The 461373-nt window shown below is 36.7% G+C and carries 399 protein-coding genes, 7 tRNA genes, 2 other RNA genes, 13 pseudogenes and 1 CRISPR repeat array (2 of these 422 cut by a window edge); of the genes and pseudogenes, 233 read left to right on the forward strand and 188 right to left on the reverse strand.

Annotation, left to right across the window (positions count from 1 at the left end; all coding sequences use genetic code 11):
- Nucleotides 1-831, reverse strand: partial view of an adenosylhomocysteinase gene (ahcY, locus tag QSG86_RS09015; RefSeq protein ID WP_317031184.1) — the 5' portion only. It extends 552 nt beyond the left edge of the window; only the first 831 of its 1383 coding nucleotides appear in the window; it begins with the start codon at nucleotides 829-831; the stop codon falls past the left edge of the window.
- A gap of 210 nt (nucleotides 832-1041) precedes the next feature.
- On the opposite strand from ahcY, the gene QSG86_RS09020 reads away from it, so the two are divergent.
- On the forward strand, nucleotides 1042-1581 hold the full coding sequence (locus QSG86_RS09020) for a cysteine peptidase family C39 domain-containing protein (protein WP_317031185.1): 540 nt from the start codon (nucleotides 1042-1044) through the stop codon (nucleotides 1579-1581).
- Nucleotides 1582-1711: 130 nt separating this feature from the next.
- On the opposite strand, the gene QSG86_RS09025 is transcribed toward QSG86_RS09020, so the two are convergent.
- The 8 genes from QSG86_RS09025 to lipA all read right to left on the reverse strand — a co-directional run bounded on the left by QSG86_RS09025 (nucleotide 1712) and on the right by lipA (nucleotide 9646).
- Complete coding sequence (locus QSG86_RS09025) at nucleotides 1712-2221, reverse strand: tetratricopeptide repeat protein (RefSeq protein ID WP_317031186.1); 510 nt, start codon at nucleotides 2219-2221, stop codon at nucleotides 1712-1714.
- Nucleotides 2222-2427: 206 nt separating this feature from the next.
- Nucleotides 2428-2766, reverse strand: coding sequence for a DUF3325 domain-containing protein (locus QSG86_RS09030; RefSeq protein WP_317031187.1), 339 nt, complete (start codon nucleotides 2764-2766; stop codon nucleotides 2428-2430).
- Nucleotides 2763-4487, reverse strand: coding sequence for a PepSY-associated TM helix domain-containing protein (locus tag QSG86_RS09035; RefSeq protein ID WP_317031188.1), 1725 nt, complete (start codon nucleotides 4485-4487; stop codon nucleotides 2763-2765). The genes QSG86_RS09030 and QSG86_RS09035 overlap by 4 nt, the downstream gene beginning before the upstream one ends.
- 1 nt (nucleotide 4488) lies before the next feature.
- Nucleotides 4489-4842, reverse strand: a complete 354-nt coding sequence (locus QSG86_RS09040) for a hypothetical protein (protein WP_410487522.1) — start codon at nucleotides 4840-4842, stop codon at nucleotides 4489-4491.
- A 356-nt stretch (nucleotides 4843-5198) separates the two neighbouring features.
- On the reverse strand, nucleotides 5199-6182 hold the full coding sequence (locus QSG86_RS09045) for an SDR family NAD(P)-dependent oxidoreductase (protein ID WP_317031190.1): 984 nt from the start codon (nucleotides 6180-6182) through the stop codon (nucleotides 5199-5201).
- Nucleotides 6183-6207: 25 nt separating this feature from the next.
- Entirely contained in the window at nucleotides 6208-6528 is a 321-nt protein-coding gene (locus tag QSG86_RS09050) for a hypothetical protein (protein WP_317031191.1), read from the reverse strand.
- An 18-nt stretch (nucleotides 6529-6546) separates the two neighbouring features.
- Nucleotides 6547-7959: an alginate export family protein gene (locus QSG86_RS09055; protein WP_317031192.1), complete on the reverse strand. Its 1413-nt coding sequence runs from the start codon at nucleotides 7957-7959 to the stop codon at nucleotides 6547-6549.
- Between the two features lie 673 nt (nucleotides 7960-8632).
- Nucleotides 8633-9646, reverse strand: a complete 1014-nt coding sequence (lipA, locus tag QSG86_RS09060) for a lipoyl synthase (RefSeq protein WP_317031193.1) — start codon at nucleotides 9644-9646, stop codon at nucleotides 8633-8635.
- 213 nt (nucleotides 9647-9859) lie between these two features.
- Here lipA and sthA point away from each other — a divergent pair, with 213 nt between their 5' ends.
- Nucleotides 9860-11275 carry a Si-specific NAD(P)(+) transhydrogenase gene (gene sthA / locus QSG86_RS09065; RefSeq protein WP_317031194.1) on the forward strand — a complete coding sequence of 472 codons (1416 nt, stop codon included), beginning with the start codon at nucleotides 9860-9862 and terminating at the stop codon, nucleotides 11273-11275.
- Between the two features lie 134 nt (nucleotides 11276-11409).
- Here sthA and QSG86_RS09070 read toward each other — a convergent pair whose 3' ends face one another.
- The 7 genes from QSG86_RS09070 to map (QSG86_RS09100) form a co-directional block, all read right to left on the reverse strand.
- Nucleotides 11410-12291 (reverse strand): hypothetical protein, encoded by an 882-nt coding sequence (locus QSG86_RS09070; RefSeq protein ID WP_317031195.1) that lies wholly within the window; start codon nucleotides 12289-12291, stop codon nucleotides 11410-11412.
- A gap of 10 nt (nucleotides 12292-12301) precedes the next feature.
- Nucleotides 12302-12841 (reverse strand): fimbrial protein, encoded by a 540-nt coding sequence (locus tag QSG86_RS09075; protein WP_317033344.1) that lies wholly within the window; start codon nucleotides 12839-12841, stop codon nucleotides 12302-12304.
- Nucleotides 12842-12854: 13 nt separating this feature from the next.
- Nucleotides 12855-13583, reverse strand: a complete 729-nt coding sequence (locus tag QSG86_RS09080) for a molecular chaperone (protein ID WP_317031197.1) — start codon at nucleotides 13581-13583, stop codon at nucleotides 12855-12857.
- A gap of 23 nt (nucleotides 13584-13606) precedes the next feature.
- Nucleotides 13607-16006: a fimbria/pilus outer membrane usher protein gene (locus QSG86_RS09085; RefSeq protein WP_317031198.1), complete on the reverse strand. Its 2400-nt coding sequence runs from the start codon at nucleotides 16004-16006 to the stop codon at nucleotides 13607-13609.
- 109 nt (nucleotides 16007-16115) lie between these two features.
- On the reverse strand, nucleotides 16116-16688 hold the full coding sequence (locus QSG86_RS09090; protein ID WP_317031199.1) for a fimbrial protein: 573 nt from the start codon (nucleotides 16686-16688) through the stop codon (nucleotides 16116-16118).
- A 368-nt stretch (nucleotides 16689-17056) separates the two neighbouring features.
- On the reverse strand, nucleotides 17057-18268 hold the full coding sequence (locus QSG86_RS09095; RefSeq protein ID WP_317031200.1) for an MFS transporter: 1212 nt from the start codon (nucleotides 18266-18268) through the stop codon (nucleotides 17057-17059).
- A gap of 410 nt (nucleotides 18269-18678) precedes the next feature.
- The gene (map, locus tag QSG86_RS09100) at nucleotides 18679-19509 is read right to left on the reverse strand and encodes a type I methionyl aminopeptidase (RefSeq protein ID WP_317031201.1); all 831 of its coding nucleotides are present in this window, start codon (nucleotides 19507-19509) and stop codon (nucleotides 18679-18681) included.
- Nucleotides 19510-19720: 211 nt separating this feature from the next.
- On the opposite strand from map (QSG86_RS09100), the gene rpsB reads away from it, so the two are divergent.
- From rpsB to QSG86_RS09125, 5 genes are all read left to right on the forward strand, one after another.
- Nucleotides 19721-20470 (forward strand): 30S ribosomal protein S2, encoded by a 750-nt coding sequence (gene rpsB, locus QSG86_RS09105; RefSeq protein ID WP_317031202.1) that lies wholly within the window; start codon nucleotides 19721-19723, stop codon nucleotides 20468-20470.
- 141 nt (nucleotides 20471-20611) lie between these two features.
- Nucleotides 20612-21487 carry a translation elongation factor Ts gene (gene tsf, locus QSG86_RS09110; protein ID WP_317031203.1) on the forward strand — a complete coding sequence of 292 codons (876 nt, stop codon included), beginning with the start codon at nucleotides 20612-20614 and terminating at the stop codon, nucleotides 21485-21487.
- Nucleotides 21488-21704: 217 nt separating this feature from the next.
- Nucleotides 21705-22565 (forward strand): AraC family transcriptional regulator, encoded by an 861-nt coding sequence (locus tag QSG86_RS09115; RefSeq protein ID WP_317031204.1) that lies wholly within the window; start codon nucleotides 21705-21707, stop codon nucleotides 22563-22565.
- Between the two features lie 297 nt (nucleotides 22566-22862).
- Nucleotides 22863-23498 carry an AzlC family ABC transporter permease gene (locus QSG86_RS09120; protein WP_410487457.1) on the forward strand — a complete coding sequence of 212 codons (636 nt, stop codon included), beginning with the start codon at nucleotides 22863-22865 and terminating at the stop codon, nucleotides 23496-23498.
- On the forward strand, nucleotides 23498-23812 hold the full coding sequence (locus QSG86_RS09125) for an AzlD domain-containing protein (RefSeq protein WP_317033345.1): 315 nt from the start codon (nucleotides 23498-23500) through the stop codon (nucleotides 23810-23812). The genes QSG86_RS09120 and QSG86_RS09125 overlap by 1 nt, the downstream gene beginning before the upstream one ends.
- 325 nt (nucleotides 23813-24137) lie before the next feature.
- On the opposite strand, the gene QSG86_RS09130 is transcribed toward QSG86_RS09125, so the two are convergent.
- The 7 genes from QSG86_RS09130 to QSG86_RS09160 all read right to left on the reverse strand — a co-directional run bounded on the left by QSG86_RS09130 (nucleotide 24138) and on the right by QSG86_RS09160 (nucleotide 30786).
- Nucleotides 24138-24752: a septal ring lytic transglycosylase RlpA family protein gene (locus QSG86_RS09130; RefSeq protein WP_317031206.1), complete on the reverse strand. Its 615-nt coding sequence runs from the start codon at nucleotides 24750-24752 to the stop codon at nucleotides 24138-24140.
- 301 nt (nucleotides 24753-25053) lie between these two features.
- Complete coding sequence (mltB, locus tag QSG86_RS09135) at nucleotides 25054-26055, reverse strand: lytic murein transglycosylase B (RefSeq protein WP_317031207.1); 1002 nt, start codon at nucleotides 26053-26055, stop codon at nucleotides 25054-25056.
- Nucleotides 26056-26078: 23 nt separating this feature from the next.
- A complete protein-coding gene (gene rodA / locus QSG86_RS09140; RefSeq protein WP_317031208.1) occupies nucleotides 26079-27221 on the reverse strand; it encodes a rod shape-determining protein RodA in 1143 nt (380 codons plus the stop codon).
- 351 nt (nucleotides 27222-27572) lie between these two features.
- Complete coding sequence (locus QSG86_RS09145) at nucleotides 27573-28238, reverse strand: hypothetical protein (protein ID WP_317031209.1); 666 nt, start codon at nucleotides 28236-28238, stop codon at nucleotides 27573-27575.
- Between the two features lie 25 nt (nucleotides 28239-28263).
- Entirely contained in the window at nucleotides 28264-29079 is an 816-nt protein-coding gene (gene queF / locus QSG86_RS09150) for an NADPH-dependent 7-cyano-7-deazaguanine reductase QueF (protein ID WP_317031210.1), read from the reverse strand.
- A 1-nt stretch (nucleotide 29080) separates the two neighbouring features.
- The gene (locus QSG86_RS09155) at nucleotides 29081-29854 is read right to left on the reverse strand and encodes an ABC transporter permease (RefSeq protein ID WP_317031211.1); all 774 of its coding nucleotides are present in this window, start codon (nucleotides 29852-29854) and stop codon (nucleotides 29081-29083) included.
- Complete coding sequence (locus tag QSG86_RS09160; RefSeq protein ID WP_317031212.1) at nucleotides 29854-30786, reverse strand: ABC transporter ATP-binding protein; 933 nt, start codon at nucleotides 30784-30786, stop codon at nucleotides 29854-29856. Before QSG86_RS09160 ends, QSG86_RS09155 begins: the two co-directional genes overlap by 1 nt.
- A gap of 179 nt (nucleotides 30787-30965) precedes the next feature.
- Here QSG86_RS09160 and QSG86_RS09165 point away from each other — a divergent pair.
- A tRNA-Arg gene (locus tag QSG86_RS09165) sits at nucleotides 30966-31042 on the forward strand.
- Between the two features lie 184 nt (nucleotides 31043-31226).
- On the opposite strand, the pseudogene QSG86_RS09170 reads toward QSG86_RS09165, so the two are convergent.
- A pseudogene (locus tag QSG86_RS09170) lies at nucleotides 31227-31448 on the reverse strand (RNA-guided endonuclease TnpB family protein); the annotation flags it as partial.
- A 216-nt stretch (nucleotides 31449-31664) separates the two neighbouring features.
- Between QSG86_RS09170 and QSG86_RS09175 the strand changes: the two are divergent.
- From QSG86_RS09175 to QSG86_RS09190, 4 genes are all read left to right on the forward strand, one after another.
- Nucleotides 31665-31820: a phage integrase central domain-containing protein gene (locus QSG86_RS09175; RefSeq protein ID WP_317031213.1), complete on the forward strand. Its 156-nt coding sequence runs from the start codon at nucleotides 31665-31667 to the stop codon at nucleotides 31818-31820.
- Nucleotides 31821-31944: 124 nt separating this feature from the next.
- Nucleotides 31945-32424: a DUF2726 domain-containing protein gene (locus QSG86_RS09180; RefSeq protein WP_317031214.1), complete on the forward strand. Its 480-nt coding sequence runs from the start codon at nucleotides 31945-31947 to the stop codon at nucleotides 32422-32424.
- A 376-nt stretch (nucleotides 32425-32800) separates the two neighbouring features.
- Nucleotides 32801-32877: transfer RNA gene (locus QSG86_RS09185), tRNA-Met, on the forward strand.
- Between the two features lie 650 nt (nucleotides 32878-33527).
- Nucleotides 33528-34279, forward strand: a protein-coding gene (locus QSG86_RS09190; RefSeq protein ID WP_410487449.1) for an IS5 family transposase whose coding sequence is annotated in 2 segments (ribosomal slippage) — nucleotides 33528-33750 and nucleotides 33750-34279 — 753 coding nt in all. Because the reading frame shifts where the segments join, the coding sequence is not laid out codon by codon here.
- Between the two features lie 330 nt (nucleotides 34280-34609).
- Here the strand turns inward: QSG86_RS09190 and QSG86_RS09195 are convergent.
- The 4 genes from QSG86_RS09195 to QSG86_RS09210 all read right to left on the reverse strand — a co-directional run bounded on the left by QSG86_RS09195 (nucleotide 34610) and on the right by QSG86_RS09210 (nucleotide 38010).
- Nucleotides 34610-35410, reverse strand: a complete 801-nt coding sequence (locus QSG86_RS09195; protein WP_317031215.1) for a hypothetical protein — start codon at nucleotides 35408-35410, stop codon at nucleotides 34610-34612.
- 576 nt (nucleotides 35411-35986) lie between these two features.
- Nucleotides 35987-36529, reverse strand: coding sequence for a serine acetyltransferase (locus QSG86_RS09200; protein WP_317031216.1), 543 nt, complete (start codon nucleotides 36527-36529; stop codon nucleotides 35987-35989).
- Nucleotides 36530-36704: 175 nt separating this feature from the next.
- Nucleotides 36705-37055 (reverse strand): hypothetical protein, encoded by a 351-nt coding sequence (locus QSG86_RS09205; RefSeq protein ID WP_317031217.1) that lies wholly within the window; start codon nucleotides 37053-37055, stop codon nucleotides 36705-36707.
- Between the two features lie 265 nt (nucleotides 37056-37320).
- Complete coding sequence (locus tag QSG86_RS09210) at nucleotides 37321-38010, reverse strand: 3'-5' exonuclease (RefSeq protein WP_317031218.1); 690 nt, start codon at nucleotides 38008-38010, stop codon at nucleotides 37321-37323.
- Between the two features lie 440 nt (nucleotides 38011-38450).
- Between QSG86_RS09210 and glyA the strand changes: the two genes are divergently transcribed.
- From glyA to gadC, 8 genes are all read left to right on the forward strand, one after another.
- Entirely contained in the window at nucleotides 38451-39704 is a 1254-nt protein-coding gene (glyA, locus tag QSG86_RS09215) for a serine hydroxymethyltransferase (protein WP_317031219.1), read from the forward strand.
- Nucleotides 39705-39851: 147 nt separating this feature from the next.
- Nucleotides 39852-40259, forward strand: a complete 408-nt coding sequence (rnk, locus tag QSG86_RS09220; RefSeq protein ID WP_317031220.1) for a nucleoside diphosphate kinase regulator — start codon at nucleotides 39852-39854, stop codon at nucleotides 40257-40259.
- Between the two features lie 233 nt (nucleotides 40260-40492).
- Nucleotides 40493-41284: a tellurium resistance protein gene (locus QSG86_RS09225; RefSeq protein WP_317031221.1), complete on the forward strand. Its 792-nt coding sequence runs from the start codon at nucleotides 40493-40495 to the stop codon at nucleotides 41282-41284.
- A gap of 12 nt (nucleotides 41285-41296) precedes the next feature.
- Complete coding sequence (locus QSG86_RS09230) at nucleotides 41297-42427, forward strand: toxic anion resistance protein (protein WP_317031222.1); 1131 nt, start codon at nucleotides 41297-41299, stop codon at nucleotides 42425-42427.
- 14 nt (nucleotides 42428-42441) lie between these two features.
- Nucleotides 42442-43368 (forward strand): hypothetical protein, encoded by a 927-nt coding sequence (locus QSG86_RS09235; RefSeq protein WP_410487458.1) that lies wholly within the window; start codon nucleotides 42442-42444, stop codon nucleotides 43366-43368.
- Nucleotides 43369-43542: 174 nt separating this feature from the next.
- Entirely contained in the window at nucleotides 43543-45108 is a 1566-nt protein-coding gene (gene ahpF / locus QSG86_RS09240; RefSeq protein WP_317031223.1) for an alkyl hydroperoxide reductase subunit F, read from the forward strand.
- Between the two features lie 375 nt (nucleotides 45109-45483).
- Nucleotides 45484-46881: a glutamate decarboxylase gene (locus QSG86_RS09245; protein ID WP_317031224.1), complete on the forward strand. Its 1398-nt coding sequence runs from the start codon at nucleotides 45484-45486 to the stop codon at nucleotides 46879-46881.
- A gap of 179 nt (nucleotides 46882-47060) precedes the next feature.
- Nucleotides 47061-48611, forward strand: a complete 1551-nt coding sequence (gadC, locus tag QSG86_RS09250) for a glutamate:gamma-aminobutyrate antiporter (protein ID WP_317031225.1) — start codon at nucleotides 47061-47063, stop codon at nucleotides 48609-48611.
- Nucleotides 48612-48877: 266 nt separating this feature from the next.
- Here gadC and QSG86_RS09255 read toward each other — a convergent pair whose 3' ends face one another.
- Nucleotides 48878-49138, reverse strand: a complete 261-nt coding sequence (locus QSG86_RS09255) for a YfhL family 4Fe-4S dicluster ferredoxin (protein WP_317031226.1) — start codon at nucleotides 49136-49138, stop codon at nucleotides 48878-48880.
- 14 nt (nucleotides 49139-49152) lie between these two features.
- Complete coding sequence (gene yegQ, locus QSG86_RS09260) at nucleotides 49153-50550, reverse strand: tRNA 5-hydroxyuridine modification protein YegQ (RefSeq protein WP_317031227.1); 1398 nt, start codon at nucleotides 50548-50550, stop codon at nucleotides 49153-49155.
- A 406-nt stretch (nucleotides 50551-50956) separates the two neighbouring features.
- Between yegQ and QSG86_RS09265 the strand changes: the two genes are divergently transcribed.
- Nucleotides 50957-52024, forward strand: coding sequence for a 4-phosphoerythronate dehydrogenase (locus QSG86_RS09265; protein ID WP_317032721.1), 1068 nt, complete (start codon nucleotides 50957-50959; stop codon nucleotides 52022-52024).
- Nucleotides 52021-52998 (forward strand): EF-P lysine aminoacylase EpmA, encoded by a 978-nt coding sequence (gene epmA / locus QSG86_RS09270; protein WP_317031228.1) that lies wholly within the window; start codon nucleotides 52021-52023, stop codon nucleotides 52996-52998. Before QSG86_RS09265 ends, epmA begins: the two co-directional genes overlap by 4 nt.
- A 162-nt stretch (nucleotides 52999-53160) precedes the next feature.
- Here epmA and QSG86_RS09275 read toward each other — a convergent pair whose 3' ends face one another.
- Nucleotides 53161-53949 carry an rRNA large subunit pseudouridine synthase E gene (locus QSG86_RS09275; RefSeq protein WP_317031229.1) on the reverse strand — a complete coding sequence of 263 codons (789 nt, stop codon included), beginning with the start codon at nucleotides 53947-53949 and terminating at the stop codon, nucleotides 53161-53163.
- A gap of 505 nt (nucleotides 53950-54454) precedes the next feature.
- Between QSG86_RS09275 and QSG86_RS09280 the strand changes: the two genes are divergently transcribed.
- From QSG86_RS09280 to QSG86_RS09290, 3 genes are all read left to right on the forward strand, one after another.
- On the forward strand, nucleotides 54455-55471 hold the full coding sequence (locus tag QSG86_RS09280; protein ID WP_317031230.1) for an aspartate carbamoyltransferase catalytic subunit: 1017 nt from the start codon (nucleotides 54455-54457) through the stop codon (nucleotides 55469-55471).
- A 10-nt stretch (nucleotides 55472-55481) separates the two neighbouring features.
- Nucleotides 55482-56717 (forward strand): dihydroorotase, encoded by a 1236-nt coding sequence (locus QSG86_RS09285; protein WP_317031231.1) that lies wholly within the window; start codon nucleotides 55482-55484, stop codon nucleotides 56715-56717.
- Between the two features lie 108 nt (nucleotides 56718-56825).
- A complete protein-coding gene (locus tag QSG86_RS09290) occupies nucleotides 56826-57653 on the forward strand; it encodes a Rossmann-like and DUF2520 domain-containing protein (RefSeq protein WP_317031232.1) in 828 nt (275 codons plus the stop codon).
- 68 nt (nucleotides 57654-57721) lie between these two features.
- Here the strand turns inward: QSG86_RS09290 and trmB are convergent, their stop codons facing one another.
- Together trmB and QSG86_RS09300 are read right to left on the reverse strand one after the other, a co-directional pair.
- A complete protein-coding gene (gene trmB / locus QSG86_RS09295; RefSeq protein WP_317031233.1) occupies nucleotides 57722-58438 on the reverse strand; it encodes a tRNA (guanosine(46)-N7)-methyltransferase TrmB in 717 nt (238 codons plus the stop codon).
- 101 nt (nucleotides 58439-58539) lie between these two features.
- The gene (locus QSG86_RS09300) at nucleotides 58540-60006 is read right to left on the reverse strand and encodes a SulP family inorganic anion transporter (RefSeq protein ID WP_317031234.1); all 1467 of its coding nucleotides are present in this window, start codon (nucleotides 60004-60006) and stop codon (nucleotides 58540-58542) included.
- Nucleotides 60007-60228: 222 nt separating this feature from the next.
- Here QSG86_RS09300 and QSG86_RS09305 point away from each other — a divergent pair, with 222 nt between their 5' ends.
- Nucleotides 60229-60840, forward strand: a complete 612-nt coding sequence (locus QSG86_RS09305) for a glutathione binding-like protein (protein ID WP_317031235.1) — start codon at nucleotides 60229-60231, stop codon at nucleotides 60838-60840.
- A 111-nt stretch (nucleotides 60841-60951) separates the two neighbouring features.
- On the opposite strand, the gene QSG86_RS09310 is transcribed toward QSG86_RS09305, so the two are convergent.
- The 5 genes from QSG86_RS09310 to QSG86_RS09330 all read right to left on the reverse strand — a co-directional run bounded on the left by QSG86_RS09310 (nucleotide 60952) and on the right by QSG86_RS09330 (nucleotide 63760).
- Nucleotides 60952-61737: a thiazole synthase gene (locus QSG86_RS09310; protein WP_317031236.1), complete on the reverse strand. Its 786-nt coding sequence runs from the start codon at nucleotides 61735-61737 to the stop codon at nucleotides 60952-60954.
- 12 nt (nucleotides 61738-61749) lie between these two features.
- A complete protein-coding gene (thiS, locus tag QSG86_RS09315) occupies nucleotides 61750-61947 on the reverse strand; it encodes a sulfur carrier protein ThiS (RefSeq protein ID WP_317031237.1) in 198 nt (65 codons plus the stop codon).
- 14 nt (nucleotides 61948-61961) lie between these two features.
- Nucleotides 61962-62327 (reverse strand): DUF423 domain-containing protein, encoded by a 366-nt coding sequence (locus QSG86_RS09320; protein WP_317031238.1) that lies wholly within the window; start codon nucleotides 62325-62327, stop codon nucleotides 61962-61964.
- Between the two features lie 187 nt (nucleotides 62328-62514).
- On the reverse strand, nucleotides 62515-63384 hold the full coding sequence (gene rpoH / locus QSG86_RS09325) for an RNA polymerase sigma factor RpoH (protein ID WP_317031239.1): 870 nt from the start codon (nucleotides 63382-63384) through the stop codon (nucleotides 62515-62517).
- Nucleotides 63385-63526: 142 nt separating this feature from the next.
- Nucleotides 63527-63760: a sulfurtransferase TusA family protein gene (locus QSG86_RS09330; protein ID WP_317031240.1), complete on the reverse strand. Its 234-nt coding sequence runs from the start codon at nucleotides 63758-63760 to the stop codon at nucleotides 63527-63529.
- Between the two features lie 374 nt (nucleotides 63761-64134).
- Here QSG86_RS09330 and QSG86_RS09335 point away from each other — a divergent pair, with 374 nt between their 5' ends.
- Complete coding sequence (locus QSG86_RS09335) at nucleotides 64135-64350, forward strand: cold-shock protein (RefSeq protein WP_004782461.1); 216 nt, start codon at nucleotides 64135-64137, stop codon at nucleotides 64348-64350.
- A gap of 100 nt (nucleotides 64351-64450) precedes the next feature.
- Nucleotides 64451-65602 (forward strand): ATP-dependent RNA helicase RhlB, encoded by a 1152-nt coding sequence (gene rhlB, locus QSG86_RS09340; RefSeq protein ID WP_317031241.1) that lies wholly within the window; start codon nucleotides 64451-64453, stop codon nucleotides 65600-65602.
- Nucleotides 65603-65669: 67 nt separating this feature from the next.
- Here rhlB and QSG86_RS09345 read toward each other — a convergent pair whose 3' ends face one another.
- Nucleotides 65670-66050: a hypothetical protein gene (locus QSG86_RS09345; protein ID WP_317031242.1), complete on the reverse strand. Its 381-nt coding sequence runs from the start codon at nucleotides 66048-66050 to the stop codon at nucleotides 65670-65672.
- Between the two features lie 195 nt (nucleotides 66051-66245).
- Here QSG86_RS09345 and QSG86_RS09350 point away from each other — a divergent pair, with 195 nt between their 5' ends.
- The 12 genes from QSG86_RS09350 (at nucleotide 66246) to QSG86_RS09405 (ending at nucleotide 78347) form a co-directional block, all read left to right on the forward strand.
- Nucleotides 66246-66821 (forward strand): nitroreductase family protein, encoded by a 576-nt coding sequence (locus QSG86_RS09350; RefSeq protein WP_317031243.1) that lies wholly within the window; start codon nucleotides 66246-66248, stop codon nucleotides 66819-66821.
- Nucleotides 66822-66839: 18 nt separating this feature from the next.
- Entirely contained in the window at nucleotides 66840-67910 is a 1071-nt protein-coding gene (locus QSG86_RS09355) for an NAD(P)H-dependent glycerol-3-phosphate dehydrogenase (RefSeq protein WP_317031244.1), read from the forward strand.
- A 91-nt stretch (nucleotides 67911-68001) separates the two neighbouring features.
- A complete protein-coding gene (locus QSG86_RS09360; protein ID WP_317031245.1) occupies nucleotides 68002-68457 on the forward strand; it encodes a phosphoglycerate mutase family protein in 456 nt (151 codons plus the stop codon).
- Nucleotides 68458-68486: 29 nt separating this feature from the next.
- Complete coding sequence (gene gspL, locus QSG86_RS09365; protein WP_317032722.1) at nucleotides 68487-69635, forward strand: type II secretion system protein GspL; 1149 nt, start codon at nucleotides 68487-68489, stop codon at nucleotides 69633-69635.
- Complete coding sequence (gspM, locus tag QSG86_RS09370) at nucleotides 69632-70114, forward strand: type II secretion system protein GspM (protein WP_317031246.1); 483 nt, start codon at nucleotides 69632-69634, stop codon at nucleotides 70112-70114. The genes gspL and gspM overlap by 4 nt, the downstream gene beginning before the upstream one ends.
- Nucleotides 70115-70201: 87 nt before the next feature.
- Nucleotides 70202-71203 (forward strand): quinone-dependent dihydroorotate dehydrogenase, encoded by a 1002-nt coding sequence (locus QSG86_RS09375; protein WP_317031247.1) that lies wholly within the window; start codon nucleotides 70202-70204, stop codon nucleotides 71201-71203.
- Between the two features lie 2 nt (nucleotides 71204-71205).
- Entirely contained in the window at nucleotides 71206-71784 is a 579-nt protein-coding gene (locus QSG86_RS09380) for a CvpA family protein (RefSeq protein WP_317031248.1), read from the forward strand.
- A 24-nt stretch (nucleotides 71785-71808) separates the two neighbouring features.
- Complete coding sequence (gene purF, locus QSG86_RS09385) at nucleotides 71809-73350, forward strand: amidophosphoribosyltransferase (protein WP_317031249.1); 1542 nt, start codon at nucleotides 71809-71811, stop codon at nucleotides 73348-73350.
- Nucleotides 73351-73444: 94 nt separating this feature from the next.
- Nucleotides 73445-75337: a M48 family metalloprotease gene (locus tag QSG86_RS09390; protein WP_317031250.1), complete on the forward strand. Its 1893-nt coding sequence runs from the start codon at nucleotides 73445-73447 to the stop codon at nucleotides 75335-75337.
- 77 nt (nucleotides 75338-75414) lie between these two features.
- Nucleotides 75415-76086, forward strand: coding sequence for a hypothetical protein (locus QSG86_RS09395; protein WP_317031251.1), 672 nt, complete (start codon nucleotides 75415-75417; stop codon nucleotides 76084-76086).
- Nucleotides 76087-76089: 3 nt separating this feature from the next.
- The gene (locus tag QSG86_RS09400; protein WP_317031252.1) at nucleotides 76090-77049 is read left to right on the forward strand and encodes a D-glycerate dehydrogenase; all 960 of its coding nucleotides are present in this window, start codon (nucleotides 76090-76092) and stop codon (nucleotides 77047-77049) included.
- Between the two features lie 116 nt (nucleotides 77050-77165).
- Entirely contained in the window at nucleotides 77166-78347 is a 1182-nt protein-coding gene (locus QSG86_RS09405; RefSeq protein ID WP_317031253.1) for a hypothetical protein, read from the forward strand.
- A 101-nt stretch (nucleotides 78348-78448) separates the two neighbouring features.
- Here the strand turns inward: QSG86_RS09405 and QSG86_RS09410 are convergent, their stop codons facing one another.
- Complete coding sequence (locus QSG86_RS09410) at nucleotides 78449-79432, reverse strand: LysR substrate-binding domain-containing protein (protein WP_317031254.1); 984 nt, start codon at nucleotides 79430-79432, stop codon at nucleotides 78449-78451.
- Between the two features lie 100 nt (nucleotides 79433-79532).
- Between QSG86_RS09410 and QSG86_RS09415 the strand changes: the two genes are divergently transcribed.
- From QSG86_RS09415 to cntB, 6 genes are all read left to right on the forward strand, one after another.
- Nucleotides 79533-80624 carry a tartrate dehydrogenase gene (locus QSG86_RS09415; RefSeq protein ID WP_317031255.1) on the forward strand — a complete coding sequence of 364 codons (1092 nt, stop codon included), beginning with the start codon at nucleotides 79533-79535 and terminating at the stop codon, nucleotides 80622-80624.
- 45 nt (nucleotides 80625-80669) lie between these two features.
- On the forward strand, nucleotides 80670-82301 hold the full coding sequence (locus QSG86_RS09420; RefSeq protein WP_410487461.1) for a BCCT family transporter: 1632 nt from the start codon (nucleotides 80670-80672) through the stop codon (nucleotides 82299-82301).
- On the forward strand, nucleotides 82298-83230 hold the full coding sequence (locus QSG86_RS09425) for an alpha/beta hydrolase (RefSeq protein ID WP_317031256.1): 933 nt from the start codon (nucleotides 82298-82300) through the stop codon (nucleotides 83228-83230). Before QSG86_RS09420 ends, QSG86_RS09425 begins: the two co-directional genes overlap by 4 nt.
- Before the next feature lie 46 nt (nucleotides 83231-83276).
- On the forward strand, nucleotides 83277-84392 hold the full coding sequence (cntA, locus tag QSG86_RS09430) for a carnitine monooxygenase subunit alpha (RefSeq protein ID WP_317032723.1): 1116 nt from the start codon (nucleotides 83277-83279) through the stop codon (nucleotides 84390-84392).
- Nucleotides 84393-84472: 80 nt separating this feature from the next.
- Entirely contained in the window at nucleotides 84473-85924 is a 1452-nt protein-coding gene (locus tag QSG86_RS09435) for an NAD-dependent succinate-semialdehyde dehydrogenase (protein WP_317031257.1), read from the forward strand.
- Nucleotides 85925-86089: 165 nt separating this feature from the next.
- On the forward strand, nucleotides 86090-87049 hold the full coding sequence (cntB, locus tag QSG86_RS09440; protein ID WP_317031258.1) for a carnitine monooxygenase, reductase subunit CntB: 960 nt from the start codon (nucleotides 86090-86092) through the stop codon (nucleotides 87047-87049).
- 230 nt (nucleotides 87050-87279) lie between these two features.
- Here cntB and QSG86_RS09445 read toward each other — a convergent pair whose 3' ends face one another.
- The 7 genes from QSG86_RS09445 to argG all read right to left on the reverse strand — a co-directional run bounded on the left by QSG86_RS09445 (nucleotide 87280) and on the right by argG (nucleotide 95332).
- Nucleotides 87280-88692: an amino acid permease gene (locus QSG86_RS09445; protein ID WP_317031259.1), complete on the reverse strand. Its 1413-nt coding sequence runs from the start codon at nucleotides 88690-88692 to the stop codon at nucleotides 87280-87282.
- Between the two features lie 112 nt (nucleotides 88693-88804).
- A tRNA-Glu gene (locus QSG86_RS09450) sits at nucleotides 88805-88880 on the reverse strand.
- A gap of 122 nt (nucleotides 88881-89002) precedes the next feature.
- Complete coding sequence (locus tag QSG86_RS09455) at nucleotides 89003-91522, reverse strand: TonB-dependent receptor plug domain-containing protein (RefSeq protein ID WP_317031260.1); 2520 nt, start codon at nucleotides 91520-91522, stop codon at nucleotides 89003-89005.
- A 251-nt stretch (nucleotides 91523-91773) separates the two neighbouring features.
- A tRNA-Glu gene (locus QSG86_RS09460) sits at nucleotides 91774-91849 on the reverse strand.
- A 20-nt stretch (nucleotides 91850-91869) separates the two neighbouring features.
- A complete protein-coding gene (gene rnt, locus QSG86_RS09465) occupies nucleotides 91870-92529 on the reverse strand; it encodes a ribonuclease T (RefSeq protein WP_317031261.1) in 660 nt (219 codons plus the stop codon).
- Nucleotides 92514-93548, reverse strand: coding sequence for a dihydroorotase (pyrC, locus tag QSG86_RS09470; protein ID WP_317031262.1), 1035 nt, complete (start codon nucleotides 93546-93548; stop codon nucleotides 92514-92516). Before pyrC ends, rnt begins: the two co-directional genes overlap by 16 nt.
- Nucleotides 93549-93988: 440 nt before the next feature.
- Nucleotides 93989-95332: an argininosuccinate synthase gene (gene argG, locus QSG86_RS09475; RefSeq protein WP_317031263.1), complete on the reverse strand. Its 1344-nt coding sequence runs from the start codon at nucleotides 95330-95332 to the stop codon at nucleotides 93989-93991.
- Nucleotides 95333-95912: 580 nt separating this feature from the next.
- On the opposite strand from argG, the gene lldP reads away from it, so the two are divergent.
- The 3 genes from lldP to lldD are packed head-to-tail and all read left to right on the forward strand — an operon-like array spanning nucleotide 95913 to nucleotide 99519.
- Complete coding sequence (gene lldP / locus QSG86_RS09480) at nucleotides 95913-97583, forward strand: L-lactate permease (RefSeq protein ID WP_317031264.1); 1671 nt, start codon at nucleotides 95913-95915, stop codon at nucleotides 97581-97583.
- Nucleotides 97584-97605: 22 nt separating this feature from the next.
- On the forward strand, nucleotides 97606-98349 hold the full coding sequence (lldR, locus tag QSG86_RS09485) for a transcriptional regulator LldR (protein WP_317031265.1): 744 nt from the start codon (nucleotides 97606-97608) through the stop codon (nucleotides 98347-98349).
- A 3-nt stretch (nucleotides 98350-98352) separates the two neighbouring features.
- Nucleotides 98353-99519: an FMN-dependent L-lactate dehydrogenase LldD gene (gene lldD / locus QSG86_RS09490; RefSeq protein WP_317031266.1), complete on the forward strand. Its 1167-nt coding sequence runs from the start codon at nucleotides 98353-98355 to the stop codon at nucleotides 99517-99519.
- 89 nt (nucleotides 99520-99608) lie between these two features.
- Here lldD and QSG86_RS09495 read toward each other — a convergent pair whose 3' ends face one another.
- Nucleotides 99609-100418 (reverse strand): amidohydrolase family protein, encoded by an 810-nt coding sequence (locus QSG86_RS09495; protein ID WP_317031267.1) that lies wholly within the window; start codon nucleotides 100416-100418, stop codon nucleotides 99609-99611.
- A gap of 7 nt (nucleotides 100419-100425) precedes the next feature.
- The gene (locus QSG86_RS09500) at nucleotides 100426-101715 is read right to left on the reverse strand and encodes an SLC13 family permease (protein WP_317031268.1); all 1290 of its coding nucleotides are present in this window, start codon (nucleotides 101713-101715) and stop codon (nucleotides 100426-100428) included.
- 166 nt (nucleotides 101716-101881) lie between these two features.
- Between QSG86_RS09500 and QSG86_RS09505 the strand changes: the two genes are divergently transcribed.
- The gene (locus tag QSG86_RS09505; protein WP_317031269.1) at nucleotides 101882-102613 is read left to right on the forward strand and encodes a GntR family transcriptional regulator; all 732 of its coding nucleotides are present in this window, start codon (nucleotides 101882-101884) and stop codon (nucleotides 102611-102613) included.
- A gap of 202 nt (nucleotides 102614-102815) precedes the next feature.
- On the opposite strand, the gene QSG86_RS09510 is transcribed toward QSG86_RS09505, so the two are convergent.
- From QSG86_RS09510 to QSG86_RS09530, 5 genes are all read right to left on the reverse strand, one after another.
- The gene (locus QSG86_RS09510) at nucleotides 102816-103520 is read right to left on the reverse strand and encodes a glutamine amidotransferase (RefSeq protein ID WP_317031270.1); all 705 of its coding nucleotides are present in this window, start codon (nucleotides 103518-103520) and stop codon (nucleotides 102816-102818) included.
- Nucleotides 103517-104704 (reverse strand): aspartate aminotransferase family protein, encoded by a 1188-nt coding sequence (locus QSG86_RS09515; protein ID WP_317031271.1) that lies wholly within the window; start codon nucleotides 104702-104704, stop codon nucleotides 103517-103519. Before QSG86_RS09515 ends, QSG86_RS09510 begins: the two co-directional genes overlap by 4 nt.
- Nucleotides 104701-104961 (reverse strand): hypothetical protein, encoded by a 261-nt coding sequence (locus QSG86_RS09520; protein WP_317031272.1) that lies wholly within the window; start codon nucleotides 104959-104961, stop codon nucleotides 104701-104703. Before QSG86_RS09520 ends, QSG86_RS09515 begins: the two co-directional genes overlap by 4 nt.
- A 2-nt stretch (nucleotides 104962-104963) precedes the next feature.
- Nucleotides 104964-105704: a YggS family pyridoxal phosphate-dependent enzyme gene (locus QSG86_RS09525; RefSeq protein WP_317031273.1), complete on the reverse strand. Its 741-nt coding sequence runs from the start codon at nucleotides 105702-105704 to the stop codon at nucleotides 104964-104966.
- Between the two features lie 95 nt (nucleotides 105705-105799).
- Complete coding sequence (locus QSG86_RS09530) at nucleotides 105800-106252, reverse strand: GNAT family N-acetyltransferase (RefSeq protein WP_317031274.1); 453 nt, start codon at nucleotides 106250-106252, stop codon at nucleotides 105800-105802.
- 221 nt (nucleotides 106253-106473) lie between these two features.
- Here QSG86_RS09530 and QSG86_RS09535 point away from each other — a divergent pair, with 221 nt between their 5' ends.
- Both QSG86_RS09535 and QSG86_RS09540 read left to right on the forward strand, forming a co-directional pair.
- Entirely contained in the window at nucleotides 106474-107955 is a 1482-nt protein-coding gene (locus QSG86_RS09535; RefSeq protein WP_317032724.1) for a PLP-dependent aminotransferase family protein, read from the forward strand.
- Nucleotides 107956-108181: 226 nt separating this feature from the next.
- Entirely contained in the window at nucleotides 108182-109153 is a 972-nt protein-coding gene (locus tag QSG86_RS09540; protein ID WP_317031275.1) for an AEC family transporter, read from the forward strand.
- Nucleotides 109154-109390: 237 nt separating this feature from the next.
- On the opposite strand, the gene QSG86_RS09545 is transcribed toward QSG86_RS09540, so the two are convergent.
- From QSG86_RS09545 to QSG86_RS09555, 3 genes are all read right to left on the reverse strand, one after another.
- Nucleotides 109391-110017 (reverse strand): 3-oxoacid CoA-transferase subunit B, encoded by a 627-nt coding sequence (locus tag QSG86_RS09545; RefSeq protein WP_317031276.1) that lies wholly within the window; start codon nucleotides 110015-110017, stop codon nucleotides 109391-109393.
- Between the two features lie 3 nt (nucleotides 110018-110020).
- On the reverse strand, nucleotides 110021-110722 hold the full coding sequence (locus QSG86_RS09550) for a CoA transferase subunit A (protein WP_317031277.1): 702 nt from the start codon (nucleotides 110720-110722) through the stop codon (nucleotides 110021-110023).
- A 280-nt stretch (nucleotides 110723-111002) separates the two neighbouring features.
- Nucleotides 111003-111905: a LysR family transcriptional regulator gene (locus QSG86_RS09555; RefSeq protein WP_317031278.1), complete on the reverse strand. Its 903-nt coding sequence runs from the start codon at nucleotides 111903-111905 to the stop codon at nucleotides 111003-111005.
- A gap of 542 nt (nucleotides 111906-112447) precedes the next feature.
- Between QSG86_RS09555 and QSG86_RS09560 the strand changes: the two are divergent.
- From QSG86_RS09560 to QSG86_RS09570, 3 genes and pseudogenes are all read left to right on the forward strand, one after another.
- Nucleotides 112448-112594: pseudogene (locus QSG86_RS09560) on the forward strand (GntP family permease); the annotation flags it as partial.
- Between the two features lie 63 nt (nucleotides 112595-112657).
- Nucleotides 112658-113443 carry a 3-hydroxybutyrate dehydrogenase gene (locus QSG86_RS09565; RefSeq protein ID WP_317031279.1) on the forward strand — a complete coding sequence of 262 codons (786 nt, stop codon included), beginning with the start codon at nucleotides 112658-112660 and terminating at the stop codon, nucleotides 113441-113443.
- Nucleotides 113444-113789: 346 nt separating this feature from the next.
- Nucleotides 113790-114869, forward strand: coding sequence for a transposase (locus QSG86_RS09570; RefSeq protein WP_317031280.1), 1080 nt, complete (start codon nucleotides 113790-113792; stop codon nucleotides 114867-114869).
- On the opposite strand, the gene QSG86_RS09575 is transcribed toward QSG86_RS09570, so the two are convergent.
- Nucleotides 114866-116257, reverse strand: a complete 1392-nt coding sequence (locus QSG86_RS09575; RefSeq protein WP_317031281.1) for an LLM class flavin-dependent oxidoreductase — start codon at nucleotides 116255-116257, stop codon at nucleotides 114866-114868. The two genes, QSG86_RS09570 and QSG86_RS09575, sit on opposite strands and share 4 nt — an antisense overlap.
- Before the next feature lie 427 nt (nucleotides 116258-116684).
- On the opposite strand from QSG86_RS09575, the pseudogene QSG86_RS09580 reads away from it, so the two are divergent.
- The 9 genes and pseudogenes from QSG86_RS09580 to QSG86_RS09615 all read left to right on the forward strand — a co-directional run.
- Nucleotides 116685-117857, forward strand: a pseudogene (locus tag QSG86_RS09580) (SfnB family sulfur acquisition oxidoreductase); the annotation flags it as partial.
- Between the two features lie 10 nt (nucleotides 117858-117867).
- Nucleotides 117868-119124 (forward strand): acyl-CoA dehydrogenase family protein, encoded by a 1257-nt coding sequence (locus QSG86_RS09585; RefSeq protein WP_317031283.1) that lies wholly within the window; start codon nucleotides 117868-117870, stop codon nucleotides 119122-119124.
- Between the two features lie 1863 nt (nucleotides 119125-120987).
- Nucleotides 120988-122673, forward strand: coding sequence for a D-lactate dehydrogenase (dld, locus tag QSG86_RS09590; protein ID WP_317032725.1), 1686 nt, complete (start codon nucleotides 120988-120990; stop codon nucleotides 122671-122673).
- 860 nt (nucleotides 122674-123533) lie between these two features.
- Entirely contained in the window at nucleotides 123534-125204 is a 1671-nt protein-coding gene (locus QSG86_RS09595; protein WP_410487463.1) for a BCCT family transporter, read from the forward strand.
- Nucleotides 125201-126163 (forward strand): annotated as a pseudogene (locus QSG86_RS09600) (alpha/beta hydrolase). The gene QSG86_RS09595 and the pseudogene QSG86_RS09600 overlap by 4 nt, the downstream one beginning before the upstream one ends.
- Nucleotides 126164-126200: 37 nt before the next feature.
- Nucleotides 126201-127343, forward strand: a complete 1143-nt coding sequence (cntA, locus tag QSG86_RS09605; protein WP_317031284.1) for a carnitine monooxygenase subunit alpha — start codon at nucleotides 126201-126203, stop codon at nucleotides 127341-127343.
- Nucleotides 127344-127714: 371 nt separating this feature from the next.
- A pseudogene (gene cas1f / locus QSG86_RS16670) lies at nucleotides 127715-128611 on the forward strand (type I-F CRISPR-associated endonuclease Cas1f); the annotation flags it as partial.
- 42 nt (nucleotides 128612-128653) lie between these two features.
- Nucleotides 128654-130665: a CRISPR direct-repeat array (repeat unit 28 nt; unit sequence GTTCACTGCCTCATAGGCAGCTTAGAAA).
- 249 nt (nucleotides 130666-130914) lie between these two features.
- Entirely contained in the window at nucleotides 130915-131826 is a 912-nt protein-coding gene (locus QSG86_RS09610) for a TauD/TfdA family dioxygenase (RefSeq protein ID WP_317031285.1), read from the forward strand.
- A 53-nt stretch (nucleotides 131827-131879) separates the two neighbouring features.
- Entirely contained in the window at nucleotides 131880-132803 is a 924-nt protein-coding gene (locus QSG86_RS09615) for an AEC family transporter (RefSeq protein ID WP_317031286.1), read from the forward strand.
- A 507-nt stretch (nucleotides 132804-133310) separates the two neighbouring features.
- On the opposite strand, the gene QSG86_RS09620 is transcribed toward QSG86_RS09615, so the two are convergent.
- The gene (locus QSG86_RS09620) at nucleotides 133311-133586 is read right to left on the reverse strand and encodes a hypothetical protein (protein WP_062034426.1); all 276 of its coding nucleotides are present in this window, start codon (nucleotides 133584-133586) and stop codon (nucleotides 133311-133313) included.
- 1033 nt (nucleotides 133587-134619) lie between these two features.
- On the opposite strand from QSG86_RS09620, the gene mobC reads away from it, so the two are divergent.
- From mobC to QSG86_RS09645, 5 genes and pseudogenes are all read left to right on the forward strand, one after another.
- Nucleotides 134620-135153 carry a plasmid mobilization relaxosome protein MobC gene (gene mobC / locus QSG86_RS09625; RefSeq protein ID WP_317033346.1) on the forward strand — a complete coding sequence of 178 codons (534 nt, stop codon included), beginning with the start codon at nucleotides 134620-134622 and terminating at the stop codon, nucleotides 135151-135153.
- Nucleotides 135150-137624: a relaxase/mobilization nuclease domain-containing protein gene (locus QSG86_RS09630; RefSeq protein ID WP_317031288.1), complete on the forward strand. Its 2475-nt coding sequence runs from the start codon at nucleotides 135150-135152 to the stop codon at nucleotides 137622-137624. Before mobC ends, QSG86_RS09630 begins: the two co-directional genes overlap by 4 nt.
- Nucleotides 137625-137783: 159 nt before the next feature.
- Nucleotides 137784-138931 (forward strand): IS3 family transposase gene (locus tag QSG86_RS09635; protein ID WP_317030298.1). Its coding sequence is split into 2 segments (ribosomal slippage): nucleotides 137784-138030 and nucleotides 138030-138931, totalling 1149 coding nucleotides; the frame shifts between segments, so codons are not numbered across the junction.
- A gap of 296 nt (nucleotides 138932-139227) precedes the next feature.
- Nucleotides 139228-140214, forward strand: a complete 987-nt coding sequence (locus tag QSG86_RS09640) for an IS110 family transposase (protein ID WP_317030947.1) — start codon at nucleotides 139228-139230, stop codon at nucleotides 140212-140214.
- Between the two features lie 36 nt (nucleotides 140215-140250).
- A pseudogene (locus QSG86_RS09645) lies at nucleotides 140251-140367 on the forward strand (IS5/IS1182 family transposase); the annotation flags it as partial.
- Here the strand turns inward: QSG86_RS09645 and QSG86_RS09650 are convergent.
- Nucleotides 140346-140696, reverse strand: coding sequence for a hypothetical protein (locus QSG86_RS09650; RefSeq protein WP_317031289.1), 351 nt, complete (start codon nucleotides 140694-140696; stop codon nucleotides 140346-140348). The pseudogene QSG86_RS09645 and the gene QSG86_RS09650 overlap by 22 nt on opposite strands.
- A gap of 95 nt (nucleotides 140697-140791) precedes the next feature.
- On the opposite strand from QSG86_RS09650, the gene QSG86_RS09655 reads away from it, so the two are divergent.
- The 5 genes and pseudogenes from QSG86_RS09655 to QSG86_RS09675 all read left to right on the forward strand — a co-directional run.
- Nucleotides 140792-140998, forward strand: a complete 207-nt coding sequence (locus tag QSG86_RS09655) for a helix-turn-helix transcriptional regulator (protein ID WP_317031290.1) — start codon at nucleotides 140792-140794, stop codon at nucleotides 140996-140998.
- A 100-nt stretch (nucleotides 140999-141098) separates the two neighbouring features.
- The gene (locus QSG86_RS09660; protein WP_317031291.1) at nucleotides 141099-147338 is read left to right on the forward strand and encodes a hypothetical protein; all 6240 of its coding nucleotides are present in this window, start codon (nucleotides 141099-141101) and stop codon (nucleotides 147336-147338) included.
- Entirely contained in the window at nucleotides 147328-147975 is a 648-nt protein-coding gene (locus tag QSG86_RS09665; RefSeq protein ID WP_317031292.1) for a hypothetical protein, read from the forward strand. Before QSG86_RS09660 ends, QSG86_RS09665 begins: the two co-directional genes overlap by 11 nt.
- Nucleotides 147976-148237: 262 nt before the next feature.
- A complete protein-coding gene (locus QSG86_RS09670; protein ID WP_317031293.1) occupies nucleotides 148238-149575 on the forward strand; it encodes a caspase family protein in 1338 nt (445 codons plus the stop codon).
- A gap of 132 nt (nucleotides 149576-149707) precedes the next feature.
- Nucleotides 149708-149887 (forward strand): annotated as a pseudogene (locus QSG86_RS09675) (IS256 family transposase); the annotation flags it as partial.
- Between the two features lie 457 nt (nucleotides 149888-150344).
- On the opposite strand, the gene QSG86_RS09680 reads toward QSG86_RS09675, so the two are convergent.
- The gene (locus QSG86_RS09680; protein ID WP_317031294.1) at nucleotides 150345-150920 is read right to left on the reverse strand and encodes a hypothetical protein; all 576 of its coding nucleotides are present in this window, start codon (nucleotides 150918-150920) and stop codon (nucleotides 150345-150347) included.
- 232 nt (nucleotides 150921-151152) lie between these two features.
- A pseudogene (locus QSG86_RS09685) lies at nucleotides 151153-151545 on the reverse strand (IS3 family transposase); the annotation flags it as partial.
- Nucleotides 151546-151552: 7 nt separating this feature from the next.
- Here QSG86_RS09685 and QSG86_RS09690 point away from each other — a divergent pair.
- Nucleotides 151553-151774: pseudogene (locus QSG86_RS09690) on the forward strand (IS66 family transposase); the annotation flags it as partial.
- A gap of 205 nt (nucleotides 151775-151979) precedes the next feature.
- On the opposite strand, the gene QSG86_RS09695 reads toward QSG86_RS09690, so the two are convergent.
- The 7 genes from QSG86_RS09695 to QSG86_RS09725 form a co-directional block, all read right to left on the reverse strand.
- The gene (locus QSG86_RS09695) at nucleotides 151980-152675 is read right to left on the reverse strand and encodes a hypothetical protein (RefSeq protein ID WP_317033347.1); all 696 of its coding nucleotides are present in this window, start codon (nucleotides 152673-152675) and stop codon (nucleotides 151980-151982) included.
- Nucleotides 152668-153774, reverse strand: coding sequence for a hypothetical protein (locus QSG86_RS09700; RefSeq protein WP_317031296.1), 1107 nt, complete (start codon nucleotides 153772-153774; stop codon nucleotides 152668-152670). The genes QSG86_RS09695 and QSG86_RS09700 overlap by 8 nt, the downstream gene beginning before the upstream one ends.
- Nucleotides 153774-154727, reverse strand: a complete 954-nt coding sequence (locus QSG86_RS09705) for a hypothetical protein (protein WP_317031297.1) — start codon at nucleotides 154725-154727, stop codon at nucleotides 153774-153776. The genes QSG86_RS09700 and QSG86_RS09705 overlap by 1 nt, the downstream gene beginning before the upstream one ends.
- Before the next feature lie 694 nt (nucleotides 154728-155421).
- Complete coding sequence (locus QSG86_RS09710; RefSeq protein ID WP_317031298.1) at nucleotides 155422-156792, reverse strand: tyrosine-type recombinase/integrase; 1371 nt, start codon at nucleotides 156790-156792, stop codon at nucleotides 155422-155424.
- A gap of 140 nt (nucleotides 156793-156932) precedes the next feature.
- A non-coding RNA gene (gene ssrS / locus QSG86_RS09715) (6S RNA) lies at nucleotides 156933-157118 on the reverse strand.
- A 102-nt stretch (nucleotides 157119-157220) separates the two neighbouring features.
- Nucleotides 157221-157505 (reverse strand): cell division protein ZapA, encoded by a 285-nt coding sequence (locus QSG86_RS09720; RefSeq protein ID WP_317031299.1) that lies wholly within the window; start codon nucleotides 157503-157505, stop codon nucleotides 157221-157223.
- Nucleotides 157506-158057, reverse strand: coding sequence for a hypothetical protein (locus QSG86_RS09725; RefSeq protein ID WP_317031300.1), 552 nt, complete (start codon nucleotides 158055-158057; stop codon nucleotides 157506-157508). It lies immediately after the preceding gene.
- A 64-nt stretch (nucleotides 158058-158121) separates the two neighbouring features.
- Here QSG86_RS09725 and QSG86_RS09730 point away from each other — a divergent pair, with 64 nt between their 5' ends.
- From QSG86_RS09730 to QSG86_RS09750, 5 genes are all read left to right on the forward strand, one after another.
- Nucleotides 158122-158739, forward strand: a complete 618-nt coding sequence (locus QSG86_RS09730; protein ID WP_317031301.1) for a UPF0149 family protein — start codon at nucleotides 158122-158124, stop codon at nucleotides 158737-158739.
- A 60-nt stretch (nucleotides 158740-158799) separates the two neighbouring features.
- Nucleotides 158800-160137 (forward strand): Xaa-Pro aminopeptidase, encoded by a 1338-nt coding sequence (pepP, locus tag QSG86_RS09735; protein ID WP_317031302.1) that lies wholly within the window; start codon nucleotides 158800-158802, stop codon nucleotides 160135-160137.
- A 341-nt stretch (nucleotides 160138-160478) separates the two neighbouring features.
- The gene (gene ubiH / locus QSG86_RS09740) at nucleotides 160479-161687 is read left to right on the forward strand and encodes a 2-octaprenyl-6-methoxyphenyl hydroxylase (RefSeq protein ID WP_317031303.1); all 1209 of its coding nucleotides are present in this window, start codon (nucleotides 160479-160481) and stop codon (nucleotides 161685-161687) included.
- The gene (locus tag QSG86_RS09745; protein ID WP_317031304.1) at nucleotides 161684-162928 is read left to right on the forward strand and encodes an FAD-dependent monooxygenase; all 1245 of its coding nucleotides are present in this window, start codon (nucleotides 161684-161686) and stop codon (nucleotides 162926-162928) included. The genes ubiH and QSG86_RS09745 overlap by 4 nt, the downstream gene beginning before the upstream one ends.
- 175 nt (nucleotides 162929-163103) lie before the next feature.
- Nucleotides 163104-163352: a hypothetical protein gene (locus QSG86_RS09750; protein WP_317031305.1), complete on the forward strand. Its 249-nt coding sequence runs from the start codon at nucleotides 163104-163106 to the stop codon at nucleotides 163350-163352.
- A 120-nt stretch (nucleotides 163353-163472) separates the two neighbouring features.
- On the opposite strand, the gene rsmI is transcribed toward QSG86_RS09750, so the two are convergent.
- Nucleotides 163473-164312: a 16S rRNA (cytidine(1402)-2'-O)-methyltransferase gene (rsmI, locus tag QSG86_RS09755; RefSeq protein WP_317031306.1), complete on the reverse strand. Its 840-nt coding sequence runs from the start codon at nucleotides 164310-164312 to the stop codon at nucleotides 163473-163475.
- Between the two features lie 137 nt (nucleotides 164313-164449).
- On the opposite strand from rsmI, the gene QSG86_RS09760 reads away from it, so the two are divergent.
- Genes QSG86_RS09760 through QSG86_RS09770 form a run of 3 tightly spaced genes read left to right on the forward strand, consistent with a single transcriptional unit; the run spans nucleotide 164450 to nucleotide 166462 of the window.
- Complete coding sequence (locus tag QSG86_RS09760) at nucleotides 164450-164869, forward strand: YraN family protein (protein ID WP_317031307.1); 420 nt, start codon at nucleotides 164450-164452, stop codon at nucleotides 164867-164869.
- Nucleotides 164870-164928: 59 nt separating this feature from the next.
- Complete coding sequence (locus tag QSG86_RS09765) at nucleotides 164929-165588, forward strand: BON domain-containing protein (RefSeq protein ID WP_317031308.1); 660 nt, start codon at nucleotides 164929-164931, stop codon at nucleotides 165586-165588.
- A complete protein-coding gene (locus QSG86_RS09770; protein ID WP_317031309.1) occupies nucleotides 165578-166462 on the forward strand; it encodes an alpha/beta hydrolase in 885 nt (294 codons plus the stop codon). Before QSG86_RS09765 ends, QSG86_RS09770 begins: the two co-directional genes overlap by 11 nt.
- Here QSG86_RS09770 and nudC read toward each other — a convergent pair.
- Nucleotides 166459-167232: an NAD(+) diphosphatase gene (gene nudC, locus QSG86_RS09775; RefSeq protein ID WP_317031310.1), complete on the reverse strand. Its 774-nt coding sequence runs from the start codon at nucleotides 167230-167232 to the stop codon at nucleotides 166459-166461. The two genes, QSG86_RS09770 and nudC, sit on opposite strands and share 4 nt — an antisense overlap.
- Nucleotides 167233-167351: 119 nt before the next feature.
- Entirely contained in the window at nucleotides 167352-168689 is a 1338-nt protein-coding gene (dnaQ, locus tag QSG86_RS09780; protein WP_317031311.1) for a DNA polymerase III subunit epsilon, read from the reverse strand.
- 202 nt (nucleotides 168690-168891) lie between these two features.
- On the opposite strand from dnaQ, the gene QSG86_RS09785 reads away from it, so the two are divergent.
- From QSG86_RS09785 to QSG86_RS09810, 6 genes are all read left to right on the forward strand, one after another.
- The gene (locus tag QSG86_RS09785) at nucleotides 168892-171927 is read left to right on the forward strand and encodes a LysM peptidoglycan-binding domain-containing protein (protein WP_317031312.1); all 3036 of its coding nucleotides are present in this window, start codon (nucleotides 168892-168894) and stop codon (nucleotides 171925-171927) included.
- Nucleotides 171928-171952: 25 nt separating this feature from the next.
- Entirely contained in the window at nucleotides 171953-173791 is a 1839-nt protein-coding gene (locus QSG86_RS09790; protein ID WP_410487464.1) for an extracellular solute-binding protein, read from the forward strand.
- Between the two features lie 97 nt (nucleotides 173792-173888).
- Entirely contained in the window at nucleotides 173889-174947 is a 1059-nt protein-coding gene (locus QSG86_RS09795; RefSeq protein WP_317031313.1) for a microcin C ABC transporter permease YejB, read from the forward strand.
- A 3-nt stretch (nucleotides 174948-174950) separates the two neighbouring features.
- Nucleotides 174951-175964 (forward strand): ABC transporter permease, encoded by a 1014-nt coding sequence (locus tag QSG86_RS09800; RefSeq protein WP_317031314.1) that lies wholly within the window; start codon nucleotides 174951-174953, stop codon nucleotides 175962-175964.
- The gene (locus QSG86_RS09805) at nucleotides 175939-177522 is read left to right on the forward strand and encodes a dipeptide ABC transporter ATP-binding protein (protein ID WP_317031315.1); all 1584 of its coding nucleotides are present in this window, start codon (nucleotides 175939-175941) and stop codon (nucleotides 177520-177522) included. The genes QSG86_RS09800 and QSG86_RS09805 overlap by 26 nt, the downstream gene beginning before the upstream one ends.
- A gap of 274 nt (nucleotides 177523-177796) precedes the next feature.
- On the forward strand, nucleotides 177797-178348 hold the full coding sequence (locus tag QSG86_RS09810; RefSeq protein WP_317031316.1) for a CC0125/CC1285 family lipoprotein: 552 nt from the start codon (nucleotides 177797-177799) through the stop codon (nucleotides 178346-178348).
- A 149-nt stretch (nucleotides 178349-178497) separates the two neighbouring features.
- On the opposite strand, the gene QSG86_RS09815 is transcribed toward QSG86_RS09810, so the two are convergent.
- The 4 genes from QSG86_RS09815 to QSG86_RS09830 form a co-directional block, all read right to left on the reverse strand.
- On the reverse strand, nucleotides 178498-179835 hold the full coding sequence (locus QSG86_RS09815; RefSeq protein ID WP_317031317.1) for a uracil/xanthine transporter: 1338 nt from the start codon (nucleotides 179833-179835) through the stop codon (nucleotides 178498-178500).
- A 311-nt stretch (nucleotides 179836-180146) separates the two neighbouring features.
- Nucleotides 180147-180222: transfer RNA gene (locus QSG86_RS09820), tRNA-Glu, on the reverse strand.
- A gap of 50 nt (nucleotides 180223-180272) precedes the next feature.
- Nucleotides 180273-180348, reverse strand: a tRNA-Glu gene (locus QSG86_RS09825).
- A gap of 24 nt (nucleotides 180349-180372) precedes the next feature.
- A tRNA-Glu gene (locus QSG86_RS09830) sits at nucleotides 180373-180448 on the reverse strand.
- A 462-nt stretch (nucleotides 180449-180910) separates the two neighbouring features.
- On the opposite strand from QSG86_RS09830, the gene QSG86_RS09835 reads away from it, so the two are divergent.
- Nucleotides 180911-182356 carry a M48 family metalloprotease gene (locus QSG86_RS09835; protein WP_410487465.1) on the forward strand — a complete coding sequence of 482 codons (1446 nt, stop codon included), beginning with the start codon at nucleotides 180911-180913 and terminating at the stop codon, nucleotides 182354-182356.
- A gap of 146 nt (nucleotides 182357-182502) precedes the next feature.
- On the opposite strand, the gene QSG86_RS09840 is transcribed toward QSG86_RS09835, so the two are convergent.
- Together QSG86_RS09840 and rpsU are read right to left on the reverse strand one after the other, a co-directional pair.
- Nucleotides 182503-182949, reverse strand: a complete 447-nt coding sequence (locus QSG86_RS09840) for a GatB/YqeY domain-containing protein (protein WP_317031318.1) — start codon at nucleotides 182947-182949, stop codon at nucleotides 182503-182505.
- 37 nt (nucleotides 182950-182986) lie between these two features.
- Complete coding sequence (gene rpsU / locus QSG86_RS09845; protein ID WP_317031319.1) at nucleotides 182987-183202, reverse strand: 30S ribosomal protein S21; 216 nt, start codon at nucleotides 183200-183202, stop codon at nucleotides 182987-182989.
- A 145-nt stretch (nucleotides 183203-183347) separates the two neighbouring features.
- Here rpsU and tsaD point away from each other — a divergent pair, with 145 nt between their 5' ends.
- Nucleotides 183348-184364, forward strand: coding sequence for a tRNA (adenosine(37)-N6)-threonylcarbamoyltransferase complex transferase subunit TsaD (gene tsaD / locus QSG86_RS09850; RefSeq protein WP_317031320.1), 1017 nt, complete (start codon nucleotides 183348-183350; stop codon nucleotides 184362-184364).
- 237 nt (nucleotides 184365-184601) lie between these two features.
- On the opposite strand, the gene QSG86_RS09855 is transcribed toward tsaD, so the two are convergent.
- The 3 genes from QSG86_RS09855 to QSG86_RS09865 all read right to left on the reverse strand — a co-directional run bounded on the left by QSG86_RS09855 (nucleotide 184602) and on the right by QSG86_RS09865 (nucleotide 190186).
- Nucleotides 184602-184961 (reverse strand): hypothetical protein, encoded by a 360-nt coding sequence (locus QSG86_RS09855; protein WP_317031321.1) that lies wholly within the window; start codon nucleotides 184959-184961, stop codon nucleotides 184602-184604.
- A gap of 266 nt (nucleotides 184962-185227) precedes the next feature.
- On the reverse strand, nucleotides 185228-187852 hold the full coding sequence (gene mutS, locus QSG86_RS09860; protein WP_317031322.1) for a DNA mismatch repair protein MutS: 2625 nt from the start codon (nucleotides 187850-187852) through the stop codon (nucleotides 185228-185230).
- Between the two features lie 312 nt (nucleotides 187853-188164).
- Complete coding sequence (locus QSG86_RS09865; RefSeq protein WP_317031323.1) at nucleotides 188165-190186, reverse strand: alpha/beta hydrolase; 2022 nt, start codon at nucleotides 190184-190186, stop codon at nucleotides 188165-188167.
- A 280-nt stretch (nucleotides 190187-190466) separates the two neighbouring features.
- Between QSG86_RS09865 and QSG86_RS09870 the strand changes: the two genes are divergently transcribed.
- Entirely contained in the window at nucleotides 190467-190700 is a 234-nt protein-coding gene (locus QSG86_RS09870) for a hypothetical protein (RefSeq protein ID WP_317031324.1), read from the forward strand.
- A gap of 127 nt (nucleotides 190701-190827) precedes the next feature.
- On the opposite strand, the gene QSG86_RS09875 is transcribed toward QSG86_RS09870, so the two are convergent.
- The gene (locus QSG86_RS09875; protein WP_317031325.1) at nucleotides 190828-192198 is read right to left on the reverse strand and encodes an amidohydrolase family protein; all 1371 of its coding nucleotides are present in this window, start codon (nucleotides 192196-192198) and stop codon (nucleotides 190828-190830) included.
- Between the two features lie 291 nt (nucleotides 192199-192489).
- Between QSG86_RS09875 and QSG86_RS09880 the strand changes: the two genes are divergently transcribed.
- Nucleotides 192490-193362 (forward strand): alpha/beta hydrolase, encoded by an 873-nt coding sequence (locus tag QSG86_RS09880; RefSeq protein ID WP_317031326.1) that lies wholly within the window; start codon nucleotides 192490-192492, stop codon nucleotides 193360-193362.
- A 274-nt stretch (nucleotides 193363-193636) separates the two neighbouring features.
- Here the strand turns inward: QSG86_RS09880 and QSG86_RS09885 are convergent, their stop codons facing one another.
- The 7 genes from QSG86_RS09885 to QSG86_RS09915 form a co-directional block, all read right to left on the reverse strand.
- Nucleotides 193637-194551: an ABUW_2363 family tetratricopeptide repeat lipoprotein gene (locus QSG86_RS09885; protein ID WP_317031327.1), complete on the reverse strand. Its 915-nt coding sequence runs from the start codon at nucleotides 194549-194551 to the stop codon at nucleotides 193637-193639.
- 111 nt (nucleotides 194552-194662) lie between these two features.
- Nucleotides 194663-195469, reverse strand: a complete 807-nt coding sequence (gene cysE, locus QSG86_RS09890) for a serine O-acetyltransferase (RefSeq protein WP_317031328.1) — start codon at nucleotides 195467-195469, stop codon at nucleotides 194663-194665.
- The gene (locus tag QSG86_RS09895; RefSeq protein ID WP_317031329.1) at nucleotides 195469-196314 is read right to left on the reverse strand and encodes an RNA methyltransferase; all 846 of its coding nucleotides are present in this window, start codon (nucleotides 196312-196314) and stop codon (nucleotides 195469-195471) included. Before QSG86_RS09895 ends, cysE begins: the two co-directional genes overlap by 1 nt.
- 23 nt (nucleotides 196315-196337) lie before the next feature.
- Nucleotides 196338-199907: a DNA polymerase III subunit alpha gene (gene dnaE / locus QSG86_RS09900; protein WP_317031330.1), complete on the reverse strand. Its 3570-nt coding sequence runs from the start codon at nucleotides 199905-199907 to the stop codon at nucleotides 196338-196340.
- A 137-nt stretch (nucleotides 199908-200044) separates the two neighbouring features.
- A complete protein-coding gene (locus tag QSG86_RS09905) occupies nucleotides 200045-200740 on the reverse strand; it encodes a methionine ABC transporter permease (protein WP_317031331.1) in 696 nt (231 codons plus the stop codon).
- Nucleotides 200737-201765, reverse strand: coding sequence for a methionine ABC transporter ATP-binding protein (locus tag QSG86_RS09910; RefSeq protein ID WP_317031332.1), 1029 nt, complete (start codon nucleotides 201763-201765; stop codon nucleotides 200737-200739). The genes QSG86_RS09905 and QSG86_RS09910 overlap by 4 nt, the downstream gene beginning before the upstream one ends.
- 233 nt (nucleotides 201766-201998) lie before the next feature.
- The gene (locus QSG86_RS09915) at nucleotides 201999-202874 is read right to left on the reverse strand and encodes a MetQ/NlpA family ABC transporter substrate-binding protein (protein ID WP_317031333.1); all 876 of its coding nucleotides are present in this window, start codon (nucleotides 202872-202874) and stop codon (nucleotides 201999-202001) included.
- A 607-nt stretch (nucleotides 202875-203481) separates the two neighbouring features.
- Between QSG86_RS09915 and QSG86_RS09920 the strand changes: the two genes are divergently transcribed.
- Entirely contained in the window at nucleotides 203482-205668 is a 2187-nt protein-coding gene (locus QSG86_RS09920; RefSeq protein WP_317031334.1) for a phosphocholine-specific phospholipase C, read from the forward strand.
- A gap of 102 nt (nucleotides 205669-205770) precedes the next feature.
- On the opposite strand, the gene purD is transcribed toward QSG86_RS09920, so the two are convergent.
- The 6 genes from purD to QSG86_RS09945 form a co-directional block, all read right to left on the reverse strand.
- The gene (gene purD, locus QSG86_RS09925; RefSeq protein WP_317031335.1) at nucleotides 205771-207054 is read right to left on the reverse strand and encodes a phosphoribosylamine--glycine ligase; all 1284 of its coding nucleotides are present in this window, start codon (nucleotides 207052-207054) and stop codon (nucleotides 205771-205773) included.
- Between the two features lie 151 nt (nucleotides 207055-207205).
- Nucleotides 207206-208780: a bifunctional phosphoribosylaminoimidazolecarboxamide formyltransferase/IMP cyclohydrolase gene (gene purH, locus QSG86_RS09930; protein ID WP_317031336.1), complete on the reverse strand. Its 1575-nt coding sequence runs from the start codon at nucleotides 208778-208780 to the stop codon at nucleotides 207206-207208.
- A 91-nt stretch (nucleotides 208781-208871) separates the two neighbouring features.
- On the reverse strand, nucleotides 208872-209141 hold the full coding sequence (gene fis / locus QSG86_RS09935) for a DNA-binding transcriptional regulator Fis (RefSeq protein WP_001086304.1): 270 nt from the start codon (nucleotides 209139-209141) through the stop codon (nucleotides 208872-208874).
- Nucleotides 209142-209725: 584 nt separating this feature from the next.
- Nucleotides 209726-210172 (reverse strand): MJ0042-type zinc finger domain-containing protein, encoded by a 447-nt coding sequence (locus QSG86_RS16675; RefSeq protein WP_410487466.1) that lies wholly within the window; start codon nucleotides 210170-210172, stop codon nucleotides 209726-209728.
- A 70-nt stretch (nucleotides 210173-210242) separates the two neighbouring features.
- The gene (gene prmA, locus QSG86_RS09940; protein ID WP_317031337.1) at nucleotides 210243-211145 is read right to left on the reverse strand and encodes a 50S ribosomal protein L11 methyltransferase; all 903 of its coding nucleotides are present in this window, start codon (nucleotides 211143-211145) and stop codon (nucleotides 210243-210245) included.
- 420 nt (nucleotides 211146-211565) lie between these two features.
- Nucleotides 211566-211916, reverse strand: coding sequence for a hypothetical protein (locus tag QSG86_RS09945; RefSeq protein WP_317031338.1), 351 nt, complete (start codon nucleotides 211914-211916; stop codon nucleotides 211566-211568).
- Nucleotides 211917-212162: 246 nt separating this feature from the next.
- On the opposite strand from QSG86_RS09945, the gene mnmG reads away from it, so the two are divergent.
- Complete coding sequence (gene mnmG / locus QSG86_RS09950) at nucleotides 212163-214043, forward strand: tRNA uridine-5-carboxymethylaminomethyl(34) synthesis enzyme MnmG (RefSeq protein WP_317031339.1); 1881 nt, start codon at nucleotides 212163-212165, stop codon at nucleotides 214041-214043.
- A gap of 353 nt (nucleotides 214044-214396) precedes the next feature.
- The gene (gene mhpT, locus QSG86_RS09955; protein ID WP_317031340.1) at nucleotides 214397-215605 is read left to right on the forward strand and encodes a 3-(3-hydroxy-phenyl)propionate transporter MhpT; all 1209 of its coding nucleotides are present in this window, start codon (nucleotides 214397-214399) and stop codon (nucleotides 215603-215605) included.
- Between the two features lie 761 nt (nucleotides 215606-216366).
- Here mhpT and QSG86_RS09960 read toward each other — a convergent pair.
- From QSG86_RS09960 to paaZ, 9 genes are all read right to left on the reverse strand, one after another.
- Complete coding sequence (locus QSG86_RS09960; protein WP_317031341.1) at nucleotides 216367-217377, reverse strand: WYL domain-containing protein; 1011 nt, start codon at nucleotides 217375-217377, stop codon at nucleotides 216367-216369.
- Nucleotides 217378-218329: 952 nt separating this feature from the next.
- Nucleotides 218330-218581: a DUF2164 domain-containing protein gene (locus tag QSG86_RS09965; RefSeq protein WP_317031342.1), complete on the reverse strand. Its 252-nt coding sequence runs from the start codon at nucleotides 218579-218581 to the stop codon at nucleotides 218330-218332.
- A 321-nt stretch (nucleotides 218582-218902) separates the two neighbouring features.
- Complete coding sequence (gene alr, locus QSG86_RS09970; RefSeq protein ID WP_317031343.1) at nucleotides 218903-219976, reverse strand: alanine racemase; 1074 nt, start codon at nucleotides 219974-219976, stop codon at nucleotides 218903-218905.
- Between the two features lie 47 nt (nucleotides 219977-220023).
- Entirely contained in the window at nucleotides 220024-221469 is a 1446-nt protein-coding gene (dnaB, locus tag QSG86_RS09975) for a replicative DNA helicase (RefSeq protein WP_317031344.1), read from the reverse strand.
- 200 nt (nucleotides 221470-221669) lie between these two features.
- Complete coding sequence (gene rplI, locus QSG86_RS09980) at nucleotides 221670-222116, reverse strand: 50S ribosomal protein L9 (protein ID WP_317031345.1); 447 nt, start codon at nucleotides 222114-222116, stop codon at nucleotides 221670-221672.
- A gap of 9 nt (nucleotides 222117-222125) precedes the next feature.
- Nucleotides 222126-222353 (reverse strand): 30S ribosomal protein S18, encoded by a 228-nt coding sequence (gene rpsR, locus QSG86_RS09985; RefSeq protein WP_004278792.1) that lies wholly within the window; start codon nucleotides 222351-222353, stop codon nucleotides 222126-222128.
- Between the two features lie 11 nt (nucleotides 222354-222364).
- Nucleotides 222365-222751, reverse strand: a complete 387-nt coding sequence (rpsF, locus tag QSG86_RS09990; RefSeq protein WP_317031346.1) for a 30S ribosomal protein S6 — start codon at nucleotides 222749-222751, stop codon at nucleotides 222365-222367.
- Nucleotides 222752-223230: 479 nt separating this feature from the next.
- Nucleotides 223231-224640 carry an MFS transporter gene (locus QSG86_RS09995; protein WP_317031347.1) on the reverse strand — a complete coding sequence of 470 codons (1410 nt, stop codon included), beginning with the start codon at nucleotides 224638-224640 and terminating at the stop codon, nucleotides 223231-223233.
- 191 nt (nucleotides 224641-224831) lie between these two features.
- Nucleotides 224832-226946: a phenylacetic acid degradation bifunctional protein PaaZ gene (gene paaZ, locus QSG86_RS10000; RefSeq protein ID WP_317031348.1), complete on the reverse strand. Its 2115-nt coding sequence runs from the start codon at nucleotides 226944-226946 to the stop codon at nucleotides 224832-224834.
- A gap of 261 nt (nucleotides 226947-227207) precedes the next feature.
- Here paaZ and paaA point away from each other — a divergent pair, with 261 nt between their 5' ends.
- The 13 genes from paaA to QSG86_RS10065 all read left to right on the forward strand — a co-directional run bounded on the left by paaA (nucleotide 227208) and on the right by QSG86_RS10065 (nucleotide 239549).
- Nucleotides 227208-228149 (forward strand): 1,2-phenylacetyl-CoA epoxidase subunit PaaA, encoded by a 942-nt coding sequence (gene paaA / locus QSG86_RS10005; RefSeq protein ID WP_317031349.1) that lies wholly within the window; start codon nucleotides 227208-227210, stop codon nucleotides 228147-228149.
- Between the two features lie 29 nt (nucleotides 228150-228178).
- Nucleotides 228179-228469, forward strand: coding sequence for a 1,2-phenylacetyl-CoA epoxidase subunit PaaB (paaB, locus tag QSG86_RS10010; RefSeq protein WP_317031350.1), 291 nt, complete (start codon nucleotides 228179-228181; stop codon nucleotides 228467-228469).
- A 12-nt stretch (nucleotides 228470-228481) separates the two neighbouring features.
- The gene (paaC, locus tag QSG86_RS10015; RefSeq protein WP_317031351.1) at nucleotides 228482-229237 is read left to right on the forward strand and encodes a 1,2-phenylacetyl-CoA epoxidase subunit PaaC; all 756 of its coding nucleotides are present in this window, start codon (nucleotides 228482-228484) and stop codon (nucleotides 229235-229237) included.
- Between the two features lie 27 nt (nucleotides 229238-229264).
- Nucleotides 229265-229765, forward strand: coding sequence for a 1,2-phenylacetyl-CoA epoxidase subunit PaaD (paaD, locus tag QSG86_RS10020; RefSeq protein ID WP_317031352.1), 501 nt, complete (start codon nucleotides 229265-229267; stop codon nucleotides 229763-229765).
- 63 nt (nucleotides 229766-229828) lie between these two features.
- Entirely contained in the window at nucleotides 229829-230887 is a 1059-nt protein-coding gene (gene paaE / locus QSG86_RS10025) for a 1,2-phenylacetyl-CoA epoxidase subunit PaaE (protein ID WP_317031353.1), read from the forward strand.
- A gap of 91 nt (nucleotides 230888-230978) precedes the next feature.
- Complete coding sequence (locus QSG86_RS10030; protein ID WP_317031354.1) at nucleotides 230979-231749, forward strand: enoyl-CoA hydratase-related protein; 771 nt, start codon at nucleotides 230979-230981, stop codon at nucleotides 231747-231749.
- Entirely contained in the window at nucleotides 231749-232540 is a 792-nt protein-coding gene (paaG, locus tag QSG86_RS10035; protein ID WP_317031355.1) for a 2-(1,2-epoxy-1,2-dihydrophenyl)acetyl-CoA isomerase PaaG, read from the forward strand. The genes QSG86_RS10030 and paaG overlap by 1 nt, the downstream gene beginning before the upstream one ends.
- Nucleotides 232541-232543: 3 nt before the next feature.
- Entirely contained in the window at nucleotides 232544-234100 is a 1557-nt protein-coding gene (locus tag QSG86_RS10040; RefSeq protein ID WP_317031356.1) for a 3-hydroxyacyl-CoA dehydrogenase, read from the forward strand.
- Nucleotides 234101-234110: 10 nt separating this feature from the next.
- Complete coding sequence (gene pcaF, locus QSG86_RS10045; protein WP_317031357.1) at nucleotides 234111-235322, forward strand: 3-oxoadipyl-CoA thiolase; 1212 nt, start codon at nucleotides 234111-234113, stop codon at nucleotides 235320-235322.
- A gap of 57 nt (nucleotides 235323-235379) precedes the next feature.
- Nucleotides 235380-236672 (forward strand): phenylacetate--CoA ligase PaaK, encoded by a 1293-nt coding sequence (gene paaK, locus QSG86_RS10050; RefSeq protein ID WP_317031358.1) that lies wholly within the window; start codon nucleotides 235380-235382, stop codon nucleotides 236670-236672.
- 59 nt (nucleotides 236673-236731) lie between these two features.
- Nucleotides 236732-237673: a phenylacetic acid degradation operon negative regulatory protein PaaX gene (gene paaX / locus QSG86_RS10055; protein WP_317031359.1), complete on the forward strand. Its 942-nt coding sequence runs from the start codon at nucleotides 236732-236734 to the stop codon at nucleotides 237671-237673.
- Nucleotides 237674-237720: 47 nt separating this feature from the next.
- A complete protein-coding gene (locus QSG86_RS10060) occupies nucleotides 237721-238323 on the forward strand; it encodes a gamma carbonic anhydrase family protein (protein WP_317031360.1) in 603 nt (200 codons plus the stop codon).
- A gap of 317 nt (nucleotides 238324-238640) precedes the next feature.
- Nucleotides 238641-239549, forward strand: a complete 909-nt coding sequence (locus tag QSG86_RS10065) for a polysaccharide deacetylase family protein (protein WP_317031361.1) — start codon at nucleotides 238641-238643, stop codon at nucleotides 239547-239549.
- A gap of 98 nt (nucleotides 239550-239647) precedes the next feature.
- On the opposite strand, the gene QSG86_RS10070 is transcribed toward QSG86_RS10065, so the two are convergent.
- From QSG86_RS10070 to QSG86_RS10080, 3 genes are all read right to left on the reverse strand, one after another.
- Nucleotides 239648-240841 carry an MFS transporter gene (locus QSG86_RS10070; protein WP_317031362.1) on the reverse strand — a complete coding sequence of 398 codons (1194 nt, stop codon included), beginning with the start codon at nucleotides 240839-240841 and terminating at the stop codon, nucleotides 239648-239650.
- 366 nt (nucleotides 240842-241207) lie between these two features.
- Complete coding sequence (locus tag QSG86_RS10075) at nucleotides 241208-241891, reverse strand: cupin domain-containing protein (RefSeq protein ID WP_317031363.1); 684 nt, start codon at nucleotides 241889-241891, stop codon at nucleotides 241208-241210.
- A gap of 66 nt (nucleotides 241892-241957) precedes the next feature.
- Entirely contained in the window at nucleotides 241958-242299 is a 342-nt protein-coding gene (locus tag QSG86_RS10080) for a carboxymuconolactone decarboxylase family protein (protein ID WP_317031364.1), read from the reverse strand.
- 366 nt (nucleotides 242300-242665) lie between these two features.
- Between QSG86_RS10080 and gcvA the strand changes: the two genes are divergently transcribed.
- On the forward strand, nucleotides 242666-243589 hold the full coding sequence (gene gcvA / locus QSG86_RS10085) for a transcriptional regulator GcvA (protein WP_317032550.1): 924 nt from the start codon (nucleotides 242666-242668) through the stop codon (nucleotides 243587-243589).
- 297 nt (nucleotides 243590-243886) lie between these two features.
- Nucleotides 243887-246082: an OsmC domain/YcaO domain-containing protein gene (locus QSG86_RS10090; protein WP_317031365.1), complete on the forward strand. Its 2196-nt coding sequence runs from the start codon at nucleotides 243887-243889 to the stop codon at nucleotides 246080-246082.
- A 59-nt stretch (nucleotides 246083-246141) separates the two neighbouring features.
- Here QSG86_RS10090 and benE read toward each other — a convergent pair whose 3' ends face one another.
- The 7 genes from benE to QSG86_RS10125 form a co-directional block, all read right to left on the reverse strand.
- Nucleotides 246142-247332 (reverse strand): benzoate/H(+) symporter BenE, encoded by a 1191-nt coding sequence (gene benE, locus QSG86_RS10095; protein WP_317031366.1) that lies wholly within the window; start codon nucleotides 247330-247332, stop codon nucleotides 246142-246144.
- Between the two features lie 59 nt (nucleotides 247333-247391).
- Nucleotides 247392-248177 carry a 1,6-dihydroxycyclohexa-2,4-diene-1-carboxylate dehydrogenase gene (locus tag QSG86_RS10100; RefSeq protein ID WP_317031367.1) on the reverse strand — a complete coding sequence of 262 codons (786 nt, stop codon included), beginning with the start codon at nucleotides 248175-248177 and terminating at the stop codon, nucleotides 247392-247394.
- 15 nt (nucleotides 248178-248192) lie between these two features.
- Nucleotides 248193-249209: a benzoate 1,2-dioxygenase electron transfer component BenC gene (benC, locus tag QSG86_RS10105; protein ID WP_317031368.1), complete on the reverse strand. Its 1017-nt coding sequence runs from the start codon at nucleotides 249207-249209 to the stop codon at nucleotides 248193-248195.
- Nucleotides 249210-249304: 95 nt separating this feature from the next.
- Entirely contained in the window at nucleotides 249305-249808 is a 504-nt protein-coding gene (benB, locus tag QSG86_RS10110; protein WP_317031369.1) for a benzoate 1,2-dioxygenase small subunit, read from the reverse strand.
- Nucleotides 249805-251187, reverse strand: a complete 1383-nt coding sequence (gene benA, locus QSG86_RS10115) for a benzoate 1,2-dioxygenase large subunit (RefSeq protein ID WP_317031370.1) — start codon at nucleotides 251185-251187, stop codon at nucleotides 249805-249807. The genes benB and benA overlap by 4 nt, the downstream gene beginning before the upstream one ends.
- Nucleotides 251188-251265: 78 nt before the next feature.
- Nucleotides 251266-252186: a catechol 1,2-dioxygenase gene (catA, locus tag QSG86_RS10120; RefSeq protein WP_317031371.1), complete on the reverse strand. Its 921-nt coding sequence runs from the start codon at nucleotides 252184-252186 to the stop codon at nucleotides 251266-251268.
- Between the two features lie 102 nt (nucleotides 252187-252288).
- The gene (locus tag QSG86_RS10125; protein ID WP_317031372.1) at nucleotides 252289-252582 is read right to left on the reverse strand and encodes a hypothetical protein; all 294 of its coding nucleotides are present in this window, start codon (nucleotides 252580-252582) and stop codon (nucleotides 252289-252291) included.
- Nucleotides 252583-252762: 180 nt separating this feature from the next.
- Between QSG86_RS10125 and QSG86_RS10130 the strand changes: the two genes are divergently transcribed.
- The 4 genes from QSG86_RS10130 (at nucleotide 252763) to QSG86_RS10145 (ending at nucleotide 258026) form a co-directional block, all read left to right on the forward strand.
- Complete coding sequence (locus tag QSG86_RS10130) at nucleotides 252763-253677, forward strand: LysR family transcriptional regulator (protein ID WP_317031373.1); 915 nt, start codon at nucleotides 252763-252765, stop codon at nucleotides 253675-253677.
- A 411-nt stretch (nucleotides 253678-254088) separates the two neighbouring features.
- The gene (locus QSG86_RS10135) at nucleotides 254089-255447 is read left to right on the forward strand and encodes an MFS transporter (protein ID WP_317031374.1); all 1359 of its coding nucleotides are present in this window, start codon (nucleotides 254089-254091) and stop codon (nucleotides 255445-255447) included.
- A 421-nt stretch (nucleotides 255448-255868) separates the two neighbouring features.
- Nucleotides 255869-257149 carry a DcaP family trimeric outer membrane transporter gene (locus QSG86_RS10140; RefSeq protein ID WP_317031375.1) on the forward strand — a complete coding sequence of 427 codons (1281 nt, stop codon included), beginning with the start codon at nucleotides 255869-255871 and terminating at the stop codon, nucleotides 257147-257149.
- A 148-nt stretch (nucleotides 257150-257297) separates the two neighbouring features.
- Nucleotides 257298-258026 carry a potassium channel family protein gene (locus QSG86_RS10145; protein ID WP_317031376.1) on the forward strand — a complete coding sequence of 243 codons (729 nt, stop codon included), beginning with the start codon at nucleotides 257298-257300 and terminating at the stop codon, nucleotides 258024-258026.
- Here the strand turns inward: QSG86_RS10145 and QSG86_RS10150 are convergent.
- Genes QSG86_RS10150 through QSG86_RS10170 form a run of 5 tightly spaced genes read right to left on the reverse strand, consistent with a single transcriptional unit; the run spans nucleotide 258023 to nucleotide 261517 of the window.
- On the reverse strand, nucleotides 258023-259225 hold the full coding sequence (locus QSG86_RS10150) for a DegT/DnrJ/EryC1/StrS family aminotransferase (protein ID WP_317031377.1): 1203 nt from the start codon (nucleotides 259223-259225) through the stop codon (nucleotides 258023-258025). The two genes, QSG86_RS10145 and QSG86_RS10150, sit on opposite strands and share 4 nt — an antisense overlap.
- A gap of 17 nt (nucleotides 259226-259242) precedes the next feature.
- Nucleotides 259243-259635, reverse strand: coding sequence for a DMT family transporter (locus QSG86_RS10155; RefSeq protein WP_317031378.1), 393 nt, complete (start codon nucleotides 259633-259635; stop codon nucleotides 259243-259245).
- The gene (locus tag QSG86_RS10160) at nucleotides 259632-259991 is read right to left on the reverse strand and encodes an EamA family transporter (protein WP_317031379.1); all 360 of its coding nucleotides are present in this window, start codon (nucleotides 259989-259991) and stop codon (nucleotides 259632-259634) included. Before QSG86_RS10160 ends, QSG86_RS10155 begins: the two co-directional genes overlap by 4 nt.
- Nucleotides 259992-260819 (reverse strand): alpha/beta hydrolase, encoded by an 828-nt coding sequence (locus QSG86_RS10165; protein ID WP_317031380.1) that lies wholly within the window; start codon nucleotides 260817-260819, stop codon nucleotides 259992-259994.
- Entirely contained in the window at nucleotides 260816-261517 is a 702-nt protein-coding gene (locus tag QSG86_RS10170; RefSeq protein ID WP_317031381.1) for an MtnX-like HAD-IB family phosphatase, read from the reverse strand. Before QSG86_RS10170 ends, QSG86_RS10165 begins: the two co-directional genes overlap by 4 nt.
- Nucleotides 261518-261909: 392 nt before the next feature.
- Here QSG86_RS10170 and QSG86_RS10175 point away from each other — a divergent pair, with 392 nt between their 5' ends.
- From QSG86_RS10175 to QSG86_RS10195, 5 genes are all read left to right on the forward strand, one after another.
- Nucleotides 261910-262698 carry a MipA/OmpV family protein gene (locus QSG86_RS10175; protein ID WP_317031382.1) on the forward strand — a complete coding sequence of 263 codons (789 nt, stop codon included), beginning with the start codon at nucleotides 261910-261912 and terminating at the stop codon, nucleotides 262696-262698.
- A gap of 220 nt (nucleotides 262699-262918) precedes the next feature.
- Nucleotides 262919-264295, forward strand: coding sequence for an aspartate aminotransferase family protein (locus QSG86_RS10180; protein WP_317031383.1), 1377 nt, complete (start codon nucleotides 262919-262921; stop codon nucleotides 264293-264295).
- 12 nt (nucleotides 264296-264307) lie between these two features.
- Nucleotides 264308-265363 (forward strand): GNAT family N-acetyltransferase, encoded by a 1056-nt coding sequence (locus QSG86_RS10185; RefSeq protein ID WP_317031384.1) that lies wholly within the window; start codon nucleotides 264308-264310, stop codon nucleotides 265361-265363.
- Between the two features lie 104 nt (nucleotides 265364-265467).
- Nucleotides 265468-266340 carry a hypothetical protein gene (locus tag QSG86_RS10190; RefSeq protein WP_317031385.1) on the forward strand — a complete coding sequence of 291 codons (873 nt, stop codon included), beginning with the start codon at nucleotides 265468-265470 and terminating at the stop codon, nucleotides 266338-266340.
- Nucleotides 266341-266655: 315 nt separating this feature from the next.
- On the forward strand, nucleotides 266656-268377 hold the full coding sequence (locus tag QSG86_RS10195; RefSeq protein ID WP_317031386.1) for a thiamine pyrophosphate-dependent enzyme: 1722 nt from the start codon (nucleotides 266656-266658) through the stop codon (nucleotides 268375-268377).
- Nucleotides 268378-268612: 235 nt separating this feature from the next.
- Here QSG86_RS10195 and QSG86_RS10200 read toward each other — a convergent pair whose 3' ends face one another.
- From QSG86_RS10200 to QSG86_RS10215, 4 genes are all read right to left on the reverse strand, one after another.
- The gene (locus tag QSG86_RS10200; RefSeq protein ID WP_317031387.1) at nucleotides 268613-268876 is read right to left on the reverse strand and encodes a SemiSWEET family transporter; all 264 of its coding nucleotides are present in this window, start codon (nucleotides 268874-268876) and stop codon (nucleotides 268613-268615) included.
- 417 nt (nucleotides 268877-269293) lie between these two features.
- On the reverse strand, nucleotides 269294-270526 hold the full coding sequence (locus QSG86_RS10205) for an SLC13 family permease (protein ID WP_317031388.1): 1233 nt from the start codon (nucleotides 270524-270526) through the stop codon (nucleotides 269294-269296).
- A gap of 141 nt (nucleotides 270527-270667) precedes the next feature.
- Nucleotides 270668-271507 carry a polyphosphate kinase 2 family protein gene (locus QSG86_RS10210; protein WP_317031389.1) on the reverse strand — a complete coding sequence of 280 codons (840 nt, stop codon included), beginning with the start codon at nucleotides 271505-271507 and terminating at the stop codon, nucleotides 270668-270670.
- A gap of 183 nt (nucleotides 271508-271690) precedes the next feature.
- Complete coding sequence (locus tag QSG86_RS10215) at nucleotides 271691-274282, reverse strand: plasma-membrane proton-efflux P-type ATPase (protein ID WP_317031390.1); 2592 nt, start codon at nucleotides 274280-274282, stop codon at nucleotides 271691-271693.
- 583 nt (nucleotides 274283-274865) lie between these two features.
- On the opposite strand from QSG86_RS10215, the gene QSG86_RS10220 reads away from it, so the two are divergent.
- Together QSG86_RS10220 and QSG86_RS10225 are read left to right on the forward strand one after the other, a co-directional pair.
- The gene (locus QSG86_RS10220) at nucleotides 274866-277004 is read left to right on the forward strand and encodes a TonB-dependent siderophore receptor (RefSeq protein WP_317031391.1); all 2139 of its coding nucleotides are present in this window, start codon (nucleotides 274866-274868) and stop codon (nucleotides 277002-277004) included.
- Nucleotides 277005-277266: 262 nt separating this feature from the next.
- Nucleotides 277267-277494, forward strand: a complete 228-nt coding sequence (locus QSG86_RS10225; RefSeq protein ID WP_317033348.1) for a glutathione S-transferase family protein — start codon at nucleotides 277267-277269, stop codon at nucleotides 277492-277494.
- Between the two features lie 112 nt (nucleotides 277495-277606).
- Here the strand turns inward: QSG86_RS10225 and QSG86_RS10230 are convergent, their stop codons facing one another.
- The 3 genes from QSG86_RS10230 to queG form a co-directional block, all read right to left on the reverse strand.
- Nucleotides 277607-278218, reverse strand: coding sequence for a MarC family protein (locus QSG86_RS10230; protein WP_317031393.1), 612 nt, complete (start codon nucleotides 278216-278218; stop codon nucleotides 277607-277609).
- A 789-nt stretch (nucleotides 278219-279007) separates the two neighbouring features.
- Nucleotides 279008-279997, reverse strand: a complete 990-nt coding sequence (gene bioB, locus QSG86_RS10235) for a biotin synthase BioB (RefSeq protein WP_317031394.1) — start codon at nucleotides 279995-279997, stop codon at nucleotides 279008-279010.
- A 277-nt stretch (nucleotides 279998-280274) separates the two neighbouring features.
- The gene (queG, locus tag QSG86_RS10240; RefSeq protein WP_317031395.1) at nucleotides 280275-281387 is read right to left on the reverse strand and encodes a tRNA epoxyqueuosine(34) reductase QueG; all 1113 of its coding nucleotides are present in this window, start codon (nucleotides 281385-281387) and stop codon (nucleotides 280275-280277) included.
- 23 nt (nucleotides 281388-281410) lie between these two features.
- Between queG and QSG86_RS10245 the strand changes: the two genes are divergently transcribed.
- Nucleotides 281411-282889 (forward strand): NAD(P)H-hydrate dehydratase, encoded by a 1479-nt coding sequence (locus tag QSG86_RS10245; RefSeq protein ID WP_317031396.1) that lies wholly within the window; start codon nucleotides 281411-281413, stop codon nucleotides 282887-282889.
- Between the two features lie 11 nt (nucleotides 282890-282900).
- Here QSG86_RS10245 and QSG86_RS10250 read toward each other — a convergent pair whose 3' ends face one another.
- A complete protein-coding gene (locus tag QSG86_RS10250) occupies nucleotides 282901-283809 on the reverse strand; it encodes a lysine exporter LysO family protein (protein WP_317031397.1) in 909 nt (302 codons plus the stop codon).
- A 665-nt stretch (nucleotides 283810-284474) separates the two neighbouring features.
- Between QSG86_RS10250 and QSG86_RS10255 the strand changes: the two genes are divergently transcribed.
- The 4 genes from QSG86_RS10255 to QSG86_RS10270 all read left to right on the forward strand — a co-directional run bounded on the left by QSG86_RS10255 (nucleotide 284475) and on the right by QSG86_RS10270 (nucleotide 291938).
- Nucleotides 284475-285509 (forward strand): helix-turn-helix domain-containing protein, encoded by a 1035-nt coding sequence (locus tag QSG86_RS10255; RefSeq protein ID WP_317031398.1) that lies wholly within the window; start codon nucleotides 284475-284477, stop codon nucleotides 285507-285509.
- A 59-nt stretch (nucleotides 285510-285568) separates the two neighbouring features.
- Nucleotides 285569-286720: a cell division protein ZapE gene (gene zapE, locus QSG86_RS10260; RefSeq protein WP_317031399.1), complete on the forward strand. Its 1152-nt coding sequence runs from the start codon at nucleotides 285569-285571 to the stop codon at nucleotides 286718-286720.
- Nucleotides 286721-287201: 481 nt separating this feature from the next.
- On the forward strand, nucleotides 287202-289052 hold the full coding sequence (locus tag QSG86_RS10265; protein WP_317031400.1) for an autotransporter outer membrane beta-barrel domain-containing protein: 1851 nt from the start codon (nucleotides 287202-287204) through the stop codon (nucleotides 289050-289052).
- A 723-nt stretch (nucleotides 289053-289775) separates the two neighbouring features.
- On the forward strand, nucleotides 289776-291938 hold the full coding sequence (locus tag QSG86_RS10270) for a malate synthase G (protein WP_317031401.1): 2163 nt from the start codon (nucleotides 289776-289778) through the stop codon (nucleotides 291936-291938).
- A 476-nt stretch (nucleotides 291939-292414) separates the two neighbouring features.
- Here the strand turns inward: QSG86_RS10270 and QSG86_RS10275 are convergent, their stop codons facing one another.
- Nucleotides 292415-292879, reverse strand: coding sequence for a MarR family winged helix-turn-helix transcriptional regulator (locus tag QSG86_RS10275; protein WP_317031402.1), 465 nt, complete (start codon nucleotides 292877-292879; stop codon nucleotides 292415-292417).
- 624 nt (nucleotides 292880-293503) lie between these two features.
- On the opposite strand from QSG86_RS10275, the gene QSG86_RS10280 reads away from it, so the two are divergent.
- Complete coding sequence (locus QSG86_RS10280; RefSeq protein WP_317031403.1) at nucleotides 293504-295024, forward strand: TerC family protein; 1521 nt, start codon at nucleotides 293504-293506, stop codon at nucleotides 295022-295024.
- 433 nt (nucleotides 295025-295457) lie between these two features.
- On the opposite strand, the gene QSG86_RS10285 is transcribed toward QSG86_RS10280, so the two are convergent.
- Both QSG86_RS10285 and brnQ read right to left on the reverse strand, forming a co-directional pair.
- Complete coding sequence (locus tag QSG86_RS10285) at nucleotides 295458-295697, reverse strand: hypothetical protein (protein ID WP_317031404.1); 240 nt, start codon at nucleotides 295695-295697, stop codon at nucleotides 295458-295460.
- A 407-nt stretch (nucleotides 295698-296104) separates the two neighbouring features.
- Complete coding sequence (gene brnQ / locus QSG86_RS10290; protein WP_317031405.1) at nucleotides 296105-297397, reverse strand: branched-chain amino acid transport system II carrier protein; 1293 nt, start codon at nucleotides 297395-297397, stop codon at nucleotides 296105-296107.
- A 315-nt stretch (nucleotides 297398-297712) separates the two neighbouring features.
- Here brnQ and map (QSG86_RS10295) point away from each other — a divergent pair, with 315 nt between their 5' ends.
- The gene (gene map, locus QSG86_RS10295) at nucleotides 297713-298507 is read left to right on the forward strand and encodes a type I methionyl aminopeptidase (protein WP_317031406.1); all 795 of its coding nucleotides are present in this window, start codon (nucleotides 297713-297715) and stop codon (nucleotides 298505-298507) included.
- A gap of 175 nt (nucleotides 298508-298682) precedes the next feature.
- Here map (QSG86_RS10295) and QSG86_RS10300 read toward each other — a convergent pair whose 3' ends face one another.
- Complete coding sequence (locus tag QSG86_RS10300) at nucleotides 298683-299582, reverse strand: LysR family transcriptional regulator (RefSeq protein ID WP_317031407.1); 900 nt, start codon at nucleotides 299580-299582, stop codon at nucleotides 298683-298685.
- Between the two features lie 138 nt (nucleotides 299583-299720).
- Between QSG86_RS10300 and QSG86_RS10305 the strand changes: the two genes are divergently transcribed.
- Complete coding sequence (locus tag QSG86_RS10305; protein WP_317031408.1) at nucleotides 299721-300053, forward strand: hypothetical protein; 333 nt, start codon at nucleotides 299721-299723, stop codon at nucleotides 300051-300053.
- Between the two features lie 66 nt (nucleotides 300054-300119).
- Here the strand turns inward: QSG86_RS10305 and glnG are convergent, their stop codons facing one another.
- Together glnG and glnL are read right to left on the reverse strand one after the other, a co-directional pair.
- Nucleotides 300120-301592, reverse strand: a complete 1473-nt coding sequence (gene glnG, locus QSG86_RS10310) for a nitrogen regulation protein NR(I) (RefSeq protein ID WP_317031409.1) — start codon at nucleotides 301590-301592, stop codon at nucleotides 300120-300122.
- Nucleotides 301579-302688, reverse strand: coding sequence for a nitrogen regulation protein NR(II) (gene glnL, locus QSG86_RS10315; RefSeq protein WP_317031410.1), 1110 nt, complete (start codon nucleotides 302686-302688; stop codon nucleotides 301579-301581). Before glnL ends, glnG begins: the two co-directional genes overlap by 14 nt.
- Nucleotides 302689-303036: 348 nt before the next feature.
- Here glnL and rimO point away from each other — a divergent pair, with 348 nt between their 5' ends.
- The 12 genes from rimO to lpxA all read left to right on the forward strand — a co-directional run bounded on the left by rimO (nucleotide 303037) and on the right by lpxA (nucleotide 315298).
- Entirely contained in the window at nucleotides 303037-304380 is a 1344-nt protein-coding gene (gene rimO, locus QSG86_RS10320) for a 30S ribosomal protein S12 methylthiotransferase RimO (protein WP_317031411.1), read from the forward strand.
- 47 nt (nucleotides 304381-304427) lie between these two features.
- Nucleotides 304428-305156 carry a UMP kinase gene (gene pyrH / locus QSG86_RS10325; protein WP_317031412.1) on the forward strand — a complete coding sequence of 243 codons (729 nt, stop codon included), beginning with the start codon at nucleotides 304428-304430 and terminating at the stop codon, nucleotides 305154-305156.
- Between the two features lie 80 nt (nucleotides 305157-305236).
- Nucleotides 305237-305791 (forward strand): ribosome recycling factor, encoded by a 555-nt coding sequence (gene frr / locus QSG86_RS10330; RefSeq protein ID WP_317031413.1) that lies wholly within the window; start codon nucleotides 305237-305239, stop codon nucleotides 305789-305791.
- A 4-nt stretch (nucleotides 305792-305795) separates the two neighbouring features.
- On the forward strand, nucleotides 305796-306548 hold the full coding sequence (gene uppS, locus QSG86_RS10335; RefSeq protein ID WP_317031414.1) for a polyprenyl diphosphate synthase: 753 nt from the start codon (nucleotides 305796-305798) through the stop codon (nucleotides 306546-306548).
- 3 nt (nucleotides 306549-306551) lie between these two features.
- Nucleotides 306552-307376, forward strand: a complete 825-nt coding sequence (locus QSG86_RS10340; protein ID WP_317031415.1) for a phosphatidate cytidylyltransferase — start codon at nucleotides 306552-306554, stop codon at nucleotides 307374-307376.
- Nucleotides 307377-308564, forward strand: coding sequence for a 1-deoxy-D-xylulose-5-phosphate reductoisomerase (gene ispC / locus QSG86_RS10345; RefSeq protein WP_317031416.1), 1188 nt, complete (start codon nucleotides 307377-307379; stop codon nucleotides 308562-308564).
- A gap of 10 nt (nucleotides 308565-308574) precedes the next feature.
- On the forward strand, nucleotides 308575-309930 hold the full coding sequence (gene rseP / locus QSG86_RS10350) for an RIP metalloprotease RseP (protein ID WP_317031417.1): 1356 nt from the start codon (nucleotides 308575-308577) through the stop codon (nucleotides 309928-309930).
- A gap of 80 nt (nucleotides 309931-310010) precedes the next feature.
- On the forward strand, nucleotides 310011-312419 hold the full coding sequence (bamA, locus tag QSG86_RS10355; protein ID WP_410487491.1) for an outer membrane protein assembly factor BamA: 2409 nt from the start codon (nucleotides 310011-310013) through the stop codon (nucleotides 312417-312419).
- 43 nt (nucleotides 312420-312462) lie between these two features.
- Complete coding sequence (locus QSG86_RS10360) at nucleotides 312463-312951, forward strand: OmpH family outer membrane protein (RefSeq protein ID WP_317031419.1); 489 nt, start codon at nucleotides 312463-312465, stop codon at nucleotides 312949-312951.
- 3 nt (nucleotides 312952-312954) lie between these two features.
- Complete coding sequence (gene lpxD / locus QSG86_RS10365) at nucleotides 312955-314031, forward strand: UDP-3-O-(3-hydroxymyristoyl)glucosamine N-acyltransferase (RefSeq protein ID WP_317031420.1); 1077 nt, start codon at nucleotides 312955-312957, stop codon at nucleotides 314029-314031.
- Entirely contained in the window at nucleotides 314028-314507 is a 480-nt protein-coding gene (gene fabZ, locus QSG86_RS10370; protein ID WP_317031421.1) for a 3-hydroxyacyl-ACP dehydratase FabZ, read from the forward strand. Before lpxD ends, fabZ begins: the two co-directional genes overlap by 4 nt.
- A gap of 2 nt (nucleotides 314508-314509) precedes the next feature.
- Complete coding sequence (gene lpxA, locus QSG86_RS10375; RefSeq protein ID WP_317031422.1) at nucleotides 314510-315298, forward strand: acyl-ACP--UDP-N-acetylglucosamine O-acyltransferase; 789 nt, start codon at nucleotides 314510-314512, stop codon at nucleotides 315296-315298.
- A gap of 86 nt (nucleotides 315299-315384) precedes the next feature.
- On the opposite strand, the gene QSG86_RS10380 is transcribed toward lpxA, so the two are convergent.
- Nucleotides 315385-316251: a YbgF trimerization domain-containing protein gene (locus QSG86_RS10380; RefSeq protein WP_317032551.1), complete on the reverse strand. Its 867-nt coding sequence runs from the start codon at nucleotides 316249-316251 to the stop codon at nucleotides 315385-315387.
- 283 nt (nucleotides 316252-316534) lie between these two features.
- On the opposite strand from QSG86_RS10380, the gene ffs reads away from it, so the two are divergent.
- Nucleotides 316535-316631: signal recognition particle sRNA small type (ffs, locus tag QSG86_RS10385), an RNA gene on the forward strand.
- A 17-nt stretch (nucleotides 316632-316648) separates the two neighbouring features.
- Here ffs and QSG86_RS10390 read toward each other — a convergent pair.
- The 6 genes from QSG86_RS10390 to QSG86_RS10415 all read right to left on the reverse strand — a co-directional run bounded on the left by QSG86_RS10390 (nucleotide 316649) and on the right by QSG86_RS10415 (nucleotide 321654).
- Nucleotides 316649-317278 carry a regulatory protein RecX gene (locus QSG86_RS10390; RefSeq protein ID WP_317031423.1) on the reverse strand — a complete coding sequence of 210 codons (630 nt, stop codon included), beginning with the start codon at nucleotides 317276-317278 and terminating at the stop codon, nucleotides 316649-316651.
- 70 nt (nucleotides 317279-317348) lie between these two features.
- Entirely contained in the window at nucleotides 317349-318392 is a 1044-nt protein-coding gene (gene recA / locus QSG86_RS10395) for a recombinase RecA (RefSeq protein WP_317031424.1), read from the reverse strand.
- Nucleotides 318393-318537: 145 nt separating this feature from the next.
- Nucleotides 318538-318978, reverse strand: a complete 441-nt coding sequence (locus QSG86_RS10400) for an RNA-binding S4 domain-containing protein (RefSeq protein ID WP_317031425.1) — start codon at nucleotides 318976-318978, stop codon at nucleotides 318538-318540.
- Nucleotides 318971-319645 carry an HAD-IA family hydrolase gene (locus QSG86_RS10405; protein ID WP_317031426.1) on the reverse strand — a complete coding sequence of 225 codons (675 nt, stop codon included), beginning with the start codon at nucleotides 319643-319645 and terminating at the stop codon, nucleotides 318971-318973. Before QSG86_RS10405 ends, QSG86_RS10400 begins: the two co-directional genes overlap by 8 nt.
- A 547-nt stretch (nucleotides 319646-320192) precedes the next feature.
- Nucleotides 320193-320873 carry a hypothetical protein gene (locus QSG86_RS10410; protein WP_317031427.1) on the reverse strand — a complete coding sequence of 227 codons (681 nt, stop codon included), beginning with the start codon at nucleotides 320871-320873 and terminating at the stop codon, nucleotides 320193-320195.
- Nucleotides 320874-321093: 220 nt separating this feature from the next.
- Nucleotides 321094-321654: a hypothetical protein gene (locus tag QSG86_RS10415; RefSeq protein WP_317031428.1), complete on the reverse strand. Its 561-nt coding sequence runs from the start codon at nucleotides 321652-321654 to the stop codon at nucleotides 321094-321096.
- Between the two features lie 1208 nt (nucleotides 321655-322862).
- Here QSG86_RS10415 and QSG86_RS10420 point away from each other — a divergent pair.
- From QSG86_RS10420 to QSG86_RS10430, 3 genes are all read left to right on the forward strand, one after another.
- Nucleotides 322863-323459 (forward strand): hypothetical protein, encoded by a 597-nt coding sequence (locus QSG86_RS10420; RefSeq protein WP_317031429.1) that lies wholly within the window; start codon nucleotides 322863-322865, stop codon nucleotides 323457-323459.
- A 713-nt stretch (nucleotides 323460-324172) separates the two neighbouring features.
- Nucleotides 324173-325030, forward strand: coding sequence for a 3'(2'),5'-bisphosphate nucleotidase CysQ (locus QSG86_RS10425; RefSeq protein WP_317031430.1), 858 nt, complete (start codon nucleotides 324173-324175; stop codon nucleotides 325028-325030).
- 62 nt (nucleotides 325031-325092) lie between these two features.
- Nucleotides 325093-325833, forward strand: a complete 741-nt coding sequence (locus tag QSG86_RS10430; protein ID WP_317031431.1) for a phosphoglycerate mutase family protein — start codon at nucleotides 325093-325095, stop codon at nucleotides 325831-325833.
- Nucleotides 325834-325992: 159 nt separating this feature from the next.
- Here the strand turns inward: QSG86_RS10430 and metK are convergent, their stop codons facing one another.
- Nucleotides 325993-327159, reverse strand: a complete 1167-nt coding sequence (gene metK, locus QSG86_RS10435) for a methionine adenosyltransferase (RefSeq protein WP_317031432.1) — start codon at nucleotides 327157-327159, stop codon at nucleotides 325993-325995.
- A gap of 837 nt (nucleotides 327160-327996) precedes the next feature.
- Here metK and tkt point away from each other — a divergent pair.
- A complete protein-coding gene (gene tkt, locus QSG86_RS10440) occupies nucleotides 327997-329988 on the forward strand; it encodes a transketolase (RefSeq protein WP_317031433.1) in 1992 nt (663 codons plus the stop codon).
- Between the two features lie 215 nt (nucleotides 329989-330203).
- On the forward strand, nucleotides 330204-330419 hold the full coding sequence (locus QSG86_RS10445; protein WP_317032552.1) for a hypothetical protein: 216 nt from the start codon (nucleotides 330204-330206) through the stop codon (nucleotides 330417-330419).
- A gap of 32 nt (nucleotides 330420-330451) precedes the next feature.
- On the opposite strand, the gene QSG86_RS10450 is transcribed toward QSG86_RS10445, so the two are convergent.
- Together QSG86_RS10450 and QSG86_RS10455 are read right to left on the reverse strand one after the other, a co-directional pair.
- A complete protein-coding gene (locus QSG86_RS10450; protein WP_317031434.1) occupies nucleotides 330452-330922 on the reverse strand; it encodes a BLUF domain-containing protein in 471 nt (156 codons plus the stop codon).
- Between the two features lie 137 nt (nucleotides 330923-331059).
- Nucleotides 331060-331332, reverse strand: a complete 273-nt coding sequence (locus QSG86_RS10455; RefSeq protein WP_317031435.1) for a hypothetical protein — start codon at nucleotides 331330-331332, stop codon at nucleotides 331060-331062.
- 356 nt (nucleotides 331333-331688) lie between these two features.
- Here QSG86_RS10455 and QSG86_RS10460 point away from each other — a divergent pair, with 356 nt between their 5' ends.
- From QSG86_RS10460 to QSG86_RS10475, 4 genes are all read left to right on the forward strand, one after another.
- Entirely contained in the window at nucleotides 331689-332042 is a 354-nt protein-coding gene (locus QSG86_RS10460; RefSeq protein ID WP_317031436.1) for a hypothetical protein, read from the forward strand.
- Between the two features lie 106 nt (nucleotides 332043-332148).
- Complete coding sequence (gene mfd / locus QSG86_RS10465; protein ID WP_317031437.1) at nucleotides 332149-335607, forward strand: transcription-repair coupling factor; 3459 nt, start codon at nucleotides 332149-332151, stop codon at nucleotides 335605-335607.
- A 257-nt stretch (nucleotides 335608-335864) separates the two neighbouring features.
- Nucleotides 335865-336299 (forward strand): HIT family protein, encoded by a 435-nt coding sequence (locus QSG86_RS10470; protein WP_317031438.1) that lies wholly within the window; start codon nucleotides 335865-335867, stop codon nucleotides 336297-336299.
- Nucleotides 336300-336354: 55 nt separating this feature from the next.
- The gene (locus QSG86_RS10475; RefSeq protein ID WP_317031439.1) at nucleotides 336355-337815 is read left to right on the forward strand and encodes an adenylate/guanylate cyclase domain-containing protein; all 1461 of its coding nucleotides are present in this window, start codon (nucleotides 336355-336357) and stop codon (nucleotides 337813-337815) included.
- 307 nt (nucleotides 337816-338122) lie between these two features.
- Here QSG86_RS10475 and fdx read toward each other — a convergent pair whose 3' ends face one another.
- From fdx to QSG86_RS10515, 8 genes are all read right to left on the reverse strand, one after another.
- A complete protein-coding gene (gene fdx / locus QSG86_RS10480; protein WP_317031440.1) occupies nucleotides 338123-338461 on the reverse strand; it encodes an ISC system 2Fe-2S type ferredoxin in 339 nt (112 codons plus the stop codon).
- 16 nt (nucleotides 338462-338477) lie between these two features.
- Entirely contained in the window at nucleotides 338478-340337 is a 1860-nt protein-coding gene (gene hscA / locus QSG86_RS10485) for a Fe-S protein assembly chaperone HscA (protein WP_317031441.1), read from the reverse strand.
- Nucleotides 340338-340378: 41 nt separating this feature from the next.
- Complete coding sequence (hscB, locus tag QSG86_RS10490) at nucleotides 340379-340894, reverse strand: Fe-S protein assembly co-chaperone HscB (RefSeq protein WP_317031442.1); 516 nt, start codon at nucleotides 340892-340894, stop codon at nucleotides 340379-340381.
- Between the two features lie 92 nt (nucleotides 340895-340986).
- Nucleotides 340987-341307, reverse strand: coding sequence for an iron-sulfur cluster assembly protein IscA (gene iscA, locus QSG86_RS10495; RefSeq protein ID WP_317031443.1), 321 nt, complete (start codon nucleotides 341305-341307; stop codon nucleotides 340987-340989).
- 33 nt (nucleotides 341308-341340) lie between these two features.
- A complete protein-coding gene (gene iscU, locus QSG86_RS10500; RefSeq protein WP_317031444.1) occupies nucleotides 341341-341727 on the reverse strand; it encodes a Fe-S cluster assembly scaffold IscU in 387 nt (128 codons plus the stop codon).
- A 107-nt stretch (nucleotides 341728-341834) separates the two neighbouring features.
- Nucleotides 341835-343052 (reverse strand): IscS subfamily cysteine desulfurase, encoded by a 1218-nt coding sequence (locus QSG86_RS10505; protein WP_317031445.1) that lies wholly within the window; start codon nucleotides 343050-343052, stop codon nucleotides 341835-341837.
- A gap of 1 nt (nucleotide 343053) precedes the next feature.
- Nucleotides 343054-343527 (reverse strand): Rrf2 family transcriptional regulator, encoded by a 474-nt coding sequence (locus QSG86_RS10510; RefSeq protein WP_317031446.1) that lies wholly within the window; start codon nucleotides 343525-343527, stop codon nucleotides 343054-343056.
- 112 nt (nucleotides 343528-343639) lie between these two features.
- Nucleotides 343640-344278, reverse strand: a complete 639-nt coding sequence (locus tag QSG86_RS10515; RefSeq protein ID WP_317031447.1) for a hypothetical protein — start codon at nucleotides 344276-344278, stop codon at nucleotides 343640-343642.
- A gap of 447 nt (nucleotides 344279-344725) precedes the next feature.
- On the opposite strand from QSG86_RS10515, the gene QSG86_RS10520 reads away from it, so the two are divergent.
- The 3 genes from QSG86_RS10520 to QSG86_RS10530 all read left to right on the forward strand — a co-directional run bounded on the left by QSG86_RS10520 (nucleotide 344726) and on the right by QSG86_RS10530 (nucleotide 347380).
- Entirely contained in the window at nucleotides 344726-344863 is a 138-nt protein-coding gene (locus QSG86_RS10520) for a hypothetical protein (RefSeq protein WP_317031448.1), read from the forward strand.
- Nucleotides 344864-345097: 234 nt separating this feature from the next.
- Entirely contained in the window at nucleotides 345098-345370 is a 273-nt protein-coding gene (locus QSG86_RS10525) for an HU family DNA-binding protein (RefSeq protein ID WP_317031449.1), read from the forward strand.
- 129 nt (nucleotides 345371-345499) lie between these two features.
- Nucleotides 345500-347380 carry a SurA N-terminal domain-containing protein gene (locus QSG86_RS10530; protein WP_317031450.1) on the forward strand — a complete coding sequence of 627 codons (1881 nt, stop codon included), beginning with the start codon at nucleotides 345500-345502 and terminating at the stop codon, nucleotides 347378-347380.
- A gap of 249 nt (nucleotides 347381-347629) precedes the next feature.
- Here the strand turns inward: QSG86_RS10530 and QSG86_RS10535 are convergent, their stop codons facing one another.
- The gene (locus QSG86_RS10535; protein ID WP_317031451.1) at nucleotides 347630-348502 is read right to left on the reverse strand and encodes a DUF2797 domain-containing protein; all 873 of its coding nucleotides are present in this window, start codon (nucleotides 348500-348502) and stop codon (nucleotides 347630-347632) included.
- Nucleotides 348503-348532: 30 nt separating this feature from the next.
- Between QSG86_RS10535 and QSG86_RS10540 the strand changes: the two genes are divergently transcribed.
- Complete coding sequence (locus QSG86_RS10540) at nucleotides 348533-349000, forward strand: DUF6231 family protein (RefSeq protein ID WP_317031452.1); 468 nt, start codon at nucleotides 348533-348535, stop codon at nucleotides 348998-349000.
- A gap of 145 nt (nucleotides 349001-349145) precedes the next feature.
- Here the strand turns inward: QSG86_RS10540 and QSG86_RS10545 are convergent, their stop codons facing one another.
- Nucleotides 349146-350249 carry a porin gene (locus tag QSG86_RS10545; protein WP_317031453.1) on the reverse strand — a complete coding sequence of 368 codons (1104 nt, stop codon included), beginning with the start codon at nucleotides 350247-350249 and terminating at the stop codon, nucleotides 349146-349148.
- Between the two features lie 482 nt (nucleotides 350250-350731).
- Here QSG86_RS10545 and QSG86_RS10550 point away from each other — a divergent pair, with 482 nt between their 5' ends.
- From QSG86_RS10550 to trpB, 9 genes are all read left to right on the forward strand, one after another.
- The gene (locus QSG86_RS10550) at nucleotides 350732-351919 is read left to right on the forward strand and encodes an O-succinylhomoserine sulfhydrylase (RefSeq protein ID WP_317031454.1); all 1188 of its coding nucleotides are present in this window, start codon (nucleotides 350732-350734) and stop codon (nucleotides 351917-351919) included.
- A gap of 19 nt (nucleotides 351920-351938) precedes the next feature.
- Nucleotides 351939-352268, forward strand: coding sequence for a YbaB/EbfC family nucleoid-associated protein (locus tag QSG86_RS10555; RefSeq protein ID WP_317031455.1), 330 nt, complete (start codon nucleotides 351939-351941; stop codon nucleotides 352266-352268).
- A gap of 12 nt (nucleotides 352269-352280) precedes the next feature.
- On the forward strand, nucleotides 352281-352877 hold the full coding sequence (recR, locus tag QSG86_RS10560) for a recombination mediator RecR (RefSeq protein ID WP_317031456.1): 597 nt from the start codon (nucleotides 352281-352283) through the stop codon (nucleotides 352875-352877).
- A gap of 223 nt (nucleotides 352878-353100) precedes the next feature.
- A complete protein-coding gene (locus QSG86_RS10565; RefSeq protein ID WP_317031457.1) occupies nucleotides 353101-354225 on the forward strand; it encodes a ribonuclease D in 1125 nt (374 codons plus the stop codon).
- Between the two features lie 142 nt (nucleotides 354226-354367).
- Nucleotides 354368-354676, forward strand: coding sequence for a YcgL domain-containing protein (locus QSG86_RS10570; RefSeq protein ID WP_317031458.1), 309 nt, complete (start codon nucleotides 354368-354370; stop codon nucleotides 354674-354676).
- Between the two features lie 24 nt (nucleotides 354677-354700).
- Nucleotides 354701-355084, forward strand: coding sequence for a hypothetical protein (locus tag QSG86_RS10575; RefSeq protein ID WP_317031459.1), 384 nt, complete (start codon nucleotides 354701-354703; stop codon nucleotides 355082-355084).
- A gap of 14 nt (nucleotides 355085-355098) precedes the next feature.
- Nucleotides 355099-355950, forward strand: coding sequence for a MoxR family ATPase (locus tag QSG86_RS10580; protein WP_317031460.1), 852 nt, complete (start codon nucleotides 355099-355101; stop codon nucleotides 355948-355950).
- Between the two features lie 14 nt (nucleotides 355951-355964).
- On the forward strand, nucleotides 355965-357152 hold the full coding sequence (locus tag QSG86_RS10585) for a vWA domain-containing protein (protein WP_317031461.1): 1188 nt from the start codon (nucleotides 355965-355967) through the stop codon (nucleotides 357150-357152).
- Nucleotides 357153-357198: 46 nt separating this feature from the next.
- Entirely contained in the window at nucleotides 357199-358407 is a 1209-nt protein-coding gene (gene trpB, locus QSG86_RS10590) for a tryptophan synthase subunit beta (RefSeq protein WP_317032553.1), read from the forward strand.
- An 82-nt stretch (nucleotides 358408-358489) separates the two neighbouring features.
- Here the strand turns inward: trpB and QSG86_RS10595 are convergent, their stop codons facing one another.
- From QSG86_RS10595 to QSG86_RS10605, 3 genes are all read right to left on the reverse strand, one after another.
- Nucleotides 358490-358921 (reverse strand): CBS domain-containing protein, encoded by a 432-nt coding sequence (locus QSG86_RS10595; protein ID WP_317031462.1) that lies wholly within the window; start codon nucleotides 358919-358921, stop codon nucleotides 358490-358492.
- Nucleotides 358922-359037: 116 nt separating this feature from the next.
- Nucleotides 359038-359412 (reverse strand): DUF2750 domain-containing protein, encoded by a 375-nt coding sequence (locus tag QSG86_RS10600; protein WP_317031463.1) that lies wholly within the window; start codon nucleotides 359410-359412, stop codon nucleotides 359038-359040.
- A gap of 138 nt (nucleotides 359413-359550) precedes the next feature.
- Nucleotides 359551-359784, reverse strand: coding sequence for a hypothetical protein (locus QSG86_RS10605; RefSeq protein WP_317031464.1), 234 nt, complete (start codon nucleotides 359782-359784; stop codon nucleotides 359551-359553).
- 225 nt (nucleotides 359785-360009) lie between these two features.
- On the opposite strand from QSG86_RS10605, the gene QSG86_RS10610 reads away from it, so the two are divergent.
- From QSG86_RS10610 to QSG86_RS10625, 4 genes are all read left to right on the forward strand, one after another.
- Nucleotides 360010-360369: a hypothetical protein gene (locus QSG86_RS10610; protein WP_317031465.1), complete on the forward strand. Its 360-nt coding sequence runs from the start codon at nucleotides 360010-360012 to the stop codon at nucleotides 360367-360369.
- Between the two features lie 114 nt (nucleotides 360370-360483).
- Nucleotides 360484-360804: a hypothetical protein gene (locus QSG86_RS10615; protein ID WP_317031466.1), complete on the forward strand. Its 321-nt coding sequence runs from the start codon at nucleotides 360484-360486 to the stop codon at nucleotides 360802-360804.
- Nucleotides 360805-361120: 316 nt separating this feature from the next.
- Nucleotides 361121-362221: a signal recognition particle-docking protein FtsY gene (gene ftsY / locus QSG86_RS10620; protein WP_317031467.1), complete on the forward strand. Its 1101-nt coding sequence runs from the start codon at nucleotides 361121-361123 to the stop codon at nucleotides 362219-362221.
- Nucleotides 362222-362752: 531 nt separating this feature from the next.
- Nucleotides 362753-363346: a nitroreductase family protein gene (locus QSG86_RS10625; protein WP_317031468.1), complete on the forward strand. Its 594-nt coding sequence runs from the start codon at nucleotides 362753-362755 to the stop codon at nucleotides 363344-363346.
- A gap of 343 nt (nucleotides 363347-363689) precedes the next feature.
- Here QSG86_RS10625 and QSG86_RS10630 read toward each other — a convergent pair whose 3' ends face one another.
- From QSG86_RS10630 to QSG86_RS10640, 3 genes are all read right to left on the reverse strand, one after another.
- The gene (locus QSG86_RS10630) at nucleotides 363690-364103 is read right to left on the reverse strand and encodes an HIT family protein (RefSeq protein WP_317031469.1); all 414 of its coding nucleotides are present in this window, start codon (nucleotides 364101-364103) and stop codon (nucleotides 363690-363692) included.
- A gap of 22 nt (nucleotides 364104-364125) precedes the next feature.
- Nucleotides 364126-364395 (reverse strand): YARHG domain-containing protein, encoded by a 270-nt coding sequence (locus QSG86_RS10635; RefSeq protein ID WP_317031470.1) that lies wholly within the window; start codon nucleotides 364393-364395, stop codon nucleotides 364126-364128.
- Nucleotides 364396-364459: 64 nt separating this feature from the next.
- The gene (locus QSG86_RS10640; RefSeq protein ID WP_317031471.1) at nucleotides 364460-365332 is read right to left on the reverse strand and encodes an NAD(P)-dependent oxidoreductase; all 873 of its coding nucleotides are present in this window, start codon (nucleotides 365330-365332) and stop codon (nucleotides 364460-364462) included.
- A 1037-nt stretch (nucleotides 365333-366369) separates the two neighbouring features.
- Between QSG86_RS10640 and QSG86_RS10645 the strand changes: the two genes are divergently transcribed.
- Nucleotides 366370-366954: a YceI family protein gene (locus tag QSG86_RS10645; RefSeq protein ID WP_317031472.1), complete on the forward strand. Its 585-nt coding sequence runs from the start codon at nucleotides 366370-366372 to the stop codon at nucleotides 366952-366954.
- 145 nt (nucleotides 366955-367099) lie between these two features.
- The gene (locus tag QSG86_RS10650) at nucleotides 367100-368119 is read left to right on the forward strand and encodes a site-specific integrase (protein WP_317031473.1); all 1020 of its coding nucleotides are present in this window, start codon (nucleotides 367100-367102) and stop codon (nucleotides 368117-368119) included.
- Here the strand turns inward: QSG86_RS10650 and QSG86_RS10655 are convergent.
- The 9 genes from QSG86_RS10655 to QSG86_RS10695 all read right to left on the reverse strand — a co-directional run bounded on the left by QSG86_RS10655 (nucleotide 368116) and on the right by QSG86_RS10695 (nucleotide 373900).
- Nucleotides 368116-368400: a DNA-binding protein gene (locus QSG86_RS10655; protein ID WP_317031474.1), complete on the reverse strand. Its 285-nt coding sequence runs from the start codon at nucleotides 368398-368400 to the stop codon at nucleotides 368116-368118. The two genes, QSG86_RS10650 and QSG86_RS10655, sit on opposite strands and share 4 nt — an antisense overlap.
- Complete coding sequence (locus QSG86_RS10660) at nucleotides 368400-368597, reverse strand: hypothetical protein (RefSeq protein WP_317031475.1); 198 nt, start codon at nucleotides 368595-368597, stop codon at nucleotides 368400-368402. Before QSG86_RS10660 ends, QSG86_RS10655 begins: the two co-directional genes overlap by 1 nt.
- On the reverse strand, nucleotides 368594-369184 hold the full coding sequence (locus QSG86_RS10665; protein ID WP_317031476.1) for an HNH endonuclease signature motif containing protein: 591 nt from the start codon (nucleotides 369182-369184) through the stop codon (nucleotides 368594-368596). The genes QSG86_RS10660 and QSG86_RS10665 overlap by 4 nt, the downstream gene beginning before the upstream one ends.
- A 3-nt stretch (nucleotides 369185-369187) precedes the next feature.
- A complete protein-coding gene (locus QSG86_RS10670; protein WP_317031477.1) occupies nucleotides 369188-369427 on the reverse strand; it encodes a hypothetical protein in 240 nt (79 codons plus the stop codon).
- 139 nt (nucleotides 369428-369566) lie between these two features.
- A complete protein-coding gene (locus QSG86_RS10675) occupies nucleotides 369567-370721 on the reverse strand; it encodes a hypothetical protein (RefSeq protein WP_317031478.1) in 1155 nt (384 codons plus the stop codon).
- 5 nt (nucleotides 370722-370726) lie between these two features.
- Complete coding sequence (locus tag QSG86_RS10680; RefSeq protein ID WP_317031479.1) at nucleotides 370727-371407, reverse strand: 3'-5' exonuclease; 681 nt, start codon at nucleotides 371405-371407, stop codon at nucleotides 370727-370729.
- Nucleotides 371404-372534, reverse strand: a complete 1131-nt coding sequence (locus QSG86_RS10685) for an ATP-binding protein (protein ID WP_317031480.1) — start codon at nucleotides 372532-372534, stop codon at nucleotides 371404-371406. Before QSG86_RS10685 ends, QSG86_RS10680 begins: the two co-directional genes overlap by 4 nt.
- On the reverse strand, nucleotides 372534-372959 hold the full coding sequence (locus tag QSG86_RS10690) for a hypothetical protein (protein WP_317031481.1): 426 nt from the start codon (nucleotides 372957-372959) through the stop codon (nucleotides 372534-372536). Before QSG86_RS10690 ends, QSG86_RS10685 begins: the two co-directional genes overlap by 1 nt.
- 245 nt (nucleotides 372960-373204) lie before the next feature.
- Complete coding sequence (locus tag QSG86_RS10695) at nucleotides 373205-373900, reverse strand: XRE family transcriptional regulator (protein ID WP_317031482.1); 696 nt, start codon at nucleotides 373898-373900, stop codon at nucleotides 373205-373207.
- Nucleotides 373901-374093: 193 nt separating this feature from the next.
- On the opposite strand from QSG86_RS10695, the gene QSG86_RS10700 reads away from it, so the two are divergent.
- The 10 genes from QSG86_RS10700 to QSG86_RS10745 all read left to right on the forward strand — a co-directional run bounded on the left by QSG86_RS10700 (nucleotide 374094) and on the right by QSG86_RS10745 (nucleotide 379172).
- On the forward strand, nucleotides 374094-374321 hold the full coding sequence (locus QSG86_RS10700) for a YdaS family helix-turn-helix protein (protein ID WP_317031483.1): 228 nt from the start codon (nucleotides 374094-374096) through the stop codon (nucleotides 374319-374321).
- 9 nt (nucleotides 374322-374330) lie between these two features.
- A complete protein-coding gene (locus tag QSG86_RS10705) occupies nucleotides 374331-374660 on the forward strand; it encodes a hypothetical protein (RefSeq protein ID WP_317031484.1) in 330 nt (109 codons plus the stop codon).
- Nucleotides 374661-374665: 5 nt separating this feature from the next.
- Nucleotides 374666-374827 (forward strand): hypothetical protein, encoded by a 162-nt coding sequence (locus tag QSG86_RS10710; RefSeq protein WP_317031485.1) that lies wholly within the window; start codon nucleotides 374666-374668, stop codon nucleotides 374825-374827.
- Nucleotides 374824-375786: a helix-turn-helix domain-containing protein gene (locus QSG86_RS10715; RefSeq protein WP_317031486.1), complete on the forward strand. Its 963-nt coding sequence runs from the start codon at nucleotides 374824-374826 to the stop codon at nucleotides 375784-375786. Before QSG86_RS10710 ends, QSG86_RS10715 begins: the two co-directional genes overlap by 4 nt.
- 187 nt (nucleotides 375787-375973) lie before the next feature.
- Nucleotides 375974-376258: a hypothetical protein gene (locus QSG86_RS10720; protein ID WP_317031487.1), complete on the forward strand. Its 285-nt coding sequence runs from the start codon at nucleotides 375974-375976 to the stop codon at nucleotides 376256-376258.
- Nucleotides 376259-376310: 52 nt separating this feature from the next.
- A complete protein-coding gene (locus QSG86_RS10725) occupies nucleotides 376311-376883 on the forward strand; it encodes a hypothetical protein (protein WP_317031488.1) in 573 nt (190 codons plus the stop codon).
- Nucleotides 376884-376886: 3 nt separating this feature from the next.
- On the forward strand, nucleotides 376887-377294 hold the full coding sequence (locus QSG86_RS10730; RefSeq protein ID WP_317031489.1) for a hypothetical protein: 408 nt from the start codon (nucleotides 376887-376889) through the stop codon (nucleotides 377292-377294).
- 164 nt (nucleotides 377295-377458) lie between these two features.
- Nucleotides 377459-377947: a hypothetical protein gene (locus QSG86_RS10735; RefSeq protein WP_317031490.1), complete on the forward strand. Its 489-nt coding sequence runs from the start codon at nucleotides 377459-377461 to the stop codon at nucleotides 377945-377947.
- A gap of 221 nt (nucleotides 377948-378168) precedes the next feature.
- On the forward strand, nucleotides 378169-378579 hold the full coding sequence (locus QSG86_RS10740) for a hypothetical protein (RefSeq protein ID WP_317031491.1): 411 nt from the start codon (nucleotides 378169-378171) through the stop codon (nucleotides 378577-378579).
- Nucleotides 378576-379172: a hypothetical protein gene (locus QSG86_RS10745; protein ID WP_317031492.1), complete on the forward strand. Its 597-nt coding sequence runs from the start codon at nucleotides 378576-378578 to the stop codon at nucleotides 379170-379172. Before QSG86_RS10740 ends, QSG86_RS10745 begins: the two co-directional genes overlap by 4 nt.
- 218 nt (nucleotides 379173-379390) lie before the next feature.
- Here the strand turns inward: QSG86_RS10745 and QSG86_RS10750 are convergent, their stop codons facing one another.
- Entirely contained in the window at nucleotides 379391-379612 is a 222-nt protein-coding gene (locus QSG86_RS10750; protein ID WP_317031493.1) for a hypothetical protein, read from the reverse strand.
- Nucleotides 379613-379757: 145 nt separating this feature from the next.
- Between QSG86_RS10750 and QSG86_RS10755 the strand changes: the two genes are divergently transcribed.
- The 23 genes from QSG86_RS10755 to QSG86_RS10865 all read left to right on the forward strand — a co-directional run bounded on the left by QSG86_RS10755 (nucleotide 379758) and on the right by QSG86_RS10865 (nucleotide 399561).
- Complete coding sequence (locus QSG86_RS10755) at nucleotides 379758-380195, forward strand: hypothetical protein (protein WP_317031494.1); 438 nt, start codon at nucleotides 379758-379760, stop codon at nucleotides 380193-380195.
- The gene (locus tag QSG86_RS10760) at nucleotides 380155-380796 is read left to right on the forward strand and encodes a putative metallopeptidase (RefSeq protein ID WP_317031495.1); all 642 of its coding nucleotides are present in this window, start codon (nucleotides 380155-380157) and stop codon (nucleotides 380794-380796) included. Before QSG86_RS10755 ends, QSG86_RS10760 begins: the two co-directional genes overlap by 41 nt.
- A gap of 57 nt (nucleotides 380797-380853) precedes the next feature.
- Complete coding sequence (locus tag QSG86_RS10765) at nucleotides 380854-381327, forward strand: DUF2280 domain-containing protein (protein WP_317031496.1); 474 nt, start codon at nucleotides 380854-380856, stop codon at nucleotides 381325-381327.
- Nucleotides 381305-382831 carry a phage terminase large subunit gene (gene terL / locus QSG86_RS10770; protein WP_317031497.1) on the forward strand — a complete coding sequence of 509 codons (1527 nt, stop codon included), beginning with the start codon at nucleotides 381305-381307 and terminating at the stop codon, nucleotides 382829-382831. Before QSG86_RS10765 ends, terL begins: the two co-directional genes overlap by 23 nt.
- An 80-nt stretch (nucleotides 382832-382911) precedes the next feature.
- The gene (locus tag QSG86_RS10775) at nucleotides 382912-384198 is read left to right on the forward strand and encodes a DUF1073 domain-containing protein (protein WP_317032554.1); all 1287 of its coding nucleotides are present in this window, start codon (nucleotides 382912-382914) and stop codon (nucleotides 384196-384198) included.
- Nucleotides 384173-384982, forward strand: a complete 810-nt coding sequence (locus tag QSG86_RS10780) for a phage minor head protein (RefSeq protein ID WP_317031498.1) — start codon at nucleotides 384173-384175, stop codon at nucleotides 384980-384982. The genes QSG86_RS10775 and QSG86_RS10780 overlap by 26 nt, the downstream gene beginning before the upstream one ends.
- A 177-nt stretch (nucleotides 384983-385159) precedes the next feature.
- Complete coding sequence (locus QSG86_RS10785) at nucleotides 385160-386344, forward strand: DUF2213 domain-containing protein (RefSeq protein ID WP_317031499.1); 1185 nt, start codon at nucleotides 385160-385162, stop codon at nucleotides 386342-386344.
- Between the two features lie 14 nt (nucleotides 386345-386358).
- A complete protein-coding gene (locus QSG86_RS10790; RefSeq protein ID WP_317031500.1) occupies nucleotides 386359-386829 on the forward strand; it encodes a hypothetical protein in 471 nt (156 codons plus the stop codon).
- Between the two features lie 6 nt (nucleotides 386830-386835).
- Nucleotides 386836-387831: a DUF2184 domain-containing protein gene (locus QSG86_RS10795; RefSeq protein WP_317031501.1), complete on the forward strand. Its 996-nt coding sequence runs from the start codon at nucleotides 386836-386838 to the stop codon at nucleotides 387829-387831.
- Between the two features lie 13 nt (nucleotides 387832-387844).
- A complete protein-coding gene (locus QSG86_RS10800; RefSeq protein ID WP_317031502.1) occupies nucleotides 387845-388231 on the forward strand; it encodes a hypothetical protein in 387 nt (128 codons plus the stop codon).
- An 8-nt stretch (nucleotides 388232-388239) separates the two neighbouring features.
- Entirely contained in the window at nucleotides 388240-388623 is a 384-nt protein-coding gene (locus QSG86_RS10805; protein ID WP_034703003.1) for a DUF4054 domain-containing protein, read from the forward strand.
- 9 nt (nucleotides 388624-388632) lie between these two features.
- Nucleotides 388633-388830 carry a hypothetical protein gene (locus QSG86_RS10810; protein WP_317031503.1) on the forward strand — a complete coding sequence of 66 codons (198 nt, stop codon included), beginning with the start codon at nucleotides 388633-388635 and terminating at the stop codon, nucleotides 388828-388830.
- Nucleotides 388831-388837: 7 nt separating this feature from the next.
- Nucleotides 388838-389317 carry a hypothetical protein gene (locus QSG86_RS10815; protein ID WP_317031504.1) on the forward strand — a complete coding sequence of 160 codons (480 nt, stop codon included), beginning with the start codon at nucleotides 388838-388840 and terminating at the stop codon, nucleotides 389315-389317.
- Nucleotides 389310-389750 (forward strand): hypothetical protein, encoded by a 441-nt coding sequence (locus tag QSG86_RS10820; RefSeq protein ID WP_317031505.1) that lies wholly within the window; start codon nucleotides 389310-389312, stop codon nucleotides 389748-389750. Before QSG86_RS10815 ends, QSG86_RS10820 begins: the two co-directional genes overlap by 8 nt.
- A 61-nt stretch (nucleotides 389751-389811) precedes the next feature.
- On the forward strand, nucleotides 389812-390579 hold the full coding sequence (locus QSG86_RS10825; RefSeq protein WP_317031506.1) for a hypothetical protein: 768 nt from the start codon (nucleotides 389812-389814) through the stop codon (nucleotides 390577-390579).
- A gap of 6 nt (nucleotides 390580-390585) precedes the next feature.
- Nucleotides 390586-390894 carry a hypothetical protein gene (locus tag QSG86_RS10830; protein WP_317031507.1) on the forward strand — a complete coding sequence of 103 codons (309 nt, stop codon included), beginning with the start codon at nucleotides 390586-390588 and terminating at the stop codon, nucleotides 390892-390894.
- A complete protein-coding gene (locus tag QSG86_RS10835) occupies nucleotides 390891-391157 on the forward strand; it encodes a hypothetical protein (protein ID WP_317031508.1) in 267 nt (88 codons plus the stop codon). Before QSG86_RS10830 ends, QSG86_RS10835 begins: the two co-directional genes overlap by 4 nt.
- Before the next feature lie 269 nt (nucleotides 391158-391426).
- Nucleotides 391427-391816 carry a DUF4236 domain-containing protein gene (locus QSG86_RS10840; protein WP_317031509.1) on the forward strand — a complete coding sequence of 130 codons (390 nt, stop codon included), beginning with the start codon at nucleotides 391427-391429 and terminating at the stop codon, nucleotides 391814-391816.
- Nucleotides 391817-391937: 121 nt separating this feature from the next.
- Entirely contained in the window at nucleotides 391938-392423 is a 486-nt protein-coding gene (locus tag QSG86_RS10845; RefSeq protein WP_317031510.1) for a zinc ribbon domain-containing protein, read from the forward strand.
- Between the two features lie 56 nt (nucleotides 392424-392479).
- Nucleotides 392480-395305: a phage tail protein gene (locus QSG86_RS10850; protein WP_317031511.1), complete on the forward strand. Its 2826-nt coding sequence runs from the start codon at nucleotides 392480-392482 to the stop codon at nucleotides 395303-395305.
- Nucleotides 395306-395315: 10 nt separating this feature from the next.
- Entirely contained in the window at nucleotides 395316-395957 is a 642-nt protein-coding gene (locus QSG86_RS10855) for a DUF2460 domain-containing protein (RefSeq protein WP_317031512.1), read from the forward strand.
- A complete protein-coding gene (locus tag QSG86_RS10860; protein ID WP_317031513.1) occupies nucleotides 395954-396811 on the forward strand; it encodes a DUF2163 domain-containing protein in 858 nt (285 codons plus the stop codon). Before QSG86_RS10855 ends, QSG86_RS10860 begins: the two co-directional genes overlap by 4 nt.
- Nucleotides 396812-396867: 56 nt before the next feature.
- Nucleotides 396868-399561 (forward strand): hypothetical protein, encoded by a 2694-nt coding sequence (locus QSG86_RS10865; protein WP_317031514.1) that lies wholly within the window; start codon nucleotides 396868-396870, stop codon nucleotides 399559-399561.
- Nucleotides 399562-399608: 47 nt separating this feature from the next.
- Here QSG86_RS10865 and QSG86_RS10870 read toward each other — a convergent pair whose 3' ends face one another.
- Nucleotides 399609-401546: an acyltransferase family protein gene (locus tag QSG86_RS10870; RefSeq protein ID WP_317031515.1), complete on the reverse strand. Its 1938-nt coding sequence runs from the start codon at nucleotides 401544-401546 to the stop codon at nucleotides 399609-399611.
- A gap of 135 nt (nucleotides 401547-401681) precedes the next feature.
- Here QSG86_RS10870 and QSG86_RS10875 point away from each other — a divergent pair, with 135 nt between their 5' ends.
- The 5 genes from QSG86_RS10875 (at nucleotide 401682) to QSG86_RS10895 (ending at nucleotide 406777) form a co-directional block, all read left to right on the forward strand.
- Nucleotides 401682-402101: an NlpC/P60 family protein gene (locus tag QSG86_RS10875; RefSeq protein ID WP_317032555.1), complete on the forward strand. Its 420-nt coding sequence runs from the start codon at nucleotides 401682-401684 to the stop codon at nucleotides 402099-402101.
- 1 nt (nucleotide 402102) lies between these two features.
- Nucleotides 402103-404595, forward strand: a complete 2493-nt coding sequence (locus QSG86_RS10880) for a phage tail protein (RefSeq protein ID WP_317031516.1) — start codon at nucleotides 402103-402105, stop codon at nucleotides 404593-404595.
- A gap of 62 nt (nucleotides 404596-404657) precedes the next feature.
- Nucleotides 404658-405035, forward strand: a complete 378-nt coding sequence (locus tag QSG86_RS10885) for a hypothetical protein (RefSeq protein WP_317031517.1) — start codon at nucleotides 404658-404660, stop codon at nucleotides 405033-405035.
- Between the two features lie 57 nt (nucleotides 405036-405092).
- Entirely contained in the window at nucleotides 405093-405707 is a 615-nt protein-coding gene (locus QSG86_RS10890; protein ID WP_317031518.1) for a lysozyme, read from the forward strand.
- 848 nt (nucleotides 405708-406555) lie between these two features.
- Complete coding sequence (locus tag QSG86_RS10895) at nucleotides 406556-406777, forward strand: hypothetical protein (protein WP_317031519.1); 222 nt, start codon at nucleotides 406556-406558, stop codon at nucleotides 406775-406777.
- Between the two features lie 268 nt (nucleotides 406778-407045).
- Here QSG86_RS10895 and QSG86_RS10900 read toward each other — a convergent pair whose 3' ends face one another.
- Both QSG86_RS10900 and QSG86_RS10905 read right to left on the reverse strand, forming a co-directional pair.
- A complete protein-coding gene (locus QSG86_RS10900; RefSeq protein WP_317031520.1) occupies nucleotides 407046-407249 on the reverse strand; it encodes a hypothetical protein in 204 nt (67 codons plus the stop codon).
- Nucleotides 407250-408606: 1357 nt separating this feature from the next.
- Nucleotides 408607-409077: an MEKHLA domain-containing protein gene (locus QSG86_RS10905; protein ID WP_317031521.1), complete on the reverse strand. Its 471-nt coding sequence runs from the start codon at nucleotides 409075-409077 to the stop codon at nucleotides 408607-408609.
- Nucleotides 409078-409351: 274 nt separating this feature from the next.
- Between QSG86_RS10905 and QSG86_RS10910 the strand changes: the two genes are divergently transcribed.
- The gene (locus tag QSG86_RS10910; protein ID WP_317031522.1) at nucleotides 409352-410257 is read left to right on the forward strand and encodes a 3-hydroxyacyl-CoA dehydrogenase; all 906 of its coding nucleotides are present in this window, start codon (nucleotides 409352-409354) and stop codon (nucleotides 410255-410257) included.
- A gap of 1004 nt (nucleotides 410258-411261) precedes the next feature.
- Here QSG86_RS10910 and QSG86_RS10915 read toward each other — a convergent pair.
- Both QSG86_RS10915 and QSG86_RS10920 read right to left on the reverse strand, forming a co-directional pair.
- A complete protein-coding gene (locus QSG86_RS10915; protein WP_317031523.1) occupies nucleotides 411262-412773 on the reverse strand; it encodes an aldehyde dehydrogenase family protein in 1512 nt (503 codons plus the stop codon).
- A gap of 287 nt (nucleotides 412774-413060) precedes the next feature.
- Entirely contained in the window at nucleotides 413061-413249 is a 189-nt protein-coding gene (locus QSG86_RS10920; RefSeq protein ID WP_317031524.1) for a hypothetical protein, read from the reverse strand.
- Between the two features lie 409 nt (nucleotides 413250-413658).
- Between QSG86_RS10920 and QSG86_RS10925 the strand changes: the two genes are divergently transcribed.
- The 5 genes from QSG86_RS10925 (at nucleotide 413659) to QSG86_RS10945 (ending at nucleotide 427006) form a co-directional block, all read left to right on the forward strand.
- A complete protein-coding gene (locus tag QSG86_RS10925) occupies nucleotides 413659-415362 on the forward strand; it encodes a ShlB/FhaC/HecB family hemolysin secretion/activation protein (protein ID WP_317031525.1) in 1704 nt (567 codons plus the stop codon).
- Nucleotides 415363-415680: 318 nt separating this feature from the next.
- On the forward strand, nucleotides 415681-424416 hold the full coding sequence (locus tag QSG86_RS10930) for a hemagglutinin repeat-containing protein (RefSeq protein ID WP_317031526.1): 8736 nt from the start codon (nucleotides 415681-415683) through the stop codon (nucleotides 424414-424416).
- The gene (locus QSG86_RS10935; RefSeq protein ID WP_317031527.1) at nucleotides 424413-424859 is read left to right on the forward strand and encodes a hypothetical protein; all 447 of its coding nucleotides are present in this window, start codon (nucleotides 424413-424415) and stop codon (nucleotides 424857-424859) included. Before QSG86_RS10930 ends, QSG86_RS10935 begins: the two co-directional genes overlap by 4 nt.
- Nucleotides 424860-425162: 303 nt before the next feature.
- Nucleotides 425163-426602 (forward strand): VENN motif pre-toxin domain-containing protein, encoded by a 1440-nt coding sequence (locus QSG86_RS10940; RefSeq protein WP_317031528.1) that lies wholly within the window; start codon nucleotides 425163-425165, stop codon nucleotides 426600-426602.
- Between the two features lie 2 nt (nucleotides 426603-426604).
- Nucleotides 426605-427006 (forward strand): hypothetical protein, encoded by a 402-nt coding sequence (locus tag QSG86_RS10945; protein WP_317031529.1) that lies wholly within the window; start codon nucleotides 426605-426607, stop codon nucleotides 427004-427006.
- 82 nt (nucleotides 427007-427088) lie between these two features.
- Here the strand turns inward: QSG86_RS10945 and QSG86_RS10950 are convergent, their stop codons facing one another.
- Nucleotides 427089-427631 carry an RNA 2'-phosphotransferase gene (locus QSG86_RS10950; protein WP_317032556.1) on the reverse strand — a complete coding sequence of 181 codons (543 nt, stop codon included), beginning with the start codon at nucleotides 427629-427631 and terminating at the stop codon, nucleotides 427089-427091.
- Nucleotides 427632-428066: 435 nt separating this feature from the next.
- On the opposite strand from QSG86_RS10950, the gene QSG86_RS10955 reads away from it, so the two are divergent.
- The 4 genes and pseudogenes from QSG86_RS10955 (at nucleotide 428067) to QSG86_RS10970 (ending at nucleotide 430016) form a co-directional block, all read left to right on the forward strand.
- Nucleotides 428067-428825, forward strand: a complete 759-nt coding sequence (locus QSG86_RS10955) for a hypothetical protein (RefSeq protein WP_317031530.1) — start codon at nucleotides 428067-428069, stop codon at nucleotides 428823-428825.
- A 1-nt stretch (nucleotide 428826) separates the two neighbouring features.
- The gene (locus tag QSG86_RS10960) at nucleotides 428827-429189 is read left to right on the forward strand and encodes a hypothetical protein (protein ID WP_317031531.1); all 363 of its coding nucleotides are present in this window, start codon (nucleotides 428827-428829) and stop codon (nucleotides 429187-429189) included.
- Nucleotides 429190-429402: 213 nt separating this feature from the next.
- Nucleotides 429403-429561: pseudogene (locus tag QSG86_RS16680) on the forward strand (VENN motif pre-toxin domain-containing protein); the annotation flags it as partial.
- A gap of 68 nt (nucleotides 429562-429629) precedes the next feature.
- Complete coding sequence (locus QSG86_RS10970; protein WP_317031532.1) at nucleotides 429630-430016, forward strand: hypothetical protein; 387 nt, start codon at nucleotides 429630-429632, stop codon at nucleotides 430014-430016.
- Between the two features lie 503 nt (nucleotides 430017-430519).
- Here the strand turns inward: QSG86_RS10970 and QSG86_RS10975 are convergent.
- From QSG86_RS10975 to QSG86_RS10990, 4 genes are all read right to left on the reverse strand, one after another.
- Nucleotides 430520-431080: a TetR/AcrR family transcriptional regulator gene (locus QSG86_RS10975; RefSeq protein WP_317031533.1), complete on the reverse strand. Its 561-nt coding sequence runs from the start codon at nucleotides 431078-431080 to the stop codon at nucleotides 430520-430522.
- Entirely contained in the window at nucleotides 431081-431425 is a 345-nt protein-coding gene (locus tag QSG86_RS10980; protein WP_317031534.1) for a DMT family transporter, read from the reverse strand.
- Nucleotides 431426-431577: 152 nt separating this feature from the next.
- On the reverse strand, nucleotides 431578-433038 hold the full coding sequence (locus QSG86_RS10985; protein WP_317031535.1) for an inorganic triphosphatase: 1461 nt from the start codon (nucleotides 433036-433038) through the stop codon (nucleotides 431578-431580).
- A gap of 528 nt (nucleotides 433039-433566) precedes the next feature.
- On the reverse strand, nucleotides 433567-435135 hold the full coding sequence (locus QSG86_RS10990; RefSeq protein WP_317031536.1) for an ATP-binding cassette domain-containing protein: 1569 nt from the start codon (nucleotides 435133-435135) through the stop codon (nucleotides 433567-433569).
- Between the two features lie 711 nt (nucleotides 435136-435846).
- On the opposite strand from QSG86_RS10990, the gene thiE reads away from it, so the two are divergent.
- The 6 genes from thiE (at nucleotide 435847) to rapA (ending at nucleotide 443193) form a co-directional block, all read left to right on the forward strand.
- A complete protein-coding gene (thiE, locus tag QSG86_RS10995; RefSeq protein WP_317031537.1) occupies nucleotides 435847-436458 on the forward strand; it encodes a thiamine phosphate synthase in 612 nt (203 codons plus the stop codon).
- A 57-nt stretch (nucleotides 436459-436515) separates the two neighbouring features.
- Nucleotides 436516-437820, forward strand: coding sequence for a glutamate-1-semialdehyde 2,1-aminomutase (hemL, locus tag QSG86_RS11000; protein ID WP_317031538.1), 1305 nt, complete (start codon nucleotides 436516-436518; stop codon nucleotides 437818-437820).
- A 183-nt stretch (nucleotides 437821-438003) separates the two neighbouring features.
- Complete coding sequence (locus QSG86_RS11005) at nucleotides 438004-438429, forward strand: heme-binding protein (protein WP_317031539.1); 426 nt, start codon at nucleotides 438004-438006, stop codon at nucleotides 438427-438429.
- A 155-nt stretch (nucleotides 438430-438584) separates the two neighbouring features.
- Nucleotides 438585-439286 (forward strand): phosphopantetheine-binding protein, encoded by a 702-nt coding sequence (locus tag QSG86_RS11010; RefSeq protein ID WP_317031540.1) that lies wholly within the window; start codon nucleotides 438585-438587, stop codon nucleotides 439284-439286.
- 279 nt (nucleotides 439287-439565) lie between these two features.
- Entirely contained in the window at nucleotides 439566-440213 is a 648-nt protein-coding gene (locus tag QSG86_RS11015) for an RluA family pseudouridine synthase (RefSeq protein ID WP_317031541.1), read from the forward strand.
- Nucleotides 440214-440364: 151 nt separating this feature from the next.
- Nucleotides 440365-443193, forward strand: coding sequence for an RNA polymerase-associated protein RapA (gene rapA, locus QSG86_RS11020; RefSeq protein ID WP_317031542.1), 2829 nt, complete (start codon nucleotides 440365-440367; stop codon nucleotides 443191-443193).
- A 334-nt stretch (nucleotides 443194-443527) separates the two neighbouring features.
- Here rapA and fabR read toward each other — a convergent pair whose 3' ends face one another.
- Nucleotides 443528-444208 carry an HTH-type transcriptional repressor FabR gene (fabR, locus tag QSG86_RS11025; RefSeq protein WP_317031543.1) on the reverse strand — a complete coding sequence of 227 codons (681 nt, stop codon included), beginning with the start codon at nucleotides 444206-444208 and terminating at the stop codon, nucleotides 443528-443530.
- A gap of 155 nt (nucleotides 444209-444363) precedes the next feature.
- Here fabR and QSG86_RS11030 point away from each other — a divergent pair, with 155 nt between their 5' ends.
- On the forward strand, nucleotides 444364-445428 hold the full coding sequence (locus QSG86_RS11030; RefSeq protein WP_317031544.1) for a ferredoxin reductase: 1065 nt from the start codon (nucleotides 444364-444366) through the stop codon (nucleotides 445426-445428).
- A 13-nt stretch (nucleotides 445429-445441) separates the two neighbouring features.
- Nucleotides 445442-446536 carry an acyl-CoA desaturase gene (locus QSG86_RS11035; protein WP_317031545.1) on the forward strand — a complete coding sequence of 365 codons (1095 nt, stop codon included), beginning with the start codon at nucleotides 445442-445444 and terminating at the stop codon, nucleotides 446534-446536.
- Between the two features lie 121 nt (nucleotides 446537-446657).
- On the opposite strand, the gene QSG86_RS11040 is transcribed toward QSG86_RS11035, so the two are convergent.
- Nucleotides 446658-447293: an HAD family hydrolase gene (locus tag QSG86_RS11040; RefSeq protein ID WP_317031546.1), complete on the reverse strand. Its 636-nt coding sequence runs from the start codon at nucleotides 447291-447293 to the stop codon at nucleotides 446658-446660.
- Nucleotides 447260-448465 carry a DUF1615 domain-containing protein gene (locus QSG86_RS11045; protein WP_317031547.1) on the reverse strand — a complete coding sequence of 402 codons (1206 nt, stop codon included), beginning with the start codon at nucleotides 448463-448465 and terminating at the stop codon, nucleotides 447260-447262. Before QSG86_RS11045 ends, QSG86_RS11040 begins: the two co-directional genes overlap by 34 nt.
- Nucleotides 448466-448826: 361 nt before the next feature.
- Between QSG86_RS11045 and QSG86_RS11050 the strand changes: the two genes are divergently transcribed.
- The gene (locus tag QSG86_RS11050; protein ID WP_317031548.1) at nucleotides 448827-449360 is read left to right on the forward strand and encodes a cytochrome b; all 534 of its coding nucleotides are present in this window, start codon (nucleotides 448827-448829) and stop codon (nucleotides 449358-449360) included.
- 14 nt (nucleotides 449361-449374) lie between these two features.
- Here QSG86_RS11050 and QSG86_RS11055 read toward each other — a convergent pair whose 3' ends face one another.
- Nucleotides 449375-450076 (reverse strand): VIT family protein, encoded by a 702-nt coding sequence (locus tag QSG86_RS11055; protein WP_317031549.1) that lies wholly within the window; start codon nucleotides 450074-450076, stop codon nucleotides 449375-449377.
- Between the two features lie 351 nt (nucleotides 450077-450427).
- Between QSG86_RS11055 and QSG86_RS11060 the strand changes: the two genes are divergently transcribed.
- The gene (locus QSG86_RS11060) at nucleotides 450428-451114 is read left to right on the forward strand and encodes a superoxide dismutase (protein WP_317031550.1); all 687 of its coding nucleotides are present in this window, start codon (nucleotides 450428-450430) and stop codon (nucleotides 451112-451114) included.
- A 334-nt stretch (nucleotides 451115-451448) separates the two neighbouring features.
- On the opposite strand, the pseudogene QSG86_RS16685 reads toward QSG86_RS11060, so the two are convergent.
- A pseudogene (locus QSG86_RS16685) lies at nucleotides 451449-451541 on the reverse strand (IS5/IS1182 family transposase); the annotation flags it as partial.
- Nucleotides 451542-452204: 663 nt separating this feature from the next.
- Here QSG86_RS16685 and QSG86_RS11070 point away from each other — a divergent pair.
- Entirely contained in the window at nucleotides 452205-452537 is a 333-nt protein-coding gene (locus tag QSG86_RS11070) for a hypothetical protein (protein WP_317031551.1), read from the forward strand.
- Nucleotides 452538-454391: 1854 nt separating this feature from the next.
- Here QSG86_RS11070 and QSG86_RS11075 read toward each other — a convergent pair.
- A pseudogene (locus QSG86_RS11075) lies at nucleotides 454392-454802 on the reverse strand (site-specific integrase); the annotation flags it as partial.
- A 171-nt stretch (nucleotides 454803-454973) separates the two neighbouring features.
- Here QSG86_RS11075 and dusB point away from each other — a divergent pair.
- Entirely contained in the window at nucleotides 454974-455936 is a 963-nt protein-coding gene (gene dusB, locus QSG86_RS11080; protein WP_317032558.1) for a tRNA dihydrouridine synthase DusB, read from the forward strand.
- Nucleotides 455937-456096: 160 nt separating this feature from the next.
- Here the strand turns inward: dusB and QSG86_RS11085 are convergent, their stop codons facing one another.
- Nucleotides 456097-457137, reverse strand: coding sequence for an NAD(P)H-dependent flavin oxidoreductase (locus tag QSG86_RS11085; protein WP_317031552.1), 1041 nt, complete (start codon nucleotides 457135-457137; stop codon nucleotides 456097-456099).
- 359 nt (nucleotides 457138-457496) lie between these two features.
- On the opposite strand from QSG86_RS11085, the gene QSG86_RS11090 reads away from it, so the two are divergent.
- Complete coding sequence (locus QSG86_RS11090) at nucleotides 457497-458024, forward strand: hypothetical protein (protein ID WP_317031553.1); 528 nt, start codon at nucleotides 457497-457499, stop codon at nucleotides 458022-458024.
- A 776-nt stretch (nucleotides 458025-458800) separates the two neighbouring features.
- Nucleotides 458801-460099: a dicarboxylate/amino acid:cation symporter gene (locus QSG86_RS11095; RefSeq protein ID WP_317031554.1), complete on the forward strand. Its 1299-nt coding sequence runs from the start codon at nucleotides 458801-458803 to the stop codon at nucleotides 460097-460099.
- Between the two features lie 335 nt (nucleotides 460100-460434).
- Here the strand turns inward: QSG86_RS11095 and QSG86_RS16690 are convergent.
- Together QSG86_RS16690 and ahpF (QSG86_RS11105) are read right to left on the reverse strand one after the other, a co-directional pair.
- Nucleotides 460435-460605, reverse strand: a pseudogene (locus QSG86_RS16690) (hypothetical protein); the annotation flags it as partial.
- A 234-nt stretch (nucleotides 460606-460839) separates the two neighbouring features.
- Nucleotides 460840-461373, reverse strand: the end of a protein-coding gene (gene ahpF, locus QSG86_RS11105; protein WP_317031223.1) for an alkyl hydroperoxide reductase subunit F. 1032 nt of this gene lie beyond the right edge of the window; 534 of the gene's 1566 nt are visible here — the last part of the coding sequence; the start codon falls outside the window, past its right edge — the gene reads right to left on this strand; it ends in the stop codon at nucleotides 460840-460842.

Consider the following 461373-nt stretch of genomic DNA (forward strand, 5'->3'; position numbering starts at 1 on the left):
TTTACCTGTTTGAATACCATTTTTATATGGTGAAACGACTTCATAGCCATCCATACAGGCTTGCATTGCGCAAATCGGATCAATTTCAGAAACACGAACAATCATGCCTTCTTGACGAAGTGATTGAGCCGAACCTTTACCTACATCACCGTAACCGATGACTAGAGCACGACGACCAGACATTAACATATCTGTACCACGTTTAATGGCATCGTTTAATGAGTGGCGGCAACCATATTTATTGTCATTTTTTGATTTGGTGACCGAATCATTTACATTAATGGCAGGGACTTTGAGTGATCCGTCTTTCCACATTTCTAAAAGACGTTGTACCCCAGTGGTTGTTTCTTCTGTAATTCCATGAATTTTAGCCAATACAGTAGGATATTTTTCATGTACTAGCGCAGTTAAATCACCACCATCATCCAAAATCATATTGGCATCCCAAGGTGTGCCATTTACATTGATTTGCTGCTCTAAACACCACATGTATTCTTCTTCAGTTTCGCCTTTCCAAGCAAAAACAGGTACGCCAGAAGCTGCAATTGCTGCCGCAGCATGATCTTGAGTTGAGAAAATATTACATGAAGTCCAACGTACTTCAGCACCTAATTCCACTAAAGTTTCAATCAAAACTGCGGTTTGAATGGTCATGTGGATACAGCCCAAAATTTTGGCACCCGCAAGTGGTTTTGCAGCAGAATAACGTTTACGTAGTCCCATCAGTGCAGGCATTTCTGCTTCAGCAAGTTTGATTTCTTTGCGACCATAGTCTGCTAAATTAATATCTGCAACTTTGTAATCTGTAAATGAAGCATGAACCGCGTTCATCACGATCTCCTTTAATAAAAATACTTGATCATTCAGTTCGCGGATGCCGTTGTTGATCAATATATTGACCGATGGTCGAGCCTAGCGATTTCACTTTACAGTAAAAACGTCGCAGCATCCCTCGACTAGCGAATTATTGTACTTGGAAATTGATTTAGTTCCAATCAAGTTTTGTTTATTATCAACACAATCATTTTTGGATTTTTGATTATGGCGGTAAATCTTCCTGAGCCCTTAGTAAATCTTGAGGCAAATTGTGGTCTTTATGCAATCTGGATGCTCTTACAGCATCATGGTATCGAAGTGGATATTCAACAGTTGATTGATCTGACACAATATGATGATCAAGAAGGTACATTTACTATTGCACTGGCTGTAGCATTAAAAAAGATGGGCTTTGAGGTTGCATTTTATACCGAGCAAGATCCTGATATTGGTAGCAAGGAGCGTGCTTTGTATCGAGAAGCACAGCAGTTAGATATTGCGATTCAACCTGCCTTAAGTTATGCACAAATTCAAACAGCGGTTGAGCAAGAAAAATTTGTGATTGTGTATTATGATACGTTGGATGAGGTTGGAAACCAGTCTCTGGTTTATGCCATTGATCATGAACAAATTTGCTTTTTTGATTCATTTGAACCCATGCCAGCATTACTTTTTGAAAATCAGCGTAAGGCAGCAGGCATTTGCCGACAAGTGATTGTGATTGATGATCAGCACTTTCACGTACGTTCTACTTTTAAAAGCTAGATTTGATCATCATTTTAAATGGCAACGATATTGTTGATGCGATAATCAAGCAGCAACAATACCTCGATTGTTGCGCTATACAGGGTTGCCGATCTGTTATACATCAATACTGAATACTGCCTATTGATACTCAGCCTTGATTTGCTTTTTCATTCCAAAAATCAGCTTGTTGTTCATCAATTTCAATACCTAGGCCGTTGGCGTAGATAAAGGCCAAATCACGCATGGCTTGAATATCTCCCCATTTTGCGGCTTGTTGAACCAGTTGAATGGATTTTTCTATATTTTTTTCAACAATATCGCCACGACGATAATATCCTGCAAGTTCTAAGGTAGCAGCAGGATGTTGTTGTTGATAAGCTTGATTTAACCAGTAATATCCAAGATCAAAATGACGATGAGATTCTTCAGGATCTTGTTGTTGTAATTCTTTTGCATAGACCGTATATCCTTCACCTAGCCAGTACATGGCCTCGACATGGCCTTGTTGGGCGGCTTTAAGTGCCCATTCTTCAGCCAGAATAATGTCATCATCATGCTCGCTTTGCATATAGCATTCTGCCAGTTCAAATTGTGCTTTGGCATGACCAGTAAGGGCCAAATTCATTAAAGCTGCTGGTGGTGAAATGGGAGTAGACATAGCACTCGATCCAAAAAAAATGATTTATAGATTAGAATAATGGTAGGAAAAAACAAAGCTAAAGCATAGATTATTATTCTATTTATTACACGCTCTTTTTAGGGAATCATGTCAGGCAGTTACTCAAATAATCCAGTACATCATGGCAATAATAATTAAAACTTTGCCCTATCGTGTCGATCGGGCAAAGTCATAATAGTGATGGTTTAGATCAAGGATCCGATGACACTGCAAAATGCGACAATCGTAACGATCAGTGCAATCATTTTAATATGATGCGCTTGATAGCTGAGTGATAGTCCAACAAATAAGCCTGCAAAAGTCACGCTACCTAACCAGTAGCTGATGGCATTACTGAGTGGATAGGGGAGAAGGCATAAGCTTGCTGCAATCAGTAGTAGAATCCAGCCGATCACAGTGGCAAATTTACACTGTTGCCGACTGAGTTCATGCGCAAAAATTTGTTTTTGATGTTTAGACATGCTGCAGGCTAAGCAAAAAAATCCTAGCGTGGTGATGGCCCAAATAAGCAAGAAGAACATCATAGATCAGACTCCTGTTGTTTAGGGGAGCCTTGACGAGTTTTTTGCTTGCCTTGTGGATGTCGTTTTACCTTGTAAAATGCATAAGCAAATACTGCAGATAATACCCACATCGCAAGATCAAAACTAGCAATGACCCATTGTCCTTGAACAAGTGTATGCCAAAGTCCTTGTCCGCCTGTTATTGCATTGATCAGTGGTAACAGCGCAAATAAGATACTGGCACAAGCAAGTAATTCTAACCATGCTTGACGTGATGTGCGACATATTGCATAAATAAGGGTGATCAGCCAAACGATAAAGAAAATACGAATTTCCCATTCAAGGCGCATATTCATGTCTGCTGGAATAAAGCGATTGGCATAAAAATAACCTGCACATGCAATCGGTAGGCCAATAATTGCAGCAATATTGGTCACTTCAACCAAGCGATAACCAAACGATTTATAGCCTTGCTTTTGTTGCTGAGGTGCACGTTTTACACACCATAAAATTAATCCTGTTGCCACCATCAGTGTTCCGACCACACCAGATAGAAATAATAGCCAACGCAGTGCTAATTGTACGCCGCGTGCTTCATGTAAGCTGGTGAATATATTGTAAATCCCCATGGCAACGGACGGATTTTTAAGTTGAGTATTTTCGTTACTGATGTTTTGACCTGTGACACCATCAAATTGTAAATTTGCATAAACATTACGAAATGCGACGCTTTCCCCATGTAACGCACGTAATTCAATTTGTGCTTGTGTGGTGTTTGGTGCCATAACCGTGATACTACCCACTGGATTATCATGCCATTGCTGTTGAGCCGTATTCACAATCGCGCTGATATTGGCTAACGGTGCAAATTGTTGTTCACTATTTTGCCGTTGTCGATCAGCTCGCATCGTAGATTGCTCACCACGTGGAGGACGATTCTCATTCATCTGGTGTCTGCGTGGTTCAGATGAATGCTTTGGTTTTGATTCTGCAGAATTATTGTCTAGCAAAGCTCGACTTTGCTCTTGTAAAAATTCCCCTCTATTTTCATAAATCCGTTCAATTCCCCAAGGCATCAGCGTAAATAATAATAGCAACAACCCACTAAAGGTGATCATAATGTGGAAGGGTAACGCCATGACAGCAGTCGCATTATGTGCATCTAACCAAGAGCGTTGACCTTTGCCGGATCTAAAGGTAAAAAAGTCTTTAAAGATTTTTTTATGTGTTATCACGCCACTGATAATGGCTACAAGCATCAGTAGTGTTGCAATTCCAACGATCCAACGTGCCCAGATACGCGGCAGGCCATAGAGTTCAAAATGGAAGCGATATAAAAAAGAGCCGCCACGTGTTTCACGTGCTTCCAGTACTTGTCCGGTGGTACTATCGAGTGTAATTCGTGTTCCACCACGTCGAGCACGAGGATCTTCACCTTGCTTGCGAACAATAATCTGCGTGGTATTTTGACGAGCATGCGGCAGTTGAATGGTCCAGCTTGCAGCATGTGGATAGTGTTGTTGTAAATAATTAAAGGCGACTTGAGTTTGTGCAATCTGCGATTGTTGCGGAACAGATTGATGTAATTCAGGTTTCATCCAGATGCTGATTTCATTTTGGAAAAAACTTAAGGTGCCTGTCACGAAAATAGCATAAAGTAACCATCCTAAAATCAAACTTGCCCATGTATGTAACCATGACATGGATTGGCGTGGACCTTCCTGTTTGGCATCTACACGCATATTATATCCCTACGAGCTGATACATAAGGTAAAGGACCGTGCTTGGGATAATAATACCTAAACTGGCTTTTAGGGTTTGATGAACCATGAAAACCCAAATAAATGCACCGGCCCAGAGTGTCAGTGCAATTAAGGTGGCACTCATGGCAGCACTACCGCGATAGTCGGCAAAATAATGTGCAATCAGAATGGCACTCAATGTGGCTAAAATATATCCACCAATCAATGCCAAAGCAAAACGATAAAAAATCATCATACGATAATGAATCAGTGATGCTTGAGGCTTATTTTTACGTCTATTGACCGCAGTAATAGGCGTATTTTGCGAATCGAGAATATTACTGGAATTGTTCATCATGATTTAAAACAGTGCAGTAGGCAATAATGCAAATGATAACAATTATTATTAGTATTTTAAATATTTACTTTCGATATATAACATGATAAGTAGAATGATTCTGATAAAATTTTTATCATCAATTTAATTGAACCGCTGTTTTTGGATCATATGATGAAATTGAATATTCAATTTTAAAAGATGCAGCCATAATCAATAAAAAGGCAGTTATCGATTGATCGGGTAGGGTGATGCTTAAGACAGGAGCAAGTATTAGAAGATGGTCATTGTGTCAGATGACCATCATTATTTTAACACTGTAAAACAGCGATCGATTTTAAATCAAGTTTTATCATCTCTATGGATTAATGACATTAAAATGCTGTCCATCCACCATCTGTTGCCCAAGTTGCACCAGTGATATTTGAGGCTTCAGGGGAAAGTAAAAATAAAATGACACTTGCTTGTTCTGCTGCTGTTGCCTGTCTATGTTGAGAGTCTGAAAATTGTAATAGGCTCATGGTTTTAACCATTGCAGTATTGGGTATTTTTGCTAATTCTGGATTGGATGCACGTTCTTTTTGTAGTGTTGCGACTTTTTTAAAAGCAGCATCTGTCATGGGGGTTTCGGTTGATGCCATATTGACAGAATTAATTCGAATACCATATGGTGCATAATCAATAGCGGCATTACGCGTTAGACCTGTAACAGCATGTTTACTGGCAACATAAGCAGGTGTACCCCCAAATCCGGTTAGCCCTGCGACAGAGCCAATATTGACGATCGCTCCTCCTTTGTTTTGCTTCACCATTTGACGTAATTCAGCTCTTAATGAACAAAACATTCCTGTTGCATTTACAGCCAAAGTACGATTCCAATATTCATCCGTAGCTTCATGAATTGGTGCAAAAAGTTGTTTTCTTTGTTGATTGACATTGACCTTTGCATCGGGTGCGATGGCATCCATGACACCTGCGGCATTTAATACTGCATCAATTTTTCCAAAATTATTGACTGCAACATTGACCATACGATCACAATCAGCCGTCTGACTGACATCCGTCGCAACAAAAACAGCTTTTTTACCGAGTTTTAAAATTTCAGCTGTCGTTTCTTCACCTTCTTTTTTTAAAATATCTGCAATAACAATATTGGCACCTTCTTTTGCTGCACGTATTGCTGAGGCTTTACCTATACCTCTTGCACCACCTGTCACTAAAATCGTTTTACCTTCAAAACGGCCCGGAATATAGTAATCTTCTGAGATTGCTTCAATATCTAATGCATGTGCCGTTGCAGATACGGCTGTCAAGATCAATGCGCTGATCGTAAAATGGGCGAATATTTTTTTCATCATTTTATTTTCCATGTTTGGGTGAGTGTTAAAAGGCATAACGGATAAAAAACATCGTACTCCACCAGTCTTTTTGCTGATGGTTAAGAGCTTGTTTAATGGCTTCTCCTGGGTGTGTATAGGCAATATGTCCATGGATATAGACTTGCTTTGAGTGAAAATATTTCACAGTCATATTTAATTCTTGGCCATAATCTTTTGACTGTAAGTTGGAAAGTGCTGGATTACCGCCTAAATTTAAAGTTGAGTCTGCTTTAAATAGCCAATATTGTGGAACGAGTTCTATTTTTTGATGTGGTCGTAGACGTAATTGAAAGCGATGTGCAATTAAGTTTGAATCTTGTACCACTTTAAAGTGGTTGATCCCTTACACCCATTGTTCACCATTACCTCCTGAAAATAGTGGGTCCCAACGTTCATAGCGTTTAGTATCTGGCTGATCTCCTGTAAATTTGGCATAGCGGTAACTAAAACTAGGTGACCATTTTGCCATTGGCCAACGGTATCCCAGTTCAGCATTATAGGCTTGAGCCTTCATGGCGAAATTTTCATGTGTTTGTTGGGCATATTCACCTGCTAAAAAAATACCACCCTGATGAGTCGGTGTTTTATTCCAGTGTGCACGAATATCCCAGACGTTTAGTCCTTGACGTGTATATTTTTCATGGGTAGGTAAATAATAGTAAGCATTTGATTTTGCTACTTTAAGATAGCTGAATCCTAAATCTGCTCTGGCGATATTGGTTTGTAGATTAATACCATTAATAACGGTTTTTGTATCCAATATGGACAGCTCGCTAGGATCGACTCGGAAAAATTCTAATCGATGTCTATTGTATTGAATTTGCGCTTTTGCAACAAAATCTGCAGACCATCTTGCATTGGATTGTAGTGCTGCTCGTTCCCCGCCATTGGCTGCAGTATTAATAATTAACATACCATCACCTAGGGTGAATCGTTCACGACCAGCAGAAAGATTTAAAACGGCTCTATTACCCTTTGTGGTTGTCGTTCCTGTAACGAAGCCAATATATGCATCTTCGAATGCTAGATAGCTTCTGGTCTTGTTTGTAAATAATTCTTGCCCGTTCGAAAAAGAACCTATTGCACTGATTCCGGCATATCCATAAGTATTTGTGCTCAGAGGATACATACCATATAAACCACCATGGATATAATTTTCCACCCAATCGTCATAACCTTGACCTGCTGATTTGCCATCAACTAACGGATTGCCAGCCAACATGGCTTGAGGATTACCGTACCATGCATTTTGATTGGCGTAATATAAGCCTAAAGCTTCAAATTTTGCTTTGAGAAACTTGCCATCTTGATGATAGAGTACGGGGAATTTTGTGGTATTGTCTGCTGTCAATGATGCTGTTTGTGCGGTTATATTGGATTTGATATGGAGGGACAATATGATGTTAACACCGCCATATACGCCCGTTTCTAAACTGTAGCTCAGATCACTTAAATCGGGATTATTCTTCAGTTGTATAAGCGCAAAATCTAATTTTTCTTGGCTAATATGATCACCTGGGAATAAAGCCAATTTGGTCCTGATCTGATCAATAAACTTACGATTATAAGCTGGATCTGATGTTGGATTGATGAGATTGATTTTTAATTCATCAATACGTCTGGTGGTAAATTCAATCGGTGTATCTGTTGCTTGAGCAAGATGAGGGACTAAAAAGCTCCAACATAAAATTAAAAGATATAATGGCTTTAAAGCAGTTGTTCTAGGCGTAATATGCGATGGAATCACTGCGCGCATGGGTGACTCCATATTATTTTATCGCTATAAATTGTTATCATTTGGTTTGTTCATAAAAAAAATTAATCAAACGATAAACTTATTGTTATTAAATTAAAACCCAGTAGCGAGATATACTATATTAATCAAATAATGGCTAATTTTTAGCATAATTATTTTTATAACTAATTATTAAATATCATTATTTTAATTGATTAATTTTTTTATTGCCAAATAATAATTTTCCAATTGGTAAAATATTATTAATAATTTATTGATTTTATTTAATTATAATTAATAAAAATAGTGGTGATTTTCTTGCTTATACGATACATTTGTTGATTTTTTAATCATATATTATGGGTTTAATATATTTTTAGAAGATTTTTTGATGGAAGAAGATATATAAACTGAACAGATTTAATGGCACGATTATGGTCATTTGGGGGAATTTATTTACAGCATCTTATTACGAGGTTTAGCGCTTTATAATGTTATGGTTGACGTGCAGTCAGTAAAGTAGGATGAGATAATGTGTTTAAGATCATACAAAATTGAGCATTGCTTGATGAGGATGCAATAGTAGAACAGTCAAAATAACTAAAATAGTAAACACTACATAACGATTTGCTCGTTAAATCATGGCCTCATGTCAATCAGAACCTGATTGACATGAGGCCATATGATCATTTAATCAAGCTTCAATCGTTTGTACGGCAATTTTTTTAGCAGGATCGGCTTTACGACGTACAGCAGGTACGGGTTCACCATAATATTGACGATCTGCAAAATAACTTGAACGCACCATAGGTGCAGACCAAATATTTCTAAAGCCAAGCTGACGACCATGTTCTGCATAACGTTCAAATTCTTCAGGCGTTACAAAACGGTCGATTGGTGCATGTTCTTTAGAGGGTTGCAGATATTGTCCAATCGTAACATAGTCAACATCATGGGCACGTAAGTCATCAAGTAATGCAATGACTTCTGCTTCAGTTTCTCCAATTCCTACCATTAAACCACATTTGGTTGGTACATCTGGACAATATTCTTTAAACATTTTTAATAAGTTTAATGAGTGTTGATAGTCTGAACCTGGACGCATGGCTTTATAGAGGCGAGGAACGGTCTCAATGTTGTGGTTAAATACATCGGGTGGGCACTCTGTCATAATTCGCAGCGCAATATCCATACGGCCACGAAAATCTGGCACTAAAATTTCCAATAAAGTTTTAGGGCTAAGTTGGCGTGCTTCTTTAATACAGTCAACAAAGTGTTGTGCGCCACCATCAGTAAGATCGTCACGATCGACCGAGGTAATGACAGCATATTTTAAACCTAAATTGGCAATGGTTTCGGCCATATGACGAGGTTCATCTGGATCCAGTGCATTTGGACGACCATGTGCAACGTCGCAGAATGGACAACGACGTGTACAGATGTCACCCATAATCATAAAGGTTGCTGTACCGCCACCAAAACATTCAGGTAGATTTGGGCAAGCGGCCTCTTCACAAACAGTATGCAATTTTTGCGCGCGTAAAGTGGTCTTAATTCGTTGCACTTCTTCGGGTGCAGACATTTTGACACGAATCCAATCTGGTTTACGTGGTGTTTCAACCGTAGGAATAACTTTTACAGGAATACGAGCGACTTTTTCTGCGCCACGAAGTTTAATACCCTGTTCAGGTTTACGGTTTGCTGACATATTTTATTTTCCACTGTTTTGACGGGGGATACTATTCCTACACTATACCTTGTATATTATAACTGAAGCCATAAAAAAATGGTGACAGAATAGTATTCATATAAAAAATGTAATCATCACTGAATATATACTAGGTAAATACAGCAAATTCATATGAATTACGTCATAATAGTGTGAAGATAAATGATCGATTTTTAAATAAAGGAGCGTTGAATGCCACGTAAAAAAGAGGTCCTTGGAGGAGCTTTCGTAAAGTATGATGCGGTCGTTCTCGGTTCAGGTCCTGCGGGTGAAGGCGCGGCAATGAAACTTGCTAAATCTGGTAAGCGTGTTGCAATTGTTGATATACGTGAACAGTTGGGTGGTAACTGTACCCATGTTGGTACGATTCCAAGTAAAGCATTGCGCCAAACAGTATCGAGTATCATTCGTTATCAGCGTGATCCAATGTTTCAAAAAGTAGGTGACTGGAAACACTTTACCATGAAACAAGTATTACGTAATGCGCATAAAGTCATTCAACAGCAAGTTGAAACGCATTCGCGTTTTTATGACCGCAATAAAATTGATATTTATCATGGTCGTGCTTATATTCAAGATCAAAATACGATTTTGGTCTTTAGTCCTGAAGGGATCAAAGAAACTTTAATTTTTAAGCAATTGGTTATTGCAACAGGTTCGCGTCCTTATCGTCCTGAAATTTTAGATTTTAATCATCCACGTGTATTTGATTCAGATAAAATTCTAGATCTAGATTTCCCGATCCAAAAAATTATTATTTATGGTGCTGGTGTTATTGGTTGTGAATATGCATCCATTTTTATTGGTTTGGACCATAAAGTTGATTTAATCAATACACAAATGAAATTATTAAGCTATTTGGATGATGAAATTTCTGATGCGCTTTCTTATCATTTACGTGAGCAAGGTGTACTGATTCGCCACAATGAGCAAATAGATCATTTGGAAACATTTGATGATCATGTGGTGCTGTATTTACAAAGTGGTAAGAAAATTAAAGCAGATGCTATTTTATGGTGTAATGGGCGTTCTGGAAATACAGATGGTTTAGGTTTGGAAAATGTAGGCCTAAAACCGAATAGTCGTGGTCAATTGGCAGTCAATGATCAATACCAAACAGAAGTACCGCATATTTATGCTGCTGGTGATGTGATTGGTTGGCCATCACTTGCCTCTGCTGCATATGACCAAGGTCGTTGTGCTGGTGCGAATATGAGTGGTGAAGAAGGTGTTGCACCAGTCACGGATATTCCAACTGGGATCTATACAATTCCTGAAATTTCCTCGATTGGTAAAACTGAGCAGCAATTGACTGAAGAAAAGATTCCTTACGAAGTCGGGCAGGCCTCTTTCCGTCATTTGGCACGTGCGCAAATTACCGGAGATACGGTGGGCGAGTTAAAAATTCTCTTCCATCGTGAAACATTGGAAATTCTAGGTGTACATTGCTTTGGTAATAATGCATCGGAAATTATTCATATTGGGCAAGCCGTCATGAATAGTCCAAATAATACCATTAAATATTTTGTTGAAACGACGTTTAACTATCCAACCATGGCAGAAGCCTATCGTGTGGCAACTTTAAATGGAATGAACCGTTTATTTTAAAGCGGATCTTTGGTGAATAAAAAACCCATAAAGTACACTTTATGGGTTTTTTTAAAGCTTAAAAGTATTCATTATTGCAAAAATCAAATCGTTATATTTGGTGAGCTGTTTGCATAAAATTCAATTGAGATCATTTAATCATAAGATAATGTGACATAAGCAAAAGAAGAAAATTCCCCTGGTGCAACATTATTATTTAACGCCACTAAGGTTGATTGTACGGTAAAAGTTGTGCCATTTTCAGAAATATTAAATCGGGTTGGATTGCTAATATTTTGTCCGTTAATGGTTAAATAACTCAATAAATTGCCACTATCTTCTAGGCGAATTTTGGTACCTGGAATATTGATACTACTTGGACTTAAGTCTTCATCTGGTGCAGTAATTGAAAGTAAGACATTAACATTTTTATTACATTTGATGCGAAAATATCCCAATTTAACATCATACTTATTGATTAAATTTGCGATAGTATGTGTGCCATGATCAATATCTACATCTTCTGTTTCTAAACTACATTCGGTATTTGGGGGGGCAATTTTAGCACATGTTCCACCACTCATGACAATATAGTTCGCACCGCCAGAGACTTTTGAGATCCCCATAGCACCGCACCATTCTACCCCTTCATTACGTCGATCTGATGCAGTTGAGTTTACAGTATAGATGTAGCTATTACCGATGGCTTTATAGTAGGCCGTGAGTGCCTGTCCAACAGTGGTTCCTGTAAAAGCAACTCTTGGAATACCTGGGTCAGGATTATATTTCTGATTGGGATTATTTGATGCTTGGGTATTAATTTGAATATAGCAGGTCGTTCTACAGTCCATATTTAAAGGTTCTGTAGATTTTAAGCTGTCTGCGGTTAAATAGAGAATAGCGGTATATTTAAAACGTGTTCCGAATGGTGCATTTGGATCATATCGCGATACCGGTATACTGACGGTCCATGCATCTGCTGCATATAATACGGATGGGCATATGAGCAGAAATAAAACAAATAAATATTTATGCATTATATCTACCTTATTGATATTCAACTAAAAAATTTGCTGTTGCATAAAATTCACCCAATCTAATTTTGCGAGAGTTAATCGCATCTTGGCTGGTTTGAACAAAAGCTTTTAAATGAATAGATCGATTATTTTCGATATTAAAAGTGGTACTTTCTTGATTCACTGGAAGTGGCGTGCCATCTAGATAAGTTAATCGAATGGCAAAACCAGCAGGTGCTGAAGCAACATCACCATCTATAGCCAACAAGCCTTGTAAATCAGAATAAAAACTTTCTTCTCCCATAAAGGTAATTGCTGCACTATTATCATCGATTTGGCAGTCAGAAAACTCAATTATGACATCTTGACTTGGAGAGCGTTGATTAAAAAGTAGATCCTTGTTGGTTAAGGTACCAAATTTAACGAGTAAATCTTTATTTTTAATGGTACAGGTTGGCCCTAAAATCGTACCATGTATATGTATTACAGTTTGTGTAATATCTGCTGCATAGGTCACAGAAGTGCCTATGAGTGACGACAGTATGGCAAATCGGTATAAACTCAGCAGCATCATCATCTCTCCATTATTTTTGAATTGAACAACTCTGGTTGCTGCAGTTAAAACGCATTTTTTGTTTACCACCATAATCGTCTAGATAAGTTAAAAATGGTGTTTTACCGATTTTTTGCTGATTGATGTTGAGTGATAAATCACTGAATGGAGCAACCATAAATGATTTAAATCCTTCAAATGCTTCAGTGTTTTTATCTTCTGAGATACCAATAATGGTAATGTAATACGGTGTTGGATTAGAGGCGATCAATCCTTGATTGGTTTGTTTTAAAATCAATTGCTGCTGCCATGGATGATTATTAATTGCTGTACCATCTACATATAATGCTTTTGGTCGATAAAAGACTTTAATTTTAGTTTGGATCGAAAGCTGCATAACATTGGGCTTATCACTTTTTGGTGGTATTGCCCTAAAGTTAAAATAATAAACGCTTTCACGATCTTGTGGCAGTTGTACATTTTTCAGCTTTTCTAATTTAATTTGGGATGGTTGCTTCGGTTCAATACGTTGAATAGGAGGCGTGACTGCAAAAGGTTGATCAATTTTTTGTCCTTGATCGTTTTCCAACCATGCTTGAGCAAGATAGGGAAGCTTTTCACTTGAATTAGAAATATTTAAAGAAATTGCTTTGTCTTGTTCATTATAAATAACCCGTGTTCGATCTAAAGATAGGGACGCATAACTCAGGCTAGGTACAATAAAACAAAATATTGTCAGTGATTTAGAAAATGGATGCATAGAAATTTACCTTAAAATTAAAGTTACTGACAGATGAGCTGGTTATGACTGGCATCTAACGTTATTTTTTCAGCAATATGAATCTTACATTGCGTACTATTTAGCATGGTCATTTCAGCATTTGGCAAAATACCAGAAAGATAAGTTTTACCTTGTTCACCGACAATTCCGGTGATAAAACCTTTTTGATTGCGTATTTCTGTGCCAAATTCAGGGTAGTTGCCATTTGCTAATTTAATGGTCACCATCATTTTTTCTCCAGCATTAACTAAAAATTTCTGATAACCAATTGCACCTTGTGTTAAAGAAATAGTTTTTACACTTTTAACCACATCTGCATTTTCAGGTAGTCGATTTAAGTCAATCGCAATATTATTACGATAATAGTCACGAACATCTGGTGTAACTGCAATACCAAACATATTGGAATATGCTGGTATACCATAGCCCTTGACTGGAATATCACTAATTTGATCTGTATCGACCAAAACGCGTGTACCACCTGGAAGATTAATACGATGCAGGTCAACACCCTCTGCTGTTGCTGTTAATCCACCTTTAATGTTAATACCGAGGCTTAAATATTCACCATCTTTATAACTTGCAGATAAATTGCTATCTAGACGGTTACCTTGATGATAGATAAATGAGCTAGCAGTCAAGACATTATCATCCTGACCAATTCCAGCACTAAAGTTTGTTGCTTCATTGACACGATTAAATACATTTAAGCTGGATGAAAAATTATTATTTTTTCGATAGTTTGCATTGTAGCTTACAGACGCATTTGTCTTAATAGGAATGGAAAAACGAAGATAGGCACCATAATCATTTTGACTGGTTGATTTATATATACTTAAATTTGCATTAATATTCTTATAACCCTCTAGATCAAAGTATTTATTGATATTGACTTCAAAACGCTCTTGATTTTCATTTAAATGAGTTTCATTATTATAGTATGATAATAAAATAGAGGCTCTATTATTTATGAAAGTCTTGTTAAAAGAGATATTTGTTGTTTGTTTAATATTTTGATCGTTATTTATATAATTGTAAAAATCAGAATAGTTTCTTTCATAAAATGTAGTAGAAAACTGGAGTCTGGAACTAATATTTTCTATATTTTTATAATAATTGAATTGATATCCAGTACCATTTTTATTTTCATTAGAGTTTAAAATAAATGAGTTTAAAAAACTAAAAGAAAATGCACCAAAATCAGATAAATCTTGTCCAAATCCTAAATTAATATTATGAAAATCTTGAGATGATAATAACCCTGAATAAATAGATGTTTTATTGTTTAAACCATAAGAAATTTCACCTGATGCAAAAGTCTGATTAATCAAATGATGTTCATCACGTGGTTGGCCAACAGTGGCCTTATAACGAATACGTCCAGGACGGGTGAGATAAGGAGATGCGATCGCATCTACCTGATAATTTTGTACACGACCATCTTGTTCTTCTACTTTAACATCGAGTAAGCCATTGGCGGAGTTAGGTAAATCTTGAATAGTAAAATTACCAGCAGGTACTTGTGTTTGATAGAGAATACGACCTTGTTGGGAAATTGTCACTAAGGCATTCGAATTTGCAATACCAGTTACTTGTGGTGAATAATATCTTAAACTTGGAGGAAGCATATCCTCATTTGATTCTAATGTAATTCCCGTATAATTAAATGAATTAAATAAATTTGAATTAAAATAGGTTTCACCAATGAGCAAATTTGCTTGAATATTTTTTAATGCGCGATAAACATAAATATTATTAAAGCGAGAATCATGGGTTGTATGACTATTATTTTTTTGATAGTTGGCTTGCCATTCTGCTCTAAGTCGCCATTGATTAAAATTAAATCCTGCAATTCCATTAATATATGAAGTATAGTTTTTAGTATCAGCAATTTGATTATTAAAGTTTAGGTTGGCATTATAATCTAAGATAAAACCATTAATTCCATCGCTCCACATTTTTGGTGGATCCCAGTTATCTTCCGTATATTGTAGTAAATATTTGGGTATAATAAGGTTTAAATTTTGTGTCGATAAGTCAATTTTATACTCTGATCCAGAGACAGATGAGAATTCAAAGCATCCTGCAGCATTAAAAGTAATATGTTCTTCAGTTTTTCTAATAAAAGGAATTACATCTATAATATTTTTGCCTAAACATGGTTTAGATTTACCATCTTCATCAATAATGTTGAAATTAATATCTTTATAAAACTGGTTGTTAATATAAAGAGACATATTATATTGACCAGGATAAATATAGTCCTGATGAGAAAAGTTTGCGATATTAATTTTCTGGTTTTCTGAAAAACCTAACATTTTTTCATTGAATGTATAATCAACTGCATAACTGTTAGTCCCCATGATATTAATAAATATTAAAAATAAATTCCGTTTCTTCATATAGTAAATTTCTCTTAACTTAAAGAAATAAAATATCTTTTTTTTATTAAGATAAAGTATAAATTAAAACAAATACCACATAATGATTATGTGGTATTTGCAACAAAACTTATTGATAACTTAAGGTAAAGTTGGCATTGGCGTAGAATTCACCAGTCATAATGCTTGAATCACCTAAGCCTTTTACATAAGAAGCAAACTCAAGTGTATTTGGACCACTTTGTAGTGTGCCTAATTTAAGTGGCGTGTTGTTTTGAACTTGTTGATTTCCTGAGGTAATGACAATTCCCACACCTGAGTTTGCAACACCATCTAAGCCAACATAATTCACTCCAGGTCCGGTATCTGCGGCACTGGTATAGCTAAATTTAATAGATAAGTTATTTCCTACATACTCTCCAGAACCTGGAGTCTTTTCATCGAATGAGCAGTCAGCCAGTTCAATTTGAAATGGTCTAATATGGCTTTCACCAGTATTGGTATTTTTTTGTAATACTTTATTAGAGATTTGTCCAAATTCAACTTGAATCGGGTCATCAGAAACGATTGAACAAGGTGAATTAATAATATAACCATGAAATTTTACTTGTCCAGAGCCTTGACCTTGATCACCAGCAGCATGGACAAATGTAGAACCTGATAAAATTAAAGACATTAGTACGGTTTTTGATAATTTATTCATTTTCATAACCTTATAATCATATTGAGACCAAAGTATCAAATTTACTTTGAAAAATAAATATGTATTTTATGTAAACTTTTATTGTATTTTTAATGTGAAAAATATTTTTTTGCATTTATGGCGTTACGTATTTTGGATTAGTTATGTAAATAGATGAAGGTGATTTACACCTTCATTAAACATCATAATCTTAATGGATATTGGATGTGAATAAGATTTATTCTATTGCAGAAAGATATAAAAACTAATGCGCACAAAACGCTTGATTAAAGTATGTAAATAAATCAGGTGTGTTAAACCATAGAATTAGTGATAAACCCAGTAAAGCAATAATCGCGATGTATAGGATGATTTTTCGTAGTCCAAGATTAGTCATCAACAACAGCCTCCTCATTGACAAAGAAATGTACCATGACACCAAGTAGGCTGAGTAAAATTGCAATCAACCAAACTGCATTATAATTTCCTGTCATATCATGATTAACACCACCAAGCCAGCCACCTAAAAATGATCCAACCTGATGGGTAAAGAATACAATACCACTCAACATGGTTAAATATTTTACACCAAACATATTGGCAACAATTCCATTGGTGAGTGGGACAGTGGATAACCAAAGTAAGCCCATAATAATGCCAAAGGTATAGATACTCCAGATACTTAATGGCAGCCATAAAAACCCAATAATGGCGATGCCGCGCAGGCCATATAGGCCCATTAAGAGGTGAGGTTTGGAGTATTTACCTCCCAGCCATCCTGCAGTATAGGTCCCGACAATATTAAAAAGTCCAACTAAAGCTAAAAATATCGTCCCTGTAGTTGCACTATAACCATGATCAATTAAATAACCAGGAAGGTGAATACCAATAAATACCACTTGAAAACCGCAAACAAAAAAACCTAAAGCGAGAAACCAGAAGGGCTTATGATTTTTTGCCAAAATCAGAATTTGTTTAAATGTTAGCGCAGCTTTATGAGGATGAGATACATTGGGGTCTACATACATCGGTGCTTTTAAAGTCCAAGCAAAAGGAATCACCAAAGCAATTAAAATGGCACTAACAATTAATGCACCTTTCCAGCCTAAACTTTGTAAGAGCAGTAAAGTGGTGGGCAGCATAATAAACTGTCCAAATGACCCAGCAGCACTTGCAATTCCCATGGCCATACTTCTTCTAGACGGATGTGCAGCACGTCCTACCGCAGATAATAACACTGGAAAAGAGGTAGCAGATAAAGCCAAGCCTAAAATAAGACCTGCGCTTAAGTTAAGAAATAATCCTGTTGAGCTGATTGCCATTAAAAGTAGGCCAATACAATACAGTAGCCCACCTACAGCAACGACAATTTTACTACCATATTTATCTGCAAATGCACCTGTTATAGGTTGTACTGCACCCCAGATCAAATTTTGCATGGCAATTGCCAAGCTAAATACATTATGGCCCCAGCCGAACGCATGACTCATTGGAATGAGATATAAACCAAAAGCATGTCGAATTCCTAAGGAAAGTGCTAAAACAAATGCACTACCAATCAGCATATAAATTAAAGTTTTAGAAAATTGAGTGTCTGACATTATTCGTCCATGAATGATGAATCTATTAATTCTAAGAGCCTACTATCATTGAACGGGCGTAGTGAGAATTAAATTTTTCAGGAATAAACTAATCGTAGAGGAGGATCATATTCAAGCTCAGATTTGGCTATGATGATCAGCACTCACTATGATTAGGTGTTAATGTCATGCCAAGATTGTTATACAATTCAATCAGGGCATGGTTCATGGGTGATTGAAGAGATAATCATTACAATGATTTTGAAGTAGATCATGTTCATAGTTGAGATGATTAAATATACACCAGCTTTAAAGTGATCACTAAAATTTAGGATAAATTAAGAGATGTATATACCATGATCTTGACTTCGTCAGGTGTTTAGGATATTGGCACTAAACTTCAATGTGCAATAGCATGACTAAAAGCTGAATTAAGCTGAATAGAAACGGGATAGATCCTCTTCAGGGCGTGCAGTTAAAATTTCCACACCAGTTTTAGTGACCAATAAGGTATGCTCATATTGTGCAGATAAGCTATGGTCTTTGGTCACTACAGTCCATTTATCACCGAGTAATTTGGTTTTCCAATCACCTGCATTCACCATGGGTTCAATGGTAAAGGTCATACCTTCTTCTAAAATCATGCCAGTATTGGGCTGGCCATAGTGCAACACTTGTGGTTCATCATGGAAGACAGTACCAATACCATGACCACAGTATTCGCGCACTACGCTAAAACGTTCAGACTCGACATATTGTTGAATCACATGACCGATATCACCTATCGTTGCGCCAGGTTTAACTGCCGCAATACCACGATACATTGCCTCTTGTGCAACTTTGCATAAACGGTTAGCAAGGATCGTGGTTTCATCACCGACGATATACATCATATTGGTATCACCGTGAAAGCCATCTTTAATCACCGTGACATCAATATTTAAAATATCACCCTTTTTTAAAATTTTTGCCGTAGATGGAATACCGTGACAGACCACATGGTTGACAGATGTACAGATAACATGCTGGAAAGCTGGACGTCCTGGCGCTTCACCATAACCTAAACATGCAGGAATAGCATGTTGTGTATTGACAATATAGTCATGACAGATGGTGTCTAATTCAAGGGTTGAAACTCCTGGTTTGATATGAGGTTTAATCATATCTAATACCTCAGCCGCCAGCTTGCCAGCGATACGCATTTTTTCAATATCTTCAGCAGATTTAATTAAACGACGGGGAGCTTCATAAGTAGTATTCATTATCTTCAAAAACTTTTGGAAATTTATATGTGACTATGGTATAAATAGCCGCCCATTTTATCAAATGCTTTTTTTGAATCAAAATCATCAATCGAATTGATAACTTGGCATGAACAAATCCGCACATATATCGACACATTGCTCTGGGTGCCCTTTAAGGGTGGAGAATGAGGGTATATGGAGGCCTAACCCAAACTTTAAGGTAAAGAAAATGGCAGATTATAACGTAAGTATGCGCGACCTTCTTCAAGCAGGCGCTCATTTTGGTCACCAAACACGTTTTTGGAATCCAAAAATGCGCGATTACATCTTTGGTGCGCGTAACAAAATTCATATCATCAACCTTGAACATACTGTTCCTGCGTTAAATGATGCTTTAAACTTTGCTAATAAATTAGCAAGCAAAAAGAATAAAGTTTTGTTCGTTGGTACTAAACGTGCAGCTTCAAATATCATCCGTGAACAAGCTCAACGTGCTGGTCAGCCTTATGTAGATCACCGTTGGTTAGGTGGTATGTTGACTAACTGGAAAACACTTCGCCAGTCAATCAACCGTTTAAAAGATCTTCAAACTCAATCTCAAGATGGTACTTTTGCTAAGCTGACTAAACGTGAAGCTTTAGAACGTACTCGTGAAATGGAAAAACTTGAGCGCTCTTTAGGCGGTGTTAAAAACATGGGCGGTTTGCCAGACGCTTTATTTGTTATTGACGTAGATCACGAAGCGATTGCAATTAAAGAAGCTAAAAACCTTGGTATTCCTGTAATCGGTATTGTTGATACAAACTCTAACCCAGATAACGTTGATTTTGTTATTCCTGGTAATGACGATGCGATCCGTGCAGTTACACTTTACGCTTCTGCTATGGCTGATGCGATTCTTGCTGGTAAAGAATATGCTCAATCACAAGCAAATGCACAAGCTAAAGCTGAAGAAGTTAAAGAAGCTCCTGAGGCTTAATGCGTTAGACGCTAGCTTGTCATTTTTACGACACGTGATAGTGGCAGACTAAGCGTTGTGTATGCAGGCGGCCCATGAGATTCCTCTGGGCCGTTTCTGTTCTAAAAAGAATTCATTTTCTACCGAATTTAGGAGATTAACATGACTGCTATTACTGCAAGCATGGTTAAAGAATTGCGTGATCGTACTGGTCTTGCGATGATGGAATGTAAAAAAGCTTTGACAGAAGCGGGTGGTGATATCGAATTAGCGATTGATAACCTTCGTAAATCTGGTCAAGCAAAAGCTGCTAAAAAAGCAGGTAACATCGCAGCTGATGGTGCAATTACTATTGCTCAAGAAGGTAATAAAGCAATTCTTGTAGAAGTTAACTGTCAAACTGACTTCGTTGCAAAAGACGAAAACTTTGCTGGTTTCTCTGCTAAAGTTGCTGCTGCTGCACTTGCTGCTGGCGAAACTGATGCTGCTAAAATTGCTGAACTTAAACTTGAAGATGGTTCAACTGTTGAAGAAGCGCGTATTGCACTTGTTCAAAAAATCGGTGAAAACATCCAAGTACGTCGTGCAGCGATTATTGAAGGTGAAAACCTTGCAGTTTACAAACACGGTTTAAAAATTGGTGTTGTTGTTGCTTATGCTGGTGATGCTGAAACTGGTAAAGGTTTGGCAATGCATATTGCTGCATTTAACCCAGTTGCTGTTTCTGCTGAACAGGTTCCTGCTGATCTTATCGCTAAAGAAAAAGAAATTGCTGAAGCGAAAGCACTTGAATCTGGTAAACCTGCAAACATCGTTGAAAAAATGGTGACTGGTTCAGTTGAAAAATACTTAAATGAAGTCGTTCTTGAGCGTCAACAATACGTTATTGATAACGAGAAAAAAGTTGCTGATGTATTAAAATCATCTGGTACAACTGTTGCTCAATTCGTACGTTTTGAAGTGGGTGAAGGCATTGAGAAGAAAGCTGAACTTTCTTTTGCTGAAGAAGTTGCTGCTGCTCAAGCTGCTGCTCAATAATTGAGTTATACATGAAAGCTAAATCGTGTTAATGCACGTTTAGCGCGTTATTCATGTCGATAAAAATGAGTGCTCTAATTGCACTCATTTTTATTTGTATAATAAAAAAATTATCATCATACTGTTTTTGAATAGGCATATTAAAAATAGCAATTTTGTTCTATTTAGATTTGAAAAATAAATTAAGCTAATACTTTGCAGTAATTTTTAGATGTTTATGGCTGAATTAAGTAAGGAGTTGGTACAGTATCATCATGTCGATGATCTTGATGGACTGGCATTTTTAACTGCACATTTCCAGCATACTCAATTTTCTAAACATACCCATGAAGGTTATTGTATTGGCGTAATTGAAGAGGGGGCACAATCTTTTTTACGTACTACAGGACAATATATTGCGCCAAAAGGGGATATTATTCTTGTCAATGCAGATGAAGTACATACCGGATCATCTGCAGTAGAAACAGGCTGGTGTTATCGTGCGATTTATCCAACCCCTGAAATGCTACAGCAGATTAGTTTGGATTTTTTTGATCAACATGGTGTAATTCCTTGGTTTCCTCAAGCTGTGATTCATGATCAGGGTTTATCGACACAGCTGCGTTTATTGTTTGATGTTATGACTCAACCTAATAACGTGTTATTTAAACAAAGTTTATATATATCAACAATGGCTTTGTTGTTACAACGACATGCTAATATTCGTCGTGAATTAAAACCACTTTCATCGATTGAAAATAAAATTATCCAAGTTAAAGAGCTATTATTGGTAGAACCTGAAAAAGAGCATAGTTTAGCCAGTTTAGCGCAGTACGTGAATTTAAGTCAGTGGCATTTATTACGTCAATTTAAACACTCTACTGGTTTGCCACCACACGCATGGTTAATCCAAATTAGATTGAGGAAAGCATTAAAATTACTGAAGCAAGGTCAAGATATTGCTTTAACCGCACAGCTTTGTGGTTTTTCAGATCAAAGTCATTTTAATCGTCATTTCAAAAGAGCGATTGGCTGTACACCAACACAATATTTAGCATATCAGTCCCAATCATTCTATCATCTCAATAAGTCATTTTAATCGCTAGATGATCATGATTGAGCAATGATGAGTGATCGTGAAAATAAATGAAAATTTTTAAATAAAATATATTTAATTGAGTTATTTTTTTGGTTAACTTTAAAAAATAGCATCAATATCAATCGTTTGAGTGCTGATTGACCTTGATAGAATTATTGCGCAATTTTGTTCAAGTATTTCAAGATTCAGAAGGCTAATGTGACTTTTTCTATTAAAGTCATATTGGGTATGAATTTCAAACATCGGCCATCACAACACAGTTCGGCAAGGTTAAATTTTTTATATGGTGTAAGAGATATGTTGCCATTATCTTTGGCCGTAATTCCTTGGGCTGTTTTAGCAGGTATGTTGGCAATTAATGCAGGCCTTACGATGACACAAGCAATTGCAATGTCTGTTTTTATTTTTGCAGGTACAGCGCAATTGGTGAGTTTGAGTTTATATATGGCAGGGGCATCAGCGATCACAATTTTATGCATGGTATTTTTTATAACCACACAACATTTTATTTATGCATTGAGTTTAAGATCAGATATTCAGCATTTGCCCATGATTAAGCGCTTATCACTAGGTTTTTTATTGACCGATGAGTTATATGCGATGAGTGAGCTGTATCCTGAGCGTCAGTATGTTTATTTATTGGGTGCTGGATTAAGCTTCTATTTATTTTGGGTTATTTTTAGTCTATTTGGGATTTTATTTACCGCGACATTAGGGCAATTTTTATCCATTTATCTAGATTATTCTATTGTTGCTATTTTTCTCGTCATGGCCATTTTATTGATTAAAAATAGATATACTTTAATTGCTGTGCTGATTTCAGCTACTTTCTCACTTATTTTTAAATCCTTGGATATTCAGTTTGGCATAGTATTGGCCAGTATTATGGGGATGTTGATTGCAGCAGTCATTGAGCAAAAAGGATCTAAATGATGTCTTGGATGATGATTTTAGGCCTTGCAGTGATTGTATTGATGAATCGTTATTTATTTCTAGATCGTCATTTCTACTTTAAGTTGCCAACCTTTATTGAAAATATGTTGAAATATGCAGCACCCTCACTGATGATTTCGATGAGTATTCCGATTATTTTTTATCAGCAACAGGATTTTCGTGGTGTTGTTGATAATTTATATGTTTATGCAGCGATTGTGACTGTGTTACTAGTGCTTTACACCAGAAAGATGTTACTCAGTATTTTGGGGAGTTTAATTTTCTTTTACAGTATCATTTATTTTATGACTTAAGCTTATTCTCTATTTTGCATCAGATTGATCAATATGCTGCTTTGAGGTCGAAGTGCTGGTTTGTATCATGTATTTGTGCTTAAAGCGTCAAAGAGATCAATTTAACAGCTATATGAGATGTGTTTGTATAGGATTGAATCGAATTCAATAAAATAGCGTATTTTTGAGTCAATCACGGTTATTTAGGCATGGAGGATTGCGGTGAAATCTATCGCACCATATGGGAAAAATTTTATTATCGTGATTGCTTAATTTAAAAAATAAAAAATACCAATTGATTTGAATTGGTATTTCTTTGATAGACGGTTAAATTGCATTAAAAGATTTAAGAATTGGGACCGATTACACGTTCAATACTTACTTTGGCTGTACCTTGATTGGTAATACCCAATTGTTTTGCGGCACCATAAGATAAGTCTACAACACGATTACCATGGAAGGGGCCACGATCGTTAACTTTAACGACTACGCTTTTTCCGTTGTTATTATTGGTTACGCGGATATAGCAGTTGAGTGGTAGTGTACGATGTGCGGCGGTTAAGGCATTCATATCATAAGTCTCACCACTTGCGGTTGGACGACCATGAAATTGGCGACCATACCAAGATGCAACACCAGTTTGACTAAATTTACGGACAGTATTTGAAGCAACGCTATTTAACTTTTCAATCACAGAAGGCTCTTCTTCTGGAATTTCAATTTTCGCAGCAATCGTTTGACGACGGATTTTATCGCCAGAACGTTCAGTGATTGAAAGGCTATTTAGATTAGATAAATGTGAGTTAAAGCTTTGAGCATCTTTATTGAGTACACGTGCAGCAAGACTTGAATTATCTGTATCATTACCAAATGATGAAGATTGCACCATCTCTGCTTGGGACTGACTTAAGGTAAATAAGACTGTCGAGGCTGCGAGAAAGGCTTTAATGGACGACTGCATCGTTGATTTAACTCCTAGGCTTACTTTGCTAAATATTAATTCATTGATCAATATTGCTAAATTTTCACCTATACATTTTGCTATTACAAATACATTTAATGATTTGAATCTGACAGGATAATATTCATCTAGACCTAAAGCTGTCTAGTAAAGATACTAAAATAAATTAAAAAGCTTTAAAAAAGAGATTTTTTTGATTAAAAAATAATCAAAAATGTAACAAATATTTTAATTTGCGCCATTTTTGATCTTTTTTAATGAAAAAAGTGTTGATTTTATTGTATTTTTGTAAAACGACATATTAGCGACGACTAATTTGAGTGCCGAGAAGCCATAGCGCTGTCGCATACATGCGGCTCTTATTATAGGTGGTGATGACCTGAAAGTTAGGATAAGTGATGTAGTAAATTGGACCATTACTGTCTTGCAGTTGAATCACATTGACCATATCTAAGTCATCAATTTTAACTAATGGGTTTAGAGGGATAACCCCTTGATTTTTTAATACACCATAAGGTGTGGGCTGTGTTAAATCTTGAGCGATAATGGCTTCGGGTGTATTACCCGTATATTGGGCAGCAAAGGCAATCGGTTGATCACGTTGCCAGCCATGTTGAGCCAGATAATTTGCAATAGATCCAATGGCATCTACGGCAGAGTTACGCAGATCGACATGCCCATTACCATCATAATCTACACCAAATTTAGGGATATTACTGGGCATAAATTGAGGATAGCCTACAGCACCGGCATAAGAGCCAACAATGGAATTGGCAGGTACACCATCTGTATATGACCAAGCAATCAGCGCAGCAAGCTCATCTTGAAAGTATGCTGCACGTCGTTCATAGCCAAAACCTAAGGTAGCGAGTGCATCTCGGGTGACAAATGAACCTTTATTACTACCAAACCCAGTTTCAACACCTAAAATACCCAGAATAATTGATTGGGGTACACCAAATTGTTGTTCTGCACGATTTAATGTATCCGCATATTGATTACGAAAACGAATACCACGCTGAATAGTACTTTCTGTCAGAAAATTTTTTTTATACTCATACCAAGGTTTGCTTTCACCTGGTCGATTCATAATATTAATAATATTAGGAAGATTTTTTGCACCTTCCATTGCCCAATCGACTTGTGATTCACTCAAACCATAAGTTTGCATTGTTTTTTGCTTAAATTGTTGATAGTTAGCATTGTTTTTAAAGTCATTTGCTTGGCAAAAACTGGTCAGTGATAGCGCACCTAAAATTAAGGAATAACGTTTAATATGGTGATACAAAGTTACAGCAAACATAAAAATAAAGTTCCAAATGTATTTTATTTGTGAGTATGAATAGACATGACGATACCAAATGATGCCATTAAAGTAATTACTGCCGTACCACCATAGCTCATAAAGGGTAAGGGAATACCTGTTACGGGAAGTATGCCACTGACCATACCAGCATTGACAAATACATACACGAAAAAAGCTAAACCTAAGCCACCTGCCAGTAGTTTTCCGTAATTATCAAAAGACTGCATACTAATTTGCATGGTTCTAATGATAATAGCAAAATACAGCAAGATTAATAGTATAATGCCCAGAAAACCAAACTCTTCTGAGTAAGCAGCAATAATAAAGTCGGTATGACCTTCGGGAAGAAAGTGTAAATGAGATTGTGTGCCAGATAAAAATCCTTTTCCAGATGTTCCGCCAGACCCAATCGCAATTTTAGACTGAATAATATTCCAACCCGAGCCTAATGCATCAGATTGAGGATCGAATAACGTCAAGACTCGTTTTTTTTGATAATCATGTAGAACAAACTGCCAAGAAATTGGAATAAACACACTTGCAAGCACCAGCGTACCGCTGATAAACCACCAGGATAAACCACTTAAAAACAATACAAAAATTCCACTGGCCAGAACGAGTGCTGAGGTACCTAAATCAGGTTGTTTCGCAATCATGAGAAAGGGCACAATCGTCAGTATCAGAATGATGACAATACGCAATAGTGTCGGTGGCATTGGATATTTAGATAAATACCAAGCTGCCATCATCGGCATGGCAAGTTTCATAAACTCACTGGGTTGTATACTTCCTATACCGGGTATTGCAATCCATCGCTGTGCGCCTAAACGTGTTTCACCAAATAAAAAAACGGCCACCAAGCTGATTAAACCAAAGATATAAAACGAAGGAGAAAGAGCCTGATAAAACTTAGGTGAAACTTGCGCTAACCCAACCATAATGATGAGGCCAATCGCAAAACTCATGACTTGTTTTGAAACGAGTAATGTATTTTCCCCAGATGCGCTATAAAGGGTAATACATCCTAGAATAGCAATCAGTGAAATATAAAATAATAGCCAAGGATCTAAATGTAAGCGTTGAAAGAAATTATTGTGGGGTGGATCGCCTAAACCATCTCTAGGAGCGTATCGCAAGAATTTATTTTGGATGCCTGAAGACATAATAACGAAGAAAAATCAATAAATGCTCTGCATGCTAGCATGTGAGCCAAGATAGAATAAGGCATAGACAAGAGATTAATACAAAAAAAATCTTAACTAAATAGATTGATGAATAAAACCATACTCAGTGACATTGTGATGATGTCATTGAATCAGACTCAACAACTTATTCGATAGCAACTTTAAATCATGCAATTTATTTATTGTATATTGGCTTTTATATGAACTCATATTGAGTAAGTTGTATTTTGATGTGGCCTAAGCGTTAAATGTTATGCATGTATGCTAAATTTACGATCTCTTTAAGCCACATCAAAATATCCAACTATGCTGAAATCCTTTACTCAGCGCTCACAGTGACGCTGATGCTTCATGAAACAATGTATCATGATATTCAGCCAAAGCGACGAGCTCTTTGGATGTGAGATGAGGGAATATTCGATCAATTGCAATATGTGATGCTTTAATCACGGCTTTGGTCGCTAAATCAGATGCTTTACTTTTAATCATGCCTAAATCTAATGTTCGATTAAACTCAGTCATAAAATGGTAAACCGTTGCATCACAAAATTGCTTATACAGTTCAATCAGAATAGCGGTATTGACCGTTTCACCTGCTTTAATTTGAGCAAAGTTAAGCTTGAGATTGGTAACCAGACGTTGATCTAAAGCTTGTCCTATACGTTTTTGTCCCGTAGCATCAATAAAGATACTTTTACGAGAAAATTCAATGGACTGTTTAACCACATCATTATTGGCTTTACTGAACAATTGTTTGAGTAGCACCGCCACAGTCGATTTAATATAGCCAGCAAGTTTCTCGGCAGTATCACGTTTTTCACTGGGTGGAAAATGGTGTAATAATGTCGTTAAAATAGCATCAATAATTTCATCATTGATCATTAATGCGATTTGATCACGATAGGGATAGAGAGGTTCTTTCGAATGCTCTTTTGCAACAGCGGTTTCAATAGTCTCCAGCAGTGTTGCTGACGGAATAAATCCAAAAAATGACATGATATACAAACCTTAAGATTTTAGATTATTGTCGTGCTAGGCGAATTGGATGAGGCATCCAGTCTAAATCAGAAACTCGACAAGGATTAATGTCTAAGCCACCACGACGTGTATATGTTGCATAAACCATTAATTTTTCTGGTTGGAGCTGTTGCCAAATATCAGCATAGATTTGTTCGACGCATTGCTCGTGAAAACCATTATGTTGACGATAAGAAATAATGTAGGCAAGAACACTATTAAAGCATGGCTTTTGACCTTTATAGCGAATAAAGATAGTCCCCCAATCCGGCTGCCCCGTAACAGGACAGTTACTGCGTAACAGATGTGAATAAAGTTGTACTTCCAGTGTTTCTATTTCATCCTGATCAACGCATAGTAGCGAAGCATCTGGATGATCAGCGAACCGCAGAGGTTGTAAATGATCGAGACATATACCTTCAGGTTGACTAATTGCTAAATCATCGACTTGAAATAAAATGAAATTCACCGCTGCCTTTGCTGCTGCTGAAAGATCATGTTCTACCGTTGCAATAAAATCTGCTGCTGAATCAAATTGAGTAAAATTAAGACTATTGAAATAGAGCTTAAGAGACTTTGATTCAATCAGATTTTCAGAATTTGCCGGTAGGGTCATACGCCCAATCGCAACTTGTGGAATACCTGTGGCATTTAACCAAGATACCTCAAAAATATGCCACCAATCTTTACCTAGACGAATTCCTTCAATATGCTGATAGTTTTCACGTGCGCTAGCACGCGCAATAGGAAATAACAGATCAGGCTGATATTGGGTTGGATAATCGGTATTTTTACCTAAAAGAGAATGTTCTACACTCATTTTATTCACGCATTCCTGAACCATGAGAAAGTAAATAGTATGCTATGGCATAAAATACAGCACAACATAAAGTAATGACACTCAGTGAAATGGCAACATTAACATCACTATGCCCCAGAATACCGTAACGAAATGCATTTACCATATAAACAATAGGGTTGATTAACGACAGATTTTGCCAAAAAGGACTCAGTGCTGAGATCGCATAAAAAACGCCACCTAAATAAGTAAGGGGTGTTAGTACAAAGGTTGGAATAATTGAAATATCATCAAATGACTTGGCATAAACAGCATTGATAAAACCACCTAATGAAAATAAAAAAGAGGTAATCAGCACGGTATATATGGTGACAAACCAATTGGTAATATATAGGTCAGTAAAGAATAAACTCATCGTGGTGACAATAATCCCCACTAAAACCCCTCGACATACACCACCCAGCACATAGCCCCATAAAATAGCGTGTAAAGGTATTGGACTAATCATCAGTTCTTCAATACTTTTTTGAAATTTAGCACTAAAAAAGCTAGATGAAACATTCGAATAGCTGTTGGTAATCACTGCCATCATAATTAAACCTGGAACAATGAATTGCATATAGCTAAATCCACCCATTTCACCAATACGCGAACCAACCAGATTACCAAAAATGACAAAATATAAACTCATGGTAATGGCAGGTGGTAGTAGGGTTTGTGGCCAAATTCGCATAAAGCGACGAATTTCTTTACGTACTAAAGTAGAGAGCGCAATATAAAGTTGATTAAAAGTCATTACACGTCTCCATTGAGATTCTTTTCAACCATTTTGACAAACAGTTCCTCCAAGCGATTAGATTTATTACGCATACTACGAACTTGAATACCCTGAGTTTCTAATAATTGAAATAATTCATTGAGTGTATGTGCTTTGTTCATGGTGACTTCTAAGGTCAGTGGGTCAATTAAGTTAAATTGAACACCTAGAATTTCAATATTAAGCGGTTCAACAGGTGCTGCAAGATCAAAAATAAAGGATTCTTCATTGAGTTGATTTAAGAAGTTTTTCATCGAGGTATCTTCTTTAATCACACCACGATCAATAATCGCAATTTTACGACATAGCATTTCTGCTTCTTCTAAATAATGCGTGGTTAAAATGATCGCAGTACCATTATTATTGGTTTCAACCAGAAAATCCCACATTGAGCGTCTAAGCTCAATATCCACACCTGCCGTTGGCTCATCTAATATCAGTAATTTGGGTTCATGCATCATTGCACGAGCAATCATCAGGCGACGCTTCATTCCGCCAGATAGCATTCGTGCTTGCACATGACGTTTTTCCCATAAACCTAATTTTTCAAGATATTTTTCAGCACGTTGCTCAGCTTGTTTTTTGGCAATACCATAATAACCTGCTTGGGTAACTAAAATATCAAATGTTTTCTCAAAATGACCAAAGTTAAATTCTTGTGGAACCACACCTAAACATTGTTTTGCTAAAGAAGGTGCGCGATCTAAGTCATGCTGAAAAATTTCAACACTACCGGATGTTTTTTTTGTTAATGAGCTGATAATACTAATCGTTGTCGATTTTCCAGCACCGTTAGGTCCTAAGAGCGCATAAAACTCACCTTCAGGAACATTCAAATTAATTCCTTTTAATGCTTGAAAACCATTTCTATAGGTTTTGGATAAATCTCTTAACGTCAATGCATCAGCCATGAAATTCTCACTTGATTAATCTTGTATAGTATTGTGAGCGATCTTTAGATTTAAACCAAGTCATTTACTTGATAAACTCTGTTGCAAGATTAGAATGATGCTTAAAGTATAGGCAGTAATGAGCAAGAGTGTGATTAGTTGCTTTACCTTCTGAATTTTTTTGTTATTATGTCCATCGCGCGCTTGTAGCTCAGTTGGATAGAGTGCAGGTTTCCGAAGCCTGAGGCCGTGGGTTCGATCCCCGCCAAGCGCACCAACTTTATAGCCAAATACAAAAAAATATAGTTAAAAATCCTTTATTATAAGTATCTTAGCTAAACTTTATAGCAAAACATACCTAAAGAAATCAGGATCCAGTGGCAAGAAACAACGATATAGATGAGGAGATACATCAGTTCTATCAACTTAGCTTTTTTAAATTGTTTACGGCGTATAACTCATTCTTCTGTAACAGCTTGAACTGTTTGACTATGAAGATTGCATTCTTTTGATGTGCCTTTTGCGTACTTAGCAATATCGTATGCAGAAAGAAACTCACCTTTTCTTTTTAAATGCTTAAAACTCAAATCATTTACATAATTCCAGACAAAATTAACCTCTGACGCTCATTGATTAAGCGCCTTAACGTGTTTGTCTTTTATGCGGATTTTAATAGTTTTCATAGCTTAATTATAGTACAAAAAAAATACGCATAGCGTTGTAAGTCGAGGCTATGCGTCATAGTGTGTCGTATGGCTTAACGCCACTCGCTTATATTCCCGTCTTAAAAGACGAGGTTTTACGCTCAATGTGATAAAAAAAGAAAATACTTTTACTTTTGATGTTATTGCTACAGATTGACACTGTGCATACAGTAAAACAATCGATGGATAGCATTGATGGCACAAAAAGCATTAAAAGCTTTAGGCGAATATATATTTTCATGCATTGGCGAAAGACCAATTGATGAAGTAAGGCCAAAAGATTTGGTTATGGTTTTACGCTTTATTAAAGAACAGGGGACTGCCGATATTTGTCTAGCAGAGTGGTGGTAGTGGTGGTAGTTCAGTTGTCAAAGTTGAGTGGATGAATAAATAGGTTAGGTTTTTATGATTTAGATTATTTTTTATAAATAGAAGTAATATAATAAGATAGATTGATTATTGTTATTTTACTTCTATGTTGTTTGGCACTACCGTTGAATTTAATATTATTCCTTTTTGTATTGGAATGACTGCACTTGTTATCTTGTTTGTTATTTCATTTAAAAAAGAATCTATTTTTAAGCCGAGTAAAAAAATTCAACCCAGATCTTTGTTAACGAAAACAGAGATTAAATATTTTTATATGATACGAACTATCCTTCCTTCAAAATATCACTTGTGTCCACAGGTAAGTTTTAATGCAATTATAACCTCAAAAGACATTGCTATTCGCAATACATTTAACAGGAAATACTGTGATTTCACTATATGTGATTCTAATTTTAAAGCGCTTGCAGTCATTGAAATTGATGATAGAAGTCATAATGATCTAAAAGTAAAACAGTCTGATGCCTATAGAGATAAGATACTTAAAGAAGCAGGATTGTTAACCATTCGATTTCTTGATACGGCAACTAAATATGAAGTTGAAAAAGTAATTAGAAATAATTTTTAATTTGTATGGGCGTTTAAATATTTGTCCACATTTAAAAACGTATCAAGTTACTCGACAGCATTTAAAAGACTATTTCGTTACAGCGTCTATATGCAAATGACTTGCATTGATTTGAGCGATTGGCGGGTAATTTCTATTTAGATTCCCTTGGCGGGCATCGAACCTATCATGTAAAAATTATCAAATACAAAAATACCTATATAAGGTTAGATTTAAGGGAAATAGTAGCGGGGAGATGTCAAAATGAGGATAGATATGGTGATATGATTTAAAATGTGTTTTTGTTAAAATTATATGTATGATGAGAGAGTTAAGTTAATATTTAAAATAAAGTTTGATTTCTTTTTTATTTAGGCGTATAAAGTTAATCCATTGATGCGGGATGGAGCAGTCTGGTAGCTCGTCGGGCTCATAACCCGAAGGTCGTTGGTTCAAATCCAGCTCCCGCTACCATAGAATTTTTTAAATTCAAAGTTTATAGCCTAATCATCACTGATTAGGCTTTTTTTATGTAAACTAAAATATAGGTAGCTATTGATCCTTAATATAATTCGAGATCTTAGCGCGTTTCTGCTAAGTGTCTATTGCACTTGAAGGCCAAAAATACTACAAATTTGATCTTAAACTAAAAATCTAATCATAAAGTGAATCAAATAAAAATAGTAAATGTATGGGGTTGGTGGTTTAAAAGCCTTGCTCAGTTGTATCACCATTAAGTGAAGCTTGAGATTTACAGTATGGAATTGAATAAAAATAATGTATCAAATAGATCTCATATGACAAAAATCAAATACTTTATATTGAATGACTCTATTATCGATATTTTAGTCTGATTTTATAAAAGAAAAGCTGTAGATGGGTAAGCATCTACAGCATATTTCGCTGAAATATATTTTTGTTTTACATTGTTTTTATGTCGCAAATAATAAATATTAAATATAATTTAATTGTATTTAATATATTCATGTTGAGTAAATAGAATGTGTAACTACTGTATTTTTTTTGAAAAAAATTAATTTTATTTAGGGCGTGTCCTCATTTGAAGAATAATATTTAAACGCCTAGAATTAGGCTCTACTTTATCTCCATTTCAATATTTTTCAATGGCACGTACTCTTCTCACAGATGATATTTGGCAACAGATTCAAGTAACAATGAAATTTCATGGTTGCTATAGCTCAAAGAACAGTAGAAATATTATGGAAGCTATTTTATGGAAACTACGCACAGGTGCGACATGGCGTGATATTCCTCAAGAGTTTTGCCCTTGGAAAACTGCTTATAACCGTTTTAATCGCTGGGCTATGAAAGGCTTATGGGATAAATTTTTTTCAAACTACGAGGCAGCTTGGACCAAGAATGGGTATTCATTGATGGAAGCTACATACGCGCGCATCAGCATGCAAGTGGAGCTCGGCATGGCTTCGAGCGTGCAATTGGACAATCTCGTGGAGGACTCACAACAAAGATTCATCTTGCAACCGACGCGAATGGATTACCGATTGATTTTAAAATCACTGGGGGTGATGTCCATGACAGCCAAGTTGCAGAACACCTAATAGATCTAATTGAAACAGCAGATTATCTAATCGCGGACAAGGGATATGATTCTGAATATATCAGGAAGTCTGCTAGAAATCGAAAAATGATACCTATTATTCCATTAAGATCAAATAGTAAGAAATTCAATCTTGATTTTGATAAGTACTTATATTGCTTAAGACATTTAGTTGAGAATGCCTTTGCAAGATTAAAACACTTCCGTGCAATAGCAACTCGATTTGATAAACTCGCACGTAATTATCAGTCTATGATTTATATCGCCTGCATGTTCATTTGGTGTAAATCTAAATGAGGACACACCCTAATCAATTACTTATATGAAAAAATATTATAATGCTATATATTTTAAACAGATATGCTGTTATAGGGTTTTAATTTTAAAGAAAAAATTAAATATAATAATTGATTAACCATTGATTTTTATATTGAAATTAGATCTATAATTTTACTTATGGCCATTTTCTTTAACATATACTTGGATTGTTTATTGGCTAAGTTGTTGCTGGATATTATTTTAATTGATATTTTTATTCAGTAAAACTGTTTAAGTGTATTGATTTTAGGATTACTCCATTCATCAACTCACCAATATGAGTTGATGATAGGCTATGATGATCGATATTTATAATGATTTATTTTCGATTTGGCTATTCCATATTTCTTTTAATGATAATAAATCATCAGGTGTCACATGAATAACACCTTTGCCAGGTATATCAATTTCGGCAATAATAAAGAGTGCTAAGGTCGTTAAAAAGGGAAGTACTAACATTAAAAGATTCATCCCTTGTTCTTTGCGCGCATTATAACCAATAAAAAAATTAGAAAATATGGCAAAGAAAATAAGTAATGCCCATACAATATTTGGAATTTGATAACGCCAGCTGACAGTTGTTTTTTCTTGAGAAATATATAAATCATTATAAGCGCTGAGCACTGATGCTGTCACAGGGTTAGGTGCTTTATTGGCTTCAGTAACGGCAATTGCCCACAGTTGATTTTGTTTTTCTGCTGAAATGAGGCGCCAATTCTTGTTATCAAGCTGAGTTTCTGACTGGAAGAATGCAATTCTTGCATCTAAGTATTGATGTAATAAGATTTTAGCTTGTTGTTGTTGAGCAATATCTAATAGCTGAGTACGTTGTAGTGCTGTACCAATGACGACCATTTCATTTTCTTCTGTTTTTTGTCGTTCATTATAGCCGCCAATGGAAATAGACAAGACAAAACCAATTAATAAACCTAATAAAGATAGAATAGCGCCGAGGACAATTTTGGCTTGATCATCATTAAAAGTGGTACGATGATTTCTAAGTGCATACTTTCCACAATATGCCGCACTACTTAATAAAATAAATGTTCCCCAAAATATAAATGTTGAGCTCATGGGTAAGTCATTTAAAAATTCTTGAATCCATGACATGCTTATTTTCCTGCTGGGAATATTTTAAAATAGGCTATTCTAAAATAAGAAATGATATCAGCCAATTCAGTTGCATTTAAAAAGAAAAATAAAAATTCAATGATGCTATTTTATTTAACATGACTGATCATTTACTCATAAAAAAACCTACAAGACGCTGATAGTTTCTTGTAGGTGATTTATTGTTATTATATTTATATTATTTTCTATTTTTACCCTCTTGTTTCCACGCTATATTATTCCTAGATTATTTTTGTTGTTGTATTCATCATACTCAATTGAGGAAATTATGCAAATAATATGTTGTTTTTTAAAGGTTAATTCTGATTAAAATAGTCTGTTTTTAACCGATTGATAAAATTGATATTTATTATTTTTAATAATTTAATTGAATTAAACTGGTTGTAATAAATGGATTATTCAATGATTTTTTGTAGTTTTCTATGCGGCAATACTGGTTTTATTGTCAATTCTACATAAAACAGCACATAGGCCTAACAGATTAGGCCAGATATCATAAGAAGTATAAAGATGGATCTTGGCTTACTTTGACGATGATAGGGTCATTTGGCTGACTTATTGACTCATATTCCAACGCCGATTAACAGATTGACCACTCTGATTGTAATGAATGACTTTTGCATAATTACCAACAGCCGTTGCATTGTCGGGAATATCCTTGGTCACTACACTGCCTGCTCCAATAGTGGCGTTATTGCCAATCAAGACATGATCGATAATACAGACATTAGGACCAATATAGACATTATCTCCAATCACAGCAGCTTGCCGGCCACCATTGGCACCAATCGTCGTATACTGTGATAAATTTACATTATTACCAATAATCGTGGTGGGATTCACGACTAATGGACCACCATGACCAATATAAAGGCCATAGCCAATTTTTGTTGTACAATGGATATCAATGCCGTATTTTTTCTTTTTATAATAGAAAATAGGATAAGCGAGTTTAGCTAAAAAACCTTTTGAACTTGCCAGACGTAACCAAACACTAAAATTAAAACCGCGATTAAATAAATAATTTTTAATGAATGAACTCAACTTGGTGTTGCCACAGTAACGAAATAAGTCGCTTAAAATATATTTTGAAATCATAGTCTTACTACAATGGCTAATCAATTGCTATAGGATGCTATATTAAATTTTTTATTTTTAAAATGTAAGCGTTTAGATAACTAAATTCTAATATTTAATGCTATATGGTAGTTGATCATTATGCTGACATCTTATGTATCAGGAGAGTATCGGACTATATTGACCATATATAGCTTTATTCACTAGCAATAATTTCAATATTAACATCATATTTTTGAAAATCCTGTAAAATACCTTGAATCAGTGGTCGAGTGAGTGGACTGGTAATATCGAGTTGTACTTCTTGATTTAGTTTTCCATTAAATGCATCAATTTGAATGATTTTCCAACGTATTTCTTGCTGTGTACTTTCAATGATTAAACGACGAATTTGTATATCTTGATCGGCTTGACGAGGAAGGACATAGCTAATCGCCAGTTGTGTATTCGATGCTATATTAAAGTGATGAAATGTAATGACCCAGTGACCCACTTTGCTCAGCTGCGTTGGATGGTCAAATGGATTAAATTCTAGATAAAGATTCATAGCATGCATATTTACAAAGACTATTAATATTAGGCTGTATGATGCGTTAGATCTATGTCGCTAAAGTCGCACAGTAAGTTGTAATATGATGATCATAGAAATAAATAGTATTTATCTATTTGAAAAATAATACATTATTAATATTAAGTAAGTTTTTTTTTCGATAGTCTGATTGTTTAATATTCTAAATATGATCCATTATAGGGAAGGCATAAGCAAATCGATGTATTTGGTAAAACACATCGATCAATGATGGCAGGATAAATTATATATGACGACTTTCTAAGGCTTTACGTAAATAAGGATCAAGATCATCTTGACGTAATAACCATTGGATATAATCGAGAGGTAGTTCAGAAATTGCAGTACCTTTATGTTTACCAAAATTCAGGCTACGTGGGATACGCGCATCTTCAGAAGCGGCAAATAATGCTTCAATACTATTAATTTGTAATTGATGTACAATATGCATCAAAATATTAGCAGTTAAAATAATATCCATATCTGCACGATGGGCTTTTCTAATCATTTCACGTGCTTTTTCACTTCCTTTTGTAATCATATAGATCAAGGCAGAAATATTATGTGCTTCTGCATTCGGCCAGACTTTACGGGCTAATGCCAGCGTACAAATCGCTTTGATATGAGAAGTATCTACACCACACTTTTCAATTGCACGAAGATCATAATCAATATTATGACCAATAATATATTGTGTATCCTGAGGTAAACGAAATGTACTGTAGTGAGGTTGATGTTCTAAGTCAGACTCTAATATATGATGAACGGCCATTGCTGCAAAGGAAATAGGCTCATCTGCACAATAAAGCTGATCAAATAATTGAGACTTATCTAAACTAATTTTAGTATCGTGAATTTGAATAGGTGCGTAAGCAATTTCGATAGGTTGACCGTTTAAGGTATGGGTTTCAGTATCTAAAATAATGGCGCGCATAGCCTATTCCATAAGTGAAAAATTCAATATCAACCTTATTATATTAGAATTTTATGTTATTGCATGCATCCATTATTTTATCATATTTTTGAGCAGCTTATAAGCGTGATATAGCTCGTATCCTATAGAAGTATTTTTCTTGATCACCTGTATTGGCTTTGATGGATATTGATCTATGTTTACTGGTGGTTTGAAATCGGGATATTACATGGCTGTTATGAGGTTGTTTTTGTATGTATTGGCTTCATTTGAAGCGATCACAGTATGTGAAAGAGAGTTAAATTGATCAAGTAAAACTTAAAATATGCCGATTATGGATGACTTCGATATTTTTTATTTAAAACTGAGTAAAGTTCGCGCTCAAAACCTGATAACTTCATGTTACAATCCGCATCAATCTTAGCACGGCTTAAAAGCCCTAAATTAATAGGACCTCGCTAATGTTTGCCAATATCTCTATTGCTGAATTTGATCCGGAATTAGCTCAAGCAATTTCTCAAGAAGATGCTCGTCAAGAAGCTCATATTGAGTTGATTGCTTCTGAAAACTATTGCTCTCCAGCAGTAATGGAAGCTCAAGGTTCAAAACTCACTAACAAATATGCTGAAGGCTACCCAGGCAAACGCTATTATGGTGGTTGTGAATATGTAGACGTTATTGAACAGCTTGCAATTGACCGTGCTAAAGAACTCTTTGGTGCCGATTATGCTAACGTACAGCCACATGCTGGATCTCAAGCGAACTCAGCTGTTTACTTGGCGTTACTTAATCCAGGTGATACTGTTTTAGGTATGAGCTTGGCACATGGTGGTCATTTAACACATGGTGCGAAAGTCAGTTTCTCTGGCAAAACCTATAATGCTGTTCAATATGGATTAAACCCAGAAACGGGTGAAATCGATTATGAAGAAGTGGAACGTTTGGCATTAGAGCACAAACCACGTATGATCGTTGCTGGTTTCTCTGCTTATAGTCAGGTTGTTGACTGGCAGCGTTTCCGCGAAATTGCAGATAAAGTTGGTGCATATCTATTTGTTGATATGGCGCATGTTGCAGGTCTGGTTGCGGCTGGTGTTTATCCTAGCCCTGTACAAATTGCTGATGTGACAACAACGACAACACATAAAACACTACGTGGACCTCGTTCTGGTTTGATTCTTGCAAAAGCCAATGAAGAAATTGAGAAAAAACTTCAATCTGCGGTTTTCCCAGGTAATCAAGGTGGTCCTTTAGTGCATGCTGTCGCAGCTAAAGCGATTTGTTTTAAAGAAGCAATGGCACCTGAATACAAGAGCTATCAACAACAAGTTGTTAAAAATGCTCAAGCGATGGCTGAAGTATTGATTGAACGTGGTTACGATGTTGTTTCTGGTGGAACGAAAAATCACTTATTCTTATTATCTTTGATTAAACAAGATATTACTGGTAAAGATGCAGATGCATGGTTGGGTGCTGCACACATTACAGTAAATAAAAACTCAGTACCAAATGATCCTCGTTCCCCATTTGTCACTTCTGGTATCCGTATTGGTACACCAGCAGTAACAACACGTGGTTTTGGTGAAGTTGAAGTACGTGACTTAGCAAACTGGATTGCTGATATCCTGGATGCAAAAGGTGATGAAGCTGTGATTAATACAGTAAAAGCAAAAGTTGAAGCTGTTTGTGCTAAATTCCCAGTTTATGCACAATAAGGTCATCCCTTAAGAAAAGCCTCCTTAAGGAGGCTTTTTTATTACTGTAAGAATTTCAAATATTCATGTACATTTATAGCGTATAAAGCCACTTAACCGATATTTAAAAAATTACAACATTATGACTTTAATGAAGGACAGTATTTTATGACCAATAAGCCTAATATTATTATTTCTGAGCAAGATTTGAATCGTTTGGAATCCATGCTGGAACATCAACATGAAATGACACCGACGATGCTTCAACTTGAAGATGAATTAGCACGTGCAGAAGTGGTAAAACCACAAGATTTACCTGCCAATGTGATTAGTATGAATGCGCGTGTACGTTTAACTATTGCACCATCACAGCAAGCAACAGAAATAGTATTAGTTTATCCACATGATTTTAAAGGTGAACCTGGTCAGGTTAATGTCATTGCACCGATTGGTGCTGCTATTTTAGGACTGGCTGAAGGACAAACGATTGAGTGGCCACAACCTGATGGACAAATGATGAAAGTACATATTGAAAAAGTACTTTTTCAACCTGAACGAGAAGGGGATTATTTGTAAGTCTGTATTGAAAAATATTCAGTACGGTTGAATATATTGGTATTCGACAAGTCGTTATATCCTATCAATAGGGGCGATTGATGATCGTTGTCATTAATGAAATGTCAATCAGCCCTGATCAATAGGATGGTATTCGACATCATATTAAAGAAATCATCATCGAACTCTTGTAAAACCTGTCATAAACCCTGATATATTTACAATATGAAAGCGATATAGAAGGTTTTTTCATCATGTCACAGATGACTATTTTGACACCTATACAGGAAATTGCTGTCGATGATAGTCAACTTTTGACGATTAAACGTGATGATTTAGTGCCATTATTAGCTCAGCATTCTCAACTTAATCATTATGCTGATCATGTGGTTCAAGCACAATCTTTATTGCTGGATGGTATTGATAGTCAACTTATTCAGCAATTTAGTCAAACGATTGTGCAATTGATTTCTGCTTTATCTATTTCTAAGCGCGATGTAAAGCAGAAAAAATTTAATCGTGTGCAAAAGTGGCTAGGTTTAGATATTGAATATGGCGCTAATCAAATTGCATATTATCAAAAATTGGATGACTTATTGCGACGTGCGAGTGAAATGAGTCAGCAGTTACAATACGAAATTCATCAATCTCAAGCAAAATTAGCCAATATTGATTTATATCGTCAAGAAATGGCCCATTATATTATTGCCGCAGAGCAATTCTTAGATGAATATCCGAGTTTTATGAAGCATGTTCATCCACTGGATCATTTTACTGAACGTTTGGCTAAAAAGATTCTAAACTTACGTACTTTACAAGCGCATAATGATATTGCCATTACACAAATACAATTATCACAACAGACTGCCTTGACATTATTAGATCGTTTTCAAGAGGCAGAAAATGTCTTGATACCAGCTTGGCAGTATTATGTTAAACAGCGTAATCAAGATCAATCACATGCTGATTTTACCCAATTAGATCGTAGTCGATCTCATTTGATGAAGATGTTAAAAACAGCTTTAGATAAAATCACACCTCAATGATAAAGGTAGGTTATGACAAATTCTGAACACTATGATCTGATGGCAACAATGTTATCGGCAGAGCAAAGCAAGGAAAAATTTGAGCAACTTGATTTGGCAGAAATCGGCTTAGAAACAACTGATTTTGAGCAGGTTTTGGCAGTACAACAAGATTTACAGCAATTAAGTTATCAAGGTATTGCAGAGTATGGTAAAAATATTGCAAAACAAACATCAGACTATACTGATGAATTATTGAATTTAGTACAAAATAAAGAGTTAGAAAGCACAGGTCAGAAACTGACTGAAGTCGTTCAAGTGGCACAGCAACTGAATAGTTCTAATCTCTTAAATCCAACTAAAAGTTCTGGATTTTTAGGTAAATTAATTAATAAAATGAAGGGTGCTAAGCAAAATTTTGCTATGGAATTTAGTACCACAAAACAGCAGCTTGATTTATTGATTCAAGAAGTAGAAGCATCTCAAGCGGGCCTGAAGTCACGTGTTGATACTTTGGAAAAAATGTTTTCTGCTGTAGAGCAGCAATATAAGCAGCTCGGGATCTATATTGCTGCAGGCAAAATTAAGCAATATGAACTACAGAATCATTTGAAAAAATTAAGTGATTTAGAACAAAGTCAAACGATTGTACAAAAAATTTATGATCTCAATCATCTTGCGAATACCTTAGAAAAACGTCTGAGTGATTTTCAAATTTTACAGCAATCTGCAATGCAATCGTTGCCTATGATTCGTATTATTCAGTCAAATAATATCATGTTGATTGATAAATTTTACGCTATTAAAAATATTACCATACCCGCATGGAAAAATCAGATCAGTTTGGCGATCTCATTAACGGAGCAAAAAAACAGTGTGGAATTAGCCAATCATATTGACGAAGCAACCAATGATATTTTACGTCGTAACGCTGATTTATTACATCAAAATTCAATTGATACAGCACGTGCAAATCAACGTTCAGTCATTGATGTGGCAACTTTGGAGCACGTACAAAATACTTTAATTAATACGGTGAATGATGTCATTAAAATTCAGAAAGAAGGGGTACAAAAACGTCTTGAGGCAACTGAACGTTTAAAACAACTGCAACAGAATTTAAATCAGCTTGTGATTGAGTCACAAGTAACATCATCCAGTTGAAGTACATTGAGGAGATGATATTGTCATTAGAGCAATATGCAGTAGATCCTGTGGCAATTCAAACGGGTATTGCACAAATTAAAAAGCGTTCACGCCAACTGGATATTTTAGCCATCTGTACCCTAACACTTTTTATTGTCAGTGTGATGGGATTATATCTACAGCAAGACTTAATATACGGTTTTTTTGGATTAACGACGGAAGTAAAACAGTTACATGTTCCTCTCAGTGCAGCGACTGTATTAAATGGATTAAATCAGACACCTGATTATTTTATGACTTTATTACGCTGGTTTGGTTGGTTTATTTTTAAACTATTTACCGCTTTCTTGGCGGCATTCTTTTTGATTCGTTTTTTTAAACGATTTAATTTTTTTGCACATCGTTTTAAATCTTTTGTATTAAAAACAGTAGGTTGGCTAATTGCATTTATTGTGGTTTGGTCTGGTTTAACGCTATTACAAGACCACAATAACCGTCAGAAAAACGATACCTATCAAAATATGATTCGTTATGATCAGCGTATTGAGCAAAGTGAAATGGCACAGTTTTTATCCAATTCAGATTTAAATACAACCATACAAGCTTATTTATTGGCTCAAACGGCCTTATTACATCAACCTGCTGATAAAAATAGTGCGATTCCTTATGTATTAACTTTAGTAAAGGCTGAAAAAAATGATGCTAAATTTATTGAATATGGTTTTCAACCCGCTCAATTATGGACAATGCAATATCAATTATATGGCCGGCCTTTAACTGCACTGGCACATTCTGTTGATCAACAAGCGAGTCAAGCGATACAACTCAGTCAATGGCTAAAAATTTTAATCTGGATCATCATGATCAGTAGTGCTGTGTTAACGCTAATATTGTTTTTGCTGGCACGAAATTTAAAGCAAAGAGTGATGAGGATTGAGCATAAGATCTCTTTACTATAGCGATATGTGAATGTAGATGTAATTTGGCATGGCAGGTTTTTAAACAGGATTAAGCTATTTTTCTTAATTTATAAAAACGATCAAATTGATAAATATAAACTGTTTTCACAATTATTGGGTTTATATTATGATATCCCTATTCACTACATAATGACGCCTTTGGAGATGTTAGCCATGTTAGATCAAAATACAACACAGCAATTAAAAGTACTACTTGAACGTCTAGAAGGGCCAATTGAGTTGGTTGCAACTTTAAATGACTCCGAAAAGTCAGATAAAATTAAAGAATTAGTGACTGAAATTGCAGCATTATCAGATCAAGTTAGTGCTCGTTTTGATGGTGATAATGCGCGTGTACCAAGCTTTGGTATTGCCAAAGCAGGTCAGCAACCACGTGTATTTTTTGCTGGTTTGCCGATGGGGCATGAATTCACTTCCTTAATTTTAGCCTTATTACAAACTTCTGGTTATGCACCAAAGGTTTCTGATGAGATGCTGAATAGTATTAAAAATTTAAACTTAACTGCAGATTTTGAAGTATTTGTCTCACTTAGCTGTCATAACTGTCCCGATGTGGTTCAGGCACTGAATTTAATTGCGATTTATAATCCACACACGACGGCAACCATGATTGATGGTGCATTTTTCCAAGATGAAGTTGAAGCACGTAAAATCATGGCCGTACCGATGGTGTTCCAAAATAATCAACATATCGGTCAGGGTCGTATGACACTGGAAGAAATTGTTGCCAAACTTGATCAAAATTCGGCAGCAAAAGAGGCGGCTAAAATTAATGCCAAAGATGCCTTTGATGTCTTAGTGATTGGTGGTGGACCTGCTGGAAATACCGCTGCAATTTATGCAGCACGTAAAGGGATTCGTACTGGTATTGTCGCTGAACGTATGGGAGGTCAAGTGATGGATACCATGGATATTGAAAACTTTACCTCAATACAAAAAACACAAGGGCCTAAATTTGCTGCTGAAATGGAAGCACATGTTCGTGAATATGGTGTTGATATCATTAATTTACAACGTGTTACACAGCTAAAAGGTGCTGATCAGACAGCCGATGGTTTGGTTGAAATCCAGTTAGACAGTGGCGCACAACTAAAATCAAAAACAGTAATTTTATCTACCGGTGCACGCTGGAGAGAAATGAATGTTCCTGGTGAGGCGGAATACCGTACTCGTGGTGTTGCATACTGCCCGCATTGTGATGGACCGTTATTTAAAGGTAAACGTGTTGCAGTAATTGGTGGTGGTAACTCTGGAGTTGAAGCAGCGATTGATCTTGCGGGGATTGTAGAACATGTGACATTGATTGAATTTGATACCAAATTACGTGCAGATCAAATTTTACAAGATAAGTTAAACAGTTTAAGCAATACAACCGTCATTAAAAATGCCTTATCAACAGAGGTGGTCGGTGATGGCAGTCAAGTCACTGCTTTAAAATATCAAGACCGTGCTACCAATGAAATCAAAACATTACAACTTGCTGGGATCTTTGTACAAATTGGTTTATTGCCAAATACAGATTTTCTGAAAGGCAGTGAGGTTGCACTTTCCAATCGCGGCGAAATCATAATTAATGAACGCAATGAAACCAATGTAAAAGGTGTATTTGCAGCAGGTGACTGCACCACTGTTCCATATAAGCAGATTATTATTGCTTCTGGTGAAGGTGCTAAGGCGTCATTATCTGCTTTTGATTATATGATTCGTTCTGGACAGTAGTACAGGCCAATATAGTGTCATTGATATAATATTAATTTCTTTTTTAAAGGAGCGTTGTTTGCTAACACATCGCTCCTTTTTTTATGGGGGATCGATTGCGACAAATAACCAGAGAGTTAATGCAATGACATGCTGCTTATTATCGGTATAACTCAGTTTCTGTTTGCGCAAATGACGGATATTTATCATTTTACAATAATAGTATAGCTTGTTTTTGTAGGTGTTTTGGTATTGTGCCTAGCTATTTTCTATTTTATTGAATATATATTAAGTGATATTTGTATAAAAATTAGCGTTAACAACAGTTCATAAAATAACCCAACGATAAATTAATAAAATTCTTTGTTGATTCTTATGGTGTAATAAGGAGATATTGTGAGTAAAACAACATTAAATTCAGATTATAGTATATTGGATGATATTTATAGTTCATCCGATTTAAGTCACACATTAGCAAAAACTAAATTTCCAACAAAAGAAGCTAATCCAAGAAATGTCTTTAGTGCAATTCGTGATGAATTAATGCTAGATGGTAATTCTAGACAAAATTTAGCCACATTTTGTCAAACTTGGGTAGATGATGAAATTCGTCAACTTATGGATTTATCAATTGATAAAAATATGATTGATAAAGATGAATATCCACAAACTGCAGAAATTGAAAATCGTTGTGTACATATGTTGGCAGATTTATGGAATTCTCCCGATCCGCTAAATACATTAGGCTGTTCGACGATTGGTTCTTCAGAGGCTGCCATGTTGGGTGGTCTGGCACTGAAATGGAGATGGCGTAAAAAGCGTTTGCAACAAGGAAAATCAACCGATAAACCTAATCTAATTTGTGGTCCAGTACAAATTTGTTGGCATAAATTTGCCCGTTATTTTGATGTGGAGTTAAGGGAAATTCCTTTAGAGGGCGATCGTTTAATGATGAGCCCTGAAGAAGTTCTTAAACGTGTTGATGAAAATACGATTGGCGTTGTACCGACTCTAGGGGTAACATTTACCTGTCAATATGAACCGGTAAAAGCAGTGCATGATGCTTTAGATCAATTGGAAAAGGATACAGGTCTTGATATCCCGATTCATGTTGATGGTGCCAGTGGTGGGTTTTTAGCACCGTTTTGTGCACCTGATATTGAATGGGATTTTCGTTTACCGCGTGTAAAATCGATCAACTCATCTGGCCATAAATTTGGTTTAGCCCCTTTAGGTGCCGGTTGGGTGGTTTGGAGAGAGGCCCAAGATCTTCCTGAAGAATTAATTTTTAATGTAAATTATCTGGGAGGGGATATGCCTACATTTGCATTAAACTTTTCACGCCCAGGTGGACAGATTATTGCACAGTATTATAATTTCTTACGTCTTGGACGTGAAGGTTATGCAAAAATTCATAATGCATGCTACACAACAGCAGAATATCTTGCCGCGGAAATTGCCAAACTTGGTCCTTTTGAGATGATTTTTGATGGTGATCGTCAAACAGGAATTCCAGCAGTCGCATGGAAGTTAAAACAAAATGTGAATGTCAATTATAGTTTATATGATATCGCAGATCGACTACGTAGTCGTGGTTGGCAGGTTCCGGCTTATTCTATGCCAGCAAACCGTGAAGATTTAGTTATACAACGTATTTTAGTCCGTCATGGTGTGAGTTTGGATTTAGCATCATTATTAATTGCTGATTTTAAGCGCACTTTAGATTATTTTGATAAACATCCTGTAAGTGAACCATTGACTGAAAAAGAATCAGGTTCTTTTAAGCATACATAAAATCACGATCTAAGTAAGGTTAAAATATATTTTAACCTTACGACTATTATTCTTAAATCTCATTATTATTGATTATTTTTAAATCATATTGAGTGATCTAAATCAAAGTGTAGCTGTTTAATTTTTTTAATAATATTAGAGATTTATTTATTTTCACTGAACGTATTGGAAGAATATGTATGGAAAGTACAATAAAAAGTCCAGCGCCCAAACAGCTTACATTACTCGGTTTTTTTGCCATTACTGCCTCAATGGTCATGGCTGTTTATGAATATCCTACCTTTGCAACCTCAGGTTTTAGTCTAGTCTTTTTCTTATTATTGGGTGGTATTCTGTGGTTTATTCCAGTGGCCTTATGTGCTGCAGAAATGGCGACAGTTGAAGGTTGGGAAGAAGGTGGAATTTTTGCTTGGGTATCAAATACATTAGGAGAGCGATGGGGATTTGCAGCAATTTCTTTTGGTTACTTGCAAATTGCTGTGGGCTTTATTCCGATGTTATATTTTGTGTTAGGTGCTTTATCCTATATTCTCAATTGGCCAGAGTTAAATACCGATCCTATTGTTAAAACGGTTGCAGCCTTAGCGATTCTATGGGTTTTGGCATTAACACAATTTGCAGGAACTAAATATACGGCTTTAATTGCCAAGATTGGTTTTTTTGCAGGTATTTTACTACCCGCTGTTATTTTGGTTGTTTTAGCGATTAGTTATTTGGTGAGTGGTGCACCACTGGCGATTGAAATAAGTAGTGCGACTTTTTTTCCTGATTTTACCCAAATTGGCACATTGGTTGTTTTTGTCGCTTTTATTTTAAGTTATATGGGCGTTGAAGCATCAGCAACACATGTCAATGAAATGAAAAACCCTGGTAAAGATTATCCTTTGGCGATGTTACTACTGATGATTGTGGCTATTTGTCTTAGCTCAATAGGAGGACTATCTGTTGCAGCCGTCATTCCACAAAATGAAATTAATCTATCCGCAGGAGTAGTTGAAACTTTTCATCAGTTGATTATTCACTTTAATCCTACATTGGATTGGGCTGTGCGTATTATTGCTGCATTACTGTTACTGGGTGTATTGGCAGAAATTGCGGCCTGGATTGTTGGTCCATCTCGAGGGATGTATGTTGCTGCACAAAAAGGAATCTTGCCGCAAAGCTTTGCCAAGGTCAATAAAAATGGCGTACCCGTTACATTGGTGATATCTCAATTATTGATTACCACTATTGGTATTGTCGTATTGACAAATACAGGCGGTGGAGGGAATATGTCTTTCCTGATCGCACTGGCATTGACGGTTGTTATTTATTTATGTAGCTATTTTATGTTGTTTTTAGGCTATATTCATTTGATTCGTAAACAACCTGAAAAAAAACGTGTCTTTAATATTCCTGGCGGTAAGACCTTTAAAATTATGGTCGCAGTATCGGGTTTGATCATTTCAATCATTGCATTTATTGTGTCTTTTTTTCCACCAAGTTCATTGGCGAGTACAGCACAGGATGACATTTATGTAACCTTGTTGGTGGTCTGTTTTATGATCATTTTTTTACTGCCTTTTATTATTTATGCGTTACACAATAAACAAGGTAAAACCACCAATGCATCTTTAACACATATTAAAATGCACAATGCACCCGAGGGACACTTTTTTATTCATCCACGAGCACGTCCAACCCATCACTTAACCATTGAGGATGAAAAAAACATAGAGGATCCCAAATAGTCATTGATGATACGACTTAATGGTCAATCATATCGTTGGTATGATTTAGTCACATGGTTTAGTCTCATGATTGAGCTATAAAATGATGGATAAAAGTATTCAGTGAGCTGTATATAGACCATGATCTGATTTTACAGTAAGCAATAAAAATCGATTGAATCTATCAGATAATATACGACAAGCTTAAACATAAATCATCAGGGGGTATGCTTGACATGCCCCCTTATCAACATGTCCTATTTACTATTAATTTTTTATTTGCTTTCTCAGCATGATTGCTGAAACAGATTTAAACGATGAAATTTTTCGATAAGTTGTTGTTGATTTTCCTTATGACAAGGATGCGTAATAATACAATCAATCGGACATACGGAAACACAGGTTTGATGATCATAAAAACCAACACATTCCGTACAGCGCTCAATATCAATTTGATAAATTTTTTCACCTTCATAAATGGCATCATTTGGGCATTCAGGTAAGCACATATCACAATTAATACATTGATCTGTAATCAGTAAAGCCATGACATGCTCCTTATTTAAGTGGCTTGATAGGCCAGTGCTGCTGCCGTAATATCTGTAGATGATGTGGGTAAATTACGAATTAATAAGGCATAACGCATATTGACATCTGCAGGTATTGGAATATCAACGATATGTCCAGAGCCTTTGGCTTCTGTTATTGCTTGTCCCTTTTGGTTTTTAATTTCGGTTAAGTTAAAGGTGATATTGCCTGAAGTTGTCATCAATTCTAATGAGTCACCGACCACAAAACGATTCTTGACATCGATTCTCATATAGTCACCGTGACGTTGTAAAACTTCACCACAAAATTGTTGATGATCAAAACGCGAAGAGCCTGTTTGATAGTTTTGATATTCACTGTGTACATGACGACGTAAAAAACCTTCGGTATAACCACGATTGGCTAGACCCTCTAGTTGTGTCATCAATGCTGGATCAAATGCTTTACCATGCTGAGCATCATCAATAGCTTTACGATAAATTTGTGCAGTACGTGCACAATAAAAATAAGACTTGGTACGTCCTTCGATTTTGAGTGAATGTATGCCAATTTTAATTAAACGATCTACATGTTGTACGGCACGGAGATCTTTTGAGTTCATAAAATAGGTGCCGTGCTGATCTTCTTCGGCAGCAAACATATCCTCGTCATCACGCTGAAGTAATACTGGCTCTTTAAATTGATGTTGTGCTATAGCATGTTGTTGATCATGATCCTGTTTTTGGCAGCATGATGTTTCCTCTATAAATTCAGTGGCAATAACATCACCAGTTTCATTTTCATGTGCTGGATGAATTTTATATTGCCAGCGGCAGGCATTGGTACATGCACCTTGATTGGCATCACGTTTGTTCATATAGCCAGAAAGTAGGCAACGACCGGAATATGCCATACATAGTGCACCATGTACAAACACCTCAATTTCCATATCGGGAACATGATTTTTAATTTCTTCAATTTCATCAATTGATAATTCGCGTGATAAAATCACACGTGTTAGTCCCATATTTTTCCAAAATTTAACCGTTGCCCAATTGACTGCATTGGCTTGAACGGATAAATGTATAGCAATCTCTGGAAAATTTTCACGGACCAGCATAATTAAGCCCGGATCTGACATAATCAGTGCATCAGGTTGCATGGCAATAATCGGAGTTAAATCGCGAATAAAATTTTTAAGTTTAGAGTTGTGTGGTTGAATATTCACCACGACATAAAACTTTTTACCAAGCTGATGTGCTTCTTGAATACCAATTGCTAAATTATCGTGGTCAAAGGCATTGTTGCGAACGCGTAAACTATAACGTGGTTGACCAGCATAAACAGCATCTGCACCATAGGCAAACGCATAGCGCATATTTTTTAGTGAACCTGCTGGTGAAAGTAGCTCTGTAATGTGAGTAATGCTCATGATAAACACAAAGGCTTAAAAAAATTATGTGTTTATTGTAGAGATGTTAAAATAGGATTCAACCTAGTAAATTACTCGGATTTATAGAATTTTAGGTACTGATCCAATATGATTGCTTATAATTTTTTGCTTAAAATTGAGCTAAAAACGATGAGTTTTGCTTATATCATTACTGCACATCAAATTGAAATTTTTTACTGATTTAAGCCTAGAAAGCATTTATCTAAGCTATAGTCATGTGCAGGATGTCTACTGAATATATAAATACATAAATGCACGATGATCGTTATAGATCAAGACGATGAACAGTAAAAAATGATGAAATAAGCGTAGTTTTGTATCGTGGTAAAATTGATATCTTAGCAGGGTAGAGTATGATAATACTAGGATTGATATGGAATGCATGATGAAAATTATTGCAGACGAAAATTTAGCATTTACAGAATACTTTTTTTCTGATTTTGGTGAAATCTCTCAACATGCTGGGCGTACGCTAAGCCATCAAGATGTACAAGATGCAGATGTATTGTTGATACGTTCTGTGACTCAAGTTGATGCAGATTTAATTAATAATTCATCTTTAAAATTTATTGGTAGCGCCACGATTGGAACAGATCATTTAGATCAACAGGCGATCGAGCAACAACATATTGCATGGTCTAATGCGGCGGGTTGTAATGCTCAGGCGGTAGCAGAATATGTAATTAGCGCACTTTTACATCTAAAACCTGATTTACTTGATTTAGAGCAGCAGTTTACGTTAGGTATTGTTGGATTAGGCAATGTCGGTTCTCGTTTAGCCACCATGGCAATGTTGTTAGGTTGGAAAGTGATTGCTTATGATCCATTTGTACAATCTTCAGATGTTGTACAAGTGTCATTTACAGAACTGTTAAAGACTGCGGACGCGATTTCGATACATGTTCCTCTAACTCAAACCGGTCGTTTCCCAACCTATCATTTATTTAACACCGATACTTTTGCCCAGATGCCAGCACAGACCATGCTGATTAATTCTGCACGTGGTGCGGTGGTTGAAGAAATGGCACTGATGGCAGATATCGATCAGACACAACGTCAAGTCGTATTGGATGTATTTGAACATGAACCTGAAATTTCACTAGATTTGTTAAATCGACTTAGTCTCGCTACCCCACATATTGCGGGGTATAGTTTGGAAGGCAAGGCTCGTGGTACACAAATGATTTATGAAGCATTTTGTCGAGTCTTTTCTTATACAGCGGATAAACAGTTTACGCGTCAATTGCCATTATGCGAACCCTATTTTCAGCATAGTGACCTCAAGCAAAGTTTAAAACAGTATTTGTCAGAAATTTATGATATTGCTCGGGACGATCAGCAGCTACGTGCATGTGTAAAAGATGGAAAAGTCGATGCAAAAGCATTTGATTATTTACGTAAAACTTATCCATTACGTCGTGAGTGGGCTGCATATGGAGGGCCTCAAGCATGAATTTAGCGCATTATCAACCTACTTGTGATTTAAAGACGATGCGTGCACGTGCCCAGATGTATACCCAGATACGTCAGTTTTTTGCTGAGCGAGATGTACTGGAGGTTGAAACACCTGTTTTATCACAGGCGGGTGTAACAGATATGCACTTGGCTTCAATCGCTGCTTATCGACATGTAGCAGGAAAAGCACAGACGCATTATTTGCAGACGTCACCTGAATTTGCTATGAAACGATTATTGGCCAGTGGCAGTGGACCGATTTATCAGATTTGCAAAGTGTTCAGAGATGATGAGCATGGGCGTAAGCACAATAGCGAATTTAGCATGCTGGAATGGTATAGACCTGAAATGAGTCTAAAAGCATTAATGCTTGAAGTGACAGATTTATTAAATGTGACTTTAAAACATCGTTTTGTTGAAGTTCGTCCGATGGTATTGAGTTATAAACATGCTTTTATGGATCGTTTAGATTTAAATCCGTTACAAGCAACACTACCGCAGCTTAAAGAGTGTTGTCAGCGAGTCGGTTTGGACCTTGATTTGGCAGATGACCGTTTAGGATATATTGATTTATTATTTTCTCATTTTGTTGAACCTAGTTTGGGGTTTGATACGCCTGTATTTTTGACTGATTTTCCTGCTGAATTAGCCTCTTTGGCTAAAACACGACAAGATGATGATGGGGAATGGGTTGCAGCGCGTTTTGAACTGTATATTGAAGGTTTAGAATTGGCCAATGCTTATGATGAATTAATCGATGCAGATATATTGCGTGGACGTTTTGAAGCAGATAATTTACAGCGTAAAAAATCCGGTTTAACGGTGATGCCAGTAGATGAGTATTTACTGGCAGCTTTATCTCATATGCCGCAATGTTCGGGTATTGCATTGGGGTTGGATCGTTTATTGATGGTGGCCACGCAACAATTAAGCTTGCAGCAAGTCATTACTTTTCCTGCCGAGATTTCATGATTTGCAGTCAAACTTAAACCGTATGGTTTTATATGACTAAAATAAACCACCAGTCAAACATAGTCTGGAAGATAGGCATAAAAGTCAGTCATTCTGACTTTTATGCTGAGATATCGAGAATATTTTAAACGGTTCAGTGATAATTAATCTTTGTAGGACAGATTATCGTGCATTTCGACCACGGCCACGTGGTGTTTTTGTATTGGGGCGTGTCGTACCATTGGTTTTGCGACGTGGTTTTTCACTATCATCCATTTGCCAAATACGTTTGGTACCCGATTTTTTCACTGAACCATCTTTATTTTTACGAACCATTGGTTTACCGCCAGTACCCCCTGGTTTTTTAACATAAGAGCGTGAACGATATGGTTCTTCAGCAGGGATATTCTGGAAGTCTGGATAGAGCAAAGGTTCAATTTCTTTGGTTTCACCAGGTTGTAATTGCATATTAATTAAATCGATATTGCCAATTCTCGTACGAATTAAACGTAGTGTTGGATAACCTACCGCTGATGTCATACGACGAACTTGACGGTTACGTCCCTCACAAATTGAAATCTCAATCCAAGATGTTGGGATCGATGCACGAAAACGGACAGGTGGCGTACGCTCCCATAACCATTCAGGTTCAGTCACTTTTTCGGCACGCGCAGGTAGCGTCATACCATCTTTTAACTCAACACCTTGACGTAATTGCGCCAAGGCTTCTTCTGTGACATCGCCTTCGATTTGTACTAAATATGTTTTAAATTTTTTATTGGCAGGATTGGTGATATATTGATTTAAGCCACCGTGGTCGGTTAAAAATACCAAACCCTCGGAATCCATATCTAGGCGACCAGCAAGGCGTAAGTCTTTATCATTGACGAAATCTGCCATGGTTTGATGTTTTTCATCCGGACGAAACTGGGAGAGTACGCCATAAGGTTTATTGAGAATAACTATTTTCACGTTAACCAACTAATATATCAATAAAAAGAAATGTTTGAGCAGCGTTTCTATATTTAGAAAAAGAGCAGCAAAAGAAAGTTTATCAGATGCGGATACTATAGCAGATTATGAATTAGGCGTTTAATTTTAATTGAAAATCATCAAATAAATATCATGATTTACTATTTTATAGTATTGAATTTATTGACTTTAAACTATAGTTAATTTTTTGTGGTCAATTCGTATAGAGCATGATTATGCTTGAGTGCTACCCTAGGTATCGTACCAAAGATCCGCTCACAAATACGTCATGCTAATAGAATTGTATTGATATTCAACACGAAAATGAATTGTAATCGATTATTTTAATCGATTTAATTTAAAATATATAATTGATATTTAAGTTTTAAATAGGGTTTTTAATTTAAAACTTTCCAGCTGTTTTCTAGATTTGGCTCATCGTTGGTCTGCCAATCAGATTTGATTCTCTGTATAATGTGTTAACTTAGCTGATCAGGAATCCATCATGCATTTGGCGGCATTACACTCTCCGAGCCAGATTCAACTTAATCAATACGGAAACCTAAAGCATTTTTTGACTATTGAAGGTCTATCTAAAGAAGTTCTTATAAAAATATTGGACACTGCGGCGTCCTTTTTTAATGACCAAAATCAGCTGATGACCAATAATTTACTCGAAGGTCGTACGGTCATGAATTTATTTTTTGAAAATTCTACCCGTACTCGAACAACTTTTGAAGCAGCTGCAAAACGTCTTTCTGCCAATGTACTTAATATCGATATTGCACGTTCAAGTACCTCAAAAGGTGAAACCTTAAGAGATACCTTATGGAATCTTGAAGCAATGGCAACAGATATTTTTGTGGTTCGTCATTCTTCATCTGGTGCGGCCCATTTTATTGCCAAGGATGTTTGTCCGCATGTCGCGATTATTAATGCTGGTGACGGACGACATGCACATCCAACACAAGCCATGTTAGATATGTTGACGATTCGTCGGACCACACAAAAAGATTTTGCCGAGATGTCGATTGCGATTATCGGTGATATTAAACATTCACGTGTTGCCCGTTCAGATGTTGCTGCACTACAGACCTTGGGATGTCAGGATATTCGTATTATTGCACCCAATACATTATTACCGTATGGTTTTGATGACTATGGTGATGGCATTCGTTTATTTAATAATATGAATGAAGGCATTCAAGATTGCGATGTGATTATAACCTTACGAATTCAAAATGAACGTATTGATTCACCCGCATTATCTTCTCAAGCTGAATTCTATAAAATGTATGGCTTAAATCAAGAACGTTTAGCATTGGCTAAACCCGACTGTATTGTGATGCATCCTGGTCCAATGAATCGAGGCGTAGAGATTGATTCCAGTATTGCAGATGGCCCGCAATCTGTCATTTTGCAACAAGTGACTAATGGTATTGCAGTACGTATGGCAGTATTGGCTTTATCGATGCAAGGTCAATTGCAAGAGCAGGGTTTATTAGAAGCGATGATGGTTTAAGGAGACACTCATGAGTATCGTCAAAATTGAAAATGTACGTGTCTTAGATCCGATTCAGCATACCGATGAAATTAAAACTGTCTTTATTGAAAATGGGCAGTTTGTCGCTGAGTCTGATCAGGTGGTTACAACCATTAACGGTCAGGGAAAATGGTTAATGCCAACGATGGTTGACTTATGTGCCCGTTTACGTGAACCGGGACAACAGCAACATGGTACATTAAAATCTGAAGGTAAAGCGGCACGCGATAATGGTATCTTACATGTATTTACCCCACCAGATTCTAAACCGATTGTACAAGACAATGGTGCATTGATACATGGTCTGGTAGAAAAGGCGATGTTAGATGGTGGTATCTATTTACAGGTGATCGGTGCACAAACCCAAGGCTTGCTAGGTAAACAGCCTGCGAATATGGCCAGTTTAAAGAAAGGTGGATGTAGTGCAGTATCGAATGCTAATGCCGCTTTTGCAGATGATGATGTTGTCATCCGTACTTTAGAATATGCGGCTGGTCTAGATATGACAGTTGTCTTCTATGCCGAGGAACCACAAATTGCCAAAGATGGCTGTGTGCATGAAGGATTTATTGCATCTCGTCAAGGTTTACCGATGATTCCTGCTTTGGCTGAAACAGTTGCGATTGCCAAATATCTTTTAATGATTGAAGCGACTGGTGTACGTGCCCACTTTGGTTTATTGTCCTGTGGCGCTTCGGTTGAGTTGATTAAAATTGCCAAAGATAAAGGTCTTCAAGTTACCTGTGATGTTGCAATGCATCAATTACATCTTACAGAGCAACTGATAGATGGATTTAATGCATTGGCACATGTTCGTCCGCCATTGCGCTCTGAACAGGATAAAATACGACTGCGACAAGGGGTTAAAAGTGGTGTGATTGATGCCATTTGTACGCATCATGAACCTTTGAGTAGTTCAGCAAAAATGGCACCTTTTGCAGAGACTTTATCTGGATTCACGGCATTTGACAGTTATGTGCCATTTGGTATTGAATTAATCCAGCAAGGTCTATTAAGCCCTTTAGAATGGGTGGAAAAAGTGACTGTTGCACCAGCAAAAGTAGCACAAATGTATGATCGGTGGTTAAGCGAACTGGGCTGGGTATTGATTGATCCTGAATACCAATGGACCTTAAACAAAGAAAATATAATTTCAAATGGTAAAAATACACCATTAATTAATCAACAGGTTACAGGAAAAGTATTACAAACATTTGTGGCATAAGCTGTATCCTCTATATTAGCCAGCTTCGGCTGGCTTTTTTTGTGGATTTTAATGTCATACTTGATTGGGGTATATACAGCATAACAAGCTTAGGTGGTGATAGCACAAATGAAAATTGGTTTAATCGGATCGGGGCGTGTTGCAACACATTTAGCCTGTAAGTTACAACAGCAGCACCAAATCATGCAAGTTTATAGTCGTGATAAAGTGCATGCTGAACACTTGGCGATACAAGTTCAAGCGATGCCAATTGATGATTTAAAACAGTTTGATTTAGCTTTAGAGCTCCTGATTATTTGTGTTAGTGACAGTGCAATTGTGCATATCGCAGAACAATTGGCACAGTGTCAGATCAATGCTTTGGTGGTGCATACTTCTGGCAGTACATCTCTAGATGCATTGTCAAATCTCGCCCGCCATGGCGTATTTTATCCGTTACAAACCTTTAGTCTGGATAGCCCAGTTGATTGGGGAAATACGCCGTTATTGATTGAAGCACGGCATACAGAGGATCATCTGCTTTTGACTCAGTTAGCTCAGCAGTTGAGTACACGGGTGTATGCTTATAGTTCTGAACAACGACTGAGTTTACATTTGGCGGCAGTATTTGCCTGTAATTTTACCAACTACTGTTATGATATGGCACAGCAAGTCGTGGCTCAACATCAAGTTGATTTTGCACTACTGCATCCTTTAATTTTGACTACGGCACAGAAAGTGACCCAGATGGATGCGAAGACAGCGCAAACGGGACCTGCGGTACGTGCTGATCAGCATATTTTAGCAATGCATCAAGCTTTGTTAGCCAATTCGGCCATGGCTGACTTTGGTCAGATCTATCAGCTGATGAGTCAAGCGATTGTACAGCGTCACAAGCCTGACCATAATCCTATGCCGCGTATTGCAGCAACAGACGTTGATCATATGGCTAAATAGATTGTGAATATTGAGGTAACTATTCAATCACAGGCAGGCAGGATACCTGCCTGTGATATATTGCGGGACTATTTAATTTTCTTAAATAGAAAATCATTAATTTTGTGGCCAGACTCTAAACCACGGCGTTCAAATTTTGTTTGCGGACGCCATTCTGGACGCGGATAACTGTGTCCTTTACCCGCTAAATTCTCTAAACATGGGCGCTGATCTAAAATATCAAGCATCCATTCAGCATAAGGCTCCCAATCCGTTGCAGCATGGAAGGTACCATTTAATTCTAATTTTTGTTCAACCAAAGCCATACGCTCATGTATGACAAAACGGCGTTTAAAATGGCGTTTCTTTTGCCAAGGATCAGGGAAGTACAGTTGTACACAGTTAATACTGTTATCTGGCATTTCACGCAGGACTTGAATCGCATCTGCATCAAGCACACGTAAGTTGGTGACACCAGCCAGACCCGCTTCATAAACACATTGTGCAATACCAGGCACATGTACTTCAATACCAACAAAATTGCGCTCAGGATTGGCTTTTGCCATCAAGACCAACGAACGTCCCATGCCAAAGCCAATTTCTACCGTGAGTGGACGCTCAGGATGCTCAAATTGTTGGCGTAAATCACCGACAGGATATTCCAAAATTAAGTGAGCATATTGTTCAAGCGCAGTACGTTGAGATGTATTTAATGGAGATGAACGACGCATGAAAGTGACAATTTCACGATGTTCGTTCAGGTTGTCCAGCTCTACAACTTGCTGGTCTAATAAATCGTTCGACATAATTTGGGCAGATTAAAACTCGAAAGCGGTATTTTAAGACCTCAGCAGACGAAGTCAAACGATTTTATTTTCAGTCATGAAATTTATCGAGATGGTGGTGCTCACTTGATGGTCGTCAATGCAGTATGAAGATGGGGGTAAAGGTGTGTCTGACGGTTAGATTGTAATCCAATTAACTGTACAACCGTACCTTGGGCCTGAAATTGGCCAATCACATCATTTAGTATATTCATTGAAGTCATATCCCACAGTTGAGCATGACTTAAATCAATTTCAACATATTGTAAGTCCTGATTGAAATCAAAAGCATTGAATAACTTTTCCGCACTACTAAAAAAAATTTGTCCAGAAATAAGATAACGGTAGTGCTGTGGATGAATTTTCAGCACATTAATCTGCAAGGTGTGTTCTAAACGATAAATCATACAGAGTGCTGATAACAGTACGCCAACCAATACGCCTAAAGCAAGATTATGTGTATATAACACAATAGCAATGACCAGAATCATAATCAGATTAAATGAAAGGGGATGATGATGAAATGTCTTCACCGATTGCCACTGAAATGTGGTGATGGCAACCATAAGCATAATTGCCACAATGGCAGCCATGGGAATATAGGCTAACCAATCCTTAAAAAATACCACCATAAACAGTAAAGATAGGCCTGCAATCAATGTGGATAAGCGTGTTTTTGCACCAGATCGAACATTAATCATTGATTGTCCAATCATAGCGCAGCCAGCCATTCCGCCCATAAAGCCACTCACAATATTGGCATAACCTTGTCCGCGGCATTCTAGGTGACGGTCGGCTTGAGATTGGGTCATTTCATTAATGACGTTGGTGGTCATCATGGTTTCTAACAGACCTACGAGGGCAAGCGTCACTGAATAAGGAAAAATGATGGCCAGTGTTGTAAAATTAATCGGGATTTGTGGAATTAAGAAAATGGGTAAAGTTTCTGGGAAATGTCCTAAGTCACTGACCATACGTGTATCTGTACCGAGGAAAAACACCAGCGCACTTAAGATGATGATGCAAATAAAAGGAGAGGGGATACTTTTACCAATTTTAGGTAGATATGGAAACAAATAAATAATCGCTAAACCGAAGGCGACAGAACAATAGCCAAAATAATTCATTTGGCTTAATTCGCTAAACTGCGCAATAAAAATTAAAATTGCTAAGGCATTTAAAAAACCATAAATCACAGATTGAGAAACAAAGCGCATGAGTCTCGCAATTTGCATATAGCCTGCAATGACCTGAATGATCCCTGTTAAAATGGTGGCTGCGAGTAAATATTGTAATCCATGTTCTTTCACAAGTGTAATCATTAACAGTGCTAGGGCGCCTGTTGCCGCAGAAATCATGGCTGGACGACCACCTAGAAAGGCAATGCTAATTGCAATGCAAAAAGATGCATATAAGCCGACCTGTGGATCGACACCTGCAATTGCGGAAAAAGCAATTGATTCTGGAATCAGTGCAAGTCCAACCACCAGACCTGCTAAACTGTCACGCGGTATATTGGAAAACCATTCTGCTTTTTGAAGATGAATCACAGCCAATTGTTCATAAATCTTGGAAGCGCGCTATATTAAAGTAATTCAACTGTAAAAATCAGTATTTTATACTTGAAAAATTTATATTTTTAAACAATATTGATAGATGTAGCACGATTTGTATGCAGATGTTTTTTTGCAATTTTATAGGTTTCATTACTTGAAAGTTCAATAGAATCAAGATAAAACATTGAAAAGAGATAGAAATAACAAGGATTAGCGATGAAACTTTATTATGCTCCAGGTGCTTGCTCGTTGGCAGCTCATATTATTTTAAATGAAATTAACGTTGATTTTGATCTCGAAAAAGTAAATTTAAAAACACATCAGACTGAAAAAGGTGTGAACTATTATGATATTAATGCAAAAGGATATGTGCCAGCACTGGAAATTAATCCAGGCTTAATTTTAACTGAGAATGTGGCAATTTTACCATTTCTTGCACAACATGATCCTAAGCAAGATCTGATTCCACCTTCAGGACTTGGCCGTGCTAAGGTACTAGAGTGGTTGGGTTATCTCAATTCTGAACTACACGATGCTTATGCGGTATTTTTTGCAGCAACTTTAGATGAGGAGGCAAAACAAAAGGCTTATGCAGAAATTGATCGACTCCTCCATTATATTGATCAAACGATGAGTCAGTCAGATCATGACTATTTGGTAGATGATAATTTTGGGCCAGCAGATGCTTATTTATTTGTGATCACCAATTGGTCGAAGCTGATTCAACATGATTTAACCCCATATCCGCATATTGTCGCATTACGCGATAAAGTGGCTCAGCGTCAATCGGTGCAAATTGCAATGCGCGATGAAGGATTAATTGCTTGATTTTAAATTTATAAATCCATCATGCATGATGGATTTTGCACATGATTATGCAGAAAACCACTCATGGCTATTTGAGTGGTTTTAAATTTGAAAAACCTTGTAGCACACTGATTATTTAAAGAAATAACCTGTTTCAGGTGAACTGGCATTGGCCATACGTTTAGCAGGCATACGTCCAGCTAGGTATGCTTCACGTCCAGCTTCCACTGCTTTTTTCATCGCAGAAGCCATTAGAACTGGATGTTGTGCAGCAGCAATAGCAGTATTCATTAACACACCATCACAGCCAAGTTCCATAGCAATCGCTGCATCACTTGCTGTACCCACCCCAGCATCAACCAGTACGGGGACTTTCGCATTTTCTTTAATAATCGCTAGAGTATGTGGATTTAAAATACCCAGTCCTGAGCCAATTAAACTTCCTAATGGCATAATGGCAACACATCCCATACTTTCCAGCTCTTGTGCAACAATAGGATCATCTGAAGTATAGACCATAACTTCGAATCCATCTTCAATCAGAGTTCGTGCTGCTTTTAGGGTTTCTGTCACATGTGGATATAAGGTTTTTTCATCACCCAATACTTCTAATTTAACCAGATTATGACCATCAAGAAGCTCACGTGCTAACATACAAGTACGCACAGCACTATTGGCATCAAAACAACCCGCCGTGTTGGGTAAAATGGTATATTTTTCTGGCGGAATGACTGAAAGTAAATTCGGCTGTTCAGGGTGTTGGCCAATATTTACACGACGAATAGCAACTGTCACAATTTCAGCGCCACTGGCTTGAATCGCTAGACCTGTTTCATTGAGATCTTTATATTTACCTGTACCTACGAGTAGGCGAGATTGAAATGTACGTGAACCTATTGTTAAGGTTGAATCTTCCATGGGTGCTCCAAATTAACCGCCACCGACGGCATGAATAATCTCTATTTTATCATTTTCTTGCAGAATGACCTGTGCGAGCTTACTTTTGGCAATAATCATCTCGTTACATTCTACGGCAAAACGTTTTCCTTCCAAGGAAAGATGTTGAATCAATTCCAGAAGGGTTGAGCATTGTGTATTTTGCTGTTCGCCATTTAAATAAATTTGCATGGGTTTAACCTATTTTATTTGACATATTTAAATGCATTCCAAGCCAAGACCAACCACCCTAAAATCATCAATGCGCCACCGATAGGGGTAATGGCACCGAGACCCCGTGGTAATCCTAAAGCCATAATGTAGAGTGAGCCGCAGAATAAAAAAATACCGACTTGAATCAAAATAAAACTGGATTTGATGGGAAGTTGCGGAATCACCTTGGCAATGATTCCGAGGGCGAGTAGTCCTAATGCATGGTAAAAGAAATAATCTGTTGCTGTTTGCCACCATGCGATTTGAGCTTCTGTTGCGCGTGTTTTTAAGCCATGTGCACCGAATGCGCCTAATAGAACAGCAAAGACTAAATTTAAAGCAGCAATACCTATCCACATAATCGAATTCTAACGGCCAAACAATTTGTGATAAACATAACATAGCTCGACCCGATCAAGAAAGCCTTAAATGTATTTTGCTCTATTTGGTCATCGCTGTATGATTAGAATGAAATGTATAAAAATTTTATGTAAAAAATAAAAGGAAATTTTATTAAATTTCCTTTTATATCATGAGGCAATGAGTTTAATTAGATGACATGGCTGTTTTGATTTTTTCCATGGCATTTTTTTCTAACTGACGAATACGTTCCGCAGAAACATTATATTCGGCAGCAAGTTCATGTAGGGTTGATTTATCATCATCTAACCAGCGACGTTGTAAAATATTACGAGAGCGATCATCAAGTTGTTCCATTGCATCGTGTAATGCAGAGGTGCTTTGTTCTTCATAATCTTCATTTTCAGCCAAACGTGCTGGATCGTAGCGATTATCTTCTAAATACAATGCTGGCGCGACATAGCTTGAACCTTCATCGTCATCATCACCAGATGCTTCAAATGCAGCATCATAGGCCGTCAGACGTCCTTCCATTTCAAGCACTTGTTCTGCGGTGACGTTTAAATCATTTGCGATGGATTGCGCTTCTTCAAGCGTTAATTTTTTACTTGATTTTTTTAGACTTCTTAAATTAAAAAATAACTTACGCTGTGCCTTTGTGGTGGCAATTTTGACAATACGCCAGTTACGAATCACATATTCATGTATTTCGGCTTTAATCCAGTGGACTGCAAAAGAGACTAAACGAACGCCCATGTTTGGGTCAAAACGTTTTACTGCTTTCATCAGACCCAAATTACCTTCTTGGATTAGGTCTCCCTGAGGTAGGCCATAACCTGCATAGCTTCGTGCGATATGTACCACAAAACGTAAATGAGACATGACCAGCATTTTTGCAGCATCTAGATCTTGGTCATAAAAATAGCGCTCGGCCAACTCTTTTTCTTGTTCGGCCGTTAAAATCGGGATTTGATTGACAGTACTAATATAGGCACCGAGATTCGCACCTGGTGTCGATAATGACAGGGGCATCAATTGATTGCTGCTGTCACTCATGTTTTCTCCTTATAGGATGGGTGGTTGAATTACCAATAATCTATCTTAATGCCAATATCATCAACTGGAGAAGATGATATGGGTGAAGAAATGTAAATTTTAATGTTAATTATGAATGAAATAAGAACTTAAAAAATGCCAATTAGATCACAATTACATAGTGGAATTCATGTTCAGAAATCTGTATAGCTTCACAGCTTATTTGATGAATTTGGCAATAGCGTAAAACATCTTGTAAGCTATGTGGATCTGAAGATTTAAGTAAGAATTTATGAAAGTCCTGATTTTTTAGTGATTTTTTAAGCATTAATAATGGCATAGGACAAGGTTTTCCCATTGCATCAATGACATTAATTGGTATTTCAATCTCACTCATGTGTAACGTTTAAAATAGGTGAATATCTGGATATTATATAGTAACAAATTGATTGTGGAAGTAAAAAATAAAATTACTTAAATTTGAGTAAGATATAAACATAAAATAAATATATAACTGAAATAATTAAAATTAAGGAATATATATAAAAAAATTCTATTAATTGTCACAAACCCGTGTTAATCTCAGTGCACAGTAGCTTTTTAACAATGTAAGTTGTTAGAAAGTTACTTTAAATATGGATGTAACCGGGATTTTGTTAATAGTTTCACAGAATGATTACAAGATTAGAAATAATAATTATTTTTAACCCTTGTTTGTCTGCTGTTTGCAACACCGGGTGGTCCTTTTATGAAATCAATGAGGATTAACTTATGACAGCTGCTCGCGAACAAGGCGTAGTAAAATGGTTTAACGACACTAAAGGCTTTGGTTTTATTCAACGCAATGGCGGTGATGATGTATTTGTTCACTTCCGTGCAATCCAAGGCGAAGGCCACCGTTCACTTCGTGACGGTCAACGCGTTGAATTCAGCGTAGTTAAAGGTCAAAAAGGCTTTCAAGCTGAAGAAGTTCAGCCATTAGACTAATTTTTATATTGGTCTGAGGAAGACGCCCCAATGTATATTGGGGCGTTTTTTGTTTATAATGCAGCAGATTTTATTCACAGATGAGTGAGAGCATATTCATATGTCAGCTGGTTTTGAAACCTTAAATTTACATCCTGATTTGAAAAAAGCGATTGATGCACTGGGCTTTACCACCATGACGCCAATTCAACAAAAGGTTTTAAAATATACATTGGCAGGGCATGATGCGATTGGCAGAGCTCAAACAGGTACTGGAAAAACAGCCGCTTTTTTAATTAGTATCATTAATGATTTGTTGACAAATCCGATACAGGAACAACGTTATCGTGGTGAGCCACGGGCTTTGATTCTGGCACCTACTCGTGAGTTGGCTTTGCAAATTGAAAGTGATGCACGATTATTGACCAAATATACCCAGTTAAAATTGGTGACGTTATTGGGTGGTGTTGATTTTGATAAGCAAACATCATTATTGGATAAAAATTTTGTTGATATTATTGTTGCAACACCAGGACGTTTGATTGATTTGGTAGAACAAAAACAAGTTTGGTTAGATCAAATTGAGTTTTTGGTTATTGACGAGGCTGATCGTTTACTGGATATGGGCTTTATTCCATCGGTTAAACGAATTGTCCGTTATTCACCTCGTAAAGAGCAGCGCCAAACACTGATGTTTTCTGCGACCTTTAATTATGATGTTTTAAATCTAGCACAGCAATGGTTATTTGAACCCGTTACAGTGGAGATTGAACCTGAAAAGAAAACCAATGCTGATGTTGAGCAGCGCGTTTATATGGTTGCTGGTGCAGATAAATATAAATTATTACAAGATATCTTGCGTGATGAACCTATCGATAAAGTAATGATTTTTGCTAATCGTCGCGATCAGGTACGTCGTTTATATGATCATTTAAAAAAGGATGGTTATAAGGTCGTGATGTTATCTGGTGAAATTGCACAAGATAAACGCCTTAAAATGTTAGAGCAATTTAAAAGTGGTAAACAAAATATCATGATTGCGACAGATGTGGCAGGGCGTGGCATTCATGTTGATGGTGTATCGCATGTGATTAATTTTACTTTGCCAGAACAGTCTGATGACTATGTGCATCGTATTGGTCGTACAGGGCGCGCTGGTACGCGTGGCGTGAGCATTAGTTTTCTATCGGAAGATGATGCCTTTTATTTGCCTGAAATTGAGAAAGCGATTGGGCAGAAGCTTCCATTGACACGTTTGGATGGTTATTGTTAAGCCATCATCGACGAATCGTGTTTTTTGGATGTAAATTAAAAGTGCCGCAATAGATGCGGCATTTTTGTTAACGGCTGCCTTTGCATTGAAAGTTCAGTGTGGTTTGATAGTCGTCATCTGAGGCAATCGAGGTATTACTGCCTGAAATTTTACCAATGACGGTTGTCGCTGCCTCAATCAGTTTACCTGTTTCTTGATCTACTACGCCTTGTAATACACCATTATAGGTGGTTTTTTCACTGACCACGATAGTTGTGGCTTGACCACAAGTTTTATTGGCGGCATTGATGGCATTGTTCTTTGCAATAATGCTGGTTTTACCCAAACCCGTAACTTCAAACAGGTTGTTTTCTTTTTGGATGGCAATAGTATGGTTTTGAGGTGTTGAGGTACATGCAGCAAGTAATATTATGGATAAAGTCGTTAGTGTATATACGATTTTTTTCATGATTTTCTCTATAGTTACGCTCTTATTGGTCATATCTTGCATGATTTAAATTTAAGATAAAACTAAAAAAATGTATAAAAACTTAGTGTTATTGTATTTGTCGTGCTTCAAATGAGGTTGTTGATGAATTTATGGCGATTTTTTTTAGGTTTATGCTAATCTAAGTTTTCATTTCGTTTAGGTATTTTTTATTCAATGACCAATTCAGTAACAGAGATTGTTCATCAAAATATTCACCAACGCCAATCTATTGGTCATTTGGTTGAACCAGCACCGAATGCAGAACAATTGCAGCAGGCCTATTCGGCAGCACTGACTGCACCAGATCATCATCGTTTAAAGCCAACACGTTTTGTGGTGATAGAGGCAGAGCAGAGGGCAGCATTTGGTGAGTTGCTATCACAAGCACTGGCAGATTTAGGCCAAACTGAGGCGGCACAACTTGAACGTGTTAAACAGCATCCATATCGTGCACCACTTTTGGTGTTGGCATTAACTCAATTTGTAGATCATCCTAAAGTCCCTTATTTTGAGCAGACATTAAGTACAGGTGCTGCAATTCAGAATTTTTTATTGTCATTACAAGCACAAGGTTTTTCAACCATGTGGCGTACGGGTGCTGTGATTGAATCCAACTATTTAAAACAGGCCTTAGGTCTTGAAGCAGATGATTTAATTGCGGGAATTATCTATATTGGTACTGCTGCTAAAGCAATTGCACCACGTCCGGTATTGGATACAGCAGAATTTGTGCGTTATTGGAATCAATAAACTTACGGGAGAATAATAATGTCTGAGTTTGATTTTTCTGCTTTTATTGAGCCGATACCTAAAGCACACAGCAAATTAAGAATTACGGTATTGGGCGGAGGAAGTTTTGGTACGGCAATGGCCAATACAGCAGTGCGTAATGGTTGTGATACCATGATTTGGATTCGTGATGAAAATACTGCACAAGAAATTAATCGTAGCCATCTTAATCAACGTTATTTACCCGATTTTCCGTTAGAACATGATTTAATTGCTGTATCGGATATTGAAGTTGCAGTACGTGATCGTGATATTATTTTTGTGGCTATTCCAAGCCATTCATTTCGCGAAGTCCTCAAGCAAATTCAACCCTTTATTAGCGCACAAGCCATTGTATCTTTGACGAAAGGAATTGAAGCAGAAAGTTTCTGTTTTATGAGTGATATTATTCGTCAAGAATTACCAGAGGTTCCTTATGGTGTACTGTCTGGTCCTAATTTGGCGAAAGAAATAGTCGCAGGTCAGCCTGCGGGTACAGTGATTGCGAGTGATTCAGAGTTACTACGAACCGCAGTACAACAAGCTTTGCATAGTGCTTTGTTTCGTGTTTTTGCAAGTGATGATGTGCATGGTGTCGAGTTGGGAGGGGCGTTAAAAAATATTTATGCGGTCGCGATGGGAATGGCCGTTGCCTATAACGTTGGGGAAAATACCAAAAGTATGATCTTAACACGTGCTTTGGCTGAAATGAGTCGATTTGCTGTGACTTTGGGCGCTAATCCGCTAACTTTTTTAGGATTGTCTGGAGTGGGTGATTTATTTGCGACTTGTAATAGTCCTTTAAGCCGTAACTACCAAGTGGGCTATGCAATCGGCAAGGGAAAAAGTTTAGCGCAAGCGACAACTGAATTGGGACAAACAGCAGAAGGATTAAATACCATTATACAAGTCAAGAATCGTGCACAAGCATTGGATGTGTATATGCCGATTACCTGCGCTTTATATGATGTGATTTATAACGGTGCTCCACCGATGAGTATTGCTTTATCGTTGATGAAAAATGGTAATCGTAGTGATGTAGAGTTTGTTTTACCTCATCAACACAGTTAAATTAAAAAAATAGATCTAGATCATTATGAGATTTGCATATTTGTCATATTCTATCTCTATACTGTATTTAGCTTAAATAATAGGAAACGTGATGCAAATTACATTGGTTCGTCATGGTGAGGCGGCAGCAGCAGTTTTGGGAAATGATAAAACTCGCCCATTAACAACAAAGGGACATTTACAAGCAGAACATAGTGCCCAGTTTTTAAAAAATCAGTTACAACCTGATGTTTTCGTTGTCAGTCCATTATTGCGTGCACAGGAAACCTTGGCGCATCTCCAGCATTATTTTCCACAGGTACCTGTGGTGATTTGTAATGCTATTCAACCTGATGATGATGCAAAAGTGGCAGTTGAGTGGCTGGCACAGCTTCCTTATGAATCTATTGTAGTTGTTTGTCATATGAATGTGATTGCCCATATCGCCTCAATTTTGACCACAGAAACATTTGATCCTTATGCTTTGGCTGAAGCACGTATCTATAAGCAAGCTGTGATTGCTGCTGGACTTTCAACTGAAGTAAAGCGCTATATCCCTACGCCATAACGTTGTATTTAAAATAATGGCGGATGATGATGTTATATTTATGGATGCCAGAGGCCAGTCAGGCTTGGCAATGGTCAGTTGGGGGAAAATGGTATGAGGCTGCCTCGATAGAGGCATTAATTCAGGCCATTCAACCTTATCGTGACACTGACACGACGGTGTTTTTCCCAAGTCGCGCGATACAAATAATTCAGCAGGATATGAGCAAAGCTCAATTCCATAAATTGGGCGCTGATGGCGTGCAGTATTTATTGGAAGAGTTTGTGACGATTCCAATTGATAGTATGCGGGTTGTGCATTATTTTAAATCACCCCATCAATTATTTGTGATGGGGATTGCTCAGCAAACTTTACAACATTTTGTACATCTCTTGGCCCTATTGCCTGTGAAGATCGTTGGGTTGTTACCTGACTTTCTGATCTTGCCTGTACCTGAGCCAAATCAAGTGGTGATTGCAGAGATCTCAGGCCGTTTGTTGATTAGAGAAAATGAATATCAGGGGTCTTCTTGTGACGATTTATCTTTATATTTAGATTTTCAAGACCAAGCTCAGCAACAACAGTATAAAATTATGGGCTTACAGCAAACAGAACAGCAGATTTTATCGGCTTTGATCACACAGGAACGTTTAGAATCTGTCGATTATGTATTTTATACGCCTAAAAAGCCACAACAACATCCTTGGAATGTATGGCCCAAAGTTGCATCACATCAGGCTATTTCAGGATATTGGAAAGCCTGTATTGCATTGGTATTTACCCTGGTTTTTATTCAGTTAGGTTACGATGCTTTACGTTGGTTTAAATTTAATCAATTGGCCAATCAGACCGCAGCACAAGCATTAATGCAATACCAGCAGTGGTTTGGTGAAAATGCGCGTGTCAATGAGCAAAATTTAGCCAGCCAATTTGAAAGCCAATTAAGATCGGCTAAAATTGCAGATCAATCAGCAATACAATTGCTGAGTCAAGTTGGCCCGATGTTAATGCAGCGCAAAATGATTGCAGATCAGGTTGAATATGATGCTTCAATCTTAAGTTTGCGTTTAAAAGCAGCAGATACCGATAGCTTTAATCAATTTAGTCAACAACTTAAGCAGCAGGGGCTAAAGGTCGAGTTAGGGGATATTCAGCCGGATGGTCAAGGGGTTATTGCGATGGTTAAAATACAATCATGAGAGTTTTTCAACAGTTACAGCAGCAAACGAGAGCATTGCAGCATAAGCTAGTAGATCATCTAGATCGTTTAAGCCATCGTGAAAGAATTTTGGTGATTGCGACCAGTATTTTTCTTGTGTTTACATTGATTGGCGTGTCACTTTGGTCCATGCATCAAGCTGCAGAAAAACAGCAAATGCGTTTGAATACACTCAATCATTTAATTGTGTGGATGCAAGATCGTGTGGTTGAAATACCGCCGACAAGTGATGTTTCTGTGGGTTTAACAGAAAAAATTCAACGGGCAGCACAAACACAGGCTTTATCAGTAAGTTTGCAGGAAAATAATGGAGCTGCTCAAATTTTAGTCAATCATGCGCAATATGCTGTTTTGGCCAATTTTTTAACGCAGTTAGTACAATCTGGACTAAGTATTGAAAAGATGGTACTAATTTCTGAGAATGGTCAGATTAAATTAACAGCAATGGTGCATGAGTGAGTACAAATATACTGCGATGAAGCATGGTTTTTTTTGCGACCACCCCCTATAATACGTTGACTTAAAAAGCAGTAGACTTTTACCGATATGTTGTATTCGCTTGTCCGCCCTCTGTTATTTTCTTTAGCACCGGAGCGTGCACATGAGCTAACATTATCTTTATTGCAATCGACCCATAAATTTGGCTTGATGCGGCAAAATGTTCCTAAAAAACCTGTGATGTGTATGGGAATTGAGTTTCCGAATGCGGTTGGTTTAGCTGCAGGTCTAGATAAAAATGGTGCTCATATCGATGCCCTTGCCAGTCTTGGTTTTGGTTTTATCGAAATTGGTACCATTACACCACGTCCTCAATCCGGTAATCCTCAACCCAGATTATTTCGTTTACCTAAAGCGAAAGCGATTATTAATCGTATGGGTTTTAATAATGAGGGTGTTGATCAGCTCGTTGCCAATGTGAAAGCGGCTAAATTTAAAGGCGTATTGGGGATTAATATTGGTAAAAATGCCGATACACCTGTCGAAAATGCAGTAGATGATTACTTGATTTGCCTAGAAAAAGTCTATCAATATGCTTCTTATGTTACGGTTAATATTTCTTCACCCAATACTAAAAACTTGCGTAGTTTACAAAGTGGTGATGCACTTACAGTATTGCTCAAGACATTAAAGCAGCGTCAGTTAGAATTGGCAGATGAATTTCATCATTATGTACCACTGGTATTAAAAGTTGCACCAGATTTAGAGCAAGAAGATATTGATTTTATTGCTGCGCAATTACTTGAGTTTAAAATAGATGGTTTAATTGTAACCAATACCACTTTATCACGTGAAGGTGTAGAAAATTTACCTTATGCGAATGAAGCTGGTGGATTATCTGGTGCGCCAGTTTTTACCAAGAGTACACAATGTCTGGCTGCATTTGCTCAGGTACTGAATGGTGAAATCCCGTTAATTGGTGTAGGTGGAATTTTATCTGCTCAAGATGCAGTTGCTAAATGTGAAGCTGGAGCAAGTTTAGTTCAAATCTATAGTGGACTTATTTATGCAGGGCCTGAATTGGTGAAAGACTGTGTTCATGCATTATAAATATGAATTTTATTGATATATTTATATTGATTATTCTGCTCATTGGAGGGCTTAACGGTTTGCGTCAAGGATTGATTAAAGCCTTTGCCAACTTGATCGGATGGGTGTTTGCTTTTATTGTCGCTGCAAAATATACACCTGTTTTGGCACCTGCAATGATAATGTTTAGTGCTGATCCTGTCGTGCAAAAAATAGTGGCATTTGCCTTTATTGTATTATCCATTCTGGTGATGACATGGATTGTCACCTATGTGTTAAACCGTATTTTAAAGACATTGAAATTAGGTCCTTTAAATCGCTTGGCAGGTGGGGCTTTTGGTAGTCTAAAAGGTCTATTTATTGTCTTGATCACCTTACAGGGTATAGGGCCTTGGGTGGAAAGTTCGCCATATTGGAAGCAATCAAAATGGGTGCATGCATTATTGCCTTATGCGCCATGGGCAACACAAATGTCTAAAGATGTGGCGGGTGAAGCTTTGCAACATATAAAGCCTGAGAGTACCAAAAAGACTCCAGAGCTACCTTCTGTACATCACTCTAATAGTGAAACAGAAGATTCAACGAAAAATCCTTTTTATTAATCCTAGCTTGTCTGCGAGGTTGTTATGTGTGGAGTTGTTGGTATAGCTGGTAAATCGCCTGTTAACCAAATGTTGTTTGATGCTTTGACGATGTTACAGCATCGTGGACAAGATGCCGCTGGAATTGTGACCTGTCACGAAGGGCGTTTATTTCTTCGTAAAGACAATGGTATGGTGCGTGATGTGTTTCATACGCGCCATATGCGTGCATTACGCGGTAATTATGGTATTGGTCATGTGCGTTACCCAACTGCAGGTTCTGCAAGTAGTGCCGAAGCACAGCCCTTTTATGTAAATTCTCCTTACGGTATTACCTTGGCACACAATGGTAATTTAACCAATGCTGAAGATATTCATGATGATCTGTTTAAAACGGATTTACGTCATATGAATACTGATTCTGATTCAGAAGTATTGTTAAACGTATTTGCGCATGAGTTACAAAAGCGTGGTAAGTTGGTTCCTTCAGCAGATGATATCTTTGAAGTTATTGCGCGTGTACATGAGCGTTGTCAAGGCGCTTATGCTGTTGTAGCAATGATTACAGGACAGGGGATTGTTGGTTTTCGTGATCCGAAAGGAATTCGACCATTGATTTACGGTTCTCGTGAAACAGAGCAAGGGTTAGAGTATATTATTGCATCGGAGTCAGTCGCAATTACGGCTTTAGGCTTTAAAGTTGAACGTGATTTGGCACCAGGCGAAGCGATTTTTATTAGTGCAGATGGTCAATTGTATACACAGCAATGTGCAGCTCATCCAGAATATCGTCCATGTATTTTTGAGTATGTTTATTTTGCGCGTCCTGATGCAACCATTGATGGTATTTCTGTCTATAAAGCACGCTTAAAAATGGGTGAAAAATTAGCACAAAAGATTCTGCGTGAATGGGGTGATCAGCATGATATCGATGTGGTGATTCCAATTCCAGATACATCACGTACTTCAGCACTAGAGTTGGCAAATATATTGGGCGTAAAATTTCGCGAAGGTTTTATGAAAAACCGTTATATTGGCCGAACTTTTATTATGCCAGGTCAACAACAGCGTGAAAAATCAGTTCGTCAAAAATTAAACCCTGTTGAGCTTGAGTTTCAAGGTAAAAATGTACTGTTAGTGGATGATTCGATTGTACGTGGTACAACCTGTAACGAAATTATCCAAATGGCACGTGACTCTGGCGCTAAAAAGGTATTCTTTGCTTCTGCTGCTCCAATGGTTAAATACCCGAATGTCTACGGTATCGATATGCCAGCAAAATCTGAATTGATTGCAGCAAATCGCAGTGTGGAAGAAATTCGTGAAATTATTGGTGCAGATCGTCTGGTATTCCAAGATCTTGATGATTTGAAAGAGGCGGTGCGTACCATTAAAGTTCCAGCTGTGACAGAGTTTGATTGTTCTGTATTTGATGGTGTTTACGTGACAGGTGGTATTGATGAACAATACCTGAATAATCTACAGAAAAAACGTAATGATTCTGCTAAAAAAAATAAAAAAGATGGTTATATTGATGCCAATGTCGATACGGCTTCAGTTGATCTAACAGGAATTAAAGAAGAGTAAACATTCTTCTTGATTATCACTTAAAAAAGCGGGAATTTCCCGCTTTTTTAATTTATGATGTAGTGATTGAGACATGATAATTAGGGAATTTACATTGAATGATGTAAGTTACTTTGGATTGAATGATAGAACATTATTCTGGGCAATTGCGGTGTGGTTTGTTGCGCTGGTGTTGACGCTTCTGATTCTAAATGCACTATTGGGGGTGATGGTCTACTATTTTGATCCTTCACAAGCGATATTCTGGAATGATCACAGTCTACATTTTTTGATGTTTTTATTGGGCTTGATGAGCCTGTTTTTATTAAGAGATGCTTATATCTTTAGAGATGGCGGGCATTCATTTGCAACGCATTTAAAAGCACGTCGTATTCATTTTATTGAGAGTACACCTGAAGAACATCAGGCATTAAAAATAACCAGTGAACTGGCTGAAAAATTTTCTATTGATGCTCCTGCTTTATATGTTTTAGCCGATGAAATTGGCGTTAATGCATTTACTGCAGGATTTCATACGCAAGATACCGTGATTATTTTAACTTGGGGTGCATTACAAAATTTAGATGAATATGAACTATATGGTTTGTTGGGTCATGAGTTTAATCGAATTTTATCAGGTGAGACGGTTGAAAATACTCAATTAAAAATTCTATATAGTTGTTTAACTACTTTAAGTTTGATTGGCAGTAAAATTGCCAAACAAGGTTTTAATCGTAATTGTAAAGATTCTAGAAGAAAGTTTTCGACCTTATTTGTGGCTTGTGGCGGTTTTATTTGGCTCGTGGGTAGTTTGGGAATACTGATGACGCGCTTTTTTAAGTATATTACTTTAAGAGGGCGAACCTTTAAGGATGACTTGACGACGAAACAATTATTGCAAAATGATGCCAATATTCAGACCTTATTACGTATCTCTGTACAGGCCGAAGGTTCACAAATTTATAGTGAATATTCGGAAGAAATTGCACATATGTGTTATGCCAATTCTTTAAGACCACAAAACTGGCTTAATATTCATCCGAGTATTGATAGTCGTTTATTTATGCTCAGACCTACTCTGGCACAAGAAATATCTTGGGACTGTTTAACCACACGGCATCATCTTTCATTATTAACATTATTTAAATCATGGCAAGAATTGGATGAGGATGTGTATAAACCCTTATGGTCATCACCAAAACCTTTGCCGCTGTTACGTTTATCGCCGATTAGTTTTGCGATTAAAGATGCCATTAAGCCGCTCAATCCTGAGGTACGCGAAAATATACAGCGTCCTGAACTGATTCAACGTGCATTTCAAACCTCAACAGGTTCAAGAGAGGTGATGATTGCAATTTTGATGATACGCCAGTACCGTGAGTTTATTCCCGCTGATGCAAATGTCAGTCGAGCAATTGTGGATGAATTATTACGTTTAGATGGTCGCTATCATATTAGTATTTTTCACGAAGCGTGCCGAAATATAGGCCCAATGCCTGACAGTATTGCACGTCAGTTTGTCACCAAATTGGCCCATATCATTCAAGAAGATGGTGAAATTGGTTTATTGGATGCTTTATTGCTAGAATGTGTGAAGGATCAACTTAAACTTTTACCTCAAAGAGTACCAAAGTCCTTTATTGAGGTTAAACCGAATATTGTACGATTAATTGATGCATTACTACATGTACAGCAAATTAATAGTGAAAATCAGCTACATGTGCGAGAAGATATTTTAAAACGAATTTTAACGCCAGAAGAATTAGAGAACTATCAAGAAATTTCAGATGAACCAATTGATTTAGCTGAAGTTTTACAGGATATGGCTGGTTTGTTGTTACGAGAGCGTTTGATCATTTTAGCGGATGCTGAGCTCTGTTTGTGGAGTGATCGAATTATTACTCAAGATGAATTGGATGTCTTGGAGTTATTGTACTGGAGATTGGGTTTTGAGACCAAAGAAATCATTGAAATTATGCATAAAAAAAATAGTTTGATTATCATTTAATATGCGATTGAAGAAACAACAGCAAGCGCTGCAATTTCCCGTTAAAATAGTATGAGACTAGACAGTAGATACATGTGATGATTGGCCATCAAAGAGCAGTTTTAGCACAATTAGGGATTGATATTTGGATCTCTAGAGATAGCGTGTGTCAAAAAGTCGCTTCTTCTCCACTATGGCGTGATCAAGTACGATCAGAAATCGTAACTCATTTGGCGGCACCGTCAGATATTAAAGCACCGATCACAGTAGATGTAGATGTTGTTGCTTCATCTATAGCATCACCTAAATCATCCATAGACATGGAAGCATTCAAGGTGGTGGATGCCGCTCAGATACAGCAGACCGAAGCTATTGTGCGGGAACAGTCAGCTCAAGATAAAATTGCGGCATTTTCATTACAAGCGATACAATTGGTGCATATGGTCATCGTTGTAAATAGTACCCATCTTACAGCGCAACAACAACAATTATGGGCCAATATTCAACGTGCGGCAAATGCCACATTTTTTGAGTTAAACTGGCCTTTTGCAGCAGCAGAAATGAATGATGCTGATGGTGTTGAAAATTATATTCAAGGTTTTATGGATATGATTTCGCATGATAAACAGATGATCAGCTTGGGGCCACTTCCGTATTGGAACAATCGTGAATTGATGCCACTCGCCAGTTTGCAAGATATGCTGGATCAGCCCTTGTTAAAACGAAGACTATGGAATTTTATACAACATCAACAAAACGTAGCAGGATAGCAGATGAAGCAAAAGGTTGTTGTTTTTAGTCAAATTGATCCAGTCATACTGGCACAGTTAAAGGCGCAGTTTAATGTCGTAGAAATTAATCCTAAATTGGGTGATGTTAATCAGCAGATTGCACATGCTGTGACAGATGCTGATGCGATGATTGGTGCTGGACGTTTACTCAACCAAAGTAATTTAGCCAGTGCGACGCGATTAAAAGTAATTTCAAGTGTAAGTGTTGGCTATGATAATTATGATGTTGCGTATCTTAAACAACGCAATATTGTATTGTGTCATACCCCAGGTGTATTGACTGAAACAACAGCGGATTTAGCCTTCGCTTTACTGATGAGTGCTGCACGAAAAGTGGTGTCTTTGGATGCTTGGACTAAAGCAGGGCAATGGCATAAAACGGTTGGGCCAGCACTTTTTGGCCAAGATGTTTTTGGTAAGAAACTTGGTATTATTGGTTTGGGGGACATTGGTGCAGCCATTGCACGCCGCGGTTTTTATGGTTTTAATATGCCTGTTTTGTATCATAGTCGTCATGAAAAACCTGAAATTGCTTTGCCGTTACAGGCACAATACTGTGATTTAGATTATTTGTTACAGCATGCTGATTTTGTTGTGGTTGCAGTCGACTTAAATCCTGAATCGCAGGCATTAATTGGTTCAGCACAATTTGCCATGATGCAAAAACATACGATATTTATTAATATTTCACGTGGTGCTGTTGTGGATGAGGCTGCTTTAATTCACGCTTTAGAAACACAGCAGATTTATGCTGCTGGTTTAGATGTTTATGCAAAAGAACCTTTGCAACACAGTCCATTGTTTGCGTTAAATAATGTGGCGACTTTGCCTCATGTCGGTTCCGCTACAGCCGCAACACGTTTAAAAATGTCACAACTGGCCTATCAAAATTTAGTCGATGTATTGGCAGGTAAAACCCCTCCATATTGTGTTAATGCATAGTATTTACAGTTTGAGAAGATTAAACACATAACGTAAAGGCTGAGTTTATGGATACTGCATTGATTTAAAGGTCAAATTTGTTCAATTTGGAGCTCTTTTTGTCAGGGATGCCCAATATGAAAAAATTATGGTTTTGTTCTTCATTGATGTTGTTAGGTAGTAGTTCGTTGAGCTATGCAGCAGATTTATCGTGGGGTGATCCGCATGCCGAAGCAGGTCAGTTTAGTATTGCTGGTGCGATTCGTACCCGTTATCAACATAAAGATTTTTCCGATGATGCCAATGAGGGAACAAATGGTGATTGGAAACTTGCGGATTTAAAGTTGGTATTGAATTATGAAAATCCAAATTGGTTAGCACAAACCGATGTCCGTTGTTATCAATATGACCGTTTATGTGATGCAGTGTTCTTACATAGTGCTTGGGTGGGATATAAACTTAATGATCAACAGACCTTGAGTGCGGGTTTACAATCAACAGATTTTGGTTTTGGTCGTTTTTGGGGAAGCAGTTATTATGAAACACTATTTAATACGCTGGGCTATGAAGATGTTCATAATTTAGGTTTAAGATATAAAGTCAAGCATCAGGATTATAGTTTTACTTTGGGTTTCTATCCAACAGATGGGGGAAATTTTAAAGGTATTTCAAAAGATTCAAGTCGTTATACTGGTAATTTTGTAGAAGCTGATGATCTGGATCAAGGTACTCATATTAAAGAACGTAACATGTGGGTGACACGGCTTGCCAAGAATATTCAATGGGGAGCGCAGGACAGTATATCGTCTGAGATTGGGGGATCATTTTGGTATTCTGATTTAAAGAATAAAAAAACTGATTTAACAGGTCATAAGCGTAATTGGAATATATTTAGCACCACCAACTATCAGGACTGGCAACTGATGTTATTGGCAGGTAAACAAAAAATTAACAATAAAGATCAATTGATGCGTGATAGTTCGACTTTGGGCGCATTTGATTATGCCTATAATATTGCCAATAATGGCCGCTATGGGTTGGCTGAAATAAACTATAGTTTTAAACATGAGTTTTATGGTATTACGGGAATTAAGCCATATTTATCTTATAGTCAATTCTTTAAAGATGAAGATGGATATAAAGACTCAAATCGTATTATTGGTGGAGTTGCCTTCAATTATAAACAAATTGGTATTCAAGCAGAATATATTTGGTCCCGTAATGATGCCATGATTGGTGGAACATCGAAAGCACTTGCAGAAGGCGATAATAATGACTGGAATAAACTGTTCTATTTAGCAATTGGTTATTATTTTTAATCCAATTTTAAATTATGAATGCAATCTAATCATTTCGGCTTTATACGAGGATTGAGGCAATAGTGTGAATTGCTGACCTCAATCCTCTCTATGCAATAGCATTATAAAAATACTTTCTCTGGCGCAATAATAGGTTGATCGGTTTTGGCCAGAATAGGTTTACCTCGAGTCAAGCTATTTAAATATTGTAAACGACTTAACAATTGGGCCTGAATGAATAAAATACATGTTTTTAGCTTGGAAGAACTTCGTAGTCGAGAAGGATAAACTGCCCAAATATCAGCATCTTGCCAATAACTGGTGAGAATGTGTTGTAATTTACCATCTAATAATTCTTCCATAACATCCCAGACAGAACACAGCATAATGCCTTGGTCATCGATTACCAGTTGTTTAATGATTTCACTATTATTTGAAGTAAATTTAGGTGCAATCGAAATTGATAAATCCTCCATGGGGCTGCGTAATTTCCATACATGGCGAGATTGATCACGTTCTTGTATTGCTAGACAATAATGATTGGCCAGTTCATCTAAATCATCAGGTTCGCTATGGATTTGTAAATAGCGCGGTGAAGCACATAAGATCCGAAAATTGGGCAACAGCTTTTTAGCGATCATATTGGGCGAAATATCATTTCCGACAAATATATCTAAATCCAAACTGTGTTGAATTAAATCTACCGCATGATCAATGGTATTAAATTGAATATCCAGTTCAGGATACATGGTCATTAATTTTGATAGAATGGGGGCAACATGGCTGCGACCAAAGCCAAAACTACTGACAATATCAATACGACCAGTAGGCGTATTTTGTGGATTATTAATTAAATCATTGAGTTCATCAAATTCATTTAAAATATTAGATACACGTTCTAATATCAGTTTGCCATCTTCCGTTAGGCTGACATGTCGTGTACTGCGATGAAAGAGTGTACAGTTTAGATTATTCTCTAAGATATTGATTCTTTTACTAACGTAAGCAGGAGAAGCCCCCAGTTCGTCTGCTGAAGCAACAAAACTTTTCCGCTTAGCGACTACGCAAAAGACCTTTAAGTCTGAAAGGTTTGGTAGATTATTCACGATTCGTGTCCATAGGATTAATGATTACCTTGTTGATCTTTGACGCCCGAAAAAGCATCTTAGCGCCTGAGGAATATGCTAAGTAGCAAACGGAATGGATATGACAAAGATTTGGAAAATCGCAACCATTGCTGGCGATGGAATTGGCTTAGAGGTTTTACCACAAGGGATCAAGGTAGTAAAGGCAGTCGCAGAAAAATATCAGCTCAAGCTGCAGTTTGATTGTTTTGACTGGGCCAGTTGTGATTACTATCTAACACATGGTCAAATGATGCCAGATGATTGGTTTGATATTTTAAAACAGTATGATGCTATCTTTTTTGGTGCGGTAGGTTGGCCTAGCAAAGTTCCGGATCATATTTCACTGTGGGGATCCTTACTACAATTTCGTCGTCGTTTTGATCAATATGTTAATTTACGTCCAGTACGCTTAATGCCGGGTGTGCAGTCACCATTGGCCAATAAGCAACCAGGCGATATTGATTTTTATGTGGTACGTGAAAATAGTGAAGGCGAATATTCTGCGATTGGGGGTAAAGCATTTGAGGGAACAGACCGTGAGTTTGTCTTACAAGAAGCAGTGTTTACTCGTCATGGTGTTGATCGAATTTTAAAATATGCGTTTGAGCTTGCTCAAGCCAGAGATGCCAAGAAACTAACGGCTGCAACCAAGTCAAATGGTGTGGCGATTAGTATGCCATATTGGGATGAACGTGTTGATGCAATGTCTACACACTATCCTGAAGTACAAGCAGATAAGCAACATGTCGATATTCTGGCAGCAAGATTTGTATTGCAACCTGAGCGTTTTGATGTGGTGGTTGCTTCGAATTTGTTTGGCGATATTTTATCTGATTTAGGGCCAGCATGTACTGGAACAATTGGTTTAGCCGCTTCAGCTAATTTAAATCCAGAGCGAAATTTTCCTTCTTTATTTGAGCCTGTACATGGTTCAGCACCAGATATCTATGGGCAGAATATTGCCAATCCAATTGCAGCAATTTGGTCTGGCGCAATGATGCTGGATTTTTTAGGTAATGGAAATGCTGTATTTACTCAGGCAAGTCAAGACATTATGCAGGCAATTGAGCATGTACTGGTGAACGGTCCTAAAACTGCAGATGTGGGTGGTTCTGCAAAAACGGATGAAGTGGGCGATGCAATTGCTGCATTTATCACGAGTTATGCATAACGCTTAGTCAGCAAGATTAAGTTTGATTAATAAGGATTTATGAATATGGATAGCAAACCTAATAAGGTTAAAATGGATAAGCTACTCGCGAGTATAAGCTTATCTATCGTCTTCCTTTCAGTGCTTGCGCTTTCAATTTATTCGAAAGAATCAATTGCATTTGCAGAAAAGATTTTATATTGGAGTACCTCCATTTTTTCTGCACCAGTTTTGTTATTTGGTTTTTTTGCCTGTATTTTTGTGATCGGTTTAGCATGTAGTAAATATGGACATATTAAACTGGGGGAAGGAAAGCCAGAATATCGAACGTCATCATGGATTTTTATGTTTATTCTGGCGGGGCTTGGATCTTCAACCTTGTATTGGGGGTTCTTGGATTGGGCATATTATTATCAAACACCAGGTTTGAATATTGCACCGAATACTGCGGATGCATTGAAATATAGTGTGCCTTATACCATGTTTCATTGGACAATTAGTGCATGGTCAATTTATGCCTTAGCTTCTATTTCAGTATGTTATAGCTTCCATGTCCGTAAAAATAAAGGCTTAAGCTTAGCTGCTATTATGGAGTCTATTACGGGTTTTAAAGCGACCGGTGTGGTTGGGCGTCTAATTGATTTGATGTTTTTATTGTGTATGTTTGGTGCATTGACGATTTCACTGGTTCTAACAGCCATTACATTTACCAATATTTTATCTGCTTTAACTGGTATTCCAAATACTTTCATGACCAATGCAATCATCGTACTATTTGTTTCGATACTGTTTGCACTGAGTTCATATGTGGGTATGGATAAAGGAATGCAGCGTCTAAGTTCAATGGTGTGTTATGCCGTTTTTGCTTTCGCAATTTATGTATTTTTCTTTGGTCCAACACAATTTATCTTAAATAATACCATCACCAGTGTTGGGTTAATGTTTAGTAACTTTGTCAGCATGAGCTTATTTACTGATCCACTTGGCGATGGCAAGTTTACCCGTGAATGGACAGTATTTTATTGGCTATGGTGGACATCGTATGCACCAGGTGTAGCACTTTTTGTAACACGTGTTTCAAAAGGACGTACGATTCGTGAAGTACTGTTGGCCATGGTATTAGGCGGGAGTGCGGGTATGTGGGTTTTCTTCGGTATTATGGAAAACTACAGTATCTATCAATTTGTCCATGGTGTCGTGAATGTACCTGAAATATTGAGTGGACAAGGTGGTGAGGTCGCGATTGCTCAATTGCTTAATCTATTGCCTGGCGGCACAATCATGATGTGGATTTTCTTGGCCATCATGGTGATCTTTTTGGCAGCCCATATGGATGCTGTCGGCTATGCAGTATCGGCAACCTGCTCTAAAGGTTTGCAAGAAGGACAAGATCCATCTCCAAATATTCGTTTATTTTGGTGTGTGATGTTAACGCTCGTACCATTAGCGATGATCTTTTCAAAAGCGCCTTTAGATACCATGAAAGCGGCGACGATTGTGACTGCTTTACCATTTATTGTCATTATTTTAGTACAAACTTTTGGTTTAGTGCGCTGGTTACGTGCAGATTATGCAACATTACCTTCTTATATGATTGAAAAGGGTGAAAAGAGTGAAACCCTTAAGCAAATTCAAGAACATAATGATGCGCTCCTTCCACAAGTATTGACTTCTGAGTGTGAAAGGAAATCCGTATGAGTGAACAGAGTCAACCGATTTTAACCGAAGATATGCACATGTTTGATTACTGGAGTGGTGTTTATAGTCCAGCTGATCAACATATTGATTCTCTTCGCGCAGCATATGATGCATTCCAGCAGCATTATACTTTGCCACGTACAGATGACATGATCGTGGAAGATCAAGTATTGCACTTGCCTGATCATGCGATTCATTTGCGCACATTTTGTCCTGAACAGGATATGCCTGAAACAGGCTGGCCATGGATTTTTTATATTCATGGTGGTGGTAATGTCGTAGGCAGCGCAGATTCACATGAATATATTGCACGTCAATTAGCACGTGATCTGCAGGTTAAGGTATTTTTACCTGAATATGGTTTGGTACCTGAGTTTGGTTGGGATCAGGGGCAGCGTGATTGTTTAGAAGCCTATTGTATCCTGATTGCACAAGCGAGTGTATGGAACATTGCCGTAAATCAAGCGGCGATTGTTGCGGATGGTTCAGGCGTCGCTATTGCCTTGGCAGTACAGCAAGCCTTGGCATTATCTATACAACCTCAAGTACAAGCATTTATTTTCCCATCATTTATGCCGCAACAGAATGAAGTACTGCCTTATTCCAAAGCGAGTTTGGTTTATCAAGTTGAAAATCAAGCATTAATGCAAGATTGGACGGGTATTGCAGTACAACATGCGTCACGCACCTTCGTAAGTTTAAAAGGTGATATTGTTCCTAGTTTTGTCGCCTTGACTGAATTTGATTTATCTGCCAGTGCAAATCAGGCCCTGATCCAGCAATTAGAGCAATTAAGTTCTCAGGTTGAAGTGCATCGAGGGATGGGTTTGCGTGCCAATTGTTTACCACTATTAAGAGATTGCCCTGAAGTGGCAGCAATTTACGCTGCATTACTACAGTTTTTAAGCCCCCATTTTTTAGAAATTTAATTTTAGTGAGGAGAACATCATGAATTCACTTGAGAAAATTCCAACTGTGCAAGCAGTGGATCGACTACCTGAAGACTTTTGTCAGGATCCGGATCAAGCCTGGACAGTGCCTAAAGTGTTCTATACATCTAAGCAGGTTTTTGAAAAAGAAAAAGAAGATATCTTTGCAAAAAGTTGGATTTGTGTAGGACATTGCAGTGAAGTTGCCCAGCCTAATCAATATTTTACGCGTAAAATTATTGGTGAAAATATTATTGTGATCCGTGGTAAGGATAGTGTTTTACGTGCATTTTATAATGTTTGTCCACATCGTGGTCATGAGCTATTAACAGGTGCAGGTAAGTCGAAAAATGTGATTACCTGTCCATATCATGCTTGGACCTTTAAGCTAGATGGTTCTTTGGCTTTAGCACGTAATTGTGAAAATGTTGCTAATTTTGATAAAGAAGGCTCGAATCTTGTTGGATTGAAAGTTGAAGAGTATGCAGGATTTATTTTTATTAATATGGATCCAGAAGTAACCTGTGTGGCAGATCAACTGCCTGGATTTGCTGAAAAATTAAATGAAGCATGTAAAGTTGTTAAGGATTTAAAACTCGCAGCGCGGTTTGTGACAGATACGGCAGCGAACTGGAAAATCATTGTGGACAACTATATGGAATGTTACCACTGTGGTCCAGCGCATCCGGGTTTTTCTGATTCAGTACAAGTCGATAAATATTGGCATACGGTCCATGATCGTTGGACGCTACAGTTTGGTTATGCACGTTCATCTGAAAAATCATTTAAATTAGATCCATCTGTTGTTGATCCATCATTTAGTGGTTTTTGGACTTGGCCAAGTACCATGTTTAATGTGCCACCTGGTGGTGATTTTATGACAGCAATCTATGAGTTTCCTGTCGATGAAGAAACGACGTTACAGCATTATGATATTTACTTCTTAAATGAAGAGCTTACTCAAGAGCAAAAAGATCTAATTGAATGGTACAAGCATGTGTTCCGTCCTGAAGATTTAAACTTGGTTGAAAGTGTACAGCGTGGTCTAAAATCGCGTGGTTATCGTGGTCAAGGTCGTATTATGACGGACAAGCAACGCTCTGGTATCAGTGAGCATGGTATTGCTTATTTCCAAAGTCTGGTTGCGCAACATCATCAATAATTAATTACAGCAGATCGTTGAGTTGAACCTAAGCCCATTCTTAGGTTTGGCTTGATGGTTTTATTGCGGAGTAAATAACCATGTCAGCATTACAACATTATGACTTATTTCAACAATCTGCTTTTATTGGTGGACAATGGCTTGATGCACAAGATCAAGATACTGTTATTGTAACCAATCCTGCAACGGATGAGCAGATTGGTCGGATTCCCAATATGGGACAAGCTGAGGCGACTCAAGCTGTTGAATGTGCTTATCAAGCATTACAATCATGGAAGGCTTTAACTGCTCAGGCACGTGCAGATCTTTTATTGGCATGGTATCAATTGACTTTAGCACATGCAGATGAACTTGCCCATATTATGACGATTGAACAGGGTAAGCCATTGGCAGAAGCTTTGGGTGAAGTGAAATATGCAGCGTCATTCATTCAATGGTTTGCAGAAGAAGCCAAACGTGTTTATGGAGATATCATTCCAACCACCAATACAGCGCAACGTTTTTTGGTGACCAAAGAACCGATCGGTGTTGTTGCTGCAATTACACCATGGAATTTCCCTTTAGCGATGATTACACGTAAGGCAGCGCCAGCATTAGCGGCAGGTTGTACGATGGTCATTAAACCTGCAAATGAAACGCCTTACTGTGCTTTAGCAATTGCTAAACTCGCAGAGAAAGCTGGTATTCCTGCTGGTGTAATTAATGTAGTGACGGGTAAATCTGAAGCAATTGGTTCAGTCTTTACCGGTCATGAAAAAGTCAAAAAACTTACTTTTACTGGTTCAACACCTGTTGGGCGTTTATTGATGCAGCAATGCGCCCCAACCATTAAAAAACTTGCATTAGAATTGGGTGGAAATGCACCTTTAATTGTATTTGAAGATGCTGATTTAGATAAAGCAGTTCAGGGTGCGATTTTAGCCAAATATCGTAATGCAGGACAAACCTGTGTGTGTGCCAATCGTATCTATGTCCATAAAAATGTATATCGTGACTTCACTGAAAAATTTGTTACAGCAGTACAAGCATTAAAAGTCGGGAATGGCTTGGATGAAGGAACACAGATTGGGCCTTTAATCAATGAAAAAGCACTGCTTAAGGCACAACATCTGATTGATGATGCATGCGCTAAGGGTGCTGTTATTGCATGTGGTGGTCAACGTCATTCATTAGGACATAGCTTTTTTGAGCCTACGGTTTTAACACATGTTGATCAAAGTATGGATATTGTTTCTGAAGAAATTTTTGGTCCAGTGGCACCATTAATTTGTTTTGAAAATGATGAAGATGTCATTGCTCAGGCAAATGCCACCATCTATGGTTTGGCAGCCTATATTTATACTGAAAATATTTCACGTATTTTTAAAGTTTCAGAACAATTGGAATATGGCATGGTGGGGATGAACTCTACGGCAATTTCCAATGAAGTGGTACCGTTTGGTGGTGTAAAACAATCGGGTATTGGTCGTGAAGGTTCTAAGTATGGTTTAGAGGAATTTATGACAATCAAATACTTATGTTTGGGTCTTTAAGCACTAGGCAGCCAATTTATTTTGCAATTCAGCTTTGTATTGTATGTTGAAAAACTTATCGGGAGGCACTGTGCCTTCTGCTGGCTGAACATGAATCTATATGATGTGCTGTGATTATGAGTAGGTAATACAGCACATATGTTTGCTTAATATCAGGATATCAAGATGACAGAAAGTTATCATATGTTTCCCGCTGTCGTCACAAAAGTGGAACAGCTGACACCATTGATTAAACGCTTTACTTTTAAACGTCAGGATGGTGAAAATTTTCCAGCATTTACAGGAGGCAGTCATATCATTGTTAAAATGAATGATAAATTGTCGAATGCTTATTCACTGATGAGTAATGCCAAAGATTTATCCAGCTATCAAGTCTGTGTGCGTAAAGATGTCGAGGGTAAAGGTGGTTCTGTTTTTATGCATGAACAGTGCATAGAAGGTTTTAAACTGGAGATATCATCTCCTAAAAATCTATTTGAATTGGCAGCTACGGGTGAAAAACATCTTTTAATTGCAGGCGGCATTGGTATTACGCCATTTTTGCCGCAAATGGATGAGTTAGCAGAACGAGGTGTATGTTATGAATTACATTATGCCTATCGCTCTGCTGAACATGCTGCATTATGGGATGATTTAACACAAAGTCGTCATGCTGAATGTGTGATAAACCATATTGATAGTGAAGGTGATCAGCTAGATTTAAATCAATTAATTGCCGATCAGCCATCAGGTACGCATGTTTATGTCTGTGGGCCAAAACCGATGATTGATGCTGTGATTGATACTTGCCATCGGTATCAACTGCGCGATGAGTACATTCATTGGGAGCAGTTCGCGTCTAATGCACCTCAGCAAGGTGAGTCTTTTACGGTCATTTTAGCCAAAACCAATCAGCGTATTGAGGTTATGGCAGATCAAACCATTTTACAAGCAATTGAATCTCTTCATATTGATGTCGAATGTTTATGTCGTGAAGGGGTATGTGGTACCTGTGAAACAGCAATTTTACAAGGTGAAGCAGAACATTTTGATCAGTATTTGGATGATGATGAAAAAGCAGCACAGCAAAGTATGATGATTTGTGTTTCTCGTGCTAAAGGTAAAGAAATTACCTTGGATCTTTAAGGGGCTTGATTTGGTTGTCATCTCCTGATATTGACGCTAAAAGATGATCATCATCACATGGTATTTTGGATAGGGATAAGGATTCAGGGATGAATCCTTTTTTTGTATTTACTCATCCAGATTGAAGTGTGATGATGTCATAGACCAAAATAGCAATCGACTATGCTTTGAATCATCAAGGTGCTATAGCAGTACCTTGAGTGATGATCAGAGCTGAATACAAAAAGCGACTATGATTTTTTATGATAAAGTAAATAATAACTGAGATAACAGCCGACGATAAAAATCATACAGGCAATAAATCCTGGTCGCATTTCACTATCAAAGACCATACTGATACAGGTAATAAAACAGAAAATAAAGCCTAGAATTGGTACGAGTGGAAACAGTGGTGCAGCAAAACCTAATTCTTCTTTGCTATGGCCTTGTTTATACCATTGACGTCGGAAATTGAACTGACTTAAACAAATACTCATCCAGACAATCACCATCGTAAACGCAGCAACCCCTAATAGGTTTTTAAAGATAGTTTCAGGGGCAAATTGTTCTGATAGTAGTCCAGGTAGTGCACCAAACATGGTGACAATCACCGCAATATAGGGAATACCGCGTTTGTTGAGTTTAGCAAAAACTTGTGGTAACTGTTTTTTATATGATAATGACCACATCATACGTGATGCTGCAAATAAACCTGAATTGGCTGCTGATAACAATGCTGTAATAATCACAAAGCGAATAATATCTTCTGCATAAGGTATACCAATTTGATTAAATACTGTGACAAAAGGACTATTACTGACGCCTTCAGCATTTAACCCAGCCAATTGATGGGGCAGAAGTGCACTGATGACAATAATGGTCCCAACAAAAAAGATCAGTAAACGCCAAATTGATGTATTAATTGCCTTGGGTACGTTTTTGGCTGGATCTTGGGTTTCACCTGCAGCTACACCGATTAATTCCGTGCCAGAAAATGCAAAATTAACAATTAGCATGGTTGCGAAAATTGGAAACAGGCCTTCTGGAAACATGCCTTGAGCCGTGAGGTTACTGAATAAAGGCGCTGACTCATAACCTTGATAAGAGATTAAGCCAACAATTGCCATTAAACCTAAAATAATAAAGGCAATCACGGTAATGACTTTAATTAATGCCAGCCAAAATTCTGATTCGGCAAACCAGCGTGTGGAACTCATATTCATGCTTAATACAAAAATGGCAAAAATGATGGTCCATAGCCACACTGAAACTTGTGGAAACCATTCTTGCATTAGTAGTGCAGCAGCGGTGAATTCTGTACCTAAGGTAGCAGACCATGTCAGCCAGTATAACCACGTCATGGTATAGCCGGTGCCTGGACCAATGTATTTAGTTGCATAAGCACCAAAAGAACCTGATTCAGGCATATGAACAGCGAGTTCGCCTAAACAGAGCATCACCATATATGCGATAAGACCACCTAAAAAATAGGAGATAATCGCACCTACTGGTCCCGTATGTGCAATGACTTCACCCGACCCTAAAAATAGACCAGTACCAATTGCGCCGCCTAGCGAAATCATGACCAGATGTCGAGTACTCATCGCGCGTTTTAATGGCGCAGAATTGCTCTGATGCGAAGCATCATTGGGAGATGAGTGCATGAATATCAGAAATAAAAAAATGAATGAAGGGCGTTATTTTAGAGAAAATATATATTTGTGCAATGGAAGAATTGCTAATAATTGAACATCTCTTTATTTATAAGAGCTGAATTGGCGTCCCTACGGGGATTCGAACCCCGGTTACCGCCGTGAAAGGGCGATGTCCTAGGCCTCTAGACGATAGGGACGTTGTGAGGTGGTGCGTATATTAGGGGGTTTGCATCGGCTTGTCAATTTGCTGGTGCATAATTTTATGCTGTTTGCTTAAATAATGCATAAGATATTAAAAAGAGCGCGAATGCGCTCGTGACTAAAATTTAAAACTCATATCTGCGATAAATTGACGGCCAATTTCAGATTTAAAATAAAAATCACTATCTAAATAAACATTGTGGCGATTGGTCACATTATTGACCGTCAATCCAAAAATACCGATGACATTTTTAACAAGAGGCTGGGTATAGGTGATGCGCATGTCCCAGCGAAATACACTTGGAACACGAATATCATTGTAGGCATAAATAATCGGCAGTCCTTGATGGCTAATTTGGTCTTTCGCCGCAATAGTGCTTTTACCAATACCATCATAATCAGGTTTATAAATCAGGAAATTACTAATATTTAACCCGGGTAGATCATTCGGTGTAAAGTCCCAACTTAAACGTGCAGATAATGGTGTATTAAAATCGCTGGCTGGAATATCACTTGGATCGGTAATATTGCCATTATATAAAACGGCATTAAATTCTTTTAACTCTGTTTCATCTGCATTGTTATAGTCACGTTGAGTATTTGTATAATTCACCGCAATATTAAAGCGATGCTGTGCAGCCAGTATCTCAATTGGTCTCATATTATTAAAATTAAGCGTAATGTTTTTAGATTGATATTGTTTGCTATTGGTATAAATACGCGTCCATAGATCACTTGGATCTGGCCGTACTAAATAATATTGATCTTTATAATCACGATGGATATATTTCAGTTGATAGGCCCAATTATTGAGTTCACCACTGATTCCGACTAACCATTCATCTGCATAAGGAAGGCTTAAATCACTACGTTTGACATTAATGGAGGATGATTTTTTAGCATTTCCCCATGCCGAATCAATATTATTTCGTGTATAGGTTGTTTTTAAATCGCCAATACCATCTTGTAAATCAAAAGAATATAAATAGCGATCATAATAACGATTCCAACCGGCTGTTAAAATAAAGTTTCGATTTGAAAAAGGCATATAATTTAATGCAGTTCGAGGTGCCAAGTTGGTCTTTTTACTAATGCTGTCATAATCTGTACGTAAGCCAAGCACGGCTTCAAATGTTTCTTTCCAGCGAATACGATCTTCTGCAAATGCGTACCATGTATCTTGTTGAGTATCAATGTTACCTGCAGAAAATATCACTTTGGTTGTGCTGTATTGGCCATTGCTATTTTTACTGGGTACATAACTAGCATCACAGGCATCGGCGATACTGCCATCAGATCGAATACAATCTGTACCAAACTTATTGGCTTTGAAATATTGTGTAAAATCCTCTGGTCGTGACCAATTTGCTTCAACATGTGCAAAACCTGCACCAAAATTAAAGCGATGTGTAGTGTTACCCCATGCGATCGGATTAAATATGGCATTAATATTATAGTCTATGTTTTTCTGTTGGGTATAAATGGTACCTGAAGTGCCTTCTGTTGATGCATTACTACTTACCCAGTTTTTAGCATCAGAATAGTTCCAGCTATATTGTTCAGTCGATGTGCTTTGACGTTGATTTTGTTTTTCTTGATAGCTTAAATTTTGTTTTAAACTAAAGGTATTAAATTTTTTATCAATATTTAAATTAAAAGAATGACTATCTGAGTTTTGCTGAATACCATCTGTTAATACATTGGAAAGAAATGCTAATTTTTTATCTTCAAAATATTGATAAGCAAATTTGATAGATAAATCATCAGATGGATCATAAAATAATTCAATAATTGCATTATCGGCTTGTCGGGTTTCATTATACGGCCGTGCATCTAATAGTGTAGAGACACCATCAATCGTTGATTTTCGTTGGGTAAAACCAAGATTAATACCGAAATTTTCAGTTAATCTTCCATAATTTAAGATACTGAAACCTTGTTTATGATAATTTTTTTGTGCTTCTTTTTGTGTTGGATCCGTAAACGTTTCCTCCTCGGCCAAATCAATATAGTTAAAACGATTCCAAGATGAATGGGTATAGTCGTAGCTGAGCGTACCATGAATCTTGCCTACAGCAGTTTTGGGTGCACATGTTTTTGCGCTAATAACACCCCCGGTAAACTGCCCATATTGTGCGCTGACATTGCTATCTAAAACTTCTAGGCTACATAATAAATCGGTATTGATAGTGACTGCTTGTGAACTACCTGCTAATTCATTGATGCTATTTGATGAGGTATTATTGGCATAAGGGTTAATATCATTATTAATACTCATACCATTGATTAAAAAACTATTATTATAGGGAAGGGCACCATGAATTGATAAATCTAAAGCGGTAATTTCTCCTTGATTCTGTGCTGCATTGGCATTATTAGAAAATTGAATATTAGGATTAATTTTTAAAAATTCACTTATGGTTTTTTGGCTATTGGGTGTTTTGGTTAAATCTTCAGTTGTATAAATGGTTTTACCAATTTCATTATTTTCTTCTGCGATCAGTTGAATTGGTATTAATGGAATAACAGGCGTTTCGATTGCTTTTGACTGTTGCACTTCTGAGTGAGCATAAAGAGATGTGCTTAAAACAGATAAAATTGCATAATTTAGCGTGGTTGGCAACAGTTTCATAAACATATTGAATACAAATAAAAACGATAGTGATTATCATTTAAAATAAGTTGATATTCAATAGAAATGAGAATTATTTTCAATATTTAATTTATATCAGCTAATAAGAACAATTGAGATAATTTAGAAGATAAATTGTTGATTTAATGGGGGTGATGATCAATTATCATCTTAGAGTAATGCGCTATATAAATACTGAGTTCAGCATTTTATGTGAACCAATAAATATTAATGATCAGCAGGAAGCTGTAACAATATGGCGTCCCTACGGGGATTCGAACCCCGGTTACCGCCGTGAAAGGGCGATGTCCTAGGCCTCTAGACGATAGGGACATAAAGAGGAAGACGGTATCTTAAGGATCCGCCTTCAAGGTGTCAAGTAAATTAGGTGCAAGTTTGTTTAAAATATAGCAAAACAGTTCGGCTGTTTTTTGAGTATCATATAAAGCAGAATGTGCTTCTTTTCCATCAAATTCAATACCTGCTTGAATACAAGATTTTGCTAATACTGTTTGACCAAACATCACTGCACTTAAAGTCACGGTATCAAATACCGAAAAACTATGAAATGGATTTTGATTTTTAGTTCCTGTACGGGCAATTGCTGCTTGTACAAATCCTAAATCAAAATGTGCATTGTGTCCGACCAGTACGGCATGAGTACAATTTTGTTCTCTGCGTACTGTATTGATGGCCTTGAAAATGCGCTTTAAAGCAGATTTTTCATCTTCAGCCATAGCAACCCGTAGTGGATTAAATGGATCAATACCAATAAAATCTAAGGATCTACGGTCTAAATTGGCCCCTTCAAATGGGTTGATATGTGCATGATAGGCATCCCCAGGAACGAACTCGCCTGTCTGGTTATACACAATTGGAATCGCTGCAATTTCTAGTAATGCATCAGTCTGTGAGTTGAAACCTGCTGTTTCGACATCGACAACAACAGGTAGAAATCCACGAAAACGCTGACCAATGATTGGTAGAGTTTCGTCTGTCACAATTTTCTCCATTGGATTGTTTTACCCGCATATAACGGGATAATATTTTCGCCCGCTAAATAATCTAAACTTTCAGGAATAACCTGATCTTCTTTGACCAAAGTGATGGTCTTTGTATTACGTGGCAAGCCATAAAAATCAGCACCAAAATGACTTGCAAAACCTTCTAGACGATCGATTTTACCAACTTGATCAAAAGCTTGAGCATAAAGTTCAATTGCGGTTACTGCACTATAACAACCTGCACAACCACAAGCATTTTCTTTGGCATTTTGTGCGTGTGGTGCACTATCTGTGCCTAAGAAAAACTTAGGATTACCACTGGTGGAAACCTCAAGCAATGTTTGCTGATGCATTTGACGTTTTAGAATCGGCAGACAATAAAAATGTGGTTTTATCCCACCCACTAACATGTCATTACGATTAAATAATAAATGTTGTGGTGTAATGGTCGCGGCCACATTTCTGTCCTGTTCTAAGACAAAGTGTGCTGCTTCACTGGTTGTAATATGTTCAAGAACAATTTTTAATTTAGGAAACTGTCTTAATAATGGCGTAAGAATTTCATCTAAGAAGCGTTTTTCACGATCAAAGATATCGACATGATGATGAGTAACTTCACCATGAAGCAATAATGGAACCTGATGCTCTTCTAATTGTTCAATGACTGCATAGACTTTACGGATGTCACTTACACCATTTTCAGAGTTGGTGGTTGCGCCTGCAGGATAGAGCTTAATCGCATTGACATGTTCTGAAGCTTTAATCTTTTTGACTTCATCAGGTGAAGTGTGATCTGTAAAGTATAAAACCATACGTGGATCAAAGTGAAGATCAGCAGGAACATGTGCTAAAATACGTTCGCGATAAGCTTCAGCTTCGGCAACGGTTTTAACAGGAGGAACTAAATTTGGCATACAGATTGCACGAGCAAATTGTCGAGCCAAATCTGGAACAGTTCTTTGTAGCGCTAGGCCATCACGCAAATGTGCATGCCAATCATCTGGCTGAAGGATAGTAATCGTATTCAAAGCAGTTCATACAAATGCAAATAATATGAATGATAATCCAAATATCTAGAAAAAGATAATCGCAAATCATAAAAAAATAACCATAAAATAGGACATTAAGCAGTAAATTTTTTTTTATGAGATCGGATCAACTAAAAAAATTAAAAAAGTTAAAAAGTATTCAAAAATTTGTCTATTAATAACTAAAAAATATCACAATATTGAGCAGATCATATCTAGGGTAAATGATGTGTTGTATTTGATTGATAATGATCAATTACACCGATTTTATTTCAGTCGATGCGCTCAGGTGTGGTTATACCTTAAATCTTATCCATAATTAATGGTATCGATGATAGGCTGATTTTATGATGGTATGGCTATAAAAATGCCAGTCAAAAACAATGACTGGCATGATATTTGTCGATGCTAATCAAGCAGCACGACAGATGAATATACGCTTATTTATTTTTATCTTGTAATTGTGGCACTGCCGAACCTGTGCCAACAGCAAGCAAACCAGAGTTGGTGTAAATACCTAATTTAGCACGTGTATCAGTAATGTCGAGATTACGCATCGTTAATTGGCCAATACGGTCCATTGGCGTAAACATCGAATCACCTTTCTCCATGGTTAAGCGTTCAGCTTCATAAGTTAGGTTCTCTGATTCAGTATTCATAATCGTATAATCATTGCCACGACGCAACTCTAACGTTACCGTACCTGTAATGGCTTTTGCCACCCAACGCTGTGCTGTTTCACGTAACATTAATGCTTGAGAGTCAAACCAGCGGCCTTGATATAATAAGCGACCTAAACGTAGTCCGTTGATACGGTATTGTTCAATCGTATCTTCGTTATGAATACCTGTCACTAAACGTTCATAAGCAATATGCAATAGCGCCATACCTGGAGCTTCATAAATACCGCGAGATTTAGCTTCGATAATACGGTTTTCGATTTGGTCAGACATCCCTAAGCCATGACGACCACCAATACGGTTTGCTTCAAGAATGAATTCAACTGGATCTTCGATACGTTGACCGTTGATCGCAACAGGGAAGCCTTCTTCAAAGCTAATCGATACTTGTTCTGGCTTGATTTCAACCTCATCTTTCCAGAATGCAACACCCATAATCGGTTCAACAATTTTAATGCCAGCATTCAGATATTCAAGATCTTTTGCTTCATGTGTAGCACCCAACATATTTGAATCTGTTGAATAGGCTTTTTCTTTTGACATTTTGTAGTCAAAACCATTATCGATGAGGAACTGTGACATTTCTGCACGGCCGCCTAATTCATCAATAAAGGTTTGATCCAGCCATGGTTTATAAATTTTAAGTGCTGGATTTGTCAGTAAGCCATAGCGATAGAAACGTTCAATATCATTACCTTTATAGGTTGAGCCGTCACCCCAAATATTGACATCATCTTCTTTCATCGCAGTAACCAACATGGTTCCTGTTACTGCACGACCTAATGGTGTGGTATTAAAATAAGGCACACCACCAGTTGAAATATGGAAAGCACCACATTGAATTGCAGCAATACCTTCTAATGCAAGCTGTAAACGGCAATCGATTAAACGTGCTTTAACTGCGCCATAAGCTTCTGCTTTTTTTGGAATGGCATCATAATCATCTTCATCAGGTTGACCCAAATTTGCAGTATATGCATAAGGTTCAGCGCCTTTTTGCTTCATCCACAAAAGTGCAGCTGAAGTATCTAGACCACCAGAGAACGCGATACCTACTTTTTTGCCTACTGGTACATGCTGCAAGATGGTTGCATTATCAGTCATTGCTATTCCTAACGTATTAAAATTGGCGCCAAATTGCCGCCTGAGAGAATATGAGATACGACTATTATAACACTGATTTTTGAGTAACTGTTTTGCTAAATCAGAATTTCATGATCCTGTTGCAGCATAAACGATAGGTTAATTCGAAAAATCACTAAAAATACGATGCTAAATTTTGCAGCAATATGGTGTGCGACATGTTTAAAAGTTTTGTTACAGCGTGATGGTAGTGAGCAAAAAATCGATTTATGCAGCATGATATTTTTTGATAATTGTATATTGGTCTGATCAATTTAAGGGTAAATGATTTTTTACTAATACTAAAGTCTAACATTTATTTTTGATTCGATGTTTATTGTTTAAAAAATATAAAAAACAAGAGGATATATTAATTGTATGGCTTTTAAAATGGGTTATATTGGTCGTACCGATTAAAATAAATTAAATTGTGTATTGCAGTTTTTTACTGCTGAAAATATCATTTTCGGCTAAATAACCGCGTATTTTTTATTTAAATCCTTATTGGTATGACCAATTTGGGGGTAAATATCTAAACTTATGAGCAAGGCATTTCAAGGAGATGACAATGCTGCAAAATTGGCAACAGAACTATGATCCACTGGGTAATATTTGGTTTTCCAGTATTATTGCATTGATTCCGATTGTATTTTTTTTCTTGGCGTTGGCTGTATTTCGTTTAAAAGGTAGTGTAGCAGGTACGATCACTGTACTGTTGGCTTTGGCTGTATCATTATTTTTCTATGATATGCCTGTATTAATGGCATTCGCAGCATTGGTTTATGGTTTTTTATATGGTTTATGGCCAATTGCTTGGATTATTCTAGGGGCTGTTTTTCTTTATAAGATTTCAGTTAAGACCGGACAATTTAATATTATTCGTGCTTCGATTTTATCGATCACAGAAGATCAGCGTTTACAAATGCTTTTGGTTGGCTTTGCATTTGGTACTTTTTTAGAAGGTGCTGCTGGTTTTGGTGCACCCGTTGCAATTACGGCCGCTTTACTGGTCGGCTTAGGTTTTAAGCCGTTATATGCAGCAGGCTTATGTCTGATTGTCAATACTGCACCTGTCGCATTTGGTGCAATGGGAATTCCAATTATTGTTGCGGGACAGGTTTCTGGTGTTGATACCTTTGAAATTAGTCAGATGGTTGGTCGTCAACTACCGATTATGGTCCCGATTGTACTGTTTTGGATTATGGCGATTATGGATGGCTGGAGAGGTGTAAAAGAAACTTGGCCAGCAGTTGTTGTCGGGGGCGGGGCTTTTGCCTTAGCACAGTATCTTACCGCAAACTTTGTTGGACCTGAACTGCCAGATATTACCGCAGCCATTGCATCTCTAGTTGCTTTAACTGTTTTATTCCGTTTTTGGCAACCCAAACATATTTTCCGTTTTGATCATCAAGATCACCAGAGCAACACGCATGTTACTGTAGATACTTCAATAAAATATAGCTTGGCACAAATCGCAAAAGCATGGTCTCCATTTGCAGTTTTAACTATTATGGTCACCATTTGGAGTGTGAAACCTTTTAAAGATTTATTTGTTAAAGGTGGAGCGTTACAAGATTGGGTAGTGGCGATTCAGGTACCTTATTTACATCAATTGGTACAAAAAATGCCACCTGTTGTGGCCAATATTCAAGACTATGATGCTGTATTTAAATTTGATTGGTTTTCAGCGACAGGAACGGCCATCATGTTTGCGGCAATCATCAGTATTACCTATTTAAAATTAAAACCGAAACAAGCATTGCAAACCTTTGCTGAAACCGTCAATGAACTAAAAACACCAATTTATTCAATTGGTATGGTATTGGCATTCGCTTTTATTGCCAATTATTCAGGTATGTCGGCAACTTTGGCATTAGCTTTGTCACATACTGGTCACGCATTTACATTCTTCTCACCATTTTTAGGTTGGGTCGGTGTGTTTTTAACGGGTTCGGACACTTCAGCCAATGCGCTGTTTTCTGCACTGCAAGCAACGACTGCTCAGCAAATTGGTGTACCAGAAGTCTTATTAGTCGCAGCCAATACCAGTGGTGGCGTTACAGGTAAAATGATTTCACCACAGTCAATTGCAATCGCCTGCGCTGCTGTAGGTTTGGTTGGTAAGGAAGCTGATTTATTTCGCTTTACGGTAAAGCACAGTATTATTTTTACCATGATGATCGGTATCATCATTACTTTACAAGCTTATGTGTTCCCATGGATGATTCCATAACACAATTAAAGGACCGTATGAAATGAAAGTCTCCGACAAAGTGGTACATAATCTACGCTTATTAATTGAAAAAAATAATATGCAGGTCGGAGCACGTTTACCTGCCGAACGAAAATTATGTGAACAACTCGGCGTCTCTCGCTCTTCTTTACGCGAAGCAATTCAACAATTAAGTAGTCAAGGGATGCTGATTAGTAAAGTGGGGGCAGGAACCTATTTACAGCAGTTACCTATCAATTGGTCACAACATCAAATTGTACAGCCATTAAGCCATTTAATTGATGAGGATCCTGAATATCGTTTTGATGTTCAAGAAGCGCGATTAATTTTAGAAGGTGGAACTGCCTGGTATGCAGCACAGCGGGCAACTGCAAAAGATTGTTCGAATATTCGACAGTGTTATGAGCAAATTTCGCATTATCAATCAATTGGCAATGATGAGGAAGCTGCACGTGCAGATGCCCGCTTTCATTTAGCAATTGCAGAAGCATCACATAATATTGTGTTGATTCAAATGATGCGTAGTTTGTTTGATTTATTAGAATTTAATGTCGTTTTAGGACGACAAAAAGTGTATTCAGAACCCAATCGTTTTGATCAATTACAAGATCAACATTTTCAGGTAATGGATGCCATTGAGCATCAAGATCCAGAAGCTGCACAACAAGCAGTATGTGGACATATTGAGTTTGTCATTCAACAAGTGCGTTCTATCGATGAGGAACAGGCTCGTCAACAGCGTGCAAGTCGATTAAATAGGATATAACTGATGATTATTTCTTCTGCAAATGATTACCGAGCAGCCGCGAAACGACGTTTACCGCCTTTTCTCTTTCATTATATTGATGGTGGTGCCTATGCGGAATATACCCTCAAGCACAATGTAGAAGATCTATCTAAGATTGCATTAAGACAACGTGTTTTAAATGATATGTCGCAATTAAGTCTTGAAACCAAGTTATTTAATGAAACTTTGGCGATGCCCGTAGCTCTTTCCCCTGTGGGTTTAACAGGAATGTATGCACGTCGTGGCGAAGTGCAGGCAGCAGTTGCAGCAGATCGTAAAGGAATTCCTTTTACATTATCCACCGTATCGGTCTGTCCAATCGAGGAGGTTGCACCAGCAATTCAACGACCTATGTGGTTCCAGCTTTATGTGTTGCGTGATCGCGGCTTTATGAAGAATGCCTTGGAGCGTGCTAAGGCAGCAGGCTGTTCAACCTTGGTCTTTACCGTAGATATGCCTGTACCAGGTGCACGTTATCGTGATGCACATTCAGGTATGAGTGGGCCAAATGCAGCTATGCGCCGTTATATACAATCTTGTTTTCATCCTCATTGGGCGTGGAATGTAGGACTTTTAGGACGTCCACATGATTTAGGAAATATTTCCACTTATTTGGGTAAACCAACGGGTTTGGAAGATTATATTGGTTGGCTAGGTAATAATTTTGATCCTTCCATTTCATGGAAAGATCTTGAATGGATTCGTGAATTCTGGGATGGACCTATGGTCATTAAGGGAATTTTGGATCCTGAAGATGCCAAAGATGCTGTGCGTTTTGGGGCAGATGGTATCGTGGTCTCCAATCATGGTGGACGTCAACTGGATGGTGTTCTATCGACTGCACGTGCTTTGCCACCGATTGCAGATGCTGTTAAAGGTCAGATTAAAATTCTAGCAGACTCAGGTATCCGTAATGGTTTAGATGTGGTTCGAATGCTGGCTTTGGGGGCAGATACCTGTATGTTGGGGCGTGCTTTTGTGTATGCATTAGCTGCTGAAGGTGGTGCCGGAGTGACGAATTTACTAGATTTAATTGATAAAGAGATGCGGGTAGCAATGACCTTAACAGGGGTAAAAAGTATTGCAGAGATTGGTCCAGAGTGTTTGGTGGATTTAAATCGTGAACTCAATCATATTTCAAATTCATAGATAGCCATTCTTGGATGAAGACAACCAGACATCCTTGTCTGGCATGGGGAGATTACACTTGCAAAGGGCAAGTGTTGAGGAACAACCTTTTACAATGATTTAAAAAATAATGTGGCCGCATTTTGACCTAAAATAAGTGCTTGTTCGTCAAGATCAGGTACAATCTGTTGAAAGCTATCTACGACACTGTGATAAGACACTAAGGATTCATGTTGAGTATGTGGCCAGTCACTACCCCAGATCATTTGTGTAAGGAAGCCTTTTGCCTTCAGTAAGGCAAAGGCTTTTTGCGCTGTTGCTATATGCTGTGGCGCATTACCCAAACGGTAATAACCCGAAACTTTAATCCAGTGCTGCTTTGGATTTAATAAAGTTAAGAATGTTTGATAATCAGGGTCATTAATACCAAGTGTTACATCTATACGCCCAAAATGATCAATGACAATATTGATGGGGTAATGATTTAAGATTGGTAAAACATGTATCAATATCTTTGGTGGTGCATGTAATTCAAGTTGGAAATCTAATTCAGTTAAATGTTGTAAGAGTTTAACCCATTCAGGTTGGGTAAAATCTGGTACGGTTAAACCAAATAAATTAAGACGAATCCCTACAATACCTTGTTGTTTTAATTTAACTAGCTGCGTAAGCTCGATATTTTTATCTACAACAGCAATACCTTTTAGGCGCTGTGGTGCTTGTTGAATGGCATTGAGTAAGACGTGATTATCATGACCAAAGAAACTTGGTTGTACCAATACAGCATGACTATAAGCATGTTCATCTAAATGAGCTAAAAACTGCGCAAGGCTGGCATCATACGTCGGGGTGTAGCGTGCGTTTTCAATCATTTGATCATGCTGAGAAAAAACATGTGCGTGGCTGTCAATACGGATCATTTTAAACTCACAAAATAACGTTAAGAACAATAATTGCAATCAGTGCAGCAACAACACCTACAGGAATTGCTCTAAATAATAATTGGTTAAAAAGTGTATTTTTATCTACATGTTCTGGTAATGAAGCCATGATTAAACTACCGCCAGAGGAGAATGGCGAGATGGATGAAGATTGAGCACCAGCAATAATACAGATGAATAACAGCATTGGATTTAAGCCTGAAGCCAGAGCAATCGCTGGAACAATCGGGAATAATGTGGGCGCAACAACACCTAAAGTACTTGAAAAAATAGACATAATTGCACTAATCAGACAAAGTAGAATGGGAATGAGCCAGATGGGTACATGTTGAGTAAGCCATTGTGTAAGAATATCAATAATGCCTACTTTCACCCCAAGGGCTATCAGCATACCAACACCACAAATCATGATTAATGTTCCCCAAGGAACGAATGCAATCACCTTTTTTTCATCAGCGAGTTTCATCCATAAACTGATTAATGCAAATAAGATGGCAATAAATGCAATATCGATTTTTGAATTAAGAAAGTGAATCAGTGCTTGATCAGGAAAAATTAAATGCAAAATAGGGAAAATCAACACGACTGCCATCATCAGTAAAATTAAAACCAATGATTTTTTTTGTATAGTATTAAAGGGAGTTGGCTGTATTTCTTCAATTTCAATGCTGCTGCGGTTACGATTCCATAAGGTATATAAGCCTAAGACAACAATAGGAATAATCATCGTGATCAAAAAAATACCTGTTGCATAGCTAAAGCTTGTTGAACTGGCAACCCCTGAGCTTTCCATTAGACTTCTAAAAATGATGCCACTTTGTGATGTCATAAAATTGGCACCAGCAAGCGCACCATAGTTGACGGCCATACCACCAATAATTAAGTTCATTTTAGTTTTTTGACAGAGCAATAAGGTAATGGGTGCCATAAATGCCAAAACGGTATAAAACCCCGCACCTAAAGCAGCAATTACCGTAGAGGCTGCAAATATGGCTAAAGGCAATAAATATGGGTATTTACGACATCGATAAAGTAAATGTTCTGCCAGACGTTCTAAGGCACCATTGGCTAAAGCAAAGTTATAAAATAAAGTCACAGCAAAAATAATAAAGAAAATTTTGACTGGCCATAATTCAGTCACTTCAGCAGGTTTCATCTCCAAACCAAAGCAGCCAATAAAATAAGCTGCAATCATGGCAAACAAACCAATATTAATTTTGGTGATATAGCCCAGTGCAATGGATAGCACGAGTGCCAATAGTATTAACGTGACCACAACAAAAACTCCCAGTCAATATATAGATCTGTATATGACAAGCATAAATATGTGTAAGCTTGTAACATATAGACATTTAGTCGTATATACATATATATGAGTTGCTTGGTATTAAAGCTTGATATGGTAATATTGTCAAACTTTCATTCAATAACTGTGTTTACAAATGCTTGATGATATTGCATTTAAAGATCTAAAATTGCCGCGTTATGTACAAATCCGGTGGCAATTACAAAAACTTTTGGTCAATTCTAAATGGAAAGTTGATCAGCCGATTCCGAGTGAACAAGAACTTGTCAGCCAATATGGTGTATCGATTGGGACAATTCGTAAAGCTGTAGAATGTTTAGTCGAAGATGGTTTTTTGGTGAAAATACAAGGTAAAGGGACCTTTTTAAAATATCCTGATTTTAAATTTTCCTTAATGCGTTTTTTTCGTTTACGTGATCAGGATGGTGAGTATGTATCTCCATTGGCAGAAGTTAAAAAACTGATGCTTATTCCTGCACAGTCAGAAATTAATCAACATTTAGGTTTGGCTCCAGATGCTGAGCTTATTTATATAGAACGTGTTCGAAAACATGCAGATACCGTGCTATTAAGTGAAAAAATTTGGTTGTCTGCACAATTATTTAGCCCTTTAAAAGCAATACCATTAAAAAAAATCGGTAATTTACTGTATCCTTTTTATTATGAGCAATGTGGCCAATTCGTCATCTCCGCCCATGAACATTTATCATTTATCATGCATCATCACGATGAATATTTAGCAACCCCGACCATTGTGCCACTGGTCAAAGTTTGTCGATGGGCAAAAAATATGGAAGGAAAGGTGATTGAATATCGTGAGTCCTATGGTTTGGCACAAAATTTTAGTTATGAGTTAGCAATTCATTGATACTTTTTGGTCGCTGAATGATCACTGTTGCTGTGCAATGACTGAATCTTATCGAGATGAACTATATTTTCTAGATGCGATAAAAACTGAATAATCCATACTGTAACAATCTTTAGCGGAAGCTATAGGAAATCCATGATTTCTTATAGCTTTCTGAAGAACTATTTTTCGCCATTAGCAGATAAATGAAATTATAATAAGCTCACATTTTATTTGAATGAATTGATTTAAACCAATCTATAAGGACCAGTTGAGCTTGTTGTTGTAATTGTTTGCTATAACGGAGATGATCCTGACGAAGCGTCACGATATCAATGTTGGCCTGTCGTAATTCTACATGATGTCCAATCAGCCAACGTTCAAAGTGATGTGGGTCAATTTCGATATGACATTGTAAGGCTAAAATATATTGACCAATAGCAAAGGCTTGATGTGGATAATACCTAGAACTGGCCAACAGATCTGCTGAATCTGGTAAATCAAAAGTATCACCATGCCAATGTAAAACCGCACAATGATTTAAATGTCGTAGTGGTGAATGTTGACCTTTGATGCTGAGTGTCAGTGGGCTCCAACCAATTTCTTTGCTTGGCCCTGAATAAACATGTGCGCCTAAAGCTGCTGCAATTAATTGTGCACCTAAACAAATGCCAAGCGTAGGATGATGCTGTTTAAGGCGCAGCTTTAATTGTTGAATAAAATTGGAGAGGTAGGGGTAATCTTGAGTTTCATATACACCAATTGGTCCACCTAAAATTATAATGGGATCTGGGGTATTTAAGATATCGTCCATGTCGTCAACACCCAGTTGTCGATATCGAATCTCATAGCCCAACTGCTGCAGTATAGGCGTAAAACTCCCCAAATCTTCAAAGGCTAAACTTTGAATTGCATAGATTATTTTCATGATGCTATCTCATGTGTAGATTGATCAAGTGTTTGACATAGGAGATATATTTGTTGGGCTAAATATTCGATTTCTGCATCAGTAATGATAAGAGGGGGTAATAAACGAATCACTTTTCCTTGTGTAACATTTAATAATAACGAAAATTGATCACAAGCCAATTGTGGCAGTGCATCGACAACAGTCGTCAGTTCAATACCAATCATGAGTCCAACCCCGCGTACAGAACGGATATGCTTGAGTCCGGTGAGTTGAGTTTGTAATAAATTGATTAATTTCTGACCTTTATGATAAATATCAGCAAGATACTGCTGTTCAAGTATATTTAATACGCTATAGGCCACACGACATGCTAAGGGATTGCCACCAAATGTTGAACCATGTGTTCCTGTATGAAATAAATTGCCTAATTTTTCATTGGTTAAGCATGCTCCAATCGGTAAACCATTGGCGAGCCCTTTGGCAATAGTTAAAATATCTGGGCAAATATCAGCCTGTTGATGGTAAAACCATGTGCCTGTCCGGCCCAATCCAGATTGAATTTCATCAAAGATGAGTAACCACTGTTGTTGATCACAGTATTGTCTGAGTTGTTTTAAATAGGGCAGTGACGCAATATGGATGCCTGCTTCACCTTGAATCGGTTCAAGTAAAACAGCAACCACATCAGGATCATCTTGATACTTGGTAATGGCAGTCAAGTCATTAAAAGCAACAAACTCAAATCCACTTAATAAAGGATAAAATGGTTGACGATATTCTACTTTGGCTGTTGCAGATAATGCGCCTAAGGTACGGCCATGAAAAGCATTATGCATCACAATAATTTTAGGATGTTGAATACCACGATGATGACCGTATAGACGTGCCAATTTAATAGCAGCCTCATTGGCTTCAGTACCTGAATTACAAAAGAAAGTCCGTGTTAATCCGCTAATCTGTGCTAGTTTTTCTGCTAAACGTTCATTCCAAGCATGTTTAAATAAATTGGAAAGATGTAGGAAGCTTTGTGATTGTAATACGATTTCTTGATGAATTTGGGGATGTGCGTGTCCCAATAAAGTTACTCCAACACCTGAGATTGCATCAAAGTAACAACGGTTTTGTGTATCCCATAAATAACAGCCTTGGCCGTGTTGTAATTCAATATCTAAAGGTTGGTAGATTGGCATTAAATAACTCATGTATTGGCCTCCATGAGCTGAGCTAATGCACAGGATTGATAAATTACTTCAGTTCCTAAAAGCTGTATTTTATCTTGATGTTGCATTAGAAATCTTTTATTTTCAATACATTGATATAGTTCAAAACTGAAATCATGATAAGACTGTAAACGATTAAAGATGATTTTAAGATCATCTAATGGATGTAGCGATGTCGTTTGAAAGTGTCCTAATAACTTGCCATGCTGATAAAGATTAAGTTGATAATTTTGCTGCATTTTTAACACTCCGGCCAGTAATATTGATCAGGCACTGTTCGAGGCCCAAAAATCGCTTGTCCAATACGAATATCTGTCGCACCTTCCTCTATAGCGATGATAAAATCACTCGACATACCCATCGATAAACGTTGAATATTGGGGTAGGTGATTTGTAGATCATCACGTAACTGACGTAATGTTTGAAAACAACGTCTGACTTCAATCGGATTTTGACTATGGATTGCAAGTGTCATGAGCCCATTGATTTTTAAATTGGAAAATTGTTGACATTGCTCAATTAAAGACCGTGCTTGTGCTGGATTTATACCAAATTTACTCGGTTCATTTGATGTATTCACTTGAATGAATACAGCGAGTTGACGTCTTTCTATTGCAAGACGATGATTGAGTTTTTCAGCAAGTTTTAGGCTGTCTAATGCATGAAATTCATCAATGAATTTTGCAACATATTTGACTTTGTTGCTTTGTAAATGACCAATTAAAATCCAATCGATTGCGCACTGATTTAATGCTTCATATTTCCGTTTGGCTTCTAAAACCTTATTTTCACCAAAGCGGCGCAAACCCAATTGATACGCCTGTTGGATCTGTTGCACACTCAGTGTTTTAGTCACAGGCAAGATACGAATTTGTTCAGGATTACGTCCTGCTTTCTGGCATGCTAAATCGATTTGCTTTTGAATATTCTCAATATTGGTTTGCAGTTCAAGCAAACTTTGCGGAGATTGATATTGATTCACTTTATGACCTAATGCAGTAAATCATCGTATTTAAGATGATGTATTTTGATCGTAATTACAGCATCCATAGCAGTGCAATGGATGCGAGTGTCTGACTAAAGAGGCATGCGGTATTCAATGACGCCCGGTTTTTCTGCAATCCAGTCATATAATTTCTGTGCAGTATGATTGACTGCTTGAGTGTGCCAATATAAACGAGCGCAGTGCTGCATTTTGGCCTGTTGCTGTACATATTCAATCAGGCGTTTTCCTAACTGTTGACCACGTACCTCGGGTGATACATAGAGATCTTCTAAATAGCAAAAATTTTCTATGGCCCATGTTGAGCGATGAATAACATAGTGAACAAAGCCGAGAATACGTTCATGTTGTTTAATCACAGCCGCATAGATAGGGACTGTTTCATCAAAAAAACGTTGCCAAGTCATTTGTGTCACATCATCGGATAAACATACTTGATAAAATTCTTGATAAGCTCGCCAATAATCTAACCATTGAGCATAATCTTGTTGCTGTACTGGGATAACTTGAATGACTGGATGTGACATGATGATCCTTCCACGAATGGGTGATACTTGCAAAGCGATAAAAACAGCATAATCTTGATCTGGTGTGTCGATAAGAGACAGTTTTAATATTTTTAACAGTACCAGTTTGGCTGAATTAAAATGATCTCATCCTGATGACATTGTGATAATCAGGGCTGTATTGATTTGTTTTAAGATCGTCATACGATAAGCTTTAGCTATCTTAGAATGTAGTGATTATGATGTCAGTTTCATCTTCTGCTTATTTTTCTCATTTAATTTTGCCGAAAGGAAAAATTAAAGATAATTTATACTGTGCATTACGTGATGCAATTTTAGATGGACATTTATCTGCAGGAACGAAACTACCTTCCAGTCGTGTTTTAGCAGAAATGATGTCAATTTCACGTAATTCTGTATTGGCTGCCTTGGAGCGTTTATGTGATGAAGGATATTTACGGACTCAACCAAGCTCTGGGACTTATGTTGCTGATATTATTCCTGATCAACTGATTCAAACACAGCATCATTCACAGCCCATTAAAGATTGTGCGACAGTAACATTAAATATTAATCCACATATTGCAACATTATTATCAGATTGGCCTCAGCAAAATTGGTCAAATACAGTTAAAAAAGTATTTCATGTTGGCGTAGGGTGTGTTGATTTATTCCCTCATCAGCTCTGGGGAAAATTATTAGGGCGCGCTTGGCGGCAATCGTATTATCAATTAGGACAATTACATGATCCACGTGGTTATTTACCTTTACGTCAGGCAATTGGTCAGTATGTCCGTACAACTCGGGGATTAAACTGTCATGAGGAGCAGATCATTATTGTAAATGGCACACAGCAGGCAATACATTTAGCAGCTTATGCTTTATTGCAACCACAAGATCAAGTCTGTTTGGATGAGCCTGGCTATGATGCTGCTTTAAAAGTATTTCAAAGTTTTGCTATTCAGGTTCATCCGGTAAATAGCGATGAAGAAGGAATGAAAGTTGACGATATTATTCAGCGTTATGCTGATAGTAAATTAATTTATACCACACCTTCACATCAGTTTCCTTTAGGCGGAACATTAAGTTTAAGTCGTCGCTTGGCCTTACTTGAGTGGGCATCACAACACCAAAAATGGATTTTTGAAGATGACTATAACAGCGAATTCCGTTATGGCACACATCCAATTCAGGCTTTACAAGGTCTCGACCAGCAACAGCGTGTGATTTATGCGGGTACCTTTTCTAAAATGATGTTTCCCGAGTTTAAATTAGGTTTTATGGTTGTGCCTTATGCATTAATCGATGCATTGAGTTGGGCAAAGTATTATACAGATACACGCAGTGCATATTTAGAACAGGTGGCATTAACTTCATTGATTAATGAAGGACATTATGCCAGACATGTACGTAAGGTTCGTAAAGCCTGTTATCAACGACAACAAGCCCTGATTGAAATCATTGCAGCTCATTTTAGTGATATTCTTGAAGTGCAACCGACAGATTCTGGCATTCATTTATTATGCTGGTTAAAAAGTCCATGGACCGAACAATACTTTATAGCACAATGCCAACAAGTCGGTTTGGCGGTACAGCCATTGTCACGATATTGCCAAAATCCAGATCATCCAGCAGCAGTCTTATTTGGTTATGCTGCACATACGGTCGAGGAAATAAAAGAGGCAATGTATAAATTAAAAAATCAGATTCGCCATAAATCATGAATAGCGCTGTATTTATCATGTTTATTATAGAATCCAGCATGCGGTTTCGTTATGCTCAGTTTTATGGTGCGTTTTTATCTCCTGATCAATTATCATAATTTTAAATTCTCTTATTTGATGATCAGTACACTTTATTAGCATATTAAAATGAGATAAATCGCTAGCGATCAGATATTGATAAGCGCATATTGGTATACAAAATGAATTAAAAGAAAAGGCTTGTGCTATGGAACATATTTTACAATCGATCATTATTGTTATTCCGATTATTTTTGTATTGGCTTTTGGTTTTTTTGCTGGCCGTAAAAAAGCTTTTGGTCAAGAAGGTAATCCTTTAAATATTCTAAATGAGTTAGTTCTTACATTCGCACTTCCACCAGCATTATTTGTTGGTACAGTCACCGTTTCTCGGAGTCATTTAATTCATGAATTAGATTTATTTTTTGCACTTTTGGTTACTTTGTCAATTGCCTATCTGATTGGGCTTGGTCTTGCTAAATATATATTTAAACGCAATATGGTTGAATCATCGATTGCTGGGTTGGCGGTTAGTTTTTCTGCAGGCCCTTTTTATGGACCAGCACTTTTAGGCAGTTTATACGGTATAGAAAGTGGTGTAGCGGTCAGTATGATTTCTGTGGTGATTAATGTAGTTATTGTGCCTTTGGCAACAATTATCATTAAAATGGACTTGGCTCAACATGCTGAAACTAAAAGTTCAGTATTACATTTAATCACAACATCTTTATATCAGGCAGTATTTAAAACCCCATTTGTGTGGGCACCTTTAGTCGCTTTTATTTTGGTATTTTTAAATATTCAAATGCCTCATGTGGTGATTAATTCTCTTGAGCTGATTGGTAAGGCCACAGCAGGTGTAGCCGTATTTGTCGCAGGGATGACCATTGCGGCCAATTCATTTAAAATTGATGCTGAGGTATTGGTGATTTCATTGCTTAAAAATATTGCAATGCCCTTACTTTTTATTGTCGTAGCTATTGGTTTATTCCATATGCCGCAACATACGTCCACATTTAATGAAGGATTATTATTAGCTGCTTTACCATCAGGCCCCATGATTGTATTACTGGCTACTCGTTATCAGCAATATCAACAACAAGCATCCACAATATTAGCCGTGACCACTATCGGTATGCTGCTTACTGTCACAGCATTAATTGTGATGATTGGAGGATAGTGAAGCGACGATCAAGAATGGATGATAAACCGGTCAAAAAGACTGAGAGCAGTAAAGTAATCACAGCAATTCATTTGCTGTGATCGTACATTGGCGAATGACATTCGTCATGTGATGTTTGAAACACTGTATAAATATAACCTATTTTGCGCTGAGTCGGTTTTTATGTATACGTTGTTATATGTGTCGATCAGATCATTTGATTAGTGAGAATATCCAGCTTGCTTTAAGCTCAGCTTATAATAAGCGAACACCCGTTGCCGCTTGAATCTGTTCAAGGCTGACATCTTTGGCTAGTTCAACCAGTTTAACGCCTTCAGGTGTGATATCCATGACCCCTAAGTCGGTAATAATACGACTGACGACCGCTTGGCCAGTGAGGGGTAAGCTACATTCGGCAACGATTTTTGCACCACCATCTTTGGCACAGTGCTCCATCAGTACCACCACTTTTTGTACGCCAGCCACAAGATCCATGGCACCACCCATCCCTTTGACTTTTTTACCTGGGATCATCCAGTTGGCGAGGTCTCCTTTTTCTGACACTTCCATCGCACCTAAAATAGCAATATTGACATGACCACCACGGATCATGGCGAAAGATTCCGAACTGGAGAAAAATGCCGCACCATCACGTGCAGTCACGGTTTGTTTACCGGCATTGATCAGATCGGCATCAACACTTGCTTGGGTTGGAAATTCCCCAATACCCAATAGACCATTTTCTGATTGTAGCCAGACATCGATATCATCGGGAATATAATTGGCCACTAAAGTCGGTAAACCAATGCCCAAGTTAACATAGAAACCGTCTTGTAATTCAAGTGCGGCACGTTGTGCCATTTCATTACGTGTCCAAGCCATGTGTTAGTCCTCTGCCTTGAGTGTCATTTGTTCAATACGTTTTTCCGGTGTTGCATTTAATACAATTCTATTGACATAAATACCCGGTAAATGGATGTCATCTGGATCCAGTTCACCAATTTCTACAATTTGTTCCACTTCAGCAATGGTGATTTTACCGGCCATGGCACATTCAGGGTTAAAGTTGCGTGCGGTTTTTCTAAAGATCAGATTGCCAGCTTTATCTGCTTTATAGGCTTTGACTAAAGCAATGTCTGCAGTTAAAGAGGGTTCTAAAATATAGTTTTTACCATTAAATTCACGCACTTCTTTGCCTTCTGCAATCAGGGTGCCGACACCTGTTTGGGTAAAGAATGCTGGAATACCTGCACCACCTGCACGAAGCTTTTCTGCCAAAGTACCTTGAGGGGTAAGTTCAACTTCAAGCTCACCATTTAAATATTGGCGTTCAAACTCTTTGTTTTCACCGACATAAGAGGCGATCATTTTTTTGATTTGTTTGCTGTGTAGTAATTTACCTAAACCAAAGTGATCTACCCCAGCATTGTTGGAAATACAGGTTAAGCCAGTGACGCCTGTGGCTTGTAAGGCATCAATTAAACGTTCTGGAATTCCACATAAACCAAAACCGCCCACGGCAATGCTTTGATCATTAGCCACAATATCTGCTAAAGCCAGTTCTGCACTGGCAACAACTTTATTCATCCGTATTTATCCTATTTCCTTGGTGTTGTTATACTTATATGTAGCATTGGTTGGCTGATTTGAGAAATTGAATATTTTAAACATATAATAAGAAAAATTGATTAATCCTGATGTTTAAAATTCAATGATTAAATACTTGATGGCTGTATCATTTACAAAGTCTGGAGCTGCTAACATGTCAAATTTCATCAGAAGTTTATGCTTGATGAATTTTAAATAGATCAGTGATAAGGTATATCACGAGTAATATATCTGCACGAATACTTTTTAAATCAAAATCTTATACGGTTGGATCGGATGAATCATGATAGTGATCAAGTAAGGTTTTAATAAATGCTGTTGAGATATTCGATAGATCAAAATCTTTTTTATAAATGACGCCAATTGGTAAATGTATATGGTCATCTGTAATGTCAATTAAAATATTTTCTTTGCTATCAATAAATTTTTGAAAATGACGTGGTATAGCAGTGACGCCCATATTATAAGAGACAAATTGCGATAAAGAACTAATTTGATGACATTCGATTTTAAGATCTAAGGTTATATTTCGTTCTAGGCAGTGTTGCTCAATGACATATCGGATAATTGACGGTGTTTGTAGGGTGATAAATGGATAGGAAAGCAATTCAGACCATGTTACGCTTTTTTGTACAGCAAGCGGATGAGATTTGGCGACAAGAGCTACAAATCCCTCATTAAATAACGGTTTAAAAATCAGTTGATCATTGGGCTTGGGGGCAAAACACAGACCAATTTCAAAAATGCCTTCTTGGATATTTTCAATAATTTTTTCATTGGTAATATCATGAATAGAAAAGCTAATATTGGCATGTTGTTTGGAAAACTGATGAATTACTTCGGGTAAGATAGCATGTGTTGCAAAAGGCATTGAAGCAATATTTAACACCCCTTTATGCAGCTTAAAGCGTTGTTTAACATCTTTTTCCATATCCTGCCAATTGGCTAATAATTTTTTAGCATATGGAATTAAGGATAAGCCCTCCGTGGTAATTTCAACACGTCGAGTATTGCGTCGAAACAACTTTCCGCCCAATTCGTCTTCTAATGTTTTAATACTTAAACTTAAGGCAGATTGACTGATACACAGTTCATGAGCAGCATTGGCATAATTTAAAGTTCGTGCCAGTACCAGAAAAGCTTTAAGTTGTTTTAATGTCATAATAAAGTCTTACTTAAGTTATAGCGTTCAAAAGTATAGTCGATCGCTGGATGATTGATTGAGGTTGTCATCATGCGGTGTTTTTGGATCAAAAAATATCAGATACGACAATACAGCCAGTAATTAATCATGATCGCGAGTAATATTTTCACTGGCATAAGCCGAAGCCAATTTTGATAGGATGAATATTTAAATTACGGCATGATTTTCAAATATGGCAAGCATGATTGACTATGACTTTCCCACAAGCCATATTAAAAAAGACATAAAATAAATTGTACTGCATCACTTAATCATTTTTAGATTAATTGATTTTATTCATTAATCAATAAATATTTTCAAATAGCCAAAATCAATACATCGATTATAGTTGCCGATAGTCACAATGATTACGCTTTATTGTACATCCGTTATTCTTTAGACAGTAAATTGTGACACAACATGGAAAAGAATGTTCCACGGTGCAATAAAAAGTTTTCATAAAGATAAATATACTCAGGAATGGAGTCGAGGTATGTTGGAATTAGGCATTATTTTACTATCCTTATCACGGTGCTGTGATGACTTTACTTGCTGTTGCAGGACTTACCCATAAACAGTCTTATAAAGATATTTTTGCAATTACCATAATTAAAACGATTGCTGTTTTTGTGGCTATTGCGACATTTACTTGGTTTGGTATTGTATAAATGAAATAAAACATGTGTTTAATTGCTATCTAAAGCGTTATAAACGAAAACAAGGAGTATAAAGTGAGTAAAATTTTAAATCATAAGGTTGCATTTATTACCGGTTCAGCAAGTGGAATAGGATTAGAAATTGCTAAAAAATTTGCCCAAGAGGGTGCTAAAGTTGTTATTTCAGACATGAACAGTGAAAAATGTATTGAAACAGCAGCCTTACTGAAAAATGAAGGTTTTGAGGCTTTGGCTGCACCGTGTAATGTCACTGATGAACAGGCTTTTCAAGAGGCTATTGCACTGGCTCAACAAACATTTGGCCGTTTAGATATTTTGGTCAACAATGCTGGATTTCAGCATGTTGCTAAAATTGAGGATTTTCCAACAGAGATATATAAAAAATTATTGGATGTGATGCTGGTTGGATCTTTTATTGGTATTAAGCATGTATTACCCATCATGAAAGCACAAAAATTTGGTCGCATTATTAATATGGCATCTATTAACGGCTTGATTGGTTTTGCGGGTAAAGCAGGCTATAACAGTGCTAAGCATGGTGTGATTGGTTTAACCAAGGTTGCAGCATTAGAATGTGCCTTAGATGGCATTACGGTTAATGCATTATGTCCGGGTTATGTGGATACACCTTTGGTCCGTGGGCAAATTGCTGATTTAGCTGCGACACGTAATGTAAGTGAAAAAAGTGCACTCGAAGATATTATTTTGGCAATGGTGCCTCAAAAACGCTTGCTGAGTGTTGAAGAGATTTCAGATTATGCCATTTTTCTATCGAGTGACAAAGCAGCAGGGATTACTGGACAAGCAGTGGTTATGGATGGTGGATATACTGCTCAATAATGCTTGACCCTGTTGGATTGAACGTATTGTGTGAAATTCCCCATCTATCATGCTGTGAAACGGTGTTTCTCGTTAGCTGGGGAGGGAATACACTAATCTTTTAGCTAATTTCGTACAATTAAGCATCAATTTATGATGCTTAATCTGCGCGCTTAATGTGGTATAAAGCGTTGTTCTATATGTCCTATATTTAGGTATTGGCACCTGTTGTTTTTATCACATTGAGCGTAAAACCTCGTCTTTTAAGACGTGGATATAAGCGAGTGACGTTAAGCAATACGACATCCTATGACGCATAGCCTCGACTTACAACGCTATACGTATTTTCTTTGTGCTATATTAAGCTATGAAAACTCTTAAAATCCGCATAAAAGACAAACACGTTAAGGCGCTTAATCAATTAGCGTTAGAGGTTAATTTTGTCTGGAATTATGTAAATGATTTGAGTTTTAAGCATTTAAAAAGAAAAGGTGAGTTTCTTTCTGCATACGATATTGCTAAGTACACAAAAGGTACATCAAAAGAATGCAATCTTCATAGTCAAACAGTGCAAGCTGTTACAGAAGAATTAGTTATACGCCGTAAACAATTTAAAAAAGCTAAATTAAATTGGCGTGTTAGTAATAAAAAATCGGCTAGACGTTCTTTAGGATGGATACCTTTTAAAAAGTCCGCTATTCGATATGCCGATGGTTTTGTTCAATATGGTAAAACTCAATTCAAACTATGGGATAGCTACGGATTAAGTAAGTACACAGTTAAAACCGGATCGTTTGTAGAAGATAGCCGTGGGCGTTGGTACGTGTGCCTTGTTGTTGACTCACCTAAACAAGATAAACCAAGTGCAACTGCAACTAAATCAATTGGTATTGATCTAGGCTTAAAGGATGTTGCTACATGCTCGGACGGTACGATAATTAGTAATCCTAAATATTATCGTCAATATGAGCAAAAACTAGGGATTGCACAACGGGCAAAGAATAAACGCCGTGTACGTGCGATACATGCAAAGATTAAAAACAGCCGTCAAGATTACTTGCATAAGGCAAGCACTAAGCTTGTTAAAGAAAATGCAATGATTGTTGTTGGTAATTTGAGTGCTAAAAAACTTGTAAAAACTAAAATGGCTAAATCTGTTTTAGATACAGGGTTTTCAGCATTTAAAACAATGCTCAAGTATAAATGCGAGAACGCGGGAGTATTGTTTGAAGAAGTAAACGAAAGTTTCACAACCCAGATTTGTTCGTGCTGTCAGAAAATATCTAGCAATAGTCCGAAAGGTAGGGCGGATCTTGGAATAAGAGTATGGAAATGTGAATGCGGTAGTATAAATCAACGTGATTTAAACTCCGCAAAAAACATACTTCTTACGAAACAGTGTTTCTCAGGACATGAGCGTCTAGCTGTAGGAATCTCCGTCCTTTAGGTCGGAGAGGATGTCAATGGATGATGCGTGTGACGGAAACGTGCTCCCTGATGATGGTCGGGGAGTAAGGCACCTTGACCAAATAGTTTTTCACGTAGCGTACCTGCAGTATATTCTTTGGGATAGATACCACGATGTTGTAACTCTGGAATCAGAAACTCGACAATATCTTCAAAAGATTGATGGGCCAAAATATAAGCCAAGTTAAAGCCATCGATACCTGTATATTCAATCCACTGTTGTAGATGATCTGCAACAGTCGTTGCTGAACCGACGATCACAGGTCCATTGCCACCAATACTGGTCCAACGTGCGATTTCTTCAATCGTCCAGATTTTATTCTGATCTGCTTCCACATAGGATTGCAGCATAGACTGAATGGCATTGGTTTGAATATATTCAACATGATCTGTTGATTTAAATTGTGAAAAATCAACTCCAGACCAGCCAGAAGCCAATGTTAAACCACCATCATAACTTGCATATTGTTGATATTCTTTAAATTTGGCTTGAGCTTTTTCATCTGTTTCATCCACTACAATGGCTAACATGGTATAAATTAAAACCGCGTGAGGATCTTTACCCACTTCAATCAGATTATGACGAATGCCTTCAGCGAGTTTTTTTACGGCGTTTTGGGTGGGTGCAGAAATAAATACACATTCAGCATGCTGACTGGCAAATTTTTGCCCTCGTGCAGATGCACCTGCTTGGTATAAAACAGGAGTACGTTGAGGAGAGGGCTCACAAATATGAATACCAGGTACAGAAAAATATTGTCCTTCATGATGAATTGGATGAACTTTGCGATAATCTGCAAAAATCCCCTGTTGTTTATCTCTTAATACCGCATCATCTTCCCATGAACCCTCCCATAATTTATAGAGTACTTCTAAATACTCATCGGCAATATCATAACGATGATCGTGTCCTACCTGTGTTTTTAAGCCCAGATTTTTAGATCCACTTTCTAGATAAGAGGTCACAATATTCCAGCCTGCACGACCTTTGGTAAGGTGATCCAAAGTACTCATACGACGTGCAAAAGGATAAGGGTGTTCAAAAGAAATCGAGGTCGTGACACCAAAACCTAGATGTTGAGTGACGGCTGCCATTGCAGGTACAATTTGTAATGGATCATTGACTGGAACCTGAATGGCGCCCGTTAAAGCATGTTGTGCTGATCCATGATACACATCATAAACACCTAGTACATCAGCAATAAAAACACCATCAAATCGTCCGCGCTCTAAAAGTTTAGCCAGATCAGTCCAGTATTCTAAATCTTTATATTCTGTAGAGCGATCCAAGGGATGGCGCCATAATCCAGGGGATTGGTGGGCAATACAGTTCATTTCAAAAGCATTAAATCGAATTGGTTTAGCCATAATATGATTCAAAATATATTCAGTAATTAATTGATAATAAGGATGGAGAATTAATATTTTTAATAATAAAAATAACAATATTTATTAAATAATTTTTTAATAATAATTTATGCAGTACTTATGATGAATAATGCTGATGATATAGTTTAATATTTGATTTTTATATAAAAATTAATAATAAATAAATCATGATTTTAATATAAATTAGGGTTTATATTGAAATGTGATTTTTAAATCAGAAAATCACTAAAGTATTTTAGATTAAATGATTTGATTCTATTATTTATATATAAGTCTTCTAGAAAAAAGATGCTAGTTTAAAGGTAACTTTAATAATTGAGAGTATTCAGCCATGACATCTGGCATCGAAATTAAATTAACTGATGCGCAAAATATTCCATATGATTTCTATCAAAATGATACTTTAGCACATGTCATTCATTCAGATGCAGAAGCAATTAAAATTGCAAAACAGCTTGCAGAGGTATTTAAAAAAGAAGCTTCTAAACGTGATCATGAACGTTTATTACCACTACAAGAGGTACAACAATATTCGGCATCTGGTTTATGGGGCATAACTATTCCAAAACAATTTGGGGGTGCTGGTGTTAGCTATATTACTTTGGCCGAAGTGGTAAAGATCATTTCAAGTGTAGATTCATCTTTGGGACAAATTGCTCAAAATCATTGGGCATTTATTGAGCATATTCGACTGGATGCCACTCCAGCACAGCAACAATTTTTCTTTGATCAAGTATTACAAGGTCAGCGTTTTGGTAATGCCTTTTCAGAAAAAGGTTCTAAAACTGTGGCTGAGTTAAGCACCCAAATTGAATTCTATCCTGATCACGCTATCGTTGATGGTCAGAAATTTTTTGCAACAGGTGCATTACTGGCACATTGGATTCCGGTGGTGGCCGTCAACAATGGTCAAGCCTACGCCGCTTTAGTACCACAGCATAGCCCAGGACTAAATATTATTAATGATTGGAGTGGATTTGGTCAGCGTACCACAGTGAGTGGTTCAGTGCAGTTAGAGCATGTGCGTGTGGATTTGAATCATATCATTCCTATTTATCAAGCATTTGAACGTCCAACAGCTGCAGGCGCTATTTCACAATTTATTCAATCTGCTGTTGATGCCGGCATTGCACGTGGTGCCATTCAAGAAACCATTGATTATGTACGTCAATACGCACGTCCTTGGATTGATTCTGGTTTGGATCATGCAACAGCAGATCCTTATACCATTGCAAATATTGGGGAATTAAAAATTAAGTTACGTGCTGCGGAAGCCGTACTTGATTTGGCTGGAGCTGCAATTGATCGAGCAATCGAAAATCCAACCGAAGAAAATGTTTCAGAAGCCACATTATTAACGGCTGAATCAAAAGTATTAACCACAGAAATTGCCTTATTAGCAGCCAACAAATTATTTGAACTTTCTGGAACACGTTCTACCTTATCAGAACTTAATTTAGATCGTTATTGGCGTAATGCACGTACACATACGTTGCATGATCCTGTCCGTTGGAAACTTAATCTTGTCGGAAATTATTACTTAAATAATATCACACTACCACGTCATGCATGGAGCTAAGGAGGATAAAATGAGTATATTTCAGCAACAAGAATTATCGTTAGGCGGAAATTATGAACAAGTTGCCAGTCAGTTTAGACCTATTTTTCAGCGTATTGCTGATGGTGCATTAGTACGAGAGAAACAACGTATTTTACCGCTTGAACAAATTCAATGGTTAAAACATGCTGGTTTTGGTGCTGTTCGTGTGCCAGTCACATTTGGTGGTGGTGGGCTATCACAGCAACAGCTATTTCAGTTATTAATTGAATTGGCAGAGGCTGATTCTAATATTGTACAGGCATTACGAGGACATTTTGCATTTGTGGAAGACCGCTTAAATGCACATAAAACCAAGGATCAAACACTTTGGTTTCAGCGTTTTGTGCGAGGTGATCTGGTAGGAAATGCATGGACAGAAATTGGTGATGTAGCATTGGGGCAGGTCATCACACGTATTACAGAAACTGATCAAGGCCAATATGTCGTTAATGGAAAAAAATATTATGCGACAGGAACTATTTTTGCAGACTGGATTGATTTATTTGCTGTAGATGAAAGCCGTAATGAACATGTGATTGCGGCTGTTGCAACCGATCATGATGGCATTCAAATTCATGATGATTGGGATGGTTTTGGACAAAAAACGACAGGGAGTGGTAGCTTAAATATTGATAACGTTCCGATTGAACGAGATCATATTTTACCTTTTGATCAACGATTTAAATATCAAACAGCTTTTTATCAAGTGGTTCATTTGGCAACTCTAGCTGGCATTGCTCATGCCGCAGTAACAGCATTTAGTGAAGAAGTTCGTCAGCGTACCCGTATCTATAGTCATGGAAATTCTACACAGGTACGTGATGATGCACAAATTTTACAGGTAATTGGTAAGGCTGCTGCGCAAGCTTATGCTGCCCAAGCAATTACCTTAAAAGCGGCAGAGGCTCTAGATCAAGCATATCTGTTACATTTTACAGGTGATGATATTACAGTATTAAATGCCAATGATCGGGCAGAGCTTGAATCTGCACAAGGGCAAGTCGTGATTGCGGAGTTAGTATTAAATTTAAGTACAGAACTCTTTAATGCACTTGGTGCATCTGCAAGTACTGTTGAAAAACAATTGGATAGGTTCTGGCGTAATGCACGTGTGATTTCCTCACATAATCCACTGGTTTATAAGCAGAAAGTGATTGGTGACTGGATTGTAAATCGAGCAGCATTACCCTATGTATGGCAAATTGGCCGCAGTCCAGCATATACAGATCAAAATAAAGTTGCTTAAGCTTGAGTATCAATTGTATTGATTACAATGACTGATCTAAACTTTAATTTAAGCTGATCATGATATGAATGATCGACTTCTTTTTAGAATCTAATTCAGATTGACACAGGATATTTGGCAATAAACACACTTGTTAACTGTGGATATTCTTGTGATATAAAGTTGAGTAAACCAAGTGAATTGATACCCAAAACCCCGATAGTATGGTCGGGGTTTTGGCTGTTTAGAACAAGCTATATGTGAAAGATCGATAAGTCATCGTGGATAATATTAAACTGATGATCAGATTTGCACTCAAGATAATGGTCAGTAGATAGAGATATTCAAGATATGTTTTCATCATTAACCCTCTATTTTTATTAATTTTTATTTCATTACCACCATTTAATCATCCTATATTATTGTATAAAAATCAAGCAAATTATTAAGTAATAAATTTCAAGGTTTAATTACGATTCTTATTAAATATTACTCTATTTCTATGACCTAATCTTCATGATTAATCCTTCAAAATACCGAATAATATTTCTATCGAATACCTCAAGCTATTCATTTGGCGAATAGCTTTTAAGCCATATTCCCCCCAGAATATGGCTCTTTTTATACTGTACTAGAGCAATAGAAATTCGATTAATTTTTGAAAGGGCAGCGATCGGATCTATATTTAAAAAAAAGAACCTACATACTCTCCCGAAATATGTAGGTTCTGATGATTTCTTTTATTATTGTTACGCTGAATTTTTAGTTGTTATTATGTAGTTTTAGTTGTTTTAATGTATTTGTTTTTATTTTTCTTGTGTATTTATTATGCACTTTTTTTTAAAAAATTAAAGTTATAGTGAAAATTTTATTTAGAAATACCAACTTGATTGCTATGATATTAAGTATTTGTTTTTTAATTATTATTTATGGGTTATATCCTTACTAAATTATACCGATAGGTAAAATATATCATAAATTTACCTATAGAATCAGTAGAATATTTTATTTAAATTTAATTAATAATGGTGGTGAGTTTGATTTGTATTTGATTGACAATATATCGATGAAAATAAGATAGATGAATTAATCGAAATAGATAAACCCCATTATATGAGTGACGATTAAAATGTGGGGGCATGACTTAAAGATTACGATCTCGCTAATGATCCCTCATTTTAGCTTGGCTATAGCGGAAAATTTGATCTGTGTGATACCAGCGATGTTTGCTCAAAAATAAATTAAACCAAAGCTTGATCAAAAAACCTTATTTAAGGTGGAAAAATATCATATGATGAGATATGATCATTAAATATATTCAATACGCTGAATTTTTTTACCCAGTCTTATTTTGGGGTAATTTAAAAAAACCTACATACCCTCCCAAAGTATGTAGGTTTTTTTTGTTCTTATCGCGCTGAATTTTTTAGTTGTTATTGATGAGTTTTTTTTTATTGATATATTCTTTTTTATTATTATTTGTGATTATTATGCACTATTTTTTTAAAAATTAAAGTTATAGTGAAAATTTTATTTTAAAATACCAACTAAAATGATTGTATATTAAATATTTGTTTTTTAATTATTATTTTAGTTATTTAAGCTTTTAATTATACCGAATGGTAAAATAATTGGTTGATTTTTGCTCTTATTTTTATTGTACATTTACTGGATTTACTTTTGATACCGATTCAATCGCGTCATGATGCAAACTACAGAGAGTAAGATCATTATTGATATATGCTTTTTTCGCTAAAGAAATCATAATAATTGATTGTGACTTGCTAAAAGATTGCCAAATTCATACAGTTAATAAAATTGAAAGATCATTTTATAAATATATGGATTTTTGGTATGTCAAAGTTCAGTTGCGATCGTTTTTTTATGCAATGTTTAGATCAATTACGTAAAATTGTGGGAAAGTCACATGTTTTTACTGATGATCAGCAGACGCGCCAATATCGACAAGGACGACGTTTTGGTGATGGTGATGTTTTTGCTGTTGTTTGTCCCGGTACATTGTTAGAACAATGGCAAGTTTTACAAGTTGCGATCAAAACAGATTGTATAGTTATTATGCAAGCCGCTAATACCGGTTTAACAGGGGGATCAACACCTTATGGTGATGATTATGATCGTCCAGTAATCATTATCAGTACATTGCGTTTAAAAGGTATTCAGGTCATTCAGAATGGGCATCAGGTCATTTGTCTGCCCGGTGCTACGCTCGATTATTTAGAACAATCTTTAAAACCTTATCATCGTGAACCGCATTCAGTAATTGGTTCATCGTGTATTGGTGCATCTGTTTTAGGTGGTGTTTGTAATAATTCTGGTGGCGCACTGGTGAGACGTGGTCCAGCTTATACCGAATTGGCCTTGTATGCACAGGTGGATCAACAGGGAGAGTTACAACTGATCAATCATTTAGGGATTGATTTAGGTCATCACCCTGAAGAAATTTTAACTCGTCTTGAAAAAGGCGATTATCAAGATACTGATATTGAATCTGATCCAGATAAACATGCTTCAGATAATCGTTATGCTCATGATGTTAGACAAGTCGATGAAGACAGCCCAGCGCGTTTTAATGCGGATCCTTCACGTTTGTTTGAAGCATCTGGATCAGCAGGTAAAATCTGTATTTTTGCAGTACGTCTGGATACTTTTGAAAAAGTAGAGAGTAATGTTTTCTATATCGGGAGTAATGATGCAAAAGATTTGACAGAGATTCGACGTTATTTACTGACCTCGCTACCCAGTTTACCGATTGCGGGTGAGTATATTCATCGCGATGCATATAAGATTGGTGAAAAATATGGTAAGGATACATTTTTATTTATAGAAAAATTTGGGACCAGTAATGTACCCAAAGCTTTTGCGTATAAAGATCGAGTAGATGGCTTTTTAGAGAAATTTAAAATCAAAGGCTTAACAGATAAGATATTGCAAATGTTGACCTTTTTTCTACCTAGTCATTTACCGCCGCGTATGACTGCATTTCGTGATCAATATGAACATCATTTAATTTTACGTGTAGAAAAAAACAGTCAATTACAGACTGAACAATTTTTACAGCAATATTTTGCCAATCATGCTGAAGGTGATTATTTTGCCTGTGATGAAGAAGAGGGCCGTAAAGCTTTTTTACATCGTTTTGCTATAGCAGGGGCAGCAATTCGTTATCGTGATACTCATCGTCATGACGTTGAAGATATTGTGGCATTAGATATTGCATTACGTCGTAATGACCGTGATTGGGTGGAGCAATTACCAGCAGAAATGGAAAGCCAGATTTTACATAAACTTTATTATGGTCATTTCTTCTGTCATGTGTTTCATCAAGATTATATTGTTAAAAAAGGTGTTGATCCTTTAAAAATGGAGCATCAAATGTGGAAATTATTAGATGCACGTCGAGCAGAATATCCAGCAGAACATAATGTTGGACATCTCTATATTGCTAAACCATCACTGGCCCATTTTTATCAGAAACTTGATCCAACCAATAGTTTTAATGTTGGTATTGGCCATACTTCAAAATTAAAATACTGGAAACAAAATCCTTAATCTGACTACAAATATCATTTTATTTGACTGTCTTGCAATACAGCATAAAATCTCACGGATTTTTTGAAATCTTGATGCTATTACGCCTTGATCACAACCAGTGTAATAGCATCTTTGTCATCTTTGTCATCTTTGTCATCTTTGTCATCTTTGTCATCTTTGTCATCTTTGTCATCTTTGTCATCTTTGTCATCTTTGTCATCTTTGTCATCTTTGTCATCTTTGTCATCTTTGTCATCTTTGCCATCTTTGCCATCTACTTTTTACTTGATGATCTTATGCTTAAGATCATCAAACGATTTGCTTTAGCATCTATTTATTTGATTATTCACGATCTGTGTCTATTATCTTGATGGTTTATTGCTTGATCAAATTCTGTTTAAAAAGCATGCTGTGTCAACAGTAAAATCGTGCTGCTGATGGAACAGCATGAAGCACAAATATAACATGATGAGGTGTCTAATCTCATTGGTAGACATCAATTCCTTCTATGGCTAATCATATTAATTATAGAATGCTGTATAGATATATAAATACATTATGTATTTGTATATAAAGGTTTTTTATATTTGAATGACATGGGAATTTAATTTTTAAAATCTATTGAATCGGATGGGTTTGTTATGACTCATAGGATCGTCATGTCTGAAAATTGTTGTTTAATACTCGTAGATACACTGAATAGATTGAGCTGAATATTGCTTGATCGTGATGGTACTGTTTTTGATATCAGGTCTAGCTGAATTTAAGACCAAAACTAGAGGAAATATTAAGTGTTATAAAATGGGAGATGCCCTTGCATCATTGATTAAAAGCATGGAATGCCTGTTGGTTGAAGGTTATTTCATCAAAATGGATTTATGGACATGGAAAACACAACAACAAAAATATATACCGATAAAGTACTGGCAATCAGTAGTTTGGCGTTTGTATTTCTTATGGTCGCTGGATTAGCAATTTATCCAGCGGCATCGATTGAATTTGCTGCAAAGTTAATGGAGTGGGTGACTCAAGTTTTTACTACACCAGTACTATTATTTACTTTGCTATCTATCATATTTACTTTAACAATTGCATTTAGCAAATATGGCAAGATTAAGCTCGGTGAGGGAAAACCAGAATATAGTACACCGTCATGGATTTTTATGTTTATTTTATCTGGATTTGGTTCTTCATGTTTATATTGGGGATTTCTAGATTGGGCATATTATTATCAAACACCGGGTCTAAGTTTAGCACCATCATCTGCTGAAGCACTAAAATTTAGTGTTGCATACTCATTTTTTCATAATGGCGTCAGTGCATGGTCTATCTATGCTTTAGCTGCGATATCGCTTTGTTATAGTTATCATGTTAGAAAAAATAAGGGATTGAGTTTAGCATCAATTATTGAAGCGATTACTGGATTTAAGGCAACAGGGCCAGTGGGACGTTTTGTTGATGTTTTATTTTTACTGTGTATGTTTGGTGCACTGACGATTTCACTGGTATTGACTGCGGTAACATTTACAAAAATTTTATCAATATTGACGGGTATTCCGGATTCATTTACCACAAAGGTTGTGGTGATTTTATCTGTTGCTGTGCTATTTGCATTGAGTTCATATGTAGGTATGGATAAAGGAATGCAGCGTCTTAGTCATATTGTTTGTATTGGTGTTGTTGCACTTGCTGCATATGTACTTTTCTTAGGACCAACTACTTTTATTGCCAATAATTCAATCATGAGCTTAGGTCTAATGGGCTCTAATTTTCTTGAAATGAGTTTATTTACCGATCCAATGGGCGATGGCAAATTTACACGAGAATGGACAGTATTTTATTGGCTATGGTGGATTTCTTATGCACCAGGTGTTGCATTATTTGTCACACGTGTATCCAAAGGTCGAACCATTAAGGAAGTCATTCTGGCCATGATTTTAGGCGGCAGTTTTGGCATCTGGTGTGTATATGGTGCCTTTGAAAGCTATAGTGTTTATAGTTTTATACATGGACTGGTTGATGTTCCACAAATATTAAGTCAACAAGGTGGTGAAGTTGCAATTGGCCAATTATTAAGTCAATTACCTGCTGGTCAATGGGTGATGTGGGCTTTTTTAATCATCATGGTGGTATTTTTAGCAGCACATATGGATGCTGTTGGTTATGCGGTAACAGCAACATGTACTCGTGGCTTGGAAGAGGGTAAAGATCCTTCCCCGAATGCGCGTTTATTTTGGTGCATTATGTTGACTTTAGTCCCAATTGCCATGATCTTTTCAAAAGCACCTTTGGAAACCATGAAAACGGCAACCATTGTGACGGCATTGCCTTTTATTGTCATTATTTTGATTCAAACTTATGGCTTTGTAAAATGGCTTATTGAAGATTATTCAAAGATTCCTGCACATATTATTGAGCAACAAAATACAGAAGTCGCATCTGATTCATCTCTCGTTCATGTCGATATAGATCCCCCTTTGAATACACCTCAAGTATCGCGGCTTAACTTGGTGGATAAAAATGGTATTTATAAGAGGGACTCAATATGACGATACAGTTTGATCAGCAAAAATATCAACTGAGTGAAGCAATGCAACAGTTTGTGTATTGGCATAGTGTATATGTTGCAGCAGATAGCGAAATGGATTCAATACGTGCAGCATATGATCAGCTTTGTGTATTGTATACGCCAGAGCGTAATGAAAATATTGAAATTGTTGATCATGTGGTGATTACAAGCACAGTGGCTATTCCTATACGAATTTATTATCCAAAATCGTCTACAAGACCACAACATGGCTGGCCATGTGTCATGTATTTACATGGTGGTGGCTGGATGTTGGGTGGTTTAGATTCTCATGAGTTTTTGCTAAGAAGTATGTGTGAAGATTTAAATGTCGCAGTACTGAGTGTTGATTATCGTCTGGCACCAGAACATCGATTTCCCGCTGCATACCTAGATAGTGAAGCCGTTTATTTATGGCTAAAAGCACAAGCGACAAGTTGGTATATAGATCCATCAAAGATTATTGTTGCTGGAGATAGTGCAGGCGGAAATTTGGCTGCAGCACTTGCGATACAGTTACAACATATGGATATTCAAGCGCAAGGTTTGGTTTTGATTTACCCTGTATTATGCACCAATCGGCATCGGGATCAAAATCTTTAATATGCAGATGCCCCTTTGCTTTCACTACAGGATATTGAATATTTTTACAATCAATATGCACCACATCCAAATGATGATCTTGATGTGAGATTAGCACCGCTCGTGGCGACTGATCTAGCAAACATGCCACCAAGTTTTATTGCTGTTGCTGAATATGATCCCTTATGTCACGAAGGGCAGATTTTTGCCGCAAAACTAGATCAAGCAGGTGTAAATACCACCTTATATATTGCACAAGGATTACTGCATGGTGGCTTAAAAGTATTTCACCAGAGTGAAGAAGCACAATACCTATATCAAAAGATCAAACAATCAATTCAAAACATGCTGTTGAGTTAAATTGAACGATTTAAAACATATAAATGGAGTTTATAATATGAATGCAAATATTAATGTTCAAGATACTGATAAAATTGAAGTACTGCCGGATGACTTTTGTCAAAATGAAGCAGAAGCCTATACTTTTCCTCAAGCATTTTATACGTCAAAAGGTGTTTTTGAGCGCGAAAAAAATACTATTTTTACGAAAAGCTGGATTTGCGTAGGGCATGGCAGCGAAGTTGCCAAACCGAATGATTATATTACTCGAAAAGTAATTGGCGAAAATATCATTATTATTCGGGGGCGTGATGAAATTTTACGTGCATTTTATAATGTTTGTCCGCATCGTGGTCATGAATTACTTGCTGGTTCAGGCAAGGCCAAAAATGTCATTACATGTCCTTATCATGCATGGACTTTTAAATTGGATGGCTCTTTGGCACTTGCGCGCAATTGTGAGCATGTAGCAAATTTTGATAAAGAAAACTCTAATTTGGTCAGCTTAAAAGTTGAAGAGCATGCTGGATTTATTTTTATAAACATGGATCCTGAAGCAACGTGTGTTGCTGATCAGTTACCGGGTTTTGCAGACAAGTTGCATCAAGCTTGCCCCATCGTAAAAGATTTAAAAATAGCGGCACGTTTTGTAACAGAAACACCCGCAAATTGGAAAGTGATTGTTGATAATTATATGGAGTGTTATCACTGTGGCCCAGCACATCCTGGATTTTCAGATTCAGTACAAGTGGATAAATACTGGCATACATTTTATGAAAATTGGACACTTCAATTTGGTTATGCACGCTCTTCAGAAAAATCATTTAAATTAGATCCAGCGATTAAAGATCCGTCATTTAGCGGATTTTGGGTTTGGCCATGTACCATGTTTAATGTACCGCCAGGCGGTGATTTTATGACCGTTATTTATGAATTACCTGTCGATGAAGAAACAACATTGCAAAACTATGAAATTTATTTTTTAAATGAAGAGTTAACGCAAGCACAAAAAGAGTTAATTGAATGGTACCGGACGGTATTTCGCCCAGAAGACTTAAATTTGGTTGAGAGTGTACAACGTGGTCTGAAGTCACGTGGTTATCGTGGACAAGGACGTATTATGACGGATCAACAACGCTCAGGAATTTCAGAACATGGTATTGCATACTTTCAGAATTTAGTTGCAAAAAATATAAAATAATTGAGAAATGAATAATCGACAGTGCCTATTAGAATGATTACGATCATCTGTTTGGCTAAAATCAAGCAAAGATGGTTTAACATTTAGAAATAGTTGAATGATTATTGAATTTTATCACGTGATTTTAAAAACTTTAGCACTGTGATGAGGATCATCGTAAATAGCTTTGATTTATTGATGATCATGAGTGAATCGATCAACAATCGAGTGAAAATTGCAGTTGCAGTACACTTGATTGTTGAGCTGATTTATCTGCGTTAAGCTTTCAGATATATTATGTGAAACATTTTGTATTTTAAATAAATTTTTTATCGCTTTAAATGTGATGATTCGGTACATTAAAAGAAAATATAACGATCATAAAATAATATATGGAACAACTTAATCCTTCAGACTTAAAAGCCATTTTACATTCTAAACGTGCCAATATTTATTATCTTGAGCATGCTAGAGTGATGCAAAAAGATGGTCGTGTTTTATATCTAACCGAAGCAAAAAATGAAAATCAATATTGGAATATTCCGATTGCTAATACCACAGTAATTATGCTTGGTACAGGAACTTCAATTACCCAAGCCGCTATGCGTATGCTGGCCAGTGCAGGTGTATTGGTTGGTTTTTGTGGCGGTGGTGGCACGCCATTATTTATGGGCTGTGAAATTGAATGGATGACACCACAAAGTGAATATCGGCCAACAGAATATATGCAAGGCTGGATGCAATTTTGGTTTGATGAACAACAGCGTTTAGCGGTTGCCAAACAATTTCAGCTTGCCAGAATTGAGTTTATTGAAAAAGTTTGGAGTAAAGATCGGGATTTAAAAGCATATGGTTTTTATATAGATGATTTGGATATACATCATGCTTTAGATGGATTTGCAAAAAAGATTTCTCACTTCACTAAAGTCGGAGATTTATTACTTGCAGAAGCAGTAATGACAAAACAGCTTTATAAAATTGCTGCAACCCATACAGCGCTTAAAGATTTTAGCCGTAACCCAGAACAAGGTGATTTGGCTAATGACTTTTTAAATCACGGCAATTATCTTGCCTATGGACTCGCTGCAACCACACTTTGGGTACTTGGTATCCCGCATGGTTTTGCTGTGATGCATGGCAAAACACGTCGTGGTGCTTTGGTATTTGATGTAGCGGACCTAATTAAAGATGCCGTGGTTTTACCCTATGCCTTTATTTGTGCTAAAGAAAAAATGACTGAGCAAGAATTCCGTCAACAAATCTTACAAAAATTTACCGAGCATAGGTGCAGCTTAGAAAATGTAAAAGAAAGAATTAGACGCATTAAATCCGTTCACTGCCTCATAGGCAGCTTAGAAAGTGTCGCTTCCATATCCTGTCCTGTATGCATTGTTCACTGCCTCATAGGCAGCTTAGAAATTTGCAAAAGGGTACAACGGCCCAGCGTACGCGTTCACTGCCTCATAGGCAGCTTAGAAAAACAACAGATGGATCGGTTGACTTAACAACAAGTTCACTGCCTCATAGGCAGCTTAGAAAACCAACAATTGATGGATCAGTGGATTTCACTAGTTCACTGCCTCATAGGCAGCTTAGAAATGTTGATGAAAAGAAATGGCCGATGCCTGCCCGTTCACTGCCTCATAGGCAGCTTAGAAAATTGATAAACACGGCAACTTTACAACCATGATGTTCACTGCCTCATAGGCAGCTTAGAAATTGGGATGACGGATCATGCGGGTTTACGCTTGGTTCACTGCCTCATAGGCAGCTTAGAAAACTTCAAGGATCTGGTGATCAAAACTTTGCCAGTTCACTGCCTCATAGGCAGCTTAGAAATTACCGCCTGACATACTTACTATGTTTCTTGTGTTCACTGCCTCATAGGCAGCTTAGAAATGATGCAATCCAATCTTGAACTATAGAGAGTGGTTCACTGCCGCATAGGCAGCTTAGAAATCTAGGCCCATTTCTACAAGCAATAGATTGATGTTCACTGCCTCATAGGCAGCTTAGAAATCTGTGTGCAGGGAAAGATGCACCTAGTAGAGGTTCACTGCCTCATAGGCAGCTTAGAAAGATATTTATAATGATATTCAAATTATTAATACGTTCACTGCCTCATAGGCAGCTTAGAAATTGGGATGACGGATCATGCGGGTTTACGCTTGGTTCACTGCCTCATAGGCAGCTTAGAAAACTTCAAGGATCTGGTGATCAAAACTTTGCCAGTTCACTGCCTCATAGGCAGCTTAGAAAGATATTTATAATGATATTCAAATTATTAATACGTTCACTGCCTCATAGGCAGCTTAGAAAGTATGGTAAGCGTACTTTTGATGTGACTTTTGGTTCACTGCCACATAGGCAGCTTAGAAAACGACTAGCTGATTCTAATGTTATATAAAGTTGTTCACTGCCACATAGGCAGCTTAGAAAGTAAAAATCTATGCGTCATAGAAGACGATGTGGTTCACTGCCTCATAGGCAGCTTAGAAATTAACAATTAGATAGATCGCATCATGAATCAGGTTCACTGCCTCATAGGCAGCTTAGAAATTTTTAGTCAAGTATGGATGTGATTCGCACGGGTTCACTGCCTCATAGGCAGCTTAGAAAGTGACCGATGTAAATCACGCTCTGCTCGATCAGTTCACTGCCTCATAGGCAGCTTAGAAATCAGTCAATCATGCGTACCAAAGATGAAGTTGGTTCACTGCCTCATAGGCAGCTTAGAAATTTCAGTTTTGCTTCTTTCTCAAAAAAGGATAGTTCACTGCCTCATAGGCAGCTTAGAAAACCATCCGACAGCTTTACATTACTACCTTCTGGTTCACTGCCTCATAGGCAGCTTAGAAACATCCCAAATATCAGCATCGCAGCATCACGTTGTTCACTGCCTCATAGGCAGCTTAGAAAGCCTTTAGATTTGACAGGTGGGAAAAATCAGAGTTCACTGCCTCATAGGCAGCTTAGAAAACAGAACGTATTCAGCGTTGGTCGTCAATTGTGTTCACTGCCTCATAGGCAGCTTAGAAAATTTTTCGCTCATAATCGAGTTTAAGTTCTTCTGTTCACTGCCTCATAGGCAGCTTAGAAACGCACGTTGTGCTTGTCCTCCTTCAGAGGTACAGCGTTCACTGCCTCATAGGCAGCTTAGAAAAGAAACTGATTGCACGAAATACACCAGCTAATGTTCACTGCCACATAGGCAGCTTAGAAATAAAGACGGCATCGTGATGAATTTTAGACAGTGTTCACTGCCACATAGGCAGCTTAGAAAACCAGAATTTGGATTACATAAGTCAGGATATTGTTCACTGCCACATAGGCAGCTTAGAAACATTGTTTAGCCCCAACTTTAGCTCTCGCATCGTTCACTGCCATTATAGGCAGCTTATCATATTGTATTTATAGTTTATTTTTTTAATGATAATCAATCAGTGATTGGTTTTTATGGCGATATATTTTAATTTTTTAACGCTATAAAGATGTTTAGCCAGCGTGTAATTTTGTTTATTCAATGTTAATTATGAATTAAGTTAATCTTAATTCATGTAGGCTTTATCTCTATCAATAAAGGTCTAGATAAATGCATATTGTTGTATCAGATTTAATGTCTAAGCAATGGAAGTTAGAATTAATAAAAATAAATATTAAAAATCAGATTATTACAAATGATGCGCTGAATCTTAGTGCTCAATTGGCTAAAAAATATTTAAGTTTAAGTACACTCTCTGATGAAATTAAATATGGTGCTGGATTTTTAGAACTATATAATGTTCCTATTGATTCAGATATATATTCACCACCATCAAATGCTGAAAGGCCCTATGCAAAAGGTTATATTTCAGAGCTTGTATTATTAGGAATAACCAAAGCATTAGGCTTTCATCCTTTTTCTTATTTAGAAGAAAAACAAGGTGTATTTATTCATGAAATTACACCTACACACTATGATAATAATCAAAAAATTTCGAGTGAAGGGATACAAGAATTTGATTTTCATACGGATGGTGCTTACTTAGACAGATATATAAGACCTCATATATTAGTCTTATTATGTTTAATTGATGAGTTAAATACGGATACAAAGCTTATAAAAGTTGATGATATTATTCAAAAAATATCGGATAAAAATAAAGCTATTTTATCTGAAGCTAGATTTATACATTTGGCCCCCGAAACATTTAAAGTAAAACATAATGCAAATAGAAGTTCTGTCATTGATTTAGTTAATGGCTATTATGAAATGAAAATGGCATTTCACCAGATACAGCCTATAGATGACGATGCTAAAATTGCTTTGCAAGAACTAAAAAAAATCATGGATTGTCATTTTATTATAAAAAATTGGAAACCTGGAAATTTACTGATATTAAATAATTTAAGATATTTGCATGGAAGAGGCGAGATTAAAGGAAAACGTTGGTTACAGCGTTGTTATGGTTCATCTATTATTCCGAGTTTAACTCGACTTAATTTAGACCGATTTATTGAATGATTTTTATCAATGTGTACTAAATTTTAAATTATAAAAACAATATTGAGCATCATATGTTTAGTAGTATTTTACTTAGATCATTTTTATTATTATTTATTTCTGGTATTGGTTGGGGAGTTGGAAAAAGATTTCAACTAGATGGCAAGAGTTTAGCTTCGCTATTAATTTATGTTATTTCTCCTTTTGTTATTTTTTACTCAATCGTCCAGTCACCTGCCAATGGATATTATTTAATTTATGCTTTAGCTGCTTTTATAATAGCTTGCATAATGGCATGTTTGGGTTTGTTATTTGCACGGTTATTTTGGCAAGATAATCATATTCATCTTTTTGCCTTTGCAGCAGGTACAGGCAATACAGGATATTTTGCTTTACCTTTGGCCTTAGCTATTTTTAACCAACAGCAAATTGCGATTGCTATTTTTATTATTATTGGGGTGAATTGTTATGAATTTAGTGTTGGTTATTTTTTAACTGCAAAAGGCGCTATGGGTTATCGGGAAAGTTTAAAAAAAGTCATTAAGATGCCCATACTTTATGCTGCATTATTGGGCATACTATTTAAATATTTTGATTTTAGCTTAAGTGATATTTTACTTTCTTTTTTAGATAATTTTAAAGGTGCATACAGTGTATTAGGGATGATGACGATTGGGATTACGCTGGCTCAATTTTCTCAAATAGACATCGACTGGCGCTATGCCATCACCTCTATTTTTTGGAAACATGTGCTGTATCCTATTATGGCGGTTATGGTATTTATTTTTATCATTCCTGTGGATTTAAAAACCTTACAAGTGATAGGTTTAATGGCGGCAACACCGATGGCCGCAAATGTGGTGATTATTTCCAGCGCTTTGGGTTTACATCCAGAAAAAGCAGTGACCTCAGTCATGCTTAGCAGTGTCTTCGCAGTGGTGACAATTCCATTGGTTTTATACGTAATTGATCATTTGATACTACCGCAGTATGTTTAGCGTGGCGACGGAACCGGCTTGAGTAAAGTGGGTCAAAATGATCTCAGCAGATGCTAATTTGATAGAACAAAAACATCGATAATACATCGTGATGTTATATCATGTATGGGGATCTATTAATGGTCTATTTATTAAAAAGTGAGGTAAATGATCTATGGGATATTTATATTAGAATGTTTATAAATTATTGTTTTTATAATAAATAAAGTACTCCGGAGATGCCGCTGCATGTCATTACCCTTGAACCCGAAGAGTTCAAAGCTGGTTGCATGAATTAAGCAACATTAAGGTGTATTTGGAAACAAAAAAAATCCCATAACAAATTAATTTTCATACATATTTTTGTTTAAAGTCTACCAAAAAACAAGTAGCAACTTTAAACAACATTCTTGCAGTATACACTGGGTATACATGGAATTTAAGAGGTATTTTTATAACAAAGGTATACACTGGGTATACATTATATGGAATAAAAAAAGGCCTTTGTGGCCTTTTAAAAGTTGCGCGTTAATTGGAATTACAGGTATTCAAATACCTATTTTTACCTAAAAATTCTATGACATCTCTTTTTATATATCCCACTTTTCTTGGCCCCACTTTAATAAAGGGAATGCCATCGCCTTTACATCTTTTAGCTTGAAGCCAAGACAGTGATAGATCACATACCAAAGCTACGACTTCTGGTGAGAATACAGCATCTTCAGGAAGATTCCAAAATTGATGAATTGAGCTCAAACGTTGCTCTTCTGACATGCGAGCAATACGATCCAATCTTTTTTTCATTAATTTTACAGGTCCTATAACAATTTTTGTATTTTAGATATACCTATAGATATATCTTCTGATAGGAAGAACATAGCATATGAAATTTTTTTAAATTTCATTTCGTTTAAAACATCAAAAAATCGGTTTATTTTTTTATATGCCAGTTCTAATTATGAGAATGAATGAAATTGATCGGAAGGGGGACTTATGTCCTAAACAATGTTTATGAAGCTAATGAGAACTATCAGATTGATGTTTATTTATGTTGAAAGGAAGCTTGATCATCCACTTAACTATTTTAATTGCATGAGCTCCGCTATTACTCTTTATAGAACCGATAAAGAAATCAGGCTAAATTCACTTGGCTATTAGAATGCTAAGAGCTTATTAATAAATAGGTAAAACCTATAATTTACTCACCTGTATTGAGGAACTTTAAAAAAATGTGACACAGTTCAAAACTGTACGTTACACAGCAAAAAATTGTCCGTTTCATCCATTTTCTTGATTTTTTTAATTGCGTTACACAGCAAAATTTTGTGCGTTACACGGCAGAAAATACGATGTTACATGACATAAATTAAAATTTATAAAAACAATACTTTATTTATTTTCTATTGGGTTTGAGGCGCTTTTTAATAGAGCTATTTTATTCTTAATATCACTTTTTAATGCTTTTGACGAATAAAAGGTGAAGCAAGAGAAATTGTCTTATGTGTCCTCTTATTTTTAGACTTAAAAACAATTAATACATCTATTTAGCTCGATTCGTATCAATCTTATCTATTTTTACTCTTCGATTTTCTGAGTTAGCTCAAAGCATTTTTAATAAAAATTCAATGAAACAGGACGGTTGAAGATCTGTTTTTTCGCATTTGTTTATCATCAAAAGTGTGAGGGGAGGCCCTCTTCGAATTTGGACGAAGTCAAGCAAGCCTACCTGTAGCTACAAACAACGAATTCTGCGAATTCATTATTTGGTACGCAACAGGGCTTGTTAGGGGCGACCCCCTAAGACCCCAAAAAAACTTCAATTCATATGAGGTGGATGATGAAAAAATCAAAACGCGATATTACAAAACGGTTTCGTTTAACTGATGAGCAGGCAAAACGGTTAGACAGCTATCTTGAAAAGAATAAGTTTACATTTACTGATTTCATGCATTATCTAATTAAGATTGAGTTAGATCGTCGAGGTTGGTTGTGTAGTGAAAATGAGACTTTTGTTGAAACGGAGGTCAGCAATAGTCATGTCGATTTGCCAGTTCGACAGAGGAGACGGGAAAAATTTAATATTACTGGTCGTCCAGCTCCAGAGGTTGATCCTCAGCTATTAAAAAAATTAGGAGGTATTGGGCACAACGTGAATCAAATTACACGTTCGCTCAATATTATTTGTAAGTATCAACCCGATGTTATGCAGCAGTTTTCTTTTATAGATTGTCTTGATGTTTTGGCAGATATTCAGCTGCAAATTCATAAATATTTACCTGAAATCCCTCAATATACGATTTCAGAAAAACGCGTAGCGTATAACAGTTCAAAAGTACAAGGCTCAATAGAAAAAGTTGAGCATACATCATGATTATCAAATTTTTACCGGTCGGCACTGGAGATCCGAAGCTGGCAGTTTCATATTTGATTGGTGAGCTAGATCATAACGGTGATAGGCGAGCTGATGTAGAGATTTTAGCTGGTGATCCTTTTACCTTTTCTGCGCTTGCAGAGAGTGTGTCTTTTAAATATTGCTATACATCTGTTGTAATTGCGTGGTCACCGAAAGATCTCGTGACCGATGAGCATATCAGTGAAGTAGTATCTGAATTTCAACAGCACATTGGGGCAGGGCTTGAGCCTGATCAGTATCACATGACGGTCGTCATGCATAGTGAGGAAGATGGTTCAAGACATTTACATATATTAATACCTCGCGTTGAACTGAGAACTGGAAAATCATTTAATGTTGCCCCACCTGGGCACAGACACTATTTTGATCCACTACGAGATTACTTTAACTATAAATACAGCTGGTCTAGACCTGACGACGTTAAAGGTTTGGATTCGAACGAGCTGAATCAGCATGTCCATTTACACAGTGTAGAAGATATCAAAGCAAATTTAGATGGAAAAACAGACCAAAAGTGGACAAAGGCTGAGCGAGTTGAATTAGTGGATCAATTTATTCATCAACAGATTACGTTGCAGAAAATTAACAATCGTCATGAATTAGTTGAGTGTTTAAAACAGTTAGGCAATATCACTCGACTAAGTGCGAACTATATTTCTCTTAAGCATGAAATTGCTACAGATCGACTCAAAGGAAAATTTTATGGCGCAGATTTTTCATTTTTAGACTATCAACTTAAGCAAAGAAGAGCTTTGCAAAATAATATTGCAAGCGCACAAGAGCTTATGACGCATGAAGAGCGCTTCAAGAAGATGGACGAGAGCTTTAAAGAAATGCATCGTGTCAGAGCAAAACGTGCTGAATACAACAAAAAATATTATCAGCCCAAAAAGTCAAAACATCGAACCATCGATCATGACTTAGTAAATGAAGATATTTATATAAATTCAATGATCAGAAAGTTGATTCCTTCACCTGAAATTAATCATGAACAGACTTCTCAGACTCATGATCTTCACAAGAGAGATGTCGAGCCAACCAAGCAAAGCCACAGCTTATTAGCACAATTGGATGGAATGAGTGTGTCTGATGAAATCAATAGCATGTTTAAGCTAGGTGAAGAACTTGTTTCTGAGCCACCATCAACTTCTAGCCCAAACCTCTATGAAGTGGAACTGAAAGCTCCAAAAACAGATTTTGGGCCAAATAAAGCAGTTAAAGCGAATAACTACTCAATTGCAAAGACCCCGCAAATTTTTTGGGAAATTGACCAAATCCAACATTCTTTAAATTATCAAGCATCTAAATCAATGATAGGAGTTAAGTATGAGAGATACACCGTTGCAAGCACAGAAAAATCAATTGTTAGCACAGCAGAACACTGTGATCAGCGAATTGAAGAACTTGGTGAGCGTACTCAAAGACGAAATCGATCAACACAAACAGGTGATTGCAGCACAACAGAGTTATATCAACTCACTCAAGCAGTCAGAGATGCAACAGAAGCAAGAACAAGAGCTCATGAGGAAAGAAAACTTGCTTTTGAGCAAGAAGTTGAAAGATATGAACTCGAAGTCAATCGAGCAAGACAAAATCATCAAGTTATATCAAGAGGAACTGCAAAAAGAGATTTCATTGAAAGAGCTCATCGAGTATTTAGAGACACTAAAGACAGAATTAGAAACACATTTCAAGATATTATTAAAAGTCTCATATCTGAGGCCCCTGATTCAGGAGGAAATAGATGGCGTTTTAAGACCATATCTGAAAGGGCTGAAGCAATTGGAGTCGATCGACTGGTCAACATTGCAAGACAGCGAACTGAGCGTAGGCAACGTACTGAAAACGTTCAACGATTTAAACAAGAAATAGAGCTAATACAACAGCAGTCAGCTAAAAATAGGATACAGCATACAATCACAGATGCTTTAGTCAATGTGGGGAAAGCATTACCGGAACTGGATTTAACTGAAGTTAAACGTCTTGCTAGTCGCGCAGAAGTCTTTTTACAAGATTTTAATTCATCTGATACTGTTAATGATGATCCAGATTTGTGGCTTAATGGTTATGAATTTCATCTTGAGCGATGCGTAGAATCACTCAAGCACCAGCTCAATAAAAAGATCTATATAGGAAGTGATTTAGATGTGCTAAAACAGTTTGCAATGACCGTTGAAACGCATATAGAACAAATCGAATCAGAAACGTTATCTAAAACTTCACTAATCTTTTATGAAGATGCTCAGTTGAAAGTAGCTAAATTAGTTCAAGAATTTAGAGCTCATATTGTGCAGGGGAAAACAAATGTGAGTGTAGAGTCAGTAGAGCAAGCTCAAATGATGAGTCAGCTTGATAATGATTTTATGAATACTCAAAAGGATCATATTGATAGTACGTATATTGAAAGAGACGATGGACCACATTTTTAGTAATGAACATTAAATGATGAAATTGGGAGCTAAATGGCTCCCAACTTTTTAGGGATTTTTTAAGTATTAATGAAGCCCAAGCTGCTTGTATCTTGTGAATAGCCACCGATTTTGTAGACACCTTTTAGTTAGATAAAATGGCTAATTAACGAGGTGCTTATGAGCAGTAAACGATATCCTGAAGAATTCAAAATTGAAGCAGTAAAACAGGTCACTGAGAAAGGTCATAGTGTGGCCGAGGTTGCTACGCGTTTAGGAACCACCACCCATAGTTTGTATGCTTGGATTAAACGTTATGATCCACAGCAGCCCAAGACGATAGAGTCTAATGATCCAAGTGCAGAATTAGCAAAGTTAAAAAAAGAGCTGCAACGGGTTACTGAAGAAAGGGACATATTAAAAAAGGCCGCGGTGTACTTCGCAAGCCAGTCCAAATGAGGTACGCCTTTATTCAGGACAATCAGCACATATGGCCTGTTCGTCGTTTATGTTCAACATTAGATGTTCACCACAGTGGTTATTACGCATGGTTAAAGCAACCCACTAGTGAAACTGCAAGGAAACGGCAACAGCTTTCAGAACTGATTAAACAATTCTGGCTGGAATCTGGCGGAGTCTATGGCTATCGCAAGATTCACTATGATTTGAAAGATGTTGGCGAAAGTTGCGGGATCAATCGAGTACATCGACTGATGAAAGCAGATGGTCTTAAATCACAGCGTGGTTATCGTAAACCTAGAGCTCACGCTGGTACTCCAGCGGTCATTGCCGCAAACAGCTTAAATCGACAGTTTAATCCAACTCAGCCGAACCAATTATGGGTGACGGACATTACCTATATCCGTACACATGAAGGGTGGTTGTATCTTGCAGTTGTGATTGATCTATTTTCACGTCTTGTTGTTGGTTGGTCTATGAAATCCAGAATCACGACAGATTTGGTTTTAGATGCGTTATTGATGGCTTTGTGGCGAAGAAATCCAAAGAACAAAGTCCTAATTCATTCTGATCAAGGTAGCCAATATACCAGCCATGAATGGCAGACATTTCTCAAGCATCATAATCTTGAAAGTAGTATGAGTCGTAGAGGTAATTGCCATGACAATGCTGTTGCAGAAAGCTTCTTCCAGCTATTAAAGCGGGAACGAATTAAAAAGAAAATCTATGTAACTAGAACTGAAGCAAGATCCGATATCTTTGAATATATAGAGATGTTCTATAATTCAAAACGCAGACATGGTTCCAATGGTCAACGTTCTCCATTAGATTATGAAAAGGCCCATCAAAAGATGGTTATGTGTGTCTAGAATTTTGGTGGCTATTCATTGATTGATATAGTGATTAGCTACCACTATACGCAAATTGTAGAGTTTGGAGTGCTGCTTGTATCTTGATTGATATAGTGATTAGCTACCACTATACGCAAATTGTAGAGTTTGGAGTGCTGCTAAAATCTTAAATTTGAACCTGAGATAAAACCTACAATTTGCCCTTATCCCTCATACAACTCTGAACGGTAACTAAGCACTTTGATGCTGTATTCACAAGGTAAGATGATGGTTAATGGGATAAAAATCATAGCTTAAACTCAAGGAATATCACTATGATTATGCTAGGTATTGATGTCAGTAAAACCAAAATAGATTGTTGCATTTTCCCTCAAGGTTTGACTGGAAAAAGAAAAAATAAAATATTTACTAATACAGAAAGTGGCTTTGGCAGTCTGCTCAAATGGCTCATCACTCTTAAAATTGAACCTGATCAAGTGACAGCAATCATGGAAGCGACTTCGGTTTATCATGAGAATTTGGGATATTATCTATATGATGCAGGTGTAAAGGTTTGTGTGGCTAATCCTTCACGAGTAAGAGCCTTTGCCAAAGGCATGTCCATGCTAAATAAAACGGATAAAGCTGATAGTGAAGCTCTTTCACGTTATGGTTACACCGCAAAGTTAATCATATGGCAGCCTGAACCTGAAAATGTCAGATTATTAAAAGCTTTACTAGGCAGACGAGATGTCTATCTAGGTAGTCTATTGCAGGAAAAGAATCGACTTGAAAAGGCGCAGTCCACTCATACCTCCGTTGTTGTGATTAAATTATTTGAAGAGAATATTGAGTATTTAAATCAGCAACTTGAACATATTGATAAGTTAATAAATAATCACATAGATCAAGATCCAACATTGAAACAGGATTTGAAATTACTGCAAACTATTCCTTCAATCGGTGAACGATCAGGCTTATTACTGTTGGGGTTATTTCATTCGCACAAGTTTGAAAAAGCAAGTCAAGCTGCTGCATATGTAGGTTTGGTTCCAGTACATCAGTTGTCTGGCAGTTCAGTCAACAAGCAAAGTCACTTATCAAAAGCAGGTGACAGTAAAATACGCTCAGTATTGTATATGTCGGCATTAACAGCGATTAAATATAATCCACACATTGAAGCTTTATATCAACGATTATTAAGCCAGGGTAAAAATAAAATGTGTGCTTTAGGTGCTGCAATGCGCAAGCTTATACATCTGTGTTATGGCGTTTTAAAACATCAGACTGCCTATCAAAGAGATTATTTAGTGGTCGAATAATCTCAAAACCTGATTGACTACCAAGACGGTATCTCAGGTGATAAATTAACGGCAAGGAGTTTTTCTAGTCAAGTAAATGAGATCCATGCACGCATAGCCGTATTGAATAAATTTACCGAATTAGGTCGTCCTCATACCCAAGTTGTCTCTTGAGTTTTCTTTAAATGAGCAGAGTGCTGTCTTTTAAATCTTTGTGCAACAAAGCCGTTTTTAGCTAAAACTTGTTCCCGAAACTTATATAGTTTTATAGTCTCACTATATAAAAATACCCTATCATTATATCTAGAGTGTTCAGCGCTTAAAAAACCATTCGTTGTTAAAACCCTTAATCCATTGTACATTTTCTGCCTTAAACCCTTATCTACGATCTGATTTAGATGTTCAATATTTAACCAAAATAACTTTGCTTCCCAGTTTTGAATTTTATTTTCTAGTAATATTTTTACGAAGTACTTCTCAAGTGGTAGATAAAAGTCAAACATATAAATTTTCATTAAAAAATTAAAAGAGGATTATAGTCCGTGGATATATAGTCCTCAATTGGTGATATTTCTGTTTTTTGAGCAGTTAGTTTCAAATGACAGAATTATCTATCAAAATTGGCCATTTAATCCGCAATCGAAGAAAAGAACTAAAAATCACACAAGAGTCCCTCGCACTTCAATGTGGTATTGATCGCAGTTATCTTGGACGAATTGAACGAGGTGAAGTAAATATCACAGTCGAAAAACTATATGAAATTGCTAATACATTAGAAGTTGATATAAGAGGCCTACTACCTTAGTAAGAGGAAATTTAATTTTTAATCATATAAAATTAAAGAATTAGATAAGGTTACAAGCAAACTTTTTTGAAAATTATTATCTTATAAAACAGGTAAAGCAATGGGAAATGCAGATTTAGTTAGAGCAAGTAGAGATGGAGATCAGTTTCATTATTTATGGGCTGCAAGAAAAGCTCTTCTACTTCTAAATCCCCTATCTGGATTACATACCTTGACTATTGAAGGTCCAAGTAAAACTGAATTTAATGAAGAGGTAGAAGAAGGCGAAGAAATCGTAGATGTGGGGGAATACTATACTAGTAATCATTTTTCTAATGCCTCTAAAATCATATACACGCAACTTAAACACTCCACATTACATGCACAAACCCCATTTGAACCTAGTAAATTACGCAATACCATCGAAGGTTTTTCGAAAAGATATCGTAGCCTGATAGATAAAGAATCTAAGGATGAAGTATTAAAAAAAGTAGAATTTCACTTCGTTTCAAATAGACCGATCAACGATGAGTTCTATAAGTCAATTATTGAGCTCAAAGAGTCAGGACAAGTTACTAAAACTCAGAACCTTCAAAAATTAATTGACTACACTGAACTTAGAGGCCAATCTTTAAAAGAATTTATTAAGCTAGTAAAATTCCCTTCTCAAGAGCCTAACTATATAGCTCAACGGGAGATTCTTGCTCAAGACGTTGCTTACTATCTACCAGGCGACGATGTTAATGCTCCAAATGAGTTAAAGGAATTAATAACTCGTAAAGCACTTAGCGAAAATCAAAATACACCTGAAATTACACAATACGATGTACTCCGTGCACTTAAAACTAACCCAGATGATCTGTTTCCAGTAAAGAACTTAATAAAACAGTTAAAAACTATCGTAGATAGGCCTATCGTAAGAACATTAATAGATACTATTAATGAATCACATAGTCAAAAATTTATTATTCAGGCTGAAGGTGGCGTAGGTAAATCAATCTTAAGTACGCAAATTAGCAACTATATCTTTTCTGGATCGTTATCAATTGTCTATGACTGCTTTGGTAACGGTGACTACAGACAATCCTCATCAGCGAGACATACACATAAAATAGCGTTAGTTCAAATTGCAAACGAACTAGCTGGATTAGGCTTATGTCATCCACTAATACCAACAACCGGTGCTGGGCCTAGCGAGTATATAAAGGCATTTTTGTTTAGATTAAAGCAGGTTTCTGAAAGATTCTCTAATGAGAATAAGCAACTATTCATAGTTATTGATGCTGCTGATAACTCACAAATGGCAGCAGATGAATTTAATTATGGTCGTTCTTTCATAACTGATCTTTTACAAGAAGATATACCCGTTAATATTAAAATAATTGCTTTAGCAAGACCTTATAGAGTTGAGCTTTTAATGCCGAAGCAAGATATCAAAATTATTACTTTAGAAGGCTTTAGTGAAAATGAGACAAAACAACATCTATTAAACTACTATTCTGATGTTTCGACACAAGATGCGATAGAATTTCATCGACTTACTAGTGGGAACCCACGAGTCCAGAGCATTGCTTTAGAACAAAAATTAACTTTACATGAAGTTCTTTCATTTTTCGGTGGAACGCCCAAAAGCGTAGAAGATACTATTAAAGATTTGTTAGACAAGGCAATTTCCACTTTCAAAGAACAAAACTACTCCGAATCAGAAGAAATTGATTTACTGCTTACTTCAATTGCTATTTTACGTCCATTAATTCCACTGCAAATTTTATCTGATTTAACTAATATCAGGGCTAATCAAATAAGAAGTATTATTTCTGATATAGGTGGCCATCCAATTCGTCTTAGTGACAATAATATTCAATTTGTTGATGAGCCAACAGAGTCTTGGTTCCGTGAAATTTATAAGCCAAAAGATACTAGTTTGTTGAATGATTTTATTCAGAAGCTTAAACCTCTCGCTGTAAATTCTGTATATGCCGCTTCTGTACTACCCCAAATCTTGATGGATGCAGGTAATTTTGAGGAGTTAGTTGAGTTATCTTTAAATTCTGAAATGTTACCAACGAATTCCACATTAGAAAAAAGAAAGGTTGAATTACAACGCCTACAATTTGCAATTAAAGCTGGCCTAAAACTTGGTAAATATACAGACGTTGCTAAGTTGTCACTAAAAGCTGGTGGAGAGGTTGCTGCAGAGACTAGGCAACATCAATTACTCGAAGAAAATATAGACATAGTTAGTACAACCTTTAGTGATCATCAAATTTTAGAGCTAATTTCTGAAAAAGTATTCAAAGGTGGTTCATGGCATGGCTCAAAATACATTACTGAGGCTAAACTTCTCTCATATCGAGAAGAATTCCATGGAGAATCACGTAGCAAGCTTCGTATTGCAAATCAATGGTTAACTAGTTGGTTTAAACTTCCCAAAAAACAACGACACAATCAAAATGTAGAATATAAAGAACTCAGTGATTACTTTATTACTCTAATAACTTTAGAAGGCGTTGACTATGCGATTAATTGGCTTCGTAGATGGCGTCCAAAAAGTGTAAGTTATGATGTAGCCAAGTTGGCGACAAAAGAATTGATTAGACATAGCAAAATTGATCTTATACAGACGATATTAGATAAATCAGGTAATAACATATTTTTAACTTTAGGTATTGTTGAGATACTTAAATTAAATCACTGTGTTATCCATTCTGAGAATTTTTCACGAGTTATAAAATTACTTAGTTACGCCAAAGTAAAACTTGATATTGGTCTAAGCCCAATTCTTTGCTTTTTAGAAGTGGGTTTTAAACAACAACTTTGTTCATCTATCGAAGCATATCAAATTTTATCAAAATATTTGCCTACTGAAATACCATATGAGATTAGAGATCGTTTTGGGCACTCAGATAGAGTAAGTTATATGAAAGCTTATGCTTTACATAAAGCATGGGATAATAAGACATTAGAACTAATTGATTTAGTACCTGACAAATTAAAAGATGAATTTTTAAAGGACTCGGCTTATAGCTCATCAGAAGAAATTATTACACTAAAACGAGATGTAGCAGCAGTTTTACCATGGTGCAAATTGTATGTTCGGTCAATCATAGAGAAGATTTGTACTAAGGAATTCGATCAACTAATTGAACAAGCGAAATCAGACTCCCAGAAAGCTCAAGGATACTCTCACCGGGATTATGGTTATCATCTAGAAAATGAAATTGCAAGAATTTGGTTTGATATTTTAATTTTAAATAATCATCTTAACCAAGAAACTTATTCAAAGATAGAAAGTCATTTCAAGGAAAAAATTTATCTTAATACACGTAATTATTTCACGCTTATTTTGGCTTTGCAGAAACAATGTGAATTAGAAGATTATTGTTATGGAAATACAGATAAGAACTTAAAAGATCTTGAGAATAGTGATGATCATGCAGAAACATTGGTGAGTGACTATATGTCTATTGCTCAATCAATTTTCCCTCTAGATCAAGAAGAAGCTTCTGCAATATTAGATATAGCAATTAAAGTAAGTAGTAAGCTAGGCGAAGAAAATCTGCAACGATGGAATGCATTACTTTGCTATGGCGTAAGAGCTGGACAGGAGCAAAATAATAGAAAACCACAGCTATGCTACCGATTTAGTCAATGTGCTGAATTGACATATAAATATGTGCATAGAGATAAACATTTTCCATGGGATTACACAGTTGATGCAATTTATGATTTGGATCCTAATTCAGCTATTGCTATTGCTAGCCGTTGGCGTGATCGTAGATTTGGAGATGAAGATAGAATATTAGGCAATTTAGTGGATAAGTTACTTAAAGAACCACTTTTATCACCATTGATACCTTTGGCTTTCAGAGCGATGGGAGCTACATATGACTTAGATAATCTATTAAGCTCTATTAAATCATTAGCTTTAAGTGATGAACTAAAAAGAAAGGTTCTACAAAGCTTCTATCTTTATATTGTTGTACCTAACCCATCCGAAAAGCATATCAGTCGCCTTAAGGATTTGGTCGAGGCATTTCATATAACAGATCAAACTGTCCAAGATTTTTTCTTATACCTTAGTAATTCAGAAGTTTATGTTCAAGTAGAAGAAGCAGCTCACTCTTCAACCTACGACCAAGAAGAGTTTGATTGGGATGTGTTTTTTGAAAATTATACTGATTCAAATCAAAGTATAGATTTTGATTCAGCTTTTAATGATTTTCAGAAATTGGAAAATAAGTATTGGATTAGAAAAGCCCTCTATTTACAGCTTTTAAAAAGAATAAGTGCTTCACAAGCGATTCCACTGATTAATTGGTGGTTCGATGATCCTAGAAATGGAATGTATGAATTAGGTGATCTTTTAAAAGCTATACCACATCACTTTAAACGGAGAATAGCATTTTTAAATGTTCTAGATTCAAGAATAAAACAATTTTTGAAAACACATCATGCTGATTTTTATATAGATACTTATGGGAGTAATCTGAAATTACATATTTTAAGTGAGTTAACAGGGAAACCTAAGACTGATTATATTCAATCTCTCTTAGAGGGCATAAGTGAAAGCTCCATTACATTAGAGAGTGAACGCTTATTTAGGATGGCTCATTTACTAACGCCTATGATTGCACCAAATCAATCTTATGAGATTCTAGAGTATGGTCTAGATTTGTTGGAAAATGATTTAGGAACAGATATCGCTGATGGGCAATGGCATGAGGAATTAGCGCCGCCAGAGAACATAATAGAATCTATCTCAGGTTACATTTGGTCTAGCCTAGCATCACCTTTCAATACTGTTAAATGGCAAGCCGCTCATGCCGTTAAGTTACTTTGTGATTTAGAGCAAAGAGAATTGTTATCTAATTTAATTAACTTTATGGGCGATAAAAATTACCTGAGTTTTTATGATCACAAATTTGAATTTTATCAATATTCAGCTACTCAATGGTTACTTAATGCTTTACTAAAAGTGTCTTATAACCCGAATAACTTTTTGGCTGAGTATGTTGAAACGTTTAAGCAGTTAGCAGATCCAAATCGACCACATTTGATGATTCGACTACTCACTTCAAAAATTCTTCTAAATCTATTTAATTCAAAGCTTATAACGCTAAATGAAGATGAGATTCAAGCCTATCAGGGAGTTGGTAAATCTAGTTTTAGTAAAGTACAACGAGACGCTATTGATCTTTCAAAATATTCAGAAATGAATCAAGAGGAAATTGATTCATTTGGTATTGATTTTGGTCTTTACTGGCTTGATCCATTAGGTTCAATGTTTGGTTTACACCCTACACACATACACTTTGAAACAACTCAAACATTAAAGAATGAAATTGGATTTACGGATAAGTGTAAAGCTAATGATGCACGTCAAAAAATGGAAATTTATGACTGGAAGCAAACAAGTCATAGTCATGGATCTAGTCCAAAAGTTGAAGATTTAGATTTTTATCTGTCCTACCATGCAATGATGATCACCGCAGATAAACTACTCCAAACAAAACCATTACTTGAAAGTGAATATTCATGGAGAGAGTTTGATGATTGGATTAAACGACATGATTTATCCTCTCTAGAACCTTATTGGCTAAGTGACTTTAGAGATCCATGTCCTCGAATAACGACAGAATGGCCTAAAGACGATAGAGAAAATTCTATAAATTGGACTTACAGTTGTTCTTCTGTTGATTATGAGGATGCCATAAAGTTAGATGATCAGGAGCTCTATTTATGGGGCATCTGGTCTGAAGTAAATAGTTATAGTCAGGCAAAACGTATTCGTATCCGTTCAAGTTTAGTTAGTCCCGAAACATCTAATGCGCTATTGAGAAGCTTACAAAGTACGGAATCAAGTCAGGACTATCACTTACCTAGTTCAAATGATGAAAGACTTGAATTTCAAGATGATAAATTTAAGTTAAAAGGTTGGATTGCAGAACAGGAACTTGATTTATCGAATTTTGATGATGATTTATGGGGGGCATCCTTGGAATATGATATGACCAAACCATCAAATGAGATTATCTCCTTAATGAATCTGCATTCTGATGCCTTAGGGAAAAATTGGTTTTATGAAAATGAAAGAGTACTACAACTTATCATTTGGGGGAAATATCAAAATGAGGATTATGAATACTCAAATGGTTACAAACTGAAAGTGAACAAAAAATTTATTCTCGATCTACTTCAAAAAATTAATATGGATATGATCATTTCTGTAGATATCAATCGTAGATATAAATATGGCAGTTACCAATCAAAAGAAGATTCAAAAGGATTGAATAAGTATTTACCAAGTAGTAAAAGAGTTTATTTAATGAAAAAGAATGGAGATATGTATGTCTACTGAAAGTCTTATCGAACTAGGAAAAAGACTAGTAGAAGAATTTAAGTTAGAGGATAAAACGGATACATTATCTCAATGGATGCTTCACTATTTAGCAGAACTATTTGAACGGTATGATCTATCCACTTCTCCTGAAGAAAAGCGTATAGCATCTGTCGATATCAGAGATACTATTTTTAAGCTCTGGGAATTTCGCTATCAGCAGTCCCGTTCCCATAGTAGTTTCAAAAATACAGAATTTTTAATTTCAACATTACAAAAATTAAATTTAGATAATGATGATGCTTTCTACTCAGGTTTAAGATATTTCAGAAATGTAGAAAGTACTATAGATCAGAGTAGTCCTGCATATTGGTACAGTTATGCACTCAAGCTCGATAAGGCATCACGTTTCTTGATAAGAAATTGTATCCTCAAAGGATATGCTATAACAGAAGCTGATAACCAAGAAATTGCTGATCTCATCAAAGAGTTTGAGGAGTTAGATTCTTACGAAAATTTATTAGGTAGATTTTATAGCGACCAGTCCGATGAAGATGAAGAAGTTAGAAATATTAAAAATAATATTTCTAACATAGAGGAGTTGATGGATGCTTTAGCAGAGTTAAAGACTAATTATGAGGAAAAATTAACTTCATAATTTAAAAGTGTTCAAGTAAGATAAGAATTGATGTTCAACTTCTATTGATCTTCTGTGTCCAAGTAAATAGGAATATGCAAAAGGTATATAAAGTGAAGCTTATTATTAGTTTAAATATAAAAAATGTCTATAAATCTTGTAATACCAGTGGGAGTATACTATAAATATTTTTTCAGATTCTTCTGAGCATAAAATTAAATTTACTTGAATAAAAGTTTATTAATTAATGCTTTACAAGTAAAATTGTATTTTGGGGTCTTGTGTGAATAAAATAATAGCTATTGCGATAGATGAATATAGTAATGAGCCTGTAAAAAACTTAAGTAATTGTCTAAATGATATAAATAGCATAATTGGCATTCTTACTTCTGAATACGTATATGATTCTGATAACTCTGAAATTACACTTTTTGCTGAACCTCAGCAAACTACTCTTTCTTTCCTCTATAAAAGCTTAAATCAAGAATTTTTTAACGCATTAGAATCTGACTCAATTTTGATAATTCATGCTGGTCACGGTGAATACAATGATCATTTGAAAACAGGATATTGGTGCTGTTCAGATAGCCAATTTGATGATCCTACAACATGGTTTGATATCAATATTTTACTTTCTTTTTTTGCTAACTCTAAAGCAAAACATATTGCTTTGATTTCTGATAGCTGCTTTTCTGGTTCAATTTTCAATCGTAATAGAGGCGGCGGCGAAAACGCATTAACTGGTAAAAAGTCTATACAAGCTCTCACTTCGGGTGGATTAGAAAAAGTTAGCGATGGAAGTGCTAATGACAACAGCCCTTTTAATAAAGCAATTCAATTAACATTAAAAACAAATGAGTTTGAATTTCTGAGTTTTAACCAATTCTGTGAGTCAACAATTAAATTTTTTTCACCTAATCGAATTCAAACCCCTCAATTTGGTTCACTAAATATACAAGGTGATGAAGGTGGAACATATGCATTCAAGAAAAGATTAAAAATATACAATGATGATTTATCATATGAAAATTCAACTCTAGCTCTTGAAATAGATAATCGAATAAATATAACTAGTAATATCAACGTCCCATTTTTTTTAGATAACAAAAACTTTGACTCAAAATTTATCAATACATTTATTCAAAAATTAGGTTATGAAATTATTAATGATATTCGTATTTATGCTTCTGAAGATATTGATTACTTAGTAGAGAGAAGTTCTGATTATCCATTTGAAGTTGATTTAATGTATTCAATAGATAGACTAGACCAAGACTATTTAAGTATATCTTTTTCGCGAAATGAGTACTTTGGGACTATGCACCCAAATCACTATATATATTCCATTAACTTTAGGCTGAAGCCTTTTGTTCTTCAAGTTGGTTTATATGATGTTTTCAAAATAAATAATACTGATCAATTAAAATATTTAATTAATAAATTTTCAGAAGATGAATGTAAGGAGATAATATCAAGGCACGTAGATGAGCAAAACATATATGAATTAGATTTCTCCTTTAATGAACAAACATTATTTCTATATTTTATTAATCACTTACCTCATGCATGCAAAGCATGTGGAGTTGTTGAGATTCCATTAAGTGAAGTAAAATTTAAATAATAAATATCCATAAAAGGATAAAAATTACGTTATTTTACTGTTTTTATATAGTTTTTAGAGACTGTTCTAAATTTTGTGTAAGTACTTAGTTTTCATTTATCCTAATGAAAATAATAAAAAGAGGTACTTCACATGGATGAAGCAATAATCAAGAGTATGGCGGCTGAACTGGCTAAAGGTTTAAAAACTCCTGAAGATTTAAACCAAATGACAGCAGTCTTCAAAAAGTTCATGATTGAAACAGCTCTCAATACTGAGCTCTCTGAACAATTAGGTTATAAAAAGCATCAACCAAAGAAAAGGTTTAATACTGAGAAGATTGGCTAAATTGCACCTTTGAAAATGCGTATGAGTTTTACTTTGAAATGCCTGAAGAATTTGTGTCTTTTCCGAAGATGCGGATTGTGGGCTAATCTTAATGCATCAGTATGCAGATAAAAACATAGTAGATGAATGTACTGAAAGGGAAAAATCATAAAAACTGCATAATTTCTGATCCTAAGTTATAGTTAATACCATTGAATAAATTTTACATTAAAGGCTCTTTACATATTGTAGCCTTTATTTTTGCAATGTTTTATATATGCATTCACATATCCAAATATGGTTTCTTATAAAAGTGTCCAAGTAAAAGTAGAATCAGTGTCCAGCTCTATACGCCACTAGATGTCCAGTTGGAAAAGAATATGCAACCTCATTAAAATACATACATTTTAAAAACTCGGATTATTCCAAATAAACCGAGTTTGATAGTAATAAAATTTTTTAATTAACTGAATATGGTAGAAGGTATAGTCTCTGTAAGATTTTTGATTTTAATCTGTCTCAATGATTCTATTTCTTCAGTAGTAAGCTCGTGAGACAAGAAATTTTCTATCCAAATATTTTCATCGAATGTGCCATTATGAAAAGCAGTATATAAATCAAAAAAAGTATCACCAATCAAATCAAGTGTCGGCTCACCTTCATTATTGAAAAAATATACACCTGTTTCAAGATATAAGGGGTGTTCTGTAAACCATTTTTGATATCGATTTTTAAAAAATTCTTTACCCCCTAATTCATCGTAATGCTCAGGATTATTATGAAGTAAATCGTAATTTGTTACGTACTCAAGAGCATCAATCCACCATTTCCGGAAATTATTATCCGCAGGATGGCGTTTTGGAATTTTATCTAAAAATGAAAGAAAATCCTCCGCTATGAGAGATAATTCAAGCTCAAGTATTTCATTAATGTCTTTAACAGCAGTATGCAGAAGAATGGCATTCTGACCATCTATAAAAATACAATCATTCTGAGCAGCATTTTTCATAATTTTTTGCACATTTGCTGTAGTTTTCAAAGTGTAAACTCCTGTTTTTGAAAATTTAAAAAAATTAATAAAAGATATCTACAAATTAAATTGCTATGGCGGATATCTTGTTGAAACAATTCTCATATTACAGGTTTTTAATCACTTGAAAATTTCACCAATATGCGTATTTGGGGAATTATTGTAACGAATAAGATTGTTTATCAATTACATTGTTCTGATGCAATTTTAAGAAAGTATTGAGAGTAAAAAAAGGAGAAAGCTAACCATTGGAACCATGTCTTCGTTTTGAGTTATAAAACATTTCAATATATTCAAAGATATCTGACCTAGCTTCAGTTCTCGATACATATATTTTCCTCTTGATCCTCTCTCGCTTTAACAACTGAAAGAAGCTTTCAGCAACAGCATTATCATGGCAATTTCCTCTGCGACTCATACTACATTCCAGATTATGCTGCTTAAGGAATGTTTGCCACTCATGGCTCATATATTGACTGCCTTGGTCAGAGTGAATCAGAACTTTATTCTGTGGTTTTCTCCGCCATAGAGCCATTAATAACGCATCTAAGACCAGGTTTGTTGTGATTCTGGATTTCATAGACCAAACAATGACAAGACGTGAAAACAGATCAATCACAACTGCAAGATAAAGTTGCATGGTGACTGGCAAAAGTGAAAATGCAGAACAGGCTTTAGCATTGATTCAGAAACTCTATGGAATAGAAGCTGAAATCAGAAAAAATACGGATGGTAGTGCTGAACAACGCTGTCAGTACCGGCAAAAATATAGTCAACCTGTGATGCAGCAACTTCATACGTGGCTGATACAACATCAAAATGCAGTTCCCTCAAGTTCTGCAACAGCCAAAGCCATTAATTACATTGGCGTAAAGCCTGATTGTACTCAGCCCAGTTGGTTGTTTTGTAGGGGCTTTTTGATTCTGTATCCATCTAAATTTTATGGGGATGAATTCCTTTTATGCAACAAAGCCTTTCAGAACTTTATAAATTAATTTTTCTAAGCTATTGGTCAGTATAAATTTATTAAATATAGATGTAAAAGCAATATGGATTTTGAAGTAAAGATCAATCTAAATTTAGTTTAAGAGATTCAACATTATTTTGAGATTTCATTAGAAATAATAAAAAATTATCATGATCTACTTTAGAAAAAATAAATTTGAAGTCATAGGAGATCGTAATTTTAACTGTAGGCATATCGTTAAAGAATAAATCGATTTTGAATATTTTATATGATTTTGTCGTTAAATTTTCACTAAAAAAATCAAATAAATTATTATCAAAGCTTTGTGTGTAAAGAATTTTCTTTTCAAAAATATTGTTGGGATGAATAATTTCACGAGCATCAATTTTGGAAATATGGTTAATCGATTCGAGATTATTTTTTATAAAATTATCTAAATTCAAAGTCTTTTTATTTAAGGAAAATTGAAAATTAAAAATTTTAGATAGTAGATTGCGTAATTTTAATATGCTTCTAGGTTGATCAAAGACTATGAAATTATTAGAATTGAATTTATAAATTCTAAAGATAATATTTTCAACTTTCATTCTCTCTAATTTATTTAAATTATTATTTAGGTCTAAGTATTCCTCAACAAAAATATTTTTGTAAGTAAAAAAACACTCTATATAGGAAGTGCGTTTTTTTACAACTTTAATACTCTCAGACTCATTTCTTTGGGTCTCACGTTCTAAACGTGATGGTATATCATCAAAGTCACAAGGGAAGGATGCATCATAAAAGCTTATTTTATTCATCATCTTTTACCAATTGGTTATCATATTCGGTTACGATCTGATCATAGGTCAGGTACAGAAACTTGTCGAAAAATTTTAAAAACTCCGCTTTTTCAGTATCTAAGATCTTGTGTCTTTCAGTCGTATAATTTTCACCTTTTATATTTTTTTTGTATGTTCCTTTTATGTCATAAAAGAAGCGAGTACATTCTTTAGGGTTATTAAAACCAGCATTGATTTCAATCAATCTGTTATTTTTGGATTCTTCTACAGTCCATGTTATTTCTGTTATGTAATGGCCTAAAGCTCTTAATCCTTGATATAGTTTATTTGTGTGTAGTGATGAACCAGATAGATGAGCGGTTTTAAGGAAGCCAGAGTCTTTGCTAGGTTCTAAATCATTTGGATCCAAGTCCATTACTGAGTTTTTAGAGTTATGATGCACTTTTATTCGTTTTACATCATGCAAAGAGTACTTTTTATCATCCATTACAATTAGATTGAGAAAAAAACTTGTTCTATATTCAGATAATAGAATATTTGATAAAGTAATTTCTTGTTTCTTAAAGGTTTGGTGTTTTGCACCTGCCACCTTTTCTATGATTTTATTTACAATAGGGTCAAGAACTTCATCAGAATCATATCTAAAGACGATGTCATTACCATTTTGTTCTACCGAAATAGATTGATCAGTTAGTGGTTTTTGAATCAATCTAGTATTACTTCTTTCGAGTGTCGAAGTTGTTAAATTTACTTCGTATTTATTAACACCTACACCTTTATGGCTCATTTGATTGTCAGAAAATTGTGGAGCTATGTCTTTGATTACTTCTTTGAAGTCTGCCAACGAAGCACCTGAAATCAGTAGCGAAGAAGTTTTCTTACTTTTTTCATTATAGTTTAAATTATCCAAAATGGTTTTTAAGCTATGCCAATCTTTGAACTGTGTGGAAATATATTGACAAATACTTTCTCGACTTTCATTCGTTGATAAAAAAATCCCTATATTTTTACAAAGGGCTAAAAGTTTTTCATCAGGTAGTTTCTGTTTTTGGCTATATAGTGCATCAAATATTTCACGATCAGAAACGAGTAAATTATCAAAACCAAATTTTTTCATTATCTAATACCCATTCCAATTTCTAACTCACTAAATTCGGTTGTAAATTTTTTAATTTTCTGGTGTTCAATACTATCTAGGAGCTTAATTAGATTTGGTTCTTTAATATTTAGTATGTTCTTACATTTACTGATTGCAGTTGTAAAATTTGTAGGGGCAAATTGATCTTGTTCTAGTTGAAAAATTTTTATGGAATTTCCTTCTTCTAGAATTTGATGATGTCTAAGGTAGTCTATGAGATAGATGAACTCATCAACTTCTTCACCTGAGGGTCTATAAAATATTACTTTACAACTTTTTTCTTTATCTTCAATTATGAAAAATGGGGATTTAAGTAGATCTATGGTAGCTGATTTGCTGGAACCAATGGTGGCTTGATCTTTGCGTTGAGGGTAAAAGAAAGTATAGTTTTCTGTTAGTACTTTTTTTTCAAGAAGTTTTCCAATATGAGATGCTACATTGTTTAACCAAAAAATATCATTGGGATCTAATACATATATTTTACTTTGCTTCGGTAGATTAAAAATATTAGAAGGAACTTTTTGAAGTTTACTTGTAAATAACTTGGTATACTGACCATCATGGTTATAAATAAACAGCATTCCATGAATTCTATAATCTGTTTCTTGACCTGAGTAAAGTTTTTGCCACTCATCACTAATTTCTGCACATTGAACTTGCATAGATAGACTGGTTAGAGTTGATTCAAGTTCTAATTTTTCAAGTGTACTGACACCAAAGCTTTTCAAGTCTGTATGGATGAAGTTTAAAGTGTCTGTGTATGGGTCATTGTAATGAAATACGACATCTGCAGGATGTGTTTTTTTATTATGCTCTAAGTCTTCGCATTTCCAATTTTGGTCTTCTGGTTTGGATTTTGACCATCCAAAGTAACAAAATATGTCTTCAGACATTATTTTGGCCATCTCACCAATGTTTTGAGTCTCTGCCATTATTTTCGCCCCATTAAATTATTCTAAATTTTAGAAAACTTACTCTTCTATACAACGCAGTAGAGCAAATATCCATTACTGTCACATCTTGCTCTAAGCTGAAAGTAATTATTAGCTTTGAATTATATGGAACTTGTGACTAGCATTAAAACTTAAAGTGCATAATAACAAATAGATACTATCATTTGTTCTCTTTTAGCCACCCAAGAGCATATTTTTTATATTGTGCCACTTAAAGCTGTACTTGATCTTTTTAGTATTAGTATATTTATTTACGGTAATTTTTGCGGTAAACAATTTAAAAAATATTTTTTTTATATTATATAACATGTACTTATATTGTTTTTATTGTGCGCGCTGATGGAATAGTATCTTATGTTACTATGTCTGCACGCGGAAGATATCTTGTTACATATAAAAAGAGGGAAAAACTCCGAGCTCAAATCTCAATTTCATGAAAAATATTTGTACTCAGTTTATACATCAAGTATCTGAGTTGCCCTTGCTGAATACCGGAAATGCATTTTTTTCTGCGACACATTTTAGTGACTATAATTAACTAGCAAAGAGAAATAACCAAAAAAAGGGAAATTTATATGCTTGTGTTATATAGGTTTTGATGAAGTTGAACTTTGATAAGTTCAACTCATGCCGTTTTTGAATTTCTCTTCACAACTTTTATTATTTCAGTTGGCTATATACGCATTCTATTTGGTTTTTTAACCACATACTTTCGAGCCAAAATCCTACTTTTAACTTCTTCCGAAAGAATATGATTTTCAATTTTATTCATAGCATCTCTCAAATCTCTAGCATCTATTTGAGTATAGTCAGCCGTTATATCTGAATCTTCTTGATAGGAGTGGTTAATCAAAGCTTTAACAGTATACATTCCAATTCCACAACGATTGGCAATAGAAGTAAAAGTACGTCTCAAATCATGAAATGTGAAGGGAATTCCTGTAGTTTCAGAAATCTTATTGCGAACATGTCTCCGATCTTTTACATGAGTTTGATTATTTGATGCTGGGAAAACATATTTACAGCCATTGGAATACTTTTTTCGCTGGTTGAATATATGAAGTAATATATTTCCTAAAGGTAAAAGTAAATCATTGCCATTTTTAGGATTAATAATTTTTAAAGTTCCAAATTTTAGGTCAACATTAGCCCAAACGAGTTGCTCAATTTCGCTACGTCTCAATCCAGTGAGTACGAAAGTCAAAAGAAAATCTTGGTTCAAATAACCATATTCATTAGCATATATTTGACCACGCCATGTGCTGTCAACAATCGCTTTTATCCAGTCGGTTTGTTGTTCACTATTAATATAGGTTTTTCTTGGTTTTAGCTTATTAAATAGATCATTTCTATAAAGAATCGCAACTGGGCTAAATTCTTTAATAATTGGTTGATCATTACAAATCAATCTCTTGCGATGATAATTATAAACAGCTGAAAATAATTTAAGCGTAATATTTGCATGAGATTTATTGGTTTTTGAAATTTCAGCATGCTTATCTATGACCATTTGCATCGTTACATCTGTAATTTTTAAATGATGCCAATCTTTTAAGTACAAGCTCATATCTCTGTCATACACAGCAACTGTATTTGGCTTTAGCTCTGTTCTAGCTTCTATGTAGTGTTTATAAGCATCTATCAAAGTTGGGATTTGCTGATAATTTAATCGCCCCTGGGAGGCTTTTTGGCGTAGTTGTTCTTTTTTATCGTTTGGGTTTATTCCCTGGGACATTTCAAGGAGATATTCGGTTGCTTTCTGTCTAGCAGTTTCTGGTGTAAAAATACCATGATCTCCGATAGTGACACGGCAGGGAACACCATTTGGCATTTTCTTTTCAACAGTATATACAAGAGAGTGGCGAGTCGCTCTGATAGCAAATCCAATCAGTTTAAGATCACGAAAAAAAAGTTGTTTCCCACTTGGAATATCAAAACAGTATTGTTTGGAATCCTTAAGGGCTTCATCTGCATAAGGATCACTTAGTTGTTTAATGAGACCTTTAACAAATGAAAGGGTAATGTGTGTTTTTTTATTGGACATTTTCATTTCCTATCAGCAGTCGCTGAATAAGTGAATAGAACTTGGGTATACATGGAGTATACAAAGATCTAAAAAATGAAAATTCATTTGGTGGAGATTTGAAGAATTTTGTACATGATCGTTATAAAACAATCATTTAGAAACACTCCGGAGATGCCGCTGCATGTCATTACCCTTGAACCCGAAGAGTTCAAGGCGGACGCGACGCATACTTGCTGGGTGTCCCACTCGGGGTGGGCATACGCTCTAAATATGCAGAACACAATCCATAAGTTTAAGTATCGGCTCAGGGGAATTTGACCCGCTGGCGAACATCCCAGAGTTAGACCCAGTATACAGAATAAATCTTCGCTGCGAAATCTTAAATTCGCTTTAAAAATGTAAGAAGAGATATTGATTGCATGATATTTAAACAAAGTCAGTTTAAATTAACTAAAGGCTTTGATTTCATCCAACATATGGTTGAGTAATCGTTCGCAGTGTTCATATTCTTGTAATGCTTTATTCATGGACAGCACTTCTTGCATCAATTCGAGTGCCACCATAATGGTGAGTTTACTGGGTTCCATTCGTGGTGCTTTACGACGGAGGTCATTATAACGTTCATTGAGTAAATCAGCAGCGCGTTGCAGATCAGCCCGTTGATCCTCAGTGGTGGCTAAACGAAAACTATGACCAAGCACTTTTAGCTCAATTGGAATTTGCTCACTCATTTATGCGTCCTCATTGTGTTCAGTAGGATGTGCAAGCTGTTGGATTTCTTGTGTATAGGCATCTTGTGCGGTACCTAAAATACTTAAGCGTTGAATAATGGTTTCAATTTTTGCTTTTGCATGATCATTTTTTTGCAATAAACGTTCTCGTTCATGTTGTAAGGCTTGAATATCTTGGTGTAAATGACGGTGTTCATTTTGTAATTTTTCTTTAACCAAACGTAATTCATTACGCTCAGCAAGAATTTCTTGAAAACGATTTTTTAAATCAGTACAACTTTTTTCTAAGCGATTATACCGATCAGCTAAAGTAGTCGCATCGTCATTTAATTGTTTTAACTGTGCCTGACTGGTTTGTAATTGTTGCAACAGTTGCGAGTTTTCTTCTTGTTTTTGTTCAATAATACTATTTTTTAGCTCTGTTTGAGCATTAAACTGTTGATTCGAAAGAAATTGAGTATCTTTCAAAGTATTATTTTCAGACTCACATTCCGTTAAACGTGATTTGAGCGCATCAATGTGCGCTTTAAGACGCTGTAATTCTTCTAACATATCGTAGTCGCACAGTATTGCAAACAAAGGTAATATATAAGAAGTATAGAGATTGGATAGACGAATGCAAGACGATATTTCAGGTTGGTTAGACTGGCAGCGTAATTTTTCACAAATTGAAGAGATTTCAAGTCCAAGTGAGTTACATGGCTTACTCACAGGTATTGTTTGTGTAACTGAAGCACCGAGTCGTGAACAATGGCAACAAATTTTAGCAACATTAGATATACAGTTGTCTAATGAGGATGCACTGTCTCTGTTAGAAGAGGAAAGTGAAGATGTATCACATGCTTTAGCGGAAGATGAATTAGATTATTTACCGATGCTTCCTGATGATGAACATTCTTTATCTGAACGCGTACAAGCACTAGCCGACTGGTGTGCTGGTGTCGTGTTAGGCTTTGGTTTAGCTTCGGGTCATTTACGACAGGATGAACAGGAATTGATCGAACATTTACAGGATGTGGCATCAGTTGAGTTTGATGATTCGGATGATGATGAAGAAGGCGAAGAAAGTTATCAGGAGTTATACGAGTTTGTACGTTTAATTCCTGTCAGTTTAGCGATGGGGCGTAAAAAAGTGGCTATAGAAGAAACACCATTATTGCAGGGTAGTCGCGTTAAAACAGCAGACAGCACGAGCCAAGTGGTGGAAATGTTTACACCACATCGCCCAAGCTAAGACAACATGACCATGTTGCGGTTCACTTTTGTTCACTTAAAATCAAAGAAGTAATATCTCATGAAGCAATTGACTCAAGCTCATTTTCAACAACGTCGTGATCGTTTAGCGGCAGAAATGGGGCCACGCAGTATTGCGATTATTGCGACTAGTCCTGCAGTGATGCGTAATCGTGATGCCGATTATAAGTATAGAGCCGACAGTAGTTTCTTTTATTTAACGGGATTTCCTGAACCTGAAGCCGTTGCTGTCATTGAAACTTTTGATCGCGAAGAAGACGGATATTGTTATAGCTTGTTTTGTCGTGAACGTGATCGTGACATGGAAATCTGGAATGGTTATCGAGCAGGTCTAGAGGGTGCGATAGAAAACTATCAAGCTGACGAGGCCTGTGCGATTGATATGCTGGATGAAGAAATTATTGAAAAACTATTTGATAAAGATCGAATATTTTATCGAATTGGTCATCAAGAAGAATTTGATGCTCGTGTAATTCAATGGCTAAAGCAAGCGGAAATACAACAACGTAAAGCCAATCATTGTCCAAAAACAATAATGCAATTGGATGAAATTATTGATGAAATGCGATTACATAAAGCGGATGAAGAAATTGCGATGATGCAAATTGCTTCAGATATTAGTGCTGAAGCACATATGCGTGCCATGCAAATGGTTCGTCCGGGTATGATGGAATATGCTCTAGAGGCTGAGTTAAATTACGTATTTGGTAAAAATGGTTGTGTGCCTGCCTATAACAGCATTGTTGGCGGAGGTGCAAATGGCTGTATTTTGCATTATGTGGAAAATGATCAGGTGCTAAAGGATGGTGATCTGGTTTTAATTGATGCTGCTTGTGAATATCAATGTTATGCCTCTGATATTACACGTACTTTTCCAGTTAATGGTCGATTTAGTTTAGAACAAAAACAATTATATTCTCTTGTTCTTCAAGCACAAATTGCTGCGATTGCTGCCGTGCGTATTGGTCATTCTTATCAAGAACCGCACCGTGTTGCAGTCAGAATTTTGGTGCAGGGACTATTGGATTTAGGTTTAATGACGGGTGATCTGGAAGAGATTATTGCCACAGAAGCTTATCGTCAGTTCTATATGCACGGTACTGGGCATTGGCTGGGTATGGATGTTCATGATGTTGGCACTTATCAGCAACATGGCGAGTGGCGAGATTATCAACCAGGGATGGTCGTCACCGTTGAGCCTGGGTTGTATATTGCACCAGACGATGAAAGTGTCGAGGAAAAATGGCGCGGTATTGGTATTCGTATTGAAGATGATGTGTTGGTGACTGAAGCAGGACCTTATGTATTAACTGCTGCTGTTACCAAAGATATTGAAGAAATTGAAGCATTTATGGCACTGTCACAGGTATCATCTTAAACAGGCTAAAGAACTGGCATGCTGTTGTTCACACTGGATATCAGGATCCGGCATGTCAGCGATTTTTTATGCTATCTGGCTGAGCAGCAATCAACAAATTTTTTAGAATGATACATGCTATTTAAGCATACAGATAATGGCATAAAATAACGGTTATACCGGTATCCAAGATAAATCAAATGGATGCTTGATGATATTAATGTACTGAATATTCGATGTTAAGGTCGTCAACAGACTGCGTTTTGATTATAAAAATAATCGTCCTTCATGTAATATAAATTAATATTCGATAGTTTTAGTATTGGCGCATTGCGCCAGATACTTTGAGAAAGGATCAAAGCATGCAACAAGATGTCATCATTGTAGGCGGTGGTATGGTGGGGCTGAGCCTCGCTTTAATGTTAGCAAAAGCACAGATTGGGGTAAAACTATTAGAAGCGATTCAATACCCAGATTATGATGATATAAACCTTGCGCCTTATCATACGAGCTTTGATGCACGTAATAGTGCTTTATCACGTCGTACGGTACAAATTTATCAACAATTAGGCTTATGGTCTGCATTGCAACAACATGCGACACCGATTTTACAGGTGCATATTACGGAACAGGGTAGTTTTGGTAAGGCACGTTTAGTGGCCGAACAGGAGAAGGTCGAGAGTTTTGGTCAGGTGATTGAAAATGCATGGTTGGGTCGGGTGCTCTTGGCTCAGGTACGTCAACAGCCTTTGATTGAGTTGATTGATGGTGTTCAAGTCACTGCATTAAGCCAAAATCAGCATCATGTGGTTATTGAAGCACAACGTGGTCAAAATGCATTGTCATTACAAACCAAGTTGTTAATTGCAGCAGATGGCCGAGATTCTTTTTGTCGTCAGGCATTGGGCGTAACAGCAACAGTACATGATTATGATCAGGTGGCGATTGTCACGACAGTACAAACTTCAAAGCCACATGCACATATTGGTTTTGAGCGGTTTAGTGATTTAGGACCTTTAGCATTGTTGCCATTACCGGGCGAATATCGACGCTCGGTCGTTTGGCCTGTGAAAAAAGGCACCGAATCAGAGTGGCTGGGGGAAGAAAATGATCAACATTTTCTCTCTGCTTTACAGCAGACCTATGGTGACCGTGCTGGTAAATTTCAAAAAACAGGTAAACGCTTCAGTTTTCCACTGTCGCAGGTGTTAGCAGAGAAACAGGCTGTTGGACGTGTGGTATTAATGGGCAATGCAGCACATACCATTCATCCAGTGGCAGGCCAAGGATTCAATTTATGTATGCGAGATGCGGATGTGCTGGTTCGCTATTTAAGCCAGCAGTTAGCCAAAGGTGCAGATTTAGGTGATCCTGAGCTATTACGTCAATATGAGCAAGCGCGTCTAGCCGATCAACAGCGTGTGATTAAATTCTGTGATGCAGTGGTGCGTGGTTTTAGTCATACCAATCCTTTACTTAAATTTATTCGTAATACTGGCTTAATTGCCTTTGATACATTACCTGGGGTAAAACCTTTGATTGCCAACTATGCGATGGGGCTGAAAGCATGAGTCATTTACCTGAAGATACGCTGGATGTCGTGATTGTTGGCGGTGGGCTGGTGGGAGGCCTTAGCGCTTTATTGCTTGCTCAAGGTGGTGTAGACGTTACAGTATTAGATGCAGCTCCTGTGCTAGATCAGCAGCAAACACTTCATTATACCAATCCACGTGTTTTGGCCTTAAGTCAAGCGACTATTCAGTTATTAAAACACGTAGGTGTATGGGACAAACTTGCTCGACACATGCCGTATAGCGGTATGCAAGTTTGGAATAAAAATGGTTATGGTGACATTAACTTTGGTATAGCCTCTGAATATACGCCTGCAATTGAACACGCACTGGGTTCGATGGTTGAGCCCAGTATTTTAAATTTAGCAATTCAACAGCAAATGTTTCAACATATCCGTGATTATCAAACACAGGTTCAAGTCACAGCAGTAGAACAAGGTGTCGATGTTTGGTATGTACATTTGGCGGATGGTCGTATCCTCACAACCAAATTGGTGATTGGTGCGGATGGTGCAAATTCCTTTGTTAGAGAACAAGCATTTATTGATATTGATATCTTGGATTATCACCAAGCTGGGATAAGTTGTGCGATTCAAACAGCACAGCCACACCAACATGTTGCTCGACAACTGTTCTTAGAAACGGGTCCTTTGGCATTTTTACCGATGGCCAGTTTAGCTACTGAACAGCAAAAGTGCTGGCAGTCTATTGTATGGACATTGCCTGATGATTTGGCAGCACAATATGCGGTTTTATCTGATGAAGATTTTAAGGCATTATTGACGCAACAAAGTCATCATATGTTAGGTGAGGTTTTGGCGGTCACATCACGTGCCCAATTTCCACTAAAAGCACGTGCAGCACAGCAGTATGTCAAATCTGGTTTAGCGCTGATTGGTGATGCTGCGCATGTGATTCATCCACTGGCAGGACAAGGAGTAAATATTGGCTGTTTAGATGCTGCCATACTCTGTGATGTTTTGTTACATGATCGCGAGCGTGGTGTATGGGCACATCCACAAACACTACGACGCTATGAGCATCAACGTAAAGGTCAAAATGATGCCATGATGCATGCGATGTCTGCTATTGGCTGGTTGGAAAAGAGTGCATTTTTTCCGTTGGTATGGGCCAGAAATATCGGTTTAAAACAGGTGGAACAGCAGCATATTTTAAAAGATGCATTTATGGCGCAAGCAAATGGATTAAAAATTTTGCAGCAAACACGTTATCACAATTAATGTGTTGTGTTTTTTTTAATCGATTGGTTGCTGATGATGCCTATTTGGATTAAAAAATATACTATTTTTTGAGTTTTACTACTAGGCGAAAGGCATAGAGATTGATAAATTTCTCCGTAATTCAAAACCAAATATTTGGATCCATGTCACAAAACCAGGTGTAGGGAGTATTGAGATGACGGATATGAATGATTATGACGATGTTGATGATTCTGCAGTCGATGAAGATGAAGCAAAAGCTGCGGAAAAAGGGGCAACAGACAGTGATGAAAAACTAAGTGATATTGATGTTGCAGAGGCTGAAACCCTGACAGTAACAGCAAAACAAAAGAAACGTCAGGCATTAGAAGATGAAATTGCCGCATTTTTAGCACGTGGTGGAAGTATTACTGAGGTGCCACCAGATGAATCTGCTCGTGACTAAACGCAGTGACAGAGAGTAGGACATAACAGCACTAAAGTTTTAGTGCTGTTATATTGATATATTTTAATACGGTGCTCGATCAATCACACTATGTTGCATCAACGTATGACCTATAAAAACTTAAGCTTTATTGGTAAGTTCGAGGGCACGTTGATAAGCAATTTTCTTTTTAACGCCAGTTAAATCTGCTGCCAGTTGTGATGCTGCTTTTACAGAGAGGTCTTGTAAAAGGCGAATTAGCAGTTGATCCAGTTGCTCTTGTGCCAAATCTTTTTGCTGTGATGCACCACCAATCACTAAAACGATTTCTCCTTTTTGTTGATGGTGATCATTGCCAATAAAACTGACCAGTTCACCCAGTGTCATCTTTTTAATGGTTTCAAAGGTCTTGGTAATTTCACGTGCAAAGCCAACGGGTCGGTCTGCTCCAAAAATATTGGCCATATCTTGTACAGAATCTAGAATACGATGAGGCGCTTCATAAAAAATCAGGGTTTGTGTTTCATCTTTTAATTTTTCGAGCTGCATGATACGTTGTGATTGTTTTGAAGGTAAAAAGCCTTCGAAACTAAAACGATCACTTGGCAGGCCGACAGCACTTAATGCTGCAATCGCTGCACACGCTCCTGGCACAGGAATTACCCGAATACCTTTATCTTGAGCAGCACGAACAAATTTAAAGCCAGGATCACTAATAAGTGGCGTTCCTGCATCACTGATCAATGCAATATCCTGACCATTTAATAATTGATCGACCAGTTGCTCAATTTTATTACTTTCATTATGTTCATGACAGGCTGTAAGTGCGGTTGTAATATTAAAATGCTTGAGTAACTGTGCAGAGGTTCGCGTATCTTCTGCTGCAATCAGATCGACCGACTTGAGTACATCAATGGCCCGATAGCTGATATCGTCTAAGTGCCCAATAGGGGTAGCAACAACAAATAATTGAGCACTCATGATGATCTCCAGACCTATAGCAACGACAAATTAAAGTGAGTATCTTACCTGAATTTAGTGAATGAAAGCATAAGCAGAATAATTTTAACGCTTTAATGGATGATTCCTAGACAGTCAAATAACAATAGGTAACAGACATGATACAAAATAAACACCTTGGGCAATGGGCAGAATGGCAAGCTGAAAGCCATTTGCGAAATTTGGGATATATACTGATTCAGAAGAATTATTGCTCACGCTTTGGTGAAATCGATCTGATTATGAGTCATCATCATCAATTGATTTTTATTGAAGTAAAAGCACGTTCAAAAACTGCTTATGGATGTGCAGCCGAAGTTATTTCCGTCTCTAAACGTCAAAAAATAATTAAAACGGCCTATATTTTTCTGATGCAATATCCTCAATATGAATCATATTATTGCCGTTTTGATGTGATTTGCTATGATTTTATGCAACGTGTGACTGCCAAAATGAGCGCAGACTTCTCACAGTGCTGTTATCGTTTGAATTGGATTGAAAATGCTTTTACTTTTGATCCAGAGTTGATTAATCTCTGAATGATTAATCCATACTGTGAATGAAAATTTTAATTATTTTGATCAAGGAGTTTGCTTGAGTGTTTAAGCGTATTGCTGTAGTCGGGCTATGTATGGCAAGTTTATCAGGTTGTCTCAGTTTTATCTCAGGAGGTACAGGTTCTGCGCCTGTGGGCACTGATCAGGGCACCCGAACTTTAGGTCAAGTTTTTATTGACAATGCAATTGAGCGTACCGCTAAAATTAATATGTATAAATTAGATTCCAGATTTAAACAGTCTCGAGTCAATATTAATAGTTTCCATGGTAATGTTCTGCTAACAGGTCAAGTTCCTGATCAAGCTTTAAAACAATTAGCAGAAGATAATTTACGTGCCATGAGTGATGTTAAATCAGTGCATAATTACATTACAGTAGGCAATCAAATTGGTTATAGCACCATTATGCAAGATATGGCAGTCACAACCAATACTCGTGCCTTGATCATGAAAGCCCCAATATTGTCTGACAGTAAAGTACAAGTCCATACTGAAGATGGAGTACTGTATGTAATGGGGCGTTTAAATACTGCTGAGATTAATGATTTAAACAGCATTTTAAAGCAGGTTGGCAATGTGACTAAAATAGTGGTTTTGGTCGATAATTTGGATAATGCAAGCGCAAACAGCACATTACAACCGAGTGTACAAACCCCAGTTGCCATTGAGGCTGATCAAATCGAGCCAACTCATGCGCCTTAATTTTTCCAATGTACTCGTTGATGCAAAACATAGACTGGAAAAGTTGAAGCAGGATTATGATGATTTTAAAATTTATGATCTAGGCAGTTTCAGTCTGAATTATTTAACCCCTAAGCGTGGTTTTGATCAGCAGTGTCAGATTGTATATGGTCCAGATCCACGTCATCAATTGGATATTTTTTATAGTCAGGTTGCAAAAGCATCCCGGCCACTGATTGTCTTTGTACATGGCGGTGCTTGGTCGCATGGTAATAAAAAAGACTATCATTTTGTTGGTCAAGCTTTGGCGAGTCATGGTTATGATGTGGTGATCATCAATTATCGTTTAGCGCCAGATTATATTTTCCCTAGTTCTGTTGATGATCTACATTTGGCACTGGATTATTTATTGCAACATCAGCAGCAGCTTAACATCAATACTGAAAAACTGGTGTTAATGGGCCATTCTGCTGGGGCATTTAATATTATGTCTGTATTATATCGTCAAGATATGCCTGTAGCATTAGCCGATAAAATTACTGCTGTCATTGGTCTGGCTGGACCTTATCATTTTGACTATAAAAATGACCCTTTATGTGCAGATGCTTTTGATCAAGAACTTCCCTATCCAGCAGTCATGCCTTATTATTTTGTTTATCCGAATCAAATTAAACATTATTTATTGATTGCTGAACATGATCAGATCGTGGCAGAAAGTAATGCAATCGATTTTTATGCACAGTTAAAATATCATCGTAATCATGCTGAAATGGTGATTATTCCACATACTGGACATTTAACCATGATTGCATCTTTAGCAAGTTTATTTCAGCCATTTTTTAACACGCAATCGGAAGTGTTACGTGTTTTAGAGGATGCATTAAGCCCGGCTTAAAGCCAGGCTTTGCTATCATCCGCGACAGGGTGACCTGTTAAAACATGCATAATCATGGCATGTGCGATACTGCCTTTAAATGGAATTTCAGGCAGTTGATGCCGATTAAAAAATTGCGCATCGCTGATTTCTTCTGTTTGTAACTGTATTTCACCCGAATCATATTCAGCTTTAAATGCAATCATCAAGTTACTTGGAAAAGGCCAAGGCTGACTGGCCAAATATTGTAAATTTTTAATCTTTAAACCTACTTCTTCTAAGGTTTCACGTCTAACCGCTTCTTCTAAGGTTTCACCTACCTCAACAAATCCAGCAATCAGCCCGTACATATTACTGTGATTATGTGCATTTTTAGCCAATAAAATTTCATCTTGGCCTTTGGTGATAATCGTAATAACACAGGGTTGTACACGTGGATATTGATGATACTGACATGCAGGACAAATCATGGCAAATTCAGTAGCGTGTGCTTGTGTTTTTTCGCCACAATGACTACAAAACTGATGATTGCGACGCCACTCCAACAGTTGAATGGCTTTGCTGGCCTGTTCAAACTGTTCAATCGACCAAAATTGTAATAATTGACGAATAGGCACCAATTGTAATCCTGCTGGAATAGGTTCATGTTCCAGTAGGTCACGGGCAATTACGTGATCACCCGAATGAAAACTCAGATCACTGGCTAAACGTTCAACTTTAGGAAGTTGAAACTGATCGTCAACCAGTAATTGTTGTTGATGAAAGATATAAGCAAGAGATAAGGTATTCATACGGCTACATATTTCAGTTTTTGCTATGTTCTAATGTATATCAAACATGCGTTAAAACCTAGTGAGTTTTCTCGGTTTGACACCGTTAAATGCACAAACTAACCAAAATTATCAATAGCTTATTTAGCAAATAGGCACATTTCTCCATATTTTTCTTGGTATTGATTTAACCATTTATCGTGTTCTGCTAACTCTTGATCTGATGGGTAAATGACGGCTAATTCAATTTGAACCTCACGTTTGCCTGCATTACCCAAGCTATGTTCGCTATGCGAGAGTGCTTCGATGTCGAAACTTACTTGTCCACCTGTCATGGCCAAGTAGACATCAGCTAAAATTTCTGCATCGAGTAATGCGCCGTGGAAGGTACGATCACGTGCCGGAATTTCGTAACGTCGAACCAGTGCATCAAGTGAGTTTTTTTGTCCTGGATGTTTATTTTTGGCCATTGCCAAAGTATCGGTGACTTGACAGACGCTGGATAGCTTGGCTAAACCAGCACGTTCAAACTCCATATCCAAGAAATTCATATCGAAGCTGGCATTATGTGCAATAATTTCAGCACCTTGCAAATATTGAAATAATACATCAGCAATTTCTGCATATTTAGGCTTATCTTTTAAGAAGTCATCACTAATACCGTGAATATTTTCTGAATCGCCCACAGCTTTTTCGGGATTAATATAAATATGGATTGAACTGCCTGTTAGTTTACGATTGATCATTTCAATGGCACCCACTTCAATAATCCGGTCACCATCTTGATAATAAAATCCCGTAGTTTCGGTATCTAAAATCAGTTGTCTTGGACCAGTAGCATCGAGTGTCGCTGGTGTAATTAAAATCTGAGGGTGGAGGGAATGAACATTTTCTATCGATGAATCCTCTGGCGGTAGATCTGCAGTTGGTTCTATATTGTTCAATAGCTCATCATCGTCAGCGTCATCCTGATCATCGATATCCAGTCCAAAAGGATCGTTGAGCAGCCAATCAGCTTCAGCTTTTTTTTTATCTATTGTGGAATGCGAATGTTGTTGTGCAGTCTGATCTGCACCTTGATTTGCCAGTTGATCTGCCATTTCATTACCTTCATGTCCAGCATGTCCTTTGACCCAGTGCCAGTCTATTTCTCGGCCTTGGCAGACTTGATCTAACTTTTGCCATAAATCTGGATTTTTAACATCTTTCCAGTTTTTCTTTTTCCAGCCATGAATCCATTCTGTAATGCCTTTCTTGACATAAGTCGAGTCTGTCCAAATCGTCAGCTTGGCATTGGTTGGGCAGAATAAAATACCTTCGATGGCCGCAGTCAGCTCCATGCGGTTATTGGTGGTATTGAGTTCACCACCACATATTTGATGTGTTGTGTCTTCGGTAATAATATACGCACCCCAACCGCCTAAACCAGGATTACCACGGCAAGCTCCGTCAACGTAAAGCGTGATTGTTTGAGTCATCGGTGTCAATTCCAAAAGCCAAAACTAAAAACCTTACTATTGTATATCGCAAATTGATCAATTCATCGCTTTAAATCTGTTTTTTTAATTTCTTGTAACATTTATATCTAAATAGCATTAAATTATAGCCTTGTGTCCGCGTCATGCTTCACTACAATGTCAGTATTAAAAATAAATTTTATACGAGTTGTTTGGATTCCTTATGTATAAATCAACCACGACAATGTGGCAACCTAAATTACCCTCACTATTTAAAATTACAGTATTAGGCTCAGCATTGCTGGCGATGGGAGTAATAACGGGTTGTTCGTCGACACCAAGTGCATCAAAAACCACCAAGTCCAAACAACTCAATAGTGGCAGTGGTTATCTAGATGCGGATAGTCTTAACTCCTTAGAAGACTTATTATCTGCAACAGATATGCGTGCAGTGGAAGGTGATCGTTTACTGATCTTAAAGCACGGTGACGTTTGGAAACGAATGCGGGTTGGTTTTAAACTGGATACCGATCAATGGAATCCACGTATTGATGCACAGCGTAGCTGGTTTGTTTCCCGACAACCGTATATTGATCGTTTAAGTGCACGTGCATCACGCTATCTATATCACACCGTAAAAGAAGCAGAACGTCGTGGTTTACCTACAGAATTGGCATTATTGCCGGTGATTGAAAGTTCTTATGATCCTGCTGCAACCAGTAGTGCAGCAGCAGCAGGTTTATGGCAATTTATTCCGAGTACAGGAAAAATTTACGGTTTAAGACAAACTTCACTCTATGACGGTCGCCGTGATGTGGTGGAGTCTACACGTGCTGCGTATGAATTTTTAGGGAGTTTATACAATCAATTTGGTTCATGGGAATTGGCGCTTGCGGCCTATAATGCTGGTCCGGGACGTATTCAACAGGCGATTAACCGTAATCAGGCGGCAGGTTTGCCAACAGATTTCTGGTCATTAAAACTACCTCAAGAAACCATGAACTATGTGCCAAGATTTCTAGCAGTGGCACAAATTATTAAAAATCCACAGAGTTATGGTGTTTCACTGCCACCAATTGCCAATCGACCTCACTTTAGAGAGGTGACCGTCGGTGCTGTTGATTTAAATGATGTTGCTTTGGTTACGGGTCTTAGTCGTGCAGAAATCTATGCACTAAACCCAGGGCATCGTGGTGAAAATATTGACTTTAATAGTCCAATGAAATTATTAATTCCTGCAGATTTAAGCCCAACTGTTGATGGTAAATTAAAAAAACTTTCAGGTTCAAATGCTGCATTACTGGCTGCAGATCGTCCTGTGAGTAAAGCTCCTGTAGCGAGTGTGACAACGACGGTCTCAGCGGCTAAACCGACTGTGAGTTCAACGCCTGCTATGGTTGCCAATACCACGGTTGCAAATAATAGTAATATGACAGCAGCAGTCAGAAAAGGTGCAACACCTAAAGGTTCTGATGCCTTAGCTGCGTTTGCATCCAACTCGGATATTCCAAGTGCACCACGTATTCCAGTTGCAGTAACACCGGCAAGTAATGTAAAGCCTGTCACGGTTGAACCGCCAATTTCAGAAACTGAAAAAGCACAAATCTTAGCAGCGGTTAAAGCGGAAGGGGCAAGTAAAACGGTTGACGAGGTATTAAAACCGATTGCCAGCAAAGCTGAACAAGATTTGGTGGTTGAAGAGTTAAAATTAATTGCACCACAAGGCACAGAAATTGTTGATCCATATGACGGTAAAATTAAATTAACCGCAATTCAGACCAGCCAGTCTGTTGCAGAACAACAAGGTAAAGAAGTGACCAAAGGTTTCGCATATCCGAAATCTGTGGCAGCCAATACCAAAGCAGATTCCGCTGAGGCTCGATTGAATCAGGGTAAAAACGTGATTCAAACAGAATCAGAAGTGGTGGTAATTGCACCTAAAGGTAAACGTAGTACCTATACCGTTATTGCAGGAGATACGCTGGCATTGATTGCTGCAAAAAATGGTGTAAGTTGGCGTGATATTGCCAAATGGAATCAAATTGATCCAAACGGCACACTATTTGCAGGAACAACGATTTATTTATATGATGCTAAACCTGTGGTTGAAAGTAGCAGTAAAGAAAAAGCCAAACCTGAAACTTATCTGGTTCAAGCGAATGATTCACTGACCAACGTGGCTGCACGTTTTGGACTTTCAGTAAAACAACTTGCGGATTATAATAATCTGGCACCAAACAGTAATTTGTTAATCGGTCAAAAGTTGAATTTACAAGAAACTGAAGCTGTAAAATCAAAAAATGATGTAATACAAAAAACCGAAGCAAAAAGCAAAGTGGCCACCAAATCCTATGTGGTTAAACGCGGCGAATATTTAAAGCTGATCGCAGAGCGCTACGGATTATCAACTCAAGAGCTTGCGGATTTAACGCCAGATCTTAATTCGACCAGTAGTTTGATGGCGGGACAAAAAATTAATGTGCCATTAAATGAAGTCAGCGACACAAAATCGAATACTAAAAATACGCTCAATGAGTCTAACAGCAAAGTTGAGGTGAATCGTAAAGTTGAATCCTATACCGTGCAACGTGGTGATACCCTATATAGTGTTGCGAATGCCACCAATATCAGCATTGCAGAGTTAGCCAGCTTAAATAATTTATCCACCAGTCAAGGGTTGTTGGCTGGCCAAGTTATTAAAGTGCCTGTCACGCAGCCAAGTACAGAGCATAAGCGTCTACCTGACAGTTATACTGTACAATCAGGAGATACTTTATCTGCAATTGCCAATAAATATAATTTAGCCATCGATGATTTACTTGAATTCAATGATTTGTCTCTGAACTCATCCATTCAGGTTGGACAAAAATTAAAACTGCTGGGTGATGTGAAGAAGACGAGCAAATCCAGTAAGCAAAATGACAGTAGTGCTGAGTCCAAGACTAAAGTTACAACGGTCAAAGAGACTGAAAAATATGTGGTGAAATCTGGTGAATCACTCAATGTGATTGCAAGTCGCACGGGAAGTTCTGTTGCTGAGTTGGCTGCATTAAATAACCTGAGTACACGTGCTGGATTACGTGTAGGTCAGACTTTGCTGATTCCAAAAACAGTGACGGAATATAAAGTGAAACGTGGTGATACTTTAATCGGTTTGGCAAATCGTTATGGGATAGACAGCGCTGCATTGGCTGAACTAAATGGTATTAAAGCAAACACACAATTAAAAATTGGTGATGTGATTAAAGTTCCTAATTGATCCTGTAGATTAGGAGCAGTACCAAATGCTAAAAACTGTTGCAAAACAAGTGAGTTTTGCTTTGAGTTGGATGCTTATCTCTTCAACAACGTGGCCAGCTTTGCTGACCACGCCATATATCGCATTTCACAGTAAACCGCTTTATGCACATAGAAGCGCTATGCCGTATGCAAATCCCCAAGCGATTAAGGGAGGATATTTATCTCGGGCTGTAGCGGGTACCTTTGATAACTTAAATGCCATGAATGGGCAAGGAAGTTATGTTGAAGCAAGTTCATATCTTTTTGATTCACTTATGGTGAATTCTTTAGATGAATCTGGCGTTATGTATCCGTTACTGGCAGAAAAAATAAGTTATGATCCGAAGCAAACTAATTTTGTTATTTTTCATTTAAACCCTAAGGCGAAATTTAGCAATGGTCGCCCAGTGACCGCAGCAGATGTTAAATTTAGCTTTGATACCTTTAAAACAAAATCTAATCCAGGTTTACAGACTTATTTGGCAGATTTAAAGCACACGGTGGTGCTATCCCGATATCAAGTTAAAATAATATTTAACTCAGATCGAAATATCGAGATGTCGGCTGTTTTGGCCTCAATGCCGATTTATTCAAAACAGGACTGGCAGCAGCGCGATTTTACTCGAATTAGCTTACAGCCTATTTTAGGTTCTGGTCCTTATCTCATTGATAAAATTGATCCGGGACGGAGTATTCGTTATAAACGTAATCCAGATTATTGGGGTAAAAATTTACCAGTCAATCAAGGTAAATATAATTTTAATTATATTCAATATAGATACTATCGTGATTTAGCAATTGCATTTGAAGCCTTTAAATCAGGGCAGGTGACATTTTATGAAGAAAATCTTGCTGGTCAATGGGTAAATGGTTATCGCTTTCCTGCTGTTCAGGCAGGGATGGTAAAACAGCTTGAGTTTAAACATCATAATCCTATTCCAACGCAAAGTTTTATTTTTAATACACGACGAACACCATTCAATGATATTCGCTTTCGTCAGGCAATCAGTTATGTTTATGATTTTGAATGGCAAAATAAAGCATTATTTTTTGGTAAATATCAGCGATTACAAAGTTTTTTTAGCAACAGTGAGCTTGAAGCCAAAGCAAAACCAAGTGCTGCTGAAATGGCCATTTTACGACCTTATTTACCGCAGTTAAACGCAATACAACGCCATGGTGTACTAAGTGATTGGCGTTATCCGGTATCAGATGCAAGTGGTTTTAATCGAGCTGGTTTATTAAAAGCACGTGAATTGCTATTAAAAGCAGGTTATCGTTATCAGAATGGTCAATTATTAAACTTAAAAGGCCAGCCAATTCGCATTGAGTTTTTGATTCATCAGCAGAGTTTGACACGAACGCTCATGCCTTTTGTACGAAATATGCAACGCTTAGGGATTAAAATGACCATTCGTCAGGTCGATTTTCCACAATATATTGAAAGGAAAAGTCATTTTGATTTTGATATGACGACTGATATCATGCCGCAATCATTAAGTCCGGGCAATGAGCAAGCACAATTTTGGGGTAGTGCTGCCGCAAATCAGCCTTTAAATTATAATTATGCAGGTATTCAAAATCCTGTAATTGATGCCGTTATTCAGTTGGTCATTCAGGCACCTAATCGTCAGCAACTGGTGCTAAGAACTCGGGTGTTGGATCGGCTGTTAAGAGCGGGATATTATCAAATTCCAACTTATGGTAAGGGGGGAGATTGGTATGCTTATTGGAATATGTATCGTTGGCCAAAAATACAACCTAAATTATCATTAGGTATCGATTATTGGTGGAGTGATGCACAGCAAGCACAAAAAGTAGCACAATATTTACGTCAGCATTAGACATGCTTTATTTCAGCGTATGTCTGATTGATTTTAGCCCACGATACAAGTCATGAAATGTCAACAGTCCCTTGTATATGTCAACAGGACCATATTGATGCCTGCCTATATATTAAAAAGATTATTACTGATGATTCCCACCTTATTTTTAATTCTGGTGATTAACTTTATTGTGGTGCAAATTGCACCTGGCGGTCCTGTGGAGCAGGCAATTCAAAAAATTCAGCAAGCACAGGGAATGTTGCAAGATCAGGGACAGTCTTTAGTCAATCATCCACAATATTTAGCTGCACAAGGTTTAAGTCCTGAAATGGTCAAAAAAATTGAAGTTCAGTATGGTTTTGATCAGCCTTTATCAACGCGTTTTTGGAAAATGCTGGGTGATTATTTACGTCTAGATTTTGGCAGTAGTTTTTTTAAAGATAAGCCTGTGATTGAATTGATCTTGCAGCGATTACCAGTTTCAATTTCACTGGGGTTATGGAGTACTTTGTTGATTTATTTGATTGCTATTCCACTTGGTATCAAAAAAGCACGTACACATGGCCTAATTTTTGATAAGGTAACATCACTCTTTTTGGCGATTGGTTATGCGATACCAGCGTTTGCATTTGCCATCGTATTGGTGGTGTTTTTTGCAGGGGGATCGTATTGGCAATGGTTTCCATTACAGGGTTTAGTTTCAGAAAATTTTAATCAACTTTCTGTGTTGGGTAAAATAGCAGACTATTTTTGGCATATGGCTTTACCATTGTTGGCTATGGTTGTGGGTGGTTTTGCCAGTTTAACCTATTTGACCAAATATTCATTTATGGAAGAATTAAACAAGCAGTATGTCGTGACTGCAAGAGCCAAAGGATTAACATCCAGACGGGTACTTTATGGACATGTTTTTCGTAATGCGATGCTGGTGGTGATTGCTGGATTGCCAGAAGCCTTATTGGGTGTTTTTTTTGTTGGTAATTTATTTATTGAAATTATTTTTAATTTAGATGGATTAGGTTTACTTGGTTTTGAGGCGATTACACAGCGTGATTATCCTGTTATTTTTGGTACATTGTTTATTTTTACCTTATTTGGGCTAGTACTTAGGCTCATCAGTGATGTGTTATACCAAGTCATTGATCCTCGAATTAACTTTGACTCGCGAGCTTAAATCATGTCACCCATAATGAAAGCTCGTCTTCATCGTTTTCAGCACAATAAATTAGGGTTTATCAGTTTTATTATTTTTTGTGTAATTTTTATTCTATCATTAAGTGCAACGTTTATCGCCAATGATAAACCTTTGATCGTTAAATATAATCAGTCTTATTATTTTCCTGTATTCAAGGCATACCCTGAAACAACATTTGGCGGTGTATTTGAAACCGAAACAGATTATCGTGATCCTGCTGTTCGACGCATGATTGCTGAAAAAGGCTGGGAAATCTGGCCGATCATTCCATTTTCATATCAAACTCCCAATTTAGACTTAGCCGTTCCGGTACCTTCACCGCCATCGACCACCAACTGGTTGGGTACAGATGATCAAGGGCGAGATGTGGTTGCTCGTATTTTGTATGGCCTTAGAATTTCCTTATTATTTGGCTTAAGTTTAACTTTGGCCTCGAGTATTGTGGGGATTATTGTGGGTGCAATACAAGGCTATTATGGTGGATGGATTGATCTTATTGGGCAGCGTATTCTGGAGGTGTGGGGTGGACTACCGATGCTGTTCATGGTCATGATTATCGTCAGTATGCTCAGTCCCAGTGTATATTGGTTATTGTTGATTATGTTGTTATTTGGTTGGCCCAGTTTGGTGGGACTGGTTCGTGCAGAATTTTTAAAAGCACGTCACTTGGATTATGTCCGTGCAGCACAAGGTTTAGGTGTAAAAAATAGCACGATTATTTTGCGTCATATTTTACCTCATGCCATGAGTTCCAGTCTGTCACAGTTACCATTTATATTAACGGCAAATATTATCGCATTAACTGCACTGGATTTTTTAGGTTATGGTTTGTCGCCAGATAGCGCATCTTTAGGAGAATTATTAGCACAAGGCAAGGAGAATATTACAGCACCTTGGCTGGCACTGTCTGGATTTTTAACTTTAGCCATTGTTTTATCGCTATTGATTTATATTGGGGAGGCAACACGAGATGCATTCGATCCAAGACGTCAATAATACTCCCATACTGTCTGTACAGCATTTACAGATTTGCCATCAACAGCAAACTTTAGTTAAGGATATCAGTTTTAATCTCTATCCTGCGCATACTGTAGCCATAATTGGTGCCAGTGGTTCTGGAAAATCGCTAACGAGTTTGGCATTATTGGGTTTACTGCCCAGTACATTAGCTGTGACTGGTACGGTACAATTTGAGAAGCGTAATCTGTTGGATTTGACTGAAGTGCAACTGCAACAGATTCGTGGCCGTAAAATTGCCATGATCTTTCAAGAACCTATGACTGCACTTAATCCTTTACATCGTGTTGAAACACTGATTGGTGAGATGCTGTTGCTGCAAGGATGGTCTAAAACCGAAGTGCGACAACGCATTATACAGTTATTAATTGAAGTTGGGATTGATCAGCCTGAACATAAGTTAAAATGCTATCCACATCAACTGTCAGGTGGACAACGACAACGTATCATGATTGCAATGGCGTTGGTTTTAGAACCAGAGATTTTAATTGCAGATGAACCGACCACAGCCTTAGATCTTCACTTACAAAAACATATTCTTGATTTGCTGAAATCTTTGCAACAGCGTAGAAAAATGGCATTACTTTTGATTAGTCATGATTTAAAGATGGTAAAGCATTATGCTGATCATGTGATCGTAATGGACCAAGGTCATGTAAAAGAGCAGGGTAATGTGCAGAAAATATTCAATGATCCACAGCAAATATATACCCAGCATTTGTTAGATCAACCCATGATCCGGCCACAACCCTATCACCATCAAACGACTTTATTGCAGCTCAAGCAATGCATGGTAAAATTTCCTTATTCGTCAGGTATATTGGGCTGGCATAAACGTTATTTTACTGCTATCGAACCTTTAGCATTGTCATTGGGGCAAGGTGAATCGATCGGTATTGTTGGCGAAAGTGGTTCTGGAAAAACCTCTTTGGCATTGGCTATTGCCAGACTGATTGTCAGTGAAGGAGAAATTTACTTTCAAGGTACTGACTTAAATCAACTGACGGAGAAATATTTACGACCTTTACGAATCAATTTTCAAATGGTATTTCAAGATCCATTGAATAGCTTAAATTCACGCTTAAATATCGAACAGATTGTCGGTGAGGGTTTAACTTTACACACAAACACTAAAACAGAAATAAGCCAGAAAATTGATCGCATTCTTGAAAAAGTTGAACTACCTGTCACGATTAAGTCACGTTATCCTCATGAGTTATCTGGTGGACAACGACAACGCGTGGTCTTGGCTCGTGCTTTAATTTTACAGCCCAAGTTACTTATTTTAGATGAACCAACATCAGCACTTGATCGCAATACACAAAATGCAATTTTAGCATTATTAAGTCAATTACAAGCTGAATTGCAGTTAAGTTATGTTTGTATTAGTCATGATTTAAATGTGATTAAAGCATTGTGTCATAAAGTGATAGTGCTTAAGCAAGCCAAAGTCGTCGAATTTCAAACAACCGAATTATTATTTTCCCAGCCACAACACCATTATACGCGCCAATTAATTCAAGCCAGTGAGTATTGATTGGTTAATTTAGTATAATTGAGTGATATTTTATCGTATTTTTACGTTAACAATATAACAAGTTATCACGATAGTGGCATGGTTAATCCCTATCACTTGTAGAGTGATCGATTATTTTTTTGATCGCATCAGATGTGTTGTATTTTGAATAATCTTGTTGATTGATATACATAAAATAAATAATTTAAATCTTGTATTTTTTGCTTATTGAGAGATACTCTCAATTGAATTAAAAATTTAATTAACTTTATTATTAGAAACGAGGAGAATAAATGTGAAAAAATTGATCCCGGCATCAATGGCATTGGCGTTAATGGTTACAATGAGTGGTTGTGCATTATCTCCAAGTAAGCCATTATCTTTTAATCAATTGGGCGAATTTTCAGCATATCCATTAAGTACACAATCTTTTAGAATCGCTTACAAGGCAAGAGATAGTATTAGTTATTCACAGGCACAAAATATTACACTGGTTAAAGCTGCACAAACAGCAATTCTAAATGGTTATCAATATTTTGTGATCTTAAATGGTCCAACTACAGTCAACAGACGTCCACAAACTGAGGTGGTATATCCAAATACAGGTTGGGCACCAGGTCCATGGGGATGGGGTCCGGGATGGAGTGATCCGTTTTATGGTATGCCACAAACCATCACCACGGGTCCTGCAGAAATTGCCTATAATATTGAGTGTTATAAAAATGAAAGTGACGCACCAGCAAAAGCCTATAATGCTCGTTTAATCTTACAATCGATTGGTGCTCAATATGGTGTAACACCAACAGGGCAAATTTTGATGCCGCAAGCTGCAAGTCCGACATCATAAATAGATCCTTGCATGCCTAAAACCTGCGAGTTGATCGTTAGGTTTTAGGCGAAGAATGGATATTGATAGTGAATTAAATCCGTTATTTTCGATCTGATTTCATGTCACTCTTGTTCGGGTTAGATCGACTATATTTTAGCTTAAACCAATTATCCGTCTTTCAGCGAGGACTGTGGTGTAATTTTATCCCAATTAATTGAATTCTCTAGAATCAAAGCCAATAGAATACCCATTAATAATCCATTTCCAAATAAAGAGCTAAACATTGGTGGTAAGGACTCTATGACCACTTTCGGTGCTGCCATTAAAAATATGCCGATAAATAAAGGCAAGGCAAGTCTATAAATATTACGTGGATTTAATTCAATTTCTTTAACGAATGATAGTGATGAAAAGAGTAAAGGAAGATAGGTGACTAGCATCACCGCACTACCAATAGCCAATGGGAGTGCGCGGAAAAAATCGGTGAGGAAGGCGATACTGCCAATCAACAAGAAGATCAGACTACCAATGCTAAATGAAATACGAGAACTGTCTTTGGTTTGTGTAATTAAACCAATTGACGATACAAAGGGTGAAAATGGTACGATTCCTAATGGTGCTGCACATATGGTCATAAAGCCAGAGGTCATAAAACTACGTCTATAGCGTGATTTTACATTTAATTTATCCGTGTAGAATATATCGGTTCCACGCATGGCACCAAAGGTATTAGAGGTATTTAAAATACCCACCAAGATTGCGGTAATCACAATACTTAGATTAATTTCTTCTGATTGACCGAGAGGAAATAACATCCATGTGATGGATGAGCTGTCATTGAGTACTGTGCTCTGTGGTGGTGTAAATAAAATACTGTAAATGATCCAGCCCAAAATGGTGGCGAACAATAATGAATATTGGCTAATACGTGCAGGGAGATACAAGATTGCAGCAATCATAGCAATCATAATTGCACAGGCAAGAAAGAATACAGGATAATTGACACTGGTGGCGATAGTGCTAATACCAAAAGGAAGTCCGAGCATGCCTTTTAAAAAAATACTGACTAATTGTGCGCCCAGTAAAAACATAAAAACAACCAGTACACCTGGTTTAAATAAACGAGCGAGCCAGCTTCCTATACCACTTAAGCCAATTAAAATAGTGATGATTCCTGAGAGAAAGATTCCGACAGTCAAGCTCCAGCCAATGGTTGCAAGTGCGGTGCCTTGCATTGATTCTGAAAGTGTTACGGTTAAAATAGTGGCCCACCAAAGTCCTGTAGGACCTTCCATAATTGAGCGTTGATGACCTAGAAAGGCTTGTAATAAACAGGCAACAGCAGTAAGCAAAAAAGAATATTGTGTAATAACAAATGTGGTTGCATCAGAGAGATGAAATGCTGACTGTAGCGTTGGCGGAATCACGACAGTATTGCAGAAAATAAAGAAGAACCATTGAAAGCCTGAAATCATATGGGTTTTATGAATCATTATTTTTTGCATATTCATCCTTTAAATATGTGTGAAACAATCTAGTCAAAGATAAGATAACATTGAATGTGATCATCAGCCTATGTGTATGACAAAGGTCTATGGTGTTTTTTGACGGTGAGAGATCTAGATATAGTAAAGAAAGAGATAATCAATATTTTCTTTACAGTGTAAAATTGACTGACCAATGTCATTGTTGCTGTTTATTTTTGAATAGGCTCAGTAGTATTGATGAATTGCGTAATAGCTCAATCAGTTGCCAGATAATAAAAAACCCAAGTCATTTTGCTTGGGTTTTTTGTTGACCATATTGGTCTTGAATTTGGCGTCCCTACGGGGATTCGAACCCCGGTTACCGCCGTGAAAGGGCGATGTCCTAGGCCTCTAGACGATAGGGACTATAAGAAGAAATTTTTAACCGATATGGTGTTTTTCTACAACACTAATATTGGCGTCCCTACGGGGATTCGAACCCCGGTTACCGCCGTGAAAGGGCGATGTCCTAGGCCTCTAGACGATAGGGACTTTATAAAAATTTACTTCTGATATTGGCGTCCCTACGGGGATTCGAACCCCGGTTACCGCCGTGAAAGGGCGATGTCCTAGGCCTCTAGACGATAGGGACGTTTCAGAGGTGGGCGTATATTAGGTTGAAAAGCACAGGGTGTCAAACACTTTTATGGCAAAAATGATCTAAAATGAGATTAACTGAATAAATTTAAAACAAAACTGAAAAATATGTTTAAAAATAACGCAAAATCACCAATATTTTTGATTGAAATGAATAAATTAAATATAAAGCCAAACGTATAGAACAGTTTAAGATGAGTTGATGAAATAAAGTAAAATTCTTTGATATCTAGCTTGGGCGGCCGAAATGCTGAGTTTTAATTGATCATGTCATGTAGCGATGTAATTAATGTTGAATAATGCTAGATTTGCTATGAAATTGTTTAAGTAATATCGACACTTATCTTTGCGATAAAGTGGTTCATTTAGTAAAAAATCATAACACTTTCTTGCATTTTTCGATCTTAGACAATGTTATATTGTTGGGCTGAGATCGGAAAATGATAGAGTAAAAATATTGAAAGGTTGGTTACTTGCTTATACTTTAAGTGTAATGACATCATATGTATCTGCACATTCAGGTTTTCAAGACCAGTATGTTCCGACTTTTAGCGTTCCAGAGATTGGTAATGGTGTTGGTTTTTTAGATCAGCAACGTGAGAAAGCAATTGGTGGACAAGTCTTTAGACAAGTTCAGCAAAAAATGCCTGTACTGCAAAATCCATGGATTGAAGATCAGCTTTTTTCTGTTTTTAGTCAGATTTTGACTCAAACTCAATTGGGACAGCCTATTGGCTTGATTGTGATTGATGATCCACAAATTAATGCCTTTGCGGTACCTGGTGGTTTATTTGCCTTAAATACGGGCCTGATTACTCATGCACGAAATATGGATGAAGTTGTGGGCGTAATGGGGCATGAGATTGCCCATGTGACTCAGCGGCATTATAGTCGTTCTCAAGAAGCATTTAAGGGACAAGGTCTGTTAGCGCTTGCCGGTATTGTGGTTGGTGCATTGGTTGCTTCTCAGGGCGGTGGTGATGCGGGTACTGCTGTTATTTTAGGGTCTCAGGCAGCATTACTTGATAAGCAGTTGAGTTATAGTCGTAATCAGGAGCGTGAGGCTGACCGTATTGGGATGCAGTATATGTATGCATTAGGCTATAATCCGCAAAGTATGGCCGATTTTTTTGAAGTAATGCATCGAGAAAGTTCTAATGTCGGATTTTTACCTGATTTTTGGCTGACGCATCCACTGACTTCTGAGCGTATGAGTGAAGCACGTTTGCGTGCAAACCAATTACCTAAAATTCATCAGTCCTCGAATCAACCGGAATTTGAGATATTAAAATTATATACAGCAGTGATTTCCAAACAGATTTCTGAACAACAGTTACTGCAGTTAACCAAACAAAATAATTTTGCAGCACAATTGGCATTATCGGCATTTTATCTCAATTTAGGCGATTATCAGAAAGCTCAGCAATTGCTCGCAGATGCGAAACAACACGGTCAAGCACATAATTTGATCCCATTAATTGAAACTGATATTTATTTAGGAAAAAACCAACTGCAATCTGCATTAAATACGATTCAATCTCCCGCGAAAGTAATGCCAGAAAATCGGGCATTAAATTATAAATTGGCCGAAGTCTATATTCGTATGCATCGTGCCGCTGATGCACAGCAGGTTGTACAAAGCTTTATTCAGCGTAACCCAAAAGATATTCAAGGATGGGATTTAATGCAACAAGCTGCCAACATAGATAAAGATAATCCAATGTATACGGTCAATGTATTAAGATATCGTGCAGAGAAGCAATTTTGGTCTGGGCAGGAACAAGAAGCAATTAAATCATTGCTACATGCACAACGTTTAAATCAAAAAAATAGTCAGGCGATGTCTATTACACTGAAAAAACGTCTAGAAGAAATGCAAAAGGAATTCACTACTAAAATTTAAATTTATGCTGGAGATTTGACTAACGATATAGTCTAGCTAAGCAGCCGTAGGTTAAATATTTTATGATAATTTTTAAAATTGGCAGGTGGGTTAACTGCGTTTGAACTGCTTTTTTAAGCAGTTCAACGTAATTAATTTAGTCAGATTTAGGCAAGTTTCGCTTTAATTTTTGCTGAAACTTGAGCAGGATCGGCGCGTCCGGCTATGAGCGGACGCAGAGAGTTCATCACCTTACCCATATCTTTCATGCTAGTAGCTTCTTGCGCAGTAATTGTCTGTGCAATGATGGAATCAAGCTCTTCCTCAGTCATAGCTTCTGGTAGAAATTGTGATAATACTTCAATTTCAGCTTGTTCCTTACTAGCTAAATCTTCTCGGCCAGCACCTTCAAAGGCTTTTACCGATTCTTTACGTTGTTTGATTTGCTTTTCAATGACCGCAAGAACTTGTTGATCGTTAAGCTCAATACGATCATCGACTTCAATTTGCTTAATTGCTGCCTGTAGACTACGTATAACCGTTAACTTATTCATTTCTTTAGCACGCATTGTTGCTTTCAAAACTTCAGTGATTTGGTTTTTTAAAGTAGTCATAATATATTCATTCCAAGCAGTCAATCACAAATTAATTTTAGTAAAGGCGAGTAGTGCGAATAGATTCGCGAGCCAATTTCTTTTGGTAACGTTTAACAGCAGCAGCTTTTTTACGTTTACGCTCTTGAGTTGGTTTTTCGTAGAATTCACGTTTACGAACGTCAGCAAGAATACCTGCTTTTTCGCAAGAACGTTTAAAACGACGAATTGCTACGTCTACTGGTTCGCCTTCTTTCAATTTAACTTGTGGCATGAAGAATCCTCATTAAGTTATGGATAAGATCTCGGCTGGATTGCCTAAGATCACAAGTGAAGGTCAGTATTTTACTCATTTACATCTCATATCACAAGTCTATAATAGTACGCGCATAAAATTGAGATAGGTTATAGGCAGTTTAATGATCGTTTTGGGCTTAGAAACTTCGTGTGATGAGACTGGACTTGCATTGTATGACAGTGAGCAAGGATTGCGCGGCCAAGTACTGTACAGCCAGATTAAACTGCATGCAGAGTATGGTGGTGTGGTACCTGAATTAGCATCGCGTGATCATGTACGCAAACTTATTCCATTAATGAATCAATTACTTGAACAAAGTCATATTGATAAATCAGAGATTGATGCGATTGCCTATACTCGTGGCCCGGGCTTAATGGGTGCATTAATGACGGGTGCATTATTTGGTCGTACTCTGGCATTTGCCTTAAATAAACCAGCCATTGGTGTCCATCATATGGAAGGACATATGCTGGCACCGCTTTTGTCTAAAAATCCACCAGAATTTCCATTTGTTGCTTTATTGGTCTCTGGTGGGCATACACAATTGATGGCGGCCTATGGAATTGGTCAATATGAATTATTGGGTGAATCGATTGATGATGCAGCCGGAGAGGCATTTGATAAAGTCGCAAAAATGATGGGTCTTGCCTATCCAGGTGGTCCTAATATTTCTAGATTGGCGGAACAGGGGGATGCAAAAGCCTTTGACTTTCCACGTCCGATTTTACATCAAGGTTTAGATTTTTCATTTAGCGGCTTAAAAACAGCAGTAGCGGTACAAATGAAAAAACTGGCTGAAGAAAATCGTGATGCAGATATTGCTGCTAGTTTCCAGGAAGCCATTGTGGATACTTTGGTTAAAAAATCAATAAAAGCATTAAAGCAAACGGGTTTAAAACGGTTGGTGATTGCTGGTGGTGTCAGTGCCAATAAGCGACTACGTGAACGCTTGGAACATGATTTAATTAAAATCCGTGCAGATGTATATTATGCAGAGCCTGCATTATGTACGGATAATGGTGCCATGATTGCATTTGCAGGTTATCAGCGCCTAAAAGCAGGTCAGCAGGATGGTTTAGCCGTAACCACAACACCACGTTGGCCGATGACTGAGCTCAGTCGTCCCGATGTGCTTTAACCATGCTAAATACTCAAGGATAATTGATCATGATAAGCATGATCGGTAGATTTTGAGCTGTGGATTTATCAGCTGGCTTAAGCAGCGATCAATAGGCCTATACGACATAGGATGAGTAGAACAATATTTATTGTTTAATGATAGAACGATGTATATAAATAGGATTACAGTGAAGAAAATTTATTATATTTCAATGTAATCCTATTGTAATATCACCCACATATTTTGCTGGCATGATTATTTTTTAAGCCATTTATGACTGAGGTATTGCATCAGGATGCCGATTTGTAATGACAGCCAGATTGCCAAAAGTAGTTGCCAAAGCTGCTGGGGAATTTGTTTGATAACATCTAGAAATAACGCAATAAATGCTACAATAATCAATGCCATTACCATGGCATAGCGATATTGGTTCATGGGTGCTTTTTGTGCAATAAAATAACCAATGATGCCGAAGCTCAAAAAGAACAGCGGATATAAGATCATTTCAAGCTGTGTTTTAGTTAAAAACTGGTTACCCAGCATGGTTATTAAAATAATCACCAGCATCATCACAAATAATAAGCTGATACTAAAAGAAAAGTATTTAAAATTCATAGCATAAATCACTGAGCATCATTGAATCTTGTGTGATTAACGATGCGATGAGAAATCTTAAGGGAGTGTAAAAAGTACTAAATCACCTTAAATCAGAGGATAAATGTATGATGGATGATTCAAAATTCAGTGATCGAATAAGAACAGGCAACAATACAATCAAATGATCAAAGATGAGGTATTTTGCATCAATATACAGGATATTTAACTAATATTGATGCATGCGATAAAAAGAGCAACCTAAATTTCTCTTTAGTTAAATAGCGTTAGTTTGAACATTTAAGTTGCTCTTTTAATGCATAGAGCTGCTCTAATGCCTGACGCGGTGTAAGGTTATCTACATCGATATTTTTTAACATTTCCAATGTTGCAGAAGGTTTTTCAATCTCAATAATTTCAGGTTCGGCAACAGCAGTAAATAAATCACTTTGAATCACTGGATTGACTGTTTTTTGTTGCTGATTTTCTAAAATTTTTAAACGATTTTGCGCTTCTTTGATTACATTAGAGGGAATACCGGCTAATTTTGCAACTTGTAAACCATGACTTTGGCTGGCCGGACCTGCTTGTACTTTGTGTAATAAAATGAGATTTCCTTTAAGTTCTTTTGCTGTGACATGATAGTTATCAATTCCCATCTCTTTACTTAATTCGGTCAGTTCAAAATAATGGGTTGCAAATAAGCATAAACATTTAATTCGTTTTGCCAAATCAAGCACACATGCCCAAGCTAAAGATAAGCCATCATAAGTACTGGTACCACGTCCAACTTCATCCATCAGCACCAATGACTGATGCGTTGCATGATGTAAAATTTGTGATGTTTCAGTCATCTCGACCATGAAAGTTGATTTTCCTGTCGATAAATCATCAGCAGAACCAATACGTGTAAATATTCGATCAATTGGTCCAAAACAAGCCGCTTGTGCCGGAACAAAACTACCACAATACGCCAATAGGGTAATTAATGCACTTTGTCGCATAAACGTAGATTTTCCACCCATGTTAGGGCCAGTAATAATGGCTAAACGATGATTAAAATCAAGTAAAGTATCATTCGGAGTGAATGCAGATTTACTTAAAGCCTCCACGACTGGATGTCGGCCAGCCGTAATCTGGATGCCAATCTCTGGGCTAAATTCAGGACGTATCCAGTTTCTTAACCGTGCTTGATGTGCAAAATTAGCAATTAAATCCATGTGTGCAATGGCACTACTCATCATTTGTAAATTTGCAATATCTGCACGTAACTCATCTAAAAGTAGCTCAAAAAGCATTTTTTCACGAGCTAAGGCACGTGATTCACTGGATAAGACTTTATCTTCAAAGGTTTTTAATTCTGGTGTGATATAGCGTTCGGCATTTTTTAAGGTCTGACGACGAATATAATGATCGGGTGCCTGAGAGGCTTGACCACGGCTGAGTTCAATATAATAGCCACTGACACGATTATAGCCAATTTTCAGTGTATTAATACCTGTTGCTGCACGTTCTTGTATTTCTAAATCAATCAGATATTGTCCTGCATGATCACGAATTTTTCGCAATTCATCTAATTCAGCATCAAAACCTTCTGCAATGACATGACCATCACGAAGCAGGACGGGAGGGTTTTCCACAATGGCGGCAATAAGATGTTGATGAAGAGCATTAAAATCGCCCAACTCTTGATTGAGCTGTGCGATCAGTCCATCTTGATGTTGTTGAATTACGGGGCTAATGGCATGACGTAACAACGGAATTTGTGCACATGCCTGGCGTAACTGGATTAAATCTCGTGGTCGAGCACTTCCCAATGCAATACGGCTTAAAACGCGTTCGATATCACCGATTTCTTTAAGAATTAAACGTAATGGTGTTTCATGATAGCCGTGTAATAGATGTTGAATGGCATCAAGCTGGGTATCTAGAATTTGAGTATCACGTAAAGGTTGCATTAATGTGCGGCTTAATAAACGGCCACCCATAGCCGTTTGACAATCATTAATCAATTGAAATAGTGAAGTACCATGTTCAAATAATGGTTCGATCAGTTCTAAATTACGCCGTGTTACTGGATCTAAAGCAATAAAATCACTGCTTTGTTCAAGCCGAATACTACGAATATGGGGGAGAGCTGTTTTTTGGGTTTCTTTTGCATAATGTATAAGTGCTGCAGCGGCTGCTTTGGCTAAAGGTAAATGATCAATACCAAAACCGGATAGTGTGGCAACAGCAAACTGATCGCAAAGGGTTTTTTGGGCATTATTTAAATTAAAATCGACATTCGGGCGTTTAGTAACAGGGCATTCAATCTGTTTTTGAATCACCTCAATAATATTCTGATCAACAATATTTTCATCAAGTAAAATTTCACTTGGCATCAGTCGTGCCAGTTCAATCATCAGCTGTTCAGGCTGATAGTTTTGCTGTTGTACTTTAAAAATACCGGCACTAAGATCGAGCAGTGCAATACCAATTTCATTCTGTTGTAAACACAATGCGACTAAATTAGAACTTTGATGTGCGCTTAATAATGCATCATCGGTCAATGTACCTGGTGTAATAATACGGACCACACCACGTTCAACTGGTGCTTTACCCGTGACCTCACCAATTTGTTCACAAATAACAACAGTTTCGCCTTTTTTAACTAAACGTGCGAGATAACCTTCTGCGGCATGAAAAGGAACACCTGCCATTGGAATAGGATGACCATTGGCTTTCCCTCGATGTGTGAGTGTAATACCTAATAGCTTGGCTGCTTTTTTTGCATCATCAAAAAATAACTCGTAAAAATCTCCCATACGATAAAACATCAGTGAATGAGGATGTTGCATTTTTACGGACATATACTGTTGCATCATCGGAGTAAGCGTAGAGAAATCAGTCATTGTTTCCGTAAGGTTCATATAGGGAGAATCCTTATAATTACATAAATAAAAAATTATTTTAAAATAGTCTGTCGAGAGAGCTCGATGTCAGCTATGTTTTGAGGTGCTTTGATTTTAGCAAAAAATAAGCGGAGAAAATATTGATAGATTCATTCAATATCGAGCTGGATGATGCTTATTTTGGCGCTATACAGTTTTGAGTACGCAAATCAGCCAGATGACCGTGTTACCTTATCTATGAGCAGTCGAAGCCCCAGTATGATGATCACAGATGATGACCCATCTGATGACCAGTTTGATATATATCATTAAATCATAGGATGGCTTAAATCAAGGTTGATATAAGCCAAGGTCAATGAGATGACGACGTAAAATACGACGTAATTCTAAAACAGCTTCTGGTGTTTCTTGAATTGAATGTCCACCATGCAGTATTTTTTCAGATAAGGCTCCCTCTAAATGTGCGCTTTTATAAGGAACAATGCCATCTGTAATGACTTTCGGATCTGAACTGTTGGTAATATTTCCCATAATACTGTGAAATTTTAGCCCAGGTTTTGGCATAATATCTTCAGTGATTTTAGTGAAATTAGAATTTTTACTTAAATCACTAGGTCCATTTTCAATTAAGCCATGACCTACCTCTTTAGAAAAATCTTTTAAATTTACTTCGCCCTGTAGTGTTTCTGCAAAAGCCTTTAAGAAGGCACCTGGCAGACGAATAATTTTACGTGCAGCAAGTGTAAACCAGCGATCGGCATAAGCGGTACCTCGATGTGGCGCAGAGACAAAAATTGCCCGACTAAAGTATGGTAATGGTTTCATTTCCAGACGTGCTTTGAGCAAAGGATCATTTTTTAGCTTAGTCAAGCGTTTTTCATTTTTAACCAAATTAAATGCTTTCTGGGTAATATTTGCATCGCTGACCAATAGACGAGTAATAATTCCCCCCATACTATGACCAATAATTACGGCATCTTTATATGCAGCATCATTGGCATCTACCAGTTCAAATGCTTGTTGAATAATGGCATTGACTTGAAAACGACTTTCTAAAATTGGCATATTGGTTGAATAAAATACTTGCCAAACTTGATAATGATCACGTAGCACTGGGTCACCCATAATATCGTTTGTTAAACGAATCCATGCTTCAGGACTACTGGCCAAACCATGTACTAAAACAATGACCTTTTTATCTGGATTATAGGGCTCAAGCATATATAAATGTGGCATTGTCAAATTTTCATCACGATCAATCAGTGATAAATAAGCAGAGCGTCCTAAATTATTTTCAGCCAGCCATAAACCATAAGGTGCCGAAAAATTTGCTGCCAAGGGATATGTTTTACCTTCAATTTGGGTACTGTCATAACGATAAGGATTATAAATTTTTAATGAAAATTCTGCCTGATTAAGTAGCTCTTCTATTGAATCATTATGATGAGTGGGTTCCGCAGTAATGGTCGCTGCCAAATAACGGGCAGGGTGTAAGTTTGGATTGCTTCCTTCAGGATACTGATAATGTAAGGGATCTAAAATATATTTGGTTTTATCATCCAGATCGTTTTTTTTATCACCAGAAAGTACCATTAAAAATTCTGAACCAAAACCATCTCTACGGGTAATTGAGCGTAAACCTGAAAAATTCATATTATAACTTGAAATCAACTGTTCAATTTTTTCATTATTTTTACTTTTCATTTTATGTGCATGATCGTAGTCGACTTTATAAGTACTTTGACCAATTTTAAGTGCTTGTAATGTATCTGAAGGTTGATGACGTGCAGAATAAGTTTGTACCAGTTTAGCAATCGCTTGATTATAAAAATCACGAACTTGTACCTGTCTATTATCAAAAATACGATCCTGAGGACCGCGTTGTGTTTTAAAAAGATAGGCATAACTATAACGAATACTTTTATCGAGCATAGCCAGTTCATCATCTAGACACTGATCATAATTTTTCTCTGCAAGATCTTGTTTTTCTTTTGACTTATAGCTTGTGAGCGAACTTATTTTACAGTTTGAAGATGCATCTAAAGCTAATGCTTTGGCCAAATACAGCTCACTGGCCGTTGCATAGACTAACTCATCTTGAATTTGCGACACTTTTTTAAGTGAATTAACACATTCAGTTGGCTGTTCTGTACAGTATTTAGCATCACGCCCTACCATGGTTAGTACATTGACACTGGCTTCACTGGGCTTATTTCGTGAAATGATACTATCACGTTCGTTGGCAATACTGACATTCAGTGCTTGCTGTTTAACACTTACAACTTGACAACCAGTCAACAATATACTGTTTAAAAGAACAATAAGACTGACTTTTTTTATCGAGTTAAACATAAGTGGATCTAATCTAAGCAAAAATGTTTTTCTTATCATAAGATGATTTGGAATTTTTTAAAATCATTCGCAACAAAAAATAGCGATTGTAATTGTTATTCGCTATGACGACTTGCACAAAATCATGAGAATACCGAGTAAAAACCACGCAGTGATTGTCGTTCAGGATTTAAAAGTAGCCAATATGTCGAAATCAACACAAGGTGCAATGGAAGAGTAGGATAAAAATCTTAAAGTCAAATCAGACTGAAACAAATTTATTCTAGATCAAGGCTGGTCGATGCTTGTCCGTATCTTGGCGGATCAGCAAACTTGGCGAGCTGGTTTATGGCTTAAGATTGCAACTAAGTATACCAATCGAACCGATAGCTTGTGTTGTCATGCTGCAAAAGAAAATCGACAAACATCGGCGACATGTGAGTACGTTGAGTGTGATTTTAGCGAGAATGCGGACTTAAGCGCTTTGGGTAACATTTTAGCGTTAGGGTATGCTGTATTGTCTATGGCGGGGTAGATGTGGTAAAGATCTCTATAAAGCAGAAGGCAAGCGAAATCCGTAAGGAAGCCGCTTAAACACTTTTGCTTTTAGAATCCTTGTCAAACAAATTTTGCAAGGTGCGAGTCGAAAATGAGCAAGTATGTCAATCAATGAGATTTTTATAGATCACACCATTTTTCATAATAATCAGTAAATTTTTTTCAGGATCTGCCAGTAAATTTATATTTTCGATAGGATTAGCCGTGATTAATAAAATATCAGCCAAGGCACCTTCTTCAATGACGCCTAATTTACCTTTATAGGGGCTACGTTCACCAGAAAGTTGTAATAGTTCAGCGTTGGTTGATGTTGCCAATTTTAATACTTCTGCTGGTGTATACCAACGTGTCATTGTTGTGAGTAGGGCACCTTGATTTTTAGTCATTTGTGGATTAAATAAAATATCAGTTCCCCAAGCCACCTTAATATTATATTTTTTTGCAAGTTCAAAGGATTTATCGGTACCAGCTTGTACGTATTTTTGTTTCTCTCGATTTTCACCTGTCTGTGGATTAGCAAATTCATTATCGATAAATGCTTGTGAACTCAGCCAAGCGCCCTTTTGTGCCATGAGTTTGGCGGTATCATTATCGATGAGCTGACCATGCTCAATGACCTTAACACCACTATTTAAAGCTGTTCGAATTGATTTGGGCGTATATGCATGTACTGATACATAGGTTCCCCAGTTTTCAGCAGCATTTACGGCTGCTTTAAATTCATCTGCTGTATATTGTGCAACATCAATCGGATCATAATGTGAAGACACACCACCACCTGCAGCAAGTTTAACTTGTGATGCACCTAACATCAGTTGTTCGCGGGTACGTTTTAGTACTTCAGCAGTACCATCTGCAATCACACCACCTCCTAGGACTTCACCACGACTTAACATATTATTGGTCGATGGAATTTCATGGGGTAAGCGAAAATCTGCATGTCCACCGGTTTGAGAAATAATCGCACCTGATGGCCAAATACGTGGGCCGTCAATCATCTGGCTATCAATGGCACGTTTTAAAGCAAAAACAGGTCCGCCTAAATCACGAACACTTGTAAAACCACGCATTAAGGTATTGTTTGCTTCTTGTGCAGCAATAAAGTTTAAATCAACTAGGTCAATCGTCAGCATTTTACTTGCAGGTAAAGCCGCAAGCATGGTATGCCAGTGTGCATCAATTAAACCTGGCATCAGAAATTTATGTTGACCATTAATGATTTGAGTATTGGCGGGTATATTTATCGCTGTTGATGAAATTTTATTAATCTTATTATCTATGATTAAAACATTCATCGGTGGTGAAATTTTTGCAGATACACCATTAAAAATTTGTACATTTTGAAATAATATAGGTCGATTTATTGCACTTTTTGTTGCTGTAATATCACGCTGAGCGGGTGTGTGGGCATCAACAGCGTTGATCGCGCAAAAAAATAATAAAGCGCAATCTCTAATCAGTTTAAATATAGGCATAATCATGTCTTCTCTAAAGACGAATTAAAATTATAAAAATATTGTAGGTTGATTCTGCCAAAATACTATTACAAGATATAATGGGTTTTGTAAAAGGAACTATATGCTTTTTCAGGATATTTTATGAGTAAAGTATCATGATGGTGATTTAATCATGGCAGAAGATTAATTTTGATAATTAATGGCTATTTGATAATGATTATTATTATAATATTGAAATATTTCTCGTTAGACATTAAAGCAAAGATGAATTTCATATTAAAAAATATACGACGCTACTGTTGGGGGGTGATGTTATTAATAGGTTTGAATAGCATACTATATGCCAAACCAGACATAAAACCATTAGGGGCTAATATTGCACAGCTTGGTTCACAGTACTATGACTTTAAAATTAAAACATTTACCTCACAAGATCAACAAAGAACCTATCAAGTCTGGTTAGGTATTCCTAAAATAAATAACCATCCAAAAGCAGCGTTTATTTCACTCTTTATGCTGGATGGTAATGCCGTGATGTCACATTTAAATGACCAGCTGCTACAACAATTGGCACAAAATAATGCGCCTGTTTTGGTTGCAATTGGCTATAAAACAGATTTGCCTTTTGAATCGCATTCTCGTGCTTTGGATTATACACCTGCAGATTTAACGACAGCTAAACCGGCACCAGATCCAAGAAATACCGAGCGTATGAGTGGCGGAAGTCATGATTTTAGAATGGTGATTATTAATCAGATTGCCCCTTGGGTAGAACAGAATGTAAAACTTGATCCTACGCATAGAGCAATTTGGGGGCATTCATATGGGGGACTATTTGTTTTAGATAGTTTGCTGGCAGGAGAGTATTTCAGTCACTATTTTGCAGCGAGTCCATCTTTATCGTGGGCTAATCAGCGCATCATTGAAAAAATAAATACAGTCGCGGTTGATATGCCCAAACAAAAACATTTATTACTGATGGAGGGTGATCTTAGCAGTGATCAGACTGAAAATAAAAGTATCAATTTTGATCAGCAAGGCATTGAGTCTAACCGAAAAATTCTGGCTTTAATTGATCAACAGGGTGTAGATGCTAAGTTTTTGATTTATCCCAATTTAAAACATGGTCAAGTCTTTAAGGCGGCATTGATGGATGTCTTATTAAACCAGCTTTATCAATAGGATACAGATCAGGCAGAGGATGAGGTCCCCGAAAATTTTATTCAAATAAAGCGTATTTTAAATTTGCAGCTAAACTCACCATGTGAATAATGACAAAATTGGTTTATTGATCTGATCGTGATGAAGATTGGCTAACAATATGCAAGGACGTTAGATTGATTTTATTATTAGAGAAAGCGTTTTATCCGTGCTGTAGATGATTATTTTTTAACTAAAGGACAATTGAGTCTTGATGTTGAGTACAAAACGACAATTGTCCTCTAAAATACAGATACTAATTTTTTGGAGTCATTAATTGCCAGACATTCCAGCGCCCTTGTGTTTGAATCTCTTTAATTAAACGATCTGTAACCTGTGCTTCTTGTGGATATTTAAGCTTATAATTTTGTAAAATTTGAATCGCATTTTTCTTTTGTTCCATACCTAAATAATTGTTGGCAGCAACCAGATATGCTTCTTGTACACCACCTTGCATGGCATTATTTAAATATTTTAATGCTTCTCGTTGACCACCACCTTCAGATAAACCAAAGCCAAACCAGAAGTTGGTTTCAGGATCTGTTTGATTCAACTTTAATAAACGTTGTGCATAATCTAATGATTTTGTGGTGTATGCTGCGCCTAAATCTAGATTACGCCCCATCACACTGGCTTTAAACGCACGTAGTAATACATCATAAGATGCATTATTTGCTGCTGCCAGTACATCGAGTTGCTGACTTACTTCTTTTAATTTACGTTCATAGCCTTTACGTTCCTGACGGCTGGTAAATTGAGGTGGGTAGTGGCGTGCTTTACCTTCAACAATTAATAAAAAGTCATCAATGTCAGTGACATCAAGCTCATTATTGCCTGCCAAAGCAGCATACTTCATATGACGTGATTTGCTATTGACGGTTGGAACAATTAAGCGATTTGTATCGAGCGTAACAGATTTAGATGGGTCACTTGGAAGATTGATCACCACTTTAGTGACAGGTTGAGCTGCTGCTTGTTGTAATTCCACTTCAAATGCAGGAGGTGCATTATAATTAAATGGATTAAGTGGATAAAATGGTGCTGAAATATCTGGCTCTGTAAAGACAATGGCCTCTTTATTGGTGGCATTATTACTTTTTGTTGGTAGTGAACCGCAGGCGCTGAGAATGGATGCTGCAACAAGTGTTATTGCCAAAGGCTTTATGGTCATATTAATCTTCCAAAATTATTTTTCATGTCATATAGGCATGTTGATCAGTCTAAAAAAAGCTGACCAAACATGCAAGTAACCACGTGTTACAATAGCGTGAGTGAAATCTGATTATTTTGATGCAGCAGTTTGAGCTTCACATTCACGTCGGACTTCCTCGATGATTTTTAACTCTTCTTCACTAAAAGGTTGTGCTGTAATTTGCTGTTTGGTAAATGTTGGATCTAAAAGAGAAAGCCTTTGACACAAGGTATTCATACGTTTTTCATTGCTTTGAATACGATCAAGTAATACGCGCATTCCTTCCAAAATTGGATCAGATTGGTCTGGTGTTGCTGCATATGCCTGAAAACCAATACTTTGTGCATAATGACGACGACGTACTTCATCGTCATCATGAGGTTTATCTTTGCTAATAAAGCGAGCGGCACTTCCTACAGCTGTTGTATCTGCTGGAACAGCTTTGGTGACGACTGCATTGGAGCCTATTTTGGCATTTTTACCCACTGTAAATGGGCCTAAAATTTTAGCACCAGCACCGACAACAACACCATCTTCAAGTGTCGGATGGCGCTTACCTTTTTGCCATGTTGTCCCACCCAAGGTTACACCATGATAGAGCGTGACATCATCGCCAATTTCAGCAGTTTCGCCAATCACCACGCCCATACCATGATCAATAAAAAGACGTCGACCAATTTTAGCGCCAGGATGTATTTCAATACCAGTTGCAAAACGGCTAAAAGAAGACAATAAGCGTGCTGAGCCTTTACAGTCTTTTTTCCATAACTCATGTGCAAAGCGATGCATAATTAATGCATGTATACCCGGATAGGTGGTTAAAACTTCAAGTGTGTTCCGTGCAGCAGGATCGCGCGCGAAGACAGCTTGTATATCTTCTTTGAGCTGTTTTAGCATTATTTAAGATCCTTTTTTAAATCAAGCGTTGCTGTTTTTTTCCATGTGCCATCATTCATCGCTTGAACACGACTAAATATGCCACGAAGTAAGTGATATTCCATACGATCTAATTGTATACGTCCAAATAAACGACGCAAGCGTAATGGCAATAATCTTGGATTTTTAGGATCTAAAAATTCAATATCGGCTAACATTTTTTCTAGATGTGGATAAAATTGTTCCATTTGTGCATGGGTCACCAAGGGTTCATCCCATTGCATATCCTCAGTTTCTGTCACATGCATTAATGCTTGTGGATCTACAGATTGATCAATCTGTGCCATTGCAGCCATACGCATTTCATAACAAATCACTTGAATAGCTTGAGCAACATTAAGTACACCATAATCTTGATTAACTGGAATCGTGACATGATAGTTGGCCAAAGCCAATTCTTCATTGGTTAAGCCACGATCTTCACGACCAAAAATAATCGCAATTTCCTGTTGATGTTGTATAACGGCATTTAAGGATTTTTCTGCGGCGGGACGAGCATCAAGTAAGGGCCAAGGAATTGTTCTGCTACGGGCACTGGTTCCAAAAACCAGATGACAATCCTGAATGGCTTCTTCCAGTGTAGCGACAATTTGAATATGATCAATTAAATCACTGGCACCTGCAGCCAAAGCATCAATATCTGGATGTGGATAGGTTTTAGGTGCAACTAACACGAGCTTGGATAAGCCCATGGTTTTCATTGCGCGTAAAGCACTACCAATATTTGCGGGTAGGGTGGTATTCACCATGACAATACGCACATGGGAGAGATGTGCTGATACAACAGCATTGTCAATTTGATTCATAATGTTTCCGACTTAAACTTTAATTAAGAGTATTGTTGAATATTCATTTGATAGAGATCCATGGCATCATCCATAGACAGTCCTTCAGCAGGTGGAGGAATTTCGATAGCTTGTGCTGGTGGATCATTGATGATTTTTGCGGCTTTAGATTTCACATGGTATTCAATATGTATAGCATCTGGACCGAAATAATCACGCAATTTGCTTAAAACATCATCTAATGGAGCCACTTTCCACGCAATACCCAATTGGCATTCTGCATGGGCATAGGGAAAATCAAGTAAAAGTTTGACAGGAATATGGGTCATCATATCAATATGGGTATACGGCTGTAAGATACGTGCTAAATCCTGTGCCAAGGTAGGCAAGAGGTGTTCTGGGTGGAGCTGTATTTGAATACTGTTGGCTCTTTTTTGTCGAATTTCATTGATGCTAAAGGCTTTACTTAAACGACCCAAAGGACGATCAAATCCTTCACGTTCATAAATTTCACCTTCAATAACAATGACTTTTTCCAGTTGAATAATCTCTTTAAATCGTTGAAAGCGTTCATGATTTGAGGATACCTCAATACGTGAAGTTCCATCATCCAAGGTAATCATCATACGATTTGGAAAGTTGGCAATATCGACGACTAATCCCGCAAAAACAGTGGTTACACCGCGACGCGTTGGCGTTAATTCATTAATGCGACATGGAATAAACGATTTAAGTTCAGGACGATAAACATCAATCGGATGACCGGTTAAATATAAGCCTAAAGTATCTTTTTCACCTTTTAAACGAATTTCATCTGACCATGGTTTAATGGGTTTGGCTGGTTTACGTTGTACTTCGGCAACTTCACCAAATAAGTCCATAATCCCTGTTTCGCGATTTTGTCGAGCCTGTTCAGCCGCTTGTACTGCCTCAGGGAGTTGCAACATTAAACGAGAACGTTCAATACCCAAACAATCTAATGCACCTGCACGGATTAATGCCTCTAAAGTTCGTTTATTAATTTTCTTTAAATCAATACGATGACAAAAATCAAATAAATCGCAATATGGACCATCGTGTATACGTGATTCAATAACGGACTGCATCGCTGCTTCACCGACACCTTTAATTGCACCTAAGCCATATACAATCGTTTGTGGGTCACTGGCATGAAAGTGATACAGTGACATATTAATGGAAGGGGGAAGCACTTCAATATGATTATTACGACAGTCATCAATTAAAAATACAACGTTATCTGTATTTTGCATTTCTGATGACATGACTGCCGACAAAAACTCAGCTGGATAATGTGCTTTTAACCATGCTGTTTGATAGGCCACCAGTGCATAGGCAGCAGCATGGGATTTGTTAAAGCCATAACCAGCAAATTTTTCCATATAATCAAAAATATGATTTGCTGTATCTTCATCAATCTGTTTTTTAGCAGCACCTTCAATAAAAATTTGCCGTTGCTTAACCATTTCTTCTGGTTTTTTCTTACCCATTGCACGACGCAATAAGTCAGCACCCCCTAACGAATAACCCGCACAAAACTGTGCTGATTGCATGACTTGTTCTTGATAAACCATAATGCCATAGGTCGGCTCAAGTACTTTTTCTAACAAGGGGTGTAAATATTCGAAAGATCCACCATGCATACGGTGAATAAAGTCAGGAATAAGATCCATCGGACCTGGACGATATAGCGATACGAAGGCAATAATTTCTTCAAATTTACTTGGTCGTGCCTCCTTCAGCATTTTTTTCATACCGACGGATTCAAACTGGAATACTGCAGTGGTATTGGCTGTTGCAAAGATGGCATAGGCCGCTGGATCATCGAGGGGGATATAGGAAATATTAATCGCTTGCTTGACATCGGCACGTGCATTGATATGTTTGATGGCATCTTCAATAACAGTCAGATTACGTAAGCCTAAAAAGTCAAATTTAACTAATCCTGCCGCTTCAACATCATCTTTATCAAATTGTGCAACACGTGCACTACCATCGGCTTCACACATGACCGCTGAATAATCGGTCAGCTTCGTCGGTGCGATGACTACACCACCAGCATGTTTACCCGTATTTCGCGTAATACCTTCCAGTTTAAGGGCCATTTCCCAGATTTCAGCAGCATCATCATAATCAGGATTAGAAGGATTGGTAACAATATCTTTAAGTTGGGGTTCTGCTTCAATCGACTCTTCTAAACTCAGACCTAAAGGTTTTGTTGGAATCATTTTAGAAATACGATCAGCTAAACCATAAGATTTGCCTAAGACACGTGCCACATCACGAATTGCACCTTTAGCAGCCATAGTACCAAAGGTTGCGATTTGAGAAACAGCATCTCGTCCATAGGTTTGGGCAACATAGTCAATAACACGATCGCGACCTGCAATACAGAAATCAACGTCAAAATCGGGCATCGATACCCGTTCTGGATTTAAGAAACGTTCAAATAAAAGATCATAACGTAATGGGTCAAGATCGGTAATTTTTAGACTATAGGCCACCAATGATCCAGCACCAGAACCACGTCCGGGACCAACAGGAACCCCATTGTTTTTTGACCATTGGATAAAGTCCATGACAATTAAAAAATAGCCAGGGAATCCCATATCCAAAATAATCTTGACCTCAAATGCTAAACGCTCATCATAAGGTTGACGAATTTCTGGCCAATTGTCTGTACGTTGCTCTGGCGGATAAAGAAAATTTAAACGCTCTTCTAGCCCTTCTTTTGACAGATGAGCAAAATAGCTTTCAATGGTATAACCTTCAGGAATTGGGTAGTCTGGTAAGTCATTGAAACCTAGACGTAAGGTAACATTACAACGTTTGGCAATATGGAAGGTATTTTCAATCGCAGTTGGAATATCTGTAAAAAGTGCAGACATTTGTTCGGCATTTTTAAAATATTGTTCTGGGCTATAGATCTTGGGGCGACGTGGGTCACTGAGCACATAACCATCAGCAATACAGACACGTGCTTCATGTGCATCAAAGTCATCTTTGCTTAAAAAATGCACATCATTGTGTGCAACCACACCAATGTTATATTTTTTAGCCAACTGAACGGCTTCATGGATAAAGTCTTCTTCACCTGGACGTTCAGTTCGGGTTAAAGCCAAATAAACACGATTACCAAATTTTTCAATCCATTGTTCTAATAAAGGTTGTGCTTTTTGTGGATTAGAGGTACAGAGCATTTTTCCAACATCACTCTGCATACCCAGCAGTACAATGAGATCTTGGTTTTGTTGTAAGATCCATTCTTTTTCAATACACGGAATACTTAATTGTTGTCCACGAATAAAGCCTTCAGAGACTAACTCAGTTAAATTACGCCACCCTTTATTGGTCATTGCCAGTAAAGTAACACGATGTTCTGTATCATTGAGGCGTACATTAGAACCTAGAATTGGTTTAATCCCTTTATCTAAGCACTTTTTATAAAATTTGACCGCTGCATGTAGATTGGATAAATCTGTTAAAGCTAAAGCAGGCATTGCATCATTTGCAGCAGCTTTAATTAAATCAGGTATGCGTACGATAGATTCTGTAATTGAAAATTCTGTATGGATACCAAGATGTATAAAGCGCATAAATGAGTTCCTGCAAAAATCATTGATTATTTTAGCACGCTCTGCATCAGCTGATGGATTAAAATTTATCTGCTTCTCGGTTGAATAAATATAAGCCCTAGAGATCGGGCTTATTTTATGCATTTATAGGGGCTTGACTATCTTAAGCGAGCCAACCATTCTCCTAACATTTGTACCATCTGGACTAAAACCAGCAATACAATCACGGTCAAAATAACCACGCTTGTATCAAAACGTTGGTAGCCATAAGAAATTGCCAAATCACCAATACCACCCGCACCAACAGCACCAGCCATTGCTGTTGCACCAATTAAGCTAATGGTGGCTGTGGTTAAATTAAGAATCAATGAGCTACGGGCTTCAGGGATAATAAATTTAAAAATAATTTGTAAAGGTGTTGCACCCATCGCTTGAGCAGACTCAATAATACCGTCATTGACTTCTAGCAGCGAAGTTTCAACCAAACGGCCAATATAAGGTCCAACATAAATAGTTAATGGTACAATCGCTGCCCATGTACCAATCGATGTTCCAACAATAAATTGGGTTAATGGAATAACAGCAATTAATAAAATGATAAAGGGTAAGGAACGTAGTGCATTGACAATTGGATTAAGCCCATAATAAATGATTTTATTGGCTAAAATTCCTTCAGGTCGTGTGACCACTAAAATAATTCCTTGCGTAACTCCCCAAATACAACCAAAAAGCATTGAAAAGAACACCATATTAAAGGTTTCTTGTAATGCTGTAACAAATTGTCCCATAGACAACGCGCTGGTCCAAAATGGTGCGGTGATTTGAGTTAACCACTCAACAATCATGTCTTTCATGGCTGAACTCCCTTCGATTGTTCTACAGAAACCCCTTGTGCGCGAAGAAATGCGATTGCAGCTTCTACAAGTTGTGGATCACCCAAAAGTTGGATAAACATTTGACCAATCACTGTGCCGTTAATTTCAGTCATATTGGCAAATAAGATATTTAAACTAATATCAAACTGTTTAATCACGGCTTGAATGACTGTTTCCTGTGCCGAATGACCTAAAAATTTTAAACAATAGATACTGTTATGATGTTTATCAGCCAAATTATTTAAAATATTTACGGGTAATTGCTGTTGTAACACAGTTTGAATAAAAGTTTGTGTAGTGGGATGTTGAGGTTGACTAAAAATCTCTAAGGTAGAACCAGACTCAATTACGCGCCCTTGTTCCATGACGGCTACATAATCACAAATAGATTCGATGACATCCATTTCATGTGTGACCATGACAATGGTAATACCTTGCTCTTTATTGATTTTTTTTAATAGTGTGAGTACAGATTGTGTTGTCTGTGGATCGAGAGCAGAAGTCGCTTCATCACACAGTAAAATTTGTGGATGATTCGCCAGTGCGCGGGCAATACCAACGCGTTGTTTTTGTCCACCAGATAATTCATCGGGGTAGGCATTTCTTTTATGTGCTAAATCAATAAAAAGCAATAGTTCTTCTAGGCGTTTTTCACGCTCAGCTTTACTATAACCTAACAATTGCAACGGCATGACAATATTTTCAGCAACCGTTTTAGTCTCCAGTAAGTTGAAATGCTGAAAAATCATACCAATATTAGCGCGTTTTGTACGTAGTTCTTTGGCACTTAAAGCAGTAAAGTCAATATCATTAATCATGATTTGACCTTGGCTAGGGCGTTCTAACAGGTTGATTAAACGAATTAGTGTACTTTTTCCTGCACCACTATAGCCAATGATGCCAAAAATACAGCTTTGCGGGATTTGTAAATTAATGTTATCTAAAGCACGTACGGTTTGACCATTCAATTGGTAGTGCTTAGAAATATTTTTAAATTCAATCATAAGGTCAAAAACTAATGTCAATAAAAACAGCGCAAGTGGTTTATCTGTCAAAGATAAGGGCAGAGATTCTAACTTACTATTTAATTTCTGTTAAATAGTCAGCGTGATTGATTTCTATTTAACGGTTGTTTTCTGCAGCAAGGTTTAGATCACATTATCTCTGGGATGATTAATTTAAAATGCCAACCAGTAAGACTGATTGGCATTCCTGTGTGTTATTCAATTATGATAATTTAATGTGTATCACTAAACTCACTAACAGGTTTATTGACCGCAACTTTAGTCCCTGCAAATTGATCATTAATATATTTTTGTACTTTTGGTAAGTGATATAGCTCACCCAACTTGGTATATTTTGGATCATTTTTATGTGCTTCACCGACACCGAGTAAGTTGACATAAAGTTTAGTACTTTTATCTGCAGATTCACGAAAGATTGAATCTTTAAGTACATTTAAGCCACCTTCTAATGCCAAGGTGTTACCCAAGACAATTGCATCGACATCTTTTTTAACACGTACGGCAGTGGTCATTTGAATGGGTTTAAGCTGTAATTTTTTTGGATTGTCAACGATATCATTTACCGTTCCTTTACCCAAATCAAAACCGTCTTTTAATTTAATTAAACCCGCAGCTTGTAACAATGATAAGGCACGTGCTTCATTGGCAGTGTCATTTGGAATAGCAATAGTTGCGCCTTGAGGGAAAGCATCTACTGACTTAATGGTATTGGTATAGATTCCCATTGGTTCCAAATAGGTCGTTGCAATAGGATAAACTTTGGCTTTGTTTGATGCATTATATGCAGCTAAATAGTTAAATGACTGAAATGCATTTACATCCATTTCACCATTTGCAACAGCGGTATTTAATACCACATAGTCATTTAAATTATTGACTTCTAGATTAATACCCGCAGCTTTTGTTTCAGGTAAAGCAGCGATATATTTCCAGATATCAGTATCTGGGCCTGTAGATACAAGACGAATTTTTTCTAATTCATTTGTAGCTTTAGCATCTTTTGCAGCATCTTGAGACGCGGGCTGTTTGCTACATGCACTCAGCAGAATAGCGAACAGGGCAACACTTAGACCAAGTAATTTTTTCATGAATCATCCTACATAAGCATTCAGATACTGTACATTCAGTATTATACGACATTAATGAGAGTCATCATTGCCTGTTGTAAGTAGTCAGTATCTGTAAAATGGGTGCTATCATAGCAATAAAAGTTTATTCAATATAGTGAATAAAAACAGCATGCTTAGCATATAAAGTGTAATAGTTTTTTTGAATTACAGTTAAATTGTATATGAAACAATTAGTTGTTTTTAATTTCTCAAATGAATGATAATGATCATTTAGTTATATATTTATATAAAATTTTGTCAATTCTAAATCTAAAAAATAGATAAAGACTCTTTAGGTGATTGTGGTAGCGAGTCAATTTTAAGTTGACTGGACGGAATATAGCGCCAATGTCATCAAAATGTGATGAAACGATCATCAAGGTGTCATCCGTACACGATTTATTATCAGGACGATTAATCATGTAGTAAATATCATGCGAATGTATATTTTAAGCTTAATATTATTGAATAGCCTGTTGTTGACGGGGTGTAATGAGGGAGATGATACTGTTGTTTCCACACCTGATTCTCAGCCCGCATGTACGATTCATTGTGCACCATAATTAAAATAAAGGAATACAATCAAATGAATCGTCGTGATTTTTTAATTAATTCAAGCAAAATAATTTTTGGTAGTACAGTAATCAGCAGTTTCCCACTCAGTATTCAAAAAGCTTTAGCAATTGATGCAAAGGTAGAAACAGGCACGATTAAAGATGTCAAGCATGTGGTAATTTTAACGCAGGAAAATCGCTCTTTTGATAATTATTTTGGTACCTTAAAAGGCGTACGTGGTTTTGGTGATCGCTTTACCATTCCTTTATCAGATCAGCGTAAAGTGTGGCAGCAGTATGATCAAGATAACAATCAAGTTTATCCTTATCATCTCGATAGTCGTCTGGGGAATGCCCAACGCGTCAGCGGTACGCCACATTCATGGACAGATGGTCAGTATGCTTGGGATCACGGTCGTATGGGGAATTGGGTCAAGCATAAGCATCCACAGTCTATGGGATATTATAAAGAACAGGAGCTTGAATTTCAGTTTGCATTAGCCAATGCTTTTACCTTATGTGATGCCTATCATTGTAGTATGCATACGGGTACAAACTCGAACCGAATGTTTATTTGGACAGGAAGCAATGGTCCATCAGCCGCCAATGTGGCGAGTGTCGTCAATGATCTTGATATGATTGGTCCTTCTAGTACAGGGTATAGTTGGACGACCTATCCTGAGCGGTTACAACAAGCGGGAATTAGCTGGAAAGTTTATCAGAATATGCCTGATAATTTTACAGACAATCCTTTGGCTGGTTTTAAACAATATCGTTTAGCCAATGAGCAGTCGGGTCAGCCTGTGACACATGACGGTATTTGTCCAGCCTATGATCCAGCCATTGATCATCAGCAGCCATTATATAAAGGGATTGCCAACACGATGCCTGATGGTGGTTTTTTGGGTGCCTTTAAGGATGATATTGCAACAAAAAATTTGCCTCAAGTGAGTTGGTTAGTTGCACCAGCGACATATAGTGAACATCCCGGACCTTCCAGCCCCGTACAAGGTGCATGGTATATTCAACAGGTTTTAGAAGCATTAACGGCTGATCCTGATTTATGGAGCCAAACTGTTTTTCTGATTAATTTTGATGAAAATGATGGATTCTTTGATCATATACCATCACCTAGTGCACCATCACGAGATTCATCTGGCCGTGTATATGGAAAAACCACTTTAGGCGATACAGATATGGCGTTTGAATATGCCATTCATCCTAAAGCATCTGCTGGACAACCCGATTTTACCGATCCAGAGGTGAGTAATGGAATAGGGGTCTATGGCCCTGGTGTACGTGTCCCAATGTATGTGATTTCACCTTGGAGTCGTGGTGGATGGGTTAATTCTCAGGTATTTGATCATACGTCAGTTATTTTATTTTTAGAGCAGTGTTTTGCTGTGCATGAGCCGAATATTAGTCCATATCGCCGTGCAGTTTGTGGTGATCTGACATCTGCTTTTGATTTTAAAACACCCAATCATTTGGCACTTCCACAATTGTCTGGAACGCGCAGTAAAGTCGCTGCAGATAGCATTCGTCGTGAACAAAGTTTATTACCGCAAATTACTTATCCAATACAGCAGGCATATCCAACTCAAGCCACAGGTATACGTCCATCACGTGCGTTACCTTATATTTTACATAGCAGTGTACAGCTTGATGCTGATAGCAAAAGTTTAACGTTAAAATTTGCGAATACTGGACAGCAAGCAGCCGTTTTTCATGTTTATAATCAGCTTAATTTAGAGGATATCCCTTATCGTTATATGGTTGAGGCAGGCAAGACCCTTGATGATGTAATTGATATTCCCGAACTGGCTTATGATCTATGGATATTAGGGCCAAATGGTTATCATCGTCATTTTAAAGGTCATTTAGGGCAGGAGATTCAAGTTGATACACTGCCTGAAATCCGTGTCTGTTATGCAGAATGTAGTCATGATATTTATTTAAAACTGCGCAGTGATCGTGCTCAAAAAGTTAAATTTAACGTTCAGGATAATGCTTATTTGGGACAACGCATATGGCAGGTTGAAACATCGCCTGATGAGCAGGAATTACATTGGGATATGCATGAATTTGGCGGATGGTATGATTTTACGGTTACTCTTGAACAGGATCCATCTTATCAGCGTCGTTTTGCAGGGCGTATTGAAATTGGGCAGGATTCGATTTCTGATCCGTTAATGGGTTATCGTCTAGCCAACACATAATTGATTTATAATTGTAGTCAAAGGTTATAAACGATGACGATATAAAAAAATTGGACACGCTGTGGTGTCCAATTTTTTAACTAAGATAGCGTAGTCTAGTGGCTAAGCATTTTCACGAGCAATTGCGCGATAACCAATATCTTTACGATATTGCATACCATCAAAAGTCACTTTTTGACACAATTCAAGTGCTTTCGCCTGTGCTTCACCGATGCTATTGCCAAGTGCTGTGACACAAAGTACACGACCACCTGCAGTGATAATTTCACCTTGACTATTTTTTGCTGTACCAGCATGAAATATTTTGGCATCGTCCATCACTGTATCTAAGCCAGAAATGACATCATTTTTACTGGAAGATTCTGGATAACCTTTTGATGCCAAGACAATACCGACAGTTTTACGTTCATCCCACTGTGCTTCAGCAGGCAAGTTACCCGCGATACCTGCTTCAATTAATTCAACCAATGACGATTGTAAACGCATCATAATCGGTTGAGTTTCAGGATCCCCGAAACGGCAGTTAAATTCAATGACACGTGGTTGACCTTGCTCATCAATCATCAGACCTGCATATAGGAAACCCGTATAAACATGTCCATCGGCTTTCATTCCTTCAACCGTTGGACGCATCACCTCATTCATGACTTTGTCAAATACTGCCGCAGTAACGACAGGTGCAGGAGAGTAAGCACCCATACCACCTGTATTTGGGCCTTGATCAGCTTCAAATATACGCTTATGGTCTTGCGAAGTAGCCATTGGTAAAATATGATCACCATCAATCATACAAATAAAAGATGCTTCTTCACCTGCTAAAAATTGTTCAATGACCACGCGTGAGCCAGCATCACCAAATTTATTCCCTGCAAGCATATCATCGATCGCATCAAATGCTTCTTGATTGCTCATGGCCACAATAACGCCTTTACCCGCAGCTAGGCCATCGGCTTTAATGACAATCGGTGCACCATGTTGTTCAACAAATGCTTTTGCTGCATCAACTTCAGTAAATACATCGTAAAAAGCTGTTGGAATATTATGACGTTTTAAGAAGTGTTTAGCAAAAGCCTTAGAGCCTTCTAATTGTGCAGCAAATTGGGTTGGTCCCCAAATTTTAAGACCGGCAGCACTACAAGCATCTACAACCCCATTGACCAGTGGTGCCTCTGGACCAACGACAATCAATGCAACATCATTATTTTTAGCAAAATCGATGATGGCAGCATTGTCTTGAATATCTAAAGCAATATTCTCACATTTTGTTTCATCGGCTGTTCCAGCATTGCCGGGTGCCACAAATACTTTTACCACTTTATGATCTTGTGCGATTTTCCATGCTAGAGCATGTTCACGACCACCACTACCTAAAACTAAAATATTCATCGGTTTTATTCCTTGAACTGAATCCCCCTTAGTCCCTTCGTGAAAAAGGAAAAATACCAAGAGGAGGATACACAAAATGTGCAAAAACCCTCTTTATCATAAAGAGGGTTTGGAGGATTTAACGATCCAATTTAATATTCATTATAGTCAATTAATGACGGAAATGACGCATGCCAGTAAAGACCATTGCAATGCCTGCTTCATCTGCTGCTGCAATTGTTTCTTCATCACGCATTGAACCACCTGGTTGAATGATACATTTAATACCTGCTTGAGCTGCATTATCAATACCATCACGGAAAGGGAAAAATGCATCTGAGGCCATAACTGCACCCTCAACCACTAGGCCAGCATGTTCGGCTTTAATTGCGGCAATACGTGCGGAGTTGACACGACTCATCTGTCCTGCGCCAACGCCAATAGTCTGACGATTTTTTGCATATACAATCGCATTAGACTTAACATATTTGGCAACTTTCCATGCGAAGATCAGATCATCAATCTCAGCTTCTGTAGGTGCACGTTTTGTCACCACTTTGAGATCATCTTTTGTAATCATGCCAAGGTCTTGATCTTGGACGAGTAAACCGCCATTGACACGTTTATAATCAAACTGTGCTTGACGTTGATCAATTTCTGGTAATTCACCACAAACCAGTACACGCACATTTTTCTTTGCGGCAGTTACGTCTAATACACCCTCTGCAATGCTTGGTGCGATAATGACTTCAACGAATTGACGATCGACAATTGCTTGAGCAGTTGCAACATCTAATTCACGGTTGAATGCAATAATACCACCAAATGCAGATTCAGGATCAGTTGCATAAGCAAGATCATAAGCCGTATGAATACCATCCATAGAAACAGCTACACCACATGGATTCGCATGTTTTACAATGACACAAGCTGGTTTGGCAAAAGATTTTACACATTCTAATGCTGCATCTGTATCTGCAATATTATTATAAGAAAGTGCTTTGCCTTGTAATTGGGTTGCTGTTGAAACAGATGCTTCAGTTGCTGTTGCTTCTACATAAAAAGCAGCGGCCTGATGAGGATTTTCACCGTAGCGAAGATCTTGAGCTTTATTTAATTGTGTGTTGAATGTTCGTGGGAACTGATCTGATTCGCCTTGCGCTTTACCTACACGTGCACCAAGATAAGATGCAATCATGCCATCATATTGTGCGGTATGTTCAAATGCTTTAACCGCAAGATCAAAACGTGTCTCATGAGATAAAGCACCATGTGCTTTAAGTTCTGCAATAACGCTAGTATAGTCGCTTGCATTCACCACGATACCGACTGATGCATGGTTCTTTGCAGCAGCACGGACCATCGTTGGGCCGCCAATATCGATATTTTCAATCGCATCTGCAAGTGTGCAGTTTGGTTTAGCCACAGTAGCAGCAAACGGGTACAAGTTAACCACCACTAAATCAATCGCATCAATGTGGTGTTCTTGCATTACAGCTTCATCTAGACCACGACGAGCTAAAATACCGCCATGAATTTTTGGATGTAGTGTTTTTACACGGCCATCCATCATCTCTGGAAAACCTGTATGCTCTGAAACTTCAACCACATCGACTTGATTATCTTTCAATAATTTGTAAGTCCCACCTGTTGATAAAATTTCTACCCCTAGAGCTACGAGGTTTTGTGCAAACTCCACAATACCAGTTTTGTCTGATACAGAGATTAAAGCGCGTTTAATAGTCATGTCTTCGTCACAGTTATTAACAATTAAAACAATTTTAGTCAAAATCTAAGGTTAAAAAAAATGCTCGCGGCAACCGCAAGCATTTTATCATTTATTCACTCATTAATCCGTGAGCTTTCAACTTTTTGCGTAGTGTCCCTCGGTTTAATCCGAGAATCTCAGCAGCACGTGTCTGGTTACCACGCGTATATTCTAAAACAACAGATAAAAGAGGTTTCTCCATTTCTGCTAGCACCATATCGTACACTTGTGATGGTTGTTCGCCTTGCAATTGTGCAAAATAATGGCGAACTGCGCGATCTACGTGGATACGAAGAGCGACATCAGATTGTGCAGTAAAAATAGGAGATTTGCTATTCATGCGAATTAATCCGAAAATTAACTATTACTTGGGTAAAGTAATATATAAATGTGGTCTATGAAATAAGCGAATCTCATTTTAGATTCAAAATAGTGATTCTAAAATGATGATTCTAAAACTAGTATATAGCTTGCCACAAATTCACGCATTGTTCGAAAAATAAGCGTAACAATAATTAAATTTTTGTTACAGCCTAAATGAAAAACAAAAAAATCTACATCATACGCATGAAATAGTAATCAAGCGTACTTTGCTATGTAGGTTTTATTGTGAACTAAGCGAAGAGTTTGTAGCATATAGCTTTCGTGGCGCGTATAATAGCATTCTCACAGAAAAAGTGAGCAAGAAAACTGCATTTTTTTTATATTTTTAATAGTTTTTTTCAATATTCAGACATGAAACATTTCTAAATCATAATCATGAAAGCAATTTAGCGTGATGCACAGTCATATTTGTACTGTTAAGTGTACTAAAAATCTTTGCGATAAATACAACCACAGAAATGCTGAGCAATAAAAGAGCCCCTCGATATCAGTTTGATAGTGACCCATATTAAAGTCTTAGCAACAAGCCATATATCGTCATCATAAAAAAAAGAAGCACGCGAGTAGATATTGGATATAGGTCGTTTTGGCTAATTTGCACTGAGTTAACCTATCAATGCTAGGGATCACATCATGGGGTGACAAACGTGATGAGATTTTTTGCTGTAGGGATGGGCTTAAATGATTTAAATATTGCTCTAAACTTAGCTGTGAATATTGAGTCTGGCGAGTAAAGATGTCGAGTATAGGGAGATTGGATTCAATCGGAGTGGTGACCACAGCTAATGGATATAGGGATAATTTAGATCGGGGATAAAAGCATGTGGGCTGATGTGTATGGATAAAACAGTGCAAGGTATGTAAACGATTTAAGCATTTCGGACAACAAACCATACCCTGTCGGATTGCTAATTTTAATGGTGTCAGATTGACACGATATATGGTTAAGCATCGAGGGCATTGGGTTTGTTGACTTGGCATCATCATCAATAATGAACATGGATTTGCTTAAGATTTAAGCACAATATGGTTAATTTGTCATATGATGCAATTCATTTTAAGCTGTATGACGCTGACCTGAAATTCTGCACCAATATTCATCGCGTTTTTCAACCTTAAGAATATCAAAAAAGTCTGCATAGACTTGAGAAACTTCATCGACTTGTTCATCAATCACACCCGCCAGTGCAAATTCACCTTGTGGTTTAACCAGAGTTGCAAATTGAGGGGCAAGCATCATGAGTGGTCCAGCTAAAATATTAGCTACAAATACATCTGCCTGTTGATCTTTTAGTGTTTCATTGAATTCGTCAGGTAGTCCCACATACAAATTTTCCGCAACGCCATTAAGTGCTGCATTTTGTTCTGTTGCTAATACTGCTTGTGGATCAATATCTGTGGCGTAAACCTTTTTTGCACCGAGTAATAATGCAGCGACTGCTAAAATGCCAGAGCCACAGCCGTAATCAATGACTATTTTATCTTTTAATTCGGTTTGTCCTAACCATTGTAAACATAAAAAAGTAGATGCATGGTTACCTGTACCAAATGCTAGGCCTGGATCAAGTTTAATATTGACAGCATCTTGTTCAGGTGCTTCCATCCATTCAGGTACAATCCAGAATTTTTCACTAATTTGAATCGGTTCATAGGCATCCATCCATGTTAATGCCCATTCTTGATCCTCAATAAATTCATGTTTTAATGGTGCATTTGGCATTTGTGCAGCAATAAACGTAATTAAAGCATCAACATCAATATGTTCATGATCTTCTTGCGCATAAATACCTGTAACAATCACTTTGTTCCAGAGTGGTGTTTCACCTGGAAGTGGTTCTAATAAATCCTGATTTTCAGCATCATCTAATGTTACGCTTACTGCGCCTAAAGACTCGAGTAATGTTTCAGTAAAATCGACTTGCGCTTGATCAACAGTAATATGAATTTGTAACCACTTCACGGAACTAACCTAAACTTTTTATGAAAGCACTATTGTAGCTGATCTCGGTGTGTACTGTGTATTTTTATTGATGGTGCTCTGAGGGAGTACATCATTTTATGATTTTTAGCTCAATCCATGCTTTTTTCTGATCATTCATCTTGTAAATTAAACTTAATTCTAGAGCTATTGTGTGTCGGATAGCACTTGATCATAAAGGTGAATCTGGCTGAAAAAAGCAACATGACAGCAGGGATGATTTTAAGTGTGCATCAACAGCGATCAGAGATATGTCTTAGATTCATGTTGACGATATATGATGGTTTAACTGCAATAAATGGATTTCAATGATGTCATGGTGGGTAAAAGGCTTGATGTTATATAATCTAAATCATCGAAATGAATAATCATGGATTATTCATTTCGATTTTTATAACTCAATTATTGAGGTGCTGGAGCAGCATAGCCCATAGCACATTTACCTTTAAATTCGGTACCTTCAATATTGATTACTTTAGAGTTTGGATCTGTTTTACAGATACTGCTCAGTTCTTTTTCATCCCCTTTTAAAGTCGTGGTTTTTGCAGAAGGGAAGAATTGCACTTGGCAGGTACCATTCCAGAGAATACCGCGACTTGGGAAACTGACAGGCGTACCTTCACTTTTTCCTTTACATACCTGTTGGAATAATTGTGGGTTATAGAATGTTCCTACTTTATCATTGGCTTGCGCTGCAAATGGTGTGATGAATAAACATGACAAAAGCGCTGAAAGTAGAATATGTTTTTTCATGAAGTCTTCCTTTTATTTTGTAGAAGTAACAGCTATTAATTAAAGGTAAAAAATGCATATTAAACAATCTTATTCTTGTAGTGAATACGTAAAAAAATCGAGAATGAACCCAATAAAATACAAATAATGTACTTTCTTATGGTGGCTCATGACTAAATTTAAATATGAAATTTGACTGAATTTGTCAACTTATGACTGAATTTTTGTTATAATAACCGCCACTTTTTTTATCTCTCATGTATTACTATGCATTATCCTAAAGTTTATGATGTCATTGTTATCGGCGGTGGTCACGCAGGTACTGAAGCAGCGCTTGCTGCAGCACGTATGGGCCGACAGACTTTGCTGTTAACTCATAATATTGAGACTTTAGGGCAAATGAGTTGTAATCCGGCCATTGGTGGTATTGGTAAATCCCATTTGGTTCGTGAAATTGATGCACTGGGCGGTGCGATGGCACTGGCAGCAGATAAAGGTGGGATTCAATTTCGTATTTTAAATTCACGTAAAGGCGCAGCCGTTCGGGCAACACGTGCTCAAGCTGATCGTGTTCGCTATAAAGCTGCAATTCGTGCCACCTTGGAAAATCAAGCCAACTTAGATATTTTTCAGCAAGCAGCAGATGATTTAATTGTCGAAGGTGATATCGTTAAAGGCGTTGTTACTCAAATGGGTATCCGTTTTGATGCTAAAACTGTTGTCTTAACTGCTGGAACCTTTTTGGGCGGTGTTATTCATATTGGTTTGAATAATGCTTCTGGAGGGCGAGCAGGTGATCCACCTTCCATTTCCTTGGCACATCGTTTACGTGAGTTGAACTTACCTGTTGGACGTTTAAAAACAGGCACACCACCACGTATTGATGCACGTTCCGTTGATTTCTCCGTTATGATTCCTCAACCTGGTGACTTCCCATCACCAACCATGTCATTTATGGGTGATGCTTCTATGCATCCTGAGCAAGTCAATTGTTATATTACCCATACCAATGAGCGTACGCATGAGATTATTCGTGGTGGATTGGATCGTTCGCCAATGTATACAGGGGTGATTGAGGGTGTTGGGCCTCGTTATTGTCCATCGATTGAAGATAAAATACATAAATTTGCCGATAAAGACTCTCATCAAGTCTTTTTAGAGCCAGAAGGTTTGGATACTCATGAACTGTATCCAAATGGGATTTCAACATCTTTACCGTTTGATGTGCAATTTGAATTGGTGCGTTCGATTCGTGGTATGGAAAATGCACATATCTTACGTCCGGGCTATGCAATTGAATATGATTATTTTAATCCTCAAGCATTAAAATTTACCCTTGAAACCAAAGCGATTCAAAATCTATATTTTGCCGGTCAAATTAATGGTACCACAGGCTATGAAGAAGCCGGTGCCCAAGGTTTACTGGCAGGCTTAAATGCAGCACGTCGTGCGTGGGATCAGGAGCAGTGGACACCTAAGCGTGATGAAGCTTATATGGGTGTGTTGGTAGATGATTTAATTACTTTAGGTACCAAAGAACCGTATCGTATGTTTACTTCACGTGCCGAATATCGTTTGATGTTGCGTGAAGATAATGCCGATCAACGTTTAACTGCAATTGGTCGTGAAATGGGCTTGGTTGATGATACACGTTGGGCTGCATATTGCGAAAAAATGGAAGCAGTCGAGCAGGAAAAAGGTCGTTTACAGCACTTATGGGCTGCACCAAACAATGCTATGGGCAAAAAGTTTGTTGAAATGACGGGTGCAGATCTTTCGAAAGAGTGTTCGGCAATTGACTTACTTAAACGTCCTAATATTAACTTTGCACAAATTGCCGAACTTACCGGCTCAGAAGTATCAGCTTTTGTTGGTGAGCAGATTGAAATTGCAGTCAAGTATGAAGGTTATATCAATCGTCAACAAGAAGATGTGGCACAAATGAAGCGTCTGGAGGAAACACGGATTCCTGCTGATTTTGATTATGATGTTGTTTCAGGTCTATCTCGTGAAATTACCTTAAAGCTTAAAGATGTGCGTCCAGAAACATTAGCACAAGCCAGCCGTATTCCAGGTGTAACACCTGCTGCAGTACAATTGGTGATGATTACGATTCGTAAAAATAATCAGGCAAAAAAATCAGCCTAAGCTGAAATTGATCCGCCACACAAAACCCGCAGACTATTTGCGGGTTTTTTGTATTTTATAGGCTTTATTTTTTTAGCATATAACATTTAAAAAAATTCAGATGATAGTTTTTTATTATCATACGATCATGTAAATATTTCAAAAAATGCTAAGTTATTGATATATATTGCTATCAATGTTTATTAATAAGAAAAATGAATGATTAGATAAGCTTTTAAGTCTTATTTTAAGAAGGAAAATATTCTTCTTTCTAGGTGAATCCCGACCATTGTCGTGGTATTTATTTTGCCACATTGATCCGAAAATACCATGCTAGATGGCATACATTTGCTAACGATGAATGGAGTTTAGTCATGTTAGAAATTAAATCGGAAAAAATGCAGCGATTTTTGACTGTATTTCTGTGTTTTTGGGTCGCATTTTTTGAAGGGTTTGATTTACAAGCACCAGGTATTGCTGCAAAAGGAATTGCCGCAACTTTTGCTTTAGATCAAGTACAAATGGGTTATGTATTTAGCCTAGGTGTCTTTGGCATGTTGTTTGGGGCATTTTTTGGTGGGCGTATTGCAGATTATTTAGGTCAGAAAAAAGTACTGATGCTGTCTATTTTAATCTTCGGAATCTTTATGTTTGTAACTGCAATTGCTAGCAGTACAGAAGTATTATATGCCGCACGGTTTTTAACAGGTTTAGGACTTGGTGCTGCCATGCCAACTATGATTTCAGTAGTGGGGGATGAAGCGACAGAGCAGAATAGAGGTAAATTAAATAGCCTAATGTATTGTGGTTTACCTGTTGGTGCTATATTTGTAGCAGGTTTGGCAATTTTATTTAAAGATATTCCATGGCAAACCCTGTTTATGATTGGTGGTTTAACACCTCTGTTACTGATCCCTTTGATGGCGATAATCCTAAAAGATAAACCTAAAGCTCAAGTTGCAGATGCGAGTGTTACCGTACCGCCGATGACGCAGGTGTTGTTTGCGGAAAAACGCTATAGCTACACGTTACCATTATGGGTGAGTTTTTTCTTTACGCTCATGGTGAACTATATCTTAATTAGCTGGTTACCTAATTTGCTCATGGAGCAAGGCTTACAAAAACAACAAGCATTTATGATCATGTTGATTTTCCAAGTTGGCGCTGTAATAGGTACTTTGGGCTTGGGTTATCTTTTGGATCGTTTAAAATTATGGCAAATGTCGATCATTATTTATAGTGGTTTATTGATTGCAGTAGTGATTTTATTTACTACTACTTCGATTCCAATGTTGATCTTTGCAGGTCTGATTGGAGGGATTTTTTCAACGGGTGGTCAGTCTATTTTATATGGTATTTCACCTATATTTTATTCAAATGCTGGAAAAGTTACCGGTGTTGGCAGTGCCATTTCATTGGGGCGTTTAGGTGCGATGACTGGGCCATTGCTCACTGGAAAAATTTTGGCTTTAGGTCTTGGCACGACAGGAATCTTAATGGCAAGTGCACCGGGGATTATTCTTTCTGCAGTTGCTGTTACTGCGTTATCAAGGTTTAAATCATCAAAACAAAAAAATAAATAAGCCGATTTAAATTAAATGACGATATTGGGTTGGTATTTTACGCGATCTGGATTACGGTTGCTAAGATACCAACAATATTTTAATTAATATCCTAAGATCCAGTATGAAGTCATGGCTGAGCTAAAATATAACTAAAGCTACAAATAGAGCGCAAAAATCCAGTAATCCTTAAAGATAAAATAGATTGGCTTAATAAAGCAAAAACTGTACAAAGATGATGTCTTAAGAGCAATAAATATCGCTTAAAGCATAAAATTCATTGACTAAAAAAATGATGAATGAAAAAAATGTGCTCTGAAATCTTAAGCCGATTATTGAGACTTCATACAGCTGAATAAAAGGTAGAGTTGTTACTGTGTAGCGTATGATTTTAACTTTATAGAATAAATACATCATTTTATGCATTAAACACAAAAATAGATTTAAGTTACAGTTTTTCTTATTTTACAGCTCAGTATGTAACTTTTATATTGTTATTCACTGGTTGGTATTGAAGGAGGTAAATAGCATGATATGTCTGAACTGTTAATTGTATTGAGCTGATTAAGGCACATAATAATTGATTTAAATTATAAAATAATATTTTAATGAATAAACAGGAGTAGGGTGATTGTATATTAATCATCAATATATCCTGAGCCTAAAATACAACTACAATCATAATAAAGCTTATCATCATATTATAAAAAAATTGTAACAGCCCCAGTCAATTATGATATGGGGTTTTATTTTATATTGATGGCCACTACCATTTAAAAAACTTAAGAGCAAGATGATATGTCTGTCTCACGTACAGCATGAAAAACATATTGAGGTTCAATGTTTTGAATTTTTTTGCCAAAGCCTCGTAGCCACCATATAAGTTGAGATGTATAAGGTACCGTAGCGCATACGATACTGTAGCCATTATCTTGTTTATGGATAACTTGATCTTGACTTAATTGACATTCTTCAAAGTACATTGCATCATTTTCACTCATTTGCAGCTTGATTTGGATATATTCTGTAGGTTTTGAATAGTCAACACGAAAGCCTAAAGCGCCAGATTCAATATATTTGTCAATATCAAAGTTAACAGGATGCAAGGCACGGGAATCGAGTACTTGTGCAGATTTAAAACGATGTAAGGCAAAAGTTTGAATATCTGTTTTATCGAAACGGGTACAGATTAAATAAATCACAGCACCTTTTTGTACCAATGCCAGTGGATTTAAAATATAAGATTTTTCTTCAGCTTCTGGTGTTCGCGGTTGGTAAATGCATTCCAGTTGTTTGTCTTGTAATAACCCTTCATAGATGGCTTGTTGTGCCTGTTTATCAACCACTGGCGGAATTAAAGGTTGATTGGCAGGTACGATACGAACACGGTTAATCCATTGTCGGACATTGTTTTGTGTAGACAAGCTACGTCGTGCTAAATCAAACCAAGGATTCATTTCTTCAATTAAACTTGGAGGTAATAAATGATTTAAATGTTCTTCTACCATCATAAAAGTCACTGCTTGGGAGCTGGTCATGTGTGGCAGGCTTTGAATTGGCGCATCGGCACGCCAACGCCAACCTTGAGGAACAGTGCCATTACTTTCAATTAAGAAACGCTGTGAAATTTGATTGAGATCGCGTTGAATGGTACGTAAACTGACATCAATTCCTTCTCGTAACAGGATTTCTTGCAACTCTCGAGTACCCATCCATTTACCTGTTGAAAGTCGCGAAAGAATATGCCATTGCCGATATAAGGTATTTGAGGTTTCTTTTTCTTGTGAGGACATAGTCTAAATTCAGTAATAAAGATGTGCGGTTAAAACTGTTTTGAAAGGCCTATCACAATAAGAAAAATAGCACTGTTAAGCAAGTCAAATGCAGGAAATATTCTGCGATTTTACAAAAAAACAAAGAGGGGCTATTTATTGTTGATGGGGATCTATCACGATATAGATTTTTAGCTGATTGTAATGCGTTAATTGCAAGTATAAAGCTGATGTACAAAAAGTTATCAATATAGATGGTGTTCAAATCATGATATTAGAAGATATCTTTATTTTGTATCAAAGAACAGAGAATGATTGTTGCTTTTTAATCAGTTAGCAATGCGAATATTTTTCTTATACAACCATGCCTTGTCGCGATAATATGTTTGACTTACTTGGAAAATGAAACAGACCATACTGATTAAAATATTAATTTTTTTAGTGGCTTACTAAGCAAGTAACTGTTGCTGAATCGACCTTAAAAATTTTTTGACACAGCATTTTGCAAGATATCTGGTTTTAGCCATTTAGCTACTACATACCTTTTAAACGGGCATTTTCAGCCTTAAGCTGTTTAAGTGGTATCATTAATTACAAGATCCATATCAGTATATTTGGACTTTCATTTGTGGAAGATGGTAGAGCTCACAGCATGTTCTCGGTATAGATTTGGCACTTATGCTAGCTTTAGCTTGCTTCAACATACTCATGATTAAGCGATCTGAATATTTAGATGTTTGTATACAAAATATTCTTAAAGCTAGGGTATTTGACTTTTTATTTTTTATTTTTTACTTTGAAGTTTAATTATTTTTAGGGTGCATTACCGTGGCATACTATTGACTGTAGCTCTGCCTTATGGCTATATGATTCAAGGCGTAAAAAATATAATATATTGATTTTATATGATAAATTTTAGAAGTATTTGTGTTAACTGATGTTTGTTTAGACATCGAAGTGACCGTTATCAATACTATTCTTGTTTACTTAAGAGATATATATCATCAGCTAAATATTGAATTTTATCTGACAGCCATGTATTAACATCATCTAAAGCTTGATTGTAAAAAGTTGCACCAAACTCATTGATGATGAAATCTAAAAAAAATTGGGCGGGAAAGCTTTCCAACTCTAAATTAAATTCTTTTGAACAATAAAGTTGCAATGATTGTATCAGTTTATCTTTTCTTTCTTTATCTAATTCAATGATTGATTTTTTAGACATGATATAAAAATTCTTAAGATTTAATAAAATAATTTAGCACTTAACAGCTAGATCTTACTGTATCAAAATATAGAAATGGCGAAATTTTAACAAAACTAAACAGCTTGTTGATGGGTTTAAACAGCAGATTGATTGAATTATAATTTTTAAATTAAGAGATACTTAATCACTTTGGCCAACAGTAGTTGAATAGCCTGCTGCAGATCATTGCCGTGATAGAGTAGTTTAAATTTGATTTTGCTTAGTCATGTTGTTAAAAAGATTAAAAGGTGAAGACCTAAGTTTTGCGACTTAGGCCTTAGAGCAAAGCTTAATGCATCATCAAAAGGCAACACGTGTTGGGCGTTGACTTAAGCGACATAGGAGTTCATAACCAATAGTCCCATTGGCTTGAGCTACTTCATCGACGAGACGATTTTTTCCCCAAAGTTCAACTTTCGTACCCAGTTCAACATGCTGATTGGTTACATCAATCGCAATCATATCCATAGCGACACGCCCAACAATAGGTATCAGTTTAGTGTCAATAGCAACATAATTTTGTTCAAAAAAAGCACGAGGATAGCCGTCACCATAACCGATAGAAACAATCGCAAGTTGAGTTTCTTTATGGGCAACAAATTTTGAACCATAACCGACCGATTCACCTGCTTGAATCGTATTAAGGGCAATGACTTCAGCGCTAAATGACATTACGGGTTGCAGATCAAGTTGTCGAGCATTCTGATCGGCAAATGGTGATGCTCCATATAACATAATCCCTGGGCGAACAAAATCAAAATTAAGTTCTGGCCATTTAAAGATTGCTGCGGAGTTACAACATGAGCCCATGATGGGGGCACATATATTTTTAACCTGTAAAAACTGTTGTTTCTGCTGTTCGTTGAGTGGATGATCATCGGTGTCTGCATTGGCAAAATGCATGGTTAAGACACAGCTAAAACCATCTGATTTTAACGTATTAATTACGTCAATAATTTCAGGAACTTTAAAACCGAGGCGATTCATCCCGCTATTCAGTTTTACCCAAACCTTTAAACCTTTTGCAATATAAGCAGCTTGATTTTGGCGTAACCATTCTACTTGTTGCTGATGATGAACAATAATTTCAATATGATGGTCGATGACCACTTGCATTTCATCTGCAGAAAAGACGCCTTCAATCAGTGTAATCGGTTGTGAATAACCTAATGCACGAATTTCCAAAGCTTCTTCTAGACAGGCAACGCCAAAAGCATCACTGTCTTGTAAGGCTGCTAAGCAGTCTTTAATTCCATGTCCGTAAGCATTGGCTTTTACCATACTGACGACTTTAGCGGTTGGTGCAAGTTGTTTGACACGGTTTAAATTATATTGAAGTGCTGTACGATCAATATAAACTGTTGCTTGGCGCACCCTTAATACTCCTCGAGGGTCGATGAAAACAAAGACAATGAAGAAGATTATTCATCATCATCAAATTGAGCATAAAACTCAGGTGATAAATTGCTAAAGCGGGTATATTGGCCTTCAAAGGCAAGTCGTACCGTACCGATTGGACCATTACGCTGTTTACCAATAATGATTTCTGCTGTACCAGCTTCTTTAGATTCCTTATTGTAGACCTCATCACGATAAATAAACATGATTAAATCGGCATCCTGCTCAATTGCACCTGATTCACGTAGATCGGACATCACTGGGCGTTTATTGGGGCGGTTTTCTAAAGAGCGGTTAAGCTGTGAAAGTGCAATGACTGGACATTGCATTTCTTTAGCCAAGGCTTTTAAACTACGTGAAATTTCTGAAATCTCACCGACACGGTTGTCGCCCATACCTGGTACTTTCATCAATTGTAAATAATCGACCATAATACAGCCAATTTTACCCCCATGCTGTTTGGCAATACGTCGTGCTCTTGCACGAAGTTCAGTTGGTGGTAATGCTGAAGAGTCATCGATATATAAGTGCTTCTCTTGAAGCTGTAAAATGGTTCCGGTTACTTTTGACCATTCTTCGCCATCCAGCTTACCTGCGCGTAAATGTCCTTGATGGACTTTACCGTATGCTGAAATTAAACGCATGGCGATCGAATCTGCTGGCATTTCCATGGAGAAAACAAGTGCTGGTAAGTTATTGTTAAATAGCACACTTTCAACCAAATTCATGGCAAAAGTCGTTTTTCCCATGGATGGACGTGCTGCTACAATGATTAAATCACCAGATTGCATTCCTGAGGTCTTATTATCTAGTTCTAAGAAACCTGTCGTTAAGCCAGTAATATTACCTTCTAATTGAGATAACTCATTAAGTTTATCAAATACATCAGCGACTACACTGGTGATGGGTTTAGGTCCAGCGTTCTTTTTATTATTGTTGTGTTGTTCAGCAATTTGAAATACATTGGTTTCTGCTAAATCTAGAATTTCACTGACTGAGCGACCTTTAGTGTCATAAGCGCTTTGTAAAATTTCACTGCTGACTTTAATCATATTTCTCAGTGTTGAGAATTCTTTAATTTTGGTGGCATAGGTTTCAATATTATAGAAACTAGAAGGAGAGTCTGCCATTAATTGCATTAAATATTCTTCACCGCCTGCGGCATCAAGTAAGTTTTGCTTGATTAACCAGTCATTGACCAATACCGCATCGTAAGGTGAGTTTTCTTTGGCTAATGTATCAATCGCACGGAAAATATATTTATGGCGAGTCGCATAAAAATCAGACTCTTGCAAAACATCGCCTACTTGTTCAAAAGATTCTGCCACAGTCATTAAGGCGGCCAGAACGGCTTGTTCAATCGCCAAATTATGTGGAGGGGTGCGAAATTCTTTTAAAGCAGTATTTTCGTTCATCACTAAATCGATTTTGGATGCACTAGCTTTGGTTTTGGCATTTGCCTGTGACATATAAATCCCTGATTTTTAATACAGTAAATGCAAAATATTGCGTTTAAATATGTTTTAGATTTTGATATTTAAACAAATGATACGCTTTCTAATTTAAAATGCGAATCGAAATTTTCATTGAAGATGTTATCAAAAATAACAGATTCTTTTTAGAGATAAAAAAAGAGCATGCTAAAGCATGCTCTTTTTTTTGCAAAAAATTACTCAGCGACGATAGTCACAAGAACTTCTGCAATAACATCATGATGCAATTGGATTGCGATGTTGAATTCACCAGTGTTGCGAAGTGCACCTAATGGTAAACGAACTTCTGCACGGTCAACTTCAAGACCAGCATTGGTTAACGCGTCAGCGATATCACGTGTACCGATAGAACCGAAGAGTTTACCTTCATCACCAGCTTTTGCAGTGATAACGATATTAACTTCGTTCAATTGATCAGCACGTGCTTGAGCAGCAGCCAATACTTCAGCTTCTTGTTTCTCAAGTTCAGCACGACGAGCTTCAAAAGCAGCAGTGTTTGCTTCAGTTGCAGCAACTGCTTTCCCTTGAGGGATTAAGTAGTTACGGCCATAACCAGCTTTAACTGAAACTTTATCACCAAGTTTACCAAGGTTTTTAATGCGTTGTAATAAGATAATATCCACAGCTCAACCTCACTTATGATTGTCAGTGTAAGGGATCAAAGACAAGTAGCGAGCTTGTTTGATAGCAAGCGCTAATTGACGTTGATAACGAGCTTTAGTACCTGTAATACGGCTAGGAACGATCTTGCCATTTTCAGTAATGTACTGTTTTAAAGTGTCAATATCTTTGTAGTCGATGTACGTAACGTTCTCAGCTGTAAAGCGGCAGAACTTGCGACGACGGTAAAAACGTGCCATTGATGTTCTCCTTATGCTTCAGCAGAGTCTTGAGCCAATTGTGCTTCTTCACGTTGAGCTTTACGCGCACGTTTTTCTTCAGCACTCTTAGCCAATAAAGACTCTTCAGTGATAGCGTGTTCACGACGGATGATAAGACTACGAATAATTGCGTCATTATAACGGAATAACTCTTCAAGCTCATCAAGCGTAGTTTGACCACATTCGATATTCATCAAAATGTAGTGCGCTTTATGGATTTTGTTAATTGGGTAAGCCAATTGGCGACGGCCCCAATCTTCAAGACGATGAATTTGACCTTCAGCTTCTTTAATGTGAGAGATATAGCGTTCAACCATACCTACCACTTGATCGCTTTGATCTGGATGTACCAGAAGTACGATTTCGTAGTGACGCATTGTCAGCTCCTTACGGATTATACAGCCCCTGACGTAATTATCAGAAGCAAGGAGTCACAACCTAAAAAAAGTTGTGCCGTAGTATTTACGGAAGCGAAGATTCTAGAGTCTTTAGCCACAAAATTCAAGCAGTAAATCGCGGCTTGATACTTATTTTTTTAGTGATCATTGATTTATCGGAGAGCTTTAGGTTATCAAATACGCAGAGGTGGTGATGTTGAACTGGATCGTGGTATTTACTCAATCATTATAGAAGCCAAGGTTTAGTAGAAGCTAAGGTTTAGATTCATACACGACTCAAATTATTACCAAGATATGAGGGGCAGATCAATGTAATGGTTATAATTTTTGTTGGCGTATGTCAAACAATTCACAATGAATAATGCCTTGCAGTGATGACAAGATGACATTATTCATTGTACATATCATTTAACAAACAGGAGTGTCACTCAGTGATCAATACTGATGTTAGTTTGAAACTAATTTAATTGTTCAATTTCGATACTTTGACGATAATAGTGACAGCCTTTAAAGAGTAACCATGCACCAATAATACCTGCCACTAGATTAACAATCGAAATTGAATTACCGACCATCAAGGTGTTTTGATAGTATTTATCGGTAATTAATGCAACGGCAGTGGTTCCAATGCCAAGTGCAATCAAATTTGAAATTAATAAAAATTTTGCAGAAACTTGTGCACGTAGTTGATTGGGCGTCAGCATTTGAGTCGCTGCTGCAGAAGCGGGAATCGGAAAGGTCGAAAAAAACATCGCCACAAAAATCAGTGCAAAAGAGCCATATAGATGATCGACTTGAGTGAATAAAACACTTGGAATGATTAAGGCTGCGCACCCAATGGCACCTGTACGAATTGCAGCATCGCGATAACCGCGTTTCTGGAAAAGATCAATAAGCCAACCGCAGAAAAAAGCGCCTGCAGTATTTGCGATTAAAATAATTATGCCGAGGATATAGCCCGTTTGACTGGCATCTAAACCAAAATGACGCATGTAATAGGCAGGTGCCCAGCCAAGTAAGGAATAGAGCATCATGGTATAGAATGAAAAACCAATAAAATGACAGAAAAAAGTTTTTTTATGCAGCTTAATAAAAGCGATAGAGTTTTTAAACGACGCTTTGATGACTTGACCATCTTGGCCAACTTTAAGACCTTTGCGTGTTGGTTCACGCACTGTCATAACCATGACCAATGCCAGTAAAATACCCGGTAAACCAACGATCATAAAAGTCAGTTGCCATGTTTTAATCTGTCCTAAAACCGGAATCACGATGCTGTCTATATTTTTTAATAATCCAATCACATAGCCGCCAATAAGAAAAGCTAAGCCTGAACCAACAAAAGCACCGATGGCATACACACCCAGTGCACGGCCCAGTTTATCTTTGGGAAATAAATCTGAAACAATTGAGTAAAAAGCAGGTGACAGTGCAGCTTCACCAGCTCCGACACTTAAGCGTGCTAAAAACATTTGTATAAAGTTCTTACTGAGTCCGCAGGCTGCTGTGGCTAAACTCCAAAAAGCGATACCTATAGCAATAATTTTGATTCTTGACTTTTTATCTGACAGTGCGGCAATTGGTACGCCCATAAATGCATAAAATAATGAAAATGCCAGACCTTGTAACAAGCTGAATTGCGTGTCACTGAGCATTAGATCAGCTTTAATTGGTTCGATCATCAACGATAAAATTTGCCGGTCTACAAAAGACAAAATATAGGCCACCATACAAATCAGAACAACATACCATTGATAGGTGGTATTGCTCTGATGTTCAGTGATTTCAGGAAGGGGGATGTCGTTGGCTTTGATGGTTATTTCTTTACCATTACTCGGTGGTTCTATTTCTAGAGATTGATCATTCATTATGCAATATCCTTTGCAAATACTATGAGATTTAATGACACAAATAATTTAATTTGTTTTTATTTTTGTATCATGAATTGAATTTAGGTTGTAAATTGAAAATAGTCAATGAAATTATTATAAAAAGATACTATTTTTTTTATTTTTTAAAAAAAAGGAATCATGAAGATTCCTTTTGCAATGTATCGAGTTTAGTTGGTACGTTCAACCAGTGTTAAAATATCATAGGTGGCAACCAGTTCATCACGTTGATTTTTAACTTTAATATCCCATACCACGACGCCATGAGGTTTTTGGGTAGGATCGCGTAATGTTTTTACAGTTTTTTGCTTACAGGTAAGTTCGACTTGAATGGTATCACCAATTTTTACCGGTTCTACAAAACGTAAATTATCCATACCATAATTGGCAATTACAGGACCCACAGCAGCATCAACAAATAGCCCCGCAGCAGCAGATACAATAAAATAGCCATGTGCTACACGCTCACCGAATAAAGATTCAGCTGCGGCAATTTGATCCATATGGGCGTAAAAATAGTCACCACTGAGACCAGCAAAACTGACGATATCTGCTTCGGTAACAGTACGTCTAGCAGTGAGTAGACGTTCACCAATACGAAGTTCATCAAAAGACTTCTTAAAAGGATGAACACGATCGGTCATGGCATCTGCGCCGATGGTCCAGCAATGGCCAACTTGTGTCAGTGCATTTGGACTGCCTTGAATCGCACTACGTTGCATATAATGTTTTACAGCGCGTAGTCCACCCAATTCCTCGCCACCACCAGCCCGGCCAGGTCCACCATGTACAAGATGGGGAAGTGGTGATCCATGACCTGTACTTTCTTTAGCACTGATACTGTCTAGAATATGAATTCGACCATGCCATGGGGCGATTTTTCTAACTAATTCTTCAATGTTTTCATTATGATGTCGTATAATGGAAGCCACTAAACTACCTTCACCACGTGCAACCAGAGTGGTCAGTTGGGCAATATCCTGATAAGGCATCAAAGTAACGACAGGCCCAAATGCTTCAATGGTATGAATATTTTTAGCTTGCATTGGATCTGTGCAACGTAAAAGTGTCGGTGGATAAAATGCGCCTTGTTCTGGATAAGCAGTTACAATCTTGACATCCTGGCGTAAGTGGCTACCAAAAACAATTTCTGCTTCTTGGCTTAATTGTTCTACTTTTTCAATCACATCCTGTTTTTGTTTTAAGCTGGCTAAAGCACCCATATGGATGCCATCCTGATTCGGATCACCGACCACGATCTGTTTGAGTTTTTCAATCAGAAGATTTTCCACGTGATGCAATAACGTGGTGGGTATAAATGCGCGACGAATTGCTGTACATTTTTGCCCTGCTTTTGTTGTCATTTCACGTAATATCTCACGTACAAATAAAGCAATCGCTGCATCATCAGCTTCAGGTGTTAAAATCGCACTATTGACAGAGTCGGCCTCCATACTAAATGGAATCGAATAGGCATTTAAATGAGGATGTGCGCGTAATTTTTGCCCTGTTGCAGCGGAGCCTGTAAACGTGACGGTGTCTTGTGGATTTAGATAATCAAATAAATCATATGTTTGACCACAAATAATCTGTAAAGCACCATCAGGTAAAAAGCCACTTTCATGAATGGCTTTGACGACAGCATGAGTAAGTTCTGCACCTTCTGTCGCAGGTTTAACAATACACGGTACGCCTGCCAATAGCGTTGGTGCAATTTTTTCTAACATGCCCCAAATCGGAAAATTAAAGGCATTGATGTGTACAGCAACGCCTGCTTTGGGGTGAAGGATATGTTTTGCACCAAAAGTTCCTTGTTTAGAAAGAGGAATCCATGCGTCTTCAACCCAAGCAGTTTCATCACTAAGTTCTCGACGAACTAAGCTCGAATAGGCATATAAGGTTCCTATACCACCTTCAATATCAATCCAAGCATCTTTACGGGTACAGCCTGTTGCTGATGCAAGTGCATAATATTGTTCCTTGCGTTCCATTAAATACTGTGCGACTTGTTTTAAAGCATGTGCACGTTGATGGAAAGTCCATTCTGCCAGTGTGGCACCTTTTTGCTTGGCATAATCAACCACAGCGCGCATTGGCATACCTTGACTGCTGACCTGATAAATTGCCTTACCCGTAATGGCATGATAAACCACTCGAAAATCTGTTTGCGCAATGTATTCATGGCCTTGTACCAGTGAGCTTAAGATTTTCACTTTTGCTGCATCGGCTTGAGTTAAGTCCTGTTGTTGGCTGGTTGTGTTTGATGTGGCATCTGGCACAAACATAATAAAACTCCATTTTTGATACAATATTAAATATTTTTTAGTTTTAATGTTTCGTAATTTGATTTTAAAATTGCAAAATGTCAATCAAAAATATTCACTAAAAAATTAAATGAGTCGAAAATTTATAAAAATAGTTAATAAAAACAGGAATATAGATTATTTTATAATTTTAATTTATTTGATACTATAAAATAATTATTGATTTTAATTGTGTATCGTTTTAATTTATCAATATCAACACTTGGGATAAGTGAGGGAAAAATGAATCAGCAACAAAAAATATTTGATCAAAATATTGCGACAGATATTTCGATAGAGCCGAAGGACTGGATGCCTGATGCTTATCGTCAAACACTTATTCGCCAAATTGGGCAGCATGCACATTCTGAAGTGGTTGGAATGTTGCCGGAAGGGAATTGGATTACACGAGCGCCAACATTAAAACGTAAAGCCGTTCTGTTAGCTAAAGTACAGGATGAAGCCGGACATGGTTTATATCTTTATAGTGCTGCTGAAACCTTGGGTGCAGATCGTGATGAGATGATGGATAAACTAATCGCAGGGAAAATGAAGTATTCATCAATTTTCAATTATCCGACTTTGACATGGGCAGATGTTGCAGCGATTGGCTGGTTGGTCGATGGTGCAGCAATTGTCAATCAGGTTGCTTTATGTCGAACCTCTTATGGACCATACGCACGTGCTATGGTACGGATCTGTAAAGAAGAAAGTTTTCATCAACGCCAAGGTTTTGAAGCCATGATGCAGTTGGCACAGGGAACAGCCGAACAAAAACAAATGGCACAAGATGCGGTAAATCGTTTTTGGTGGCCAGCATTAATGATGTTTGGTCCAAGTGATGATAACTCACCGAATAGTGCACAAAGTATGCAGTGGAAAATTAAATTATTTAGTAATGATGCATTACGGCAGAAGTTTGTTGATAACACAGTACCGCAAGTTTTACAGCTCGGTCTGACTGTACCTGATCCAGATCTTCAATTTAATCAAGAAACCGGACATTATCAATTTGGCGCCATAGATTGGCAGGAATTTTTTGCTGTTTTAGCCGGTCAAGGGCCATGTAATCATGAACGTATTGAAGCACGTCGTAAAGCATGGCAAGACGGTAAATGGGTGCGTGATGCTGCTGTGATATATGCCAAGAAACAGCAGCAGCTAGATGCTCAAAAAGTTGCTTAATCAAATTAAAGATAAACGGAATTTAAATTATGGATAATCAAAATCACTGGTCTTTATATGAAGTATTTATTCGTAGCAAACAAGGCCTAAGTCATCGTCATGTGGGTAGTGTGCGTGCGCCTGATGATGAAATTGCATTACAAAATGCGCGTGACGTATATACACGCCGCAATGAGGGAATTAGTATTTGGGTGATTAAATCTGAGCTGATTACATCTTCACAACCAGATGAAAAACCTGAGTTTTTTGATCCATCACTGGATAAGGTCTACCGACATCCTACTTTTTACCATATTCCAGATGGCATTGAGCATATGTAAGAGGTGATGATCATGAAAAATCCTGTATTAGCACAATTTCTTTTACATATTGGCGATAGTCAACTGATTCTATCGCATCGCTTGGCTGAATGGTGTGGTCATGCTCCAGAATTAGAGTTGGATATTGCTTTGGCCAATATTGGTTTGGACCTATTAGGGCAGGCACGTACAGCATTAACGCTGGCAGGTCAGTTTGAAGGTTTAGGTCGTGATGAAGATCAAATCGCATATTTGCGTACAGAGCGTGAATATCGCAATTTATTGCTGTGTGAACAACCCAATGGTGATTTTGCCCAAACCATCGTGCGGCAGTGGTTATTTGATCATTATCATGCATTGTTGCTGGATGCATTGAGCAATAGTGGTTGTTCTGAATTAGCAGCATTTGCCACTAAATCCTTAAAAGAAGTGAAATATCATTTGCGTTTTTCAACAGCTTGGATGGAGCGTTTGAGTTTATCCACGTCTGAAGCACATGACAAAGTACAATATGCTTTACATCAACTATGGCGTTTTACTCAAGAATTATTTGTGTTAACGGCAGATGAACATACACTCGTTGCCGATGGTGTGATCAGCAATATTGAAGCATTACAACAGCAGTGGCAAATCTTGATTAAGCATGAACTTGACCGTTTTCAGTTAACCCTTGCCGAAATTCCAGCCTATCGCAATGGTGGCAAACAAGGATTACATACGGAGCATCTCGGCTATGTACTGGCTGAAATGCAATATCTGCAGCGTACTTATCCACAAATGAGTTGGTAGTATTTTGTTGTTGAGGGAGCAAGTGTAATGCAGATCATTCGACATGTTACTGAGCGGTGCTGGCAGGTTTTGGCTGATATAGCAGATCCTGAAATTCCAGTGTTATCGATATTAGATCTGGGCATGATCCGTGGTGTTGATTTGAACGCAGATCATGAAATTATCGTCCGTCTCACACCGACTTATAGTGGTTGTCCAGCAACAGATTTGTTAAAGGCAGAAATTATTCAGACATTCAGTCAGCATGGTCTTGTTCCTGTACAGGTTGTCATTGATTTATCAGAGGCATGGACAACAGATTGGATGAGCCAATCGGGTAAAAATAAACTGCAACAATATGGTATTGCGCCTCCTCAAGGTGATGCAGCGCATTGTGGAACACATGTGGCATTACAAGACGGTATTTCCTGCCCACAGTGTGCAAGTTCAGCAACCAAATTGTTAAGTGAATTTGGTTCAACTGCGTGTAAGGCACTCTATCAATGTCAAAACTGTTTAGAACCTTTTGACTATTTTAAATGTATTTAGATGGAACAGCGTATGTGGTGATGGCTCTACCCATATATAGCCGAAACCAAGAGGGATTTTTTAATGAATCAATTTATACCATTAACAATAAAATCAATTCAGCCTCAGACAGATCAAGCAATTTGTATTGCATTTGAGCTGACAGCAGAACAGCAAAATATCTTTCGCTATCAACCTGGACAGCATTTAACGATTCGTCATCTGACCACGACGGGTGAATTACGTCGTTGTTATTCAATTTGTAGTGATCTACAAGAAGATATCAGTATTGCCATTAAGCAAGTTGATCAGGGGCAATTTTCCACTTGGGCCAATCAACATTTAAAAGTCGGTGATTGTTTAGAAATTATGCCACCTCAAGGCGTTTTTTTTCAAAAGGCTCGTAAACAAGGTGGACAACATTATTTAGGTTTTGCAGCAGGCAGTGGCATTACGCCTATTTTATCAATTATTAAATCTGTTTTAAATCAGCATTCTGAAACTACTTTTACTTTGGTATATGGTAACCGCTCTTGGAAACAAACCATGTTTGCTGAGCAAATTATGGATTTAAAAGATCAATATAAGTCACGATTACAGTTAATTAATATCTTTTCTCGTGAATTAAATGATCAGGATATTTTTAATGGTCGTATTGATGCAGAAAAATTACAGCAGCTTTTTCAGGCTAATTTAATTGTTCCACAAATTGACCACGTTTTTGCTTGTGGGCCTGAAGAAATGATGCAGGCGATAGAACAGGTATTGCCTTCTTTAGGGGTGGCGAAAGAGAAGATTCATACTGAGCGTTTTAATCGTGGTAGTGCAGCTAAAACATCGGCAGTACCATCACAAAATCGCAATGAGGAAAGCGTGAGTATTATTCTGGATGGACGTGAATTACAGATTGATGTCTCTGCACAAGATGACAGTATTCTAGATGCCGCACTACGTGCTGGTGCAGATTTACCTTATGCGTGTAAGGGAGGGGTCTGCGCAACCTGTAAATGTAAGGTACTACAGGGGCAGGTGGATATGGCGGTCAACTATAGTCTGGAAGAAGATGAAATTGCAAAGGGCTATGTATTAAGTTGTCAGGCACGTCCGCTGAGCAGTGATGTTCGATTGAGTTTTGATCAATAAGGTGCAATCAAGTGTATTAAAGCTGATGCAGTACAGCAATCTTGGCTTGCATGCTTTAAATGGATCATGATGAAAGAATAGGAATTCTGCTATGCAATATATCAAAATGAATATCATACAGCCTGGTGTGGCATTGATTGAATTAAATCGACCTGAAAAACGTAATGCATTAAATAATGCGACCTTACAAGAAATTGCAGCGTGTTTGCAACAATGTGATCAAGATGGACAGATTCGCGCTGTGGTGATTACCGGTAATGAGCAATGCTTTGCTGCGGGAGCGGATTTAAATGAATTGGCTCAACTGGATGTCGTTCGCTTGCAGCAGGATCAACGTCCACAATTGTGGCAAAAAATTGATACTTTTTCAAAACCATTAATTATGGCTGTCAATGGTTATGCATTTGGTGCTGGATTTGAACTGGCTTTACATGGCGATATTCTGATCACTGGTGATAATGCTCAGTTTGCACTGCCTGAAATTGGTTTGGCGATGTTGCCTGGAGCGGGTGGTACACAACGTTTAGCACGTGTTGTTGGTACACAATTGGCGATGCGCTGGGCGATGACAGGTGAGTTTATTTCTGCAGCAACAGCATTACAACATGGGATAAGCAGCCAAATTTGTCCAGTTGATTTAACACGACAGTATGCGCTAGAGCTGGCTGTCAAGATTGCACAGCAGGCGCCACTTGCTATTCGGATGATTAAGCAATCATTAAAAACGGTATATGAATTGCCTTTAAGTCAAGGTTTAAAGCTTGAGCGACAATACTTTGTATGGTTGGCATCAACGCAAGACCGCCAAGAAGGCATAGATGCTTTTTTAAATAAAAGAAAACCAGTATTTCGAGGTATGTAATGGATTACCAAACAATTATCGTCAAAGAACAAAATGCTGTTGGTTATTTAACCTTTAATCGACCAAAGCAACTCAATAGTTTTAATGAAAAGATGCATCAAGAAGTGGCTGAGGTCTTAAAAGCATGGGCTAAAAATCGTGAGATTCGTGCAGTCGTGATTTCAGCCAGTGGTCGCGGTTTTTGTGCAGGTCAAGATCTTAACGATCGTGTGGTAGACCCAAATGCAGCAGCACCAGATTTAGGGATATCAATTGAAAAATATTATAATCCACTGATTAAATTAATCACTGCTATGCCAAAACCTGTTATATGTGCAGTCAATGGTGTCGCTGCTGGTGCAGGCGCCAATATTGCTTTAGCCTGTGATATTGTCGTTGCAGCACAATCTGCATCATTTATACAGGCATTTTGTCGCCTAGGCTTGGTACCTGATTCGGGTGGAACATGGTTTTTACCACGTTTAGTGGGGCGTGCTCAGGCGATGGGACTGGCGTTATTGGGCGATAAGCTAACGGCTGAAAAAGCATTACAATTAGGAATGATTTGGCAAGTTGTTGCAGATGAAGCTTTACAGCAGCAAGTGATCAGTATGGCTGAGCACCTTGCCCAGCAACCTACTTACGGTTTATCGCTGATTAAAAAAGCATTACATGCTTCTGCTGATAATCATTTAGAAGATCAATTAAATTTGGAAAGGGATTTACAGCGTTTGGCTGGGCGTTCGCATGATTATAAAGAGGGGGTACAAGCATTTATGCAAAAGCGCCCACCACAATATAAAGGATGTTAAGCGATGCAAAAAATCAAATTACAACAGGCGAAAATTGCCGTGATTGGTGCGGGTACCATGGGAACAGGTATTGCACAATTGGCCGCGATGAATGGCCATCAAGTGGTGCTTTTTGATGTTGATCAGCAGCAAGCTCAACATGCTTTAACACGTTTGTCGTTACAGTTAAATCAACGTGTGCAGGCCGGTAAAATGTCAGCACAATTGGTGGCCGATATTTTTGCTCATTTAACTGTTGTGGAGCAATTGAGTGCTTTAGCAGATGTTGATGTCATTATTGAAGCGATTGTAGAAAAAAAAGAAATCAAACAGGCATTATTTCAGCAGCTGGCAGATATCTGTAGTGAACAGACTATTTTTGCCTCGAATACGTCTTCAATTTCGATTACTGCGCTTGCAGCTACGATCCCTCATCCTGAACGTGTGATTGGACTGCATTTTTTTAATCCTGCACCAGTGATGAAGTTGGTTGAAATTATTTCTGGTTTGCAAAGCTCAGCCGTGATTGCAGAGCATTTATGCCAATTGATGCAGTCTTGGAACAAGGTTGCAGTAAAAGCCAAGTCAACACCAGGCTTTATTGTGAATCGTGTTGCCCGTCCTTATTATGCAGAAGCTTTTCGCGCTTTAGAAGAGCATGTGACAGCCCCTGAACAATTAGACTATCTGATGCGTGAGTGTGGTGGTTTTGCCATGGGTCCTTGTGAGTTGACGGATTTAATTGGACAGGATGTTAATTTCTCGGTGACACAAAGTGTTTATCATGCTTTTTTTGATGAACCACGTTATCGGCCTTCTTTACTACAGCAACAATTGGTTGATGCAGGATGCTATGGTCGTAAATCACAGCAAGGATTTTATCGTTATCATCAAGGCACAATGATCCCGCAATATCAACCACCAAGTTTAAAAATAGCTGTGTCAGAACAGATCAAAATTGTCGTTAAAGGTGCTTGGTTGACATGTTTAGGATTGATTGAGCGTTTACAACAGTGTCCTGATGTTGAACTTGAGTTTGAAGCTGCACGACAAGATGAAATTTTGATTGATGGATTATCATTACGTCTTACTCGGGGAGAATCCGTCGAACTTGACTATACTCAGCAGAAAGTTGTACTGATGGACTGGCACTGTGACTGGCAATCTGCCAAGAGTATCACGGTGACTGCTTCACCAGCATGTAGCACTTTCGATCTCAATCAAATCAATATGCTATTTACAGCACTGAATGTGATACCTATTTGGAGTCGTGATTATCCAGGGTTTTATGTTTTACGTACAATTGCGATGTTGGTCAATGAAGCCTGCGAAGCCGTATTACACCAAGTAGCATCTGAACAAGATATTGATTTAGCAATGAAATATGGCGTTAACTATCCTCAAGGGCCATTTGAATGGGCAACCAAGATCGGTTATCACGTTATTTTAGAAATTTTAAAAAATATCTATCGTATTTATGGTGAGGAGCGTTATAGGCCAAGTCTGTATTTACAAAAGAAAGTGGCATTAGGATGGCCACAAAATGCTGGACAAAACCAGCCATTAAAAGTCGCTGGCTAAAGGAAAATCAATGCAACAGGTTTATATTTTTGATGCAATTCGTACCCCGATTGGTCGTTACGCAGGAAGCTTGAGTCAAATTCGTAGTGATGATTTGGCGGCATTACCGATTAACTATTTATATCAGCGACATCCTCAATTGCCTTGGGCAGAGTTAGATGAAGTGATTTTAGGTTGTGCGAATCAGGCTGGTGAAGATAATCGCAACGTTGCTCGTATGGCAGCATTATTGGCTGGGTTACCCGATTCTGTTCCCGCATTAACGGTCAATCGTTTATGTGCCTCAGGACTGGATGCCATTGGTCTGGCAGCACGTTCAATTAAGGCTGGTGAAGCACAATTTATTTTGGCAGGTGGGGTGGAGTCGATGAGTCGAGCACCTTTTGTACAAGCCAAACCAGTGACGGCATTTAGTCGCAGCCCTGAAATTTATGATACGACTATCGGTTGGCGCTTTATTAATGCAAAGTTTAAAGCCCAGTTTGGTGTGGATAGTATGCCAGAAACGGCAGAACACGTGGCGCAAAAATTTGCGGTGAATCGTAAAGATCAGGATTTATTTGCTTATCGTAGTCAACAAAAAGCGGCACATGCACAGCGTAATGGTATTCTGGCTGAAGAAATTTTACCTGTGACAGTGGCAATCAATCGCCAACAAACTGTGACCATTACAGCTGATGAGCATCCACGTGCAGATACCACATTAGAAACTTTAGCAAGTTTAAAAACGCCATTTCGTGCAGTTGATGGTTCTGTCACTGCAGGCAATGCATCTGGTGTGAATGATGGTGCTGCATGTGTATTACTGGGTAATCAGGCCTTTGCGGATCGCTATGGTTTACCACCATTGGTCCGTGTGGTGGCAATGGCAAGTGCTGGTGTTGAAGCAAAATATATGGGTATTGGCCCTGTTCCTGCAGTGCATAAAGTATTGCAGCATAGTGGCTTAACTTTAGCGCAAATGGATGTGATTGAACTCAATGAAGCGTTTGCAGCGCAAGCACTTGCCGTCATTCGGGAATTGGGTTTAGCGGATGATGATCAACGAATTAATCCTAATGGCGGAGCCATTGCATTGGGACATCCTTTAGGTATGAGTGGTACCCGATTGGTGATCACTGCGATGAAGGAATTAAAACGCCGTCAAGGAAAATATGCATTGTGTACCATGTGTGTTGGTGTTGGACAAGGTGTAGCATTAATTCTGGAAAATGTAGATTAATTAGCGGATTGATAAAATGGAATATGCAGTCAGGACGACTGCAACAGGAGTGGAAAAATGAACAATAATGCGATGGAAAAAATTGAAACGGCTTCGATAGATGAGCTGCGTAGTGTACAGGTTGAACGGATTAAAAAAACCTTACACCACGCTTATGCAAATAGTTCGGTTTATCGTCAAAAATTTGATGCGCTAGGCGTACATCCGGATGATTTTAAATCATTACAGGATTTGGCCAAATTTCCATTTACCACCAAACAGGATTTAAGAGACCATTATCCGTTTGGGATGTTTGCTGTACCACAGGAGCAGATTGTACGTATTCATGCTTCATCTGGCACAACAGGTCAACCAACCGTGGTCGGGTATACGCAGCATGATTTAAATATCTGGGCTGATGTTGTTGCACGTTCATTACGTGCTGCAGGTTTAACACATAAAGATACTATTCAGGTTTCTTATGGCTATGGATTATTTACCGGAGGCTTAGGTGCACATTATGGTGTAGAACGTTTAGGTGCCACCGTAATTCCAATGTCTGGTGGACAAACCGAGCGTCAGGCACAATTAATTCATGATTTTAAACCCACTGCATTAATGGTGACACCTTCATACTGTCTAAATATCATTGAAGCATTAGAAAATAAGTTTGGTAGTGCAAAAGATTGCTCTATTCACACTGGAATATTTGGTGCCGAGCCTTGGACGCATGAAATGCGTAAGGAAATTGAAGAACGTTTGGGGATTAATGCACTGGATATTTATGGACTGTCTGAAGTGATGGGACCAGGTGTAGCGATGGAGTGTCTGGAATCGAAAGATGGACCGACCATTTGGGAAGACCATTTTTATCCAGAAATTATTCATCCTGAAACTGGCGAGGTTTTAGCAGATGGTGAATTTGGTGAGTTAGTGTTTACCACTATTACCAAAGAAGGGATGCCTGTGATTCGTTATCGTACACGCGATTTAACACGTTTATTACCAGGGACTGCACGGTCAATGCGTCGGATGGATAAAATTATGGGGCGTAGCGATGATATGATGATTATTCGTGGTGTCAATGTATTCCCTTCGCAAATTGAAGAGCAAATTTTACAAATTCCACAACTGATTGCCAATTATCAAATCCAGATTTGTAAACATAAGCATCTTGATACATTGCATATCCGGACTGAAATGCGTAAAAATAGTCATGCAACCATGGCCAATCAACTCGAACATCAGTTGAAAACACAAATTAAAACCATGGTGGGGATTAGTGTGAGTGTTGAAGTGTTACCGGAAGGTAGTTTACCTCGTTCAGAAGGCAAAGCTCAGCGTGTATTTGATATTCGTCAGTCGGCATAAACTTCAATTGGATGATATATGGTATATCATCCAATTTTTATCAGGTAAATTGAAGCGTAATGAATCTAAAACTAAAACAAGCGATTGATGATTTTATTCAACATGAGGCCTTGAGTGGGACCTCATTGGTGATGACCATTTTTGGTGACAGTATTTTTCATCGTGGCGGGATTATCAGTCTTGCCAGCCTGATTCAATTAATGGAAGTTTTTGGTTTTAATGAGCGTTCAGTACGTACAGCCGTATTCCGTTTGGTGCAAAATGGTTGGCTGATTTCAGAAAAAATTGGCCGGACCAGCTATTATCGTATCACTGAAAGTAGTCGTCAGCGATTTATGACTGCGGATCAAAAAATATATAGTTTCCAACATCATGAATGGGATAAAAAGTGGGACTTAGTATTATTAAGTTCAGTCGAGTTAGAAAATAAAATAATTTTAAAAAAAGAATTAGAGTGGCTTGGTTTTGCCAATATTGCCACCAATGTCATGGCTTATCCCGGCTGTGATCAGGCCAAATTGCAGACCTTATTACTCAATTTAAAAATGACCGATCAGGTGGTCATTTTTAGGGCAGAGACGTTACAGTTTTGGCAAGAATCATTCCCAACCATTAAGCGTATGGTTGAAATCAATTGGCCTGTGTCTGAATTACATCAACGCTATGAGAAATTTATTGGTGACTTCCGTGAATTTTTTAACCTGATTCAGCAAAGTGATGATTGTAGCCCAAGCCAAGCGTTCCAGATTCGTATTTTATTGATTCATCAATATCGTAGAATTTTACTCAAAGATCCAAATTTACCATTTGAGTTGTTGCCCTCAAATTGGCTGGCTTTAATTGCGCGAAACTTAAGTAATAATCTATACCAACAGGTCTTTAGCGCTGCTGATGAATTTTTTATTGAATTTGCACGTACAGCAGAAGGATCTATGCCACCAGTACATCCACAGTTTTATAAACGTTTTGGTGGTTTAAAACTAGAATCATTACATGATTGAATAACTTGTAATATTAAGATTAACCTAGAAAATTTCAAGGAAATGAAATGCCATGTTATGCCATTGATGGGGTAATCCCTGTTGTCAGTCCGCTTGCGTATGTACATCCAACAGCTGTATTAATAGGTGATGTGATCATTGAAGCGGGTGTTTATATTGGTCCTTTTGCATCATTAAGAGCAGATTTTGGTCGAATTCATATTAAAGAAAATGCCAATGTACAAGATTCGTGTGTAATTCATGGCTTTGGCCAAAGTATTACCTTGGTTGAACGTTATGGTCATATTGGCCATAGCGCCATTTTACATGGCTGTATCATTGGTGAACATGTACTTGTCGGCATGAATAGCGTAATTTTGGATGAGGCTGAAATTGGTGCTTATAGTATTGTTGGCGCCAATAGTACAGTGAAAGCCAAAGCCAAAATTCCAGAAAATGTATTACTCTTGGGTAGTCCTGCGCGTATTATTCGTCCATTAGAGCAAAAAGAGCGAGATTGGAAACGTCATGGTACTGAACAATATATTCAATTAACCCAGCGTTGTTTACATCATTTTGAAGAAGTGCAACCCTTGCAAGAAGATTCAAGTGAAAGATTGACTTATCAAGATTTTAATTTAGATGACTATTCAATTAAGAAAAATAGTTAGTACTGATATGGTGATGAGGAGATCGGCATTGATAGGATTTCAATTCCGATCCTAACTAAACGTATTGATGGGGGAGTTTAACGATTATAAGTATGGTTCATCATGGTTGAGCACAATAGGTTTGCTACCTGAGTCAGGTGATGTTATAGAATCATCAATCATTTATATCGGTTTGTTTGCTTATTATTTTTGAAATTTTTTATAGCGTGATATTGAGATGGGAGCCCAAAATTGATTTGACGGCAATCATCAGTATACGCGTTCGTTATTCAGTTGTTATTCTGATTATATGCGATATCAAATCATAGGATTACGATATGTTGCAAAAAATGCTGTTAGGTCTGTGTCTATGTTTATCAGATGTTGCACTGGCAAAAAGCTTAGCATTAAGTTTTGATGATGGTTTAGATCCATTGACTTATCCAGCAGCGCAGCATGTTAACCACACCATTTTACAAACCTTAAAACAAAATAAAATTCATGCAATTATTTATCCGAGTATAAGTAAAATTGGTAGCACGGAAGGATTAAATTTAATTTCAGAATGGGGTAAACAAGGGCATCGTATTGGTAATCATGGCAATCTACATCTCAATCTAAATAAAAATGAAGTAAATTTATCTGATTATTTAAACGATATGCAACACGCTCATCAGGTGTTTTCTGCATTAGAAGGATTTGTACCACGCTATCGTTTTCCATTTCTTAAAGAGGGAAATACGTTAGAAAAAAGACAAGGAGTAAGAACGTGGCTGAGTACGCATCATTATCAATCCGGTGCAGTAAGTATTGATGCAAGTGATTGGTATTACAACCAGTTATTTTTAAAATATCAGCAAGAAAATGATCAAGCTCGCTTGGAAAAGTTAAAACGGGCCTATATTTTTCATCTACTTGACCGGGCAAAATATTATGATCATTTAGCCTTACAAACATTAGGGCGATCGCCAAAACATGTATTGTTACTGCATGTCAGAGCAATTAATGCGGCTTGGTTAGAGGATATAATTTATTCTTTTCAGAAAGATGGTTGGCAATTCATTGATAGTGATACAGCTTATCAAGATACGATTTATCATATTCAACCGAATCTATTACCTGCTGGTGAAAGTATTATATGGAGTATTGCACAGATTTATGGTGTCAAAAATTTACGTTATCCCGCAGAAGATGCACCATATGAGTATAGTAACTTGATTCAGCATGGTTTAAATATTGAAAAATAAGTATCTAGTTTCAGTGACGCTCAAGTTGAGCTCATGGATATCACATTATTGATCATGCCATGAGATTAAAACATAATGTCACAGCATGATATTTACGATTAAATTTTAAGTTGTACGTTCTTGTGCTTAATATTTAACCAAATCAAAGACAGTGCAGCAATGGCTAACCATGGCAGCAATGCTAAATTCATCGCTTTCCATCCAAATATATCCAGTAAGGCGCCAGCACTAAAAGAACAGATCAGTCCAATAATAAACACGGTCATATCATTGATGGCTTGAGCTTTAGATTTTTCTTCCACAGTATAACTAACGGTTAATAAAGATGTACTGCCAATAAATAAGAAATTCCATCCTATTCCCAATAGGATTAATGAAATTGCAAAAGAGGAAAAGTAAAAACCCGATAAACTCATCAAGATATAACACAAAAATAGTATCAATCCGATGAGCATAATTTTAATTGTACCAAAGCGAGCAATTAAATGACCTGTAATAAAGGACGGTAAAAACATGCCTAATACATGTAATTGGATCACCATGGTAATTGCGCTAAGTCCATGTTGAGACTGACTCATCGCGATTGGTGTCGCTGTCATACCTAAAATCATGATGCCATATCCAGTAATCGCACCGAATAAGGCCACGAAATATGTTGGTTGAGATACGATTTGATACCATGGTCGACCAGCACTAAAATTTGTTTTTAATTGAGTTTCATTTGGAATTCTCAAGCCTGATAAAATTCCCATAGCAAGCAGTGATACTACGCTAATGATTAAGAATGAACCGACATATTCCAGATGATTAAATAAAGGACCACCAAAACGTGCCAGTGTAGGACCGAGAATTGCTGCGACAACACCGCCTGCCATAACAAAAGAAATTGCGCGTGAACGAAAAGCATCATCAGCAACTTCACTCGCTGCAAAGCGATAAAACTGAGCAAATGATTGGTAAGCGCCTACACAGAAAGTTCCGACAGCCAAAAGCATAAGTGAACTATATATCACGCCTAGTGCTGCAATTAGTCCACCAGTTACGCCCAATAATGCCCCAGCAATAAAGCCTTTTCTTCTACCCATATGTGCCATTAGAATAGATGCAGGAAACATCATGGTTGCAGTACCAAGAAACATGGCTGCAATTGGTAATGTAGCCAGTAGCGGCGTATCGGCAATATTTGCGCCAGCCAAGCCACCAATGGTCATCACCATGACTGAAACAGTTTGAAAAAGGGACTGTGAACTTGCCAAGATCAGAACTTGACGATGCATATTATTTTCAAACATAGGAAACCTTGATAAATTCGTCCTTTTAGGCAATTAACATTTTGCCTGTATTGGATATTAAAATCGGCCGTTTAATCCATTTTAATGATTTATAGCTAAATTCTAAAAAATCAGTATGTCAAATTCTCGACAAAATACCATTTTTTTAGAATCTGGGTATACCGTTGAATTAACGACCCAGTGACAGCTTAATGAACTTAAGTCGTGTGCAATAGCGTGTCCATTCAATCGCCTAAATAGACTTTTGATCACATAATTACGCTTATGTTGCAAGTCGTAGATTATGCTCAATATCGATAGGCTGTAATAAATCAACAGCCCTATCATTGATCTTAAATGTCATCGATGACTGTAGCTAACATGCAATCATTTTTGATCGAGCCATTGCTGTTGGGCGTAACTAAGATGCCCTGTCTTGATATAAAGTGTGGCACCTAAGTGACCGACTTGAAAGCTGGCATGTTGTTGAGGTGGTAAACGAATCCATGTACCTACAGGAAAAATTTCACGCCCCTGATTTAATTCTCCCTTTAGAATCAGTAGCTCTATGCCATGATTAGACAGGTTTTTAAATTTTTGATTAGGTTCGAGTTTCTCTAGATAGGTCATCTCAAACTCAGATTGATATAAAGGACATCGCATGCTATTGCCTAGGCTGATCCAATTTAAAGGATCATTGGTATTGATGCGCGTTTGGTTCTGCTCTTGTTCGCTCATTTGCATCAGCTTAACGAAAAGCAAAGTGCCATGTTCACTCGAAGCTTGATGTAGAGAATTATGAGGATTGCGTAGATACCAGCCTTCTGGATAATGATCCTGATTATTTTCAGTAAATGTACCTGAAAGTACCAAAATTTCTTCACCGAGTGGATGTCGATGTATTGGAAAAGTGGATTTAGCTGGATATTGAACCAGGCTAGTTGCACGTGCATATTCATTGCCTATACGGTCCAACATCACTCTGTCTACTTCGCCGCGCAAAGATTTTACCCAGCGATAGTTTTCTGGTTTCATCATCACCATTTGTGAAAAGTCGGCATGTATCCGCATCAAGTAGTCCTTAAAATTAAAACGGCCATATTTTCCAAACTATAGCTCAGTCAATTTAAAAAATGATTAAGTATTTTGCTGTGAAGCTACGGCCTCTAAAACACGTGCAGAATAGGTTAGTGCAGCACCAGCATTCAGATTAATCGCCACGGATAGGGCTTCAGCAATTTCCTCACGGCTGATACCGAGTTCAATTGCTTTTTGAGCATGTACCGCAATACAGCCGTCACAACGTGTGGTCACAGCAACAGCTAAAGCAATCAATTCATGTGTTTTTGCATCAAGTTTTCCTAGCTTTGCTGTTCCAGCATTCATTGCTGTTAAGCCACGTATATGATGAGGAGCTAAAGTTGCATAGTCATCGATATATTTAAACAAAGATGTACGATATTCATGCCAATTTTGCATTTTATTTCTCTACATTTATTTCAGTCATTCAGCAACTTGATCAATATGGATCTTAGATACAGCTTTTAATTTCATCGCATTGAGTATTCAATTCATAAACCAGAGATAGGTTGAGTATCTTGCCATAACATCACCATCTATTTTGTGTATAAGACCAATGGTCATCTGTTTATTAATATCTAAACCAGCATGACCAGTAATGATGACAACCCTTAAAGAAAATCTATGCATTATAGATTGATACGTATATGCGAAGGCTAATTTCAATCCCTAGTATTAATAAGCTATAGCGCGATTCTAGGTGTAGAAAGATCGGTTTACAAATGAGATAATCTTGTCAATATTGAAAGAAAAACTATGTTATATATGAATGGCCCGACGTTTTTAAATGCATTAAAAGCTTTTGAAGCCAGTGCAAGACATCAGAGTTTTTCTGCAGCAGCGCAAGAGCTAAATGTGACCCCAGCTGCTGTAGGTCAATTGGTGAGAGGATTAGAAGATTATTTGGCTGTTCGCCTTTTTTATCGTCAATCTAGTGGAAAAAATCGGCTTATTGCGACAGAAGTAGCACGATCTGCTTTACCTGATATACGTGCTGGTTTTGATCAACTCAGCTTAGGTCTAGAAAAGCTTAAAAAAGGCAGTGCTTTAGGTATTTTAACGGTAACGGTGAGTCCTGCTTTTGCTGCGAAATGGTTATTGCCCAGAATTGATAAATTTCAAGCCTGTTATCCAGAGACCGATGTGCGTTTAGATACCAATCTTAAAACAGTCGATTTTATAGAAAATGGTATAGATATTGGTGTTAGATATGGCCGTGGTATCTGGCCCGGTCTGGTTGCAGAAAAATTAATGGATGAAGAAATTTTTCCTGTTTGTTCGCCAGCATTCTATCAACAGCATGAAATGCAATTACGTACACCATTATATTTACTCAAGCTGCCATTAATTCATGACCTATCAATGGATCAGCATGCAGATTTTACATCTTGGGATAAGTGGCTGCATGCTCATCACATCACACGACAACATATCCACAGAGGGCTTAAAATCAATAACTCTGCTGCAGTTTTACAGGCTGCAATTGATGGTCAAGGTATTGCACTTGCACGTAGTGTAATGGCTGATGATGATTTAAAAGCAGGTCGATTAATTAAACTCTATCCTGATTTAAGCTGTTCGTCGCTATTGGCATACTATATTGTCTATCGTGAGGAGTGCCAATCACTTGCTAAGTTAATTGCATTTAGGGACTGGCTTCAGCAAGAAGTCACAGTAACTGATAGATAAAATAGACTTAAAATAACCATATTGGTATGAGGTGAATAAAATCTACGATAGCTATTGAGCGCTAACTATTGAGCGGTATTAAAGATTAGCGTGAAGTCACTTACCGCATGATTGTATTTTAAGCAACGCAAAAAAATGCTGAACAGTTCGCAATTATCTTAAATCACTTTATAATATTTGGCCTTGGGTAAGTCAATTTCTTCTGTGTGATTCGGCTTAGAGGTCAATAGTTTAAAAATTTATGTGTAAATAATCAGGATCATGATCCAATCGACATAAATAGGGTGAGGCGAGAGCATGGAAATTAAAGTTAATTATCTGGATAATCTTCGACAAGAAGCCAAGTTTGATGATTTTACGGTGATTGCGGATCAACCGATTCGTTATAAAGGTGATGGTTCTGCACCGGGACCATTCGATTATTTTCTGGCATCTTCTGCCTTGTGTGCTGCATATTTTGTTAAAGTGTATTGTGCAGCGCGCGATATTCCAACCGATCATATTCGTCTCTCACAAAATAATATTGTTGATCCTGAAAATCGTTATAAACAAATTTTTAAAATTCAAGTCGAACTACCTGCAGATATTTCAGAAAAAGATCGTCAAGGTATTTTACGATCTATTGATCGTTGTACCGTTAAAAAGGTCATTCAAACTGGTCCAGAATTTGTGATCGAAGAAGTTGAAAGTATTGATGCCGATGCACAAGCTTTACTGATGCCAAGTCTTACTGAAGGTGAAGGTACACGTATTGCAGGTAAAGATCTGCCTTTAGAAGAAACCATTGCCAATATGTCGGCAATTTTAGCGCGTTTGGGGATGAAAATTGAAATCGCATCATGGCGCAATATTGTACCCAATGTATGGTCATTGCATATTCGTGATGCACAGTCGCCAATGTGTTTTACCAATGGTAAAGGCTCAAGCAAAGAAAGTGCACTCGCTTCTGCACTGGGTGAATTTATTGAACGCCTTAACTGTAATTTCTTTTATAATGACCAGTTTTGGGGGCAGGATATTGCGCAAGCTGAATTCGTCCATTATCCTGATGAAAAATGGTTCCAGCCTGGACCAAATGGTGAATTACCCAGCGAAATTTTAGATTCATATACTCGTGAAATTTATGATCCTGAACAAGAATTATTAGGTACACATTTATATGATACCAACTCAGGAAATATACAACGTGGTATTTGCTCATTGCCCTTTATCCGTCAATCTGATGGCGAAACAGTCTATTTTCCTTCAAATCTGATCGAAAATTTATATTTAAGTAATGGTATGAGTGCAGGCAATACCTTAGCTGAAGCACAAGTCCAATGTTTATCTGAAATTTTTGAACGTGCAGTAAAACGTGAAATCCTAGAAGGTGAAATGACACTTCCTGATGTACCTGAGCAGGTATTGGCAAAGTATCCGAAAATTGTTGCAGGTATTCAGGCTCTAGAAGCGCAAGGTTTTCCAGTTTTGGTAAAAGATGCATCATTGGGCGGCCAATTTCCAGTCATGTGTGTGACTTTGATGAATCCTCGTACAGGTGGAGTATTTGCCTCATTTGGTGCACATCCAAATTTCGAGGTGGCATTAGAGCGTAGCCTGACTGAACTATTGCAAGGACGTAGCTTTGAAGGTCTAAATGATTTACCTAAACCGACGTTTAATTCGAACGCGGTCACTGAACCCAATAACTTTGTTGAACATTTTATTGATTCAAGTGGTGTAGTATCTTGGCGTTTCTTTAGTAGCCAAGCGGATTATGATTTTGTTGAATGGGACTTTACGCAACATGGTCAAGCATCGAATGCTGATGAAGCCAGTGCTTTATTTGCAATTTTGCAAGATATGGGTAAAGACGTTTATATGGCGGTATATCAACATTTAGGCGCAACGGCATGCCGTATTTTAGTACCCGATTATTCTGAAGTTTATTTGGTAGAAGATTTAATCTGGGACAATACCAATCGTGCTTTACAGTTTCGTGAAGATATTCTCAACTTACACCGTTTAGATCAGACTCAACTTGAAGCGTTGGTTGAACGTTTAGAAGAAGTAGAAGTTGATGACTATACTGATATTACAACATTAATTGGTATTGAGTTTGATGATAATACGGTTTGGGGACAGCTGACCATTTTAGAGTTAAAATTATTAATTTATTTGGCATTGCAACAATTTGAAGAGGCCAAAGATTTAGTAGAGGCCTTCTTGCAATATAACACCAATACCGTAGAGCGTGGTTTATTCTATCAATGTATGAATGTGGTGTTAGAAGTTTATCTAGATGATGAAATGCAACTGGAAGATTACCAATATAATTTCCGCCGTATGTTTGGTGATGAACGTATGGATGCAGTAATCGGATCATTGCAAGGCAGTGTACGTTTCTATGGTTTAACGGAAACCAATATGCAGTTAGAAGGATTAGATCGTCATTTACGCTTAATTGACAGTTATAAAAAACTTCATCATGCACGTGCTCAATCTTTAAAATAAATTTATGATTTACAACAGGATAGTATTACTGTCCTGTTGTAATGGTTGAAATAAATGAGTTATTTTGGGCTATCAACGGGTGTTTTACTTAATAATAGGTGTGCAATTACACCAATACAAATTCCCCAAAATACCGAACTTAATCCTAAAAAATGCATGCCTGAAGCAGTGGCTAAAAAGGTAATCAGTGCAGCATCACGATATGCTTCATTTTTCATGGCAATTGAAATATTGCTGGCAATTGCACCCAATAAGGCTAAACCTGCTAATGCAGCAATCAGCTCTTTGGGGAGTAGACTAAATAGCATGACAATACTGCCTGCAAATAATCCACCTAAAATATAGAAAATACCGTTGGCAATACCTGCAATATAGCGCTTCTCTTTTAATTCATGTGCATCTTTGCCCATGCATAATGCAGCAGTAATTGATGCTAAAACAATGGTAATCCCACCGACACAGGCAACAGCAAGAGAAGCAAGACTCGTGGCAGTGATAATCGGTTTTGCCGCTGTGTCATAGCCACTGAGTCTCATAATGGCCATACCCGGTAAAAATTGTCCGGTCAAACTGACTAAAATTAATGGCAGTGCTAGATTTAATGTCGAATTCCAAGTCCATTCAGGTTGAATAAATTGTGGAACAGCTAAAGCAAAATTAAATTCGACAGGATTCATTTTGCCTAAAAACAAGCTAAGCGCCACACCTGAAATAAGCACCCAAACCATGCTATAACGTGGTGTTAAACGTTTGGCACATAAAAAGACCAGCAACATACTAAAGACAATGATGGGCATGGTATCTGTTGCCGTAAATAGTGCTAAACCAAATTGGAATAAAATACCCGCCATCATTCCTGCAGCAATATCTTGAGGAATCCATTTCAATAATTTATCAAAATAGCCCGTAATACCAATGATAAAAATAACCACTGCAGTTGTGATATAGGCTGCAACAGCTTCATGGAGTGAAATATCTGGAAATAGTGTCACTAATAAAGCAGTTCCTGGTGCAGACCATGCTGTGATTACGGGGACTTTATATTTAATCGATAAGAAAATGCCAGCAACGGCCGCACCAATTGAAATTCCCCAGATCCATGAAATCATCATGGCGTTGGAAACCTGTGCTTGCTGCGCTGCTTGAAAAAAAATAATTAAAGGACCTGAATAAGAAATCAGTACCGCTAAAAATCCGGCCACTGTGGCCGAAATTGACCAGTCTTTTTTCAAGCTGTTAAGCGTTGTCATTGCTATGCCTCCATGCAGTCCATGATCCTGTCAGATCATGATGACAGGATAAATTTGGATTAACCTTGATCTCCACCACCGACAGGAACAATAGTACCGGTCATATACGATGCTTCATCTGAAGCTAAAAATACAATGGCATTGACTTGTTCTTGAATTGTGCCATAGCGGCCTAAAAAAGTACGCTCAATGGTTTGATCAACGACTTGTTGCATCCATTGTTTTTCATGTTCAGATAATGGATTTGCATTGCGTGGTACCTTACGTGGCGGGGCTTCTGTTCCTCCTGTCGCAATAGCATTGACACGAATACCATGTTTGGCATGTTCAAAAGCCAAAGCCGCAGTAAGGCCATTAACCCCACCTTTGGCGGCAGAATAAGGCACACGATTAATCCCACGCGTAGCAATCGATGAGACATTGACAATACTACCATGCTGATTTTTAATCATTTCGGGCAAGACCGCATGACAGCACCAGAGCGTTGGAAATAAAGAGCGATTCACTTCTTTAATGATTTCAGCCTCAGTGAATTGTTCAAATGGTTTCATCCAAATGGCGCCACCGACATTATTAATCAGAACATCAACACGACCATAGTGCATCATCGCTTGTTCAACGACTGCTTGTGCACCCGCATAGCTTTCGAGGTCGGCTTTGACCACAATGGCATCACCTTCACAGGCCTCAATTTCTGCTAATGTTTCTTGAACATAGTCAGATATATCTGCTAATACCACTTGTGCACCTTCGCGGGCGACCTGTAATGCAACGCCCTGACCGATACCTTGTGCCGCACCTGTAACAATAACGACTTTGTTTAAAAATCTTTGACGATTAGACATCTATTTTACTCTGCATTAGTTGGCTGAGAATTTCTCAAACAGGAAGTTGGCAGGCTGTACACCTTCAGTATTTAACCAGCCACGTACAGCATCAACCATTGCAACTGGTCCACAAAGATAAATATCGACATCTCCTGCATTTAACCAATCTTGTTCAATGTGACCTGTCACATAGCCTTTACGTGGATGTGTTGAGTCCGGATGAGCGACCACAGTACGATATTCAAACCATGGCAGTTGTTGTTGTAATTGGTCGAGTTGTTCGATTGCGACCAAATCAAAATCATGGGTCACACCAAAGATCAGACGTATAGGATGTATTGATCCTTTTTCAGCCAAAACTTGTAACATAGACATAAATGGCGCAATTCCTGTACCACCTGCAAGCATCAGGACTGGGCGAATAACCTGACGTAAATAGAAACTACCAAATGGTCCAGTAAAACTTATTTTGTCACCTACTTTGGCATCTTGGCTTAAAAAATGGCTCATTTTTCCGTTAGTGACATTGCGGACCACAAAGTTTGTTAGGCGATTACCGGGTTTTGAGCTAAAAGAATAAGAGCGTGTTATTGTTGTTTCTGGAATGCCCACATTAACATATTGACCAGCAAGGAAATTGATTTCAGGTTGATCCTCATCCAGCTGGATATCAAAGCTAATGGTAGATTCAGAGACATTTTCAATGCGAGCCAATGTCCCTTGATATTGATGTATTGCTGTTTTACATACATCCGAAGAGGCTTGTATTTGGAATATCGCATCTGAGGTAGGACGACATTGGCAGGCTAAAATATAACCTTGTGCAGCTTCTTCTGGTGTTAAGGCATCTTCAATATAGGTTTCTTCAGGCATGTCATAACTTCCTGACTCACACCATGCACGGCAGGTTCCACACGCACCATCACGACAGTCCAGTGGAATGTTAATTTTCTGACGATAAGCTGCATCGGACAATGACTCACCTTGGGTCACTGAAATAAAACGTGTTACGCCATCTTCAAATTGAAGTGCAATATTGTGGTTTGACATGGCTGAATATCCTTTAAAAACCTTGAAACTGGAGAACGCCTTTGGCCAAAATTCCATTTGGCAAAAGGCGAATATATTGAGGATGGATGGCTTATTTAGAGATGATAAATATCAATGACTTGATTGATATAATCATTTTTTAATACCACGTATTTATTTAATATTTGTGGTTGCTCATGAGATAGGTCAATTTCGTAACGTGACATACCAAAGTAGCTATAGCTGGTTTTATAACGGAAACTTAAAGTATTCCAGTTAAAACGAACCACCACTTTATCGGCATGACGTTCGAGAATTTCAATATTACTGATATTGTGACTGGTACGGGTATCTGGCATGGTTGCAGATGAGCGTTCAGTCTTAATCCGGAAAATACGATCTTCTAAACCTTGGCGGTCTGGATAATAAATCAATGAAATTTCAGATTGTGGATCTGTTGTTAAGGTATCGTCATCATCCCAAGCGGGCATCCAAAACGCTGCTGTTGCTGCATAGCACTGTAACCACTCATCCCATTGTTCGTCATCAAGTAAGCGCGCTTCTTTAAAAAGAAATGCACTAATCGTGCTTAAAGTGGCATCAAGATTGGCATTGCTCATGCGTCTTCTCCTTGTTCAACCAGTGCTTTTTCAGATGCGATTGCTTTTTTTATCTCGCTTAACCAATATTGGTGCTGTGCAAGATATAGGCCTTCGTCTTCGGTCTTAATCCCCGATAGCTTTGGTTGTAGTCCAATTTCATTAGCAGCATCATCAGGCCCCTGAATCCAATGTTTAGCGCCACGACACATATCATTCCATTCAAGTTCAATTCCCGCATAACCTGCTTGGCAGGCACGGAATTCTTCTAAATCATCTGGTGTTGCCATCCCTGAAGCATTAAAGAAATCTTCATATTGACGAATACGACGTGTCCGTGCTTCTGGTTCCTCACCAACTGGTGCGATACAATAAATTGTCACTTCTGTTTTATTGACGGACAGTGGACGTAATACTCGAATTTGTGAGCCAAATTGATCCATGAAATAGACATTTGGATATAGACATAAATTACGTGAACGTTCGATCATCCATTTTGACATTTCAGCACCGAATTTTTCGGTATATTCTGCAGCTTTAGGATAATTGGGACGATCTTCAGGATTAGCCCATTGCGTCCAAAGGAGCATATGGCCATTTTCAAAGCCGTATGAACCACCTCCTTGTTTACCCCAAGAACCTGCACTCATGGCACGAATGTTGTCGCCAGCTTGTTTTTCTTTACGTTGCTGCGTTGTCGCAGCATAATTCCAATGAACAGCAGATACATGGTAACCATCTGCACCATTTTCCGCAGTAAGTTTCCAGTTGCCTTCATAAGTATAAGTTGATGCGCCGCGTAAAACTTCTAAACCATGTTCAGATTGGTCGACAATCATATCGATAATTTTAGTCGTTTCACCTAAAAAATCTTGTAAAGGTAATACGTTGGGATTTAAGCTGCCAAATAAGAAACCTTTATAGTTGGCAAATTGTGCAACTTTTTTCAGATCATGTGAGCCTTCTTGATTAAAACAGTCCGAATAACCTGCATCTGAAGGATCTTTAACTTTTAATAATTTACCCGAGTTATTGAATGTCCAACCATGGAAAGGACAAGTATAGGTGGCTTTATTGCCACGTTTATTACGACAAAGCTGTGCACCGCGATGTGAACAGGCATTAATCATTGCATTGAGTTCACCATTACGGTTACGTGCAATTAGAATGGGTTGACGACCAATATAGGTTGTATAGTAATCGTTATTTTTTGGAATCTGGCTTTCATGTGCCAAGTAGACCCAGTTGCCTTCGAAGATATATTTCATTTCTAGGTCAAATAGGGCTTGATCTGTAAATACAGAACGATGTAGTTTAAATTCACCTGTATCAAAATTGTCTACAAGTAATTCATCAATACGATCCAAATGGCTGGTATTAATCACTGGAATACGAGGCATATTAGTTCTCCGCCTTTGCCAAAGTATACTGGTTAGCAGAATATTGAAAACGTCGCTATTCTGCTTTAAATCAGGTGATTAAGCGCTTGCACGACGACGGTCGACGACAGTCGTAGGTACACCAGCTTGATCTTTAACCAATTCAACATTGAATTGAATGTATTTGAATGGTGCTGTTAAACCACGACGTGTAATTTCTGCCTCATCGGTGATATCCACAGCTGTTGCCACTAAACCTTCACGTGTTGCAAAAGCAAAGTCATCCCAAAGGTATTGATCACCTTCGATATTAAATTGTGTTGTAAGCTTACGGTAACCCGGTGCAGTAATAAAATAGTGAACGTGTGATGGACGATTACCATGACGACCCAATTTATCAAGTAATAATTGTGTTGTGCCTTCTGGTGGGCAGCCATAACCGACAGGCATCGTGGTTAATGCAACATATTGGCCTTGTGCATCACTGAGGATAGAGCGACGTAGATTAAAATCAGATTGTGATTTATCAAAAAATGAATAGTTACCCAGACTATTGGCATGCCAAATTTCAACTTTGGCCCCCTCAATTAAATCACCTTCAGTATTTGTCACTGTACCTTCAATAATTAAAGTTGGGATTTTATCTTCTTCGCTACCATCATCCATACGGGCAAAACCAATAGACTCAGGTGCTCCAGCAACATAGAGTGGGCCTTCAATGGTACGTGGTGTACCACCGGTAATGCCTGCTTTTGCATCAGCTTCATCAGCACGTAAATCGAGATAGTGTTCAAGACCGAGGCCAGCAGCAAGTAAGCCAAGTTCATTGGCTTGGCCAGCATCAGTTAGATATTCAAGACCTTTCCACAGTTCCGTTTGGGAAATATCCAAGTCTTCGATTGCTTGAAATAAGTCGCCAACAAGACGAACAACGATGGTTTGAATACGCATATCTACTGGACCAGTTGCGCTATCAACATTCATTTTCTTAACTAAAGCATCAATTTCGTGACGGTTCATACTATACTCCTCAAGTATGTTGTTCTGGGCTAGCGATACAGCTTGAAGCGTGTTTGGCTGGCCACAGTCCTTGTGATCGTGGTGTTACACATGTATCGCTTTCTATAACAAGCGATGCACGATTGGATTAAAGATCGTCTTCAGGGATTGAAGAGAGATATTGATTAAGTGGCATGACTGCGTAAAAAATAGTGCTGTAGAGAAAAGTATTGCCACAGTATTTTTTAGCATAGTGTCAGCACGGAGATGCATACCAATGCGTTGAGTGAGATTGATTTGAATGCTTTTTAATCTTTTTTCACCATCGTCTAAATGGCCAATAGGCATTACTCCATTTATCAAACCTACTTGAGTTGCAATTTTGCTCAACACTAAGCGTTGGGCCTGTAGGGTCATGATCGCCATCCACTTTAAATGGATGGTTGCAATGTCGATGAGCAAAGTTTTGATTGATGGGTACATATCTACTCTCAGCATTGTTGCATTGTGTACTTTATTTGATATACCTTAAAAGAATAGAAAAATGCTGTCGAACACCATTTTTGCATTTTAATATATTTAAAAGGTATGACCGTCATGGAGCTTAGACATTTACGTTATTTTGTTGCTGTGGTTGAGGAACAAAGTTTTACTAAGGCAGCAGAAAAATTATTTATTGCTCAGCCACCATTGAGTCGGCAGATTCAAAATCTTGAAGCAGAATTGGGTATTACTTTATTTGAGCGTGGTAGTCGCCCTTTAAAGACCACACAGGCTGGCTATTTTTTTTATCAGCATGCACTGAAATTATTGGCCAGTGCAGAAGAAATGAAATCCATGACCAAACGAATAGGTATGGTGGAACGGACAATCACGATGGGATTTGTCGGATCACTGTTGTATGGCTTACTGTCTAAAATTATTTTTCTTTATCGTCAGCAGCAACCTCATTTAAAGATCGAATTGGTGGAAATGACGACATTACAACAAGTTAAAGCATTAAAAGAGGGTAAAATAGATGTTGGATTTGGTCGTTTGAAAATTTCAGATCCTGCTTTAAAACGTATTTTATTACGTGAAGAGCGTTTAATGATGGCAGTACATTCAGTACATCCATTAGCACAGCATAAAGAAGGTGTATATCTGTCAGATATTGTAGATGAGCAGATTTTTATGTATCCCAATAATGTGACACCAAGTTTTGCTACCCATGTGCAGCACTTATTTTCTGAGCATAATTTAGAACCGCAAAACTTACATTTAGTTCGAGAAATTCAGCTGGCCTTGGGTTTGGTGGCAGCTGGAGAGGGGATTTGTATTGTGCCTGCTAGTACACAAAGCATTCAACTTGCACATCTTAATTATATTCCTATTTTGGATGAAACTGCGACCAGTTCTATTTTTATGACCATACGTAACCTAGATAAAAGCGCAGATCTTCAATCATTAGTTGAGTGCATTTATCAGGTTTATGATTTAGAAGCATTTCCATATAAGCGAAATTTTATTTAGTCTTAGACGCTGGTTAGACTTTGGTCTAACTTTATTTTTTTACACAATGATCATTAAAACGATTGAGAATACTTTATAGATAGACTTTAGCATAAATATTAATGTTTATAGCTATTTAAAATATACAAGTATTTGATTTTATTAAGTATATTTACAGGTGATCCTCATTGGAGGGCTATTTTTTTAATGATTGGATTTCTTTTACTAGACTCAATCAGCAGTTTTAGACGTGATCACATGTTTAAAATGAATATTATGATGATTTAATATTTATTTTTTTCAACAACTCAAAAAAAATTACCAACCCAGAAGGTATATATATAGATAAATTCGGTTTTGGACATTTTTTTAGCCTTGTCTCACAGTAAATAACACAGGATTTGAGAGTGTTTCATTTGCGGGAGGCAAACGATGGAAGCCAACAGATTAAATATTAATACTGTGATTGATGATGCTAAATTTACGCCATTTCATTGGAATATTTTATTTTGGTGTTTATTGATTATTATTTTTGATGGTTATGACTTGGTCATTTATGGTGTGGCATTACCTTTATTAATGCAAGAATGGTCGCTGACTGCTGTACAAGCAGGATTACTGGCCAGTACTGCACTTTTTGGTATGATGTTTGGTGCCATGTGTTTTGGTACTTTATCCGATAAAATTGGCCGTAAAAAAACCATTATGATTTGTGTGGCAATTTTTAGTGGCTTTACCTTCTTGGGTGCTTTTGCATCTACACCGACTGAATTTGGTCTGTTAAGATTTCTAGCAGGTTTAGGTATTGGTGGTGTCATGCCGAATGTTGTAGCATTAATGACCGAATATTCACCGAAACGTATGCGTAGTACCTTAGTGGCTTTAATGTTCAGTGGTTATGCAATTGGTGGTATGACATCTGCCTTATTAGGTGCTTGGTTGGTGCCTCAATTTGGTTGGAAAATCATGTTTTATATAGCGTGTATTCCTTTTGTTGCATTGCCTATTATTTGGAAATATTTACCAGAATCATTGCTTTATTTAACCAATAAAGGAAACAAATCACAGGTAGAACACATTGTTGCAAAAATTGCACCTGAGCAAAAAGTCACGGCACAAACCCAATTTATCGTACATGAAGTCATGCAGGGAGATGAAGCACCTTTAAAAGCATTATTTCAGCAAGGGCGTTTAATGAGTACCTTGATGTTTTGGATTGCTTTCTTTATGTGTTTATTGATGGTTTATGCATTAGGAAGTTGGTTACCTAAACTGATGATTCAGGCAGGCTATTCACTCGGTGCAAGTATGATCTTTTTATTTGCTTTGAATATTGGCGGTATGATTGGCGCAATTGGTGGTGGAATATTGGCTGATCGCTTTAATATTAAAAAGGTATTAGGGATTATGTTTGTCTGTGGTGCATTGGCTTTGATTTTACTTGGCTTTAATAGTCCACAAATGGTGTTGTATACATTAATTGCTATAGCTGGCGCAGCCACGATAGGTTCTCAAATTTTACTGTATACTTTTGTTGCGCAATATTATCCATCTACTGTACGTTCTACAGGCATGGGGTGGGCATCTGGAATTGGTCGCATAGGTGCAATTGTGGGTCCTGTATTAACAGGTGCTTTGTTGGGTTTTGAATTGCCACATCAAATGAATTTTCTCGTAATTGCTGTGCCAGGAATTATTGCAGCAATCGCCGTATTTTCAGTGAATCAAAAAACTTCAGTTGAAAATACCATGCAAGCAAGATTGATGCATAAAGCTGCCACCTCCAAATGATTACAACATTGGATCATTAAGTGGTATCACGTATCTGATGATACTAAGCCTAAATATTGAAGCAACGCCATGATTTGATATTAATTTTTTAAAAACAGAGTATTAGTGCTATTTTTATAAAAAAGATGACCTCATGAGACTAGAATTAATTCGTCTGTTTACTAGGGATTCATGTATAAATAGTACTTTAATACTTAAAGTTTAGGCTTTTAAATTGTATTTATTTTAAGACAAATGGCTTTTAAATTTTATGAATATGTTTTACATCAAAGTTTTATTGATTCTATCAAGATAATCAACAGCATTACTGATGATAAAAAATAGAGCATGATAAAAGCCATATTGACTTAGGGATATATGTTCAGGAAATGGCAATAGAATGGATCGATTGCCATCAATAAAAACTCCATATGAGGTTAGGATGAATACTCATACACGTAATTTAAAACCTTTAGCCTATGCGATATTATCGTTGGTTAGTTTACCAACATGGGCTGCAGCAAATCCAGAAATTGAACAGTTACAACGAGAGGTCAATGAACTTAAACAGCTCATTCAGCAAATGAATGTGCAACAGCAACAACAAGCGATAAGCTTGACTCAATTACCAGCACCAGTACAAAGTACAGCCACGATCGAAAAGCTTAAAACCACTTTACCGATGACGAAAAGTGGCGTTGATGTACAGCTTTATGGCAATGTACGTCTAGATGCGCTGTATCAGATTGAAGGTGGTAATGCATCAAGACTATATAATCAAATTAATACAGTCCCTTTAAAGGGTGATCCTTCTAGTCCAGATCAATTTAAATCTTCATTGGCTGCAACTCGATTGGGCCTAGATTTTAATACTAAAACCACTAAAGGTGATATTGCTGGTAAGATCGAAGTCGATTTCCTAGGCGCGAATGACACGCTACGTTTACGTCATGCTTATCTAACATATCAAAATTGGTTAATTGGTCAGACCTGGTCTAACTTTGCCGTACCTGATTATATGCCAGAATCTATTGATGCATTGGGATATGTAGGGGGAGCAATTAAACGTAATCCACAAATACGTTATAGCCAGAAATTTAATCCAGCGACCAATATTGTGTGGGCTTTAGAAGATCCAAAAGACGATAACTCAAAATCACGTTTTCCAGCATTAAGCGCAAGATTTAATCATCAATTTAATGATGATCTAAAAATGAGTGCACGTGCCATGGTGAATGAAAAGAAAACTGCTGAGGATCATGAGACAGCTTGGGGTGTTGGTTTGGGGATGAAATATGATCTATTTGAAAACACCAGTATTAAAGCAGATTACTATCATGTAAAAGGGGACAGCAGTTTTATTCCATGGACCAATAAAGGATTTTTGGTAAATGCTCAAGATGAAATTATTGCAACCAATAAATTTGATTCTATTACGGTCGGAATTACACAAAAAATTAAGCCTAACTTACGAACTACCATAGGTTATGGTTATATGCGTTCACCGGATAATCAGCAATATATTGATGCTTTAGCAGATCCGACTACTGCCAATAAAAGCCTATGGCAAGTCTGGGCCAATATTTTTTATAATCCGGTTAAACCGATTAGCTATGGTGTAGAGTATGTTTATGGTGAACGTACTGCTTTTAAAGACAATACACATGGTCATGATAAAGGGGTAGATAATCGCTTTAATTTTGTCGTGATGTATGATTTCTAATTTTATCTAAGCGTGGATACATGACATAGTTCAATCACTATGTCATGATTTTAAAATATTAATGTATTAAAAAAAGTATCAAGATCAGATTCGACTTTGATAATTTTATTTGTATACTGTTTACTCTTGTTATTTTAGATCTTTTGCCTTGAAAAGTATTAAAGCTTATTTATTAGATCATCATCAGTCGCTACGTAAGTTATTATATTTTTTAATGATTGTTGCTTCTGTTGTTTTAATTATTAATATTTCAATAGAAACTTTTCAGCATGATGCTTTTGTAGCACATGCGATTTATTTACAAATCCAATTTTGGATTTGCATTTTTTTTACCGTAAATTTTTTTATTTTTTTCTTATTGGCTGAGAAAAAAATAAAATTTTTAATGAAATACTCCATTTTATTATTATTTTGTATACCGTATTTAAGTTTATTAAATTATACCTCGATTAAATTAACCCCAGAACAAATTTATTTAATTGGATCTTTGCCATTATTTAGAGGTGGTTTGGCTTTGGTCATGTTGATTTTACTCTTGGTCAAACGTAACACGACTGCTTTATTTATTTCTTATAATTTGCTGTTATTTGCTGTGGTGTATTTTATTAGTCTGATTTTTTTTATTTTTGAGCGTAATGTCAACCATGAAGTTCATACCTATAAAGATGCACTGTGGTGGGCTGGGATGACGGTGACGACCTTAGGGCCGAATATTATTCCAGTTACGGACATCGGGCGAATATTAACTATCGTACTGGCTGGAACAGGCATGACAGCTTTTCCAATTTTTACGGTGTATTTAACCTCAGTTGTCAACCGTTTTACGCAAAATGAAAGGGATGCAAAGCATAATGACAAGCAACATAACCAAAATTAATCTTGCAGATCATATTTTTTTAAAACATTGAGAATCATAGAAAACTTCTCATCATCTAGCCATAGAGAGTTACTGATCGTGAAGCTCGATGCGGCAAACTGTACCGCATTTGGTGTTACGGCCTTGATATGTGCTAAATGTGGATAATCAGCAATCGCATGGACAAATAGTTTGGTTACGCCCAAATGACTGCGCCATAATTCATTGAGGATTTTTTTACATAAATGTGAATTGTAAACAATAATCAACAGAAATGGAAAATTACTTTGTGTATGCGGCGCTTCACAAAAAACTTTTAAATAAGAAAGCTGACGTAATTGTGCAATACGTTGATGGGCTTGTTGACGTAATTTTTGCCAGTAATCAGGTAGTCTTTCGGCTGCGTTAGCAGCCACTTGGCTACGCCATCTACCGAGCTGATGAATGGGAATATCCGCTGGTCCAAAATCATCACCAACTGCCGCAATTTCATCATGTCGATCGAGTGATTTACGTCGTGGATAACCATACAATAATGTGAGCGAGAGTGGATGATAAAAAAGATAGTATCCGATTAATTCAAAACAACGTTTTAATTCCCATAAAAAAAGTTGTGGCAGTTGTTGTGCTTTATCGTGTAATTCTTGATGTAGCGCCGAATGTCGGCTGAAAACTAGCCCACCTTCAGCACTGGTTAAGCCTTTCCCAAAGGCCAAGCTAAAAAAACCAATGTCACCTCGTAAACCGACACTTTGTCCTTTATCTTGTGCACCAAGTGCTTGAGCGGCATCTTCAATAATATAACAACCGACATTTTTAGCCAGTGTTTGTATTTGCTCAAAAGGATAAACCAGACCAGCATAGTGTGTGACAATAATGGCCAAGGTATTATTATTGACAAGTGATACTAACTGCATTTCATCCATGACATAATCTGCCAAGCTCAGATCACAAAGCACAGGTACTAAGCCGATTTTTTCCACAGCGAGTACCACTAATGGACATGTCCAAGCTGGAATGATCACTTGATTTCTATGAGGACAACGCTGTTGTAATACTTCGAGACTTAAGATCAGAGCAACGGTACCAGAGCAGGTTAATGCCGGTATGGGAATATTCAATAATTGAGCAATTTTTTGATTTAAAGCCAGATCAGGAGAATCATATAGATCCTGAAATTGGGGGGCTAAACCAGCAGTGGGCGGAATTTCATAATACATGATGAATGACCCTAAATTTAATCTATTGAATGTGGTGATACTTCAGCAGATTCTGATTTAGCTAAAAACATTACGCCCGCTAAAATAAGTATTGCACCAATGATTTTGCTTAAGGTCAATGGTTCATGAAATAGCCAAATAGACAATAAAGTTACGCTAATAATTTCTAAGTGTGAGGCTGCAAAGGCTGGTCCTACTGGTGCATGACGCAATAAGGTCATCCAGGTAAAAAATGCTCCAATATAACCAATAAAAGCACCATAAATCCAAGGATGACTAAAAATACGTATTAGCCATGGTAAGTCAAAGGTGACTGGAAGTGCATAGATGGATGCATATTTAAAGCTAATTTGTGCCAAGGTATCAAAGCATATCAGGACCAAGAAACCAATAATATAAAAATATCTCATCCACCAACCCCAACCACCATGACGCCAAGTGTAATTAAAATAACCCCGATCAGCCGATTTTTAGTAATTTTTTCATGAAAGAATAAACGGCCAGCAATCATGATGACGACAATATTAATACTTCCTAGCATGACGCCGTTAGAAAGGGGAACAAAAGATAAAAATGCCAGCCATACAATAAACTCGAGAATATAGCTGAATATGCCCACCCATAACCAAGGTCGTTTTGCCATATATTGCCAATGGGCTAAACCAGAGTGGTTTAAGTTTTCTGTTGCTGCGGCTTTAAATGCGAGTTGTCCCACAGTATCAACCACAATGGTGATAAACCAGACAGTAATAACGATAGGGCTCATTTAGGCAGATACTTTTGTGATTGAAGAAAAATCTTCGATGAATTGAAGTGATTCATTAATCACTTGTTTACGATCATTATCAATGGTGATCATATGATAGCTGTTATATAACCAGATCAAGCGTTTGGGACCACGAATATGGCTATAAATCATTTCAGAGTTTTTACGATGTGCAATATCATCATCAAAAGCATGCAAACAGAGACAAGGTGCCGTAATTTGACGAAGATGCTTGCGTACATCACGAGATAGTTTTTGTAATTCATAAAGTGAATACCAAGGATTGCCAGGTAATCCTGCAACACTACTATCATCGCTATTCATCGCATTGACAATACGATCACGCAGACTTTTATTTTTAATACCATATGGTTCGGCTTCATCAAACGTTGTGTGTTTAAAACGATTGATTTTTGACACAATAGGTAATCCAACGGGCCCGATTAATTTGGACCAAGTGGGAACACTCCAGCCATTATATTTAAAAGTGGGACTATAGCTAATTACACCATTAACATGGTGTTCAGATGCATATTTCAGAGCAAGCAGAGCACCCATAGAGAGTCCAGCGACAAATATTTGTGTTGTTTCTTGTCTTAGGGCTCTCGCTGCAGTACAGACACTCGCGTACCAATCTTGCCAATTCGTTTTAATTAAATCATCAATATCGCCACAATGACCAGCCAATTGTACGCCATAAACACTATAGCCTGCTTGATTAAATTGTCGGGCAATACCACGAACTTCATTTGGGGTACCTGTCAAACCATGAATTAATAGGATACCAATATGGTTGCCTTTTAGAAAAAAAGAATGATCTTGAATCATGATGTGACAGTACCTGAAAGAACAAAATTTTCTAAATAGTGAACAGCATCACCCAATGTATAAATAGGTTGAAAGGAAATACCTTGTTGTTCACAGTGCTGAATTAATGATTTTTTTGCAAATACATAATGCGCATTGCCCGCCAAACAGAAATCTGAACGTCCATCACCAATTAGGATAATATTTTGATGTAACTGTTGTGCTGCCTGTTGGCATTTACATGTACCACTTTGATAAAGACAACGTGGATTTTCATATGGAAATTCAAGTGTCCATTGACGTGATGAAATTTGAATTAATCGATTTGCGATCACTGGCAAGTATTCCAATTGATAACGTTTCAATAAGTAGTAAATAACCTGATCAAGTCCATCACTAACAATGGTTAAAGGAATCTGATGACTATTGCAAAACTGTACAAGATCCAAAAAAGTGAGGTCTAATTCAAGTTGATCAAGACAATGGTGTAGCTCTTCAATAGACATATTTAAAAGTTCAACTTGTTTTTTCATACAAAGTTTAGAACCGATTAAACCGTGTTGCCATTGTTGTTCGATTTCTACCCATCCATGCTGAGCAAATTGGTGTAAAAGTTGATCTGTTGTATCATTTAAGCTGATAGTGCCATCAAAATCACAAAAAATATGTAATGGTTTTTGGGAAAAAATTGGGGAAAGTAGGGAATTAGTTACCAACATTGGGTTCTCACAAAAGTATTATTGTATTTAGGCTGTCAAAAATGGGTTAAATATAATATTTATTTTAATCTTATTTTTTAATGATGAAGAAAAATGTAGCCTAGTTGTTACAAATTTTACACAGTGTATAATCTTTGTTGTAGTTCTATCTAGAATAGAATTTAGCAAATTTTTTAAAAATAATCAAATTATTTAATTGCACCATATATTATTGGTGATAATATTTGATATCATCATAAAATAATAAAAATAGAATAAGTTTATGCTATATAAAGCGAATTCTTATAATGTAAATTTATTTTTCAATTGACTTAATTATTAATAATTAGATTACAGATGATATTGATAGGTGATTAAAAATAGTGATTCATTTTGATTTAAATGGAAAATATATGAAGTATTTAACAAAACGAAATAATATTAGATGTGGGGAAACTGGCTTTATTTTCTATATTTTTTTATTGATTTTATTTTCTTCATCTTCTGTTCATGCATCATCTGACCAGCATACAAATATTAGTGCTGGTGCAACATTAAATATTAATTTTGAAGCCTATAATCCTGATGTTCAAGATCCAAAACTGAGTATCATGCCGACTATTTTTTATGATAACTCATTGTTATATATAGAAAGTGATGAGGTTGGAGCTTATCTTTATCAAGATGAGAAAAATCAGCTCCGTATTAATACTTATTATGATAGTTCTAGTTATGATCCAGATGATCATGATCGTCATTTAAATAAACGTAAATGGTCTGTTATGGCGGGCGCCAGTTATATGAGAATAACGCCTTATGGTGGTTTTAAATTACAAATAGGTTCTGATATATTAAATCGTAATAAAGGTACAGTCATAACGGCTGCTTATTTGGCAGAATTGCAACAAGGGCGCTGGACATGGTATCCTGAATTCGGTATAAATTGGAATAATTCATCTTATAATCAATACTATTATGGCGTCACTCATGTAGAGGCACAAAAAACTCATTTAGCTGTTTATCAGGCAAAATCTGCTTTTGAACCTTATATATCTATAAATAGCACTTATAGATTGAATCATAAGTTTGATATTACGTCTGGAATAGAGATTAATTATATGAGTAATGAGTTATATTCTAGTCCTTTAGTTAATAAGCGTTTTGATATTACAGCGATCATCGGTTTTTTATATCATTTTTGATTGGAGTATAATATCTGAGTTTATTATAATCTGGTATTATGTGAAAAAATGAATTATTTTGATAGCATCAGTTGTATCTATAAATTTATCGTATAAAATAAATTTTGTTATATAAATAATGAAAAATTGATTTTAATACATTAAATATTTTTAATAAATTATTAATAATCAATAGGTTGTAAAACCTATAAAATATGATGAAAATGAAGGTTAAATAATCATGTCAATTAATATCCCTCAGTTATTGGATGATGAAGCAAAGTACTGTTCACATGGCGATACAGTGCATTATGTTAATCCACCTAAAATTTTTACCAATTGCCAAGGGAGCTATCTTTATGATGATCAGGGAGTTGAATATTTAGATTTACAGATGTGGTATTCTGCAGTTAATTTTGGTTATAAAAATTCACGATTAGACCACGCATTAATTCAACAAATTCATCAACTGCCACAAATTGCCAGTCAGTACTTACATCCCACAAAAATTGAGTTAAGTAAGGTGATTGCAGAAGATATACTGCAAAAAACTGGGATAAAAGGCCGTATTCACTATAATGTAGGCGGTTCACAAGCCATTGAAGATTCATTAAAATTAGTCCGTAACTTCTGTAAAGGCAAAAGTCGTATGTTTGCCTTTGAGGGTGGATATCATGGTCGTACTTTAGCTGCATCATCGATTACGTCGAGTTATCGCTATCGTCGTCGTTATGGTCATTTTGGTGATCGTGCTCAATTTATCCCGTTTCCATATCCATTTCGTCGTCCTAAAGGTATGACTGCTGAGGAGTATGCAGATAAATTAATTGCTGAATTTGCACGTCTTTTTGAAAATGAATACCATGGTGTTTGGGATCCAAAAGTTAGAGAAAGTGAGTTTGCTGCATTTTATATTGAGACCATTCAAGGGACGGGAGGCTATGTTATTCCACCTAAGAATTTTTATACAGGATTAAAAAAAGTGCTCGATGAGCATGGTATTTTATTGGTCATCGATGAAATTCAAATGGGCTTTTATCGGACAGGAAAGCTTTGGTCATTTGAACATTTTGACATTACACCTGATGTTTTGGTCTTTGGTAAGGCACTGACCAATGGCTTAAATCCTTTAGCAGGACTTTGGGCCAAAGAAGCAATGATCAATCCTGAAGTCTTTCCTGTTGGCTCAACACATTCGACCTTTGCATCAAATCCTCTTGGTACAGCGGTGGGTTTAGAAGTAATGACGATGTTGGCTGAGAAAGATTATGAGCAACAAATTATGCAAAGTGGTGCTTATTTTCTAGACGGTCTAAAAGAGTTACAACGTCGCCATGTGGAAATTGGTGATGTCGATGGTCTTGGTTTGGCATTACGTGCTGAAATTTGTCAAGCGGATGGCTTTACGCCGAATAAAGCGTTACTTGATAAAATGGTGGATATTGGTTTATCTGGCGATTTGCAATATCAAGGTAAAAAATGTGGCTTGGTACTGGATGTCGGGGGCTATTATAAAAATGTGATTACCTTTGCACCATCTCTTGAAATTTCACGTGCTGAAATTGATCAAGCGTTGGTATTGTTAGATCAATTATTAACACGTGCCAAACAACAGTGATAGTCTGAAATAATGTCTACCTTTTTTAACCAGTTGGAACCACAAAATTTGGTGGAGGCATTTCTAAAGCATCCACCTTATGATTTTGAGCTGAATTTATCAGCTCAAATACCATGTTTTTATATGTCATTTAACTTGCTGACCACATTAGATGGTTCAGCAAGGAAAAAAATACAATCGTTGTATGCGTATACACAATGGGAAAAAATATTACACTTTCCAACCTGTTTTATTGGTACAACTGTTTCTGAATATACGCCTTTGCTGAGCAAAATGAGTCCGGAAAAGGCTGTAGAAACATTTAAAATTTTGGGGAAAAAGCAGCGTTTAACGATCATTAAAGATTTGCCTATCCAATCGCCTTTATTGTCTCAAGCAGAAAATGATTATAGTGCTGCTTTGATTAAAGCTGCTCAACAGCAAGATTTTTTTGTTGTACAAGGTCAAGCTTTAGCATATGTCCATTTAGATTTTAGTCATCGTGATGACTATCTGGCACGCTTTTCAAAGCAACGTAGAAAAAATTTAAAAAGAAAATTAAAAAGTCTAGCCAATTTACGTGTTGAATGCCTAAAAACAGGTGCGACAGTATTCGACGATTTTTCTTTTCGACAGCAGCTTTATGCTTTATATTTTGCGGTATATCAGCAAAGTGAAATTCATTTTGATTTATTGACTGCTGAATTTTTTGATGAAATTTTACAAGATTCTCAGAGCGGAGGCTGTGTTTTCTGTTATTGGGATCAGGATATATTAGTCGGCTATAATATTTGTTATCAATATGGTGATAAATTAATTGATAAATATATTGGAATGAATTATCCACTTGCGAAAGAACATAATCTTTATTTTATTAGCTGGTTTGTTAATTTAGATTATGCTTTACAGCATCAGCTTAAATATTATGTTGCGGGATGGACTGATCCTGAAGTTAAGGCCCAGCTCGGTGCACAATTTACCTTTACACAGCATTTGGTCTGGATTAGATCGCCTATTTTAAATACGTTGCTTCGACCATTGAAGCATTTATTTGAAGCTGATTTACACTGGCAACAACAAAAAAATTAAATGGTGATGTTGTGCAATATCCCTGCAAAAAATCAAGTTCAGTCCTAATATTCACTATATGAGACAGTAAATGATAACCCATCAATTATTAAGGTAAATCAAAGATGCAGCGTACTCATGTCGTATTAAATTTTGATACCTCAACAGGTTTAATGGATAAAGCTCAAGTTATTGACTTGCAAACATGGCAAGAGGCGATTCGTTTTGGCTGTTCTTGGAAAAAATTTAGACATTTAGCTCAGTATCTTCATCAACAATTACCTGCATTTGATCAATTGGGATGCGTGCTGATGGGGAGTGGTGATTATCATCATGTGACTCAATTATTATTGTCCAGACTATCTACACCGCTTCATTTAATTATTTGTGATAATCATCCAGATAATATGCGTTATCCTTTTGGTATTCATTGCGGCTCTTGGGTATATTGGGCTAGTCGATTGCCCCATATTAAACGTATCGATGTACTTGGAATTTGTTCTGCAGATATCAGTTTAAAACATGCATGGGAAAATCACTGGGCGCCTTTAAGGCAAGGAAAACTACATTATTGGAGTATTGGTCAAGATGCTTCTTGGACCAAATGGATTGGTGCTGGCAAAAACTGGCATCAATTTGATACTGCGGATGCATTGTTGAATACATTTTTAACGCAATTAGAAACATTGTCTTATCCACGTTATCTTTCCATAGATAAAGATGTACTTTCCGTTCAGGAGGTGCGTACCAATTGGGATCAAGGTCAGTTTTTGTACCATCATCTTGAGCAGTTGATTCAGGCCTGTCACGGTCAATTAATTGCTGCTGACATTACAGGTGATATTTCGGCTTATGATTATCAAAGTCATTTTAAGCGCTTTTTAAGTGCATCGGATGGCCAAACCATGCTAACTCAGCAACAGATTTTGCAGTGGCAATCTGGTCAAGCTAAAATTAATCAACAGTTAATACAGCAATTGGAATATGCTTTTCAATAATATAAATTCGGTATTGTTGCCGTGTTTAATGCGAATCAAATCAATATATGATTTTGTTGATCCTCAAAATAATGAAGTAATCCTAGAAGTATTTCTACTTAAATATTATTGAGGCTAATTACATAAAATTTCAATAATAATGTATGGATTTAGCTAGTATAAGCATGTGTTTTTAATATGAATTAAATGGCTTAATGATTATATTTAATTCTATTTAAATTAATTTTGATTTATTTTATACGTGATGAATCAAGTGAAAAATTCATTATATCTTTAAAATTTTTAATTTTAATAGCAATAAAATGAGGAATAAAAATGACGCAACAAAAAAGAGTATCTGATATTTTAGTCGATGTATTAGAACAGGCAGGTGTACAGCATTGTTACGGTATTGTTGGCGATACCCTGAACTTTGTTACTGAAGCTATTTATCAAAGTTCAATTCAATGGGTACATATGCGTCATGAAGAAGCTGGCGCATTTGCAGCAGGTGCAGAAGCATTGTTTGCTGATCGTTTAACCGCATGTGCTGGTTCGTGTGGACCAGGCAGCTTACATTTTATTAATGGCATATTTGAAGCACATCGTAATAATGCTCCTGTAATTTTAATTGCAAGTCAATTGCCCAGTGAAAGTTTGGGAACTGGTTTTCCTCAAGAAGTAGATGTGGTTTCACTCTATAAAGAATGCTCTGTTTTTTGTCAGCAATTAACTGATCCTCGTCAAGCAAGGCGCGTTTTTACTCAGGCAGCACAGGCCGCAATCAATAAAAAAGGTGTGGCTGTGATTGTGTTACCTGTTGATGTAAGTAAAGCGATGGTGGAAGATCATACGGGTATACGCGTATGGACTGCTCAACCTGTAATTCATCCAAATGAACATGAACTGGATCAAATAGCAACCTTAATTGAACAAGGGAAAAAGATCGGTATTTATGCGGGTATAGGCTGTCAATATGCTCATGATGAACTACTGCAACTGGCAGAAAAATTAAAAGCACCAATTGCACATACCTCACGTGCTAAAGATTTTGTAGAATATCAAAATCCCTATAATGTTGGCATGACGGGTATGTTTGGTAATAAAGGCGCTTTTGAAATGATTAAAGAGTGCGATACTTTATTGCTTTTGGGCTGTGGGTTTGCGTGGTCACAATTCTATCCCGAGCATGCCAATATTATTCAAATTGATCATGATGTCACTCAGCTTGGCTTACGTCATCCGATTAAATTTGGCGCAGTCGGTGATGTTAAAGCAACAATCACAGCATTGCTCCCTAAATTACAACAGCGCGATCATCGAGATTTCTTAGAAAAATATGTCAATCTGTATTGTCAATCGATTCATAAGTTAGATGCTCGTGCCATGATTGAACATCATGGAGCCATTCATCCACAGTATTTAGTTGAGCTGATTGATGAGTATGCAACAGATGATGCTATGTTTACTGCAGATGTCGGTTCTGCCATGGTATGGATGTGTCGTCATATTCATGTCAATGGTAAGCGTCGTACATTGACCAGTTTAAAGCACGGTACGATGGCCAATGCCATGCCGCAAGCATTAGGTTTACAAAAAGCATTTCCTGATCGCCAAGTCATCTCTATTTCGGGGGATGGTGGTTTGACCATGTTACTTGGCGATTTACTGACCGCGCATCAAGAAAAACTACCTATTAAAATATTTGTTTTAAATAATGGTGCACTTGATTTTGTAGAACTGGAGCAAAAAGGCGAAGGGTTAATTAACCGTTATACTGACTTACATAATGGTGATCTCACCATGATTGCACAAGCAATGGGTTTTTATGCACAAACTGTTGAGCATGGTAAAGACTTAGATGCTGCAGTAAAAGCATGTTTGGCGAGTGAAGGTCCGGCATTGTTAAATGTCAAAACCAGTCCAAACGAGTTAATTGTACCGCCAGTCATTATGACTGAAAATGTCACCAGTATGGCGCTATATAGTACTAAAGCAATTTTAGAAGGGAAATCATCAGATGTCTTTAGCTTTCTAAAAGATAACTTTAAATCTTAATCTCTTTTTAATTATAACAAGAGGTTAAAATATTAACCTCTTGTTTATTATTATCTTAATTTATTACTGCTTTTATATTGTAGAAATTTCAGTCTCACACTATTCAGTAATATTTGATATTATATCTTTAAATATTTAAAATAATTGTCGTTTAGAATTGATTTTAAGCCAATTTTAATCATTATTAGATGATCTATAAATATAATAAAATATAGGTTTTAATTGAGATGATTGATTATAAGGCAGTTAAAAATGTGAGAATACCAAAAATAATACCCGGAATATTAGCAGCAGCAATAGGATAGTCTTTACGTTTTAAGCCATAAATAACCCATAAAGTACAACTAAGTGCTGCAACTAGAGGTTGAACAGGACTTGCTTTTATCCCATTGAGGTTATTAATTATTTGTGGTATATAAGAGACATACATACCAATGGCCATAGCTGTTGCTATCCAACCTAAGATTTGAATACTACGGTGATCTTGTGTTGTTTTCATATCTATCCTTAAATTAATCAGCATTGAGGGTATAACTTTTTTATTTAAATGAATAAAATAATGATGGTTTTTAATTTTATTGCCATCTAGTTTTAATCACAGCCAGATCAGTAAATAGAATTTATTATCTTTAAGATAGTGAATTATGTAAAAATTAGAGATACTTCTTTTTAATAAAAATTAAGTTAATTTAATCTAGATGTATTGTTAAATATCTAGCTAACGTTTTTGATTAAACAGAACAATACTTTAAGCTGGATATCAATTGATATTTGAGAAAAATCAGTTTTTAATCATTTAAAGATAACTTAAATATTTAGTTTCTTGATCAGCATTTTTGTACCAAACTCATATTAATTTCAATATTCGCCACATATATCATCTATACAGTGGCGATATGCATAAGTAGATTAATTTTTAAAGAAAATAGACCCAAAATGCCGATAAAAATAAACAGGCAAAAGAAACAGGAACTCCTGCTTTGGCATAATCCATAAATGAAATTTGAATTCCACATCTTTTGGCTTGTTCAACGACGACGATACCTGCCAAACTACCAAAAATGACCATATTACTGGAAAAGCCGGTACCCAATGCCAAGGCAGCGCAAAGTGCATCAGCATTGCTTGCACCTGCTTGAAGATAAGGTACCAATAGCATTACTGCCGGATTATTACCAACAATATTACTGAGCGCTGCACTGGTAATAAATAATGATAAAGGATGATTTAAATCTAATCCCATATGATTTAAATCGTGTAATAATGCTTGTGGTAATCCAGTGGTTGCCATAGCAGCATTGACAATAAAAAGTCCCATAATTAATAATAACAAATTACCATCTACTTGCTTGAGCACGTCATCAGATGCTACTTTACGGTTTAACAGTAAAATGCCCGCAGCGGTGAGAGCAACAATTTCTTGTGGCCAAATATTAATAATAAAAAGGATTACTGTCCCCACAGTAACAATAAAAGCTTTTATGGTTTCTGCAATATCTAATTCAGGTTGAACCATCGTGGATTGACTAACCGTTGCGGTCTTTTTGATGGTCCATTTATCTTTAAACATATAAGATAAAATTCCCCATACAATCACAAGGGAAATAACAGCAGGAAGACCTGCGACTTTTAATAATTCAATAAATGATACATTGAGTGCTTGAGCGGCAATCATATTTTGTGGACTACCAATCAATGTCCCCACAGAACCGGCATTCGCTGCAAAACAAAAGCCCAATAAAAAGGGAATAGGGTTTAAACCACGTGCAAGTGTAATAGAAACTAACAGCGGAGTCATGGCAACGACAACGACATCATTGGTTAAAATTGCCGAAAGTATGCCACTGACAATAATAAATACAGCCAGTAACTTTGATGGGCTAATATTAAGATTTGCCACTTTATTGGCTGCCCAGGCATAGAATCCTGAAACAGCGAAAGCACCAGAGACGACCATTAAACCAAATAGGAGGCTGATAGTTTGGTAACTAATCGAATTCCATGCTGCTTGTGCAGAGATCTTGCCGATTGCCAGCATGGCTAAAGCACCAACAATAGCGGCACCTGTACGATCAACTTTAAATCCAGGCAATTTGCCTAGCCCCATGGCAAGATAGACCAAAAGAAAAATTATGAGGGTCATATTCATTGGTTTTGCCTTTATACAGAGATAAAAATATCTTTAGATTCCGAGATGACCAATGATGTATCTTATGGATTGCAAGATGATATCTCTTGGCCTCTCAGATGTTGTTACATCAAAAATATGATTGAGTCATCAATCCTATTTTTATTTAAGTTTTTCTTTTTTATCCGCATGATATTCTTTACGAATTTCTGCCAAATCAACTTCAGGTTCAGGCAGTTTTAATTTCATGTCTTCTAACGTTTTTACAATAATTTCAGAAACAGCTAAGTTGCGAAACCATTTGTGATTGGATGGGATAATAAACCAAGGTGCATGTTTTGGAGAGCATTTTTGTAGCACAGCTTCATAGGCTTCGATATATTGATCCCAGTATTGACGCTCAGTATAGTCTGAATTACTAATTTTCCATTGGCGTGCTGGATCATCTAGGCGTTGTTTAAAACGTTCTAGTTGTTCTTCAGGACTAATATATAAGAAAAATTTTAAAATTGTTACGCCACTAGCATGGAGAAGTTGTTCAAAATTATTAATATAGTCATAGCGTTGTGACCATACTTTTTTAGGCACCATATTATGTACACGTTGTACAAGTACATCTTCATAGTGTGAGCGATTAAAAATAGAAACCTCACCTAAACCAGGGGCATGTGGATGTACTCGCCATAAAAAGTCATGTAATTTTTCTTCGGGTGTTGGTTGCTTAAATCCATGTACTGAAGTGCCTTGAGGGTTCATTGACCGCACAACATGCCAGCAAGTACCATCTTTTCCAGCAGCATCAATACCTTGAAGCACAATCAGTAAAGCATGCTTTTTTTCACCATATAATTTACGCTGTAATTCGCTAATTTTTGCCATATGTTTTGCCAGTACTTCCTCGGCTTCTTTTTCATTCTTATAGTCCCCATGAAAAGCTGGATCTACTTTTTTGAGTTTAATTTTGCTGTCAGGTGATACAATCAGTTGTTCATATAAGTTCATAATTTAAATACTCTTATTCTGTTTAATGTTGTGAAGGTTAAGCTGTTATATAGTTGAAATAGCTCTATTATTTTTAAGGTAAAGAGATATTTATCATCTAAAAAATTTACTTCACCCTGATCGGTTAAATATTCGATTTATTTTTAAAGTTGAATATCTTATGAATAAGATATTCAACTCAAATTAAGATGATGCTGTCGGTGTACGACGATACATAAATTTGTAGTAGCCGATTTTAATGAGATTGGCAAGAATGAGCCAAATAATCACGTAAATCCAAACAACACCAATGAGTTCTAATGGTAAGGCTGGAACAAAAATGCCAAAAGTACAGAGTAAAATAGCCACAATCTGTGTAAGTATGATGGCCAGTATTAATTTAGAATTGGGTAAGGGCTGAGCAAATAAAGAGCCACGATTACGAACTACAAAGATTAATAATTGACCTCCTGCTGCTAACTGCAAAAATACCATAGTTTGTAAGTGATCAACACTCATGGCGATACGATGCATTAATTCAGCATTATTCATCCAATATTTACAGAGCAATACCATACCAAAACTTTGTGCTAAGCCAATGATTCCCATCACAGATGAGAACGAAATAATTTGATGCATATTCCAGCGCACAGGTTCTTGGTTGACGCTGACATTGTCATAGGCAATCGTCATGATGGGAATATCATCCAATAAAGCCAGCACCACAATCATAATGGCAGTTAAGGGTTGTAAGTCAAAAATAATATACGATAAAACCACTACACACATAATTGCCATCGTCATTGCCACACGATAATAAACGTATGATGTAATACGTTCAAAAATGCGGCGAGACTCCATAATGGCGCTAATAATGGTTGATAGTCCTGGTGCGGTCAAAATAATTGCTGCAGCAGATCGAGCCGCATCCGTTGCACCACTCACTGCGATACCACAGTCAGCCTGTTTCAGTGCTGGTGCATCATTTACACCATCACCCGTCATAGCGACAATGTGACCACGTTGTTGTAATGCTTTGACAATTTCATATTTATGTTTAGGGAATACACGTCCAAAACCATCAGCACTTTCAACCATACGCGCAGTATCAATACTGATATTATTTGGATCTTGATTATCTTTAAATACATCACTGGCATTGAGGAGATGTTGACCAAGACCCAATTGACGTGAGATTTCTGCACCAATTGCGACATCATCACCAGTCACCATTTTTACAGATAATCCCAGTTTTTTAGCTTGTGCAATGGTTTCTTTGGCATCAGGACGTGGCGGATCTAGTAAGGCCAAAATTCCCAATAATGACCAAGTTTTTCCTTCATCATCGGAACGTGCGACACCTAAAGCCCGTGTACCATGCGCAGCAAGTTGATCAACTTGATCATAATATTGCTTCGATGTTGCATCCGTTGTTGCTTGTTCACCTAAGCCACAAAGCTGACCAATGACTTGCGGTGCACCTTTGGCAAATTGTATTTTTTTGCCGCTTGTATCGCTAACAATACCGACAGTTTTTTTACTGACGGGATCAAATGGAATAAAATCAACTGCTTTATATTGATCTAATTGTTTTGGATCTTTAAGCCCTTTGAAAACAGCCAGATCAATTGCATCAGTACTTTGTTTTTGACTGGCCAAACACGCTGCTAAAATAAGATCGTCATCTGAAGTATGATTAAAAGCAATTGGTTGTTGTAAGGTCAGTTGATTGAGGGTAAGTGTACCAGTTTTATCTGAACATAACACATCAACGCCGGCAAGCTCTTCAATTGCGGAAAGACGAGAAACAATCGCTTTTTGTTTAGATAGCGTAATTGCACCGAGCGCCTTGGTAACAGACATTACCGCAGGCATGGCCACAGGAACAGATGCAACCAATAACACCAGAACAAATTGGGCGATCGCTCCAGCTTCACTCCATTCCCAATGTCCAACAGTGACAATATCACGGTAAACTTGTACGCCAATTAAAATTACGGCCAAGCTTACAGCTAAAATAATTAAGAAGTCACCAATTTTGAGTACGGCTTCTTCAGCATGAGATTTACTTCCTGCAGTTGCAACCAGTTGAGCAGTGTGGCCAAAGAAAGTATTATTACCTGTCGCAACGACGACACCAGTCATAGAACCTTGTCGTGCAATTGAGCCAGAGAATACAGTGTCACCGACACCCCTTGATACGGGTAAAGACTCTCCGGTCAGTGCAGCTTGATCGACAGAAAGATATTTGCCAGAAAGTAATATCAGATCGGCTGGTAGAATTTGGCCTTCTGCAATAGTCACGATATCACCGGGCACTACTTGCGCTGCATCTACAGAGAGCCATTTACCATCACGTAAGACATGTGCTTTAGCTGCCAGTCCTTGTTTGAGGGCAGCCAGTGCATTGGCTGCTTTATTGTCTTGCCAAAATCCAACAATTGCATTATAGAGCAATAGTAGTGTAATCACGGCAAAGTCTGGCCAATCTTGACGAAATAATGAGATGAGTGCAGCTACCTCAATCATCCAAGGAATAGGACCCCAAAAGTATCCAAGTAGCTTTTTCCATTTACTTTCGGTATGTGCTTCAATACTATTCGGGCCATATTGCGTGAGGCGTTGTTGTGCTTCAGTGCTGGTTAGACCTTGAGGAATCGTTTTGAGCTCCTGTAATTTTTGTTGAATAGCCTGGGCATCTAAAGTTTTGGAATCATTTTTCTTTTGCTCATCTGATGACTGCTTTTTGTTTGCAGGATCACCAGCTGCGCTGACTGATGAATTTGTTGCTGCCATAATATTTCCTTAATTTAAAGAAAGGCGCTTTTTTGTTATAAAGCATATGTTTTGTATTACAGTTTTAATGACGACATATACGAGTAAATATCGATTTTTATTAGTGAGTTTAGTATTTTTTAAAATATAAGTGTAATAAAGTAAAATACTTTTATCATTGTGAAACAATTTTGTCATATAAAAAAACATAATTAATATAGATAGATCCTTTTGATATTAAAAGACTTTTTAATTGTGATTGAATTCACTAAGTTTAGGGATATCGATTAGTAGCAATTGATGCGTATTCTACAAAATGAAATAGATGATTGTCTTTGAAATAGCGTATAGGCAAATGATGGAGAGCATCATCTTGTAATGATTTATCTGTATTTGAGGTAAATCTGATATCGGTTATAGATGCTATATCAATGATGTGCATTTGATTTGATATATGGTGTATAGAAAATACTGATTAATTTATAACCTATTCATTTACTTACTATAATTATCGTTAATCTTTCAATGAGATTATCACTATAAAATCCATGGATGTAATGTTATATTATTGCATATATGATGTTTTACTTTACTTGGCTATTCTATGCAACACCAATTTTCAGTTATTTCTTTTTCGCTGGGGCTTTGCTTATTTGCAACATTAAGCTGGGGAGAAAATCAATCCATCAATGTGCTTTCAACAATCACGTTACAAGCAGCAGATCCACAAGAAAGTGACAGCATCACATCTGCTACAACAAAATTTGCACACGATATAACTGATGTTCCATTTAGTCGTAGTATGTTATCTGAAACCATTATACAACGACAAAATATACAACGGATTGATGAAGCGATTCAGTTGGTTAATGGTGTATATGCACAAAATAATTATGGTGGTGGATTCTGGGATAACTACTCTATACGTGGTTTTAGTAGTGATCCTAATATGAGTGCTACAGTAATTCGTAATGGTTTAACCGTAAACCGTGGATTGAGTGCACCACGTGATATAGTCAATATTGCAGCTATTGAATTTTTAAAAGGGCCAGCCACAGCATTATATGGTCGTGGTGAGATGGGGGGCTTAGTGAATATTACGGCCAAAAAACCGCAATGGCAATCACAAGGAATCGGATATTTTAGTGCGGATACAGATCAAAAGTACCGGACAAGTTTTGAATATACTGCTCCAATTAATGCGGATATTGCGTATCGATTTGCTCTTGCACATGAAGATCAAAAGAGTTTTAGAGATCATGTGAATAGTAATCGATGGTTCTTTTCACCACAGCTCAGTTGGAAGATTTCAGATCAGACTGAACTTTACTTCGATAGTGAAATTACACATCAGAAGGGATTGTTTGATCGTGGTATTAGTGCTTATCATGGTCAAATTTTAATGGATAGAGAAACCTATACAGGTGAGCCCGAAGCAGATCAAAATAAAGTCAGTGATCAATTTTATCAGTTGCATTTACGACATAGATTGAGTGATGAGTGGATGCTCAACAGTGCGATTAGCTATAAGCAGGGTAAAATTACAGGAAGTTCAAATGAGCCACGCAGTTTTGAGGCTGGTGGTGAAATACTAAATCGACAACGACGACAGCGTTATACCCATACAACAGATCAGTTGATACAAGCTGAACTTCTCGGTCAGATGGATACATCGTGGGCCAAACATGAGATTTTGGCTGGTATAGAACTGGGTCGATTGGTTTTTGATCAGCATCAATATCGTTGTGATAATGGCCGTGCAGGACAACTTAACGGTGGATATTCTAATCCGAAAAGATACTGTATCAATCAGATTAATATCAATCATCCACAATATGGCCATTATCCAAAAGAAATGGGATTATTTAGCAATACCCATGAAGTACAAGATTATGTTGCATTGAATTTACAAGATCACATGTTCTTCAATGATCAGTGGAGTATTGTATTTGGTGCTCGTTTGGATCATGTTAAACAAAAATTAGATAATTACCTGAATAATATTTATTCTCATAAATCATTGAATGAGATTTCACCACGAGTCGGTCTTAATTATAAGTTGAATGATAATCTTTCCTTTTATAGTAACTATGGACGATCATTTGCATTAAATACAGGAACCGATATAAATGGTCATGTATTTGCACCAGAAAAAGGTGAAAGTTACGAAGCTGGAACAAAATATCAACCAGCAGATAATCGTTTACTTGGATTAGCTGTTTTTTATATGAAAAAACGTAATGCATTGACCACTAACCCAAATGATCCAAGTTATCAATACGCTGCTGGTGAGGCAACCAGTCAAGGTGTAGAGTTAAGTTTTCAAACGAAGCTGGCTGAAAAGATAGACTTATGGTTTAACTATACCTATACGCATGCAATTATCACCAAAGACACCTATATTGCTAAGGGGACTTATTTAAATAGTATTCCGCGTAATAATGTCAACCTTAGTCTGAATTATACCTTATTGGCACAGGGGGCCCGTAGTGCAGGGATTGGAGCGAATGCCATTTATGTTGGAAAGCGTAATGGCACGCAAAATGATCAGGGAAATCTTGAATTGCCAGATTATACAGTCATTAACTTAAATGCATATTATGAACCAGATGATAGATATCGTTATCAATTGAATATCAATAACGTATTTGATAAAACTTATTATGTCGAAAGTTATAGTGAAATGTGGATTCAACCTGGAGATCCAATTAATGCATCTATTTCTATGCAATGGAAATTTTAAACGAGACATATTTTTGTGGATTGATAAGCGTGATTTAAAAGCTTGAGTCTTCAAGACTATTAAGCAGAAGGTCAAGTGATTTCTTGAGAAAATAGAGCGTCATGTTCAAGTAAAATGGCGTTCTATTTTAGTTTGTTAGAGTGATTGAGGTATTTAATTAGCTCAATGATTCATCAGATAATGAGATGAAGAGTCATATGGTTTGATACAAACAGTTTTTTAGACTGAATTGATCATCAGGCCATGTTAATCTTCGATGTATGTGGGATATGGTCATTATGACACCGCTTATGAGGCACTGATTCGTACTTTAACCGAAGCATCTCCTTATTTATGTGGTGAACAGTTTACTGCTGCTGATGTTTATCTGGGAGCATATTTATTATTTCAGTCTAAAATGGGCCAAATAAAAGCACATCCCAGTATTGAAAAATATTTAAATACGCTTCGTGAGCGTGCAATGTTAAAAAAGAGCCCGATTTTTTTCTAGTAAAGGCAAGCTTAAGATAATCTCTAATATTATTAGATTAGGTATGAGGGTAGAACATGTCCTCATAGCATTTGATGGTATGGTGATGATACTTGTTTGACTATCAGTTTTTTTAAAATTTAAAGGCGCCTTGTATGCCATCAATAAACATTTGAGTACCAATCACAGCGAGAATCAGTCCCATTAATCTGGTCACAATACTTAAACCACTTTGTCCTATTTTATTGATGATTTGATTGGAAAAGTGGAAGCAGATATATGTAATCACACATAAAATAAAAAATACGGCAATAGTGACTAAGTCTTGCAATATTCCATTGGTTGAATAGCTCATTGCTGTGGCAATGGTTCCTGGTCCTGCCAATAATGGTACTGCGAGTGGAGAAATTGCAATATCTCGATCATCATCAAGGTGATTGGATTTGTGAATGTTTGACGTTGCACCTTGCAGCATATGATAACCAATAATAAAAACTAAAATACCACCTGTAATACGAAGTGCGGGTAAGGTAATACCAAATAAATGAAAGATTTTTTGACCAAGTAATGCAAATAAACAAATTAAAATAAAGGTAATAATTAAGGCTTTTAAGGCAATCGCTTGCTTTTGGGCAGCATCCATATTGGCTGTTAATCCAGCAAAAGCTGCTGTATTTGCAATGGGATTCATAATCGCAAAAAAAGCCATAAAAATGGTTAAAGTATGTTCAAAAAGAGCGTTCATGTTTGTCCATTTTCTAATCAGGCATAATGTTGGTTTGTTTGTATCTGTATTATTGAATAAAATATTTTAAGCTAATCATTTTGCTGCATCAATATACGATGTTTTAAGATGGTATTATACCTAAACAGTATTTTCTGAAAAAGAAAACCATTAATCCATATTTTTTATGCTAGAAAGTAAAATATGATGTTCTATAATAAAAAAAGCCACATTTTGGGAGCAATGTGGCAAAAACGATTAGCTTTACTAATCGTTGAGAGGTCTTTTGTTATACATATAATCTATTAGTGACGTGGATAAATAATGAATACTCTGTGCTAAAAACACTTATTTTTTTATGCTAATAGTAGCTTTATCTTGAAATTTAGAGAAATTAAACCCATTTATACTTAAATAAAATAACGATTATTATCCTGTGATCTCATGCAAAATAGAGTGATATAAAATCAATCATTTATAAAGATTTATAGAGATTAAAAAATCATTTACTTGGATTAATATGTAAGCTATATGTATGATTTTATGTGTATTTTAAGCATAAGTATTTCTAAAAGAAATGATAAAATAAACACTTCGTCAGTAATGCGCTATTAATGTATTGAATTGAAATAACGCTATTTTAGCGATTACATTTGCGATCAATAAAAAATCTCCAAATTCTGCTTAACCCAAATAATCTAAATTGGAATCATGATTCAGTTAAATCATGATTCCATTAGATTTAAGATGATCATCAATCAGTAGTCATAGCATATTTACAGTGCTTTAATCATCTAAGATAGGTGCTGATTAGGCACTCATGGCGTCAATACTGAGTTCTTGAATCGTTAATTTTGCTGGCTCAACTTGTAAACCTAGTTTTTTAAGCAAGACTTTATCTTTGCCTTCACCCGCATTCGGTGTCGTTAATAATTTTTCCCCTGAGAAAAAGGAATTGGCACCAGCCATAAATGCTAAGGCTTGATCACTATCACTCAGTGACTCTCGTCCAGCAGAAAGTCGGATATAACTCTTAGGCATAAGAATACGTGCCACTGCGATGGTACGAATCCATTCCGTTACATCAAGTTTTTCTACATCTTGTAAGGGGGTACCCTCAATAGGAACCAACATATTAATAGGTACAGATTCAGGATGAATCGCTAAGGTTGCTAACTCATGCAATAATCCAATACGATCCTCTTGGCTTTCTCCTAATCCTAAAATACCACCACTACAAATTTTCATTCCTGCATTACGAACATGATCAAGTGTATCAAGTCGATCATCAAATGTACGTGTGCTGATAATATGTGAATAATACTCTCTAGATGTATCTAAATTATGATTATAGTAATCTAAACCGGCATCTTTTAGGCGTGCTGCTTGAGATTGGTTAAGCATACCCAGTGTCATGCAGGTTTCTAATCCTAATTTTTTAACTTCTTTTACCATTTCAAGCACATAAGGCATATCTCGTTCATGCGGATTACGCCATGCAGCACCCATACAAAAACGCGACGAACCTTGTGCTAAAGCTTGTTTAGCTTCATCGATTACTTTTTCTACAGCAATGCGTTTTTCTGCTTCTAATTTTGAGTCATAGTGGGCAGATTGTGAGCAATATTTACAGTCTTCTGGACATTTCCCTGTTTTTATAGACAGTAAGGTACTGACTTGAATTGTATTGGCAGCAAAGTTTTCGCGGTGAATACGTTGTGCTTCAAAAACCAGATCCAAGAAAGGAAGCTGATATAGACGTTGAATTTCTTCACGGGTCCAATCATTCTTTATTTTCATTTTAAAAGTCCATAATTTATTGAGTAAAACTTAGTAATATTTTTACATTGATTATTTATGATGTGAAGGCAAATTATATCAATTTTGCAAAAACATCAATCAAAAAAGATAAATTATTTTTCTGATAAAATAGTTTAATTGTTTACAAAATCAACCTATTTTATTGCTATTTACTTACAATATTATTTATTTCAAATATTGGTTTTGCTTTGAATAGGTAATGAAAAAATCATTATTTTGCTAATTTTGTTGAGTTCTGGATAATCATATTTTTTAATTATTCTGATACCATAATAGGTGCCTTACTACGCTGTTGCTGTATAGCCCAATCAATATGGACTTGCACAATTTCATCATGTTGTTCCCGTCGTGCTTGTAATTTTAAGATAATCAGGCTGGAATATGCTGCATTGCCTAAACCAATGGCGATATTACGCATAAAGCTTTGATAACCTGTGCGACGGATAGGACTGCCTTCTGTTTTATTTAAAAAATGATTTTCATCCCATTGCCATAATTCGAGTAAGGTCAGTTGATCAAGTTGATGACGTGGATAGAAATCTTCAACTGTGGTTTTTTGGGCAAAACGATTCCATGGGCAAATTAACTGGCAATCGTCACAACCAAAAATCCGGTTACCTATTGGCTTACGTAACTCTTCTGGTATAATCCCTTTATATTCAATGGTTAAGTATGCTATACATTTTCGAGCATCCAGCATATAAGGTTCGACAATTGCACCCGTTGGACAAATGTCAAGACATGCATGACATGAGCCACAATGTTGTGTTGTTGCTGTATCAAAGGGTAATGTTAACGAGGTAAATAGTTCACCCAAAACAAAAAATGAACCTGCTTTTTTATGAATTAATAAAGTATGTTTTCCTGTCCATCCCATCCCCGCACTTTCTGCCAGTGATTTTTCAAAAATAGGTGCAGAATCCGCAAAAGGCCTTGATTCAAATTCACCATATCGTTCTTTGATTTTATGGGCCAATATTTTTAAACGTCCACGAAGTACTTTATGATAATCACGTCCACGTGCATAGCGAGCGATGATACCTTGATTAGGTAAATCAGGAATGTTTCTGGGTTTAGGGGTTTCAACTAAATAATTCATACGGACACAAATGATACTTTGAGTATGTGCAACTAAAAGTCTAGGATCTGCGCGCTTATCTAAGTTTTCCGTTAAAAAATTCATGTCTGCATGATAGCCGCGTTTTAAATATTCTTTTAAACGCGGAATTTCGTGTTGAGCATCTGGTCGAGCAATGACACAATCAGAAAATCCTAAAGCCAATGCTTGCGCTTTAATCCATGCTTTGGCTTCTTCGCCATCGAACAGATTGACATCAGTTTTTTGCATAGATTGGTTCGAACTGGTCATAAATAAATAAAAAGGAAATAACAATGCATCAACAAGTTTATCATAGCTTAGATATTCAAGCATGGGAGCAAAGATGGTTTCAAACACAAAATAGTGCCTATGGATTAATGCAACAAGCAGCTTGGCAGATTACGCAACGATTATTAGCACAATGTGCTCAGCATCATATTAAAACAATAGCTGTATGTTGTGGGCAGGGTAATAACGCAGGAGATGGTTATTTAGTGGCGAAGTATCTCGCTCAATATGGCTTTTCTGTCACAATTTATGCTGCGATACGTCGTACATCAAATGAACTTCATCAAGCCTATTTAGACGCTGTTGCACAGGGTGTGTTGATCTATGACGGTTTCGATTTTCAGCAAGATTATGATTGTTATATTGATGCTTTATTTGGTATTGGTTTAAATCGTGAATTAAATCAGGCTTGGCAAGATATTATTACACGGATTAACCAGCAGTCAGGGTTTAAAGTGGCAATTGATATGCCAAGTGGCTTACAAGCAGATACAGGTCAACCTTTACCTTGTGCGATTCATGCAGATATTACCTATACGATATTAGCACTTAAAGCTGGGCTATTTACAGGTAAAGGTAAGGCTTATGCGGGATGTATTGAAACGATTGCGTTAATTCCACCGGATCATCAGCTACAAGTATTGGCAACGTTAACTTCCATGGTCAATGATTTGCCACCACGTCAGGCTTTTGGACATAAAGGTAGCTATGGTCATGTATTGATTGTTGGTGGCCATGAAAATATGGGAGGTGCAGTTATTCTTGCTGCGGAAGCTGCTTTTGCAACAGGCGCGGGTAAGGTGACTGTGGTCTGCCATGCCAAACATCATACTGCTATTCTAGCGCGTGCCCCCAATATTATGCTACGTGATATTGATGTGTTAGATCAGTGTAGCATTGATCAATTGATACACGATGTCGATGCTGTTGCTTTTGGGATGGGATTAGGGCGTGATCTATGGGCTAAACAACACTATTTGGCATGGTTCCCCCAAATTTCTACATCCGCTGTTGAAATTGTTCTAGATGCTGATGCATTATGGTTTTTAGCTGAATATCCAGTCACGTTATTAGCACCACAGTGTTATTTGACTCCTCATCCTGGCGAGGCTGCTAAATTGTTGGGGTGTACTGTAGGTGAGATTGAAGGGAATCGGATTGAAGCAATTCGGCAGCTTAAACATAAATTTCAGGGTGACTGGGTCTTAAAGGGTGCAGGAAGTCTTATTCTGGAAACACAACTCTGGATTTGTACTGCAGGGAATGCAGGAATGGGAACGGGGGGGATGGGCGATATTCTTTCAGGTATGATTGCGGGTTTAAAAGCACAGTTTAAAAGCAGTATCAGCTTACATGAGATTGTAACCTTGCATGCTTTGGCGGGAGATGAGCTTGCATGCTCTGGTATGAGAGGTTTGCAAGCACAAGAGATGAATCATGCAATTTATAAAGTTATCAATGTCAATTCAGCTAAAAATCTTTGATTTTTCAAATTTTATACTGCAGCCAATACACTTACTAAAATAGGTGCAAGTAGCGAAAGAATAAAACCACTGACAATGGCATGTGGAATAAAATCATTACCACATGCTTGTTTAATCATGGGCAATGTTGCATCCATGGAGGTTGCACCTGCTGATGCAATCACAGAGCGTGGATATCGCCATCCGATGATGTACATCAGTACGATCGCAAAAATCTCTCTAAATAAATCGTTCATCAATGCAATACTGCCCAATTCAGCATTACGTAACTCGGTAATGACAATACTGGTCATGGAGTAGAAACCATAACCTTGAGAGAGCATAATTAAATCTTTTAACGCAATATTAGGCAGATAAAATAGACTTACACATGCACCGAGGATAGAACCGATTATTGCCCCTAGAGGCACCAATAAAATCCGCCAGTTCATCCAGGATCTATCGAGTGGAGAATAGGCCAAATCTAGGCCAATTAAAAACATAAAAAATAATAATAACGGCCAAGAACTGATATCAAAGCTAAAGTTAGCATGTTGTAAAAGCACTGCAAGAAAATATCCCAAAGCTAAAACGATCAAGGTATAGCTAATATTAAGCAGTGATTGTAAAAAAAGTGTGATGGATACTTGGCCGCGTATAGGATTAAAGCCAAAACTTTTGAATAAGAAATAACAGAAAATTAATGTTCCCAATGAGGTACATAAAGCCAATATCAGTGCTGTTTTTAGAATGAGTTGCGGGTGAGTAATACTGTCAATAATTTGCGCAAACTCAAATGCAATCACGAACAGTAAAAGATAGGAACAATATGGCAAAATTTGAAATGCCAGTTTTTCTATCCTCATCGGTAAACGTCTTGCAGCGAAGAACCCCAATGCTAAACACATCAATAATTGAAAAACTAACCAAACGGATTGCATAACAACAGTATAAACTCAGAACAGTCATACTATTATGTCAACTAAATGATCTGGCGTATATCTTGGTCATGCATAAACGATGTGAAATATTAGATTATTCACATATATGATTAATTATTTCTAGTAGAGTTTCACCACATAAACTAAGCGTGATTTAATTTGATTTTATATTTTTCCTTCTTTTGTGCCATTTCGTGATCGTCATGTTTTAATGGGTTGATCATTTCACTCGATGACTAAATATTTAAACGTACAGCGGGTTGTTATGATCCTTAAGCATCTTATCCAAGGATGACTGATTAAATTTGCTCAGAAATGATTTTTTATTGTTGTTTTTAAACGTCAATTTATCTTTGTCATAGAGAGGCACGATAAAACTTAGAATAGTCGCTCCAAACTGTTATTTTCATGACTTTATGGTGATATTTTTCCTACTAAAAATTAAGGTCGGATGGTTTTTGTCTTGTTTTCATGAGTTAATATGGTATTAGCAAAGCGCTCATCATCTATTGGCTGTATTGTATGCCTTTGAATTGTCATCACGGCTTTAAAATTATCGTTTAAAATGATTTGAAAGCTTTATCTTTATTGAAAAATGATCTTTTCCGCAATTCCTAAATTCTATCAGATATAGTACAAATGAATAAAATTTAATATCTTTTATTATGAAACGTTCAATTCTAAGTCTGGTCTATTTGATTCAAGGAATGCATCAAGCAGGCATTGACTTAGATGATAAACTGACCAGTATCGGGTTGCGAATGGGGAATCTTGATCCGACTTCAGTGCTAGATTCAAATTTAGAAAAAGATATTTTGCATATTTTATGTGCGGATTTGGCAGCTAAAAATGGTTTAAATGTTGGTCGATATTATACTTTAGCTGGCTATGGCCCATTATTAACATTATTGGTGGCAAGTCCTTCGATTCAGGTTGCTTTAAATCAGGCAATTCAATATCGACATTTTACACATTTAACGGGACAGTTAGAGGTTAAGTATCGACAAAATGAAGTCGTGATTGTCTATAAACCTGTGCAATTAGAGATGACCTTTAATGCATTTTTAGTGCAATGTGAGATGGCGGCGACATTTAAATTCATTCGCGACTTATTTGGATTAATGCAGCTTAATTTTCCGCAGGTTCGAGTTGAATTGCCTTTTATGATGCCAGATCAAGATACTGATGTTATGCTGTATCGAGAATTTTATGGTGAAAATGTACTTTTTAATCAGTCAGAAGCGTGTTTTTGTTTCGATGCTCAAATATTAAGGATGACTGTTCCTTCATTTAATCCATTTTTATTTGAACATTATGAGCAAAAATGTCTTGATGAGCTCAAAAGGTTGATGATTCAAGATAAAAAATCGGGTGTTGTGCAGTGGGTAAAAGATTATTTAGCATTACAGCATATGGTGATACCTTCGATGACAGAAACAGCAAAAGTGTTGAATATTTCTGAACGTACATTGAGATATCAATTACAGCAGCAGGAAACGAGTTATAAAAAAATACGTGAGGAAATTATGAAAGATAAGGCTTTGAAAATGATTGAATATCAAAAATATTCAATCGAAATGATTTCTGAATTACTGGGTTACTCGGAACCTGCTGCATTTAACCATGCCTTTAAACGTTGGTTTGGCCAAAGTCCGAGTGAGTTTATAAAGTCATTGAAGTCAATTTATACAATCGTGTGATGTCACATGATTGATGAACTTCGTTATAATTGTTAATGCCGAAATTAGTATTGAAGAATATGTCAGATTTAAATATTGCTCCCCCAAATTATAATCCTTTATCTCCAAAAGAACGTTATGCGGAAGTTTTGGCATCTGGTCAGTTTTTGCCAGATGAAGCACAAGCACAAGCTGTTTATGAGCTAGATCGAGTTTGGCAAGAATTAATTCAACGCTATAAATCTTCTAAAAAAATATTTCATCGTTTTAGAAAAGTCACCGCACCACAAGGCGTATATATGTGGGGTGGGGTAGGTCGAGGTAAAACATGGTTGATGGACCAGTTTTTTGATGCTTTACCTTTTAAGCGTAAAACTCGTATGCATTTTCATCATTTTATGCAGCATGTACACCGTGAACTCAATAAGCTTTCAGGGCAACGTAATCCTTTGGATACCGTTGCAGATCAGATTTATAAAGATGCTGTGGTCATTTGTTTTGATGAATTTTTTGTTTCAAATGTCACTGATGCAATGATTCTCAGTGATTTATTTCAGAAACTATTTGCACGCGGTATTACATTGGTTGCAACATCCAATATTGCACCAGATGGCTTATATAAAAATGGTATCCATCGTGACCGTTTTTTACCGACGATTGAGTTGGTTCAGAAAAACTGTGTGGTCTTAAATGTTGATGCGGGTGTTGATTATCGTCTTCGCGTTTTAAAACAGGCGCAGCTTTTTAAATCACCATTAAATGCTGAACATGATGCATGGATGGCCGAACGTTTTGCAGCTTTGACAAAAGCGCAACATTGTGCGACAGATGCAATCACGATCAATCACCGTATTGTAGAAACGCTTGGTCATAGTGATGATGTTTTGTGGTGTACATTTTCTGAATTATGTTTTAAACCGCGTAGTCCAGCAGATTTTATTGAAATAGCGAATGTTTATAATACGGTATTGGTTAGTCATGTACCTCATTTAAATGATCATTTATCTGAAGGAACACGCCGTTTTATTTATTTGGTTGATGAGTTTTATGACCGTGGTGTCAAACTGCTCTTAACCTCAGAAGACAGTATTATAGAAATCTATCAGGGTGAAAAACTCGCATTTGAAATTGAGCGGACACGCTCTCGATTGTTAGAGATGCAATCAGATGATTATCTACATGCAGCACATCGTCAAATTCAGGCAACTGAATCGATGTCGGGTTTATCATAATTGAAGCTCCAATAGGAGCTTTTTTTCGTTACTATATAGTGTGTTAAGATAGGAGCCGTTTTTTAATTGATTAAATGCTTTTAGGTCGTTCAAATTGAAAAAAATATCTTTTTTAGAATGATGAGATCTATATAACTTGATCATTTATTTTGTAGATAGTCGAATTTAGTTATAGATTTTTCTATATTTAAAATGATGGCTAAGTTTGCAAAAGAATGCGCTTGTTTGATGCAATAGGATTAAAGCTGAGTAACATTAAATATTGTATGGGATGAATTTTGTTATTTTTGTTGTTTAGTTTTTTTAAACTATTATACATTGTCTAAATAAATTCTATTGATATGTTGATCTTTGAATCCTAAATATTTAACAAAGTTTATAATTACTAAAATTATTATTTTATTTGGTTGATTTAATTGAATTTTATACATATAAAGCAATATGAATAATAAATGTGTACACAACAACAAAGGGGAGCAGGATGATCCAAGTTAACAGGATATTACCCACAGTAATTTCAGGACTTATATATTTAGTGACCACAACATCATCTGCTACATCATTTAATAATGTGGTGGTTTTTGGCGATAGTCTGAGTGATGGTGGTAATGTCGGATTATATTTTATGAAAACTGAATCTAGATATACTACTAATCCGGGAAAAACAGCAGCAGAGCTTGTCGCTTCAGCTTTAGGGTATAATATTCAACCCTCTGTGATTGGCAGTACTAACCATGCTTGGGGCGGAGCAGGTGTGGTTAATAGTCTTGACCCACGAGTACCAACACTGACAGAACAGCTACAATCTTATTTAAAATCCACTCAGGGGCGTGCTGATGCCAACACACTTTATGAGGTATGGGGAGGAGCGAATGATATCTTTGGTTTGATTCAAACGCCAGGTATTACTGTACCACAGTTGATGTCGGGAACGATGACTGCTGCTCAAACAGAATTAACTTTACTTTCTTCGTTACATCATGCTAGTGCTGAATATGCGGTGGTGTATAACTTACCCAATATGGGATTAACACCTGCTGCTTTAGCACAGGGACAACCGGCAGCGACTTATCTAACACAGTTATCATCTTTATATAATTTAAGTTTAAGTCAAGGTTTAGATCATTTAAGTTCATCAGGCCTAAACATTATTCCTGTAAACGTGTATGGTTTATTAAATGAAGTGATTGCAGATCCGTTGGCCTACGGTTTTAGTAATGTAACCGATGCTGCTTGTGGTATAAATGCATCATCATTGGAATGTGGGCCAGAAGGCTCTGGTGCAAAGTATACTTATGCACCAGGAACGAATGAGAGTTATTTATTTGCAGATGGTGTACATCCGACGACTGCAACACATCGCTTATTAGCCCAGTCAGTATTGGCTGAGCTTGCTGCGCCAAAACAGATGACATTATTGGCAGAAGTGCCGCTCAGTATTACACGTGCACAGTATCGTGCCATTAAAAATGAAATGTTAAATGATGTAGATGGTCAAGGGACACGTGTTTTTATCAACTTGGATTATAATCATCAAAAATTAAAAGCATCTGCTACATCGCCTGCATTAAGTAATAATAATGTTAATTTTACTGCTGGTGCAAATCAGCAAATTAACGATCAGATTTCTGCTGGTGTAGGGGTGAGTTTAAATCAGCAAAATGGTGATATTTCGGGTCATGCAGGCAAATATTCATTATTTGATGTCAGTGCGTTGGGTTATGCTTTATATCATAAAAATGGCATGTATTTCGGTGGATTTGCCAATGTGGGGAGTTTACATTTTAATAATATCAAGCGTCGTATTCAATTAGGAAATATGCAACGTGTTGAGAAATCAGATACGCAAGGTTATCACTTTGGTGGTGGTTTAGATGGTGGATATTGGTTTAATTTTACCAGTATAAAAACAGGACCTTTTGCACATGCTGAATGGCAGACTATTAAATTAAATGATTTTTCTGAAGATGGTTTTAACAGTACTGCAATGTGGTTTGATGAACAGCAACGTGATTCATTTGTGACCAGTATTGGTTGGCGTGTAAAAGGAGATTGGAATTATCAAAAAATGGTACTTTCTCCTTTTGCTGAACTGGCATGGAATCATGACTTTAAAGCAGATCCATTATCTGTTCGTGCCGGTTTAAATAGTATGGGAGGAAGCTTTGTCATGACAGGTTATGTTCCTCAAAAGGACTGGGGTTTTGCTAGCTTTGGCTTAACAACTCAATATGCCAATCATATAAATGCTTGGTTAAGTGTAAATGCAGATTTTGCACATAGTAGTGCAGATAATTTAGGCTTAAATTTGGGTATGAAATATGCATTTTAAATCATGATGTATTAATTGAGTTGCAAGCTTGAAGCATAAGTTGATGATCCTAAATGCTAAAGCAAACATCAGTTGAAATAAGTGCTCCATGTTTAGCATGGAGTACTCACCTTATCTAGATCGAGTGTGATATTTTTTGATCAAATCGATATTGAGACTATTTAAAAAAGCATTTTATGAATTAAGCTGAGTTGTGATGACTTATTTATCATGATGCGATGATTATTATAGTTTGTTGGTTAAAATACCTTGCTAATACGGTGGTGGATAGGATCAATACCATCCGGATGGTTGATTTATATCCAGTCGGCATATGCAAAACAGCGACTTTGTTTTGGATAGCAAATACCATGGATTGATATAGGACGGATTAAAAATAGCTAAAAGACGAAGCACTGTGGCTTAAATTATCTTTACTGCATCACATTTATATAAAAAATAGCCAAAAAAACCTATAAAAATAATCTCTTTCGGTAGGAAATATCACGTTTAAGCTAAATTATTTACTTAAGTCTAATTTCTATGCCTGAAAAACTTAATACACTAGTTATGTGAGGGGTTCGCTAGAATTTTATCATATTGAGAAATAACATCATGATTTATACAGGTTAATCACTTTAAAGAAATGATCATTATTTAGCAACATGATAATACTATTCGGCTCGGTATAAATCGGTATACTAGAACCTCTTGAATAAAAAAGTAGCAATATCAGGAAAGACAATGACTGCACGTATTCAAAAAGGCAAGTTAGCGATTGCTAAAGAACTTTACGATTTTATCGAAAATGAAGCTTTACCTGGTTCAGGTTTGGACAGTGAAACCTATTGGAAAAACTTTGAACAAGTCGTTGTTGATCTTAGTCCTAAGAATAAAGCGCTTTTAGCAAAGCGTGATGAACTTCAGGCTAAAATTGATGATTGGCACCGCAATAACACATTTGAATTGAACGCTTATAAAGCATTCTTGACTGAAATTGGCTACTTGTTACCAGAAGTAGAAGATTTTCAGATTAGTACTGAAAATGTAGATGAAGAAATTTCTCTACTTGCCGGTGCTCAATTGGTTGTACCTGTACGTAATGCACGCTATTGTTTAAATGCTGCAAATGCGCGTTGGGGATCATTATATGATGCACTTTATGGTTTCGATGTTATTTCGGAAGAAAATGGTGCAGAAAAAGGTAAAGGCTATAATCCAGTACGTGGTGAAAAAGTTATTGCATTTGCAAAGAATTTTTTAGACGAAACTTTCCCATTGTTAAATGGTTCACATGCAGATGCAACAGGTTATCATGTTGAAAATAATCAGCTTGTTGTAACATTAAAAGCGGGTTCTACCACCACATTGGCAAAACAAGAGCAATTTGTTGGTTTTAATGGTGAAGCTGCTCAGCCTACAGAAATTGTATTATTAAATAATGGCCTACATGTTATTATTGAAATTGACGCTAGTAGTGTAATTGGTAAGACAGATACAGCAGGCATTAAAGATTTAATTCTTGAAGCTGCAGTCACAACCATTCAAGATCTTGAAGACTCTATTGCAGCTGTTGATGCAGAGGAAAAAGTTGAGGGATATCGTAACTGGTTAGGTTTAATGCAAGGGACTTTAGAAGAGTCTATTGAGAAAAACGGTAAAACAATTACGCGTACACTTAATCAAGATCGTCAGTATAATAATTTAACTGGTGGGAAATCCACGCTTCATGGTCGTTCATTAATGCTGCTGCGTAATGTCGGGCATTTAATGACAAATCCAGCAATACTTGTAGATGGTGATGAAATCTACGAAGGTATTATGGATGCATTAATTACACCATTATTGACTTTTGCAGATATTAAAGGACAAAACGAAAATAGAAACTCGCGTCAAGGTTCTATGTATATCGTGAAGCCAAAAATGCATGGTCCAGAAGAAGTTGCTTTTGCAGTTGAGCTTTTTGAACGTGCTGAGCAGGCTTTAGGCTTACCTGCTAAGACGTTAAAAATTGGTATTATGGATGAAGAGCGCCGTACATCTGTCAATTTGAAAAATTGTATTGCTCAAGCAAAAGACCGTACAATTTTTATCAATACCGGTTTTATGGATCGTACTGGCGATGAAATCCATACCTTTATGGAAGCAGGCCCATTTGTACGTAAAGGTGAAGTCAAAGCACAAATATGGTTCCCAGCCTATGAAAATCGTAATGTGATGATTGGTCTACAAACTGGATTGCGTGGCAAAGCTCAAATTGGTAAAGGTATGTGGCCTAAACCAGATATGTTGCTCGATATGTATAAGACCAAGATTGAACATCCTGAAGCTGGTGCAAGTTGTGCTTGGGTTCCATCACCATCAGGTGCGGTAATTCATGCCATTCATTATCATCAATGTAATGTTTCAGAACGTCAAAAAGAATTATTGCAAACACAAGCACTGCCTCTAGATGATTTGTTGACTCCGCCGTTGGCAAGCGATACCAACTGGACGGAAGAAGAAAAAATCAAGGAACTTGAAAATAATTTGCAAGGTATTTTAGGTTATGTTGTACGCTGGGTTGATCTTGGTGTAGGTTGTTCTAAAGTACCAGACATTAATAATGTGGGTTTAATGGAAGACCGTGCGACACTGCGTATTTCTTCTCAACATGTAGCAAACTGGTTACGCCATGGTGTTGTAACACCACAGCAAGTTGAAGAAATTATGCAGCGTATGGCTAAAATTGTTGACCAGCAAAATCAGCATGATCCAGCATATACAGCAATGGCGCCAGACTTTAATGGTTATGCATATCAAGCTGCATATGATTTAGTATTTAAAGGTGCTGAACAGCCATCGGGTTATACTGAACCATTATTACATGCTGCACGTTTAAAGTTAAAAGGTTACACAGGTGACTAGTTGCTTTATTGTTAAGTATTAAGATTATTCGGTCTTGAAAAATGCCAATTAGTACGCTAATTGGCATTTTTTATATCAGTATCATGTTGATTATGCTGTATTGTGAATTATATTCTCACTTTTATTTGGGCTAAATTATTGATTTTTATATTATTTTTTTATAAATAAAATATTTTTAAGTTAAAGGTTGAATAAAAGCTTTATTAATCATATTTTTTAAGGTATATATAATGAAGTATTATCATATAATTATGGCTTAATACTATCTCTTAAGTTGTGATAACAGTTTGATAACATTTAAATAGTTGCATATGGTAATTTAAACCTTACAATAACTTTATTGCTATACTATTGTACATTAAATAGGAGATAACAATTCTCTTGAATAGTGCTTTAAATAAGAAAATAGTTAGGTATCATTCTAATCTAAAGTGGATGATCACCCAAACCATTTTCCAAAAATGAGAAAATAATCGTTATTTAGAGATATTTTTAAAAATATGTCTTAAATAAATCATCATTTTCTCGACTTGTAATGGTGTTAAACCATCGAATGACTGTTCTAATACGACACCTGTTAAATCATTAATTTTAACCGTCATTTCTTGACCTTTTGCAGTGAGTGAAACACGTGTAATACGTGCATCGTCTTCACAGGAATAAGTGTTGACCAGTCCTTCTTCCTTTAAACGATAAACAATTTTGGTTGTTGTGGACATTTTAGATACAACCATATCTGAGAGTTCGGAAACACTCGCATTTGGTTTGGTTTTTAAAGCAAGAAGAATTTGACGACGAGAGCAGTCCAAACCGAACTTTTTTAAAACATGATCAATATTTTGGACATGTTGTGCATAAACTTGGGTAATCCAATAAAAAGGAAATTGCTCTAAGGCGAAATTTTCAGAAGAAGGTAAGAATTTAGAATATTTTTTGCTCATTTATCGATGTCCTTTTAAAAAATTGTTGTTTAATTGTAATTTAATAACTTTTTATATTTTATGTGAAAAAATATCGCACATGCAAGCGTTTAATTTTTATACACATTCAAATATTGTACAAACTTTGTACCCAATGTATCTTTGTTTTCATTATAAAAGATTAACTAAGTATATATTATAATTATCTTTATTGTTTTATTATTAATTATTATTTTGTATTAAAATTATACTTTAGTCTAACCATGCTTTTTGTCTAAAAAATATTCGGATTTTGAAAAATTAACCTGATGTTTTTATTCATATAATTATTAATATCTCTATTATGGAAAAGATAAAGTGATCTATATAGTCCAAAAATAGTAAAAAATGATACTGTACGATAAAATAAAAAGTTTTTCGTGTAACAATTTGATCTAAAAATGATTGTTGAAGTGGATTTGCCACCATAGTCGTAATTTTGCGATATAAAGTAAAAAAATCATAAAAAAAAGATTACAAATTATTAAGTTTATGCATAATTAAGAGCTCTATAGTTGAAAAGGTTAAATATATGGATCCCTCGCAGAGTATTGGTCTGATAAAACGACATCTGTCTTATGTGTATATGATGGGAGTGAAGAATTGATGGAATTTCTTCTCGATCCGGGTATATGGGTGGGATTGATTACTCTGATTATTTTAGAAATAGTCTTGGGTATTGATAACTTAGTCTTTATTGCAATTCTTGCGGAAAAACTTCCGCCTGAGCAGCGTGATAAAGCACGTGTTATTGGTTTGTCACTTGCATTATTCATGCGTTTAGGATTGCTATTTGCAATCTCTTGGTTAGTTACATTAACAAAACCACTTATTTCTATTTTTGATTTGACCTTTTCTGGTCGTGATTTGATCCTGTTGTTTGGTGGATTATTCCTTGTTTATAAAGCGGTTATTGAGTTGCATGAGAAAACAGAAGGTAAGCCAGAAATTAAAGTAAGCAGCAATGTTGTTTATGCCGGTTTTACTGCTGTTGTTGCACAAATTGTGATTTTGGATGCGGTTTTCTCGTTGGATTCCGTCATTACCGCAATTGGTATGGTTGATAATATTTATGTCATGATGGTTGCAATGGTCGTGGCAATGCTGGTGATGTTATTGGCTTCTAAGTCATTAACAAGCTTTGTTAATCGCCATCCAACAGTGGTTATCTTATGTTTAAGCTTTTTGCTACTGATCGGGATTAGTTTAATTGCCGAAGGATTTGGTTTTCATATTCCAAAAGGCTATATCTATTCAGGTATTGGTGTTGCCATTTTGATTGAAATGTTTAACCAATTTTCCAAAAGAAATGTGGAAAAGCATCAAGCAAAAATTCCTTTACGTCATCGTACTGCTGACTCAATTTTGAAGTTAATGGGTGGTAAAGTCCAGACTGAAGGTACTTTTGATCAGCGAGAAGTACAATCTGCTTTTGCGGATGAAGAGCGCTATATGATTGGTGGTGTATTGACGCTTGCGGAGCGTTCAGTTGCTTCAATTATGACGCCACGTAATCAAATTTCATGGGTTAATTTGGATGATACTCCAGAACAGATTCGTGAAAAAATTCTTGCGGTTCCACATAGTTTATTTCCGGTATGTCGGGGTGCTCTCGATAAGGTTATCGGTATTGTCCGTGCAAAAGAGTTATTAGATGCTTTGGATGAACCAGAAGCATTAAAGCAACTAATCAAGCAGCAACGCCCAATTTATATTTTTGAAAAAATGAAGGTGATTGATGCAATTAATACCTTACGTGCATCAAAAGGTTCATTGGTCTTGGTCAGTGATGAATTTGGTAATGTTCAGGGATTAATTACACCATTAGATGTATTTGAAGCCATTGCTGGTGAATTTCCTGATGCTGATGAACAGCTAGATCTGGTTAAGCTGGACGATTGTACTTGGCTTGCTTCAGGGATGTTAGATGTTTACCAATTAGAGCTTGAGCTTGGAATGATGGATCTGGTTGAGGATGATGCTGGCTATATTAGTTTGGCAGGTTTAATTCTTGATAAGGTACAAGCTGAAATTCGAGTCGGTACACAGTTGAATTATCACAATATTCATTTTGAAATTACTGAATTAGATGGTAATCGAATTAAGACAGTGTTGATTAAAATTTAGTTTTAACGATTGGTTGCAATCTAAGATGGTTCAAAAGCTATCTGATTAATTCGCATTCATGATTTATGTGAAAATCAATGCCAAGCAGTACATGCTGCTTGGCATTTTTTATAGGGGCTGGATGATGGCTGATATTGGATGGGCTATCACAAATGTTGATGCTATAAAAATAAAAATCATGTGTATTGAACCTGATTCAGCATATTTATGCTGACAATCATATTGTCAATCAAAAATAGTCAAATGATTTATTTCGTCATGATTATGTTGTTGTTTGGCGCTAGATTTTATATTTGAAGTTTGGGCGGGGATCAATCTAATGCGCTAATGTCTGTAAAAAGGCTGGCTTTATTTAATGATAATTATATTAATTTAAACAAGAGATATGATAATTTTACTGTTGATTCCAAATGGATGCTAAGCATCCATTTGGCTAATCAACCATTTGGCTTTTTAAGCTTTTGCGCTGTTTATGGTCAATGATGTTCCATAAAGCAAAGGCCAAAGACACAATAAATGCGTATAAGAAAAATTCGGGTCTTAAATTTCCTTGAATGAGACCATGAAAGGCCAAAATAACCATCAGTGCAAATGTTGTACTGAAATAAGTTACCATATGTTTGGTCTTCAGAGCGTCAATGAAGACTTGCTTATTGAAATGTGTTGATAACATCTCCATTCCTCCTTTGATCGAAACTTAAACTTTCTGTCATAATGCGGTAACAGAAAATAAGTATATGACTGTACTCGTTAATTACTATTATTTCAACATGTAATGGTATTATTTCGTGAATAAATGAAAAAAATATGGGTTTATTGGGGTTTTATGTAATATTAAGTGGTGTTTATGTTGAGCTAAAGCCCATAATCCTGATGAAATATTATCGCTGAGTGGTATTTTTATACTGAAAATGATAGCTCTATCATAAAATAATCGTGGATGATCTTTGTAGATTATGGCGAGTAGCTTGACAAATGACAAACAATAAAAGCCTGTTTGGGTAAAACGAGACCGTTATTGAATCATTTAAAATAATATTTGGATAAAATATATTTTAAGATATGTCATTCGATTGGGGGTTATGGTTTAACCCGATCGTATATAACGCAAATAATCAATACGATGCTAGATGGAATTAGCCAAGCAAGGTTTTGTTCGCTTAATGGTAGTTCGGTTAAAAAGCGAGGTAAATAATGTGCTAAATCAGCGACTTTTAAACCATCAATGATACCAAATATAAAGGATACCGCTGTTACGGGAGCAATGACGCGTGAAGGATTTTTAAAGTATTTCCAGAAAAATCCAAGTACAATAACCACGATAGCAGGGGGATAGATAGCGCTTAATACAGGTACTGAAACAGCAATCAGTTTTGTTAAACCTAAATTGGAAATAATAAATGAAAAACCAATAAGAATAAAAACAAAAGCTTTATAAGAAATTTTACTGATACTGGAGAAATAATCTGCACATGCACACGTTAGGCCAATAGCGGTGACCATACAGGCAATAAAAATCATGGCAGATAGAAAGTATGCACCAATATTACCAAATGCATGTTGTACATAGGCATGTAAAATAATGGCACCATTTGCTGCATTTGGTGCAATTTCATGGCTTCCCATTCCCAGTTTAAATAAACTGAGATAAACCAGTGTTAAACCAATACCTGAGATAATACTGGCAATTACGGCATATTTGGTAATGAGCTTTTTGTCTGTGATACCACGAGAGGTAATGGCACGGACAATAACAATTCCAAATACCAATGCACCAAGAGTATCCATGGTTAAATAGCCGTTCACAAAGCCTTCAGATACAGGACTGGTAACATAATTATTAACAGCAGGGTGAATCAGCCCTGCAGGAATAATAATTGCAGATGCACCGAGTATAATTAAAGATAAAATCTTTAATGGTGATAACACATAGCCGACTGTATCTAAAATTTTATTCGGATAGAGTGAAATGAGTGTCACGACTGAGAAGTAAATTAAACTATAAATCAGTAAGCTACTTGATGAATTGCCAAAATAGGCAGAAAAGCCAATTTCATATGAAACTGTTGCTGTTCGGGGAGTGGCAAATAGTGGACCAACGGCAAGATAACATACAATGGTTAAAATAATACTGGCAATTTTACCTAAGGGCGAGCTTAAGAGCTGGATTGAACCTTCAACCCGAGATAGTGCGATAATGGTAATTACGGGTAAGCCTACTGCTGTAATTAAAAAACCACCAGCAGCAAGCCATACATGTTCACCTGCTTGTTGAGCAACAATAGGAGGGAAGATAATATTGCCTGCACCAATAAAGAGTGCAAAGGTCATAAAACCTAAAGCAATCGTATCCCGAGTACGTAAATGCGTCATAGAGGGAGATCGGCTAACAAAAAAAGTCGATTTTAGTGCAATCTCTCAATTATTTCTAATCTATTTCACCATCATCTATTGTTTGTTATGGGTGTTGCTGGCCAAAAAGACTGATATTGATTATATTTTTTTTATAATCAATTGTTTTTAAATTATATTTTTTCTATGAGTTATTTTTTTTTAAGATTGAAGCTGGAATATAGCAGCAACTTAACTGTTGTTAAAGTACACAATTAACTGAGCATCATTGATGTTTTTGTTACAAGGCTTGAATTGGATTATACTAGGTCAGTTTTTCAATCTGGGGCTATGATCATGAGATCTTCCACTGTTAAAATTAAAACTGAGCAAGATATTGAGCACTTAAGAGTTTCGGGTCGTCTTGCTGCTCAAGTTTTAGAGATGATAGGGGAATATGTTAAGCCTGGAGTGACGACAGAGTACCTTGATGATATTTGTTATGATTTTATTGTAAATACTTTAAAGGTTATTCCTGCAAACGTGGGTTATTGTGGCTATAGTAAAACCACGTGCATTTCCAAAAATGAAGTTGTTTGTCACGGTATTCCTTCCGAAAAAATTGTGCTTGAAGATGGCGATATTATTAATATTGATGTTGCGATTATCAAAGATGGTTATTTTGGTGATACCAGTCGAATGTATTATGTCGGACAGGTCAATGCGGCAGCAAAAAAATTATGCGATACCACTTATGAGGCAATGGTTGCAGGTATTCATGCTGTTAAGCCGGGCGCAACCTTGGGGGATATTGGTTATGCTATTCAATCTGTGGCACATCGAGAAGGCTATACGGTAGTGCAAGATTACTGTGGTCATGGTATTGGTCAAGTCTATCATGAAGCACCGAGTGTTTTACATTATGGTACACCCGGTCATGGTTTAGTTCTTAAAGCAGGAATGGTATTTACCATCGAGCCTATGATTAATGCAGGTAAACCTGCAGTTAAAGAATTAAATGATGGTTGGACTGTGGTCACAAAAGATAAGTCATTATCTGCACAGTGGGAACATATGGTCGCGGTGACGGAGACTGGCTTTGAACTCTTAACACCTTGGCCAGAAGGTGTAGGGTCCTATGCAGAGATTTAAGGGATGATTTTTCTAAAAGGATAACTGCTTTTAGTTGCTGATTTTGTCATCATAACGTCACATTATGTGCCAGTGGTGAAGCTGATTTTGTTTGGTTTAATTTGATCAATAGGGAGCGTTGATGATTGGCCATCAATCCATGGTTTAAATCTCAACTTTCCCTAATGTTGTTTTGTTAATATTGGTTTAGTTTATCAACTAAAAAATCAATTAAAATACGCACAGCTGGCAGCATACCGCGTTTAGATGGATAGACTGCATGGAAAATTCCATGTGGTGCTTTCCAATCTGGTAATACGCGAATAAATTGTCCAGATTGAATAAATTGTTCTGCAATCGTGTCAGGTAATAAGGCAACACCGCAATTTTGGCTGACTAGATTGGCTAACATTTGCAAATCAGAGCCCATCACAATCGGCGAAATTTTAATTTTTTTCTGATGATTTGCTCGGTTGTAAACCGTAATTTGCTGGTCGAGATGTTCCTCGTTCATGGTCAGTATGCGATGTTCAGTTAAGTCTTCAGGTTGTTTAATATCGCCATATTCATTTAAATAGGCTTGTGTTGTAAAGAGGTGTTGTTCGATATTGCGAAAACGCCGAATCACTAAACTCGGGTCATCATCTAGACTTGATCTTACTCTAAGTGCAATATCGATTCCTTCATTAATAATATCCACTCGACGATTAGTCACCAGCATTTGTAGTTTTATTTCAGGATATTTTTTAATAAATTCAGGTAGAATATCTGACATTTCACGTTGTGCAATGCTCATTGGTACACTGATTTTAATCACACCACGTGGTTGTGTACTTAAATGATCTACTAAATTATGAGCAGCTTGAGCTGCATTAATCATGACTTGTGCGTGGCGATAAACATTCATACCAATGTCGGTGACAGCAAAATGTCTTGAACTTCTTTGTATGAGTCGAACGCCCATTTTTTCTTCTAAATTATAAACTCTGCGACTTAATTTAGATTTTGGGATATCTGTTGCACGTTCAGCAGCACTGAAACCACCGTGTTCAACTACCAGTGCAAAGCAATAAAAATCATCTAAATCTGATAGCATTGAGTATTCTCATTATAGAACAGTTTATCTATTAAAGGTTAGATTGTTCTATAAAGTCAATTTTTTTATGTATTTTGTCTTGTCTGTGGTGAAGATTGAACTTTACAATTAATATGGTGTCATAAGGAAAGATGTATCATGAGCTGTCAAGTGATAAAATTAGATATTCAGGCCACCGATGATGTCGTCTGTCCGCATTGTAAGCATAGGGTAATTGATTGGTCTAATGAGCAATATATCCAGCCATGTCAGCATGTTCTATTTATTGCGATGGATATTGGTTTTGAATATATTACAGATGAATTTGAAACAACGATGTCTCGTTGTGTAGATGAATTGCATGAGCATGACGATCAGGTTGTTATTTTAGATGAACTAAAAGCCTCAACATATCCTGATTTTTTAATCCTGCAATCTGATTTGGGTGTTCAGGGTTATTCACGCTATAGTGGATTTATCGCAAAAAAATAATGCTTTTAGCGAATAAAAAGCTTCATCAGTACGATAAAGAACTCAAGAAGCTTTTTATGTCAGTCATTAGTTTTCGATTTCTTCCTCAATTTCATCGTCAGCAGAATCCATACCTAACTCTTTGAGCTTGCGTGTGAGTGTATTACGTCCCCAACCCAACAGCTCTGCTGCATGACGTTTTCGGCCATGTGTTTGTTGTAAAGCAGCATTAATGAGTGTACGTTCAAACATTGGAATAGCAATATCCAATAACTTCATTTCACCATTTTGTAGTTTTTTGATGGCCCATTGATTGAGCAGTTCGTCCCAGTGGTGAATGGCGATTTGTTCAATATTTGGTGGGTTTTGATGGCCATCTGTTTTGTGCAGAGGAATTTGTTTAAGCTCTGAAGGAAGATCTTCTGGATATACTTCACGTCCAGTAATCATCACAGTCAACCAACGGCAGGTGTTCTCTAATTGGCGTACATTACCAGGCCATGGTAGTTGCTGGATATATTCTTGAGTCTCTGGGCGTAGAATTTTAGGACTAACACTTAATTCTTTACCTGCACGTGCCAGAAAGTGATTGGCAAGCATAGGAATATCTTCGCTACGGTGTGCTAACTTTGGAATATGAATCCGGATGACGTTAAGGCGGTGATATAAATCTTCACGGAAACGTCCTTCATGGACTAATTTTTCAAGGTCTTGATGGGTAGCAGCGACAATACGTACATCGACTTTGACTGGAATATGTCCGCCAACACGATAAAACTCACCATCCGCTAAAACACGTAATAAGCGTGTTTGAGTTTCAAATGGCATGTCACCGATTTCATCTAAAAATAATGTTCCGGCATTGGCTTGTTCGAAACGTCCCTGACGCTGAATATTGGCACCTGTAAAAGCCCCTTTTTCATGTCCAAATAATTCAGTTTCAATTAAATCTTTAGGAATGGCCGCCATGTTTAAGGCAATAAAAGGTTTGCTACTACGTGGTGAATGGCGATGTAGTGCGTGTGCAACTAATTCTTTACCTGTTCCAGATTCCCCATTGATCAAGACGGTAATATGGGATTGTGAAAGGCGACCAATTGCGCGAAATACTTCCTGCATAGCAGGTGATTCACCAATAATCTCAGTGGATGGAATAGGCTGTGTTTTTGCAGATTCTTGTTGTTGCAGCTTATTAATATGTAGAATCGCCCGGTTGACTAAAGCCAAAGCTTCATCAATATCAAAAGGTTTAGGTAAATACTCAAAAGCACCTGTTTGATAACTTGAAACAGCAGACTCTAAATCTGAATGTGCTGTCATAATGATGACTGGAAGCTCTGGATGGCTGGCTTTTACTTTGCCTAAAAATGTTAAGCCATCAATGCCAGGCATACGAATATCAGTGAGAATAACATCAGGTGTATCTTTGTTGAGTTGGTCTAGGGCGGACTGTGCTTCTTCAAAGCTAATCACGTCTAAGCCTTCTTCCCTAAAGGTCTTTTCTAGTACCCAACGCATGGCACGATCATCATCAATGACCCATATTTTATTTCGCGACATGATCTGACTCCCAAGGTAAATATAAGCTAAAAACTGTTTTTCCAGAAACTGATTGGCATTCAACCATTCCATTGTGCTGATGCATGATGTTTTGAGCAATACTGAGACCAAGTCCAGTTCCTTTTGCTCTAGAGGTAACTAATGGATAGAAAATGGATTCTAAAATTTCTTCTGCTACGCCAGGGCCGTTGTCTTCAATATCGATACGTACCGCAGAACGATTGAGAGCACCATTGATGGTAACCAAACGTTGAATGCGTGTTCTTAAAATAAGTTCTGGTTGATGAGAACTGTAAAAATCAGGATGTTCCATCATTGCCTGAATTGCATTGACGCTAATATTTAACATCACTTGAATAAGTTGATCGCGATCTGCATTGACTTCTGGTAAAGAGAGATCGTAATCACGAATAATTTTTACTCTTTTTTTAGTTTGATTGACAATCAGCGAGCGTACACGTTCCAGCGGCTCATGAACATTTACAGGCTGATAGCTGGGTAATTGTCTAGAACCCAACATCGTATCTGCTAAATTACGTAAACGGTCGACTTCATTGATAATAATATCTGTAAACTCAGCATACTGCGGGTCATTCAGGCTTCTTGCTAATAATTGTGTGGCACCACGAATGCCGCCCAGAGGATTTTTGATTTCATGAGCAACACCACGAATTAATTGTCGCGCAATTTGATGTTGTTGCATTAGATTTTCTTCTTTGGAGATCTTTAGCATACGATCAATTGGGTTTAGCTCAATCAGCAATAATGGATGGTAAGGTCGGTTATAGTTGAGTAGGGAAACAGAATAATCCACATGAATATCTTTAAAATTCACATTAATAGTTGCATCACGTCGTGTATAGGGTTGACCTGTACTCAGTGTATTTTTTAGCGCTTCTTCGGTATTAAACTCGTCACTCGGTACTTTTAATAGGTTTAATACAGGCGTGCCAGATGCACGTAATAAACTAATGTCAAACAAAGCTTCACATGATGAATTTAAATAAAAAATATTTAACTGACTATCAACCAATAGAATTGCAATCGATAAATTATCAACCAATAAACGGTGATCAATGATAGGGGCATGATCCATTAGCGAAAAATTCCTGTATTAAAAAAACGCCATGGCATCTTCATAAAGCAATATATTTCCAAACAAAGAATACAATTGATGCAGTATAAGCAAAATGCACGCCAACTTCTGTTTTGCCTTAAAATAATGATTACTTTTAGATAAAAATGCCCTGAAATTGCTCTATATAGCAACGTATAACTGATCAAGGATACAATGTAAATTATTGCTGAGCAAAAACAGTGCATTTGTCATAATGTGTTTAAATTGTGGCTGTATTTTGGTGCATCATACAAAGAGTCACCAATTCAACTGTTTTTATTTTAAGAAAAGTCATACAATACGCCCATTCTAGTGGAGCAGAGATTCATGAAGTCCCCCAAAGTCGGTTTTGTATCTTTAGGTTGTCCTAAGGCATTGGTAGATTCTGAACGAATTTTAACTCAGTTAAAAACTGAGGGTTATGATGTTGCATCAGATTATGATGGTGCAGATTTGGTTGTTGTTAATACATGTGGTTTTATTGAGTCTGCCGTACAAGAGTCTTTAGACGCTATTGGTGAAGCAATGAGTGCCAATGGTCGAGTCATTGTCACTGGTTGCTTGGGTAAAGATGAAGATAAAATTCGTCAAATGCATCCCAATGTTTTAAAAGTGACAGGTGCAGCAGCCTATCAAGAAGTGATGGAGGCTGTACATGAGTATGTCCCTGAGCCACCTAAACATAATCCATTTATTGATCTTGTACCTGAACAAGGCATTCGTTTAACTCCGAAACATTATGCTTATCTGAAAATTTCAGAAGGCTGTAACCATCGTTGTACTTTCTGTATCATTCCAAGCATGCGTGGTGACTTGGTTTCTCGACCAGTAGGTTCAGTCTTGAGTGAAGCACAAGCCTTAAAAAATGCAGGTGTTAAAGAAGTTCTGGTTATTTCACAAGATACTTCAGCATATGGTCTGGATACGAAATATAAATTAGACTTCTGGAATGGCCAACCGGTTAAAACCAAATTTTATGACATGTGTGAAGCATTGGGGCAATTGGGTATCTGGGTGCGGTTGCATTATGTTTATCCTTATCCTCATGTCGATGCAGTCATTGATCTCATGGCACAAGGGAAAATTTTACCTTATCTGGATATTCCTTTTCAGCATGCCAGTCCTAAAATATTAAAATTGATGAAGCGACCAGCACACAGTGAAAATACTTTAGCACGTTTAAAACTATGGCGTGAAAAGTGTCCTGAATTGGTGATCCGCTCTACTTTTGTGGTAGGTTTTCCGGGTGAAACCGAAGAAGATTTCCAAATTTTATTAGACTGGTTACAAGAAGCTCAACTTGATCGAGTAGGTTGTTTTACCTATTCACCAGTAGAGGGTGCAACAGCCAATGATTTGCCAGATCATGTGCCTGAAGAGATTAAACAGCAGCGTTATGAACGTTTTATGCAAGTTCAACAACAAATTTCAGCAGCTAAATTACAAAAGCGCATTGGTCAAACGATGACAGTTCTGGTTGATGATCTAGAAGAAGAATATCCTGTTGCTGTTGCGCGTTCTTATGCAGATGCACCTGAAATTGATGGCAACGTATTTGTCGAAGATATTGATAAATCTCAAATCAAAGCTGGTGATGTGCTGGAAGTTAAAATTACAGATGCAGATGAATATGATTTATTTGCACAGTTAATTCGGATTAAATCAGCTTAATTATTGAAAAATATCAAATAAATTTTAGGTAAATTGGAGTTTTAATCATGCTTGATTCAAAAAAGCCGCGTTATGACCGTATTTTGCTCAAACTTTCTGGTGAAGCTTTGGCAGGCAATAAAGACATGGGGATTGATGCTCAGGTATTAGATCAAATGTCACTGGCGATTGCACATTTGGTTGGTCTGGGTGTTCAGGTCGGTATTGTTGTGGGAGGAGGGAATCTTTATCGCGGTAGCCAGCTACAGCAAGATGGTTTAGTTGGACGTGTCACTGGTGATCAAATGGGGATGCTTGCAACCGTCATGAATGGTTTGGCAATGCGTGATGCCTTAGTCCGTCGCAATATTAAAACACGTCTGATGTCAGCTTTACCGATTGGTACTGTGGTTGAATCTTATTCTAGTCGTGATGCGATTCGTCATTTAACTCAAGGTGAAGTCTGTGTATTTGTTGCGGGTACGGGTAATCCATTTTTTACCACTGATACTGCAGCATGTTTGCGTGGTATTGAAATTGAGGCAAGTTTAATTCTTAAAGCCACCAAAGTAGATGGTGTGTACAATAAAGATCCAAGTAAGTATGATGATGCAGTTAAATATGACACATTATCATTTGATCAAGTATTGGATGAAAAGTTAGGGGTGATGGATTTGACAGCAATTTGTCTTTGCCGTGACCACAAGGTACCACTGCAAGTGTTTGACATGAACAAGTCAGGTGCACTACTTTCTGTTGTTATGGGTGAAAAAGAAGGGACTCTCGTTACGAATTAATGTACGAGAGGCGTAAAGCACCTTATACTAGTCAACATTTTATCAATTACATCATTTTAGAATTAAGTAAGGAAGATCATATGATTAACGATCTTAAAAAAGACGGCGAACAGCGTATGCAAAAGACTTTAGAGTCTTTAGATCAAGGTTTTGCTAAGGTTCGTACTGGGCGTGCTCACCCATCTATTTTAAATGGTGTGATGGTTCCTTACTATGGCTCAGATGTTCCATTAAATCAAGTTGCAAACGTTGGTGTCGAAGATTCGCGTACACTCATTGTTCAACCATTTGAACGTACGATGGTATCCGCGATTGATAAGGCGATTCGTGAATCAGACCTTGGTTTAAATCCAGTAACAGCTGATACGATTCGTGTCCCGCTGGCTGCATTGACTGAAGAAACACGTCGTGATATGCAAAAAGTTGCACGTTCAGAAGCGGAAAATGCTAAAGTTGCACTGCGTAATATTCGTCGTGATATCTTAGGTGATATCAAAACATTATTGAAAGAAAAAGAAATTTCTGAAGATGATGAGCGTCGTGCAGGTGATGAAGTTCAAAAAATGACAGATAAATATGTTGCTGAAGTCGATAAGCGTCTAGCGGCAAAAGAAAATGAATTGATGAAGGTCTAAATCTATGACCTTGATTGAAGATACTCAGAATCTTCCAAAGCATGTTGCCATCATTATGGATGGCAACAACCGTTTTGCCAAAAAAAATCACATGTCACCAGGTGATGGGCATCGAGAAGGTAAAAATATTCTTGATCCTATTGTTGAATTTTGTTGTCAGCAAAAAATTCAGGCACTCACGGTTTTTGCTTTTTCTACTGAGAATTGGAATCGACCACAATTTGAAGTAGATTTGTTAATGCAATTGTTTGAAGATACAATTTACGAACAAATTCAGCGTATGGCAAAATACAATATTGCTTTTCGTTTTATTGGTGATCGGTCTAAATTATCAGAAAAATTACAAGCATTGATGCTGGAAGCTGAGCAAAAAACACCGCAAAATGTTGCAATGGTACTCACTATTGCAATGAGTTATGGGGGAATGTGGGATATTGCCCAAGCTGCAAAGCAATTAGCACAGGATGTGGTTGATCATAAAATTAATATAAATCAAATTGATGAAAATATTTTTGCTCAATATGTCTGTTTATCTGATTTGCCACCTGTAGATTTATTAATTCGTACAGGAGGGGATTATCGGATTTCTAATTTTCTTCTTTGGCAAACAGCATATGCTGAATTGTATTTTACACCAACCTTATGGCCTGAATTTACAGTTGAAGAAATGTTAAATGCTTTTGCTATTTTTTCTAGACGGGAAAGGCGTTTTGGTAAAACTTCTGAACAAACTCAGCAAGTTAAACTTGAGAAATAATACATGTTAGAGCGGATTATTACCGCATTAATATTGGTTGCTGTGGTATTGAGTTGCATGTTTGCAACTCCATCACAGTATCCTATGTTGATGTTAATGATTGTTGCAGCAGGGGTTGCAGGTTATGAGTGGTTTAAACTCATGCCAAGAAAAACAAATAATTTTATCAAATCCAAATCTTGGTTTTTTGGTTTATTGACAGTACTGATTTCTGCACTCGCATTGCATTATAGTGAAATAGCACTCTTCTTATGGTGCTTATCGATTTTAATGTGGTGTATGAGTATTTATTGGGTAAGATCTTACCCAGCATATGATGGTTGGTATAACGCAACGTTACCTTTAATTGGTTTTGTTCTGGTTTCAGCAGCAGTTACGGCTATTTTTAAGCTTTGGACATTCTCTCCTTGGTGGTTGATGTACTTGTTCTTACTGGTATGGGGAGCGGATAGTGGTGCTTATTTTGTTGGCCGTAAATTTGGCCGTAAAAAACTGGCAGCAGCGGTTAGTCCAAATAAATCGGTAGAGGGTTTGTTTGGTGGTGTTATTACTGCATTGTTAATTATTGCAGTGGTTGAATCGATATATTTGGATTTAACCTTGATGGAGCACATGCTTTTTCTTGTTCTGTCAGTTATGACCGTTTTTAGTTCTGTTCTTGGTGATTTACTTGAATCAATGATTAAGCGTCGCGCTGGTATTAAAGACTCAGGCCGTATTTTACCTGGTCATGGTGGTGTTTTAGATCGTATTGATTCATTGCTTGCAGCAGCACCAGTCTTTGCTACAGGAATTTATCTTTTAAAAATTATGGGTGTAAATTTATAAATGTTACAAACTGTTTGTATTTTAGGTGTTACAGGTTCAATTGGTCAAAGTACTTTAAAGATATTAGCACAGCATCCTGATCAGTATTCATTATTTGCAGTGAGTGCTTATAGTCGAATAAATGAACTTGTACACATTTGTAAACAGTTTCGCCCTAAAGTGGTTGTCGTGCCCTCCAGTAAAGTGGATGAATTGCAGCTTAAGTTAAAGGCAGAAAATATTTTAGATATTGCTATAGCGACAGATGAAGCAGGCTTAATTGAAATTGCATCATCTACAGCAGTTGATGTTGTTATGGCTGCAATTGTGGGTGCTGCAGGCTTATTGCCAACCTTGGCAGCTGTAAAGGCTGGTAAGCGTGTTTTACTGGCAAATAAAGAAGCATTGGTGATGTCTGGTGACATTATGATGACGGCTGCACGTGAACATCATGCGTTGTTGTTGCCTGTAGATTCTGAACATAATGCAATTTTTCAATGTTTACCCGCCAATTATTTTCAAACACTCAGAAATGGTCAGCCGCAGTTAGGGGTGTCACAAATTTTGTTAACAGCCTCAGGTGGACCATTTTTAAATCACTCCTTAGCACAACTTCAGCACGTAACACCTGCACAAGCATGTAAGCATCCTAATTGGTCAATGGGCCAAAAAATTTCAGTTGATTCAGCAACTTTAATGAATAAGGGTTTAGAGTTGATCGAGGCTTGTCATTTATTTGCGGTACAAGAACAATTTGTTACAGTAGTGATTCATCCACAAAGTATTATTCATTCTATGGTTCAATATGTGGATGGTTCAACTTTGGCTCAAATGGGAAATCCGGATATGTGTACGCCAATTGCACATGCATTGGCATGGCCTGAGCGCCTGAAAACGCACGTACCCGCGTTAAATTTATTTACCAATCATCATTTAGATTTTTATGCACCAGATACAACCCGTTTTCCGGCTTTAACATTGGCGCGTCATGCAATGAAAGAAGGTGGTTTAGCACCAGCAATTTTAAATGCAGCCAATGAAGTGGCTGTTGCTGCATTTTTAAATCAGCAAATTAAGTTTACTCAGATTGCTGAAATTGTAGAAAGAACTTTAAATCAGGTTGAAAATAGCGCAGTCAATAGTCTAGAGTGGATTATTGATATTGATCAGCAATCAAGACGAGTTGCACAGCAATGGTTAAGCAGTTAGGAGAGATTGCATGAGCATTTTGTTTATTATTATTGCTGCTATTTTATTGCTTGGACCTTTGATTGCAATTCATGAATTTGGTCATTACTTTGTGGCACGTCAATTGGGTGTAAAAGTATTGGTCTATTCAATAGGATTTGGCCCAACCTTGATCAAATGGAAATCAAAAAAATCGGGTATCCAATATCAATTAAGTGCTTTACCTTTCGGCGGTTATGTAAAAATGCTGGATGAGCGTGAGGGCGAGGTACCCGAGCAAGATCTTCCTTACGCTTTTAATCGTCAAAACCCGTGGAAAAGAATTGCGATTGTTGCTGCGGGTCCACTGATTAATCTGGCTTTTGCAATCGTACTATTTTGGATTTTATTTTTACCTGCACAAGAACAATTGAATACACGTGTTGGCGCAATTTTACCGAATACACCAGCTGCTGTAGCACAGATGCAGGTTGGAGATAAAATTACTGCAATTGATAAAACCCCTGTTTCAACATGGGAAAATTTGAATTTTGCATTGGTTGATCGTGCCGGTGAGACAGGAAATATTGATATTGCTGTAGAGCGAAATGGTGTAATCCAAAATTTTAATTTACCAATAGAAAGTTTTCTAAAGGATCAGACCAAGTCACCTTTAGATATACTTGGTTTTACGCCTTATCGTCCATTTATTCCAGCAGTAGTGACCAAGTTGAGTACAGATGGTGCGGCACAACGCCAAGGTATGAAGGAAGGTGACAAAATTGTTGCTATTGATGGCGTAAAAATGAATAATTGGTTTGATGTAGTCAGTATTGTACAAGCATCACCAGAAAAATTATTAAAAATTGATGTGCTTCGAGATCATAAGCTTGTACAGTTACAGATTATGCCACAAGGCAAACCAGATAAAATGGGCAATATGATTGGTATGCTGGGTGTGCAGAGTAATCCAGGTAAAGTCATTATTCCTGAAACATTTAAACAGACGATTCAATATAATCCTGCTGAAGCATTTGTGATGGCTGTCGAAAAAACAGGACAAATTTCTAGCATGATTTTAAATTCTATAGTAAAAATGGTTCGGGGCATGATTGGATTAGAAAATCTATCGGGACCGATTACTATTGCTAAAGTTGCGGGTCAAAGTGCAGAAATGGGGTGGCAAACTTTTATTTCTTTTATGGCATTGATGAGTGTAAGTTTAGGAATTCTAAATTTATTACCGATCCCAATGCTTGATGGTGGGCATTTAGTTTACTATTTTGTAGAACTCATCCGTGGTAAACCTGTTTCTGAACAAGTACATTTAGTTGGTTTGAAAATTGGTATGGTACTGCTGGGTAGCATGATGCTTCTGGCATTATTTAACGACTTTATGCGTTTATAAAACGTGGACAATATAAATTATTGGAACAAATTGGCATGCATCACAAAAATCTTTTTATGCCTTTGGCGCTCATCAGTGCAATGGCAGCAGTACAACAGGTATATGCAGCAGATGAGTTTATTGTACGTGATATTCAAATCGATGGACTTGTAAGATTAACACCAGAAAATGTGTATAGCATGATTCCGGTCAAAGCTGGTGATCGAGTGAATGATGCGACCGTTTCTAATGCCATACGTGCCTTATATGCTACTGGTTTATTTGATGATATTAAATCATCTCGTAATGGTGATACATTAGTTTTTCAAGTGGTCGAGCGCCCATTGATTTCGAAGGTTGAGTTAAAGGGTAATAAGTTAATTCCTAAAGAGGCTTTACAGGAAGGCCTGAAAAAAATGGGAATTGCTGAAGGCGAAGTATTAAATAAAGCGACATTACAAACTTTAGAATCTGAACTTGAACAGCAGTATATGCAACAAGGGCGCTATGAAGCCACTGTTAATGTTAAAACGATACCTCAGCCCAATAATCGTGTTGAATTAATTATTGAATTTGTTGAGGGTAAACCAGCAAAAGTGGTTGACATCAATATTATTGGTAATACGGTATTTACTGAAAGCGAAATCAAACAAGCTTTTGCCATTAAAGAATCGGGCTGGAGCTCTATTGTTAGTGGTAATGACCGTTATGCACGCGAAAAAATGGCGGCCAGTCTAGAAGCGTTAAGAGCGATGTACCTCAATAAAGGCTACATTAATTTTGATATTGTTAACTCACGGTTAAATATTAGCGAAGATAAAAAAAGCATTTTTATTGAAGTAAGTATTAATGAGGGTGAGCAGTTTAAATTTGGTGAAACCAAATTTTTAGGCGATGCCCTGTATAAGCCAGATGAATTAGCAGCATTAAAAATTTATAATGATGGTGATATTTATTCACAGGCCAAAGTGGATGCGGTGAAGCAATTATTATTACGTAAGTATGGTAATGCTGGTTATTATTATGCTGAAGTGAATGTGGTACCACAAATCAATAATGAAACTAAAACAGTTGATTTGAATTACTATATTAACCCTGGTCAGCAAATCACTGTTCGTCGTATTAATTTTACGGGTAACACCAAAACAGCAGATGATGTTTTACGTCGTGAAATGCGTCAAATGGAAGGTGCATTAGCCAGTAATGAAAAAATTGATTTATCTAAGATCCGTTTGGAACGTACTGGATTCTTTAAAACAGTCAATATTGTTCCTGCGCGTGTTCCAACATCGCCTGACCAAGTCGATTTAAATGTCAATGTTGAAGAGCAGCACTCTGGCACAACCACATTGGCGGTCGGTTTCTCGCAAAGTGGTGGTGTGACTTTTCAGGCAGGTTTAAGTCAGACTAACTTTTTTGGTACAGGGAATAGTGTAGCGATTGATCTTTCCCGTTCTCAAACGCAAGATTATTATAATTTAAGTGTTACTGATCCATATTTTACCATTGATGGTGTACGTCGTGGTTATAATATGTATTATCGAAAAACCAAACTCTCAGATAACTATAGTGTTAATAACTATGTGACCGATAGTTATGGTGGTGGTTTAACCTTTGGTTACCCAATTGATGAAAATCAAAGTTTAAGTTTTGGTGTCAATATTGATGAAACTAAAGTGACGACTGGTCCTTATGCTTCAAATTATATTGCGGATTATTTAACATCGAATGGTGGGCGAGAAACAAATTCGGTTACTGAGTGTAAAGTGACCAAGGCTGATGGCACTTGTGCTGAAACTATTACCTATGGTGATCAATATAAAGGGAGCTTCTTAACCTATAATTTAAACTTAGGTTGGTCGTACAATACGTTAAATAGACCCGTATTCCCAACTTCAGGTGTGGCACATCGTGTCAATGGGGAAATTGCACTACCGGGAAGTAAAGTAGAGTATCAAAAAGTAGTTTATGATGCACAAGCCTTTTTGCCATTACCAAAAGATTTTGTACTGCGTGGCTATGGTAAGCTGGGTTATGGTAATGATTTACCATTTTATAAAAACTTCTTTGCAGGTGGTTTTGGATCGGTACGTGGCTATGAAAACAGTACTTTAGGGCCACGTTATAATTCAATTCGTGATGAAGCACTTGGTACTAAGGATAGTGATCCAGATAGTGTTGGTGGTAATGCCTTGGTACAATTCGGAACTGAATTGGCTATTCCATTGCCATTTAAAGGTGATTGGACACGCCAGGTTCGCCCTGTGATTTTTGCAGAAGGTGCACAGGTGTTTGATACACAATGTAGCAAAATCTCTAATCAAACTTTACGACAGGATTGTAAAGATAATTATGAGTTTGATTTAGGTAACTTACGCTATAGTGTTGGCGTTGGCTTTACTTGGATTACCATGATTGGACCCTTATCTCTTAGCTATGCTTATCCACTTAATGATAAAAAAGGCGATGATACTAAGAGTATCCAATTTGAAATCGGTCGTACTTTCTAAGTACGACTTTATTAATTCTATTTAATTAGGAAATTTATATAAAATGAAAAAATTAATATTATCTATGCTTGTTGGATTATCTTTTACTGCAGTACAAGCTGCTGATATCGGTGTTGTTGATATTGCCAAAGTGGTACAAAGCAGCAGTTATTTAAAACAACAAGAATCATCTTTACAACAATCTGTAAAACCGCAAACAACGCAAATTGAGCAATTGCAGAAAGAGTTAACAGCATTGCAGCAAAAGGCACAAACAGCAAAATTAACAGATGCTGAAAAGAAAAAAATGACTGAAGAGTTTCAGGCTAAAGTGACTCAATTAGAAAAATTACAACAAGATGTTCAGGCTAAAGTACAAAAGTCTATGCAAGCAACCAATCAGAATTTTGAAACACAAGTAAAAACAGTTGCTGAACAATTACGCAAAGAAAATAAATTAGATGCTGTTTTGAATAAAACAGCAGTATTAGCATTTGACCCGAGTAGTGATTTAACTGATAAAATGGTGCAAAAGGTTAATGCAATGAAGTAACAAATGAGTGACCAAAATCTTAATTTACAATATTTGGCTCAGGTTGTGCAAGGTCAGTGCCTTGGACAGCCTGATTTTTTATTAAGTGGTCTAGCAAGTTTAGAGCATGCGGATCATCAGCAGATTGCTTTTGTGAATGGAGAAAAATATATTCCCCATGCACAGCATTCAAAAGCAGGTGCGCTTATTATTACAGCTGATTTAAAAGACCAGTTGTCAATGCACCAAAATTTTATTATTGTCGATAATCCCTATCTTGCCTTTGCTACTTTAACCCATATTTTTGAGCGTAAACATCAGCAAACGGGTATTGAGGCGACTGCGCAAATTCATCCGACAGCCATGATTGCTGATTCTGCATATATTGGTCATTATGTGGTGATTGGTGAAAACTGTGTAGTTGGTGAACACAGTATCATTAAATCTCACGTCACATTGGATGATTTTGTGGAAGTGGGAGATCATTGTTTTATTGATTCACATGTGATGTTGACAGGCGAAACTAAAATTGCCAATCGGGTTCGTATTCATGCCAATACAGTTATTGGTGGTGAAGGATTTGGTTTTGCACCTTATCAGGGGAAATGGCATCGTATCGCTCAATTAGGTTCTGTACGGATTGGCAATGACGTGAGAATCGGCTCCAATTGTAGTATTGATCGTGGTGCATTGGATGATACGATTTTAGAAGATGGTGTTATTATTGATAATCTTGTGCAAATTGCCCATAACGTTAAAATTGGTGCAAATACTGCAATTGCTGCAAAATGTGGTATTGCAGGTAGTACCACGATTGGCAAAAACTGTATTCTTGCTGGTGGGGTTGGTATCGTGGGGCATATTAAAATTGCCGATAATATAACCTTTACTGGAATGTCAATGGTCACAAATAATATTTCTGAACCAGGATCTTATTCTTCAGGTACAGTTCTTTTACCTACACCGCTCTGGCGACGCTCTGCTGTGCGTGTAAAACAATTAGCAGATGTGCCATTGACTCAATTGGTTAAAAAAATTGATCATGTACAAGCTCAAATTGAGCACATTGAATCAACTTTAGAATTGCGTAAATCATTATGACAGAATCAACTTTAGCCAAGTTCACGAAGCCTGTGTTACCGATGCATATTGCTGCTATTCGTGAATATTTACCACATCGTTATCCATTTTTACTGGTAGATCGTGTTACTGAAATTTCAGATAGTAGTATTGTTGGGTATAAAAACGTTTCTATTAATGAAGAGTTTTTACAAGGGCATTTTCCAGAATATCCAATTATGCCAGGGGTTCTAATTATTGAAGCACTGGCACAAGTTTCAGGTGTTTTGGGTTTTATTATGAATAATGAAAGACCAAAACCAGGCACGGTGTTTTTATTTGCAGGTGCTGAAAAAGTCAGATTTAAAAAACAAGTGGTTGCTGGTGATCAATTGATATTAAAATCTGAATTAATAATGCAAAAACTTGGTATTTACAAATATAATTGTAGTGCCTCAGTTGATGGTGTTATCGCAGCAACTGCGGAAATTATTATCTCCAGACAAAAAACAGAGTAAGCATGAGCAATAACGAATTCATTCATCCTACCGCTATTATTGACTCATCTGCAGTCCTTGCACCAGATGTTCAAATTGGTCCTTATTGTATTATTGGGCCAAATGTAAGCATTGGTGCTGGTACTAAATTGCATTCACATGTTGTGGTGGCAGGCTATACTCGAATTGGTCAAAATAATGAAATTTTCCAGTTTGCAAGTGTGGGTGAGATTTGCCAAGATTTAAAGTATAAGGGTGAAGAAACTTGGTTGGAAATTGGAGATCACAATTCTATTCGTGAACATTGTAGTTTGCATAGAGGGACTGTTCAGGATCAAGGTCTAACTAAGTTGGGGAATTATAATTTATTAATGGTCAATACTCATATTGCACACGACTGTGTGGTGGGTGATCATAATATTTTTGCCAATAATGTTGGTGTTGCTGGTCATGTGCATATTGCTGATTATGTGATTGTCGGTGGAAATTCTGGTATTCATCAATTTTGTAAGATTGATTCATTTAGTATGATTGGTGGGGCTTCACTGATTTTAAAAGATGTGCCTGCCTATGTCATGGTTTCTGGTAATCCTGCACATGCTTTTGCAATGAATGTTGAAGGAATGCGTCGTAAGGGGTGGTCAAAAGAAACGATTCAAGGCTTGCGTGAATCATTTAAGTTGATTTATAAGTCTGGGCTGACCACTCAAGAAGCGATTGAAAAAATTCGTACAGAGATTTTGCCTTCTGTTTCTGAGGCACAGCGACTGATTGACTCGTTAGAGCAATCTCAACGTGGTATTGTGCGTTAGATACAGCGTGGCTATTTAAAAAAGGTTATCTTTAATGATGGCCTTTTTTTAATTCATGATACCTATATGATGGTTAGTGATGATATTTAGATCGCCGCTTTTTTATTTTTAATAAATTTTACCTCTTCAGCATTTGGATATCTTTTGAGTAAATCTGCTTTATATTGATTGGCAAGTTGGTTATTGTGATCGACATTTAAGGCAATACTATAAAGACGATAAATTGCGCTGGGTGCTTTGCTTGAATTTGGATATTGTTTCATAACAATTTCAAAATTTTTTTTCGCTGCAGCATAATTGGTAGGTTCTAAGGCTAGATTAAATTCAGCCAACCAAAAATAGGCATTACTGACATAAATACTGTTTGGATTATTTTTAATAAAGTTCTGCATAGGAAGAATTGCTTTTTGTGCACCGCCTTGTTTGTATGCATCTAAAGCAACCGTATAAGCTGCCTTGTCAAGATCCGTATTTGAGGAGGGCGGGGTTTGTTGGGTTGCCGTTTGTATTGCTGAAGTCGTGTTGAATTCGGTTGAGTTTTTTGTTTTTGCTATTGTTGGTTGTTTTGCTGCTTCTACAGTATTTTCTTTATTTTCTTCTTCTTTTGCGGCTGAGCTATCATCAGGGTCAACCTTTTGTAAAATTAATTCAAGACGTTGATCTAAGTCGGTATAACGATTGTTGAGTTCATTTTTTAGCTGACTAATTTCATTGTCTTGTTCTTCTATTTTTCCACGTAAAATACGAATATCTTTTTCTAATTCTTGTGTTTTTTGTGTTAATTGCCAATTAATATTGGTTGGTAATGTGGACGCTGTATTTGGAACAGTTAACGCAGGAATTGATGCTGTTGTTGTATTGCTTAATTCTTTTGATTCGATAGGTATATCGGCATAGAGTGCGCTACTGCTGAATACTGCAAGCATAAAGAAAGTACTTTTTTTAAGCATAATAAAATCCAGATATGAAACGAATATCAGTTAGGTTTTTTATAATATGCCAGTTTCACTGGATGACGACAAGGATGATCTGTCGCTTTCTGGAAAAGTTATGATGAGTTGATTAAAATCAGTACGCTGTTTAAGTCTCTTGTTGGGGATTCGCTGTTGTGATAAATAGTGCTGATTTAAATAAATTATATTTTTGACTTTTTAATAAGCAAACAAACATCAAATGGCTGTAATAGACTTGCAAGTTACATAAAATTCTCTATACTTGGTTTTGTAATGGTAGCCCTGCTGGTTACTTCGCAATAATACTCTACAAACCCCGCCAGGACCGGAAGGTAGCAACGGTAGTAGAAATATTATGTGCCGAAGTCTTGCTAGTAGGGCTGCCACCATATCTAAATTATTCATTTATAAAATCATCATGTTCTTGATGATGAATAACTTTTAAAATAATCTCCATATCAAAGCCACGATACATCAAGAAGCGAATTTGTTTTGCCTTTTGTTTATGATCTTGTGTTACTTCTACGCCAAATTTTTTGACTTTTAACTGATAGGCCTGTGCTAACCAGTTGACTTTTTTTAAATCTTCTTCAATCAATTGTTGGTCAACTTTTTTCGCTTTTAAAGCCATTTTGATTTGATGCGGACCTTTACCTTTGCGTTTCTGGCTTGAGAGCACTATGTCTGCAACACGTTGGTCACTTTGATAATTTTTTTCAGATAGTTCATTTACTAAAGCAATAACTTCTTCAGGATGACTGGCATAACGTGTTAATTTTTCGATCAAATCAGCCTTTGAGTATTCTTTACGTAATAATAATGTGAATGCATAAGCACGTAAGCGTGCACCGCTTAATCCTATTTTAGATTCTTCCCGAGCATCTTGGTCTAAATCTAAATTATTGGATCTGGTTGTCTGATGATTGGTAATATTTGCATCTTGTATTGGCGTAAGATGGTTATATTCACCATACTGCGATTTAAGTGCATCATAATCGATAAGATTGGGAAACTTTGCTTTGGTCATGTCTTATAGTATTTCACTAAGATTAAAACGCCCCGAAGGGCGTTTGTTTGCGATGAATGTAAGTAATTAATTAAGCATCTAAAAACTCAGGTGTTTCTTCATCTAACTCTGTGGTTGGAACAGTAGTTGTCGTCAGTAATTTATCTCGAATCAGTTTCTCGATGGTTCGAGCAAGTTCGGGATGTTCTTCTAGATGGCGGATGGTATTATTTTTACCTTGACCAATCTTATCACCTTGATATGAATACCAAGCACCTGCCTTTTGAATAATTTCTTGTTGTACGGCAAGATCAATCACTTCGCCTAGATGATTGACACCTTTACCATAAAGAATCTGGAATAATGCTTCTTTAAATGGTGGTGCCATTTTGTTTTTAACGACTTTAATTTTGGTTTCTGAACCAATAATTTCATCACCTTCTTTTACTTGGCCTGTTCTGCGAATATCTAGGCGTACAGACGCATAGAATTTTAATGCATTACCACCCGTGGTGGTTTCTGGGCTACCAAACATCACACCAATTTTCATACGAATCTGGTTAATGAAGATGACCATGCAGTTAGAGCGTTTGGCATTTCCTGTAATTTTTCGTAGTGCTTGACTCATGAGGCGGGCTTGTAAGCCCATATGAGAGTCACCCATTTCACCTTCAATTTCAGCACGAGGCGTAAGTGCAGCAACAGAGTCCACAACAATTAGATCGACTGCACCAGAACGTACCAGCATGTCGGCAATTTCAAGTGCTTGCTCACCATGGTCAGGTTGTGAAACCAAAAGATTATCAATATCTACGCCTAATTTACGTGCATATTGAGGATCTAAAGCATGTTCTGCATCAATAAATGCACATGTGCCGCCCGCTTTTTGACATTCAGCAATCGCTTGTAATGTCATGGTTGTTTTACCCGAAGATTCAGGGCCATAGATTTCTACAATACGGCCTTTTGGTAAACCACCAATACCCAATGCAATATCTAACGTCAAAGAGCCAGTTGAAATTGCTTCAACTGCTTGAACGGTGTTATCTCCAAGACGCATCACTGTATTTTTACCAAACTGTTTTTCAATTTGGCTTAATGCAGCATTTAGTGCCTTACTTTTATTTTCATCCATTTCAAAACCTCAATATGATGTCACGAAATAATATACATTCAGTGAATGGATTTCATGATGATCTTGCTCACATTAGTATAGTGACAGAATTTATCTATGTGTTCTATTGAAATCATTACTTGTACGACATGTTATGACGCATAACTTAGTGATCATCATAAGACCAGTAGTGATTAAACTGTTCATCATTGTCTTTTTTAAATTTGTGGATATCTCTTCGATCTTTTTTACTTGGACGATGATCAGGGCGGGCTAAATTCTGTAATTTACGTTGTGATGTCAGTAACTCTCGACGAGCAATACTGACTTCTGTTTCTTCGTAGAGTGTTTGTGCAATCGGTGCAGGGCCACGTACATCTGAAAGTGCTTTTACCACAACAGTTTTTTTATCAATTCCCTGCTGAATGGTTAATTCCATTCCAATACGAATTTCTTTGGATACTTTAACGCGTTCACCATCATGGTGTACTTTACCACCTTCAATCGCATTTTTAGAGATAGAGCGTGTTTTAAAAAAACGTGCAGCCCAGAGCCATTTATCAATACGCATACCCACCGCATTTTCAGGTAGATTTGATTTACGCATATTTTTTTGAGTCCTCAGCTTGTTTTAAATAATCTATGAAATCAGTTAATTGATTAAGCATAGGGTAGGGAAACGAATCACGTGCAGATTGTTCTGATGAAGGCTGCATAATACTGATCAGATGTTTTATACCAAATTTTTGAGCGCTATTTAATACTTTTTCTGTATCATCAATAAAATAACAGTATTGAGGATCAAAATCATGCTGTGTAGATAAAATTTGCCAAAACTCAATCTCTTCTTTTGCATGTCCGATTTCTTCAGAACTTACAATAACATCAAAATACTGTTTAAGATTCATTTGCTGTAACTTAAAATTTAATCCAGCGACATCTGCATTGGTGGCCAACCAAATCGGATATTGTTGTGTTTTAAGATAATTTAAAAGTTCATAACAACCTTTTCGTGCAGTGACTTGATGTTTAAACTCAAGTTGCATGTTGAGCACATCTACCCCAGTTTTTTTAGTCCAGAATCGTGATGAATACCAATTCAGTGTATGGTTATGCTGCTGGTAAAAATCAAATAAAATTTTTTGACTTTCTATATGGCTGCATTGATGTGTTTCTGCATAACGAATAGGTAACAGCTGATTCCAGATAAAATCATCGTAAGCCAAATCCAGTAAGGTGCCATCCATATCGAAAATGATCGTAGGTTTACTCATTTAAAATTCTCTAATGCTTTTACGGTTTAATATATGAATTAAAAACTGTTAAAACATTGTTCTATATAATTTTTGATGGTTATTTAAATCATCAGAATGATGATAAAGTTTAACAAAAATATTAACTTTATCAAATTAAGCCTAAAATATTGTATCGCAGGATGAAGCGGGATAAGCCTGTTTGGGGTGGATAAGCGTCACTACTTCAAATCAATACTTAAGTATAAATACACGAAGCGCATTGTTGTATAGTGATATTGCTGATGAGGTTTGCAGAAGTTGATGTCACTTTTCCTACTAGGAGTTTTCTGCGGATGTTGTTACTTTACCAATGCTGATTTAAAAAAGTGATACAGCAGCGAAAATAAGTTGATGAGTATATTAAAACGGTTAAACTCTGTACCACCTGGATTTAAACCGTTTTAATCATGTATTGGTGGTGAAACCGTATTGTTTGGGGGTGATGATTAAGCAGTAGCCATGATCCCTATATGGGGTACTGAAAGATTAAACGCTAAATCTCATCATCATATATTCATCATTTAGATTAAAAAGTGTAAATTAATCCTAATTTTGCGACGGGATGCCATCTATACATTTCAGCATCATCTAATTTGTAATCGGTTTTTTGTCCTATTGATCCCACATAGATACCATTGACATGGGTGAGATGCACATCGGCATCACCAGTATAGTAGACGCCTGCTTCTGCAAATATACGCCATTGGTTATTCAGTTTTGGTGAAATTCCTATACCCATATAAGGTGAAATGTTGCTCGAATAGTCTACGTTACCTTCGACTTTGACGGTTCCATTAATGATCGGGAGTTGATGAAAGTTATTGGGTATTTTGTCGCCAATTTTAAAGTTACGGCTGACATCATAGTTATCGCCAATATAGCCAACGCCTATGGCTGCATAGATTGAATTTAGCCAAGTATGATGACTTTTGGCCCATGGATAAACTAATGCATTCAGATAAGGTGTGTCATTATTCATGTCTAAATCATATCGAATATTATTGATGGTGATATGATTTCTCCAGTTTACTTTTCCTTGATTATAGCCTAAGGCTAATTGAACATAAGGATTTACTTGATAAAGTACTGCACCCCCATATCCTGTCAGTCCTCCTTCTGCACGTATTGAAAATAGTTGTTCCGCACTGGTGATTGTACTGAGAAAAGAGGTGAGTCCTAATACAGATAATATTTTAATATTTTTCATTTTAATACTTTGTTTAAATTATGGATATTTAACTGAGCATAAATGAAATTTATACAGTAAGTGTTTTATTTTGGTAATTTTAAATCGATATCGATTTGAATAAGTATGATGAATAACAAGATGTATGGTTTGATATGTTAATCTATTTTGAGTTAAGGCTTGAGTAAATAGTTTTTATCTAGATCATATTTTGAGCTAGATTTAAATGATAAAAAAACCCTCAAAGAGGGTTTGTTTGATGATACCGAGTAAATATAATATTAACGTCTGCCATGACCTCATCATAGGCCTCAAGACGTAGACGCTCTATTTCAAAAACTTCACTTAAAGCGATATGATGTTGTTTAAGGTAACTTACAATATCTTGTTCATTTAAAAATAATGATTTTACTTGCTCTAAAACAAATGATTCATCTTGGCCATCTCTAATCAGTTGTTTAGCGAAATCCAAGATGGTAAATTTTTGATTTTCAATAAACTCTTGAACATCATTAAAATTATATTTTTCATAATTATAATGATTGACTTGACCTTTGAGAATTGCATCAGCATGAAGATAATCATTTAAGTTGGAGTCAATATGATTTAAAGCAAATTGTGTTTCTTTCGCTCTGCGATCAGCTAAAGGCTTTAATTCTAATTTAACCCATGCAGGAATGGTATCTTGATCTATCCAAGAACACAGTGTTTCTTTATTAATCATTAAATAGTTGGCAACTTGATCTTGCCACGAATGACCAAATGTCATTTCGCAAAGTGACTTGAATTTAGATAAGTTCATGTTCTGTAACCCTTGAGTTGCTCTTTATATAAGCGCTTGTTAGATTAGATTTGACTCAATACGACAGCAATATATTGTACTTCAATAAGGCTATATATGTACTTAGACCAAAAATAATGCATGTTTATTCGTTTAAAGCCAGAAAATAGCTTTAAATGTCATTTTTTGAGTAAAATTGACCCATCATGTGTTATTTTCCCGCAATTTTTCTCACCTTTGTGTAATGTGAGTTGTGGGTCAATAAAAACGATAACAAAAAATGATTTTTTGCTTTGATCGTTTGGAAGAATATGACAAAGTCATCATTCTATATTTAACGAATGATTTACTTAATTTATGAGGACGTTTATATTCATAATCAAGGATATGTTTAATCTTTTTTGTTAATGAATGGTTAAATAATATACTTTTATCGGTAATTTATTCGACGATTTTATTTTTAAATGTTGATGCTGATGTTAAGTGATTGCAATTAAAAATTAACAATAAAATTTATTTCTTATAATAATTTATTATGTATCTTATTTTTTTATCATATAATATTTTGAATTATATTGATTTTATATTTTTATTTATACTAAATGACGAGTTTGCTTACTTATAGTTTTTTAGTTTTATTAATTAAAAAAATATTTTTTCTAAATGTGATGATTATTTTTTATATGGTTTTAAATGATATTGACTTGAAATAAAGAGTAAAAAATTAATCACTGTAATTTTACGGTGGTTAAACCTTGAACTTAAAAATATTGAGTGACTAAATGTTAATCAGTCGTTAATACTTTATGTAACGCTACTGTTCTATATATCGCTTAAATAAAATTGACATAAACCAGAGGTAAATAATACAACATTAAATCTCATGTTGAATAATTCAATCTATTTTAAGATATATTGATTGTTAAAGTAACGCTAAAAAAATTCAAATTGCGAACAAGAATTTTTCTTTAAGTTGATGAAATAATTGTAATTTAATAATTAATATCCAGCCAATTTGACTAATAATTAGATCATTGAATTGATTTTTTTATCATGCCAATTGTGATCTAGCGAAAGACAAAAAAATATTGTTTTTTTAAATAGGATTCGAATTGGCACTAAGAATAATATCAATTTAAACTGTATTTTTGCAACTCTACGTTTTAGTGATCATCTTGAAATTTATAGATAAAATTATATGCTATGTAGTTTTTTAGTGAAACTCTCCCATGTTGTTAAAAAAAATGACCACTCCAACGCTATTTTTGATTGGATTGTGTTTAGTTGCGCCTTTTATTGTTGATTTTCATCCGCCTCTATTTGAAGGTTTACTGATCAGGTTTTTGGAAAATATTCAGGCATTGTTGTTATTGCTGGCTGCAGTATTTACTTATTTATATAGCCGTTCTTTAGCAAATACCGTGGGACAAAAGCAGTTTTGGTTTTGGGCTGTATTGTGGTGGGTAATGTTGTTTGGGCGTAGTATCAGTTGGGGAAGGGATTATTTTCCAGAAATTTCTCATGATTATTTTAGAGTGATATCTATATTTTTTATTGCGCCAGTTGTATTTATGCTCTTTTCTAAATGCTTACGTCAAGAGATTATGCATAAATTGGCGACCATGCGCTTTCCGATTTATAGTTTTCTATTGGCTGTAGTGACGCTGATTATTTCTGATTCAATTGAGCATAGTCGTATGATTGCACCATTGTTTCTTCATCATCGAGAGTATAAGGATTTAATGGAAGAGCTGTATGAATTTCCTCTTATTTGGGGATTATTTGAAACAACTTATTTACTGATGAAACAAGAAAAAAGTGCTTAATTGCTCTATTTTCGCCACTAAACCATTGACTAGCTCTTGGTCAAGTTTTTATCACCTATACAAACTATCATTGCTAGTTTTCGAGATGATCGTTGTGCTGATGAAGTTATGTGATAGTGCAATACTCGATATCGCACTAAGCTTAAGAGCATAAGCTAAATTCATATTACCTACATTTGGCCTAACAGCTATATGTCTATCCCATGCACTTGAATCATTAAGACAAATTTATGATCGAGTAAATGGGATGGATGGGCTAAGGTATAACCACAATCAAAACACCGTTTAGAGCTTGGGGTAAATTGACCAAAACTTAAAATATTTTGATCATGCCAGTCTGTTTTATATTACCATCATTAAGTATTACGACTATGCAATATCATGCATTGAGGTGGTTTATTTTTTGTGTTTAAGCATGTCTATTAATCCATCGAGTTAATTGCTGTACTATTTATTCTCACCATTCTGAGCTAAGGAGAAAATACTGTTGCGTAGGATAAGGTATGGAGAATTTGGCACAAATGAAGTTCAATAGGTTTGAAAAAAGCAATCAATATTTGTGTCTCATAATGTTGCATAAACAAGGTGAACGTTTAACTTTGCGATGGTATTGACAATATTAATATATGTTGCTGTAAATCTTAAACAATTATGATTAGACTCTGCGATATACTTTTAAAAAACTAACGTTTGTTATGTAGATCAGGAATACGATGTTTATAGCGACCTCAGCACCAAAATCTCAATGGATCAAAGAGCTTATTCCTATTTTAAGTCAGGCCTGTGCAATATTACGAGAAGAGTATCAGTTATACTGCTCAGGCATAGAATTTAATATTGAAAAGAAAACGGATGCATCCCCTGTTACACAAGCAGATTATCGTGTTCATCAATATATAGCCAGTGAATTGGGAAAGATTTCTGATTTTTCATTGCTTTCAGAAGAGGGGATATTGGATGATTATCAATCATGGCAAACCTTTTGGTTGCTTGATCCTTTAGACGGTACCAAAGAGTTTCTGGCACAACGTCCTGAGTTTACGATTAATTTAAGTTTAATTCATCAGGGAAAAACCGTTTTTGCGATATTGGCTATTCCTTGTCAAGAGCTCATCTATATTGCACCAGAACAAGGATTGCCCTTTAAATTTGAAATTAAACATAAACACTGGTATCAGTTTGTTCATCATCAGACTGCTGTTGAGAGTCAGATAAGAGTAGGTGTCAGTCAAAGCTATCAAAATCAACCAAAATATATAGAATATTTAGAAAGTTTATCTAGATTATATTCAATTGAATTGTTTAAGGCCGGTAGTGCCTATAAGTTTTGTATGATGTTGGAAAATCAGATTGATATCTATCCTAGATTTCATCCGACATATGAATGGGACACTAGTGCTGGTCAATGTTTACTTGAGCGTATAGGTGGAGGGTTAATGACTTTATCAGCTCAGCCATTTTATTATAATCAAAGAGATACTTTGTTAAATGGTAGCTTTATTGCCTATAGGACTGCACAATTTAAAACAATTGCCTTGGATGGATTAGAACTTATGTCGAATAGAAATTAACGATATATATCTATTTTATATTTTCATGTTATAGTAAAAAAAATAACCAAATTATTCTAATTATGGCACTGAATCTACTTCCAGCAAGTATGATCAAGGCAATTGATTTATTGCCTGATATAGACACACCTGTTACGTTATTTACACGACATTCGATACGTGAAGAATTGAGCGGTCAGGGTTTGGCTGGGTATGATCTTCAGTTAACCAATCAAGGCCGAGATTTGGCTCAAGAATGGGGTGCATATTTGATTCAGAATACAGGTCGTGTGATCGAGTATTGTATTTCGAGCCCGATTCAACGTTGTGTAGATACTGCTGCATTAATGATTCAGGGTGCAGATGATATTATTACGAATCAAAATAATACCCATCATATTCGTATTATTGAGCAAGGTCTTTTGGTTGAGCCCGGTAGCTTTGTTTTGGATATCAAGCAAGCAGGGCCATACTTTAGACAGCAGGGGGCTTTAGGGTTTATTAATAGTTTTGTTAATCGAGCTTTGCCTGGAATGAAACATCCTATTTGTGGTGTAGTGGATGTTCTGGAACTGATTTACAATAGTCATCCACAGCAAAGTCATGGTTTAAGTTTGGCTGTAAGCCATGATACGATTTTGGCTGCAATTTTAGCAGTGATTTCTGGCAAAAATTCAATCAATAAAGATGAATGGCCAAAAATGATGGAAGGTCTATTTGTGTGGTTTGAAGGTGATGTATTTATTGATTCAAAATTAAAATGGATTTGGCGTGGCGAAATTCATCAACTTTCTATTCGTGAATTTCAACAATTAAATATTTAGATTTTTTAAACTGGTGATCTATAACATTGCTCGTGTTACTTGATTGCATTTTTATATTGTATATTAACTAGATGTGATATTTTTAACACGATATGCTTACTATTAAAAGCCATACCAGCCTATAAAAATAAGCTGGTATTTTAGTATGATTTTATCGCATTAGATATTGGCAGCAGCTCTCAGTGCTTCGACCTTATCTGTTTTTTCCCATGTAAATGCATGATCTGAACCTTCACGACCAAAGTGTCCATATGCTGCGGTTTGTTTATACATCGGTTGAATCAGATTAAGCATACGAGTAATACCATATGGGCGTAAATCGAAGTGTTCACGAACCAGTTGAATGATTAGCTCATCAGCAACCTTACCGGTATTAAAGGTATTGATTGAGATTGATGTTGGTTCTGCCACCCCAATCGCATAGGAAACTTGAATTTCACATTTATCCGCTAGTCCGGCTGCAACAATATTTTTTGCGACATAACGACCTGCATAAGCTGCAGAGCGGTCGACCTTAGATGGATCTTTACCAGAAAAAGCACCACCACCATGGCGTGCCATACCACCATATGTATCGACAATAATTTTACGTCCAGTTAAGCCACAATCACCGACTGGTCCACCAATGACAAACATACCGGTTGGATTAATATGGAACTTTGTGTCGGCATGAAACATGTCAACAGGAATAATTTTTTTAACAATTTCCTCAATCACTGCTTCTTTAAGATCAGCTTGTGAAATTTCAGGATCATGTTGAGTTGATAAAACAACAGCATCTAAACGAACAGGTTTGCCATTTTCATAAGCGAATGTGACTTGGCTTTTTGCATCTGGGCGTAGCCATGGTAACTGACCATTACGGCGTAATTCTGCTTGTTTCTCCATGAGGCGATGTGCATATGAAATAGGTGCTGGCATGAGCACATCTGTTTCACGACTCGCATAGCCGAACATTAAACCTTGGTCACCTGCGCCTTGATCTTCAGGTTTTTGGCGATCGACACCTTGTGCAATTTCAGGTGATTGCTTACCAATCATATTGATTACAGCACAAGTTGAGCCATCAAATCCCAGATCAGAATGATGATAGCCGATACTATTGATGGTTTGGCGTACAATTGCTTCAAAGTCAACATTTGCAGTGGTTGTGATTTCCCCTGCAAGTACAACTGCACCAGTTTTTACAAGTGTTTCACAAGCAACCCGTGCATAAGGATCTTCTTCTAAGATTGCATCCAAAATAGCATCACTAATTTGATCAGCCATTTTATCTGGATGGCCTTCGCTTACAGATTCTGAGGTAAATACAGCGTACTCGCGCATAAGTCCTATCACAGTTAAATTAAAAGACAAGCTATGGTACATCGACTTTGTCTTTAGAACCAGTAACTATGCAGTAAATTGGTTGAATTTACTGCAGTTTGAGTACTGTTTATTTGATAAGTGTATCGATAAAAATGATAAGGTTGCAGATAATTAAAATTTAAATCCGTAAGTTTTTAGAATTGAGTAACATATTTGGAGTTAAATAGATAATTTTTACCATCATTATAGTGATGTCATTTACTTTTGTTGTATAAATGTTTGTAGTAGTAAAATATCTGTTTTTAAAGATATTCATAATTTATGACCACGAAAAAATAAGCATAAAGGGGATTAAATTTATAATTAAAATGGCAGTTTAAAAAATAAAAAACCAGCGATTATTTTTAATCAATATATCAAAATAATGTGAGTTTTAAATCAAAATAAATGACATTAAAAATATCGAAATAAAAAAAATAATTTTAATAAAATGAGTGAAATAGCTTATGATAATAAAGATATTTGTTGATGTTGGATATTCATTAAAATGCTCGCATGTTATCAACATTAGTCAATGAGTTATTACCTTGTGGCGCAGATATGTTTTTATTATTTTTAAGTTGACTTTTGAAAATGGTGTCGTCTAGCTGTCATTATTTTATGCGATATTTATCTGATCATGTTGGCGATGAGTATAGAGATTAACTTTACAAGAAAATCTTAACTTTAATACGAATAATTGATGAAATATTGATGTCAAGCCTTTACCCGCCCTCGTTTTTTTAAGACAATATGGACGATTTTGAAAGTCTTTTCACGATTTCTTCTTATTTTGAACTATTTGGACTCTGATCTATGACAACCCCGCTTAATGAACGTCGTATTGCCAATGCAATTCGTGTATTAGCTATGGATGCTGTGCAAAAAGCAAATTCAGGACATCCTGGTGCGCCAATGGGGATGGCAGATATCGCTGATGTGGTTTGGCGTGAATTTTTAAACCATAACCCAACAAATCCACAATGGGCGAATCGTGATCGTTTTGTACTGTCTAACGGTCATGGTTCAATGCTTCAATACGCATTGCTTCACTTAACGGGCTATGATCTTTCACTTGATGATTTAAAGGCATTCCGTCAATTACATTCAAAAACACCTGGTCATCCTGAGCTGGGATATGCACCGGGTATTGAAACGACCACAGGTCCATTAGGTCAAGGGATTGCGAATGCCGTTGGTTTTGCACTCGCTGAAAAAACTTTAGCAGCACAATTTAATAAAGATGATATTACAGTCATTGATCATTTTACTTATTGTTTTCTCGGTGATGGTTGTTTAATGGAAGGTGTTTCACATGAAGCATGTTCATTAGCAGGTACATTAGGCCTTGGAAAATTAATTGCTTATTATGATGATAATGGTATTTCAATTGATGGTGAAGTGGAAGGCTGGTTCTCTGATGATACAGAGCAACGTTTTCGTGCCTATGGTTGGCAGGTTTTAAAAGTAGATGGTCATGATGCGGCTGCAATTCGTGCGGCAACTGTGCTTGCTCAAGAAGAAACCACACAGCCAACATTGATTATTTGTAAAACAATTATTGGTTTAGGTTCTCCAAATAAGCAAGGTAAAGAAGATTGCCATGGTGCACCATTAGGCAATGATGAGATTGCATTGACACGCCAAGCATTAGGTTGGGCTGAAGAAGCATTTCATATTCCTGCCGATATTTATGCTGCATGGGATGCAAAAGAAAAAGGTGCACGATTAGAAGCGCATTGGAATGAAACTTTTACAGCATATGCACAGCAATATCCTGTAGAAGCTGCTGAACTTAAACGTCGTTTATCTGGTGAATTGCCTGCTGATTTTTCTGCACAAGCAGATGCATACATCGCTGAAGTGAATGCTAAAGCTGAGACGATTGCAACACGTAAAGCAAGTCAAAATGCCATTCAGGCTTTTGCACCGTTATTACCAGAAATTTTAGGTGGTTCTGCAGATTTAGCCGGATCTAACTTAACTTTATGGAAGGGTGCTGAAGGTCTTCAAGATAATCCTGCAGGAAATTATGTGCATTATGGTGTGCGTGAGTTTGGTATGACCGCAATTGCCAATGGTGTAGCATTACATGGTGGTTTTATTCCTTACGTGGCAACATTCTTAATGTTTATGGAATATGCACGTAATGCAGTACGTATGTCTGCTTTAATGAAGCAGCGTGTTATTCATGTCTATACACATGATTCGATTGGTTTGGGTGAAGATGGACCGACACACCAGCCTGTAGAGCAGATTGCATCATTACGTGGTACACCAAATCTTAATACTTGGCGCCCGTGTGATACCGTAGAGGCTGCTGTTGCTTGGAAGTCTGCCTTAACACGTGCCAATGGGCCTACAGCGCTTATTTTTTCTCGTCAAAATTTGCCATTTCAAACACGTACTACAGTACAAATTGAGAATATTGCCAAAGGTGGTTATATTTTAGCTGAGGAAAAAGGTGAGTTAAAAGCGATTATTATTGCAACAGGCTCTGAAATTAGCTTGGCAATGGAGGCTTATGCTCAACTGGATGGTGTACGTGTTGTTTCTATGCCATGTGCTGAAGCATTTGTAAAACAAGATGCTGCGTATCGTGAAGCTGTTCTTCCTGCGCATATTCGTGCTCGTGTTGCTGTTGAAGCGGCACTGGTTGATTATTGGTGGAAATTTGTTGGTTTAGATGGCAAAGTGATTGGGATGACCACGTATGGTGAGTCTGCACCAGCAAAAGATCTCTTCCAGCATTTTGGTATCACTACAGATGCTGTTGTTGCAGCCGTTAAGGATGTGATTGCAGCATAATATTGTAAAACTTACATAAGTTAAAAAATTGGGCTGTCCTGTTAGCTTAATGGGGCAGTTTTTTATTGAATAAGGACTTTATTTTAACCATTATGTTGTAAATAAATTCCTTGTTTATATTCAATGACGGAATATGATAATCGGTATATAGTATGCCAATTCATTAAGTATTCATGGTTAGTCAATGGTCAATCATGACCGAAAGTGAGGAAAATATGAGTCTTTATGATCAAATTAATGAAGAAGTAATTTTAATGGAAGCGGGGGAGCAAAAGTGGATTGGCTTAGATTTACCGCTAGAAAGTATGATGGCGGTTGAATTAATGCTACAGGATCTGCAAGAAGAGCATTTGATCAAGATTCGTCGTCGTAACCATGAGAAGCATACCGGTTTAAAGCAAGTTGATCGTATTTTAATTGAAAAGCTCTAGTCTTATAGAGCTTTTCAAAGGGTAGGATGGTATTAGAAATAATGAGAATAGTGAAAGCGTTTTGTTGATGGGCCTGCAGAGTAAGCCTCTTGCTCATTTTCCAGATAAAGAATGTCCACAATTTGATCCAGTTGCGTTTCGGTCAAGCGTTCGGGTGTAAAGTGGTCAAAATGTAAATCATTCATTAGGCTTTTTACTGGGTCAGTTATGCTGACATATTTCATGGTCCATTTTTTAAATCTAATGTCGTTAATTTTTTCAATTTTTAATAGATGAATATGTTCGTGGCGGCGATCTTTTAAAATATTGGCATATAAATGGCGAATCGTTGTTTCCTCACCTTCCAAACATTGTAAGAAAGAGCCATCTGCATAATACAATGTACCATGAATATCGTGTTGAAAATTAAATTGTTTGGCTGTAATTAAGATATCACGAATATCTTCAATGAGTGTCAATCCTCCCGACTTGTATTTACTGCAATAACATAACTGAATTAACATAATTTTTACCTGATATATAAAGAATTAAGGTCTTGTGATTATTTACTGGTCTTGACTTGTTTTTGTTTATTTAAGCAATTTATAAAATATCAACAGACCTTAATTTTTTGTTAGATTATTGTTTTATTATAATTTAACTAATTTAATAGGTGATTTGTACACCATGATAAAAAATCATGTTTATGTAGAAAATTAGGTGCACTGGTTAAATCTAATACTTTAATGTGACCTTGTTGATGGATTTCTAATCCATGATCTCCATGTAGCCCAATAATTGAGCTTCGATCATAATGATAAGCAGAGATAAATGTCAGTACTCGATCAAAATTATTTTTTGCTAATATTTCAGGATATTCTGCGATGAAATTATAGATTTGTTCAATTTCAATCAAACTTATAGATTTTTGCATGTCTACACCTTAAATTTAGTTGTTTTGAATTATTTTCATGAAAAATATAATGCTTTTTAACATAAATTAAGACGAAAAAACTTACAAGTGATCATTAATTGATCAATTAGGGCGTAAGATATTGAAACAATGAGGTAAAAAAATAATATTTTTTTAAAAAAATTAAAAAAAACTTTATAAAAAATAGTAAAAACAATTATTTATTTTTAATTGAACTATGTTTTATTTTTTAATTTTTTTCTGTAACATGGCTTAAAAATACTTAGTTTAAGTTAATTTAATCACATTAATCTTGTGTGTTTTTTATGTATCTTATTATAAAATTAGTTTAATTTTCGTTATCTAATGGTGAAGATATGCTAGAAATAATCACTAAATTTATCAATAAGAGTAACCGTAAGCTAGAACAAAAATATCTCATCGATCATCAAATCATATTTGATGCTGAGCTGGGCTATATTGTCGATGGTATGGTGATTAATGAATTATCTGAACGGTTGCATTATTTTTCTAATCGAAGAATGGATAAATTTGATGATTTGAAGGCGTTATATTTTAATGCGATCATGATTAATGAAAAAATTGATTTGGAAATCGCCACTGGGCGTTATGTAGCACGGTTAGGAAATAATCAGGAAAATTTAATGCAACTTAAAAAAATTATTAAAAAATTAAATGATTATTATCGAGAGTTTTTAAGAGAAAGATAAAAATATTGTTCAGCTTTAAATTAGCTATCCTCACTAAAAATAGCGCTTTTATTGTATACAACGTGTTAGTATTTAAAGCTGTTGTTTAGATTTTAAAGCCAGATCAATGTTTCAACAAGAAATTTCTCAGTTGCGTATCGCATCGCTAAAAGCGAGTGAAAAGCGTTGGATAGGTAATTTACAAGGCTCTGCGGCAGCGTTGCTTTTTAATGAAATTAGTCTACAGTCTGAACGATTATTGGTGATCGTTGCCCGTAACAATCAACATTTGAATCAGCTGGAGAGTGAGCTGGAATTCTATGGCATTAAGCCTGCTATATTTCCAGATTGGGAGATACTTCCTTATGATCGCTTGTCTCCGCATCAAGATATTGTTTCAGAAAGATTGGCCATTTTGTCTAATATGCCACAGCAGGGTATATTACTGGTTTCTGCAACAACCTTAGCCCAGCGAATTTCTCCTACATCATGGATTTTAGGTCAGCATTTTGATATTCGAGTTGGACAAAAATTTGCCTTAGAACAACAAAAATCATCATTGATTCAGGCAGGTTACCACTTGGTCGATACGGTCTACGATCATGGTGAGTTTGCGGTTCGTGGTAGTATTATGGATATTTATGCATCTGGTCAAACAGCACCGATCCGTATTGATTTATTTGATGATGAAGTTGAAAGTTTAAAATTTTTTGATCCTGAAACCCAGCGTACGACCCAGTCACTGCAATTTTTTAGCGTTTTACCGGCAAAAGAGTTTCCGTTAAAAGAAGGGCGTTCAGTATTTCGTGACCGTTATGCAGAAATGTTTCCAACGGCTAATCCAAAGAAAAATCCACTGTATCAAGATGCTTTAGATGGTATTGCGTCACCTGGTATAGAATTTTATTTGCCGCTTTTTTTCACTGATGCACAAATGAAATCACAAAGTGCATTGATGTCGTATTTACCGAGTAATGCAATTGTCATTACAGATAAGTATTTTCATGATGAACTGGATCGTTATTGGACTGAAGTATCAAAAAGATATGAAGATCGGCGTTATAATATAGATCAGCCATTATTGGCACCAGATCAATTGTTTTTACATCCCAATACAATTTTAGAGCAGCTGAATCAGTTTGCTCGTATGATTGTATCTATAGAAAATTTTCCTGAAAAATCGGGTGTTATTCATGTTGCTACCGAGGTACCTCCTCGTTTAGCGGTAGATCCCAAAAGTGAGCAACCTTTTTCAGCAGTTAAGGATTATATTGATCAGTTGCATCATCCCGTATTGTTGGTGGCTGAAAGTGCGGGTCGACGTGAATCCTTACGTGATGCATTGAGAGCAACACTGGGGAATATTCCGATAGTGGATAGTTTTGCAAGCTTTCAGCGTTGCTTGCAACCGATTGCAATTACCCATGCACCACTAGATCGTGGTTTGGTCATTACTGATCATTTAAGTATTATTTCTGAAAATCAGTTGTATGAACATCGTGTAATACAGCGTAGAAAAAAGCGTCAGCAAGAGGTCTCAGAAGAATTTTTAATCCGTAGTCTGACTGAACTAAATGTGGGTGCACCAGTTGTACATATTGATTATGGTGTGGGGCGTTACGCAGGTTTGGTTACATTGGCGATCGATGGTCAAGATCATGAGTTTGTACAACTGGATTATGCTGATGCCGCTAAAGTATATGTACCTGTAACCAATTTGCATTTAATTAGTCGATATAGTGGTGGAGATCCAGACTTAGCACCATTACATAAGCTAGGGACAGATACATGGACGAAGGCAAAGCGTAAAGCATTGGAGCAAATTCATGATGTTGCTGCTGAGTTGTTGCATATCCAAGCACGCCGTCATGCAAAACCAGGTTTGGCGTTTAGCCTTGATGAAAAAATGTATATGCAGTTTTCGGCAAGTTTTGCTTATGAGGAAACACTCGATCAAGCCAATGCGATTGAGGCAACTTTATATGATATGCAGCAAGCTAAACCGATGGATCGTCTTGTCTGTGGTGATGTGGGTTTTGGTAAAACAGAAGTTGCGATGAGAGCAGCCTTTGTTGCGGTACAGAATAATAAACAGGTGGCTGTATTGGTGCCAACCACTTTATTGGCACAGCAACATTATGAGTCCTTTAAAGATCGTTTTGCAGATTGGCCGGTACGAATTGAAGTACTGTCCAGATTTGGTTCTAGCAAATCTCATTTAAAAACCATCGAGGATCTTGCTGCTGCCAAAGTGGATATTGTAATCGGTACGCATAAGATTTTGCAGGAAAATATTCAGTTTAATGATCTTGGTTTAATGATTGTTGATGAAGAACATCGTTTTGGTGTGCGAGACAAAGAGCGAATTAAAGCCTTACGCGCAGATGTGGATATGTTGACACTCACTGCTACGCCAATTCCACGAACACTAAATATGGCATTTAGTGGCATGCGAGATTTATCGATTATTGCTACACCTCCCGCACGCCGTTTGGCTGTAAAAACTTTTGTGCAAGAGCATACTCAGGAGGCTGTTAAAGAGGCTATCTTGCGTGAATTATTGCGTGGAGGACAAGTTTACTTTTTACATAATGAAGTGGAGACAATTGAGCGAACGGTAGCCAGTATACGTGAGCTTGTTCCCGAAGCACGTGTTGCTGCTGCACACGGCCAAATGCGTGAGCGTGAACTTGAACACGTGATGCAGCAGTTTTATCACAAAGAATATAATGTATTGGTTTGCTCCACCATTATTGAAACCGGAATTGACGTACCGAATGCGAATACCATCATTATTGAGCGCGCAGATAAACTTGGATTAGCACAACTTCATCAATTGCGTGGCCGTGTAGGGCGTTCTCATCATCAGGCTTATGCCTATCTATTGGTGCCTTCAATGAAAGCTTTGAAGGGTGATGCTGAAAAACGCTTAGATGCAATTGCTCGTGCATCCACATTAGGCGCAGGTTTTATGTTGGCAACAGAGGATCTGGAAATACGAGGTGCGGGTGAGTTACTGGGTGAACAACAAAGTGGTTCAATGCAAGCGATTGGCTATAGCTTGTATATGGAAATGTTAGAAAAGGCCACAAAAGCGATTCAAAAAGGTCAAACACCAAATTTTGATGCACCTTTGTCATTAACTGCTGAAATTAATTTACATTTACCTGCATTGATTCCTGAAGAATATTTAGGCGATGTACATCAACGATTACTGTTTTATAAACGTATTAGTAATACAGATACAACGGAAAAACTTGACCATATTCGTATGGAGTTGATCGATCGTTTTGGTATTCCACCTCAAGCTGTAAAGCATTTGTTTACTGTACATCAAATTCGTTTACATGCAGAGCAGTTGGGTATTACCAAAATGGATATTCATGCACAGGGTGGATATTTTGAATTTTCTCCCGATACGCCAGTGCAAGCGATGACCATTATCCAGATGATGCAGAAACATCCGAGTTATTTTAAAATGGAAGGTGGACAACGTTTGAAAGTGATGGTGATGTTGGAGGATTGGCAAAAAAGAATTCAATTTATTCAAGATATGATGAATACGTTATCAAAAGATTTAGCTTAGTATGCCTATATTCTAAGCACAATCATTTGCTGATTATCATTGCAGATCGGATGGCAAAATAGCATGGTTTATCATGATTAAAAAAGATGTTAATTTTTGATCATGATGAACAGTCAATCAGACTAAAAAACAAGCTGAACCATGATTATTGCTGTGTGATGAATAAAATTGTATTGAAAGATGTGATATGCAATATTCACGCTCTTTGGTATGTGATAGTATTAGTCATCATTCTAATTTACATCATTGATAAAGATATGTTTAGTTTGCATCCACAACTTGCTCAAGACACTTTTTATGTCGGCGACTTTCCATTGTCAACATGTCGTTTAATGAATGATATGCAATTTCCATGGTTAATTTTAATTCCTCGAGTCGCGGGTATTACCGAGCTTTATGAATTAAGTCAGGCTGATCAAGAACAATTTTTACGCGAATCAAGCTGGTTATCCAGTCAACTTGCACGTGTTTTTCGTGCAGATAAAATGAATGTTGCAGCATTAGGAAATATGGTTCCTCAATTGCATTTTCATCATGTCATTCGATACCAAAACGATATTGCGTGGCCTAAACCTGTATGGGGAACACCTGCTGTACCTTATAGCAGTGATGTACTTGCACATATGCGTCAAACGTTAATGCTTGCTTTGCGTGGTCAAGGCGATATGCCATTTGACTGGAGAATGGATTAGTTGATTGAGCCATGACGTAATCATGGCCTTCTAATCCTTTTGATAGGAGGCAACCATGTCTTTAAGCAATTGGATGGATCGGCAGCCCGCACAATTTGAATATTTACATCGGGTGATGGCTTATAGTAGTTTAGCCCTCATTCTGATTGTTTATTATTTTAGTTATCACAATGCTAATTATCAGATTTATTTATCCTTATTTATAATTACATTGTTGTTTTTATTACCTAAAATTTCAGCGTGGATTGAATATAAATCTAATAAAGCACTGCATTCAAGTTTATTTTTTGCACTCGATATTATTATCATTGCAATATTTTTATCCGCCGTACATCTTAATTTAGTTTTAACTTTATGTGCGTTATTTACATTACTCTATCGCATTATCCATCGTAAAATTTCCTTTATTATTGTCGCTGTTGCTTCATTATTTGCCATTTTACTCTTTTACCTATGTAATATTTTTATTTTTGGAACAGATGCTTACTTTGCTACAACTTCTGTGGAACTGACGGTATTGGCTTTTTTGTGTTTGATGAGTTATTTTGCTGTTGGAGAGCTCTATCAAGTGCGTTATATGAGTACAGTGCTGGAGCAACAACAGCATTATTATTTACAAATGCATCGTTATATCGAATTTTCTAACCAACTAAGTCGGTATGCTCCATCACAGCTTTGGCAATCCATTATGAAGGGTGAGTCAGAGGCTAAAATTAATTATAAACGAAAAAAAATGACAATTTTCTTTTCTGATATTCAAGGTTTTACTGCGTTATCTGAGGATCTAATTCCAGATGATCTAGCATTTTTATTAAATGATTATTTAAGTCATATGACTGAAATAGCTCAGCAATATGAAGCTACTGTAGATAAATTTATGGGAGATGCCATTTTAATTTTTTTTGGCGATCCGATCACACAGGGTGTTGAAAAAGATGCTAAAACTTGTATAGAGATGGCATTGGCAATGCGACGGCAAATGATATTGCTACGTGAGCGTTGGATTAAAATGGACTATCCTGCATTACATATCCGTATGGGAATTAGTACTGGATATTGTCATGTGGGTAATTATGGTACTGCACAGCGAATGGCTTATACCATTGTGGGGCGTGATGTGAATCTGGCTGCAAGATTACAAAATGCAGCTGAGACAGATGAGATTCTTATTGCAGAAGATACTTACAAGTTGATTAAAGATGATTACTGCTGTATTGCCAAGCCACCAATTGATTTAAAGGGTATTCAACAACAGATCAAGACTTGGCAAGTCATTGACAAGTTTGATTACCATTCTGTTGTACAGCAACAATGGTTTGATTATGAATATCAGGGTTTTCATTTGTTACTGAACTTAAATGAAGTTCAACATTTTGAATATCCAGCATTAATTGAAATTTTGCAACATACTATAGAGCGTATTCAATCACAGCAATCAGTCAGCATGACTACAGAAGCGGTGGCTAAATTGCATCTAGAGAAAGAGGGGGGTGTTTTAGTAGAGACGCAAAAATGATATTCAATCGGAAGATTGATTTTATGTTATTGTGAATGAGCATTGGATAAAAATAAGTGTAATTAATCTATATCATGAGATATTGAATTCATTAGTGTTGCTTAATCTGAATAAAGAAACTACAATTTTATATACTGATTTTTACAGAATTTAGCTATAGCTTAAATCTGTGCCTTGTATTAAAAAACTAGTTTAAACTAAAAAGTCTGCCCGATCATGTTTAGGTTAACATCAATAGATACTGTTTTTATTTAATGGCTAGACATCACTACTCATTGAGTGTGATCTCTAGCCATTATTTTGATACTTAGTGATTTTCTGATGCGTGGTTAATGGTGTATTTTGGAATTTCAACCTCTAAGTCTTCATTAACGATATCCACTTGACAAGATAGACGTGAATCAGGTTCAAGCCCCCAAGCACGATCAAGCAAATCTGCTTCAACATCATTCATTTCTGCTAAACTATCAAATCCTTTACGAATAATGACGTGGCAGGTCGTACAAGCGCATGACATATCGCAGGCATGCTCAATTTTAATTCCATTTTCTAGTAAGCTTTCACACAAGTTTGCATTTGGTTGAACTTCAAACTCAGCACCTTCAGGGCAAATTTGCGCATGTGGAAGAACTTTAATACGTGGCATAGTCTGTACCTATTAATTAGTTTGAGTTTGACCAATCATCGAGTTTTGTGCCTTTAAGTGCAGCATCAATATGTTGATTCATACGCTGAGCTGCAAAAGCATCACTGTGGATTTTAAGCTGTTCAACAGCATGTTCAATTGCTTCAATTTGATCGCTTTTCAACTGAATGATCAGCGCATCCTTGGCAATATTGAGTTGATTAAGCTGCTGAGAGGTCATTAATTGACTATCTGCTTTTAAGGCCTGTTCAAGTGCTTCAAGTTCACGTTGTGCTTCTACTTTGGTTTCCTGTAGATGACGTAGATTTTTGTCTTCTTCAGCAAATTTAAAGCCATCGAGTAATAAGCGTTCTGTATCGATTTCAGATAATCCATATGAAGGCTTAATATCAATTTCAGCATGTACGCCAGAAGTGGTTTCTTTGGCAGAAACCGTCAATAATCCATCTGCATCTACTTGAAAGGTCACCTCAATACGTGCTTGTCCAGCAGTCATTGGCGGGATCCCGTGTAGCACAAATCGGCCTAAGCTACGACAGTGTTCAACCAGTTCTCTCTCACCTTGTACGACATGGATTAACATTGCGGTTTGACCATCTTGATACGTGGTAAATTCTTGACGTCGAGCAACTGGAATAGCCGTATTCCGTGAAATCAATTTTTCAACTAATCCGCCCATGGTTTCTAAACCAAGAGAAAGTGGTGTTACGTCAAGCAATAATGTGCCATCAGTAGAATTACCAATAAGTTGATTGGCAGTGATTGCAGCACCAATTGCGACAACTTCATCAGGATTAATACTACACAGTGGTTCTTGTTTAAATACCGCTTTTACTGCTTGTTGTACTGCATAAGAACGTGTAGAACCTCCCACAAGAACAATATTTTCAATATCTGAAATATCGAGTTTTGCATCACGTAATACGCGTTGACACACCTGTATGGTTTTGTCGAGTGCAACTTTAATAATATCTTCAAATGTTGAACGATCTAGTACAATCGTCTGTTGTAAGATATGTAAATGAACCGTTTCGTGTGTACTTAATGCTTCTTTGGCTTTACGTGCTGCAACCAAGCTGGTGGCATATTCAATATCATCAAGATGATCAATATTTAGCTGTTTTTTAGCCCATTTAAGAATTAAACGGTCTAAATCATCTCCACCTAGTGCGGTATGACCCCCTGTTGCCAGTACTTCAAATACACCTTGAGAAAAGCGTAAAATAGAGACATCAAATGTGCCTCCACCCAGGTCATAAATCACATAGTTTCGATCAGTTGCTAAACGATTATTTTGATCTAACCCATAAGCAACTGCTGCTGCAGTTGGCTCATTGAGTAAACGTAAAACATTTAGTCCCGCAAGTTGGGCCGCATCTCGGGTTGCTTGGCGTTGTGCCTCATCAAAATAGGCAGGAACCGTAATAACAGCACCATTTACTGCATTTTTTAAACTGTCTTCAGCACGATTTTTGAGTTGCTCTAATATTTCTGCAGAGATTTCAACAGGTGTTTTTCTGCCTTGTACTGTTTCAAATGCTGGCATTTGATGGTCATCACCAACTAAAGTATAAGGATGTTGAAATTTGATATCTGCTTTTGAACGACCCATAAATCTTTTCACAGAAATAATGGTATTGGTTGGATCTGTAGTGATAAAGGGCTTTGCAGCATCACCATAAAATGATGTTTCTGGGCTGTAGTGTACAATAGATGGAAGTAACACTCGACCTTGTTCATCATGAAGAACTTTTGCTTGACCCGACAGTACCGTTGCAACGAGAGAGTGGGTCGTACCTAGATCAATACCGATTGCAATACGGTGTTGATGTGGTGCACTTGATTGACCAGGTTCTGCAATTTGCAAGAGCGCCATTGTGTTAAATCCTTAGTACTAAATAATATTGAAAAATTAAATTAAAAATCATCATCTAAATCAAAATGATCATCGTCGAGTAAACGATCTTCAGCTTGATTAATATCAGCCATGACTTTTACAAAAAAGCGCAGTTTACGTACGGTATCACGTGCTTCAGCCCAATCTTCAGCTTGATAATCAATTTTAAATTCTCGAGCCAAACCCTCAATCCACTGCTGAACTTCAATTCTAAGAGATTGCAGTTGTGCTGTCGTTTGTGCTTCTTCCAGTTGTTCACGAATTTCTAAGGCGTCTTGTAAAAACTCAAAATCACTGATCGATTGATCAAGATGATAATCTTGTTTTTTAAGTGCGAGTAAGTATCCTGCACGGCTATCAATATTTAATAGTGTTTTATATGCTTGATTAATTTCACTAGATTGAATTAATGCTTGATTTTTATCATCGGCTTTATCGGGATGATATTGTTGTTGCAGTTTTAAAAATTCGGCTTTAAGCACTGTCAAATCGATATCGAGTGTGACAGGAAGATTGAACAACTCAAAATGATTCATGAAAAATATCCGCAATCATTTGCAACGTTATGCGTTAAATATGATTAAAACAGTGTAATTTTACACTGTTTTAATGGTGTGAAATGTAGTGCTTATACAGTGAATGATTCACCACAGCCACATTCACCTTTTTTATTGGGGTTATTGAATTCAAATCCTTCATTTAAGCCATTTTTAACATAGTCCATTTCTAAACCTTCTAAATAAACTAAACTTTTAGGATCTACAAATACTTTAACGCCAAATTGGTTGAAAACTTCGTCATGTGCATCAATATCATCAACGAATTCGAGCACATAGGCTAGACCAGAACAGCCTGAAGTTTTCACACCCACGCGAATACCTTCACCCTTACCGCGATTTTTTAAATAATTGCTGATATGAGTTGCAGCATTTTCGGTTAAATGGATCATGAAAACTCCAAAATATTGACTAAGAAACTTAAATTAAGCTTTGGTTTTCTTGCTGCGGTAATCTTCTACTGCAGCTTTAATCGCATCTTCAGCAAGCACAGAGCAATGAACTTTAACTGGTGGAAGTGCGAGCTCATTAGCAATATCAATATTTTTAATTGCTTGTGCTTCATCCAGTGTTTTGCCTTTTAACCATTCGGTTACGAGTGAGCTTGAGGCAATTGCTGAACCACAGCCATATGTTTTAAAACGTGCTTCTTCAATAATGCCTGAATCATTTACTTGAATTTGTAAGCGCATTACATCACCACATGCGGGTGCACCAACCATGCCAGTACCGACATTGTCTGCATTTTTATCTAAAACACCAACATTACGTGGGTTTTCATAATGATCAATTACTTTTTCGCTATATGCCATGTTGCTTCTCCAAACCTCGGGGTCAGCCTATATATAAAATATGGGGGATGAATTAACGTTTTACAATGAAGATAGCTTTATGTCTAAAACGATCTTCGTACAGTGTTTTAGTGCTCAGCCCATTCAACAGTTGAAAGGTCAATACCTTCTTTGTACATATCCCAAAGAGGAGATAGTTCACGTAATTTTTCAACTGCTGCTTTGGTCACCTCTAAGACATGATCGATATCTGCTTCAGTGGTGTATTTACCAAAACTAAATCGAATTGAGCTATGTGCCAGTTCATCAGTTAAACCTAGCGCACGCAGTACGTAAGATGGTTCTAATGTTGCGGATGTACATGCAGAACCTGAAGACACGGCAACGTCTTTGAGTGCCATCATTAATGATTCACCTTCAACAAAATTGAAGCTGACATTTAAATAGTTAGCAACATTATAAGTCGGATGACCATTTAAAAAGACTTGTTCTAGATCTTGTAAGCCATTCCAGAGTTTATCACGTAGTATACGAATACGTTGTTGCTCAGCTTCCAGATTTTTACCTGCAAGTTCAAATGCTTCGCCCATACCTACGATTTGATGCGTTGCTAAAGTTCCTGAGCGCATACCACGTTCATGACCGCCACCATGCATTTGTGCTTTTAGGCGTACACGTGGTGAACGACGTACAAACAATGCACCAATCCCTTTAGGGCCATAAATTTTATGAGCAGAGAAACTCATTAAATCTACTTTCATTGTCGAAAGATCAATGTCAACTTTACCCGCTGCTTGAGCCGCATCGACATGGAAAAATACTTTATTGGCACGTGTGATTTCACCGATTGCAGTTACATCGGTAATGCTACCAATTTCATTATTAACCATCATTAGCGAAACGAGGATTGTATCTGGACGAATCGCAGCTTCAACCATTTCAGGTGTAATTAGTCCTGTTTGTGGTTGGGGTTCAAGATAGGTAATTTCAAACCCTTCTGCTTCTAGCTCACGACACGTATCTAAAATTGCTTTATGTTCAATTTTACTGGTGATGATGTGTTTGCCTTTAGACGCATAAAACTGTGCAACACCTTTTAGTGCTAAGTTATCCGACTCAGTTGCACCAGAGGTCCAGACGATTTCACGTGGATCAGCTTTAATTAGGTTTGCAACTTGCTCACGTGCATATTCAACTTTTTCTTCTGCTTGCCAACCGTATGCATGAGAACGAGAAGCCGCATTACCAAAAGTACCGTCAAAAGTTAAACACTCCATCATTCGTTCTGCAACGAGAGGATCTACAGGAGTTGTTGCTGCATAATCAAGATAAATTGGGCGTTTCATGTCAAATACCTTTAACCGATAATAAGTCTGAATCTGATGGAGCTGAGTTTTGACGTATGGCAACAGTTTGAACGTTGTCACGTGCAACAAGATCAGCTAATGTAATATTCGCTAAATAATCGGCAATGTGGTTGGAGAGATCTTGCCATAAATCGTGCGTTAAACACATCGCGCCATTTTGGCAATTACCTTTATGGTCACAACGTGTTGCATCGACAGTTTCATTTACAGCTTCAATAATTTCTAACATTGTGATGTCATGCGCATTTCGTGCAAGATGGTATCCACCATTTGCACCACGAATGCTTGAAACTAAACCGTGTCGCTTAAGTTTTGCAAAAAGTTGCTCTAAATAGGCAACAGAAATTGTTTGTCGAGCTGCAATTTCGGCTAAGGTGATCGTTTGTTCAGTTGGCTGCAAAGCTAAGTCAAGTAGAGCAGTCACTGCGTAGCGACCGCGAGTGGTTAAGCGCATGATTCGATACACAAGGTTAGACTAGATGAATTGATTTTAAGAATCCTGACTAAATTAGTCAAGTTTTTTTATGAGGATCTAAAGAATAAAATTAAGCCAATTTTTGATTGGCTTAGAAAGTAGTATACATTAATAATGCTATGAGAATCACTATGATCGTTAAAAAGCTAATGTTTAATCGTTTTTGATTGCGTTGTAGACGACGAATTCGGTTTTTATATTGAATTAACTCTGTTTGTAATGTGTTGATTTTAGAGCGTTGTAGATCAATTTTTTGCAACAGTGTACTGACCCGCTTTTTAGAACTATGAATATGCTCTGGCTCATTTTGTTTGCTAAACCATTGCTTCCAGTCTGATATGACGTGAGGAAAACTAAATAATAAGATAAGATCTTTAAATTGATCCGCAAGGATTTTATCACCATCAATTCTTAATGTTCGGATACTGCGCTTATTGCCAAAAGCCACAATTTGAATTAAATCCATCAAGGTGGTGCGGATATCCAGATCAATTGCTTTGGCTGGAGGCTCAATATCGAATAAGATGCCATGTTCTTCAAATTGAACATAAAAATCAAAATATGGAATATAGCTATTAATTTTGAGAGTAATTTTATTATCAATAAAGTTTTTTGCTTGTAATGCAATCACTTGATCATGTTTTAGCACAAAGGTAAAAACAGACTCAATGACAATTAAACAAGTGGTTAATAGTATATTTGACTTTTGTTGTTGTTGTGAATCGCTCATAAAAATTCCTTTAAACTCAAAAATCGCCCAAAGTTATGCATCATTCCGGACAAAAAATAAATATTAGTGCTTTGTAGAATAGTTTTGTCAAAGGTGCAAGTGGTAGATTTGTTATTATTCACTTAATTCCTTTTTTTTTAAACAAGTGCGCTTTAAATAAACAATTGAGCAGATAAAATAACAAATACGCTCTTTTTTTGATGTATTACAATCCTAACAACAACGGTTCAGAGTTATTGTGTAAATGTTTTATTTTTTGGGAAGAATATCCGTGTATAGCGTAATTACTGGTTATTTTAATCCAGTTTTAGTTAGGTTTTTGTGCGTGACGTTTTTATTGTAAATAAAGTTCAAGAAAATAAGTAGATATTTGGCGAAAATTTAATTCCAAGTGTTTGTTTTGTTTCTAATATTTTATATAAGATCTCGATTTTTTTGAACTGAGCTATGATGATTGATGTGCAAGATATACGGGTAAAAAACAATTTAATCCTTCAGTGGAATGATGATCGTGCTTTAGCGATTGGAGTAGATCCTTTTTTGCTGTTGTATTTAGATTCAAAAGATCTTAAAAATAAAGCATGAAAGTAAATTTTTTAGATGAAATAAAAAATAAAAAACCAAAAATAAAATAGAGCAAAATAATTCTTTAGCAATTATTTCATATTTATGAGGTGTTTTTTTTCCATTTATTTTGTATAAAAGAGAACCTTAAGTATTGCTTTTATGCTCAAAGCATTGATATAAAGGCATTACGGTAACTCAAACTAAATCTTTGGACCTTACTTAAATAAACGATATTAAGAGGACGAAATTTTCATGAATAAATCAGAATTAATTGATGCTATTGCAGAAAAAGGGGGATTGTCTAAGACTGATGCTGGTAAAGCGTTGGATGCTACAATTGCTTCAATTTCAGAAGCTTTAAAAAATGGTGATACTGTTACTCTGGTCGGTTTTGGTACTTTTAGTGTAAAAGAGCGTGCTGCTCGTACAGGTCGTAATCCACAAACTGGTGCTGCTTTAGACATCAAAGCAAGCAAAGTACCAAGTTTTAAAGCTGGTAAAGGTTTAAAAGATTCAGTAGCTTAATCTTTTATATAGTCCAGAAGCGCGCCTTATGGCGCGTTTTTTATTACAATGCATAAATAAGTGTGTGTAAGCATTCATTCATTGCTGGTTTTCGGGTAGAATCTCGCTAAAATAAAAGTTGGAATACTTATGGAATCTTTTCGTAAACTAATTAAGGGTTGGTTAGGCAAAGTATTGCTCGTCTTATTTTTAACACCTTTAGCACTGGTGGGTATTGAGGGGTATTTTAGTGGCGGTCAATCTAAAGATACTGTTGAAACAGTGAACGGGCAGCCTATTTCTAAAAAAGAGCTAGAAACACTTACAAATTCATTTAAACAGCAATATTTACAGTATACCCAGGGTGATGAAACCTTATTAAATCAAACGTTTCTTCGTGATAAGGCTTTGGAGGTGTTGGTTGCTCGTACTTTATTGCTGGAAGAGGCCAAGAAATTGGGTATTTCTTTAAGTGATGCGCAGATTAAACAAATGATTGAGCAACAAGCGAGCTTTCAACAAAATGGCCAGTTCTCACAAGCATTGTATGCACAATACTTAAAGTCCCAAGGTTTTCCAAATAGTGAAACTTTTATTGCCAATATTCGCCAAGATCATGCTTTAAAAATGTTGTCATCGACATTTTTAAATTATACTTTGGTGAGTTCTTCTGATTTAAAGCAGATTATCGATTTACAGACTGAACAGCGCACATTGCATTTAGCCAGTATTAATTTAGATAAATATAAGCAAAATATTAAGTTAACGCCTGAAGATATTCAAAATTACTATAAAAAACATACTCAATTATTTAAACAATTGCAAAATGTCGATGTCGATTATATTGAAGTATCTCCAGAGAGTATGCGTTCGACTAATCATTTATCAGTAACTGATGCTGAATTACAGCAGGCTTATCAAAAATGGGTTGAAACACAAAAAGCAGAAGCTCAGCCTGTAGTGAGCCATATTTTAGTGACAGAAGAGGGACGCACGCCTGAACAAGCCAAAAAAATGATTGATACTGCCTATGCAGAATTAAATCAAGGTGCAAGCTTTGCAGCCGTCGCGCAAAAATATTCAGAAGATCCTGATTCTAAAAATAAAGGTGGAACATTATCTGCATATGAAAAAGGTTTTTTTGGCGATGCATTTGATAAAACTGTTGCGAGCTTAAAGTCTGGTCAAGTTTCTCAACCCGTTAAAACTCAATTTGGTTACCAAATTATTCAAGTAACAGCACCTGCTTTACAACTACCATCTTTGGCCAGTAAAAAAGCCGAATTGACACAGCAATTAATACAAACCAAATCTGCTAATGCTTTTGCAGATGCAGTAAATGGTTTAAATGAGCTTGTGGTTGCTAATGATGCATTAGATGTAGTATCTCAAGAAATAAAAGGCAGCAAAATTCAATCTGTAAAAGGTTTTTCTTTGGCAGCTCAACATCCTGTATTAAGTGATCCAAATGTTAAAGTAAAACTATTTAATGATGATGTTAAAAATGGCGATCGTAATGCTTCAGCAAGTATTCAATTGGCAAATGGACATGTAGTTTGGGTGAAGGTGCGTGCATATCACCCTGCAGGGACTCAAACTCTTGCAGAAGCAATGCCACGTGTTAAACATAAATTGATCGAAGAAAAAGCTTTAAATGCTGCTAGAGCGGATATCAGCAAAACTTTAAACGCTTTTAAAACTGAGCCTGCTGCAAAAGTTTTAGCAAGTACAGCGCTGCGTTTTGAAAATGTGGGAACACTTGCACGTGAGAGTTTAAAGAGTGAAATTTCAAAAACTGCATTTAGTTTAAGCACACCTAAACCAGGTATGTGGTCTATTGCGACAACATCATTACCAAATGAGTTAGTTGTTGTTGGTGTTTCGGCCGTTAATCATGATGCAGCAAAAGGATTAACCGCAGAACAAAAGCAAGAAGTGACACGTTTGTATCAAGAGCTAAGAGGTCAGCAAGAATTAGATGCATATACCCAGTATCTAAAATCTAAAGCGAAGATTAAAAAGAATGACTGATGCTGTAGGTGATTTACGCGAGTGAATCAACAACAAAAAAGCCGCTTTATGATAAGTTGATAAAGCGGCTTTTATTTTGATAAAAAAACTATTATTGGTTTAAATATGGCATGGGGTAGTTCCTCACATTGTTGGAACATCAGACTGATTTAATTGCATGGATAGCAACAACTCCTCCACTATAACCTTTGGTTTAGTGGGGGAGTAAGTCAGTGGCAACTGATACACTATTGACCATGGATGATGATTTTATTCAGTGCGGATTTTAATTTCATAGCCGGTATATTTACGAATATTAATGACACCCGTATCTAGTAGTAGGTATTGGCCTTTAATACCATTTAATTTGCCACGTATGATTGGTGTTTTATCTAAATTATGAGATTTGATTTTGTCTGGATAGTGTCTGACCGGATAGATAAATTCACGTGCTGGTTCGTGGTCTAGAATCTCAATGGTTTCATTAAAGTTTAAATCTTGATTAAATTTCTGACGAATATCTTCAATTTGACCAGAAAATTCATCCAGCAGTTGATTTTTCTGTGCAATTAAATCAAGCGGCTCAGCCTCACCTTTAAGCAACTTGCGCCAATCTGTTTTATCTGCCACTTGGCTACCAAACATGATTTCAAGCTGCCCAGATAGACGTCGTGATCCCACCTGCATGATAGGTAGGGCTTGAGTTGCTCCTTGATCTAACCAGCGAGTAGGCATCTGTCCTAATCGTGTAATACCTACTTTGAGTGCACTTGAGTTGGCTAGATAGACAATATGGGGTTGGAAACATACCTCATGTGCAAATTGATCTTCACGACAGGTACCCAGATGATAGTGGCATGTTTCAGGCTTCATGATACACATGTCACAAGATGCTTTGGTTTTAAAACATTTAAAGCAATGGCCTTGTGAGAAAGATTTTGTGGTTTTGCTGCCGCATGAAATACAGTATATCCGCCCAGTCCATTCAATTTCAATTTCTTGTCCTAAATTGAATGGAAGCTCAAATACTGATCGGTCTAAAATAAATTTGTATTCAACATTTGCCTGCTGGGTCTGATGATCAGTTACACTAAGATTGGTTAGGCCTGCACGCATTTTGTGGCAAATGCCTTGTAATTCCATAATATACTCACTTAAAAAAAGGATGCGGTTATGGCTGAACGCGATGTCATCACTTCTATGCTAGACGATTTATTTCAACAACAGCCAGTAAAGACCGCATTATGTATTGGACAACATATGGGACAATACGATCATCACTTGATGCAATGGCAACATTTTAGCGTATCTGAGGTTTTAAGTCTGCCTTTTACACAGCGATACGACTTGGCTTTAGTCTGGTTGGATGGTATAGAGATGGCATCTCTTGGTGTAGCGGAAAAAAGTCAATGCCTGGTTAAATTACGAGATTTATGGGTGAAAAGAATCATTGTGATTGGTGCAGATCATGAAGATCAATTGCTGAAAGCTTTGGGTTTTACCTCATTGCTTAATCATGAGCAAAATATGCAGCATTTTAATTTATGGCAGTTTAATATTTTGACCTATAAACAGGTACCTGATTGGTTAAATGCAAAATTCTGGGCAAATCCTGAAAATTGGAATAAATATCGTTGGTAATCGCTGGTTTCTTATTAAGAATAAGATGCCTATAAAGATAGATAGTGCAACTATTGAACTGATAGAGGAAAAAAACGACTTGGATTTAATGGTCCAAGTCGTTTTTTAATGATAAATAATGATACTGGATTTAACGGTGCAGGGATTAAAAATCGTAACGCATACCTAAAGACAGTGCTAAAGGATTTTCACCTGTTGCATCTACACCTTGAGTACTACCTGCTTTGTTACTTCGTGCTTGGTTCCATGGTGTTAAATTGGCATTACGATCATTTAACATTGTTGCTAAGTTGGCATAAACACGAAATGCTGGATCAAGCTTATGCTCAATGCCTGCTGCAATTAAGGTTGAGTTAGCATCATCTGCATCGACATGACGATAGAAAACTTGTCCGCGAACGGATGTTTTGTCCGTGATTTTGTAGTCTGTCGCGATACCAAATACATTGGCATCAGCATTACGTACTTGGTTTGCAATCGATAAATTTTCTAGGTTCTTGTTGTCTAAGGCTGTGTATTGATAAAAGCCAGCAAGGTTGAGTTTAGGCGTCGCTTTATATTCTGCGGAAACTCTGAATCCATTACGTTTGCCTTGTGAATCAGCATCTTCTTGGTAGTGTTCGTATGCAGCAGCAGCTTTGATGACACTATTTTTATAATTTAGTCCAACATCATATGCTTTTGATTTATTATTTTTTTCATCACCTTTATCATAAATCATCGTGCCATTATGCAAAGAGAGTGCACCTACTACATTAAAGCCATTGGCAAAATCAGGTGATTTATATTCAATGGTATTGGGGTTGCGTTCATCAAAGCGATGGTTATATGCACGTGTGATGGTACGTAAATCACCAACCATATCCCCAAAATAATTAATTGGACCACGTGCAGCTTTAAAAGGGCTGTCAAAACGACCTATTTTTAACTGTCCATAGTTGCTTTTTACCCCAACAAATGTATCGCGTGTTGAAAAATCTACCGAATCACCATCATCAGATCCACTCGAAAAATTGATTTGCGATTCGATTTGTGCAAAAGCGGTCATATCATTTTGTAATTTTTGTTCGACCTTAAAACCTAAACGTGAAGAGTTTGAAGATAATGCAACTTCTTTATAATCCTGACTGTCATTTAAATAATCCAAAGAGACATGTGCACGACCATAGATTTTTACATCTGCAGCAGATGCAAATACTGGTGTCATTAGTGTTGCCCCAGCAGTGAGTGCACATAATACTTTTTTCATTGTTTGCTCCAAAAGACTTTAAGTTTTCGTCTTAAACATTTAGGCGTTGTTGAATTCAACGGGTAAACGATCTTGGGGCTCAGTATTCATTACAAATAAGTCATTGCAATTAAGGTTTTATTGCAAATTTATTAAATTAATAGAATGATTTAATCTGTTGTATCTTGTGCGCTAGTGTTATTTAAAACTGTAGTTTGATGATTAAAACCAGCTTTTTTAATGATGGATAGCATATCGATAGTGTTTTAGTGCTGCTTTTGTATCGGACAAGCGGTATTTAATTTGTTATGGATGTATATTTTTATCTGTAAAAATGATGGTATTGATCAAAAAAAATATCATCAGATAAATTTTAAACTCAAGGGTGGGTTTGTACAAATACTATGCAACATTACAACATTGTGCCTTGACCTGAAATGACTTCGACGCTCAAAATGTTAACAATTATTTATGAAAGGCAACCAGTCGGTTGAAATCGCGTAATGAGCCAGCAAGATGATCTTGAATACCAATTAGAAACTTTAGCAATTCGTACCGGTCATACCCGTAGTTTTGAGGGTGAACATGGTGAACCCATTTTCTTGACCTCTTCATTTGTTTATGAAAACGCAGCTGAAGCAGCAGCAAAATTTTCAGGTCAGGTGCCAGGTAATATTTATTCACGTTTTACTAACCCAACCGTTGCAATGTTTGAGAAACGTCTCGCTGCATTAGAAGGTGCAGAACGTGCAGTGGCAACCAGTTCTGGTATGGCTGCAATTATGGCTGTTGCGATGTCTTTTTTAAAAGCAGGCGATCATGTTATTTGTTCACGTGCAGTATTTGGCTCTACGGTTTCATTATTTGAAAAATATATTGCTAAATTTGCTGTGACAGTTGATTTCGTGGATTTAACTGATTTAGATGCGTGGAAAAATGCAATCAAACCAAATACCAAATTATTATTTGTTGAAACACCATCCAATCCATTGGCTGAAATTGCAGATATTCGTCGTTTAGCTGATCTTGCTCATGCACATCATGCATTATTGGCGATTGACAATAGTTTTTGTACACCAATATTACAAAAACCACTTCAGTTGGGTGCAGATTTGGTAGTTTACTCGGCAACTAAATATCTAGATGGTCAGGGACGTGCATTGGGTGGTGCTGTGCTTGGTCGTCATCAATTGCTAGAGGAGGTCTTTGGCTATGTACGTACCACAGGACCTTCAATGAGTCCTTTTAATGCTTGGGTATTTTTAAAAGGTTTGGAAACCTTAACATTACGGATGAAAGCACATTCAGCGAATGCACAAAAACTAGCTGAATTCTTGAATAATCATCCTCGCGTTGATCAAGTATATTATGCTGGGTTAGCGACCCATAAAGGTCATTTGTTGGCGAAACAGCAACAAGCCGGTTTTGGTGGTATTGTTTCATTTGAAGTTAAAGGTGGTCGTGATGCTGCATGGAAGGTGATAGACCATACACAATTTATTTCTATTACTGGTAATTTGGGAGATGTAAAGTCTACCATTACTCATCCAGCAACCACGACCCATGGCAAATTGTCACCAGAAGCAAAAGATGCGGCTGGAATTTCTGAAGGCCTTATTCGTTTATCTGTTGGTTTAGAAGATATTGATGATATTATTGCTGACATTTCTCGTGGTTTAGATCTTATTTAAGTTTGGTTTGGAGTGATTTATGAATATTAATATGTTAATGCAGCAAGCACAGCGCATGCAAAAAGAAGTGGAAAATAATCTTAAAAAAGCAAAAGAAGAACTTGCGCAAACAGAAGTACATGCTGAAGCTGGCGGTGGTTTGGTCAAAGTGACCATGACTTGTCGTAATGTCGTAAAGCGTATTGAAATTAATCCTGAGCTTTTACAGGATGATCCAGAGATGATTGAGGATTTAATTGCCGCAGCGATGAATGATGCTGCACGTCAAGCAGAAGTGATCTCAGATGAACGTATGAAAGCAGCAAATGCAGGTACAGGATTGCCACCTGGTTTAGCAGGTTTATTCTAAGGAATTCTGATTGTGTTTAGTGATCGTTTTGATCAGTTGGTCAATGCATTACGAATTTTGCCAAGCGTTGGGCCTAAATCGGCCCAACGTATGGCATTAAATTTAGTAATGAAGAATAAACAGGGCGCTATTCGTTTGGCAGAGGCTTTATATGAAGCAACAACATATATTCATGAATGTAGCGTTTGCCATTCGCTCACAGAAGCCAAAGTATGCAATATTTGTTTGTCAGAGGATCGTGATGAACAAATACTGTGTGTGGTGGAATCTCCATCAGATGTTTTAGCTATTGAGCAAAGTGGTAGCTTTAAGGGAAAATATCATGTGCTGGGTGGGCATTTGTCGCCACTCGATGGTATTGGACCTGATGAAATTGGTATCCCATATCTGATTCAGCGTTTATCAGCGGGTAAAATTAAAGAAGTTATTTTAGCCACCAATGCCACAGTGGAAGGACAAGCAACGGCACATTACTTGCTGGAAGCAGCCAAACATCTACCTGTTCAAATGACACGTATTGCACAAGGCGTGCCACAAGGGGGTGAACTAGAATATGTGGATAGTCATACCTTAAGCCAAGCACTTTATAATCGAATGAGAATGAAATAAATTTCTTTCATTGTTATAGATATGGTTGATGATTATCTTTTAATAGCTTCTAGCTATAAAAGATATATCATTATCATTATTTTTTTCGTGAAATACGGCAAATATAATTTTTTTTTTCATAAATTGGCTTAATAAAACAATAAATAACTCATATTTTTATAGATAAATTCTATTTATTGATTACAATATATCGACAGAGAAATCAAAAACAAATCTCGTAGTTATGTTCCAATTTATTGATCAACAATCTGACTTTAATGATGTATGCACATTAATGAGTCAATGCACAGTCTATGGTTTAGATACTGAGTTTATTAAGGTGGATACCTTATGGCCTAAACTTGGTATTTTTCAAATTAATATCGCTGGTAAAGTTTTTTTACTGGATGGAACCAAGTTGGATTTAAGTGAATTTTGGCAGCGGCTATTTAATGCCCAGCAAAATGTATTTCATGCATGTAGTGAGGATCTGGATTTGATTTATCACTACGCCAAGCGTAAACATCTGAAAAATGTCTTTGATACTCAGGTGGCACTGTCATTTTTAGGGCAGGGTCTACAAGTCAGCTATCAAAATGCATTAAAGAATATTTTAGATATTGAAATTGAAAAAGATCAAACGCGTTCTGACTGGTTAGCAAGACCTTTAACCACTGAACAACTTCAATATGCAGCGAATGATGTTGTCTATATTATGCAATTGGCTGATGAGATTAAAAAACGTTTAATCGATAAATCATTATTGGGATTTGTTGAAGAGGATTGCCAATATTTGGCACAAGAAATTGGTAAAGAAACACCAACAGAGCTACTTTATAGCGATGTGGCCAATTATCGACATTCACGTCGTCAATTAATGCAGCTACAACAACTGGCTGTATGGCGTGAACAAATGGCCAAGCATTTAAATCAGCCGCGTAGTTTTATTCTCAAGAACGTGACCATGATTGATTTGGTCGAAAAGAATCCTAAAAATCATTTTCAGTTAACCAGCATTAAAAATCTCAGACCCAATATTATTCGAGATTATGGCAAGATTATTTTGGATTTGTTAAGGTGTTTACCTGAACAAGAACAGTGGCCAGCTAAAATAGTACGTCCTATACGACCATCAACAGCAGCCGTGGTAAATAAGATTGAAACAATTATTCAAAAAGCAGTGGATGAAACCGCTATTCCGCGTGAAGTACTGTTACGTAAAAAATGGTTAAATTCACTTTATCAACACGTGGTGTTTCAGCAAGATGAGCAAGACTTACCCCACTATTTGTTGGGATGGCGTTATACGTTATTAACTCAACCACTCATTCAGACACTGAGTCAGAATGGTGGTGATTTATCTGTATAAATAAAATGCTTAAAAAAAAGCCAAACAATTAGGTGCTTTGGTGATTTACAATTAAATTAGACGGGTAGGTTAACTTTGCTTAATGTCCCCGTCTTTTTTTTATTGTATGCTTAATCTGATCTTTAATGAGTGTTACTTCAATATGTTTTGTTCTATTTATAAATCAAGTAAAAAAGATGAAATGTATCTTTATATTGCACGTCCAGAAGAACGTGAAAGTGAAACTGAAGATACAGATCCGTTAGCCGTATTGCCTGAGCCAATGCGTCAAGCATTTGGACGTGCCACTTTTGTGATGGCATTAGAACTGGATGAGTCGCGTAAGCTTGCTCGTGTGAATGTACTTCATGTTATGGACTCAATCGCAACCAAAGGCTTTTTTCTTCAAATGCCACCTGAAGGTTTAATTAATCCTAATGCTGTTGCACCAGAAGGTCTTCGTGGTGCATAAATCTGCTGAGATGGGGGGAAGTTAATGGAAGGTTTTTTAGCATATATTCAGTCAATTCCAGAAGATATAATTGCGATCACCGTATATTGTCTAGGTAGCTTTATCGTATTGTGGTGTTGGTACGGTATTGCGCAGTGTATGCCTAAATTTATCGGTCGAATGTCGACCATTATTGTATTTGCATTATTGTTAACACCGACTGTATCTGAAGGCTATAATGCATCTATCGCCCCAGCAATCTTTGGTTTGCTTTTTGGTGTTTTAACCAAAGATAGCATGCTGATTTGGTCAAATTTAGCCATGATTATATTCGTGATTGCGATTCTTTCCATTGCGACATATTCTTGGGTTAAATATACTGCAAAACAACAACTCAATTACAATAACAACAAACTACCGCCACTTTGATTTAAGGATTGATCATGTCATACGATTCTCAACATTTTGCTGGAACGCCCCAATATATCGCTACGGACAGTTTAAAACTTGCAGTAAAGGCTGCTCGTCATTTACAAAAACCGTTATTGGTCAAAGGTGAGCCAGGTACAGGAAAAACATTGCTTGCTGAGCAGGTTGCGCAAAGTTTAGGTCTGAAATTAATTACCTGGCATATTAAATCAACCACAAAAGCGCAACAAGGATTGTATGAATATGATGCAGTTTCTCGTTTGCGTGACAGTCAGTTGGGGGATGATCGTGTTTATGATATTAAAAATTATATTCAGCCAGGTAAATTATGGACGGCATTTACCAGCACAGAGCGCTGCGTTTTATTAATTGATGAAATTGATAAAGCTGATATTGAATTTCCTAATGATTTATTACATGAATTAGATAAGATGTCTTTTTTTGTTTATGAAACAGGTGAAACAATTACAGCAACTCAAAGACCGATTGTGATTATTACCTCGAATAATGAAAAAGAGTTACCTGATGCATTTTTAAGACGCTGTTTCTTTCATTATATTGAGTTTCCAGACGAAGCAACAATGCGTGAGATTATTGAGGTACATTTCCCTCATATTGCACAGAGATTGGTGACTGAGGCTTTGCAAGTGTTCTTTCAATTGCGCCAAGTTCCTGGATTAAAAAAACCTCCGTCTACATCTGAATTGATCGATTGGTTAAGTTTATTAATGGTGGATGAAGTGTCGGAAAATTTATTACACCAACGTAATCCAGCTCAAGTCATTCCTCCTTTATATGGTGCACTTCTGAAAAATGAGCAAGATGTACAATTACTTGAGCGTTTGGCATTTATGACACGCCGTTAATGGAGGTTACGCCCATGTTTGTGCGGTTATTATATACCTTGAGAAAATATGGCGTTCCGGTTTCTACTCAGGAATTAATTGATTTAAATCAGGCGATTGCTCAGGGAGTTGTTTTTGCAGATCAAACTGAGTTTTATCAATTAGCAAAAATCATCATGGTCAAAGATGAACGTTATTTTGATAAATTTGATCGTGCAATGAAAGATTATTTTGATGGTTTATCCACACTCGATTTTGATGATTTATATCGAAATATAAAGCAACTTCCTCAAGATTGGTTTGATTTGGAATTATTAGAAAAACATTTAAGCCAACAACAACGAGAACAATTAAAGAAAGCTGACTCTTTGGCTGAATTAATGAAAATGTTACAACAACGCTTACAAGAACAACATCAGAAACATCAAGGTGGAAATCGTATGATCGGTACAGGGGGAACATCTCCCTTTGGTGCATATGGTGACCATCCGGAAGGTATTCGTATTGGTGGTCCTGGACGTAAGCGTTCTGCAGTTAAAGTGTGGGAACAACGGCAATATCGTAATTTAGATGATGAGCAAATTTTAATGACACGTCAAATGCAAATGGCATTAAGACGATTGCGAAAATTTGCTCGACAAGGTGCAGCTGAAGAATTGGATATAGGCGCAACAATTCGAGAAACAGCAAAACAAGGAATATTGGATATTCAACTGATTGCTGAGCGCCGTAATCGTGTAAAAGTGTTAATGTTGTTTGATGTTGGCGGCTCTATGGATCCTTATATTGAACAATGTCAACAACTTTTTAGTGCAGCTAAAAATGAGTTTAAATCTTTAGATTATTTTTATTTTCATAATTGTATCTATGATTATGTATGGACAGATAATCTTCGTCGTTCAGCAACACGGATCAATACTTTAGATCTCTTGCATACATATTCACGTGATTATCGTGTCATTATAGTCGGAGATGCCAGTATGGCACCTTATGAGCTTAACTCGATAGGTGGTTCTGTTGAGTATATGAATGAAGAAGCAGGGCAGATTTGGTTACAGCGTTTAAGAGAACATTTTGATAAAACAGCTTGGTTAAATCCAGAACAATTGTCTTATTGGTCTTATACACAAACCATCAAGATGATACAAACAATTTTTGAAAACCATATGTATCCTATGACTTTAAAAGGGATTGAAGAGATGGTGGTGTATTTAGCACGATAATTTAAGTAATAGTTTAAAATACTACTTTTGTAATCAGGGGTGAATGATGGATCATCAAATTAATGGTATTGCTTTACCAAATGAAGATGGTTTTTTTGGTGAATATGGCGGACAGTTTATTCCACCAGATTTAAAACAGGCTATGGATGAAATTCATGATGCATATGCGAAAATTCGTCAAACAGCCGAATTTCAAAATGAATTAGCAGAATTATTTGCACATTATGTGGGACGTCCAAGTCCGCTATTTTATGCAAAACGTCTATCTGATCAGTTGGGCGGTGCACAAATTTATTTAAAGCGTGAAGATTTAAACCATACCGGCGCACATAAGATTAACCATTGTTTAGGTGAAGCTTTATTAGCCAAATATATGGGAAAAACTAAAATTATTGCAGAAACAGGTGCAGGTCAACATGGTGTTGCTTTAGCAACAGCATGTGCTTTAGTGGGTATTCCATGTGAAATTCATATGGGGCAAGTGGATATTGAAAAAGAGCATCCGAATGTCGTTAAAATGAAGATATTGGGTGCTGATCTGATTGCGGTTACTCGTGGTACTGCAACATTAAAAGATGCAGTAGACAGTGCTTTTGAAGAATATTTAAAAGATCCAAAGAATTTTATATATGCGATTGGTTCAGTGGTTGGTCCACATCCTTTTCCGATGATGGTTCGAGATTTTCAAGCCATTATTGGTGATGAAATTAAATTACAGTCTCAGCAGCGTTTTGGTAAAAATCCAGATTATATTGTGGCATGTGTCGGTGGTGGATCGAATGCTGTGGGTGCATTTAGTGCATTTTTAAATGAGCCTGATGTTCATTTAGTCGGTGTTGAACCTGCAGGTCATGGTTTAAATACCAATATGCATTCTGCAACACTAACCTTAGGAAAGCCGAGTCAAATTCACGGTATGGCATGTTATGTGCTTGAAGATGAGCAAGGACAACCTCTCCCTGTGCATTCGATTGCATCTGGTTTGGATTACCCAGGCGTAGGACCGCAGCATAGCTTATTAAAAGATTTAGGTCGTGTTGAATATACCACTGCAACTGATCAAGAGTGTTTAGATGCATTTATGATGCTTTCTCGGGTCGAGGGAATTGTACCTGCATTAGAGAGTTCTCATGCTGTGGCATGGGCAATACGTGAGGCACCTAAATTAGCTCAAAATCTTAAAATTGTTGTTAATGTTTCGGGTCGTGGTGATAAAGATGCAGACTATGTTGCTCAAAAACTAGGTTTAAACTAATTTTTAAGCGATGAAGCATTATGATGTGATATCTCCCTCCTTACTCTGATATTTAGCAAAGTAAGATGGGAGATGTTTGATATTAACCTGAGATATATTGTTGTAATTGATGAATCAATTTTTCTTGATCATCAATAATAGCTTTTACAAGATCGCCAATAGAAATGAGACCAATAAGTGTTTCATTTTCAACTACCGGTAAATGACGTAAGTGCTTTTCTGTCATTAAGTTTAGACATGTTTTTACACTATCTGTAGTCGATGCAGTAATGACCTCGGCCGTCATAATGTCACGGACCAGTGTTTCTTTAGATGTACGCTCCATCAGAATAACTTTACGCATATAATCTCGTTCAGAAAGAATACCGACCAAACGATCTGCATCAGTCACGACCACCGCACCAATCATTTTTTCACTCATCAATTGAATTGCAGATAATACGGTATCTGTTGGTTTAACTGTAAATATAGACGAATTTGATTTATCTTTTAAAACATATGCAACATTTGTCATTGGCGCTCCTCTATCTTTGTTATTGTGTTAATCACTTTAAAGTAACGTGAAAGAGAGAAAAATAAAATACTTTAAGATTAAATATTTTATCAATTACTAAAGCTTTTTAAGGTGATCTAAGCTTCGGTTATTTTGATAGGTGGATGAAAGAAAAAGTATGCCATTTGATGACAAGTTAATTTAAAACGATGCGTGGTATGATACAGGGTTGGTAGTGCATTTAAGCGTTTCAGTGTTGGTAATAATGCCTGCTGAAAATTTTCAGGTGTAATTTTACGTGGTGAATAATTAGGCCAATATTTTTTGGCATATTTTTTTGCTTGTAAACTGGTCAGCCAAAAGGGAAAGATATGATCATCTTGATCCGATGTCATTGCCCAGCCCTGATGGTAAAGCCCCCACAGTGTTCCTGAGTACATTAAAATTTTCAAAATTGAAATTTTTATTGCATAAGCTTTGGGAAGGGGATGGAGATCATTAATCTTCAACATAGTCCATTTACATCTTATCTACGCTAGATGGGGGTTATTGTAATGTATTTCGGCGCTAGCTTTGTTTACACTTTGATTAAAAACGTAAATATTTATAACTGAACAGCATAAAAAAAACGCCACCGAGGTGACGTTTGATTATGCTTGTAATGTGGCTAAGTTTTGCCAGTATTGTGCCTTTAGCGAGTCTTTTTCGACGCGAAAACCTTGATAATAAAGTTCTGCTAAAAACATCGCTGCTTTGCCATGTCCTGCTAAAGCAACATCTTCCAACTGTTTAACCGCATCAAGAAAGTTCATTTCTGACTGAATGGTATTAATTGCATTTGCATAAACATGTTCTAAATCATGTTGAGAGAATTGATTAATCATATATTACTCCTTATTTTAATTATGATTCAATTATTACATTAGCCCACTTTTTTGGCTAATTATCATCTTACCAATTTCTTATTAAACTAATATTACAATTTGATAGAAATGTCAACTATCTCTTATTGCTTTTTTGATCAATACCAGTTTAAATGAATAGATGATAAACACAACAAGTTTTTTAATAACAATAGTTAATGTAATAATAAAATTGGAGTAGATGAAATGACAAAAACAATTGATGGATTTGTATTGGATGTTCCGCCAGTGGCCTCACAGGTTATTGCTTTAGCACAGTATCATCATCAACAGTTAGATAAGGCCATCTTACATCAAGATATTCATTTGGGTGAATATGGATTAAAGCAGCAGTTTCAACTAGATACATTTGTGGATGAATTATCGGATGCTGATCGTGAGAAGTTTAATAAAATTTATACTGAAGAGCTTTATCGTCTGGCTGAGCAAGATCATCAACATGCTCATCATGAAGCAGAAAAAGCCAATTTGGCACTTATCTTTGTCATATTGGCTATTATTGCAGTGATTTTATATTTTACCTTCGCCCATCGTTTGATGAGTTAATGATAGCAAAAGGATATTGAGTGCAGATGAATGCACTGACTTTATCTGTTTCCTCAAGTATTAGGCTTGTATCGAATGGTTTTGCATCCTAAACTATCTCATTAGAGGTAAGTTATGCATAAAGCAATTGATACAATTCAGCAGTTAAAAGCAAAAATTCAGCTTGAAGATGTTTATAATTATTTAATTATTATCATTATTGTTGTTATTCTAAGTTTGTCGTTAATTGCGTTGCGACATCCAATCACTATTCAACAACAGCAACATGTTACTGCCATTGCACAGCAATCATACTATGCAGATACACAAGAAATGGCAGTGACCTTGCTAGCTAAAGATCAAATTACGATGGGGCAGTATTTAAAGCTTATGCATGCATTACAGTATGAAAAGCATCGTGCTAAACAACTTCCAGCATTATCATTAGATAATTAGTCATGATTAATCTCATCGTTATCGATTTAAATCATATATTTTTTAACTTAGATTGACTCGCAATGAAATACTTATTTTATAGCTGCTTGAATCAATACCTAGTTTGGTGAGCTTGATCAATTGGATCATGATAGGTATTGCTGATCAAGCTTAGACAACAATATGAATATGTACTCATCAGATAAAAATAACTCACTGTTGTTATAATTGCCTTAAACTCGTGCTATAGCTGCCTGATTGTTTGAATTACTCAGAAAAGTCTTAATCTTTATGCTAGAATTTAAGTTTTTAACGCTATGCTTTTCAAGGATTCGGCATGCAACAGCAATCTAATGAGCAAAACAAATTTTTGATTGATGCTGATATCGGAGATGATGATGTCACATTACCGAACTTACCTTCGTTAAATGTCCCTATCGTTGAAACACCAGTAAAAGAAAGTTCAGCTGCACCAACAACCGTAGCAGCAGAATCCGAATCAGAACCATCTAAAAAAGGTTTCTTCGGTCGAATGAAAGAAGGATTGACCAAAACACGTAAAAACTTTACTGATGGTATGGTCAATATTTTAATTGGTGGTAAAGAAATTGATGATGAATTGCTTGAAGAAGTAGAAGAACAATTACTCATTGCTGATATTGGTGTAGATGCGACTAAAACGATTATTGCCAATTTAACTGAACGTACAGCACGTGGTGATCTTATTTATTCACATTCACTGTATAAGGCTTTACAAGAAGAGTTAGTTGCTTTGTTGGCACCTCGTGTTAAACCATTACACATCGATCCAAATAAATCACCCTATGTGATTTTGGTTGTGGGTGTAAATGGTGTGGGGAAAACGACGACCATTGGTAAATTGGCAAAACGTTTACAGGGTGAAGGTAAAAAAGTCATGTTGGCAGCAGGCGATACCTTTAGAGCTGCAGCAACAGAGCAACTGCAAATATGGGGTGAACGTAATAATATTGCAGTTGTTGCACAAGGGCATGGTGCAGATGCTGCATCTGTCATTTTTGATGCATTTGAGAGTGCTCGTGCTAAAGGTGTTGACGTATTAATTGCAGATACAGCAGGCCGTTTGCATAATAAAAGTCATTTAATGCAAGAGTTAACCAAAGTAAAGCGAGTGATGCAAAAAATTGATGCAACAGCACCGCATGAAGTTATGCTTGTTGTCGATGCTGGAACTGGTCAAAATGCGATTAATCAAGTTGAGTTGTTTGATGAGGCAGTAGGTTTAACAGGCATTACGATTACTAAATTGGATGGTACTGCTAAGGGTGGCGTATTATTTAATATTGCGAGTCGCACACATGTGCCTATTCGCTTTATTGGTGTCGGTGAAAAAATTGATGATTTACGTCCATTTTCTGCTAAAGCATTTGTTGCGGCATTATTTGAAACTGATAAGTAACATGGTAGTCAGAAGCAAATTATCCTTGTATAAAGATTAATTTTACATAGTCGAATCATAGCAACGATGTCATTGAGGTGGGTATTGCCTATTTTGCTGTTGATAAGACTGTTAAAATCTATAAAGTTCATCTAAATAAAAAAACAGCAATGTTTGGTTTAGATGAACAGATTAAAATCATGAACAATTGGCTAATATCGATGACTTAAGATTGCATTGGGTATAAGGTTGAAATCATTTTTCTCATTCATTATTTATGACTAAACTGACAATAACAATTAATCGTCAGTATGAAATAGCCATTGTTGTTCTATGATTACGTAATTCACACCCTAATCATAACACCTGAATTTTAAATCACTATCAGTCAATAAAAGTTAAATAGTTAATTTAAATAATATTTATTTTATTTACCATATTTTCATTGTTCTATAAATAAAACACTATGTGGTTAATTTTATACTTTTTAAATGATTAGGTAACAGTAATAATAGTCTCATGGTTCAAGATTTAATTTTAGAGGAAATATAAATGTCATTTTTAGATCATATGGAAAACCGCCGTAGTATTTATGCGATTGGTAAAAATGTTACATTGGATCAAACAAAAATTAAAGAATTGATTGAGCGAGCAATTAAATTAAGCCCTTCTTCTTTTAATTCACAAAGCTCTCGTGCAGTGATTCTATTTGGTCAATCTCATGAAAAATTTTGGGAGATTGTATTAGAGACATTGCGTAAAATTGTACCTGCCGAAGCATTTAGTAATACTGCAACAAAAATTCAAAGTTTTGCAGCGGGTTATGGTACGGTTTTGTTTTATGAAGATCAAGATGTAGTAAAATCGTTACAAGAAAACTTTGCAGCATATGCAGAAAATTTTCCAATATGGTCAGAACATTCTACAGCAATTGCACAATTTGCCGTTTGGACAGCACTTTCTGAACATCATATTGGTGCATCATTACAGCATTATAATCCAATTATTGATGAAGAAGTTGCACAAACTTTTGCTATTCCAGCGCAGTGGAAATTACGTGCCCAACTGGTCTTTGGTTCAGTTGAAGCGCCTGCATCCGATAAAAGCTATATTGAAGATGAAATTCGCTTTAAAACATTTAACTAATTTTAAAGTCGCTATAACAATATAGTAAATCTAATGGTTATGCGTGGATGATCTATAGTTGGATTAAACTTTAGCCAGTATTCTATATTTTTAGATAGCTTAAATGATTGTGTTGGAAAATAATCTGACTATAACCTGATTTTTACTCTATTTGATTGATAAATAATATCTTATAGATTAAAAATCAGGTTTTTTCTGGGGCAGTATTGTAAAAAAGCGGGTTGCAGTTTATTTTTAGTGAAATTTTTTAATTCTAATGAGCCTGTTTTTCTATCAAAATATCCTAGCATTGCTAATGAAAAAGGAAGCTTAATTTAGCCTCCTTAGATCATCATTTAAGCGATTAAATAGCAGCTTTGATTTTTTCTGCAAGCGCTTTGATTTTTTCCTGATCACCCATTTCTATTGCATGTTTACCAAGTTCATGTATTGAGCTTGGAATCAAATGGAAGTGAACATGAGGAACAGTTTGCCCAGCACTTGAACCGGAAAGTTGCATCAATACAATTCCTTGTGCACCTAAACCAGTTTGAATTGCTTTGGCAATTTTTTGCACGATTTGAATTGTGTATGTAGCCGCTTCAGGGTCTAAATCTAATAAAGTCTCTGCTGGTGTTTTAGGAATAACCAGCGTATGACCATCTGCTTGAGGCATGATATCCATAAAAGCAAGTACATGCTCATCTTCATAAACTTTGATTGCGGGTAATTCATTACGAAGAATTTTTGCAAAAATATTTTGGTCATTATAAGCCATATTGATTCCTTAATTTAAAAACTTATTTACATTGCAATTCTTTTTGACGTGCTTTGATTTGATCAAGGCGAGCTTGCTCAGCTTCAGAAAACTTTGGTTTGCTCGTATAACAGTCTGCATTGTTATTAAAACGTGCTTTTGCATCAGGATCTTTAAAGCAAAAGCCTTTAGATGCATAAATGACATCAGAATCTTGTTGTAATTTTTTACATTCTTGTTCTGATGCAAATGCACTATTTAAACTGAATAATCCAGTACAACAGCCCAACAGCAAAATAGCAAACTTATTCATAAGTGGATCTCCAATAATATAATAATGTGATAGCAATCTGGCATGGTGCCATTATTAGCTTGATTTAATCGATGATAATCTTAGTCCAAGATTCATACAATTTAACTACACTAGAAAAGTCTTGATTTACTTCCGATGTTAAATTTGCAGTTTGAATAAGATTATAGGTTAAAGATAATAAAGGTGATGGTAATTTGGCTTCATGAACAAGATCAATGGCAATACCTGCATCTTTTGTTAATAACGGTAAGGCAAAGGTTAGAGGGAAGCTACGATTTAAAATCCGCTGAGGTAATACAGTTTCGGTCACGCCGCTTTTTCCACTCGAGGCATTAATACAATCTAAGGCTTGATGAAGATCTACACCGTGTGCTTTTAAAGTGGTAAATCCTTCAGCAACTGACCATAAATTGACTGCCAGAAGCATATTATTAACTGCTTTAACAGCAAAGCCAGCACCTGATTCTCCTACATATTTAATCAATTGACCAAAAGTTTCCATAGCTGGGAGTGCTCGTTCAAATGCAGATAAACGTCCTCCCACCATGACAGTCAGTGTGCCATTTTGTGCGCCAATTGTTTGTCCACTTACAGGTGCATCTAGGAAGTCAATACCTAATTTTTCTAGTTGCTGTGTTATCTTTTTGGCAGACTCAGGCACACCACTAGTGCAGTCTACCCAAATGCTCCCTTTTTTTAAGGTATGAGAAAAAATAAGCTGTTCAACTTCATGGCTGGTTGGTAAACAAGAAAAAATAATATCAGCTTGTAATGCCTGATCTAATTCAACGGCTTGAGTGCCAAATTCTTCCGCATGTTTTTTGGCTTTATCAAAATTTCTATTCCACACATAGACGGTTTCAAACTTTTTGGTCAGATGCATTGCCATACGATAGCCCATAGCCCCTAAACCAATAAATGCAACCTTTTGAGTCATAGTATTTCCTTATTTTATTTGCAATCAATGAGCTAAAGTCGAATTAAATGCTTGAATTAGACCGACAGAATGTATGATATCTACTATCATTTCAAGATGATCATCTGATTGCAGGGGTGATATTTTAGCCTAAGCAAAATGATAGATTAATATTACACAAAGTTTATATACAAAATAAATGTGAAAGGGAAGTGGTTTATTTGCTTTAAAATGATTAAGTTATCAAAAAACTGAATATTCTTTTAGCCTATTTATGATAGTATTACTTTGTAATTTATTGATTTTAAATTGAAAAAATAATATTGTCATATTTATATATGAATATTTAAACAGTATTTTTATAATACAAAATAAAATAAGTTAAATATAAATATATCAATATGTTAAATAAACTATTGGGTATAAAAAATATCTAGCGATAATAATATTGATTTAATTGCTCGCAGACTGAATAGCGGTGATGATCGCTTTATATCAGAATTGGATGAATTCACATACTTTCATTGTTTTCACTTTTTACTTTATAAAATCTATTTGTTAGGCATTATAAAAGCAAAAATATTGAGGTAATCTTTTCAGATTTTATTTATTTTCGATTTCTCATTTACGAGCAAACTTAGCTTCGTATTTTCATTCTTGTTAGTAAAAATGGTAGGTCTTTAATACAGGTAGTTAAAGTGTTATAGATTTGATTATTGCTGTGATATTGGATTAATCTGGAAATTATAATGAAAGAGACATCTAGGAGAGCTAAGTTGTATTGCATAAACTGAATTGAGTGTGGATTGATTTAATATCTGATGGCAGATGAAAAAGTGATAATGCTAAAATAATCAGAGAATATCGCTGTATAGCGAGTAGTTTTATTTGCGATGAAATAAAAGGACAAAATATTGCAGTGTTTAAGAATAAATCATTTTTATGCATAAAAAGCATATATCGTTCTAATTATGAAACATATTGTTTTATCTATAACCGTATTTTAAAATAAAAATTGCATAGAATAATTGACATTGAAATAAGAGAGTTTATATATCATGAATTTAAAAGCATTATCTTTAGGTCTTGTTGCTGCATCTTTGACAACATTAACGATAGCAAAACCTGTAGCATATGAAATTGATCCAACCCATACCGCAACGGTGTTTTCATGGAACCATTTTGGTTTTTCTACACCTTCTGCTAACTTTCGTGACATTCAAGGCGTGATTCATGTAGATGAAAAAGTTCCTGCTAACTCATCAGTGAATGTTGTTATTCCTGTTTCAAGTCTAAATACTAATGTTCAAGCACTAGATGAACATTTACAAACAGCAGATTTTTTTGATGAAAAGAAATACCCAACCATTACTTTTAAAAGTACTAAAGTAGAAACTAAAGACAAAAAGAAATTTAAAATTACGGGTAATTTAACAGTTAAAGGTGTAACTAAACCTGTTGTATTGGATGCCGTTCTAAATAAATCAGCGGTACATCCAATGTCTAAAGCACAAACAATTGGTTTTAATGCAACAACTTCATTTGATCGTTCTGCATTTGGTGTCGGTGCATATGTACCGAATGTAGGTGATAAAATTACAGTAAATATTACCACTGAAGCATCAGTTAAAGATAAAAAGTAATTAAATCATAGTTTTATGTTGATTGAAGCCGTCTTGTATGACGGTTTTTTATTGCCTACAGCTTACTAAATGTTGATTATTTTCGTTATTTTTACAGCTTTTTTGGTAATATAGGAAAAAATTTACGCCAGATTTACGCCATAAAATGAAGATACCAAAACCTAGAAAACGTGGTAATTCTTTTCGGATTGAACTTATGTTTAATGGAAAAAGAATTAGCGCAACAAGAGATACAGAAAAAGAGTGTGAGCAATGGGCTGCATTAAAACTACTTGAATTAAAAACTGGCAAGGCCGAGGAAGAAAAAGGTATAAAGCCTGCATATCCTTTTAAGCAACTTTGCGAAAAGTATTATTCTGATCGTGGTAGTAAATTAAAGTCAGCTGCCGTTATTAAAAATAAGTTTGACAATATCGATAGGATTCTTGGTGATCTAGCAACAAAATCTATTTATGACTTTCAGCCTGAGGATATTGTGCGTTGGAGAAACAAACGAGTGCTTGAGGTGCAAAGTAGTACCGCACTTCGTGAATTTGCTATGTTTGCATCTGTATTTAGCTGGGCACAAAAAGAGCTTTTCATTTTAGATAAGAACGTTTGGAGCGTAGTTGTTAAGCCAAATAAGGGAAAACCTAGAAATCAACGCATAACGCCTAAACAACAAGAAAAGTTATTAAAAGGCTTTAAGTGGAACATTAATACAAAACCCATCCGTGTAATGCACTATGTTGCCTGGTCTATGCTTTTTGCACTAGAAACAGCTATGCGTAAAGGTGAAATACTAGCAATGAGAAGGGGGCATGTTAAAGATGGATTTATTCACCTACCAGTTACCAAAAATGGAGATTCTAGAAATGTACCATTATCAGCTGAAGCAAAAAGACTGTTAGCTTTAATTCCTCAAGACCAGGATATTATCGTTCCCGTTAAAGAAAAATCTTTTAGACGAACTTTTTACCGTGTTCGTGGCGAAGTCGGATTAGATGAAATCAACTTCCACGACACACGCCACGAAGCAATTACAAGAATGGTAAAACTAAGAAAACTACCTGTTGAAATACTCGCAAAAATTACAGGACATAAGACGATTGGGATACTAATTAATACTTACTATAACCCCGATGCACAAGATTTAGTTGAAATGTTTAATAGTACAGAGAGCTAATTAGCTCTCGGTCTACCTTTCTTTTCTTTTTGTGTCAGCATTACGTGAGCAATTCTAGGATTGTATAAACATTTGCCTTTCGTGCCCTGATTAATACTAATTAGTGTAGATCTAATTGTATTAACACTAAGATTATATTTTTCAGCCAATTGAGCTGCACTAACCAGCTCAATATCAACCTCTTTTAGCTCTTTAACAATCCCACCACCAATATCTTGACCAAGCATAATTTTAGGTGGTACATCTGACTCAACTATAATTGCGTATTTAAGTACACCCATCAACTAATCTCCTTCAAACTCTCCACAATGGAGTCCGGCAAACTTTCCGCTGCTTTAGTCATTGCCTGATCAAAACCGCCATTAGCGATAAATGCATCCACTGGATTATCCAGGTTAAGTACATTTAAGTCAGAATTGCATTCCGGGCAAATATCATCATTAAATTGAACTTTGCATTCGTTGTATTGTTTAGTCATGAATGGGCTCCTAATTTGTGCTTCAAATTTTTAATCTTGGCCATTAATAAGCAAGACTCGTTACTTTGAGGTGTGGCTAATTGATGAAAACTTTGACTATAACGAACCATTTCTGCTTTGCTCATCAAAATTAGATTATCTAATCGGCAATCTGTTCTATCCTGATTCTTAAAGGCAACGATATGATTTTCTGGTACCGGTCCATGTGCTTTTTCCCAAACAACACAATGCTTTAAATCAAAAATATTTGGTTCAGCGGTTTTAATTAAAACGTATCCATCTTTAGAGCACATACGTTCATAACCAATAGGTTTTTTATTCCACGCAATTTGACCCTTTTTAAAACTAGTTTTATTTGATCCAGTTAAACCCTTAGTGCCTTTATTTACTGGAATATTTCCTTTTTCAAAACAACCAGTACGGCCGGTTTTCCATTTATTTCGAGTGCATAGTGATTTAATGTTATCGACACTAAATAAGGTACCAAACCTTGCATTTACTTTTGCAGTCAAATCTTTTCGTTCAAGAACACAGTTAGATTTAATAAAATCTAACTGCTCTTGAGTATACTTAATAGGCTTAGGCATAACTCATCCGATCAGGTTTTGAGGAATTTCAACTGAGTCAGCGTTTTTTACACCACGATATTCAGCAACCAGTTTTGCAGCACTTAAGCGCATATTATTGTTTTTAATGACTTGCTCACTGATTTTTTCAATAGCTTCAGCTTTTTGAATTTCAGCTTCCAATTCACCACCTTTTAAATCCGGATTGCTTAGGCGGTTAAGTTGAGCAAATAAAATTGAATTAAGGTCCATTGGTGTATTCATTACGCTCTCCAAATCGCTTCTTTAAACTTTGCATCAACAAGAAGACTGTCAACTTCACTAAAATTTACGTTGTTGAAAACATGTGTCATTTTTTCACCAAACACTGTAAGTATCCGGGTAATAGTCGAGTATTCAAATCTCATGACATACTCTCCAACTCTTTACGTCGCTTAATAACACATGCCATGAGCTTCGGTTGAATATCAGGATGACGACTAGCAACATCAATCTCTAGCGCGTCTAACTCTGTCAGATCCGCTGCGTTTTTAATTTGAACCATGAGGGAAGGCGGCTCACTCTCAACTTTATTCAATTCATCAAGTTCGATAAGCCGTGCATTAATAGCTTTCATCAATGGCTTGCGCTGTTCTTCGGTCCACGCCGTTGTGTATTTAACTAATGCATTTGCTTCAGCTGGTGAATTTGCTTCTTTTGCACGTGCAACAAGATCATTAAGACGTTCTTGGTAAATCATATTCTCAGCTTCTTGCTGCAGTTTTCTTAGCTCAACTACTGAAAGTTCACCAGAATCATTTTTAGGTGTATGTTGCTCAGGATCCAATTCAGCTAATTTTTCACTAAAACATGCATTAAGATCATTATGCTCTTTATCACTTAAGGTACCATTCGCTGAAAAAACAGAGCGGATCTTCACTAAAGCTTCGGGTGTCGTTGCTTGCTGAATTTGATACTCAAATGAAGCATAGAGATCATCAATCGTACCTTGCACGACAGTAAGTTTTGGCTCTTCAGTTATTTTTTCACTCAAGCTATCTTCAACAACATCGATAGGGCCTTGCTCAACGATAGTGATTTCAGATTTTGGTCCTTCAGTCTTTTTGCGTGAAGTACGTTTCTTTGGTTCTTTAGGTTCTTCACCTAAGCGCACAACACTCAAATCATTATCAAGTTCGCAACCAAGGATTTTAGATAAAGCTTTTAATTGAAGCTTGGCATTTTCAGCATCACGTTGAACAAAGCCACTGTTTATAGCTTCAACCAGTGCACTAGTTTTGAAATTAACAACATAAATAGAAGGGCCATACGTGTTAACAATAAAAACTTCTTGGCCTTCCTGGTATTCATCCAAAGTTAAAGGCTTGGTAAATTCAATACCAGCAACACTGATCATTTCAATCTTGATGCAAAACTCATAACCGGCTTTAGCGAAAATAGTCGCTGGAAACTGATCAATATCATTAAAATCAAGCATTTCACCGATAGCACGACACATTACATTTTTGCCCGAAAGCATTGCATTAAAAGCTTCTTGAGCAGAGATTAAATTATTCATGGCAATTATCCTTTTAATGCTTTGCGTAAAAATGGGTCTAGATCTGGCTGCATAATTAACCAGCGCTTATAGTCAGGCGGTAAGAACTTAATTTCAGTACCTTTATGCTTTCCAAACGTCATGTGAGTAGGAATTCTTGCAATTTCAGAAGCCTGGTAAAGATCATCAAGATTTTGAATATTCAGTTCGCGTACAATGCTTTTTAAAAGCATGCCAGTGAGTAATACATCTTGCTTGGCATTATGTGCTGAACGTAATTTTTGACGAGCTAAATCACTACCATTCAAAAGCATGTAAATAAGTGCGGATAAGGAATGAGATTGAGCATCTGGCCAAACCTTACGAGCTAAAGCTAACGTGCAGATAATTTTGATATTTTCAGTATCAACACCACATTTCTGGATTGCCTCAATATCGTAGTCAATGTTATGGCCAACGATGTATTGAACATCATTGGGAAGGATAAAGGTTGTATAAAAAGGCTTTCCAGCAATATCAGATTCAAGGATGTGATGAACAGCCATAGCACCATATGAAATCGCTGAATTAATAGAGAAATACTCATCAAATACCTGATCAGCAAAAATGGAGACTTCGCAATTCTTTAATTGAAAAGGTACATATGCAATTTCAATAGGAAGACCTTTAAGATCATGTGTTTCGGTATCTAAAATTAATGCGTTCATGCTGTTTCCATTTCTGATTTAGCCAGATTTTCAATTTCGTTTTTTACGGCTTGTAAGTTTGATTCTTCGATTTGATTAAGTGCATCAATACCCAAATATTCGCAAACTGTTTTAGTATCTAAACCGCGTTCATCAATGAAGGCTTGAAGTTCATCACGCTGTTGATCTGTGATGCCATTAAATTCAGGTGGGTTTTCCCAAGTTTTCTTTTCTTTATTTGCAACACAACCAAGCGTTCTTGCTCTAGCAACAATGGCTTGACGCATATTATGAAAATACATATGGCCTTCATCATTTTTGAGAGTTTCAGTAAGTTGGTTTAGATCAGAAGCATATAAAGCCTCATCACAACTTTGAATGAAGTTGTTCAACTCATCCTGAGCTTTAATATTTGCAAGCTGAGCAGGGGTAAGTGTATTGATATGAGCTTTGGCATCTTTAATAAGCTCAGCCAAGAAATTAGGATTTTCTTTTAAATCTGGTACCCACACTTCGCCAGTCTCACCACCCAATCCACCTGAATTTTTAGCGTGATGGGTAGGTGATGGCTTAAAGTTGATAACACGAGCATTCTTGCCTTCACCAGTGGTCACAGTGGTCATATAGCCCATCATGTCGGCAATACGGTACAACTCATTTCGATTCTTGCCGCCAAGCTCAGGACGATAAATAACTTGATCGCCGTTCTGGTCTTCAGAAGCATGAGCAATGAAAACCACATCCTTACCAAAGCTAAGTAGGGTATTGATGTACTGCTTAAATTTCATATTTGCCAAGCCTTGAGCTTTAAGTTTTAAAGCACCATCTGTTTGGCAATTTGTCGATGTTTTTAATAAATGGGTTTTAATGCATTCAAGCATTGCGCCAACAGTATCAATAACTACAGTGTTGAAAGGTGCAAGATCATGTTCTTTTATATTTTCAATATCAGACCATTGCTGAACAGGTACGACAGCTCCGCGACGAAGTTCGCCAGTACGATGTGCACCACGATCAAAGTCAAAAGAAATAGCATTATCAGCAGTAAAGCCAAGTGATGTTTTACCAAGACCAGGATCTGCATAAATGTATGTGATAATTGCACTGATGTTTAATGCTTGGTCGGCAGGGATAATATTTAATGACATTACACAGCCTCCACAAGTTGATTCTTTTCAATGAAATCAGATAGCAATAAGTTGATATTGCGATGATCGTTGTAATCAGTGAAATCGTTATAAGATTTTCCATTCATGTCAGTGATGCTTTCAACTGCAAGATTTGTGATATCAATTGCTGTGTACTCGGAACCTACAGGACCATAGCTATCAGGATGTGCATCAAAGTTAAAACTAACTTGAATACGAAATTCATCAACTTTTATTACTGCGATACCGGTGTTATTTGGGAAGACTTGTAAAGTTTGTACGCCGTAATCGGTTGGTTGACTAATACTGTAGTCAGGCTGATACACATGTTGTTCGGGAATAGCGAGAGCTGCTAGGCTGCCAAAAGTTACAACGGCAGTAAGTACCATCGCTTTAGGGTTGAAAGGAATTGAGTTTACGTTCATAATTGCCTCGTTGTTAGAAAAAAGCTCCGAAGATTTCTCAGGCCCTCGGGGCTTTTTTATTGCTTACGAGACAAATATAGTTAAAACTGTTTTTATAGTCAATAGGTGAAACTATAAAATATAGATATATTTATATTTTAACTATATGTAATTAAAATGTTTTAAAAATATTTTACACAAAATATTAAATATTTTTTCTAAATGCATAAAAAAACCGCTTGAAGCGGTTTTTTTTAAACAAGTAATTAACCAGCTCTATAGAACTGTCGACCAATTACCCTAAAGCTACTACCATTTACATCTGATATTACTTTATCTCGATATTTGGGATTTAAACTATGAAGAATTAGTTTTCCACCTTCTTCTTTAATTATTTGCTTCAGCATGGCTTCACCTTCAAAATAAACAGCATAGAATTCATTATCTTTAATTTCAGTATCTGATAAATCAATAGCGAACTCATCCTCATTACAAATATATGGCTCTTGAGAGTCACCTTTTGCAATTGCTAGTTTTACATTTTCAGGTTTGACACCGTATTTCTTAAAGAAACTAGGTGAAAAGTCCCGTACCCCAAGAACTTCATCAAAATGAAACTCAATAGATTCACCATTTCCACACGAAAATCTTATATTCACTAAGTCAATCCAAATTCTTTCATCTTCATTATTTTCACTTGAATTTATAGTAATTTTTGTTGATTTTTCAAGTAGATTTTTTAAATCTGCATCAACATCCGATGCTGTCTTCCCCGTTGATAACCAATAAGCATCAACATTTAACAGTGCAGCAATTTCAGGCAAAAATGCAGATTTTTGCGTTTTACCTGATTCTAGTGCTTGGTATGTTGGTTGTTTGATTCCAACAGCAGAAGCCACTTGCTCCTGCTTAAGTCCGGCTTTTAAGCGAGACTCTTTTAATCTCTGTCCCAAAGTCGTCATGATCGCTCTCATTTCAAAGCAGCATCTTAATAGCTGCAACTATAAAAATTAATAATACATTGTTTTTTCGGTCAATGTTTTATATTCGGAAACAACTAAATAATAAAAAATTATAGATATAACTTTACTAATTCATTGACATTTAATAGTTAAAACTATAAATTATGGACTTACATAATGGGAGTATAGCCAAATGTCTGTAGAAAACTATCGTTTAGTCGTTAGTCACTTCGGTAATCAAGAGTTAACCGCTGAAGCACTTGAGGTGAAACAGTCATCTGTTAATGCATGGGTGAAAGGAAAGTCGTGTATGCGCCCAAGAACAGCAGCACTAACACAGTCTTTAACAAATGGAAAATTTAAAGCTGCCGAACTGTGTCCAGAGTTAAGAGAGTGCTTGGAATTAATAAACGCTCTATAGGAGATATTTATGTCGAACCTAAATGTAAAGCTTGATGCGCAAGCATCTTTTAGATACCCATCAGATTGGGATGTAGTTATCAAAAGGAGTCCAGAGGACAAAGCAACATGGATTCGAGAGGCTGTCAGAAGAAGACTCATTGATGAAAATCTCATTTCAAATGATGTAGATCATTTTTCTCAAAAAATCTCATGTATGCAAAGGGATACATTGATTACATCGAATACCGAAAAGAATTCAAGTGTATTCAAAATATTAATTAGTATTTTTAAGAAAGTACACCCGCAAAAAAAGACCGACGGCAATCGATCTTTTTCTGCTCACTCATCACAAGGATAAGCAAAATGAACAATCAAATATTAACAGAGATAGAAATTAATCGAAAGATCTATTTCTTTCAAAAAGCTATCGAACAGTATTTTGAAAACAATACGGCGCAAAACTCTCAAGCTGTAGAGAAAGCAAAACGCGAATTAGTTGAATTCGCAATGAAGGTGAGACTATGAGTCTTGATGCTACAAACTGGGCTTGGCGTGTCGAGCTTAAGGAAAAACAAGGTGGAGCAAGAAAGGCGCTTAAGCGTCTTATCTTGCTTTCACTAGCAGATCGCGCTGGTGAAGACCATTGCTGTTATCCAAGCATGCAACGCTTGGAAAAAGACACAGGACTTGAGCGTAAAACAGTTTTAAAAATTATTTCTGAGCTATTGGACGATGATTTAATTGCTGATACTGGTGAGCGAAAAGGCGTAACCAAGCGTGTAAAAGTTTATAAATTGAAGGGTGTAAATGGCCGAGAAACAATGCCAGAAACGGCACAATTACAGGATAAAAATTTATCTGAAATAGTACCAACATTGGAACAGTTCCAAAAACGGAATGGTTCCGTTAACGGCATGTTGAATAGTGCCAATAACGGTACTTTGAATAGTGCCGTTATTGGCACACAGAATCTCCCAATAGAATCTACCAATGAATCTAAAAATAAAAAAACATGGCTTTGCCTAAAAAAACTTCGTGAAGAAATATTTTTTGCAGATGCGAGCATCAATTTTGAAATCATCGTGAATTCTAATTGGCTTGAACGCGAAAGACGTGCATTTGAAATTTACAATGTTGAAAAACCAATGAGTGATGAATTGATGATTTATCACTTCACCGACTGGTTACTCAACGCATATGCGAAATACGAAAAACAAGCCAGTGCAAAATTAAATACTGGCCACAATCAAAATTCTGGTGATCAAGTTAAACCAACTCAACTCTCTGAAAAACAAATCTACGCATTTGCTCAAAAACTTTCACATCATCCTGAATTCTCAGGCAAGTACAGCGAACCAGGTGATTCTTACGAAAAACTGGCAGCAAAAATTGCATTGAAACTTTCAGATCCAGTACAGGCTAAAAAATGGGAATCGTATTTGAAGGAAGTGGGTTTTAACGGCGTACTGGAGGATGTTGCATGAAAAACAAATTAACTCTGACCACTCAACCGAATTGTGTTGTTCACAAGTTTCAGCGTCTAGGCTTCATGTGTTCAGAAACTAACGCCGTGTATGTGCTTGATCAACTTGGGTACCAGTTTTACATGCCGTTGGATGAAGCTATGCAGTGTGGTGAGGTGGAATATATCTGTGATTTGGGGGAAGTAGCATGAACACTAGAACAAAACAGCAAAAGCAAAGTACATGTAAGCACTTTAAGAAATTCACATTTGATGATCAGTTGAATATTTTACTTTTTGCTTGCTATGCAACAGAACCGTTTTCTATTCAGGATATTCAAGATGCTGTGATCGATGCACATAAAGCAACGATTCATAGTCAATTGCAGAATTTTGTTGAGCAACGTTACTTGGAAAAAATTGCTGATAACAAGTATCGGGCAACGTTGTATGCAAAAGACATTATGAACGTTAAGGGAGTGCTGATCGCATGACAATGTATGACGTTGAGGAAGAAGTGCTTTGTGGAGCAGGGATGGGAAGCTAATGAAGATTGATTTAACAATTGAGCAAATGCGCCAGATTTTAGATGGTGCACCTAATGATGCAACGCATTCAAAAGTTTTACTTGGTTCTGTGGGTTACTACTTTAATTCATCAAACGATGAATCACATCAAGCTGGCTTATGGATAGATGATGGTGATAATTCTTACTGGGGTCTTAGTTCATATCAAAACTGGGAATTACTTCTTGCTGATAATGGGTTTATTTCACTTGATGACCTTCGCACTGCTATTTTTGAAGAGGAAAAAAATACTTCTGATTTTGAAGAATACATTGTGGCGAAATATCCGAACAGATCAGCAAGGGTTTTAACTCATAGGCTTGAAGATGTTGATGGCACTATGTTTTATGCATGTAAGGATGTTCAAGATCAGTTTGAAGTATGGACTCATCAACAGTCTAGAGTCGATGAGAAAGATAAGCAGATTGCGAAAGCTTTAGCGAAATGGAATTTAGCTAACTCAATTCTGAAAACTATGGATATGGTCATAGTTCCAGATGAGTTTCTTCAAAATCTGGATGAAGTAGAAGAAGCCTTGCGAGATGAATCATAGCAAATGACAACCTACTCACTTGCTGAATACAAGAAATTAGTAAAAAACACACGGCGATTTAAACGCCGTGTAACTGTTTCAGGTCAGAAGACTCTCAATGAGTTTGAAGAAAAACTGGCACGAGAACTTAAGACATTAAATATCGAATTTGAGCGCGAGTTTAAATTTCATCAAACAAGGAAATGGCGGGCTGATTTTTACCTCATTGGAAAAATGATTTTGGTTGAAGTCGAGGGTGGGATTTGGCTTGGTGGAAAAGGAAGGCATACGAGTGGTAAGGGCTATTTAGGTGATATGGAAAAGTATAACGCAGCTCAAGAGTTGGGTTATTCAGTAATACGGTTTAGTACAGCGCAAGTTAAGTCAGGTATGGCGATTGGTCAGATTGAGAAGATGGTGAATGATGCGTAAGAAAAAACATAAATCATGGTTGTATGTGTTGATATTTATAATCTTTCTTGTTGTGGCTTTGACATTAAAAATAATCAACACAATACAGGTCTGTAAAACACAAGATGTCTTCTGGGTAAGTGGTACGCAATATACGTGTGAATGGTTTAAGTGAGGGGAATAGGATGAATGCAGCAGTGACGATTATGCAGGCAGTGGATTGGAAGAAGTACAGTTTTGAAGAATGGTGTCGCCAGCTTGGGGCTTGGATCAATGGTGATAATGAAACGATGGTCCGTATCGTAAAGACCATGCCAAGCAAGCGTATTACACAGGCACAGCGTGAAAAGCTTATGGCTATGTATATGAATGATGAAAAATTAAAAGATCGTTTGTGTGTTAAACGCCGTGGTACCTGTTGTGAACTGGATAGCAATGAAGCACGTGCAATTCAGCGTTTATTTCTAGATATTCAATTGATTGATGATGAAATCTTACGAGACTGGATATCTACAATCTGGTCGCATCATGTACTAGGGAATTCATTGCGTGATATCTCTGCTAGTTGTGATACCTCTGTGAACCAAGTGCGACAAGATTTAAAGTGCGGAAAAGCATTTATTAAGAGCCGGTATTCATTTTTTAAGTTTGAGGAATTCAAAGAAACCACTTGAGTGTGCGCACAGGTTATGGCATATTTGTGATAACTTGGCGAATTTGTATTTAACCGCCGTGATTAAACCTCGCATTTGCGGGGTTTTTTATTGTTTGAAATAATGTGCCATTGATCGGAATTCACAAAATAATTATAGAATTTTAAATAGTTATGTGAGATTAATTGGTTATATTCATTAAATGTATTATTATTTAATGAATATACATGGACTGTCAGATTGTGACGAATAGTAACGAAACAATAGAAAAGCATAAAATTGCTGCTAGTATGAAGAGGTGGACTGATTGTAAGGATATTATATTTTTAATTACTAAGCTTGGAACTGTTGTATGGTGTATCCATATTATTATGACCAATTTGGTGTTAATGGCAGACAAAAATCCGGAAGCAATTAGTTCTATAGCAACTGTTGTGCAAAGTTTGAGTATTAGTAATATTGTTCTATACATCGTTGCAGCAACTAGTGTTGGGTATGGTTATTTTGAAAGAAAGGGTAAGAAACGAGCTATTGAAAAAATGGCAAGTTACCAATACCAGCTTGAAAAATTAGACCCTCATAGAGGTACCAGTGCCTTAACTAGTCAAGGTGATACACCAAAACCAAGCAAAAAAAAGAGGGGGACGAGATGATTGAGATCGTTTTACTTGCTTTCAATATATTGCTTTTAATGTTGATATGGGAGTGTTTTTTTAAAAAAACACTATTAGATACTCATAGAGATAAGCTTTTTGATTTGAGATGTGAGCTTAGAGCTGCATTTGCACAAAAAAATGCACTAAACTCTTCTGCTTATAAAGAGACTAGAGATTTACTGAATGCTCAAATTGCTTTAACTGAGAATTTATCTTTTTTACAGTACATATTATGGAATAATTTCAGACGAAAAAATAAACTTAACCAAGTTGCTGATGATGTTAAATACGAAGCAAAGTATCATATCTCAGATGCTGAATTGGATGAGGTTATTAAAAAGACTAGGGTGAGTGCATCTGATGTATGCGCAAGCTATATGGTAACTAGTTCTTTATTGTTAACTCTTATTGTTTTTACTTTGTCTGTTATTATTGGTGTTTGTATGCTGTTTAAGCATTTTACATCTATTTTTAGCATTACTATTGGTAAGGAAAGAATTTTAAAAATTTGGGAGAGAGCTATTCAAAAGCTTAACTTAACACAGGATATTGTTGAGGATGCTTCAATGCTTCTCATAAAGAAAAGCTAGTATTTAAAAAATTTCCCTGTCACTCGTTGGTATTTCAACTGGCACAAGACCTCACCATTTGGTGGGGTTTTATTTTTAATAAAGCCCACACTGGATGAGCTTTACTATTTGGAGTTTTTAGAGCTTGAGCTTGTTCAGGGTTTTATTGCTGAAGGAATAACTGATTACAGTATTATCTTTAGCATTAAGTGTCTTGAAAAAGAGTTATTCGGTAAATCTTAATCTTTTAGAATATCCAAAATATTGGGATTGGTTGAAGAAACTGTTCTATAGCACTGTTTGTATAGTTTTAAAAAATATTCTCGAGTATTGGGTTTTAGATAATTCTCGCCAGTATGATTTTCCAATATTGAAATTTTTTCCATTAGATCAAAAGCAACTCTTTCTGCTGAATTATCTTTTATTTCAATTGGTCGTGTTATTTCGGTTTTATCTACCACTTTGTTTTCTCCACCCGATCTGTTGTAGGGACTGTGTCGGGTTCACAGAGAATGAAGTGTTCGTAAAGTTACGTGAATTGTCTATTAAACATTATGGTAATTGAATTTTAAGACCATCTTAGGGTGGTTTTTTATTGGGTGAGATATGGAAACTAACCAATACAAACAACTCACCAAAAAATCAGAAATAAAAAGAAAACCCAGAACCAAACCACTACCTAAAGCTACTCAAAAATATTTAGAAGCTGAAGAAACTTTATTTCAAGAGTTAGAAGAAAACTTAATAGGTTATCGCCGTAAATTTCAATTTGAATCAACCAGAAATTGGCGCTTTGATTTTTATATCGTTAAGTTAAATCTTCTTATTGAAATTGTGGGTAGTCCATGGGCTGTTGGTCGTGGTGGTAAGAAAATAGCAAACTCTTTCAATAAATATGATTTAGCTGAAGATATGGGTTACAAGATTGAACGCTTTGATCCACATACAGTTGAGTCAGGACAAGTAATTCGTTGGATTAATTCACAGTTAGAGAGATTAGAAGATGGACCAGATCAGACCATTCCCACCGACGGATCTAATTGACCAAGCTGAGGAAGAAGAAGCAATACGACTTGCGCCCGCCGTAGATTTAAAAGAATGGGTTGTAAATAACTTTCTGACAATTGGTGGTCATCTACATAATCCAGATCATGATCATATTGCCGAGCTGCTTCACGATGACGAAACATTCCTGGTATTTGCATGGGCTTCATCTGCCGCCGTTGCTAAAAAGAGAATGGTATTGGGGCAATGTGAAAAAGTGATGTTTAACCAGGGCGGATGGAAAAAGGCACGACAAGAGCAACAGATGCGAGACTGGTTCGGCTTTGTGCCGGTGTATTTAATTACAATCGATGCCACATTTTGTGAACAAGCATCTGATCGTGATTTTTGTGCCCTCATCGAGCATGAGCTATATCACATTGGTGTAGAACGTGATGAGGATGGTGAAGCACTCTATAGCTACATGACTGGCTTACCTAAACATTACTTAGCTGGTCATGATGTTGAGGAATTCTACGGCGTAGTCAGAAGATGGGGTGCAAACGAAAGCGTGAAGCGTCTAGTTGAAATAACAAAGAATGCGCCGTTTGTATCTGATTTTAATGTATCTGCGTGTTGTGGAAATTGTGTGATTAATTGAGCTGAAAGGCTCTTTTTTTGGTTGTTTTGCATGACGTAGCATGACAAAGGGGAAATTATGGCGGCACTTAAAGAGCCTGTAAAAATCTTTATAGTTCAGTCTCTTGCCTGCTTTGAAACACCTCAACAGGTAGCAGATGCTGTCATGCAAAGATTTAACATCGAAATTGATCGTAGGCAGTGTGAAAATTACGATCCGACTAAATATGCAGGCCGTAATCTTAGTAAGAAATTAAAGGATTTATTTGATAAGACGCGTGAAGACTTTCGGAAGAATATTTTCGATATTCCGATCGCTAACCAAGCATTTCGATTGAAAGAAATTCAGAAAATGTATGAGGATACTGGAAAGAATAAAGTATCTAAACAAAATCTGTTGAAGTTGGCTTATCAGGAAACAGATGCGCGTACAACCAAACAAGAAATAACTGGTGCAGATGGTGGGCCACTACAAAGTGAAAATACAACCTATGTAAAAGCAACGCCTGAAGATATCAAGCAGGTGTGGAATGAACTCGAAAGTAAATACTAGTCTGCTTGAAATGCAGATTGAACAAGAACGCTGTGAGAAAGAACATTTATTCTTTACACGGCGTTTTTTTCTACCTCGTATGGGTTTTAAGTTCATGGTCAACTGGCATCATGAATATATCGCTTGGGCAATCGATGAAGTGATTGCTGGTCGTATTGATAACTTGGTTATTAACGTTCCTCCTGGTAGCGGTAAAACTGAATTACTAACCAATCTGATTGCACGTGGTATTGCTCGAAACCAACGTTCACGATTCTTATATTTATCATTTTCACAGTCACTGGTTGAAGATGTGTCATCTACGGCGCGAAACATTGTGAAATCGGTGGATTTTCAGGGCTTATGGCCTGTGAAGATCTCGACCAGTACCGATGCTAAGGCAAGCTGGAAAACTACAGTCGATGGCTATGAAGCAGGGCATGTGTATTCTGCATCAATGGGTGGACAGGTTACGGGTCGCCGTGCAGGTACGTTGGCCGATAATGGCTTTACTGGTGCGATTATCTTGGACGATCCACTAAAGCCCGAGGATGCATTCAGTAAAACAGCACGTAACAAGGCAAATCGTAAGATTCTGAATACGGTCAATTCACGTAAAGCCAAGTCATCTACACCGATCATTCTGATCATGCAGCGTTTGCACGTTGAGGATCCGACCAATTTTGTGATGACAGGCAACGTGCCAGGGAATTGGCATCAAATTACTGTGCCAGCATTAATTGATGATGCATATATAGCCACGCTACCAAAGCACATTCGAAAGAAAGTACCACGTGATGTGGAACGTGACGAGAAAGGGCGTCAAAGCTATTGGCCACTAAAAGAGTCGCTTCAGTCTTTATTACAGTTAGAGAAAGGCGGTCAAGACAAAGACGGTGCTACAGTATCGCGCTATACGTTTAGTAGTCAGTATCAGCAGCAACCTAAAAAACTAGGTGGTGACTTGGTTAAGGCTGAATGGTTTGATCATTACTTTGAATTACCAGTATTGAAATGGCGTGCAATCTGGGTCGATACGGCGCAAAAAATTAAAGAGCATAACGACTATTCAGTGTTCTTATGTGCTGGGCTTGGTTATGACAACCGGCTTTATATTATCGATGTACGCCGTGGTAAATGGGAAGCACCTGAGCTGATTAAGGAAGCCAAGGCTTTTATCAATAAGCATAAGGAAAGTAATACCAAGATTGGAAAGCTAAGATATATGGCCATTGAGGATAAGGCATCAGGAACGATGCTGATTCAAAACATTTCGCGTGATACTACATTGCCAATTAAAGCTATTCAGCGTGATACAGATAAACTAACTCGTACCATGGATGTAGTGTTTTACGTTGAGGATAGACGTGTTGTTCTACCTGTAAATGCGCCGTGGTTATTAAATTATGTGGAAGAGATTGAGGGTTTAAAAGCTGACTTTACGCATGAGCATGATGACCAGTGGGATCCAACAATTGATGCGATTAATGATTCACTTGCGAAAAAGCCGACTGTATTTGATTAGAGGTATTTATGGCTAAAGATAAAAAGTCTGATACAGGCGGTAAAATTAAAACGCTTGTGGCAGATGCAGTAAAACAGGCAATGAATGCCATTGGTGATGCTGGTGCATATACCAACTTGGTATCGAATATTGGTACTGAGCGTGACAAAGCCACAGGTGGTAAGTTTGTCCGTAAAGACATTGATGATGAGCAACTTGAGGCGGTGTATCAGAATTGGCTTGCACGCCGTATTGTCAATCGTCCTGCATCAGATATGCTTCGTGCTGGATGGTTTTTTGAGGGCATTCAGGGTGATGATCTAAAACGCCTTGAGGAAGCGTGTAAGGCATTTCACTTAGAGCACGTGCTTTTATCAGGCTTAATCCTTTCTCGCCTCTACGGCGTCGTGTACATTCTGCTTGGAACGGCTGATGGTGCTGCCTTAGATCAACCTTTAGATATTTCTAAGCTTGGCCAAGGTCGTTTGGAATTCTTCACGGTCGTGAAAAAGAAATACATCACGGCGGATAAAAACAGCTATTTGCCGCCGTCGGCATGTTGTGGATTGCTCAAACAGCCTGAATTCTACGACATGAAAATGGGGAATGAGGCTAAGAAGCGCATTCACCATACTCGCTTAATTCGTATTGCTCATGCTGATGTGGTCAATGAAGAACCTCAAAGTATCTTGCAGGAAGTCTATGAGGATCTGCTTGACCATGCCAGTGTAAAGCGTGGATCTGCCAGCTTGATTCATGAATCGAAGATTGACGTCATTCAAACGCCTAACTTGGTCGATAAGATCAAAGAGGATATGAAAGGAGTGATGGAGCGTTTCATGTCAGTAGGCTTTATGAAGAGCCTGAATGGCATGATCGTGTTGGATGCTGAAGAAAAGTACGAATCAAAAACGTATAGCTTTGGCGGTTTGCCTGACATGATGCGTGAATTCTCGATTCAGACAGCTGGCGCGGCAGATATCCCTTATACGATTCTGTTTGGCCAATCACCTGCAGGGATGAATGCCACTGGTGAGCATGATACTCGTAATTATTACGATACGATTGCAACCAAGCAGGAATGGCATGTTAAGCCTGTTCTGATGAAGTTCCTCGCCGTGATATGTCAGTCTACGTTTGGGCGTCAAATTTCTGAATTAAATGTTGTGTTTAATCCACTTTGGCAATTGGATGCAAAAGTCCGTTCAGAAGTGGAGAAAGCCAACGCTGAGCGTGATGAGAAATATCTCAATATGGGCATCATCACTGAGCCTCAGATCGCACGTCAGCTTAATATCGACGGCGTTTACTCGGTTATCAGTGAGGATCACATCAAATTGCTGGAAACCATGGTGGTAGCCAATGACGACGATCATACAGATTCTTAAGCCTCAGCTTCAGCAGATCAAGAAACGCAAGAAAGGTCGCAAGGCTAAGCCTAAAGCTGTTAAGGTCAATCGACGTGTTGAGTTGTTCTATACACGTCAGCTTTTGGAAATATCTAAATATTGCCAGGAACAAACCAAGGATCTAGTTTTACCCACTGTAGGGCGGAATATTGGTGATAGCTGGGTGACGGATCTATTCACGGCGTTACGTGAAAAGATGGTCAAATACACCATGGAAGTGTCGGTATCTTTGGCCACTAAGGTGGTGATGGATACCAGCAAGGAAGTGGATAAGCAGATTGCTAGCCATACCAAGACCATTCTTGGTGTTGACCTTACGCCGTTTTTCCGTGGCGCTGATATTCAGGATGAGATTGATACTCAGATTGCTGCCAACGTCTCTTTGATTAAGTCCATTCCAAGTCAGTACACCGATAAGCTTGAAGCCTTGGTAATGAATGCCTTTCAGACGGGGCAGACCAACGAGGAATTGGCTCAGGAAATTAAAAAGCTCGGTCATAGCACTGACTTTCGTGCACGACTGATTGCAGCCGACCAGATGGGCAAGATCAACGGCGCTATCAATAAGAAGCGTCAGGAATCCATGGGTGTGGAAACATACGATTGGCAAGATTCCAACGATGATCGTGTGCGTCCGTTATGTGCCAGCCATCATGGCAAAACCTTTCGATGGGATTCACCGCCTAAGGGTGGTCATCCTGGTCAGAAGATCAAATGCCGATGCACGGCGTTGCCGAATTATGAGGATATCTTAATTGACTAAATCTAAACCGTGTGGCAAGTGTTGGGCGTGTACTTGTTTTAATGGTCAAAATGGAAGTGGCTATCAACCTAAACCAAGACCAATTCCACCAGATATAAAAACGCCAGCAATTGTCATTTCTCCACCAAAGAAACCATAGCAGACCACCGTAGGGTGGTTTTTTATTGAGCTCAATTTATGAAACTCATTTACCAACTGAAAATCGGGGACTTTGCACCAAGCGAAAGTACACGCTCATTTACTCAAGAAGGGTATCTCAAATGCGTCAACGTACGTTTGGCCAAAGCACCTCAAGTCCGTCAGTACTACGCTTATGAATTTCCAAATCTGGAAGGCTATTCAGCGGATCAGGTCATCAATGTCTATGTGGCAGCAGAGGATCTATTCAAACCGGAAGTGATCAAGAGCTTTGATGGCGTAGATGCAACGGACTATCACCCACCTAAAAATGAAATCAATGCTTCCAACTGGAAGGACTACCACATTGGCGATTGTGAGAATGTGCGCCAAGAGGGTGAATTCATGCTGGGTGATCTGATCATCAAGGATCAGAACAGTATTAATGCTATTCAGAACAATGAGCGTGTTGAGATCTCATTGGGCTACGCGGCTGATCTCGTCCTTGAACAAGGCACGGCACCTGATGGTACGCCGTATCAAGCCAAATTTATCAATTTTAAAGGCAATCACGTGGCGCTGGTGAAATACGGTCGCTGTGGCGGTGATTGTCGCGTCGGTGACCATAAACCAAACCCAAAGGGGAAAAAGATGGAAATTAAAGTAAACGGTATTCGCTTTGAGATTGGTGACAACCAAGCGCTAGCTGATGCTGTAAAGCAACAAGAAGACCAACTTGAAAACTTGAAAGCAGCAAAACTTAAAGTCGGTGACAAACAATTTGCCATCGGTGATGAATTGCCAGCTGTTCAGGCAGTGGTTGATACCTTGCAGACTGAAAATGCACAGCTTAAGCAGAAAGTTGGTGATCTGGAGCAAAACCAAATCACACCTGAAAAACTTGATCAGGTTGTGGCTGAACGTGCGTCAGTGGTTGCGGACGCCGTTGCATTGGTACCTGGTATCAAAACTGAAGGCTGTTCATGTGAGCAAATCAAACGTGATGTGATTGCAGCCAAAGCAGGTGACACATTGGTGACTGCTGTACTCGGTGGTGTCTCCGTGGGTGATGCTAAGCCTGAACAGATCGACACGGTATTCCGTGCACTGTCAGCAGTGAAGTCGACCACACCAGGCAATGCAGTCGGTGATGCATTACATCAACAGCAACAACAGCAAAACAACAATCAGGACCCTAAAGAAAATAAGGGTTATGACAAGTCTGCTGCATACAAAACAATTTAAGGGGAACTTGAATCATGGTTCAGCAATTAAATGCGGTAGTCGGTCAACGTGGCCGTTTAACTGCCAAAGAGGTTGTACTGTCATTACCACTTTCAGGTCTGACTTTAGTCAATGACGGTGATGTGGTTGTCCGCACGACTGATGGCAAATCTGTAACGGCTGTGGCGGGTGCTACACCAACACGCTTTGGCGTAGTGGTACGCCACGGCGTTGGCAAAACAGGCAAAACGGCGGCTGGTAAAGAAGACTATAAAGCGGCTGATATGGTGCCAGTGATGTTTGAAGGTGCAATTTGGGTCAAGCCTACAGCGCCAATCACTGACATTACTGCCGCGGTTTACGTAAAAACTGCAAACGGTACCACAGCAGCGCCGTTGGGTTCTTTGTCGAGCTCAGCAACTGACGGAACAGTATTACCAGGTGCAGCATGGGAAACCGTGACAGGTGCCGATGGTTTAGCACTTCTTAATCTTCGTGGAGCTTAATAGAACATGAGCAAATTAGTAAAAATGAAAGCGCGTTTAACGCCGATTTCACATGCCATTCAGGCACAAGTTGGCGATGCGTTCAACATGGATGCATTGGCACAGCTCTTCGTAAAGATCGAAGAACAAAACGAAATTACACCACAGCTTGCACAGGTCCTTGACTACGCCAAGTTCATCCCAGTGACCAATGTAAATGCGGTTTATGGTGGTGGTGAAATCCTGTCTCGTAAAAAAGGCGTGGGTATCGGCGAAGACTATGCTGGTACAGGTGATGATATTCCGCTTGCAGAAGTTGAATACGATACTGTAAGCCTACCAGTGAAAGTCGGTGTGATTGGCTACCAATATTCAGTGGTTGAATTGGCGACCGCACAGCAAATGAACCTCACGCTTGAAGCGGATAAAGTTCAGGCTGCAAATTTGGCAGCTGAAAAGCACATGTCGAATGTGGCTTGGTATGGTTACACCAAAGCCAATGCGAGTGGTCAACTTGAACAGGTGAATGGCTTCTTAAACCAAACAGGCGTCACTATTGTGACAGGTCAGCATGATTGGTCTACGGCGACCATTGAAGAAGTTTTATCTGACTTCAATAACTCGTTGGCAAGCTCGACAGACTTGTTTGACGGTGATGCATCCATTGAACCTGATACCTACTTGATGGCATCGAATCAATATTCGAACCTTGCCAACCGTATTGTGCCTGATTCAGGTGGTAAAACTTTCCTTGATTGGGTAACTGAAAAGAATATTTTCGCTACTCAAGGCAAGCCATTGACCATCCGTGGTTCTGGTCGTGGTAATGGCCGTGGTACTGCAAACGCAGACCGTTCGATCATCTACCGCCGTGATCCATCATGCATCCAGTTCAAAGGTAACAGCGTTGAGTTCTTGACGGCGCAACCGAAAGGCTTAGATGTACTGGTACCTGGTCACTACAAATACCAGGGCGTTTGGTTGAAGCGTGTTGATTCGCTTCGCTACCTTGACCATGCATAAGGATTAAAACCACATGGCTAAATATTCATACACGTACAGCGGCTCTAATGCCGCTTTTGTTTTTGCTGGGGTAGCAACTTTACCAACAGGCATTGCTGTTGCGCTTGAAGCAAGCCAACACAAGGTTCTTCAAAAGAATAAGTTTGCCAAGCATCTGACTGATGCAGGTGAGCTAAGCATTGAAGAAATTGCAGAAGTTGGTGACTCAAAACCTGCTTCAGGTCGTGGTAAAGGCGCTCAATCAGGTAAAAATGACGACGGTAAAGGCAAGGATGAATCCAAACCTGCAGAGCTCACGATTGATGACGTGCGTAAAGCACTGACTGATCTTGAAATCACCTTTGCTGAAGATGAAACCCTTGAGCAGTTGCAAGAAAAACTTGCTCAAGCCACTGAATAAGGTGATCTATGGACCCACAAGCTTTTAAATTGAAGTTTAAGTACGACACGGCGCTGATGAATCTACCCGATGCAGAAATTGCAGATGCGTTAGAGGAAGCGGATCTCGTTGTGAAGTCACTTGAATTTGGTGATCTGAAAGAACGTGCTGTGGGTCTATATGCAGCACACATTCTCAAGGTTGCACTCAAATCAAAGTCAGGTAACAGCTTTTCAGATGCCTCGAGTATGACCATTGCAGGTCAGAGCGTGAGCTTTTCACGTTCGGGTACCGATGCGTTTTATAACCAAAGTATTTATGGCCAGCGTTACTTGGCATTAAAAAATTCAATTCCAATTGGCAATGATGGCACTAATCCCAATCGTTTAGGTGTTGGTGCATTTGTTGTATAGGAGAAAATAGTGTCATTTAAATACCAAGCACCTGAAGCTTACAAATCAAAAAAAATTATCACTGCTGGTCAAACATATGAAGTTAAAAATGGTGTTGTGGAATCAGAAGAAGATATCTACAACATTTTGGCTCCAATGGGTTTTATCCGTATTGTAGTGGAAGCTAAAGCTAATACCACAAAGGGCACTGCTATCGTTAAATCGTAGGTGATGTATGAGCAATTACCGTGTTGATACTGATGTAGATTTTAACGAAGTAAATAACCGAGTTAGGGATGAAATTAAACGTACAGTAAATGCTTTAACACTCAAATTACAGCGTACGATTCAGGAAGATATGCTGACAGGTCAGCGATTGAATGTGCAGTCGGGTCGTTTAAGAGGTTCTGTTTCTTCAAAAGTAGAGGAAGATAAGGACTGGATTGAAGGCACTGTTGGTGCTGGTGGCGCTTTAGTTCCTTATGCACCGGCACATGAATTTGGTTTAAAAGGATCGATTTCAATTAAGGCACATGTGCGTAATATTAAACAGGCCTTTGGTCGGCCAATTACACCACGTCAATCCATGATTGGCGCACATACACGTCGCATTAATTTACGTGAACGCCGTTTTATGCGTGATTCATTGGATGAGATTGCCAAGATTGTACCTAAGAACATAAATGCAGCAATTCAGAGAGGTTTAAGTGAATAGTGAATTAATTTACCAAGCATTATTTGCTCAACTATCAAAGATTGATGGTCTTGTCACAACAAGCCGCCGCTTGCAGCATTTTAATCATGTACCTCCTGAACGGCGTCCAGCTTTATTTGTTACTCAAGGCAATCAAACTGAAGTACCCGTTAAAGGCTTAGATGCTAAGATTGAGCTTGAAGCCGAAGTGTATATCTACATTTATGAATCAGATTCATCGATACCACCATCGGTACAGTTAAATCAGATGATTGATAAGGTCCGTATGGCAATTGCTCCTGAATATCCTGAAATGTGTGAATATCAAACTTTAGACGGTTTAGTTGAGCATTGTTGGATTGAGGGAACTATTGAAGTATTTGAAGCAGTTGAAAACATGCTAGATGACCAAGGTATTGCCATTATTCCGATTCGTATTCTTACAACCAATTAAGTCAAACTTTAAACATTCATACCGCCATACGGCGGTTTTTTCATTTTAAGAGGTAGAGCGTATGGCTCAGTATTTATTTGGTGCCGGTAAGCTTTTTGCCACACCAATTCAAGATGTATATGGACAGCCAATCAGTGATGCCAGTCCTGTCGAAATTGGTGTTGTCCAATCCGTTTCAGTGGATATCAGTTATGACCTAAAAGAACTATTTGGTCGTGGCCAGTTCGCCGTTGATGCTGCACGTGGCAAAGGATCGATTAAATGCAAGGCAACCATGGGGCGAATTAATGGTGCGTTGCTAAATTCTATCTTTTTTGGTGGGATTGTTTCAGAAGGTGGAATGGAAACCATTGCTCAAACGCTAAATGGCGAGATTGTTCCTGTTGGCGGTACCATTACACCTACGGTACCAAACTCGGGAACCTATGTCCGTAATTTAGGTGTAATGAATGGCAAGGCTGTACCGCTTGTGCGAGTGAATGACGCACCAGAAACAGGCCAATACAGTGTGGATGAGAAGACTGGTATTTATACTTTTGCTACGGCAGATGCAGGAAAAACAGTATTCATTAACTTTAAGTATTCAGCGACGATTGCTGGTGCACAATCAGGTTTGGTGACTAACTTAGATATGGGTTATACGCCGGAGTTTAGTGTGGATCTTATGCGTGATTACAAAGGTAAGATCATGCAAATGGATTTCTTCCGTTGCACCAGTAACAAATTGGCATTTAGTTCAAAACAGGATGATTACGATCTACCTGAATTTGAATTTCAACCTATGGCTGATGATCTTGGCCGTGTCTTTAAATGGAATACATCGGAGTAATATCACATGCAATTTAAACAAGTTGAATATCCACGTGGTAATCCACTTAAGATTTGTGGCCAAGATTGGATTTTTGCACCAGCCCCACTGGGTGCATTAGAAAAGTATCAAGATTTTCTTGGTGCTGATGTTATTCCATTTAATGTCATTATTGATTTAGCGCATATCTCATTAAAGCGCAATTATCCTGAAATTGATCGGCAATATGTTGCTGATGAATTAATTGATGTGGCAAATATGCAGGATGTAATTGAATTGATTATTCAAACATCCGGTTTAAAACAAAATGATCAGGCGCAATCATCGGGGGAATGAATTGGGAGGAGTTATATACACATTTAATGATGAATACTGGTAAGGACTACGACTATATACGCCGTGAATTCGACTTACCTAGGTTGACTGCATTAAATTCCTGTAATCGTAATAATCCTCCCGCACATGTCAATATGCACATGATTCGATTAATGCTTGAAGCATTTTTTGGAATAGACCATCACAATAATTCAAATGAGTCATTACCAGATGATGACGATGAATTATTGAATGATTTAATGAGTTTTCCGCAGGGTAACTAATGTTGCCCTGAATTTGATTGATTCTTATACTTTATTTACTTAGTATTCATATAAATTTTATAAAAAAAGTATTTCATATGAAAAAAGTTATAGGTCTTATTTTAGTTTCAACATTTCTTTTTACTGGGGTGGCTGAAGCTGGTAAAGGACGTAAACCGTGTTCAGGAAAGAAGGGCGGCATAAGTCATTGTCAGGGCAAAAAATTTGTTTGTAATGACGGTTCCATTAGTGCTTCAAAGAAAATTTGTAGTTAATTATGGATAGTTGATATGGGACTTAATTTTAGAAAAAGTTTTAAAATTGCACCAGGTATTAGACTTAATGTTGGAAAGAAAGGTGTTTCAAGTGTCTCTATTGGTGGTAGGGGTGCTAGGGTTAGTGTAGGTAAAAGAGGCACTAGAACTACTGTTGGTTTACCAGGAACAGGCCTATCGTATAGCACATTTAAATCAAATAAAAGTCAGTCACAGCCAACGACTGATATGCATATTGAGAATTTTCAAAATCAGCGTACAGTTTCATTTATTTTAGGCTTTGGTATTTTTTGGATGCCTTATTTTTTTGCCTGGCTCACATTAAGAAAAGGGTATTCAAGCAAGGCTAGATGGATTAGTTTTATTTGGATGTTTTTTGTGATTGCACTTATTGCATTTGATTAAATATTTAAATTTAAATGATCTTTAAGTGTTAGATTTATTTTAGCTTGTTTTTTTATTAGGTAATTGATTTACTTATTTTAACTGTTTAAAGTTCATATAAATAAGAATGGAAGTATAACTAATGTCTTTGATTAATTGTAAAGAATGCGGATCGCAAGTAAGTACACAAGCAAAATCCTGTCCAAACTGTGGCGCCAAAATAAAAAAATCAAAATCTAAAATTATATGGGCTATCGTGATTATAATTATTTTGGGAATCATTGCTTCTCTTTCAGATAAAGAATCATCTGGAACACAAGAATTATCACCAAAAGAACAGGCTCTACGTGATTTAGATTTTAATTTTGAATGGGGTAAAGAAGGTTTTGATAGTGTGATGGTGATTAATATGACTATTAAAAATAATGGCAAAAAAGATATCAAAGATTTTACAGTTGAGTGCGAACATTCATCAAATAGTGGAACGAAAATTGATAGTAATAAACGTGAAGTTTATGAAATTATTAAGGCTGGTGAAACTCGAACTTTTAACAACTTCAATATGGGTTTTATTCACTCACAAGCACAATCATCTAACTGTGGCATAACAAATCTTGTTGTTATGTAGATTTTCTTAATTAAAAAACCGCCACACGGCGGTTTTTTTACGTCTGTGAGGTAGGAATGGCAAGCAACAACAAAGTAGAGGTCCACGTTGGCGCGAAGACTTCTGAGCTTAAAAAAGGCATGAATGATGCTGAAAGTATCGTCGCAAATTCGGTTAAGAAAATAGAAAGTAATGGCGACGGTATTAAATTAAATGTTGATACATCAAATTTAAGCAGTTCATTAAAAAAAGTAACTACTGACGTTCAGCAAAGCCTTAATAAGACGACTGAATCAATATCAAGCAGCTTATCAGAAAAATTTAAAGCAGGACTTGGTGGAACGCAGATAGGTTCTTCTCTAGATGAAATTACATCAAAATTTGGATTAATGCGCGGAGGTGTTGTGCTAGCAGGTGCTGCACTGACTGGTTTAGCTATTGGAGGTTTAGCGGCTGCAGCCGTAGGACTAGCAAAAATAGCTACAGAGACAGCACGTACCAATGTTGAACTTGCACGTGCAGCATCATTAGCAAATAGTTCAATTAAAGAATTTCAAGGTCTTGCTAGCGCAGCTCAAACATTTGGATTTAGTCAAGAAAAAGTCGCTGATATGATGAAGGACTTTAATGAAAAGCTGGGTGAGTTTGCATCCGTTGGCTCTGGCGGTGCTACAGACTTTTTTGAGAAAATTGCTGTAAAAACTGAAGGTGGCGCAGAGGGTGCTAAAAAGCTTGCTGAACAAATGGCTAAAATGGATGGGACAACTGCGTTACAAACCTATGTTGAAAAACTAGAAGAAGCTGGCGTTAACCAACAGCAGATGTCGTTTTATCTAGAATCCATGGGATCTGACTTAACAGCTTTAGCACCTATTTTGCAAAATGGGGGTAAGCTTTGGAAAGATTATCAGGAAGCTCTTGAAGAAGCAGGGATTACTACTGGCCAAGAGGCTATTGATAAATCAATTGAGTTGAATGCACAGACTCAGACCATGCAATTAAAATTTAGCTCACTAAAATCTGAGCTTGCTATGGCTGTTATGCCAGTTTTTAGCAATCTACTTAGCCATTTTATGAACGGTACCTCTGCTGGTGGATCATTCGCATCAATGATCCAGACAATTGGGACTATTGCTAGAGGTGTGGCTGTTGCAGTTGCTGGTTTAGCGAGTGGCTTGCAAAGCTTAGTTCGTTTAATTTCTGGTGCCATGAGAAATATGGCAACCATTGGGAGCACTGCTGTTAACTTTGCGAATGCTGATGGATTTCTGGCGAAAGGGCGGGCGTTAGTTACTGGTGTGAAAGGAATTTTGAATGAAACCAAAAATACCACCAATGATATTATTACAACTACTACATCTGATCTGGCTGGAATGAGTAAGTTGTGGAATGGTAGTACAACATTTGACAAGTTGACTCAAGCAAATATCAATAATCAAAAAGCACAACTTGGATTTAAAGGTGGTAAAGGCGGTATTACATCAGGTATAGCAGATAATAAGGAATTAAATCCTGAATCTAAGGCAGCAAAAGCTAAATTACCTAAAGCAAAAGGACCGTCAGATGCAGAACGCCGTGCTGAGCAAGAAGCAAAAGCAATAGCTGCAATTCGTTATAAATATGCATCTGAGGAAAAGAAAATAGAACTTGATTTACAGAAGGCTTTAGATGAGATTGATAAATCAAAGTTATCAAGCGTTGAAAAAGCCAAGTTTAAAGTTGATGCTGAAAAGTCTGCTAGTGAAAAAATCAAAGCGTTACATGCAGAGCAATTTGATAAAATTAAAACATTAAAAGAGGAAGAGATTGCAAATAGCGTACTTCGTGAACAGCGAATTTATGACATTGAGAAAGCAAATCTTGATAATCAATTGAATGCTAAAAAGATATCAAATGCTCAAAAGGTGATGCTTGAGAAAAAACTAGAAGATCAATTACGTGAAATCAAGAGAAAAGCTTTAGAAGAACGTCTAGATCTCGAAAATCAATATACTGCTATATCTGGTAAGAAAGGTGATCAAAGTCGGGTTACTAACGATATTGCTGATTTAGATACAGATCAAACTATATCTGACAACAAATCCATGAACCTTATAAATCAAGCTCAAATGAAAGATTTTGAAGATAAATTTGGTGATTTAACTGGTCGTATCTCTGGGCTTTGGGATAAAAGTATTCAGTCAATGATGAATGGTACGTTGACTTGGCAAAGTGCAACCAATGCTGTTTTTACAGATATGGGGGCGTATTTCTTACAGACTGTGGTAAGTGAGCCACTTAAGGCTTATATGATCGGACTTACAAAACGATTAGCGATTAAGCTAGGTTTTGTCAAAACTGAAACCGCTGCCGAAGTTACAGGTCAAGCTGCACAAACTGGCGCTGTAGTTGCAGGTGAAACTACCAAGACTATAGCAACGAGTACAGGTGCTTTAGCACGTTTGGCCATCAAAGCTGGTGAGGCCGTTAAATCTATTATGATGTATGCATGGGAAGCCATGGCTGGTGCATTTAAGGCTATGGTATCCATTCCTTATATTGGTCCTGTGCTAGCTGTGGCAGCCGGTGCTTCTGCATTGGCATTGGTTGGTGGTCTTGCTGGTAAAATTAAATCTGCTCGAGGTGGTTACGATATTCCTGCGGGTGTGAATCCAGTGACTCAATTACACGAAGAGGAAATGGTATTGCCTAAACAGCACGCCAATACGATTCGTGCATTGGGTAAAAATTTAACTTCTGATGGAGGGATAGGTGGTAATAGTAATATGGATCAGCCGATTTACCCCAGCCTAACGATTCAGGCTTGGGATTCTAAAGACGTAAAACGATTCTTTAAGAAACATGGTCGTGAATTAGCTACTGGTTTACAAAGTTTTGGACGTGATTTTGGTATGCCAAAATAAGGATTCTACTATGTCAGATGTATTATTTCCTGAATTACCAGGACTAGAATGGGACCTTTCAAAGAGTCCCATTTTTAATACCAAAATCATGACATCTATTAATGGTCGTGAATTAAGAGCAAGTTATCAGGCTGTACCCAAATATAAAATTTCATTGTCGTTTGCATTCTTAAGAGAATCAAAAGGCCGGAATGAATTACAACAGCTTGAGAGTTTTTTTCATGAGCGCCGTGGATCTTTTGATTCATTTCTGTTTAAGATGCCTGAAGATTGTGAGTTTAAGTGTACTTTTACTGGTGATGGCAAGACGACCAATTTTCAGCTACATAAGCAGATGCATACATCCAAGATTCCATTAGCTCATACAAAAGAATTTGAGTCAGAAGATCCACTGATGTGGGTAGACGATTTAGATCAACCAATGTGGACTGATTTGGATGAACGAATGTGGGAAACCCAATACAGCATCGGTAAAAATGGATTTATAACCTTGCCTATACCATTGGCTGCTGGCGATACTCTGACAGTATCAGGCGAATTTTATTATCGTTGTAGATTTGCTGATGATGAGCAGCAATATACCAGCTTTATGCATAAATTATGGAAAGCTAATAAAGTTGAAATGATCGGATCATTGGGAAATAAAGTATGAGAATAGCATCTCCACAGCTCATTGCCATGTTAAATGAAGATCAGTTTATCATGGCTGACCTGTATACGATCACGACGGTTCAAGGTGAAGTGGTACGCGCTACTAGCTATGATTTTGATCTGACCGTTGCAGGCCACACTTACTATTCAAGCGGTGAGATTATTAAACGTGAAGGCATTAAGCTGTCGCTTGGTGTTGAAGTCGATAACTTAAATGTGACGATCTATGCTACTGATGATCACACGATTGGTGGGATTCCTATCGTTAAAGCATTTCATAATGGTCAGATGGATGGTGCACGATTTAAGCTTGAGCGTATTTTTCTTGATATGAATGAGCCTTTAGATACCAGTGCTGGCACAATTAAATTGTTTGAAGGTCGAATCATTGAACCTGAATTTGATCGCAATGAAATCAGCTTTAATGTTGCTTCAGATCTGGATGTGTTGAATGTCAAAATGCCACGAAATTTATATCAGCCAAGCTGTACAAATACATTGTTTGATAACGCTTGTGGTTTATTGCGTGAAAATTATGTTGTGAATACAGTGATTGAAACTAGTAGCACTGAAGCACGTATTTTATGCCAGCTAAACCAACCACAGGGCTGGTTTACGCAAGGTGTTGTCGAGTTTTTAGAAGGCGGAAATGTAGGACTAAAACGGACTATACGACTGCATGAGTCAGGAGCTTTATTATTGACCTTGCCATTGTTGGAAGCGCCACAAGTGGGTCAAAAAATCAAAGTTTATCCAGGATGCGATAAGCGTCTTGAAACTTGCGACAACAGATTTAAAAACCGTGTGTTTTTTCGTGGCGCACCATTTATACCAGTGCCCGAAACAGCCGTTTAACTAAATTTAATTAATCCATACCCGCTTTAAGCGGGTTTTTTTTATGGGGTTAGGAAATGCCTTTACCAGATATTCTTGAATTTGTTGGTACAAATGTAACACAAGCAGGTTTTAAAAATGCTCAAGGAAAATTACTTGAATTTATTGATGAACTAGAAAATAGACAAGCAGCAACAGCTGGTGGGTATTTTAAATCATATGTAACTTTGAATGAGGCTAATGCTGATCTTGTCAATATACCTTTTGGCGTCTCGGTAAAAGTTTTGAGTGCAGCAGAGGGTGGTGATTATTATAAAGCAACCGCAAATGCAACAAGCTTAACTAAGAGCGCTTATGATCCGTTGACGCAAGCGAAAGCAGACGCAACCACCAAAGCCAATGCTGCGGAAGCGAATGCTAAAACCCTTATTAACTCGCTTGTGAATATATCCCAAGACCTTCTGTATAATTTAATTGATGCCAACATTTCAGCACCAACAAGCGGTGCAACAAACAGAATCTTTGCTTCTGAAACATCAAAAACAGCGATTATTAAAGTCAATCCAAGTACTAAGTACACGATTGAAAAAACGGAATCTTCGCGTTTTCGCGTGATCGAGTTTGCTACTAATCCTGTTATTGATATAACAATGGGTTATGTAACAAAATCAGATGATGTTTCTCATGTTTTGCATGTTGATAGTCTTGATAATGTAGTTGAAGCATTTACTTTCACAACACGAGCAGATACGCAATACTTAGCGGTAAATATCAGTGCGAATAGTGAAAATATACCTGCTTTGCAAGTAAAAACAGGTGGCGTTTTTGATTTCACAGCGAATAACTTGCTGTTTAGTAAAGACGCTGTTTTTGGTGGTGCAAAGTTGAGTAATGCAGCGCAAATCAAAATCGGTAAAAACAAATTCGATGGATCATATTTGCAAGATGTTTCACTGATAGGTGCGGTTGATTTAAGCAATTACAATCGAGCACTTTCAACGTCAGCAAACGCACTAACATCTGTAATCAAAATTAAGCCGAATACGACATACACGGTTAGCAAAACTGCATCTACACGGTTCAGAATTGGTTTAGCTAACTTTGCGCCTACCGTTGGGAAATCAAATATTAAAATGATTGCTGGAGAAACAAACGACGCAGCATTAAACTACACATTTACAAGCGGATCACTTGACCGTTATCTTGTTCTGTATCTTTCAAACACAAATACCATGCCTGACTTTTTGCAACTTGAAGAAGGCACAGTGCAGACAGAATGGGAAACACACGGATATGATTTTAAAGATAAAGCAAAATTTTTAAATGGTGGAGGTGGCGGTGGTGAAATCAACCCCGATGGGTATCTGCTTTATAAAGATATAGGCGTAGGTAATGCCTATTATGCTGAAAAAGGAGGTGCCGATGTTTGGACTAACTCATCAAAAACTGTTGTAGCAACTGACGATACCGCAGCACTTCAAGCGGAAATAAATAAAGGTGGAGTGATTAGTCTAAATGGCTCTAAATCTTATAAAGTATCCGCATCTCTTCTGATTGACCTGACCAAAGTTAAGAAAATTAAAGGCAATGGTGCGACTATTGTAGTCACTGCCGATGTTCCGATTTTAGATATTTTTGGCTCAATGACTACAAATGCTAATCCGAATAATCAAGAATCACACTTAATGATTGACGCTTGCCGAAAAATCCGCGGTATTAAACTAACATCGTCCAGTGGGTTGATCGGATCTGCTGCACGTGTTCGTAACACGTTCAAATTAGAACTTGCGGTCGATGCACATTTTCTAAAAGACGGTTATGTTTTTGAAGATGTGAATCGCAACCCTAATTTTAAGTCAACAGCTTACGCAATGCTTCAAGATTGTTTGCGATTTGCTGAAGGTTCTAATCTACATCAAGGGTCTTTCGATGTGCATGGTTTGTCGTATGCAAATAAGTGCATTCATTTTGATAATCCGTCAGAGATTTACAATTTGCAATTTAATGCGATTGATGCGGAGCTTGGGAATTTTCAAGGTGCAACGACAGCGCTTGTCGAACAACATAGCATTGTGCACATGAGATCAGCGGCAGGGAGTGTAATTGATGATGTAACGTTCACAGGCGGTACATTTGAAGCACACTATCAACCACAGCGATTGATAAAACTTGAGGGCGCGGGATTAGATAGCATCAAAAATATTCAATTCAACTGCCATTTTGGAAATGCGGATAAAAATATTTTTGAGATTCAGGGTGTTAATGGCTTATTAATTAACGGTATTTTGCGCGACTTTAAAGAGTATGCGATTGATGTGTTAGGTGCGTGTTCTCAAGTAACGTTGCACGGGCATATCAACTCATCTGCATCCGCTACGTACGGGGGTGGGATTATTCGCGCAATCGGAGCGTTTAATCTCACTGACGTTGTAATTGATGTGAGCGCTCGTGGAGCGAATCGAAACCCGATTTTGCTTGACTGCAACTTAGATGGATTTCATTGCAACAACAATATTATCGGACTTACATCGCTAGCGAATTATGACGATACGAAGGGTCTGATTCACTTAAATGCTACTGGGCGAGCTGTACGCAACACTCACATTAAAGGAAATGTCATCAAAAATGCGGTAGCTGTGACTGATATCGTAAAAGTTGTCGGTAATCCGAGTCGAGTCCGAATTACAGGAAATGATGCGTTTAAAGCGGGGGCTTATCCAGTGACTACCAGCGCAATTATTTCTAATGATAACTATGCGCCAGTTGCTTAATTAGCATGAATAAAAAAAAGGCTGTCAAATTCGACAGCCTTTTTAATTTATTTAAAGATTTTCTGAAAATAAGGAGAAAGTATTAACGACCCCTTCCAACTCATGTGATCATCATCAACAAATAAAGGCAAACCATCTTTTGAGAAAGAACATTTTTTTTCATCACAAAAAGCTTTAGATATATCTAAAATTTCAATTCCACATTTCTGTTTTGCACGATCTTGAGCTTCCCAAGCTGATTTGTTACGAACCTGATACTCATTGTTGCTGATGGTAAATGATGCGCTATCAGGGTTTTGTAAAATATCCTTAGCCATTCTTTGCGGAACGGATACAGGTGCCTCCGGAGTAGGTCTAGTTACATACACTTTATGAGTTTCAGAAAGTTTACACAAAGTATCAACATACGCATCTTCCATTTCCTTATAGTAGGCATTGTTATACTGAGAATGTAGTTTCGTTATATATCGAATAGGTTTTGATATATCTTCATTTTCTGGCTCACCAGCAAATAACGCATTAGTTCGGTTTATTATTAAAATAGGGATGTCTTTGGGGTAGGTTTTAATAGTTTGAATTGTTTCAGTAACTAGCTCACCGCATTTAAACGCAGGGTCTGTGATTTTTTTAAGCCCTTCAGCAACTGTACAACCACTTATATTCCATGAAACAAGTGATGTATTATTCGGCAGAGCATGTTGAATACCATTCATCATTGCGCTTGCATGACTATCTCCAATTACTAATAAAGAAGTAGCACCTTGACCATATATACAAGATTTTAAAGGTTGACCTGGAAGAACCAGGCATTCATCGCGCTTTGGGTTTATGTCTTTAGCGGCATCAAGAACAGAATTAATTTTATTATTAAATCTATTATCAAAACCTTCATTTTTGTATATGAGAAAGCTAATTAAAGAAAGTGCTCCAACGGATAGAAACCAAATAATGTAGTTACTTTTTAGTTGTTTTTTGGATAAGTAATTACGAGTCGGACTCTCAATATATTTGTATGATAAATATCCCGTTAAAATCGAAAGGATAATTCCAAATGTAATTAATAAATAGTTATCTAGTTTTTCGTAATAATTTAGATAAAAAACAATTGGCCAGTGCCATAAATATATAGAATAAGAAGTATTTCCGAGCCATTGAAATATGGGATGCTTAGTAAAAACAGAGTCTTGGTGGTTAGCGATTAGGATTAAGGCGGTGCCAAGTACTGGGATTAGTGCATTAAAGCTAGGCCACAATGTATTTTGGTTAAATATTACCAAACTAATTAGAATTAATATGAAACCAAAAGCTTCTAAAGGTTTTCCATAAATATTGTTTTTTGCACTTAAGCTGTAAAAATAAACGAGACCGCCTGCTAGCATTTCCCATGCACGAGTAGGTAGCAGAAAGAAACCAGCGGATGGTGATTTATTGGCAATAAAGATAGCTAATATAAAAGATACAATAGTCCCTAGGAGAAACATGCTAAAAATAAATTTTTTAGAGAAACTAAATTTGTAAAGTAGGGCAACAATGAGAGGAAATATTAAATAAAACTGCCATTCAACAGATAGGGACCATGTATGTAGTAGGGCTTTATTGTGAGATGAAGTGTCAAAGTAGCCAGATTCAGTGAAGTAGGTAATATTTGAGAAAAAATTAATGCTTGAGATAATATGCTTACTTAACTGCATTAAATCATTCGGAAGAAGGGTATGCCAAGAGATTACTAGCAATACAACGCAGACAACAAATAATGCGGGAAGAATTCTTATAGCTCGTGAAAGATAAAATTTAAGAAAAGAGAAATTTTTATTTTCAATACCCTTAACAACAATGCTTGTCATTAAAAATCCGGATATAACAAAAAATATATCGACCCCTATAAATCCAGCTGAAAATCCTAGAATTCCAAAATGGAATAAAACTACTGTGGCTACCGCATATGCTCTCAAGCCATTAATATCATATCTAAATTTTTGACTCATAATGAAAGTTGATTTTTATAGAAAATTGCACCGAGTTTATAGATTAAATGTTAAAAATGAAATGACTTTTACTACCCAACAAACCACAACCAACCCCGGTCTTTAATGAGATCGGGGTTTTTTATTGGACTAAATATGAAAAATCATGAAGCTGTTAAAGAAGCCATGACTTGGCTCGGCACACCATATCATCATCAGGGACGTGTCAAAGGCGTGGGTGTGGATTGTGCAACACTGCTTTGTGAGGTTTATGAAGCAGTCGGGCTAATTGATCATTACGATCCAGGACCGTACCCACCTGACTGGCATATGCACCAGATGGGTCAGCGTTATTTAGAGCATGTTCTATCTGTCTGTGATCAAGTTGAAGATCCGCAACCAGGTGATATCGTTCTCTATCAATTTGGCAAATGCATCAGTCATGGTGCAATTGTTGTGGAGTGGCCCACAATCATTCATTCATATATCCATCAGGGAGTAATACTTCAAGATGGAACCAAAGGAAGTTTAGCCCGGCGAATTGCCGGGTTTTTTCGTATGAAGAGGTTGAGATAACATGGGTGGAATATTTGGTGGTCAAACGATTAGTACATCTGATACACGTATCAATTCAATGCGTATTCAGCAGTCAGCCTATGGTCTATGTCAACCACTTGTTTACGGAAAAAACAGACTTGCGGCAAATATGTTTTGGTACGGTGATTTCACGGCAACGGCACATACAGAAACCACAAAATCAGGTGGCAAAGGTGGTGGTGTAAAGACACAGAATACAACATACACATATTCAGCATCATTGATGCTTGGTCTATGTGAAAACAAGATTCGAGATATTGGCATTATCTGGCGTGATAAAGAACAGATTGTGCCTAAAACTGAAAATGGTGTGCAACGACAACCATTGGATCAAATTGGTTTTGAATTGTTTAATGGTAATCGAAATCCAGTTTGGGGGTATTTGCAATCAAAACACCCAAACCAAGCTCTACATTATCCATATTTGGGTTATGTTTCGTGTGCTAATTATGATCTTGGAAGTAGCGCAAGTCTTTCAAATCACAACTTTGAAGTCATTAGTGATATTACATTCTCAGATACGATTCACGATGCCAATCCGGCTGATGTAATTGAAGATTTTATAACAAATCCTCGATATGGTGCTGCACCAAACTTAAATATTGCTGACTTATCTGAATTTCGTAAATATTGTGCTGCAACCAACTTATTAATTAGCCCTGCATTTACCGAGCAAAATGCAGCATATGAAACGATTAATGACATTGTTGAATCTGTAAATTGTGCTGTAGTACCTAGCCCAGATGGTTTAAAAATACGCTCGTATGGCGATAGTGCTGTAACAGGTAATGGTGTGACATATACACCAAATCTTGAGCCTGCATATCACTTAACAGATGATGATTTTATTGGTGATGATGAACCAATTCGTGTGCGTCGCAGTCGTGATACAGATGCATTTAATCATTGTCAGATTGAGTATGTAAATCGATTCAATCAGTACAATACTGAAACTGTTGAAGCCAAGGACCAAGCCAATATTGAAATGTTTGGTCTGCGTACGCAAGATCCGGTTAAGTATGATTTCTTCTGTGAGCCGAAAATTGCTCGTCATGCAGTGCAATTGCTATTACAACGAAAGCTCTATGTGCGTAATGAATATGAATTTAATTTAGGCTGGAAATACTGTCGTTTAGAGCCGATGGACATAGTCACTATTACTGACGAATCACTTGGTCTTGATCAGTTTCTTGTACGCATTACTCGTGTTGAAGAAGATGAAGAAGGGTTATTAACAATTACTGCAGAAGAATTGGCGATTGGCTCCCGATCTGCTGTTGAATATGATTTGCAATCAAGTAATGGGTACCAAGGTGGTAATGAAGAACCAGGTAATGTGAATGCACCTGAAATCTTTGAACCGCCTTTGGATTTGACTGGTGGGAAAAATCAGATTTGGGTAGCTGTGTCAGGTGGTCAGAACTGGGGTGGATGTAACGTCTGGGCAAGTATTGATAACACTACTTACGAGATGATTGGTACGATTTATGGTTCTGCTCGATATGGATCTTTGGTCTCTGCAGTTGATAATGATGATACTGCGATGCAAGTACAGCTAAATACATCAAGTCAAATCTTTAGTGGAACACTAGAAGATGCTCAAGTAAATACAACGTTATGTAAAGTCGGTGATGAATATATTAGTTATGTTGATGCTAACTTGGATGGATCGGGTCTTTATACACTGAGCAATGTGTTGCGTGGACGTTTTGAGGAGCCTTTATCTCATAATGCTGGAGAATCATTTGTTCGTATTGATAAAGCAATTTTTCAATATGACTTTAATAATTCAAATATGCTGAATAAGCAAGTTTATCTGAAATTTACAAGCTTCAATGGGTTGCAGCAAAAAGAGCAGACGCTTGATGAGGTAACAGCATACAGCTACATGATATTGGGTGGTCGTTCATCAGGTGTCAAAGGCTTGTCACTTCAGTCTGCGTTCATCGGAACTAGCTTTAAAGTCCAATGGCAAGCGGTACCAGGTGCCATCGGATATGTGGTCCAGATTCTTTCAAATGGTGTATTGCTTAGACAAGTCGAAACAACATCAACTGATTACAGTTACTCAATTGAAGAAGCGAAAACAGATAGCATTCAGCGTGCTTATACGATTCGTGTTGCAAGTAAAAATGCTACAACTGTGAGTTCATTTGCACAGCTAAATATTAGCAATCCTGTACCACCACAACTGTTGAACGTGTACACATCGGCAACGGTTGATTCGATCACAGTGACATGGATTCCAAGTGAAGTACCGGATCTAAAAGATTATCAAGTATGGATTAGCACAAATCCAAACTTTGATCCTGAAAACACTGCAGCACGTTGGACAGGTACAGAAAATGCTTGCACGATTGGCGGTTTAAGTTCAACAACCACTTATTATGTGCGTGTTGCTGCGCGTGATGTATGGAAAACAACATCATGGAATTATTCAGAAAAAATTACACAAGCAACATCCGATAGCTAAAGTTTTAAATCATAAGCACCCAAAAATCGGGTGCTTTTTTATCACCCAAAATCAGGAAAAATATGGAACCAGTATCAACCGGCAGTCTCACTGCCTTCTTAAAATTCTACGGCGCAGCTATAGCAGTCACACTGGCAATTGCAGCGGTAGCAACAGTCGTCATCATGATGCGTTTTCCACGCTCACCACAGGAATGGGCAGTTGGCTTAATCTGTACAGTCGTCTCAAGTCTTGCAGGTGGTTCATTCATTATCGTCCGTTGGGGGCTACATGAATGGGTCACTGATATTTGGGGAATGATTGCCCTTGGGGGCTTTTTTTTCGTCTGCGGTTTACCGGGCTGGGCGATTGTGCGTTGGACATTTAACTTTATTAACCGGCAAGAAGGCAAAACGATTGTTGAGGTTGTTAAAGAGTTAAAGAAAGTTAAAGATGAGTAATTTAATCAAAACATATGCCGCCATATTTGGCGGTTTTTTTATGACTGGAGAAAAGTAATGCCTGCAAATCAATCACAACATATCGCCCAAGCATATTCATGGCTACGGGCTATGTCGGGCGGAAAGCTAACACAAGAACAAGTTATTGCTGGCGATAAAGTCATAGCAATAAATGGTGTTGATGTTTTCTCACAAATGATCGGCTTTAAATATGGCCAGATAACTGGTCAGCTTGATATCTCAGAAAAGGGTTATTCAATTATTCGTGAATCTGAAGGCTTGCGATTAAAAGCATATAGAGATACTGGTGGAGTCTGGACTATTGGCTTTGGCACAATCAAATATCCAAACGGCACATCGGTAAAATCTGGTGATACTTGCACTGAAGCACAAGCAAACGAATGGCTTAAAAATGATTGTAAGTGGGTTGATGCCTGTCTTGATCAGAATATCAAAGTAAAAATTAATCAAAACCAATTCGATGCACTGGCTTCATTTGTCTACAACATCGGTGAGACAGCATTTGTAAAAAGCACAATGTTGACGATGATCAATCAAAATAATTTATCTGCAGCTGCTCATCAGTTTGATCGTTGGATCTTTGACAACGGCAAGCGTATTCAGGGTTTAGTAAATCGTCGTGGAAAGGAGAAGGAGTTGTTTTTGAAGTAATGTCTGAATAGTATTTTAAGTGTATAAAATAGTGCTACAATAACCTTGTATGCTAACCGACTTAATTTACATCAAGTCGGTTTTTTGCTTTTACTATCTGTGGACAACTTTTATTTTACGCCAAAAATACGCCAAATCATTTTAAGTTATTGATATTTATTTATAAATTTAACATACCGAATGTAGGTGATAAAATTACAGTAAATATTACCACTGAAGCATCAGTTAAAGATAAAAAGTAATTAAATCATTACATTATGATACTTCAAGCCGTCTTATAAGACGGCTTTTTATTATTTATACTTTGCCAAATCGCGATGATTTTTGTTATTTTTACAGCTTTTTTGTTAATATAGTAAAAAATCACATCAGATTTACAGCATAAAATGGAGAGATCAAAACCTAGAAAATTTAGTGATCCTTTTTGAATTGAACAGATGTTTAGTTAGAAAAAATGAGTGTAATCAAAGATATTGAAAAATAGTGTGAAGAGAGTGGACTGGGCTGTATGTTAATTGCTTTTATCACCGTTAATTTACTATTTGCATGAATATTTATTTTATTCAAATCAAAAGGTTAAAATAATATATTTTATTCCCGTAGTAGATATAGACAATTATCATTAAATTGTTATGGCAGCAAAATATCCTCTTTTTGATTAATATCATATTAATGACTCCAATATATGCTTAAGCTATTGTTTGGCTGTAATGCTATACCGAGATCTTTATTCATTAAGTGCTGATATGGGCGATGAAAATGTTGCTCAATTAGCATCATATTTTAGTTGATTAACGGGTGTAATTTCTATTAAAGTTAATCATGATTAAAATAAGGATAAAAAGAACATGTACTCAATAAATGATTTGGTTAAAATTACGGCTCTTGGTTGTAGACTAGAGCTTAATGCTAAAAATTACTCTACGAATGACCTGATAAAAATTGCTACTCTGGCTTCAAGTAAAGGCTCTAGAATTATGATTAGTCTTGAAGAAAGAAAACTCTCTGTAAATGAGATGATGCGAATTGTCTCTTTAGGAAAAGGTTGTGTGAGTTTTAAAGATCTTTAAAGGAAAATTACTTCACTCAAAATAAAAGGTATTGATTTAATAAGAGTAAATAATGTAAAGATTTAATTTTTATATTATATGGCATTCAATTCCTTTTATTTTAATTAACAAAGTAAATAAAATTTTAAGGCTTAACCATTTTAATCTTTAATCTAAGTCAGTCGATAATAAATAAGCGTATGACAGGAAAATGTTATGGAATAACATAAAATAGTTGCCTTAAAAGCCTCAACAAGTATGTCAAGGCTAGAATAGAAAGACTCAGAGATTATGAATAGTTATCTCTTGCGACTAATATTTCAAGATCACGGTTAATGTCTTCAACTTTCTTATGGGCTTTATCCAATAAGTGTTGTGTAACAGTTGGATCAGTTTTTAATTCTTCAAGCTCTCTATTTGCTTTTGATAATTGTTCTTTTAACTTATCAATTTTATCTTGTTCTTCAGTGGTTCGTTCTTGTCTTAAACTCATATTATTCTCCTAATTTTATAAGTAAACCGTAATTTTTTTGTTTACATTAATAATTATAACAAAAGTTGATCTTTTAAAGTATTTTAATCTCTTGAAAGATACATCAACTCAACAATTTTTTTACTGAAAAATAAATTTTTTAAACAGATTTTATATTAGGTTAATATATGATTTCTTATAAAAAATATGCTATGACTTTTAACTATTTATCCATATAGATAAATAGTTTTTTGATGAATACTTGTCTTTATTTTTATTGTTCGATGAACAGTAAAAATTATAAAATAAGGACGATCAATAGTCCTTATTAATGAGATTATTAACGATTGTAAGGACAGTTTTTAGCTGGATCGTTATTACATTTCTGACCATGATTTGGACCATGACCATAATGATGAGCACAACTGGCAAGTATTATAGTGTCGGTAGGATCAAAAATAAGCTAAGAATTAGTTTTTTCATTATCATTCTCTTTTTATCAAAGTATAATTGTCTATAAACAGCCTAGCGCCTTATCTATAAATAAGCAATGATTATATTTATACGGCCAGTAACTCATTTTATATTGTGATATGCATGATTTTGATTTGCTATTGAAATATATTGATCGTGCTATAAAAAGAGCATAACTATAAGTTTAGACAAATAATAAATACTTCATTCAGATTATTTTTATTTTCTATTCATCATTTCAATAAAATCAATAATAAACTCCCTTTTTTAGATCAAAAAACATATAGTGATGGTATGTTTTAAGCACTATAAATATGGTTAAAAGCATAAATTTATTGGCTAAAAAATGATTTATGAAAGATGTTTAAGATACATAGTATTTATTCATTTTCTGATCATCTATAGATTGCTGATGAAATACGGATATTATTGATCATGATTAAGTGAAATAAGACAGCCAATTGTTAATTAAATCTTAATTAACTGTTGACTATATTAAATAAAACTTATATAATGGATTTTATGAATAGGATAGAACATTGGTTTAGCGTATAGTCTAAAAGTCGTTGATTTAAAACCAGTTCTTTGCACTAAAAATTCACTTTATAGCCTAATCTTTCTAGATTAGGTTTTTTTTATTAAATATAAAAATTATATGTGGTAATGCAGTGTGAATAAATGCTTAATGATTAATCTGATGATGAGTAGCGATATTATTTTAACTCAATAATCAAAAAAATAGAATCAATTGATTAAATAAATAATAAATCTATATCAATATAAATAATGCGGTGCATAGACAATATCTTTAGCTTATTCGTATTGGTGAGTTAGCAATAGATGTATGACAGAAGTCTAAGGATCACGTTCGAATTGATATTGTCGTCTTCTCAATGGAAAGGCTTTACTTTTTTCTAATATTAAACCATTGCGGAAGTGATGTATCTAACCAAAATAATGCAGCTTGAGCGATATTTATATTTTCTTCATTTTGTACATTCCATACAATACCATGATATATGTAAAAAGACCGACCATCTTTTGTAATTCGTGGACCAGTATAATTCATTGCAATACCATTTTTGTGCACGGTTTGAAGTAATAATAGGCGTTCTTCTCGATCTATTTCAGATGCACTAAACTTAGACTTTAATTGTAATATTTCTTTTTGGTTATAACCAAAAGTATCTAAAGCCTTATGATTTGCATAAATAAAGGTTGGATCTACATCTGTATTATGTGCCAATAAACTATAAGTAGCTTCTTTATCTAGCCATGCTAAACTTTTTTCTTTCTCTACTGGTGTTGGTAAATCTATTCCAGTATATATTTTGAAGCTTTGATTAATTAAAAATAGTAAGTTGTTATTTTTCATTTAGCTTTAATACCTTTGTAAAACTTTGCAATATTATAGCGAGTCACTAGCTTGATACTATAAAGTATAGTTAAAATTTTATGCAAGATAATAATATATGTAATCTTTAATTTTTTATATATCTAAATTTCTAGTCATGGTAGTGACTAACTATTTTCTAAATACATGAATGTTACACGTTAAATCAAAAATACTATGTAAAATCACTGAAAAAATATGTAAAAGATATGCTATGAATTAACAAATTAAAATCATCTAAATAATAGGAAAAAATATGAGTTTTAAAAATATAACAGTAGCTGGAAGTGGTGTATTAGGTTATCAAATTGCTTTTCAAATCGCATTTCATGGGTTTAATGTTACTGTTTATGATGTCAGTGATGATATTTTAGAACAGGCAAAAGCTAAATTTTCTAAATTATCTCAAGCTTATAAAAAAGATTTAGATGCAACATCAGAAAAAATAGAAATAGCATTTAATCATTTACATTATCAATCTAATCTAGCAGAAGCTGTAAAAGATGCAGACTTAGTCATTGAAGCAATACCAGAAAATTTTGATATTAAAAAACATTTTTATCAACAGTTAAGTCAGCTTGCACCTGAAAAAACAGTATTTGCAACAAATTCCTCAACGATGCTTCCAAGTCAGTTTGCTGAATTTACGGGGAGAGCAGAGAAATTTTTAGCCTTACATTTTGCAAATCAAATTTGGAAGTATAATACGGCTGAAGTGATGGGACATGCAACAACAGATCCAGCAGTCTTTAATCAGATTATCCAGTTTGCTAAGGAAATTGGAATGCTTGTACTACCATTATATAAAGAACAACCAGGCTATATTTTAAATTCGCTACTGGTTCCTTTTTTAATGGCTGGTTTAGATTTATGGGCAAATGATATTGCTGATCCAGAAATTATTGATAAAACTTGGATGAAAGCAACAGGCGCACCTATGGGACCTTTTGCAATATTAGATATTGTAGGTATTACGACAGTATATAATATTACGTTGATGAATGCAGAAAAAACCAAAAATCCAAAATTATATCAGGTTGCTACTTTACTTAAGTCTAAATTTATAGATCAGGGACTGTTAGGGCAGCCATCTGGCCAAGGATTTTATCACTATCCTAATCCAGTTTATAGTCAAAAAGATTTTTTAGATATTAACTCATAGACACTAATATTTTTATTGATTAAATAAATATATTAATTTTACATTAATTGTACAGAGTAATTGTGATTTATATATATAATTACGCCATTAATAAATTTCGTTTTATACTCACATTCTCCCCAAGGGTGTGAGTTTTTTTATATTTATTTTTTGATCATATTGAGCTTAAATTCACTAAATAAATTTCTCATATTTAACTCAAATTCTGTTGAAATAAATGAGAATTTCTATCTTGAAATTGCTTTCTCATTTCGAGGATAAAAGAATCTTTAATTTGATTTAATAATATTAAAAATCAATCATAAAATTATATTTATTGTATGATGTTAAAGAAAAATTCTTATCTATGATTTGGGTTATTTAGAATCTATATATTAAAAAATATGCCCATCGCTGATAAAAAGACAGTGAAGGGCATTTGTGGAGTTTAAGGTTAAGTAGTTCTTTAATTATAATTAAATTTTTCTAATTATTTAATGATCATAACTTTTCGCTTAAGTTTCATTGTATGTATTTTTTATATTTAATGTAAACTTGCTATAATACTCATGTTTTTTTGTGAAAAAACTATTAATTTTTTGTCAATTTAAAAACTAAAAATAATAAGTTTTATGAAAGTGTTATAGAAAAATAGACTCTCTGATAAAGTGAAGTATTTAAAAACTAAAAATAACAAATATTAATTATTTTTTTTGTAAATTCTATATTAACTAAACATTGGTTAAGCAAACCTTATTTTAAATTTTTAGTTTAATTCAGTATTTTAATTATTGGAAATTTGATTTTGCAGTATGAGAATTGAAGAATAGCTGAGATTTGCTTGTGTTAAGGTAGAAATCTTCGCCTTGATTGCATGGTGGAATCGCATACGATACTAAATTCTGAAAAATTAGTCTGTAGAGAGTGATTCTATGAGGATCTGAGTGTCATGATGAATTCAGTACTCAGTGATATAAAAAATTAGAAATCAGTATAAAACTGATTTCTAATTGGTGGATTATTTTTTAGAAGAATCCCATTGGTTTTGTTGAGTAGCTGACAAGCAAGTTTTTAGTTTGCTGATAATGATCGAGCATCATTTTATGATTTTCACGACCAATACCTGATTTTTTATAGCCACCAAATGCAGCATGTGCAGGGTAGATATGATAACAGTTCGTCCATACACGACCTGCTTCGATTGCACGACCTGCACGATAAGAAGTATGCGCTGAACGAGACCAAACGCCAGCACCTAAGCCATAAATAGTGTCATTGGCGATTTTAATTGCATCATCAAAATCTTTAAAGGTTGTAACTGAAAGTACTGGTCCAAAAATTTCTTCTTGGAATATTTTCATGCTGTTATCGCCTTTAAAGATGGTTGGTTCAATATAAAAACCGTTGCCAACTTCATGACGTTCACCACCGCCAGTTAAAACTTGTGCACCTTCAGTACGACCTGTTGCGATACAACCTAAGATTTTATCCTGTTGTTCTTGAGATGCTTGAGCACCGATCATGGTAGTCGTATCTAGCGGATGTCCTGTTTTAATACGTTTAACGCGTTCAATTGCTTTTTCAAGGAATTGATCAGCAATACTTTCCTGAATTAAAGCACGTGATGGACAAGTACAAATTTCACCTTGGTTTAAAGCAAACATGCTGAAACCTTCCAAGGTTTTTTCTAAGAATTCATCGTCTTGATCCATAATATCTTCAAAGAAAATATTTGGTGATTTCCCACCAAGTTCAAGCGTAACAGGGATGATATTTTCAGTCGCATATTGCATGATCAGTTGACCAACTGCTGTAGAGCCAGTAAATGCAATTTTGGCAATACGAGGATTTGTTGCCAATGGACGACCAACTTCTACGCCATATCCGTTCACGATATTGAGTACGCCTGCTGGGAGAAGGTCTTGAATGAGTTCAACCAGTACTAAAATACTTGCAGGTGTTTGTTCTGCTGGTTTGAGTACAATACAGTTACCTGCTGCAAGTGCTGGCGCAATTTTCCACGCAGCCATTAAAATTGGGAAATTCCATGGAATGATTTGACCAACTACACCGAGCGGTTCATGAAAATGGTAGGCGATCGTATCATGATCGATTTCTGAAATACCACCTTCTTGTGCGCGAATACAGCTGGCAAAATAGCGGAAATGGTCAATACATAGTGGAATATCTGCTGCAAGTGTTTCACGAATAGGTTTACCATTATCCCATGTTTCAGCAACAGCTAAAAGTTCTAAATTTTCTTCTAAACGATCTGCAATTTTAAGTAAAATATTAGAGCGAGTCGTTGGTGAAGCTGTACCCCATTGTACTTTAGCTGCATGTGCTGCATCGAGTGCCAGCTCAATATCTTCTGCAGAAGAACGAGGAACTTTGGTAAAAACTTTTCCATCGACAGGAGAAATGTTTTCAAAATATTCGCCTTTAACAGGCGCGACCCATTTGCCACCAATAAAGTTTTCATATTGTTGTTTAAAGTGTACTTTTGAGCCTTCGGTATTTGGATCTGCATAACGCATGATATATCCCTCTAATCAAATGATTGCTGTTGTCCTTTGTAAAATTGACTATAAAAGACAGAAGGTTGGAAAAAGGTTGGTGATTTGATCCCTAGTCACTAGATGGTTTATTCAAGATAAACTCCGTCATAGTCTCGAAAAAATATCAAATTTTATTGGTGATCACCCTAAATGAAATTAGCTTAAAAGCGCTTATTGATCAAGATTGTAGATATTAACGATATGTAAATACCTACATATTTATGGCCGATGTGCCGAGATGATTGGGTATTACTTCTAAATAAACATCAAAGATTAGGAGCATATGCATGTGTAATGACACCAAAACGCTCATCCCATTCACTCATATAATCATTGGGATATTGTTCAACATCCTTCAATATTTGCGTTTTGCTGGTTTTAGCTGGGCGACCAAGGATAGGCTTGTTTTTGTTAGATTTTTTCCATAGCTGCATAGCTGTATGGTACGTATGCATATCCCAAAATGTTGAGCAGCTTTACGTACTGACAGTTGATCTCTGGCCATAATTTTTATGACTTTGTTTTTAAATTTTTTGAGTATCCCATGTCTTATAATGTATTAAATATTTGAGAATTTAGCTATAGCATCTAAAGTCATTTTTATGGTCTTTGGATATGTTTATCATTAAAGTCTTTATGTCATAAATGATTACATTTTTTAATGATATATTTTGCCTATATGTAGCGGTATTGTGTCTTTTATATCATATATTTGATTAATTAATGATACCAAGTGTAATTTTTATACTATTTAAAATTAATTTTGTATGATTTATAGTCAATAGTTTAGATCTACTAAATGATAATAATATGAAAAGTAGAAATAGATTTATTTCTCAGCTTGTCTTTGGAGCTGGGTTTTTTATGATATTGACTTCATTAGACGCCAGAAAATTTGATCCAGTAGTGGATGGGCTCATTCGTAATCAACAACGACAAGCAGAACTTAAAAAAATTACTCAGCCACAACGTGATGTCTTGTTAGATCAAACACAAAATCAATCACAACTTAGACTTCAAGATCTTAAAGATCAACATTGTTTTCCTATTCATCAAGTCCAATTAAATGGTGAGATGAATGCTTATTTTGAAAAATATCTCAAGCAGGCCTTAAAAGAATTAGCGTTTAGTGATGGCATCTGTATGGGCGAGCAGCGCATTAATTTGCTCATGAGTCAGACCCAAAACATCATTATTGGTCAGGGCTATACCACTACACGAATTTTAGTGGCACCACAAAATTTAAGTTCTGGCATTTTAAAATTAACCGTGATTCCGGGTTTATTGGGAGAAATCAAAATCGATCTAAGTGATAACGAGAATAGTCATGCTGGCCGGATTCAATATGTCAAGAATATCTTCCCTATAAAAAAAGGAGAGATATTAAATTTACGCGCGCTAGAACAGGGTTTAGAAAATCTAAAACGCCTACCTACAGTGGAAGCAGATCTTCAGATTGTACCTGCATCGATACCGAATCAAAGTGATGTGTTGGTAAAATGGAAACAACGGACCATACCAGTTCGTATCACATTAAGTGCTGATGATGCGGGTAGTCGACAAACAGGAAAATATCAGGGTAATGTGACCTTATCTTTAGATAACCCATTATTCCGTAGTGATTTATTCTATGTGACCTTTGGGAAAAATCTTGCTGATCAGCAATCGATTACCGATCAAGACGGTTCAACAGTCGATAGTGGCACCAAAAACTATGCGATTCATTATTCAATTCCTTATAAAAATTGGTCGGTCAGTGCCAATGTGAGTCGCTATCAATATGATCAGGCGGTTGCTGGGGTGAATAATGTTTATAACTACAATGGTGAAAGTCATAACCAAGATTTAGCATTAACGAGGATGTTGTATCGAGATAACAAAAGAAAAACCAGTATGACTGTAAAGGGGTGGCATCGTAGCTCAAAGAGCTATATCGATGATGCTGAGCTTATGATTCAACGACGAGATATCGCTGGATGGCAACTGGATTTTAATCATCGGGAATATGTTCAGGCAGCCGTTTTAGATTTTGCTATTGGTTATCGACGCGGTACAGGGGCATTGGCTGCTTTAAGCGCTATTGAAGAAGCTTTCGATGAAGGAACATCGCGTATGAAGATTTGGACAGTTGATGCCAGTCTACAAGTCCCATTTCGCTTAGATCAGCAGAATTTCAGTTATTCCAGCAGTTTTCATGGCCAATATAATCAGACCCCTTTGAGTGTACAAGATCGCATTTCGATTGGTGGACGCTATACCGTGCGTGGCTTTGATGGGGGATTAACCTTATCTGCTGATCGCGGTTTTTATTGGCGTAATGATTTAGCGCTCTCTCTTTTTCCATCACATCAATTTTATATGGCACTTGATGGTGGGCATGTGAGTGGCCCATCATCAGAATGGTTATTGGGTAAAACTTTGATGGGTAGTGCAATTGGATTTAGAGGGCAATTTAAAGTTGGTGGCAATTTCTATTATGACGTATTTGCAGCCAAACCATTGAAGAAGCCGGAGTCTTTCCAAAACTTCGATATCAACTATGGCTTTAGTACCAGCTATTCATTTTAAGGGGGATAGCGAGTGAAAATTGGAAATATTAGCTGAATTGCTTCATCTCATTATCCTTGTGAACATTGGCGTGAAGCTGAGGTTTTAGGCGAATTTATGTGGTTATGGCAATACGTACCGAATTTAAAGGAAAAAGGATTAAGGGTCATGAGTTTTCAAGGGACGCTTATAAATGAGCAAAATTTGCAACACTAGCAAAGACATTTATTAAAGAATAGAACAATTAAAATTTAAAAATGATTAAAGAATAGAAAAATTAAAATTGAAAAATATTCACTTCATGCACTTTAAAAGTGAATCTCCTGATAGGTGAACACAATGAATAAAAATTTTTATAAAACGATTTTTAGCAAAAGCCGTGGTGAAATGATTGCGGTTGCAGAGCATGTATCTGCTGCGGGACAAAGTACAACACAAAATAATAAAACAATTGAGCTTGAAACTACGGTTATTACGTCTAAAAAGAATTTGGGTCTAAACGTTTTATCTTTCTCTTTAATGCTGATCACAGGAACAGCCTTGATCAGTAGCGCAGTTGAAACGGCACAGGCCAATGTGATTGCTGATCCAAATGCTGCGGGGAATCAACGTCCAACTGTTTTAAGCAGTGCCAATGGCACCACACAGGTGAATATTCAGACGCCAACCCAAGCTGGCGTATCAATGAATCACTATCAACAATTTGATGTCAATCAACAAGGGGTGATTCTGAATAACAGTCGTCAGAACACCAATACGCAATTAGGAGGCTATATTCAAGCCAATCCATGGCTTGCCGGTGGCGAAGCCAAAGTGATTGTCAATCAGGTTAACAGCAGTAATCCCAGCCATTTAAATGGTTATATTGAGGTCGGTGGACGTAAGGCGGATGTGATTATTGCCAACCAAGCAGGGATTAATGTCGATGGTGGTGGTTTTATCAATACGGGTGGTGTAACGCTCTCTAGCGGTAATCCACGATTGAATAATGACCAAGTGACAGGATTTCAAATTCGTGATGGGCTGATTAATATCACTGGACAAGGTTTAGATGCCAGTATGACCGACTATACTCAGTTATTAAGTCGTGCTGCTCAAATCAATGCAGGGATCTGGGCGAATGAACTCACGGTGGTGACTGGAGAAAATGATGTGGATGCCAACCAACACATCAGTGCGATTGGTCGCGTATCAAGTGCTACTGGTAACGCACCACAATTTGCCATTGATACCGGAAGTTTGGGGGGGATGTATGCCGGAAAAATTAGTTTAATCAGTACTGAGAAAGGCGTAGGGATTAACAATGCGGGGCAAGTATTTGCTTCAGCGGGTAATATTAAAATTAGTGCCAATGGGGAAGTGCTGAATAGTGGTGCGGTGGTGGCACAAGATAAAACCACACCGAATCAAGCCACATTAGAGATTAAAGGCACAGATTTAAATAACAGCGGCACATTTTCCAGCTTAGGTCAGCAAAGCATTCAAACTGAGAATATTAAAAATACAGGCTTAATCACCACCTCTGCAGAATTGAATATTCGTAATAGCAACAGTATTCAAAATTCAGGTGAACTCAATGCAGGGCGGATTGATATTGAAACTTCTAAGCTAATGAATCAATCAGGCAAGATCGTCCAAACTGGGTTACAAGATTTAGCCATTGATGCCAAGGTCCTGATCAATAAAAATAAAGGGATGATGGGTTATACCGAAATTGAACAAGACACTGGATCTGGCACAGGTTCTGGTAGTGGAACGGGTGGCACAGGCAATGGATCAAATGGAGGTACGCCACCGAGTACAGCAACAGGTGGTGGTAGTACCAGCTCAGCCAATACCTCGATTGCAACGAGCTTTGCCCAAGGCCGGATTAAAGCCGATCAGATTGAAAATGATGCAGGCAAAATCACCGCCAATGGTGGAGTGAGCTTAAGGCTAAATGATGGTTTGGATAATAGTGATGCAACCTTAAATTTAAAAACACTCGATGTTAATGGTCAGTACTTAAAAAATATTAATGGCGTGATTACTGCACAGGACATTCAAACACGCACGAAAGAAATTGAGAATCATCAGGGTAAAATACAAGCTGCACAGCAATTGATGCTTGAAAGTAATCAGCTTAACAATACAAATGGACAGATGCTTGCGGGAAAAAAATTAACTATTCAAACAGGTGATCTGAATAATATTGAGGGTGAACTACTTTCATCCGAAGACTTAGAAATAATTGCCAAAGAGCTTAAAAATACATCAGGAAAAGTTCTAGCGAATCAAAATATTGGAATCCAAGCCAAATCAATGACTGCGGATGGTGAATTAGCTGTGGGACATGATTTAGCTTTAGCTTTACAGGATTCATTTACGACACAAAATAAGATCAGTGCAGGCAATCAATTATCGATTGAGACTGCTGGAGATTTAATTAATAGTACTGAATTACGTGGAGGAAATAAACTCAGCCTTCAAGCACAAGCCATTGAAAATACAACAAATGGTCGTTTAGTTGCGGCAAATCAAATTCATATTGGCAGTGAAAATTTAATTAACCGTGGCGAAATTAATAGTAATGGTCAGAGCTTCATTGAAGTTAACCAACAGTTAAATAATATTGGAACCGGTAAAATTTATGGCAACCATGTTGCAATTGCTGCGAATGAATTACTCAATCAAAATGAGATTATCTCAGGCGTAGATAAAGCCGCAGTGATTGCTGCACGTCAACAACTTGATATTGGTGCGCAACAGATTACTAATAAAGAAGGTGCTTTACTTTCAAGCGAAGGCAATATGGTAATCGCAGGTCAACTGAGTCGCACAAAGAATGCAGAAGGTCAGGCGAAAAGTTTAAATAATCATAGTGCCAAGATCGAAGCTGGGAATGACCTAACCATCAATAGCCAAGTTGTCCGTAATACCAATGAACACCTCAAAACAGAAATTAAAGAAGTTGATCGACAACATTTGATTGAATACGAGGCGCAAGGCCAGAATCAGCGTTATGCTGAAGGTAGCCAAGAAAAATTAGGATGGGCGGTAAAACATGATGAAATTGATTATTTGGTGACGCCTGATGGTACTTGGCATGAAAATTGGCATAAATATGATTACGATAGAATCACAGAGCAAACTCAAGTCATCGATTCTGCACCTGGGCAGATGATTGCTGGTGGTAATATTAAAATTACGGGCACGTCGCTATTAAATTCGGACAGTCAAATTTTGGCAGGAAAGACTTTAGTCGTCTCGGTTGATGATTTGGTGAATTATGAAACCTTGGGTCAAACTATTGTGACGGATGAAGGAACCTTACATAGCTATTACCGAGAACGCCATAAAGGTGCTGATAGTACAGGACATGATACATCCTCATATCGACCTGCTCCGGTGATGACTGATTTAAATTTGGGGGTGTTTGCTTATCAAGAACATGCACAAGTACAAAATAATTCAGGTTCAACCGAATCATTAAATATTTCATCAGCCTATCAAGATGGGATTAACATTCGAACAGGTGATATTAATACCTCGTTACCGAATAGCAGTTTATTTAGTGTTAATCCGAATAATGGCCAATATTTAATTGAGACCGATCCAAGCTTTACCAACTATAAAAAATGGCTGGGCAGTGATTATATGCTGCAAATGTTTAATAGTGATCCACAAAACATGCACAAGCGTTTAGGGGATGGTTACTATGAACAAAAATTGGTGAATGACCAAATTGCCAAACTCACAGGCCAAGTCTATTTAGACGGCTATAACAACCTTGAAGATCAATTTAAAGCATTGATGGACTCAGGGATGAGTGCAGCCAAAGAGATGAATTTAAGCGTTGGGGTTGCCTTAAGTGCTGAACAAATTGCGCGTTTAACCACTGACATCGTTTGGTTGGTTGAGCAAAAAATCACATTAGCAGATGGCAGCGTAGAAACAGTATTGGTGCCACAAGTCTATGTTCGGCTACAATCTGGCGATATTAATGGTTCAGGGGCATTGTTAGCTGGGAGTAATACCGCACTCAATGTGACCAATCATTTAGAAAACAGTGGCACGATTGCAGGACGCAATGTATTGGTCATCCAAGCTGATCGTATTGATCACTTAGGTGGACGAATTACGGCAAAGCAGTTGTCTGCGAAGGCCAATACAGACATTAATAATGTCAGTGGGGTGATTGATGCTAAACAGCAATTGTTCTTAGATGCTGGGCGCGATATTAATATTGTGACCCAAACAAATAGCACTGAAAATGAGCAGGGTTCAAATACGTATTTAAATCGCCAAGCAGGTGTGTATATCACTAGACAAACTGAGCCGGGCATACTTTCACTCAAAGCAGGTCAAGATATTCAGTTGAATGCGGGTGTCATTTCCAATGCAAGTCAAGAAGGTATGACGCAACTAGATGCAAAGAATAATATTCATTTAGGCACAGTAACCGTTGCACAACAACAAGAAAATATTCGAGATGCGAACAATTACGTTAAACGTAGTGAATCGGGGGAAGTTGGTAGTCAAATTTTGGCGAATAATGATATTCAGCTTAAGGCGGGGCAAGGCATTCAACTTCGTGCTTCTGAAATCAATAGTGGCCAAGGCAATGTCATTGCACAGGCTCAGAATATTCAAGTTGAATCTGGTGAATATACAAAAACCGCAGATGATGCGACACAAAGTACCAGTAAAGGCTTACTGAGCTCATCGACCTATACCTATAAAGATAGTGCATCGAATACACAATCGGTTGCAAGCGTGATTGGTGGTAAGAATATCGGCTTGCAAGCTGAACAAGATATAGGAATTAAAGGCAGTCATGTTGTAGCGGATCAAGATACTGTTTTAAGTGCTCAAAACAATATTAATATTGAAGCGGCAACTACAAACTCAATAGAAAAACATTTTTCGAGTCGAAAAAAATCAGGATTCACAGCAAGTTTATCGAGCGGTGTTGCGAGTATCGGTTATGGAAAATCAAAAAATGAGCTAAGTACCCAATCGCAAGGAAGTGCTTTAGCACAAAGTGTAGTGGGGAGTATTTCTGGCAATACCAATATCATTGCCGGTGGTGATATTAATTCTACAGCTTCGATTATTGAAGCGGGGAGTGATATTAATTTAATTGGTAATCACGTTAATTTAAAAGCAGCCGAGATTTCAAAAGATCAGAGTAGCCAGTTGAAAAGTCAGCAATCGGGTATTTCCATTGGTGTCACTTATAATCCTTTAGAGGCTGCAAAAGATGCCTATGATCAAAGTAATAATAACAGTCAATTTTCGGATAGTGCGGTGGGCAGGATTATGTCGCATGCCGAGGCAGTACGTAAGGCCAGTATGGCAGTCGCGACCCCCGTTGTTGTGGGCATCAATAATCAAAAGGTGAGCCAAAATTCGAGCTCTCATTCAACTGAATCAATAGTAAGTGAAATTAAGGCGGGCGGTGATTTAAATATTATTGCCCGTGATGGTGATATTTTAAGTCAAGGGGCAAAGATTTCAGCAGAAAGTGATGCTTTACTGCATGCCAAGAATAATATTCAATTATTGTCAGTAAGTGATACACAAAGCCAAAATGTTGATAATAAACGCAGTGGTTTTAGCCTTGATAATCGTGATCATATTGCACCGATTGGTGTCTATAACGATAAAGCGTTAGCGGATGGTGATAGTGTTACCAGTCGTGGTTCACAAGTTTCAATCGGGGGTAAAGCTACTTTACAAACTGAGCAAGCTGATATCAATGTCATTGGTAGCAAGGTGGTATCACAAGATGATTTAATGCTGAATGCCGCGAAAGATGTCAATATTAAGTCCACTCAAAATAGCCAAAGCCAAAGTGAAGATCAAAGCAGTAAGGGGTGGGGCAGTGTACAGATTTCCGATACCGAACGCTTTGATGGTTATATGGCAAGTAAAAGCGATAGCCAAAGTAGCAGTATTCTACAAGAACGTAGTCAGGTTGGTAGTTTAAATGGCAATGTGACGATACAAGCGGGGAACAATTATAACCAACAAGTAGCGGATGTGGTTGCAGGCAAAGACCTCAATATCACCGCTAAGAGTATCAATGTGCTGGATGATCACAACATAGGCAGTGACAGCCAATCGAACAAAGATTTGAAGGTGGGTGTATTTAGCCGAGTGAGTTCACCACTGCTTGATTTAGTCAATGCGGTCGACAAAGCCGGCAACAGCAAAGCAGATGATCGAACACAGGCTTTACAAGGTGTAGCTGCAGCAGCACAAGGCTATCAAACTTATAGTGATATCAAAGGTGGTGCACTATTTAAAGCAGAATCAGGGTTTGGTTTTAGCACGAGTCAGAGCAACCAAGATAACAGCTACTCAGCATCACAGAATAACCTTCTGAATGCCGGTGGCAATATCAACTTGACCAGTACCGAAGGTGATATTCACCTTAAAAATACGCAGGTAAATGCCAAGGACACCATCAGTCTTGATTCAGCGAAAAACATCCTGCTTGAATCAGGACAAAGTACAGAAAATGCAGATGGCAAGAATAGCAATATGGGTGCGAGTGTCGGTGTGGGTGTATCCGTGGGTGCACAAACTGGGGTGTATGTTTATGCCGAAGCAGGCTATGGTAAAGGCAGCAACCACCTAGAGAAAACAACACATCAAAACACTACACTCAATGCCGATCAAATCAAGATCACGAGCAAAGGTGATACCACGCTGAAAGGTGCACAGGCCACAGCCAATCGAATTGATGCGGATATTGGCAAAAACTTAAACATCATCAGCCAACAAGACACGCTGAACCAAGACAGTGATCAAACTGGATTGGGTATACGCGTACAAGCATCCCTCGGTTCAGCATGGGAACTTTCGGGTGGACAAGGTTCAGCGAATTTAAACCAAAGCAATGCGGATGGTAACTACAAACAAGTTAACCAACAAAGTGGTTTATTTGCGGGTGATAGTGGCTACCACGTCAAAGCTGATCATGTTGACTTAAAAGGTGGCGCAATTGCTTCCACCGCCACAAAAGACAACAACGACTTGACTGCAAACAGCCTGACATTTAGCAATATTGAGAATGAAAGTGGCTATAAAGCCCAAACTGTGGCTTTATCAGGCGGGACTCAATTTGGAGAGAGTAGCAGTACGGATCATATAGGGACAACCTATACCAACAACAATAACTGGCAGAACAGCACGACATTCTCGCCAACGTTACCGCAACAAGACAAAGACAGTGACAGCAGTACCACCTATGCCACACTTACAGCAGGCAACATCAACATCGGTGGCAAAGACACCACGGTTGAAGAGTTGGGCATTCATAGCGATATTAAGACTGCGAACCAAAAAGTAGATGAAGTTCCAGACTTACAAGCGATCTTAGAAAAACAAAAGATCGTATCGGATGCGACATCGACGATCGTTGCAGCAGGACGCACCTATTCACAAAACCAAGTGAAGGCGGTAACAGAAGAAACCACAGCCTTAGCAAAAGCGCTATATGACCAACTGAGTCCAGAAGAGCAGGCTAAAGTTAATGACTTCAGTACATCAGAAAAAGAAAACTACTATTCACAGCTGAGCTCGGACTATGCTACAGCCTTAACCAACCAACAAAAAGTTACAGCAGAATGGGGTATAGGCGGAGATAGCAGTCGTGCCTTAAATGCAGTGAGCATTGCGATTACAGCAGCACTGGGTGGACAAACCGATTTACAAGTAGCAAGCAATGCTTTAGCACCTTATGCAGCAGCGTTTATTGGTGAGCAATGGGGTCATGGAGCAGATAAAAACACAGTAGCCCAAATGGCAGGGCATATAATATTAGGTGCAGCACTTGCCTATATTAATGGAGGTGACCCAACAGCAGGCGGTAGTGCCGCTGTAGCCAGTGAAGCCGCAGCGCAGTATTTAACCCAGCAACTTGCAGAAAAATACAAGGATGATCCTAAATACTTCGTTAATGGTAAATTCCAAGCCAACCTTTTACCTGAAGATGTTAAAGCACAAATCCGAGATTTAACCGCAGGGATAGGTGCAGTCATAGGTGGAGCGGTAGGCGATTCGAGTTATAACGCACAATTGGTAGGAGTAATAAGTAAGAATACGGTTGAAAATAATGTTTATGGTGTTATTGATAAAAATGGAAAATTAGTTGCTGGAGCAAACAATAAAACAAAGCAGAAATTAGATGCTTGTACAAACAATACATGTGTTAAAAATGTACTGACTGAAAATGCACAAGATGCAATGAAAGGTGCTCCACAAGTAGTGACTTTAAGTAAGACACCTTATAAAGATGGTGATGTTATTTCAGGGGTACATAGTGGATCAGGCTTACGTTATTTAGTTGTGAATGAAAATGGTGTACTCAAAGCTAAACTACTTCCTGTTGAATATCAGACAATTTATTCCATTTCACAGTTAGATAATAGCCGAAAAATAGTAGGCGGAGGAGCATTAGGAGCACCTTTAGCGAATCTTGTTGTTGGACTCCATGATGTAGGCAAAGGAACTTCATTATTTACGAATGATGAATTAAAAAAAGTTGATCGTGTTTTTGCAGCAATGGATGCCGCTGGAAGTTTTGGGATTGTTGTTGGGGCATTTAAAACAGGAAAAGTAGGCTCTACAAGTCACTCAAAACAATCTATAGAGAATAATTTTTATCGAGATGATGACTTTTTTAAAAATGTAGTTGAGCAAATGGCTATTGCTAAAAAAAATAACTGGAGAACTCCAGATGGTAAAATATTGTGGCCACCTAATGATGGAATAGTTCCAAATTCTCAATTTAAAACAACGTTACCTATTGGTACTAAACTAGATAGATTTGGTGGTACAAGTGATAAATCATCATTTTTAGCTCCGGTAGATGTTTCTTTGGATGCTAGAGTGCTGTCACCAACGACCAATACAAAAATTCGTGATGTTTATGAAGTGGTAAAACCTTTACCTGTAATACAAAGTAAAGTTATGCCTTGGTTTGATAAAAAAGGTATGGGAATCCAATATGAAACAAAAGGAGGGATTAACATGACAGTGAAAGAATTAGTTGAAAAAGGGTATTTAAGGAAAATTCAGAAATGAAAGATCAAGTAAGTATTTTTATTTCAAAATATTACAGACTATTCGATAGTATTGGGTTGAAAAATGATTATATATTGTATGATTACAATACAGCATATAATAATAATGGTGATTTTATTGATTATGAATGTGATGTTTACAAGTTTGGTTCTTGCGAAAGAGGGATTTGCCAAATAATATTTCAGTCCCATAATATTATGGATTGTATGTATTTTCCTATCAGAGCTGCAATTCATAATATTTCATTTGAGTATGAACTTAATAATAGGAGAGCATGTTTAGATTTTAGAGTTTTAGGTTTTGGAATGATGCTTTTTTATATGAATAAATTTAATACTCCTCAATGGAGTAATAAGCTTTATTCTGAGTTATTACCTATCATAGATTCAGATAAGTTACCCAAAAAATTAATTGAAAAAATATCAAAATTAGGTCACTGTTGAAGAATTAGGCATTAACAGTGATGCGAGTAAAGCACATCAACAGGTGAGTACATTACCTGATTTACAAGGCGTGCTAGATCAGCAGAAGCCAAACAAGCGGCTGAAGCGCAAGCGATTAAGGAATTAGAAGCCAAAGGCGGAGCGGATTGGGATGCGTATCAACAAGGTGATTATGCGACACAACAAGAGCTTCTCAATCGCTCTGATGCATATCGAAATGCATCAAAAGATGCTCAAGCTTGGGGAATTGGCGGAAGTAGCAGTCGAGCATTAACCGCAGTCACTACAGTACTGACCTCTGCATTGGGTGGGCAAACCGATTTACAAGTAGCAAGCAATGCTTTAGCACCTTATGCAGCAGCGTTTATTGGTGAGCAATGGGGTCATGGAGCAGATAAAAACACAGCAGTCCAAATGGCAGGGCATATAATATTAGGTGCAGCACTTGCCTATATTAATGGAGGTGATCCAACAGCAGGCGGTAGTGCCGCTGTAGCCAGTGAAGCAGCAGCTAAATATTTAACGAATCAATACAGAGATAATCCACTGTATCAAGATGCGAGTGGCATATTCCAACCTAACTTACTACCAGAAGATGTTAAAGCACAAATCCGAGATTTAACAGCAGGGATTGGTGCAGTCATTGGAGGCGTTGCTGGAGATTCGAGTTACAACGCACAGCTTGCAGGTGTGATTGGGCAGAATGCGGTGGAGAATAATGTTTTATCTTCTGAAGAATATAAACGTAAAGTTGAGCTCATAAATAAAGCGCAAGGTGGAGAGCGTAGTCTTAATTTTAAAGTGCTCGCAATTTTAAATAATGGTTCACTTAACGAAAAAGAGGCAAGAGAATTCTTGGCTTTAGTTGCAATGGATAAATATTCAGATCAACTTTTAAAACAATATGTTAAAAATCCAAAATCATTAAGTAATGAGCAACTTTACGATTTAACATATTTATTAAATCAAGCATCAAATGGAGATCCTAAAAAAGCACAACAAATTTATTCAGATGCAAAATTTAATATAGGCACGGCAGACCCTTACACTGGTGAACAGTTAAATCAAGCAATCATTAAAGCCAAACAGTCTTTAAGTTATGCAAACTCTACAGATAAGCAGTTGGCAGAAGCAGCACAACCTGCATTATTTGGTTTGACTGGTAAGTTGGGAACAGTAATCAGATATGTTGGTGGATTAGCTGGATCTTATAATGTAGGCCAAGGATCGGCAAAAATTGCAGATGGTAAGTATAGTGAAGGAGCAGTACAAGTTGTAAATGGTGCTTTGATGATTGCTCCAGTATTAACTGAAGCAAAATATGCCTTTGGTCGTTTAGAAGGGGCAGGCGCTGTGAAAGGTGCCAATTTTGCACAGTCTAGAATTAGAGTGGATCAGAGTTTTAGTGCGGAAGGAAAAGCTAATTATTCAAAATTAGCAGGGTATCCAATTAATACTATTGATGATTTAGCTTCAGCTATACAGAAAGGAAAAATTAAAGTTAGTCAGTTGCCTATAGATTACGTTGAGCTTAAAGGTGGTCAAAAGTTAATTCTAAATACAAGAACTTCAACTGCTTTAAACCGTGCAGGAGTTCCTCAAGATAAATGGTATGGGAATAACCAAACAGGTATACAGGTACCAGAGATGAAGATAGGCACTACATTTGATAAGTTAGCACAGGACCAGTTGAAGCGTAATAAACTTCCTGAAACCGGCTCAAAGACTATTACAAGGAAATAGAAATGTTAATAGCAACTAAACCACGTATAATTTTAGACCCGTATCAATGGATGCCTAGTTATGGTGAGAATGCTATCAGATATAGTTTTTCTGACTTAACTTTGTCATTAATACTCGTTTTTGATACAGATATCGGAGTAAAGGAAAAAGAAATTGTTTTCTATGGTGTGAGGTGGTTTAAACATTCTAGTTTTCCAACTCCAGAATTAGTTAAAATAAATTATATTGATGATAAGGATGTGATGGCGTCAGGATGTTTAGTTGAATTTCTAGATTCTGATGCAGGTCAACTTTTCAATAAACACTACAAAAAAAAATTTAATCTTAAACATTTTGTTTGGATTTTTTTATCCGAAAATATTAGGTTTGAAATTATTTGCGAGGAGTTTAAGATTTTAAATTAATAATTATGTGTAGTAGCTCAAAAATCTAATCTGACAGTCACTCATTTTTAGTATGACTATCAAGTTAAAATGGATATTATTTCTATAATTCTGATATGAATCTATTCGGGACATGGTTAATTAACCATATTCCATTTTCTGTTAGAAAAAATTTGAATCCTTCATTATACATTTTTGATGTATGAATTTTTAGAATTTTTATTTTTCCATAGCGAGTACCAACAGATTCTGCTATTTGCTTATCTTCAGTTAAATGCACATACTGTCGATCTTTTGGAACTAAACCGTGCTTTTTTATCGATTCTAAAAAACGAGTAGCTGTGCCGTGGTATAAAAACTCAGGAGGTGATTTCTCTGTAAACTTACGTTGGATTTTAACATTTGAATGGCCTTGTATAGCACGAATATTTAAGCCATCATCAGAAATCTGAAAACGTTTCTTATCACTGTTTTTTGCAATTGTTTGGATAATTTCTAAAGTTAATTTTGTATTATTAATGGGTTGAGACTTTTCTATCAATTCAAAAATATTTCCCCAACCTTCAGAGTTTAACTCAAGACCAATTTCTTCGGGCCTATGCCGTAATATAAAACTTAAATATTGACTAATTTCTTTCTCGCTCATTTTATAAATTTTCATCATGAAATATTCATAAGAATATTATATTTACCTAAAAATATCATCCAATACCCATAGTACCATAATGCAGCACAAATTATAGGACAAGAGTTTTCGCATGGAGAAGACAAGAACACCGCAGCGCAACTGGTTGCACATGCATTATTAGGCGCAACGCTCGCCTATATTAATGGTGGAAATGCAGGAGCAGGAGCGAGTGCGGCAGTAGCCAGTGAAGCAGCAGCTGAATATTTAACGAATCAATACAGAGATAATCCACTGTATCAAGATGCGAGTGGCATATTCCAACCCAACTTACTACCAGAAGATGTTAAAGCACAAATTCGAGATTTAACCGCAGGTATTGGTGCAGTCATTGGAGGAGCTGTTGGAGATTCGAGTTACAACGCACAATTGGCTGGGGTGATTAGTAAAAATGTAGTGGAGAATAATGAGTTTTCTATTATTAGTCAAAATGTTGATAAAATTGCAGCTGAGAATAAGAAGAAAGAATGGACTTGTCCTACAGGATACGTTTGTCCGATACCTGACAAAACTTTAGGCGAAAAAACGCTGCTTGTTATTAATGATTTAACAATAAAACAGCTTGCTGCTGTAATGGGAGCTGAATATGATCCAATAACTAAAGAATATATTACAGCTAAAGAAAGGCAAGATGCTAAAGTTGCAATGTTAGCTTTAGGATTTTCAAAGACACTTTCCGGCCCAGTTAAATTAACAGATGAAGCAATTATTGCTATTGGAAAAAAATATGGTAAGGATATTGCGACAGAAATTAAAAATAATTCTTATAAAGATGGTGATGCTCAAAAAGTAAATAAAGCAGTAAATGAAGCTTTGAGAGATGTCTATACAACACCTAAAGCTAGAGAAGAGTTACTTGATAAGTTATCAGCTAAAATGCAAAAGCCCTTGGTAAGCGACTTAAAATTGCAGCGCATTACTGATGATTTATATCCTGATAATGCCAAGATAGGTAGTGGAAGTACTGCTGATGCTGTCCGCTATGAGATGTCCACAGGAAATAAAGTTGGCGGTAAAACTCATACAGAAAAAGCTATGGGTTATTCTGATGCTTTAAGTAAGTGGATTAAAAGTAATCCGAACGCATCGTCTAATGATAAAATGGCAGCAGAATTAATGCTACGTGATTTACAAAATGCTTTAAAAGGAAAGTAACATGATTAATCAAGAAATATTTTTTGATAAGCTTTTTGATTTAGTTCCTAAATTGCGATTATTTTATGAAAATGAAAAAATGGAATGGTTACCTGATAATCCCCCTGTAACTTTTTTAATGAGTAATTTAGCTAGAGAAATATTAAAAGAAAGATTCGATATAGATATTTTTTCAAAACTTTTTATTATCATTGAGGATGGTGTAAATTCTGAAAAAATAGGAGATGCAGTTGCGACAGGTTTTTTAGAGTCTCTTTATTTCAATAGTAATAATTTAGAAAAAAAAATGTTTTTATCTTTGATGGGGGTTAATAGTAAAACCTATATTATCTCTTTATGTGAGTTCCACGGGATATCTTTATAAATGGTGTATTCCCCCCAATCGAACTTATTATAGCACTGTTGCAAATAGCAGGTAATATTAAGCTAAGTGATGTGTGTTGAATTAGCAGAAGACTTTTACTTGGGAGATTTTAGGCAGCTAACCGATAAAAGTCCTCTGCCATTTGATTTGGTGTTTTAAAATCCAAACCTTTTGAATTCTTTGATGATTATAAAATAACTTGCAAGTGACATATTCCAACCCAACTTACTGCCAGAAGATGTTAAAGCACAAATCCGAGATTTAACCGCAGGGATAGGTGCAGTCATAGGTGGAGCGGTAGGCGATTCGAGTTATAACGCACAATTGGCAGGTGTGATTGGGCAGAATGCCGTGGAGAATAATGAATTTTCGATTGTAATTGATGCTGCTAATAAGTTAGCGGCAAAAAAAATGAAAAAAATAGGAATGAATGCAAATCAATGGGAATTAATCCTAATTCTTCTGCATGTGGTCAATATCATGATAAAAAATTAAGAAAAGATATTTCTGATGCTTCGGATACTGCTAGTAATATATCTACAATATTGGGTTTATACCCAACACCCGCTTCACCTGTGTTATTAAATGCAGGAGCTTTACTGGGTACAGGCAGTACATTATTGGATGATACTAAGTCTAATAACCAAAAGTTTGCTGAAATTTTAATATCTTCAACAGCTGGAGGTATTGCTGGTAAGGTTGTAAAAAATGCACCTGTTTTGGAAGGCATAAAAAATATTTATACAGAAGGAGTTGGAAAAACTGCAGAGCAAATACCCGAAGCAATTAAGCAGTGTCAAGAAAACCCTAAAAAAATTGGATGCTAAATATGGTTAAAACTATATTAATAAATTATGTAATGGGAAGATATCGTAAAACTATTATGGTCTTCTTAACTATTATTTCTCTTTTTTTATTAATAAGATGGATTTTAATATCTAAAACTCTTAACTTTAATGAGGATGCTTTATATCTAATAATATCTTATATTGCTTTCGTTGTTTCAATATATAATGGTTCGCCTATAGGATATCCAGAAGTTAATTCTGATTCTAATTCTTTTGACATTTTTATGAGAATTTTTTTATTAGTTATAACCTTAGTTATTTTTATATATTTTGCAGATAAATTGTATTAGCCTAGGTTTTTGATGATGATAAATTGATGTGTGCTGATAGTAGTGTGACAAAGAGTGGCATTAATATCACCAATTGGAGTATTATTTTTTTGATGAATTTTTTTATAAATAATCTACTTTTTACGCCCTAAAATATCGCTTGTACAGCTTGAATATCGCAGCGTAATTAATCCGTCAAACGATAGTAAAGCATCAGGTGAGATATGTTCTTTGTATCAAGTCATTTTTATATTGAAGACAGCTTACTGAATTGATGATACCAGTTATGCTTTGTAGCCATAAACCATCAGTTGCCAAGCGAATCAAGGCCAATTCAGGATGGTGATCTGTGGTGGTATAGTATTTAAGTTTATCTTGAAACCATTTTCCAAACATGGCATTAAACGTATGATCCGTAATCATGGTCATGGCTAATGCAGACCAAGGGGAGATCAGTCCATCGATTTCAGAGATAAAGGTGATATTAATGTATGCTCTGGTTAATTTTCCATATTCAATTTTATCATTGGCAATCAGGCTTTCCACCTTGCGATCTAAATGATCAATAATTTCTGTAATCATGGCTTCAATTAAAATTTGTTTGTTGGCAAAATGATGGAATACTCCACCTTTGCTAATGCCTACACCATTGGCAATATTTTGGATTGAAATATGAGAAGTTCCTTTTTCTGAAGCCAAAATAATGCTTTGCTCTAATATCCGTTTTCTAATCATTTCGGGTTGTTTTTTGGGTTGTTGAATATCTTTTTTCACTTAATGACCTGCAGATTTGGAGAACAAATTAATGACTATGACACCCGCAATAATTAATGTGATACCAATTAAAGCAGCTAAATCGAGTGTTTGTTTAAACAGTACATAGCCGACTATAGATGTCAACACAATGCCGACACCACCCCAAATCGCATAGGCAATCCCTAAAGGGATGGTTTTAATAACATGTGACAATAAATAAAAAGCAATACCAAACAGTATCAAGACCATAAGACTAGGGAATAATTTAGTAAATGACTGAGATTTAACTAAAAAAGTACTGCCAATCACCTCAGAAATAATGGCCAATCCGAGTAGGCTATAAGCAAACAAAACATGGTTCATATTGGCTACTCTCAATGAATAAATAAACATACCATCCGGTTGGTATGTTAATTGATTTATATGTTTTTACAAGACTAAAAACTATATTTTTATCTTTTTAAATGCCAATCGATTCGAAAATTTGGATTGGCACCACGGGTTGCAATCGAGGTTTATTTTATAAATTTTCGACTGATCATAAATTGTTCAGTTGCTTCAATTAATCGCTCTGCATAAATTTCCTGTTTTGCGGTTAACCAGCCTAAAACAAACCAGTCACTTGCTTCTAGTTCTGTTTGCTGAATATATTGTACTGAACTAGACAGAATTTGATATTCTTTCGCTGCGACACTAGCATCATGAAGTGCCTTATAATATTTTTGCAAATTTTTAACATCATAAATTGAAGTAAGAATAGGAAAAGAAAATTTAAGTTGCTGAATATATTCTGCAAGTTGATCTAAACTTTCCATATGATGAATACTGGCAGCAGTCAGTGCTTCGTGAATGTGTTTATATTGCTGTTGTAATGTGCTTTGCGCATACCATTTTAAATCATGATTTTGCTGTTCTATTGTTTGATCTATACTAAATAAAAGTAGTTCAAGAAAATGGTGAACATTAAGGGTAGATTTGACTAAATGACCAAGTTTTTCTTTAGCATATAAAATATCCTTTTCTAACTGAGAAGCAGTATTTGGGTTTTGTAAAAAAGTCCCTAAGGTATTTTGCATATGTTGAAAGTGTTTTAAGTGTGCAAACTGTTGTTTAAATGCCTGTAGTTGATATCCCCATTTTTCTGAAATGCCATTGCTCCAATGTTTAAACAGATGTGTTGTTAAATATAAGTGTTCTAATGCGATTTCAGCTTGATCAATATGTGATTGCTGTGCTACCCCAGCTGAAATGGCTGCGATATTGGGAAGAAGGTGATGTAATTGTTGTGCTATTAATAAACGAACATTCTGATCTGCATTGTCTTTTTTAATGAGTTGAAATGTTGTCGCAAGTTGGGCAGGATTCACGGCTAAATCCATCGCCAATAATGTTCCCAGTTCTGCTTTACTTCGTACATCTAACCAAAGTTGATACTTCTTCACCCATTCAAAGCAGAAATGAAGCAGTGTTGTTAGAGAGCCGTGTTTTAATTCAAATTCAATTTCATAGATTTCTTGTTGCTTATGTTGACTTTTAACACAACCAATATCTAAGCAAATTTCGATTTGGGTATCATCAATTTCAATCACACGATATAGACGTTCAATATCTGTTTCAAATTGTAAACTCAATGTTGTCGTATCTTGTGCCAATGCAGAGTTTAAAATTTGTTGCGCTTCATGATCTTGGGCATAGATGGATAAATCTAATTCAGGTGTCTGATTGTTTTCACCAATAGTATGATTGTGTTCAAAACGTTCAATATGATTATGTTTTGCTGCTTTAAGGGTTTGTATCCACTGTACACCCTCTAAACGTTGGCGTAATGCAATCTTGTGATGACTTAATAACCAATCTGGAGTGTCGAAATATTTTGCTTTAAGCTGAATTTTCTGGGATTTTTTCGGATCTAATGCTTTTAATAATGCATGACGACGTGTTTGTGGAATTTGAAATTTTAATTCAATTTCAACCATATCTATTGTCCTAAGATCAGTCAATTCATGATATAAGCCAATCGACTTACAACATCTTGATTGATTAATTAAATTTTTTTAAATGTGATGGCAGAGAAAAATAGCTGATTTTTCTATTTAACATGATTGTAGCGAAAATCATGATAGATGTAAGACTTGACGACCACTTTTTAGCAATTCAATTGGCTTAATTAAAGACATCTAAGCACTATCATTTTTTTGTGTCTTAGGTTTAAGACAATCAGTGGGTACTAAACAATCATCATGAGAGATCACACTTAAAGATGTTATCACTCGAATTTATCAGAGAAAATTTTATGAGCGAAGGGAGAATATCGTCAATTTTATTGATGACCAAAACGGTAATTTAAAGTTTTAATGTCTAGCAGTGAGAAGCACCAACTGTTAAGGTGACGAGAATATCACATGCTTCATGATGAATATGTTGCAAAATGAATGCGCTTATTGTATTGAGGAAAATTAAGTTTCAAGGCTGCACAAAAAATGTATTTAAATCTATTGATAAGCTTAGTTCATCCGTAATACATCTTTAATACCACAGGCTTCAACAAAATGGGGGTCATGTGAGATTAAAATGACACAACCTCGATACGATCGAATAGCTTGAGCTAACATTTCTCTTGACTCAATATCTAAATGATTTTCAGGTTCATCTAATAATAGGATTTCTGGATGAGGTGAAAGATGACTTAGTCCTAACAAGGCAACTTTTAGTTTTTCGCCACCACTTAAGCAAGATAAAGCATAGGTACTTTGATCACCACGTATTCTTAATTGACCTAATAAATTACGCCATTGTGTTGGGGTAATTTCTGGATTGATTCGATTTAAGTTTTCCAAAACAGTTAAATCATTTTGTAGAAAACTAAAATTTTGATCTAAATAGAAATATGGTCGTGCAATATAAATATTCGGATTTGGCTGGGTAATTTGTTTTAATAGCGTAGATTTTCCAATACCATTACGACCTGAAACATGAATTTTTTCTCCAGCATGCAGTGCAAAATTAATGCATTGTGTACTGCCATAGGGTAATTTTAAGTTATTAACCCTTAATACTTCACCAGATTGAAATTGCCCATCTAAAAATTGAAACTGTTGAGGTTTAATTGTTTCCAGTAATTGTTGATGTGTATTTAAATCATTGCGTTCAATTTGCATTTGTCGTTGTTGCTGTGCTTGTGTTGCAGCGATACTTTGACTTGCGCGTTCTTTTTTAAAATCAAGGATCACTTTTGCTTGTGCATGGTTGTGACGTATTTTTTCACCTTGCTTTTCACGCTTTTGTGCTTTGTGTTGCATCTGTTGCTGTTGTAATTTAATTTGTTTAATTTCTTTTTCTTTATGCTGGATATTTTTTTCTAATGCAATTGTATTCTTCTGATACTGTTCAGAGAAAATTTCATAATTTCCTGTGCTATGTTGTAAGCCATGTTGATTTAAATAATAAATATGCTCAGCATGTTGCAGTAAAGTACGATCGTGACTAATGATACATGCACCTGCTGGATGAGATTTTAGTTGAGATATAAGCCAATCTCTTGCTGCACTATCTAAATGATTACTAGGTTCATCAAGTAATAAGTAGTGATTTGGCTTTAAGAATAATGCACATAAAGCCAATTTAGTTTTTTCTCCTTCACTCAATGCTTGAACAGGAAAATCTAAATCGGTAGGGAGTTGAGCTGCATTTAACTGTATAGACCATTGGTGAGGTAAATGCCATTGATGTTCCAGTTTTTCATAGTCTTCAAAACTTGCAATACCAAGCTCTACGCGATGAAAGGCTTGATATAAGTCAAATACCCCGAGTGCTTCAGCGATTGTGCTGGCATTTAAGCGTTGTAACTGTGCCAAATAAGCATGTGTCATTTGCCAGCAAATTTGCCCTGTATATGGCGTATTTAAAGTAGAAGCCTGATTTAAAATATGCATTAATAATGATTTGCCTTGACCATTACGGCCAATCAACGCCGTGATTTGATTGGCATATAAACTAAAATTTAATGCTTTAAACATCGTTTTATTGCCAAATTCTACAGTTAGATTTGTAACGATACATGCAGTTTGTGTCATAAGATTTCCTAATAAAAGATGGCTGTATTGGGATATATTGAGTGAAGTAATTCGTTTGTTTTACACGTTATATGAATCAATGATCATCATTTGCAAGCTATGATCGTATGTGGCGATTTTTATACTTTAGATCACCCGCATTTTTTAAAAGAACTAATGTTTGTTATCTTGGCTTTAATTCACTATCTTAATCATGCAAAAATTATTTGTAGTTCGTGGTGTATCATAGGGGCTTAACATAACATGAACTTGATCGGTTATTGATATATCTGGATTTATGATGAATGTGTTAATAATATAGCGTTATGATTTGTTGATGATCAACCAACTCAAGCATTAAATTTTTGTCAAAATGATGTGATAAAAAAATATGATGACAGATAAAGCCATATGACTTGATCGATATTGATGCTATAGTCGTTTAAACCTTGTAAGAGATATCACGAAATGAGTATTAAAAAACCATAAAAGAAAGATGCAGATGGATTGATTAATCTATCAAGTCCATATTAAACTGCTTTAAGTCTTATAATGATCAGTTAGATTTCCATGCCTAGAGTGACCTTCTCTAGGCTTTTTTTATATTACAGGTAAAATACGATGAGATGGCAATAACATCATTGATCATTATGATGATTTTATTAGTTGCATTGCTCTATCAATGCTACAGTAATAGCAGATTTAGCTGATGAATTGATTGAGTGACACAATATGCGCGGTTTATATTTAATTACCAATGATGACCCTTTAAATATCTTACTGCAAAAATTAGCAGTAGCTTTAGCAACCCGTAAGATTGCAATCTTACAATATCGCCGTAAAAAAATCGCCCCAATTGATCAACTTGATGAAGTTGCGAAAATTAAAATATTATGTGAAGAATTTTCAGTCCCTTTGGTGATCAATGATGATATTGATTTAGCTGAAAAATATGCTTTAGGGGTACATTTAGGGCAAAGTGATGGTGAAATTTCACAGGCAAAAACCCGTTTAGCAGCAAATGCCATCATTGGTCGAACATGTCTAAACTCGCTTGATCTTGCGCAAAAGGCGATTGCTGAAGGAGCGACCTATGTCGCTTTTGGCGCAATTTATGCAACATCAACGAAACCTGAAGCGGGATGTATTGGGCTTGACGTATTACAGCAGGCATCACAGCAGTTTGATGTGCCTATTTGCGCAATTGGTGGGTTAACGGTTGAAAATGCAGATGTTGTAATTAAAGCAGGTGCTGATCTTTGTGCAGTAATCAGTGATATATTGTCTTTAAATCTAGAAGATATTCCGAAGCGCATCAATGCTTGGGCAAATTTATTTGTATAAATTACACTGTTAAAAAACAGTTGAAGTGAAATTTTGATATATAAGTTGAGTACATTCATGAGTTTATCTCCAAAGCAAGAACAATTGTTTAAACAAGCAAGTAAACATATTCCTGGCGGTGTTAACTCACCAGTCCGTGCTTTTAATGGTGTAGGGGGGACGCCAGTTTTTATTGAAAAAGCGCAAGGTGCTTATTTATACGATGTTGATGGGAAACGTTATGTTGACTATGTTGGTTCTTGGGGGCCAATGATTTTAGGTCACGCACACCCTGAAATTATTAAGGTCGTTCAGCAAGCTGCAGTAGATGGTTTAAGTTTTGGCGCACCAACGGTCCATGAAACTACTTTAGCAGATATTATTTGTGAAATTATGCCGTCGATTGAGTTGGTTCGTATGACCAATTCAGGTACAGAAGCAACCATGACTGCAATTCGCTTGGCGCGTGGTTATACAGGTAGAGATAAAATTGTTAAATTTGAAGGCTGTTATCATGGGCACTCAGATTCTTTACTGGTTAAAGCAGGTTCAGGTTTATTGACCAAAGGGGAAGGTGAAGCCACTTCCGCAGGAGTACCAACAGATTTTGCTAAGCATACTTTAACCCTACCATACAATGATATTGAGACCTTAAAAGCATGTTTTGCCAAATTTGGTTCTGAAATTGCTGGAGTTATTGTTGAGCCTGTGGCGGGCAATATGAATTTAGTAAAACCAGTGGATGGGTTTTTACAGGCTATTCGTGATGTTTGTGATGAATATGGTTCAGTCTTTATTATTGATGAAGTCATGACTGGTTTTCGTGTTGCTTTAGGTGGTGCACAAGCCTACTATAACGTTAAGCCAGATTTGACGACATTGGGTAAAATTATTGGTGCGGGCCTACCTGTAGGTGCTTTCGGTGGAAAGCGTGAAATTATGGAATGTATTGCACCGTTAGGTGCGGTATATCAAGCTGGAACTTTGTCTGGTAATCCTCTGGCAATGCGTGCAGGGATTGAAATGTTTAAATATTTACGTGAACCTGATTTCTATGCAAAACTTAATCTGCAATTAGAAAAGTTGCTGACAGGTTTACAAGCAGCTGCAGATGAAGCAGGTGTGCCATTTAAAACACAACAAGCAGGCGCAATGTTTGGACTTTATTTTACCGATCAGGAAGACATTACCAGTTTTGATGCGATGTTAAAATGTGATGTTGCCGCATTTAGAACATTTTTCCATGCAATGTTGCAACGTGGTATTAATTTGGCACCTTCTGCATTTGAAGCAGGCTTTATTTCAGCAGCGCATTCAGATGAAGATATTGAGTTTACTATTCAAATGGCAAAACAAGCATTTGCAGAAGTTGCAAAAGCATAATCGATATTTTTTAAGTTAAGATGGTAAAAGCCTGTTAGATCGATAACGGGCTTTTTAAGTAATATCGCGAATGATATTGATCGACGGTTTTAAACCGATATTGAATCGATTTATCAAATTACAATTCGTGATGCTGAAAGAGATCAACACATTAAAATATTATAAAATCACAAGGGATTTTGTATGCAAACTCAACATTATTTAACTTTATCAGATGCAGAATTTTTATTGGATCAGGCCTATCAATATGCACTACAGCAAAACTTTAATGTGAGTATTGTGATTGTGGATGCATCAGGAGCGCTGTTGGCCATGAAACGTATGGATGGTGCTTCAGCATTAACAGCACAAATTTGCTTAGATAAAGCGCAATGTTCTGCAATGAGTCGACGACCATCAAAATTTTATGAAGATCTTATTTTACAAGGACGAAGCAGTTTTTTATCGATTTCTAACTTCCACGGTGCAGTTGAGGGTGGTGAACCTATTTTGTATCAAGGCCAACTGGTTGGTGCAATTGGGGTCTCTGGTGTTCAATCTTGTCAAGATGCAGATATTGCACAATATGCCATTCAACAGTTTTTAGCCCATGTTGCGGCGACAAGTTAGAGCAAACAATATATTGTATTAACTCACTATGCTTGGCGATGCTGGTTTGAATAGTTTAAATTGAATACACTTAAAATAAAGTCATATAAAATATATAACATATTACTTTTGCTTCAGTTAAGGTATGACTGGATATGAGCGAGATTAGATGTTGAATGTTTTATACTTTACCGAAAAAAATTCAATTAGAAGCAAGTCAAGCGAAATGGACTTTACAAAGCCATCAAAGCTTACTGGTTGTATTGGGCCTAGAGGCGTTAATGCTTTTACCTGAATGGGAAAAAAGTGAAATATATCAAAATATTACTAAAATTATTAGAAAAGCAAAAGCATTAGATATTCCATTCATTGAGCTAAAAGATCATCAGGATATGACTGCAATGATGCGCTTAGGTGAGCAATCTAATTTACGTCATCAATTTATCTTAGCTGGTTATATCACGCCACAGACTAAATATTTGCTTGATTATTTTGCAGCGATGACTTCTTCTATTGCTGTGGTTAATGATGCGATTTATGTGCAGCATTTGGCGCAACATGTGCAATGGATTTATACGATTAGTCATCAAAAGTATCATCATCTTAACTGCTATACATTAATGCGTCTTTGGTCTTTAAGTGCTCCCAAGCATTTAATTTTATCCCATAAAGGTATTGTATTGGCTATTGCAGAGCATTTGAATTTAGAACCTTTAGAAATTGATCCAAATATAAATTTACGTCTTTTAGGATTAGATTCTGTTGCAATGGTTAGTTTGGTTGGGCTCTGGCGTGCCAATGGTGCGGATATTGATTATGATAATTTTCAGCAACATTGTTCAGTAAACCAATTATTACAGATTTTACTTTTGCAATAATCCCAGATAAATCTATAATGGTGGTAGCGAAAATCTCCAATAATATCTTTATATTGGTCATGATTTGACAGCTTGATTAAATTGTTATCTTTGTTATTTAAGATAAATTTTTTCTGGACAATGAGTATTGCTACAAAGTCGCAATAAAAGCTGATATAGGAATATGATTTGATCATCTCTTGATGATTGGAGAGAAGAAATCAATAATTTTCATTGATATTTATTGCTAAGGTTTTTATTATTGCCGCCTTGTTTTCGCGATCTGCTTGGAAGTGAACATTGAGTAATTTTCTAATTGAACATCTGATTCATCGTGATGAAGACTTTATGGTTATTCATAAGCCAGCAGGATTATTAACCGTTCCAGGTAAAACAGAAGATCTGCAAGATTGTGTATTGCATCGCTTATTTGCAATAGAACCTCGCACTTTACTTATTCATCGTCTAGACCGAGATACATCAGGAATTTTGGTTTTTGCATTATCTAAGTTCGGACAAAATCGAATTTCTCGTCAATTTCAAGAACGTCATACCGATAAAATCTATCAGGCAGTGGTGGTCGGACATTTACATGAGCAACAAGGCACGATTGATGTTCCTGTTGTTTATGATGCAACGCGCCCACCTTTACATATGGTCGATCTAACATGGAATAAACCAGCTATTACTCACTGGCAAGTACTCGAACGTTTCTATATACAAGATCAAGCAGTAACACGTGTAAAACTTATACCGGTTACAGGACGATCACATCAATTACGTGTGCATATGCAATATATTGGACATCCTATGGTGGGGGATACTTTATATGCATCTGTTTTACAGCAAAAATTAATGCCAAGATTATGTTTACATGCAGAAAAGCTGAGTTTTTATCATCCTAAAACGGAACAGGCCGTAGATTTTTATTGTCCTGTGCCATTTTAATAGAAAAAATGTCTCTAGATTGGAAAGTGCTCACTTTTTAGTGAGCTTTGTGTCAGAATATAAGCTTTAAAGAGGTAGATTTTTATTTAGATATCAAGTTATCTTTTTAATAAAAATTTAGCTCATAATTTTGAAATAAAGGTGGAAAAAATTGCAGCAGTTTGCTATTGGTCAGCGTTGGTTATCAGATACTGAAACAGAACTTGGTTTGGGTGTTCTTATTGATGTAAATGAACGATCGGTCAGCATTTTATTTCCTAAAAGTGATGAAACTCGTGTTTATGCGCGTAGTAATGCGCCTTTATCTCGAATTATTTTTAATATTTCAGATGAATTACAAGATCAAGAAGGCCGGAAATGGATTGTTGAATCATTTGAAGATCGTCATGGCGTTATTCGTTATGATGTCATACGTACATGTGAAGATGGTACGCAAGAGCGTAAATCTTTAAATGAGACACGTATTGGTGCCAGTATTCAGCTATCGAAACCATTGGATCGTTTATTGGCGAGTCAGATTGATTATAAAGAATGGTATGACTTACGTATTGAAGCATTGCAAATGCAAGCCAATATGCAGACCAGTCCTTTACGTGGTTTAGTTGGTTCTCGTGTTGGTCTGATTCCTCATCAGTTGTATATTGCGCATGAAGTAGGTAAACGATTTGCGCCGCGTGTTTTATTGGCCGATGAAGTGGGATTAGGTAAAACCATTGAAGCGGGTCTTATTATTCATCAACAATTAAAAACAGGCCGTTCAGAACGTATCTTAATTTTAGTTCCAGATTCATTGCAATATCAATGGATGATTGAAATGCGTCGTCGTTTCAATTTGGAATTTTCTTTATTTGATTTAACACGTACAGCATCGATTAAAGAACATGATCCTGAACAAAACCCATTTTTAACAGAACAGCGGATTATTGCCTCAATTGATTTAATGATTGATCATGATGATTTACGTGAACAAGCGTTAGATGCAGGTTTTGATCTTTTGGTGGTGGATGAAGCACATCATTTGATGTGGAGCGAAGAAGAAGGTGGCAATGACCGATATGATTTAATTGAGGAAATTGCACAACAAACCGCAGGTGTTCTGTTGTTGACAGCAACACCAGAACAGTTGGGTGTAGAAAGTCATTTTGCACGTTTACGTTTACTTGATCCACAGCGCTTTAGTTGTTTGGCTCAATTTCTAGAAGAAGAAGAGCAATATCAGCATACGGCTAAAATTGCTGAAGTATTAATGTCTGATTTGCCACTTGAAGAAACACATATTCAAGCATTAGAGCAGTTATTAGGACATCGTATCGAAGATATTCCTGAACAACGTTTTCATGCTATTCATGAATTATTAGATCGCCATGGTACTGGGCGTATTTTATTCCGTAATACGCGTGAAGCCATTCAAGGTTTTCCAGGTCGTGATTGTCAGCCAGCACCTTTAGTTGCCCCTGAGACTTGGCCAACTGCGGGTAAATTACGCGAACAAATGTGGCCAGAAGAAGCACAGTTAGATGGTGCATGGATGGAAAATGATCCACGAGTAATGTGGTTGATGGAACGTTTGCGCACAGATCTAAAACATAAAAAAGTATTATTAATTGCACGTAGTGGGCCTGTGGTTGAAGCTTTAGAAAATGTTCTACGTTTACATGCCGGTGTCCGTACAGCGATGTTCCACGAAGCAATGAGCCTATTGGAACGTGATCAGGCTGCTGCTTATTTTGCTGAAGATTCTTATGGAGCACAGATTCTTTTGTGTTCTGAAATTGGTTCAGAGGGGCGTAATTTTCAGTTTGCATCAGACTTGATTTTATTTGATTTGCCAGCAAATCCAGATGTATTAGAACAACGTATTGGCCGTTTAGATCGTATTGGTCAAGAAAATCGTATTCAAATTCATGTACCGTATTTACAGGGCACAGCTCAAGAGCGTATGTTCCGTTGGTATAATGAAGCATTAAATATTTTTAGTCATATTTCACCAACAGCCCAAACCTTACAAGAAAACTTTATTGTTGATCTTAAAGATTGTCTATTGGCAGATTTAGGACAAAAATTTGAAGATTTACTTGAAGAGGTTAGTGTACAACGTGAGGCGTTAGAAGCTGAGCTTCAAGCAGGTCGTGACCGTTTGCTTGAGTATAATTCTTGTCGTCCTATTGTAGCGCAAGAAATTGTACAAGCACTTGAAGATTATGATGATAATACCATTTTACCGATGTTTATGAAGCGTTTTATGGCATCGACCAACATTGACTTTGATGAACAAAGTAATGGTACAGTGATTATTAAACCAACGGATCAAATGCAAGTACAAGGTTTAACGTTGGATGAAGAGGGGATGACCGCGACATTTTATCGTGATCAAGCACAGATTCGTGAAGATGCACAGTACCTTACATTAGAACATCCATTTGTTGAAAGTGTGATGGAAATGATTAATACCCAAGGATTTGGTAGTACTAATGTCGCATTATTAAAATCTGCTGCATTACCACAGGGTTCGGTATTGATTGAAGTCTGGTTTAAAGTTGATGTCGTGGCACCGAAAGTACTGAATTTGCCAGCTAGTCTGCCACAACAATTAATTCGTGTAATTTTGAGTGAAAAAGGTCAAGATCTATCTGCGAAAATTAGTCCAGAAATTTTAAAACCGTATTTACATCATTTAGATAGTAATAGTTGCCGTCAAGTGATTAAGGCACGTCGAGAAATTGTTGAACAGCGTTATCTTCAGGCATTGGATATTGCTAAAGCAGCACTACCGAGCTTTAAGCAGCAAGCCAAAGAAGTATATGCGGCAAAATGGCAATATGAAATTGATCGTTTAACCTATTTAAAGCAGTTTAATCCAAGTATTCGTGAAGATGAAATTACAGGTCTACAAAAATTGCAACAGGAAGGATTGAGTTTATTAGAAGGTTTATCTGTAACGCCTGAAGCAATTCAAGTGATGGTGGTGGTCAAACCTTAAATTAGCTTAATGCAGCCTTATCGTCATAGGGGTTGATGAGCTTAGATTTAAAACCGAGTTAAGCTATTAGCTCGGTTTTTGTATTTAGATCTATTGAATTTTATACGGCAGGTTGTAGTAATGAAATAAGATCGAAATATCAGTGTTTCGCTTTAGTTGGAATGATGTTTAGCAAAAAAATAAAGATTTTCAAATGCTTAAATAGATACTGAATTGTTCTTTTTTCAGAAAATTTTCAATATATGCGTTGGTTAGGATTGGGTAACGGATAAAAAGCCAAAAGGACGCCATTTGGCCTCCTTTCTTATTTATAATACCGAGATACATCGTATAATTAATGGATTTTTGCTTGTTCTAAGTGACGTGCACCTTCTAAGATCATACGTAACATCACCATCGTTTTTTCCGCAACATCTTTACGTTGTTCTGCATCTAAGTCGATAACCTTGGCGCCCATATTAAAAACCAATTGAGTAATTGCACTGGCAACAATATCTGGATATAACATTTTACTATGATTGAGTCTTTCCAGACGGATTAAATCTTCTTGTAATTCTTGTTGAAAATAATTAAGTTGATGTTCGACTGCCAGTTTATAAGATTTTGAGCCAGTGTAACCCTCACGTAATAACAGGCTAAGATTACCTTCATCTGCATCGAGTTGCTCAATGAAAACTTCAACAGAAGTGCGAATAATACTACTTTGTTTAGACGCTTTAAGTCTGGCTTCATGTAGAATTTGTCGTAATACTAAGCCTGATTTTTCAATCAGTTCTATTGCAAGTTCATCGATATCTTTAAAGTGACGATAAAAACTATTAGGTGCAATTCCAGCTTCACGCGCGACCTCACGTAAGCTTAAAGATGCAATACTTTTTTCAGGACCAATTAATTTTAAGGCAGCTTGGAAAAGTTCTTCCTTGGTAATGGTCGCTTTTCGACCTACTGTTCGTGCTTGAGGCGCTTCGCAAACATCTAATGAGTCATTTAAAGGCGCACTTTTGCTTATTTTCATAGAGGTCCGGTCTGTCTTTTAAGGTAAATATCTGCAATATTTATAGTATAGCGACTTGTATCTATTTATGAAATGTTTGGATACAATACATATGTATATACAAATATATATACACATGTATAATAATTCAAAAGTACTACAACGTGGTCAATCAAATGCACGTCATCGAAAAGTCTAAATTTCCTATAACATCTCTAGTTGATGCAGTTATTGGTATTAATCCAACCAATTTCTGGTTAAAAAAAATCAATCCACTTTGGTCAATCAATCAGGCGCTAGGCAAGATTATAAAGAAAGAAGTCATTGCAAACGATACCGTCAGTTTAACTTTAAGATGTAATCGTCATTTTCGTACCGGACAAGCAGGCCAACATCATCCGGTATTTGTTAATATTCATGGCATTCGTTATGAACGAACCTATAGTTTGACCTCACTAGATGATCAAACAGTATTATTAACTGTGAAAAAAGTCGATCAGGGTAAAGTGAGTAGTTGGCTAGTTGAGCAGGCACAAGTTGGTGACCTGTTAGAATTTGGCCAACCTTATGGTGATATGTTATTGCCAGACCAAAAATCATTACTGTTACTGGCAGCAGGTAGTGGAATCACACCGATGTATAGCCTTATTCATGCCATGTTTAAATCTGCTGTGATACACCAGACACCGGTTCATTTAATGTATTGGGTGAAAAAGAATCAAGATAGTGCGTTTAAAGCACAATTTGAAGCTTGGGCACAGCAAAATAGCAACTTTACGTTCCAATGTTTTTTTACACAAGAACAGGATCCAGATGCACGTCTGAATGAAATGCATTTAGATGATTTAGCTGAAATTGAACAACGTGCAGTCTATGCTTGCGGTCCATCGGGTTTTACCACACAAGTTGAAAAATTATTTCATCATGCCGATATAATCAAAACTGAAGCTTTTAGTATGACACCAATACTTAATGATGATGTTGGTTTTGTTAATATTACTTTGACACAATCAAATAAAGTGCTTGCGATTCCTAAGGGACAATCTATTTTACTTGGCCTTGAACAGCATGATATTAAACCAAAGCATGGCTGCCGTATGGGTATTTGTAATAAATGTGCGTGTAACAAGCAAGAAGGATCAACAAAAAATTTGGTCAATGGTATGCAAAATAATGAGCCTGGTAATTTTTTAAAAATTTGTGTCAATTCAGCTCAAACTGATTTAACCATCGATTTATAAGTGAGTCACGACTATGAATATGCAAGTTAAGGTAGAATATTTTAAAAATCCGAAAAATCGTGAGCTGACTGAAATTGAATTAAGTGAGTTAGCACGTGAATTAGATGCAATTAAACAGGAAGTTTTGGATGATTTAGGTGAAAAGGATGCCCAATATATTCGTCGTATTTATTCAACCATTCGTTACTCTTCAATTGCAGGTCGTGCTTTATTATTTGCGGGATGGTTTCCACCTGCATGGCTCTTAGGGACAGGACTGCTTGGATTTTCTAAAATATTAGAAAATATGGAGTTAGGGCACAATGTTATGCATGGCCAATACGATTGGATGAATGATCCTTTATTTAATGGTACAACTTATGAGTGGGATATTGTAGGTACGGCTGAAGATTGGCGTCAAACCCATAATTATAAGCATCATACTTATACCAATATTAAGGGAATGGATGATGATATTGGTTACGGTATTATTCGTTTATTTCCAGAACAGCGTTGGAAAAAAGGTTATTTATTACAGCCATTATATAGTATTCCATTTTGTTTACTATTTCAGTGGGGCGTTGCTATTCAAAACCTTGAAATTGGTAAATATATCAAAGGCCGTATGAGTAAAGATGAGTTTAAAACCCGTTTTAAACCTATGCAGAAAAAAATGTCAAAACAGTTATTTAAAGACTATATTTTCTTTCCATTACTTGCAGGTCCTGCAGCATTACCGGTACTGGCAGGTAACTGTGTGGCAAATGGTATACGCAATATTTGGACTTTTAGTATTATTTTCTGTGGACATTTTACCAAAGATGTTGAAGTTTTCCCGAAAACTGTATTAGAGAACGAAAGTCGTGGTCATTGGTATATGCGTCAAATTCGTGGTTCGTCTAATTTGACTGGTTCAGAAGCATTCCATATTTTAACTGGACATTTAAGCCATCAGATAGAACATCATTTATATCCTGATGTGCCTGCACGTCGCTATCGTAAGATGGCACCAAAAGTAGAAGCAGTATGTAAAAAATATGGGATTAACTATAATAATGCTAATTTATTTAAGCAGTATGGTAGTGTGATTAAACGTATTGCCAAATATGCTTTCCCATTTAAAAAATAAAGATCGTTTTTAGTTAACCACATATAGCCAACGGGATATATGTGGTTTATGCCTATATGATTTATTCTTAATTTTTGATCATGATGTGATATCAGCACAAGCGATATGGATCGGTAAACAATCAGTTGATATCAGGTAAGGGTAATGGGCATTTGCCATGTAAATAAGGAAAATGAGCTAAAGAGAGCATGGCCAGATCTTCATGACTATTACCATAGGCATAAATCGCTTGATATTTTGCTAAGTTGTATTTGGCTAAAACACGTATTTTCTTTTGTTGATGGCTACAATCAGGTGAAGCAAAACGTCCAGTATAATATTGATTTTTGATCTCTGTAGTTGAGCAGATTAAATCAATATCTAAATTTTGCGCAATATACTGTAGATAAATATCAATTGAAGCAGAGACCAATACCACATCATCACCTAAAGCTTGGTGGTTTTTGAGCTGTTGATACAGTTGAGGATTGAGATGATGTTCGATTAAATAGTTGGCATATTCCTTTGCGATAGGATCTAAGATCGCAATAGGTATATGCTTCAGCATTTTTTGAAATAACTTTGGGCGCATTAAATGCGCTGGATAAAGTTGAGCATAATAGCCAATAATCCATGGGAGGGTTGCAATACCACGTTTAATAATATGCCTTTTAGATAACGCATAAAAGAAAAACAGAGTAAAACTATCTTTATTGCATAAAGTCCCGTCAAAATCAAAAAGTGCTAAATTTTTATGTGTTTGGCTTTTCTCATACATGTTTCATAACGACCATTGACGCGAGTTGCAAACCAGTTGGTATTGTAGTCTCGGCTAAGTTTAGGACCTGTAATAACCACTTCAGGCATAATGGCATACATTGGTTCTTTATGAGTTTTTTCTTTATAAAGTTTACCAACTGCACGATATGTTGCGGTATCTTCAAAATCTTTTTCTTTCTCTAGTTTGAGATCTGAATGGATTTGTCTTGGTGTGATTAAAATGTTATGTGCAGCAAATACGGCAATGAGTTCTTTCTCGGATTGACTTTGAGTTGCTTTTAATGAACCATCTTTATTATAGAGCAATAAATCTCCATCCAGCGATAAAGTATTGTCTGTGATGGAATTTAGCATACTTTGAAAGGCAGCATTACGACTTGAATACATGCCAGAATTATAATCGGCAAAGCGATAAATAGGCTTATCATAATCTGCTGGATACATCATGAGGCGATGAATACCATAATATAAGCCACCATATTGACTATATAGGTCTGTTCTAAGTGCAGCGATATTACCACTTTGACGTTTATTTTCTTTTGCATAGGTAATATGAACTTGCATAGAGCCAAGCGTTGTAATTGGATTTAGTTTTTCTGCAAAATCTTGTCCAACCAGCTTTGCTGCGCCGGTCAATGCACTCACATGATAGTGTTTAGACATATAATCGAAAATTTCTCGATATAATTCATCTAATTGTCGTTCAGTTTTAACTTGACGCATCTGGCTGAGATAATTGTTTTCTGGTGTAGGCTGAGTTTTTAATACTTCTTGAAAATATTCTGCAACGGTTCCACCGACAGTATCTCCAAGTTTATCGGTAAATTTTTCTTGTAAGCGTTCCTGTACTTCTTTTACTGCTTTTGCACCTAAACCAGCAACTTCTGGATCTGCATGGAAATTAGACTCTTGATCGACCACTGCGATAATCGTACACATATTCTGCTTAGTTTGTGGAATGCCCAAATCTTTTGAAATATCGTAAATATCCTGAGCCCAAGACTGACGATCTTTGACGCGATTGGGAATAATGCGTTTAATTTGATCAGCATCTAAAGTGGCTTCATCTTGATTTGACCACCATGAGTCATTACCACATGCAGTTAACCCCAAACAAAAAACAATCAGACTAAATGGCTTGATCACTGAAGAGATAGAAGTGTGTTTCATAGGCAGAAAAACTCGAACCAAGAAGATGAGTCAAAAAGGTAAGTATACAATGCTTGTTATCAATGTTAGTAAAATATATGTATATCATAATATATAAAGGGTTGTCTTGTTACTATATAGGTTAATGATAATCATAGAAATAAATAAATTTGTTGATGTAATCATATCATTGATAGGTTTTAATTCACTGTAATTTTGGCAATAAATTTATATTATGTTTATTTTAATCAATATCTTACTAGTTATATAGCAATTATTATTGGTTTTTAATTTTAATCTTAAAATACTATTTTTAGTTTTTAATTTATATTAAAGTTGTGTAATAAAATAATGTTATTCTAATGAAAAATAGAGCATTTTCATGCAAAAAAAATCGCCTAAATTTGAAACAATACAATCCTATCCACTCGTGATCATCTGCTTACATTGGCTGACTGTATGTCTGGTGATACTTGCCTATATAACCAGTGCTCATCCGATTCAAGATCATTGGATGGGGCAGACACATGTAATTGCTGGAACAGCAGTATTGATTATTTTTTGTTTACGATTATTGATGATTTTTTATTATCGACATCAATTACCTGCATCTGATCAGCTTTCTGCCCTTCAGCAAAAAGCATTTAAGATGATGAAATTTTTATTATATGTATTCTTGTGCCTCGTTCCAATTTTAGGATGGTTGGCTTTATCCAGTGTTGTATCTAATTTTATGATTTTTAATATCAGTGTACCTTTGCTGCATCTTGCTGATCGTCATTTTTGGCCAGACATACATCAAATTTGTGCCAACCTATTTATTTCTTTGGTTGGCTTACATGCAACAGCAGCATTAATTCATCATTTTGTGTTGCGTGATCAAGTTCTAAAAAGTATGTGGTTAAGAAAAAAATAATGTAATGATTGATGTTATCCAATCACCACATGAAATAATGAACCTACCCAGCTACTAAAGAGCATGGCAATCACGCCCCAAATCATGACACGAAGAGCGCCTTTGTAAATATTGGCGCCTCCAGCATAACTGGCTAATCCGCCCATGATACCGAGTGTAATCACCCCGACAACAATAATACCACTCTCTAGCATATGTGCAGGTAATAACATAATCGAGATCAAAGGAAAAAGTGAACCGATACAAAAAGCCAGTGCAGAAGATAAGGCAGCAACAAAGGGCTGAGCTGCGGTTTGTTCTGAAATACCAATTTCATCACGAGCATGTGCATTTAAGGCATTATGTGCAGTCAGTTGTTGAGCAACGCGCGCAGCAAGTTCGGGTTCTAAACCACGATGAATATAAATATGCGTTAACTCTTTGAGTTCATTTTCTGGATGAATTTGTAATTCTCGGGCTTCCATATGTAAGTCACTTTTTTCGATATCTTCTTGTGATTTAACCGAGATATATTCACCTGCTGCCATAGAGGCAGCACCGGCAATTAAGCCTGCGACACAGGTGATCAAGATGGTTTCTGAAGACGCGCCACTGGCTGCAATACCAACCACTAAGCTAGTCACAGAAATAATACCATCATTAGCACCTAATACTGCTGCACGTAACCATCCTGAGCGTTCTGTATAATGTTTTTCAATATGATAAGAATGACGCATAAGATACACTCGATAAAATAGATATCATGAGATTAATTTTTGAGAAAGAAGATAAAGCTTCATGTTGTACAAATACAGCTAAAATTACGTATCTATAACAAACCTATTTTAGTTATGTTATTGATGTGGCAATGTAATATCAAATAAATATTTAATTTTAAGTATGGAAAAAATCAGCATCATATCGTGAATTTTTGCTTTAAATTATTATAAGATAATTGTCGTATTACATGATTACTTTAAAATGAATTTCTTAATTTTTTGATTACTTTTTAATTTTTTAGTTTGACACCTAAGAGAAAGAATTATAATTTGGAAATGATTTTTGTTATCATTTGAGTAAGGAATCTAATGAACTATAAACTGAAAATTGCACTCACCGCACTCACTGCACTGGTGAGTTTTGCTGCAAATGCAGACTTTAAACAGGCGCCATTGCCTTACAGTAGTCAAGCTTTAGAGCCTGCAATTGATCAAATGACGATGGAAATTCATTATGGTAAACATCATAAAGCCTATGTCGATAACTTAAATGCACAGATTAAAAATTATCCAGTTCTGGATCAGTTAAGTATTGAGGCGATTTTGCCACAAATTTCTCAATATAATGCTGCTGTTAGAAATAATGCTGGTGGACATTTTAACCATACATTTTTTTGGAATAGCCTTGCGCCAGTTGCATCTACAGGAAAGCCATCGGCACAATTACTAAAAAAAATTGATCAAGATTTTGGTTCTTTTGAAAACTTTAAAGCACAATTTAATGCTGCTGCTACAGCACGTTTCGGTTCGGGATGGGCATGGTTAATTGTATTGCCAAATGGTAAGTTGGCGATTACCTCAACTGCAAACCAAGATAATCCTTTAATGGATGTAGCTGACGTAAAAGGTCAACCGTTATTAGGTTTGGATGTTTGGGAGCATGCTTATTATTTAAAATATCAAAATCGCCGTGCTGATTATACTCAGGCATTTTGGTCTATTGTGAATTGGAATAGTATCAACCAGCGTTATGCAGAAGCTATTCAGCAGCGTTAATTGATTAAAGGATTAAATTTAAGCTAAAGATATAACGGTCGATTTATATATTTTGTTTGTATTTTAATTAAGTTTTAATTTAGCGAGTTCTGTAGACGAACTCGCATTTTATTAATATTAAGCTTAGTGCTAGGGTATGCATCTTAAAAATTAAGAGATGTTGATAATTTTACTATCCAAAAATAGTACTACGTAATAGTTTAATAAAATTAAATGAGCACACCTAATTGAAAATGGCAAGTATTACTGTTACATATGGCGTATATTCATTTTTATTAGAGTTCTTTCATAAGTCATTTTCTGCTCAGTTCCATATTATTATAAATTCCAGCAATTAAATTAAATTAAATCTTAAACCCAGTCTTTTTCCTCGGTTACGATATCGCTCAGCAAGAATTTTAAAGGTTTTCAAACGACCAAATATATGCTTAATGCTGATTCTTCTCTATGCTTAATTTGGCTGGCCTGCCTTTAGAAGGAGTTTGCTTCTTTAATTGCTCAACCATTAAATCAAAAGTTGATCATGAGATGCTGTATAGCACTTAAACTGTATTTTAGAAAGTTTCTTTGAGTCGATGTATTTCATCTGCAGATTATGTACGAATACTCAGAAAGTTAGAGACTAAATATTAGTCAAAAGATAACTATTTTTTATTTATGAAAGAGCTCTAATAAAATAGTTTAAATTTACGCTAAATATACAAATATGACTAAAATGATTGGTATTATGTCGCAATATTTTTCCTTATTGATTGAGTGAATAAGTTTATAACCACATTCTTACCCTAAGTCTGTGGTCTTTTTTTATATGGATTTGTAAAGATATTGTTTTGGTATTGATCAACAAACATATAAAATAGCTCAATTCTAATAGTCAGTTTTATGATGGTTGTTTATCTCTGAGATGCAGCTTTCTCATTGAGTATTTATGATTCATGCTATATTGTCTTCGTGATTTAAAATTAACTTATAGCATCATAGATTAGTCACGTCATCTGTATATTATTGAGATATTAACTTTGGCTATAAAGCATAGTTTATTTAAAAGTTTGATGAGTACGTCTCTTTTATCTTAATCAAAGGGTGTTATATGAAGAAAATTGTATTGAGTGTGATGATTGGCAGTATTGCAATGATGACTCATGCTAAATCTAATTCTATTGATAAAAAAATTCATCAAGAAAACTGCCAAACAATTTCTAGATTTGCTGAAATTGCGATGGAAGTTCGACAAAATGGTATGCCATTAGATGAAGCACTTAGTATTGTTAATGAAACGCCAGATTTAGTTGAAATGCAGATCGCAAAAACCATTGTACTTGATGCATATGATCAGAAAAAAGTTGCTAAGCAAAAGATTAACTATGAAATGAAACGTTTTGCTAATAAATATAAACAAGGCTGTTTGAAAATGTATACTTGATTTTAATTTTAAGTATATTAAATTTAAGGCATTGTATAATGTGCTGGTTAGAGATATCTGTAATTTTTTAAGATTCTCGAATGAGAATAATGGTTAAAAATTTAAAATAAATAGACCGGCATTATTTCTGAATATTAATTTAAGTATTCTAGATTTAGATCAGGTGAGAAAAACGATATTGTATATAATCTGGGACGGCATTACTTGGCATATCTCTTAGTGTTTATATACTTTAAAAATTATAATTTAAATAGATCACTAAATCAGGTAATTTTCTCTAAAAATAATAGGGTTTAATCAGTTTAACAGTAGAATTTCATCTTAAAGTACAAGCAGGAGATTTTGTATGAAAATATCTCAATTTACAGACAGTCAGATGATTGAATAGTCATCAAAATTCTAGGCAGCTTCAAAATGAGATTGTCTCGTGTCTAGGATACTGAAAGCGCTCCCCAAATGACTAATGAACGGTATGCTTATGGGCAGTAAACGATATCCTGAAGGTGTTTTTTAACCCAAAAATATAAAAAGGTCCAATGAGATTGTTATAAGCAATAATAAGGAAAAATAAATGTTTATTATCAAATGTCTAAATAATTTTAGTATCTAATAAGACTCAAAAAAATGTGAATTTTTTATTGCTGCTAATCATAAATAGCTAAGTTTTTACCCGCTTGATGATCTTTAAATATCATGGATACAAGTCAATTACACTTTATGAGTAACAAGAATTAGTGAATTTTTTAGAAAAGTTTGATCTATATAAGTGAAATATGTAATATTTTTAATGATAGTAAGCAACGTTACGGTAACTTACTATATTTTCTCCACCTTGAGGAACTTTAACCCACTCATCCAATCAAGTGGGTATTTTTTTATCTATTGAAAAGATGGTTTTTTAATATGTCATTTGTATAGTTGTGTGTGGATAGGAGTTCTCTTCACAAAAACTTCACATGTTTATCAATTATTATGCTGACTTTAATGAGGTGCGTAGAGCACTTCTGTTTTGGCCACATCTCCCCAAGGTGTGGCCTTTTTTTATATAGCCATTTATTCCTTATTTATGATTATTTACAATCTAGCATCTCTGCCACGGAAGTGGCCTTGTTCTATTGAGTAAAGACCTTGATATTATTGAATTTTTTGCAAAAAAAACTGCAAACAGGGTAATTTGCAGTCGATCATTGGAGTGAAGTCTTTATGGTTTTTATATTGATAACAATACATTTTTAATATTCAAGTATTTGTATTTTAAATATTTACTTTGGGTAATCAGATTGTTTTAAAAATGGGTATGCATTTACATTCTATTTTCAAAAGAGTTATATAACGTCACTCAATTTTTATGTATATAAAAGATATTATTATATTGTCTTAGAGTATATGACGTACTCCTGATTTATAGCCACATTTTCCCCAAGATGTGGCTTTTTTTTAAGATAAAGAAAAACCTACATTCTCTCCCAAAAAATGTAGGTTTGGAATAATCTAATCCATCTAATTTTATTTTTATAAGTTTTATTATTGTCTTTTGATTATGCATAAAAAATAAGCTAAAGGAAGGCCGTTTATATAAATATATTAAAATTATCAACTGCTTAATTTTGAGGTGTGATTAATTTTTATTCATTTTATTGAACACTATCAAATGAACTTAACAAATAGTAACTACGATCACGTAAAATAATTTATGGAAATTAGTCAATATAAATAATGTATTTAGATATATCTGTGGAAAATTACTTTTATCTTATTTTTGAATCATAGAATATATCTGAAAAATATATGCTATTAAATATCTGAAGTAAAATAATAAAGCCTTCGCTTAATTGAGCGATTGTCATTACTTTGAGATGGTGATATACCATTGAGCATTTCAACCTGATCGCCTGTTCGATAAATAATTGTATACTCAGAAAAGTCTTGTCGCGTTAAAGAATAGATATTCTTTTCAGAAATATCTAAACTAGCGATATGCTGTAGTGCTCCTGTTTTTGTCCTAGCAAAACTGTCCGCTTCATCCAAATACTGAAATATGAATTCTCTGAAGGTTTTGTGTTTAAGTTGCACTTCAGGGTTCAACATTTTTTCAGGGTGTAATTCAATTTCTGCTCCCGTGCGTTTGATCCATTCCTCAGCCAATGATTTTTTGCTAAAGGTCTTGGATTGCTTGAATTCAGGGTAGCCTTGACGTTGTACACGAACTTGAGCTCTATACCTAGTTGTGCCGTCTTTTGTTTGTCGCTTAGTGACCGTACCCATGAATCTACATCATTAAGGTTTTATGGTGCAAGTAGGGTGCAACTAAAGAGCATTAAAAGTCAATACAGAGCGACTAAACGAAGTTAAACGAGGTTAAAGATTTTGAGTAAAAACAAAGTAATTGAAGAATTGTTCGATAAAACAAAGCGTAACCAACTTTGGGTTGCACCGATGGCAGGTGTTACAGATCGACCATTTCGTACATTATGTAAGTATTTTGGTGCAGGCCATGCTGTCAGTGAAATGATGACAGCAGATAAAACCTTAAGAATGAGTAAGAAGAGTTTATATCGGGCCAATTTTGATGGGGAAATTGCACCAATCTCTGCACAAATTGCGGGTGCAGATCCGGTTGATTTAGCTGAGGCTGCACGTTATCAAGTAGCCAATGGTGCACAAATTATTGATATCAATATGGGATGTCCCGCAAAGAAAGTGTGTAATAAGCTGGCTGGATCTGCATTATTGCAAGATGAAGACTTAGTTGCACGTATTTTAGATAGCGTAGTGGCAGCGGTAGATGTCCCTGTAACGTTGAAAACACGATTAGGATACTTGAATGGTCATGAAAATATTATGCGTGTTGCTTTGCGCGCTGAACAAGCAGGTATAGCTGCATTGGCCTTACATGGCCGTACACGTGAAGATATGTATCTTAATACAGCGCGTTATTCTTTAATTCGGGATGTGAAAGCAATGTTGAAAATCCCAGTCATTGCCAATGGTGATATTGATAGCCCCAAAAAAGCAAAATATGTATTAGATTATACTGGGGCTGATGCATTAATGATTGGACGAGCGGCGCAAGGGCGACCTTGGATTTTTCGTGAAATTGCGCACTATTTAAAAACCGGAGAGTATTTGGCTGCACCACATATTCAGGAAGTAAAACAAGTATTATTGCAACATTTAACAGAACTTTATCAATTTTATGGCGAATATTCAGGCTGCCGAATTTCACGCAAACATATTGCTTGGTATACCAAAGGCTTACGTTCAAGTAATGAGTTTCGTCAAAAGATGTATCAAGTTGAATCAACTGCTGCACAGTATCAGGTTGTCGAAAACTATTTTAATCAGTTATTGCTACAGGGTGAAATTATGAGTGATGTTCAACTTGATGATATGGCATGATTTTATCATATTATTTTAACGATAAATGATGTTGATGAACTGGGCATCTTTGATAAAGCTAAAAGTAGTTTAATGGCCAATATTCTATGCAATAGAAGATCAGTCTCATGGGCATTATTTTACGTAATCTAATTTTAGCCTTATCACATGAGTTACCGATTTATAGTTGCATTTCAAGTAATAATTGATTGATAAGATCGGCTGCTTCTAAGCGACGAATTTGTGTGACATTGGTACCCGCCCAAAAAGCACCATAACCATGATCATGATGTTGGCTGGCGAGGGCATGTAATTGTTTGGCAAGATCATAGCTGTATGGATAGGCAGGTACTGTTGGTCGATCTGGTGTATCTATTTCTTTATGCCAGCGGTTAATTAAGCCACGTGCAGGGCGACCAGAAATACTGGCAGTAATTTGTGTCAGTGGGTGATTAAATAAGGCGTCACGATAGGCAGTATTAGCATTAGATGATTTACATTGTACAAATGCTGTACCTAATTGTACTGCATCTGCACCAAGGTTAAGCATTTGTTGGGCCTGTTGCCCAGTCATTATTCCTCCAGTTGCGATAACAGGTAATGTGCAATTTTGTGTGATTAACTGAACTAAATCTGCTGTTTTAATTGCAGCATCAAAAGCTGTATTGAATATACCTCGATGTCCACCAGCCTCAATACCTTGTGCAATGATGATATCAATGCCTGCTGCTTCTATAGCTTTTGCTTCTGCTAAATTTGTAGCAGAAACCATGGTAATTATGCCAGCTTTTTTTAAAGCCTTAATTTGATGTAAATGGGGAAGGCCAAAATGGAAACTTACAGCTCTAGGTTGGGTTTCTAATACAAGATTTAAAAAGTGGTCATGATCTTTGAAGCTTGGATAAATACAATTTAATTTTTGCGGTACTTGAGCACCATATTGTTCAAATTTACTTTTAAAAAGATCAAGCCAATTTTTAACTTGTTGATCATCTAATGCACTGGGTTCATGACAAAAAAAATTAACTTGAAAAGGTCGATCGGTTAATTGTTGCGTCTGCTGAATTTGTTGTCTGGCTTGTTCTACTGTACTGGCACCTAAACCGAGTGCACCAAGCGCTCCTTGATTAGAAACTTCAGCAGCAAGTGTCGGCGTGGATACACCAGCCATAGGTGCTTGAAAAATAGGATGATGAATACCAAGTTGTTGTATTAAAGTCATAAATTATTTACCGATTAGACTGTTTAGGATTACTTTGCCCAATAAGTAATCTGTTGGCAAATAATATTCATTATTTTGTTGTTAAATAGGTGGGTAAAATTCTAAGCAAGATAAAAGTAGCATGATATTGCTTTTTCTTGGCGAGTTTGAGCGTAAAATTCTATTTTTAGATCAGGAAGTATATGTGATGATTCAATAGTATTCGATATATCCATAAAGATTATGGTTTTGATACTTTAAAAGATATCAATAAAGAGTTAAAAATATTTAAGTGTTATAAGCAGAATTAATTATTTATTTGATGTTTGTAGATACTTCAATATTTTAGATTGGATCGTGTTAAACATTTGAGAGAAATTATGAAGCGGTTAATTTGGGCGACTGCACTGACCAGCATATTATTAACGGCTTGTTCACAGTCAGAACAGGAAAAAATTCAAGTAGACAAAGCGAGCTATCAAGTTGAGAATGCAATTCTGTTACAGCAGCGCTTTGAACAACTTAATCATAAATTGGTGATCGATTTTAAAAAATTTAAACAGGTGGAAAGTTTAGCTTTTGCCAATCAATATCCTTTAGACCCTAATAATCTCAAAAGTTTAAATCTGCATTTGGTTGCAAGCACTGCACTTAAGCCAACAAAAATAGCATATTGCCAGTTAATGAATGACTATTTCACTCAGATGTATCGTTTAGGTCATTATAATTTAAAATTATTAAATGATGTCCAACTTCCAAATAGTGATCAGGAAGACTTAAGCAAAAATTTTGCATCAGCTAATCAATTTTATGATTTTATTTTAAATCGTTATACTTCGTATCGTCAGGTTCAGCAGGTAATGGGGTATGGATGTAATTTAAAATCTGCTTTGCAGTCTACCGAATAGTGATTGCTTTCATCATAACAAAACCAGCAACTTTTCTTTTTTCTTAAAATGATTTCTTGTGGTTTTTTAAAAATAGATATGAATATTTATCTTGATCACGGCTGGTGGTGAAATCGTTATTCACCATAAGTCATGATTTTAATTTTTTGAAATTAGCGGTATTTTGGATGAAAAATACCTGCTTTGATCCAAATTGATGCGTAGTTTCATTTTTTTTTCAAAAATATAAATTTAATTTCATATCATTATTCATTAAAACTGAACGGCAATTCAAAAATATTATGCATATGATTTCTTTAATCTATTCAATGCTTAAGTCTAATTGAGCAAAAAATGACTTGCTGTTAGTGTTTTTAATATGTTTAATATATTTTTTCTATTAAATATATTTTTTTTGTTATATATTTGTTGTCAATTTAACGCATTATTTTATCTTAAAGTTCTGATATATATAGACTTGGTGTTAATTATTTGCAATCGGTAGTTTTACATTTTTCTTATTTAATTAAAGTCTTTATTGAGTGTGATTGATAAATTTAATCTATAAAAAAATGAAGCATTTTAGGTTAAATTAAACTCGGATATCAGCTAAATTAAGGATGTATATAAGACTAAGGGTTTAGATATACGCTTGCTATATTAAATCTACTTTATTTAAAATTACGCTGTTAATTTAGATCTTCTTATATATAGGTTATTTGTATTTATGATGTAGTCATCATAAAAATTGATACTTATTCAATTTTTTGTTTCTTCCAATTTAAAAGGTCTCTCCCATGGATATTCATGTTGATGAGCATGCTCAACCGCCTAAAAAGCAAAAGTTCTACCAAATTTTGTATGTTCAAGTTATTGTTGCAATTATTGCAGGTATTATTCTTGGTCATTTCTATCCAGAATATGGCGAAAGCTTAAAGCCACTTGGTGATGCATTTATTAAAATTGTGAAAATGATTATTGCTCCAGTCATTTTCTTAACAGTTGCAACAGGTATTGCTGGCATGACCAACATGGGGTCAGTGGGACGTGTTACAGGTAAAGCAATGCTTTACTTCTTGTCATTTTCCAGCCTTGCATTGGTTGTTGGTATGATTATTGCCAATTTAGTTCAACCAGGTAAAGGATTGAATATCGATCCATCAACGCTGCATAGTGACAAGGTTGCGACCTATGTAGAAAAAGCACACGATGCTTCTATTGTTGATTTCTTTATGAATATTATCCCAAAAACCTTGGTGAGCCCATTGGTTGGTGGTGATATTCTACAAGTTTTATTTGTAGCAGTGCTATTTGGTTTGGCGCTGGCAAGTGTTGGTGAAAAAGGTAAACCGATTACTGAATTCTTAAATAACCTGACTACACCTGTATTTAAATTGGTTGGCATGTTGATGAAACTTGCGCCATTGGGTGCATTTGGTGCTATGGCATTTACGATTGGCGCATATGGGATCTCTAGTATTGGTAATTTGATTCTATTAATTGCGACATTTTATATCACCTCTCTCTTATTTATCTTGGTTATTTTGGGTGCGGTTGCAAGATATAATGGTTTCTCAATCATTGATCTGGTTCGTTATATTAAAGATGAATTATGGTTGGTTTTGGGTACGAGTTCTTCCGAAGCAGCTTTACCAAGTTTAATGGATAAAATGGAAAAAGCAGGTTGTGAAAAATCTGTTGTTGGTTTAGTAATTCCAACGGGTTATTCATTTAACCTTGATGGTACTAACATTTATATGACTATGGCAGCATTGTTTATTGCTCAGGCATGTAATATTGATTTATCGCTTGGTGAGCAAGTGACTTTGTTGTTGGTGGCAATGATTAGCTCTAAAGGTGCAGCTGGGGTAACAGGTGCAGGATTTATTACGCTTGCTGCAACACTTTCAGTTGTTCCGGCAGTTCCTGTAGCTGGTATGGCACTGATTTTAGGTATCGATCGTTTTATGTCTGAATGTCGTGCGTTGACAAACTTGGTGGGTAACGCATGTGCAACGGTTGTTGTTGCACGTTGGGATAATGCCTTAGATAAAGAACAACTTGATTTAACGTTGAAAAAACATAGCAATCTTTAATTTTTGTAGATGAATGTATTGTTTGGTGATATCTAAATAATTTGCATATCACCAATATTGTTGCGAAAGACCGAGTATGATGAATATGACTCGGTCTTTTTTTATGAATATTTTATCTATGGTTTGGCATGAAAATAGATGAAGAAATTATATTGAGATAAAAAGCTCTCCGAAGAGAGCTTTGAGTATAGGATATTATTTTACTCATCTTACTGATATGATTGAGCTTTTAAGTTGTTAGAATCTAAAATTTATTTAAAGTGAATGCACAATCACAATATAGTCATTTTACATCATCTGGGACGATGAAATAATAGGCTATGCTATTATTTTGCTGCTTTATCTTGACTATCTGCTGCACTTGCTTCTTGAGTTGAGGTTGTATTCATTTGAGCACTTGCTTGAGAAGCTGCGCTTTCTGTTTCAGGTGCTTTATCTTTTTTACAGCCTACAAGTAATACTGTAGCAGCAACAGTGAGACCTAAAGCAACAAGTAATTTTTTCATTTTCATTTTCCTTTTAGTTGTAACTCAAAACAGTTGAGTAAGCACAGAATATAGAGGAAATAAAGTTCTTGCAAGATAGCAATATTGTAGCGCTTATGTAATTTGTATTTTCGATGTATGCTGAGTCATAAAAAAGGCGACTATCCAGTAAGATAGTCGCCTTTTGGCATTTATATAAAAGACGATAGCATGATATTATTTATAGGCTATAATATCGCCATTATTTGCTGAGTGTTACTGTCCAGAACGAATCATATAATCAAAAGCAGATAATGACGCCTTAGCACCTTCACCAGAAGCAATAATAATCTGCTTATATGGAACAGTGGTGCAGTCACCTGCTGCAAATACACCTTTTACATTGGTTTCATTGCGTTCATTAATTATGATTTCGCCGCGATTGGAAAGTGCAACCTCACTGCCTTTCAGAAAATCTGTATTTGGCAATAAACCAATTTGTACAAAGATCCCAGCAAGTTGTAATGTTTTGATTTCATTGGTAGCACGGTCTTGATATTTTAAAGCAGTGACTTGACTGCCATCACCGACCACCTCTGTTGATAAGGCATTTTTAATGACGGTTGTATTGCTTAAACTGTTTAACTTATCTTGTAAAATTTGATCTGCACGTAATTTGGTATCAAATTCGATCAATGTCACATGTTCTACAATCCCCGCAAGATCAATCGCTGCTTCAACACCAGAGTTACCACCACCAATTACTGCAACACGTTTACCTTTAAATAACGGTCCATCACAATGCGGGCA

The sequence above is a fragment of the Acinetobacter sp. SAAs474 genome (assembly GCF_032823475.1).
Lineage (GTDB): Bacteria > Pseudomonadota > Gammaproteobacteria > Pseudomonadales > Moraxellaceae > Acinetobacter.

Coding starts and splice junctions, on each gene's coding strand:
- QSG86_RS09020 (WP_317031185.1), top strand. CDS start 1,042: ATGGCGGTAAATCTTCCTGAGCCCTTAGTAAATCTTGAGGCAAATTGT.
- QSG86_RS09025 (WP_317031186.1), bottom strand. CDS start 2,221: ATGTCTACTCCCATTTCACCACCAGCAGCTTTAATGAATTTGGCCCTT.
- QSG86_RS09030 (WP_317031187.1), bottom strand. CDS start 2,766: ATGATGTTCTTCTTGCTTATTTGGGCCATCACCACGCTAGGATTTTTT.
- QSG86_RS09035 (WP_317031188.1), bottom strand. CDS start 4,487: ATGCGTGTAGATGCCAAACAGGAAGGTCCACGCCAATCCATGTCATGG.
- QSG86_RS09040 (WP_410487522.1), bottom strand. CDS start 4,842: ATGAACAATTCCAGTAATATTCTCGATTCGCAAAATACGCCTATTACT.
- QSG86_RS09045 (WP_317031190.1), bottom strand. CDS start 6,182: ATGATGAAAAAAATATTCGCCCATTTTACGATCAGCGCATTGATCTTG.
- QSG86_RS09055 (WP_317031192.1), bottom strand. CDS start 7,959: ATGCGCGCAGTGATTCCATCGCATATTACGCCTAGAACAACTGCTTTA.
- lipA (WP_317031193.1), bottom strand. CDS start 9,646: ATGTCAGCAAACCGTAAACCTGAACAGGGTATTAAACTTCGTGGCGCA.
- sthA (WP_317031194.1), top strand. CDS start 9,860: ATGCCACGTAAAAAAGAGGTCCTTGGAGGAGCTTTCGTAAAGTATGAT.
- QSG86_RS09070 (WP_317031195.1), bottom strand. CDS start 12,291: ATGCATAAATATTTATTTGTTTTATTTCTGCTCATATGCCCATCCGTA.
- QSG86_RS09075 (WP_317033344.1), bottom strand. CDS start 12,841: ATGCTGCTGAGTTTATACCGATTTGCCATACTGTCGTCACTCATAGGC.
- QSG86_RS09080 (WP_317031197.1), bottom strand. CDS start 13,583: ATGCATCCATTTTCTAAATCACTGACAATATTTTGTTTTATTGTACCT.
- QSG86_RS09085 (WP_317031198.1), bottom strand. CDS start 16,006: ATGAAGAAACGGAATTTATTTTTAATATTTATTAATATCATGGGGACT.
- QSG86_RS09090 (WP_317031199.1), bottom strand. CDS start 16,688: ATGAATAAATTATCAAAAACCGTACTAATGTCTTTAATTTTATCAGGT.
- QSG86_RS09095 (WP_317031200.1), bottom strand. CDS start 18,268: ATGTCAGACACTCAATTTTCTAAAACTTTAATTTATATGCTGATTGGT.
- map (WP_317031201.1), bottom strand. CDS start 19,509: ATGAATACTACTTATGAAGCTCCCCGTCGTTTAATTAAATCTGCTGAA.
- rpsB (WP_317031202.1), top strand. CDS start 19,721: ATGGCAGATTATAACGTAAGTATGCGCGACCTTCTTCAAGCAGGCGCT.
- tsf (WP_317031203.1), top strand. CDS start 20,612: ATGACTGCTATTACTGCAAGCATGGTTAAAGAATTGCGTGATCGTACT.
- QSG86_RS09115 (WP_317031204.1), top strand. CDS start 21,705: ATGGCTGAATTAAGTAAGGAGTTGGTACAGTATCATCATGTCGATGAT.
- QSG86_RS09120 (WP_410487457.1), top strand. CDS start 22,863: ATGTTGCCATTATCTTTGGCCGTAATTCCTTGGGCTGTTTTAGCAGGT.
- QSG86_RS09125 (WP_317033345.1), top strand. CDS start 23,498: ATGTCTTGGATGATGATTTTAGGCCTTGCAGTGATTGTATTGATGAAT.
- QSG86_RS09130 (WP_317031206.1), bottom strand. CDS start 24,752: ATGCAGTCGTCCATTAAAGCCTTTCTCGCAGCCTCGACAGTCTTATTT.
- mltB (WP_317031207.1), bottom strand. CDS start 26,055: ATGTTTGCTGTAACTTTGTATCACCATATTAAACGTTATTCCTTAATT.
- rodA (WP_317031208.1), bottom strand. CDS start 27,221: ATGTCTTCAGGCATCCAAAATAAATTCTTGCGATACGCTCCTAGAGAT.
- QSG86_RS09145 (WP_317031209.1), bottom strand. CDS start 28,238: ATGTCATTTTTTGGATTTATTCCGTCAGCAACACTGCTGGAGACTATT.
- queF (WP_317031210.1), bottom strand. CDS start 29,079: ATGAGTGTAGAACATTCTCTTTTAGGTAAAAATACCGATTATCCAACC.
- QSG86_RS09155 (WP_317031211.1), bottom strand. CDS start 29,854: ATGACTTTTAATCAACTTTATATTGCGCTCTCTACTTTAGTACGTAAA.
- QSG86_RS09160 (WP_317031212.1), bottom strand. CDS start 30,786: ATGGCTGATGCATTGACGTTAAGAGATTTATCCAAAACCTATAGAAAT.
- QSG86_RS09175 (WP_317031213.1), top strand. CDS start 31,665: ATGGCACAAAAAGCATTAAAAGCTTTAGGCGAATATATATTTTCATGC.
- QSG86_RS09180 (WP_317031214.1), top strand. CDS start 31,945: ATGTTGTTTGGCACTACCGTTGAATTTAATATTATTCCTTTTTGTATT.
- QSG86_RS09195 (WP_317031215.1), bottom strand. CDS start 35,410: ATGTCATGGATTCAAGAATTTTTAAATGACTTACCCATGAGCTCAACA.
- QSG86_RS09200 (WP_317031216.1), bottom strand. CDS start 36,529: ATGATTTCAAAATATATTTTAAGCGACTTATTTCGTTACTGTGGCAAC.
- QSG86_RS09205 (WP_317031217.1), bottom strand. CDS start 37,055: ATGAATCTTTATCTAGAATTTAATCCATTTGACCATCCAACGCAGCTG.
- QSG86_RS09210 (WP_317031218.1), bottom strand. CDS start 38,010: ATGCGCGCCATTATTTTAGATACTGAAACCCATACCTTAAACGGTCAA.
- glyA (WP_317031219.1), top strand. CDS start 38,451: ATGTTTGCCAATATCTCTATTGCTGAATTTGATCCGGAATTAGCTCAA.
- rnk (WP_317031220.1), top strand. CDS start 39,852: ATGACCAATAAGCCTAATATTATTATTTCTGAGCAAGATTTGAATCGT.
- QSG86_RS09225 (WP_317031221.1), top strand. CDS start 40,493: ATGTCACAGATGACTATTTTGACACCTATACAGGAAATTGCTGTCGAT.
- QSG86_RS09230 (WP_317031222.1), top strand. CDS start 41,297: ATGACAAATTCTGAACACTATGATCTGATGGCAACAATGTTATCGGCA.
- QSG86_RS09235 (WP_410487458.1), top strand. CDS start 42,442: ATGATATTGTCATTAGAGCAATATGCAGTAGATCCTGTGGCAATTCAA.
- ahpF (WP_317031223.1), top strand. CDS start 43,543: ATGTTAGATCAAAATACAACACAGCAATTAAAAGTACTACTTGAACGT.
- gadC (WP_317031225.1), top strand. CDS start 47,061: ATGGAAAGTACAATAAAAAGTCCAGCGCCCAAACAGCTTACATTACTC.
- QSG86_RS09255 (WP_317031226.1), bottom strand. CDS start 49,138: ATGGCTTTACTGATTACAGATCAATGTATTAATTGTGATATGTGCTTA.
- yegQ (WP_317031227.1), bottom strand. CDS start 50,550: ATGAGCATTACTCACATTACAGAGCTACTTTCACCAGCAGGTTCACTA.
- QSG86_RS09265 (WP_317032721.1), top strand. CDS start 50,957: ATGAAAATTATTGCAGACGAAAATTTAGCATTTACAGAATACTTTTTT.
- epmA (WP_317031228.1), top strand. CDS start 52,021: ATGAATTTAGCGCATTATCAACCTACTTGTGATTTAAAGACGATGCGT.
- QSG86_RS09280 (WP_317031230.1), top strand. CDS start 54,455: ATGCATTTGGCGGCATTACACTCTCCGAGCCAGATTCAACTTAATCAA.
- QSG86_RS09285 (WP_317031231.1), top strand. CDS start 55,482: ATGAGTATCGTCAAAATTGAAAATGTACGTGTCTTAGATCCGATTCAG.
- QSG86_RS09290 (WP_317031232.1), top strand. CDS start 56,826: ATGAAAATTGGTTTAATCGGATCGGGGCGTGTTGCAACACATTTAGCC.
- trmB (WP_317031233.1), bottom strand. CDS start 58,438: ATGTCGAACGATTTATTAGACCAGCAAGTTGTAGAGCTGGACAACCTG.
- QSG86_RS09305 (WP_317031235.1), top strand. CDS start 60,229: ATGAAACTTTATTATGCTCCAGGTGCTTGCTCGTTGGCAGCTCATATT.
- QSG86_RS09310 (WP_317031236.1), bottom strand. CDS start 61,737: ATGGAAGATTCAACCTTAACAATAGGTTCACGTACATTTCAATCTCGC.
- thiS (WP_317031237.1), bottom strand. CDS start 61,947: ATGCAAATTTATTTAAATGGCGAACAGCAAAATACACAATGCTCAACC.
- QSG86_RS09320 (WP_317031238.1), bottom strand. CDS start 62,327: ATGTGGATAGGTATTGCTGCTTTAAATTTAGTCTTTGCTGTTCTATTA.
- rpoH (WP_317031239.1), bottom strand. CDS start 63,384: ATGAGTGACAGCAGCAATCAATTGATGCCCCTGTCATTATCGACACCA.
- QSG86_RS09330 (WP_317031240.1), bottom strand. CDS start 63,760: ATGAGTGAGATTGAAATACCAATTAATGTCATTGATGCAATGGGAAAA.
- QSG86_RS09335 (WP_004782461.1), top strand. CDS start 64,135: ATGACAGCTGCTCGCGAACAAGGCGTAGTAAAATGGTTTAACGACACT.
- rhlB (WP_317031241.1), top strand. CDS start 64,451: ATGTCAGCTGGTTTTGAAACCTTAAATTTACATCCTGATTTGAAAAAA.
- QSG86_RS09345 (WP_317031242.1), bottom strand. CDS start 66,050: ATGAAAAAAATCGTATATACACTAACGACTTTATCCATAATATTACTT.
- QSG86_RS09350 (WP_317031243.1), top strand. CDS start 66,246: ATGACCAATTCAGTAACAGAGATTGTTCATCAAAATATTCACCAACGC.
- QSG86_RS09355 (WP_317031244.1), top strand. CDS start 66,840: ATGTCTGAGTTTGATTTTTCTGCTTTTATTGAGCCGATACCTAAAGCA.
- QSG86_RS09360 (WP_317031245.1), top strand. CDS start 68,002: ATGCAAATTACATTGGTTCGTCATGGTGAGGCGGCAGCAGCAGTTTTG.
- gspL (WP_317032722.1), top strand. CDS start 68,487: ATGTTATATTTATGGATGCCAGAGGCCAGTCAGGCTTGGCAATGGTCA.
- gspM (WP_317031246.1), top strand. CDS start 69,632: ATGAGAGTTTTTCAACAGTTACAGCAGCAAACGAGAGCATTGCAGCAT.
- QSG86_RS09375 (WP_317031247.1), top strand. CDS start 70,202: ATGTTGTATTCGCTTGTCCGCCCTCTGTTATTTTCTTTAGCACCGGAG.
- QSG86_RS09380 (WP_317031248.1), top strand. CDS start 71,206: ATGAATTTTATTGATATATTTATATTGATTATTCTGCTCATTGGAGGG.
- purF (WP_317031249.1), top strand. CDS start 71,809: ATGTGTGGAGTTGTTGGTATAGCTGGTAAATCGCCTGTTAACCAAATG.
- QSG86_RS09395 (WP_317031251.1), top strand. CDS start 75,415: ATGATTGGCCATCAAAGAGCAGTTTTAGCACAATTAGGGATTGATATT.
- QSG86_RS09400 (WP_317031252.1), top strand. CDS start 76,090: ATGAAGCAAAAGGTTGTTGTTTTTAGTCAAATTGATCCAGTCATACTG.
- QSG86_RS09405 (WP_317031253.1), top strand. CDS start 77,166: ATGAAAAAATTATGGTTTTGTTCTTCATTGATGTTGTTAGGTAGTAGT.
- QSG86_RS09415 (WP_317031255.1), top strand. CDS start 79,533: ATGACAAAGATTTGGAAAATCGCAACCATTGCTGGCGATGGAATTGGC.
- QSG86_RS09420 (WP_410487461.1), top strand. CDS start 80,670: ATGGATAGCAAACCTAATAAGGTTAAAATGGATAAGCTACTCGCGAGT.
- QSG86_RS09425 (WP_317031256.1), top strand. CDS start 82,298: ATGAGTGAACAGAGTCAACCGATTTTAACCGAAGATATGCACATGTTT.
- QSG86_RS09435 (WP_317031257.1), top strand. CDS start 84,473: ATGTCAGCATTACAACATTATGACTTATTTCAACAATCTGCTTTTATT.
- cntB (WP_317031258.1), top strand. CDS start 86,090: ATGACAGAAAGTTATCATATGTTTCCCGCTGTCGTCACAAAAGTGGAA.
- QSG86_RS09445 (WP_317031259.1), bottom strand. CDS start 88,692: ATGCACTCATCTCCCAATGATGCTTCGCATCAGAGCAATTCTGCGCCA.
- QSG86_RS09455 (WP_317031260.1), bottom strand. CDS start 91,522: ATGTTTATGAAACTGTTGCCAACCACGCTAAATTATGCAATTTTATCT.
- rnt (WP_317031261.1), bottom strand. CDS start 92,529: ATGGAGAAAATTGTGACAGACGAAACTCTACCAATCATTGGTCAGCGT.
- argG (WP_317031263.1), bottom strand. CDS start 95,332: ATGACTGATAATGCAACCATCTTGCAGCATGTACCAGTAGGCAAAAAA.
- lldP (WP_317031264.1), top strand. CDS start 95,913: ATGACAATGCTGCAAAATTGGCAACAGAACTATGATCCACTGGGTAAT.
- lldR (WP_317031265.1), top strand. CDS start 97,606: ATGAAAGTCTCCGACAAAGTGGTACATAATCTACGCTTATTAATTGAA.
- lldD (WP_317031266.1), top strand. CDS start 98,353: ATGATTATTTCTTCTGCAAATGATTACCGAGCAGCCGCGAAACGACGT.
- QSG86_RS09495 (WP_317031267.1), bottom strand. CDS start 100,418: ATGATCCGTATTGACAGCCACGCACATGTTTTTTCTCAGCATGATCAA.
- QSG86_RS09505 (WP_317031269.1), top strand. CDS start 101,882: ATGCTTGATGATATTGCATTTAAAGATCTAAAATTGCCGCGTTATGTA.
- QSG86_RS09510 (WP_317031270.1), bottom strand. CDS start 103,520: ATGAAAATAATCTATGCAATTCAAAGTTTAGCCTTTGAAGATTTGGGG.
- QSG86_RS09515 (WP_317031271.1), bottom strand. CDS start 104,704: ATGAGTTATTTAATGCCAATCTACCAACCTTTAGATATTGAATTACAA.
- QSG86_RS09520 (WP_317031272.1), bottom strand. CDS start 104,961: ATGCAGCAAAATTATCAACTTAATCTTTATCAGCATGGCAAGTTATTA.
- QSG86_RS09530 (WP_317031274.1), bottom strand. CDS start 106,252: ATGTCACATCCAGTCATTCAAGTTATCCCAGTACAGCAACAAGATTAT.
- QSG86_RS09535 (WP_317032724.1), top strand. CDS start 106,474: ATGTCAGTTTCATCTTCTGCTTATTTTTCTCATTTAATTTTGCCGAAA.
- QSG86_RS09540 (WP_317031275.1), top strand. CDS start 108,182: ATGGAACATATTTTACAATCGATCATTATTGTTATTCCGATTATTTTT.
- QSG86_RS09545 (WP_317031276.1), bottom strand. CDS start 110,017: ATGGCTTGGACACGTAATGAAATGGCACAACGTGCCGCACTTGAATTA.
- QSG86_RS09550 (WP_317031277.1), bottom strand. CDS start 110,722: ATGAATAAAGTTGTTGCCAGTGCAGAACTGGCTTTAGCAGATATTGTG.
- QSG86_RS09555 (WP_317031278.1), bottom strand. CDS start 111,905: ATGACATTAAAACAACTTAAAGCTTTTCTGGTACTGGCACGAACTTTA.
- QSG86_RS09570 (WP_317031280.1), top strand. CDS start 113,790: ATGAAAACTCTTAAAATCCGCATAAAAGACAAACACGTTAAGGCGCTT.
- QSG86_RS09575 (WP_317031281.1), bottom strand. CDS start 116,257: ATGGCTAAACCAATTCGATTTAATGCTTTTGAAATGAACTGTATTGCC.
- QSG86_RS09585 (WP_317031283.1), top strand. CDS start 117,868: ATGAGTATATTTCAGCAACAAGAATTATCGTTAGGCGGAAATTATGAA.
- dld (WP_317032725.1), top strand. CDS start 120,988: ATGCAATGTTTAGATCAATTACGTAAAATTGTGGGAAAGTCACATGTT.
- QSG86_RS09595 (WP_410487463.1), top strand. CDS start 123,534: ATGGACATGGAAAACACAACAACAAAAATATATACCGATAAAGTACTG.
- cntA (WP_317031284.1), top strand. CDS start 126,201: ATGAATGCAAATATTAATGTTCAAGATACTGATAAAATTGAAGTACTG.
- QSG86_RS09610 (WP_317031285.1), top strand. CDS start 130,915: ATGCATATTGTTGTATCAGATTTAATGTCTAAGCAATGGAAGTTAGAA.
- QSG86_RS09615 (WP_317031286.1), top strand. CDS start 131,880: ATGTTTAGTAGTATTTTACTTAGATCATTTTTATTATTATTTATTTCT.
- QSG86_RS09620 (WP_062034426.1), bottom strand. CDS start 133,586: ATGAAAAAAAGATTGGATCGTATTGCTCGCATGTCAGAAGAGCAACGT.
- mobC (WP_317033346.1), top strand. CDS start 134,620: ATGAAAAAATCAAAACGCGATATTACAAAACGGTTTCGTTTAACTGAT.
- QSG86_RS09630 (WP_317031288.1), top strand. CDS start 135,150: ATGATTATCAAATTTTTACCGGTCGGCACTGGAGATCCGAAGCTGGCA.
- QSG86_RS09640 (WP_317030947.1), top strand. CDS start 139,228: ATGATTATGCTAGGTATTGATGTCAGTAAAACCAAAATAGATTGTTGC.
- QSG86_RS09650 (WP_317031289.1), bottom strand. CDS start 140,696: ATGTTTGACTTTTATCTACCACTTGAGAAGTACTTCGTAAAAATATTA.
- QSG86_RS09655 (WP_317031290.1), top strand. CDS start 140,792: ATGACAGAATTATCTATCAAAATTGGCCATTTAATCCGCAATCGAAGA.
- QSG86_RS09660 (WP_317031291.1), top strand. CDS start 141,099: ATGGGAAATGCAGATTTAGTTAGAGCAAGTAGAGATGGAGATCAGTTT.
- QSG86_RS09665 (WP_317031292.1), top strand. CDS start 147,328: ATGTCTACTGAAAGTCTTATCGAACTAGGAAAAAGACTAGTAGAAGAA.
- QSG86_RS09695 (WP_317033347.1), bottom strand. CDS start 152,675: ATGAATAAAATAAGCTTTTATGATGCATCCTTCCCTTGTGACTTTGAT.
- QSG86_RS09700 (WP_317031296.1), bottom strand. CDS start 153,774: ATGAAAAAATTTGGTTTTGATAATTTACTCGTTTCTGATCGTGAAATA.
- QSG86_RS09705 (WP_317031297.1), bottom strand. CDS start 154,727: ATGGCAGAGACTCAAAACATTGGTGAGATGGCCAAAATAATGTCTGAA.
- QSG86_RS09710 (WP_317031298.1), bottom strand. CDS start 156,792: ATGTCCAATAAAAAAACACACATTACCCTTTCATTTGTTAAAGGTCTC.
- QSG86_RS09720 (WP_317031299.1), bottom strand. CDS start 157,505: ATGAGTGAGCAAATTCCAATTGAGCTAAAAGTGCTTGGTCATAGTTTT.
- QSG86_RS09725 (WP_317031300.1), bottom strand. CDS start 158,057: ATGTTAGAAGAATTACAGCGTCTTAAAGCGCACATTGATGCGCTCAAA.
- QSG86_RS09730 (WP_317031301.1), top strand. CDS start 158,122: ATGCAAGACGATATTTCAGGTTGGTTAGACTGGCAGCGTAATTTTTCA.
- pepP (WP_317031302.1), top strand. CDS start 158,800: ATGAAGCAATTGACTCAAGCTCATTTTCAACAACGTCGTGATCGTTTA.
- ubiH (WP_317031303.1), top strand. CDS start 160,479: ATGCAACAAGATGTCATCATTGTAGGCGGTGGTATGGTGGGGCTGAGC.
- QSG86_RS09745 (WP_317031304.1), top strand. CDS start 161,684: ATGAGTCATTTACCTGAAGATACGCTGGATGTCGTGATTGTTGGCGGT.
- QSG86_RS09750 (WP_317031305.1), top strand. CDS start 163,104: ATGACGGATATGAATGATTATGACGATGTTGATGATTCTGCAGTCGAT.
- rsmI (WP_317031306.1), bottom strand. CDS start 164,312: ATGAGTGCTCAATTATTTGTTGTTGCTACCCCTATTGGGCACTTAGAC.
- QSG86_RS09760 (WP_317031307.1), top strand. CDS start 164,450: ATGATACAAAATAAACACCTTGGGCAATGGGCAGAATGGCAAGCTGAA.
- QSG86_RS09770 (WP_317031309.1), top strand. CDS start 165,578: ATGCGCCTTAATTTTTCCAATGTACTCGTTGATGCAAAACATAGACTG.
- nudC (WP_317031310.1), bottom strand. CDS start 167,232: ATGAATACCTTATCTCTTGCTTATATCTTTCATCAACAACAATTACTG.
- dnaQ (WP_317031311.1), bottom strand. CDS start 168,689: ATGACTCAAACAATCACGCTTTACGTTGACGGAGCTTGCCGTGGTAAT.
- QSG86_RS09785 (WP_317031312.1), top strand. CDS start 168,892: ATGTATAAATCAACCACGACAATGTGGCAACCTAAATTACCCTCACTA.
- QSG86_RS09790 (WP_410487464.1), top strand. CDS start 171,953: ATGCTAAAAACTGTTGCAAAACAAGTGAGTTTTGCTTTGAGTTGGATG.
- QSG86_RS09795 (WP_317031313.1), top strand. CDS start 173,889: ATGCCTGCCTATATATTAAAAAGATTATTACTGATGATTCCCACCTTA.
- QSG86_RS09800 (WP_317031314.1), top strand. CDS start 174,951: ATGTCACCCATAATGAAAGCTCGTCTTCATCGTTTTCAGCACAATAAA.
- QSG86_RS09805 (WP_317031315.1), top strand. CDS start 175,939: ATGCATTCGATCCAAGACGTCAATAATACTCCCATACTGTCTGTACAG.
- QSG86_RS09815 (WP_317031317.1), bottom strand. CDS start 179,835: ATGCAAAAAATAATGATTCATAAAACCCATATGATTTCAGGCTTTCAA.
- QSG86_RS09840 (WP_317031318.1), bottom strand. CDS start 182,949: ATGACTACTTTAAAAAACCAAATCACTGAAGTTTTGAAAGCAACAATG.
- rpsU (WP_317031319.1), bottom strand. CDS start 183,202: ATGCCACAAGTTAAATTGAAAGAAGGCGAACCAGTAGACGTAGCAATT.
- tsaD (WP_317031320.1), top strand. CDS start 183,348: ATGATCGTTTTGGGCTTAGAAACTTCGTGTGATGAGACTGGACTTGCA.
- QSG86_RS09855 (WP_317031321.1), bottom strand. CDS start 184,961: ATGAATTTTAAATACTTTTCTTTTAGTATCAGCTTATTATTTGTGATG.
- mutS (WP_317031322.1), bottom strand. CDS start 187,852: ATGAACCTTACGGAAACAATGACTGATTTCTCTACGCTTACTCCGATG.
- QSG86_RS09865 (WP_317031323.1), bottom strand. CDS start 190,186: ATGTTTAACTCGATAAAAAAAGTCAGTCTTATTGTTCTTTTAAACAGT.
- QSG86_RS09870 (WP_317031324.1), top strand. CDS start 190,467: ATGCTTGTCCGTATCTTGGCGGATCAGCAAACTTGGCGAGCTGGTTTA.
- QSG86_RS09875 (WP_317031325.1), bottom strand. CDS start 192,198: ATGCCTATATTTAAACTGATTAGAGATTGCGCTTTATTATTTTTTTGC.
- QSG86_RS09880 (WP_317031326.1), top strand. CDS start 192,490: ATGTTATTAATAGGTTTGAATAGCATACTATATGCCAAACCAGACATA.
- QSG86_RS09885 (WP_317031327.1), bottom strand. CDS start 194,551: ATGACCATAAAGCCTTTGGCAATAACACTTGTTGCAGCATCCATTCTC.
- cysE (WP_317031328.1), bottom strand. CDS start 195,469: ATGCTAAAACAGCTCAAAGAAGATATACAAGCTGTCTTCGCGCGCGAT.
- QSG86_RS09895 (WP_317031329.1), bottom strand. CDS start 196,314: ATGAATCAAATTGACAATGCTGTTGTATCAGCACATCTCTCCCATGTG.
- dnaE (WP_317031330.1), bottom strand. CDS start 199,907: ATGCGCTTTATACATCTTGGTATCCATACAGAATTTTCAATTACAGAA.
- QSG86_RS09905 (WP_317031331.1), bottom strand. CDS start 200,740: ATGAAAGACATGATTGTTGAGTGGTTAACTCAAATCACCGCACCATTT.
- QSG86_RS09910 (WP_317031332.1), bottom strand. CDS start 201,765: ATGATTGAATTTAAAAATATTTCTAAGCACTACCAATTGAATGGTCAA.
- QSG86_RS09915 (WP_317031333.1), bottom strand. CDS start 202,874: ATGAAAAAATTACTTGGTCTAAGTGTTGCCCTGTTCGCTATTCTGCTG.
- QSG86_RS09920 (WP_317031334.1), top strand. CDS start 203,482: ATGAATCGTCGTGATTTTTTAATTAATTCAAGCAAAATAATTTTTGGT.
- purD (WP_317031335.1), bottom strand. CDS start 207,054: ATGAATATTTTAGTTTTAGGTAGTGGTGGTCGTGAACATGCTCTAGCA.
- purH (WP_317031336.1), bottom strand. CDS start 208,780: ATGACTATTAAACGCGCTTTAATCTCTGTATCAGACAAAACTGGTATT.
- fis (WP_001086304.1), bottom strand. CDS start 209,141: ATGAATAGCAAATCTCCTATTTTTACTGCACAATCTGATGTCGCTCTT.
- QSG86_RS16675 (WP_410487466.1), bottom strand. CDS start 210,172: ATGATGATGCCAAGTCAACAAACCCAATGCCCTCGATGCTTAACCATA.
- QSG86_RS09945 (WP_317031338.1), bottom strand. CDS start 211,916: ATGAAAAAACATATTCTACTTTCAGCGCTTTTGTCATGTTTATTCATC.
- mnmG (WP_317031339.1), top strand. CDS start 212,163: ATGCATTATCCTAAAGTTTATGATGTCATTGTTATCGGCGGTGGTCAC.
- mhpT (WP_317031340.1), top strand. CDS start 214,397: ATGTTAGAAATTAAATCGGAAAAAATGCAGCGATTTTTGACTGTATTT.
- QSG86_RS09960 (WP_317031341.1), bottom strand. CDS start 217,377: ATGTCCTCACAAGAAAAAGAAACCTCAAATACCTTATATCGGCAATGG.
- QSG86_RS09965 (WP_317031342.1), bottom strand. CDS start 218,581: ATGTCTAAAAAATCAATCATTGAATTAGATAAAGAAAGAAAAGATAAA.
- dnaB (WP_317031344.1), bottom strand. CDS start 221,469: ATGTCACAGGCAAATGCCAAAACCAAAGCTAGTGCATCCAAAATCGAT.
- rpsR (WP_004278792.1), bottom strand. CDS start 222,353: ATGGCACGTTTTTACCGTCGTCGCAAGTTCTGCCGCTTTACAGCTGAG.
- rpsF (WP_317031346.1), bottom strand. CDS start 222,751: ATGCGTCACTACGAAATCGTACTTCTGGTACATCCAGATCAAAGCGAT.
- QSG86_RS09995 (WP_317031347.1), bottom strand. CDS start 224,640: ATGAATGATCAATCTCTAGAAATAGAACCACCGAGTAATGGTAAAGAA.
- paaZ (WP_317031348.1), bottom strand. CDS start 226,946: ATGTTTGTGCCAGATGCCACATCAAACACAACCAGCCAACAACAGGAC.
- paaA (WP_317031349.1), top strand. CDS start 227,208: ATGAATCAGCAACAAAAAATATTTGATCAAAATATTGCGACAGATATT.
- paaB (WP_317031350.1), top strand. CDS start 228,179: ATGGATAATCAAAATCACTGGTCTTTATATGAAGTATTTATTCGTAGC.
- paaC (WP_317031351.1), top strand. CDS start 228,482: ATGAAAAATCCTGTATTAGCACAATTTCTTTTACATATTGGCGATAGT.
- paaD (WP_317031352.1), top strand. CDS start 229,265: ATGCAGATCATTCGACATGTTACTGAGCGGTGCTGGCAGGTTTTGGCT.
- paaE (WP_317031353.1), top strand. CDS start 229,829: ATGAATCAATTTATACCATTAACAATAAAATCAATTCAGCCTCAGACA.
- QSG86_RS10030 (WP_317031354.1), top strand. CDS start 230,979: ATGCAATATATCAAAATGAATATCATACAGCCTGGTGTGGCATTGATT.
- paaG (WP_317031355.1), top strand. CDS start 231,749: ATGGATTACCAAACAATTATCGTCAAAGAACAAAATGCTGTTGGTTAT.
- QSG86_RS10040 (WP_317031356.1), top strand. CDS start 232,544: ATGCAAAAAATCAAATTACAACAGGCGAAAATTGCCGTGATTGGTGCG.
- pcaF (WP_317031357.1), top strand. CDS start 234,111: ATGCAACAGGTTTATATTTTTGATGCAATTCGTACCCCGATTGGTCGT.
- paaK (WP_317031358.1), top strand. CDS start 235,380: ATGAACAATAATGCGATGGAAAAAATTGAAACGGCTTCGATAGATGAG.
- paaX (WP_317031359.1), top strand. CDS start 236,732: ATGAATCTAAAACTAAAACAAGCGATTGATGATTTTATTCAACATGAG.
- QSG86_RS10060 (WP_317031360.1), top strand. CDS start 237,721: ATGCCATGTTATGCCATTGATGGGGTAATCCCTGTTGTCAGTCCGCTT.
- QSG86_RS10065 (WP_317031361.1), top strand. CDS start 238,641: ATGTTGCAAAAAATGCTGTTAGGTCTGTGTCTATGTTTATCAGATGTT.
- QSG86_RS10070 (WP_317031362.1), bottom strand. CDS start 240,841: ATGTTTGAAAATAATATGCATCGTCAAGTTCTGATCTTGGCAAGTTCA.
- QSG86_RS10075 (WP_317031363.1), bottom strand. CDS start 241,891: ATGCGGATACATGCCGACTTTTCACAAATGGTGATGATGAAACCAGAA.
- QSG86_RS10080 (WP_317031364.1), bottom strand. CDS start 242,299: ATGCAAAATTGGCATGAATATCGTACATCTTTGTTTAAATATATCGAT.
- gcvA (WP_317032550.1), top strand. CDS start 242,666: ATGAATGGCCCGACGTTTTTAAATGCATTAAAAGCTTTTGAAGCCAGT.
- QSG86_RS10090 (WP_317031365.1), top strand. CDS start 243,887: ATGGAAATTAAAGTTAATTATCTGGATAATCTTCGACAAGAAGCCAAG.
- benE (WP_317031366.1), bottom strand. CDS start 247,332: ATGACAACGCTTAACAGCTTGAAAAAAGACTGGTCAATTTCGGCCACA.
- QSG86_RS10100 (WP_317031367.1), bottom strand. CDS start 248,177: ATGTCTAATCGTCAAAGATTTTTAAACAAAGTCGTTATTGTTACAGGT.
- benC (WP_317031368.1), bottom strand. CDS start 249,209: ATGTCAAACCACAATATTGCACTTCAATTTGAAGATGGCGTAACACGT.
- benB (WP_317031369.1), bottom strand. CDS start 249,808: ATGAGCAATGCCAATCTTGATGCCACTTTAAGCACGATTAGTGCATTT.
- benA (WP_317031370.1), bottom strand. CDS start 251,187: ATGCCTCGTATTCCAGTGATTAATACCAGCCATTTGGATCGTATTGAT.
- catA (WP_317031371.1), bottom strand. CDS start 252,186: ATGAACCGTCACGAAATTGATGCTTTAGTTAAGAAAATGAATGTTGAT.
- QSG86_RS10125 (WP_317031372.1), bottom strand. CDS start 252,582: ATGACCCTACAGGCCCAACGCTTAGTGTTGAGCAAAATTGCAACTCAA.
- QSG86_RS10130 (WP_317031373.1), top strand. CDS start 252,763: ATGGAGCTTAGACATTTACGTTATTTTGTTGCTGTGGTTGAGGAACAA.
- QSG86_RS10135 (WP_317031374.1), top strand. CDS start 254,089: ATGGAAGCCAACAGATTAAATATTAATACTGTGATTGATGATGCTAAA.
- QSG86_RS10140 (WP_317031375.1), top strand. CDS start 255,869: ATGAATACTCATACACGTAATTTAAAACCTTTAGCCTATGCGATATTA.
- QSG86_RS10150 (WP_317031377.1), bottom strand. CDS start 259,225: ATGTATTATGAAATTCCGCCCACTGCTGGTTTAGCCCCCCAATTTCAG.
- QSG86_RS10155 (WP_317031378.1), bottom strand. CDS start 259,635: ATGAGATATTTTTATATTATTGGTTTCTTGGTCCTGATATGCTTTGAT.
- QSG86_RS10160 (WP_317031379.1), bottom strand. CDS start 259,991: ATGAGCCCTATCGTTATTACTGTCTGGTTTATCACCATTGTGGTTGAT.
- QSG86_RS10165 (WP_317031380.1), bottom strand. CDS start 260,819: ATGATTCAAGATCATTCTTTTTTTCTAAAAGGCAACCATATTGGTATC.
- QSG86_RS10170 (WP_317031381.1), bottom strand. CDS start 261,517: ATGTTGGTAACTAATTCCCTACTTTCCCCAATTTTTTCCCAAAAACCA.
- QSG86_RS10175 (WP_317031382.1), top strand. CDS start 261,910: ATGAAGTATTTAACAAAACGAAATAATATTAGATGTGGGGAAACTGGC.
- QSG86_RS10180 (WP_317031383.1), top strand. CDS start 262,919: ATGTCAATTAATATCCCTCAGTTATTGGATGATGAAGCAAAGTACTGT.
- QSG86_RS10185 (WP_317031384.1), top strand. CDS start 264,308: ATGTCTACCTTTTTTAACCAGTTGGAACCACAAAATTTGGTGGAGGCA.
- QSG86_RS10190 (WP_317031385.1), top strand. CDS start 265,468: ATGCAGCGTACTCATGTCGTATTAAATTTTGATACCTCAACAGGTTTA.
- QSG86_RS10195 (WP_317031386.1), top strand. CDS start 266,656: ATGACGCAACAAAAAAGAGTATCTGATATTTTAGTCGATGTATTAGAA.
- QSG86_RS10200 (WP_317031387.1), bottom strand. CDS start 268,876: ATGAAAACAACACAAGATCACCGTAGTATTCAAATCTTAGGTTGGATA.
- QSG86_RS10205 (WP_317031388.1), bottom strand. CDS start 270,526: ATGAATATGACCCTCATAATTTTTCTTTTGGTCTATCTTGCCATGGGG.
- QSG86_RS10210 (WP_317031389.1), bottom strand. CDS start 271,507: ATGAACTTATATGAACAACTGATTGTATCACCTGACAGCAAAATTAAA.
- QSG86_RS10215 (WP_317031390.1), bottom strand. CDS start 274,282: ATGGCAGCAACAAATTCATCAGTCAGCGCAGCTGGTGATCCTGCAAAC.
- QSG86_RS10220 (WP_317031391.1), top strand. CDS start 274,866: ATGCAACACCAATTTTCAGTTATTTCTTTTTCGCTGGGGCTTTGCTTA.
- QSG86_RS10230 (WP_317031393.1), bottom strand. CDS start 278,218: ATGAACGCTCTTTTTGAACATACTTTAACCATTTTTATGGCTTTTTTT.
- bioB (WP_317031394.1), bottom strand. CDS start 279,997: ATGAAAATAAAGAATGATTGGACCCGTGAAGAAATTCAACGTCTATAT.
- queG (WP_317031395.1), bottom strand. CDS start 281,387: ATGACCAGTTCGAACCAATCTATGCAAAAAACTGATGTCAATCTGTTC.
- QSG86_RS10245 (WP_317031396.1), top strand. CDS start 281,411: ATGCATCAACAAGTTTATCATAGCTTAGATATTCAAGCATGGGAGCAA.
- QSG86_RS10250 (WP_317031397.1), bottom strand. CDS start 283,809: ATGCAATCCGTTTGGTTAGTTTTTCAATTATTGATGTGTTTAGCATTG.
- QSG86_RS10255 (WP_317031398.1), top strand. CDS start 284,475: ATGAAACGTTCAATTCTAAGTCTGGTCTATTTGATTCAAGGAATGCAT.
- zapE (WP_317031399.1), top strand. CDS start 285,569: ATGTCAGATTTAAATATTGCTCCCCCAAATTATAATCCTTTATCTCCA.
- QSG86_RS10265 (WP_317031400.1), top strand. CDS start 287,202: ATGATCCAAGTTAACAGGATATTACCCACAGTAATTTCAGGACTTATA.
- QSG86_RS10270 (WP_317031401.1), top strand. CDS start 289,776: ATGACTGCACGTATTCAAAAAGGCAAGTTAGCGATTGCTAAAGAACTT.
- QSG86_RS10275 (WP_317031402.1), bottom strand. CDS start 292,879: ATGAGCAAAAAATATTCTAAATTCTTACCTTCTTCTGAAAATTTCGCC.
- QSG86_RS10280 (WP_317031403.1), top strand. CDS start 293,504: ATGGAATTTCTTCTCGATCCGGGTATATGGGTGGGATTGATTACTCTG.
- QSG86_RS10285 (WP_317031404.1), bottom strand. CDS start 295,697: ATGTTATCAACACATTTCAATAAGCAAGTCTTCATTGACGCTCTGAAG.
- brnQ (WP_317031405.1), bottom strand. CDS start 297,397: ATGACGCATTTACGTACTCGGGATACGATTGCTTTAGGTTTTATGACC.
- map (WP_317031406.1), top strand. CDS start 297,713: ATGAGATCTTCCACTGTTAAAATTAAAACTGAGCAAGATATTGAGCAC.
- QSG86_RS10300 (WP_317031407.1), bottom strand. CDS start 299,582: ATGCTATCAGATTTAGATGATTTTTATTGCTTTGCACTGGTAGTTGAA.
- QSG86_RS10305 (WP_317031408.1), top strand. CDS start 299,721: ATGAGCTGTCAAGTGATAAAATTAGATATTCAGGCCACCGATGATGTC.
- glnG (WP_317031409.1), bottom strand. CDS start 301,592: ATGTCGCGAAATAAAATATGGGTCATTGATGATGATCGTGCCATGCGT.
- glnL (WP_317031410.1), bottom strand. CDS start 302,688: ATGGATCATGCCCCTATCATTGATCACCGTTTATTGGTTGATAATTTA.
- rimO (WP_317031411.1), top strand. CDS start 303,037: ATGAAGTCCCCCAAAGTCGGTTTTGTATCTTTAGGTTGTCCTAAGGCA.
- pyrH (WP_317031412.1), top strand. CDS start 304,428: ATGCTTGATTCAAAAAAGCCGCGTTATGACCGTATTTTGCTCAAACTT.
- frr (WP_317031413.1), top strand. CDS start 305,237: ATGATTAACGATCTTAAAAAAGACGGCGAACAGCGTATGCAAAAGACT.
- uppS (WP_317031414.1), top strand. CDS start 305,796: ATGACCTTGATTGAAGATACTCAGAATCTTCCAAAGCATGTTGCCATC.
- QSG86_RS10340 (WP_317031415.1), top strand. CDS start 306,552: ATGTTAGAGCGGATTATTACCGCATTAATATTGGTTGCTGTGGTATTG.
- ispC (WP_317031416.1), top strand. CDS start 307,377: ATGTTACAAACTGTTTGTATTTTAGGTGTTACAGGTTCAATTGGTCAA.
- rseP (WP_317031417.1), top strand. CDS start 308,575: ATGAGCATTTTGTTTATTATTATTGCTGCTATTTTATTGCTTGGACCT.
- bamA (WP_410487491.1), top strand. CDS start 310,011: ATGGCAGCAGTACAACAGGTATATGCAGCAGATGAGTTTATTGTACGT.
- QSG86_RS10360 (WP_317031419.1), top strand. CDS start 312,463: ATGAAAAAATTAATATTATCTATGCTTGTTGGATTATCTTTTACTGCA.
- lpxD (WP_317031420.1), top strand. CDS start 312,955: ATGAGTGACCAAAATCTTAATTTACAATATTTGGCTCAGGTTGTGCAA.
- fabZ (WP_317031421.1), top strand. CDS start 314,028: ATGACAGAATCAACTTTAGCCAAGTTCACGAAGCCTGTGTTACCGATG.
- lpxA (WP_317031422.1), top strand. CDS start 314,510: ATGAGCAATAACGAATTCATTCATCCTACCGCTATTATTGACTCATCT.
- QSG86_RS10390 (WP_317031423.1), bottom strand. CDS start 317,278: ATGACCAAAGCAAAGTTTCCCAATCTTATCGATTATGATGCACTTAAA.
- recA (WP_317031424.1), bottom strand. CDS start 318,392: ATGGATGAAAATAAAAGTAAGGCACTAAATGCTGCATTAAGCCAAATT.
- QSG86_RS10400 (WP_317031425.1), bottom strand. CDS start 318,978: ATGCGTAAATCAAATCTACCTGAAAATGCGGTGGGTATGCGTATTGAT.
- QSG86_RS10405 (WP_317031426.1), bottom strand. CDS start 319,645: ATGAGTAAACCTACGATCATTTTCGATATGGATGGCACCTTACTGGAT.
- QSG86_RS10410 (WP_317031427.1), bottom strand. CDS start 320,873: ATGAAAAATATTAAAATATTATCTGTATTAGGACTCACCTCTTTTCTC.
- QSG86_RS10415 (WP_317031428.1), bottom strand. CDS start 321,654: ATGAACTTATCTAAATTCAAGTCACTTTGCGAAATGACATTTGGTCAT.
- QSG86_RS10420 (WP_317031429.1), top strand. CDS start 322,863: ATGTTGTTAAAAAAAATGACCACTCCAACGCTATTTTTGATTGGATTG.
- QSG86_RS10425 (WP_317031430.1), top strand. CDS start 324,173: ATGTTTATAGCGACCTCAGCACCAAAATCTCAATGGATCAAAGAGCTT.
- QSG86_RS10430 (WP_317031431.1), top strand. CDS start 325,093: ATGGCACTGAATCTACTTCCAGCAAGTATGATCAAGGCAATTGATTTA.
- metK (WP_317031432.1), bottom strand. CDS start 327,159: ATGCGCGAGTACGCTGTATTTACCTCAGAATCTGTAAGCGAAGGCCAT.
- tkt (WP_317031433.1), top strand. CDS start 327,997: ATGACAACCCCGCTTAATGAACGTCGTATTGCCAATGCAATTCGTGTA.
- QSG86_RS10445 (WP_317032552.1), top strand. CDS start 330,204: ATGAGTCTTTATGATCAAATTAATGAAGAAGTAATTTTAATGGAAGCG.
- QSG86_RS10450 (WP_317031434.1), bottom strand. CDS start 330,922: ATGTTAATTCAGTTATGTTATTGCAGTAAATACAAGTCGGGAGGATTG.
- QSG86_RS10455 (WP_317031435.1), bottom strand. CDS start 331,332: ATGCAAAAATCTATAAGTTTGATTGAAATTGAACAAATCTATAATTTC.
- QSG86_RS10460 (WP_317031436.1), top strand. CDS start 331,689: ATGCTAGAAATAATCACTAAATTTATCAATAAGAGTAACCGTAAGCTA.
- mfd (WP_317031437.1), top strand. CDS start 332,149: ATGTTTCAACAAGAAATTTCTCAGTTGCGTATCGCATCGCTAAAAGCG.
- QSG86_RS10470 (WP_317031438.1), top strand. CDS start 335,865: ATGTTTAGTTTGCATCCACAACTTGCTCAAGACACTTTTTATGTCGGC.
- QSG86_RS10475 (WP_317031439.1), top strand. CDS start 336,355: ATGTCTTTAAGCAATTGGATGGATCGGCAGCCCGCACAATTTGAATAT.
- fdx (WP_317031440.1), bottom strand. CDS start 338,461: ATGCCACGTATTAAAGTTCTTCCACATGCGCAAATTTGCCCTGAAGGT.
- hscA (WP_317031441.1), bottom strand. CDS start 340,337: ATGGCGCTCTTGCAAATTGCAGAACCTGGTCAATCAAGTGCACCACAT.
- hscB (WP_317031442.1), bottom strand. CDS start 340,894: ATGAATCATTTTGAGTTGTTCAATCTTCCTGTCACACTCGATATCGAT.
- iscA (WP_317031443.1), bottom strand. CDS start 341,307: ATGATCCATTTAACCGAAAATGCTGCAACTCATATCAGCAATTATTTA.
- iscU (WP_317031444.1), bottom strand. CDS start 341,727: ATGGCATATAGCGAAAAAGTAATTGATCATTATGAAAACCCACGTAAT.
- QSG86_RS10505 (WP_317031445.1), bottom strand. CDS start 343,052: ATGAAACGCCCAATTTATCTTGATTATGCAGCAACAACTCCTGTAGAT.
- QSG86_RS10510 (WP_317031446.1), bottom strand. CDS start 343,527: ATGCGCTTAACCACTCGCGGTCGCTACGCAGTGACTGCTCTACTTGAC.
- QSG86_RS10515 (WP_317031447.1), bottom strand. CDS start 344,278: ATGAGCGATTCACAACAACAACAAAAGTCAAATATACTATTAACCACT.
- QSG86_RS10520 (WP_317031448.1), top strand. CDS start 344,726: ATGATGATTGATGTGCAAGATATACGGGTAAAAAACAATTTAATCCTT.
- QSG86_RS10525 (WP_317031449.1), top strand. CDS start 345,098: ATGAATAAATCAGAATTAATTGATGCTATTGCAGAAAAAGGGGGATTG.
- QSG86_RS10530 (WP_317031450.1), top strand. CDS start 345,500: ATGGAATCTTTTCGTAAACTAATTAAGGGTTGGTTAGGCAAAGTATTG.
- QSG86_RS10535 (WP_317031451.1), bottom strand. CDS start 348,502: ATGGAATTACAAGGCATTTGCCACAAAATGCGTGCAGGCCTAACCAAT.
- QSG86_RS10540 (WP_317031452.1), top strand. CDS start 348,533: ATGGCTGAACGCGATGTCATCACTTCTATGCTAGACGATTTATTTCAA.
- QSG86_RS10545 (WP_317031453.1), bottom strand. CDS start 350,249: ATGAAAAAAGTATTATGTGCACTCACTGCTGGGGCAACACTAATGACA.
- QSG86_RS10550 (WP_317031454.1), top strand. CDS start 350,732: ATGAGCCAGCAAGATGATCTTGAATACCAATTAGAAACTTTAGCAATT.
- QSG86_RS10555 (WP_317031455.1), top strand. CDS start 351,939: ATGAATATTAATATGTTAATGCAGCAAGCACAGCGCATGCAAAAAGAA.
- QSG86_RS10565 (WP_317031457.1), top strand. CDS start 353,101: ATGTTCCAATTTATTGATCAACAATCTGACTTTAATGATGTATGCACA.
- QSG86_RS10570 (WP_317031458.1), top strand. CDS start 354,368: ATGTTTTGTTCTATTTATAAATCAAGTAAAAAAGATGAAATGTATCTT.
- QSG86_RS10575 (WP_317031459.1), top strand. CDS start 354,701: ATGGAAGGTTTTTTAGCATATATTCAGTCAATTCCAGAAGATATAATT.
- QSG86_RS10580 (WP_317031460.1), top strand. CDS start 355,099: ATGTCATACGATTCTCAACATTTTGCTGGAACGCCCCAATATATCGCT.
- QSG86_RS10585 (WP_317031461.1), top strand. CDS start 355,965: ATGTTTGTGCGGTTATTATATACCTTGAGAAAATATGGCGTTCCGGTT.
- trpB (WP_317032553.1), top strand. CDS start 357,199: ATGGATCATCAAATTAATGGTATTGCTTTACCAAATGAAGATGGTTTT.
- QSG86_RS10595 (WP_317031462.1), bottom strand. CDS start 358,921: ATGACAAATGTTGCATATGTTTTAAAAGATAAATCAAATTCGTCTATA.
- QSG86_RS10600 (WP_317031463.1), bottom strand. CDS start 359,412: ATGTTGAAGATTAATGATCTCCATCCCCTTCCCAAAGCTTATGCAATA.
- QSG86_RS10605 (WP_317031464.1), bottom strand. CDS start 359,784: ATGATTAATCAATTCTCTCAACATGATTTAGAACATGTTTATGCAAAT.
- QSG86_RS10610 (WP_317031465.1), top strand. CDS start 360,010: ATGACAAAAACAATTGATGGATTTGTATTGGATGTTCCGCCAGTGGCC.
- QSG86_RS10615 (WP_317031466.1), top strand. CDS start 360,484: ATGCATAAAGCAATTGATACAATTCAGCAGTTAAAAGCAAAAATTCAG.
- ftsY (WP_317031467.1), top strand. CDS start 361,121: ATGCAACAGCAATCTAATGAGCAAAACAAATTTTTGATTGATGCTGAT.
- QSG86_RS10625 (WP_317031468.1), top strand. CDS start 362,753: ATGTCATTTTTAGATCATATGGAAAACCGCCGTAGTATTTATGCGATT.
- QSG86_RS10630 (WP_317031469.1), bottom strand. CDS start 364,103: ATGGCTTATAATGACCAAAATATTTTTGCAAAAATTCTTCGTAATGAA.
- QSG86_RS10635 (WP_317031470.1), bottom strand. CDS start 364,395: ATGAATAAGTTTGCTATTTTGCTGTTGGGCTGTTGTACTGGATTATTC.
- QSG86_RS10640 (WP_317031471.1), bottom strand. CDS start 365,332: ATGACTCAAAAGGTTGCATTTATTGGTTTAGGGGCTATGGGCTATCGT.
- QSG86_RS10645 (WP_317031472.1), top strand. CDS start 366,370: ATGAATTTAAAAGCATTATCTTTAGGTCTTGTTGCTGCATCTTTGACA.
- QSG86_RS10650 (WP_317031473.1), top strand. CDS start 367,100: ATGAAGATACCAAAACCTAGAAAACGTGGTAATTCTTTTCGGATTGAA.
- QSG86_RS10655 (WP_317031474.1), bottom strand. CDS start 368,400: ATGGGTGTACTTAAATACGCAATTATAGTTGAGTCAGATGTACCACCT.
- QSG86_RS10660 (WP_317031475.1), bottom strand. CDS start 368,597: ATGACTAAACAATACAACGAATGCAAAGTTCAATTTAATGATGATATT.
- QSG86_RS10665 (WP_317031476.1), bottom strand. CDS start 369,184: ATGCCTAAGCCTATTAAGTATACTCAAGAGCAGTTAGATTTTATTAAA.
- QSG86_RS10670 (WP_317031477.1), bottom strand. CDS start 369,427: ATGAATACACCAATGGACCTTAATTCAATTTTATTTGCTCAACTTAAC.
- QSG86_RS10675 (WP_317031478.1), bottom strand. CDS start 370,721: ATGAATAATTTAATCTCTGCTCAAGAAGCTTTTAATGCAATGCTTTCG.
- QSG86_RS10680 (WP_317031479.1), bottom strand. CDS start 371,407: ATGAACGCATTAATTTTAGATACCGAAACACATGATCTTAAAGGTCTT.
- QSG86_RS10685 (WP_317031480.1), bottom strand. CDS start 372,534: ATGTCATTAAATATTATCCCTGCCGACCAAGCATTAAACATCAGTGCA.
- QSG86_RS10690 (WP_317031481.1), bottom strand. CDS start 372,959: ATGAACGTAAACTCAATTCCTTTCAACCCTAAAGCGATGGTACTTACT.
- QSG86_RS10695 (WP_317031482.1), bottom strand. CDS start 373,900: ATGACGACTTTGGGACAGAGATTAAAAGAGTCTCGCTTAAAAGCCGGA.
- QSG86_RS10700 (WP_317031483.1), top strand. CDS start 374,094: ATGTCTGTAGAAAACTATCGTTTAGTCGTTAGTCACTTCGGTAATCAA.
- QSG86_RS10705 (WP_317031484.1), top strand. CDS start 374,331: ATGTCGAACCTAAATGTAAAGCTTGATGCGCAAGCATCTTTTAGATAC.
- QSG86_RS10710 (WP_317031485.1), top strand. CDS start 374,666: ATGAACAATCAAATATTAACAGAGATAGAAATTAATCGAAAGATCTAT.
- QSG86_RS10715 (WP_317031486.1), top strand. CDS start 374,824: ATGAGTCTTGATGCTACAAACTGGGCTTGGCGTGTCGAGCTTAAGGAA.
- QSG86_RS10720 (WP_317031487.1), top strand. CDS start 375,974: ATGAACACTAGAACAAAACAGCAAAAGCAAAGTACATGTAAGCACTTT.
- QSG86_RS10725 (WP_317031488.1), top strand. CDS start 376,311: ATGAAGATTGATTTAACAATTGAGCAAATGCGCCAGATTTTAGATGGT.
- QSG86_RS10730 (WP_317031489.1), top strand. CDS start 376,887: ATGACAACCTACTCACTTGCTGAATACAAGAAATTAGTAAAAAACACA.
- QSG86_RS10735 (WP_317031490.1), top strand. CDS start 377,459: ATGAATGCAGCAGTGACGATTATGCAGGCAGTGGATTGGAAGAAGTAC.
- QSG86_RS10745 (WP_317031492.1), top strand. CDS start 378,576: ATGATTGAGATCGTTTTACTTGCTTTCAATATATTGCTTTTAATGTTG.
- QSG86_RS10755 (WP_317031494.1), top strand. CDS start 379,758: ATGGAAACTAACCAATACAAACAACTCACCAAAAAATCAGAAATAAAA.
- QSG86_RS10760 (WP_317031495.1), top strand. CDS start 380,155: ATGGACCAGATCAGACCATTCCCACCGACGGATCTAATTGACCAAGCT.
- QSG86_RS10765 (WP_317031496.1), top strand. CDS start 380,854: ATGGCGGCACTTAAAGAGCCTGTAAAAATCTTTATAGTTCAGTCTCTT.
- terL (WP_317031497.1), top strand. CDS start 381,305: ATGAACTCGAAAGTAAATACTAGTCTGCTTGAAATGCAGATTGAACAA.
- QSG86_RS10775 (WP_317032554.1), top strand. CDS start 382,912: ATGAATGCCATTGGTGATGCTGGTGCATATACCAACTTGGTATCGAAT.
- QSG86_RS10780 (WP_317031498.1), top strand. CDS start 384,173: ATGACGACGATCATACAGATTCTTAAGCCTCAGCTTCAGCAGATCAAG.
- QSG86_RS10785 (WP_317031499.1), top strand. CDS start 385,160: ATGAAACTCATTTACCAACTGAAAATCGGGGACTTTGCACCAAGCGAA.
- QSG86_RS10790 (WP_317031500.1), top strand. CDS start 386,359: ATGGTTCAGCAATTAAATGCGGTAGTCGGTCAACGTGGCCGTTTAACT.
- QSG86_RS10795 (WP_317031501.1), top strand. CDS start 386,836: ATGAGCAAATTAGTAAAAATGAAAGCGCGTTTAACGCCGATTTCACAT.
- QSG86_RS10800 (WP_317031502.1), top strand. CDS start 387,845: ATGGCTAAATATTCATACACGTACAGCGGCTCTAATGCCGCTTTTGTT.
- QSG86_RS10805 (WP_034703003.1), top strand. CDS start 388,240: ATGGACCCACAAGCTTTTAAATTGAAGTTTAAGTACGACACGGCGCTG.
- QSG86_RS10815 (WP_317031504.1), top strand. CDS start 388,838: ATGAGCAATTACCGTGTTGATACTGATGTAGATTTTAACGAAGTAAAT.
- QSG86_RS10825 (WP_317031506.1), top strand. CDS start 389,812: ATGGCTCAGTATTTATTTGGTGCCGGTAAGCTTTTTGCCACACCAATT.
- QSG86_RS10830 (WP_317031507.1), top strand. CDS start 390,586: ATGCAATTTAAACAAGTTGAATATCCACGTGGTAATCCACTTAAGATT.
- QSG86_RS10835 (WP_317031508.1), top strand. CDS start 390,891: ATGAATTGGGAGGAGTTATATACACATTTAATGATGAATACTGGTAAG.
- QSG86_RS10840 (WP_317031509.1), top strand. CDS start 391,427: ATGGGACTTAATTTTAGAAAAAGTTTTAAAATTGCACCAGGTATTAGA.
- QSG86_RS10845 (WP_317031510.1), top strand. CDS start 391,938: ATGTCTTTGATTAATTGTAAAGAATGCGGATCGCAAGTAAGTACACAA.
- QSG86_RS10850 (WP_317031511.1), top strand. CDS start 392,480: ATGGCAAGCAACAACAAAGTAGAGGTCCACGTTGGCGCGAAGACTTCT.
- QSG86_RS10855 (WP_317031512.1), top strand. CDS start 395,316: ATGTCAGATGTATTATTTCCTGAATTACCAGGACTAGAATGGGACCTT.
- QSG86_RS10860 (WP_317031513.1), top strand. CDS start 395,954: ATGAGAATAGCATCTCCACAGCTCATTGCCATGTTAAATGAAGATCAG.
- QSG86_RS10865 (WP_317031514.1), top strand. CDS start 396,868: ATGCCTTTACCAGATATTCTTGAATTTGTTGGTACAAATGTAACACAA.
- QSG86_RS10870 (WP_317031515.1), bottom strand. CDS start 401,546: ATGAGTCAAAAATTTAGATATGATATTAATGGCTTGAGAGCATATGCG.
- QSG86_RS10875 (WP_317032555.1), top strand. CDS start 401,682: ATGAAAAATCATGAAGCTGTTAAAGAAGCCATGACTTGGCTCGGCACA.
- QSG86_RS10880 (WP_317031516.1), top strand. CDS start 402,103: ATGGGTGGAATATTTGGTGGTCAAACGATTAGTACATCTGATACACGT.
- QSG86_RS10885 (WP_317031517.1), top strand. CDS start 404,658: ATGGAACCAGTATCAACCGGCAGTCTCACTGCCTTCTTAAAATTCTAC.
- QSG86_RS10890 (WP_317031518.1), top strand. CDS start 405,093: ATGCCTGCAAATCAATCACAACATATCGCCCAAGCATATTCATGGCTA.
- QSG86_RS10895 (WP_317031519.1), top strand. CDS start 406,556: ATGTACTCAATAAATGATTTGGTTAAAATTACGGCTCTTGGTTGTAGA.
- QSG86_RS10900 (WP_317031520.1), bottom strand. CDS start 407,249: ATGAGTTTAAGACAAGAACGAACCACTGAAGAACAAGATAAAATTGAT.
- QSG86_RS10905 (WP_317031521.1), bottom strand. CDS start 409,077: ATGAAAAATAACAACTTACTATTTTTAATTAATCAAAGCTTCAAAATA.
- QSG86_RS10910 (WP_317031522.1), top strand. CDS start 409,352: ATGAGTTTTAAAAATATAACAGTAGCTGGAAGTGGTGTATTAGGTTAT.
- QSG86_RS10915 (WP_317031523.1), bottom strand. CDS start 412,773: ATGCGTTATGCAGATCCAAATACCGAAGGCTCAAAAGTACACTTTAAA.
- QSG86_RS10920 (WP_317031524.1), bottom strand. CDS start 413,249: ATGCATACGTACCATACAGCTATGCAGCTATGGAAAAAATCTAACAAA.
- QSG86_RS10925 (WP_317031525.1), top strand. CDS start 413,659: ATGATATTGACTTCATTAGACGCCAGAAAATTTGATCCAGTAGTGGAT.
- QSG86_RS10930 (WP_317031526.1), top strand. CDS start 415,681: ATGAATAAAAATTTTTATAAAACGATTTTTAGCAAAAGCCGTGGTGAA.
- QSG86_RS10935 (WP_317031527.1), top strand. CDS start 424,413: ATGAAAGATCAAGTAAGTATTTTTATTTCAAAATATTACAGACTATTC.
- QSG86_RS10945 (WP_317031529.1), top strand. CDS start 426,605: ATGTTAATAGCAACTAAACCACGTATAATTTTAGACCCGTATCAATGG.
- QSG86_RS10950 (WP_317032556.1), bottom strand. CDS start 427,631: ATGAGCGAGAAAGAAATTAGTCAATATTTAAGTTTTATATTACGGCAT.
- QSG86_RS10960 (WP_317031531.1), top strand. CDS start 428,827: ATGATTAATCAAGAAATATTTTTTGATAAGCTTTTTGATTTAGTTCCT.
- QSG86_RS10970 (WP_317031532.1), top strand. CDS start 429,630: ATGGGAATTAATCCTAATTCTTCTGCATGTGGTCAATATCATGATAAA.
- QSG86_RS10980 (WP_317031534.1), bottom strand. CDS start 431,425: ATGAACCATGTTTTGTTTGCTTATAGCCTACTCGGATTGGCCATTATT.
- QSG86_RS10985 (WP_317031535.1), bottom strand. CDS start 433,038: ATGGTTGAAATTGAATTAAAATTTCAAATTCCACAAACACGTCGTCAT.
- QSG86_RS10990 (WP_317031536.1), bottom strand. CDS start 435,135: ATGACACAAACTGCATGTATCGTTACAAATCTAACTGTAGAATTTGGC.
- thiE (WP_317031537.1), top strand. CDS start 435,847: ATGCGCGGTTTATATTTAATTACCAATGATGACCCTTTAAATATCTTA.
- hemL (WP_317031538.1), top strand. CDS start 436,516: ATGAGTTTATCTCCAAAGCAAGAACAATTGTTTAAACAAGCAAGTAAA.
- QSG86_RS11005 (WP_317031539.1), top strand. CDS start 438,004: ATGCAAACTCAACATTATTTAACTTTATCAGATGCAGAATTTTTATTG.
- QSG86_RS11010 (WP_317031540.1), top strand. CDS start 438,585: ATGTTTTATACTTTACCGAAAAAAATTCAATTAGAAGCAAGTCAAGCG.
- fabR (WP_317031543.1), bottom strand. CDS start 444,208: ATGAAAATAAGCAAAAGTGCGCCTTTAAATGACTCATTAGATGTTTGC.
- QSG86_RS11030 (WP_317031544.1), top strand. CDS start 444,364: ATGCACGTCATCGAAAAGTCTAAATTTCCTATAACATCTCTAGTTGAT.
- QSG86_RS11035 (WP_317031545.1), top strand. CDS start 445,442: ATGAATATGCAAGTTAAGGTAGAATATTTTAAAAATCCGAAAAATCGT.
- QSG86_RS11040 (WP_317031546.1), bottom strand. CDS start 447,293: ATGTATGAGAAAAGCCAAACACATAAAAATTTAGCACTTTTTGATTTT.
- QSG86_RS11045 (WP_317031547.1), bottom strand. CDS start 448,465: ATGAAACACACTTCTATCTCTTCAGTGATCAAGCCATTTAGTCTGATT.
- QSG86_RS11050 (WP_317031548.1), top strand. CDS start 448,827: ATGCAAAAAAAATCGCCTAAATTTGAAACAATACAATCCTATCCACTC.
- QSG86_RS11055 (WP_317031549.1), bottom strand. CDS start 450,076: ATGCGTCATTCTTATCATATTGAAAAACATTATACAGAACGCTCAGGA.
- QSG86_RS11060 (WP_317031550.1), top strand. CDS start 450,428: ATGAACTATAAACTGAAAATTGCACTCACCGCACTCACTGCACTGGTG.
- QSG86_RS11070 (WP_317031551.1), top strand. CDS start 452,205: ATGAAGAAAATTGTATTGAGTGTGATGATTGGCAGTATTGCAATGATG.
- dusB (WP_317032558.1), top strand. CDS start 454,974: ATGGCAGGTGTTACAGATCGACCATTTCGTACATTATGTAAGTATTTT.
- QSG86_RS11085 (WP_317031552.1), bottom strand. CDS start 457,137: ATGACTTTAATACAACAACTTGGTATTCATCATCCTATTTTTCAAGCA.
- QSG86_RS11090 (WP_317031553.1), top strand. CDS start 457,497: ATGAAGCGGTTAATTTGGGCGACTGCACTGACCAGCATATTATTAACG.
- QSG86_RS11095 (WP_317031554.1), top strand. CDS start 458,801: ATGGATATTCATGTTGATGAGCATGCTCAACCGCCTAAAAAGCAAAAG.